Origin of the sequence: Archangium lansingense (assembly GCF_026626635.1) — a bacterium.
GTDB lineage: Bacteria > Myxococcota > Myxococcia > Myxococcales > Myxococcaceae > Archangium > Archangium lansingense.
The window spans coordinates 4,995,146-5,456,518 of record NZ_JAPNKA010000001.1 but is presented as its reverse complement, the minus strand read 5'-3'; the positions used below and the strand labels follow the sequence as shown (position 1 = coordinate 5,456,518).

At 67.8% G+C, this 461,373-nt stretch carries 363 protein-coding genes, 11 tRNA genes, 1 other RNA gene and 7 pseudogenes (2 of these 382 only partly in view); 172 read left to right on the top strand and 210 right to left on the bottom strand.

The window, feature by feature from the left end; translation table 11 throughout:
- Positions 1-359, top strand: partial view of an ABC transporter ATP-binding protein gene (locus OV287_RS22445; protein ID WP_267536080.1) — the end only. It extends 730 nt beyond the left edge of the window; the window shows 359 of its 1,089 coding nt (coding positions 731-1,089); its start codon lies beyond the left edge, outside the window; it ends in the stop codon at positions 357-359.
- A 22-nt stretch (positions 360-381) separates the two neighbouring features.
- Here OV287_RS22445 and OV287_RS22440 read toward each other — a convergent pair whose 3' ends face one another.
- Positions 382-852 carry a peroxiredoxin gene (locus OV287_RS22440; protein WP_267536079.1) on the bottom strand — a complete coding sequence of 157 codons (471 nt, stop codon included), beginning with the start codon at positions 850-852 and terminating at the stop codon, positions 382-384.
- A 77-nt stretch (positions 853-929) separates the two neighbouring features.
- Here OV287_RS22440 and OV287_RS22435 point away from each other — a divergent pair, with 77 nt between their 5' ends.
- Complete coding sequence (locus OV287_RS22435; protein ID WP_267536078.1) at positions 930-2,918, top strand: VWA domain-containing protein; 1,989 nt, start codon at positions 930-932, stop codon at positions 2,916-2,918.
- A 29-nt stretch (positions 2,919-2,947) separates the two neighbouring features.
- Positions 2,948-5,005 carry a VWA domain-containing protein gene (locus OV287_RS22430; RefSeq protein WP_267536077.1) on the top strand — a complete coding sequence of 686 codons (2,058 nt, stop codon included), beginning with the start codon at positions 2,948-2,950 and terminating at the stop codon, positions 5,003-5,005.
- On the opposite strand, the gene OV287_RS22425 is transcribed toward OV287_RS22430, so the two are convergent.
- Positions 5,002-5,457, bottom strand: a complete 456-nt coding sequence (locus OV287_RS22425; RefSeq protein ID WP_267536076.1) for a response regulator — start codon at positions 5,455-5,457, stop codon at positions 5,002-5,004. The two genes, OV287_RS22430 and OV287_RS22425, sit on opposite strands and share 4 nt — an antisense overlap.
- Before the next feature lie 1,690 nt (positions 5,458-7,147).
- On the opposite strand from OV287_RS22425, the gene OV287_RS22420 reads away from it, so the two are divergent.
- From OV287_RS22420 to OV287_RS22405, 4 genes are all read left to right on the top strand, one after another.
- The gene (locus OV287_RS22420) at positions 7,148-8,113 is read left to right on the top strand and encodes an efflux RND transporter periplasmic adaptor subunit (protein WP_267536075.1); all 966 of its coding nucleotides are present in this window, start codon (positions 7,148-7,150) and stop codon (positions 8,111-8,113) included.
- A gap of 2 nt (positions 8,114-8,115) precedes the next feature.
- Complete coding sequence (locus OV287_RS22415; protein WP_267536074.1) at positions 8,116-9,063, top strand: efflux RND transporter periplasmic adaptor subunit; 948 nt, start codon at positions 8,116-8,118, stop codon at positions 9,061-9,063.
- Positions 9,053-11,281, top strand: a complete 2,229-nt coding sequence (locus OV287_RS22410) for a peptidase domain-containing ABC transporter (RefSeq protein ID WP_267536073.1) — start codon at positions 9,053-9,055, stop codon at positions 11,279-11,281. The genes OV287_RS22415 and OV287_RS22410 overlap by 11 nt, the downstream gene beginning before the upstream one ends.
- 93 nt (positions 11,282-11,374) lie before the next feature.
- A complete protein-coding gene (locus OV287_RS22405) occupies positions 11,375-11,626 on the top strand; it encodes a mersacidin/lichenicidin family type 2 lantibiotic (RefSeq protein ID WP_267536072.1) in 252 nt (83 codons plus the stop codon).
- Positions 11,627-11,683: 57 nt separating this feature from the next.
- Here OV287_RS22405 and OV287_RS22400 read toward each other — a convergent pair whose 3' ends face one another.
- The 3 genes from OV287_RS22400 to OV287_RS22390 are packed head-to-tail and all read right to left on the bottom strand — an operon-like array spanning position 11,684 to position 15,107.
- Entirely contained in the window at positions 11,684-12,049 is a 366-nt protein-coding gene (locus tag OV287_RS22400) for a metal-sulfur cluster assembly factor (protein ID WP_267536071.1), read from the bottom strand.
- Entirely contained in the window at positions 12,039-13,118 is a 1,080-nt protein-coding gene (locus tag OV287_RS22395; RefSeq protein WP_267536070.1) for an amidohydrolase family protein, read from the bottom strand. The genes OV287_RS22400 and OV287_RS22395 overlap by 11 nt, the downstream gene beginning before the upstream one ends.
- Positions 13,119-13,160: 42 nt before the next feature.
- On the bottom strand, positions 13,161-15,107 hold the full coding sequence (locus OV287_RS22390; RefSeq protein ID WP_267536069.1) for an ATP-binding protein: 1,947 nt from the start codon (positions 15,105-15,107) through the stop codon (positions 13,161-13,163).
- 299 nt (positions 15,108-15,406) lie between these two features.
- Here OV287_RS22390 and OV287_RS22385 point away from each other — a divergent pair, with 299 nt between their 5' ends.
- Both OV287_RS22385 and OV287_RS22380 read left to right on the top strand, forming a co-directional pair.
- Positions 15,407-15,667, top strand: a complete 261-nt coding sequence (locus OV287_RS22385; protein WP_267536068.1) for a mersacidin/lichenicidin family type 2 lantibiotic — start codon at positions 15,407-15,409, stop codon at positions 15,665-15,667.
- 104 nt (positions 15,668-15,771) lie between these two features.
- A complete protein-coding gene (locus tag OV287_RS22380; RefSeq protein ID WP_267536067.1) occupies positions 15,772-16,023 on the top strand; it encodes a mersacidin/lichenicidin family type 2 lantibiotic in 252 nt (83 codons plus the stop codon).
- Between the two features lie 105 nt (positions 16,024-16,128).
- Here OV287_RS22380 and OV287_RS22375 read toward each other — a convergent pair whose 3' ends face one another.
- On the bottom strand, positions 16,129-18,015 hold the full coding sequence (locus tag OV287_RS22375; RefSeq protein WP_267536066.1) for a M4 family metallopeptidase: 1,887 nt from the start codon (positions 18,013-18,015) through the stop codon (positions 16,129-16,131).
- 352 nt (positions 18,016-18,367) lie between these two features.
- A complete protein-coding gene (locus OV287_RS22370) occupies positions 18,368-20,065 on the bottom strand; it encodes a dihydroxyacetone kinase family protein (RefSeq protein ID WP_267536065.1) in 1,698 nt (565 codons plus the stop codon).
- Between the two features lie 138 nt (positions 20,066-20,203).
- On the opposite strand from OV287_RS22370, the gene OV287_RS22365 reads away from it, so the two are divergent.
- Positions 20,204-20,446, top strand: coding sequence for a mersacidin/lichenicidin family type 2 lantibiotic (locus OV287_RS22365; protein WP_267536064.1), 243 nt, complete (start codon positions 20,204-20,206; stop codon positions 20,444-20,446).
- 29 nt (positions 20,447-20,475) lie between these two features.
- Entirely contained in the window at positions 20,476-23,703 is a 3,228-nt protein-coding gene (locus OV287_RS22360) for a type 2 lanthipeptide synthetase LanM family protein (protein WP_267536063.1), read from the top strand.
- Between the two features lies 1 nt (position 23,704).
- On the opposite strand, the gene OV287_RS22355 is transcribed toward OV287_RS22360, so the two are convergent.
- Both OV287_RS22355 and fruA read right to left on the bottom strand, forming a co-directional pair.
- Positions 23,705-24,493, bottom strand: a complete 789-nt coding sequence (locus OV287_RS22355; RefSeq protein ID WP_267536062.1) for a WecB/TagA/CpsF family glycosyltransferase — start codon at positions 24,491-24,493, stop codon at positions 23,705-23,707.
- Between the two features lie 133 nt (positions 24,494-24,626).
- Positions 24,627-25,316 carry a response regulator transcription factor FruA gene (fruA, locus tag OV287_RS22350; protein WP_267536061.1) on the bottom strand — a complete coding sequence of 230 codons (690 nt, stop codon included), beginning with the start codon at positions 25,314-25,316 and terminating at the stop codon, positions 24,627-24,629.
- A gap of 494 nt (positions 25,317-25,810) precedes the next feature.
- Between fruA and OV287_RS22345 the strand changes: the two genes are divergently transcribed.
- Positions 25,811-26,320, top strand: coding sequence for an Hsp20/alpha crystallin family protein (locus OV287_RS22345; protein WP_267536060.1), 510 nt, complete (start codon positions 25,811-25,813; stop codon positions 26,318-26,320).
- An 81-nt stretch (positions 26,321-26,401) separates the two neighbouring features.
- Here OV287_RS22345 and OV287_RS22340 read toward each other — a convergent pair whose 3' ends face one another.
- Complete coding sequence (locus OV287_RS22340; protein ID WP_267536059.1) at positions 26,402-26,926, bottom strand: DUF2267 domain-containing protein; 525 nt, start codon at positions 26,924-26,926, stop codon at positions 26,402-26,404.
- Positions 26,927-27,072: 146 nt separating this feature from the next.
- Here OV287_RS22340 and OV287_RS22335 point away from each other — a divergent pair, with 146 nt between their 5' ends.
- Positions 27,073-27,831, top strand: coding sequence for an RDD family protein (locus OV287_RS22335; protein ID WP_267536058.1), 759 nt, complete (start codon positions 27,073-27,075; stop codon positions 27,829-27,831).
- Between the two features lies 1 nt (position 27,832).
- Entirely contained in the window at positions 27,833-28,810 is a 978-nt protein-coding gene (locus OV287_RS22330) for a stage II sporulation protein M (RefSeq protein ID WP_267536057.1), read from the top strand.
- On the opposite strand, the gene OV287_RS22325 is transcribed toward OV287_RS22330, so the two are convergent.
- Complete coding sequence (locus tag OV287_RS22325) at positions 28,794-29,249, bottom strand: ribosomal L7/L12 family protein (RefSeq protein WP_267536056.1); 456 nt, start codon at positions 29,247-29,249, stop codon at positions 28,794-28,796. The two genes, OV287_RS22330 and OV287_RS22325, sit on opposite strands and share 17 nt — an antisense overlap.
- Before the next feature lie 132 nt (positions 29,250-29,381).
- On the opposite strand from OV287_RS22325, the gene OV287_RS22320 reads away from it, so the two are divergent.
- From OV287_RS22320 to OV287_RS22300, 5 genes are all read left to right on the top strand, one after another.
- Positions 29,382-29,454 (top strand) — tRNA-Glu (locus OV287_RS22320).
- Between the two features lie 24 nt (positions 29,455-29,478).
- Positions 29,479-29,549 (top strand) — tRNA-Ile (locus OV287_RS22315).
- Positions 29,550-29,569: 20 nt separating this feature from the next.
- Positions 29,570-29,640: transfer RNA gene (locus OV287_RS22310), tRNA-Val, on the top strand.
- Positions 29,641-29,643: 3 nt separating this feature from the next.
- A tRNA-Ala gene (locus OV287_RS22305) sits at positions 29,644-29,714 on the top strand.
- 13 nt (positions 29,715-29,727) lie between these two features.
- Positions 29,728-29,796, top strand: a tRNA-OTHER gene (locus tag OV287_RS22300).
- A gap of 18 nt (positions 29,797-29,814) precedes the next feature.
- On the opposite strand, the gene OV287_RS22295 is transcribed toward OV287_RS22300, so the two are convergent.
- Entirely contained in the window at positions 29,815-31,251 is a 1,437-nt protein-coding gene (locus OV287_RS22295) for a DUF92 domain-containing protein (protein ID WP_267536055.1), read from the bottom strand.
- Positions 31,252-31,811: 560 nt separating this feature from the next.
- Between OV287_RS22295 and OV287_RS22290 the strand changes: the two genes are divergently transcribed.
- The 6 genes from OV287_RS22290 (at position 31,812) to OV287_RS22265 (ending at position 44,075) form a co-directional block, all read left to right on the top strand.
- Entirely contained in the window at positions 31,812-34,928 is a 3,117-nt protein-coding gene (locus tag OV287_RS22290; protein WP_267536054.1) for a beta propeller repeat protein, read from the top strand.
- Positions 34,925-37,603 (top strand): hypothetical protein, encoded by a 2,679-nt coding sequence (locus tag OV287_RS22285; protein ID WP_267536053.1) that lies wholly within the window; start codon positions 34,925-34,927, stop codon positions 37,601-37,603. The genes OV287_RS22290 and OV287_RS22285 overlap by 4 nt, the downstream gene beginning before the upstream one ends.
- 287 nt (positions 37,604-37,890) lie before the next feature.
- Positions 37,891-41,724 carry a pilus assembly protein gene (locus OV287_RS22280; protein ID WP_267536052.1) on the top strand — a complete coding sequence of 1,278 codons (3,834 nt, stop codon included), beginning with the start codon at positions 37,891-37,893 and terminating at the stop codon, positions 41,722-41,724.
- A 7-nt stretch (positions 41,725-41,731) separates the two neighbouring features.
- Positions 41,732-42,298, top strand: a complete 567-nt coding sequence (locus OV287_RS22275) for a type IV pilus modification PilV family protein (RefSeq protein WP_267536051.1) — start codon at positions 41,732-41,734, stop codon at positions 42,296-42,298.
- Positions 42,265-43,389: a hypothetical protein gene (locus OV287_RS22270; protein ID WP_267536050.1), complete on the top strand. Its 1,125-nt coding sequence runs from the start codon at positions 42,265-42,267 to the stop codon at positions 43,387-43,389. The genes OV287_RS22275 and OV287_RS22270 overlap by 34 nt, the downstream gene beginning before the upstream one ends.
- A 17-nt stretch (positions 43,390-43,406) precedes the next feature.
- Positions 43,407-44,075, top strand: a complete 669-nt coding sequence (locus tag OV287_RS22265) for a hypothetical protein (RefSeq protein ID WP_267536049.1) — start codon at positions 43,407-43,409, stop codon at positions 44,073-44,075.
- A gap of 24 nt (positions 44,076-44,099) precedes the next feature.
- On the opposite strand, the gene OV287_RS22260 is transcribed toward OV287_RS22265, so the two are convergent.
- The gene (locus tag OV287_RS22260) at positions 44,100-44,621 is read right to left on the bottom strand and encodes a J domain-containing protein (protein ID WP_267536048.1); all 522 of its coding nucleotides are present in this window, start codon (positions 44,619-44,621) and stop codon (positions 44,100-44,102) included.
- A gap of 160 nt (positions 44,622-44,781) precedes the next feature.
- Between OV287_RS22260 and proC the strand changes: the two genes are divergently transcribed.
- The 5 genes from proC to OV287_RS22235 all read left to right on the top strand — a co-directional run bounded on the left by proC (position 44,782) and on the right by OV287_RS22235 (position 48,433).
- Entirely contained in the window at positions 44,782-45,609 is an 828-nt protein-coding gene (proC, locus tag OV287_RS22255; RefSeq protein ID WP_267536047.1) for a pyrroline-5-carboxylate reductase, read from the top strand.
- 21 nt (positions 45,610-45,630) lie between these two features.
- On the top strand, positions 45,631-46,158 hold the full coding sequence (locus tag OV287_RS22250; protein WP_267536046.1) for a DivIVA domain-containing protein: 528 nt from the start codon (positions 45,631-45,633) through the stop codon (positions 46,156-46,158).
- Between the two features lie 14 nt (positions 46,159-46,172).
- Positions 46,173-46,472: a DUF167 domain-containing protein gene (locus OV287_RS22245; RefSeq protein ID WP_267536045.1), complete on the top strand. Its 300-nt coding sequence runs from the start codon at positions 46,173-46,175 to the stop codon at positions 46,470-46,472.
- Between the two features lie 7 nt (positions 46,473-46,479).
- Positions 46,480-47,667: a peptidase MA family metallohydrolase gene (locus OV287_RS22240; protein WP_267536044.1), complete on the top strand. Its 1,188-nt coding sequence runs from the start codon at positions 46,480-46,482 to the stop codon at positions 47,665-47,667.
- A 238-nt stretch (positions 47,668-47,905) separates the two neighbouring features.
- Complete coding sequence (locus OV287_RS22235; protein WP_267536043.1) at positions 47,906-48,433, top strand: hypothetical protein; 528 nt, start codon at positions 47,906-47,908, stop codon at positions 48,431-48,433.
- A 269-nt stretch (positions 48,434-48,702) separates the two neighbouring features.
- On the opposite strand, the gene OV287_RS22230 is transcribed toward OV287_RS22235, so the two are convergent.
- A complete protein-coding gene (locus tag OV287_RS22230) occupies positions 48,703-49,134 on the bottom strand; it encodes an imm11 family protein (protein ID WP_267536042.1) in 432 nt (143 codons plus the stop codon).
- Here OV287_RS22230 and OV287_RS22225 point away from each other — a divergent pair.
- A complete protein-coding gene (locus OV287_RS22225) occupies positions 49,127-50,626 on the top strand; it encodes an IS1182 family transposase (RefSeq protein ID WP_267535556.1) in 1,500 nt (499 codons plus the stop codon). The two genes, OV287_RS22230 and OV287_RS22225, sit on opposite strands and share 8 nt — an antisense overlap.
- 451 nt (positions 50,627-51,077) lie before the next feature.
- Here OV287_RS22225 and OV287_RS22220 read toward each other — a convergent pair whose 3' ends face one another.
- The 46 genes and pseudogenes from OV287_RS22220 to OV287_RS22000 form a co-directional block, all read right to left on the bottom strand.
- Positions 51,078-51,656 carry an imm11 family protein gene (locus OV287_RS22220; protein WP_267536041.1) on the bottom strand — a complete coding sequence of 193 codons (579 nt, stop codon included), beginning with the start codon at positions 51,654-51,656 and terminating at the stop codon, positions 51,078-51,080.
- Positions 51,653-52,282, bottom strand: a pseudogene (locus OV287_RS22215) (AHH domain-containing protein); the annotation flags it as partial. The pseudogene OV287_RS22215 and the gene OV287_RS22220, both read right to left, overlap by 4 nt.
- Before the next feature lie 146 nt (positions 52,283-52,428).
- Positions 52,429-53,256 carry an IS21-like element helper ATPase IstB gene (gene istB / locus OV287_RS22210; protein WP_267536040.1) on the bottom strand — a complete coding sequence of 276 codons (828 nt, stop codon included), beginning with the start codon at positions 53,254-53,256 and terminating at the stop codon, positions 52,429-52,431.
- Positions 53,253-53,843: a Mu transposase domain-containing protein gene (locus OV287_RS56470; protein ID WP_373371918.1), complete on the bottom strand. Its 591-nt coding sequence runs from the start codon at positions 53,841-53,843 to the stop codon at positions 53,253-53,255. The genes istB and OV287_RS56470 overlap by 4 nt, the downstream gene beginning before the upstream one ends.
- Positions 53,844-54,560: pseudogene (istA, locus tag OV287_RS56465) on the bottom strand (IS21 family transposase); the annotation flags it as partial.
- An 18-nt stretch (positions 54,561-54,578) separates the two neighbouring features.
- Positions 54,579-54,740: a hypothetical protein gene (locus OV287_RS22200; RefSeq protein ID WP_267536039.1), complete on the bottom strand. Its 162-nt coding sequence runs from the start codon at positions 54,738-54,740 to the stop codon at positions 54,579-54,581.
- Positions 54,741-54,848: 108 nt separating this feature from the next.
- Positions 54,849-55,565, bottom strand: a pseudogene (locus tag OV287_RS22195) (AHH domain-containing protein); the annotation flags it as partial.
- Between the two features lie 84 nt (positions 55,566-55,649).
- Positions 55,650-58,364, bottom strand: a complete 2,715-nt coding sequence (gene polA, locus OV287_RS22190; RefSeq protein ID WP_267536037.1) for a DNA polymerase I — start codon at positions 58,362-58,364, stop codon at positions 55,650-55,652.
- A 92-nt stretch (positions 58,365-58,456) separates the two neighbouring features.
- Positions 58,457-60,733 carry an FHA domain-containing protein gene (locus OV287_RS22185; protein ID WP_267536036.1) on the bottom strand — a complete coding sequence of 759 codons (2,277 nt, stop codon included), beginning with the start codon at positions 60,731-60,733 and terminating at the stop codon, positions 58,457-58,459.
- Positions 60,734-60,741: 8 nt separating this feature from the next.
- Positions 60,742-62,514, bottom strand: a complete 1,773-nt coding sequence (locus OV287_RS22180; protein WP_267542392.1) for a TadA family conjugal transfer-associated ATPase — start codon at positions 62,512-62,514, stop codon at positions 60,742-60,744.
- Between the two features lie 168 nt (positions 62,515-62,682).
- Positions 62,683-64,131, bottom strand: coding sequence for a type II and III secretion system protein family protein (locus tag OV287_RS22175; protein ID WP_267536035.1), 1,449 nt, complete (start codon positions 64,129-64,131; stop codon positions 62,683-62,685).
- 29 nt (positions 64,132-64,160) lie between these two features.
- Entirely contained in the window at positions 64,161-64,697 is a 537-nt protein-coding gene (locus OV287_RS22170; protein ID WP_267536034.1) for an A24 family peptidase, read from the bottom strand.
- A 110-nt stretch (positions 64,698-64,807) separates the two neighbouring features.
- A complete protein-coding gene (locus tag OV287_RS22165; protein WP_267536033.1) occupies positions 64,808-65,707 on the bottom strand; it encodes an FHA domain-containing protein in 900 nt (299 codons plus the stop codon).
- Positions 65,708-65,770: 63 nt separating this feature from the next.
- Positions 65,771-67,930: a hypothetical protein gene (locus tag OV287_RS22160; RefSeq protein ID WP_267536032.1), complete on the bottom strand. Its 2,160-nt coding sequence runs from the start codon at positions 67,928-67,930 to the stop codon at positions 65,771-65,773.
- Positions 67,927-69,384, bottom strand: a complete 1,458-nt coding sequence (locus OV287_RS22155; RefSeq protein WP_267536031.1) for a YncE family protein — start codon at positions 69,382-69,384, stop codon at positions 67,927-67,929. The genes OV287_RS22160 and OV287_RS22155 overlap by 4 nt, the downstream gene beginning before the upstream one ends.
- 116 nt (positions 69,385-69,500) lie before the next feature.
- On the bottom strand, positions 69,501-71,600 hold the full coding sequence (gene glyS, locus OV287_RS22150; RefSeq protein ID WP_267536030.1) for a glycine--tRNA ligase subunit beta: 2,100 nt from the start codon (positions 71,598-71,600) through the stop codon (positions 69,501-69,503).
- Positions 71,590-72,570 carry a glycine--tRNA ligase subunit alpha gene (gene glyQ / locus OV287_RS22145; protein WP_267536029.1) on the bottom strand — a complete coding sequence of 327 codons (981 nt, stop codon included), beginning with the start codon at positions 72,568-72,570 and terminating at the stop codon, positions 71,590-71,592. The genes glyS and glyQ overlap by 11 nt, the downstream gene beginning before the upstream one ends.
- A gap of 54 nt (positions 72,571-72,624) precedes the next feature.
- The gene (locus tag OV287_RS22140) at positions 72,625-74,787 is read right to left on the bottom strand and encodes a serine/threonine-protein kinase (RefSeq protein WP_267536028.1); all 2,163 of its coding nucleotides are present in this window, start codon (positions 74,785-74,787) and stop codon (positions 72,625-72,627) included.
- A gap of 47 nt (positions 74,788-74,834) precedes the next feature.
- Entirely contained in the window at positions 74,835-75,821 is a 987-nt protein-coding gene (locus tag OV287_RS22135) for a carbohydrate kinase family protein (RefSeq protein ID WP_267536027.1), read from the bottom strand.
- A 24-nt stretch (positions 75,822-75,845) separates the two neighbouring features.
- A complete protein-coding gene (gene recO / locus OV287_RS22130; protein ID WP_267536026.1) occupies positions 75,846-76,580 on the bottom strand; it encodes a DNA repair protein RecO in 735 nt (244 codons plus the stop codon).
- A gap of 9 nt (positions 76,581-76,589) precedes the next feature.
- Complete coding sequence (locus OV287_RS22125) at positions 76,590-76,979, bottom strand: helix-turn-helix domain-containing protein (protein ID WP_267536025.1); 390 nt, start codon at positions 76,977-76,979, stop codon at positions 76,590-76,592.
- Between the two features lie 18 nt (positions 76,980-76,997).
- The gene (tgl, locus tag OV287_RS22120; protein WP_267536024.1) at positions 76,998-77,747 is read right to left on the bottom strand and encodes a social motility TPR repeat lipoprotein Tgl; all 750 of its coding nucleotides are present in this window, start codon (positions 77,745-77,747) and stop codon (positions 76,998-77,000) included.
- 37 nt (positions 77,748-77,784) lie between these two features.
- The gene (locus tag OV287_RS22115) at positions 77,785-78,252 is read right to left on the bottom strand and encodes a social motility and stimulation tgl protein (RefSeq protein ID WP_267536023.1); all 468 of its coding nucleotides are present in this window, start codon (positions 78,250-78,252) and stop codon (positions 77,785-77,787) included.
- Positions 78,253-78,271: 19 nt separating this feature from the next.
- Positions 78,272-78,991 carry a hypothetical protein gene (locus OV287_RS22110; RefSeq protein ID WP_267536022.1) on the bottom strand — a complete coding sequence of 240 codons (720 nt, stop codon included), beginning with the start codon at positions 78,989-78,991 and terminating at the stop codon, positions 78,272-78,274.
- A 107-nt stretch (positions 78,992-79,098) separates the two neighbouring features.
- Complete coding sequence (locus OV287_RS22105) at positions 79,099-79,842, bottom strand: lytic transglycosylase domain-containing protein (RefSeq protein WP_267536021.1); 744 nt, start codon at positions 79,840-79,842, stop codon at positions 79,099-79,101.
- Positions 79,842-80,186, bottom strand: a complete 345-nt coding sequence (locus OV287_RS22100; RefSeq protein ID WP_267536020.1) for a phasin family protein — start codon at positions 80,184-80,186, stop codon at positions 79,842-79,844. Before OV287_RS22100 ends, OV287_RS22105 begins: the two co-directional genes overlap by 1 nt.
- Before the next feature lie 294 nt (positions 80,187-80,480).
- The gene (rpoC, locus tag OV287_RS22095; protein WP_267536019.1) at positions 80,481-84,698 is read right to left on the bottom strand and encodes a DNA-directed RNA polymerase subunit beta'; all 4,218 of its coding nucleotides are present in this window, start codon (positions 84,696-84,698) and stop codon (positions 80,481-80,483) included.
- Positions 84,699-84,802: 104 nt separating this feature from the next.
- Entirely contained in the window at positions 84,803-89,038 is a 4,236-nt protein-coding gene (rpoB, locus tag OV287_RS22090; RefSeq protein ID WP_267536018.1) for a DNA-directed RNA polymerase subunit beta, read from the bottom strand.
- Between the two features lie 182 nt (positions 89,039-89,220).
- Positions 89,221-89,598: a 50S ribosomal protein L7/L12 gene (gene rplL / locus OV287_RS22085; RefSeq protein ID WP_267536017.1), complete on the bottom strand. Its 378-nt coding sequence runs from the start codon at positions 89,596-89,598 to the stop codon at positions 89,221-89,223.
- Between the two features lie 86 nt (positions 89,599-89,684).
- Positions 89,685-90,203 carry a 50S ribosomal protein L10 gene (gene rplJ / locus OV287_RS22080; protein WP_267536016.1) on the bottom strand — a complete coding sequence of 173 codons (519 nt, stop codon included), beginning with the start codon at positions 90,201-90,203 and terminating at the stop codon, positions 89,685-89,687.
- A gap of 412 nt (positions 90,204-90,615) precedes the next feature.
- Positions 90,616-91,329 (bottom strand): 50S ribosomal protein L1, encoded by a 714-nt coding sequence (gene rplA / locus OV287_RS22075; protein ID WP_267536015.1) that lies wholly within the window; start codon positions 91,327-91,329, stop codon positions 90,616-90,618.
- 38 nt (positions 91,330-91,367) lie between these two features.
- A complete protein-coding gene (gene rplK / locus OV287_RS22070; RefSeq protein ID WP_267536014.1) occupies positions 91,368-91,811 on the bottom strand; it encodes a 50S ribosomal protein L11 in 444 nt (147 codons plus the stop codon).
- Positions 91,812-91,913: 102 nt separating this feature from the next.
- Positions 91,914-92,456: a transcription termination/antitermination protein NusG gene (nusG, locus tag OV287_RS22065; RefSeq protein WP_267536013.1), complete on the bottom strand. Its 543-nt coding sequence runs from the start codon at positions 92,454-92,456 to the stop codon at positions 91,914-91,916.
- On the bottom strand, positions 92,456-92,899 hold the full coding sequence (gene secE / locus OV287_RS22060; protein WP_267536012.1) for a preprotein translocase subunit SecE: 444 nt from the start codon (positions 92,897-92,899) through the stop codon (positions 92,456-92,458). Before secE ends, nusG begins: the two co-directional genes overlap by 1 nt.
- An 86-nt stretch (positions 92,900-92,985) precedes the next feature.
- Positions 92,986-93,061, bottom strand: a tRNA-Trp gene (locus OV287_RS22055).
- Positions 93,062-93,088: 27 nt separating this feature from the next.
- Positions 93,089-93,253 carry a 50S ribosomal protein L33 gene (gene rpmG, locus OV287_RS22050; protein ID WP_108076707.1) on the bottom strand — a complete coding sequence of 55 codons (165 nt, stop codon included), beginning with the start codon at positions 93,251-93,253 and terminating at the stop codon, positions 93,089-93,091.
- A 97-nt stretch (positions 93,254-93,350) separates the two neighbouring features.
- Positions 93,351-94,541, bottom strand: a complete 1,191-nt coding sequence (gene tuf, locus OV287_RS22045; RefSeq protein ID WP_267536011.1) for an elongation factor Tu — start codon at positions 94,539-94,541, stop codon at positions 93,351-93,353.
- Between the two features lie 16 nt (positions 94,542-94,557).
- Positions 94,558-94,633: transfer RNA gene (locus tag OV287_RS22040), tRNA-Thr, on the bottom strand.
- 21 nt (positions 94,634-94,654) lie between these two features.
- Positions 94,655-94,730 (bottom strand) — tRNA-Gly (locus OV287_RS22035).
- An 8-nt stretch (positions 94,731-94,738) separates the two neighbouring features.
- Positions 94,739-94,822 (bottom strand) — tRNA-Tyr (locus tag OV287_RS22030).
- Between the two features lie 84 nt (positions 94,823-94,906).
- Positions 94,907-94,979, bottom strand: a tRNA-Thr gene (locus tag OV287_RS22025).
- A gap of 126 nt (positions 94,980-95,105) precedes the next feature.
- Positions 95,106-95,963: a 23S rRNA (guanosine(2251)-2'-O)-methyltransferase RlmB gene (rlmB, locus tag OV287_RS22020; RefSeq protein ID WP_267536010.1), complete on the bottom strand. Its 858-nt coding sequence runs from the start codon at positions 95,961-95,963 to the stop codon at positions 95,106-95,108.
- A gap of 6 nt (positions 95,964-95,969) precedes the next feature.
- Positions 95,970-96,419, bottom strand: coding sequence for a hypothetical protein (locus OV287_RS22015; RefSeq protein ID WP_267536009.1), 450 nt, complete (start codon positions 96,417-96,419; stop codon positions 95,970-95,972).
- A gap of 72 nt (positions 96,420-96,491) precedes the next feature.
- A complete protein-coding gene (locus tag OV287_RS22010; protein ID WP_267536008.1) occupies positions 96,492-97,454 on the bottom strand; it encodes a RimK family alpha-L-glutamate ligase in 963 nt (320 codons plus the stop codon).
- Positions 97,455-97,526: 72 nt separating this feature from the next.
- On the bottom strand, positions 97,527-98,765 hold the full coding sequence (gene cglB / locus OV287_RS22005; RefSeq protein WP_267536007.1) for an adventurous gliding motility lipoprotein CglB: 1,239 nt from the start codon (positions 98,763-98,765) through the stop codon (positions 97,527-97,529).
- A 124-nt stretch (positions 98,766-98,889) separates the two neighbouring features.
- Positions 98,890-99,282: a DsrE family protein gene (locus OV287_RS22000; RefSeq protein WP_267536006.1), complete on the bottom strand. Its 393-nt coding sequence runs from the start codon at positions 99,280-99,282 to the stop codon at positions 98,890-98,892.
- A gap of 119 nt (positions 99,283-99,401) precedes the next feature.
- Here OV287_RS22000 and OV287_RS21995 point away from each other — a divergent pair, with 119 nt between their 5' ends.
- From OV287_RS21995 to hrpB, 4 genes are all read left to right on the top strand, one after another.
- Positions 99,402-100,049, top strand: a complete 648-nt coding sequence (locus tag OV287_RS21995) for a HEAT repeat domain-containing protein (RefSeq protein WP_267536005.1) — start codon at positions 99,402-99,404, stop codon at positions 100,047-100,049.
- Positions 100,050-100,246: 197 nt separating this feature from the next.
- Positions 100,247-100,951, top strand: a complete 705-nt coding sequence (locus tag OV287_RS21990; RefSeq protein WP_267536004.1) for an HAD family hydrolase — start codon at positions 100,247-100,249, stop codon at positions 100,949-100,951.
- Positions 100,952-101,023: 72 nt separating this feature from the next.
- Positions 101,024-102,073, top strand: a complete 1,050-nt coding sequence (locus OV287_RS21985) for a hypothetical protein (RefSeq protein ID WP_267536003.1) — start codon at positions 101,024-101,026, stop codon at positions 102,071-102,073.
- 38 nt (positions 102,074-102,111) lie between these two features.
- Positions 102,112-104,676, top strand: coding sequence for an ATP-dependent helicase HrpB (hrpB, locus tag OV287_RS21980; protein WP_267536002.1), 2,565 nt, complete (start codon positions 102,112-102,114; stop codon positions 104,674-104,676).
- A gap of 106 nt (positions 104,677-104,782) precedes the next feature.
- Here hrpB and OV287_RS21975 read toward each other — a convergent pair whose 3' ends face one another.
- Positions 104,783-105,268, bottom strand: a complete 486-nt coding sequence (locus tag OV287_RS21975) for a GNAT family N-acetyltransferase (RefSeq protein ID WP_267536001.1) — start codon at positions 105,266-105,268, stop codon at positions 104,783-104,785.
- A gap of 81 nt (positions 105,269-105,349) precedes the next feature.
- Between OV287_RS21975 and OV287_RS21970 the strand changes: the two genes are divergently transcribed.
- Both OV287_RS21970 and OV287_RS21965 read left to right on the top strand, forming a co-directional pair.
- Complete coding sequence (locus OV287_RS21970; RefSeq protein ID WP_267536000.1) at positions 105,350-106,513, top strand: MFS transporter; 1,164 nt, start codon at positions 105,350-105,352, stop codon at positions 106,511-106,513.
- 13 nt (positions 106,514-106,526) lie between these two features.
- A complete protein-coding gene (locus OV287_RS21965) occupies positions 106,527-107,597 on the top strand; it encodes a hypothetical protein (protein ID WP_267535999.1) in 1,071 nt (356 codons plus the stop codon).
- Positions 107,598-107,672: 75 nt separating this feature from the next.
- Here the strand turns inward: OV287_RS21965 and OV287_RS21960 are convergent, their stop codons facing one another.
- Positions 107,673-108,152, bottom strand: coding sequence for a hypothetical protein (locus OV287_RS21960; protein ID WP_267535998.1), 480 nt, complete (start codon positions 108,150-108,152; stop codon positions 107,673-107,675).
- 169 nt (positions 108,153-108,321) lie between these two features.
- Between OV287_RS21960 and OV287_RS21955 the strand changes: the two genes are divergently transcribed.
- Positions 108,322-109,089, top strand: coding sequence for a hypothetical protein (locus tag OV287_RS21955; protein WP_267535997.1), 768 nt, complete (start codon positions 108,322-108,324; stop codon positions 109,087-109,089).
- A gap of 69 nt (positions 109,090-109,158) precedes the next feature.
- Here OV287_RS21955 and fdxA read toward each other — a convergent pair whose 3' ends face one another.
- The 4 genes from fdxA to OV287_RS21935 all read right to left on the bottom strand — a co-directional run bounded on the left by fdxA (position 109,159) and on the right by OV287_RS21935 (position 112,392).
- Positions 109,159-109,494 (bottom strand): ferredoxin FdxA, encoded by a 336-nt coding sequence (fdxA, locus tag OV287_RS21950; protein ID WP_267535996.1) that lies wholly within the window; start codon positions 109,492-109,494, stop codon positions 109,159-109,161.
- 100 nt (positions 109,495-109,594) lie between these two features.
- Positions 109,595-110,683, bottom strand: coding sequence for an aspartate-semialdehyde dehydrogenase (gene asd / locus OV287_RS21945; RefSeq protein WP_267535995.1), 1,089 nt, complete (start codon positions 110,681-110,683; stop codon positions 109,595-109,597).
- A gap of 103 nt (positions 110,684-110,786) precedes the next feature.
- Positions 110,787-111,140 carry a rhodanese-like domain-containing protein gene (locus tag OV287_RS21940; RefSeq protein WP_267535994.1) on the bottom strand — a complete coding sequence of 118 codons (354 nt, stop codon included), beginning with the start codon at positions 111,138-111,140 and terminating at the stop codon, positions 110,787-110,789.
- A 97-nt stretch (positions 111,141-111,237) separates the two neighbouring features.
- Positions 111,238-112,392 (bottom strand): acyl-CoA dehydrogenase family protein, encoded by a 1,155-nt coding sequence (locus tag OV287_RS21935; protein ID WP_267542391.1) that lies wholly within the window; start codon positions 112,390-112,392, stop codon positions 111,238-111,240.
- Between the two features lie 130 nt (positions 112,393-112,522).
- Between OV287_RS21935 and OV287_RS21930 the strand changes: the two genes are divergently transcribed.
- From OV287_RS21930 to OV287_RS21920, 3 genes are all read left to right on the top strand, one after another.
- Positions 112,523-112,594: transfer RNA gene (locus tag OV287_RS21930), tRNA-Cys, on the top strand.
- Between the two features lie 267 nt (positions 112,595-112,861).
- Positions 112,862-114,241 (top strand): M20/M25/M40 family metallo-hydrolase, encoded by a 1,380-nt coding sequence (locus tag OV287_RS21925; RefSeq protein WP_267535993.1) that lies wholly within the window; start codon positions 112,862-112,864, stop codon positions 114,239-114,241.
- A gap of 64 nt (positions 114,242-114,305) precedes the next feature.
- Positions 114,306-114,929 (top strand): Uma2 family endonuclease, encoded by a 624-nt coding sequence (locus OV287_RS21920; protein ID WP_267535992.1) that lies wholly within the window; start codon positions 114,306-114,308, stop codon positions 114,927-114,929.
- A gap of 7 nt (positions 114,930-114,936) precedes the next feature.
- On the opposite strand, the gene OV287_RS21915 is transcribed toward OV287_RS21920, so the two are convergent.
- Entirely contained in the window at positions 114,937-115,491 is a 555-nt protein-coding gene (locus OV287_RS21915) for a hypothetical protein (protein ID WP_267535991.1), read from the bottom strand.
- 103 nt (positions 115,492-115,594) lie between these two features.
- Between OV287_RS21915 and OV287_RS21910 the strand changes: the two genes are divergently transcribed.
- Positions 115,595-115,921 (top strand): hypothetical protein, encoded by a 327-nt coding sequence (locus tag OV287_RS21910; protein WP_267535990.1) that lies wholly within the window; start codon positions 115,595-115,597, stop codon positions 115,919-115,921.
- 78 nt (positions 115,922-115,999) lie between these two features.
- Here the strand turns inward: OV287_RS21910 and OV287_RS21905 are convergent, their stop codons facing one another.
- A complete protein-coding gene (locus tag OV287_RS21905) occupies positions 116,000-116,350 on the bottom strand; it encodes an immunity protein Imm33 domain-containing protein (RefSeq protein ID WP_267535989.1) in 351 nt (116 codons plus the stop codon).
- A 7-nt stretch (positions 116,351-116,357) separates the two neighbouring features.
- Entirely contained in the window at positions 116,358-120,254 is a 3,897-nt protein-coding gene (gene purL, locus OV287_RS21900; RefSeq protein WP_267535988.1) for a phosphoribosylformylglycinamidine synthase, read from the bottom strand.
- 227 nt (positions 120,255-120,481) lie between these two features.
- On the opposite strand from purL, the gene OV287_RS21895 reads away from it, so the two are divergent.
- The 6 genes from OV287_RS21895 (at position 120,482) to OV287_RS21870 (ending at position 130,024) form a co-directional block, all read left to right on the top strand.
- Complete coding sequence (locus OV287_RS21895; protein ID WP_267535987.1) at positions 120,482-124,588, top strand: ELWxxDGT repeat protein; 4,107 nt, start codon at positions 120,482-120,484, stop codon at positions 124,586-124,588.
- A 10-nt stretch (positions 124,589-124,598) separates the two neighbouring features.
- Complete coding sequence (locus OV287_RS21890) at positions 124,599-126,827, top strand: molybdopterin oxidoreductase family protein (protein WP_267535986.1); 2,229 nt, start codon at positions 124,599-124,601, stop codon at positions 126,825-126,827.
- A gap of 10 nt (positions 126,828-126,837) precedes the next feature.
- Positions 126,838-127,566 (top strand): glutathione S-transferase family protein, encoded by a 729-nt coding sequence (locus OV287_RS21885; protein WP_267535985.1) that lies wholly within the window; start codon positions 126,838-126,840, stop codon positions 127,564-127,566.
- Between the two features lie 26 nt (positions 127,567-127,592).
- Entirely contained in the window at positions 127,593-128,327 is a 735-nt protein-coding gene (locus OV287_RS21880) for a class I SAM-dependent methyltransferase (protein ID WP_267535984.1), read from the top strand.
- Complete coding sequence (locus OV287_RS21875) at positions 128,311-129,075, top strand: VanW family protein (protein ID WP_267535983.1); 765 nt, start codon at positions 128,311-128,313, stop codon at positions 129,073-129,075. The genes OV287_RS21880 and OV287_RS21875 overlap by 17 nt, the downstream gene beginning before the upstream one ends.
- Positions 129,076-129,271: 196 nt before the next feature.
- On the top strand, positions 129,272-130,024 hold the full coding sequence (locus OV287_RS21870; RefSeq protein WP_267535982.1) for a hypothetical protein: 753 nt from the start codon (positions 129,272-129,274) through the stop codon (positions 130,022-130,024).
- Between the two features lie 9 nt (positions 130,025-130,033).
- On the opposite strand, the gene OV287_RS21865 is transcribed toward OV287_RS21870, so the two are convergent.
- From OV287_RS21865 to OV287_RS21855, 3 genes are all read right to left on the bottom strand, one after another.
- Positions 130,034-131,521 (bottom strand): tryptophanase, encoded by a 1,488-nt coding sequence (locus tag OV287_RS21865; protein ID WP_267535981.1) that lies wholly within the window; start codon positions 131,519-131,521, stop codon positions 130,034-130,036.
- A 211-nt stretch (positions 131,522-131,732) separates the two neighbouring features.
- Positions 131,733-134,813 carry a CHAT domain-containing tetratricopeptide repeat protein gene (locus OV287_RS21860; protein ID WP_267535980.1) on the bottom strand — a complete coding sequence of 1,027 codons (3,081 nt, stop codon included), beginning with the start codon at positions 134,811-134,813 and terminating at the stop codon, positions 131,733-131,735.
- A gap of 139 nt (positions 134,814-134,952) precedes the next feature.
- Entirely contained in the window at positions 134,953-136,602 is a 1,650-nt protein-coding gene (locus OV287_RS21855; protein ID WP_267535979.1) for a right-handed parallel beta-helix repeat-containing protein, read from the bottom strand.
- 181 nt (positions 136,603-136,783) lie between these two features.
- Between OV287_RS21855 and OV287_RS21850 the strand changes: the two genes are divergently transcribed.
- The 4 genes from OV287_RS21850 to OV287_RS21835 all read left to right on the top strand — a co-directional run bounded on the left by OV287_RS21850 (position 136,784) and on the right by OV287_RS21835 (position 141,128).
- Complete coding sequence (locus OV287_RS21850) at positions 136,784-138,460, top strand: SpoIID/LytB domain-containing protein (RefSeq protein ID WP_267535978.1); 1,677 nt, start codon at positions 136,784-136,786, stop codon at positions 138,458-138,460.
- Between the two features lie 145 nt (positions 138,461-138,605).
- Complete coding sequence (locus OV287_RS21845) at positions 138,606-139,853, top strand: energy transducer TonB family protein (protein WP_267535977.1); 1,248 nt, start codon at positions 138,606-138,608, stop codon at positions 139,851-139,853.
- Positions 139,854-139,880: 27 nt separating this feature from the next.
- Complete coding sequence (locus OV287_RS21840; RefSeq protein ID WP_267535976.1) at positions 139,881-140,819, top strand: cation diffusion facilitator family transporter; 939 nt, start codon at positions 139,881-139,883, stop codon at positions 140,817-140,819.
- Positions 140,820-140,945: 126 nt separating this feature from the next.
- Positions 140,946-141,128, top strand: coding sequence for a hypothetical protein (locus tag OV287_RS21835; protein ID WP_267535975.1), 183 nt, complete (start codon positions 140,946-140,948; stop codon positions 141,126-141,128).
- Positions 141,129-141,146: 18 nt separating this feature from the next.
- Here OV287_RS21835 and OV287_RS21830 read toward each other — a convergent pair whose 3' ends face one another.
- On the bottom strand, positions 141,147-141,485 hold the full coding sequence (locus OV287_RS21830) for an MmcQ/YjbR family DNA-binding protein (RefSeq protein ID WP_267535974.1): 339 nt from the start codon (positions 141,483-141,485) through the stop codon (positions 141,147-141,149).
- 150 nt (positions 141,486-141,635) lie between these two features.
- Between OV287_RS21830 and OV287_RS21825 the strand changes: the two genes are divergently transcribed.
- Positions 141,636-143,891, top strand: a complete 2,256-nt coding sequence (locus tag OV287_RS21825; protein ID WP_267535973.1) for a hybrid sensor histidine kinase/response regulator — start codon at positions 141,636-141,638, stop codon at positions 143,889-143,891.
- A gap of 80 nt (positions 143,892-143,971) precedes the next feature.
- Here the strand turns inward: OV287_RS21825 and OV287_RS21820 are convergent, their stop codons facing one another.
- Positions 143,972-145,021, bottom strand: coding sequence for a hypothetical protein (locus OV287_RS21820; RefSeq protein WP_267535972.1), 1,050 nt, complete (start codon positions 145,019-145,021; stop codon positions 143,972-143,974).
- A gap of 74 nt (positions 145,022-145,095) precedes the next feature.
- Between OV287_RS21820 and OV287_RS21815 the strand changes: the two genes are divergently transcribed.
- From OV287_RS21815 to OV287_RS21805, 3 genes are all read left to right on the top strand, one after another.
- Entirely contained in the window at positions 145,096-146,850 is a 1,755-nt protein-coding gene (locus OV287_RS21815) for a DUF885 domain-containing protein (RefSeq protein WP_267535971.1), read from the top strand.
- A gap of 73 nt (positions 146,851-146,923) precedes the next feature.
- A complete protein-coding gene (locus tag OV287_RS21810; protein ID WP_267535970.1) occupies positions 146,924-147,382 on the top strand; it encodes a hypothetical protein in 459 nt (152 codons plus the stop codon).
- A 490-nt stretch (positions 147,383-147,872) separates the two neighbouring features.
- Positions 147,873-149,078, top strand: a complete 1,206-nt coding sequence (locus OV287_RS21805; protein ID WP_267535969.1) for a hypothetical protein — start codon at positions 147,873-147,875, stop codon at positions 149,076-149,078.
- Positions 149,079-149,135: 57 nt separating this feature from the next.
- On the opposite strand, the gene OV287_RS21800 is transcribed toward OV287_RS21805, so the two are convergent.
- From OV287_RS21800 to tnpA, 4 genes are all read right to left on the bottom strand, one after another.
- Positions 149,136-149,726 carry a hypothetical protein gene (locus OV287_RS21800; protein WP_267535968.1) on the bottom strand — a complete coding sequence of 197 codons (591 nt, stop codon included), beginning with the start codon at positions 149,724-149,726 and terminating at the stop codon, positions 149,136-149,138.
- A gap of 203 nt (positions 149,727-149,929) precedes the next feature.
- Positions 149,930-151,600 carry an IS66 family transposase gene (tnpC, locus tag OV287_RS21795; RefSeq protein WP_267535967.1) on the bottom strand — a complete coding sequence of 557 codons (1,671 nt, stop codon included), beginning with the start codon at positions 151,598-151,600 and terminating at the stop codon, positions 149,930-149,932.
- Positions 151,601-151,636: 36 nt separating this feature from the next.
- Complete coding sequence (gene tnpB, locus OV287_RS21790; protein ID WP_267535966.1) at positions 151,637-152,008, bottom strand: IS66 family insertion sequence element accessory protein TnpB; 372 nt, start codon at positions 152,006-152,008, stop codon at positions 151,637-151,639.
- Complete coding sequence (gene tnpA, locus OV287_RS21785; protein WP_267535965.1) at positions 152,002-152,379, bottom strand: IS66 family insertion sequence element accessory protein TnpA; 378 nt, start codon at positions 152,377-152,379, stop codon at positions 152,002-152,004. Before tnpA ends, tnpB begins: the two co-directional genes overlap by 7 nt.
- A gap of 91 nt (positions 152,380-152,470) precedes the next feature.
- Between tnpA and OV287_RS21780 the strand changes: the two genes are divergently transcribed.
- The 7 genes and pseudogenes from OV287_RS21780 to OV287_RS21750 form a co-directional block, all read left to right on the top strand.
- Entirely contained in the window at positions 152,471-152,656 is a 186-nt protein-coding gene (locus OV287_RS21780; RefSeq protein WP_267535964.1) for a hypothetical protein, read from the top strand.
- Entirely contained in the window at positions 152,653-152,874 is a 222-nt protein-coding gene (locus OV287_RS21775) for a hypothetical protein (protein ID WP_267535963.1), read from the top strand. The genes OV287_RS21780 and OV287_RS21775 overlap by 4 nt, the downstream gene beginning before the upstream one ends.
- A gap of 104 nt (positions 152,875-152,978) precedes the next feature.
- Entirely contained in the window at positions 152,979-154,091 is a 1,113-nt protein-coding gene (locus tag OV287_RS21770; protein ID WP_267535962.1) for a hypothetical protein, read from the top strand.
- Between the two features lie 321 nt (positions 154,092-154,412).
- Entirely contained in the window at positions 154,413-154,973 is a 561-nt protein-coding gene (locus tag OV287_RS21765) for a hypothetical protein (protein WP_267535961.1), read from the top strand.
- Between the two features lie 65 nt (positions 154,974-155,038).
- The gene (locus tag OV287_RS21760) at positions 155,039-156,508 is read left to right on the top strand and encodes a sensor histidine kinase (RefSeq protein ID WP_267535960.1); all 1,470 of its coding nucleotides are present in this window, start codon (positions 155,039-155,041) and stop codon (positions 156,506-156,508) included.
- A 239-nt stretch (positions 156,509-156,747) separates the two neighbouring features.
- The gene (locus OV287_RS21755; RefSeq protein WP_267535959.1) at positions 156,748-157,746 is read left to right on the top strand and encodes an FG-GAP repeat domain-containing protein; all 999 of its coding nucleotides are present in this window, start codon (positions 156,748-156,750) and stop codon (positions 157,744-157,746) included.
- A gap of 252 nt (positions 157,747-157,998) precedes the next feature.
- A pseudogene (locus OV287_RS21750) lies at positions 157,999-158,121 on the top strand (IS5/IS1182 family transposase); the annotation flags it as partial.
- 41 nt (positions 158,122-158,162) lie between these two features.
- Here the strand turns inward: OV287_RS21750 and OV287_RS21745 are convergent.
- The 4 genes and pseudogenes from OV287_RS21745 to OV287_RS21730 form a co-directional block, all read right to left on the bottom strand.
- Positions 158,163-158,483, bottom strand: a pseudogene (locus OV287_RS21745) (FAD-dependent oxidoreductase); the annotation flags it as partial.
- Positions 158,484-158,534: 51 nt separating this feature from the next.
- Positions 158,535-159,182: a TetR/AcrR family transcriptional regulator gene (locus tag OV287_RS21740; protein ID WP_267535958.1), complete on the bottom strand. Its 648-nt coding sequence runs from the start codon at positions 159,180-159,182 to the stop codon at positions 158,535-158,537.
- A gap of 10 nt (positions 159,183-159,192) precedes the next feature.
- Complete coding sequence (locus OV287_RS21735; protein WP_267535957.1) at positions 159,193-159,969, bottom strand: Coq4 family protein; 777 nt, start codon at positions 159,967-159,969, stop codon at positions 159,193-159,195.
- A 300-nt stretch (positions 159,970-160,269) separates the two neighbouring features.
- Positions 160,270-161,355, bottom strand: coding sequence for an aldo/keto reductase (locus tag OV287_RS21730; protein WP_267535956.1), 1,086 nt, complete (start codon positions 161,353-161,355; stop codon positions 160,270-160,272).
- 91 nt (positions 161,356-161,446) lie between these two features.
- Here OV287_RS21730 and OV287_RS21725 point away from each other — a divergent pair, with 91 nt between their 5' ends.
- The 9 genes from OV287_RS21725 (at position 161,447) to OV287_RS21685 (ending at position 176,108) form a co-directional block, all read left to right on the top strand.
- The gene (locus OV287_RS21725) at positions 161,447-161,854 is read left to right on the top strand and encodes a MarR family winged helix-turn-helix transcriptional regulator (protein WP_267535955.1); all 408 of its coding nucleotides are present in this window, start codon (positions 161,447-161,449) and stop codon (positions 161,852-161,854) included.
- A gap of 446 nt (positions 161,855-162,300) precedes the next feature.
- On the top strand, positions 162,301-162,762 hold the full coding sequence (locus tag OV287_RS21720) for a hypothetical protein (RefSeq protein ID WP_267535954.1): 462 nt from the start codon (positions 162,301-162,303) through the stop codon (positions 162,760-162,762).
- Positions 162,763-162,964: 202 nt separating this feature from the next.
- Positions 162,965-164,485, top strand: coding sequence for a flavin monoamine oxidase family protein (locus OV287_RS21715; protein ID WP_267535953.1), 1,521 nt, complete (start codon positions 162,965-162,967; stop codon positions 164,483-164,485).
- Positions 164,486-164,852: 367 nt separating this feature from the next.
- The gene (locus tag OV287_RS21710; RefSeq protein ID WP_267535952.1) at positions 164,853-166,508 is read left to right on the top strand and encodes a mechanosensitive ion channel family protein; all 1,656 of its coding nucleotides are present in this window, start codon (positions 164,853-164,855) and stop codon (positions 166,506-166,508) included.
- 269 nt (positions 166,509-166,777) lie between these two features.
- Positions 166,778-167,302 (top strand): TOL_0243 family YfiR-like periplasmic protein, encoded by a 525-nt coding sequence (locus OV287_RS21705; RefSeq protein ID WP_267535951.1) that lies wholly within the window; start codon positions 166,778-166,780, stop codon positions 167,300-167,302.
- The gene (locus OV287_RS21700; protein ID WP_267535950.1) at positions 167,299-169,287 is read left to right on the top strand and encodes an ATP-binding protein; all 1,989 of its coding nucleotides are present in this window, start codon (positions 167,299-167,301) and stop codon (positions 169,285-169,287) included. Before OV287_RS21705 ends, OV287_RS21700 begins: the two co-directional genes overlap by 4 nt.
- A gap of 250 nt (positions 169,288-169,537) precedes the next feature.
- Positions 169,538-171,682: a TonB-dependent receptor gene (locus OV287_RS21695; protein WP_267535949.1), complete on the top strand. Its 2,145-nt coding sequence runs from the start codon at positions 169,538-169,540 to the stop codon at positions 171,680-171,682.
- Between the two features lie 308 nt (positions 171,683-171,990).
- The gene (locus OV287_RS21690) at positions 171,991-174,690 is read left to right on the top strand and encodes a galactose oxidase-like domain-containing protein (RefSeq protein WP_267535948.1); all 2,700 of its coding nucleotides are present in this window, start codon (positions 171,991-171,993) and stop codon (positions 174,688-174,690) included.
- A gap of 419 nt (positions 174,691-175,109) precedes the next feature.
- On the top strand, positions 175,110-176,108 hold the full coding sequence (locus tag OV287_RS21685; RefSeq protein WP_267535947.1) for a hypothetical protein: 999 nt from the start codon (positions 175,110-175,112) through the stop codon (positions 176,106-176,108).
- A gap of 24 nt (positions 176,109-176,132) precedes the next feature.
- Here OV287_RS21685 and OV287_RS21680 read toward each other — a convergent pair whose 3' ends face one another.
- Positions 176,133-176,270, bottom strand: a complete 138-nt coding sequence (locus tag OV287_RS21680) for a hypothetical protein (protein ID WP_267535946.1) — start codon at positions 176,268-176,270, stop codon at positions 176,133-176,135.
- Between the two features lie 118 nt (positions 176,271-176,388).
- Between OV287_RS21680 and OV287_RS21675 the strand changes: the two genes are divergently transcribed.
- The 3 genes from OV287_RS21675 to OV287_RS21665 all read left to right on the top strand — a co-directional run bounded on the left by OV287_RS21675 (position 176,389) and on the right by OV287_RS21665 (position 180,815).
- Complete coding sequence (locus OV287_RS21675; protein WP_267535945.1) at positions 176,389-176,790, top strand: glycoside hydrolase family 19 protein; 402 nt, start codon at positions 176,389-176,391, stop codon at positions 176,788-176,790.
- An 877-nt stretch (positions 176,791-177,667) separates the two neighbouring features.
- On the top strand, positions 177,668-179,863 hold the full coding sequence (locus OV287_RS21670) for an ATP-binding protein (RefSeq protein ID WP_267535944.1): 2,196 nt from the start codon (positions 177,668-177,670) through the stop codon (positions 179,861-179,863).
- Positions 179,864-179,933: 70 nt separating this feature from the next.
- Positions 179,934-180,815, top strand: a complete 882-nt coding sequence (locus OV287_RS21665; RefSeq protein WP_267535943.1) for an NAD(P)-dependent oxidoreductase — start codon at positions 179,934-179,936, stop codon at positions 180,813-180,815.
- Positions 180,816-180,828: 13 nt separating this feature from the next.
- On the opposite strand, the gene OV287_RS21660 is transcribed toward OV287_RS21665, so the two are convergent.
- Both OV287_RS21660 and OV287_RS21655 read right to left on the bottom strand, forming a co-directional pair.
- On the bottom strand, positions 180,829-181,002 hold the full coding sequence (locus OV287_RS21660; RefSeq protein WP_267542390.1) for a LysR substrate-binding domain-containing protein: 174 nt from the start codon (positions 181,000-181,002) through the stop codon (positions 180,829-180,831).
- Between the two features lie 18 nt (positions 181,003-181,020).
- Positions 181,021-182,223: a hypothetical protein gene (locus tag OV287_RS21655; protein ID WP_267535942.1), complete on the bottom strand. Its 1,203-nt coding sequence runs from the start codon at positions 182,221-182,223 to the stop codon at positions 181,021-181,023.
- 417 nt (positions 182,224-182,640) lie between these two features.
- On the opposite strand from OV287_RS21655, the gene OV287_RS21650 reads away from it, so the two are divergent.
- On the top strand, positions 182,641-183,084 hold the full coding sequence (locus tag OV287_RS21650) for a DinB family protein (protein ID WP_267535941.1): 444 nt from the start codon (positions 182,641-182,643) through the stop codon (positions 183,082-183,084).
- A 135-nt stretch (positions 183,085-183,219) separates the two neighbouring features.
- Here OV287_RS21650 and OV287_RS21645 read toward each other — a convergent pair whose 3' ends face one another.
- From OV287_RS21645 to OV287_RS21625, 5 genes are all read right to left on the bottom strand, one after another.
- Positions 183,220-184,023 carry a MerR family transcriptional regulator gene (locus OV287_RS21645; protein ID WP_267535940.1) on the bottom strand — a complete coding sequence of 268 codons (804 nt, stop codon included), beginning with the start codon at positions 184,021-184,023 and terminating at the stop codon, positions 183,220-183,222.
- Positions 184,020-185,087 carry an alpha/beta fold hydrolase gene (locus OV287_RS21640; RefSeq protein WP_267535939.1) on the bottom strand — a complete coding sequence of 356 codons (1,068 nt, stop codon included), beginning with the start codon at positions 185,085-185,087 and terminating at the stop codon, positions 184,020-184,022. The genes OV287_RS21645 and OV287_RS21640 overlap by 4 nt, the downstream gene beginning before the upstream one ends.
- Before the next feature lie 67 nt (positions 185,088-185,154).
- The gene (locus OV287_RS21635; protein ID WP_267542389.1) at positions 185,155-185,445 is read right to left on the bottom strand and encodes a LytTR family DNA-binding domain-containing protein; all 291 of its coding nucleotides are present in this window, start codon (positions 185,443-185,445) and stop codon (positions 185,155-185,157) included.
- 79 nt (positions 185,446-185,524) lie between these two features.
- Positions 185,525-189,577 (bottom strand): protein kinase domain-containing protein, encoded by a 4,053-nt coding sequence (locus OV287_RS21630; protein ID WP_267535938.1) that lies wholly within the window; start codon positions 189,575-189,577, stop codon positions 185,525-185,527.
- Positions 189,578-189,751: 174 nt separating this feature from the next.
- Positions 189,752-190,129 (bottom strand): Dyp-type peroxidase, encoded by a 378-nt coding sequence (locus OV287_RS21625; RefSeq protein WP_267535937.1) that lies wholly within the window; start codon positions 190,127-190,129, stop codon positions 189,752-189,754.
- A 425-nt stretch (positions 190,130-190,554) separates the two neighbouring features.
- On the opposite strand from OV287_RS21625, the gene OV287_RS21620 reads away from it, so the two are divergent.
- A complete protein-coding gene (locus OV287_RS21620; protein WP_267535936.1) occupies positions 190,555-191,511 on the top strand; it encodes a hypothetical protein in 957 nt (318 codons plus the stop codon).
- Between the two features lie 76 nt (positions 191,512-191,587).
- On the opposite strand, the gene OV287_RS21615 is transcribed toward OV287_RS21620, so the two are convergent.
- From OV287_RS21615 to OV287_RS21605, 3 genes are all read right to left on the bottom strand, one after another.
- Positions 191,588-192,166: a GNAT family N-acetyltransferase gene (locus tag OV287_RS21615; protein ID WP_267535935.1), complete on the bottom strand. Its 579-nt coding sequence runs from the start codon at positions 192,164-192,166 to the stop codon at positions 191,588-191,590.
- A 146-nt stretch (positions 192,167-192,312) separates the two neighbouring features.
- Positions 192,313-192,984, bottom strand: coding sequence for a dihydrofolate reductase family protein (locus OV287_RS21610; RefSeq protein WP_267535934.1), 672 nt, complete (start codon positions 192,982-192,984; stop codon positions 192,313-192,315).
- Between the two features lie 333 nt (positions 192,985-193,317).
- Positions 193,318-193,800: a hypothetical protein gene (locus OV287_RS21605; protein ID WP_267535933.1), complete on the bottom strand. Its 483-nt coding sequence runs from the start codon at positions 193,798-193,800 to the stop codon at positions 193,318-193,320.
- A 59-nt stretch (positions 193,801-193,859) separates the two neighbouring features.
- On the opposite strand from OV287_RS21605, the gene OV287_RS21600 reads away from it, so the two are divergent.
- The 6 genes from OV287_RS21600 to OV287_RS21575 all read left to right on the top strand — a co-directional run bounded on the left by OV287_RS21600 (position 193,860) and on the right by OV287_RS21575 (position 199,042).
- Positions 193,860-193,994, top strand: a complete 135-nt coding sequence (locus OV287_RS21600; protein ID WP_267535932.1) for a hypothetical protein — start codon at positions 193,860-193,862, stop codon at positions 193,992-193,994.
- A 127-nt stretch (positions 193,995-194,121) separates the two neighbouring features.
- Positions 194,122-195,501: a PQQ-dependent sugar dehydrogenase gene (locus tag OV287_RS21595; RefSeq protein WP_267535931.1), complete on the top strand. Its 1,380-nt coding sequence runs from the start codon at positions 194,122-194,124 to the stop codon at positions 195,499-195,501.
- 240 nt (positions 195,502-195,741) lie between these two features.
- Positions 195,742-196,776 carry an adenosine deaminase gene (add, locus tag OV287_RS21590; RefSeq protein WP_267535930.1) on the top strand — a complete coding sequence of 345 codons (1,035 nt, stop codon included), beginning with the start codon at positions 195,742-195,744 and terminating at the stop codon, positions 196,774-196,776.
- A gap of 111 nt (positions 196,777-196,887) precedes the next feature.
- Complete coding sequence (locus tag OV287_RS21585; protein WP_267535929.1) at positions 196,888-197,352, top strand: DinB family protein; 465 nt, start codon at positions 196,888-196,890, stop codon at positions 197,350-197,352.
- A 683-nt stretch (positions 197,353-198,035) separates the two neighbouring features.
- The gene (locus OV287_RS21580; protein WP_267535928.1) at positions 198,036-198,446 is read left to right on the top strand and encodes an iron-containing redox enzyme family protein; all 411 of its coding nucleotides are present in this window, start codon (positions 198,036-198,038) and stop codon (positions 198,444-198,446) included.
- Positions 198,434-199,042, top strand: a complete 609-nt coding sequence (locus OV287_RS21575; protein WP_267535927.1) for a pyridoxamine 5'-phosphate oxidase family protein — start codon at positions 198,434-198,436, stop codon at positions 199,040-199,042. Before OV287_RS21580 ends, OV287_RS21575 begins: the two co-directional genes overlap by 13 nt.
- A gap of 302 nt (positions 199,043-199,344) precedes the next feature.
- Here OV287_RS21575 and OV287_RS21570 read toward each other — a convergent pair whose 3' ends face one another.
- Together OV287_RS21570 and OV287_RS21565 are read right to left on the bottom strand one after the other, a co-directional pair.
- Positions 199,345-200,742 carry a hypothetical protein gene (locus OV287_RS21570; RefSeq protein WP_267535926.1) on the bottom strand — a complete coding sequence of 466 codons (1,398 nt, stop codon included), beginning with the start codon at positions 200,740-200,742 and terminating at the stop codon, positions 199,345-199,347.
- 520 nt (positions 200,743-201,262) lie between these two features.
- Positions 201,263-201,997 (bottom strand): YopT-type cysteine protease domain-containing protein, encoded by a 735-nt coding sequence (locus OV287_RS21565; protein WP_267535925.1) that lies wholly within the window; start codon positions 201,995-201,997, stop codon positions 201,263-201,265.
- A gap of 53 nt (positions 201,998-202,050) precedes the next feature.
- On the opposite strand from OV287_RS21565, the gene OV287_RS21560 reads away from it, so the two are divergent.
- The 4 genes from OV287_RS21560 to OV287_RS21545 all read left to right on the top strand — a co-directional run bounded on the left by OV287_RS21560 (position 202,051) and on the right by OV287_RS21545 (position 203,812).
- The gene (locus tag OV287_RS21560; protein ID WP_267535924.1) at positions 202,051-202,443 is read left to right on the top strand and encodes an ArsR/SmtB family transcription factor; all 393 of its coding nucleotides are present in this window, start codon (positions 202,051-202,053) and stop codon (positions 202,441-202,443) included.
- The gene (locus OV287_RS21555) at positions 202,440-202,658 is read left to right on the top strand and encodes an SRPBCC domain-containing protein (RefSeq protein WP_267535923.1); all 219 of its coding nucleotides are present in this window, start codon (positions 202,440-202,442) and stop codon (positions 202,656-202,658) included. Before OV287_RS21560 ends, OV287_RS21555 begins: the two co-directional genes overlap by 4 nt.
- Positions 202,624-202,893 carry an SRPBCC domain-containing protein gene (locus OV287_RS21550; RefSeq protein WP_267535922.1) on the top strand — a complete coding sequence of 90 codons (270 nt, stop codon included), beginning with the start codon at positions 202,624-202,626 and terminating at the stop codon, positions 202,891-202,893. The genes OV287_RS21555 and OV287_RS21550 overlap by 35 nt, the downstream gene beginning before the upstream one ends.
- A 103-nt stretch (positions 202,894-202,996) precedes the next feature.
- Positions 202,997-203,812: a DUF4440 domain-containing protein gene (locus OV287_RS21545; protein WP_267535921.1), complete on the top strand. Its 816-nt coding sequence runs from the start codon at positions 202,997-202,999 to the stop codon at positions 203,810-203,812.
- A gap of 35 nt (positions 203,813-203,847) precedes the next feature.
- Here OV287_RS21545 and agmC read toward each other — a convergent pair whose 3' ends face one another.
- Positions 203,848-205,737 (bottom strand): adventurous gliding motility protein AgmC, encoded by a 1,890-nt coding sequence (gene agmC / locus OV287_RS21540; RefSeq protein ID WP_267535920.1) that lies wholly within the window; start codon positions 205,735-205,737, stop codon positions 203,848-203,850.
- A gap of 191 nt (positions 205,738-205,928) precedes the next feature.
- Here agmC and OV287_RS21535 point away from each other — a divergent pair, with 191 nt between their 5' ends.
- The gene (locus OV287_RS21535; protein WP_267535919.1) at positions 205,929-206,405 is read left to right on the top strand and encodes a hypothetical protein; all 477 of its coding nucleotides are present in this window, start codon (positions 205,929-205,931) and stop codon (positions 206,403-206,405) included.
- Between the two features lie 45 nt (positions 206,406-206,450).
- Here the strand turns inward: OV287_RS21535 and OV287_RS21530 are convergent, their stop codons facing one another.
- From OV287_RS21530 to gcvT, 6 genes are all read right to left on the bottom strand, one after another.
- A complete protein-coding gene (locus tag OV287_RS21530) occupies positions 206,451-207,854 on the bottom strand; it encodes an HTTM domain-containing protein (RefSeq protein ID WP_267535918.1) in 1,404 nt (467 codons plus the stop codon).
- Positions 207,855-207,964: 110 nt separating this feature from the next.
- On the bottom strand, positions 207,965-211,660 hold the full coding sequence (locus OV287_RS21525; protein ID WP_267535917.1) for an FG-GAP-like repeat-containing protein: 3,696 nt from the start codon (positions 211,658-211,660) through the stop codon (positions 207,965-207,967).
- 325 nt (positions 211,661-211,985) lie between these two features.
- Complete coding sequence (locus tag OV287_RS21520; RefSeq protein ID WP_267535916.1) at positions 211,986-215,117, bottom strand: FG-GAP-like repeat-containing protein; 3,132 nt, start codon at positions 215,115-215,117, stop codon at positions 211,986-211,988.
- A gap of 431 nt (positions 215,118-215,548) precedes the next feature.
- A complete protein-coding gene (gene gcvP / locus OV287_RS21515) occupies positions 215,549-218,446 on the bottom strand; it encodes an aminomethyl-transferring glycine dehydrogenase (RefSeq protein ID WP_267535915.1) in 2,898 nt (965 codons plus the stop codon).
- Positions 218,447-218,526: 80 nt separating this feature from the next.
- Entirely contained in the window at positions 218,527-218,922 is a 396-nt protein-coding gene (gcvH, locus tag OV287_RS21510; RefSeq protein WP_267535914.1) for a glycine cleavage system protein GcvH, read from the bottom strand.
- A 42-nt stretch (positions 218,923-218,964) separates the two neighbouring features.
- Positions 218,965-220,050: a glycine cleavage system aminomethyltransferase GcvT gene (gcvT, locus tag OV287_RS21505; RefSeq protein ID WP_267535913.1), complete on the bottom strand. Its 1,086-nt coding sequence runs from the start codon at positions 220,048-220,050 to the stop codon at positions 218,965-218,967.
- Between the two features lie 108 nt (positions 220,051-220,158).
- Here gcvT and metF point away from each other — a divergent pair, with 108 nt between their 5' ends.
- The 5 genes from metF (at position 220,159) to OV287_RS21480 (ending at position 225,310) form a co-directional block, all read left to right on the top strand.
- Positions 220,159-221,031, top strand: coding sequence for a methylenetetrahydrofolate reductase [NAD(P)H] (gene metF / locus OV287_RS21500; RefSeq protein ID WP_267535912.1), 873 nt, complete (start codon positions 220,159-220,161; stop codon positions 221,029-221,031).
- Complete coding sequence (locus tag OV287_RS21495; protein WP_267535911.1) at positions 221,028-221,441, top strand: hypothetical protein; 414 nt, start codon at positions 221,028-221,030, stop codon at positions 221,439-221,441. The genes metF and OV287_RS21495 overlap by 4 nt, the downstream gene beginning before the upstream one ends.
- Positions 221,442-221,583: 142 nt before the next feature.
- On the top strand, positions 221,584-222,471 hold the full coding sequence (locus OV287_RS21490; RefSeq protein ID WP_267535910.1) for an alpha/beta fold hydrolase: 888 nt from the start codon (positions 221,584-221,586) through the stop codon (positions 222,469-222,471).
- Between the two features lie 129 nt (positions 222,472-222,600).
- Positions 222,601-223,029 carry a hypothetical protein gene (locus OV287_RS21485; protein ID WP_267535909.1) on the top strand — a complete coding sequence of 143 codons (429 nt, stop codon included), beginning with the start codon at positions 222,601-222,603 and terminating at the stop codon, positions 223,027-223,029.
- Between the two features lie 67 nt (positions 223,030-223,096).
- The gene (locus OV287_RS21480; protein ID WP_267535908.1) at positions 223,097-225,310 is read left to right on the top strand and encodes a TonB-dependent receptor; all 2,214 of its coding nucleotides are present in this window, start codon (positions 223,097-223,099) and stop codon (positions 225,308-225,310) included.
- Between the two features lie 48 nt (positions 225,311-225,358).
- Here the strand turns inward: OV287_RS21480 and OV287_RS21475 are convergent, their stop codons facing one another.
- From OV287_RS21475 to folD, 3 genes are all read right to left on the bottom strand, one after another.
- The gene (locus OV287_RS21475) at positions 225,359-226,291 is read right to left on the bottom strand and encodes an ADP-ribosylglycohydrolase family protein (RefSeq protein WP_267535907.1); all 933 of its coding nucleotides are present in this window, start codon (positions 226,289-226,291) and stop codon (positions 225,359-225,361) included.
- Positions 226,292-226,294: 3 nt separating this feature from the next.
- Positions 226,295-226,744: a hypothetical protein gene (locus OV287_RS21470; RefSeq protein ID WP_267535906.1), complete on the bottom strand. Its 450-nt coding sequence runs from the start codon at positions 226,742-226,744 to the stop codon at positions 226,295-226,297.
- 80 nt (positions 226,745-226,824) lie between these two features.
- Complete coding sequence (gene folD / locus OV287_RS21465) at positions 226,825-227,670, bottom strand: bifunctional methylenetetrahydrofolate dehydrogenase/methenyltetrahydrofolate cyclohydrolase FolD (RefSeq protein ID WP_267535905.1); 846 nt, start codon at positions 227,668-227,670, stop codon at positions 226,825-226,827.
- A gap of 103 nt (positions 227,671-227,773) precedes the next feature.
- Between folD and OV287_RS21460 the strand changes: the two genes are divergently transcribed.
- Positions 227,774-228,502 carry a TerB family tellurite resistance protein gene (locus OV287_RS21460; protein WP_308809660.1) on the top strand — a complete coding sequence of 243 codons (729 nt, stop codon included), beginning with the start codon at positions 227,774-227,776 and terminating at the stop codon, positions 228,500-228,502.
- 137 nt (positions 228,503-228,639) lie between these two features.
- On the opposite strand, the gene OV287_RS21455 is transcribed toward OV287_RS21460, so the two are convergent.
- Positions 228,640-229,209: a hypothetical protein gene (locus tag OV287_RS21455; protein ID WP_267535903.1), complete on the bottom strand. Its 570-nt coding sequence runs from the start codon at positions 229,207-229,209 to the stop codon at positions 228,640-228,642.
- Between the two features lie 282 nt (positions 229,210-229,491).
- Between OV287_RS21455 and OV287_RS21450 the strand changes: the two genes are divergently transcribed.
- Positions 229,492-230,130 carry an RNA polymerase sigma factor gene (locus OV287_RS21450; protein WP_267535902.1) on the top strand — a complete coding sequence of 213 codons (639 nt, stop codon included), beginning with the start codon at positions 229,492-229,494 and terminating at the stop codon, positions 230,128-230,130.
- 5 nt (positions 230,131-230,135) lie between these two features.
- Positions 230,136-233,210, top strand: a complete 3,075-nt coding sequence (locus OV287_RS21445) for a serine/threonine-protein kinase (protein WP_267535901.1) — start codon at positions 230,136-230,138, stop codon at positions 233,208-233,210.
- Between the two features lie 34 nt (positions 233,211-233,244).
- On the opposite strand, the gene OV287_RS21440 is transcribed toward OV287_RS21445, so the two are convergent.
- The 3 genes from OV287_RS21440 to thrA are packed head-to-tail and all read right to left on the bottom strand — an operon-like array spanning position 233,245 to position 238,108.
- Positions 233,245-234,426: a trans-sulfuration enzyme family protein gene (locus tag OV287_RS21440; protein ID WP_267535900.1), complete on the bottom strand. Its 1,182-nt coding sequence runs from the start codon at positions 234,424-234,426 to the stop codon at positions 233,245-233,247.
- Positions 234,423-235,586 carry an aminotransferase class I/II-fold pyridoxal phosphate-dependent enzyme gene (locus tag OV287_RS21435; protein ID WP_308809658.1) on the bottom strand — a complete coding sequence of 388 codons (1,164 nt, stop codon included), beginning with the start codon at positions 235,584-235,586 and terminating at the stop codon, positions 234,423-234,425. Before OV287_RS21435 ends, OV287_RS21440 begins: the two co-directional genes overlap by 4 nt.
- Before the next feature lie 2 nt (positions 235,587-235,588).
- A complete protein-coding gene (gene thrA, locus OV287_RS21430) occupies positions 235,589-238,108 on the bottom strand; it encodes a bifunctional aspartate kinase/homoserine dehydrogenase I (protein ID WP_267535898.1) in 2,520 nt (839 codons plus the stop codon).
- A 390-nt stretch (positions 238,109-238,498) separates the two neighbouring features.
- Between thrA and OV287_RS21425 the strand changes: the two genes are divergently transcribed.
- Entirely contained in the window at positions 238,499-239,326 is an 828-nt protein-coding gene (locus OV287_RS21425) for a hypothetical protein (RefSeq protein WP_267535897.1), read from the top strand.
- Between the two features lie 7 nt (positions 239,327-239,333).
- Here the strand turns inward: OV287_RS21425 and OV287_RS21420 are convergent, their stop codons facing one another.
- The gene (locus OV287_RS21420; RefSeq protein ID WP_267535896.1) at positions 239,334-239,906 is read right to left on the bottom strand and encodes a Uma2 family endonuclease; all 573 of its coding nucleotides are present in this window, start codon (positions 239,904-239,906) and stop codon (positions 239,334-239,336) included.
- A gap of 240 nt (positions 239,907-240,146) precedes the next feature.
- Here OV287_RS21420 and OV287_RS21415 point away from each other — a divergent pair, with 240 nt between their 5' ends.
- From OV287_RS21415 to OV287_RS21405, 3 genes are read left to right on the top strand one after another with little or no spacing between them, the layout of a single operon-like run.
- Entirely contained in the window at positions 240,147-240,833 is a 687-nt protein-coding gene (locus OV287_RS21415) for a Smr/MutS family protein (protein ID WP_267535895.1), read from the top strand.
- Positions 240,834-240,869: 36 nt separating this feature from the next.
- A complete protein-coding gene (locus OV287_RS21410; protein ID WP_267535894.1) occupies positions 240,870-241,865 on the top strand; it encodes an amidohydrolase family protein in 996 nt (331 codons plus the stop codon).
- Positions 241,866-241,870: 5 nt separating this feature from the next.
- On the top strand, positions 241,871-242,995 hold the full coding sequence (locus OV287_RS21405) for a quinone-dependent dihydroorotate dehydrogenase (RefSeq protein ID WP_267535893.1): 1,125 nt from the start codon (positions 241,871-241,873) through the stop codon (positions 242,993-242,995).
- A 125-nt stretch (positions 242,996-243,120) separates the two neighbouring features.
- Here the strand turns inward: OV287_RS21405 and OV287_RS21400 are convergent, their stop codons facing one another.
- Positions 243,121-243,963 (bottom strand): hypothetical protein, encoded by an 843-nt coding sequence (locus OV287_RS21400; RefSeq protein WP_267535892.1) that lies wholly within the window; start codon positions 243,961-243,963, stop codon positions 243,121-243,123.
- Positions 243,909-245,099: an ISAzo13 family transposase gene (locus OV287_RS21395; protein WP_267542308.1), complete on the bottom strand. Its 1,191-nt coding sequence runs from the start codon at positions 245,097-245,099 to the stop codon at positions 243,909-243,911. Before OV287_RS21395 ends, OV287_RS21400 begins: the two co-directional genes overlap by 55 nt.
- Positions 245,100-245,611: 512 nt before the next feature.
- Between OV287_RS21395 and ltrA the strand changes: the two genes are divergently transcribed.
- Complete coding sequence (gene ltrA, locus OV287_RS21390; RefSeq protein ID WP_373371838.1) at positions 245,612-246,649, top strand: group II intron reverse transcriptase/maturase; 1,038 nt, start codon at positions 245,612-245,614, stop codon at positions 246,647-246,649.
- 72 nt (positions 246,650-246,721) lie between these two features.
- Here ltrA and OV287_RS21385 read toward each other — a convergent pair whose 3' ends face one another.
- The 7 genes and pseudogenes from OV287_RS21385 to OV287_RS21355 form a co-directional block, all read right to left on the bottom strand.
- Positions 246,722-247,141, bottom strand: coding sequence for a hypothetical protein (locus OV287_RS21385; RefSeq protein WP_267535891.1), 420 nt, complete (start codon positions 247,139-247,141; stop codon positions 246,722-246,724).
- A gap of 593 nt (positions 247,142-247,734) precedes the next feature.
- Positions 247,735-248,277: an ATP-binding protein gene (locus OV287_RS21380; protein ID WP_267535890.1), complete on the bottom strand. Its 543-nt coding sequence runs from the start codon at positions 248,275-248,277 to the stop codon at positions 247,735-247,737.
- Positions 248,274-248,591 (bottom strand): annotated as a pseudogene (locus tag OV287_RS21375) (Mu transposase domain-containing protein); the annotation flags it as partial. The gene OV287_RS21380 and the pseudogene OV287_RS21375, both read right to left, overlap by 4 nt.
- A gap of 284 nt (positions 248,592-248,875) precedes the next feature.
- Positions 248,876-251,020, bottom strand: coding sequence for a WD40 repeat domain-containing protein (locus OV287_RS21370; RefSeq protein ID WP_267535889.1), 2,145 nt, complete (start codon positions 251,018-251,020; stop codon positions 248,876-248,878).
- Between the two features lie 105 nt (positions 251,021-251,125).
- Positions 251,126-251,341: a hypothetical protein gene (locus tag OV287_RS21365; protein WP_267535888.1), complete on the bottom strand. Its 216-nt coding sequence runs from the start codon at positions 251,339-251,341 to the stop codon at positions 251,126-251,128.
- 180 nt (positions 251,342-251,521) lie between these two features.
- Positions 251,522-251,830: a hypothetical protein gene (locus OV287_RS21360; RefSeq protein WP_267535887.1), complete on the bottom strand. Its 309-nt coding sequence runs from the start codon at positions 251,828-251,830 to the stop codon at positions 251,522-251,524.
- Positions 251,831-251,887: 57 nt separating this feature from the next.
- Complete coding sequence (locus OV287_RS21355) at positions 251,888-252,406, bottom strand: hypothetical protein (protein WP_267535886.1); 519 nt, start codon at positions 252,404-252,406, stop codon at positions 251,888-251,890.
- Positions 252,407-252,618: 212 nt separating this feature from the next.
- Here OV287_RS21355 and OV287_RS21350 point away from each other — a divergent pair, with 212 nt between their 5' ends.
- Positions 252,619-253,113 carry a VOC family protein gene (locus tag OV287_RS21350; RefSeq protein ID WP_267535885.1) on the top strand — a complete coding sequence of 165 codons (495 nt, stop codon included), beginning with the start codon at positions 252,619-252,621 and terminating at the stop codon, positions 253,111-253,113.
- Between the two features lie 5 nt (positions 253,114-253,118).
- Here OV287_RS21350 and OV287_RS21345 read toward each other — a convergent pair whose 3' ends face one another.
- From OV287_RS21345 to OV287_RS21290, 12 genes are all read right to left on the bottom strand, one after another.
- Positions 253,119-253,556: a hypothetical protein gene (locus OV287_RS21345; RefSeq protein ID WP_267535884.1), complete on the bottom strand. Its 438-nt coding sequence runs from the start codon at positions 253,554-253,556 to the stop codon at positions 253,119-253,121.
- A gap of 396 nt (positions 253,557-253,952) precedes the next feature.
- Positions 253,953-254,657 carry an outer membrane lipoprotein-sorting protein gene (locus tag OV287_RS21340; protein ID WP_267535883.1) on the bottom strand — a complete coding sequence of 235 codons (705 nt, stop codon included), beginning with the start codon at positions 254,655-254,657 and terminating at the stop codon, positions 253,953-253,955.
- A 47-nt stretch (positions 254,658-254,704) separates the two neighbouring features.
- A complete protein-coding gene (locus OV287_RS21335) occupies positions 254,705-255,493 on the bottom strand; it encodes a S1 family serine peptidase (RefSeq protein WP_267535882.1) in 789 nt (262 codons plus the stop codon).
- A 399-nt stretch (positions 255,494-255,892) separates the two neighbouring features.
- Positions 255,893-256,882, bottom strand: coding sequence for a hypothetical protein (locus OV287_RS21330; protein ID WP_267535881.1), 990 nt, complete (start codon positions 256,880-256,882; stop codon positions 255,893-255,895).
- Positions 256,883-257,176: 294 nt separating this feature from the next.
- Positions 257,177-258,124 (bottom strand): hypothetical protein, encoded by a 948-nt coding sequence (locus OV287_RS21325; RefSeq protein WP_267535880.1) that lies wholly within the window; start codon positions 258,122-258,124, stop codon positions 257,177-257,179.
- A gap of 59 nt (positions 258,125-258,183) precedes the next feature.
- On the bottom strand, positions 258,184-259,470 hold the full coding sequence (locus OV287_RS21320; protein ID WP_267535879.1) for a hypothetical protein: 1,287 nt from the start codon (positions 259,468-259,470) through the stop codon (positions 258,184-258,186).
- Between the two features lie 227 nt (positions 259,471-259,697).
- A complete protein-coding gene (locus OV287_RS21315; RefSeq protein ID WP_267535878.1) occupies positions 259,698-260,384 on the bottom strand; it encodes a DUF4097 family beta strand repeat-containing protein in 687 nt (228 codons plus the stop codon).
- A gap of 61 nt (positions 260,385-260,445) precedes the next feature.
- Positions 260,446-261,594, bottom strand: a complete 1,149-nt coding sequence (locus OV287_RS21310; RefSeq protein WP_267535877.1) for a glycosyltransferase — start codon at positions 261,592-261,594, stop codon at positions 260,446-260,448.
- Positions 261,584-262,870: an O-antigen ligase family protein gene (locus OV287_RS21305; RefSeq protein ID WP_267535876.1), complete on the bottom strand. Its 1,287-nt coding sequence runs from the start codon at positions 262,868-262,870 to the stop codon at positions 261,584-261,586. The genes OV287_RS21310 and OV287_RS21305 overlap by 11 nt, the downstream gene beginning before the upstream one ends.
- A 212-nt stretch (positions 262,871-263,082) precedes the next feature.
- A complete protein-coding gene (locus OV287_RS21300) occupies positions 263,083-264,756 on the bottom strand; it encodes a DUF6178 family protein (RefSeq protein ID WP_267535875.1) in 1,674 nt (557 codons plus the stop codon).
- 48 nt (positions 264,757-264,804) lie between these two features.
- Positions 264,805-265,413, bottom strand: a complete 609-nt coding sequence (yihA, locus tag OV287_RS21295; RefSeq protein ID WP_267535874.1) for a ribosome biogenesis GTP-binding protein YihA/YsxC — start codon at positions 265,411-265,413, stop codon at positions 264,805-264,807.
- Positions 265,414-265,920 (bottom strand): cytochrome c3 family protein, encoded by a 507-nt coding sequence (locus OV287_RS21290; protein ID WP_267535873.1) that lies wholly within the window; start codon positions 265,918-265,920, stop codon positions 265,414-265,416.
- A gap of 129 nt (positions 265,921-266,049) precedes the next feature.
- On the opposite strand from OV287_RS21290, the gene OV287_RS21285 reads away from it, so the two are divergent.
- From OV287_RS21285 to OV287_RS21270, 4 genes are read left to right on the top strand one after another with little or no spacing between them, the layout of a single operon-like run.
- Positions 266,050-266,517 (top strand): hypothetical protein, encoded by a 468-nt coding sequence (locus tag OV287_RS21285; RefSeq protein WP_267535872.1) that lies wholly within the window; start codon positions 266,050-266,052, stop codon positions 266,515-266,517.
- 9 nt (positions 266,518-266,526) lie between these two features.
- A complete protein-coding gene (gene coaE / locus OV287_RS21280) occupies positions 266,527-267,123 on the top strand; it encodes a dephospho-CoA kinase (RefSeq protein WP_267535871.1) in 597 nt (198 codons plus the stop codon).
- A 23-nt stretch (positions 267,124-267,146) separates the two neighbouring features.
- The gene (locus OV287_RS21275) at positions 267,147-268,337 is read left to right on the top strand and encodes an SDR family oxidoreductase (RefSeq protein ID WP_267535870.1); all 1,191 of its coding nucleotides are present in this window, start codon (positions 267,147-267,149) and stop codon (positions 268,335-268,337) included.
- Positions 268,334-269,284 carry a hypothetical protein gene (locus tag OV287_RS21270; RefSeq protein WP_267535869.1) on the top strand — a complete coding sequence of 317 codons (951 nt, stop codon included), beginning with the start codon at positions 268,334-268,336 and terminating at the stop codon, positions 269,282-269,284. The genes OV287_RS21275 and OV287_RS21270 overlap by 4 nt, the downstream gene beginning before the upstream one ends.
- On the opposite strand, the gene OV287_RS21265 is transcribed toward OV287_RS21270, so the two are convergent.
- The 4 genes from OV287_RS21265 to hslV all read right to left on the bottom strand — a co-directional run bounded on the left by OV287_RS21265 (position 269,285) and on the right by hslV (position 273,711).
- Positions 269,285-270,295 carry a hypothetical protein gene (locus tag OV287_RS21265; protein ID WP_267535868.1) on the bottom strand — a complete coding sequence of 337 codons (1,011 nt, stop codon included), beginning with the start codon at positions 270,293-270,295 and terminating at the stop codon, positions 269,285-269,287.
- 210 nt (positions 270,296-270,505) lie between these two features.
- Positions 270,506-271,678, bottom strand: coding sequence for an aspartate aminotransferase family protein (locus tag OV287_RS21260; RefSeq protein WP_267542388.1), 1,173 nt, complete (start codon positions 271,676-271,678; stop codon positions 270,506-270,508).
- Positions 271,679-271,773: 95 nt separating this feature from the next.
- Positions 271,774-273,171, bottom strand: a complete 1,398-nt coding sequence (hslU, locus tag OV287_RS21255) for an ATP-dependent protease ATPase subunit HslU (RefSeq protein WP_267535867.1) — start codon at positions 273,169-273,171, stop codon at positions 271,774-271,776.
- A 12-nt stretch (positions 273,172-273,183) separates the two neighbouring features.
- A complete protein-coding gene (hslV, locus tag OV287_RS21250; protein WP_267535866.1) occupies positions 273,184-273,711 on the bottom strand; it encodes an ATP-dependent protease subunit HslV in 528 nt (175 codons plus the stop codon).
- A gap of 169 nt (positions 273,712-273,880) precedes the next feature.
- On the opposite strand from hslV, the gene OV287_RS21245 reads away from it, so the two are divergent.
- A complete protein-coding gene (locus OV287_RS21245; RefSeq protein ID WP_267535865.1) occupies positions 273,881-274,885 on the top strand; it encodes an Rpn family recombination-promoting nuclease/putative transposase in 1,005 nt (334 codons plus the stop codon).
- 111 nt (positions 274,886-274,996) lie between these two features.
- Here OV287_RS21245 and OV287_RS21240 read toward each other — a convergent pair whose 3' ends face one another.
- The 3 genes from OV287_RS21240 to trmFO are packed head-to-tail and all read right to left on the bottom strand — an operon-like array spanning position 274,997 to position 278,905.
- A complete protein-coding gene (locus tag OV287_RS21240; RefSeq protein ID WP_267535864.1) occupies positions 274,997-275,905 on the bottom strand; it encodes a tyrosine recombinase XerC in 909 nt (302 codons plus the stop codon).
- 43 nt (positions 275,906-275,948) lie between these two features.
- The gene (locus OV287_RS21235) at positions 275,949-277,553 is read right to left on the bottom strand and encodes a gliding motility protein (protein WP_267535863.1); all 1,605 of its coding nucleotides are present in this window, start codon (positions 277,551-277,553) and stop codon (positions 275,949-275,951) included.
- Positions 277,550-278,905: a methylenetetrahydrofolate--tRNA-(uracil(54)-C(5))-methyltransferase (FADH(2)-oxidizing) TrmFO gene (trmFO, locus tag OV287_RS21230; RefSeq protein ID WP_267535862.1), complete on the bottom strand. Its 1,356-nt coding sequence runs from the start codon at positions 278,903-278,905 to the stop codon at positions 277,550-277,552. The genes OV287_RS21235 and trmFO overlap by 4 nt, the downstream gene beginning before the upstream one ends.
- 255 nt (positions 278,906-279,160) lie before the next feature.
- On the opposite strand from trmFO, the gene OV287_RS21225 reads away from it, so the two are divergent.
- Positions 279,161-279,547: a TraR/DksA family transcriptional regulator gene (locus OV287_RS21225; protein ID WP_267535861.1), complete on the top strand. Its 387-nt coding sequence runs from the start codon at positions 279,161-279,163 to the stop codon at positions 279,545-279,547.
- A gap of 48 nt (positions 279,548-279,595) precedes the next feature.
- Here OV287_RS21225 and OV287_RS21220 read toward each other — a convergent pair whose 3' ends face one another.
- From OV287_RS21220 to pgeF, 8 genes are all read right to left on the bottom strand, one after another.
- Positions 279,596-280,186 (bottom strand): ExbD/TolR family protein, encoded by a 591-nt coding sequence (locus OV287_RS21220; RefSeq protein WP_267535860.1) that lies wholly within the window; start codon positions 280,184-280,186, stop codon positions 279,596-279,598.
- Positions 280,187-280,708: an ExbD/TolR family protein gene (locus tag OV287_RS21215; protein WP_267535859.1), complete on the bottom strand. Its 522-nt coding sequence runs from the start codon at positions 280,706-280,708 to the stop codon at positions 280,187-280,189. It lies immediately after the preceding gene.
- Positions 280,709-280,714: 6 nt separating this feature from the next.
- The gene (locus OV287_RS21210) at positions 280,715-281,470 is read right to left on the bottom strand and encodes a MotA/TolQ/ExbB proton channel family protein (protein WP_267535858.1); all 756 of its coding nucleotides are present in this window, start codon (positions 281,468-281,470) and stop codon (positions 280,715-280,717) included.
- Between the two features lie 127 nt (positions 281,471-281,597).
- Positions 281,598-284,216 (bottom strand): type I DNA topoisomerase, encoded by a 2,619-nt coding sequence (gene topA / locus OV287_RS21205; RefSeq protein ID WP_267535857.1) that lies wholly within the window; start codon positions 284,214-284,216, stop codon positions 281,598-281,600.
- Between the two features lie 8 nt (positions 284,217-284,224).
- Complete coding sequence (locus OV287_RS21200; protein WP_267535856.1) at positions 284,225-285,349, bottom strand: DNA-processing protein DprA; 1,125 nt, start codon at positions 285,347-285,349, stop codon at positions 284,225-284,227.
- 127 nt (positions 285,350-285,476) lie between these two features.
- Complete coding sequence (locus tag OV287_RS21195) at positions 285,477-286,721, bottom strand: LysM peptidoglycan-binding domain-containing protein (protein ID WP_267535855.1); 1,245 nt, start codon at positions 286,719-286,721, stop codon at positions 285,477-285,479.
- Between the two features lie 22 nt (positions 286,722-286,743).
- Positions 286,744-287,640, bottom strand: a complete 897-nt coding sequence (locus OV287_RS21190) for a tetratricopeptide repeat protein (protein WP_267535854.1) — start codon at positions 287,638-287,640, stop codon at positions 286,744-286,746.
- Positions 287,641-287,660: 20 nt separating this feature from the next.
- Entirely contained in the window at positions 287,661-288,431 is a 771-nt protein-coding gene (pgeF, locus tag OV287_RS21185; RefSeq protein ID WP_267535853.1) for a peptidoglycan editing factor PgeF, read from the bottom strand.
- Positions 288,432-288,533: 102 nt separating this feature from the next.
- On the opposite strand from pgeF, the gene OV287_RS21180 reads away from it, so the two are divergent.
- The gene (locus OV287_RS21180; protein ID WP_267535852.1) at positions 288,534-290,441 is read left to right on the top strand and encodes a GGDEF domain-containing protein; all 1,908 of its coding nucleotides are present in this window, start codon (positions 288,534-288,536) and stop codon (positions 290,439-290,441) included.
- 169 nt (positions 290,442-290,610) lie between these two features.
- On the opposite strand, the gene OV287_RS21175 is transcribed toward OV287_RS21180, so the two are convergent.
- The 3 genes from OV287_RS21175 to OV287_RS21165 form a co-directional block, all read right to left on the bottom strand.
- On the bottom strand, positions 290,611-292,065 hold the full coding sequence (locus OV287_RS21175; RefSeq protein ID WP_267535851.1) for a trypsin-like peptidase domain-containing protein: 1,455 nt from the start codon (positions 292,063-292,065) through the stop codon (positions 290,611-290,613).
- A 156-nt stretch (positions 292,066-292,221) separates the two neighbouring features.
- Positions 292,222-293,811 carry a glycoside hydrolase family 57 protein gene (locus OV287_RS21170; RefSeq protein ID WP_267535850.1) on the bottom strand — a complete coding sequence of 530 codons (1,590 nt, stop codon included), beginning with the start codon at positions 293,809-293,811 and terminating at the stop codon, positions 292,222-292,224.
- A 9-nt stretch (positions 293,812-293,820) separates the two neighbouring features.
- Entirely contained in the window at positions 293,821-295,251 is a 1,431-nt protein-coding gene (locus OV287_RS21165) for a DUF4912 domain-containing protein (RefSeq protein ID WP_267535849.1), read from the bottom strand.
- Positions 295,252-295,382: 131 nt separating this feature from the next.
- On the opposite strand from OV287_RS21165, the gene OV287_RS21160 reads away from it, so the two are divergent.
- Both OV287_RS21160 and OV287_RS21155 read left to right on the top strand, forming a co-directional pair.
- The gene (locus tag OV287_RS21160; RefSeq protein WP_267535848.1) at positions 295,383-297,662 is read left to right on the top strand and encodes a glycosyltransferase family 4 protein; all 2,280 of its coding nucleotides are present in this window, start codon (positions 295,383-295,385) and stop codon (positions 297,660-297,662) included.
- Positions 297,663-297,789: 127 nt separating this feature from the next.
- A pseudogene (locus tag OV287_RS21155) lies at positions 297,790-301,943 on the top strand (response regulator).
- A 188-nt stretch (positions 301,944-302,131) separates the two neighbouring features.
- On the opposite strand, the gene OV287_RS21150 reads toward OV287_RS21155, so the two are convergent.
- Entirely contained in the window at positions 302,132-302,350 is a 219-nt protein-coding gene (locus tag OV287_RS21150; protein ID WP_267535847.1) for a hypothetical protein, read from the bottom strand.
- 186 nt (positions 302,351-302,536) lie between these two features.
- Between OV287_RS21150 and OV287_RS21145 the strand changes: the two genes are divergently transcribed.
- From OV287_RS21145 to OV287_RS21105, 9 genes are all read left to right on the top strand, one after another.
- Positions 302,537-303,478, top strand: coding sequence for an AAA family ATPase (locus OV287_RS21145; protein ID WP_267535846.1), 942 nt, complete (start codon positions 302,537-302,539; stop codon positions 303,476-303,478).
- Positions 303,479-303,668: 190 nt separating this feature from the next.
- Entirely contained in the window at positions 303,669-306,701 is a 3,033-nt protein-coding gene (gene glnE / locus OV287_RS21140; RefSeq protein ID WP_267535845.1) for a bifunctional [glutamate--ammonia ligase]-adenylyl-L-tyrosine phosphorylase/[glutamate--ammonia-ligase] adenylyltransferase, read from the top strand.
- A 13-nt stretch (positions 306,702-306,714) separates the two neighbouring features.
- Positions 306,715-308,136: a patatin-like phospholipase family protein gene (locus OV287_RS21135; protein ID WP_267535844.1), complete on the top strand. Its 1,422-nt coding sequence runs from the start codon at positions 306,715-306,717 to the stop codon at positions 308,134-308,136.
- A gap of 75 nt (positions 308,137-308,211) precedes the next feature.
- The gene (locus tag OV287_RS21130) at positions 308,212-309,159 is read left to right on the top strand and encodes a branched-chain amino acid transaminase (protein ID WP_267535843.1); all 948 of its coding nucleotides are present in this window, start codon (positions 308,212-308,214) and stop codon (positions 309,157-309,159) included.
- Between the two features lie 68 nt (positions 309,160-309,227).
- Entirely contained in the window at positions 309,228-310,562 is a 1,335-nt protein-coding gene (locus OV287_RS21125; RefSeq protein WP_267535842.1) for a DUF8689 domain-containing protein, read from the top strand.
- 132 nt (positions 310,563-310,694) lie between these two features.
- On the top strand, positions 310,695-311,531 hold the full coding sequence (locus OV287_RS21120; protein WP_267535841.1) for a Fic family protein: 837 nt from the start codon (positions 310,695-310,697) through the stop codon (positions 311,529-311,531).
- Positions 311,532-311,534: 3 nt separating this feature from the next.
- Positions 311,535-312,368, top strand: a complete 834-nt coding sequence (locus OV287_RS21115; RefSeq protein ID WP_267535840.1) for a deoxyribonuclease IV — start codon at positions 311,535-311,537, stop codon at positions 312,366-312,368.
- A gap of 11 nt (positions 312,369-312,379) precedes the next feature.
- Positions 312,380-313,507 carry a DHH family phosphoesterase gene (locus OV287_RS21110; RefSeq protein WP_267535839.1) on the top strand — a complete coding sequence of 376 codons (1,128 nt, stop codon included), beginning with the start codon at positions 312,380-312,382 and terminating at the stop codon, positions 313,505-313,507.
- Positions 313,504-314,652: a cysteine desulfurase family protein gene (locus OV287_RS21105; protein ID WP_267535838.1), complete on the top strand. Its 1,149-nt coding sequence runs from the start codon at positions 313,504-313,506 to the stop codon at positions 314,650-314,652. The genes OV287_RS21110 and OV287_RS21105 overlap by 4 nt, the downstream gene beginning before the upstream one ends.
- 4 nt (positions 314,653-314,656) lie before the next feature.
- Here OV287_RS21105 and OV287_RS21100 read toward each other — a convergent pair whose 3' ends face one another.
- The gene (locus tag OV287_RS21100) at positions 314,657-315,394 is read right to left on the bottom strand and encodes a TetR/AcrR family transcriptional regulator (RefSeq protein WP_267535837.1); all 738 of its coding nucleotides are present in this window, start codon (positions 315,392-315,394) and stop codon (positions 314,657-314,659) included.
- A 133-nt stretch (positions 315,395-315,527) separates the two neighbouring features.
- On the opposite strand from OV287_RS21100, the gene OV287_RS21095 reads away from it, so the two are divergent.
- Positions 315,528-316,718, top strand: coding sequence for an epoxide hydrolase family protein (locus OV287_RS21095; protein ID WP_267535836.1), 1,191 nt, complete (start codon positions 315,528-315,530; stop codon positions 316,716-316,718).
- 21 nt (positions 316,719-316,739) lie between these two features.
- On the opposite strand, the gene OV287_RS21090 is transcribed toward OV287_RS21095, so the two are convergent.
- The 5 genes from OV287_RS21090 to OV287_RS21070 all read right to left on the bottom strand — a co-directional run bounded on the left by OV287_RS21090 (position 316,740) and on the right by OV287_RS21070 (position 321,141).
- The gene (locus tag OV287_RS21090; RefSeq protein WP_267535835.1) at positions 316,740-316,907 is read right to left on the bottom strand and encodes a hypothetical protein; all 168 of its coding nucleotides are present in this window, start codon (positions 316,905-316,907) and stop codon (positions 316,740-316,742) included.
- A 148-nt stretch (positions 316,908-317,055) separates the two neighbouring features.
- Complete coding sequence (locus OV287_RS21085) at positions 317,056-318,483, bottom strand: sensor histidine kinase (RefSeq protein WP_267535834.1); 1,428 nt, start codon at positions 318,481-318,483, stop codon at positions 317,056-317,058.
- The gene (locus OV287_RS21080; RefSeq protein ID WP_267535833.1) at positions 318,480-319,172 is read right to left on the bottom strand and encodes a response regulator transcription factor; all 693 of its coding nucleotides are present in this window, start codon (positions 319,170-319,172) and stop codon (positions 318,480-318,482) included. The genes OV287_RS21085 and OV287_RS21080 overlap by 4 nt, the downstream gene beginning before the upstream one ends.
- 87 nt (positions 319,173-319,259) lie before the next feature.
- On the bottom strand, positions 319,260-320,201 hold the full coding sequence (locus OV287_RS21075) for a serine/threonine-protein kinase (protein ID WP_267535832.1): 942 nt from the start codon (positions 320,199-320,201) through the stop codon (positions 319,260-319,262).
- A gap of 4 nt (positions 320,202-320,205) precedes the next feature.
- Positions 320,206-321,141, bottom strand: coding sequence for a TPR end-of-group domain-containing protein (locus tag OV287_RS21070; protein WP_267535831.1), 936 nt, complete (start codon positions 321,139-321,141; stop codon positions 320,206-320,208).
- A gap of 166 nt (positions 321,142-321,307) precedes the next feature.
- Between OV287_RS21070 and ssrS the strand changes: the two genes are divergently transcribed.
- The 8 genes from ssrS to OV287_RS21030 all read left to right on the top strand — a co-directional run bounded on the left by ssrS (position 321,308) and on the right by OV287_RS21030 (position 330,040).
- Positions 321,308-321,499: non-coding RNA, 6S RNA (ssrS, locus tag OV287_RS21065), on the top strand.
- A 30-nt stretch (positions 321,500-321,529) separates the two neighbouring features.
- Positions 321,530-322,153, top strand: coding sequence for a 5-formyltetrahydrofolate cyclo-ligase (locus OV287_RS21060; protein ID WP_267535830.1), 624 nt, complete (start codon positions 321,530-321,532; stop codon positions 322,151-322,153).
- Positions 322,150-322,941: a TIGR00282 family metallophosphoesterase gene (locus OV287_RS21055; RefSeq protein ID WP_267535829.1), complete on the top strand. Its 792-nt coding sequence runs from the start codon at positions 322,150-322,152 to the stop codon at positions 322,939-322,941. Before OV287_RS21060 ends, OV287_RS21055 begins: the two co-directional genes overlap by 4 nt.
- Positions 322,942-323,008: 67 nt before the next feature.
- On the top strand, positions 323,009-324,271 hold the full coding sequence (gene tyrS, locus OV287_RS21050; protein ID WP_267535828.1) for a tyrosine--tRNA ligase: 1,263 nt from the start codon (positions 323,009-323,011) through the stop codon (positions 324,269-324,271).
- A 190-nt stretch (positions 324,272-324,461) separates the two neighbouring features.
- Positions 324,462-324,968: a hypothetical protein gene (locus tag OV287_RS21045; protein WP_267535827.1), complete on the top strand. Its 507-nt coding sequence runs from the start codon at positions 324,462-324,464 to the stop codon at positions 324,966-324,968.
- Between the two features lie 55 nt (positions 324,969-325,023).
- Positions 325,024-326,049 carry a hypothetical protein gene (locus OV287_RS21040; RefSeq protein ID WP_267535826.1) on the top strand — a complete coding sequence of 342 codons (1,026 nt, stop codon included), beginning with the start codon at positions 325,024-325,026 and terminating at the stop codon, positions 326,047-326,049.
- 104 nt (positions 326,050-326,153) lie between these two features.
- Positions 326,154-329,798 carry a hypothetical protein gene (locus OV287_RS21035; protein WP_267535825.1) on the top strand — a complete coding sequence of 1,215 codons (3,645 nt, stop codon included), beginning with the start codon at positions 326,154-326,156 and terminating at the stop codon, positions 329,796-329,798.
- A gap of 80 nt (positions 329,799-329,878) precedes the next feature.
- Positions 329,879-330,040 (top strand): hypothetical protein, encoded by a 162-nt coding sequence (locus OV287_RS21030; RefSeq protein WP_267535824.1) that lies wholly within the window; start codon positions 329,879-329,881, stop codon positions 330,038-330,040.
- On the opposite strand, the gene OV287_RS21025 is transcribed toward OV287_RS21030, so the two are convergent.
- Both OV287_RS21025 and OV287_RS21020 read right to left on the bottom strand, forming a co-directional pair.
- Positions 330,033-330,593 carry an alpha-2-macroglobulin family protein gene (locus tag OV287_RS21025; RefSeq protein ID WP_267535823.1) on the bottom strand — a complete coding sequence of 187 codons (561 nt, stop codon included), beginning with the start codon at positions 330,591-330,593 and terminating at the stop codon, positions 330,033-330,035. The genes OV287_RS21030 and OV287_RS21025 overlap by 8 nt on opposite strands.
- Positions 330,572-336,097, bottom strand: coding sequence for an alpha-2-macroglobulin family protein (locus OV287_RS21020; RefSeq protein WP_267535822.1), 5,526 nt, complete (start codon positions 336,095-336,097; stop codon positions 330,572-330,574). The genes OV287_RS21025 and OV287_RS21020 overlap by 22 nt, the downstream gene beginning before the upstream one ends.
- A 68-nt stretch (positions 336,098-336,165) precedes the next feature.
- Here OV287_RS21020 and OV287_RS21015 point away from each other — a divergent pair, with 68 nt between their 5' ends.
- Genes OV287_RS21015 through OV287_RS21000 form a run of 4 tightly spaced genes read left to right on the top strand, consistent with a single transcriptional unit; the run spans position 336,166 to position 338,855 of the window.
- Entirely contained in the window at positions 336,166-337,056 is an 891-nt protein-coding gene (locus OV287_RS21015; RefSeq protein ID WP_267535821.1) for a hypothetical protein, read from the top strand.
- Entirely contained in the window at positions 337,053-337,949 is an 897-nt protein-coding gene (locus OV287_RS21010; protein ID WP_267535820.1) for a type VI immunity family protein, read from the top strand. The genes OV287_RS21015 and OV287_RS21010 overlap by 4 nt, the downstream gene beginning before the upstream one ends.
- Positions 337,950-337,988: 39 nt before the next feature.
- Positions 337,989-338,681, top strand: a complete 693-nt coding sequence (locus OV287_RS21005) for an SOS response-associated peptidase (RefSeq protein ID WP_267535819.1) — start codon at positions 337,989-337,991, stop codon at positions 338,679-338,681.
- Positions 338,682-338,705: 24 nt separating this feature from the next.
- Positions 338,706-338,855, top strand: a complete 150-nt coding sequence (locus OV287_RS21000) for a hypothetical protein (RefSeq protein ID WP_267535818.1) — start codon at positions 338,706-338,708, stop codon at positions 338,853-338,855.
- Between the two features lie 25 nt (positions 338,856-338,880).
- Here the strand turns inward: OV287_RS21000 and OV287_RS20995 are convergent, their stop codons facing one another.
- Together OV287_RS20995 and OV287_RS20990 are read right to left on the bottom strand one after the other, a co-directional pair.
- Complete coding sequence (locus OV287_RS20995; RefSeq protein ID WP_267535817.1) at positions 338,881-339,087, bottom strand: hypothetical protein; 207 nt, start codon at positions 339,085-339,087, stop codon at positions 338,881-338,883.
- A 48-nt stretch (positions 339,088-339,135) separates the two neighbouring features.
- A complete protein-coding gene (locus OV287_RS20990) occupies positions 339,136-339,783 on the bottom strand; it encodes an SAM-dependent methyltransferase (RefSeq protein WP_267535816.1) in 648 nt (215 codons plus the stop codon).
- Between the two features lie 72 nt (positions 339,784-339,855).
- Here OV287_RS20990 and OV287_RS20985 point away from each other — a divergent pair, with 72 nt between their 5' ends.
- From OV287_RS20985 to OV287_RS20975, 3 genes are all read left to right on the top strand, one after another.
- On the top strand, positions 339,856-340,263 hold the full coding sequence (locus tag OV287_RS20985; RefSeq protein WP_267535815.1) for a hypothetical protein: 408 nt from the start codon (positions 339,856-339,858) through the stop codon (positions 340,261-340,263).
- Positions 340,264-340,339: 76 nt separating this feature from the next.
- Positions 340,340-340,627, top strand: a complete 288-nt coding sequence (locus OV287_RS20980; RefSeq protein WP_267535814.1) for a hypothetical protein — start codon at positions 340,340-340,342, stop codon at positions 340,625-340,627.
- A 180-nt stretch (positions 340,628-340,807) separates the two neighbouring features.
- A complete protein-coding gene (locus OV287_RS20975) occupies positions 340,808-346,588 on the top strand; it encodes an ATP-binding sensor histidine kinase (RefSeq protein WP_267535813.1) in 5,781 nt (1,926 codons plus the stop codon).
- An 86-nt stretch (positions 346,589-346,674) separates the two neighbouring features.
- Here OV287_RS20975 and OV287_RS20970 read toward each other — a convergent pair whose 3' ends face one another.
- Positions 346,675-347,814 (bottom strand): acyl-CoA dehydrogenase family protein, encoded by a 1,140-nt coding sequence (locus tag OV287_RS20970; RefSeq protein ID WP_267535812.1) that lies wholly within the window; start codon positions 347,812-347,814, stop codon positions 346,675-346,677.
- Between the two features lie 75 nt (positions 347,815-347,889).
- Between OV287_RS20970 and OV287_RS20965 the strand changes: the two genes are divergently transcribed.
- Genes OV287_RS20965 through OV287_RS20955 form a run of 3 tightly spaced genes read left to right on the top strand, consistent with a single transcriptional unit; the run spans position 347,890 to position 352,861 of the window.
- Entirely contained in the window at positions 347,890-348,972 is a 1,083-nt protein-coding gene (locus OV287_RS20965; protein WP_267535811.1) for a hypothetical protein, read from the top strand.
- 14 nt (positions 348,973-348,986) lie between these two features.
- On the top strand, positions 348,987-352,016 hold the full coding sequence (locus OV287_RS20960) for a CehA/McbA family metallohydrolase (protein WP_267535810.1): 3,030 nt from the start codon (positions 348,987-348,989) through the stop codon (positions 352,014-352,016).
- Between the two features lie 14 nt (positions 352,017-352,030).
- Positions 352,031-352,861 (top strand): hypothetical protein, encoded by an 831-nt coding sequence (locus tag OV287_RS20955; RefSeq protein WP_267535809.1) that lies wholly within the window; start codon positions 352,031-352,033, stop codon positions 352,859-352,861.
- Between the two features lie 42 nt (positions 352,862-352,903).
- Here OV287_RS20955 and OV287_RS20950 read toward each other — a convergent pair whose 3' ends face one another.
- Positions 352,904-353,047, bottom strand: coding sequence for a hypothetical protein (locus OV287_RS20950; RefSeq protein WP_267535808.1), 144 nt, complete (start codon positions 353,045-353,047; stop codon positions 352,904-352,906).
- Positions 353,048-353,099: 52 nt separating this feature from the next.
- On the opposite strand from OV287_RS20950, the gene OV287_RS20945 reads away from it, so the two are divergent.
- The 3 genes from OV287_RS20945 (at position 353,100) to OV287_RS20935 (ending at position 356,736) form a co-directional block, all read left to right on the top strand.
- Positions 353,100-355,196: an ATP-binding protein gene (locus OV287_RS20945; RefSeq protein ID WP_267535807.1), complete on the top strand. Its 2,097-nt coding sequence runs from the start codon at positions 353,100-353,102 to the stop codon at positions 355,194-355,196.
- Positions 355,197-355,387: 191 nt separating this feature from the next.
- Positions 355,388-355,903: a response regulator gene (locus tag OV287_RS20940; RefSeq protein WP_267535806.1), complete on the top strand. Its 516-nt coding sequence runs from the start codon at positions 355,388-355,390 to the stop codon at positions 355,901-355,903.
- Positions 355,904-356,220: 317 nt separating this feature from the next.
- The gene (locus OV287_RS20935; RefSeq protein ID WP_267535805.1) at positions 356,221-356,736 is read left to right on the top strand and encodes a response regulator; all 516 of its coding nucleotides are present in this window, start codon (positions 356,221-356,223) and stop codon (positions 356,734-356,736) included.
- A gap of 113 nt (positions 356,737-356,849) precedes the next feature.
- Here the strand turns inward: OV287_RS20935 and OV287_RS20930 are convergent, their stop codons facing one another.
- From OV287_RS20930 to OV287_RS20905, 6 genes are all read right to left on the bottom strand, one after another.
- A complete protein-coding gene (locus OV287_RS20930; RefSeq protein ID WP_267535804.1) occupies positions 356,850-359,111 on the bottom strand; it encodes a type I polyketide synthase in 2,262 nt (753 codons plus the stop codon).
- Positions 359,112-359,120: 9 nt separating this feature from the next.
- Positions 359,121-368,675 carry a type I polyketide synthase gene (locus OV287_RS20925; RefSeq protein ID WP_267535803.1) on the bottom strand — a complete coding sequence of 3,185 codons (9,555 nt, stop codon included), beginning with the start codon at positions 368,673-368,675 and terminating at the stop codon, positions 359,121-359,123.
- On the bottom strand, positions 368,672-376,381 hold the full coding sequence (locus tag OV287_RS20920) for a type I polyketide synthase (protein ID WP_267535802.1): 7,710 nt from the start codon (positions 376,379-376,381) through the stop codon (positions 368,672-368,674). The genes OV287_RS20925 and OV287_RS20920 overlap by 4 nt, the downstream gene beginning before the upstream one ends.
- Positions 376,382-376,709: 328 nt before the next feature.
- Positions 376,710-377,882 (bottom strand): CaiB/BaiF CoA transferase family protein, encoded by a 1,173-nt coding sequence (locus tag OV287_RS20915; RefSeq protein ID WP_267535801.1) that lies wholly within the window; start codon positions 377,880-377,882, stop codon positions 376,710-376,712.
- A gap of 109 nt (positions 377,883-377,991) precedes the next feature.
- Positions 377,992-378,321: an SCP2 sterol-binding domain-containing protein gene (locus OV287_RS20910; RefSeq protein WP_267535800.1), complete on the bottom strand. Its 330-nt coding sequence runs from the start codon at positions 378,319-378,321 to the stop codon at positions 377,992-377,994.
- Positions 378,322-378,410: 89 nt separating this feature from the next.
- A complete protein-coding gene (locus tag OV287_RS20905; RefSeq protein WP_267542387.1) occupies positions 378,411-378,785 on the bottom strand; it encodes a response regulator in 375 nt (124 codons plus the stop codon).
- Between the two features lie 196 nt (positions 378,786-378,981).
- Between OV287_RS20905 and OV287_RS20900 the strand changes: the two genes are divergently transcribed.
- Together OV287_RS20900 and OV287_RS20895 are read left to right on the top strand one after the other, a co-directional pair.
- On the top strand, positions 378,982-379,968 hold the full coding sequence (locus OV287_RS20900) for a sensor histidine kinase (RefSeq protein WP_373371837.1): 987 nt from the start codon (positions 378,982-378,984) through the stop codon (positions 379,966-379,968).
- A gap of 110 nt (positions 379,969-380,078) precedes the next feature.
- A complete protein-coding gene (locus OV287_RS20895) occupies positions 380,079-380,300 on the top strand; it encodes a twin-arginine translocase TatA/TatE family subunit (protein WP_267535799.1) in 222 nt (73 codons plus the stop codon).
- A 141-nt stretch (positions 380,301-380,441) separates the two neighbouring features.
- Here the strand turns inward: OV287_RS20895 and OV287_RS20890 are convergent, their stop codons facing one another.
- The 8 genes from OV287_RS20890 to OV287_RS20855 all read right to left on the bottom strand — a co-directional run bounded on the left by OV287_RS20890 (position 380,442) and on the right by OV287_RS20855 (position 387,630).
- A complete protein-coding gene (locus OV287_RS20890; RefSeq protein WP_267535798.1) occupies positions 380,442-382,292 on the bottom strand; it encodes an AMP-dependent synthetase/ligase in 1,851 nt (616 codons plus the stop codon).
- Positions 382,293-382,303: 11 nt separating this feature from the next.
- A complete protein-coding gene (locus OV287_RS20885) occupies positions 382,304-383,047 on the bottom strand; it encodes a tetratricopeptide repeat protein (RefSeq protein WP_267535797.1) in 744 nt (247 codons plus the stop codon).
- Positions 383,048-383,179: 132 nt separating this feature from the next.
- Positions 383,180-383,926, bottom strand: a complete 747-nt coding sequence (locus OV287_RS20880) for a sigma-70 family RNA polymerase sigma factor (RefSeq protein ID WP_267535796.1) — start codon at positions 383,924-383,926, stop codon at positions 383,180-383,182.
- 224 nt (positions 383,927-384,150) lie between these two features.
- Positions 384,151-385,581 carry an FAD-binding oxidoreductase gene (locus OV287_RS20875; protein WP_267535795.1) on the bottom strand — a complete coding sequence of 477 codons (1,431 nt, stop codon included), beginning with the start codon at positions 385,579-385,581 and terminating at the stop codon, positions 384,151-384,153.
- Entirely contained in the window at positions 385,578-386,276 is a 699-nt protein-coding gene (locus OV287_RS20870; RefSeq protein ID WP_267535794.1) for an SDR family NAD(P)-dependent oxidoreductase, read from the bottom strand. The genes OV287_RS20875 and OV287_RS20870 overlap by 4 nt, the downstream gene beginning before the upstream one ends.
- Complete coding sequence (gene folE, locus OV287_RS20865; protein ID WP_308809834.1) at positions 386,273-386,836, bottom strand: GTP cyclohydrolase I; 564 nt, start codon at positions 386,834-386,836, stop codon at positions 386,273-386,275. Before folE ends, OV287_RS20870 begins: the two co-directional genes overlap by 4 nt.
- A gap of 59 nt (positions 386,837-386,895) precedes the next feature.
- Positions 386,896-387,249: a 6-carboxytetrahydropterin synthase QueD gene (queD, locus tag OV287_RS20860; RefSeq protein ID WP_267535792.1), complete on the bottom strand. Its 354-nt coding sequence runs from the start codon at positions 387,247-387,249 to the stop codon at positions 386,896-386,898.
- Between the two features lie 39 nt (positions 387,250-387,288).
- The gene (locus OV287_RS20855; RefSeq protein ID WP_267535791.1) at positions 387,289-387,630 is read right to left on the bottom strand and encodes a Rieske (2Fe-2S) protein; all 342 of its coding nucleotides are present in this window, start codon (positions 387,628-387,630) and stop codon (positions 387,289-387,291) included.
- Between the two features lie 125 nt (positions 387,631-387,755).
- On the opposite strand from OV287_RS20855, the gene OV287_RS20850 reads away from it, so the two are divergent.
- From OV287_RS20850 to OV287_RS20820, 7 genes are all read left to right on the top strand, one after another.
- Complete coding sequence (locus OV287_RS20850) at positions 387,756-388,175, top strand: hypothetical protein (RefSeq protein WP_267535790.1); 420 nt, start codon at positions 387,756-387,758, stop codon at positions 388,173-388,175.
- A 64-nt stretch (positions 388,176-388,239) separates the two neighbouring features.
- Positions 388,240-389,556: a zinc-regulated TonB-dependent outer membrane receptor gene (locus OV287_RS20845; RefSeq protein ID WP_267542385.1), complete on the top strand. Its 1,317-nt coding sequence runs from the start codon at positions 388,240-388,242 to the stop codon at positions 389,554-389,556.
- Between the two features lie 24 nt (positions 389,557-389,580).
- The gene (locus OV287_RS20840) at positions 389,581-390,504 is read left to right on the top strand and encodes a metal ABC transporter substrate-binding protein (RefSeq protein WP_267535789.1); all 924 of its coding nucleotides are present in this window, start codon (positions 389,581-389,583) and stop codon (positions 390,502-390,504) included.
- Between the two features lie 3 nt (positions 390,505-390,507).
- Positions 390,508-391,353 carry a hypothetical protein gene (locus OV287_RS20835; RefSeq protein ID WP_267535788.1) on the top strand — a complete coding sequence of 282 codons (846 nt, stop codon included), beginning with the start codon at positions 390,508-390,510 and terminating at the stop codon, positions 391,351-391,353.
- 64 nt (positions 391,354-391,417) lie between these two features.
- Positions 391,418-392,170, top strand: coding sequence for a metal ABC transporter ATP-binding protein (locus tag OV287_RS20830; RefSeq protein ID WP_267542384.1), 753 nt, complete (start codon positions 391,418-391,420; stop codon positions 392,168-392,170).
- Positions 392,151-393,029 carry a metal ABC transporter permease gene (locus OV287_RS20825; RefSeq protein WP_267535787.1) on the top strand — a complete coding sequence of 293 codons (879 nt, stop codon included), beginning with the start codon at positions 392,151-392,153 and terminating at the stop codon, positions 393,027-393,029. Before OV287_RS20830 ends, OV287_RS20825 begins: the two co-directional genes overlap by 20 nt.
- A 113-nt stretch (positions 393,030-393,142) precedes the next feature.
- On the top strand, positions 393,143-393,493 hold the full coding sequence (locus tag OV287_RS20820) for a hypothetical protein (protein ID WP_267535786.1): 351 nt from the start codon (positions 393,143-393,145) through the stop codon (positions 393,491-393,493).
- Here the strand turns inward: OV287_RS20820 and OV287_RS20815 are convergent.
- A complete protein-coding gene (locus OV287_RS20815; RefSeq protein ID WP_267535785.1) occupies positions 393,490-394,038 on the bottom strand; it encodes an isochorismatase family protein in 549 nt (182 codons plus the stop codon). The genes OV287_RS20820 and OV287_RS20815 overlap by 4 nt on opposite strands.
- 85 nt (positions 394,039-394,123) lie before the next feature.
- Here OV287_RS20815 and OV287_RS20810 point away from each other — a divergent pair, with 85 nt between their 5' ends.
- Together OV287_RS20810 and OV287_RS20805 are read left to right on the top strand one after the other, a co-directional pair.
- Positions 394,124-394,561 (top strand): CBS domain-containing protein, encoded by a 438-nt coding sequence (locus OV287_RS20810; protein WP_267535784.1) that lies wholly within the window; start codon positions 394,124-394,126, stop codon positions 394,559-394,561.
- 42 nt (positions 394,562-394,603) lie between these two features.
- Positions 394,604-395,449, top strand: a complete 846-nt coding sequence (locus OV287_RS20805) for an alpha/beta fold hydrolase (protein WP_267535783.1) — start codon at positions 394,604-394,606, stop codon at positions 395,447-395,449.
- A 9-nt stretch (positions 395,450-395,458) separates the two neighbouring features.
- Here OV287_RS20805 and OV287_RS20800 read toward each other — a convergent pair whose 3' ends face one another.
- From OV287_RS20800 to OV287_RS20770, 7 genes are all read right to left on the bottom strand, one after another.
- Positions 395,459-397,174 carry a tetratricopeptide repeat protein gene (locus tag OV287_RS20800; protein WP_267535782.1) on the bottom strand — a complete coding sequence of 572 codons (1,716 nt, stop codon included), beginning with the start codon at positions 397,172-397,174 and terminating at the stop codon, positions 395,459-395,461.
- A gap of 11 nt (positions 397,175-397,185) precedes the next feature.
- Positions 397,186-397,791 (bottom strand): hypothetical protein, encoded by a 606-nt coding sequence (locus OV287_RS20795; RefSeq protein WP_267535781.1) that lies wholly within the window; start codon positions 397,789-397,791, stop codon positions 397,186-397,188.
- Between the two features lie 12 nt (positions 397,792-397,803).
- The gene (locus OV287_RS20790) at positions 397,804-398,181 is read right to left on the bottom strand and encodes a hypothetical protein (RefSeq protein ID WP_267535780.1); all 378 of its coding nucleotides are present in this window, start codon (positions 398,179-398,181) and stop codon (positions 397,804-397,806) included.
- 73 nt (positions 398,182-398,254) lie between these two features.
- Positions 398,255-398,740: a hypothetical protein gene (locus tag OV287_RS20785; RefSeq protein ID WP_267535779.1), complete on the bottom strand. Its 486-nt coding sequence runs from the start codon at positions 398,738-398,740 to the stop codon at positions 398,255-398,257.
- Entirely contained in the window at positions 398,724-399,200 is a 477-nt protein-coding gene (locus OV287_RS20780) for a hypothetical protein (RefSeq protein ID WP_267535778.1), read from the bottom strand. The genes OV287_RS20785 and OV287_RS20780 overlap by 17 nt, the downstream gene beginning before the upstream one ends.
- A 366-nt stretch (positions 399,201-399,566) precedes the next feature.
- On the bottom strand, positions 399,567-400,004 hold the full coding sequence (locus tag OV287_RS20775; protein ID WP_267535777.1) for a hypothetical protein: 438 nt from the start codon (positions 400,002-400,004) through the stop codon (positions 399,567-399,569).
- 105 nt (positions 400,005-400,109) lie between these two features.
- Positions 400,110-401,762, bottom strand: coding sequence for a thiamine pyrophosphate-binding protein (locus OV287_RS20770; protein ID WP_267535776.1), 1,653 nt, complete (start codon positions 401,760-401,762; stop codon positions 400,110-400,112).
- A 196-nt stretch (positions 401,763-401,958) separates the two neighbouring features.
- On the opposite strand from OV287_RS20770, the gene OV287_RS20765 reads away from it, so the two are divergent.
- Both OV287_RS20765 and OV287_RS20760 read left to right on the top strand, forming a co-directional pair.
- Entirely contained in the window at positions 401,959-403,425 is a 1,467-nt protein-coding gene (locus OV287_RS20765) for a hypothetical protein (protein WP_267535775.1), read from the top strand.
- A gap of 148 nt (positions 403,426-403,573) precedes the next feature.
- Positions 403,574-404,257, top strand: a complete 684-nt coding sequence (locus OV287_RS20760) for a Bax inhibitor-1/YccA family protein (RefSeq protein ID WP_308809649.1) — start codon at positions 403,574-403,576, stop codon at positions 404,255-404,257.
- 132 nt (positions 404,258-404,389) lie between these two features.
- Here the strand turns inward: OV287_RS20760 and OV287_RS20755 are convergent, their stop codons facing one another.
- Positions 404,390-404,725 (bottom strand): (2Fe-2S) ferredoxin domain-containing protein, encoded by a 336-nt coding sequence (locus OV287_RS20755; RefSeq protein ID WP_267535773.1) that lies wholly within the window; start codon positions 404,723-404,725, stop codon positions 404,390-404,392.
- Positions 404,726-405,310: 585 nt separating this feature from the next.
- Between OV287_RS20755 and OV287_RS20750 the strand changes: the two genes are divergently transcribed.
- Positions 405,311-408,097 carry a vitamin B12-dependent ribonucleotide reductase gene (locus OV287_RS20750; RefSeq protein ID WP_267535772.1) on the top strand — a complete coding sequence of 929 codons (2,787 nt, stop codon included), beginning with the start codon at positions 405,311-405,313 and terminating at the stop codon, positions 408,095-408,097.
- Between the two features lie 66 nt (positions 408,098-408,163).
- Here the strand turns inward: OV287_RS20750 and OV287_RS20745 are convergent, their stop codons facing one another.
- The 4 genes from OV287_RS20745 to OV287_RS20730 form a co-directional block, all read right to left on the bottom strand.
- Positions 408,164-409,585, bottom strand: a complete 1,422-nt coding sequence (locus tag OV287_RS20745) for an IS4 family transposase (protein ID WP_267532091.1) — start codon at positions 409,583-409,585, stop codon at positions 408,164-408,166.
- Between the two features lie 298 nt (positions 409,586-409,883).
- The gene (locus OV287_RS20740) at positions 409,884-413,186 is read right to left on the bottom strand and encodes a GspE/PulE/PilB domain-containing protein (RefSeq protein ID WP_267535771.1); all 3,303 of its coding nucleotides are present in this window, start codon (positions 413,184-413,186) and stop codon (positions 409,884-409,886) included.
- Positions 413,187-413,284: 98 nt separating this feature from the next.
- On the bottom strand, positions 413,285-414,679 hold the full coding sequence (locus OV287_RS20735; protein ID WP_267535770.1) for an undecaprenyl-phosphate glucose phosphotransferase: 1,395 nt from the start codon (positions 414,677-414,679) through the stop codon (positions 413,285-413,287).
- A gap of 223 nt (positions 414,680-414,902) precedes the next feature.
- Positions 414,903-416,042: a glycosyltransferase gene (locus OV287_RS20730; protein WP_267535769.1), complete on the bottom strand. Its 1,140-nt coding sequence runs from the start codon at positions 416,040-416,042 to the stop codon at positions 414,903-414,905.
- Between the two features lie 119 nt (positions 416,043-416,161).
- On the opposite strand from OV287_RS20730, the gene OV287_RS20725 reads away from it, so the two are divergent.
- The 4 genes from OV287_RS20725 (at position 416,162) to OV287_RS20710 (ending at position 419,923) form a co-directional block, all read left to right on the top strand.
- A complete protein-coding gene (locus OV287_RS20725) occupies positions 416,162-417,214 on the top strand; it encodes a glycosyltransferase family 4 protein (protein WP_267542383.1) in 1,053 nt (350 codons plus the stop codon).
- Positions 417,215-417,412: 198 nt separating this feature from the next.
- Positions 417,413-417,982: a hypothetical protein gene (locus tag OV287_RS20720; protein ID WP_267535768.1), complete on the top strand. Its 570-nt coding sequence runs from the start codon at positions 417,413-417,415 to the stop codon at positions 417,980-417,982.
- Complete coding sequence (locus tag OV287_RS20715; RefSeq protein ID WP_267535767.1) at positions 417,969-418,805, top strand: hypothetical protein; 837 nt, start codon at positions 417,969-417,971, stop codon at positions 418,803-418,805. The genes OV287_RS20720 and OV287_RS20715 overlap by 14 nt, the downstream gene beginning before the upstream one ends.
- An 8-nt stretch (positions 418,806-418,813) precedes the next feature.
- Positions 418,814-419,923, top strand: coding sequence for a DNA alkylation repair protein (locus tag OV287_RS20710; RefSeq protein WP_267535766.1), 1,110 nt, complete (start codon positions 418,814-418,816; stop codon positions 419,921-419,923).
- 10 nt (positions 419,924-419,933) lie between these two features.
- Here the strand turns inward: OV287_RS20710 and OV287_RS20705 are convergent, their stop codons facing one another.
- From OV287_RS20705 to OV287_RS20690, 4 genes are all read right to left on the bottom strand, one after another.
- Positions 419,934-421,058: a UvrB/UvrC motif-containing protein gene (locus OV287_RS20705; RefSeq protein ID WP_267535765.1), complete on the bottom strand. Its 1,125-nt coding sequence runs from the start codon at positions 421,056-421,058 to the stop codon at positions 419,934-419,936.
- Between the two features lie 253 nt (positions 421,059-421,311).
- The gene (locus OV287_RS20700) at positions 421,312-422,511 is read right to left on the bottom strand and encodes a tetratricopeptide repeat protein (RefSeq protein WP_267535764.1); all 1,200 of its coding nucleotides are present in this window, start codon (positions 422,509-422,511) and stop codon (positions 421,312-421,314) included.
- A 102-nt stretch (positions 422,512-422,613) separates the two neighbouring features.
- Positions 422,614-424,173, bottom strand: a complete 1,560-nt coding sequence (locus OV287_RS20695) for a hypothetical protein (protein ID WP_267535763.1) — start codon at positions 424,171-424,173, stop codon at positions 422,614-422,616.
- 51 nt (positions 424,174-424,224) lie between these two features.
- The gene (locus OV287_RS20690) at positions 424,225-426,234 is read right to left on the bottom strand and encodes a serine/threonine-protein kinase (RefSeq protein ID WP_267535762.1); all 2,010 of its coding nucleotides are present in this window, start codon (positions 426,232-426,234) and stop codon (positions 424,225-424,227) included.
- 189 nt (positions 426,235-426,423) lie between these two features.
- Between OV287_RS20690 and OV287_RS20685 the strand changes: the two genes are divergently transcribed.
- Positions 426,424-427,668, top strand: a complete 1,245-nt coding sequence (locus OV287_RS20685; protein WP_267535761.1) for a glycosyltransferase family 87 protein — start codon at positions 426,424-426,426, stop codon at positions 427,666-427,668.
- Here the strand turns inward: OV287_RS20685 and OV287_RS20680 are convergent.
- The 12 genes from OV287_RS20680 to OV287_RS20625 form a co-directional block, all read right to left on the bottom strand.
- Positions 427,575-428,864: an O-antigen ligase family protein gene (locus OV287_RS20680; protein WP_267535760.1), complete on the bottom strand. Its 1,290-nt coding sequence runs from the start codon at positions 428,862-428,864 to the stop codon at positions 427,575-427,577. The two genes, OV287_RS20685 and OV287_RS20680, sit on opposite strands and share 94 nt — an antisense overlap.
- 11 nt (positions 428,865-428,875) lie before the next feature.
- Positions 428,876-430,000 (bottom strand): LptF/LptG family permease, encoded by a 1,125-nt coding sequence (locus tag OV287_RS20675; protein WP_267535759.1) that lies wholly within the window; start codon positions 429,998-430,000, stop codon positions 428,876-428,878.
- Positions 429,997-431,109, bottom strand: a complete 1,113-nt coding sequence (locus OV287_RS20670) for an LptF/LptG family permease (protein WP_267535758.1) — start codon at positions 431,107-431,109, stop codon at positions 429,997-429,999. The genes OV287_RS20675 and OV287_RS20670 overlap by 4 nt, the downstream gene beginning before the upstream one ends.
- A 9-nt stretch (positions 431,110-431,118) precedes the next feature.
- A complete protein-coding gene (gene purD, locus OV287_RS20665) occupies positions 431,119-432,384 on the bottom strand; it encodes a phosphoribosylamine--glycine ligase (RefSeq protein ID WP_267535757.1) in 1,266 nt (421 codons plus the stop codon).
- Position 432,385: 1 nt separating this feature from the next.
- The gene (locus OV287_RS20660; protein WP_267535756.1) at positions 432,386-435,754 is read right to left on the bottom strand and encodes a zinc-ribbon domain-containing protein; all 3,369 of its coding nucleotides are present in this window, start codon (positions 435,752-435,754) and stop codon (positions 432,386-432,388) included.
- A 3-nt stretch (positions 435,755-435,757) separates the two neighbouring features.
- Positions 435,758-437,302, bottom strand: a complete 1,545-nt coding sequence (gene purH / locus OV287_RS20655; RefSeq protein WP_267535755.1) for a bifunctional phosphoribosylaminoimidazolecarboxamide formyltransferase/IMP cyclohydrolase — start codon at positions 437,300-437,302, stop codon at positions 435,758-435,760.
- A gap of 108 nt (positions 437,303-437,410) precedes the next feature.
- Entirely contained in the window at positions 437,411-437,905 is a 495-nt protein-coding gene (locus OV287_RS20650) for a sigma factor-like helix-turn-helix DNA-binding protein (RefSeq protein ID WP_267535754.1), read from the bottom strand.
- Between the two features lie 48 nt (positions 437,906-437,953).
- Positions 437,954-438,478, bottom strand: a complete 525-nt coding sequence (locus OV287_RS20645; protein WP_267535753.1) for a MerR family transcriptional regulator — start codon at positions 438,476-438,478, stop codon at positions 437,954-437,956.
- Positions 438,479-438,642: 164 nt separating this feature from the next.
- Positions 438,643-440,634, bottom strand: coding sequence for a serine/threonine protein kinase (locus OV287_RS20640; RefSeq protein ID WP_267535752.1), 1,992 nt, complete (start codon positions 440,632-440,634; stop codon positions 438,643-438,645).
- 22 nt (positions 440,635-440,656) lie between these two features.
- Complete coding sequence (locus tag OV287_RS20635) at positions 440,657-442,576, bottom strand: serine/threonine protein kinase (protein ID WP_267535751.1); 1,920 nt, start codon at positions 442,574-442,576, stop codon at positions 440,657-440,659.
- 126 nt (positions 442,577-442,702) lie between these two features.
- Positions 442,703-443,080, bottom strand: a complete 378-nt coding sequence (locus tag OV287_RS20630) for a hypothetical protein (RefSeq protein WP_267535750.1) — start codon at positions 443,078-443,080, stop codon at positions 442,703-442,705.
- A gap of 160 nt (positions 443,081-443,240) precedes the next feature.
- A complete protein-coding gene (locus tag OV287_RS20625; protein ID WP_267535749.1) occupies positions 443,241-446,192 on the bottom strand; it encodes a choice-of-anchor D domain-containing protein in 2,952 nt (983 codons plus the stop codon).
- Between the two features lie 272 nt (positions 446,193-446,464).
- Between OV287_RS20625 and OV287_RS20620 the strand changes: the two genes are divergently transcribed.
- The 4 genes from OV287_RS20620 (at position 446,465) to pssA (ending at position 449,334) form a co-directional block, all read left to right on the top strand.
- Positions 446,465-446,728 (top strand): hypothetical protein, encoded by a 264-nt coding sequence (locus OV287_RS20620; protein ID WP_267535748.1) that lies wholly within the window; start codon positions 446,465-446,467, stop codon positions 446,726-446,728.
- A 25-nt stretch (positions 446,729-446,753) separates the two neighbouring features.
- The gene (locus OV287_RS20615; protein ID WP_267535747.1) at positions 446,754-447,611 is read left to right on the top strand and encodes a lysophospholipid acyltransferase family protein; all 858 of its coding nucleotides are present in this window, start codon (positions 446,754-446,756) and stop codon (positions 447,609-447,611) included.
- Positions 447,608-448,588 (top strand): NAD-dependent epimerase/dehydratase family protein, encoded by a 981-nt coding sequence (locus OV287_RS20610; protein ID WP_267535746.1) that lies wholly within the window; start codon positions 447,608-447,610, stop codon positions 448,586-448,588. The genes OV287_RS20615 and OV287_RS20610 overlap by 4 nt, the downstream gene beginning before the upstream one ends.
- A 104-nt stretch (positions 448,589-448,692) precedes the next feature.
- Positions 448,693-449,334: a CDP-diacylglycerol--serine O-phosphatidyltransferase gene (pssA, locus tag OV287_RS20605; protein WP_267535745.1), complete on the top strand. Its 642-nt coding sequence runs from the start codon at positions 448,693-448,695 to the stop codon at positions 449,332-449,334.
- 3 nt (positions 449,335-449,337) lie between these two features.
- Here pssA and OV287_RS20600 read toward each other — a convergent pair whose 3' ends face one another.
- Together OV287_RS20600 and OV287_RS20595 are read right to left on the bottom strand one after the other, a co-directional pair.
- Positions 449,338-449,949, bottom strand: a complete 612-nt coding sequence (locus tag OV287_RS20600; protein ID WP_267535744.1) for a hypothetical protein — start codon at positions 449,947-449,949, stop codon at positions 449,338-449,340.
- A gap of 61 nt (positions 449,950-450,010) precedes the next feature.
- Positions 450,011-450,358, bottom strand: a complete 348-nt coding sequence (locus OV287_RS20595) for a hypothetical protein (protein ID WP_267535743.1) — start codon at positions 450,356-450,358, stop codon at positions 450,011-450,013.
- A 114-nt stretch (positions 450,359-450,472) separates the two neighbouring features.
- Between OV287_RS20595 and thiD the strand changes: the two genes are divergently transcribed.
- The 5 genes from thiD (at position 450,473) to OV287_RS20570 (ending at position 455,465) form a co-directional block, all read left to right on the top strand.
- The gene (thiD, locus tag OV287_RS20590; RefSeq protein ID WP_267535742.1) at positions 450,473-451,285 is read left to right on the top strand and encodes a bifunctional hydroxymethylpyrimidine kinase/phosphomethylpyrimidine kinase; all 813 of its coding nucleotides are present in this window, start codon (positions 450,473-450,475) and stop codon (positions 451,283-451,285) included.
- A gap of 47 nt (positions 451,286-451,332) precedes the next feature.
- Positions 451,333-452,739 (top strand): MATE family efflux transporter, encoded by a 1,407-nt coding sequence (locus OV287_RS20585; protein WP_267535741.1) that lies wholly within the window; start codon positions 451,333-451,335, stop codon positions 452,737-452,739.
- Positions 452,740-452,839: 100 nt separating this feature from the next.
- Complete coding sequence (locus tag OV287_RS20580; RefSeq protein WP_267535740.1) at positions 452,840-454,399, top strand: ATP-binding protein; 1,560 nt, start codon at positions 452,840-452,842, stop codon at positions 454,397-454,399.
- A gap of 109 nt (positions 454,400-454,508) precedes the next feature.
- Positions 454,509-455,093: a hypothetical protein gene (locus OV287_RS20575; protein ID WP_267535739.1), complete on the top strand. Its 585-nt coding sequence runs from the start codon at positions 454,509-454,511 to the stop codon at positions 455,091-455,093.
- 78 nt (positions 455,094-455,171) lie between these two features.
- Positions 455,172-455,465 carry a hypothetical protein gene (locus OV287_RS20570; protein ID WP_267535738.1) on the top strand — a complete coding sequence of 98 codons (294 nt, stop codon included), beginning with the start codon at positions 455,172-455,174 and terminating at the stop codon, positions 455,463-455,465.
- Positions 455,466-455,560: 95 nt separating this feature from the next.
- Here OV287_RS20570 and OV287_RS20565 read toward each other — a convergent pair whose 3' ends face one another.
- Positions 455,561-456,097 (bottom strand): hypothetical protein, encoded by a 537-nt coding sequence (locus OV287_RS20565; RefSeq protein WP_267535737.1) that lies wholly within the window; start codon positions 456,095-456,097, stop codon positions 455,561-455,563.
- A gap of 287 nt (positions 456,098-456,384) precedes the next feature.
- Between OV287_RS20565 and OV287_RS20560 the strand changes: the two genes are divergently transcribed.
- Positions 456,385-457,647, top strand: coding sequence for a serine/threonine-protein kinase (locus tag OV287_RS20560; protein WP_267535736.1), 1,263 nt, complete (start codon positions 456,385-456,387; stop codon positions 457,645-457,647).
- Positions 457,648-457,709: 62 nt separating this feature from the next.
- Positions 457,710-459,935, top strand: coding sequence for an ATP-binding protein (locus OV287_RS20555; protein WP_267535735.1), 2,226 nt, complete (start codon positions 457,710-457,712; stop codon positions 459,933-459,935).
- 3 nt (positions 459,936-459,938) lie between these two features.
- Here the strand turns inward: OV287_RS20555 and OV287_RS20550 are convergent, their stop codons facing one another.
- The gene (locus OV287_RS20550) at positions 459,939-461,279 is read right to left on the bottom strand and encodes a sensor histidine kinase (RefSeq protein ID WP_267535734.1); all 1,341 of its coding nucleotides are present in this window, start codon (positions 461,277-461,279) and stop codon (positions 459,939-459,941) included.
- Positions 461,276-461,373: the final stretch of a sigma 54-interacting transcriptional regulator gene (locus OV287_RS20545; RefSeq protein ID WP_267535733.1), read on the bottom strand. The gene runs 1,672 nt beyond the window's last position; 98 of the gene's 1,770 nt are visible here — the last part of the coding sequence; its start codon lies off the right edge, out of view; the stop codon is at positions 461,276-461,278. Before OV287_RS20545 ends, OV287_RS20550 begins: the two co-directional genes overlap by 4 nt.

Sequence of the window (461,373 nt, the reverse complement as noted above, 5' to 3'; positions counted from 1 at the left end):
TGTTGCCGGGCACGGTGCTGAAGCGAGAGGCGGGGCTGGCCACGGTGGAGGTGGGCCCGCATCACCTCACGGCCCTGGAGCCCTCGCACGAGGGGAGTGCCGTCTTCGTCTGCCTGCGAGCCGAGGACGTCACACTGGGCTCCCCCGAAGCCACGCCCACCAGCGCGCGCAACCGGCTGGCCTGCACCGTGGTGTCGCTCTCCCCCGAGGGCGCCCTGGTCCGGGTGGCGTTGGACGCGGGCTTCCCCCTGGTGGCGCGGGTGACGCGCTACTCCACGGAAGAGCTGGGGCTCGCCGAGGGCCGAGCCGTCACCGCCACCTTCAAGGCGCCCTCGGTGCGGCTTGTGCCGCGCCTGTAGGTCCCCGAGCGAACCCTGCCGCTCAGGCGGCGCTGGCACCCTGGAGCTGTTTGACAATACCCAACGCCTCAGTGACGTGGCGGGTGGCGTTGATCTGCGAATTGAAGACATGCCGGACGACACCGCTCCGGTCGATGACGTACGTCACCCGCCCAGGCAGCAGGCCCAGGGTGCTCGGGACGCCGTACTGGCGCCGCACATTGCCCCCCTCGTCAGCCAACAGCGTGAACGGCAGCCGGTGCTTCGCCGCAAAGGCCTCATGCGAGGCCGCCGACTGCGAGCTGATGCCCACGACCTCGGCTCCCGCCTCCTTGAAGGCCTCGTACGAGTCGCGGAACGAGCACGCCTCCTTGGTGCAGCCCGGCGTGTCGTCCTTCGGATAGAAATAGAGGACCACCGTCGCCTTCTGGAGCAGCTCCTTCAGGTTCACGGGGGTGCCATCCTGCTTCGGCAGCGAGAAATCGGGGGCTTTATCGCCGGTCTTGATGGTCATGGCCCCCTTGCTAATAGAGAGCCGCCGGCGTTTCAACGCCAAGGCCGTGTGTATCGCACTGCGGGTAGAATGCCCTCATGCGAAACCTCTCGCGGCTCCTCACCGTTCAGGTCCTCCTCCTCCTCTGGGGGTCGGGCACAGCCCTGGCGGAGTCCCCGTTCTGCGAGGAGGAGAAGGCCAGCAACGACCGGAGCCACGAGGTGGAGCACCGGGTAGAGGCCCGGCCCGAGGGGGACCTGGTGCACTTCACGGTGCACCGCACCTTCCACAACTCCCGCCAGCGCTACGCCGAGCAGGAAGCCCTGTTCGACCTGCCCCAGGGAGGAACGGTGCATGGTGTCGCCCTCGAGTCCCAGGGAAGTTGGACGGAGGGAATCCTCCTCGAGGCCCCCCAGGCAGAGCGCCGCTACAAGGCCCTCCGGAAAAAGGGGACCGCCGCCCCTCGCCCGATTGCGCTGCTCTCGACGGAGGGAACAACGGAGGGAGCAACGGCGCACCTGAAGCTCTGGAACGTGCCGCCCCAGGCCTCGGTGACGGTGCGCTACGAGGTCCGCGCTCGGCTCACCTACGCCCATGGACGGAGCTCCTTCACCTATCCCCTGCCAGACTGCGGGCAGACTCCACGACCCGCGCTCACCGTGACGCCGCCCTCCCCGGGCGCGGACTTCCAGCTCGAGACGCGGGACGCCGACACCTCGCAGCCCATGCTCGAAGCCTCCTGGGAGGCGGGGACATCCAAGGGGCTCGACGCACGCGCCGGCCTCATTCCCTGGGGCGACGGCACCCTGGGCTTCCTCCAGGTCCGGGCGGAGCGCCTCTCCGAGCCCCCGATGCGCGCCCGGGTCGTCTTCGTGGTGGATGCCTCCCACAGCGTGGGCCCCCAGGGCATCACCCACCAGCTCTCCCTCGCCGAGGAGTATCTCCGGCTGCTGCCCGAGGCGACGACCGAGGTGGTGGTGTTCCGCCGCTCCGCCGAGCGCCTCTTCGGACGCCTCATCCCCGCCACCGAGTGGAAGACGGCGCTGGCCGCCCTTCCCGCCACGCGGCTCGCACCAGGCAATGGTTCGCACCTGGACGAGGGGCTGAAGCTCGCGCAGCGGGTGCTCTCGGAGGGTAACGGGACTGCGCGCGTCGTCGCCCTCACGGACGGGCAGCTCCGCCGGGCCTTCGAGCCAGTCCCTCCTGCCCCTGGTACCTCGGCCCCCGATGCCGCCGTGCACCTCCGGCGACTCTCCAACCGCACCGGTCATGCCACCCCGCACGAGAAGCTCTCGGGCCCCATCGTGCGGGAATCCTGCGGCATGCAATTGTACCCCTACGCCAGCAGCATGGAGCAGCTTGTGCGGCCCCTCCGCTGGGAGCAGGTCCACCTCCAGGACGAGCAGGGCACTCCGCTGCGAGAGGTGTCCGCGCTCGACGAGGGAGAAGGCTTCCATCTCTGGCTACCGAGTCCCCAGAAGCCCCTGCGCCAACTGGTGCTGCATGGGCAGCGCTGGGGCTGTGCCACCTCCGCACCGGTGGTGCTCGACTCCTCCCTCTCCGCGGACGTCGGCCGCAACGCCTGGTCCGCCCTGCGATTCAAGCATTGGCGCCGGCAGAAGGAGGAGCTGCCACCCCAGGAGGCGGTGGAGCTGCTCGCGAAGAACGGAGACTGGCTCTCTGACACCCGCTCGTTCCTGGTGGTCCCCTCGGCAGCGGGGCCCTCGACGGCCCGGACGCACGCGCTACCAGACCAGGTACGCGGAGGCGTCATCGGAGGGGTGATCGGCGGCACCATCAGCTGCGCCATGGATTCCCAGCAACCGCGAACGGCTTCTCCTGAGCTCGAGGAGGAGCTGGCACGGCTCCTTCAACCGGTCTTCTCCGCCTGCCTGGGAGAGGGAGGCAACCCTTCCCTTCTGGTGCGCGTGGAGGCCACCGGGGATGAGATCGTCGACGTGACGGTGACGGGCGCCGCCTCCGAACTCCAGGCCACCTGCGTGCGCGAAGCCACCTGGGCCGTCCGCCTCCCCCCCATTGGCGATGACGGTTTCATGACGGATTACACGGTCAAACCAAGACACTGAGCCACCGTTGACGCGGATATGATGGCCGCATGAGTCACTTCGCTCGGTGGCTGCTGGCCAGCATCCTCCTCGTCTCGAGTCCGGTCCCCGTCCTGGCGCAGCCAGAGTCCTGCTGCACGACGAATACGGATGATGACGACCTCTCGTACGAGGAATCGTTTCACCCTTGCCGGGAGGATGACCGTGGCAAGGAGCTGGAGCACCGCGTGGAGGCCCGGATCGAAGGAGATCTGGCACACCTCACCGTGCACCGGACCTTCCACAACGCCAGCCAGCGCTACACCGAGCTGTATGACTGGCTCGAGCTCCCCCTGGATGCCACGGTGCACGGCTTCGCCCTCGAGTCCCAGGGCAGTTGGACAGAGGGAACCCTGCTCGCGGCCTCCGAAGCAGGACGTCGCTACGCCGTCCTGAGGCGCAAGGGCACCGCCGCGCCCCGCACGAGCGCGAGGCTCTCGGCCGCTGGAGATGGGGCGGACCTGCATCTCTGGAACCTGCCACCTGGCGCCTCGGTGACAGTGCGTTATGACCTCCGGATCCGCCTTGGCTACACCCGGGGACACAGCTTCTTCTCCTACCCTCTGACTGAACGGGAGTCCCAGCCCTTCAAGCCCTGCGGCGGAACGGATCCACGGCCCGTGCTCACCGTGGCCCCGCCCTACCCCGGCGCGGAGGTCCACATCCGGGAGGCGCGCAACCAGCTCTCCCGGGACGCGCTCGAGGCCTCCTGGCCCGCGAAGCCCTTCCATGGCATCGACGCGCGCGCTGGCTTCGCCCCTGGGGGCACGGGCACGGTGGGCTTCCTCCAGCTCCGGGTCGGACGCCTCAGCGAGGCCCCCACACGGGCCCGGGTCGTCTTCGTGATGGATGCGTCCCACAGCATGGGCGAGGAGCTCATGACGCATCAGATTGCTCTCGCCCGGGAGTACCTCCAGCACCTGCCTGACGCGACGGCCGAGGTGGTGGTGTTCCGCCGCTCCGCCGAGCGCCTCTTTGGACGCCTCATCCCCGCTTCAGAATGGGAGACGGCAGTTGCCGCCCTTCCCGCTGCACGGCTCGCACCGGGCAATGGCTCGCACCTGGACGAGGGACTGAAGCTCGCACAACAGGTGCTCCAGGAGGGCAGCGGACCCGCGCGCATCATCGTGCTCACGGACGGACTGCTTCGCCGCGCCTTTGATCCACTCCCCCCCTCCCCCGTCACCTCGGCTCCCGATGCCGCCGTGCACCTCCAGTTGCTCCACGGCCGCGTCGACAGTGCGCCCAAGCACTCGAGGCTCAACGAGCCCCTCGTCCAGAAGTCTTGCGGCCTGCAACTGAGTCCCCTCGAGCTCTCCATGGAGGCGCTCGTGCGGCCCATGGCCTGGCAAAAGGTCCACCTCGAGAACGAGCGGGGCACCTGGCTGAAGGAGTGGAAGAGCCTCGAGGAGGGACAAGGAGTCCAACTCTGGCTGTCGAACCCTCAGACGGCCTCAGCCGGGCTCGTGCTGCGAGGGCGGAGTTGGGGATGTACTTTCACCACCCTCCCGGTGGAGCTCGATCCCACGATCTCCAATGATCTCGGCCGCAATGCCGAGGGCTGGAGCGCCACCCGATTCAGGAACTGGAGCGAGGAGGACAGGCCTCCAGCCCCGGAGGTGGTCGAGTTGCTCGCGAAGCACGGAGACTGGCTCTCCCCCGCCCGCTCGTTCCTGGCGATTCCCACGGGCGCTGGGCCCTCGTCCGCCCGGACGCGGGCGCTCCCGGCGCGGAGGAAGGGAGAGGGAGAGGGCATTGCCATGGGCGTGGTCAGCGGTTCGCTCTGCGACATCAGGCCCTGGTCGATACGGAAAGCGTCTCCGGAGTTCGCCGAGGAGCTGACACGGCTGCTCCAACCAGCCCTCACCGCCTGCCTGGGGAATGGGAGCAAGCCCTCCCTCCAGGTGCGCGTGGAGACCACCGGAGATGAGATTGTCGAAGTGGAAGTGACAGGCGCAGCTTCCGAGGCCCAGGCCACGTGCGTGCGAGAGGCCACCTGGGCCCTCCGCCTGCCCGCCCTCTTCGATGACGGGCTCGCGGAGGCCTACACGCTCACGCCCCTGCCTTAGAGACCCATCTGGCGTGAGGCGGCCAGCGACACGACGGCGGACCGCAGCTCCTCCTGATCGGAGGAAGGATCCAGGATCCAGGCACCGGGGATGCGCGCCATCCGCTCGCGCAGCCTGGGGCTGGTGAAGGCGCTATAGAGGATGACAGGCACGTCCGGGTGGCTGTCGCACAACCGTTCGAGCGCCGCCAGGCCCGCGTCTCCCAGCATCCGCGCGTTGCAGAGGATCAGCTCCGGAACCTGCGTCTGCCCGGAGAAGAGGTCCTCGGAGAGCAGCTGGAGGGCATCCCGCGCGTCCTCGACCACGCCGACCTCGAAGCGCTCCTGGGCGAGCATGTCGCACATGAACTGGCGCCGCTCCTTCAGGTTCTCGAGCAGCAGCACCTGACCCTGAAACACCACCGGGCGCCGCCGGGACTCGCCCCAGAACGCGGCCCGGCCTGCCTTCGACAACGCCCTCTCCTGTGCCACCGCAGTGACTCCCATGACGACCATCCCTCTTCCTTGCGACCGGCCTCTCTTCCAAAGCAGAAGCCGTGCCGCCGCCCGCGCGCCGCACCAGACCACCGAGATGCCCGGAAGGACTAAGCATCCCCGAGCAGTCTGACCAGTCCGTGTGGCAGGGAGAATCGCCACATGTGGCTTTCCGCCACAGCGCCGTAGCACTCCCGCGACAGACCCACGAGACCTCGATCGGAGTGAGGAGGTACAGGCTCGCGAACCGAGACCGAGCGGGGACCAATCTCAGGGGCCGAGAAGGACCGAGGGAGGAACCGCAACAAGTCACCTTCCAGCCACTGCCGCTCAGTTCAACATTCACCCTGACGCATGGTCCATGCTGACTGCTATCCTGGCCTACTCGGCGCTGGAGGACCCAGCGCAAGGCGGCTCCTGACGTTGACGATGCTTCTCGCGTTGCAGATGGGGTGCGGCTCCACCTGGGGCCGGTCCAGTGCCGTTGAGGTTCCCTTGCATCGGAGCGTATGGGGGCTTCAGGAAGAAGACCCTCCGTGCACACTCAATGAAGAGGAGTGGGAGGAACGCTGTACCCGGGAGAACTTCGGTAGATTCGACATCTGCCCACCAGGGTGTCCCCCTGTGGAAGAGCCCAAGAAGAGCCCCACACGGAAGTGACGTCCCATGAGATGGCGCGTGCTTCTGCTCATTCTGATGTGCCTCCTCCCCATCCCATTGATGGGGCTGATCTTCGTGGCCATGCAACGGCCACCACAGACACCAACACGGCTGGAAACGGAGGCACGCCTCCTTCCCAGGCTCTCCGTGGATGCACTCAGGTCCCTGCCCACCTACGGGCGGCTCTGCAACGCGGACGCGAACTGCGACCCATCACTCGGCTGCTTGTTCATCAAGAGCGAGTTGCGGGCCGAATGTACGGACAGCAGGTGCATGGAGGACAAGGACTGTCCGGATGGGTTCTCTTGCCTGTCCCATAAGACCCGAAGCGGAAAGGCCATGGTTCGTCGGTGCTCACTCATTGGAGAACGGAAGGAAGGTGAGATGTGTGAGCCCCTCGCGCGCAGCCTTCGTCTCGGCTGCGCGCAAGGCCTTCTCTGCCAGGAGGGCTGGTGTGGCCGTCCATGCCGTCCGGATGAGCCATCGAGTTGCCCTATCGGCTTCTTCTGTTCCGACGGAAGCGACGGCCCACCGTCCTGCCTTCCCACCTGTGAAGGCCGTTCATGTCCTGAAGGCCAGCAGTGCACATCCGACGAGAGTGGCGCGTCCGTCTGCGCACAAGTGCTCGGGCCGGATTGCCGGGTGACCTCCTGCCCCGAGAACCATGCATGCCGGCTCATGTCCCCCCCGCAACGTCCTTGGGAGACAAGAACGGAATGCAGGCAGAGATGCGACTTCACGAAACCCTGTCCCGAGGGAACCGTCTGCCTGCGCTACGAGTGCCGCCAGGCGTGTGACCCCCAAACTCCGGCCTCCTGTGGGCCCGGGCTCATCTGTGGCCAGTCCAAGCCCTCGGACCCCTGGTACTGCATGGCAGGTTAGGAGTGCATCCTCGTTGAGCATGCAGGCAGGCCCGCGGCCTCGTTCTCCCACCGTCCCGCCATAAATCGTCACAATACCCCTGCGCCGTATCTCCCCGTGTGGGACCTGCCACGGGGAGAGACACGGGATGCGTCGTTGGGTGCGGATAACGGCAGTGGGATGGGGACTGGCTTGCCTGGGGAGCGTGGGAGTTACGGCGCCCGCCTTCGCGAACCCTGGCCCGACCGGGAACGGCCCGCCGCCCGCCCAGGTGGTGGACGGTGGTGCCGCTTCCCGTCCGGGGACCGAGGATCCTTACCTCGGCGTCATCATTCCTCATGAGACGGTGAACGTGAGCACCCGCTTCGACTCGCGGCTGGAGAAGCTCGAGGTCGAGGTCGGACAGTCCGTCCGCAAGGGCCAGGTGCTCGCACGGCTCGACACGCGCTCGCTGAGCCAGGACCTGGCCGCGGCCGAGGCCAGCCTCCAGGGCTCGCGCGCCGAGGAACAGGCCGCCCGCCTCGCCCTCTCGGAGGCTCGCACGAAGAAGGCCCGCTACTTCACCCCGCGCTCCCTGCAGCTGGGCGTCTATTCCCAGGAGGAGTTGGACAAGGTGCGCTACGAGGAGAGCACCGCCAACGCCCGCCTGCAGGCCGCCCGAGCCCAGACGCTCCAGCGACAGGCCGAGGCCACCGAGCTGCGACAGAACCTCGACGACGCCACGCTCGTGGCCCCCTTCGATGGCGTGGTGGCCTCGAAGCTCACCAGCCCCGGGGCTCGCCTGGCCGCGGGACAATCCGTGATCAAACTGCTCGGCACCGGCGGCTGGAAGGTGCGCTTCGCCGTGCCCGAGGACGCGGCGCGTCGGCTCGAGCCGGGCGCCCCCGTGGAGGTGAGCGCCGCCCAGCGCCGCCTCGCGCTCGGATGCACGGTGGAGAGCGTGGCGCCAGAGGTGGACTCCGCGGCCCGGCTCGTCTTCGCCACCGCCACCTTCAACCAGCCACCGCCGCCCGAGGTCTCCACGGGCATGGTCGTCCACGTTCGTCCAGGGCCCACCCAGCAGCTTGGCGGTCGGGGTACGGGCGGCTCCGCGCCGACGGGAGCGACTCCCTAACCATGGAAGCCACGCAACGGACCCGCATCTTCCGCGAGGAAGCCCTACGCCATCACGAGGGAGCGCAGGAAGACGGAGATCTCCTCCGCATCTCCCCCCGGTGGACCCGGTGGACGTACTGGGTGCTGATCGCCCTGGTCGTCTGCGCCGGACTCTATTCAGTGCTCGGCACCATCCCCGAGTACGCCTCGGGCCCAGCCATGGTGAAGGTCGAAGGCCGCAGCGATCTCACTCCTCAGATGCCGGGGATCGTCGCCTCGGTGGACGTGAAGCCCGGACAGCGGGTGGAGGCCGGGCAGCCGCTGGTGAGCTTCCTGTCGCAGGACGAGACGGCCTCGCTGGAGCGAATTCAACGGGAGTTCGAGCTGCAGCTCGTCCGAGTGCTGCAGGATCCATCAGACGAAGCCGCACGCCAGGCCCTCACGTCGCTGCGCGCCGAGCGCGAGTTGGCGGAAGCCCGGCAGCAGGCTCGGACGCTGCGAGCGCCGCACGCTGGGGTGGTGGGCAACCTGCGCGTGCGCCAGGGCCAGTACGTCAACCCAGGCGAGAACGTGGTAGCGGTGGTGGGTGACGACGTGCATGTGACGCTGGTGGCGCTGCTGCCCGGTGGCTACCGACCGAGGCTCGAGCCAGGCAAGCCGCTGCGCGTGGAGCTCAACGGCTTCAGCCACGAGTACCAGACCTTCACCATCGAGTCGGTGGGAGACCAGGTCATCGGACCCACCGAGGTGCGCCGCTACCTCGGCACGGACACGGGCGATGCGGTGAAGCTCGACGGCCCCATGGTGCTGGTCCGGGCGCGCATCGACGCCCCCACGTTCAAGATCAAGGGCAAGACCTACAACTACTACGACGGGATGCTGGCCCAGGCGGACGCGCGAGTTCACAAGGAGCGCATCATCGTCACGCTGATTCCGGGCCTGAAGGGAGCACTGGGAAATGAGGACTGACGCCGTTCGGCATCCGGGGCTCACCGAGCGGTTCCCCGCCTTCCGCAACCTCCAGGTGAAGGGCCGCGAGCGCCGCATCCCGCTGGTGCGCCAGTTGTCGGAGATTGAGTGCGGCGCCGCCTGCCTCGCCATGGTGCTCGGCTACCACGGTAAACCCATGCGTCTGGAGGAGGTCCGCCAGGCGATGGGAGCAGCACGCGATGGAGTGTCGGCGCTCGACATCCTGCGCTCGGCGCGCACCTTCGGGCTGCGCGGGCGGGGCGTCTCCGTGGACGACGAGGCGCTGCACTACCTGCCCACCGGCACCATCCTCCACTGGCAGTTCTCACACTTCGTCGTCTTCGAGAAGCTGGGTCGGGACGGTGTGCACCTGCTCGACCCGGGGCACGGCCGGCGCAAGGTGTCTCTGGAGCGCTTCCGCCAGTCCTTTACCGGCGTGGCCCTGCTGCTGGAGCCGGGCGAGAACTTCGAGACTGGAAAGAAGCCTCGTGCCCGCTCCGCCGCGAGGTACGCGCTGCAAGTGCTCCAGCAGTCGCACGTCCTGCAGCGCATCATCGTCGTGTCGCTCATCCTCCAGCTCTTCGCACTGGCGGTGCCCGCGCTGACGGGGCTCATCATCGATCGGGTGGTGCCCCGAGGGGACAGACAGCTCCTGTTGGTGGTGGGCCTGGGCTTCATCTCGCTGGCGGGCTTCCAGCTCCTCACCTCGCTCATCCGGAGCCACCTGCTGCTCGAGCTGCGCACGCGCATGGACTCGAACATGACGCTGGGCTTCCTGGAGCACATGGTGGGCCTGTCCTACGCCTTCTTCCAGGTGCGCGCTGCGGGCGATCTGATGCAGCGGCTCAACAGCAACGCCACCGTTCGCGAAATCCTCTCCTCCAGCACGCTGTCCGCTCTGCTCGATGGCGCCCTGGTGGTCATCTACCTCGCGCTGCTGTTCGTGATCAGCCCGATCATGGCGTTCATTGTCCTGGGACTGGGCACATTGCAGATCCTCATCCTCCTGCTGTCCACGCGGCGCCAGCGAGCGCTGATGTCAGAGAACCTGGAAGTGGAGGCGAAGAACCAGAGCTACCAGATCGAAATGCTCACGGGCATCCAGACGCTGAAGGCGTTCGGCGTGGAACACCAGGCGGTGCAGCGCTTCTCGGAGAGCTTCGTCAACGTGCTGAACGTGTCGCTGAAACGGGGCCGGCTGACAGCGTGGGTGGACGCGCTCACCGGTACGCTGCGGCTGGTGGCCCCGCTGGTGCTGCTCATCTGCGGCGCCTTGCTGGTGCTCAAGGGGAACATGTCGCTGGGAACAATGATGGGGCTCAACGCACTGGCCGGGGCCCTGCTGGTGCCACTGGGCAACCTGGTGACCACGGGCAGCCAACTCCAGCTCCTGCGCAGCTACATCGAGCGCATCGACGACGTGCTGGACACCCCGCCCGAGCGGGACGCGTCCAAGCCTGGCCGACAGGTGAAGCTGCAAGGCGGCATCGAGCTGGACCGGGTGTCCTTCCGCTACGCATCCACGACACCACTGGTGGTGCAGGATGTGTCGGTGAGCATCGAGCCCGGCCAGTCCGTGGCAATCGTCGGCCGCTCGGGTGCCGGGAAGACGACGCTGGCCAACCTGCTGCTCGGCCTGTACCTGCCCACCTCCGGGCGCGTGCTCTTCGATGGGGAGGACCTGACGGAGCTGGATCTGCACTCGGTGCGCGGCCAGATGGGAGTAGTCCCCCAGGAGCCGACGTTCTTCAGCTCCACGCTGCGCGGCAACATCGCCATCACCGACCCGACAGCCCCGCTGGAGCCCGTCATCGAGGCTTCTCGACTCGCGCAGCTCCATGGCGACGTGATGAACATGCCCATGGGCTATGACACGCCACTGGTGGACCGTGGTGCATCGCTCTCAGGAGGGCAGCGGCAGCGGCTGGCGCTGGCCCGGGCGCTGATGCAGAAGCCGGCGGTGCTGCTGCTGGACGAGGCTACCAGCTCCCTGGATGCCATCACCGAGGCCCGGGTGCAGCAATCTCTGGCATCGCTCCAGAGCACGCGCGTCATCATCGCCCACCGGCTGAGCACGGTGGTGGACGCGGACCTCATCCTGGTCATGGACGAGGGCCGCCTGGTGGAGGCGGGCAAACACCAGGAGTTGCTGCTTCGCGGCGGCATCTACGCGGAGCTGGTGCGCGCCCAGATGCGCAACAGCGGCCGGGTGGAGTGAGTCTCACCTCTCCGCGTCACCAATTCCTTCCACGGACTCTCTCCAAATGCCTGGGTCGAACATCCGAGACAGGCAGTCCCCAAGGAGGATGGCTTGAAAAAGGAAATGATTGTCAGGGCCTGGAAGGATCCGGCGTACCGCGCGAGCCTCACTGACGAGGAGCGCGCGTCCCTCCCCGAGTCTCCTTCCGGGAGGGCGATGACCGAGCTCGACGAGGATGAGCTGTTCGGCATCTCCGGCGGCAGGAAGCCAGAGTACTCGATTGACACCTTCCGCTGCCCTGCTCCCACTTTCTTCGACTGTCAGCGGACCCTCAACTCGTGCGGAATCGTCGCCTGCGTGTAACCGCTCCAAGCTGGTGCCGGGCCTAACGCTCGGCACCAGCCCTGGAGTGGAAGAGCGTCAGGAATCTCTTCCGGCGGAGGGCAGCATGCGCCCGCCAATCATCGTGATGCGCCGCTCCGACAGCCGCTGGCGACCCTCAGCCGAGATGTGCTCGGGTCTCCACTCCAGCGCATGATCGAACTCCACATGCACCGACTGGACGTCCGCATGGGAGCTCAAGCGCTGCTCGATTTCACGCATGAAGTAGGCCGCCATCATGCACATGGGCGAGGTGAGCTGGAGGCGCACGGTCACCCTCCCCTCGCTGCACTCGAGGGCCTGGAGCAACCCCATCTCACCAATGCTCAGCGGCACCCCGGTGGCCAGGCTGCAGGGATCCGGAATGGTCTGAATCCGTGCCAGCAGATCGCTCTCAAGCGTCATGGCCATCCTCCGTGTAGCTATAGGGCCGGGCACGCCCCTGGGCACGCCGCTTGGAAAACTTGTCATGAGCGATGCGGGCCTTGACGGCTTCGATGTCGACGCCCGCGTACCGAGCGTAGTTCTCCCCAAGGATCATCCGCTTGATCTCCGGCGTCAGCTGCATGCCGGCAACCTTCACCAGATCATCCGGCAGTTGGAAGTCATGCCAGAACTTGTGGATGGCCGGATGGGGATGACAGAAGACCGTGCCAGACCCCCACATGATCTTCGCCGGTCCAGCCCACTTCAATAGCCCGGCCAGCGCCTCGGCAAACCAGCGCTCGCGCTTCACGATGAGCGCTCCCGTCACCTCCAGATTGACATACACGTTGGGGAACAGCGACAGCTGCATCCCCGTCTCGTCCAGGAAGGCCATACCGCCGTGCACGATCTCGAAGTTCAGCTCGGGAAAGGCATCCGCCGCGCCGCCAATGTCATCCACCTTGTAGGCCTCGATGGGCACCGCACCCATCGGCAGACCCTTGTGGACGGCGATGTTCTTGATGCCCAGCTTGCGCGCCCGCTCGAAGAGGGGGAACGCGATGCGTGCATCATCCATGCGCCAGCCGGTGTGGCGGAACGAATCACTCAGCCAGGCCGCGGGGTAGAGCTTCAAGCCGCTGGGTTGCAGCGACTCGACCTGGTACTCCAGATCATCCAGGGCCGCCGTGCCACGCAGCGGGTCCACCCCGGCATAGACCAGGAAGCGATCCGGGTAGCGCTTGCGAATCTCCCGGGTCTTCTCATACGAACACAAGCCATCGTGGTAGAGCGTCTGCAGCGGCAGGACGTGATGGACCGCCAGGTCAACGTCACCTTCCACGAAAAGCAGGTGGGCCAGCTCGTGGATGGACCAGTCCTTGAGGAAGCGATGCGGCTCGGAGACCCGGTACTCTTCATCCGAAAGTCCACTGTGCAGCCCATAGATGAGCTGAGCCAGCGACTCGGCATACCGGGCGGCGCGGTAGTTGGATGGGTGGAGATTGTAGGCGTGTGTTACCGCGTCAATGACGAACGTCCCGTCAATCATCGTGAACTCCTCTCTTGAATGAAGAAACTCCAGAAACACGCATCAGGTCTCGAGGACCTTCCCAATCAGACGCCGGAGCTGCTGCACATCGAAGGGCTTCTCCATCCAGGCGTTGGGGACCGCCTCCATGAACTGGCGTGCGCGCGGGGTATAGGAACCCCCGGTGATGAAGACAAAGCGCGGGGCAAGCTCAGGCCTGCACTCGCGCAGCTGCTCATAGATGTCCATGCCCGTGAGGCCCGGCATCATCAGATCACAGAAGATGATGTCGAACGGCTCACCGGAAGTGAGCTGCGCCATTCCATCCTGGCTGGTTACCGCCACCGTCACATGATGCTGCCGGCCAATGAGCCGCGACAGCGAGCGTGCGACCAGCGGCTCATCGTCGATGATCAGCATGCGCCCGCGACGCTCGGAGCGGCTCACCTGCGAGTCCGGAGACGAGGCAGCAGCCGCCACCGGCTGCATCGCCGGCAGGAGGACGGTGAAGGTGGTACCGCGCCCAACCTCGCTGTGGACGGAGATCTCCCCGCCGAAGCCGCGGATGATCCCATGGCAGATGGACAGGCCCAGCCCCGTCCCCTTCCCCACCGGCTTGGTGGTGAAGAATGGATCAAAGATGCGCGCGAGCACCTCGGGAGGAATGCCAGCGCCGGTATCGCTCACGTCCACGGCGACCCGGCCGCTCGTATCGAGCCGGACCCCAACGGTGATGGTGTTTTGGGTGGAGCCCTCCTCGGGGAGGGCCTGCACCGCGTTGATCAGCAAGTTGAGGAAGACCTGTCCAAGGCGGGACGCGTCGGCGTGCACCAGAGGGACAGGCTCATACTTCGTGATGAGCTGAGCACGGTGGCGCAGCTCACTGGCCGCCATCTTGAGGGAGAAGGCGAGGGGCTCCCGCACATCCACCGCGGTCCTCCGCTCTACCTCCTCTTGGCGCGAGAAGCTCTTGAGGTCGCGCACGATGTTGCGCACCCGGAGGGCTCCCTCGTGGGCCTCCTGGAGCAGGGTCTCCAGCTCCCGGAGCTGCTCGGCCCGCCGCTGCGCATCCGGGCCGCCGAGCCCAGCCTCCACGCCCTCCTTGACGAGCTGCCTCGTGGACTCCAGCGCCAGGGAGAGGTTGGCCTGCACGTAGGACAGGGGATTGTTGATCTCATGCCCGACTCCGGCGGAGAGTGTGCCCACCATCGACAACCGGTCCGTCTGTAGCAGTTGGGCCTGCATCCTCTTGCGCTCGGTGACGTCTCGCGCCATCACCACGACCGCCTTCGCCCCATTGAACTCGATGGGCAACCCCGTGCTCTCGGCGTCGAACCAGGTGCCGTCCCGCCGCAGGTAGCGAATCTCTCGCAGCGGGGCCAGCTCACCCAGATCCGCCGCGGTGTGGATCCGCTGCCGCACCAGCTCGCGATCGTCCGGATGGACGATGGTCAAGATGGGCTGCCCAATGAGCTCGCTCGCGTCCTCATATCTGAGCGCCTTGAGCAGCATCGGGTTGACGTAGATGAAGCGCTGGCCGGTGTGGACGAAGACGGCCTCGGGACCGTTCTCGATGACCTTGCGGTAGCTCTGCTCCGAACGCCGGAGGGCCTCCTCGGCGCGCGTGCGCTCGGTGACATCCTCGAACAGGTACAACTGGCAGGTCACCTTGCCCGCGGCATCGCACACGGGCGTCGAGATGCGGCGGAGCATGCGTCCATCGGCAAGCGCCACCTGGCGCTCTTCCCGCTCGGAGGGGGGCTGTCCACAGGGGGAAAGCTGCGTCTGGAAGAGGGCCTCCGCGTGGGTGGCCGGAAGGCTGTGGAGGATGCGCGAGTGGGTGGCCTCCCCTTGCCGGATGAGCTCCTCCAGCGTCTCGAGACCTCCTAGCTGGCAGAACCGCTGGTTGGCATAGAGAACCCTTCCTGAGGGAACCGCCACGAGGTAGAGCCCCAGCGAGAGGCCATCGCTCATGCTCCACGGCCGCACCACATCCAGCGTCACCGGCATCGCCCTGCCCTAGAAATCAAGAGGGGGCGCCCTGAGCACCCCCGAAACTATTCGATAGTAAACTTTTCCAACAAAACGGGTAAACTCATTTTTCAGTGACAGCCCCGCCTGGCGCTGCCGCGCTGGGGAACGGCCTTCGCCGAGGTCCGCGGACTTTCAACTCGTGTGGAATCGTGTGGTCCGGAAGGTCTCCGACCCACACCCTCGACGCCTGCTGGCACGGATGCCTCACGACTTCTTCACGCACCTCTACCTGGATGACGGGCTCGATGAGTGCCCGGCCACAAGGAATAGGTGTCATGAAGAAGGAAATGATTGTCAGGGCCTGGAAGGACCCGGCGTTCCGCGCGAGCCTTACCGCCGAGCAGCGCACAGAGATTCCGGAGAGCCCCTCTGGCAGACCCATGAGCGAGCTCGACGAGACAGACCTGGATGGTGCCGTGGGTGGCCACTGCCCTCCCAACACCTCGATTGGATGCCCCATCAGCTTCCGCCTCATCTGCAACACGGTTGGCGGTCCACGCTGCATTGCGATGACGCCGCCCATCGTCAAGGAGTGAGCTGAGCTTCAGCCAGACGTCAGAAATCCCTGTCACATCAGGGCTCCATTCACTCCAACCGGGTGCCGGGTGTGACGCCCGGCTCCAACCCTGGAGTGAATGACATGAAAAAGGAATGGATTGTCCGTGCTTGGAAGGACCCCGCCTTCCGCGCCAGCCTTTCCGCCGAGGAGCGTGCCTCCCTCCCCGAGTCTCCCTCGGGCAAGGCGTTGACCGAGCTCGATGAAGAGGCGCTGCTGGGAATCACTGGCGGACTGCGCGCCGTGGTGCCCGCCACCGGTTGTACCGGTCCGGAGCAACTGACGTGCGGAATCATTGCGTGCTGCCCGGCTCCCGAGCCGCTCGAGGTCATGTGAGCGTCTCCCCCCAGCCCGGCTGACCTCCACGCACGTCAGGAAAAGACGAAGCCCCCGGGAGGCATGCCTCCCAGGGGCCCGTTCAGCTCAATCTGGCTTCAACGATCAGGGCGTGTAGGAGCCCTTGAGCGAGACGCTCGAGAAGGTGCTGTAGGCGCGAACCATCACGTAGATACGGGTGGCCGCCGTCTTCGCCGCGATGTTGCACGTCTCGGCGTTGCCGCTCAGGTACGGACGGCAGTCGTACAAGGACGTGGTCGGCGTGGCGCCCGCCTTCACGTACAGGTCCGCGTCACCCGTGCCGCCGCTGAGGACGTAGGTGGACGCCTTGCTGGCCGGAACGTCCAGGTAGTAGTACAGCGCGTTGCCCGTGGAGGCGCCCAGACCCGTCTTCGCCACGCCGTTGGTCAGCGGGAGGGACGTCGGGGGCGGCACCACCACGCCCACGCCCACCGCGGTCCAGGTCGCCGTCACGGCGGCCAGCTCGGCGGAACCCGCACCGTAGAGGGCCGTGGCGGCCTGCTCGGTGTACGTCTTCGCCTGGGCGTAGTTGGTGGAGGCCGTCATGTAGTCCGTGTTGGCCTTGTAGAAGATGGCGCCCGCCTTCTGCACGCCGATCGCCGGAACGACGGTGGTGCTCTTGCCGCGCGGGTGCGTGCCGCCCTTGGAGAGCAGCGTGAAGGCCAGGTTGGCGATGCCCGAGCTGTAGTGCACGTCCACGCTGCCAGAGCTGCTCGTCCAGTAGTCGAGCGAGGCGCCGTCCTTGGCCGGATCGTACATGTAGCGGAGCGCGTCGTTCGGGGTGGCCGGGGTCCAGATGTCGTCGCCGACCATGAACACCGCGTTGGTGGTGGCCCAGGTGCCCGAGGCGTAGCTCTCGCAGTAGGCGCCGAAGATGTCGCTCATCGCCTCGTTGAGGCCGCCGGACTCACCCGAGTAGGTGAGGTTGGACTCGTACTCGGTCACCGCGTGGGTGAGCTCGTGCGTGGTCACGTCCGCGGACAGGCCGAGCATGCCCGAGTTCACGCCGTCGCCATCGCCGTACACCATCTGGGTGCCGTCCCAGTAGGCGTTCACGTAGTTGCTGCTGTAGTGCACCGTGCTGGTGAGCGTGGCGCCCGCGTTGTTGAACGAGTCGCGGTTGAAGTTGTTCTTGTAGCAGTTGTACGTGCCACCCAGCTTGTCGTAGTTGCCGTCGACGTGCGCGTCACCTGTGGCGGCGCCGCCCTCGGAGCGCTTGAGGGTACCCGGCGTGCTGGAGCCGTTGTTGGCCGAGTACACCTTGCGGTTGAGCGCGGTGTGGATCTTCGAGTTGCGCTGCACCAGCGAGCCGTCCTTCGCGCTCACGTAGACGAGATCGCGGATGGGCGACTCCGAACCCTCGCCCGTCACCGTCACCTCGAAGGCGAGCTTGAGCTTACCGTCCTGGTTGGAGCGCACGTACACCAGGCGCGAGCCCTCGGAGGCGAGGTGGCGGCCCGTGGTGGCGTCGAGGGCGGAGATCACGGCGGCCTCGGGGGAGATGGTCGCCTTGGAGGAGACGATCTCACCGTCGTGCGCGGTGCCGTTGACGGCGGTGATGATGCCGTTGGAGTCCACGTGGAAGACGAGCTCCTCGTTCACCACCGGCAGGCCGTTCTTCATCTGGCCATAGCGGATGTGGGTGACGCCCTGCTCGTCCACGCGGCTGCGCTTGGCCACGAGGTCGGAGGCGTTCAGGCGGAACACAGCGGCGATGGAGGGCAGCGCCTGGTTCACGGCGAGGCCCTGGCCAGCGGTACCCAGGTTGCCGGTGAGCATGAAGGGAAGGCCCTTCTCGTCAGCACCCACCACCTTGGCGGAGGGCAGCGCGGCGAGCGCGGCCTGGACGTCACCGAACGAATCCGCCTCCTCGGCCTTCTGGGCTCCCTCGGGGAGCTGGGAGTTGTCTACGTCGCACGCGGCGAGGGGAAGGGCGAACAGCGCTGCAGCAAGGAAACGCGTACGCAACACGGGGGGACTCCTTTGGCCGGCGACGAGATGCCGCCAGACGCGGTTCCCCTAGAGCAGGTATCGGGCCAACTCATGAACCCGATGAATTCCCTCTTCTCCCGCACATTCCCAGAAACCAGGATGGAGCATGAATGTCACAGCCCGCACGGCCCTGAACGTACACAGGCTTTACATCCACTCCGTGCAACCGGTTGATTTCAGCCGGATTCGCGCCGCGGCGGGAGATGGCCTGTTCTGCCCCAAATCCCCGGGCCCGAGGATAATTGCCCCAGGGTCATCAATTGGTTCCGCAAGCATTTGGGCCTGAATCATTACGAAATATGACGGGCCCACTTCACGACGCCCGGCGGCGTCACGCGATGGATTGAGAGAGAGACTTCAGCCAGACGACGGCGGCCACTGCCCCGGCATCGGGGACACCGAGAGCGCGCTCGCCGAGGTAGCTGGCACGTCCCAGTCGCGGCTTCATCCGCGTGGTGGCCTCCGCGCCCATCTCCGCCGCCAGGACACAGGCTTCCCACGCCTCGGCGGGAGAGCGGCCAGCCTTCAGCTCATGCGCGAAGGTGTCCGCGGCCGGACGCAGGGCGTCGAGCATCGTGCGGTCTCCAGGACGAGCGCCACCGAGCTCCGCCACGGCCTCGACACCGGCCAGGAAGGCCTCGGCCCAGGCCGTCGCGTCCTGCCGCCCCTCCGCCAGGTGACGGGCGGCGCGCAGCAACGCGGTGGCGTAGAAGGGCCCGGAGCTCCCGCCGATGCTGCGACGCATGGCGTTGCCAATCGCCGTCAGCGCCCGGGTGGGACTCGACCAGGAGGACTCGGGCAGCGCGCGCAGAGCCGCCGCACCGCGCGCCAGGCTGATGCCGAGATCGCCATCCCCCGCCGCGCTGTCGAGCTCGGTCAAGCGCGGTTCGGCCGCCTCGAATGCATCGGCGATCGCCAGGGCCGCCTGCTTGAACCGGACCATCTCAGGATGCGCTACGTTGACGGCCCCGGATGGAGAAGGCGCGGGCGCCACGGGCTGGATGCGGCGTGCCGGGGCGATCCTGCCATTGCGCGGCCAGGCCGGTGCGGTGGTGGCCGCGTCGAGCCAGCGCAGCCGCTCGTCATCCACCCTCAACAGGGTCAGCGAGCAGCCCGGCATCTCCAGCGCCGTCAGGAACGAGCCGCTCCAGGCCCGCTCCACGAGGACACCTCGTTCGCGCAGCACGGCCAGAGCGCGACGGGCGATGATCGCCAGCTCCATGGGCGGCGTGCCACCCAGCCCATTCACCAGCAAGGCCACGCGATCACCGGAGCCAATGCGGCGATCCTCCAGAATGGTCGCCAGCAGGGTGTCCACTAGCGCATCGGCCGGCTGCAGCGGAACGCGCCGCACGCCCTGTTCACCATGGATGCCCAGTCCGAGCTCCATCTCCCCCTCGCCGAGGGTGAAACCGGGCCGGCCCGCCGCGGGCACGGTACAGGCGCCGAGTCCGACACCCATGGTGCCGAGCGCGGCGGCGGTCGCGGCAGCTGCCCGTGCGACCTCCGCGAGCGACGCACCCGAGGCGGAGGCGGCACCAGCCACCTTGTGCACCAGGACGGTCCCGGCGATCCCCCGGCGGCGCTCGGGCTCGACGGTGTCACGCAGGGCGACATCGTCGGCGACGATGACGACCTCCGTCGGGATGCCCTCCGCGCGTGCCAGCTCGGCGGCGAGGCCGAAGTTCAGCCGGTCCCCGGTGTAGTTCTTCACGACCAGGAGCGCCCCCGCTGGACCCGCGACGGCGCGGATCGCGGCCAGGACGGCGTCGGTGCTCGGCGAGGTGAACACATCCCCGGCGACCGCCGCGTGCAGCATGCCGGAGCCCACGTAGCCCGCATGGGCCGGTTCGTGTCCGCTGCCACCTCCGGAGAGCACCGCGACCTCGCGACGATGGACGTCGGCGGGAATGTCGGCGCGAATCACCACGGATTCGCCCTCCAGCAACGCCTGCTCCGGAGAGAGCGAGACCAATCCTTCGAGCATCTCCCCCACGACCGCGCGCGGGGCGTTGACGAGTTTCTTCATCCGCTCAAGGTGGCCGCACGGCGCGAGTGACGTCAAGTTCACGCTCGAGGGCCCCGTTCCCCCTGTCACATCCGGGACCCTCCCACTCCAACCAGGTGCCGGGTGTGGACGCCCGGTCCCAACCCTGGAGTGAATGACATGAAGAAGGAATCGATTGTCCGTGCCTGGAAGGACCCTGCTTTCCGCGCCAGCCTCTCCGCCGAGGAGCGTGCCTCCCTCCCCGAGTCTCCCTCGGGCAAGGCGTTGACCGAGCTCGATGAGGGCGCGCTGACCGGAATCATCGGCGGACTGCGCGCGGCCCTGGAGCCCTCCACCGGGTGTACCGGCCCCGTCCAGCCGACGTGCGGAATCGTCTTGTGCCGCCCCGAAGAGGTGGCCTGACCGTTTCCCCGCACACCAGGTGACCTCACATGCAAGTCATTCCCCCTGTCTTTCCCTGGAAGAAGGCGACGTTCCTCCACGAGCGGGCCACCGCGAAAAATGCAGACCCGGTGCCGGGGAATGAGCCGGGACTCGAGGAAGCAGAGCGCCGGGCGAGCGCCTGGCGACAGCTCATGTCGGGAGACGATGCGACGCTCGACGAGCGGCTGAAGAGCATCGGGCTCGATCGGGACGCGTTCCTGCAAATCCTCGTTCGTGCCGGAAGCCAGGAGGAAGGCATCGAGGACAGTGGCTCCTGGGTGTCCCTGATTGAGGAGGTCATCGAGCAGCGGCACGCCGGAGAGCCGCTGCCCGCTTCCCTTCAGCCTCCCGCCAGTCCGGGGCAGCCCGGGCTGGCGTTCTCTGGATTCCTCCTGCCCTTCATCCGGATCGCCGCCGCGAGGTTGCGAACCGTCACCGCCGCGCTGCAGGCCCGTTATGGGCTGGAGAACCCGCTGCTGTCGCCCGAGGCCGAGGCCTCTCTGCTCGAGGGGCTGGCACGGCGGCTCCAGTTCCTGTCCAACCGCACCCTCATCCTCGAGCTCAACGTGGCCCGGGTCATGGATGAGCTTCCCGGTGACACCCCCCAGGAGCGCTTCCACCACTTCTGCACCGTGCGCCTCCAGGAGCCGCGGGTGCTCATGGCCGTGCTGGAGGAGTACCCAGTGCTTGCTCGGCTGCTGGCCACCAGCACCGAGCGGTGGCTCACCGTCAGCCTGGAGCTGCTCGAGCGCCTGGCCCGTGAGCGCGAGCAGCTTGGTCAGGCCTTTCTCGGCGGCCAGGACATCGGTTCCCTGGCCGGCCTCCAGTCCGGCGTTTCGGATCTGCACCGCGAGGGCCGGAGCGTGGTCCTGCTGAAGTTCAGCTCCGGCCTGAAGCTCGTCTACAAGCCGAAGTCGCTCGCGGTGGACGTCCGCTTCCAGGAGCTCCTCCAGTCCCTGAATGGGTGGGGAGCACACCACCCGCACCGCGTGCTCACCGTGTTGGATCGCGGCACCCATGGCTGGGTCGAGTACGTGGAGGCCTCGGGTTGTGACTCGCGCGAGGCCCTCCAGCGCTTCTACTGGCGGCAGGGCAGCTCACTGGCCCTGCTCCATCTGCTGGCAGCCGTGGACTTCCACCTGGAGAACCTCATCGCCGCGGGCGAGTACCCCGTGCTCGTGGACCTGGAGGCGCTCTTCCACCAGCGGCTGGTCATGGACGCGGGCGAGTCGGCCATGCAGCGCGCCTGGGCCGAGCTGGATCGCTCCATCATCTCCGTAGGCATGCTGCCCATGCTCATCTTTGGCCGGGCGGGACGCGCCGGAGTGGACATGAGCGGGCTGGGTGGAGAGGCAGGACAGCTCTCGCCCCACGCTGTGCCCATGGTGGAGGACGCGAACAGAGACACCATGCGCATGGTGCGTCGCCAGGGCCGTACGTCCGGCTCCAGCAACCGTCCCCAGCTCCAGGGCCAACCGGTGGACGCCTCCGACTTCACCGAGGACATCGTCCAGGGCTTCGAGGAGACGTACCGGCTCCTTCGGGAGCACCGCGAGGTGCTCGGCTCCCACCTCCAGGCCTTCGCCGACGTGGAGGTCCGCCACATCGTGCGCGCCACCCAGCGCTATGCCCTCCTGCTGCAGGAGAGCGTCCACCCCGACTTCCTGCGAGAGGGCCTGGAGCGCGACAAGGTACTGGACAACCTCTGGGCAGAGGCCTCGCTCGTGCCCGCGTTGCGGCGACTCGTCCCCTTCGAGCATGCGGACCTGCGACTCGGGGACGTCCCCCTGTTCGCCACGCGGCCCGGCCAACGCCACCTGTGGAGCAGCACCGGCGAGTGCATCCGCGACTACTTCCCGCGCGACAGTCTGTCCGAGGTACAGGAGCGACTCGCTCGGCTGAGCGAGAAGGACTGCGCCTGGCAGGTCTCCCTCATCCGCAAGTCGATGGTCTCCATCGACAAGAGCCGGGGCACCGCGCGGCCTGCCCCTCGCACCCGCCCCTCACCTTCCGTTCCACCCGCCTCGCGCGAGGACTGCCTCGCCGCCGCCGTCACGATTGGGGAGGACCTCGCGGCCAAGGCCATCCGGGGCAGCAAGGACGTCTCCTGGATTGGCATGAGCCTGGAGGACCTGGGGCAGTGGCGCTGGAGCCTCTCGCCCATGGGGGCGGACCTGTACGAGGGCGTTGGCGGGCTCACCCTCTTCTTCGCCTACCTCGCTCGGGAGACCGGACGCACGGACTTCGAGGCGCTCGCTCGCGCGGGCCTGGAGACCGTCCGGGACGCCTGGCGCAACCCCGACCCGAGCGATGCGGGCGTGGGCGCCTATGTCGGCCGGGCCTCCTCCGCGTATGTGCTCGCCCACCTGGCCTCGCTCTGGAACCAGCCGGAGTTGCTGGACGACGTGCTCGCCGGAATCCCCGCGCTGGAGCCACTCATCGATGCCGACACGCGGTTGGATCTCCTCAGCGGCTCCGCGGGATGCGCGCTCGTCCTGCTCGGGCTCCACGCCCGGACTGGAGACTCACGCCTGCTGGATGCGGCGAGACGGTGTGGCGAGCGGCTCCTCGTCACAGCCCAGCCATGCCCGGAAGGCGGCGTAGGCTGGAAGGGCCCCGCGGGACAGCAGCCCCTGTCGGGCTTCTCCCACGGCGCGGCGGGCATCGCCTATGCGCTGCTGGAGCTGGCCTCCGCCACGGGTGACACGCGCTTCCGGGAGCTGGCGCACCAGGCGCTCACCTACGAGCGCGCGCTCTTCGTACCGGAGCGCGGCAACTGGAGAGATCTCCGCGAGCAGGACGGTGCCCCGGAGGAGGTCGCCGGCTTCATGCTGACGTGGTGCCATGGCGCTCCGGGCATCGCGCTCGGGAGGCTGTGCTCACTGCGGCACCTGGATGGCGTAGAGGTCCGCGCGGAGCTCGAGACGGCGCTCACCACCACCCTGCGCGAGGGCTTCGGCGGCAGCCACTGTCTGTGCCACGGAGACCTGGGCAACGTGGAGCCGCTGTACCTGGCGGGAGAGCTGCTCGGAGAGCCGCGGTGGATCCGCGCCGCGCTGAACCGCGCGGGCCGCATCCTCCACCAGGGACGGGAGCGCGGCTGGCTCTGCGGACTGCCCCGGGGTACAGAGACCCCGGGACTGATGATGGGACTGGCGGGAATCGGCTACGGCCTGCTGCGGCTGGCGGCACCGGAGCGCGTGCCCTCGGTGCTCACCCTGGCCATGCCCTCCTGAGTCAGCGCCGCGAGGCCGCGACGACACGCAGGAAGGCCAGGCTCCGGAACAGCCGCCGCACCGGAGCCATCACCGCGGCCAGCAGCGGCCACCGACGGCGGGGCGCCCAGGGCCTGTCCAGCAGCGACGCCAGCGCCAGGCCCGTGCCCACCACCACCGCCGGCTGCAACCGCCCGGCGGCGTACTGGCAGAACAGCTCCTGCTTCGGCGTCGCCATGGACACCAGCACCAGGTCCGGCCGCGTCAGGGCCAGGCGGTCGCACAGACGATCCACCCACGGGCCCTGCCCGTCCTCGGGCACCTCCTCCACGGCCACGCCCACGGCGAGCAGCCCGTACTTGTCCCTCAGCGCGCACGCGGTCCACTCGGCCAGCCCCGGCTGATCCGCCACCACGAGCACCCGCCACGCCCGCGCACTCGCCAGCCCGACCAGCGCCGGCAACCACCGCACACCCGGCTCCGGCAACGGCGAGCCGATCACCTGCGCCGCGCGCACCAGCGCCGTGCCGCCCGCCAGCGACAGCTCCGCCGTGGCGAGGGCCTCGCGCAGGGACGCATCGCCCTCGGCCCGCACGACCTGCTCCACATCGGGCGTGAGAATGTGTCCGCCCTGCCCACCGGCGACGAGACGCTCGATGCACGCGAGCACCTCGTCGAGGCGCCCCATGTCCAGCGGGACCTGACCGATGCGCACACGAGCGAAGGCCCTTCCGGGCTCCCGCTCCAACCGCCTCGGTGCTGGAAGCGCGAGACTCCCTGCTGGCGTCTCCAGCCCGACAACCCCGTTCATCACCCTCCTCCTCCTGGCGCCCTCAAGGGGCTGGGACAGTGGTGTCACGCACCACGATCTGCCAGGGGGGTCTGACGAATGGATGACCGGGGACTGACGACGGAGTGACATCCGTCCCCGGATTCCTCCTCCGCTAGAGGTCCGGCGGTGGCCGGACTCCCAGGTGACAGGCTCGCAACGCCAGCTGGGTCCGGTTCTCCGCTCCCAGCTTCCGATACAGCTGCGTCACGTGCGATTTCACTGTACGCTCGGCGATTTGCAGGTGCGCGGCGATCTTCAGGTTGTCCGCGCCTCCGGCCACGTACTGCAGCACCTCGCGCTCCCGCTGCGTGAGGGTGAGCAGCACGCTCGCCGTGGACGCCGCCACAGGTGGATGCTCGAAGTCGTTGCGCAGCAGCTGCACTGGGAAGAGCTTCTCCCCGCGCACCAGGGCATTGACCGCCGTGCAGACCGCGTTGGTGGTCAGGCTCTGGCGGAAGAGGTAGCCCGAAGCTCCCTCATCGAAGCACTGGGAGATGAAGTCCTGGGCATGCGCCGAGGACAGCACGAGCATCCTCACCTCCAGCCGGCGCTTGCGCGCCTCACGCAGGAGGTTCAGCCCCTCCGTCGCCGAGCAGCCCATGTCCGCGTTGCCTTCCGGCTCCACGTCCAGGATGGCCACCTGAGGCGGATCCGTCCCGATGCCGTCCAGGAGTGTCCTCACGTCCCGGGTCACCCACAGGACCTGCAGTCCTTCTCCTTTCAGCCCATCGGCCAGTCCCTGCCAGGCCGCCCACGGTCCTTCCAACAATCCAACTCGCACTTCCGCTTGATTCATTGCCATGCGAGGGCCCCCCAGCCGTCATGGCGTACAAATACCCTTGAGACGTACTGCATCCGGTCTTGGCGACACCCGCGGCTCCAGATGTGGGTCGGGCTTGTCTATCCGCAAGAGTGTTCGTCCTACCGGCCAGCACCTTCCACTACCTGTTGACGCTTTTGCTCTCTCCCGAGTCGCACCTCCGACGTCCATTGGAAAGATTTGACCCATCCATACCACCGGTTCACCCACCGTGCGACCGGGGCTCCCCACGAATGTCCATGGGAATGGCATACGTCCAGTCCCGATCCACGCCAATTTACCGCTGACTGTGCACGGCAATACCCAACAGGGCTGAAACTGTCCGGAGGTAGGCGATTCCCGGGGCCACAGACGGATGGCTCAACGGACAGGGATCGACCTTGGAGGGTGCCTTGTGCGGCTCCATCCCCGTTCTACCCTGAATGTAGGGGCCGCACCCCAGCGTGGGTACGACCCGAGCACAAGGAGAGACAGTCATGGCAGATCTTCCAGTGCGTCGAGGAGGCGGATCCTCGGTTGGACGGTGGACGCGGGGGTTGGATCCTTTCGAGCGGATGCGGGAGTTGATGGGGTTCGATCCATTCGAGCAGATGGGCCGCATGGTGGGTGGCGGTGAGCCCTCGGTGAGCTTCATCCCGGCTTTCGAGGTGAAGGAGACGAAGGACGCCTACATCTTCAAGGCGGACCTGCCGGGCGTGAAGGATGCTGACTTGGACATCACGCTCACGGGGGACCGGCTCACCATCAGCGGCAAGCGGGAGACGGAGCAGCAGGAGGACACGGATCGCTTCTACGCCTACGAGCGGAGCTACGGCTCGTTCACCCGCTCGTTCACGCTGCCCGAGGGCGTGGATGCGAGCAACGTCAACGCGGAGCTGAAGGACGGCGTGCTCCACCTGCGGTTGCCCAAGCAGCCCGAGATGCAGCCCAAGCGCATCCAGGTAGGCACCGGCGACACCGGCAAGCAGGGCAAGGTGAAGGCCTGAGCCAGGAATAGGGCCGGGAGGGCATGAAAATGGGGGACTGGAGTCATCCAGTCCCCTTCGTCATTCCAGGCCCCTCGTGGGTCAGATGGCGCGCTGCCACAGCTCGCGCAGGTCGGCCGGAAGCTGGCCGATAACGTCGTCGATCTCTCCCTCGGAGACTTGATCCCTCACCGCGGTGAAGACGGCGCGGATCTTCTTCTCGGCCTCGAAGGAGTCCACACCCAAGTCCTCCGCTACCATCTGGATGAAGCCTTCCTTGCCGAACTTGCTGGCCGGCTTGCCCAGGTGCCGCTCGCAGCGAATCAGCAGATCCTTCAGCTTGCCAGGCAGCTGGGCTTCCAGGTGCGCGGCCTCCTCGCCAAAGAGCCGTTGCTCCAGGACGCAGAGGATGGAGACCGCGGCGCGCTCCGCCTCTTCCTCGTTCATGGAGCCGATGACCATCAGGTTGCGCAAGAAGGCCTTGTAGGTCTGATTGCGCCGGGTCTCACTGCGCAGCTCACGCCGGGCCTGCGGATCCACCCCCGAGGCTCGCCGCGACTGGTCCTGGTCCTCCGTGCGCTGCGACTGCTGCTTGATGTCCGTCCCGGTCCGATCCGTGTCCGCCATATGCGCCTCCCTCGGGTTGAAAGGGTTCCTTCTGACCTTGACCATGCCCGAGCAAGGCGTGCAGCGGGGGCGGCGCGATGGGGTGCTCGCCCTGGCACCTGCCCTGGCGGACCTTCAGGCGCGTTCCAGGTAATCTCCCCGGACGAATGGACTCCGTCACCTCCCCCAGTCTCGAGGTCGCCACACCCGAGCGGGTCTCGCTCTCGCTGCCCGTGGCCGGCATCGGCTACCGGTGCCTCGCCTACCTGGTCGACCTCGCCCTCCTCTTCCTCTTCTGGGCCGTGGCCTACTTCACCTTCACGCTCCTGGTGAGCGACGTGCTCGGCTTCTTCCAGGGGCTGTCTGGCCTGGCGCAGACGCTGCTGGTGGTGGGGGTGTTCGCCACGCAGTGGGTGTACTGGACGGCGGCCGAGGTGCTGATGGGCGGGCAGACGCCGGGCAAGCGTCTCGTCGGCATCCGGGTGGTACGCGTGGACGGCTCGCCCGTGGGGGTGCTGGAGAGCGCGATTCGGAACCTGGTGCGCGTTGTGGACTCCCTTCCCGGCGTCTACGCGGTCGGGTGCCTCTGCGTGCTGCTGACGCGCCAGCATCGGCGGTTGGGAGATCTGCTCGCCGGCACGCTGCTGGTGCGCGAGGAGCGCATCGACCTGGACAAGTACACCGCCACCGGGCCCGCGTCCCTGCACGCCGCCGCCCGCGCCGAGCGGCTCTCCCCGGGAGACGAGGAGCTCATCCTCTCCTTCCTGACCCGGGCTCCGGGGCTCGAGCCGGAGCCTCGGAAGCACCTGGGGACGAAGCTGGTGGAGCGCTACGGAGGCCTCGACGAGGCCGGACGTGCCACCGTGCTCGCCTCCCCCCAGAGCATCGAGGCCTTCCTGAGGGCCCGCGTCCAGACGGAGCGCTGACATGGCCGCGCCCCTGCCCGCCTTTGTCTCCCGCCGCCGCCCCGACTGGGACGCCCTGAAGGGGCTGCTCGACCGGCAGCGCGCGGGCACCCTGCAGCTGGGGGAGCTGCGCACGCTCGACGTCCTCTACCGCCGGGCCGCCGCGGACCTGGCACATGCGCAGACCTTCTACGCGGGCACGGACGTGCACCGCTTCCTCAACCAGCTCTGCGGCCAGGCCTACGCCGCCATCTATCAGCCGCCGCGCGAGCGGCTGGCCTCAACCGTGGCGTTCTTCCGCCACGACTTCCCACGCACCCTGCGCGCCAATGGCGTCTTCGTGGCCGCCAGCGCGGGCCTCTTCCTGCTGGGAATCCTGCTCGGGGCGGTGGTGGTGCTGCTGGAGCCGCGCGGTGCGGAGCTGCTCGTCCCCGAGCACCTGCGCGCCTTCATCGCCCGCAAGGAGATGTGGACGGACGGCATCCTCACGGTGTCACCGCCCAACGCGGTGGCCTCGGGCATCGCCACCAACAACCTCACCGTGACCATCGTCACCTTCGCCTCCGGCATCCTGCTGGGGCTGGGGACGGTGTTCGTGCTCATCAACAACGGTGTGCACCTGGGCTCGGTGGCCGCCCTGTGCGTGCACGAGGGCATGGGCCCGAAGCTGTTCGACTTCATCGCCGCCCATGGGCCGGTGGAGCTGTCCATCATCGTCATCGCCGGAGGCGCGGGGCTCATGGTGGGCCAGGCCCTCATCGACCCCGGAGAGCTGCCTCGAGGACAGGCCCTGGCGCTGCGCGGACGCGAGGCCGTGAAGCTGGTGCTCGGCTGCGCGCCCTTCCTCGCCCTCATCGCCGTGGTGGAGGGCTTCGTGTCTCCCGGCGACTTCTTCTCCTCGTGGGTGAAGGCCGCGCTGGGACTCGCGCTGGGAGCCTTCTTCTGGCTCTACCTGCTGCGCGCCGGCAGAGGCGAGGCCAGGCCTACGCCCGTTGGCTGAGCACGGCGACGACCACGCCGGCCACGAGTGCCAGGAGGAGCCACCCCAGGAAGCGCCAGGGCGAGCGGGGCCGGCTCGTTACCTCCGGCAGGGAGCCCGCCTCACGCAGCTTCGCCTCGAGGGCCTCGATGGCATCCTTGGCCTCCTTCAGGCCCGAGTTCGCGAAATGGCGATGGAGCCGGATGGCATCGATCTTCTTCCCTTCGACGATCATCCGCTCGAGCTCCGCCCGCTGCCCGGACGAGAGGGATTCGCGCTCCTCCCTGGGCGAGAAGCGCGGAATCCGCCCCTCGGCGATCTGCTCGATGGCGTCCTTCGCTTCCTTCAGACCTTCGCCCGTCAGTTCGCGGTAGAGCTTGATGGCGTCGATGGGACGGCCCCGTCGCACCAGGGCGATCACCTCGGCGAGTGGCTCATCTGAAGAGTTGGACGTGGTCATGGCTGGCGGAACGCTGCCACGGGCCGCACGCGCGCGTCCACCTCCAGGCGACCAGGCGGCCCCTCGCGAGACAGCGTCCGTCAGGAACCCGCATCATTTCTCGTCTGATTTCGCATGACGGTTGAAGCAACTGTCCCGTTCGTCTAACGGCTCAGGATGCTGGCTTTTCACTCCGGCGATGAGGGTTCGATTCCCTCACGGGACGACCCATCGCTTCAACCAGACATCTAGGGACGTAGCTCAAGGGTAGAGCACCTGCCTGATAAGCGGGAGACGGCAGTTCGAGTCTGCTCGTCCCTACTTGGGTTCCATAGACAGACACGCGAGTCGCTCAACAGCAGAGCACCGGTCCGACATACCGGAGATCAGGGTGCGACTCCCTGCTCGCGTATACGGGGTCATCGTCCAACAGGAAGATGCCGCCATCGCAAGGCGGAGATCCGGGTGCGACTCCCGGTGACTCCACTCTCTTTTTCTCGGGCTGGCCGCTGGGGCGGAATCGGGCTTTGCACGCCTGATGTGCCGGGTTCGATTCCCGGTCGGTCCATTTCACTCCAGCCGCGCGCTACGCCCAGAAGGCCAGCAGAGCGCCCGCGGCGGTGGCCACCACGTTGACGGTGTCGTTGCCCAGCCAGGAGAAGCCACGCAGTGGCCGGGCGGCACGGCCGCAACGGTGCACCCTGCGCTCAGTCTCTCGGGAGCAGGCATCGCACCAGCGCACGTCCTGCACCGTGGCACCCAACACGCTGTCCACCAGCGAGCCCGCCACCCCCGCCAGCACGAGCCAGGGGATGAGCTTCCACGAGGCTCCGGCGAGCACAGCCACCCCACCGACAAAGGCAGCCCCCGCCGTGGCAGCCAGCAGCCCAGCTCCCGACACGGCACCGGACGTACCGGGCGGCACCTGCCGCAGCGTGGTCACCAGCCTCGGCGGCGAGCGCGAGAGCACGCCCAGCTCCGTGGCCCACGTGTCCGCATTGGCGGCGACCAAGGCCCCCAGCATGGCCAGGGAGTAGCGCGCATCTCCGGTGACGGCCAGCAGCACCGCGGCCAGCGCAGCCACTCCTCCGTTGGCCAGCGCCTGCCCCAAATCTCGCGTCCCCGTCTTGGCGTACTCCTCCTCCACGCTGGCCTTCCGGGCTCGGAATGTCTTGGAGAGCGCGCTGGAGGAGATGAAGAAGCCGAGCAGCGCCGCGGTCCCCACCGGACCCGCCAGCCCAAAAACAGGCGTGCCAACGAGGATGGCGCCCAGCACGCCGCTCGGGCTCAGCGAACCCCGGGCCCAGGACGCCACGCCGATCGCGAGGGCCACTCCCGAGCCCACTCCAAGGCCCCAGGCGTGCGCGGGCGGCACCAGGTAGAGCACTGCCCCCGCGGCCAGCGGCACCCAAAGATTGTCGCGCCCCTTGGTACCAAGCGCCTCCGCGCAGGTGGCCACCACTGCACACAGCATGGCCAGCGGAACCCGCGGCATGTCCGGCGCGAGGCCCGGCATCCACGTCAGCGTGGCCAGCACGGCCACGAAGGTCCCGGCGAACATGGCCAGCGAGCCCTCCAGGCTCTTGTGCTCCCCTCCGAATGTCTCGTAGCGGTGGCGCCCGAAGCGCCGGCCCACCAGCGAGGCCAGGGCATCTCCCACGGCCATGGCCATGACGCCTCCCGCAGCCGCCGCCGGCTTGTCCCACGCCAGCCACACCAGCATCGAGAAGGCCACCGGAAACCAGAACGTGCCCAGGTTGTCGGGCTCGGCCTCCACCGACTTCAACAGCCGCTTGCGGTGGATGTACAAGTTGGCCACCGCCGCCGTCGCCGACGGCACCACCGCCAGCGCCCGGTTCTCGAAGAGCCCCAGCGAGCCGAAGATCCAGAAGCCCACGCCCACGTGGATGATCTTCCGCGCGAGCTCACGCGACAGACCCAGCCGCAGGGCCAGCTCCCCCGCCGCCACAAAAAACCCGACATATCCGTAGGACCAGAAAAGCGCCTGGATGTCCTGACTCATGGGCGCCGATTGTAGGTCAGCCCCCGGTCACGGCAGCGCTCCAGTCCATGTTCGATGCGACACCTTCGCCGCCCGTCCGTTTTTCCTGGGGGACGTGTTGTCTGGCCACCCCCAAGGCCAGGAATACCGGCCGGAGCTTTGCTCTCAAATCACAAGCCAGAAATGACGGTCCGGGCGGAAAAGACCAGGGGGGATTCACAATGAAACATTATCCGGGTCATCATATGGCCGCGACTCAACACCTTTGAGGTGTCGAGCATGAAGCGGGGGCGTACGCGTTGGGAGCAGTCATCCACCAGTCCAAGAATTTGAAAACGCGGCGCCCCCAGGCCCCCGCGAACGCATCCCGCCGCGGCGCCAGGGCCCTGTGCCGCTGTCGCCCCTGTCCGAGCTGAGCACCCGCCCGGCTCTCCCTTGCACCTGTCCTGTCCAGCGTGCGCCCGCCGCGCCTCGAGGCGTGTGCGTCCACGGTTCCGCAGTCCCGCAGTTCCCGCCGCAGAGGTACGGCTCCATCCCCCCGGGTGACCATGTCGCAAACAAAGAAGTGGATGTTCTTGGGTGTGACGACAGTTGCTGGGCTCGCCGCGTGCGCGCCCCAGGTCGTCACTGCGTACAACAACTGGAAGCAGGAGCGCCGCAACGCGCTCATCGCGAAGACCGAGCAGGCGCTCGCGCAGGGGCTCGACTACATCCCCTGGATGGACAGCCTGCGGCCCGAGGAGGAAGAGGAGAACGAGGGCCACGCCTCGAGCGAGGGCGAGGAAGAAGAGAAGGATGACGCCGCGCTCCGCCGGCTCGCGAACCAGGCCGAGATCGGCCCGCGCAGCCCCGAGTACAGCCACCAGCTGATGCGGATCGCCGCCGCCGAGGCGCTCAAGTGGAACAACCCGAGCGGCGCTGCGGTGGCCCCCTCGCGGCAGAACGGCGATGCCGCCGCCATCTCGCCGACGCCCCAGGGCACCGCGGCCTGGGTGAACCTCGGCCCGGCCACGGCGCGCTCCTCGTACAACGGCACCTACTACCGGTCCATCGACTCCGGCCGTCTGACCAAGATCCGCGTCAAGCCGGGCGATGCCAAGACGGTCTACATCGCGACGTCCGGCGGCGGCGTGTGGAAGACCTCCGACTTTGGCCAGTACCCCACCTGGCAGCCCATCACCGACCAGCTCGGCACGCTCGCCGTGGGTGCCCTGGATGTGGACCCCATCGACGGCAAGACGATCTGGGTCGGCCTGGGTGACGCGTTCGATCAGCAGGGCGGCGGACTGGTGAAGTCGACCGACGAGGGGGCGACCTGGAGCGCCCCCATCCTCCTCTCCGCGACGCACCCGGTGGACGGCCAGCCGACGATCACCAGCAACGTCCGCGACATCAGCATCGATCCGACCAACACCGCCAACATCCTCGTCGCCGCCAACGACGGCTTCTACCGCTCGACGGACGGCGGCGCGACGTTCAGCTTCATCGATCTGCCGAACACCACGGCCACGGGTCCGGTCCGCGAGGCCACCTGGAGCATCGTGTACCTGGGCGTGGCGAACGGCCAGTCGCAGTGGCTGGTGAGCGGCGCCTATGCCTGCCCCGGCGGACAGCCTCCCCACCCGGCCTCCGGCACCCAGAACCGGCTGCTGAGCACCGACAAGTGCGCCTCCAACGCCGCCGTGGGCAACTACGGTGACCTCTGGAAGAGCACCGACTCGGGCGCAACCTGGGTCTCGACCCGCGCCAACAACCTCCTGCCGGCCAGCGTGACCGGCTCGGGCGCCACCGACATCAGCCACATCCACGTGGCCGCCGGCCCGACCACGGACCCCGCGGCCACCGTCGTCTACGCCATCGGTGGCTCGCTCAACGACGCCGCCTCGGCGACGAACGCGGTGATCAAGAGCGTGGACGGTGGCAACACCTGGACGGTGGTGGCCACCAAGAGCACGCCGGTCACCAACCCCACCGCCGGCACCAACTGCACCACGGTCGACATGGGCCATGATCAGAGCTGGTACGACCTGGCCATCGGCGTGGATCCGGCCAACCCGGACCGGGTGCTCATCGGCGGCAACCTCTGCGGCGCCCGCTCCATCGACGGCGGCGCCACCTGGCAGAACATGGGCCACTGGCTGCCCCAGGGCGGTAGCGGCTTCACCTCCGAGGGCTTCCTGCCGTACGTGCACGCGGACTGGCACACGGCCACCGTCGTGCGCATCGGCGGCGTCTTCATGGCGCTCGTCGGCACGGACGGCGGCATCTCCGTCTCCCAAAACGTGTTCGACGCCCCCACGGGCGCGCAGGTCACCTGGCACCATCCCGACGTCGGCATCGTCACCCACCTTCCCTACTCGGTGGGCAGCGGTGACCCCGTCTTCGGCAATGCCGGCATCGTCTTCTCCGGCCTGCAGGACAACGGCACGCGCTTCCGTCTGCTCGACGACGAGTACTTCATCGCCGATTTCGACCTGCAGAACTGGGATCAGATCCGCGGCGGTGACGGCATCGGCACGGCCGTGTCGCGGGATCCTCGTGGCCAGAACCCCATCTATTGGATCTCCGTCCAGGGCCAGTGGTGGTACTGCCAGCCGCGCCTGCGCGACTGCGGCCGCGCGACCCGCATCGAGAACGGCGTCGAGACCTCCAACTACACGCGCGCCAACTTCACGCTGCCCACGGGTGACAGTTACCCGTTCCTCATCCGCTACAGCCCCACCTTCGACGCGCAGAGCTCGGTCATCGCGCACACCTCCCTGAACCTCTGGCGGCTCGTCGTGGATCCCGTGTCCGATCGTCCGACTGCCGCACGGCTGACCCCCAGTGGCATCAACGTGGCCAATGCGGTCCGAGGTCCCCGCGGTCTCGGCGCGACCGCCTCGCCCCACACGTACACCGTGGACGGCGTGTCGGCGCGCATCTACGGCGTGGCCCTGAGCGGCGGCACCTCGGCCCTGCTGGTGGACAAGGGCACCTCCGTCTCGCTGCGTGGCGGCGCCACCCTCCTCCAGGTGGCCAATGGCTCGGGCGGGTTCGATCAGCTCGGCTTCATCCAGTCGGTGGCCCTCCCGCGCAATCCGCAGATCCTCGGCGGCACCGACATCACCAAGACCTGGCTCGTGTCGTCCGTGGCGAGCGCCACCCTGGCCGGTGGTCCCATCTCCGACGCGGTGGGCCACCTGTTCAAGACCATCGACGGCGGCGCTACCTGGGTGCCCTTCCACGGCAACGGGACCGGCTTCGACCTGCCGAACATCCCGGTGTGGGTGGTGCGCTTCGATCCGAGCGACCCCACCGACTCCACCATTTACGCGGGCACGGAGCTGGGCCTGTACCGCTCCACCGACGGTGGCAACACCTGGGCTCGGTACGGCACGGGCCTGCCCATGGTGCGCGTCTATGACCTGAGCATCGCCTCCAACGGCAGCCTGCTACGCGTGGCCACCTACGGCCGCGGCGTGTGGGAGGTCCACCCGAAGAGCGAGCCGAGCGCCAATCCGGGCAGCGGCGACTGGGACGGCAACGGCATCGTCGACTACTTCGACCTGGCCGCCATGGCCGGCCGCCTGGGCACCACCCCGGCCACCACCACCAACCTGCGCTACGACTCCACGCTGGACCTGACCAGCAACCCCACCACCATCGAAGAAGCCGACCTGAGCGCGCTCCTCGGCAAGTTCGGGAGCACGCCATGAACAGCGTCCACACCCAGCCCCCCACCGTGTTCCGCCCCATGACCCGGAACCTCCTCCTGCTGTGCACCGTCCTCCTGGCCGCCTGCGGCGAGGCGCCCACCGTGTCCGTCTTCACGGCGGCGCCGGGCACCATCGCCAAGGGCTCCTCCGCCACGCTCGTCTTCGCCGCCGAGGGCGCGGACAAGCTCACCCTCCAGCCCGGCCCGGGTGATGTCACCGGCCAGGCCCAGGTGGAGGTGACTCCTGCCGAGACGACCACCTACACCCTGTCCGCGAGCAATGGCTCGGGCGTCACCACCAAGACGGTCACCGTCACGGTGGGCCCCACGCCGGCCGCGGGCTTCAAGCTCGTCGCGGCGGGCGCCATCACCGCGGGCACGCCGGCTGACATCACCGTGACGGCGGTGGATGCCGCTGGCGCGACCGTGCCCTCGTACACCGGCACGGTGCACCTGGTGAGCAATGACGGGACCGCGGAGCTCCCGGCCGACTTCACCTTCACCGCCGCGGACAACGGCGTGAAGACGGTGCCGGTGACCTTCCACACGGCCGGCGCGCGCGTGCTCGTCGCCAGCGGCACCGTGGGCGGCGGCATGCACGGCTCGTTCAGCACCACCAGCGAGCCCTTCACCGTGAAGGCCGGCGCGGCGCACGTGATGCACCTGACGGGCCTGCCCTCCGAGGTCGAGTCGGGCGCCGAGGTGTCCTTCCAGGTGTCCTTCCAGGACGCCTTCGGCAACGTCACCACGGACTACGCCACCCAGCTCGCCATCCAGCACAGCGACACGAGCGCGCCGGCTGCCCCCGCCGTCGAGGCGAGCAACGGCGCCGCCACGGTCCGCCTCTCCCTCTTCAAGGCGGGAGTGCACACCGTCACCGTGCAGGACACCCACAATGACAACGTGAAGGCCACCGCCGAGCTCCGGGTGCGCCCGAGCCAGGCGGTGTCCTACGCGCCCTCGGCACTGCCCGCCACGGCGCTCGTGCGCGAGCCACTCTCGCTCACCATCACCGCGCTCGACGCGAAGGGCAACCGCGCCCATGCGTACTCGGGCAAGGCGAGCATCAGCACGTCGGACGCGGCCTCCGAGCAGCCTGCCGAGGTGACCTTCTCGCAGGGCGTGGCGGTGGTCTCGCTGGCGTTCCGCACCCAGGGCGACCAGACGGTGACGGTGAAGGAGGTGGGTGGCGCTCTGACGGCCACCACCAACAGCGTGAAGGTGAAGTCCAACGAGCTGGCCGCGCGCATCACCCTGTCCGGCACCGGTCCGACCACCGCTGGCGCCGCCGCCTCCTTCACCGTCACGGTGACGGACGTGTTCGGCAACAACCTCACGGGGTACCAGGGGACCGTGCACTTCAGCTCGACGGACTCCCGCGCGGCGCTGCCCAGCACCTACACGTTCACCGAGGCGGACGCTGGCACCCGGACATTCTTCGCCTCGCTGCAGACCTCGGGCATGCAGACCATCACCGTGGTGGACGCCGCTCGGGCCGAGCTGAAGGACTCTGGCTCGTTCGCCGTCTCGGCAGCAGCCGCAACGGCTTGTGAGATCTCCGGAGTGCCGACCACCGCCACCGCGGGCACCACGCTGCCGGTGCGCGTGACGGCGCGCGACACGTTCGGCAACATCTCGGCCCCGTACACCGGCACGATGACCGTCACCGCGACCGACGCCCACCCCCAGATCTCCATCCCGGCGGCGGCGGCCTACGTTCCGGCGAGTGACCAGGGCTCGCGCATCTTCGGCACCCGGCTGGTGTCCGCTGGCGGCCAGACGATCACCGCCACGGACTCGACGGGCGGCTGGTCGTGCACGGCCTCGGTGACCATCAACCCGGCCGCGCCGCGCATCGCCGTCACCCTGCCCCCCGACGCCAACTCCAGCTACCCGGTGGATGCGCAGGTGAGCGTGAAGGACGCCTACAACAACCCCATCTCGTACGCGGGCAGCCTCACCTTCAGCAGCACCGACGCGGCCGCGACGCTGCCGGCCAACCTCACCCTCACGGGCTCCGAGAGCGGCACCTCGACGGTGACCACCACCTTCAAGACCCTGGGCGCGCAGCAGCTCACGGCGACCCTGGTGGGGGATGCCTCGGTCTCCGGCTCGGGCACCACCGCGGTGCACGGCTTCGTCTACACGGACCCGACTCCGGGCATGGGCAAGGTGCGCGTCGTGCTGAACACGGCGGCCTCCTCGGCCAGCGTGGTGCAGCTGGACCTGGTCTCCAACACCTCGGTGATCGCCACGGCCTCCTCGGCCACCTTCGCCCGCGGTGGCATCTACTCGGCCGGCATGAACCTGCCGCTGGACACCACCCGCGCGATGGCGGACTCCACCCTCCTGGTGGAGGGCAACGCGCTCAACCTGGGTGCGGCGCCCAAGGCGGTGGCCGCGACGCTGCCTGACACGGGCCCCACGTCCGGCGTCCTCTATACGGGCGTGAGCCAGAAGTTCGACGGCGCGGGCAAGGCGCAGGGCGACGTGAGCCTCCTGCCCGGCCGCATCTTCTACTCGGTGCGGCTGAAGCTGTCGGGCTCGGCCACCGTGGGCACCGTCTTCAACGGCACCAGCTTGGATCAGCGCTTCCGCGCCGCGGTGCGCAACCGCGCCGGTGACGAGGTGTTCTCCAACCCCGACTTCGCCCTCGGCAAGCTCGAGGTCCGCTAAGCCCCCGGATTGACGGGCAGGCCACGTCCTGCCCGCCGCTCCCAAGCCCCCTCCTGCCTCCGCGAGGGTGGGGGCTTCGTCTTTCTGGGGCAACGTCTCAGAATATGAGAAATCCCTTACGAAAGCGACTCTCCGGAATCTGCCCACCTATTGTGCTTTGTCAGCTTTTCTTCAGGTATGCTACTCTGCCCCAGATAAGCGCAGACCCACCCCCGTGGGATCGGCGCCCACCCCAGAATGTCGACCGGCGTCCCCCCGCCGGCTCCCCTTCCGGAGGACAGACACGGATGAAAGCGCTGCGGATTCGCCCCCTGGTCGTTCTGTGCCTCATGACGTTGCCGTTCGTTGCAGGCGCAACGGAGATTCGCTTTGAGCAGGGCTCGCTCATCATCCCCATGCAGAGGGCCTATCAGACCCAATGCGGGGCGGTGGCGGCCTACGGGCTCATCTACCGGCTGCTGCAGCAGAAGGTGACGATCTACTGGGCCGTCGAGGCCACCAAGTCGAGCCACCACCGGTGCAAGAACCTGTCGGACGACGCGAAGTACCTCGATGGCTGCGACATGATCGTGGCCAAGGAGGGCGGCCGGCCCGTGTCGCTGCTGAAGAACTCGAGCGGCACGTTCGTGGATGACTTCGACACGTTCGACACCCAGAGCAACCCGAACAGCACGGGCGAGAAGGCCTTCAAGGTGGACGACAAGGTGAATCGCCTGCGCTACATGGGCGGGCCCTTCATCATCGAGGCCGCCGAGGCGAACAAGGCGATGGAGCTGCTGCGCACCCACGCGGACTTCGCGAAGTTCCGGGGCGCGGAAGGCGGCATGGACTGCACCCCTGGCTCGGCCTTCAACGTCCGGGTGCACAGGGCCAACAACGCCTTCCTGGCGCCCATCGCCCGCCTCATGAACGAGGTCCCGCCGCCGATCGCCCTCGTCAAGGGCTCTGGCAGCGCGGTGACGATCCTCGAGGGCTACCTCAAGAACGCCGGCCTGGACTTCCCGGGTGCCGCGGGCACCTTCGAGAGCCACGGGAAGATCTACGACGTGCTCGACCAGGACACGGACCTGGTCTCCTCCCCCACCCATCCCAAGAGCAAGCTCAACTTCGCGCCCAATCCGACCGCCCCGACCAAGACCTACTACAAGGTGATGTGGGCCCCGCACTGGGAGGGCACCCACGGGACGAAGCTCCAGTCCGCGCTGAGCAACATCGCCCACTTCACCAACCTCGGAAACAGCAGCTTCAACGAGTGCGCCTCGCTGCAGACCTACGAGGACGGCTACCTGCCGGGCGACACGGGGCGTCCCGGATACCTGTACGTCGGCAACGGGCCCACCCAGTTCATGTCCAAGACCGAGCCGGAGAAGGAGGACGAGACGGCGCAGGCGATCGAGGATGCGAAGGAGGGCCCGGGTCTGCAGACCCTCGCGGGCAATGAGCTCGTCACCTTCGCGAGCAACGGGCAGGACTGCTCGGATCCGGGGCTCAGCTCCACCGCGGACTGCTACATCTTCAGCAACCACGGGGATCTCTTCAGCCAGAAGGGTGACTACACGTTCGCCATCACCGTGGGCCTCGTCGAGGGTTTCAGGCCGCGCAAGGGCAAGGACTATGGCGCCGGCACGCTGCGGATGATCAGCACGCGGTCGACCAAGACCCCCGCCAAGAACGGCTGGGACATCTACATCTCCCGCCAGAAGAACAACAACCGCCTGAAGGGCAACGTGCTCTACCTGGGCGGACACAGCTTCGTGAGCGTGGGTGCCGGCAACCGCATGGCCCTCAACACGCTGCTCAACCTCGCCTACAAGCCCGCCGCCCTGGAGACCAGCCGCTCCGAGCCGGTGGCCGACGTCACCTACAAGGCGGATGGCAACGTGGACAAGGTGCGCGTCCTGTCGGGCACCTACATGGAAACCCCGCCCCCGGCACACTTCCCGGAGCGGCTCACCTTCCAGCCGGGTGACGATGTGGTGGCCGACAAGAGCGCGGACTGGATCTTCCCCTATATCGAGGGCCGGTTCCGCTCCATCCTGGCCGAGGACATCACCAAGGACCGCAAGAGCTTCGCCGACGTGGATGCGGAGTGGGAGGCCACCACGAAGATGCCCAAGCCGGGCGACCGGAAGCTCTTCACCGTGCTGGGAACCAACCAGGAAGGACTCGTGCGCGTGCCCTTCACCCTGGATGAGCTGAAGGGCAGCTGCCAGGACGACGACGCCACCGGGAAGATCAAGGGCGTGTGCGATCTCCAGGAGGCCTTCAACCTGGACCGTGACTCCGCCGGCATCAGCAAGCTGGACAAGGACGAGGACGGGAAGATCGACCCGGCGGCCACGACGCTGGCGCCCAAGTTCAACCACACCAGCCAGCACTTCCTGCAACGGGTGCGCGGCTTCTGCGTGGCGCACAGCAAGTCGGAAGACATGACGCCCAACGACTCCAAGTGCGACAACCGCCAGTTCGGCGAGGTCCGCTCGACGCTCGGGGGTCTGGATCACGCGAGCGCGGCGGTGGTGGGGGCCAGCGACTACGTCAAGGGTCCGCGCCCGGAGGTGGCCTACATCGGCGGGCTCGACGGCCAGCTGCACGCCATCTACCTGCGCGGGTCGAAGACCGGCTTCAGCGCGCCCGCTCCGGGCACGGAGCTGTGGGCCTTCATCCCCAAGGGCCAGCTCTCGCGCCTGCGCACCAACAACGCCCGGGTGGACATCTCTCCGGTGGTCTCCGACGTGTACGTGGACTACGAGGATCGCAACGGGGACGGCGTGCTGTCTCCCACCGAGCGTGACACCGGCATCTTCCGTTGGCGCACGGTGCTGGTCTCCGGCTCTGGCCGCCTGGGCGGAGAGCTCTTCGCGCTGGACGTGACGGATCCCACCGATCCCATCGTCCTGTGGGACCTGACGGCCACCCAGGACAAGAGCGACGCTCCGCAGGCGGACAAGAACACGGCCTTCATGTGGTCGGACCCGGGAGGCACCAGCTCCCCCAACTACGCCGAGCTGACCAGTGCACAGGGCGTGGCGGGCTCGGGCCCCTATAACTACAAGGACTTCGGTGACTCGCTGGCGTTGAACCTGGTGCCGGTGCGCCGGGGCAACCGTCCGGTCTTCCAGGTGGTGGTCGCCACCAACGGAGCGACGGAAGGAGCGCGGCGGCTGCAGGTGTTCTCGCTCGACGCGGGCACGGGCCGGAAGTTCTGGCAGTGGGAGCGGCCCTATGGAGCCACCGCTTCCAACTCCGTGCCGGGCGGCACCTCCACCGTGGACCTGGACAACGACGGCGCCATGGATCGCGTCTACGTGGGCGACATGGAGGGCAAGCTCTGGGAGCTGAACATCCACACCGGCGCCAACATCAACTCGTTCAAGAACGGGTCGCCCAAGCCCGGCAGCTACCCCCTGTTCAGCACCGCCGACGTGGCGGACATGGTGAGCAACCCGCACCCCATCAGCACCGTGCCCGCCATCATGCGGCTGCCCTACGACCTGGATAAGAACAGCGTCTTCCCGGGGGTGGACATCAGCAAGGCGATCGCGGGCAAGCTGGCCATCGTCTTCGGCACCGCGGGCCCGGACTGGGTGCTGCCGGCCAACCCCGACATCAAGGGCCGGGTGTACGTGGTCGCCTCCACCCCGGAGGACCTGACCATCCGCCACCACCTGTCGTATGATCAGGTGAACGAGGTGGACGGCACTACGTCGAGCCAGATGACCGACTTCGGCACCGCGAAGAAGGAGGCCTCTGCCTTCATGTCGTTGGAGAAGAACGAGCGTGCCGTCGGCTCGCCGAAGATCGTCGGCGGGAAGATCGTGCTCACCACGGCCTACGGCACCACCGAGAACGATCCCTTCAAGTCGGACATGCAGGGCCGCACCCACGTGATCAACGTGGGCCAGCCCTCGCAGAACGTGGTCATCCCCGGAAGCGGCAAGTCGGCGGCCGGCGGTCTGGTGCTGCCGGACGGCGCCATCGTCACCCAGAGCATGGTGGGTCTGCAGCGGATCGGGAAGGACGAGGGGCTCAAGGACACGCCGAAGGCGGGCCTCGCCGGGAAGCGGACGCCGGCGCGGATCGGCTCCTGGCTGGACCTGGGCCGGGCCCTCGCGGAGTAGGTGGAGCATGCGCAGGCAGAGACATCCTCGAGGGCTCACGCTGGTCGAGGTGATGGTGGGCATGGCGCTGGTGGCGGTGGCGATGTTGGCGCTGGTCTCGGCCAACACCGTGGCCGCCCGGGCCTCCAGCCGCTCCTACCGCCACCACATGGCCATGCGTCTGGCCCAGCAGCGGGTGGACGCGGTGACGCTCGGCGAGCAGAAGTTGAAGCTGCGCGGAGCGGCCAACGGGACGAACTTCGTCCCCGACGGGACGCCCTGGGACTGCCAGGAGGCCTTCGGTGCCGCCGCCACCACCCTGGCGTCGCTCTGCGACGGCTCCAAGCCGGATCTGCTGGGCTGGGTGGACGTCTACGGCCGCCCGTGCAACCGGACGGGCACGGCGACGGAGGGCTTCCACCCGACCTGCCAGTACCGCCGCTACGTGCGCTTCGAGCGGATCATCGGCGGCTCCTCCCAGGGAGACCTGTGGCGGGTCTTCGTCGCCGTCAGCCACGCGCAGGACGGCACCTGCCGTAACTTCAAGGAGGGTGATACCCAATGCGTCGTCACCAGCGCCGTCCTCACCCGCTAGCGCTCGCCCGGACGCGGCGCTCCGCGCGAGGGCTCACCCTGGTGGAGCTGATGCTCAGCGCCGGGCTCGGCATCATGATGCTCGGGGCGGCCGTCGCGGTGTTGCTGGCGGCCGGCCGCATGAGGCGCAACCAGCAGCTCCTGTCGGACGCCAACGAGGAGGCCCGCACGGCCCTGCGCCAGGTGTCCCGCATCCTGGCCTCCGCGGGAGCCGGTGGCGCCTCCTACACCTTCGAGGATGCGGCGGGACTCCGGCAGCAGCGCCCCTCCCTGCTCTTCGCCAACGGCGCGGTGGCTCTCCATGAGCCGACCATGCCGCAGCGGCCCGACTCGCTGACGCTCCTGCGCTACGGCGCGGATCGGCGCACCGTGCTGACCAATCCGCTCGCCATCAACCAGGTGAGCGTGGCGCCGGATGGGCGACAGCCGACGACTCCCGGTGTCGAGCCGGAGATCTTCCTGGAGGGGGAGAGCGCGCTCATCACCAACTTCCAGCGGTCCATGCTGGTGCCTTTCGCCAGCAAGGCGCTCACCATGGATTCGGCCAACGCGCGCAACGTCGTTCAGCTCACCACAGCGGTCAACCCCGTGGCGCTGCAGGATTCGCTGATCCCCATCCAGCCTGGAGCCACCGTGTTCCCGGTCCGGGCCGTCCGCATCTACGTGGAATACGTGGCCGCGCTGGGGAAGATTCCGGAGCGGGCAGACCTGGTGATGGAGACGGTGAATCCGCAGACGCTGCTGCCGCTCGTGCCGGTCCAGAGGACGGTGCTGGCCAAGGACATCGAGGACTTCCAGGTGCAGTGGGCCTATGACCGCAACGACGACGGCGTGGCGGATGAGGCCTATAGCGACATGGGGCCCTCGGGCATCCAGCTCGACCCCGGGCTCGCCTTCGCCCGGCTCACCATCTCGGCGCGCACGAGCAGCACCCTGGTCACCGATCAGGGTGAGTACGTCGTGAACGAGGAGACTCCCTTCGAGCGGGGAATCGACCTGGGGACAGAGCCCCGTCCCCCCGTCAGCGGGCACCGCCGCCGGGTGCTCAGCACCGTGGTCCTCCTCAAGAATCTCGCCGCATCCCGTATCTGATGGCTGGAGAGCGTGACATGAAGTCCCGAGCCCCTCGTCGTGGTTCAACCCTGCTGACGGCCCTGGGCGTGACGCTGCTGCTCGCCCTGATCATCTTTGGAGCCCTCGCGTACACGGGGGCGGAGCAGGAACGCAGCGGCCGCTCCGTGCGCGACATCAACGCGCAGACCTGCTCCGAGTCCGCCGCCCAGTGGGGCCGCAAGTTCTATGGCGAGGCCTATCCCCGCTGGAACCAGATGCTGTCGGGGGCGGAGGCAGGCTTCAACAACCCGGAGTCGAAGGTGGAGCAGCTCGCGTCCGAGTGGGGCACGGGATCCTACGGCCGCATCGACGGACAGGCGGTGAGCATGCCCAATCTCCCCCCCGACTTCCGGGTCACCATCTCCGACAACATCGATGAGTTCCCTCCGGTGGATCCCAACCCCCAGCAGGACAATGATCTGCAGGTGGTGCTCCGGGCGGAGTGCATCAACCCCCACCTCTCCATCTCGCCGCCGAAGATGGTGGAGAGCCTGGGTGGGGCCAATCCGGACCCGAACCACTGGCGCGGCGACCATGTGCTCGCCGAGACGAGTGAGACGCGCAAGAACAAGGTCGTGGAGATCGTCCTCATCCACACCCCTGGCAACGAGTACAAGGGGCAGCGGGGCGGCGGGGCCAGCGGAGATCAGAACATCTTCAACTGAGCCGCCGGGCCGGGCCCCGCGGAACTACCGGCCGCGCGCGGGGAGCACCGACGCCGCGCGCACCGGCGCCGAGCCCGCCTCCAGCGACTCGATCCGCTTGCGCTGACGGTGGCGGAGGATCTTCTCGTACGCCAGGTTCAGCTCGCGCATCTTCGCCTCGGAGCCACCCCGGTCCGGGTGCCGCTCCAGCGCCAGCTCGCGGAAGCGCGCCCGCACCACCTCGGGAGAGTCCGACGGCGACACCCCCAGCACCCGGTACGGATCCTGGTCGTCGATCGCCGCCAGCCACGCCTCCAGCCGGTCCTTCACCGCCAGGAACTGCGCGTCCCCTTCCGGCTTCTCCTTCACCGGGTGCGTGCGCATCTTCGCGTCCGCGCGGAAGACGTCCGTATAGACGCTGGAGACCCAACGGTGGCACGAGCCGCAGCGGAAGTACTTGACCCGCGGCCCCGAGTGTCCGGTCATGCGCACGCCACAGTGCGTGCACTCGACCTCCACGTTCTCCAGGGTCCGCCAGTTCCAGCTCGTCGCAGCCGCCGCGCTCATGGTGCTCTCGACCTCTCCGTTCAGGCGCTACATGCCTGTAGCGGGTGTCAAGGTCCCACGATCCGATCTCCCGTCAAGAAATCTGCAACCAGACGGTCGCGGAAAACCCCCCTTCACACGGAGCGTCCGGGCCCTCGGGTTTCACGCTAGAAGCCGGAGGATGCTCGAACAGAAGATCACCTTCCTCGGCGCCGGAAACATGGCCGAGGCGCTCATCAAGGGCCTGCTGCGCGCCGGCAACGCGCGGCCCGAGTCCATCATCGCCACCGGGCGCCGCGGGGAGCGGCTGGAGACACTCCAACGCACCTATGGCGTGCGCATCACCCAGGACAACCTGGCCGCGGTGCGCGAGGCGGACGTGGTGGTGCTCTCCGTGAAGCCGCAGGCGCTGGACAAGGTGCTCGTCCAGGTGGCCTCGGCGGTGGATCCGCACAAGCTCATCATCTCCGTGGCGGCTGGTGTGCCCATCGCGGCCATGGAGCGGCGGCTGGGTGCTGGGGCGCGCATCATCCGCACCATGCCCAACACCCCCTCCCTGGTGGGCATGGGCGCCTGCGCGCTGTCCCCGGGCGAGCACGCCAGCGAGGAGGACCTGGCGGTGGCCACCCGCATCTTCCAGTCCGTGGGCACCACCACCGTGGTGGACGAGAACCTGCTGGATGCTGTCACCGGCCTGTCCGGTAGCGGCCCCGCCTACATCTTCCTCATCATCGAGGCGCTCTCGGACGCGGGGGTGAAGGTGGGTCTGCCCCGCTACACCGCGCTCAAGCTGGCCGCGCAGACAGTGTTGGGCAGCGCGCAGCTGCTCATCGAGACGGGCGCCCACCCCGGCCAGCTCAAGGATCAGGTGACGAGCCCCGGGGGCACGGCCATCGCAGGCCTGCATACCCTGGAGGCAGGCGGGCTGCGCACCACCCTCATCAACGCAGTGGAGGCGGCCACCCGGCGCGCCCGGGAGTTGGGGGAGCAGTTCCTGGAGAAGTCCTAGGGCTGACCTATACTGGGGTGCATGAAGATCACCCCGCTCGACATCCGGCAGAAGCGCTTCGAGACGGCCCTGCGCGGCTTCTCGAAGCGCGAGGTGGAAGCCTTCCTGGAGCTCATCGCCGGAGAGTTCGAGGAGGTGGTGAAGGAGAACATCGGCCTGAAGGAGGAGCTCAAGCGCACCCAGCTCAAGCTGGAGCAGCACCTGGAGCGCGAGCGCACCCTGCAGGAGACGATGGTCACCGCGCAGCGCATCAGCGAGGACATGAAGGGCGCCGCCAAGAAGGAGGCGGAGATCATCCTCGCGGACGCCGAGCACCAGGCGGAGAAGATCGTCCATGGCGCGCACCAGCGGCTGGTGCAGGTGGTGGAGGACATCAACGAGCTGAAGCGCCAGCGCGCCCAGTTCGAGTCCCAGGTGAAGTCGGTGGTGGAGGCGCACCAGAAGCTGCTGGAGACGTTCAGCGGCCGGACCTTCGCCGACAAGGACTACGCCCGCGTGGAGGACAACGTGGCGTACCTCACCCAGAAGAAGGCGCAGAACGGCGAGTAGCCGGCGAGGAATTCATGTCCGCCTCCTGGCTGAAGGAAGTCCCCGGAGGGGTGGAGCTGGCGGTGGTGGTGCAGCCGCGAGCCTCGCGCACCCGCGTGGTGGGCGAGCACGACGGGATGCTGAAGATTCAGCTCGCCGCGCCGCCCGTGGATGGCGAGGCCAACGCCGCGCTGCTCGAGTTCCTGGCGAAGCAACTGGGCGTGCCGAAGCGGCAGGTGAGCCTGGTGTCGGGTGACACCTCGCGTCGTAAGCGGGTGCGAGTGGAGGGGCTTGGCGCGGCACATGCCCTGGCTGTTATGTCTGGAGCCACGTGAGGCTCCTATGCGCCACCTGCTCCTGCTCCTGATGCTGTTGCTGACCCCCGCCGCGCGGGCGCAGGAGTTCATCCTGCCCACGCCGGAGGCCGGTCACGCCAACGGTGGGGTGGAGCCCGCGATGGTGCCCCTGCCCCGACCAGCGCTGGTGGTGGGCGAGGTGACCACGCCCCGCTTCCGGCTGCTCTACACCGCGAAGTCCGAGGGCTCCGCGCGCCAGCTGGCCGGCAACATCGAGGCCATCCGAGACCACTTCGTGAGCGTGCTGGGGCGGGACTGGCCGGGGGTGACGGAGATCCGCGTCGGCGTGGGCCGCGAGGAGTTCGAGGCGCTGGCGCTGCCCGGGGGAGCACCTCCGGGCTGGGCGGTGGCGCTGGCCTACCCATCGCACCGCATCGTCCTGCTCAACGCGCTGACGCTGGCGGGGCCGGAGGGCATGGTGACGCTGCGGCATGAGCTGGCGCACGTGGCACTGGGGCAGCTGGCCCGCGGCTGGCCGCGCTGGTTCCAGGAGGGCCTGGCGCAGAACCTGACGGGCGAGAACTGGTCGATGACGCACTACACGGCCCTCTTCCGCGCGGTGACGCAGGAGAGGGTGTTCCGCTTCGAGCACCTGCACGACGCGTGGCCGGATCTGCCCTCGGACGTGGAGATTGCCTACGCGCAGAGCGCGGCCTTCGTGGCGTGGCTGTCGGCGAAGCACGGGCCCGAGGGCATGGGCCGGCTGGTGGACGAGGTGGCCACGGGCCAGCCCTTCGAGCAGGCCTTTGGCAAGGCATTCAAATCGTCGCTGTGGGTGGAGGAGCTGGCGTGGCGCGAGGGAGTGGCGGCGCGCTACGGCTGGCTGCCGCTGACGACGAGCTCCTCGCTGCTGTGGCTGGGAATGACGGGGCTGGTGGTGGCGGCGTACGTGCGGCGGCGCAAGCAGAAGGAGGAGCACCTGGCGCAGATGGAGGCGCAGGATGTCGCCGAGGAGGCGGAGCTGCGCGAAGCCCTCGAGGCCGAGCTGGCCCAGCAGCGAGCGCGGCTCACGCCTCCGCCGCCGCAGCCAGTGGACGGTGGGGAGTCGGCGGACGCAGCAAAGACGATGGACGCGGCGGCTCCCGAGTGGAACGAGCCCATCGCGGCGAACGGCCCGGAATCCGAGGACGACGAGGAAGACTCGCCTCGTCCGCATAAGCCGACGCTGCACTGAAGAAGAAGGCCAGGAGTCGCGCCCTCGCCTGCCAGTGGGAAAAGTCGTGCCCACGGAAGCGACAGCGTGACCCACGCCACTCCCCTTTCCTTGCCATCGGCGAAAAATCTACAGCCCGCCTGGGACGCGCAGGTTTCAGGAGATGGGCCAAACGGCTGATTTCACTGTCCACCGGTGGCACGTGAGCGCTGGCAAGCGGCTTGCTCAAGACGGCGCCACGAGAGCGGAGGACAGCGGAATGGTGGAACGCGCACGGCGGGGAGCAGGGGTGGCGAGGGTGTTCGCGGGGCAGCCCGAGCGGCTGGCCGCGGCATGGCGCCGGGTGCGTTTCGCCGAGGCCCGTAAGGATGGCTCACCGCCACGCAACCAGCTGGACGGCGTGGTGGAGCCCTTCATCCGCGAGGTGGGAAAGAAGCTGGAGGGCAAGGAGGGCAGCCCGTGGAGCCGGACGCGTGCGGTGCTGAGGCTGGCGCCGAAGCGAGGCGTGCGCGCGCTGCACGAGGAGTTCTCCGCGCTGCGCCGCTGTCTGGTGGACGCGGTGGAGGCCCTGGGCGGAGGTGACACGGAGCGGGCGGTGGTGAACCAGGCGCTGGACGAGGCGGTGGACTCAGCGGTGGCGCTGATGGAGCGCCTGGGCAATCCACTGGCGCCCCGGCCGCGAGTGACCTTCGCGGGACTGGTGGTGCAGCTCTTCGAGAAGACGCCAGTGGCGGCGCGCGAGAGACCCTCGGCGCCCGCGACGGAGGAACGGCTGGCGATGCATTGAATTGAGGGGGGTGCTGACCCGTCCGGCTTGACGCCTCCCATTTCGGGGAGGAGTCCGAGGGCCGGCGGTTGAAGGGGGCGCGCTGACGGGCGATTTGGGGAGCCCGAGGCGCGAAAAGGGGGCGTGTTCCCGCGCGGGGGTGCGGTGAGCGCGCAAGGAGTGGCCGCTGGAGGCCGCGTGAATGGGGGTTCACGCGCCTCGACGGCCGGACGGGTCGGCGTTGTTCTTCGGGCGGACGCGTACGTCAGTGCGCGTCCGCCCAAGTCTTTTCAGGCTTCCGTGAACTCGGTGCCAGTGATTCCCGCGCTCTCCATCGCCAGTTTGATGCGCTCGGAGACGATGAGAGCAACCGTCCAGCCCCAGGGACGGAAGATGTTGGAGTTGCCTACCTTCTGCGGATCCACTCTCAAGCTTCTGACGTTCCGGTACTGCCCCAGTTTGTCCGGGCGGTTGTCCTTGGGAAGCCAGTAGAGCACCTCCCCACATCGGGCATCATCGATGCAGCGAATGACGCGGAGGGCATTGAGAAGAAAATAGGGTTCGGTGAACCCCTCTACTCGAGCTGGTATGAATTGCACCTCCTGCTCGAGCCCTAGGAGCGTGTCGGAAAACCCCACCTTGGAGGGTGGGGAAGAGGAGTGACGCCCCAGGTGGTCCTTCAGAGGGGAGGCGAGTTCTGGTTGAAGGTGGAGGGTGAGCACCACCTCGAGGAAGAAGCCGGAGCAGGCCGCCCTGTTGGAAGTAGCAACCAGCGAGAAGCCGGAGCGGGAGGAGACGAAGAGCTCCGCCCGCTACGCCTCGCCGAGACCGTTCCGGGAGTGGCAGCCGGAGCAGGGCCAGTTGCTACCGCAGTACGCGAGGGAAGTGCTGGGAGAGGGGCACCTGGCGTGCTTCTTCGTCGAGCTGCGCAAGACGCTCGACTTCAGCGCCATTCTGAAGGCGTACACCCAGGAGTGCGGTCAGCCGCCCTACCACCCGGTGATGATGACGTTGCTGCTCATGTACGCGTACGCGCGAGGCATTACGAGCAGCCGGGAGATTGAGAGGAGGTGCGAGACGGACATCGCCTTCCGCTACCTGACGGGAGGAGAGAGGCCGGACCACGACACGGTGTGCACCTTCAGGGTGAGGCACCTGGAAGCCTTCCGAGCGCTCTTCGTGGACACGCTGAGGCTGGCGCGCGGCTCGGGGCTCAAGAAGCTGGGGCACCTGGCGGTGGATGGCTCGAAATGGAAGGCCAACGCCAGCAAGCACAAGGCGATGAGCTACGGACGAATGGAGGAGTCCATGAAGAAGCTGGACGAGCAGATAGACAGGCTGCTTGCGGAGGCCGCGGCGCTGGATGCGGAGGAGGACAGGCGCTACGGCAAGGGGCGACGCGGGGATGAGCTGCCCGAGGAGCTGAAGAATCCAGAGAAGCGCGCCGAGCGGCTGCGGCAGGCCGCGCGTGAGCTGGAGGCGGAGAAGAAGCTCGAGCTGGCGGTGGAGAAGGAGAAGCGCCGGGAGAAGATTCGCGAGGCCAAGGAGGACTTGGAGAAGGAGGCCAGGGAGAAGGCTGGGGCCAGGGGTGAAAACCCGGAGGAGGCGAAGCCCTCCGAGAAGGCGCAGCGCAATTTCACCGACCCGGAATCGAGAATAATGCCGCGGGCAGGCGCCTTCCAGCAGTCCTACAACGCACAGGTGGCAGCGGACGCGGACACGCAACTGATAGTGGCCCAGGAAGTGGGGCAGAGCACCAGTGATGCACGCCAGCTGGCCCCCATGGTGGAGCAGGTGGAAGCCAACACGGGACTGGTGCCCAAGGAGCTGAGTGCGGACACGGGCTACCTGAGCCAGGAGGACATTGAGAAGGTGGAGGACAAGGGGGTGGAGTGCTTTGTGGCCACCGGGCGCGGCAAGCACGGAGAGGAAGCGCCGCCAGCTCCTCGAGGACGCCCGCCGGCGGGACTGAGCTTCAAGGAGCGAATGAAGCGCAAGATTTTGACGAAGCGGGGACGCAAGGCGTACGCGCGGCGCAAGGTGACAGCCGAGCCTGTCATCGGGCAGGTGAAGAACACAGTCCTGCCACGCTTCTCGCTGAGGGGCCTCACCAAGGTGCAAGGGGAATTCTCGCTGGCGTGTGCCGTCCACAACCTGAAGAAGTTGTGGAAGCTGGGGTGGGAACTGCCCAGCCTGGCCGCGCAGGCGGCGTAGCGGAGCAGGTCGCCGCACGGCGGTCGCGGCTCCACGGCATCCGCACCTGGGGCGCCATATCGCTCCCGCTACGCGCTACCGTACCTCTGGCCGATTCGCCGACACGCTCCTAGATGCTCGAAGAGAGAGACAACGCGGTCATTGACCAATGGCACCGTCAGGCCGGTCAGGCTGAAGTCAAGAGCACGGCCCGGGCGAACCATGTGGAGCAGTGGCGCTGACTCCAACTTGATGACCTCTCCATCCTTGAATTGCCAGGGGTCTATTTCTCGCCCATGCTCATCCACATCGGGAGCGCTCAAATGCCACCGCCCAGGGACATACAAATCATCCCACAAATCGAAATAGAGTTTCGGCGCAATCATGACTTTCTCGTGAAGAGTTTGTTGAGCATCGACCCTGGCCAGAAGGCGAGACCGAGCAATGTCTCACCCTCATGAACATGGTGGGATCAAGCCTCCCTGAGCCGAAGTCCTGTAATGCCCGCGCGCTCCATAGCCAACTTGATGCGCTCGGTGATGATGATGGCACCCGTCCAGCCCCGGGGACGACAGATGCTGAGCCATCCCATCCTGGCCGGGTCCACCTTCAATCCCCTGACATTTTGATACTTGCCGACCAGTTCTGGTTCCCCATCCTCGGGCGTCCAGTACGACACATGCTCGCACCGGGCGTCATCGATGCAACGGATGACATGCAAGACATTGAGGATGAAAAAGGGCTCGGTCTGCCCTTCCACCTGAGCTGGAATGAATTGGACCTCGTTTCCAAGCTCCAACTGCTCGAAGAGCGAGACAAAGCGCCCGGTCACCACGGGCGTGGCAAGCTCGGTCAGACTGAAGTCCAGAGGAATGCCGGGATGAGCGATGCCAAGCATGGGGCGTCCTTCTACCTGGAGCAGTGTTCCCCTCTTAAACTGCCAGGGGTCCACTCGTCGTCCATGCTCATCAATGTCTTTCTGATACACCACCCAGCGGCCCGGCACACTCATCTCGTCCAATAGCTCGAAGTAACGCGGAGGAGCACTCATGACTTTCTCGTGGCTAGTTTGTTGAGGTACGAGCCGGACGTGCATACGTCGCGAGCAATGCCGTCAAGAGCATTGGCGAGCCTGTTCCGACAGGAAGCCTGGGTCTGGCATTCCCCAAGTGCATCCTGGAGGCGGAAGAACACATCTTCATGATACGCCTTGGGGTGTGGGCCCACGTGGCCGATGAGATAGACGATGTTCGCTGGATCGTCGAGGCTCACACCTGCTCGGTCGAAAAGGCGCTTGAACAGCGGGGTCCAGGGCCCTCCGCTGACATCGGAGATGTCATTCTTGTCGGTGGCGAGGTGATGACGTTTAGCGTCTCCCTTGTCGGACTCATCCCGGCAGCCCCCCGTCGTCCGGGCTGAAGTGGCCGCCGCGGCCAACGCAGAGGCCGTCGTGTTCGCGGACACGCCCATGAGCACCACCGTGCCATTCGCCACATTCACCTGGGCGCGAGTCCCCGCCCCAACCGTGAAGCGGCCTTGAGTGCTCCCTCCCGCGAAAGCGAAGCGTGGAGGTGAAAAACGCGCCCACATCCCTCCCTTGGGCACCTCTGGCAGCCCCTTGGCCAGCTTCGCCCCCGCCACCGTCACCAACACCCGAAACCCCACTCCCCCGATGGCTGCCCAGCGTCAATTACTTTTTCCCCTTGGCGACAATTACACTTCCCCATCGGGTTGATGTTCTGACTGCGTTCACTTCATCGTCGCCGTAGTGGTCGTTACGTCCGTTGGAGCCTCTGGGTCGGTCACCTCCTGTCCCGTGGCTATTACTCGTCCCCGGGTGCCTTACGCGGGGCCTTGTCGGCCGGCTCCCGGCTCTTGGCCTTCTCGCTGCGGTAGCTGTCGCCGGTGAGCTCCAGAATCAGCGCGTGGTGCACCACCCGGTCAATGGCCGCCGCCGTCGTCATCGCGTCCTTGAAGATTCGGTCCCACTGCGAAAACACCAGGTTGCTCGTAATCAGGACGCTCCTGCGCTCGTAGCGCTGTGCCAGGAAGGTAAACAGCACCTCCATCTCCTCCCTGTCCTGCTGGATGTAGCCGATGTCGTCGATGATGACCGCGTCGTACCCGTCCAGCCTCCGCAGCTCCTTCTCCAGCAAGAGGTTCTTCTTGGACAAGAGCAGTCGCTGCACCAGCAGCACCGCCGGGACGAAGAGCACCTCGTAACCGCGCTGCACCAGCTCGTGGCCTATGGCGCTCACCACGTGCGTCTTGCCGCGGCCCGGCAGCCCGAAGGCCAGCACGTTCTCCGCGCGCTCGACGAAGCCGCCCTCACATAGGGCCGGTAGCTGGCGGCGCACCTTGGCTGGCAGCTTCTCCTGCTCGAGCGTGGCGAGCGTCTTGTCCGTGGACAGCCCCGAGGCCTTGAGCAGGCGCTCTATCCGCCGGCCCCGGCGCTCGCTCAGCTCCAGCTCCACCAGCTGGCGCAGGTAGTGCGGGCACGTCCAGCCCTCCTGCCCGGCGCGCCTGGCCAGCTCCTCGTGGTGGGCTGCAAACGCTGGCAGTTTCAGCGCTCGCAGCAGCATGGCCAGCGTCTGCTGCTGCTCGCCCTCGGCGCTCGCCGCTGCTCGCAGGGAAGTGGAAGTGGTGCTCATGAGGCCACCTCCCGCTGCTCCACCAGCAGCGCGTCATAGCTGCTCAGGTCCACCTCGGGCTGTGCCAGCTCGGGCACCTCAGGCCTGGCTGGCGCCACCAGCGCCTTCACCTGCTCGGCACCGCGCAGTCCGCCCTCGGCCAGCAGTCGCGCCAGCACCTGCTCCACCTGGGACTCCAGCGTGGAGGCCGCCAGGTGAAGAATCCGCAGGTACTCCACATCCGCGGCTCTCCCCTCGCGCACCCGCTGCAGCTCGTCGTACGCCTGGCGGAATACTAGCGAGGGGAAGAGGTCCTCCCGGTAGCGGTACTGCGCGAAGGCCCCTGGCTTCTGCACCAGTGACCAGATGATGTGCCGGTAGTTGATGCGGTGCCCGTTGCGACCCACCAGCCTGTCCACCACCAGCAGCGGCTTTCCCGCGTGCAGCACCTCCAGCCTGTCGTCATACACGCGCACCCGCACGCGCTGGCCCACCAGCCGCGAGGGCACCGAGTACGTGTTGTGCTGCACCCGGATGGTGCTCCACGCCGTGACGACTACCTCCTGCTCGCTGTACTCCACCAGCCGCTGCACCGACAGCGGCCTCATCGCCGCCAGCTCCTCCTCCACCTTCGCTCCGCGCAGCCGGTTGGCCTTCTCCAGCACGCTCTGCACCCAGCTCTCGTACGCCGCGGCGCTCTCGAAGTCCCGGCTGCCGCGCATCAGCAGGTGCTGTAACAGCCGGCGTTTGAGCGCGCCGTTGAGCGCCTCCACGTCCCCGTTCTGCTCCTTCTTTCCCACCTCAATGGTGCGCGGCTCCATGCCCAGGTGCTTCATGAGCGAGAGGTACTCGGCGTTGAAGCCCCGCTTGCCGTTGCGCAGGTCGTGCGTGGCGCTGGTGGAGTTGTCCGTCTGGTGGTAGCGCGGCACCTTCCCCAACCGAAAAACAGCCGCCTGCACTCCTCGCTTGATGGCCGCCATGGACTCCGAGTGGCACACCGTCGCCCATTCCCAGTTGGAGTAAGGCAGCACCGGGTGGCACAGCAGGTGCGCGAAGGGCTGCCCTCCCACCGTCACTTCCAGCTCATTGGCCCAGGTGAAGTCCGTCTGCATCGCCTCCCCGGGCCGATGCTCCTGGGCGAAGAACACCTGCTTCTCCGGCCCCTGCTGCGCTCTCCACTGGCGCACTCGCCGCTGCAACGTGCGCAGCTGCCCCGGCTTGTATCGTCCCGGCTCGCGAGCACACAGCTCCTCGAAGAGCGTCTTGGCCTCCAGCTCCGGCGCCTCCTTCAACCGCTCGGCCAGGCCCTCCCACTGCTCCTCGAAGGGGTCCTCCCTCGTCCTCTAGGTGCGCTCCTGCTCGAGCTCCGAGGGGAACTTCCCCTCCCTCACGTACTTGCGTGCCGTCTTGCGGTCCATCCCCGCCCGGGCCGACGCCAGCCCGAGGCGTCCGTGCTTCGCCATCTCTTCCATCAGCTTCCTCACCTGGGCATCCGTCGTCCTCACCCGTCCATCCGAACCTCCGGAGTCACCGGGTTTCTACCGACGGCTGCCGTCACTCAGGATGGGGAGGTGTAATTGTCGTTGATGGGGAGGTGTAGTTGTCGCTGAGCACCCGATGGCCTTGCCAAAACGCCGGGCTACCGCTTCCAGTTCCTCCTGTGACCTCGCGGCCTCCGCCTCCCGGTACAGATTCAGGCACGCCTGACCCACTGTGTAGAGCTCCGCCGCGCTGTAGGTCATCAACAGGCCGACGGTGACTGCTGACGCCAATGCCTTGCTGAACAGCGGCTCGGGCACCGCCCAGGCGGTCACATAGAGCATCAGGGACAACGCCATGGAGTACGCCACCGTAGGTGAGCTGAGCATCTCCATGGCCGCCGCGCGCACGCCCTCGTCCATGTAGCGGGGTGAGAGCTTGAGTGCCCGGAACCACCGGCTGTCCTCCAGCGAGGAGGGCAGCGGCAGCGAGGAAGGGCCGTAGAGTTCCTCGTAGCCCGTGAGCACCCGCCTCTCCAGGTCCGAGCGCTGCGCGCTCCCCGCCAGCCCGCAGGGAGCACCTATCAGCACCGCGCTCACCGAGAGCCTCGCCAGGTGGCATGGCTCCGACCTCGGTGCCTGGAATTCCGTCTCCAGGGCCACGATGAAGGCCTTCGCGTCCTCCACCGTGAAGCGCGCCAGCGCCAACTCTGGCCGAAGCGGCTTGAAGCTGAGCTCAAGCCCATCACCGTGAACGGAGTCGTGGTGCTCCCTCACCGTCACGGTTTCCAACGCCGCTCGAGCCGGGAGCGGCACCAGCAACAACAAACCCAGGGCGAGGCAGGAGCACATCCAAGCTTTCAGCATGTACCTGTTCCGGCGGAGACCTACCCACCGGAACAGTAGGCTCCACCGCCCCGCCCACTCAAGTCACGCTCAGTGCGCGTCCGCCCAGTTCCTTCCCGCCCCCACTTCGACCTTGAGAGGCACCTTGAGCTGCATCACGGCAGTCATGCACCTCCGCGACAGCTCCTTCACGGCCTCCACCTCCGCCTCCGGCGCCTCGAAGAGCAATTCGTCGTGCACCTGCAGCAGCATCTGCGTGCGCAAGCCCTGCTTCTCCAGCTCCGCCTCCACCGCCAACATCGCCTTCTTGATGAGGTCCGCCGCCGTGCCCTGGATGGGCATGTTGATGGCGGCGCGCTCGGCCGCCTGCACCACCTGACGGTTCTTCGCGCGCAGGTCCGCCATGGGGCGGCGCCGCCCGAAGAGCGTCTCCACGTACCCCTTCTCGCGCGCCACGTGCACCGTCTCCTCGAGGTAACGCCTGATGCCAGCGTAGCGGGTGAAGTACCGCTCGATGATGTCGCGCGCCTCCGCCTCGGGGATGTTGAGGCGCGTGGACAGGCCGTACGGGCTCAGGCCGTAGGCAATGCCGAAGTTGACCGTCTTGGCCACGCGGCGCTGATCCTTCGTCACCTGGTCCTGCGCCACGCCGAAGATCTCCGCCGCGGTGCGGCTGTGGATGTCCTCGTCCCGGGCGAAGGCGTCGATGAGCACCGGGTCCTCGGCGATGTGCGCCAGCAGCCGCAGCTCGATCTGGCTGTAGTCCGCCGAGACGAGCTGATGCCCCTCCTCCGCGATGAAGGCGCGGCGAATCTCCATACCCAGCTCGGTGCGAATGGGGATGTTCTGGATGTTGGGGTCGGACGAGGACAGCCGGCCCGTGGCGGCGGTCGCCTGGTGGAAGGTGGTGTGGATGCGTCCGTCCTTCGCCACCAGCTCCGGCAGCGTATCCAAGTAGGTGCTCTTGAGCTTGGACAGCGAGCGGTACTCGATGATGGCGCGCGGCAGCGGGTGCGCCTCGGCTAGCTTCTCCAGCACCTCCTGGTCCGTGGAGGGGCCCGTCTTCCCGCGCTTGAGGACCGGCAGCTCCAGCTTCTTGTAGAGCACATCGGCCAGCTGCGGGTTGGAGCCCACGTTGAACTCGGTGCCCGCGAGCTGGTGGATCTCCTTCACCTTGGCGTCGCAGTCAGCGCCCACCTTGTCGGAGATCTGCCGGAGCACCTTCACGTCCACCTTCACGCCGCGCGACTCCATGCGCGCGAGCAGCGGCACCAGCGGCAGCTCCAACTCTCGCGCCAACTTCGCCAGGCCCAGGGGCTCCAGCTCCTCCCACAGCCCGGGTGCGAGCTGCCGTGCCGCATCCGCCCGAACCGCGTACGCCAGCGACACCTCCTGGGGAGTGTGCTCCTTCAGCGCGCGGGCCTTGCGTCCACTGGTGGTGGGCAGCTCGGGCAGGTCCACCTGGAACCGCTCGCGGGAGAGGAACTCCAGGCTGTGATCGCGCTGCGAGGCATCCAGCAGGTAGCTGAGCAGCTCGACGTCGTCCTCCCCTCCCCTCAGCCGAATCCCCTCGCGGTTGAGCAGCAGCCAGAGGGCCTTGAGGTCATGCCCGCCCTTCTTCACCGCTGCGTCCTCCAGCACGCCCTGGAGGGCCGCCTTGAAGTCCGCGGGCCGCACCTGCTCCACGAGCCCCTCGTGGGCGAGCGGCACATAGCGCGTGGTGCCGTCCTTCAGCGCCACCCCCAGGCCCACCAGCGACCCGGTGAAGGGCAGGCCCTCGTACGCGGGCACCAGTGCCACGGCGCCTGCCTCGCGCACCGCAGCGGCCAGCGCCTGGAGCGCCTCCTTCGTGGTGACGAGCTCCGTCTGCGTCGCCAGCTTCGCGGCCGTCTTCGGGGCCGCCCCCGCGCTCGCGGGCTCCCCCGTGGCCGCCTTCGCCGGCAGCTCCCGTAGGAGCGCGGAGAACTCCAGCTCGGTGAAGAGCTGACGGAGCTGCTCGTCCTGCGGCTGCTTCCGCGCGAGGTCCGCGACGGACACATCCAACTGCAGGTCCGTGCGGAACGTCACCAGGTCGCGCGCGCGCAGCAGGCTCTCGCGGTGCGACTCGAGGGCCTCGCGCATCTTCGGCTTCTTCACCTCGGAGAGCCGCTCGAGCAGCGCGTCCACGGAGCCGAACTGCGTCAGCAGCTCCACCGCCGACTTCGGGCCGATTCCCGGCACCTTGGGGACGTTGTCCACGGCGTCGCCGATGAGCGCCAGGTAGTCGCGCATCTGCTTCGGCTCAATCCCCAGCCGCTCCTTCACCCCGGCGGGGTCCGTGTAGCGCTCGTTCTGCGGATCGTACAGGTGCACGTCCTTGTCGACGATCTGTACGAAGTCCTTGTCGCCGGTGACCACCAGGACGCAGAAGCCCTCGGCCGTGGCGCGCCGGGCCAGGGTGCCGATGACGTCATCCGCCTCCCAACCGGCCACCTCCAGCACGGGCAGGTGCAGCGCCTCCACCACCTTGCGGATGTAGGGGAACTGCTGGGCCAGGTCCTCCGGCGTCTCCTTCCGGTTGGCCTTGTAGTTGGGATCGATCTTCTGACGCTCGGCGCGGCTCTCCTTGTCGAAGGCGAGCGCCACGTGAGTGGGGTTCAGCTCCTTGAGCGCCTTGAGCACCTGACGGGTGAAGCCCAGGGTGGCGTTGGTGGGCACACCCTTGCGGTTCGTCAGAGGGGGAATCGCGTGATAGGCGCGGAAGATGAAGCTGGAGGCGTCGATCAGGACGAGGCGGGGCGCGCCGCTCGGTGGGCTGGGGACCATAGGCCCCCGGCCTTAATCGAGCCCCCGCGCCCTGTCCATGCCGTGGACGCGCTCCAGGAGCACCCGTCAACGCTCCTGGAGCATCCGGAGACTCAGCAGCCGTTCTCCGTCTTCATGGCCGCCACCTTCTCCTCGAGCCCGTCACCCTTGACGGCGAGATCCATCACGGCGTCCAGGTCCGCACAGGACTCGGCGGCCTTGAAGGCCTTCAGGGCGCGCGTGGAGCAGCGGCCCACCTGCGAGTTCAGGTCCGTGTTGCCCGCGTAGAAGCGGAAGCCCAGCTTCCAGATGCGGCAGGCGCGGCGCTGATCCCCGCGTTCATCCCAATACTTGCCCCGGGCAATGGCCTTGGAGGCCATGTCCTGCTGGATGTTGCGCTTGTAGAAGGACGGCCGGGAGTCGACCTGGTCCGCCATCAGCCGCTTGTCCACGTCCAGCGCCTCGAGCAGCGGCTCTGCGGCCTTCTCCACGTCCTCGTTCTGCAGGTGGCCCTGACCAATCTTGAAGAGCTGATCCACGTTGCTCACGTCCGTGAGCAGCTTGTCCGCCTCGACGTGGTACTGGGCCAGCTCGTAGTTGGAGCGCAGCTTCTGCAGGGTGACGAACGCCTCGTTTCCGCGTCCGGCCCAGTAGTCCATCATCGCCGCGACCATGAACTTGTTGGGGAAGCGCTGCTTGAAGACCTCCTCCACCAGCTTCTTGGGATCCGGCGCGGCCTCGTCCTCGAAGAAGATGTCCGACACGGGGCAGCGCCAGGGCGCGGCGTTGGGCTCCACCCGCTGCCGGGCGTTGAGGAAGTCCAGATAGAGCTTGTTCTTGGGCCGCCACTCGGTGCGGCCCAGGCGCTTGCCCTTGTCCAGCACCAGGGTGAAGCCGATGGGAGGCTCCAGGTCCTCGCGGGTCATCTTCTGGCAGGCGAAGCCCATGTAGCGCCCGCACCGCTGCACCGCGGGAGCCCACTGGCCATCGCGCAGGTAGCGCTTGCAGTCGTCCTCCGAGCGCTTCATCACCTGCGCCACCGCCTCCTGCACCTTGGGCTTGGCGCGGCGGAAGTAGGAGCTCTCCTTCGGAATCTTCTTGAAGAAGTCCAGCGCCTCATCTTCCTTGAGTCGTCCGAGCGCCTTCTGGCCCTGATCGAAGTAGCCGGCGGACTCCTTCTCCAGCTTGATGCGGCGCATCAGCGTGTTGGCTTCGGAGTTGATCGGATCGATGTCCAGCGCCTTGGAGCAGGCCACCTCAGCCTTCGTCCAGTCGGGCTCGCTGCCCATCTCCGTGGAGGAGTAGGAGCGGCAACTGCTGAGCATCTCCTGCACCTGCTCGGCGGGGCTCGGAGGCGGAGGGCCCTTCTTGGCGGTCGTATTGCCCTTGGACGCACCACCACCCTGGGTGCTCTTGACGATGCCCGCCACCAGCAGCAGGCCCACCACGCTGGCGGCCACCACCAGCAGCCGCTTGCGCGAGGCCGGAACACCTCCTGCCGCTGCAGGCGCATCCGCCTCCGGCGCGGCCTCTGCGCCCGTGCCACGCCGCGTGGGCACGTCGCGCCCGCGCCGCACGGGCAGGTTGGAGGCCCCGACGCTCCCCTCGACCTCCACCTCCACCATACCGAAGGTGATGATGTCCCCGGGCTGCAACGCCACCGGCTGCGTGCCCATGGGCTCGCCATTCACCAACGTGCCGTTGGCGCTGCCCAGGTCTCGCAGCACCGCGCCCTCGGGCGTCTGCTCCACCTCGGCGTGCTTGCGGCTCACCGAGTCGTCATCGAGCAGCACGGTGGCGGGCGCCTGACGGCCCACCAGCAGCTTGCCCTTCACGGGGTACTTCTTGTTGGCCCAGGGACCGGTGAGGCCCTTGAGCACCAGGCCTTCATTCCCCTCCCCTGCCGGCGCGGCTCCCGGGCTTCCGGGCCGAGGACGCTTCGCCAGGGCCGAGGAGCCTCCAGCACCCGGCGCGGGCCGCTTCACGGCGGGCATGGCCCGGGTGGCCGAGCGCGGCATGGGAGCATCACCTGCCGCAAGAGGATCCGGCCCCTCGTCCGAGGGCTTCACCTGCTTGCGCACGCCGGTAGCGCGCGGGCCCGCGGCAGCCTTGAGCCGCAGCTCGTAGTCGCCGAGCACCACCTGGGACTTGGGCGTCAGCACCGTCATGCCGGTGATGCGCTGGCCATCCACGAAGGTGCCGTTGGCGCTGCCCACGTCCTCCACCATCACCTTGCCGCCCTCCACGACGAAGCGGGAGTGGCGGCGCGACACACCGCCCTCGGCAAGAACCAGATCATTCTGGCCTTCCTGGCGGCCGATCTTCAGCTCACCAGAAAGCTCGTGCTCAGTCTCACTGCCGTCGGGGTGACGGACGACCAGGGTAGGCATGGGTGGCGTCAGTCCTCGCGGAAGATGCTCATGTTGACGGGGATGCCCTTGCGCTGCAGGTCATCGTAGAACTTCGGCACGAAGCCGCTGGCCACGTAGCGCCCGCGCACCTTCCCGTCTTCCGTGAAGCCTTCCTGCTTGAAGTAGAAGATGTCCTGGAGGGTGACGATGTCCACCTCCATGCCGGCGATCTCGGTGATGAAGCAGATCTTCCGGGTGCCATCCGAGAAGCGCGTCTGCTGGACGATGATGTGGACGGCGCTGGCAATCTGCTCGCGGATGGCCTTCACCGGCAGCTCCATGCCGCTCATCAGCACCATCGTCTCCAGCCGGGCGATTGCGTCGCGCGGCGTGTTGGCGTGCAGCGTGGTGAGCGAGCCGTCGTGGCCCGTGTTCATCGCCTGGAGCATGTCCAGTGTCTCGCCCGCTCGGCACTCTCCCACGACGATCCGGTCCGGCCGCATACGCAGGCAGTTCTTCACCAGGTCGCGGATGGTGATGGCGCCCTTGCCTTCCAGGTTGGGCGGGCGGCTCTCCAGTTGCACCCAGTGATCCTGCGGCAGTTGGAGCTCGGCCGCGTCCTCCACCGTGACGATGCGCTCGTCCTCGGGGATGAAGGAGCTGATGATGTTGAGCGTCGTCGTCTTGCCCGAGCCCGTGCCGCCGGAGATGACGATGTTCTTGCGCGCCTTGACGCACATCTCCAGGAACTCGGCCATCTGCGCGGTGACGGTCTTGTACTTGACCAGATCCTGGATCTTCAGCGAGTCCTTCTTGAACTTGCGGATGGTGATGCAGGGTCCCTTGAGCGCCAGCGGCGGGATGATGGCGTTCACGCGGCTACCATCCTTGAGGCGCGCGTCCACCAGCGGGCTGGACTCGTCGATGCGCCGGCCGATGGGAGCCACGATGCGCTCGATCACGCCGAGCACCGCCTGGTTCGAGCTGAACGTCTTCTCGGACAGGACGAGCTTGCCCTTGCGCTCGATGTAGATCTGGTTGGCGTGGTTCACCATGATCTCGCTGATCTCATCCGACGCGAGGAACGCCTCGAGGGGCCCCAGGCCCAGCGCCTCGTTGATGACATCGGTGAGCAGCTCTTCCCGGTCCACCTCGCCCGGGAGCTCTCCGTCCGCTTCCATCTGATCGATGATGTCGCGGATGGCCTTCTCGGTGCGCCGCCACAGCTCGTCGTCGCCGAGCCGGTCCATGTCCATGCGGCGCAGATCGAGGTACTCGATGAGGCGGTCGTGGATCTCCTTCTGGAGCCGGGTATAGGCCTCCAGCCGCGGATCCACGCGCTTCTTGTTCTTCGCCAGAGCCGAGGCCAGCGAGGCCGGCATGCGCGCGTTGGCGGCCGGGGCCTGGGGCGGCGGAGGCTCCTCGTACGGCTCCTCCTCGTAGGCGCCCTGCCCGCCGTCGTCGTAGCCCTGGTCCTCCTCGTAGTACTCCTCCTCGGGAGCCCCGGTGCGCGTCATGGAGCCCTGTTCCTCCAGGGGCTCCACGTTGAGGATGTAGTCGCCGATGGAGATCTGATCGGCCGGCTTCACCACCTGCGGTCCGGCGATCTTCTTGCCGTTCACGAAGGTGCCGTTCGTGGACTTCATGTCCACGACGATGAGCTTGCCGTCCTTGGCGACGATCTTCGAGTGGTACTTGGAGACGTTGCCCTTACCGAGGACGATGTCGTTACCAGCGAGGCGACCGATGGTGATCTCGTTCTTCTCGAACTCGATCTGCTCGGTACCTCCGCCCTTCTCCTCGAGCGTCACAAGAAACATGGCGCGGATGCTACCAAGCACGCACGTCCCCTCAAAGAGGAGGCGACGCATTGGGCCATGAGGGGCCACGGGGAGCCCTGAGAGGCCCCTGGAAGCGGCGAGGCCGGCGCCCATCCCCGCTTAGGGGGACGAGGCCGGCCTCGGGCAGCCGAGCAACCGTGCGGGTGCTCAGTCGAAGATGTTGAAGTTGACCTCGGAGCGGGCCTGCTTGTAGCGGCTCTTCACGTCCTCGATGATCGTCCGGATCTTGTCCGAGTCCGGGTTGACGATACGGGGCGTGACGAAGATGACCAGCTCGCGCTTGGTGGAGTCGAAGGCGCGGTTCTTGAAGAGCTCGCCGATGATGGGGATGTGGCCCAGGCCCGGCAGCTTGGAGACGGCCTTCTGCTCGTCGTGGCTGAAGACGCCGGACAGGACGATCGTCTCGCCGTGGCGCACGGTGACGTTCGTCTTCACCTTGCGGGTGCGGAAGCCGGGGATGGAGGACGAGCCACCGAAGGACACGGCCACCGAGGTGTCGATCTCGCTCGCCTCGGCCTCGATCTCCGTCTGGATGTTGCCGTTGCGGTCCGCGGTGGGGCGCAGGTTGAGGATGACGCCGTATTGCTTGTACTCCACCGTGAACTGGTTCTGGGTGATGAGGGGGATGGGCACCTCGCCGCCCGCGAGGAACTCGGCCTTCTCGCCGCTGGCGCACACCAGCTTGGGCTGGGCCAGCAGCCGGCCGTAGCCGTCATTGCCCTGGAAGCCGATGGAGAAGTCCGCGCCACCGACGATGGTCATGATGCCGTTGCCCGCGCCGAAGGTGCCGGGGAACAGCTGCTGGTTGATGGTGGCCGTGGCGGCCACGCTGCCGGTGATGTCGGTGGGATACTTGATGCCGTAACGATCCCTGGAGTTGCGGCGGATCTCCACGAACTGCACCTCGGAGAGGATCATCCGCTTGATGCCGACGACGAGCAGGTTCTCCACCTTCTCGCCCACCGCCTTGACGATGAGCTCGGACTTCTGGAGATCCTGCTGGCTCTCCACGGAGCCCTCCAGGAAGATGGTGGAGCCCACCACGTTGACCTGCACGTTGCGCAGGCCCGCCTTCTGGAAGGCCGCGGTGAGGTTCTGCGCCACCAGCTTCTTGGCGTTGGGCGCCACCTTCACGAAGCTCTTCACGTTCGGGTAGAGCGACACCACCTGATCGATGCGCTCCGCGTCACCCGCGGTGTACGCCTGACCTTCCAGGTAGATGCGGTCACCCACCATCCGCACGGACACACCCTCGATCTCCCCGAGCAGCTTCTTGAGCTCGGAGATGATCTCGTTGGGATCCTGCTTGCGCACGGTGACCAGGTAGCTGACACGCTGGCCGGAGCTCTTCCAGACGAGCAGCGTCGTCCGGCCCTCGGCCTGCCCCTGGAGGAGGATCTGGTTGTTGCCGATAACCTTCACCTCGGCGACGTTCGGATCACCCAGCGCGATGCGGGTGGTACCCGGAACGGTGATCACCCGCTGGGTGCCCACACCGAGGTTGATGGTGCTGCTCTCTTGGGCCCGCGCGGAGCCCGCGGCGAACAGGGCCAGCAGGGTGCCGAGCGCGGCCACCTGCGTGAAGCGTCCAAGCATCGTGAGAGTCCCTTCGCGTCGCATCCGAACTACCCCAGTCTGTCGTGCTGCCACCACATGGCCCAGAAAGTACCCAGTGCGATCGCCACGCCGTACGGGATGTGGCGCCGCGGCGCGCTCACCGCGCCCTCGTGCATCAGCCGGACTCGAATCGCCCACCGCCGCACCATGCCGCCCAGCGTCTCCCAGACGGCGCCCTGCCACAGCAGCGTCACCACCGCCTGTAGCGCACCCGCCAGGGAGATGAAGGCCGCTGCCGCCATCACCGTGGGAAAGCCCAGCACCGCCCCCACGCCCGCCATCAACTTCACGTCCCCCCACCCCATCTTCCCGCCGCTCGCCGCCGGCACCAGCAGCAGCGCCAACCCCGCCCCGGACACCACGCCACTCACCAGCCCCGTCTCCAGGCCACCCACTCCCTCGGCCCACAGGCGCACGCCCAACGCCACCGCCATCAATGGGTAGGTGACGACGTCCAGGATCCGGCGGCTCAGTACGTCCGTGGCCACCGAAATCACCAGCGCCACTCCCAGGACGGTCCAGAGCGCAATGTGAGAGGAAGTCATGTCCAGTCCGCCTCTCAATCCGGAAAGAGGCGGATTCAGGAACTAAATCAGGGAGGGCCGCTGTCCGTCAATTGGCCAACAGCCCATCCCCCTGATACGGCGGCAAGAGCTCAGGCGTAGGAGAGCCGCACCCGCTCGCTGCAGATGAAGTACTCGTCGCCGTCCTCCACCTTGCGGCGCTTGATGCGCTGCTTGTTGAACCAGGTGCCGTTGGAGGAGCCCAGGTCCTCGATGAAGAACTCGTCGCCCTGGCGGACGATGACGGCATGCTCGCGCGAGACCTTGCCGGAGTTGATCATCAGATCGCAGTGCTTGCCGCGGCCGATGACGAAGCGCTCCTTGGTGATGGTCTGAGGCTCGGCGTTGTCTATGGAGAGGATGAGCGCGGCGCCGGACGGCTCGTCCATGGGCTCGTCGTCCAGGGGCTCGTCCTGGTCCATGGGCTCGTCCTGGTCCATGGGCTCGTCCTCGGGAGCCATGTCCATGCCGGAGTCGTCGGAGTCCTCGGGCAGAGGCTCGTCGATCTCCTCGCGGGGCTCGTTGCTCTTGCCCTTGATGAGGCGCTCGAGCTCGGCGGCGGTCTCCAGGACGCGCTCGGCGACCTCGCGGCGGGCGGGGTCGTTGTCCAGGGCGTTGGCGGGAGGACGCTCCTCGGCGGCGACAACGCGGGCAGAGGAGCGCTGGGGGGCCGGAGCGGGCAGCGGGGTGTCATCCCGGGGAGGAGGCGCCGCCTTGGCGGAAGCACCCCCGGCCACGGGCTGCAGCACGGGCGGAGCAGACTTGCTGGGGGACGGGACCGCGGCAGCGACACGCGGGGCCGCCACAGGCGCCTCGGAGCGCTCCGTCCGGGCCACCTCGATGAAGCCGTTGAGGCGCGCGAACATGAACAGCGCCTGGTTGATGAGCGCGTCGCGATCCGAGCCCATCTGCTGGGCCATGTCTTCGTAGGTCTCCCACAAATGGTCGGCGATGCCGACCTTGCGGGCGGGGCGGGTGTTCTGGTCGATCATCTATCTTGACTCGCTAATCCTGGTGCCCCGGACTCTAACAGAGCCGCCCAGGGACGCGAAATCTCACAGGTACGGGAACAGGCCGCGGCTATTGAGCACACCCGCAGTGATGCTCGAGAGGTCCACCTCGAGGACGCCGTTGGCCGAGGGATAGACGATGTAGGCAAAGTCGTCATTGTCCACGGTCGCCTGCACCACGGGTCCCGGTAGCCGGAAGAAGAAGAGATCCCCGACGGAGGTGTCCACCGAGATGATGTACGAGAGGAAGTGGGAGTCGATGGTCACCACGTAGCGGTCCCCTCGAGCCAGGTCGACGAAACCCCGGCCCGGGTCTCCATCATCCAGGTTCTGGCGCTCCACCTTGAGGCGCACCGCCACGTCCTCACTCAGCCCCGCGTAGCCCGGGGGGTGGAAGAAGTACGGCCCGGTGCGCGAGACCTCGCCGCCCGCGCCCAGGCGCGCGACGTAGCCCTCGCTGGAGCTGGAGACGACCAACGATTGGGCGCCCCCGGCCCGGACCTGGAAGTAGTCATAGTCGGCGCAGGCCGGCGGAAGGTTGCCCGAGGGCACCAGGGTGACCTTGTTATCGGCGTCACGCGGCTGCACGGCGAGCACCGTCACGTCCGTGGCGCACACCTGCCCGCCCGTTTCCGCTGACAACAGGACGATGATGTCCCCCGGTTGCACCACCTGCCCCAGACCTGGCTGCGGCTCGAAGGGGACCTTGAAAGAGTCGTCGGCCGCGCGCGCCACGGACGACATCTCGGGCAGGATGCCCTGGTACGTCAGCACGTACGTCTGGTCACGGGTGACGCCAAAAGTCCCCGAGAACGTGATCTCATCCCGGGTATTTTCGTCCAGGGTGGTGCCCTGAGCGTTGGCGAGCACAGTGGTGGCCGTGGGCGTGTTCTTCGTCTGCTCCGCGGTCCAAATGGCCTTGACGTTGAGGTGGATCAGGTTCAGCGCGTCGAAGAACAGAATGGTCCCGTTGGAGAGGGGCACGATGCCCAGCACGGGGAGTGTGGGGCCGCGCCGACGGTCGGCATTGGCGGGGTCCGGGTCGAACACGTTCATGGGCTCGCCAGACTGAACCACGAGGTTTCTGTCCGTGACCACCGACAAGCCCGTGGGCAGCCCGGCACCCGAGGTGAGGGACATCATGTCGTAGAGGCTCACGAGGTTGTCGTTCGCATCCAAGGCGGTGCGGTCCTTGGCCACCTGGCCCGTGGCCACGTCCACGGCCAGCACGCCGGTGCACTGGAGCAGGACGCTGCAGTTGGACGGATCGAGGACGCCGAAGATGCGCGCGCCCGCCTCCAGCGTCCGGGACTCCGTCACCCGCGTCTTCGGGGCCTTGGAGGTCTGCACCACCACGTCGTACTGAGTCCGCCCGTGGGTGGCGAGATAGAGCACCTGCGCGCCGCCGAAGTTCAGCGTCTGAACCACCTTCGACCCCAGGTCCACCCGGTACACGGTGCCGCCCGTGCCACGTGTGGCCACGGCGAGCACGCCGGGGTGGTCCTGCCCGACGGGGCTGGGCAGCACGAGCAGGGAGTTCACGGCCACGTTTTCGGGCAGCACGAGGCCCTCCAGCGGTAGCACCTCCACTGGGGTCCTCGCGTCCTCTTCCGCGTCCACTTCCGCCAACAGGCGCTCCCGGTCCGGCAGCAGCGCCAGCCACAGCCGGGCTCCGGTGGTCTCTTGGGTAGCGAAGTAGAGCCGGGTCTGGCCGCCGACCTGCTCGGGCGCCAGGGCCGCGAAGGCCGTCACGGGACCCACCGAGGTCCCCGTCATCCGGGGGGTCCGCAGCCGACGCACCTCGCGCAGCTCCTTATGGTCGGCGGCCACGACGGAGATCTCCGTCGAGCCGCTGCTGCGGGCAAACACGAGGCGGCCGGTCCGCTCCTGGCCATTCTCGTCGTAGCGCACGTCCCGCGTGAGCGACTGAGGCCGGGGCAGCACGGGGATGGCGAGCGATTGGAGCGGGTTGGGAGCTCGGACGAACCGCCGATCCACCTGCTCCTTCGCGAGCTCGAGCACGCGCAGCTCGTTGGTGTCCGTCGAGGTGACGAACAGCAGCTCCGGCACGCCCTCGTCCTGCTGCACCAGGGCCACGTCGTATGGACCCGCCAGGCCCACAGTCTGGCGAAACTCCTCCTCCTCGGTGCAAGCGGACAGCAGCGCCCCGGCCACCACCATCAACGAAACGATCAAGCGCTTCACAGCTGCTCCTCCTGGCACTGAGCGGACTGGCCCACGTCCTGCCGGACACCGAGCCAGGCCACCAACCGGGCCAGCTGCGGGTTGTTGAGATCCGCGATGTCGATGACCGAGACACGCCCGTCACCGAAGTTGCTGGCGAAGATACGCGCCGCATTGCCCGCTTGCTGAAAGGCAAGCCCGAAGGGCTGAGAAGACTGCGTACCGCTCTGCTGGCCCACCGACACCTGCGCCACGACCTGACCCACGTCCGGGTCATAGATGGCCACCACCCCGGCATCGCTGCAGGACACCAGCACCAGCGCACTGCGGGACGCCCCGCGAGACACCAGCGTCACCTGGGTGGGACCGCCCGGCAGGGGCACAGCGCCTACCACGGTGAGGCTGGGAGAGGCCGACTCCTTCTCAATGCCCTTCACGTCGACGATGAGCAGCGAGTCCGGATCACGCACGGCCACGTACAGCCGCCGGGGCTGCGAGGCCACCGGCGGAGTAAGCGCGAGCCCTCGGGCCTCCGAGGCGGAGAAAGCCAGGTCCAGCCCGGGCTCGATGAGCAGGTTGTTGCTCAGATTCTGCTTGTCCAGCACGCGCACCAGGAAGCGCCGGGACAGCGAGGTGTCCGAGATACGATTGCCGTTGAGCCGGCCCGTGACGAACACGTACCGCTCGTCGGCGACCACCGAGCTGGCGCCGCCCTCGGGGAAACCGGAAAGGGACAGGGGGTGGAAGTCCGAGCTCGAGACGCCGGGTGTGGCAGCGGACAAGTCCACCGCGTACGTCTCGTAGTTCAGCCGCGACAGCTCGGGCGAGTCCGCGGGGTTCAGGTGCGTCACCCAGAGCCGCGCCCCCGTCTTGTCGGCGTTGTTGGGGATGCCGAAGGTATCGACAAAGACGCTAAAGGGCGCCTCCGCACGCGGCAGACCATCCTGCTGCCCCGAAATCCCCGTGGTGAGTGACAACGCGCCTTGGATGCAGTTGTCCGCGTCGGCATTGCCCACGCAGGACAGCTGCGTCGGCGCCGGGATGTCGATGTAGTGGAGGTAGTTGCCGTCCGCGCGAGCGGGGATGAAGAGCCGGGGCGAGGCACCCGCCGGCTCCCAGAGCGCCATCTCCCCCGCGAAGCTCTGGATGTAGCGGCGCGACTCGGGGGCGATGTGGAGCTGCCCGAGCTCCGCCGGCGCGGCAGTAGGGTCCGTGTACGAGCCGAGAGGCAACAGGGCCTCGCCGCTGGAGCCCGCCACCCGATCCAGGTCGACGGCCATCACGGAGCCCCAGTCGAAGCACCGATCGAAGTTGGCGCTCGACACGTAGAGGACGCCGTTGGTGTTACCGCTCACCGAGCCCGGGCGGTAGGCAATGCCGCTCGGGTACACGAAACGATCCGAGGGCGGGAGCCGCTCATCCGTTTGGGTGCACGCGGTGAAGAGGAGCGCGAGACTGAGAAGAAGGGGGCGCATGTAAGGGGGGCGGAGTGTAGGAACCGCCCCAACGCCGGGCAACTACAAAGGTCCCCGGCTATTCCCTACCTGCCATACGCCCCCCCCCAAGGAGGCCGTCTGCCCTCCAACCGACGTCACACCTCGGCCTGGATCTTCGAGAAGTCGGCCACCTGGTTGAACAGGGTGCCAATCTCCACGAGGAGGCGGATGCGGTTCTCGCGCAGGTCCTTGTCCTCGGCCATCACCATGACCTTGTCGAAGAAGGTGTCCACGGTGGGCTTGAGGCCGGTGATCTCCTTGAGAGCGCCGGAGAAGTCATCGGACTTGACCTGCTCGGCCACGCGGGTGCGCGCCTGGACGTAGGCCGAGTGGAGCTGGCGCTCAGCGTCGTCGGCGAGGCGGTTGGAGTCAACCCCGCCGCGGGACACGTCCTTGCCCTGCTTCTCGACGATGTTGACCACGCGCTTGAAGGCGGCCGCAAGGGGGGCGAAGTCCGCCTGACCCACGATGCTGGCGAGCGCCTGCAACCGCTTGTGGGCGGCCACCAGGTCGTCGTAGCCGGCGGACAGCACCGCCTCCACCACGTCGGTGCGGTACTGCTCCATCCACAGCGCCTTGAGGCGGCCGCGGAAGAACTCGAGCACCTGCTCGCGAGGCGCGGGCTCACCGGCCTTGCGCTTGACATTGGCGATCTTCGGGCCGAGCTGCTCCAGCGCCGAGTCCACCGCCTGGGAGAGGGAGAAGCGGTAGCCGCGGCCCAGGACGATTCGGATGACGGACAGGCACGCGCGCCGCAGGGCGAACGGGTCCGCCGCGCCGCTGGGGCCCTTGCCGATGGCGAAGATGCCGCACAGTGAGTCCAGCCGGTCCGCCAGGCCGATGAGGGCACCCGCGTCCTGCGTAGGCAGCGAGTCCTCGGCGGTGCGAGGCAGGTAGTGCTCGAAGATGGCCAGGGCCACGGCCTCCGGCTCGCCTCCCGCGCGGGCGTACTCACGGCCCATGACGCCCTGGAGCTCGGGGAACTCACCCACCATGCCGGTGACGAGGTCCGCCTTGGCCAGAGTGGAAGCGCGCTCGATGGTGGACTGCAGGCCACCATGACCCGTCCACCCGGCCAGCTTCACCGCCAGGGAGCGGAAGCGCTCCACCTTCTCCGCGTAGCTGCCGAGCTGGCCCTGCCACACCACGCGCCCGAGCTTCTCCGTCCGGGTCTCCAGCGGCGTCTTGCGATCCTCGTCGAAAAAGAAGCGGCCGTCGGCGAGGCGGGCGCGCAGCACGCGCTCATAACCGCGCAGGGAGAGCTTCACATCGCGCACCGGCGTGTTGGACACGGCGATGAAGCGCGGCAGCAGCTTGCCGTTGCCGTCCACCACGGAGAAGTAGCGCTGGTGGCTCTTCATCTCCTGCACCAGCACCTCGGGGGGCAGCTCCAGGTGCCGCTCCTCGAAGGAGCCCACCACGGGGTTGGGCAGCTCCACGAGGTTGGTCACCTGGTCCACCAGGGACTCGTCCTCCATGAGCTTGCCACCGGCCTGCTGCGCCGCCGCGCGCACCTTCTCCAGGAGCTGGGCGCGCCGCTTGGAGATGTCCGGCACCACGTTCGCCTTCTCCAGGGCCGCTTCGTAGTCCGAGGGCTTGGAGATCTCGATGGCCGCGGGCGACAAGAAACGGTGGCCGTAGGTGGTGCGGCCGCTCTTCACGTCACCGAGCACCACCGGCAACACCTCGCCGCCCAGCAGCGCAATCACCCACTGCACGGGCCGCGCGAAGGCCTGGTCCACGTCACCCCAGCGCATCGTCTTGCGGAAGTTGATGCCGTGCACCGCGGTGTGGAGCACGTCCTTGAGGATGTCCGCCGCCGGGCGGCCCTTCTCCTCCACCTTCGCGCCCAGGTACTCGCCCTTGGGCGTCTGCACGCGCAGCAGCGCGTCCACGGAGAGCTTCTGGCTCTCGGCGAACTTCTCCGCCGCCTTGGTGGGCTTGCCGTCCTTGTCGAAGGCCGCCTTCGCGCTCGGGCCGAGCACCTCGCGGGTGATGTCCTCACCCCGCTCCGTCACGTCCTTCACCCACACCGCCAACCGCCGCGGCGTGCCGTAGGTGCGCACCTCGCCATGCTTCAGCCGCGCCTCGGCCGCGCGCTCGGTGATGATGCGCTTGAGGTCCTCGAGCGCCGGGACGATGAACGACGCGGGGAGCTCCTCGGCGCCGATCTCCAGCAGCAGATCACTTGCCACGGGCCACCTCCGCCTCGGCGGGCTTGTTGAACGTCACCGTCTTCCAGTACTCGCTGGCGGGCTTGCCCTCGAGCACCGGAGGCTGCTCGCCCACCGTCCAGGGCTTCTTGAGCAGCGGGAAGCCCAGCTTCTCGCGCATCTTGAGGTAGCCCTCGGCGCACAGGCGCGCGTTGTCGCGCACGCGCTTGATGAAGTTGGCGCGCTCCGTCACCGAGATGGCGCCGCGAGCATCCAGCAGATTGAAGGCGTGCGAGCACTTGAGCGCGTAGTCATACGCGGGCAGCGGCACCTCGCGCTCGATGAGGCGCTTGCACTCCTTCTCGTAGGCGTCGAACAGACTGAAGAGCATCTGCGGGTCCGACTCCTGCAAGGCGTACCGGCTCATCTCCACTTCGTTGGCGTGGAAGACCTCGCGGTACTTGACGCCCTTGACCCACTCGATGTCGTAGATGTTCTCCACGTTCTGCAGGTACATGGCGATGCGCTCGAGGCCGTACGTCAGCTCCGCCGCCACGGGCCGGCACTCGAAACCACCGCACTGCTGGAAGTAGGTGAACTGGGTGATCTCCATCCCGTCACACCACACCTCCCAGCCCAGGCCCCAGGCGCCCAGGGTGGGCGACTCCCAGTCGTCCTCGACGAAGCGGATGTCGTGCTCGAGCGGGTCGATGCCGAACGCGCGAATGGAGTCCAGGTAGAGCTGCTGGACGTTCTTGGGCGCGGGCTTGAGGATGACCTGGAACTGGTGGTGCTGGAACAGGCGGTTGGGGTTCTCACCGAACCGGCCGTCGGCGGGGCGCCGCGAGGGCTGCACGTAGGCCACGTTCCAGGGCTCTGGGCCCAGGGCACGGAGGAAGGTGGCCGGGTGCATGGTGCCCGCGCCCACCTCGAGATCATAGGGCTGGGTGATGATGCAACCCTGCTTGGCCCAGTGGTTCTGGAGCGTGAGGATCAGATCCTGGAAGTACATGGCGCCGCGGACCCTAGTGATGGGGTCCAGGAGCGTCAAGGACAGCCGAAACGCTTAGTGCGCTTCCCACGTGGGGAGATCGGAGAGCCGCACCGTGATGTCCGTCACCTGACCTGGCTTGATGGGAACGGAGAGCATCCGGTCAACGCCGTCCGGGTCGATCACCAACAGCCGGTAGGTGTCCACGGGCAGCGGCACCTTGCGCAGCGGGGTGGTGCCGAGCTGATTGTCCCCATCGAACACCGCGGCGCGAGGAATGGTGGTGAGCGTGAGCCAGCCGAGCTCCGCCCTCGCCGCCCCCTTGGCGGTGCGCGTGTCGATCACCACGGGCTCACCGTCCGCCGGAGGCTCGGCGGCGGCCGTCTTCACCGGGGCGGCGGGCTTCGTCCGAGGCTCCGGCTCGGGGGTGGCCTTGGCCGGGGTGGCCAGCTTTCGCGTCCGCTTGGGTTCGGACTTGGGGGGCTCTGGGGTGGACTCTGGCGCAGCCTGGGCCACCGTCTCCTGCTCCTGCTCCTGCTCCTGCTCAGGCTGCGGTGTGGGCTCCTGCGCCTGGCTCCCCTGCCCTGCCGCCTGCTCGGGGGTCTGGGGCAGTGGCACTGGCTCCGCCGGAGGTGGCCCGTGAGGCAGCTCCTCCCCCTTCAGGAGCTCGAGTGCGGTGGCATACAGGGGGGTCAGCATGGCCCGCGTCGGCGGGTGGAAGATGGCGCCGCCGACGGCCGCGAGCAGGAGCAGCAGGAAGAGCCACCCGCCCCAGTTCCTTCGCGGCTTCTCCAGCTCCGCCAGCGCCGCTGGGGAGAGCTGAGCGCGCGGCGACGCAGACTGCACGATTGCCTCGCGCTCCTCGGTCCCGTCGAGCTCGTCCGGAGTCTCAGCCGGGATTCTGGTGGGCCGGAATCCTCCCGGAGCCCGGCGAACCGGCTGCGTCTTCTCGAGCGGATCCTCCTCCTCGAGCTCCTCCGGCTCAGCGGCCACGGGGCGGGAGTACCCTCCCCGAGCCGGTGCCCGCGCGGGAGCGGCCACGGGAGCGGCCCTGCGTGGAGGGGGGGTCTTCGCGGGGGGAGCCGCCACGGGAGCGACATGCCCCGAGGGCGACTTCACTCCACGCGGCGCTCCACCCGAAACAGGAGTGGCGGGCCGACGCACCCGCTCCGTGGGGTCGTCCTTGTCGGCTCCACCGAGCGGCACTCCGGCCTTTCCTGCCCCAGTCGCCCCCTGAGGAGCGTTGGCGCTCTCCAACAGCGCACGCGTCTTCTGGAGCTTCTCCTCGAAGAGCTGGCGCATGACCGCGGCCATCTGCTCCTCGTGGAAGAGCTCCGGCCCACACGCGGCCTCGATGGCGCGGGCCATCTCCCGGCCCGAGGCGAAGCGGCGCTCGGGCTCTCGCGCCAACGCGCGCATCACCACCTGGGAGAGCGCCTCGGGGACGCGCGGGTTGAGGCTCGAGGGCGAGGGCACCTCCGCCGCGGCGATCTTCAGCATCACCGCGCCCTCGTGGGCGCCGGAGAACAGCCGGCGTCCGCACAGCAGCTCGTGCAGGATGATGCCGGCGCAGAAGAGGTCGCTCCGGCCGTCGAGCTGATCGAAGCCCTGCACCTGCTCGGGGGACATGTAGCCGGTGGTGCCCTTCACCATGCCCACCTGGGTGCGGCCGAGCCGGCCCTTCGCCTTGGCGATGCCGAAGTCGATCACCTTCACGTGGCCTTCGAAGGTGACCATCACGTTCTTGGGCGACACGTCGCGGTGCACCACCGGCCGGGGCTTGCCCGAGGGGTCGGTGAAGTGGTGCGCGTAGTGGAGCCCGAGACACGCATCCCTCACGGCGCGGGCCGCGAAGCCCAGGGGCAGCGGGCGCTGCTGTTTGTTCGAGGACTGGAGGATCTGCTCGAGGTTCTGCCCGGCGATGAACTCCATGGCCAGGTACAGCTCGTCATCCTCCTCGCCGAGATCGAAGACCTGGCCGATGTTGGCGTGCGCGAGGGCGGCGGTGATGCGCGCCTCGTCCAGGAACATCTGGACGAAGTGCTCGTCCTTCTGGACGTCCGGGAGGATCTGCTTCAGCGCGACGAACTTGCGGAACCCACCGGGCCCGGCGGTGAAGGCAAGGAACAGCTCGGCCATGCCGCCCACGGACAGACGGGTGACGATCTCGTACTTGCCGATGCGACGTCCGCGGTCGAAGTCGACCCCCGCGTCTGCTGGGGCCCCTGGGTTGGCCATTGAACAGGTATTCTAGCGGGCAGGTTTCGTCGGGTCGACAACGTGACTCAGGAAGCCGGGTCCCGTAGCCAGGGAGGCAACACGCTGGCGACCGCATCCCGGCCGGGCAGGCCCGTGATGGCGCCGAGGTGCTCCACCACCCGGGAGCCCACGGCGCAGCCGAAGGTGGCCAGCGCCTCCAGGTCCTCGCGCGAGGCCCCCGCCAGTGCCGAGGCATCCGCGTAGCGCCGCGAGAGCCCGTGGAGGAAGGCTGCAGTGAAGCCATCCCCCGCCCCGGTGGTGTCCACCACGCGAACCCGAGGAGCCGGGACGCGCACCACTTCGCCCCGCCAGAGGAAGACGGCGCCCGCCTCGCCCCGCGTCACCACGGGCAGCAGCACGCCCAGCCCCGAGAGATAACGCAGCGCATCCTCAGGCTCCGTCCGGCCGGTGGCGAAGGCCACCTCCTCCTCGGAGAGCTTCACCACCGAGCACCGGGGCAGCAGGCGTCCGAGCAGCTCGCGCAGCACCTCCAGGTCCTCCCACGCGTGGAGCCGGAGGTTGGGGTCGCAGCTCACGATGCGCCCCGCCGCACGCGCGGTCTCCACGGTGCGGGACATGGCCGCCCGGGCCTCGGGCAGCTTCAGCGAGTTCGTCCCGAAGTGCACCACGCGCGCACGCTCGAGGAAGGCCGGATCCACATCGCGCTCGCTCAAGAGGAACTCGGCCGAGCGCGTGCGGAAATAGGTGAAGCTGCGCTCGCCGCGCTCATCGATGGAGATGAAGACGAGGCCCGTCTTCGCCTCGGCCGTCTGGCGCAGGTGGCTGACATCCACGCCCTCGGCGGCGAGGCGCTCGCGAAGGAAGTGGCCGAACTCGTCCTCGCCCACCACCCCCACGTAGGCCGAGCGGCCGCCCAGCCGCGCCACGCCCACGGAGACATTGGCCAGGGAGCCGCCGATGCTCGGCTTCCACGCCGACACATCGCGCACGCGCTGAGCGGACTCCGAGGGGAGGAAGTCCACCAGGCTCTCCCCGACACACACCACATCCATGAGCCGCCTCCTGGAAGCCGCCCGTCAGTCCAGCCCCACCTGGGCCATGAAGTCCACGCTCTTGAGGCGGCGGCCCAAGTGGTGGGAGATGAAGACGTTGAGCACCCCTCGCGCCCGGGCCCGGAGCTCCGCCGGCAAGGGGGTGCGCTGGCCCTCCTGCAAGGCACGAAGCCCGGACAGCAGCTCGGCGGGGACGGCCACCGCATCGCGCGCGCGGAAGCCGCAGGGCTCGCACACCGCACCGCCATGAGCCTGGTCGAAGCGCGGCCGCTCGCCCGGCGGGCCACCACATAGGGCGCACGAGTCGAAGCGAGGCATCAACCCGGCCTGGGCCAGCGCCGACAGCTCGAAGGCCAGCAGCGAGGTGGGCCCGGCCTCCTTCGCATCCAGCTTCACGAGGTACGCCTCCAGCAGCTCGAACAGCTCCGAATGCGGCTCGTGATCGCGCGTCAGCTCGCGGCACAGCTCCACGGCATAGAGGGCGCGGGCAATGAGGGACAGGTCCGAGCGGGCCCCGTAGTAGCCGGCCAGGATGTCGGCCGAGTCCAGGCGCACCGTGGAGCCGCGCGTCTCCACCAGCTGCACGCGCAGCCGCATGTAGGGCTCCAGCGCGCCGGCGAAGCGCCGCTTGCTCTTGCGGGCACCCGCGGCGAAGGCCGTCAGCTTGCCGTGCTCGCGCGTGAGGAGAGTGACCAGCCGGTCGGACTCCCCGTAGTCCACAGTAGAGAGGACCAGCGCCTCATCGACGAAACGCTCCATAAGTGCTCTTCAACGCGAGAGGGGGTTGGGTGCCTTCCCGGTCATCACCAGGGCCACGTACGCCCCCACGCAGAGCGCCACCACCAGCAGCACCCCGAGCGCCACCCAAGCCCGCTTGCGCCGCTCGCGCTCCAGCACCACGGGGCTCGGCTCCGGCGTCGCCTTGTCCACCTCTTCGTAGCGAAGGATGGCCTCCTCCGGCGCGAGGCCGATGACGGTCGCGTAGGCCCGGATGTAGTTGACGACGAAGACGCGCGCAGGCAGGCGCTCCATCTGCCCCTCCTCGAGTGCGGCAATGAGGCTCGGGGAGATCTTCGTCACCTGCGACACCTCGTCGCGGGACAGGCCGCGCAGCTCGCGCTGCTGGGAGAGGTATTTGCCGAATTCGACGTGGTCCACAGCGGTGGGACTTTCTGGTTACAAGGCCTCGAGGAGCCGACGGCAGTCGTCCTTGAGCACCTGGCTCTTCGCCTTGGCCTCGCAGGCGGTGAAGCTCTGCCGCGCCTCCTCCATCATCCCCTGCTTCACCTGGCAGGCGCCCTCACGCAGGTAGGCATCCGCCACGTCCGGGCAGGCCTCACGATAACGGCCAAAGTAGCGGCACGCGTCGGAAATGTTGCCCGTCTCCTCGAAGATGACGCCCAGGTTCTTGTAGCCCATGCAGAAGCCGGGGTTGGTCGTCACCGAGGCCTTGATGTTCTGCACCGCGCGCTCCGTCTCGCCCTTCTTGTAGAGCGCCCAGCCCATGTTGCCCTGGGCGATGAACGGCGTGGGGTACAGCATGTCGTTGAGGGACTGCTCGTACAGCTTGATGGCCTCGTCGTAGCGCGCCTGGGACAGGTACACGTTGGCCAGGTTCGTCTTGGCCTCGGAGAAACCCGGGCGGAACTCTAGCGCCTTCTTGTAGTGGTGGATGGCCTCCTCAGGCCGGTTGAAGGCCAGGTGCAGGAGGATGGCCATGGCGTTGTGCGCCTCCGGGTACTCCGGATCCAACGCCAGCGACTTCTCCATCTCCTTGTAGGCCTCCTGCACGTTGCCGCTGGCCTGCGCCTGCAGGCCGATCTCGTAACGGAGCTCTGCGCCGCGGCGCTCTTGCTCGGTGGGAACGTGCTTGCAGCCCATCAGGGTGAGCGCAAGGAGCCAGGCGGAGTGGAGGCGGCGGTGCATGGGGATGGGTCTTCTCGTCACAGCGGGTAAAGGGGGTTCAGAAGGAGGCCAGCAGGCGACCCAGGTTCATCGAGGCGGTGCGCTTCTCGTCGGCGCGGCTCTTGGCGGCACCCGGCACCAGCTTCGGGTCCTTGTAGAAGACGGGCAGCGTCTTGAGCAGCTCATCCTGGCCCGGGGCAGGCAGGGCGCGGAAGTGCGCGTCATCCATCATGAAGCCCATGGACTCCACGAAGGCGAGCGCCTCGGCCTCGTCCTGCTGGTAGTCCTGCTGGCTCGCGGCGCGCCGGCCGGGCACGTACACCGCGCAGTCCTGGGCTTCGGACAGGTACAGGTAGATGAAGACGGCGAAGCCGCCCGAGCCGCGCAGACCCAGCACGAAGGCCTGTGCCGGCCCCGCGGGCTTGCCGGGGATGGCCAGGTGGGGCGAGTTGATGGACTGGTACAACGCCAGGACCTGCTCGCGGCTGGCGGGCAGGCCTCGGAACCGCTCGTCGATGGAGAACACGTTGGGCGCTACCCCCGCGCTACCGCGTGGTGAGGGTGAACTCCTCGGACAGATCTTCCGTCTCCGCCGCGGTGCGCTGGTAGCGGATGAGCGGATTGTCGATCATCACGTTGCCGCCGCCCTCGTTGCCCTCACCGATGATCACCTTGAACACGTGCTGGGGAGATTCGCTCCTGCGCGAGCCCACCGCCAATTTGTGCGCGATCATCAGCACGGTGTTCTTCCCCGGCTGGAGCTCGCGAGTGACTTCCGCGATGACCTGCTGCTCGCTGCTGCGCAGTTTCCGCACCCAGCGGGAGTTGATGTACAGGTCGATGTCGTAGTCGGTCATACCCGGCACGGACTGCTCGGTGACGAGCCAGTAACGCCGGGTGATGCGCGCCGGAGCAGTGTCTACCGGGGCGGGGGCAGGAGCCGGGGTCGCAACGGCCGGAGCGGGCGCCGGAGCCGGGGCAGTCACTGGAGCCGGAGCGGGCGCAGGAGTGGGAGCCGGGGTCGCAACGGCCGGAGCGGGCGCCGGAGCCGGAGCCGGGGGGGCATTCACCAGCTTGACGGCATAGGCGGGCGCATCGATGTGAACGTTGCCCTTCTCGTCGATGCGGACGGAGGCGACCTTCTCGAACCTCTGGTTCGTTACACCGTCGATCCGGACGCCGTTGAGGAACACCGAACCGGCGAGAGCCGAGACCGGCAACAACAGGGCCGAGAGGACGAGAGCGGGGATGGAGCGGCGCGGCATGATGAAGTCTCCTCCGGGGTCAGAGCGATAGCGCACCCGCCCGAGGCGGACAAGCGCGCGTCACGGGAGACCGGGGCGGCCGCCAGGAAATTCAGCGGCCTGCCCGCTCAGGGAGCCTTCTCTTCGGGGCTCTTCTCCAGGGCCTCTCGCTGAGCGAGAGCCCAGTCTCCACCCAACCCCTCCCCTTCCCGGAAGCGCTTGAAATCACGGCGCACGAGCCGGGGGTAGCGGCGGAAGGAGTCCAGCTCGCCCGCCTTCTTGGCCTGCCAGATGCGGGTGGGGCCGGCGTTGTAGGCCATGAGGGCCAGGTCCAGGTCCCCGAACCGGTCGTTCAGCTCACGCAGGTAGCGGATGCCCAGGCGCACGCCCAGGGCGGGATCCGAGGCCACCTCCTCGCGAGACAGTCGCAACCCCTGCTTCTCCGCGAGGAAGTGCAGCGTGCTGGGCTTGATCTGCATCAGCCCCCGCGCGCCCTTCTCGGAGACGGCCTCCTCGGTGAAGTCCGACTCCACGTCGATGATGGCCAGGATCAGCAGCGGGTCATACCCCGACTGGCCGGCCTCCTCGGCGATGGCGTGGACGATCTGCCGGCGCAGGGTGAGACCCAGATCCGGGGCCCGTTTGGCCAGCACCGCGTCGATGAGCGCCGCATCGGGGGGCGTCACCTCGAAGCGCGAGGGCTCGGCCACGAGCGGCACCTCGGGCGGGGCGAACAAAGGCACCGCCCGGGCGGACAACACCAGGGCCATCCCGGCCACGAGGGGCAGCTTTCCACACCCGGCACCGAGCGCGTGCAACCAGCGGAACAGCCCCTCCCCACGCCGCCCTCTTGGAGCGGAGGGGGTCGCCATCACTTGCGCTGCCCCAGAGCGTCGATGCGCTCGGCCAATCGGATCAGCCGTGCCTCGAGGTCCTGGATTTCCTCCCGGCGCGGAATCTTGAAGTTGAGCAGGGCGCGCCGCACACCCTCCTCCACATTGTGCTCCAGGTCCTTGCGATGACCCGCCAACCGCTCCGTCAGCAGACGGCCCTGGCGGCTCATTTCCTCCTGGCTCCAACCCGCCAGGTCCGCCACGCGCTGTACGGTGCGCGCGGCCTCGTCCTCAGCGGTGGACACGGCCAACAAGGCCTGGCTCCACACCCGCTCGAACGTCTCCGCAAGCGGGTGCTTCTGCGGGGTCTCTAGCTTGTCCATGCAACGCTCTCCAGCACGGCTCCCCGGGTCCGAGGGCCCGGAAAGCAGGGTAAGGGCAATCGAGGTAAGCACACCCCCCGATTGAAGGAAACGCCGCCCGCGCTCGCCTGCCTGCTCCCGCCGTCCACTGCCGGATGCTCGCCCGGTGACCCGGGTCGACCTCCATGGTTCCCCTCGGCTTAGTGCACCGGCACGTCACCCGTCAAGCCGTGAAACCGTAAAGAACCGAAAAAAGAAAACCGCCACCCCAGGTAACCGGAGTGGCGGTTGGCACTTCAGGACCGAGGGTGCTGACTAGGCGGCACCGGTGGTCTGGGAGCCCTCGGGCCGACCGCCGGTGGGCGGCAGGCTCGGGAGGTCGTCGCCGTGGGCAGCGCCCAGAGCGGCCTCCATCTCGGAGATCTCGTCGGAGGGGCTCTCCACCTCGATGTCGAGGTACTTGTAGTTGGGGAGACCCGTACCGGCGGGGATGAGCCGGCCCATGATGACGTTCTCCTTGAGGCCGCGCAGGTAGTCCACCTTGCCGTTGATGGCGGCCTCGGTGAGCACCTTGGTGGTCTCCTGGAAGGAGGACGCCGAGATGAACGACTCGGTGGAGAGCGAGGCCTTGGTAATGCCGAGCAGCAGCGGCTCGCCGACGGCGGGACGCAGATCCTTGGCCATGACCTTCTCGTTCTCCTCCTCGAACACATACTTCTCGACCTGCTCGTCGACGAGGAAGCTGGTGTCGCCCACGTCGGTGACGCGCACGCGGCGGAGCATCTGCCGGACGATCACCTCGATGTGCTTGTCGTTAATCTTCACGCCCTGGAGCCGGTAGACTTCCTGCACCTCATCCACCAGGTAGCCCGCGAGCGCCTTCTCGCCGAGCACCTTGAGGATGTCGTGCGGGTTGGCCGAGCCCTCCATCAGCGCCTCGCCGGCCTTGACGCGGTCACCGGCGTGCACGTTGATGTTCTTGCCCTTGGAGATCAGGTACTCCTTGGCCAGGTCGGTGCGCAGCTCGCCGCCCACCTCGGGGGTGAGGATGAGCTTGCGCTTGCCCTTGGTGTCCTTGCCGAAGGACACCACGCCGTCGATCTCCGCGACGGCCGCGGCGTCCTTGGGCTTGCGCGCCTCGAAGAGCTCGGCCACGCGGGGCAGACCGCCCGTGATGTCCTTGGTCTTCGTGGTCTCGCGAGGCACCTTGGCGATGACCTCACCGGCATGGATCTCATCGCCGTCGTTGACGGTGATAATGGAGCCCTGGGGCAGGAAGTAGCTCGCCGGAGCCTTGGAGGAGATGAGGTTCTTGGTGTTGCCCTCCTCGTCGCGCAGGGTGATGCGCGGACGGGCCTCGGGGTCCTTGGACTCGACGACCGTCTTGCGGCTGAGGCCGGTCACCTCGTCCAGCGACTCGTTCATCGTGACGCCTTCGATGATGTCCTCGAAGCGCACGGTACCGCCCACCTCGGTGAGGAGCGGGATGGCGAACGGATCCCACTCGGCCAGCAGGGTGCCGGCCTCGAGCTTCTGGCCCTCCTTCACGAGGATGCGGGCGCCGTAGATGACCTGGTAGCGCTCGCGCTCACGGCCGGTCTCGTCGACGATGACGAGCTCGCCGTTGCGGTTCATGGCCACGAGGCTGCCGTCCTTCTTCTGGACCGTGGCCAGGCCGGAGAACTTCACCGTACCCGCGTTGCGGTTCTCGAGGCTGGACTGCTCAGCGCGCCGCGTCGCCGCACCACCGATGTGGAAGGTGCGCATCGTGAGCTGGGTACCCGGCTCGCCGATGGACTGCGCCGCGATGACGCCGACGGCCTCGCCCACGGACACCTTGCGGCCACGGGCCAGATCACGGCCGTAGCACTCCACGCAGATGCCGCGCTTGGCCTGGCAGGTGAGCACCGAGCGGATCTTCACCTTGTCGAGGCCGCTGTTCTCGATGCGCTTGACGCGCTCCTCGTCGATCTCCTCGTTGGCGCGCACGAGCACGTCGTTGGTGACCGGATCCAGGATGTCATCGAGGGCCACGCGGCCCAGGATGCGCTCGCCGAGCGGCTCGATGATCTCTCCGCCCTCGACCAGGGCGCCGATGAACAGGCCGTCCATGGTGCCACAGTCGTACTCGTTGATGATGGCGTCCTGCGCCACGTCGACGAGGCGGCGGGTGAGGTAGCCAGAGTTGGCCGTCTTGAGGGCCGTGTCCGCCAGACCCTTGCGGGCGCCGTGGGTGGAGATGAAGTACTGCAGCACGGAGAGGCCTTCACGGAAGTTGGCCGTGATGGGCGTCTCGATGATTTCACCGGAGGGCTTGGCCATGAGGCCGCGCATACCGGCCAGCTGGCGGATCTGCTGGGCGGAGCCGCGGGCACCGGAGTCGGCCATGATGTAGATGGGGTTGAACGACGGCTGCTTGCGCACCTCGCGCTTGCCGTCCTTCTCACCCACGGCCTCGTCCTGGGAGATCTGCTGCATCATCTCGGCGGCCACCTTCTCGGTGATCTCCGCCCAGATATCGATCACCTTGTTGTAGCGCTCGCCGTCGGTGATGAGACCCTCGAGGTACTGGTTCTCGATCTCCGCCACTTCCTTGCGCGCGAAGTCCAGGAACTCCTGCTTCTTGGCAGGAATGATCATGTCCTTGAGCGCGATGGAGATGCCGGCGCGGGTCGCGTTGGTGTAGCCGAGCGACCGGATGCGATCGGCCAGGAGCACCGTCTCCTTCTCGCCGGTGAGGCGGTAGCAGAGGTCGATGAGCCCACCGAGCGACTTCTTGTCGAGCACCTTGTTGATGGCGTCGAAGCCCACCCTGCGCGGCACGATGTCCCACATGAGGACGCGGCCGACGGTGGTCTCCTTGCGCTTGCCGTCGATGCGGCAGACGACCTTGGCCTGGAGGTGGACCTCGCCATGGTCGTACGCGGCGCGCACCTCGTCGGGCGAGGCGAAGACGCGGCCCTCGCCGTGAGCGAACTCGCGGGCGCGGGTCATGTAGTAGATGCCGAGCACCATGTCCTGCGTGGGGACGATGATGGGCTTGCCGTTGGCGGGGCTGAGGATGTTGTTGGTGGACATCATCAGCACGCGGGCCTCCATCTGAGCCTCGATGGAGAGCGGCACGTGGACGGCCATCTGGTCACCGTCGAAGTCCGCGTTGAAGGCGGCGCACACCAGCGGGTGGAGCTGGATGGCCTTGCCCTCGATGAGCACGGGCTCGAAGGCCTGCATGCCGAGGCGGTGCAGGGTCGGAGCGCGGTTCAGGAGGACCGGGTGCTCGCGGATGACGTCCTCGAGGATGTCCCAGACCTCGGGACGCTCCTTCTCCACCATCTTCTTGGCGCTCTTGATGGTGGTGACGTAACCCTTCTCCTCGAGCTTGTTGTAGATGAACGGCTTGAAGAGCTCGAGCGCCATGATCTTCGGCAGGCCGCACTGGTGCAGGCGCAGCTCGGGGCCGACGACGATCACGGAACGGCCGGAGTAGTCCACGCGCTTGCCGAGCAGGTTCTGACGGAACCGGCCCTGCTTGCCCTTGAGCATGTCGGACAGCGACTTCAGCGGCCGCTTGTTGGGGCCGGTGATCGTCTTGCCGCGGCGGCCGTTGTCGAACAGCGCGTCCACGGCCTCCTGGAGCATCCGCTTCTCGTTGCGGATGATGATGTCCGGGGCGTTGAGCTCCTGGAGCCGCTTGAGGCGGTTGTTGCGGTTGATGACGCGGCGGTACAGGTCGTTGAGGTCCGACGTGGCGAAGCGGCCACCGTCCAGGGGGACGAGCGGACGCAGGTCGGGCGGGATGACGGGGATGACGTCCAGCATCATCCACTCCGGCTTGTTGCCGGACATGCGGAAGGCCTCGGCGACCTTGAGGCGCTTGGCGTACTTCTTCTTCTTGGCCTCCGAGTTGGTCTCGCGCATGTCGCGGCGGAGATCCTCGGACAGCCGGTTCACGTCGATCGACTTGAGCAGCTCGCGGACGGCCTCGCCGCCCATGCCGGCGGAGAAGGACTCCTCACCGTGCTCCTCGTAGAGCCGGTGGAGCTTCTCCTCGCTGACGAGCTCGCCACGCTGCAGCGGCGTCGCCTTGGGGTCGATGATGATGTAGCTCTCGCAGTAGAGGACCTTCTCGAGCTCCTTGAGCGTGATGTCGAGCAGGTTGCCGATGCGCGAGGGCAGCGACTTGAGGAACCAGATGTGCGCCACGGGAGTGGCGAGCGTGATGTGGCCCAGGCGCTCACGGCGCACCTTGGACTGGATGACCTCCACGCCGCACTTCTCGCAGACGACGCCACGGTGCTTCATGCGCTTGTACTTGCCGCAGTTGCACTCGTAGTCCTTCACGGGGCCGAAGATGCGAGCGCAGAACAGACCATCCCGCTCCGGCTTGAAGGTGCGGTAGTTGATCGTCTCCGGCTTCTTGACCTCGCCGTGCGACCACTGCCGGATCTTGTCCGGCGACGCCAGCGCGATGCGAATGGCGTTGAACGAGAGCGGATCCTTCGGCTTCTCGAAGAAGTTGAAAATGTCCTTCACGGTGCCTCCGAATTTCTTCTGAGCGCGTGAGCGCGAATTCGTTTCGCCTGGCCGCCAGCGCCCGCCCTCTGAGGGAGCGGGCGCCGGGGGTCAGGCACGCTGGACTAGGCCTCGGTACCGGTCTTCACGCGGTCCTCGCCGTCACCACCACCACCACCACCGAAGTCTCCGGAGAAGGAGCGCTGGCGCTCGGGGGGAGCGCTCTCCAGCAGCTCGACGTCGAGCGCGAGCGACTGGAGCTCCTTGAGGAGCACGTTGAACGACTCGGGCAGGCCGGACTCAAGGACGTTGTCGCCCTTGACGATGGCCTCGTACATGCGCGTGCGACCCACCACGTCGTCGGACTTGACGGTGAGGAACTCCTGGAGCGTGTACGCGGCGCCGTAGGCCTCCATCGCCCACACTTCCATCTCTCCCAGACGCTGGCCGCCGAACTGGGCCTTGCCGCCCAGGGGCTGCTGCGTGACGAGCGAGTAGGGCCCGATGGAGCGGGCGTGGATCTTCTCGTCCACCAGGTGGTGCAGCTTGAGCATGTACATGACGCCCACGGTGACGTTCTGGTCGAACGGCTCACCGGTGCGGCCGTCGAAGAGCACCATCTGACCGGAGCGCGGCAGCCGGGCCTCGTCGAAGAGCGAGTGGATCTCCGTCTCGCGCGCGCCGTCGAACACCGGCGTGGCGACATGGATGCCCCTCTTCAGGCGGAAGCACAGGCTCTTGACCTCGTCGTCGGACAGCCCGTCCACGAAGTCGCCGAAGGCCTTGTCGTCGTAGACGGTCTTCAGCTGCTTCTTGAGGTTCTCGCCGCTGTAGTTCTCCTCGATGTAGCGCTGGAGCTGCTCGCCCACGCCCTTGGCGGCCCAGCCCAGGTGCGTCTCGAGGATCTGCCCGATGTTCATGCGCGAGGGCACGCCCAGCGGGTTGAGGACGATGTCCACGGGACGGCCGTCCTCGAGGAACGGGAGATCCTCCTCGGGGAGGACGCGGGAGACGACGCCCTTGTTACCGTGGCGGCCGGCCATCTTGTCGCCCACGGCCAGCTTGCGCTTGATGGCGACGTACACCTTGACCATCTTGATGACGCCCGGCGGGAGCTCATCGCCCTTCTTGATGCGGGCGATCTTCTCGCCGAAAGCCAGCTTCACGGCCTCGGTGGTCTCCTCCAGGTTGCGGAGGATGTCGCGCAGCTTGCCATCGAGCGGATCGCCGACGGAGATCTCCGTCCAGTACTTGTACGGGACAGTGGCCAGCAGCTCATCGGAGACGATGTCCCCCTTCTTCAGGAGGATCTTGCCCTTGTCGTCCACGAGCTTGCCCTGGATCTCCTTGCCACGGAGCATGATGCGCAGGCGGCCGTAGGCGCTGTCGCGCAGGACCTTGATCTCGTCGTTCTGGTCCTTGAGGAGCTTGGCCTCCTCCATGGACTCGATCTGCTTGGCGCGCTCGTCCTTCTCGACGCCCTTGCGGCTGAACACCTTGGCGTTGATGACGGTGCCCACCACGCCGGGGGGCACGCGCAGCGAGCTGTCGCGCACGTCGCCGGCCTTCTCACCGAAGATGGCGCGCAGCAGCTTCTCCTCGGGGGAGAGCTGGGTCTCGCCCTTCGGAGTGATCTTGCCCACGAGCACATCGCCAGGCTTCACCTCGGCGCCGATGCGGATGATGCCGCTCTCGTCGAGGTCCTTGAGGGCCTCCTCACCCACGTTCGGGATGTCGCGGGTGATCTCCTCCTTGCCGAGCTTGGTGTCGCGCGCGATGCACTCGAACTCCTCGATGTGGATGGACGTGAAGACGTCCTCCTTGAGGATGCGCTCGGAGATGAGGATGGAGTCCTCGAAGTTGTAGCCCTGCCACGGCATGAACGCGACGACGACGTTCTGGCCCAGCGCGAGCTCGCCGGTCTCGGTGGCGGGACCGTCGGCGATCACGTCACCCTTCCGCACCCGGTCGCCCTTGCGGACGATGGGCTTCTGGTTGAGGCACGTGTTCTGGTTGGAGCGCTGGTACTTCAGGAGGTTGTAGATGTCGACCTCGCTGGAGATGTCGAACGCGCCCGTGGCGGAGTCCGCCTTCACCACGATGCGGCTGGCGTCCACGCTCTCCACGACGCCGTCGCGCCGGGCCACGCAGGTGACGCCGGAGTCGCGGGCGACAATCGCCTCGATGCCGGTGCCCACGAGCGGAGCGGCGGTGCGCAGCAGCGGAACAGCCTGGCGCTGCATGTTCGAGCCCATGAGGGCGCGGTTGGCGTCGTCGTTCTCGAGGAACGGGATGAGGGAGGCGGCCACCGACACCAGCTGGTTCGGGGACACGTCCATCAGGTCCACTTCCTCGGCCTTGGCCTGGACGAACTCACCGCCGCGGCGAGAGGACACGAGGGGGTTGAGGAACTTGCCCTTCTTGTCCGTCTCGGCGTTGGCCTGGGCGATCGTGTGCTTCTCCTCCTCGAGAGCGGAGTAGAAGGCCACGTCACCGGTGACCGAGCCGGCCTCCACCTTCTTGTACGGCGTCTCGACGAAGCCGAACTCGTTGACGCGAGCGAAGGTGGACAGCGACGCGATGAGGCCGATGTTCGGACCTTCCGGCGTCTCGATGGGGCAGATGCGGCCGTAGTGCGTCGGGTGCACGTCGCGCACCTCGAAGCCCGCGCGCTCGCGGGTGAGGCCGCCGGGCCCGAGGGCGGACAGACGACGCTTGTGCGTGACCTCGGACAGGGGGTTCGTCTGGTCCATGAACTGCGACAGCTGGCTGGACCCGAAGAACTCCTTGATCACCGCCGTCACCGGCTTGGCGTTGATCAGGTCGTGCGGCATGAGCGTCTCGATCTCCTGGAGGCTCATGCGCTCCTTGATCGCCCGCTCCATGCGCACCAGACCGATGCGGTACTGGTTCTCCAGCAGCTCGCCCACCGCGCGCACGCGACGGTTACCGAGGTGATCGATGTCGTCGATCACACCCTTGCCGTTCTTGAGGTCCACCAGGTAGCGGATGACCTCGAGGATGTCGCGCTTGGTGAGGATCTGCCCGTCGAGCGGCTCCTCGAGGCCGAACTTGAAGTTCAGCTTGAGGCGGCCGACCTTGGACAGGTCGTAGCGCTCGGGGTTGAAGAAGAGGTTGCTGAACAGGTTGGTGGCCGTCTCCGGCGTCGGGGGATCACCCGGGCGCAGGCGGCGGTAGATCTCCATGATCGCCTGCTCGGGCGACTCGATCTTGTCCAGCATCAACGTCTCACGCAGGTAGGGACCCACGTTGAGGTTGTCGATGAAGAGGACCTTGAACTCCTTGATGTCGCGCTTGAGGAGCTCGTCGATCTTCTCCTGCGAGACCTCCTCATTGCACTCGAGGATGACCTCGCCGGTGTTCTCGTCCACCACGTCGTAGGCGGACACCTTGGTGAAGAGCTCGTCCGCGTCGATGGGGAGCGTCTTCATCTTGGCCGCCTCGAGCTTCTTGATGGCGGCGCGGGTGAACTTGCGGTTCTTCTTGACGATGATGTCGCCCGTCTTCGTCTTGATGTCGCGCGTGGCGCGCTGACCGGGCAACAGCTCCAGCTCCACCGACTTCTCGAAGTCAGTGTTGCTCTGGAGGTAGATGGTCTCCGTGGCGTAGTAGTAGTTGAGGATCTCCTCGGTGGAGCCACGGAACTCCAGCGGGTTCTTCTTGGCGGTGTCCGCCACCGCGCCCAGGGCGCGGATGAGCACCGTGGCCGGCAGCTTGCGACGCCGGTCGATGCGCACGTACAGGATGTCCTTGTGGTCGAACTCGAAGTCGATCCACGAGCCGCGGTACGGGATGATGCGGGCGTTGTAGAGCAGCTTGCCAGACGAGTGGCTCTTGCCCTTGTCGTGGTCGAAGAAGGCACCCGGGCTGCGGTGCAACTGGCTAACTACCACGCGCTCAGTCCCGTTGATGATGAAGGTGCCGTTCTGGGTCATCAGCGGGATTTCGCCGAAGTAGACCTCCTGCTCCTTCACATCGCGGATGGACTGGGCGCCAGTCTCCTCATCCTTGTCCCACACGACCAGGCGCACGACGACCTTGATGGGCGCCGAGTAGGTCATGCCACGCTGGTGGCACTCATCCACATCGTACTTGGGCTTCTCGAGATGGTAGCTGACGAACTCGAGCGAGGACGTCTCGTTGAAGTCCCGGATCGGGAATACCGACTTGAAGACCCCCTGAAGCCCAATGTCCTCGCGCTTCTCCGGCGGGATGTCAGCCTGGAGGAACTTCTCGTAGGATTGCTTCTGGATGTTGATGAGGTTGGGAATGTCGATGGTCTTCGCGATCTTCGCGAAGGTCTTCCGAACTCGGAAGTTGTTCTGGATCTGCGTCGGCATTCGAACTCCGGGGCGAGCAAGCTCAGGCGGGGCGAGCTTGGGTAACGCGCAGCGGCAGCGGAAAATTTAGAGATACGGAAAGGGCAAAGCCGGCGCACCCTTCCCGGGCACGCCGGCCTGCTCATCCGGTCAGGAGGCGGCGGGAATTTTCCGAAACCCGTCGCCAACCTGAGAAACAACAACTACTTGACGTCGACCTTGGCGCCAGCCGCGGTGAGCTGGTCCTTGATCTTCTTGGCGTCGTCCTTGTTGACGCCCTCCTTGACGGTCTTCGGGGCGCCCTCGACCAGGTCCTTGGCCTCCTTCAGGCCCAGGCCGGTGATGGCGCGGATCTCCTTGATGACGTTGATCTTGTTCGCGCCGGCGTCGGCGAGGACGACGGTGAACTCCGTCTTCTCCTCGACCGGGGCGGCGGCGGCAGCGGCGCCCGGGCCAGCGGCCACGGCCACGGCGGCGGCGGAGACGCCCCACTTGCTCTCGAGCTGCTTCACGAGCTCGGCGGCCTCCATCACCGTGAGGGTGGAGAGCTGGTCAACGATCGAATTCAGGTCAGCGGCCATTGTGAATGTCCTTCTTTTCTAGCGGCCTGCCTCCCCTTGGGGAGGAAAAGGCCAGAGGTTTGCGGTGGGTCTGCTTCTGGGTGCTATTACTTGGGCTGCTTGTCCACGTTCGCCTGGAGCACGCGGGCCAGCTGGGAGCCGGGGGCCGCGATGGTGCGAACGAGCTTGCCGGCAGGCTGGTTGAGCATGCCGAGCAGCTGGGCGCGGAGCTCGGGCAGACCGGGCATCTTCGCCAGGGCCTTCACGCCCTCGACGTCGACACGGCGGCCCTGCACGGACGCGCTGCGGACCTTGATGGTCTCGAGATCCTTGATGAAGTCCACGAGGATCTTCGCCGGAGCCACGACATCGTCGTAGCTGATGGCGATAGCCACGGGCCCCACGAAGTCCTGGGAGATGACCTCCACAGGCGTACCCTTCGCGGCGCGCTTGGCCAGCGTGTTCTTCAGGACCTTGTAGTCCACCTTGCCGTCGCGGAACTTCTTGCGCAGCTTGGTCACGGTCTCCACGTTCAGCTTGGAGAACTCCGCGACGATCGCAGTCTGAGCCCTCGAGAACTTCTCGTTGAGCTCCTTGATCAGTTCTTCCTTCTCGCTCTTGATCACTTGGTTTCACCTCCTCACGACACCCACCCGAAGGCGGGCTGGATTACCTGGGCCACGCAAGTGGCAGAGCGAGAGGAGCCCCGTAAGGCACCACACCGCACCTCCAGTCTCGGCAGGGCGACTCCATGAGTCGTTTGAACCCTGGGTGGTCTTCGTGGCTCCGACCGGTTGTCCGGTTGCCAACGGAGGGCACGAGTCCCACCCCGGGTCCCTGCTGTCTGGGACCAGGGATGTTTGAAGCGTCCCGTCTCATCGACGTGGCGCTTCAATTGCAAAGCCGGGGCGCTATACCCGCGGCTTCGCGAAACGTCCAGCAAATTATGACCGCGGGCGTCAATCAGACGACGAAGGGGGCCCCCTGGTGTGAGGCCCCCCTCAGTCAGAACCGACGACTTCCCTGCCCTACCCCTGACTACCGGTGGCGGGCGAGGATCTCGTTGGTGTCGATCTTGATGCCCGGGCTCATGGTGGCGGAGATGGCCACGCCCTTGAGGTAGACGCCCTTGGCGGTGGCCGGCTTGAGCTTCATCACCAGGTCCACCAGGGTGTTGAAGTTCTCGGTGAGCTTCTCCGGGGTGAAGGAGGCCTTGCCGACCTTGACGTGGACGATGCCGGCCTTCTCGGCGCGGAACTCCACCTTACCGCCCTTGGAGTCGCGAACGGCCTTGGCCACGTCCATGGTCACCGTGCCCACCTTCGGGTTGGGCATGAGGCCACGGGGACCGAGCACCTTACCGAGGCGGCCAACCACACCCATCATGTCCGGGGTGGCAATGACGGTGTCGAACTCGAGGAAGCCGCCCTCGATGCGCTTGGCCAGCTCGTCGCCGCCAACCACGTCAGCGCCGGCAGCCTCGGCCTCGGAGGCCCGCTCGCCCTTGGCGAACACGGCCACGCGCACCGTGGCGCCCGTGCCGTGCGGGAGGACCACGGCGCCACGGACCATCTGGTCCGCGTGCTTGGGGTCCACACCGAGGTTGAGCGCAACCTCGACAGTCTGATCGAACTTGGTGGCGCGGAGGGCCGTGGTCTCCTTCAGGAGAGCGAAACCCTCGGCGATGGTGTAGCGCTTGTTGCGGTCCACCTTCGCGACGGACGCGCGGAACTTCTTACCGGTCTGAGGCATGTGAAATATCCTGTTTCAGAAAAGGTGAGGTGGAGAGGTCAGACGATCTCGATGCCCATGGAGCGCGCGGTGCCAGCGATGGTGCGCTTGGCGGCGTCCAGAGAACCAGCGGTCGTGTCCTCGATCTTCTTCTTGGCGATCTCCTCGAGCTGCTTCTGAGTGATCTGCCCCACCTTCTCCTTGCCCGGCTTCTTGGCGCCCGAGCCCTTCTTCTTCTCGGTGTGCAGGCCCGCCGCCTTCTTGATGAGGACGGCCGCGGGAGGCGTCTTCAGGATGAAGGTGAAGGAGCGATCCTGATACACGGTGATGATCACCGGGATGATCAGACCCTCCTTGGCCTCCGCCTGGGTCTTGGCGTTGAACTGCTTGCAGAACTCCATGATGTTCACGCCCTGCTGACCGAGCGCGGGGCCGATCGGAGGAGCGGGGTTCGCCTTACCGGCGGGAATCTGCAGCTTGACCTGTCCTGTGACCTTCTTCATCGGCTGACGACTGCCTTTCGAGACGGTGGTTCCGACGGGCCGCTTGACGAGCGGCCCTCCCACCCTGGGTATCCCCGAGCGCTCTCACGCCGGGGAAGACTGCTAGCCGGTGGTCTTCTCCACCTGCATGAAATCGAGCTCCACCGGAGTGGCGCGACCGAAGATGCTCACGAGCACCTTCACGCGACCCTTCTCCGCGTTGACCTCCTCCACCGTGCCATTGAAGTTGGCAAAGGGGCCGTCGATGACGCGGACGGTGTCTCCGTCGGAGAACTGCACCTTGGGCTTGGGCTTGAGCGTCCCCTCGGAGATCTGCGAGGTGAGCCGAGCCACCTCCTTGTCCGAGATGGGCGTGGGCTGCTCGTTCTGGGCCGCACCGGGGAAACCGGTGATCTTCGGCGTGTTCTTCACCAGGTGCCAGGAGCGGTCATTGAGCTCCATCTGCACGAAGAGGTAGCCCGGGAAGAACTTACGCCGGGACGTCTTCTTCTCGCCCTTCACCATCTCGACGACCTGTTCCATCGGAATCAGGATTTCGCCGAACAGCTCCTGCAGCCCCTCGAGGCGGATCCGCTCTTCCAGGCTCTTCTTCGCCTGGTTCTCGAAGTTCGAGTAGGTGTGGACCACGTACCATTTCATCGCCATTACAACTTCCCCCAGATGGCGGGTATCCACTCAACCATAAGGTTGTAGGCGAGGGTGTCGATGCAGAAGAGCAGAACGGCCGCCACGATGGACGCGACGATGACCGCCACGGTCGACGCCTTGGTCTCCGCCCAAGAAGGCCAGGTGACCTTCATCAACTCAGAGGCAACCTCAATCGAGAGGGCGTGAGTCTTGGGGTACGCGTAAGCCCACACCACGAGCCCCGCGGCGAGCAGGAAGCCCACCAGGGTGGAGACCTGCCAGTCGACACCGTCGACGATGACGGGGTCGCTCCAGCCGGCCCGGGCCCAGAGGAGGCCACAGACGTGCTCCAGGAAGAGCGCGAAGATGAGACCCGCGATGAGGAAGAAGATGACCACGAGCCGCTTCGGGTCCATCCCCGAACGGTTCGCCTGCTGGCTGGCTTCGGATGCCGCTGCCATGATTCCTCGCTGACTGAGTACTGCCTGATCCCGGAAACACAGGGACCCCCGGTACGTGGGTACCGAGGGTCCCTGCAACTAACAACTGGCAGGCCAGGAGGGATTCGAACCCCCAACACGCGGATTTGGAGACCGCTGCTCTACCGTTGGAGCTACTGGCCTAGAGAACACCCGACCACAACAACAGAACTAGACCTTACCTTCCTTATGGACGGTATGCTTCCGGTCGCGGGGGCAGAACTTGCTCAACTCGAGCTTGTCCTGGCTCTTCCGCTTGTTCTTGGTGGTGTAGTAGTTCCGCTCTTTGCACACCGTGCACTCGAGCGAGATGATGCTTCGGTTACCCTTGGGCATGACTTGAACTCGATAAGCACGAGGGGAAAGCTGTTTATAGCAGCTCCCCCCTCGGGGTTAACCACCTGCTGGGGCGGGCCCAAAGCCCGCCAGCCAACTAGGCGATGATCTCGGCCACGACGCCGGCGCCCACGGTACGGCCACCCTCGCGAACGGCGAAGCGCAGCTCCTTCTCCATGGCCACAGGGGTGATCAGCTCCACCTCGATGGCGATGTTGTCGCCAGGCATCACCATCTCGACGTTGTCGGGCAGCTTCACCGTGCCCGTCACGTCCGTGGTGCGGAAGTAGAACTGCGGGCGGTAGCCCTTGAAGAACGGGGTGTGACGGCCACCCTCTTCCTTCGAGAGCACGTAGATCTGCGCCTTGAACTTGGTGTGCGGGGTGATGGAGCCCGGCTTGGCCAGCACCTGGCCGCGCTCGAGGTCCTCACGCTTCAGACCACGCACCAGCGCGCCGATGTTGTCGCCCGCCCGGCCCTCGTCCAGCAGCTTGCGGAACATCTCCACGCCCGTGACGACCGTCTTCTGCGTCGGACGCAGACCGACGACCTCGATTTCCTCGCCCACCTTGATGATGCCGCGCTCCACGCGGCCGGTGGCCACCGTACCGCGGCCGGCGATGGAGAACACGTCCTCCACCGGCATCAGGAAGGGCTTGTCCGTGGCGCGCTGCGGGGTGGGGATGTAGCTGTCCACCGCCTCCATCAGCTTGAGGATGGACGGCTCGCCGATGTCCGAGGTGTCACCCTCGAGCGCCTTGAGGGCCGAGCCCGGGATGATGGGGATGCTGTCGCCCGGGAACTCGTACTTCTTGAGCAGGTCGCGGACCTCCATCTCCACGAGCTCGCGCAGCTCGGGGTCGTCCAGCATGTCGACCTTGTTCAGGAAGACGACGATGTAGGGCACGCCGACCTGGCGGGCGAGCAGGATGTGCTCGCGCGTCTGGGGCATCGGGCCGTCGGCGGCCGACACCACGAGGATGGCGCCGTCCATCTGCGCCGCGCCCGTGATCATGTTCTTCACGTAGTCGGCGTGACCCGGGCAATCCACGTGCGCGTAGTGACGGTTCTTCGTCTTGTACTCCACGTGGGCGGTGGAGATGGTGATGCCGCGCTCGCGCTCCTCGGGGGCCTTGTCGATCTGGTCGTACGCGAGGAAGGTCGCGCCGCCCGTCTTCGCCAGCACCTTGGTGATGGCTGCCGTGAGGGACGTCTTGCCGTGGTCAACGTGGCCGATGGTGCCGATGTTGACGTGCGGCAAGCTTCTGTCGAACTTTTCCTTGGACATAACGCTCCTCGAAAAATGGAGCCCTGAACCAGGATTGAACTGGTGACCTCATCCTTACCAAGGATGCGCTCTGCCAACTGAGCTATCAGGGCTTGTATCTGCGACTACAACACTGGAGCGGGAAATGGGACTCGAACCCACGACATTCAGCTTGGAAGGCTGACGCTCTACCAACTGAGCTATTCCCGCGATGCGGATGGAGGGAGTTGGATTCGAACCAACGAAGGCGTAGAGCCGGCAGATTTACAGTCTGCTCCCTTTGGCCGCTTGGGTATCCCTCCGCAACGCTTTCCTCAACTACCGTGAAACCACTGTTTCTTCCTACTGCTTTTTTTGCCCCGGGCCCTCATCCGCGGCCCCGTGCTGGCCGGCGGCGGGATTTGAACCCGCGACCTACTGATTACAAATCAGGTGCTCTACCAACTGAGCTACACCGGCATCCATCACTCCGGCTGCTTCCCCTACCCGCCGTCCCGTCGCCGGGAACCGTCAACCGCCCGTCCCGTCGAGGCGCGCCCTTTTAGAAGTCCCCGCCGTCCAAGTCAAGCGGATTGATCAGAGCGTTCAACTTCCGGCACCGGGACGTGACGTCCCCCGCTGCCGGGCGGCCTCGTATAGCAGAATCGCCGCAGAAACGGACGCATTCAGGGAACCTACCTGACCGAGCATTGGAATCCTGAGGCGGAAGTCGCAGTGCTCCAACACCCCCTGGCGCACGCCCGCTCCCTCGGCCCCCACCACGACGGCCAATGGCCCGTCCAGCCGAGCGCCCCACATGGGCTCGTTCGAGTGAGGATCCGCCGCGGCGATCCACACTCCGGCTTCCTTCAGCTCCTCCAGGGCTCGGGAGAGGTTCACCACCCGCGCGATGGGACAGTGCTCCACCGCTCCCGCCGAGGCCTTGGCCACCACCCCCGTCACCGGTACCGCCCGATCCTTGGCAATAACCACCCCGTGGGCCCCCAGGGCATGCGCCGAGCGGATGATGGCCCCGAAGTTGTGCGGATCCTGGATGCCGTCCAGCACGACGAGCAACGGAGGCCGTCCGCTCTGCTCGGCCGCCTCCAGCAGATCCTCCAGCTCCGCGTATTCGAAGCCACGCAGCTCGGCCACCACCCCCTGGTGCACGCCGCCGTCGGCCAGGGCCGCCAGCCGCTCCCGGGGCACCCGCTCCACCCGGATGCCCGCGTCCCTCGCGCGGCTGAAGATCTCCGCCGCCGCCTTCGCAGCGAGCTGCCCCTCGGTGACGAAGAGGCGCTCCACCCGCTCCGCGTGCGCGCGCAGGGACTCGAGCACCGGGTTCACCCCGTAGACGTAGCGCTGCTCGCCACGCTCACGCTCCGTACCGCGCTCGCGTCCCCCTCCACGCTCTCCCCGCTGCTCCCCACCCCGCTCACTGCCCTTGAACGATCGCTGGCGCACCACGGACTAGAGAACCTCGACGGGCAACGAGAACGTCTTCTGCTGACGGGCGCAGAGGTTCTCCGTGCAGATGAAGAAGGTCAGCTTCGCATCCAGCGTGCCCTTACCGGCCGCCGTGGCCTTGAACGGCACCTCGAAGCGGGGATCCACGAACTGCTGCCCCTGGGCCTTCTTGGCCACCGAGTCCTTCAGCGCCAGCTTCTCCTGGGCGGGAGTCAGCTGCGTGCCCTTGAGCTCCAGCTTCAGCGGCGCCTCGTCGGACACGTGCGCCCCCTGCTTGCTCTTGATGGACAGCACGAACACGCCCTGCTCCCCCGCCTTCACCTTGGTGGAGGTGCCTTCCGTGCTCACCTCATAGAGGGTGGTCGGATCCACCTGGCCCTCGGCCTGGACCTGGGTGCTGGCAAGGGCCACCAGCGCGGCGGCCAGGGTGGTGATGCGTCGCAAGTGCAGCATGGTTCGTTCTCCTCACCGAAAATCGGGGGCACCCTATCACCGAGCCCCCGACGCTCGGGGACCTCTTTCTGTTCACGCCTCGCCCGCCGGGGCCTTGGGCGTCCGCTTGCGCCGGGACGGAGCACCCGGCTCCGGCTCTGGCAGGCCCACCCTCGGACTTCCGGCCGCTAGCTCCTCGGCGCGCTGGATGATGATGCTGGCCAGGTCCAGCCCCGTGGCCGCTTCCATCTCCGGAATGGCCGGCGAGCTGTTCACCTCGAACACCTTGGAGTGCCCCTCCTGCACGTCGAGCAGGTCCACCGCCGCCACCTCCAACCCCACCAGCGTGGCTGTCCGCTCCGCCGCCATCCGCTGGGACTCCGTCAGCTCGATGCGCTCCAGCCGGGCTCCCCGGTTCAGCGTGTAGGACAGCCGCCCAAACCTCGGCCGACGCCGCACCGCCGCCACTGCCCGGCCGCCTACCACCACCACCCGCACGTCCTGCCCGGTGTTCTGCACGTACTGCTGCATGACCAGGTTGTGCCCCAGCCCAAGAATGGCCTCGAGCGCCGCCTCCAGCGACTGGAGGCTCTCGCACACCATGACCCCGTGCTTCTCCTGGCCCTGAAGCAGCTTCACCAGCACCGGCACGCCGCCCACCAGGCCCACCATGGCCTTGAGGTCCGCGGCGTCACGCGCCATCACCGTCGCCGGGATGTCGATGCCGTGCGCCGACAACAGCTGCAGCGAGCGCATCTTGTTGCGCGACTCGGCGATCGCCCGCGCCGTGTTCACCAGCGGAACCCCGCACATGGCGAACTGGTTCACCACCGCCAGACCGTAGTTGTTGATGGACTGTGCGATGCGCGGGATGACCACGTCACACGGGGACAGCTTCCGGCGCCGGTAGTAGAGGTTGGCGCGCTGTCCATCCAGGTGCATCTCCACCCGGACCGGGTTGAGCACGCGCACCTGGTGCCCTCTCGCGCGCCCGGCCTCGACCAGACGCTTGGTGGATGAAATGGAGGCGGAGCGCGAGAGGATGGTGATCTTCATGGGCGGCCAGGGCGGGCGCCGGAGACATAGCCCCGGCCCCTCACCACGTAAAGCCGCCCCAGCGCGCTGGTGCTACGGCGTGACGACGGCGCGCACCTCGTACTCCACCGGATTCGCCGACGTGGAGTTCTCGATACGCGTGCACGTGGAGCCCACGAACTTGATGCCCGTGGTCGTCAGCTCCCAGGTGTCAGCACCCGCGGACTGGCGCTCCCCGTTGACGTAGACCACCACCAGCTCCGACTTGGCCGGGACTTGCGCGCTGGACTCGAAGTTCAGCACGCAGGGATCCTGCACCAGGACCTTCTCGCTGATATCCTTCAGAGCCGCCGTCAGTTCCGCACTGCTGCTCGCCTGATAGAAGCGGCGCTTGCAGAACTTCGTCGCCGTGTCGCACTCGTCACCCGAACCGCACTGCGCATTGGTCGTGCACGAACGATCCAGCGAGAAGCCACCCTCCACGGCCATCCCGCTGAGGGTCTCGGCGCCCTTGCTGCCCGACGCGGAGCTCGTGTTGAAGTCCGCGCCGAAGCCGATGACGATGGTCCGGATCTCCTTGGCGCGCAGCGCCTTCACCGCATCCACCGAGGCATCCTTGTCGAGGCAGCCAATGGCCTGGGCATAGGTGCAATCCGACAGGGTGCAGAAGCACTCGGCGCCCGACGGGTATCCCTCGTTGCAGTTGGGCAGACCGTCCGTCAGCAACACCACCAGGTCCTCGCGGTCCGTCTGCAATTCGGGGCGATTCCCCACGAACAACAAGCTCTTGCTGGTGGGCGTACCACCCTGCGGCATCGGATCCGTGGTCGAGTAGTTCTTGATGGACAGGATCTCGTTCTTCACCAGCTCGGCGTTGGCCGCGAGCGTGGCCTCGTCATCCATCTCGCCGTCGGGCAGCGGGATGCTGACCGTGGTCGAGGAGCCGCAGGAGTCATCGCTCGGGTAGGTGGCGAGACCCATACGCGCGATCTTGCCGCTCTCGTTGAGGAAGGTCTGCATCGCCTTCTGCAACTCGCTCCAGCGAGTGGGGCACACGGCCGTGTTGCACGGACGCGAGTCGCCACAGAGCACCCCGCCCGGGCGGCAGTCCGGATCAGATTTGTCCGCCGGGTCCGTCATCGAGCCGGACGTGTCCACCAGCAGCATCAGGTTCGGCTTGCGAGCACGCGCCTCAATGCGCCGCGTCTCCGTCGTCTGCGAAATGGCCAGTGGCTGCACCGGCTCGAAGTCATACGTCTGGCAACCGGTGGCGAGAACACCACCGATGGTGCCCAACACGAGGGCCCTCAGGAGAGTCAGCTTGGCGCGCATAAGATTGAAGTCGCTCCTCGAAACACACGCGGGTTCACCCCGCGCTCACTAGGGTCCGGCCCCGAAAATGCTCCGAGGATACCCTCTCCCGCGCACCCTCGGCCAGCAGCAATGCAGTGCCTACCTAGAGGGCAAGGGTGCGTGCTCCTGCCGTCAACCTCCACAGCGACGCCAGTCCCATTACCTCGTCCAACGTCCCCTTCAGCTCGTCCGGCGCGTATCCACAGATTCTTACCGTGGTGTCGCACGCCACCAACTTCGCCCCCAGCGCCCGCGCCTCCTCGAGCATGCGCGCGGGTGTCGGAACCCCGAGTCCCTCTGCTCTCGCACTCTCCGATAATTCCTTCTCGGTGTGCGGCAGCCCGAAGCTGCCCCTCACCAGCGCTCGTAAAGCGTCGAAGGCGAAGACGAAGTACACCTCGTCCCCCATCGCCGCCGCGGTGATTCCCATCGAGGTAGCCTGGAACGCAGGCTCATACGTGGCGTGCTGCAGGAAGAAGAAGACGCGGCCGGCCATAGGGCGCGCGACAATACAAGAATCCACTTTCAGCAAAAGGCACTCGGGGTGCGTCGAATCCGCCCAGCTCTCCGGCCTATAACCAGGGTCCGTTGAAGCCCAGACGAGGGAGCTCCCCCATGCCCTTCTCCCCACAGCCCGCCCTCACTCGCGCCTCCGCGCACCGCCGCCCGTGGCCCGCCTCCCTGGCCCCTACGTGTGCGCTCGCCGCGTTGCTCCTGACGGGCTCCTCTCGCCTCGGCGACGCCTCCGCGGCCCGCATGCCGCCCTCCGCGCCCAGCGCTCCCCAGCCCCGCGGTACGTTGCATGAGGAGATCCTCCGCCTGCTCGACAGCCCCGAGGCCCTCCCTCGTGAGGCCGACTGGGCCCGGCTCGGTCCCGAGGCCCTCTCCGAGCTCCTCGGGTTCGCCAGAAACCCCCAGGCCCCCGAAGCCCAGCGCTCCCGTGCCGTCGCCGCCATGGCCGTCGTGGCCCACCCCGAGGCCTCCCTGCGACTCCAGGAGTTGCTGCGCAGCTCCGGCAATCCCGCCTCCGTTCGCGCCGCCGCTACCCTCGCGCTCGGCCGTCGCGCGGGGCTCGAGGCCATCCCTCTGCTGACCCCGCTCCTCTCTGATTCCAGTGAGCAGGTGCGCGCCACCGCCGCCCTGACCCTCGGGCGCGTGGGCGGGGCCGAGGTTCGCAAGGCGCTCGAGGAGCGGCTTCCTCTCGAGGAGAGTCTCGCCGTTCGCGAGGCCATCCAGCAGGGTCTCAGCTTCCTCGAGCCGTAGAGGCGATTACCTCGGCGCAGACCCTCACCCCGACCCTCTCCCAGAGGGAGAGGGAGTTGACTCGGGTTCAACCTGGGGTTCTCGATACCCTCACCCCGGCCCTCTCCCGGCGGGCGAGGGAGTGGGGGGCACGGCCTCGTCTCCCTTCTCGGTGGGCGAGGGAGGAGAGGCTCGCATCGGCCCCGGCCTTCCGTTAGATGGGGGCCATGCGCCCCACCGTGCTCCTCTTCGATATCGATGGCACCCTCGTCACCACCGGCGGTGCCGGCCGCCGCTCCATGGCGCTCGCCTTCCAGAAGCTCCACGGCCGCCTCGATGCCTGTGACTCCTTCAGCTTGTCCGGCATGACCGACCAGGCCATCGTCCGCAAGGCGCTCGACATCATCGGCGTCCACCCCTCCCCCAACGCCATCTCCGCCGTCATCGACTCCTACCTCGAGCACCTCGCTCAGCAGATCCCCCTCGTCAACGACAGCGACTACCGCCTCCACCCCGGCATGCGCGAGGCCGTTGACACCGCCCTCTCCCGTAAGGGCTTCGCCGTTGGACTCGGCACCGGCAACGTCCGCGAGGGCGCCCGCATCAAGCTCGAGCGCGTCCGCATCCATGACCGCTTCTCCTTCGGCGGTTTCGGCTGCGACCACGAGGACCGCGTCGAGCTCATCCGCCACGGCGCCCAGAGCGGCGCCAACCTCCTCGGTGTTCCCCTGGAGGAGTGCCGCGTCGTCGTCATCGGCGATACCCCCAAGGACGTTGCCGCCGCCAAGGGCATCGGCGCCTCCTGCATCGGCGTGGGCACCGGCAACTTCACCCCCGAAGCCCTCCTCGCCTCCGGCGCCGACTACGCCTTCCCCGACTTCACCGCCGGCGAAGCGCTCGCCGCCCTGCTCGACGGACGCTGAGCCCGGCCCCCTTCCCTCCCCCAGGGTGTGGTATCTCCCGCCGCCCCGCCCGGACCCGAGGAGCCCCACCCCATGTCGCTGTCCACCCTCGAAGCCTACGATCTCGTCCGTTTCGCCGAGGCCATCGACTCGCGCCTCGCCGCCGCCGATGAGCTGCTCGCGGGCCGCCCGGGTCTGGAGCGCGAGAAGGAGTGGCTCGCCACCGCCATCCAGATCGTCCGCACCGAGCGCGCCCCCGCCCCCGCCCTCCTCGAAAAAGTCCGCGACCTCCCAGAGCTCGAGGAGGTCCGCGAGGAGTTCGCCTTCAACCTCCAGAACCTCTGGATCGACTCCCTCGAGAAGCTCCACGCCGGCATCACCTTCTGCGCCAGCAGCCGCGCCCCCGTCATCGAGGCCCTCTTCCCCCACCTCAAATTCCCCCAGCTCCGCCGCGCCTCCCGTGACGCCATCCAGGAGTTCAACGCCGGCTACGAGCGCCGCCTCAAGTCCTCCTACGTCTCTCGCATCCTCGCCCGCGACGACTTCGCCTTCGTCCGCCCCGTGCTCGAGCAGGTCGCCACCGCCTATGCCACCTGGCAGGCCTGCTTCGCCCCCGTCCAGCTCCCCCACGAGCAGGCCGCTCCCCTTCGCGCTGAGCTCATCGCCCTCGGCAAGAAGCTGGACATCGCCCTCCGTCAAGCCCGTTGTCTCGCCGAGGCCTCCCTCGCTCCCATCCCGGATGCTTTCGAGAACTCCGGCCTCGCCGCCAAGCCGCGCAAGCGCGCCGCTCGCGGGCTGCCGTTCATCGACGCCGCGGAGTTGGGTGCTCCCGAGGCTGGTGCCCCCGAGGCAGAGGCCACCGAAGCGGTTCCTCTCGAGGCCGACTCTGTCGAGCCCAGTGCCGCCGAGCTGGCCGAGCTCGCAGCGCTCTCCGGGGACGCTCCCGCTCCCGTAGAGCCGGAAGCCGTCGAGGCTCCCCCCGAGGCTCCTCCAGCTCCCGAGGCCGCCGCAGCTCCCGCTCCCGAGGCCCAGCCAGCTCCCGAGCCCTCTCCCGCTCCCCCGGCCGCCGAGCCCGCCAAGGCCCCATCCAAGCGGGGGCGCAAGAAGAACGATCCCAAGTCCACCTCCTCGGAGTCGGCCTGAAAGCCGTGGCCCGCGGCCACCGTTAAGAGGAATCGGCCATGGCCGACGTCGCCCTTCCCATCGATCCCCTCCTGCCCGAGATCGTCGCCACCCTGCGCGGCGCGAGCTCGCTCGTGCTCGAGGCTCCTCCCGGCGCCGGTAAGACAACCCGCGTCCCTCGCGCCCTCCTCGAAGCGGGCCTCGGCCAGGGCAAGGAGATCGTCGTCCTCCAACCCCGCCGCCTCCCTACCCGCCTCGCCGCCCAGCGCGTCTCCGAGGAGATTGGTGAGCGCGTCGGCGAGACCGTCGGCTACCAGGTCCGCTTCGAGGACATCCGCGGCCCCAAGACCCGCCTCTCCTTCGTCACCGAGGGCGTGCTCGGCCGCCGCCTCCTCTCCGACCCCACCCTCCGCGATGTCGGCGCCGTCGTGCTCGACGAGTTCCACGAGCGCCACCTCTCCGCCGACATCTCGCTCGCCCTCCTGCGCCGCCTCCAGCAGGGCCCTCGGCCCGACCTCAAGCTCGTGGTCATGTCCGCCACGCTCGAGGCCGCCCCCATCAGCGCCTACCTCGGCAACTGCCCCACCCTGCGCTCCGAGGGCCGCCGCTTCGACGTCAGCCTCGAGTACCTCCCCACCGCCGATGACCGCTACCTCGATGCCCAGGTCCTCTCCGGCATCAAGCGGCTCCATGCCAACGGCCTCGACGGCGATGTGCTCGTGTTCCTCCCCGGCGCAGGAGAGATCCGCCGCGCCATGGACGCCTGCTCCGAGTTCGCCGGCCGTCACGGCATCGACCTGCTCCCCCTCCACGGAGACCTGCCCCCCGCCGAGCAGGACCGCGCCGTGCGCCGCAGCTCGCGCCGGAAGATCATCCTCTCCACCAACGTCGCGGAGACCTCCGTCACCATCGATGGCGTCGCCGCCGTCATCGACTCCGGCCTCGCCCGCGTCGCCTCGCACTCGCCCTGGTCCGGCCTGCCCATCCTCAAGCTCGCCAAGGTGAGCCGGGCCTCCGCCACCCAGCGCGCCGGCCGCGCCGGCCGTACCCGCTCCGGCCACTGTCTCCGCCTCTACACCCAGCACGACTTCGACGGCCGCCCCGAGCAGGACGCCCCCGAAATCCGCCGCATGGACCTGGCCGAGACCGTCCTCTCCCTGCGCGCCGCCGGCATCACCGACCTCGTCTCCTTCCCCTTCTTCGAGCCCCCTCCCGCCGCCTCGCTCGAGGCCGCCGAGAGCCTCCTGCGCCTCCTCGGCGCTGTGGCTCCCAATGGTTCCGTCACCCCCATCGGCCAGCGGCTCCTGCGCTTCCCCCTCCACCCCCGCCAGGCCCGCATCATCGTCGAGGGCGAGAAGCGTGGCGTTGGCGCGGACGCGGCCCTGCTCGCCGCCCTCGTCGGTGAGCGCGACATCCGCCGCGAGGCTCGCACCAACCTCTCCGGCCCCGGCCGCGCCGCCAATGTCGTCGCCGGGCCCTCGGATCTGCTGGAGCTGCTCGAGCGCTTCCGCGAGGCCGAGCGCTCCAACTTCTCCTCCGGTCGCGTGCAGTCGCTCTCCCTGGAGCAGGGCGCCGTGCAGGCTGTGGACCGCGTTCAGCGCCAGCTCCGGCGCGCCGTGCGCGAACAGGGTCAGCGCCCCTCCCGCCCCGAGGACATGGAACAGGCTCTGATGCTCAGCGCGCTCGCCGGCTACCCGGACCGCGTCGCCCGCCGCCGCAAGCCCCGCTCTCCCGAGCTCCTCCTCTTCGGCGGCGGCACCGCCCAGCTCTCCGACGTCAGCGTCGTCCAGGAGCCCGAGCTCATGATCGCCGTCGACGCCGAGGAGCGTCCCGGCCGCGGCGTCATCATCCGCATCGCCAGCGCCGTCGAGCCCGAGTGGCTGCTCGACCTGTACCCCGACGCCCTGGAGGAGGTGGATGCCCTCCAGTGGAACCCCTCCTCCAAGCGCGTCGAGCGCATCACCCGCCTGTCCTACGGAAATCTCGTCCTCGAGGAGACACGCACGCCCGCCCCTCCCTCCGAGGAGGCCGCCCGCGTCCTCGTGGAGCAGGCTCTGGCTGCCGGCCCCGGCCGCTTCGCCGACCCCGAAGCTCTCCTGCATTGGCGCACCCGCGTCGCCCTGCTCGCCCAGGCCTTCCCCGAGGCCGGTTTTCCCACCGTCGACGACGCCTTCATGCGCGACTCGCTGGCGTCCCTGTGCGCGGGCGCCCGGAGCTTCGCCGACCTCGAGGGGGTTTCACTCCTCGACGCGCTCTACTCCCGGCTCTCCGCTGAACAGGCCCGGCTCCTGTCCAACCACGCCCCCGAGAAGGTCTCCCTCCCCGGCGGACGCACCTCCAAGGTCCATTACGAGCCCGGAAAACCGCCCTGGGTCGAGTCTCGCCTCCAGGACTTCTTCGGCATGGCCCAGGGTCCCAGTGTGTGTGCTGGCAGGGTTCCGCTCGTGCTGCATCTGCTCGCGCCCAATATGCGCGCTGTGCAGGTCACCACCGACCTCGCGGGGTTCTGGGAACGGCATTACCCCTCCATCCGCAAGGAGCTGTGCCGGAAGTATCCGAAGCACAGCTGGCCCGAGGATCCGCGCCATGCGCAGACCCCGGCCGAGCGCGGACGGCGGATTTGAGAAGTACTGGGGGTGATGCGTAGACCCTCACCCCAGCCCTCTCCCAGAGGGAGAGGGGGCATACGCGGGTTCAACCAGGGGCCTTGATACCCTCACCCCGTCCCTCTCACAGCTTCTTGCGCATCTCCAGGTGGTCGATGCCCGCTTCCTGGAAGACCGCCCCCAGCGGCTCGTAGCCCTGCTTCTTGTAGAACTCCAGCGCGTACAGCTGCGAGTGCAGCATGATGCCGCTCACTCCCCGCCGACGTGCCTCGTCCTCCAGGGCCGTTAGCAGCATCGCTCCCACTCGCGCCTTCCGGTGCGCCTGTAGCACCGCCATGCGGCCAATCTGGCCCCACCTCCCCGTCTCTCCGGGCGGTGGCTCCGGCAACATCACCAGACGCCCTGTTCCAATGGCGTGCCCACTCTGGAACGCCAGCACGTGGTACGCCTTCGCATCTTCGGCGTCCCGCTCGATCCCCTCCGGGACGTGCTGCTCCTCGATGAACACCACCTCGCGGATGGCGAGCGCCTGAAACAACTCAGCCTCGGTCTTGATCTGCGCGATGGTGACGGGCTGTGGCTGAGGCTGTGGGGTCTCCGGGTTCGACATGGCTCCGGCCAAGGTACACAAATCCTGGCGGGTCAAACAGACGAAAAGGCACGCCAACGTGCTAAGCGCCCCCCCGACTCGATGCTCCCTACCCAGGCCTCCGGGCGCCGCCCCCTCATCGGCTTCTACGCCCTCTACTTCGGTACCACCGGCATCGTCCTGCCCTTCCTCCCCGCCTACCTGAAATCCCTGACCCTCTCCGTCTCCCAGGTCGGCCTCCTCCTCTCCCTCGGCCCCCTGCTCGCCCTCGGCGCCCCCCACTTCTGGGGTCACCTCGCCGATCGCTTCGGCCGCCCCAACCGCGTCCTCTCCTTCATCTGCGCTGGCGCCTGCGTGGGCTTCCTCCCCCTCTTCTTCGTCGACCGTTTTCCCACCCTCGTCGCCACCCTCGCCGCCTACGCCTTCTTCGCTTCCTCCATCACCCCCCTCATCGACAGCCTCGCCCTCCAGCACATTGCCCAGAACGGCGGCTCCTACTCCCACCTGCGCCTCTTCGGCTCGCTCGGCTTCGTGCTCTCCGCCACCCTCTTTGGCCTCACCGTGGACTCCGTGGGCCGCACCACCTTGCTCGCGGCCTTCGCCCTCCTGACCGCGCTCACCCTCTGGAGCTTCACCCTCCGTGACTCCAGGAGTCTCCCAGCCAGGCGCCCCGTCCACCCCCTCGCCGGGCTCCAGCTCCTCGCCGACCGAGAGCTGCGTTGGCTGCTCGCCGCCTGCGCCCTCCATTGGATCGCCTGCGCCCCCTACCACGGCACCTTCTCCATCTTCGTCGGCTCGCTCGGACTGCCCCCCTCCGTGGTGGGCATCGCCATGGGGCTCGGGGTCGCCGCCGAGGTGGTCGTGCTGCTCCTCTACCCCCGCCTGGCCGACCGCATCTCCCCTCGCGACCTCCTGGTGCTCGCCTTCACCGCCAGCACCCTGCGCTGGGCCGGCCTCTCCCTCGCCACCTCTCGCGGCGTCATCGTCGGCCTCTCCCTGCTCCACGGCCTGTCCTTCGGCGCCTTCTACGTGGCCAGCATCGCCATCGTCGTCCGCCGCGTCCCTCCCCACCTGCGCGCCTCCGGCCAGGGCCTCTTCGCCGCCATCACCTTCGGGATCGGCGGACTGGTGGGCTACTCCTCCGCCGGGGCCGGCTACGACTGGCTCGGCGGACACCGCCTCTTCGCCGTCGCCGCCGTCCTCGACCTGGCCGCCGCCGCGCTCATCCTGCGCATCACGCCCCAGGAGCCCCGCCTCCCGGCGTGATAACCTGCGCCCGATGCGATCCGCCCTCCTCGCACTCGTCCTCTGCCTCTCTTCCTTCCCCGCCGTCGCCCAGCCGGAGGTCTTCTTCGGCGCTGGTAACGATGTGCCCAACATCAAGGAGGAGGACTTCGACCGCCGCTTCCTCAGGACCGGCGTGTACCGGGCCCTCGTCCAGGGAACGAACGACCCGAACTGTGCCCAGCTCCTCGGTGGGCTGCTCACGTTGCTCGGTGAGACCGCGCCCCTGCTCCACAAGCGCGATGAGAACTTCTACCTGGACCCCCTGCTCGTCCAGGCCCTCGGCACCCAGCTGAGCACCCCGCGCTTCCAGGCCAACGCGTACCTGGTGGCCATGGTGCGCCGCGTGCTGATCGACCGCAGGCTGTCCCCCAACTGGTTCCAGACCGCGTCTGCCCTCGGGCCCGTGGTGCTCACCATCGACGTGGGCAAGCTGCGCTTCATCTCCGAGGGGCTCCAGCCCATCGACAGCTTCTTCCTCACCCTTCCCGCCCTGCGCGAGCGCTATGAGATTGAGGTCCGCCGCGCCAACGCCACGACCGCCCGCTCCGCCGAGAAGATGTTCCGCGAGAACTACCTCGACCGGCAGGTGGCCTTCGGTGGCCTCGAGCTGATCGACCTGGACATCGAGCAGCCCAAGAAGAAGAAGCCGGCCAAGAAGCGCAAGGGCGAGCCTGTCGTCGAGGAGGAGCCCGAGGAGCCCACGGCCGTGGCCAAGCTGGTGTGGTACCCGACCGCCGCCGACGAGGGCGAGATCAACCCCTTTGGCACGCCGAAGAAGCGCCCCACCGTCAACATCACCGCGCGGCTCGCGCCCCAGCAGTACCTGGACCTGAGCCGCATCCCCAAGGGCACCCAGCTCATGGTGCGCGGACGGTTCTGGGGCTTCAAGAAGGCGGTGGACGAGGTGGAGCTGCGCGACGGGCTCATCTTCCAGGACCGCAACTGGGCCCAGGGCAACGTCCTGGCCGATCCCAACGCCGTGGCTCGCTGCCCCTTCGCCGTCAACGAGCTGATGGGCGGGGCCCCGGTACAGTCGGGCGCCTTCGGTCAGCCGGGCCGGTAACCGGACCACGGGTTTCCCAGAGCACCTGGGGCTCGCGCCTCCCCTCCACCAGGAGGCGCGGCACTCCGAAAGACACTATCCGGCGATGGCCGGGGACGAGCCCGAAGCCGACTGGGCCGCCCGGGCCGCCGCGGTCCGCCACATCCAGGGTGCCGAGACGAGCTGGAAGGTGCCCAGGGTGCCGATCAGGGGCAGCCACATGACGTGGACGAACTGCGCCTGAATCCACCACTGCACCATCAGCTCGATTTGCATCAGGAACGTCGACAGGGTGACCCCCACCATGAGCGCGATGCCGGCCTGCCGCCGCACCAGCAGCAGGATCAGCGTCAGCGGGTTGAGGATCGTGAACGCCTTGCTCAAAACACCCCACACCAGCGGAACGGTGGTCCCGGGCACCGGTCCCGTGGTGGACATCGTCAGGCCGTTGTTCACCACGTCGAGGACGTGACTGAGGGAGGTCACGCTGTAGCAGATGCAGTAGATGACGAGAAAGATGATCTCGGTCCGGCGCGAGAGGATGCGGGGAGCCTGGGGGCTGGAATCGGTGGTCATGGAGAGACAGACAGTAGTCGCAGGCAGGAGGCGTCGTCACTGGGGGTAGGTGTCCCGTCGGTGAGCCCCCCGTCCACGGCTCGGGAATCCTCCCCCGAGCCCTTCCGTCGAGCCGTCCCTGGCATGGGCCGTGCTCCCCCACGGGGACCACCCAACACCACGAGGGACCATGAAGGTCGACGGACACCCTGAAGCAACGCCGGCCCGGCCGGCCTCGGACAAGGGACGTTTCCAGGAAGCACTGAAGAAAGCCCCCCCAGAGACGGCAAAGCCCCCCATCAAGGGAGGACCCACCACCCGGGCCCCGGTGACCGCCACCCGGGGTGCCACGGGAGCCCTGGCCACCACCGGGCTGGCGCGAACCCCCCAGCGAGGCGCCTTCGCCAGTGCCGAGCACCTTGGCCAGGTACGCCAGGGCCTGAATGCCGAGGCCCACCGGCTCCGAGAGGTGCGCGGCGATACCCACCAGACGCACCAGGAGCGGACGCAGCAGCGCGTGACCGAGCTCATCGCCCGGGAGCTGGCCCGGGAGCCCCGCGCCGAGCCCAGCTCCCCCCGCTCCGCGCCCTCCTCACCGGCCCCCGAGACTCCGACCCCAACCCCTCTGACAGAGGCCCTGTCCACCACGGGAGGCGAGCGTCCGGGAGGCTCCGGAGGGGCGGTGGCCGTAGAGGCCTCGAACCCCGAGGTCCGTGTGCAAGCGACCCTGGAGCTCATCGAGCAGATTGAGGTGTTCGTGAAGTCGCAGCGGCCCGCGTTGGCGATGCGCCTGGGAGGAACACTGGACGCCACCGTGGAGGTGGAGCGCACCGGCGAGCGTGAGGTGTCCCTGCGCATCCAGGGGCGCCGAGGAGGATTCCCCCAAAAGGACCTGGCGCGCATCCGCGAGGCCTTGGCCGCTCGCGGACTGAAGCTCAGTGCCTTCGTGGCTTCTTGAAACGGGCCCGGGAATGAAAAAGGCCCTGCCGCCTTTCGGCGGAGGGCCTCGAACCCCAGAGCAACGAGCCTACTTGCCGGGCTTCTCCAGGAGCTGGCTCCGCTTGCCCTTCTTGTCCTTGAACTCCTCGGCCTCGGGCAGGGACGCCTTCTTCTCCGCGATGTTCGGCCACTCGGTGGCGAACTTCGCGTTCAGCGCCTTGTACTCGGCGTACTCAGAGGGCAGATCCGACTCGGGGAAGATCGCCTTGGTCGGGCAGACCGGCTCACACGCACCGCAGTCGATGCACTCGTCCGGGTGGATGACCAGGAAGTTGGCGCCCTCGTAGAAACAGTTGACGGGGCAGACCTCGACACAGTCGGTGTACTTGCACTTGATGCAAGGCTCGGTGACCACGTAAGCCATTGAAATCTCCTCTTGGACTGTGAGTCCGTACGCGCGCGCGCACACTACATGGGTTGTAACGGGGGGGGCACCCCTTAAATGGAGTACCCCTTCAGCCTACTCACCCCAGGAGCCCTTGGGCACGCATCAGTTCGGCTACCAGGAGCGCTCCCTTGGCCGCCCCCATCTTGGTGTTGTGGGAGACGAGCAGGTACTTGAAGCCGTTCTCCAGCACGCCGTCCTCGCGCACCCGGCCCACCGTGGTGGCCATGCCCGCGTGCGTGTCCCGATCGAGCCGCGGCTGCGGGCGGAACGGGTCCTCCAGCACCTCAATCCAGCGCGGCGGAGCGGACGGCAGGTTGCGAGACACCTCGGCCCCCCGCCACTCGCGCATCGCCTGCATCACCTCCTGCACGGAGGCCTTGCGAGCCAGCGACACGAAGACGGACTCGGTATGGCCCTCCATCACCGCCACGCGGGTGCAGGTGCACGACACCCGCACGTCATGCGAGGTGATGGCGGCTCCCGCGGCGTCCAGCGTGCCGAGGATCTTCTTGGTCTCCACCTGGACCTTCTCCTCCTCCTTCGGGATGAAGGGGATGACGTTGTCCAGGATGTCCAGACCGATGACGCCCGGCGAGCGGCCCGCGCCGGACATGGCCTGCATGGAGGTCATCAGCACCGACTTGATGCCGAAGCGCTCGGCCAGCGGAGCCAGGGTGATGGCCATACCGGTGGTGGTGCAGTTGGGGATGGGAACGATGTAGCCCTTCCAGCCGCGGCGCTTCTGTTGCTCGCGCACCAGCCGGGAGTGGTCGGCGTTCACCGGGGGGATGAGCAGCGGCACGTCCGCCTCGTAGCGGAAGGCGCTGGCCGCGGAGAACACGGGGATGTCCCGCGCCAGCCGAGGCTCCAGGTCCTTGGCCACGTCCGACTCCACCGCCGAGAAGGCCAGGTCGTAGTCCTTCGCCTGAACCTCCTCACCACTCACCACCTTCATCTTCGCGATCGACTCCGGGAGCGCCTCGGGGACGAACCAGGCGGTCATCCCGTTGGAGGCTTTGAGCGCCTCGGCGTAGGCCTTGCCCGCCGAGCGCGGCGACGCCGCCAGTCCGGTGAGCTCGATGGAGGGGTGCTCCTTCAGCGCGGCAATGAACTGCTGGCCGGCGAGTCCAGTGGCGCCAATGAGGACAGCGCGAAGCTTGGCCATGGTGTCAGACTCCCTTTCTCTGGGGGTCGAGAGGTGGCGGGTCCTTTACACCCTTTGGCGCCGGACTTCTACGCACCGCGGCGAGCATGGCCCCCAGCCGGGCTCAGCACAGCCCGCTCGCCGAGGCGCCCGACATATGGCTCTCGGTCGGCAACCCGTGGGTGATCCATCCCTGGAGGCCCCCCTCCAGGCACACCGCGTTGAGCCCCCGGTGGTTGAGCAGACGGCAGGCCCGGCGCGCGTCGGAGCCGTCCGGGGCACACCCGCACACCACGATCAGCTCGTCGTCGGGGAGCACCGCGGCGTCCCGCAGAATCTCCTCGAAGGGCATCCACAGGGCACCGGGGATATGCAGGCCGTAGCGATCCCAATCCTCGGGATCACGGCAGTCGAGCACGAGCACTTCCTCGTCTCCGAGCCGGACATAGAGCTCGGTACAAGGGATACGGGGATCCACCACCCGGACCTCCTGGCTGCGGTGTCTGTCCCGCAGAACGGGGGGCGTCCCCAGTCCCTTCCCCTGAGCCTGCCTGCCCGCCTCGGAGCGCGCCTGCCTAGAGGCCGAGCTGCTTGGCGATGATCTCGTTCATGATCTCGCTGGTGCCCCCACCGATGGGGCCCAGGCGCGCGTCCCGCCAGTGGCGCTGGATGTCGTACTCCATCATGTACCCGGCGCCGCCATGGAGCTGGAGGCAGGCATCGGCCACCCGGCAGGCCGTCTCGGTGGCCACCTTCTTGGCCATGGACGTCTGGGCGATGGCGTACTCGCCGCCCACGTGCAGGCGCAGCGCGTGGTAGGTGAGCTGACGCGCCGCCTCGAACTCGGTGGCCAGCTCGGCGATGCGGTGCCGCACCACCTGGAACTCGTGGAGCGCGTGACCGAAGGCCCGCCGGTCCCTCACGTGGGCCATGACGACCTCCAGCATCTCCTCCATGGCCCCGAGCGCGCCCAGGGCGAGCGACAGGCGCTCCCACTGGAAGTTGCCCATGATCTGATAGAAGCCCTGCCCCTCCACCCCGCCGAGCAGGTTGGCCGCGGGCACCCGGCAGTCCTCGAAGAAGAGCTCCCCGGTGTCCGAGGCGCGCCACCCGAGCTTCTTGAGCTTGCGCCCCACGGAGAAGCCGGGAGTGCCCTTCTCCACCACTAGCAATGCCAGGCCCTTGTGCCCGGCGTCCGGGTTCGTCTTCACCGCCAGCACGACGAAGTCCGCCCGGACTCCGTTGGTGATGTAGGTCTTCGAGCCATTGACGATGTAGTGCTCCCCGTCGCGTCGAGCGGTGGTGCGCAGGCCGGCCACGTCCGAGCCGCCATTCGGCTCGGTGATGCCGAGCGCGCCGATCTTCTCCCCCCGAATGGCCGGGGCGAGGAAGCGCTGCTTCTGGTCCTCGGAGCCGTACTTGTGGAGGGGGCCGGTGGCGATGGTGTGCTGAGCCCCCAGGCCGGCGGCGACCCCTCCCGAGCCGCAGCGCCCCATCTCCTCGAGCAACACCGCCTCATAGAGTTCCCCGGCGTTGGAGCCCCCATAGGCCTCCGGGTACTTGAGACCGAGGAAGCCCAGCTCGCCGAAGCGGGTGAAGAGCTCCCGAGGGAACTCCTCCTGCTCCTCCCACTGGCTCGCGAAGGGCTTCAGCTCCTTCTCCACCACCGCTCGGACGGTGCGGCGGAAGGCCTCGTGCTCCTCCTGGTACAGCCCGTAACCCTGCAGCATCGTTGACATCCCTCCGGTGGCTAGCGGGACCGCTCGCGCCCGATGCTACCGGACAGGGATGTGCACGCCCCCCTCTCTCCTGTCTTGACCCGGCTGTTTCGGGTTCATATAAGGCGGACACGCTTCTCGCGGCGCCATAGCCAAGTGGTAAGGCAAAGGTCTGCAAAACCTTCATTCCCCGGTTCGAATCCGGGTGGCGCCTCACAGCCAAGGCCCGATGTGGACTCCGGTTCACATCGGGCCTTCGTGTTTCCAGGCCCTCGGAGGATGCTCGCGGCCCCACTCTTCCCGGAGCCTCTGCCTGAGCACCGCCTCCTCCCGCCGACTGCTCTCCTCCCTCCTGTCCCTGTCCCTCCTCGGCTCGCCGGCCCTGGCGAAGGAGCCCGCCAAGCCTGCTGCGAAGGCCCAGGACGCCTCGCGGGCCGAGGCGGCGCGGTTGGTCTCCGCGTTCCTCGGGGACACGCCACTGATGAGCGATCTGCAGTCCCTCGTGGATGAGGTGGGCGGAAGGGCCACGGGCTCGTCGGCGAACCTGCGCTCGGTGGACTGGGCGCTCGCGCGCTTCCGCGAGGCCGGCGTCGAGGCGCGCAAGGAGGCCTTCCAGATGCCGAGACTGTGGCTGGAGCGTTCGGCGTCTGCCACCGTGAGCGGCAAGGGGCTGGAGTTCTCGCCTCGCATCGCGGCCATGCCCTTCTCCACCGCCACGCCCAAGGGCGGACTGACGGCCCCGCTACTCGATGCGGGCAAGGGTACGGAGAAGGAGCTCAAGGCGCTCGGGGAGAAGGCGAAGGGCGCGTTCCTGCTCGTGGACACGGTGGAGCTGAAGGACGTGGACGGCCTGTTCCGCGAGTACGCCGAGTCCGCGGAGATCGAGCAGCGGGCCTTCGCGGCCGGCGCGGCGGGCGTGGTGTACATGGGCTCGAGGCCCAACAACCTGCTCTACCGGCACAACGTATCGGTGGGCCTGCGCAACACGCGGCCCATGATGGTGATGGAGCGTGACGGGGCGCTGCGAGCCCAGCGCCTGCTGCGCACGGGCAAGCCGCTGACGCTCACGGCGGAGATCGATCTCCAGACCGGGCCGGCCTACGAGAGCTACAACGTCATCGGGGAGCTCCGCGGCAGTACGCGCCCGGACGAGGTGGTGGTGCTCGGCGCGCACCTGGACTCGTGGGACCTGGGCACGGGGGCGCTGGACAACGGGGCCAACGTGGTGGCGCTCATCGACGTGGCCCGGCAGATGAAGCGCCTGGGAATCAAACCGGCGCGCACCATTCGCTTCGCGCTGTGGAACGGCGAGGAGCAGGGCATGTTCGGCTCGGAGGGCTACGTGAAGGCGCACGAGGCCGAGCTGGACAAGCACGTGATGGCGTCCTCGTTCGACATTGGCTGCGGGCGCATCAACGGCTTCTTCACGGGAGGCCGCCCCGAGCTGCCGCCCCTGGTGGACCGGGCGCTCGATTCGGTGAAGGGACTGGGCCCCTTCACACAGGTGGACGTGCCCATCGTGGGCACGGACAACTTCGACTTCATGCTGCACGGAGTGCCCAACCTGGTGGCCAACCAGGAGCCGGCGCTCTACGGCCCGAACTACCACGCGCGCTCGGACGAGCTGGACAAGTGCGACCCGCAGCAACTGCGGCTCAACACGGCCATCGCGGCGGCCCTGGCGTACGGCTTCGCGCAGATGGACGAGAAGCTGCCGCGCCACTCACGGGCCCAGGTGGAGGAGCTGGTCCGCACCACGGACCTGGGCCAGCAGATGAAGAGCTTCAACATGTTGGAGGACTGGACGTCCGGGAAGCGCGGGCGGAAGGGCTCCGCCACCACGGGCTCCGTGACTCGCTGATGTGCTCCGGGGCCGTCGGAGCAGAGCTTCTCCGACGGCTTCGGGATTGCACAGGGCGAGCAGCATGATGAATCTTCCTCTCATGGCCCCCAGCCGCCCGCCCGAGCCCCCATCCACCGAGCGAAACGCCCCGTCCGTCGAGGCGGCCTTCCAGGCGACTCCTCCGGAGATGGTGGCGGAAATCCTCAACGGAGAGCTGCACGTCAGCCCGCGCCCGGCCAGGCCGCACACCAGCGCGGCATCGGGCCTGGGAGCCATCCTCACCATGCCCTTCAGGTACGGCAAGGGAGGCCCGGGCGGGTGGGTCATCCTCGATGAGCCTGAACTGCACCTCGGCCCCCGGCCGGACAAGCTCGTGCCAGACATCGCCGGATGGAAGCGCGAGCGCCTGCCCGGAGCCATCGGAGGAGAGGACGCCCCAGCGCACTACGATCTCGCCCCGGATTGGGTGTGCGAAGTGCTCTCCAAGAGCACGCGTCGCATCGACAAGATCCAGAAGATGCGCATCTACGCCCGTGAGGGCGTGCGGAACGTGTGGCACGTGGACCCGGTTGCCCAAACGCTCGAGATCTTCCGGCTCGAGGGGCGCCACTGGCTGCTCGTCGACTCCGTCGGTGGAGACGAGCGGGTCCGCGCCGAACCGTTCGAAGCCATCGAGCTCGAGTTGGCGCTCGTCTGGGCCGAGTAGCCTGGACTCAACAGGCGCAGCCAGGCCCCTTGCGGCAGACCTTGCTGCACGAGATGCACGAGTCTCCACAGGGGCAGCCCTTCGTGCACACCTTGCAGCAGCTTCGCGCGGGCTCGACGCTGCTGGGAGACTCCGACGAAGAGGTGTCCTCCGAGTCCTCCCAGCCCGTGCTCCGAGAAGTGTCCGGCTGCGTGGAGGCAGGCGCCACCTTGTGCTCCGACGGCGACTGCCCCGGCTGACTCTGGAGCTGCCCTGCGACTTCCTCCGGCGGTGATGACCGGGTGAGCGCGTTCGCGCAGCGCTGAAGGTCCTCGGCACTCGGAGCCTTGTCCTTCCCTTTCTGCTTGTGCCGCAGGCGCAACGCATCGGCGGCGCAAGAGCAGAAGCTCAGGCGCTGCGCCTCGGGAATGCCGGAATCGGCCTGCTTGACCTTCTCGGAACAGCTCATGACGAAGGTCAGGACCGCCTCGCTGGATAACTCTTTCGGCTCGAAGAGATTCGGAGTGTCAGCGAAGGCGGTGAGCGACAGGCACAGCACAGCAATCAGCACGTGACGGGACATGAGCCCTCCGCGATGGAGGATCGGCGGAGCATTGCCATGCAGTCAATCGAGCGGCCGTGCTGAAAGTTGATACGGACAACCTTCCGCTGGGAAGCTCCAGGACATGACCCAACCCGGAGCACCCCGAAGCAGCGCCTTCGAGGACGCCCTTGAGGCGCTCTACCGCGTCTTCGCTCGGTACGCGCCTCGCGGAGTGGTCATGGGCTGCACGCACTGCGTGAGCGAGGAAGAGATGGCTCAGCTCACGGCTACACCCCTGCGCGCGCACACTGGAGAGAGCCTCGGCCGCTACGCCTTCAAGGCCATGACCACCTGGGGAGTGGAGAGCGACTTCATCGAGAACGCATTCTTCACGAATCCCAGCGGCCCGTATTCGGCCGAGCTGTCCTCCAGCGCGGACATCCTGAACTGGAAGCACGGCGAGTCCTGACCCGAAGCCAGGAACCGCCGCCGTCTACCCCAGCGCCGCGCGCGTTGCGGAACATCTCCGGCCTCAGCTGCTGGTTGCCTACGTATCGAGCAGGGCTGGATCCTCCCACACATCCTCATGCCCATCCGCGACCAGAAATCTCCAGCCAGGAGGGAGCCCCAAGAACTTCAACGCGAGCGGGCACCATTCGGCCAGGTGAGCCACGTGCACGGGCTGGAAGAAATCAGGGGCTGCCGATAGCTCACCACCTGCCCAGATGTACCAGCCCGTAGTGTCCCCCTGGATGGGATGCCTCAGGCCGTTGATGGGCATGAGGCCAGTCCTCACATTGAGTGCAACCCCGACCTTCATGTCTGAGGGGGCCTCAACGAATGACGTTCCATGCTCTTCACAGAGCCTGAGCTGTGAATCGCGAACGTCCTCACTCATGAAGACTTCACCCCAACGCCGCGCGAGCGTTGCGGAACATCCGCATCCAGGGGCCGTCCTCGCCCCACTCCGGCGGGCACCAGGAGTACTGCACGCTCCGGCTCACGCGCTCCGGGTGCGGCATCATGATGGTGACGCGTCCGTCCCTCGACGTCAGGCCCGCGATTCCGTGCGGCGAGCCGTTCGGGTTCGCCGGGTACGTCTCCGTCACCCGCCCCTGATTGTCCACGAAGCGCACCGGCACTACGCCCAGCCCGTTCACCCTCGCCGCATCCTGCGCGCTGGCGAACTCCGCCCTCCCCTCTCCGTGCGACGACGCGATGGGGATACGGCTGCCTGCCATGCCCTTGAAGAACAGCGACGGGCTCTCCGCCACCTCCACCTGCACCAGCCGCGCCTCGAACTGCTCAGACGCATTGCGCACGAAGTGCGGGAAGTGCTCGGCCCCAGGAATGAGCTCACGCAGCTGCGACATCATCTGGCAGCCGTTGCAGATACCCAGAGCAAAGGAGCCCGAGCGCGCGAAGAACTCGGCGAACTCATCCCGAGCCCTCGTGTTGAACAGGATGGAGCGCGCCCAGCCTCCACCCGCGCCCAGCACGTCACCGTACGAGAAGCCTCCGCAGGCCGCGACACCCGTGAAGTCCTTCAGCGACACCCTCCCCGTGAGGATGTCGCTCATGTGCACGTCCACCGCGTTGAAGCCCGCGCGCATGAACGCCCGCGCCATCTCGAACTGGCTGTTCACGCCCTGCTCGCGAAGGATGGCCACCCGAGGCTTCGCTCCCTTCGCGATGTACGGCGCCGCCACGTCCTCCGTCGGGTCGAACGTGATCCGGGCCGACAGGCCAGGGTCGCTCGGGTCGCACTTCGCGGCGTACTCCTCCTCCGCGCAGCGCGGGTTGTCGCGCAGCTTCTGCATCTCGTAGCTGACGCGCGACCACACCTTGCGCAGCGCCACGGTCTCCTCCTCCAGGAGGACCTTCGCGCCCTGCCGCACCCGCACCGTCTGCGCCGCGCTCGGCCGGCCGAGCTCGTGGTACGCGGAACCCAGCCCGTGCTTCGTCAGCACTTCCCGCACTCGCTGGAGGTCCGAGGCCTTCACCTGCAGCACCGCGCCCAACTCCTCGTTGAACAGCGCCGCCACGGCATCCGAGCCCAGCGCGGCCACATCCACCTCGAAGCCGCAGTGCCCCGCGAAGGCCATCTCCACCAGCGTGGTGAGGAGGCCACCGTCGGAGCGGTCATGGTAGGCCTGCACCAGGCCCGCCTCGTTGAGCGCCTGCATCGCGGTGAAGAAGCCCTTGAGCGTCTCGGGGCTCTCCACGTCCGGGCAGCGCGGGCCCACCTGCGAGTACGCCTGCGCCAGCACCGAGCCACCCAGCCGCTGCTTGCCGCCCGCCAGGTCCACGAACACCAACCGCGAGTCCGCGCTCGGCTCGCGAAGCTGCGGCGTGAGCGACTTGCGCACGTCCAGCACCGGCGCGAAGGCCGACACAATCAGCGACAGCGGCGCCGTCACCGCCTTGCGAGCCCCCTTCTCCTCCCACACCGTGCGCATGGACATGGAGTCCTTGCCCACCGGAATCGTCAGACCCAGCGCCGGGCACAGCTCCATGCCCACCGTCTTCACCGCGGCGTAGAGGTTGGCGTCCTCGCCCGGGCTGCCGGCGGCCGCCATCCAGTTGGCCGACAGCTTCACATCTCCCAGCTTGCCAATCCGCGCCGAGGCGATGTTCGTCACGGCCTCGGCCACCGCCATGCGCGCCGAGGCGGCCGCGTCGATGAGCGCCACCGGCGTGCGCTCGCCCATGGACATGGCCTCGCCCGTGTAGCCCGCGTGCGCCGACAACGTCACCGCGCAGTCCGCCACCGGCACCTGCCACGGGCCCACCATCTGGTCCCTCGCCGTCAGGCCCGACACCGTCCGGTCGCCAATCGTGATCAGGAAGCCCTTGTCCGCCACCGTCGGGTGCCCGAGCACCCGCCCCAGCATCTCCTTCACCGGCGCATCCAGCTTCAGCTCGGCGTGCGTCAGCGGCCTCGACTTCACGTCCCGGTGCATGCGCGGCGGCTTGCCGAACAGCACGTCCATCGGGATGTCGATGGGCGCGTTGCCGAACTGCCGGTCCGTCACCTTCAGCACCTGCTCCGCGGTCGCATCACCCAGCACCGCGAAGGGCGCCCGCTCGCGCTCGCACAGGGCCGAGAAGCGCTCCAGGTCCTCCGGCGCGATGGCCAGCACGTAGCGCTCCTGCGCCTCGTTGCACCAGATCTCCACCGGCGCCATGCCGGGCTCGGCGTTGGGCACCTCGCGCAGCTCGAAGTGTCCACCCAGGTCGTTGTCGTGGATGAGCTCCGGCACCGCGTTGGACAGGCCGCCCGCGCCTACGTCATGAATCGAGCGGATGGGGTTGGCATCGCCCTGCGCCCAGCATCGGTCGATGACCTCCTGGCAGCGCCGCTCCATCTCCGCGTTGTCGCGCTGCACCGAGGCGAAATCCAGGTCCGCCACGCTCGCGCCCTGTGTCATCGAGGACGCCGCGCCGCCGCCCAGGCCGATCAGCATCGCCGGGCCGCCCAGCACGACGATCTTGTCCCCCGGCTTCAGCGTGCCCTTCTGTACGTGCTGCGCCCGGATGTTGCCCAGGCCACCGGCGATCATGATGGGCTTGTGATAGCCGCGCACCTCAACGCCCTCGGGCGTAGGCACCTGCATCTCGAAGCTGCGGAAGTAGCCGCACAGGATGGGCCGGCCGAACTCGTTGTTGAAGGCGGCTCCACCCAGCGGGCCATCGATCATGATGTCGAGCGCGGACACGATGCGCTCCGGCTTGCCGTAGGGCTGCTCCCAGGGCTGCTCGAAGCCCGGGATGCGCAGGTTGGACACGGAGAACCCGGTCAGGCCCGCCTTGGGCTTCGCTCCACGACCCGTGGCACCCTCGTCGCGAATCTCTCCACCCGCGCCCGTCGAGGCACCCGGGTGCGGCGAGATGGCCGTGGGATGGTTGTGCGTCTCCACCTTCATCAGGATGTGCGCGGGCTCGCGGTGGAAGCGGTACTCGCCGCTGGCCACCTCCGGGAAGAGGCGCTCCACCTCGAAGCCCTCCATCACCGCCGCGTTGTCCTTGTACGCCGACAGCACGCCTTCCTTGTTCGCCGCGTAGGTGTTCTTGATGGACTGGAAGAGCGAGCGCTCCTGCTGCTCGCCGTCGATGGTCCACGAGGCGTTGAAGATCTTGTGCCGGCAGTGCTCGCTGTTCGCCTGCGCGAACATCATCAGCTCGACGTCGGTGGGGTTGCGCTTCAGCTCGGTGAAGCGCGCCACCAGGTAGTCAATCTCATCCTCGGCCAGCGCCAGGCCCAGCTCGCGGTTGGCGGTGACGAGCGCGGCGCGGCCCCCTCCCACCACATCCACCGTGGTCAGAGGCCGGGGCGTGTGCCCGGCGAAAAGGATCGCGGCGTCCTCCTCGCGCCCCACCACCGCCTGCGTCATCCGGTCGTGCAGCACCGGCTGAACACGGGCGAGCTGCTCGGGGCGCAGAGCCTTGCCGGCTCCGTCAGCGACCCAGTAGGCGATGCCCCGCTCGATGCGCCGCACGCCGCGCAGGCCGGTGTTGTAGAAAATGTCCGTGGCCTTGGACGACCAGGGCGAGATGGTGCCGGGGCGCGGGATGACGAGCTGCAGGCTGCCGCGCTGCTCTCCTCGGGTCAGCCGAGGACCGTACTCCAACAGCCGGTCCATCAAGGCCCGCTCGGACTCCGAGAGGGCGGTTGCGACATCGACGAAGTGCACGAACTCCGCGTAGACGGAGGCGACGGCCGGCTCCAGCTCGCGGCAGCGAGCGAGCAACTTGGCCAGACGGAACTCGGAGAGGGCGGGGGCACCACGCAGGGTGAGCATGGAATCTCAGGGAGAGGGGGTCCGGAAAGGCGAGGGCGTCTTATAACCACAGGCCCCTTCCTGCATCTGAAAGAGAGTCACCGGAGGCCGGAGAGGTGCTTCTCCCCCTGCCCTCCCCCGGGCGATCGGAGGTCCCTCCGCCGGGCCTGGATATGGTTGAATACCGCGCTTATCCGGCATGGCCGGGCACCACCCTGGGCCCGGCGGGGGAGTCTCCGAGGAACAGCATGGTGAGAGCGAACACGACCCTGACCGCCTTGTGCGCCCTGGTGCTGGGCGTGGCCTGTACGGCCCCCACTCCAGAGGAGCCAACCCGGCAGGCGCCAAAGGCCACCCGTCGAGCCCTGGGCGAAGGCCCCGCCTCCCTCGTGATGGACGTGGGGTCGAAGGCCGAGAGCGCGCTGGTGCGCTACCCCGAGTCGCTCGCGGTGGCGGGGACGACACTCCTGTTCTCGGCCAACGACGACAGCACCGGGCCTGAGCTGTGGAGGCTCGATTCCACGGGCCCCGCGTTGGTGGCCGACATCGCACCAGGCACCATCGGCTCCGCTCCCTCCCGGCTCTTCCACTCGCGGGGACTCACCTGGTTCGCCGCCGCTGACGCGCAGCATGGCGTAGAGCTGTGGAGGACGGATGGCACCACCACGGGGACCTTCCTGCTCAAGGACATCGCCCCGGGCACGGCCAGCTCCCGGCCCTCGAACTTCGCCGAGCTCAACGGGTGGATCTACTTCAGCGCCAATGACGGCACGCGTGGAAACGAGCTGTGGCGCACCGATGGCACCCCGGAGGGCACGCAGCTCGTCCGGGACATCCTGCTGGGCGTGAGCAGCAGCGAGCCCCAGTCGTTTACCGAGCTCAACGGGAGGCTCTACTTCCTGGCCAACGGTCCGGGGGGAACCCGGCAGCTCTGGCGTACGGATGGCACCAGCGCGGGCACCATCCGGGTCGGCGCGAGCGTGACCGTCGCGGGCATCCCCTCGTCGCGAGTGCTGGTCCGGTCGGGCCGGACGCTCTTCTTCGCGGGCAGCGACAGCACGGCGGGCAGCGAGCTGTGGAAGAGCGATGGCACCGAGTCGGGCACCGTCCGCGTCAAGGACATCTTCCCGGGCACGACGGACTCCGGGCCCGTGCAGCTCACCGCCTTTGGAAGCGCGGTGTACTTCGTCGCCACGGACGGCGTATCGGGACGGGAGCTGTGGAAGACCGACGGCACCGAGGCCGGCACCCAGCGCATCCTGGAGCTCGTCTCCGGAAACAACACCGTGGAGAAGCCCGACTCGCTCGTCGCCACCAGCACGCGCCTCTTCTTCATGATGAGGGACACCAGCAACACCGAGAGCGCGATCTACGCGACGGACGGCACGGCCGCGGGCACCTCGAAGCTGGTGGACTTCAAGGCCGCGGGCGGCAAGGGCCCCCTGCTGATGACGGCTCACGGGAGCACGCTCTACTTCACCGGGTACGAGCCGGGCGTGGGCCATGAGCTGTGGACGAGCGACGGCACCCCCTCGGGCTCGCAGCGCATCGGCACCAACCACTTCTCGGGCGATCGCCTCGTGGATCCGTCCCCCCAGGCCTTCGCCGTGATGGGTGACACGGTGTACTTCGTGGCGACCGCGCCGGGGACGGGTGGCTTCGATGAGAATCCGCCAGTCCCCACGCTGTGGAAGACGCAGGGTGATGCGGCCACCACCGTTGCCATCGGAACCAGCCTGAAGCCCACCCGAGGCTCGAACCCCGCGCCCTTCACGTCCTGGAATGGCGCGCTGTACTTCACCACCTTCGAGCAGGAGGAGGCCGCGAAGCTGTGGCGGACGGATGGAACGGAGGCGGGCACACAGCCGCTCGTGAACATCGTCCCCGACAACGCCCCTGCCTTCACCGCGGAGTCGGGACTGAGCGCCCTGACGCCCCTGGGCGGTGCCCTCTACTTCGCGGCCATGCCCACGCTCGCGGAGGGCTTTCAGCTCTGGAAGACGGATGGGACCACCGCGGGCACGTCCCGGGTGACCACCAACGTCAAGCTCACCACAGCGGCCAGCCTCCCCATCGAGCTTGTCTCCCACGGTGGATTCCTCTTCTTCGCCGGCCAGGACGCCTCGACTGACACCGAGCTGTGGAAGAGCGACGGCACCGAGACAGGCACCACGCGGGTGAAGGACATCGCGTCGGCGAACGGAATGTCCTCGCGTCCCACGGGCTTCACCCCCATGGGTGGCGAGCTTTACTTCGTGGCCCGGGATGATTCCGGCGGCCGCGAGCTGTGGAAGACGGATGGCCTCGAGGCAGGCACCGTCCGGGTGGCGAACATCCGCGACAATCTGGGCATGGCCTCCGTCGTGAACATCGCCGGGGTGGTGGGCAACACCCTCTACTTCGTGGCCAACGAGGCCGGTTCCGGCATCGAGCTGTGGAAGACGGACGGCACCGAGGCGAACACGAGCCGGGTGAAGGACATCGCCCCGGGTGCCCAGGACTCTGGGCCCTCTGCCTTCGCGGTGCTCGATGGCTTCCTCTACTTCACCGCCAGCGATGGCTCCGGCCCTGAGCTGTGGCGCACGGATGGCACCGAGAGCGGCACCATCCTCGTCAAGGACCTCTCCCCGGCGAGCGGTGGCTCCAAGCCCCTCGCCCTCACGGTGCTCGGCAAGACCCTCTATTTCACCGCCAACGACGGCACCTCCGGCCGCGAGCTGTGGAAGCTCGACACCACCGACCCGGCCCTCGTCCCCGTCCGCGTCAGGGACATTCTCCCGGGCCCGGGGAGTGGCATCCTCACCGAGTCGCTCTTCGCGCTCCCCACCGAGCAGCTCATCCTCTTCGCGGCCAATGATGGCGTGGGGGGCTCAGAGCTATGGCGCTCGGACGGCACCGAGGCGGGCACCTTCGTGCTGCACGACATCGCGCCCTGGCAGCTCGGCTCGGACCCCAGGGGCTTCACCCTCTTCGGAACCTCTCTCGCCTTCAGCGCGAGCGATGGGCGGCGCGGGCGCGAGCCGTGGCTGATGCCGCTGTCGCTGCTCGTCAACAGCACGCCCCCGAGCATCACCTGCCCGGTGGTCTCGCCCGTCGAGGCCCAGCAGGCCCTGGGCGCGCGGGTCGCCTTCGCGGAGGCGACGGCCAGCGACGACACCACGCTGCCGCCCGCCATCTCCTACAGCCGGCCGCCGGGAGGATTCTTCCCGTTCGGTGACACCACGGTGACCGCCACGGCGCGAGACGCCGCGGGCCTCGTGGACACGTGCACCTTCACCGTAACGGTGCAGGACACCACACCGCCAGAGCCGATCTGCCCCTCGGACGCCACGGTAGAGGCCACGAGCGCGAACGGCGCGACCATCTCCTACCCCGCCCCTCGGGCCACCGATGCTGTCACCCTCTCTCCGGTCATCTCCGTGAGCCCCTCCGGAAACTTCTTCCCCTGGGGCAACACGACGGTGACGGTGACGGCCACCGACGAGAGGAACAACAGCAAGCAGTGCACCTTCACCGTGCGCGTGCAGGACACGACGGCCGCGGTGGTGACGTGCCCGGCGGATGTCATCGTCGAGGCCGAGGACGCTACCGGCGCGAACGCCACCTGGCCGGCCGCCACGGCCTCGGACGGGACCGTCTCCACCCCCACCCTCACGTACGATCATGTCAGCGGCAGCCGCTTCCCGGAGGGCAACACGCCCGTCACCGTCACGGCGACGGATGGTACCGGGAACACCTCGAGCTGCACCTTCCAGGTATCCATCCGCGACACGACAGCGCCCAGGCTGCAGTGCCCGGCCGCCATTCAGCTCGAGGCCACCGGGCCCTCGGGGGCTCTCGCGGAGTTCGCCGTCACGAACGTTGGGGACACCGTCTCCACTGTCGAGGTCTCCACCAGCCATGCCTCCAGTGACAACTTCCCGATCGGACGGACGAATGTGCAGGTCCAGGCCGAGGACGCCTCGGGCAACGTGGCCAGGTGCACCTTCGCCGTCACGGTGCAGGACACCCTGCCGCCGCTGCTCACCTGCCCGCAGAACGTGAACATCGCCGAGGGGCCAGTGGCGGTGACGCTGCCCCAGCCCTCCGTCACGGACCGCGTGACAGCCTCGCCCGACATCACCTTCTCTCCGGCCAGCGGCAGTGTGTTCCAGCCGGGCGATACGACCGTGGAGGTGGCGACCTATGACACCGCGGGCAACTCGGCCCGGTGCACCTTCAACGTGAACATCGCCAAGAAGGCCAGTGGCTGCTCCGCCGCTCCGGGTAGTCTGGGCGCGGCTGGGTGGATGGGGCTGCTGTCGCTCCTGGCCCTCTCAACCCGCCGTCGGTCCTCCTCTTCTCGCCGTTGCTAGAAGGCCCTCGATGAGCAAGACCTCCTCGCCGTCCGAGACGCACTTCCGTACCTGCAACCTGTGCGAGGCCATGTGCGGCCTGCGCATCGAAACCGCTGGGGGCCGCGTCACCTCCATCCGGGGGGACGACGAGGATCCGTTCAGCAAGGGCCACATCTGCCCCAAGGCCGTCGCGCTGCAGGATCTCCACGAGGACCCGGATCGGCTCCGTCAGCCCGTCCGGCGCACCGCCACCGGCTGGCAGCCCATCTCCTGGGAGGAGGCGCTCGACGAGACCGCGCGGCGACTGCACGCCATCCAGCGCGAGCATGGCAAGGACTCGGTGGGCGTGTACGTGGGCAACCCCACCGTCCATGACCACGGCGCGATGATGTTCCTCCCGCTCTTCCTGCGGGCGCTGCGCACGAAGAACAAGTTCTCCGCGTCGTCGGTGGACCAACTCCCCCACCAGCTCGCCGCGTACCTGATGTTCGGGCACCAGTTCCTCATCCCCATCCCGGACATCGATCACACGCGCTACATGCTCATCCTCGGGGCCAACCCGCTCGCCTCCAATGGCAGCCTGATGACCGCACCGGGCGTGCGCCACCGGCTCAAGGCCATCCAGCAGCGCGGTGGCAAGGTGGTGGTGGTGGATCCCCGGAAGACGGAGACCGCTCACATCGCGGACGAGCACGTCTTCATCCGTCCCGGCACTGACGCGCTCTTCCTCTTCGCCCTCCTGCACGTGCTGCTGGAGGAGGAGGAGGGCCCAAAGCTGGGGCGGCTCGCGAAGTACGCCGACGGACTGGCCACCGTGCGCGAGCTGGCACGCGGCTTCACCCCCGAGCGCGCCGAGCCCCACACCGGCGTGCCGGCGGAGACCACCCGGAGGATCGCCCGCGAACTGTCCGCCTCGGAGACCGCCGTCTGCTACGGCCGCGTGGGTGTCTCCACGCAAGCCTTTGGCGCGCTGTGCCAGTGGCTCATCAACGTCATCAACATCGTGACAGGGAACCTGGATCGCCCGGGCGGAGCCCTCTTCACCCGCCCAGCCTTCGACATCGTGGGCGGACCCAAGGCGATGGCCATGAGCCGCGGCAGCTACGGCCGCTGGCGGAGCCGGGTGCGCAGCCTGCCCGAGTTCGGGGGCGAGCTGCCGGTGGCCGCGCTCGGCGAGGAGATCCTCACCGAGGGCTCCGGGCGCATCCGCGCGATGGTCACCTCCGCGGGCAACCCGGTGATGTCCACCCCCAATGGGCGTCAGCTCGACACGGCTTTTGCGTCGCTCGACTTCATGGTGTGCATCGACCCGTACATCAACGAGACAACGCGGCACGCGCACATCATCCTGCCGCCCAGCTCGAAGCTGGAGCGCAGCCACTACGACCTGGCCTTCCACGCGCTGGCGGTGCGCAACACCGCGAAGTACTCCCCGCCCCTCTTCGAGCCGGGCCCGGACACCCGCCACGACTGGGAGCTCTTCCTGGAGCTGAAGCACCGGCTGGAGACGCTGCGCGGCGAGCCCCGCGTACGTGGCGAGCTGGCCTATCGGACGCTGAAGGCGCTGGGCCCCGATGGCCTCCTGGACCTGGGGCTGCGCGCGGGCCCGTACGGCCTGAGGCTCCGTCCGTTCCGTAAGGGACTGAGCCTGGCGGCCCTGAAGGCGCAGCCGCACGGCGTGGACCTGGGGCCGCTCGAGCCGAGCATTCCCAAGCGGCTGGCCTCGCGCGATCGCCGCATCCAGCTCGCCCCCGAGCCACTGGTGGCCGACCTCCAGCGGCTGCACCAGACCTTCCCAGAGGGCACAGCCACCACGGAGGACGGGACGCTGCTGCTCATCGGCCGACGCCACCTGCGGGACAACAACTCGTGGATGCACAACGTGCCGCAGCTCGTCAAAGGCAAGCCGAGATGTACGCTGATGGTGCACCCCGACGACGCCCGGCGGCTGGGTCTGCAGGAGGGTGGGGAGGCGGTGATATCCTCGCGTGTCGGTGAAGTGAAGGCACCGGTGAGCGTGACGGACGAGGTGATGCCGGGCGTGGTGAGCCTGCCACACGGTTACGGACACGGGCGCGAGGGCGTCCAGCTCCGGGTGGCTGGTGAGCATGCGGGCGTGAGCATCAACGACCTGACCGATGATCGCGCGGTGGATGCTATGAGTGGCAACGCCGCGTTCAGCGGAGTCCAGGTCCGCATCAGGCCGGTAGAATCAGCGCGTACGGACGAGACACAGCAGCACGCAGCCATTGGATGAGACGACACCCATGATCACCCTCTATCAGACCCCCATAGCCTGGGGCACCCCGAACCTCAGCCCCTTCTGCTTCAAGCTCGAGGCGTACTTGCGGATGGTCGGCCTGCCCTACGAGGTCAAGATCGCCGAGCTGCCGAAGGCGCCCAAAGGCAAGGTGCCCTACGTCGAGATCGACGGGCAGCTCATGGGCGACTCCCAGTTCATCATCGAGTACCTCAAGGGCAGGTACGGGGACACGCTCGACGCGAAGCTGACCCCGGAGCAGATGGCGATCGGTCACACCATCCGGCGCATGCTGGAGGAGTGCACCTACTGGTACATCGTCTACATGCGCTGGGTGGACGACGCGGGCTGGCGGGCCTACACGCCGGTCGCCGAGACGATGGTCCCCACGGTCACCGGTGGCCCCGTGCCGCTGTCGGCGCTGCGCCAGAAGATGCTGGGGATCCTCCATGACCAGGGGACGGGCCGCCACAACATGGAGGAGGTCCAGGCGCTGGCCAAGCAGGACATCAGCGCGATCGCGACGCTGATGGGCAACAAGCCCTTCCTGCTCGCTGACACCCCCACCTCCTTCGATGCGGTGGTGTATTCGTTCCTGGTGAGCATCATCGCCAACCCCGTGGACACGGAGTTCAAGCAGTACACGCTGTCGCAGGAGAACCTGGTCCGCTACTGCGCCCGCTTCAAGTTGCGCTTCTTCGCCAACTGGAAGCCGCCCGAGACCAAGGCCGCCTGACGCGCCATCCCCAGAGGCCTGACCCGATGAGCTCGGAGACTTCCGGTAGCATCCGCAGTCAGGCCGAGGCCCCCACGGAGGAGCTGTCCGCGGAGGCCCGCGAGGTCGTTGCCTACTATGACGCCCTCGCGTCGACGTACGACGAGGAGCGGTTCGGCAACTCGTACGGGGCCTATCTCGACGGACTGGAGCGCCGGGTGCTGCGCTCGTGGCTCCAGGGTCCGCGAGTGCTCGACCTCGCCTGCGGAACGGGCCGCTTCCTGGACCTGGCGAGCGAAGGGCTCGATCTGAGCGAGAAGATGGTCGAGCGAGCCCGGGAGCGGTGGCCGGGCAAGCGCATTCACCATGCCCCGGCGTGGAGCATCCCCGCCGCCGACGCCAGCTACGACAGCGTCTTCGCCCTGCACTTCTTCATGCACCTGCACCTGGGAGACATCCGCCGGGTGCTGAGCGAGTGCCGGCGAGTGCTGCGCCGGGGAGGAGTGCTGGTGTTCGACTTCCCCAATGCCCTGCGCCGCCGGCTCGTGGGCTTCCGGGCCACCGGCTGGCACGGGGGTACCGAGCTGATGGCGGGTGACCTCCGGATGCTGGGTGGAGGGCACTGGCGCCTCACCGGCTCGCGGGGCCTCGCGCTGGCACCCATCCACCGCTTGCCCCATGCGACCCGCCCGGCCTTCATGGCCGCGGAGGTGCTGCTCGGCCGCACACCGTTGAAGCACTTCGCCTCGTACCAGGTGGTGAAGCTTGAAAAGGTGGACTGAGCTCCTCCGCCCGCTCGTCCCGGTGCCCGCCCGCGTGTGGGTGGCCGCCTCCCGGCGCGCGCTGCGCGACCTGCGCTCGGGGACGTGGAGGATGATGGCCACCGGTGCGGAGCGATTCCGGGCCGAGGCACGGGAGTGGCCGGCGCACGTGAGCGTCTCGCAGCCGCTCGGCCACTCGGCGCACGTGGAGAGCAAGAAGCACAACCTCGCCCTGGCCATCCGCGAGTTGCAGGACGTGCGCGTGGGGCCCGAGGAGCTGTTCTCGTTCTGGAAGCTGGTAGGGCAGCCCACGAAGCGCCGGGGGTTCGTGCCTGGACGCAACCTCGTGCAGGGCCGGCTCGAGGTGAGCGTCGGAGGTGGGCTGTGTCAGCTCTCGGGGCTGACGTACCTGCTGGCCCTGAGCAGTGGCCTCTGGGTGACGGAGCGGCACGCGCACTCAGTAGACATCTACACGGAGCAGACGCGCTTCGCGCCCTTGGGCGCGGATGCCACGGTGGCGTACGGTTACAAGGATCTGCGCTTCCGCAACGTCATCCCCTTCCCCATCGCTCTGCGGTTCGAGCTGGGCACGGACACGCTCACCGGCTCGGTGTGCGCCCCCCTGCCGCTGGAGCCCTGCGCCGTCGAGTTCTCCATCGAGGAGGAAGCGGACGGCCGCCAGGTGACGACATGGGTGCGGCGTCCCGGAGCCATGGAGCCGGACTGCCTCGGAGTGTCGCGCTACGGCAAGCCCGCCCAGGCGGCGTAGGCGCTCACTTGTAGCGGAACCGTGTTGTCGGCGGAGCCATGTGACGAGCCCGCCCCTGTTGTCCGCGCAGATACAGCCAGGTTCCACGCGAGCAGCCCTCACTCTGAGCATCCAAGGATGGAGCCGCGGCACGACGCTTGAATCGTCCGAGCCCCCACTGGCCGGGGAAATCCCCAGGACAGCAGAGGAGAAGTCCATGCGCGTTCTTCAGAGTCTCGTGAATCCATGTCTGGCCGCCGTATTCGCACTCGTCCTTCCGCTTGCGCAGGCTCAGGCGCAGCAGTGCGTGAGCTATCGGGGGCTGGACCACTGCGCGCTCGGAACGGCCAGGCTGAGCTTGCAGGGCAGTGAGCTCAGGGCCGATGGAGGCAGCACGTCTGGCAAGGACGGCATCGCCATCAACACGGGCCTGGCCACGACCTGGACGGCTTCCACCCAGCTCGACTACACCAATGGGAGCACGCATTCGCTGCTCCTCACGTCCGTGTCGGATGGCGCTCCGACCAGCACCGCCACCATCCAGAAACAGGGAGATTTGGAGACCTACTCCGCGACCTTCTCTGGGACGGGAGCGGAGTCCACCTTCTCCGTCCTCGTCTACCGAGACGGCGTTCTCCAGGCGGCGGTCAGTGGGGTTCGGAATGGGCAGTTCGCCGCCCGGGCGCAGCGCATCACCGACCCCAACGACCAGAATCGCACCAACAAGACGCCCAAGCCCAGGAACACGTTCCATGTCCTGAGCACCGGCGCCTGCGAATGGACCATCGAAGATGAAGCGCAGATCTTCCAGCTTGCGAACGGAAAGGTCGTTCAGGGCAATCGGATCGTCCTGACTGAGGAGCTCCGTGGACCCGGGAGCTACCCGTACTTTGGGTTCGACCAGATCCTGCTCCAGAGCACGTCGAAGTCGGTGACGTTCATCGACACCTCCGTCGTCAGCGCGAAGTAAGCCTGCCAGCTACCCGGAGAGGCACTCGGCGGCCTGGGTGGCGAGGGGCTCGAAACGCGCGGAGAAGTGCCGCAGCACGCGCGGGGCCTCGGTGAAGCGGTAGCCTCGGAGCTCCCGCGCCCGATCGGCCACGGCCACGGCCACCTCGGCCACATAGTCGATATGGCTCTGCGTGTAGACGCGGCGCGGGATGGCCAGCCGTACCAGCTCCATGGGGGCTGGCTCCTCGGTGCCATCCGGCCTCGGCCGTCCGAACATCACGCTGCCGATCTCCACGCTGCGCACACCACCCGCGCGGTACAGCTCCACCGCGAGCGACTGCGCCGGGTACTGCTCCGGCGGCACATGCGGGAGGAGCGCCTTCGCATCGACGTACACGGCATGCCCTCCCGCCGGCCGCACGAGGGGGATGCCCGCCGCGTCGAGCTTCTCCCAGAGGTACTCGACGCCACGCACCCGGTAGCGCAGGTAGTCCTCCTCGGTGACCTCGCGCAGGCCCTGGGCGATGGCCTCCAGGTCGTACCCGGCGAGCCCCCCGTAGGAGGGAAAACCCTCGGTCAGGATGAGGTTGTTGCGGCAGCGCTCCGCCAGGGCCTCGTCATTCATGGCGAGGAAGCCGCCGATGTTGGCCAGCCCGTCCTTCTTCGCGCTGAAGGTGGCACCGTCGGCGAGCCGGAACATCTCCCTCGCGATGTCACGGGGGCTCCGATGCGACTGACCGGGCTCCCGCTGCTTGATGAACCAGGCGTTCTCCGCGAACCGGCAGGCATCCAGGAAGAGCGGCACGCCCCAGCGGTCGCACACCCGGCGCACCGCCCGCAGATTCTCCAGTGAGACCGGCTGTCCACCCCCCGAGTTGTTCGTCACGGTGACCATGACCAGGGGGACACGCTCCCGGCCATGCTCGCGCAGAGACTGTTCGAGCCGCTCCACATCCACGTTGCCCTTGAAGGGGTGCTCATCCGAGGGACGCATGCCCTCGGGGATGACCAGGTCCGCCGGCAACCCGGCGAAGTGCTCGATGTTGGCCCGCGTCGTATCGAAGTGGGTGTTGTTCGGCACCACGTGACCGGGCCTGACCACTTCACCGAACAGGATGCGCTCGGCGGCGCGGCCCTGGTGGGTGGGCAGGATGTGCTCGAACCCGGTCAGCTCCTGCACCACCTCCAGGAAGCGCAGGTAGGAGCGCGAGCCCGCGTAGGACTCGTCCCCGCGCATCATCCCCGCCCACTGCTCGGTGCTCATCGCTCCGGTGCCCGAGTCCGTCAGCAGATCGATGAGGACGTCCTCGGCACGCAGGTGGAAGAGGTTGTAGCCCGCCCGCCCGAGGAGCTGCTCGCGCTCATCCACGGTGGTGAAGCGCAGCGGCTCGACGCTCTTGATTCGGAAGGGCTCGATGATGGTCTGGAATTCGAGGGGCCGCACCCGGTGCATGGGCCGGACGCCATCGGGGCCACGGAGTGGGATGGCTCGCGACTCTTCGTGTCGGGGGGGCATACCAGGGTCTCCTCGAAGGGCGCGCTGCCGCCAGCCTCTTCGATGCGTTGATGTGTCTTGAAGGGAGGACGGAGAGCCCGGCCCGTGTGAGGCGCCCGGCCGCGCGCATGAACCTGGCAGGAAGCCCTCCGAGCATTGCGCCGGGTCCCCGTCAAAACCCCCTCAGAACCACCATCACTTCTTCTCAGCGGGAGCCCCTCCTCAACTACAGTCACTGCGTCGGCGGCTCCAGCGAGTCAGGTGCCAGCGCGCGCAACGGGGCGTCCCGACCCAGGACCAGGAAGGGAGCCCAATAGTGCGGATGGGGCTTCGAGGCACGCAGCGAGAGCATGGCCTCGCGTAGGGCGGAGGCCCGGCCTCGTCCCGCCAACAGGTTGCGGTAATAGGCCTCCATCAGCTGCGGTGTGGCATCGTCCTTGACCTGCCACAAGCTCATCACCACCGTCTCGGCTCCCGCCACGATGAAGGCACGTCGTAGCCCATAGACGCCCTGGCCGAGCTTGACGTCTCCTCGTCCGGTGTCGCAGGCGGAGAGGACGACCAGCTGAGTGCCCCACAGGTCGAGGCCGGCCAGCTCCAGCGCCGTCACCAGTGCATTGTCGGGCGCGGGCCGGGTGGGAGCGGAGGTGGGGGACGACAGCGAGCTCGCCCCGGCGAAGAGCAGCCCGGAGCGCAGCAGAGGATCCGGGGGGCGTGATTTGCGAGGGTCGTCGCCCAGGGCCCCGAAGTGGCCGACGGCTCGGGACTGAGGGGAAGCGGGCGTGTCATCCAGGAAGAAACCATGGGTGGCCAGGTGGAGGATGCCTGGCGCAGGCAGGTACAACAGCCTCTCCTTGGTGGCCTCTGGGCCGAGGAAGAGCTGGGCCTTGGGAAGCAGGCGCTGGATGGTTTCGGCTTCCTGGCGCGTGCCGGGCAGTGGGACCGAGGCCCAGGACCGGTGCGCCGGGTCCTCGTACAGCGAGGAGAAGAAACGTCCGAGGGAGGAAGAGCGCTCGGCTGGCACGGTCGTCCGCGCGCCAGAGGAAGCGGGAGGTTGAAGCGGAGCGCCGAAGTCCGGGTCCGCGAGGACGACGACGGAGGCCGCGGGTGGCGTCTCCTGGGAACGGGGCAGCAGGTCCTTGCCGGAGGTGAGATAGGTGAAGTCGAAGGTATCGACGAGGAATCGCTCGCCGTCGTGGAGTGCCGCGAAAGGCACCAGGGCCAGCTGGCCATCCGGGGAGAGGAAGAGCCGGCGGCTCCGTCCCAGCAGCGGAAGCAGGGGCTGGAAGGCAAGCGCATGGAGCGCCCGGGCCTGGGTCTGGAAGGAGGCATCCCGGTTGGCCAGGGCGTCGCGCAGGTGCGAGGCGGCGGAGTTGATGGGCTCGGCGGGGCCCAGGTCGAGAGCGCGAATGGTCGCGTCAGGAAAGAGCACCAGCGCCAGGTAGCGCAGCTGTGCCTTGGATGTGCCGGCTCGGGGCAGGAGGGGGCGGTCCTCATAGGTGATGAACTCGACGAGGACACCATCCTGGGGAAGGGCCTGGGCGACACGGTCGACGATGTCCGCGGGAGATGGCAGTGCGGTCAGCGCGCGAAGGGGTGCGGAGCGTCTGGCGAGGTCGGCTTCGAGGGCATCACCCTGCTCGACGAGCTCTTGAATCTGTTGCTGGTAGGCTGCCGGTGGGCTCGAGCCCGGGCCTTGGAGCGAGAGATGGGCCAGTTGGGTACGTAGCCAGCGCAAGCGCTCGAAGGTGCTTTGCTCCTGCGCGCCCAGGCTTCGATAGACGGCGCGGGAGATGTCGGCGGTCTCCTCGACGGAGCGGCCTTTGAGGAGCAGGGCCGTGCTCAAGGCCAGGCGTCTGACGCTGGCGTTGTCCGGGTGGGCGCGAAGCAGTGCATAGAGGCGCTCCTCGTCGGCACGCAGAAGCTGGAGGAAGGTGGCCAGACGCAACTCGGAGAAGTCGAGTGCCTCCTGGCGCAGACGCTGCTCGGACACGGAGAAGGCGCGCGTGAACAGCGGAACGGCCGCATCGAGGCGATTCTGGGCCAGCCTGAGGAGAGCGAGTCCGTTGAGCGTTCGGGCGACGAGGTGATGGTTCTTGCCGAGAGCCGCTTCCCACATGGCCAGGGAGCGATGGTAGAGCGGCTCGGCCTGGCCGTATCGCCCCTTCTTCAGGTAGAGGTCGGCGAGGCCGTTGAGCGCTCGGGCGACATCGGGATGGTTCTTGCCGGCGAAATCCTCCGAAATGGAGCGCGCGCGTTTGTAGAGCGACTCGGCCCGGCCGTATTGCCCCAGCTTCAGGTAGAGGTCGGCGAGGCCGTCGAGCGATTGGGCAACGAGCGGGTGCTTCTTGCCGAGGGCCGCTTCCCGAATGGCAAGCGCACGCTGGTAGAGCGGCTCGGCCCGTCCGTACAACCCCTGCTCCGAGTACAAGACGGCGAGGTTGTTGAACGAGATCGCGACGCTGGGATGGTTCTTACCGAGGGCTGCCTCCTTGATGGTGAGGGCGCGCTGGTAGAGCGGCTCGGCCCGTCCGTACAACCCCTGCTCATGATAGATGTTGGCGAGGTTGGAGAGCACAGCGGCGAGGTCGGGATGATTGGCGCCGAGAACCTCTTCCCGAATGGCGAGCGCGCGCTGGTAGAGCGGCTCGGCCCGGCCGTACAACCCCTGCTCCGAGTAGAGGATGGCGAGGTTGGAGAGCGTGCTGGCGACGTGGGGATGCTTGGCGCCGAGGGCTTCTTCCCGAATGGCGAGCGCGCGCTGGTAGAGCGGCTCGGCCCGGCCGTACTGCCCCTGCTGGTCATAGAGGATGGCGAGGTTGTTGAGCGAGGTAGCAACGAGGAGATGGTTCTTGCCGAGGGCTTCTTCCCGAATGGCGAGCGCGCGCAGGTGGAGCGGCTCGGCTCGGCCGTGAAACCCCTGCTCCAGGTAGAGGTTGGCGAGGTTGTTGAGGGATTGGGCGACGTCGGGATGGTTCTTGCCGAGGAGCTCTTCCCGAATGGCAAGCCCGCGCTGAGACAGGGGCTCGGCCCGGTCCATTTCTCCCTGAAGCCGGTGTACCGCACCGATCAGGTCCAGACACCTGGCGACTTCCAGATGCGAGCCCCCGAGCACCGCCTCCCGCAGCGCGAGCGCATGTTCGCCCTTCGCCACGGCCTCGGCGTACTTGCCTGCCTTCTCGAGCTCTACCGCCTCGTCATATGCCGTCTGCGCTTCCTGCAGCCGGACATCCGGTGTCCCCTCCCCTGCCGCTTGTCCCGCTGCACAGAACAACAACACCACCACCGCGAGCCACTCAGGAATCCTCCGCATGTCTCCCCCCTTGGGAGCCAAAGCGTGCCACTCCCAAGAGCCGGTTAGAAGTGGGGACAGAGGACCGCCGCCCCTCCGAGCCACGCACTGCCGGCGAGCGTCGGGGCGGACTGATGGTGGGGCCAGCGGGGAAGAAAGACTAGCAGCCGGTCTCCACCGCGCCGATGTCCGGGGCCCCACCGCAGAACGGCAGGCCCACGTCGGTGCCGCGATCCACGGCCACCGCGTCCGGTCCGAAGGCCGGCGGCGCCGCGCCCGCGCTGCCCTCGGTGGAGGTGCTGTCACCCGCGGCCTGCTGGAAGGCCACCAGGCCCATCGCCTGCCCGTTGGCCTTGAACTGCGCCCCCGACGGGAAGAGGTTGTACCCCATCTTCAGGCCCGGCCGCTGACCACCGAGGCTCACCGCCACCGCCGACTCCGCGATGAGGTTGTTCTCCACCTGGAGGTTGCTCGTAGGGCCACCGGTGCCGTGGCCGATGATGAGCGCGGTGTCCACGCGCGTCACCGTGTTGTTCACCAGCACCGTGCCGTCCGAGTTCTCCAGCCGGATGGCCGTTCCCTCGCCACCCCCCTGGTTGGTGATGTCGTGGACACGGTTGCGCCGCACCACCACGCCGCTCGGCACCGGCCCCTCGTGATTGCCGCCCACCGAGATGCCCTTGCCCGAGTCGTAGACCTCGTTGTCCTCGATGAGCACGTTGCGCGCCGAGTAGTGCACCACCACCGCGTCACCCTTCGCCGTGGAGCTCGGCTTGAAGCCGTGCATCTTGTTGCGGCGGATGGTGACGTTGTGGCACGTCTTGATGTCCACCGCGTTCTCGCGATTGGCGTAGAAGTGGTTGCTCTCGATGAGCAACCCATCCGCGGGCGGCAGCGAGCTGAAGCCCTCGGGCCCCAGGCACTGCACCGAGTCACCCGAGTTGTCGTGGATGTCGTTGTTGCGCACGGTGATTTCGCGCGAGGTCGGCTGCACCACCACGCCGTGCGAGTCCTGGTTGCCCGAGCTCTTCACGAAGCCGTAGATGTGGTTGTTCTCGATGACCGCGCCCGTCGCGCTGTCATACGTGGTCACCGCGGCGCCCAGCGTCCCGTGGTGCAGCTCCGAGTTGGCCAGCGTGGAGCCCTGCACGTCACCCTGGAAGGTCACCGCATAGACGGGCTGTCGCTGCACGTCGAGCTCGAAGCCATCGATGATCCACTGCGGCCGCCGCACCTGCACGAGCGCACCGGAGCCCGTGCCCGGGACGATGCGCGGCTTGCCCTCGCCCTGAAGGGTGATAGGCGCTCCCTCGGAGCCGGCCTTGGCGTGTTCGCCGATGACGACACGCCCGGCATAGTTGCCCGCGAGGACGCGGACGACCTCACCCGGCCCAGCTACGGAGATGGCCTTGGCGATGGAGCGGAATGGCTGGGCCGCGCTCCCGTCACCGGAGTCGCTCCCGGAGGCGCTCACCACCCACTCTCGGGTGTAACTCGGCGCGGCGGGCGCGGGCTCGGGCTCGGCCAGGACTGGCTGGGGCGAGGGCTCGGCGATGGGCGAGTGCCCCTCGTGCGAAGGCAGCTCGGCCACGGGCGTGTCCGCCACGGGCTGCGCGCCGATGGGCGCGGGCTCGCCCGGCCTGGCGGTGGCCGCGGGTGTATTGAGACGCGGAGCATTGTCCGGCATACCCGGCTGCCCGTCGGAATCGGTCCTCCCACTCCCGCCACAGGCCCATAGGCCCAGGCCCAGCGAGCAAGCGGCCAGGAGGGCCGCCGGAGTCTTCCGCATCTTGCTTGCTTGGATTGTCATGAGCAGGGGGAACCCCCGTACAGGGGCCTCGTATTCGCCACCCCTCCTTCTTGCCTGACTGGACTCCCACCAGGAGGTGGCGGCCGGAGCCATCCGCGGGTAGCGTCGGGGGGCTTTGCTCAAAGCCGTTCTCCCACTCCTCGCGATCCTCCTCACCACCTGCGCCGCTCCGCGCCGGCCCATGCCCTCTCCAGGCCCGGAGGTGCTCCGCGCCGAGTCCGCGTCCAGCGTGCAGCCCGACGCCCCGGCGCCCGCGAACAAGCCCGCAGCCCCCGTCCTCGAGGCGCCACCGCCTGGAGAGCTGCCCTCACCGGACAGCCTCAAGCGCCTGGACTTCCGGGGCGGTGAGCCGCAGGTGCCCATCGGGTTGATGCAGGGCCGCCGCGAGGTGCGCTTCTCTCCCAAGGGACGGATGCGGCTGCGCTTCGGCGGAGAAGCGGAGCGGATATTGGAGGCCCCGGCGGGCTCGATGTGGACGGTACGCGTCACCGACGGCACCGCCGCGGAGCTGTCCGCGCGCATCCAGCTCGAGGAGCTTCCCTTCGCGGACAAGGAGGGGCTCGCCGAGGTGCAGGCGCGCTGGCAGGCCCGGGGCGTGGCGGTGCGCGCGCACGTGCTTGGCGTCCTCTACGGCATCGCGGGCAAGGTCATCGACAACCGGCGCTACTTGCTGCTCGTAGACGAGGAGCTCACTCCAAAGCAGGCCACGGAGCGGCAGGCGGAGCTGCTGCGCCAGTTTGGCGTGCGCACCACCCTCTTCGAGGAAGTCCGCACCCCCTCGCGCGCCATCCTCGAGCTGCGCGACGAGGCCGGTAACGTGGTGGGGCTCGCGCAGGACAACCTGAACGCGGAGACCCTGGACGGCGCCGGCTTCGACGTGCGGCAGGTGGAGCATGACGTCGGCTACGACAACCACGGCTTCGAGGACCGGAGCTTCCGGGGCACGCTGCAGCTCTCGGTGGATCGCCACGGGACGCTGGCGGTGGTGAACGTGGTGAAGCTGGAGGAGCTGCTCAAGGGGCTGGTGCCCTCGGAGATCTACGCTCGGGCGCACCCGGAGGCCCTGAAGGCGCAGGCGGTGACAGCGCGAGGCGAGGTGCTCGCGAAGGTGGGCATCAAGCACCTGGCGGATCCCTACCTGCTGTGCTCCGAGCAGCACTGCGCGGTGTACCGGGGCCGCACGGGCGAGGCGGCCAGCACGAGCGCGGCGGTGGAGGCCACCCGGGGCGAGGGACTCTTCTCCTCCGACGGCAAGCTGGTGGACTCGGTGTACAGCGCGATGTGCGGGGGCCACACGGAGGACAACGACGTGGTCTGGGGCGGCCCGCCCAACCCGAGCCTGCGAGGCAGGCCGGATCTCATTGGCCCCGCGGAGGGACTGCCCACGCCCGGAGCGCTGGCGGAGTACCTACAGGCGGAGCTGCCCGCGGCCTGCCGCCTCTCCACCTTCGCGCGGGCGGGCAAGTACCGCTGGGAGAAGCGCTTCACGGTGGAGCAGGTGAACGCGCTCACCACGCACCTGGGGGTGGGCCCGGTGCACGCGCTGAGCCTGGGCGAGCGGGGGGTCTCCGGCCGAGCGCGCACCCTCACCGTGGCGGGCGAGCGGGGAGTCACCCAGGTCCGGGGCGAGCTGAACATCCGCCGACTCTTCGGGATGCTGAACAGCTCCATGGCCCTATTGGAGGAGGAGCGGGATGCGGAGGGCCACCTGAACGGCTGGCGCTTCCGGGGTGGGGGCTGGGGACACGGGGTGGGCATGTGCCAGACAGGCGCCATTGGCCGGGCAGAGGCCGGACAGCGCTACCAGGACATCCTTCGTTTCTACTTCAACGGTGCCGAGGTCGCGCCCATCTATTAAGGGAGTGCGTAGACTCCAGGGTGAGCAGTCCAACTCCCCTCTCCCTCTAGGGAGAGGGACGGGGTGAGGGAAACCGAACCCCGGATTGTCATCCCGAAAACGTCTCGGGAGTACGGGGCGGGCTCGGGGGTTATCATCAGCACGCGTGTCGACGGGTCCTTCGGTTCCAGAGCAGACGTACAAGCGGCGGCGGCGGCGGGAACGACCCGCTCGCTACCTCATTGCCCTCGTCCTGGCCCTGCTGGCACACGGAGCCTTCGTCGGCCTGCTGTCGCTGATGGCCTACATCCAGCTCAACCTGCCGCCCGAGCCCAAGCCCCCCAAGCCGGCGAGCGCCGTAGCCCTCCGTCCGCTGAGCGCCCAGGACTGGGCGAAGAACCGGGGCCCGCAAGCGCCCAACGCCCCGGTGCCCCCGCTCAGCCGACAGCCCGAGAAGAAGCCGGAGAAGAAGCCCGAGGAGCACCCGAAGGGTCAGGTGGTGGACGTGGCCCCGGGCAACCAGCAGGAGGCGCCGGACGCGAAGTACCTCGCCGAGCACGACAACAAGGTGGACAAGGAGACGCGAGCGAAGGACCAGACGCCCTTCTACCGCAACGCCACGCCGCAGACGACGGCGCGCGAGGCCCGTGAGGGCTCGGGCTCCAGCGACGAGAAGGCCCCGCATATCGCCGGCAACAACGGGATGGGCGCGGATGAGCGGCCCCTGAAGGAGGGCGGCAAGAAGTCCGCCTTCGAGCTGCCCGACGCCAAGAAGAAGCAGGAGATCGCCCTCAAGCAGGACCCCAACTCGCCGGGCCCGGGCATGGAGGTGAACAACCGCAACGAGAGCGACGAGGTCGTCGGCAACTCCAAGCGGCTGCGCATCCAGCAGGGCTCCAATGAGGACGAGGAGGGCTCCGACGGCCGCATGGGCACTCCTGGCATGGCGAAGCTGATGCCCTCGCAGGCGGTGATGGATCAGATCATCGGCGGGGCGCCCAATGATCACCTGAAGGACGCGGAGGAGGGAGACGGCACCTACCTCAACACCCGCGAGTGGAAGTACGCCAGCTTCTTCAACCGGGTGAAGCAGAGCGTGGGCACGCAGTGGGATCCCAACTCGGCGCTGATGCGGCGCGACCCGACGGGGCAGACCTACAGCGGGAGGGACCGCTACACGCTGGTCAACGTCACCCTGGATGAGAACGGACGGGTGGCGAACATCACCATCGAGAAGAGCTGCGGGTTGGACTTCCTGGACCTGGCGGCCGTCGAGTCCTTCAAGAAGGCCCAGCCCTTCCCCAACCCGCCGTCGGGCCTGCTGGGAGATGACTCCACGGTGCGCTTCCAGTTCGGCTTCTTCATGGACATGGGCGGCGGCCCGCGGATGCGGCTCTTCCGTCAGCCCAACTGAGCCCCCCAGCCTCGGGGAGGCTCGCGTATGGACCTCGTTGACACTAGGGTGCGCCACGTGGACGCCTCCTCCCTCATTGAGCGCAACCGGAAGGTGCGCAATGTGCTCGCCGCCATCCTCCTGGCCAACTGGGCCGTGGCGCTGGCCAAGGTTGTCATCGGATGGATGAGCAACTCGGCCGCGGTGACCGCGGACGGCGTGCACTCCTTCATCGACGGAGGCTCCAACGTGCTCGGACTGGTGGCCATGTCCGTGGCCTCCCGGCCCGCGGACGAGGACCACCCCTACGGCCACGGCAAGTTCGAGGCGCTGGCCTCGCTGGGCATCGGGGCGCTGATCGGCATCGCCATGCTGGAGCTGGGGCGCATGGCGCTCGACTCGCTGTTGCACGACCGCCACCCCACGGTGACCCCGCTCATGGCGGGAGTGATGGTGGGCACACTGTTCGTCAACCTGGCCGTCACCACGCTGGAGCGCAAGCAGGGCGAGAAGCTGAAGAGCCCGCTGCTGCTGGCGGACGCGAGGCACACCCTATCGGACGTGGGCGTCACGCTGGCGGTGCTCGGCTCGATGGGCCTGGTATGGCTGGGCTTCCCGAAGGCAGACGGCTTCGTCACGCTGGGGGTGCTGGTGGTGGTGGCCCGGGTGGCGTGGAGCATCGTCAAGCAGGCGGTGGGTATCCTCTCGGACACGGCGCGGTTGGATCCGCAGAAGGTGGAGAGCCTCACCCTCCAGGTGCACGGCGTGCGCTCGTGCCGTGACGTGCGCAGCCGAGGCATGGAGGGGACGGTGTACGTGGACCTGAAGATCGAAGTGGATCCACAGCTCACCACTGCACGAGCCCACGAATTGGCCGACGCCGTGGAGGCTCGGCTGCAGGCGGAGTTCCCTGAGGTGGTGGACGTGGTGGTGCACGTCGAGCCGACACGCCTCTCGACGTCGCTGTCCGGCGTCTCCACCCGGTGAGCCCCCGAGGCCCCTGCCCGCCCGCTCGCTCCGCGGGCATGACTGCCTTCTCCACAGCCAGTCACAAAGCCCAGAGCCAGACCCTATCCAGTGTAAATGCCAGCCCTGGCAGGAATGGAGAGGGTCATGAACCTTGAACTCGTCATCTACGTCACGACCTTCGCGATCATCAGCGCGAGCTACCTGCTGTCCGGGAAGAAGGAGCTCCGGAGCAACGCGGCTCAGCAACGCAAACACGAAGCCGAGCTCGACGCGCTCGTGCGCCCCCTGCTCCTCTTCACCAGCAAGGCGCCCGTGGCGTACTGCTGAAGCCGCGAAGCAACCGATTCACGACTCGGCGTCGTGCGCACTCACCAGCCGCTTCGGCGCCTCACCGCGCCAGGCGTCCTCGAGCAGGATGCGGAGCTGCTCGCGACGCACGGAGGAGAGCCGCACGAGCATCATTGGATAGCCCACGTAGTGATCCGTAACGAAGAAGGTGTCTGGATCCGCCTGCATGAGGAGATCCCTGTCGGAGAAGTCAATCTTGACGACCAGGGTCTCGCCATCCTCGCGGAGCCGTGCCACCAGCTTCCCGCGTACCTTGAAGGCTGGCGTGCCATAGGACGTTCCTTCTTCGATACCCGGCAGCTCGAGCGCGAGCTGCCTGACGGTCTCGAATGACACACCTCGAGCTTTGGCCGCTTTCTTCTTCGTCGGCATGGGGAACACGCTAGCACCAGGTCCCCGGCATTCCAGCGATCGGTAAGACATTCAGGCCTGGCCCCGGTTTGCACCGCTCCCGGTGCTCAATATACGGTTCCGCCGAGTCTGCCCTTGTCCGCTCCAGCCCCATCCCTCCCACTCCGCTGGCATCTCGTCCGGCTCGCGGTCGGCACGCTTCTGCCTGCCGTTGTCTTCGCCGCTGTCGTCGTCTTCCAGCTCGCGCGCCTGGAACGCAAGGATGCCGAGCGGCGTGCAGTCCGTTCGGCGCGCTCACTCGCGGCGGCCTTCGAGCGGGAGATGTCCGGCTCCATCCGGACGCTCCAGGCGTTGGCGGAGTCCAGCCATCTCGATCGCGGCGAGCTGGAGTCCTTCCGGGCGGAGTGCGAGCGGGTGCGGCGTACCCAGCCAGCCTGGAGGCAAGTGCTGCTGTTCTCCCCGGATGGACGGGTACTGTTCAACACCTCCTACCCATGGGGCGCTCCCCTTCCTACCCTCGCCGAGCAGGAGAGCTTCACGCGGGTCGTCGAGACACATCAACCCATTGTCGGAGACGTCGCTGTCGGGAAGGGGGTGCGCCGGGCGCTCGCCTTTCCTGTCAGGGTGCCGGTAATACGTGCCGGTGAGCTCCGATACGTGCTCACGGCCGTCATCACCCCCGAGTCCCTCGCGAACGTGGTCTCCAACCCGTCCACCGCGAACGAGGAGTGGACGCGCACCCTCGTCGACCACCAGGGGCGGGTCGCCGCACGTACCCGAGACCCCGCACGCTTCGTTGGACAGCCGGCGACGCCCTCGTTCTTGAAGAACACCCGGGCCACCATCGAGGGCGTGTACCCCGACGTGTCGATGGATGGCGCGCCGGTCTACGTGGCGTTCAGCCGGACTCAGCCCTCGGATTGGACGGCGGCCGTCGTCACCCCGCGCTCGGTCCTGGATGCACCTGTGACCGCTTCGATGCTCGCTGTCGGAGGACTCGGGCTCATGCTGCTGTTTGCGAGCGCGGGTGGCGCCTGGGTCTTCTCCCGGCGCATTGAGCGCTCCATCGAGCAGGCCTCAGAGGCGGCCACCGCCCTCGCGCAGGGCAACCCTCCCCACATGGAGCCGTCCAGCGTGCAAGAGCTCGCAAGGCTGGGCGAGGCGCTGGAGCTCTCCGGACAGCTGCTTCGCGAGCGCGAACGCGAGAGGGACGCACATCTCGCCGCCGCCGAGGTAGCACGTGCCGAGGCCGTCGAGGCCACCCAGGCCAAGGATGTGTTCCTCGCCATGCTCGGGCACGAGCTGCGCAACCCGCTCGCGCCGATCGTCACGTCTCTAGAGGTGCTCCGCAGACGAGGCCTCGCACAAGCGCCCGAGCACGAGGTCATCTCGCGGCATCTCCGGCACGTCGTCCGCCTCGTGGATGATCTGCTCGACATGGCCCGGCTCTCTCGCGGACAGATCTCACTCCGCCGCGAGCCGATCGAGCTGTCCGCCGTGGTCGCCCGGGCCGTGGAGACAGCGGCCCCGCTCATCGAGCGGCGGCGACACGTCCTCGTGACGGATGTATCCGCCTCCGGCCTTCAGGTGCTGGCGGATGCCGATCGGCTGACCCAGGTGGTCGCCAACCTGCTCACGAACTCAGCGAAGTACACACCTCCGGGTGGCCACATCCAACTCTGGGCCAGGGAGTTCGACGGCGGCATCAGGCTCATCGTCGAGGACGATGGTCAGGGGTTGACGCCGGAGCTCATACCCCAGCTCTTCGAGCCCTTCGTCCAGGGCCCTCGCACGTTCGATCGAAGCGAGGGAGGACTGGGCATCGGACTGGCGATGGTGCGGAATCTCGTCGAGGCGCATGGAGGCTGTGTCGAGGCACACAGCGAAGGACCTGGCCGGGGCAGCCGCTTCACGGTCTGGCTGCCGAGGCATGCTCAAGCCGAGGCGCCACTCCCCCAAGAGACACGGCAGGGGCCTGTTCTCTCGGGGGCCGAAAGCATGTCCAGCAAGCGCGTCCGAGTGCTCGTGGTGGACGACAACGTGGATGCCGCCGAGGCGCTGGCCGACTTGCTGAGCATGAGCGGGTACGAGGCAGCCGTGGCGCACGATTGCCCGCAGGCGCTGACTCGAGCCGAGAGCTTCCGCCCGGATGTGGCGCTCCTCGACATTGGCCTGCCCGGGGTGGATGGGTACGGGGTCGCCGAGCGCATCCACGAACGACTGGGGGAGGCCAGTCCCGTCTTCGCCGCGCTCACGGGTTTCGGCCAGGAAGGAGACCGCACACGCAGTCAGGCGGCGGGCTTCCGCCATCACTTCGTGAAGCCCATCGATATCGAGGACCTGCTCGCCTTCATCAAGTCGCTGCGGCTGACACGAAGCGGAGCCGCTTGACATAGTCCGCAGGCGCCGTGGATGTCCCCTCTCCCCCTGGGAGAGGGCTAGGGTGAGGGTCTTCCCTCTGTATGAAGTCACTAGCGGCCAGAGAACCACTCCCAGTCCTCGGAGTCCGCCGGAAAGGGGTTCCATCGGCGCCAGGCGAGCACCTCGGCCCGCCAGGCGTCGACCCCTCCTTTCAGCGGCCAACCACGGGTCACGGTGGTTCGCCTGCATTGAGCATAATTGACCCGCAGCATGCGATTGACCCGGTCGACGAGCGCCGGTGTCGCCCCGGCGCGCAGATGGTGCTCCGCCGCCCGCATGACGCCCTCGTACTTCTCAGGGATCGCGGGCAACACCACTTCGTGGACCGGCCAGAGCCCCAGCAGAGGCGGCGTGACTCCCTCGAGCAGGGCTGCATGCAGACGATCATGCCCATCGATCACCAGCCACTTCATGAGGAGGTCCACGTAGAGCAGCAGCACGGGAGGCAGCGTCCCGTCCCGAGCGCGCTTGCGCCAGCTCTTCACCCGTCCATCCTCCTCGGGCGAGGGCGCACGCAACGGCATCACCGCCCCTGTGCGAATCTCCGAGGGATCACCAAAAGAACCCCAGCACTCCACCCGGAACCGATCGAAGCGAAGGACTCCTTCGGGTGAGTGGGGCGAGAGCGGGGGCTGACCGAAGCTCCACTCCATGGTGCTGATGGGATAGCGGGACGCCGCAACTGCGCGGGTGAGCTGGAGGGGCCGCAGGCACCATCGGCCCGCGTGGAGCACCGAACGCTCGGACTGCGCGAGCGCGCGTCCCAGGCGCCACGCCCAAGCCTCCCACCAGAGGTCCGTTCCCGGCGTGTGCGTCACCTCCCGCACGTCGGCCGCGGACAACGCAGGCAGTCCCCAGGGAGCGCTGGCGTTGCCCTGGAGGAAGCCACACCGGTCCCACCAGCCGTCGATGCGCGCCCAGAGCAGGGGCTGCCCTCCACTGCTCAGGCGCAGCCGGTAGCCCGGCGCGGCCTCGACATGCAGGGACGGCGGCTGGCGCCAGCGGCCCTCGCGAGGGACGTCCAGCAGCAGGCCAGGGCCCGCCAGCGGCAGTCCCCAGGCCTCCGTGTCATCGGTGCTGAGGGCCACGCTCGGATGCATCTCCTGCTCCTCGGCTCCCGGGTTGTCGCGGGGACGTGGGTGGGCGAGGCTCCCGACCATACCGGAGGTGTTGATTGCACGTACCGTCTACACGCGCGCTCGTTGCCGCGCTGCTCGTCCTGCTGTCCGCTTGTGCCACCTCGCGCCCCGCTCCCCAGGCGGACGCCCCCGCGCTGTCTCCCGCCCAGCAGTCCCTGCGCCGCTTCGTCGATGCGCACTTCGAGGAGCAGTTCCGCCGCTTCCCCCTGGCCGCCACGTCCCGCGGCTTGCACACCTACGATGATCAGCTCGCCGGCTTCACCGCCGCGGAGCAACTGGCCTGGGCGGCCTTCCTCGAGCAGGAGCTCGCCGCCCTGCCCCAGCAGGTGGACCGCACCCAGCTCCCCCCGCTCGACCGGGCGGACTACGACATCTTCGAGTCCAACCTGAAGGCCCGCCTCCTGGACATCCAGGAGGTGCGCGGCTGGGAGCGCAACCCCAACACCTACCTGAGCCTCGCCTCCAGCTCCGTCTACTCGCTCATCAACCGGGACTTCGCGCCGCTCGAGCAGCGGATGCGCTCCGCGGTGGCGCGCATGACGCGGCTGCCCGAGGTATTCGCCGCGGGCAAGGCGACACTGAAGAACCCGCCCCGGCTGTGGACGGAGATCGCCCTGCAGCAAGCGGCTGGCACGCGCTCGCTCTTTACCAGCACCCTGCCCCAGGCCTTCGCGCCAGTGAAGGACGCGGCCCTTCAGGAGTCCTTCAAGCAGGAGCAGGCGAAGGTGCTAGCGGCGCTGGAGGACTACGTACGCTTCCTGCGCGAGGACCTGCTGCCACGCTCCAATGGAGACTTCGCCATTGGTGAGTCCATCTACCGCCGGAAGCTCGCCTATGAAGAGGGCGTCACCGAGGACATCGACACCCTGCTGACGTGGGGGCGCGCGGAGCTGAAGCGCACGCAGGACGAGTTCCGCGAGGTAGCGCGCCGGCTCGACGCGACGAAAGCGCCCATGGACGTGTACCGGGAGCTGGGCAAGGAGCACCCCACGCCGGCGGAGCTGGTGCCCACCACGCGGGCGACACTGGAGGGCATCCGCCAGTTCCTGGTGGACCAGCAGCTCATCACCATCCCGAGCGAGGTACGGGCCCAGGTGGCGGAGACGCCGAGCTTCAACCGGGCGCTCTCCTTCGCGAGCATGAGCACTCCGGGCCCCTACGAGATGCGCGCCACCGAGGCGTACTACTACGTCACGCCGCCGGACCCCGCCTGGAATGCCGAGCAGACCGAGCAGCACATGAGCTTCTACAACCGCCATGCGCTGGAGATCGTCTCCATCCACGAGGCCTACCCGGGCCACTACGTGCAGTTCTTGTGGACCAATCGGGTGGACTCGAAGGTGCGGCGGATGATGGGCAGCGGCGCCTTCAGCGAAGGCTGGGGCCTGTACACCGAGCAGATGATGCTGGAGGCAGGCTACGGCGGCACGGGAGCGGGGGCGGACAAGCTGAAGCTGAACCAACTGGCGCTCTACCTGCAGCGGCTGGCGCGCTACATGGTGGGCCTGTCGCTGCACACGCGCGGCATGACGTACGAGCAGGCGGTGCGCTTCTTCGAGGAGGAGGCGTACATGACGCGCACCAACGCAGAGCGGGAGGCCCGCCGCGGCACGAGCGATCCCACCTACCTGGTGTACGCGCTGGGCAAGAAGATGCTGCTGGAGCTGCGCGAGGAGGCGAAGGCACGCTGGGGCAAAGACTTCACCCCGAAGCGCTTCCACGACGCCGTCGTCTCCTACGGCTACCCGCCCGTGCCGGTGGTGCGCAGGCTGATGTTCGGCGAGGACTGAGGAGGAAACCCACGCCCTGGAGCAATTTTAACAGCCGTATCAAGCACACCAACACTCACTCTCAAACAAACAGATGAACAAAAAAGAAAAACAAAACATCAACACCTTTGTTTCCAAGGTTAGAAAAAACAAAATCCCACAACCCAGCCAAGTCCTCAAATTCTCCATGGAACAATGGGGAAAAGCATTTTCTGCCATACCAACGCCCACGGATGCAGACAAGCGCCTATATGACGCAGGGAAATGGTTTGCACCCCGGTTCCAGGCAATTACCAAAAGGTCCTCCATCATCGACTTCGGCATATCCGACCAGGACGAACTGACTCGTTATCACTGCGGAACGGTGAACCGAGAAGCTCAATTGATCAATGAAATGGTGCTGGAGTCAGCCAGTGGGAATGGTGTCTTGATAGCAGAGCAAATTGTGCAGTCGAAGTATCAATCGGAGACATCAGCTAACGCAGCCGGCCCTGAGGATCTAGATGAGGCGGCCGTAGACGGGCTTAGAGCGCCTAACAAAAATAAGGTTTGAGGGGTGTCGCCCCTCTGGCGGGAGGGCCCAGTCCTTATTTTTGTTAGGCGCTCTTAGATTCGCCCTAGACTCACTAAAACTCATTCTAAAAAATCCTCCTCCGCAGTCCACAACCCAGGGCAAAACCGTCCCACAGGATGCCGTACTGGGGAGACTGCACCTTCACTTAAATCTTGGCTCTCTTTACGATGCGCTTGTCGACCTATGGAATGAGTGCGTTTGGAATGACTGGTGCGTACGAACCTCAGGGGAAGTTGACCTCATAGCCCCGCACCCAGGGGATCGTAGTGAAATTCACCTAGCCGACGCAATTTCAAAATACAGACTAGCAACCCTAACAAATGAAATCAGCTTTCACGCAATAGAGGCCTGGGGTGAAATCCCAGCACATCTAAAACACAGAACAACACGTGGAGCATACGTTCAATCCATTTCAGGCTCCGGAAAACACCGAAAAATACACTTCAAACCAGAGCCACTGCGTAGCGATATGCCGCCGCTCCCATTCGTCAAAAGCCTCATCGCCGAAGAACTGTATTTCTCAGCAATGATGGACATAGACTTACCAGCAACACCAGGAATCACACTACGAACCCTGCTCAACGCATGGAAAGCGCTGTACTACCTAAGCGAAGCTTTATTTTCTCGCCTGCCCGCAGACTCTGGGGTCTTTGCGCTTCGCAAATTAAACGAATACAGTCCAACACTATCCTCTGGCGATTTGATCGACATAATTCGCAAGGCTCTTGACTGCTCAGTCCTCACCTCCCGCTCGATTTTGAGTTACTTTGTACGAGGAGGTTTCGAAGGGATTATGGCCGAGGACGACGACGCAGGGGAAGAGTTTTGGCACAAGCCAATTTTAAAACTTCAAGATGGCAAATATGTCCCAATCCTTGCCGCACTCAACAGACCCAACCTAGTACGCAGCGTCGAGTTTTGGACAAAGCGTGGCGGCTTGGATCTGGAAGACAGAGGCACCCCCTTCGAATTATACGCAAGGAGAGAATTGGCTAGAGCTATCTCCCGCTCTCCACTGGCGCAACATGCAGGTGTATTTGATGACAACCTATCAATACCACACAAAGACGGCAACGAACAAATCGACTTGGCCTTTTGGATTGGAGACTCCTTGATTTTGGGAGAAGCCAAATGCATATTAATCCCGTCGAGCCCAAACGGAAAACACCACTACTACAACACCCTACTTGGCGCAATCACCCAGATCGAACGCAAGGCCAATAAGTTCAAAAGCAACATCACAGAATCACTGACATATATCCCACGAAAGGGCGGATGGACCCCCGAGAAACTAAAGGTCATTCCAGTCGTCCTAACCAGCACTCCCATCGGGGCTGGCTTAGTGCTACGGGACATCCCCGTTGTCGACATTCGCATTCTCCGTGCCTACTTCGATGTTCGAAAGATACAATACGGCGTTTTGACCAACAAGAATGGCCATGAAAAACCAATAAAGACAGTCCATTTTTACGAAACCCCTCAAGAAGCCGAGGAGAACATTCAAGCCTACGTGCTTTCACCTCCTCAGTTGGCGCTTCCTCGAAAATCTGTGTCGGTCGATGTCCGACCATTGCCATTAGTCGAAGAAAGCGAAAAGCCCGCAGCAGTATGTACGCCACAGGTCGAACTGCCAATTGGCAAGGATAAGTTTGTAATCCAAGAACCAAACAAATAACCCTCCCCGGCGCAAGTGGTGTCTATCAAACGGCACGGCATGGCTATTTCAAGTCGGTCAGGACGTAGCCGGGACAGCCTGCGTATCCCACCAGCGTGGACTGTCGTTTTCCGGCTGAGCGGGTGACGGGAAGTACAGGGGAATGTTCCAGCGCTCGTGGGCAATCCTGCCGATCGCCTGGGCAACGGCGCTCACGGGCCAGGGTGGAACCTGGCCCGTGAAGAGGCGGAAGTCCCCGCCATTTCCGCGCATGGAGACCAGATGGACCGCCGTGAACCGGGGATGCTCGCGAGAGGCTCCGGGCAGGATGGCGCTGAGCACGAGGAACCAGCCCGTCGTGTCTCCGTCCCAGAGCGTCTCCAGGGCGACAGGAGTGCCTTCCAACCGGTCCAACCCCTGAAGGGCCTTCGCGCGCCAGGCCTCCGGTGTGGATTGCCTCGCCTCTTCTTCGTCTCGTTCGCGCAAGACCGGATGGAGTTTCTTCAGCACATCCCTACGCTCCCAGAAGGCGTCCTGGGCATCGTAGAGAGAACAGCCCGCCGTCTTCATGATCAACTGGAAGGCCGGGATGGTCAGCCCTTCGAGGATCAGCTTGTCGATGGCCTGGAGCGCATCGGCCGGGAGCGTGCTGGCGAGTTTGTCTGTCACACCTGGAAGTGTATTCCCAGTCAGTAACGATGGAGTACCCGAAGCCCCCTCACAAGCTGTTCGAGAGATGCGGAGTGGAAGAGGCGGGAATCGAACCTGCCACCTGGCACTCCGTATCCACTCGGCGGAGCGGTGCAGGGGGGCGGCGCAGATGTGATAACGGGTGCGCCGCCCGCCGGTCTGCCGACGGGGATGGGCGATGCTCAGGTCACGGCAGAAGAGGTGGAGGGCGTCTGGGCGGCAGCCGTGCGCGCGGCCGTCCACATGGGCGGCAGCAGTTCCTCGAGACGGCGCTGCGGCCAGCCCTGGGCGAGCTTCTCCAGCACATCAGCCAGGTACGCCCACGGCTCCACCCCGGCCAGCACGCACGTGGCCACCAGCGTGTACACGCACGCGGCGCGCTCGGCTCCCGCGTCGCTGCCGGCGAACAGGTAGTTCTTCCTGCCGACGGCAATCTCCCGCAGCCGCAGCTCCGAGGCGTTGTTGTGCAGCGGCAGGCGCGCGTCCTCCATGAAGCGCGTCAGCGACTTCCACTGGTTGATGGCGTAGCGGCACGCCTGCGCCAGCGGACTCTTCGGCGGCTCCCGGTTGTAGGTTTCGGCCACCCAGCGCCCCAGTTGCTCCGTGACAGCGCGTGAGAGCGCGTCGCGCCTGCGCAGCCTCTCGGCCTCGTCCACCCGCTGCTCGTCGGCTTCGCGCTCCACCTCGAAGAGCCGGCCGATGAGCGAGAGCGGCAGCGCCGCTCGTGTGTCACCGGCGTCCAAGGCCTCGACGAAGTAGCGACGGGCATGGCTCCAGCATCCCACCTCCACCGCGGTGGCGCCCTGGCGGGTAAACAGCTTGTCGTAGCCCTTGTACCCGTCCACCAGCAGCCAGCCCTCACGCTTGTCCAGGAAGGACAGGGGCCCTTCTTCCTTCCAGTCCGGCGTGTAGACGAAGGCCGCCCAGGTGGTGTCCCCCAGGTACACCCACATGTGCCCGCGCTTGAGGCCGTTGGGGTGCTCCCTGTCGAGCACCTTCAGGTGCGTGTCGTCGCTCTGCAGCACGTGCGAGGCCAGCGCCCGCCGGGCCACCTCCCGGGCCAGCGGCTGGAGGGTGTCGGCGCCCGCGGCCACCCAGTCCGAGAGCGTCGAGGTACGCAGCTGCACGCCATGGCGCGCGTAGATGCCGCTCAGCCGGTGCAGCGGCAGGTGGTCCTTGAATTTGGACACGAGGACGTGGGCCACCAGGCCAGCACCCGGCAATCCGCCCTCAATCACCCTGTCGGCGGGAGGAGCCACCACCAGCCCGTCGCCACACGGCCGGCAGGCGTACTTGGGCCGTACCTCCTCAATCACCTTGAAGTGGCCGGGCACCCACTCCAATGTCTCGCTCTTCTCCTCGCCACAGCACGTCTTGTCCCGCCCGCATGCCTCGCACCGCAGCGCCTCGGGCGGGGGCTGGTGGACGCGCTGCTCGCGCGGCAGGCTGGAGGGGAGCGGGCGGCGCCCGTGCCCCTTGCGCTCCTTCTTTCGCGACTCCTTGTGTGGTGGCTTGGAGGGCTGCGTGGAGCCCGCCGCGACGCATGCGTCCCCGGCATCAGGCGCCGCCGCCTCTTGGGCCCCGGCGTTCTCCTGGCCCAGTTGCTCCAGGAACAGCGACAGTTGCTCGGCTGATAGCTTCTCGCTAGTGCGGCCAAACCGCTGGCGCATCGCCTTGCGCAGCCGCAACTCCAACTCGGTGTTCTTCTCCACCAACTGCGAGAGCAGGCCCAACACCAGCTCAATCACCTGCTCGTCCTGGCCCTCGGCCAGCAGCGTGCGCAGCAGTGCCGCCACGCCGTGTACGTCCGTCATCTTCTTGCCGGGAGCCGCGCCGCTCATGTCCCGGGACATGAGCCATGAGCCGGCCCCAGGACGCAAGAGGTATTCTCACGCAGCCGACTTCAGAGGTGGGGGCTGCCAGCGAGGCCGCCGGACGCTGGCCTTCAAATCAATCCCCTCCAGCAGCAGCGTGAGCTCCACCGCCTCCAGGGTGAGGGCGGAGCTATCCTCGGCCAGCGGACGCGGCAGGCGGAAGCTGCCCTTCTCCAGGCGCTTGGAGAAGAGGCAGAAGCCGCCCGAGTGCCACCACAGCACCTTCACCATGTCGCGCGTGCGGTTGAAGAAGACGAAGAGGTGTCCACTCAAGGGGTCCTCTCGCAGTACCTGCCGCGCCAGCATGGAGAGCCCATCGAAGGACTTGCGCATGTCGACGGGCTGGCATGCCAGGTGGATGCGCACCGAGGAGGGCAGCGTCAGCATGCTTCCTCCAGCGCCCTCACCAGCCGCGCCAGCGAGCCCGCGTCGAAGCCGGGCTCCACCCGGATGCGTCGGCCCCTGGCCAGCAGCACCTCCATGCTGGCTGCGCCCGGTGCCCGCTGTGCTTCTGGCGACGGCGGCGCCGCGACGTGCACCGGGACGAACGCGAGCCCCGGGGCCGCCTCCTCGGCCCGTCGCTTCTTCCACCACCTCAGCCGCTGTGGACCCAGCCCATGGCGGCGGGCGAACTCCGCCACCGACAACCCGCTCACCTCGTATGCCTCGAGCACCGCCTGCGCTTCGGCCTCCGTCCAGTAGTTGCTTGCCGCGGCCCTCGCCAGCGTTGCGTCCACTCTTTCCGTGTTGCGTCCCATGTCTACACCTCCTGGAACGCGACGCTGAACGCCTCCTCCCTCACGCGGAAGGTGTGGTCCGCCGAGCGCTTACGGCACTCCCAGAGCGGGCTTGGCGGAGTTTCGTGGGAGCCTGGCGGTAGCGCTCAAGGACGTGGGACTGCTCTCGGACGTCCTCACCGTCTTCCTGCGCGCGGTGTTCGCCCTGCAGCGCCGGAGGGCACGGCGGCAGGGCCTGCGGGGTGGGCAGGCCGGAGCCGTATCGTTCATCCAATTCTTCGGGTCGTGCCGTTCATGATGCGTGTACCCCACTCGGACGTCCTGCTCGTGTACATCGGTGGTTTCGAGGCGTGCTCTCGCAAGCACGGCCCGGTGTTCGTGTTCTGGTTCGACGACCCGAGCGGCACCTACATGTTCTCGCTCTTTCGGAACGGCGAGCGGGTCCGCTTCCGCAGCCGCGGCGCGGAGGCGTGGTTCGCACAGCCACGCTCCACTCCAGCGCTCGACCGCCAGTAGACCGGAGGAAGGTGCCGTCGCGTGAAAAATCTGTTTTACCTGGAATGCCTATTTTACTACAATGGCGGCATTTTCCAGCCCTATTGAGACTCATGGGAGCGCACATGAAGAACCGCCTGAGGTTCCCCGCCGTCCTCACCACCCTCGTGCTGACGGCCGCCTGTGGACAGGAAGCGGAGCGGGCGGCGGAGGAGCCCACCCTGACGGCGAAGCAGCCGGCACTCGTCCAGGCCATGGCCACCTACGACGCGACGCTGATGGCGCCCTCCTGCACCATGGCGGCGCTCTCATGTGACTCGGGCTCGCTGGTCACCGGACGCTCGGCGTACCTGGGGCCCGAGGCCAACGCGCCCAACACGCTTGGCGGGAGCTGCCCGGATGGAACCTCGGGCTCCTTCCACTACGACGAGTCGGTGGACGCCGTGAAGGTCATCACCACCACCGGGACGAACATGGCCGCAGGCAAGCCCATCCAACTGCAGGTGAAGGTCTGGGCGGGCTCCTACTACACCGCGGACAAGCTCGACCTCTACTACACCACCGACGCCGCGCAGCCCACGTGGCGGTACCTCACCACGCTGTCGATGACGGGCTCGGGGGCGAGGTCGTTCACCCATACCTTCACCCTCCAGTCGGGCAGCTCGATGCAGGCGGTGCGCGCGCAACTGCGCTACGGCGGCTCGGCCAGCCCCTGCACCACCTCCACCTCCTACCCCTTCAACAACGAGGCGGATGACCTGGCCTTCTTCGTGGAGCCGGGCTCGGGCTCGGGCTCCACCTCGGGGGTCGTCAATGGCGGCTTCGAGTCGGCACTCTCCAGTTGGACCAGCTCGGGCACCGTGCGCGCGGAGACGGCGGGCCTGTCCCATGGTGGCACCAGCCACGCCGTGCTGCAGCCGGCCTACCCCACGCCCGCGCGCATCAGCCAGCAGGTGCAGCTGCCCACCACCGCGCGCACGCTCCAGTTCTACTACCGCATCGAGTCGGGCAGGACGGACGCGGTCGTCTCCAACCTGCGGGTGCGCATCGTGCCCTCGTCCGGCTACGTGTTCGACTCCGCCATCGCGAGCAACCTCTACGCCTCGGGCAGCTACGCGCTCTACTCGATGGACATCTCCCAGTACGCGGGCCAGAGCGTGCGGCTCGACCTCGAGGCCCACAACACCTACATCTCGACCTCCGAGGTCTACCGCATCGATGACGTGCTGGTGCAGTGAGCCCAGACGACAATCGAAAGAGTGACCCACCAGTCGGCGGAGCGGTGCAGGAGGGCGGAGCAGAGGTGATAACGGGAGCGCCGCCCGCCAGCTCCCGACGGGGAGGGGCGGCGACATCTCCTCGCTGCGCCGCGTCCGCTTCGTCATGAAGGGGGGCTCCGTTCATCGACGGTAGGCCCCCACCGCGTCAGGCCGAGGCTTCTCCGACCAGGTGGGCTCCAGGCACGTCGGCGGACCGCTCGTCCATCGGGCCGCTCCGCAGGGCGCCTCTCGAAGGTCGATTGGATTCCTCGTGGGGGCTCCCCATCTAGTACAGGTGCGATGAAACCGAGGTTCTTCTTCATCATGCTGGGGCTGATCCTGGCAGGCACCCTTCTGGGTACCCTGGGCACCTTCTCGCTGCCCATCGGTTCGGGGATTAGCCAGTTCTGGCCCGGCATCATGGTCCAGGTCGTCGGGGGCATCTGGTTCGGAGGCTGGGGGGTGCTGGCAGGTGCCATCTTCCCCGTCTTCACCAACCTGCTCACCGGAGGCGGCGCGGTGCACGTCCTTGGCTTCATCCCCGCCAACTTCGTCCAGGGACTCATTCCCGCGGTGGCCTTTCGCCACTTCCACATGTCACCCCTCATTCCGGGGAGGAAGGGGCTGGCCTTCTATGCTCTCTGGGGAGCCGTCGTGCCGAGCATCGCGGGCGCCATCCTGGGCGTGACGGCGTTGGTTTTCGTCGGAGAGGCGGACCTCTTCCGCGACTTCCCCCGATTGGCGGGGGTCTGGGCCCTGGCCAATACGTTCACCTCGCTCCTCCTGGGAGTGCCGACACTCTGGGTGCTCACGCCCCTGTGGGAAGATGCGGAACTGCTGGTCCGTCGTTGCTGGCTATGAGAGAGGAGCGCCCACTCGCGGGCTTCAATCATCGCGGTCGCACCCCCTCCACTGTCGGGGGGAGTGTGCTCCGGCGGCTGGAGAACCTGCCCATCCGGCTCAAGCTGCTCCTGGGGCTGTCCCTCGTCGGGTTGATTCCGCTGATTGCCCTGTCCTCGATGGAGATCGCCCGGCACGGCGGCCAGGATCCCTCGGGAATCAGCATCCCGTCCCTGCTCTTGAGCGTCGAGCTCGTCCTCGCGTTGCTGTGCGTCGGAGGGCTCGCCCAGTTGCTCATCCGGCCCCTGGTGGACCTTCAGCACTATGCCGAATCCCTCCTGGCGGGGAAGCAGGCCCCCATCGACCTGGAGCGCGGAGATGAGATTGGCCGGCTGGCTCGCTCCTTCGCCCGACTGCTCGCGGAACGGCAACGCGCGGAGGATTCGCTCCGGGAGAGCGAGGAGCGGTTCCGGATCATCTTCGAGCAGGCCGGCGTCGGCATCGCCCAGGTGACGGGGGCCGACGGGCGGTTCGTGCTGGTCAACCCGAAGCTGTGCGACATCCTCGGCTACTCCGCCGAGGAGCTCCGGGAACTGACCTGGGCCGGCATCACCTACCCCGAGGATCTGCCCTCCAGCCTGGCTCAGGTGCGGCTGATGAAGTCGTCTGGAACAGCCGCCGCCGCCATGACCTGGGAGAAACGGTATGTCCGCAAGGATGGAGCCGTGGTCTGGGCCAACCTCTCCACGGTCGCGATGCTCAACCCGGCCGGCGGCATCGAGTATTTCATTTCCGTGCTCCAGGACATCACCGAGCACAAGCGGGCCGAGGAGGAACGGAGCCGGCTCTACCATGCGGCCCAGGAGGCGATCCGCGCCCGGGATGTCTTCCTCGCGGTGGCTTCCCATGAGCTGAAGACTCCGCTGACCTCGCTCCAGCTTTCCCTCCAACAGGGCCTGCGCGGCCTCCGCCACCAGGAGCATGACAAGGCGCTCACCCAGCTGGGCCTCGCGGAGCAGCAGTCCAGGCGGTTGGGGGCACTCATCAACGAGCTCCTGGATGTCTCCCGGCTCGTCACCCGCGGGCCCGAACTGAGCCTGGAGCGTGTGGACCTGGAGGCGCTCGTGCGCAGGGTGGTGGCCCAGGATGAGGCGAGGGCCGCCCGGTCGGGTTCGAGGCTCGTTCTGGAAACGAGAGGGCCGGCGGTGGGGTTGTGGGATGCGTTGCGATTGGAGCAGGTCCTCCTCAACCTCCTGTCCAACGCCATCAAGTTCGGCGAGGGCAAACCCATCGAGGTGAAGGTGGATGCCGACGCGGAGCTGGCGCGCCTGACCGTGAAGGACGAGGGCATCGGCATCTCCCCCGAGGCCCTGTCCCGCATCTTCGAACGGTTCGAGCGGGCCGTGCCGGAAAGACACTACGGGGGTCTGGGGTTGGGGCTGTGGATCGCCCGGCAGATCGTCCAGGCCCACGGCGGAACCCTCTTCGTGGAGAGTACCGTGGGGAAGGGCTCGACCTTCCACGTGCAGCTCCCCCGGGCCGGTCCGCCGGGGTGAGCCCTTCGTCACGGACAAAGACAACGGGTGGCTCCCCCAAGGAGATGGGAACGACGGCGAGCCAGTTCTCCTAGTGAATACTATTTGACTCCCGGTTTAAAACCGGTTTTCATGCTTTTGGCGGGAGAGCGAGCCTTGATGAGCAAATTCATCTGCCTTTGGCATTGTGCCTGCTTTTGGCATTGTGCCTGCCTTCCCGTTGAGTTGAAAGAACTGTCACGTTTCTCGAGGAGTGTTGCATGGGTCGATTGAACCCGCTTTCTACAGTTTATGCCTCTCTCTGTCTTCTCGGTACCGCAGCCGGGTGCGTCGCGGACTCCGACGAAGCCGCGCTGCAAGAGGAACCCAGCCAGACACAGCAAGCATATAACGGCATGGCGTTAGCCTCCGTCGCGCGCGTCGTCGCCGACTACGATGGAGATCACAAGACGGATCTCACCGTTCGCCGGCCTTCGCAGACCAAATTCTACACCATTCGCAGCTCCGATGGGCAGGTCGCCGGGGGCGTCGTCTTCGGCGCCGCGACGGATAGGCCCGTCGATGGCGACTTCGACGGGGATGGGAAGAGCGATTACACGGTGTGGACACCATCGACCGGTGTCTGGAATATCCTGCAAAGCTCCACTGGCACTTTTGTCACCCGCCAGTGGGGCACCAACGGCGACATCCCGCTGTCTGGCGACTTTGACGGCGACGGCAGGACAGACATCTCCGTCTGGAGGCCTTCGCAGACCAAGTTCTACACCATCCGCAGCTCCGATGGGCAGGTCGCCGGAGGCGTCGTCTTCGGCGCCGCGACGGACATCCCCGTGAACGGTGATTTCGATGGAGACGGCAAGGCAGACTGGGCCCTCTGGCGCCCGTCGACCGGTGTCTGGAACATCCTGCAAAGCTCCACTGGCACTTTTGTCACCCGCCAGTGGGGCACCAACGGAGACATCCCGCTGTCCGGCGACTTTGACGGCGACGGCAGGACAGACATCTCCGTCTGGAGGCCTTCGCAGACCAAGTTCTACACCATCCGCAGCTCCGATGGGCAGGTCGCCGGAGGCGTCGTCTTCGGCGCCGCGACGGATATCCCCGTGAACGGCGATTTCGATGGGGATGGCAAGGCAGACTGGGCCCTCTGGCGCCCATCGACCGGTGTCTGGAACATCCTGCAAAGCTCCACTGGCACTTTTGTCACCCGCCAGTGGGGCACCAACGGCGACATCCCCATGCCACCGCCGCAGCAATAGCGATGTGAGCCGCAACTCGCGCATCAGCCTCGGCAGGGCTGCTGCGCAGGAGCTCCGCGCTGGATGTGTTCGCCTGCCCTCGGTGTGGGGGCAGGCGCAGGGTGCTGGCGGGGACTCATCTCCTTGCCGAGCTGGCTTTCGTCGCCGCCTGTATTTCATCCCAACGTCCCATAGCGTCCGGCACGGGCTCAGAGCGCCTAACAAAAGTCAGGTTTGAAAGGGAGGGTGGACGGATGACCGGCCCATGAGCACCTGGGCACCAGGGCTCGCGACCTTGTACCGGACGCGCTGTGGGAGCGAGTCGCTCCGCTGCTTCCGGTTCCCAAAAAGAAGAAGAAACCCGGCCGACCAGGGGTTGACGATCGAGCTGCCTTGGTTTGATTGGGCACGGACTCGATCCGGATGCGTCCGCCCGTGTAGGCGCTGGGCTGATTCGCGCAGTCTCCGATGGCGAGGATGTCCGGATCCGCCGTGCAGGCGAACTCGTCCACGACGATGCCATTGTCGACGGCGAGGCCCGCCGCGGAGGCCAGCTCCGTGTTGGGGAGGAGGCCGATGCCCACCAGCACCAGGTCCGCCTCGAGCCGCTCCTCCACGCCGTGACACGCGAGGCTCACCCCACGCACCTGGCGCCGCGCCTCGTCGAGCTCCAGGCCCCGCACCTGGCAGGAGAGCAAGCCGGCGGCCAGCTCTCCACCAGCCTGGCCGGCTCCCACGGTGACGATGCGCTCTTCCATGGCCACCACATTCCTCTCGGTTGTTTCCAGCGTCTGGACGGCGGCGTCGTGTCACCGCCGGGCGGTGACGGGGGCCAGCCACACTCCAACGAGCGCGTCGACCAGTCCGGCCGCCGTGGACTCCCACGTCGAACGGGGCCGCGCCGTGCCCTCGTGCAGCGCGCGTTCCCGCTCGGCGCACATGTGCACGAGCAGCAGCCGGCCCATGTAACTGCGCTCCTGCAACACCTCCTCGGGGAGACGCGGGACCAGCCGGAAGGTGCCTTCGATGGTCTGCTGCATCGATCGCGCGGAGACCGCCTCCTTGCTCACGAGCTCTCGCCAGGAGGGATGGGTCGTCACCTGGGCCAGGAACCGCGCGTACCAGGAAGGGCTACCCAACGAGGCGAGGTGCTCGGTGATGGGCCGCACGAGGCAGGACATCCAATCGCGCAGGTCGGGCGAGCCGGTGATCTCCGCGAGCATCTCGGTCCGCCGCCGCTCCACTGGCTCGTAGTGCCGGCGAACGATCGCCAGCACGAGGTCCTCCTTGGTGCCGAAGTGGTAGCTCACCGCGGAGTTGTTGGACTGCCCCGCCGCCTCACTCACCTGGCGGTTGGAGACGGCCTCCACGCCGTGCTCGGCGAACAGCCGCTCCGCGGTGACGAGGATCAACTCGCGGGTCTCGCTGCCCCGGTCGGATTTGGTTGGACGGCTCACCGGCTCACCATCAATTCATCTGCTGCGCGGAGGTGCACAGCCGCGCGCGCACCGAGTCCACGGGGGTCTCCCAGTGGTTCTCGAACCAGAAGTCGAGGAACAGCGGGGACGCGCGGCCCCGCTGGTACGCGGCCTTCACCCGCCGCAGGTACTCGGACCGGCTGACGCCGGACTGCGGAGCCTTGAGTTGTGCGAGCGTACCGACCAACACGATGAGCATCGCGGCCGGGAGCCCCAGGTTGCCCACGACGTACGCCTGCAGCTCCATCTCGCCCACCACGTCCGTGGCGTAGCCCGTCACCAGGTGCATCAGATCATGCGTCTCGCGGTACCGCTTGGAGATGAAGTCGACGTGGTTCTTGAGCTCGAGCGTCGTCTCGAACGGGGAGATCTTGTTGTCGCGGTAGTAGCGCGCGTACGCATGGCCGAGCGTTCCCTCGGGCAGGCGCTCGAGCGCGGCCAGCTCCAGGTCCCTGGCCTGAAGCGAAGGGCGCTCGGACAGCATGCGGCGTCCCTCCTCGGTGCGCTGGAACTTCGGGACGAGCGACTCGTAGACGTCGAGGTCGAGGCTGGCCTGGATCGCCTGGCCATAGACGGGATTCCCCTCGTCGCCCCGGACCTTTTTGATGGCGTAGAGCGCCACGCGCAGGCGGGTGAACAAGGAGGCGTTGTCGGGCAGGAGCGCCTTGGGGTCGACCTTGGGGCCGTGTCCCTGGCCAGGGGCTGCTTGGGGCTGCTCGAGGGGGAACGGCTGATCCAGGACCTGCTGACTGTCATTGGCAATCATCACTGACCTCCAGGGGGATGGCCCGTCCTCGAGCCCACGTGAAAAGATTTAAGGCAATCGACTGATTCAGTCAACCGCTTTAAAACAAGGCCTGAAGAGGGGGCTCGGCCGATCCGCCGAGCCCCCTCCAGGCACTCCGCCAGTTCATCTGCTCGTTCCTACTGCGGCAGGAAGTCCTCGGGTCACACCCCCCTCCCCACCGCAGTGGGGGCTTCCCCGCTCGCTCAGTGCACGAGTGGCGTCTCGGCTGTCTGGGACTGGACGGAAGGCCGAGGCGCCGGCGCAACGTGACGCGGGCCGTCAGTAGGGCTTGTCGCCCTTCTCGATTCCGAAGGCGGAAGCGGGCGCGTAGGTGCCGTTCACCGTCGTGCCGCCATTGTGGATGGCCGGGAATATCGGCTGCATGTTTTGCGGAAACCCGAACGTGGGCTTCGTGAGCGCATCGAGGCGGCCCAGCTCCTCGGCCGTGAGCTTCACGTCCACCCCCTTCACGTTGTCCTCGAGCTGCGAGAGCCGCCGCGCACCAATGATGGTGGACGTCACGCCCGGCTGCGCCTGCAGCCAAGCCAGCGCCACGCGCGCCACGGTGCTCTCGTGCACCCGGGCGATGGCCGCCAGCGCGTCCACGACGGCATAGGTCCGCTCATTCAGGAACGGCTCCAGGAACATCCCCCGGTCCCCCTTCTGCTGTCCCGCGTTCGCGCGGGTGTACTTGCCGCTGAGCGCGCCGCTCTTGAGCGGCGACCAGGGAGTGATGCCCAGACCGAACTCACGCGCCATCGGCACGAGCTCCTGTTCCACGGAGCGCTCCAGCAACGAGTACTCGATCTGGAGTCCGATGAACGCCGACCAGCCGCGGAAGCGCGCCAGCATGTTGGCTTCGACGATCTTCCACGCCGGCGTGTCGGAGACGCCGAGGTAGCGCACCTTGCCCGCGCGGACGAGATCCTCGAGCGCGGCCATCGTCTCCTCCATGGGAGTGTGCACGTCCCAGTTATGCAGCCAGTACAGGTCGATGTAGTCCGTCTGCAGGCGGCGCAGCGAGTTCTCGCACGCCGAGATGATGGACTTGCGGCCGGAGCCGCCGCCGTTCGGGTCCCCCGGGTAGAGGTTTCCGCTGAACTTGGTCGCGATGACCAGGCGGTCGCGCCGGGCGGGGTGGCGTCCGACGTGGTCCCCGATGATCTTCTCGGAGTGGCTCTTCGTGTAGAAGTTCGCCGTATCGATGAAGTTGCCGCCGAGCTCGATGTACCGGTCGATGATCTGCTGGGACTCCTCGACGCTGGATCCCCAGCCGAGGTCTTCACCGAAGGTCATCGCACCGAGGCACAGCGGGCTGACGCGAAGGCCCGAACGGCCGAGGGTCACATAATGCTCGAGAGGCATGAGGGCTCCAGGGGACGTGCTACCTTGGGGAGGCCAAAATGATTCAGCCTTAAACCAATTTAATTTTGAACCATTTTCCGCGCAAGGGACCATGTCGAAAATCGACCCGGCGAAGATCTGGTCGCTGAGCTACCGCCTGCTGATGTCGGTGATCTCCCACGTCACCCCGGACATCGCCACGCTGGGGGTGGAGACCAAGGAGTTGTTCGTGCTCTCGGCGCTGGAGGAGCACCCCTACCCCGCGGAGCTGGCGGAGACCCTGAGCATGCCCAAGCCGACGGTAACGGTGTACGTGAAGCGGCTCGAGGCGGCGGGCTTCGTGAGCCGGGAGATCGACACCAAGGACCTGCGGCGCCACCGGCTGCGGCTCACGCCCGCCGGGCGCAAGGTGATGCACCAGGGCATGGCGCTGTTGTCGGACGCGTTCGGAGAGCGGCTCGGCCGCCTGAGCGCCGCGCAGCAGGAGGAACTGCGGATGTTGCTGGAGAAAATGAGCTGAATCTGGGTGTGGTGGGTGCAGGAAGGGTGTCAGACGATTCGTATGAGAGAGACGAGGTGCCGACTCGATTCCTTTGACACCTTCCCCGTCGCTTGTCGATGGCCTGGAGTGCATCGGCCGGGAGCGTGCTGGCGAGTTTGTCTGTCACACCTGGAAGTGTATTCCCAGTCAGTAGCGATGGAGTACCCGAAGCCCCCTCACAAGCTGTTCGAGAGACGCGGAGTGGAAGAGACGGTGGCGCACCCCGAGGAGCCGATGTCGCGGCTGCGCCTGGAGCTGGCGAAGGGGGACGGAGTGACAGCCCGGAGCGGCATCTGCGAGAAGCAGAAGGATGACGGTCACCTGGCGGCAGGCGCTGAAGAGTCCGGACTTCTGGTGCTGGTACTGGCGGGTCGAGGGATGCGAAGACCTCGAGGAGAGCGCCATGCCGCAAGAGGCTCTGCGCATTGGGCCTCCGGGCCCGGGGCCCGGCGCTGGTGCTCGAGGTCAGCAAGTATGAGCGCACACTCTACCTCGCGCACCCGAGACTGCCCGAGCAGGCGCAGCTGGGCTGGATGGACGATGTGCATTGGCATCCGCATGCCTTGCGCTGGGAGGAGACGATTCGCGCGGCGGAAGGCCTGACCGAGGGACGGAGCGAGGCCCTGTTGCTCCTGACCCTCTTCACGCCCACCACCCCCACGGATGACCGTGAGCAGGTGAGCCGGCTCCTCGAAGCCGCTTCGAGGGAGACCGGCATTCCTGAGCCAGTGCGCGAGCAGATCCTCTCCGTTGCATCCATTGCTGTGGATGCGGAGTGGCGCTGCGACGCCGGCAGATGGGTGATCGAAGGCAAGGTCTACTCGCTTCGCGATCCGCGTAACCCCTCCTTCCCATTCCTGGAGCTTCAGGAACTGAGCTCCCGCTGACCTGGAAAGGTGTCCCTGGAAAGGTGTCTGGAATCAGACAATTCGTAGGAGACGAGATGCCGGCTCGAGTCCTTTGACACCTTCCCCGCGGACACGCCGGCAACGCGCATGCGTCGGCGCGTCGTTCTCTAGATCTTTGTTGGGGGGTCGATTCCCCGCACCTATAGTCCCGCCGCGTATTGTCAATCGAGGAGGAGAAGACATGATGAAGCGGTCGTTGGGGCTCTCGTACCTGTTGGTGGCGATGCTCGCCCTTCAGGGCTGCGCGGGCTGGAATCTGGAGAAGCGTGGTGAGAACGGCGGCGCGGCACAGGCCGCGGCGGTCGAGGCACGCAAGGACGCTCCCGTTGTCATCGTCGGCGCCGGCCTGACCGGATTGACCATCGCCTACGAGCTGAAGAAGGCGGGCATCGACTCGCTGATCATCGAGGCGTCGCCTCGCATCGGCGGCCGTATCCAGACGGTCACCTTCGCCGATGGCGTGACGGCCGAAGCGCACATGGAGGAGTACTTCGCGCGCAGCCCCGCCGTGGCGCTGCTGAAGGAGCTCGACCTGCCGGTGATCGAGGACGTCGCCCACTCCACGGTGCGGCTCGAGGGGAAGATCTATCCCTACCAGGGCGAGGGTGATCGGGATCAGTACCTCGCGGGGATCTTCAACGCGGAGGAGCGCGCGGCGTTCCTCAAGTGGAACGAGAAGGCATGGGGCATCTACTCCAAGCTGCACGCCAGCCACTACGAGGGCAAGCCGCTGCCGCCGGAGCTGGCCGAGCTGATGCGCATCAGCTTCGCGGAGTTCATCAGCCGCGACAAGCTGCCGCACAAGGTCAGCGAGTGGATCCGCGCCACGGTCGAGCCGGAGATGGCGATCGAGTGGGACAAGATCGCGGCGCTCGATGGCATCGATGAGATGCGCCTCTTCCTGGATACGCCGGAAGGCTTCGGTGAGAAGAACTACCACGTTCGCGGCGGCAACACGCGCTTCACCGAGGCGCTCACCGCCCGTCTGAAGCCGGACCAGATGATGACCCAGGCCCGCGTCACCGCGATCGACCAGACGGCCACGGGCGTGAAGCTGCGGGTCCTGGTGAAGGAGCGCGAGTACATCGAGGTGACCGGGCGGATGGCGGTGGTCACGGTCCCTGTCAACCACATTGGGCGGATTCAGTTCTCGCCCGCGCTCACCCCCGAGAAGTGGAAGGCCATCAACACGACGAAGATGGGCAGCTACATCAAGGTGCACTTCCGCGTGGCCCCCGAGGCGGCCCCGCTGTGGAGCCAGAATGGCGAGAGCATCCTCACGATGCTGTCGGACACGCAGGCGGGCAGCGTCTATGACGTGTCGGATCTGCAGGGCAGCTCGATGGCGGGGCGGGATCAGGTCCTGACCCTGCTCCTGCACGCCCGGTTCGCGCGGGATCTCATGAACCAGCCTCTCGACGAGGTGCGTGAGAAGAGCGCGGAGGCCCTCGACAAGCTCTTCCCGGGTGTCCGCAAGCACATCAAGTACTCGGAGATCTTCGTCTACCCGCAGGCGGTGGCCTACTGGCCCCTGGAGCTCGGGCGTTCGCGCTTCGATGCGCTCGCCGACGATCTGCGCAGTCCGCAGGGCCGCATCTACTTCGGCGGCGACACCACGGTCGACAGCCACTCGGAAGGCGCTGTCGTCTCGGCGCTCAACATCTCGAGGCATCTCATCGAGCGCAAGGCCGAGCTGAAGTAGTGTCACGGCCTGGCCGGCGGGGAAGCCAACCGCCGGCCAGGTGAAGCCGGGCCCGCAGGTGCCAGGACACGTACGAGCGGCTGCTGCGAGGCGGGCTTCCGCACGCTCGCCTGGATGCGTCCCGAGTGCTCACCCGAGGGGATTTCGAGGTTCGGCCGGGAGTTCTGGCAGGACTCCCTCGACAACCCCCACGCGGTGGCGCTGCGCTGCGAGCGATGAGCCGTTCACGTCCCCGGCCGACTTTCACTCATTCCTGGAATCTGGATCTCGCCAGGGGGGACCAGGTGAAAGCCCGAGGGGAGACGGCTACAGTCGCGCTCTCCATACCCCGCCGGAGAGTGCTCCGGCAGACGTCAGGTCCCAACACATGGTGATTCATCGCCTCGCGGAAACCCCCGAGCTGAACAACGCGCTGCTCGTGGGTTCCGCCGTGCTGTTCTCACTGCTCTCCATCTGGTTCGTGCTCGGCATCTCCAGCCTCCTGCTGCGTCAGGGCATCCGAGCGAGCGGTATCAAGTCCCTGGCCTCCCTGGGAGAGGGCATCTACAAGCAGGGGCGGCTGCTGGCGGCCGTGCTGTCCATCCCCATCGTCCTCGCGGGGATCGGAGTACTCGGCTACGCGCTCTGGCAGGGGGCGGATCTGCAGCCCTGGTTCGAGTCGACGCTGCAGGAGCTCACCCCCGACATGCTCAAGGCCCTGGGGCGTGGCGCGGTCCTGGTGGTGCTGATGCTCATCGGCTTCTACACGCTGCAACGCAGCGGCCGGCGCGTGATGGCCCGGCTCGAGCAGAAGATGCGCGAGCGCCAGCTCCCCGAGTCGCAGCGCATCCACGTGGAGAAGCTGCTGGAGATCCTGCCCTCGGTCATCAACTTCGCGCTGGCCCACTCGGTGGTGCAGCTGGCGCTCCCGGCCCTGGGCCTCCCGGGCCCCATCGAGTGGCTGGTCTCCACCCTCCTGTACATCCTGCTGCTCGTCACGGGCGGGCGGGCGCTCGTGTTCCTGCTCTACTTCATGTCCGAGCGGCTGGTGTCCTCCTGGGAGGACAAGAGCAAGGGCACGCGGCTCGAGGAGTACTACGCCGCCCTGCGCAGGCTGCTGCCGGTGGGCCAGAAGAGCCTGGAGGCCATCACCTATATCTCGGTGGCGACGCTGATCGTCCGCAAATTCCAGACGCTGGAACCCGTGGCGCCCTACGGGCCCATCCTCATCCGCGTCGTGTCGATGTTCCTGGCCGCCAGCGTGCTGGTCGAGCTCAGCCGCGTCCTGCTCTTCCGGCTGCTGGGCTCCAGCACCACCATCTCCACCTCCACCGACGATGTGCTGCGCCGGCGCCAGACGTTCGTCAGCCTGCTGCAGAGCATCATCAAGTACGTCATCTACTTCTGCGTCGGCATGATGGTCCTCAGCGACCTCGGCGTGGATCCCACCCCCATCCTGGCGGGCGCCGGCATCGTGGGCCTCACCGTGGGCCTGGGGGCCCAGACCATCGTGCAGGATCTTCTCAACGGCGTCTTCCTGCTCTTCGAGGATCAGATCCTCAATGGGGACTACATCCGCATCGGAGAGACCGAGGGCGTGGTGGAGGAGATCACCCCCCGGGTCACCCGCATCCGGGATCGCTTCGGGCGCCTGCACATCATGCGCAATGGGGAGATCAAGAACGTCATCAACTACAGCCGGGGCTGGACGCTGGCCGTGGTGGAGATGAGCGTGGCGTACGAGTCGAACCTCAAGCAGGCGCTCCAGGTCATCACCGAGTCCAGCAGCCGGCTGCCCGGGCTGCTGCCGGGCAAGGTCATCGAGACCCCCATGGTCATGGGCATCGAGACCATCGACGAGAGCTGCCTGCGGATCCGCATCGAGACGAAGGTCTCCCCCGGGTGCCACTACGAGGTGAAGCGGGTACTGCACATGCTCCTGGTGGAGAGCTTCAACGCCAACAACCTGGAGATTCCCTACCCCAAGTCCGTCGAGATCCCGGCGCCGGAGCTGCTCGAGGCAGAGCAGAACAAGGCGGCATGAGCATTGCCCGTCCGCGTGCCCCACGAGGGCGCGCGGGACCACGTCGCGGTGCCGACCCCGCCGTGGTGGGGAGAACGGATGACTGCCCCGCTCTGCTGCGTTCCTTGACCCCCACGGAGGGGAACCTCATGCTGGCGGCGGCGGGGCGCTGCATCCAGCCGTCCTGCTCGCAGCGTTGAATCCCACGGGGGGACATGCTGAGCACGATCATCCCAAGGCGTGTAACTGGGTCTCGGTGGGCGCCGAAAAGGATCCCGAGCTTAGGGGGCTTGCTGGCCACGCTCCTCGCCATGGGCGCTCCGTCACGTGCGACCGCCAGCGAGCTCGAGTACCAGGTCAAGGCCGAGTTCATGGAGCGGTTCACCCGCTTCATCGACTGGCCCGAGGTGTCCTTCCCCGCTCCCGACGCTCCCTTTGTCTTCTGCACCGTGGGAGAGGCCTCTTTTGGAGACTACCTGGAGCGGATGGCAGCGGAGCGCAAGGCGAAGGGAAGGCCCATCGTCGTCCGGCACATGGCCTTCCCCTCGAGTCCGGAGGGGTGCCATCTCCTGTTCATTGCCCAGAGCGAGCAGGAGCGCCTGGAAGAGCTCCTGTCCCACGTCGTTGGCAAGCCCATCCTCACGGTCGGAGACACGAGCGGATTTGCCTCTGCGGGGGTGATGATCAACTTCTTCATGGAGCGCGGCTTCGTCCGCTTCGAGATCAACATGAGCGCCGCGAGGGAAGCAGGCCTGAAGTTCAGCTCGAAGCTCTTGAAGCTGGGCCGGATCGTCACGACGGAAAGCGAGCCATGACGGTCCTCCGCGCGCTCTCCATCCGCGGGAAGTTGCTGGCCATCCTTTTCGTCGGCGTGCTGATGCCGATGTCCATCGGGCTTGCCTGGTTCACACTCCAGGAGGTTCGCGCACTCCGGCGGGAGCTTGTCACCACCAACTCTCTGCTGGCCTACGTCGCTGGGCAGTACAGCGCTGCCGAGCTCGCCTTCGACAATAAAGAGGAGTCCGAGGAGACACTCCGCGCGCTCACCAAGCTGGACCAGGTCGTCTTCGCGGCCCTCTACGATAGCCAGGGCCAGCTGTTCTCCAGCTACCGCAAGCCCAGCCTCGCGCCAGGTGACACCATCCCTGGCCAGATCGCGCCTCCGCTGGAGCCCAACGTCGAGGATGCCGCGGACCACATCGACATCTACCAGCCTGTTGTCTACAACGATGTGCGCTACGGGACCATCCAGCTTCGAGTCTCGACGGGCTCCTTGCAGGACCGCATCAAGGCCTACCGCTGGAGCGTGATCCTGGCCGCGCTCGGCCTCATGGCCTTCGTGGTGGGCTTCGCCTTCGCGCTCGAGCTGACGCTCACCCGGCCGCTCCTCAGCCTCGCTGAGCTCGCGCGAAGGATCACCAAGCGAGAGGACTACTCCGTCCGCGCCACCGCCTCGAGAGGAGACGAGATCGGTACGCTGTCAGAGGCCTTCAATGCCATGCTGAGCGAGATCGAGAAGCGTCAGCACGAGGCCCGCGAGGCGGCGAGAATCCAACACCTCCTGGCCTCGGTGAGTGGGGCGCTCGCCGAGTCGCTGGACTACCCGCTCACGCTCTCGCGGGTGGTGCGGCTCCTGGTGCAGTCCTTCGCGGACTTCTGCGTCGTTGACCTCGTGGATGAAGAGCAGCGAATCCACCGGGTGGCCGCCGCCCACGCGGATCCGGAGAAGGAGGGAGCCCTCCGCGAGCTGTACGAGTGCTTCAAGCCCACCTGGGACTCGCCCCTGCCGGCGGCCCAGGTGCTGCGCAGCGGGGAGCCGCTGCTGCTGCCCGAGGTGACCGATGCCGTCGCGCAGGCCCATGTCCTTGGCGCGGAGCACCTGCGGTTGATCCAGCGGCTGGGGACGAGGTCCGTCATCGCCGTGCCGCTCGTCTCTCACGGCAAGATCTTCGGGGCCTTGACGTTGGCCTGCGCACACCCGACGCGGCGTTACGGGCCTGAGGACGTCAACATGGCGCAGGAGCTGGCCCGCCGCTGCGCGATTGCCCTGGAGAACGCGCGGCTCTACCGTGAGGCCCAGGAGGGCATCCGCATCCGGGAGGAGTTCCTGTCCGTCGCTGCCCACGAGCTGAGGACCCCTCTGACAGCGCTTCATCTCACCACCCAGCGCCTCCGGCGGCTCGCCCCGCCAGTCCCTGGAGGCGGCGGGGAAGCGAACCGGTTCGCCGCGCTCATCCATGCGGTCGAGCAACAGGGAAAGCGGCTCGCCAACCTCGTCGGCAGCCTCCTCGATGTGGCGCGCATCGACGCGGGAAAGCTCGTGCTGGAGCCAGAGGAGGTCGACCTTGTCGAGGTCGTGCGAAAGGTGGTCGATCAGTTCAGTGACGAGCTGCTCAAGGCTGGCTGCACCGTCCGGCTGGCGGCGGAACACCCCCTGATCGGTTGGTGGGACAGCTCGCGCCTCGAACAGGTGGTGACGAACCTGTTGTCCAACGCCCTCAAGTACGGAGCCGGCAAGCCGATCGATGTCACCGTGGAGGCGTTCAACGGGGCTGCCCGGCTCATCGTTCATGACCACGGAATCGGCATCACGGAGGAGGACAAGGAGCGGATCTTTGCCCGCTTCGAGAGAGCCGTGTCGGTGAGACACTACGGCGGCTTAGGGCTTGGCCTCTACATCACCCGCCAGATCGTCTCAGCCCACGGCGGCACCATCCGCGTGTCGAGCCAGCCGGCAGCGGGGGCGACCTTCACGGTCGAACTCCCACGGGGTCCGCGAGAGCAGGCCCCGTCTCTCTGAGTGTTTCTCAGAACGCCAGGTCCACTTGTCGAGGAGGTTGCGACCCCCCGGCCCAGGGGCCACCCCAGAGCGTGTGGTGCTGAACTCACAGCCGCTTTAGCCAGGCAGCCCCAGGACGCTGCTGCCTCCCACTGGCTACGTTCGGGAGGTTACGCTACGGAAGGGAGCGCGGCGATCGCGATGTCGGAGGCGAGGACCGACGCTTCTGCGTTGCACCCGCAGTGCCTCGCTCGAGACATGAGAGCTCCGCATGGTTCGCCTCGCCATCACGGTTGCAGTCGCGACCCTCGTCCTCGTGCCACCGAGTTGGGCCCAGGAACCCGTCGACCTGGAAGAGATGACCCTCGAGGAGCTGATGGAGGTCTCGATCCACACGGTCACGCGCCGCGAGGAGAGCCTCGCCCACATTCCGGGCTCCGTTACCGTCATTTCGCGGGAACAAATCGACACCTGGGCCGCCGCCTCCAACTACAACCTGAGCGATCTGCTCGGCAAGCTGGTCCCGGGGCTCTCCCCGGGGAGTCAGAACAGCAGCACGGCGGCCCAGACCCTCCGCGGTCGCTTCATGCTGGTCATCATCGACCGCGTCCCGCAGTCCTCGTTGCGGAACATCCAGCACGATCTGGTCGGCATCGACCTCGCGGCCATCGAGCGGATCGAAGTGGTGCGAGGGACCTCCGCCATGTTTGGCGAAGGGGCTTCCGGAGGCATCGTCAACATCATCACCCGCGCTCCCACGGAAAAGCGCGAGCTCGGCACCTCGGTCGCAGGCGAGCTCAGTCTGACCCACCCGTCCGGGAGCCTCGGAGGAAGGCTCGTCCAGTCGGCGCGCGGCACCCAGGGCCGCGCGGACTACGCGGTGCTCGGCGTCCTGCAGCGGACCGGCCATTTCTTCGACGCGCACGGGGACCAGATTCCCCCCGACCCGCAGGGACAGGGCGGCATCTCCGACCTCGATGTCCTCGATCTCTTCGGGAAGCTGGGCTTCCGCCCCACCGACGAGCAGCGCTGGGAGGGCACCATCAACTATTCCTCGAGGGACCAGGACACGGACTTCACCACCGACCCCTCGGTCAACAACGTGCCGCAGCGGGTGAAGTCGCGGGCGCTCGAGGGCCTCTTGCTCGCGAAGCCCTCCGGCACGCACAACACGCTCCTGTCGCTGGTGTACGAGCACGCGCATCTCTGGGGAGGAACGCTGCGGGCGCAGGCCTATTACCGCCGGCACAGGACGCTCTTCTTTCCCCGGGACCTGGGCACGCAGCCGATCGTGGGCCGGCGGATCATTCGCACGCAGCACGAGACCTGGAAGACCGGCGGTCGGCTGGACATCGAGAGGCCGCTGCCCGCCCGGCTGCACCTGCACTGGGGCGCCGATGCGTACGTCGAGCGCACCCGGCAGCCGGCGCCCTTGTTCGATCCGGCCATCTTCGACGCGAGCGGCGGCCTCGTCTTCCAGGAAATAGGCGCGCGAACGTTTGTGCCCCGGTTGTTCGTCGCCAATCTGGCGGGGTTCAGCCAGCTCGGCTGGAGCGCGGCCCCCTGGCTCTCCCTGCGCGGCGGGGCACGCCTCGAAGGGACCCGGGTCGGCGTGGACGATTTCACCTCCCTCATCAACGGCGCCGACGTGAAGGGGGGCACCCTCTCCTTCACCCGTCTCCTGTTCAATGCGGGGCTGGTCGTGACCCCGACCGAGGCACTGAGCCTGTTTGCCTCTTTCGCCCAGGGCTATTCGCTCCCGGACATCGGCCTCATCATGCGCGACGCTCCCGCCGGCAGCTCGGTGGCGAGCCTCAACACCTCGCCCCAGTCCGTCAACATGTACGAAGCGGGGGTGCGGGGGGCATTCGGGCGGGTCAACGGCACCCTCTCCCTCTTTTACAATTCGTCGGACCGGGGAGTGACCCAGCTCGCGGCCTTCCAGCCCGTGATCCGGGCGGCCGAAAGGATTTATGGCCTGGAAGCGACGATGGAGGCCCGTCCAGTGGAGTCCCTCCGGCTGGGGACATCGGTCGGCTGGCTCGAGGGCAAGCGCGAGGAGAACGATGGCGAGACGTTTCTCAACGGATTTCGGATCCCCCCTCTGAAATGGACCTCCTTCGCTGAATACGAGCCGCTGCCCGGATGGCGAAACTCCCTCCTTGTCGTCTACTCCGGGTCCCGAAACAGGTTTCCCCCGGGCAGCACGGCCCTCGGAACCCGTCCGGTGACTGCATTCACGACCGTCGACCTGGTGAGCAGCGTCGAGGTGGGCCCCGGCACCCTGCGCGTCTCGGTGTCGAACCTGCTCAACAGCTTCTCCTTCCCGCTGCATTCGCAGCTTCTCGATGCGAACGCAACCAACTCCGCGGCGCGCGGAGCCGTCGTGAATGCCGAGTATTCCATCGTGTACTGAAGAGATGGCGCGCACTCGCGCCCGTCCATGCGTGTCCAAATAGGGAGCCGTTCGAAAAGCGCTCATCCCGAGCGGAGGAGGCTGTCGAACAAGGGCAGGCTGCCCACCACGAAGCGCGGCGGGACAGGGGCGCTCAGCCGAAGATGGGCTTCCAGGGCGCGCGAGCGAGTGTGCCGCGCCGCCTTATCTGCCCGTCCAGGTTCTGTCGTCCTGCCATCGCCGCATCGGCCCCGAGGGCTGCTTGGCGCGCGAGTCCTCCTCGCCCACGTTCTGTCGCCGGACTTTTGCGGGCGCTCCAAGGGGTCGACATGACGAAACGATGCATCTCGCTCCATCGGGTGCTCGCGGTGCTGCTCGCGGCAGGTGCCCTGCTGCCGCTTCGGGCCGAGGCCCAGCCCTCCACGGTGGGGCAGTGGTCGGGCGTGCTCTCCTGGCCCATTTCCGCCACCCATACCCACCTGCTGCCCACCGGCAAGGTGATGTTCTTCGGCGAGTTCGATGAGGGCGAGGAGGCGTGGCTCTGGGACCCCACCTCGGGGACTCCCACCCGGCTGACCCCGCCGGGCTACAACATCTTCTGTGCCGGTCACTCCTTCCTGGGGGATGGCCGGCTGCTCGTGACGGGCGGGCACATCGAGAGCCACGAGGGCCTGCCCGACACCAGCCTCTTCGACCCCTTCACGCTGAGCTGGATTCGCGCCCCGGACATGAACGCCGGGCGCTGGTACCCCACCAACACCACGCTCCCCAATGGAGACGCGTTGGTCTTCTCCGGGGAAGTCGCCGGCTCCGGCGACATCAACGAGCTCGTGCAGCGGTTCGACCAGAACAGCAGGACCTGGACGGACCTCACCAACTCGCCGCAGGACCTGCCGTACTACCCGCGGATGTTCGTCACCCGCTACGGCAAGATCTTCTTCGCCGGGCCCTCGCGAACCACCCGCTTCATCGATCCGAACGGGTTGGGAAGCTGGTACTTCGGCCCTGTCAGCAACTTCGGAAGCCGGACCTACGGTCCCGCGGTCTACGTCGACGGCAAGGTATTCCTCATCGGTGGAGGCGATCCGCCCACCGCTACCGTCGAGCTGGCGGACATCCACGCGGAGATGCCGGTATGGAATTACGTGGCCCCGATGACCACGCCCCGGCGCCAGCTCAACGCGACGCTCCTGCCGGATGGCACGGTGCTCGTCATGGGCGGCAGCAGCGGCAGCGGCTTCGACAATGATGATGCCCCGGTCCTCCATGCTGAAGTGTATGACCCCGCCACCAACCGCTGGACGCGGCTCGCCAGTCAGAGCATCTACCGTGGCTACCATTCCACCGCGCTGCTGCTGCCGGACGGGCGCGTGCTGAGCGCCGGTGGTCGCCGCGAGCGCACCGCGGAAATCTTCTCGCCCCCGTACCTCTTCAAGGGCCCACGCCCCACCGTCACCTCGGTGCCCGGGGTAGTGACGCCCGGGACGACCTTCTTCGTCGAGACCCCGGACGCGGATGCGGTGACGAAGGTGACGCTCATTGCCCCCGGCTCGGTCACGCATGCCTTCGACGAGCACCAGCGGCTCCTCACCCTGCGCTTCTCGAAGAGTCCCGGCGGGCTCACCATCGAGGCCCCCGAGAGCAACACCCTCGCGCCGGTGGGCTACTACCAGCTCTTCCTGGTGAACGGAGGGGGCGTTCCCTCCGTCGGCCGGATGATGCGCATCGGTCCCGAGACGAGCCCGCGCGTCCCGGTCATCACCTTCGGTGACGTGTGGAAGTACGACGACTCCAGAGTGGACCGGGGGACCGCCTGGCTCGGCCTGGGCTACGACGACTCGGCCTGGGCGTCCGGCCGGGGGCAGCTCGGGTACGGAGAAGGAGACGAGGCCACCGTCCTGCGGAGGACCAGTCCGTCCCAGCCCACGGTCTACTTCCGCAAGAAGTTCACCCTGGACCGGAGCGTCAGCAGGGCCAGCCTGGAGGTGCTCCATGACGACGGGGTGGCGGTGTGGATCAACGGGGTACTCGTCTTCTCGAAATACGTGGACAGCGGGCTGGAGTTCGCGAAGTACGCCTCATTCACCAGTGACAACGAATACAGCCGTGCGCCCCTCGCCGTGGCGCCCGGGCTGTTCAGTGTGGGGGAGAACATCATCGCCGTGGCCGTGAAGCAGGCCGGCAGCACGTCCACGGACCTCTCCTTCGCGCTGGCGCTCGAGGTGGAGCACGGCACCACCGAGCCCCCGCCCGACACGCTGCGCGTCCTTGCGCCCAACGGCGGGGAGGTCTTCCTCGCGGGTTCCAGCACCCTCATCCGGTGGTCGAGCACCGGTTCCATCAGCGCGGTGGACCTCGCCTACACCCCGGACCGCGGCGCCACCTGGATACCCATCGCCACCGGCGTGGCCAACACCGGCAGCTACTCCTGGAGCGTCCCGCAGGTGACGACCGGCGAGGCGCTCGTACGCGTCTCCCGAACGGGAGGAGCGCCACCCTCGGACGTGAGTGACGCCCCCTTCACCATCACCCGCGAGACGCGCTCGAAGGTCATCGTGTTCGGCGACGTCTGGAAGTACCACGACAGCGGGACAGACCCGGGCCCGGCGTGGAACACGCTCGGCTACGGCGATTCGGCCTGGGCCTCCGGGCCGGGCGAGCTCGGATACGGAGATGGAGACGAGGCCAAGGTGCTGCGGAAGACCTCCCCCGCCCAGACGAGCGTGTACTTCCGCAGGAAGCTCTCCCTCAGCGGGCCCGTGACCTCCGCGGACCTGCGCGTCCGCTACGATGACGGCATCGCGGTCTGGGTGAATGGGACCCTGGTGTTCACGCGCAACATGGACAGGGGGCTCGAGCACGCCCGGTACGCGAGCGCCAGCGCGGAGAACGCGGAGGCCACCGCCGCCATTCCGATTGTCCCCTTCGTCACCGGGGAGAACGTCATCGCGGTGATGGTGAAGCAGGTGGGCGGGACCTCACCAGATCTCTCGTTCAACCTGGAGCTGGAACTCGGGCTCTCCCACTAATGAATGCAACCCTGACGGGGGAGTTCCTGCCCTCGCCCTCCCCCTCCAGGGCTCAAGGGGTTGCGTCCGTCAGCAGCACTCCCAACACCGAGCCATCGTTCCGCGCCTGGAGGGTGACCCGGAACGCCTGACCACGCTTCGCTCCGGGGCGTGAGTGCCCCCGGAGTGAAGCAGACGCTCTCCCGATGTGCCCCGCTTCACCAACAGGCCCCGCCAGGTGCAGGCCACCAGATTCCTGGTATTGACGGCTCGGGCCAGTCCCCGAGGCAGGTGTCAAACGACTTGCAGGGTGATGTGTCGAAACGAGTTCATTGACACCTTCCCCGCATGCCCGCTCTCCAACAGGACTGGGGGGCCAGGGGTGTACCGGGCGGCCCCTGCTCGGACACACTCGCTCCATCAAGAGAAGGGGGGCGTTCATGTCGGAGTCGCGTTCCATCTGGCGGGACGGTCGCAATGCCCTCGCTCTCGTCCTCCGCTCGCCGCTCTCCCTCTTCATCCTCTTCAACCTGACCTTCGTGACGGCCCTCCTCCTGCTGCAAGGGACCGGCCTTCAGGGTCTGGCCTACCTGCGCTCGGACCGCTCGCAGTTCTGGCACATGATCATCGCGCTCACGCCCACGGCCTGGGTCACCTCCCTCTTCCTGCTGTTGGGAGACTTCGGGAGCTACCGCTCGGCTTGGCCTCGCACGCGCTGGGGGCGGATGGCGGTGGTGCTCTGCCTCGTCCCCCTCCTGCTGTTGATCGCGCTCCCCCTCGTGGCCCAGTTCTTCTTCTGGAGGGAGAGCCCGCGCTTGTTGACCACCGTCCTGCTGCCCATGGTGCCGGACTTCATCCCGAAGCTGGTCAGCGTGTGCATCCTCGGGCTGTTGATCGCAACGCTGCACGCCTCCGCCATGGTGGGCCTCCACATCCAGCTCCTCGGCCGCCTGCCGAAGTACCAGCACCTCGGAGAACCCCCTGGCGCGGAGAGCCTGAATGAAGACGTGCTGTGGTATCAGCGCCATCAGAGGCAGTTGCGGCGGCTCCTGCGCCTCGTCTCCACCATCCTCGGCCTCTCCATCCTGAGCGTGGGCGCGCTCCGCAACCTCATCAACTCGGCCATCACCTCTCCCGCCGAGCTGCTCTCGACAGCGCCCGTCATGAGCTACGGACTCTACTACACCGGGATCATCGCCAGCCTCTACGTGCCGGCCCACAGGACCCTCAAGGACGTGGGCCAGGTCCTCGCGGAGCGGCTCGTCTGGCAAACCCTCGGGACGCACCCCACCTGGAAGCAGCGCTTCGAGGAGCAGCAGGCCGTCCGCACCCAGCTCGGCCTGCGAGACTCCGCGCTCCATGAGCTCCAGCAAGGCCTGTCCGTGCTGGCGCCCTTCCTCGCGAGCATCTCCTCCCTCGCGATCGGCAGCGGCGGGTAGCGCCCGCTCGGCACCGCGAGGCGACTACCGCACCAGGTGAAACGCGGTCTGCCGCCGCAAGGCCCAGCGCACCTTGCCGGTCGCGTCGATCATCACGTCCTCCTCCTGCGCCGAGCGCACCTTCTGCCTGTCCCACTCCGGCACCGGGCTCGTCGCCTGCAACTCGATGGAGAACCCCTGGTGGGCGGCATGGTGTTTCCTGCGGAAGGAGGAGCACCACTCGTAGCCTGTGCGGGAGCGTAGGAGATGTCCGCAGGAGGTCAGCAGGTGTCCGAATCCTGTGCAACCCATCGCTGAGCCAGTACGGCTGCTACCGGGGGACGGCCCGCGCAGGCTCCGAAGCTGGCCCCGGCACGGGGCCCCCCCCAGCAGGCGTGGTGCTGAGTCTGGCGCAGCTGCGCTTCCCTACAAGGGCCGCGGCCCCATCCAGCTCACCGGCCGTAACAACTACCGCGCCGCGGGGCAGGCGCTGGGCATCGACCTGGAGGGCAACCCGACGCGCGCCGCGGATGTGGACGTGGGCTTCCGCACCGCCGCGTGGTTCTGGAACAGCCGCAGCCTGAACCCGCTGGCCGACCAGGGCAACTTCCGTGAGATCACCCGCCGCATCAACGGCGGCTTCAACGGTCTGGCCGCCCGCGAGGCGTACTACGCCAGAGCAAAGCAGGTGCTGGGCGCGTAGCTCAGTCAGGGTGTCGGACGATTCGTAGGGGGGCAATGTGCCGGTACGAGTCCTTTGAGCACGTGCGGGGGGCGTTTGGATGTGGCTCGTCGCCCGCACGTCCCGTGGGCATGTCCCCAGCAAGGAGCCAGGACAGGGACTCAGGGTCTCGTGCCTTGCTCGCCGCGCTGTGTCTGCTCGCCGTGGGGTACCCCAGGTCCATGCTGCCTTCGCCCGCCCAATAAGGGCTCGGCCTCCGGGCTACCTTTCGGGGTTACATCCGGGTTCACTTGCGCTGCGGCCCGGTGACTCGCTCACCGTCCCGAGGACGGCTTTGTCGATAGGCTTCAGGTCATCGATTTCTCTCCTCCTGCCATCCAAGCTACGGGGCTCCTGGCGGTTACCCCGGCGGGACTGATTCCCGCTGAACGCGCCAGCCTTCGCTGGACGCACACTGGGCGAAGCTGCTGCGCAGGACGTTCGCATTCGACGTGCCCGCCTGCGTGAGCTGTGGAGGCAGGCGGCGGCTCTTGGCGTACGTGAAGGGAGCACGAGGAGGGCGCGCCATTCTGGAGCACCTGGGCTTGCCCACGGCTGGTGCGCGCCTGGCCCCGGCGCGAGGGCCACCCCAAGCCGCGTGGTGTTGAGCCTCAAGCAGCCACAGCCAACAGGCCCACTCCCCTCTCGCACCTCTTGGGCGGGCCGCCTGGGCAGTCGTGTGCTCCCTGGGGCTACCTATCAGGGGCACGCTCGGACTCCTTGAATCCGGGGGCTCGACGTGCTGGAGATGTCCACCACACGGGCCTCCACATCCGGCCCCCCCTCCGGGCGGGCAACTCCCCTGCCCGCTTCACGGAGGAATTCCCGCAGTGGGTCTCGTGTCAGTGCCGCAAGTCTCATGCCGCCCCCTCCCCACTCCCGTGCTCCGCTGGCCCGCTCGACGCTCATCAAGATGGGCGTGCGTATCGCGGTGGTCATCGCCCTGACGACCGTCTTCAGCTACCTCCACCTGCACCACACGCTACGCACCGAGGCGCTCGCGCAACTGGAGCAGCATGTCTCGGAGCGCATCCAACGGGAGCAGGCCATCTTCCTGCTGGCCGAGGACAACCTCGGCGTCGTCAAGAAGGCCCTGGCGGAGCGCATCCGGACCCTGACCCCGGAGGACGTGGGCCCGCGCTTCGACAGTCTGTTCGTGCGGTTGCCCGACGGCACGGTCCGCAGCCGCCCCGAGAGCTTCGATGGCACGAAGGTGCCAGGCGTCTTCGTCCCCCGGGGCGTCACCCTCGACGAGGACATGCGCCGCCGGTTGCTGGCCTCCTATGACGTGCTCTCCTGGTACGGGCCCGCCTTCCACGTCCGCATCACGGACACCTTCGTCACGCTGCCCGAGGGGCCGATCATCCTCTACTGGCCCGAGCGCCCCAAGTGGGTCCACGACGCCGAACCCGGCCTCATGGTCACGGAGCTGGAGTACTTCGTCACCAGCCGGCCCGAGAACAACCCGGAGCGGCGGACGCTCTGGTCCGAGGTCTACCTGGATACGGTCAGCGACAGCTCCATGACCTCGGTCACCCATCCCCTGGACCTCGAGGGCCGGCAGGTCGCGGCGGTCAGCCAGGACGTGCTCCTGGAGGAACTGGTGGCCCGCACCATCAACGACCACCTGCCCGGCACGTACAACGTCATCTTCCGCGATGACGGCAAGCTCATCGCCCATCCCGGAATGTCCACCAAGGCCGGCGAAGAGGAGCACATGCGGCGCATCGTCGAGCGGGTGAAGGCCCGCCAGCCCGGGCAGGCCGTGCTGGAGCTGCCGGAGCATGGCGAGTACCTCGCCGTGGGAAAGCTGCGGGGGCCCGGCTGGAACTTCGTCACCGTGCTCCCCGAGCACATCGTGACGATGCCCGCCTTCCAGGCCGCCCGCTACGTGCTGCTGCTCGGCCTCCTGTCCCTCGTCCTCGAGCTGGTCATCATGGCCTGGGTGCTCAGACATCAGATCACCCGCCCGCTGGAGTCCTTCACCCAGGCCGCCGACCGGGTCGCCTCCGGTGACTTCCACGTGGAGCTGGACACCTCGCGCAACGACGAGCTGGGGCAGCTCGCCCGCTCCTTCCGGACCATGGCCGACAAGGTCCAGCACCGCGAGCAGGCCCTGCGCGAAGCCAACGAGGGCCTGGAGCAACACGTCGAGGAGCGCACCCGCGAGCTCAAGGAGGTCCACCTGCAGCTCGTGCAATCGGCCCGGCGCGCGGGCATGGCGGAGATCGCCACCAACGTGCTGCACAACGTGGGCAACGTGCTCAACAGCGTCTACACCTCCGCCCAGCTCGCCAAGGAGCTCATGGCGGGCATGCGTCTGGAGCACGTGGACCGCGTGGCCAACCTGCTCCAGGAGCGCCAGTCCGACCTCGGCACCTTTCTCTCCCAGGACGAGCGCGGCAAGAACGTCCTGCCCTTCCTCGGCAAGCTCGGCCAGAACCTGCTCGACGAGCGCCAGGAGATCATCACCCTGCTCGACGACGTGGGCCGCTACACCGAGCACGTGGGAGACATCGTCAAGGTGCAGCAGAACTACGCTCGCACGCCGCAGATGCAGGAGCCCGTGCACCTGGCGGGGCTGGTGGAGGACGCGCTGCGCATCAACTCCGCCGGACTCACCCGTCATCAGGTGAAGGTGGTGCGCCAGCTGGCCGACCTGCCCCCGGTGCTCACCGACAAGCACAAGACACTGATGATCCTGGTCAACCTGGTCAGCAACGCCAAGTACGCCATGGACGGAGTTCCTCCCACCGAGCGGCTGCTCACCGTGAAGCTGGAGTGCACCGCCAGTGAGCAGGTGCGCATCCAGGTGCATGACAACGGCATGGGCATTGCGCCGGAGATGCTCACCCGCATCTTCCAGTACGGCTTCACCACGAGGCAGGAGGGGCATGGCTTCGGCCTGCACTCCAGCGCCCTGGCCGCCCAGGAGATGGGGGGGACGCTCACCGTCCACAGCGAGGGGCCGGGACACGGGGCCACCTTCATCCTGGAACTGCCCTACCTCGAGGCACCTCCACAGGCGACCCGCGGGGGCTCCCGCCACTTCTAGAAGAGCTTGTAAAATGGACCCCATCCGCCAGAGCGCACCCCGGCTGGCTTGAAACGAGAGGAAACGGAAGATGGCCCCCAGCAGGTCTGTGAAAATCGCGGTGGTGGGTTGTGGCCTCATGGGAAGCGCCCTGGCGCGAGCCTTCTCGGCGGCGGGTCACGACGTCGCGGTCTGGAACAGGACTCCAGACAAGGCAAGGGCCGTGGGCGGTGGCACGGTCGCGAAGGAGAACCTGGTCGAAGCCGTGTCGGGACGAGAGCTGGTCGTCGTCTCCCTGTCCAACTACGCCGCCTCCTTCGAGGCGTTCTCCGCGAAAGGCGTTGCCTCGGCACTGGCCGGAACGACGCTCGTACAGCTCACCAGCGGCTCTCCCGCGGACGCTCGCTCGGGACTGGAGTGGGCGAAGGCCTACGGCGTGGACTACCTGGACGCCGCCATCCTCGCCTACCCGGGTTTCGTCGCCACCGATTACGCGACGGTCTTCTACGCCGGGTCGCGCCCGGTCTTCGACCGGCACCTCGAAACCCTCCAGGCCATTGCCAGGAATTCCGTCTACGTCGACGAGAAGATCGGCTCCGCCGCGACGCTCGACTGCGCGATTCTCGAGGCCTACTACGGAGGCTCCCTGGCCTTCCTCCACGCCGCGGCCATGTGCAAGGCGGAAGGCCTGGACCCGAAGGCATTCTTCGCCCAGAAGAACTCGTTCCTCGGGTTGATCTCCGTCACCGCCGACGCCGCGCAGGGCATGATTGAAAACAACGACTTCTCTGGCAACCAGTGCAGTCTCAATACCCATGTCGCGGCAATCGAGCACATCGTGCGGCTGAGCAAGGATGCCCGTCTCAGCGCACGCTTCCCGAAGGAGTTGCTCGACAACTACAAGCGAGCGCTCAGCGCGGGCCTGGGTGAGAAGGAACTGCCGGCTGTGTTCCAGACCCTGACACAGGAGTAGTGGCCCGGTCTGCTCACCCGTTCAAGGACTTCTCGGACCGGAGCCGGTCCACCGTGAAATCGACGAAGGCACGCACCCGAGCATGGGCACGCCGGCCCTCCGGGTACACGACATGGATCGGAATGGGCGGAGGCTCGAAGTCCGCGAGCACGATCTGGAGCTGCCCCGAGAGCAGTTCCGGGGCGATGGTGAGGGAGCCCCCCCATCATGGGGAGTTGCCTCGCAAACGGAGTTCCCGGGTGAGCTGCTCGCTGTCACATTCGAAGTGGGTGCAACCGGAGGCCTCCACGGAGAAGCCGGCACGCCCTCCCACGAAGGGGGTCTCCGGGTCGGAGAAGGTCAGGGTGAAGGGCATCTCCCCGATGCAGTCTCCGCAGACGCAATCACTCGCCTCGGTGATGCTGAAGCGGCGGGACTGGCGCAGCGTGCCGCAGACACAGACCCCAGGCGAGTCGTTCACGAGGACCGGCGCGGTGCAGCTCACCGAGCCCGTCACCGTCGCCACGCCCGTGGCCCCGGAGACCGAGCCCTGACGCTCCAGCGAGAGCTTCAGCTCCAGGTGCCTGAAGAGGGAGAAGAAGGTCCTCCCACCGGCGAAGTCCTCCAGAGAAGCGGACATGATGAAGTAGGTCACCCCCGCCTGGGCCTCGAAGGTGACCTCCGTCTGCGCCGCACAGGCGATCTGGGTGAGTTGGCCCGGCGTCCCTGTATAGACGGAGACGGGGCCTGTCCCCGTACGGACCGTGAAGGGCCCGTCGGTGTCCGGGGTGAAGACATACCAGACCGTGTGGTCGTTCCCGAAGCAGTCCGGGTCTGGCGGATTCTGTCCAGTGGTCGCGCTCGCGGTGTCGAGCGTGTCCTGGAAGGGCAACCCGCCCACCACCGTGGCGTTGGCGATGTCATCATTGGGTGGGGGGGGCGGAACCTCGAGCGAGAGCGACAGGTCCCCGCCACCGCCACCATTCGGAGTGCCCACCAGGAGGAAGTAGGTCTGACCCGCCACCGCATCGAAAACGAGGCGGGCTCCTGGAACCGGGAAGACGCAGGAGACTGGCTCCGCTGGGGTAAGGTTCCCGCGCGAGCCCGTAAAGACCCCGAGCACCACGGGGTAGCTGCTCCCCTCGGCCGTGGCGGCGAGCGCCACGTTCTCGGTCGGGGTGATCTTGTACCAGACCGTCGCGCCCAGGCTTCCAAAGCAGTTCAGCGGGTCATCGCTCGCAGCGGTTGCCCCGCGGGTGTCGAGCTGCGCCGTGAAGGGAAACGCGCTGACCCCCATGGCGCTGTCGAAGTCATCGTTCGGCGGAGGCGGGGAGGTCTGCGCGTGAACCGTGGCACCGCTGAGCAGGACGACCCAGAGGAGTCGTCGCAGCCATTCCAGGATTCCCTTCCACGTCCGCGTCGAAGTCATGTTCATCTCCCAGGCCAGGGGTGTTCCGGAAGCACTTGATTTCGCGCGAGGGTATGCATGGGCACCCAAGCGTCCAGCCGTCTTGGAGGGAGTAGTAGGTGTGTGCGGGGAGACAGGATTTGAACCAGGCGTCTCCCCGCCGCTGCACCCCGCGTCCGATGCTTCACTCGCCGAAATCCTTTGACACCTTCCCCGTTACGCAGAAGCTTCGCACTGGATCTCAGGATGACCATGATTGCCACGACGCTCTCCGCATTGGCGGAATTTCCCTCGCAGCTGGAGCAATTCTATGACGCGTTTCCGCGCGAACTGACGCGCTGGATACCCGATTCCTGGGAGGGTTGTCCTAGGAGCCTGTCGGAATACCTCGGCTACCCACTACATGAGGGGTAGTGCGACTCAAACACACCGCTATGGTTGGTATGTAGGAGTCGTTTTTCGGCGATTCTCCGACAAGCTCCTAGCGAGAACCTGACTGCCCTGGAGCAGATCTGCCACGTGCGTGACATCGAGCTCGAGGGCTATCACGTGCGCTTCAGACGGCTGTTGAACGAGACCGGGCCGGTACTGGCTTCGCTGGATACCTACGCACTGGTCAAGGAGCGCAACTATGCCGCCGCGGAACCCTCGGCCGTATTTGGCGCGTTCCGCGCGGCGCGCCAGGCGACGGTGGAGACGCTCAGGCCGTTGAGCGACGAGCAACTTACCCGCGCGGGGACGTTCGAGGGCTATGGCCCGGTAACGGTACGCGGGCTGCTCCACTACCTTTGCAGCCACGACCAACAGCATCTCGCGGGACTGCAGTGGCTCATGGGCAAGGCGGAGTCAGCGCGTCCCCGCGCAAGGTTCACGCCCACATAGGCGGTCGAGGCGTCATGGACGCCGATGTACGCCAGCCCCAGAGCTCGCTCCCAATTCGCCCATTCAACTCTGGAGGAGGGGCGAGTCGTCAGCGGAACCAATCCTTTGACACCTTCCCCGCGCCAGGTCTGCGCTCTACTCCCAGGCCAGCGCGAGCTCGGTGAGCCACGAGGAAGCGGGCGCTGCGCCCACCCGCAGGAACGTCTCGCGCAGGGGGACGGCCGGGGTGCGCTCCCGCGCATGAACGTGGGCAAAGAGGCGCGCCCAGGAGGGACCCACCGAATCGGGCGGCCCGGTATGTACGAGCGTGGCCACCTGCACCTCGGGCAGCTCCTCCACATGGACGCCCTCCGGGTGTGCCCCGGGAGCCAGTGGCACGCACCAGGAGATGTCCGCGTCCTCCTCGCGATACTCCGCCTCGTGATAGAGGCAGAAGGGTGGACCCGCCACTTGCGGACCGCACGCGGCGAGCAGGCGCGGGAAGAACACCGCCGCATCCGAGTAGAGCCCCCGGGCGCGGTGCACGGCGGCGCGAGTCGGTGGCAACCACCGCTCGATCAATGGCGGGGGGGCGCGCAGGTACGCCTCCGCCTGCGACTGCTGACGCAGCAATGTGTCCAGGGCCGTCACCGCCCGCTGCGCGCTGGCCGCCTCCGCGGCGAGCCGGGCGCGCACCCGCGTCAGTTGCTCGGCGAGCGAGGCCCCCTGCTCCAGGTCCGCGAGCACCCCGCGGATCTCCTCCAGCGACAGTTGCAGGTCCCGCAGCGCGCGCACGGTGTGGGCCTGGGCGATGTCACGCTCGGTGTAGTAGCGGTAGCCGGAGGAAGGATCCACGCGCGAAGGTGGCAGCAGCCCCTTCTCCTGGTAGAGGCGCAGCGCCTTCACGCTCAGGCCCGTGATGCGCGACACCTCTCCGATGGCATACAGCAGTCCACTCAATGCTCTACCTCCGCGAGAAAGGCGCGCAGCGTGGCCGCGAAGGCCTCGGGCTGCTCCTCGAAGGGGAAGTGCCCGCTGCCCGAGAGCTCCACCAGCCGCGCGTGGGGCAGGGCTTGTACCACACGGGCGGTGGCGGCACGCGGCTGCAGGTCCTCGGCCCCGTGGATGACGAGGGTGGGGGCGCGCACCCGGCGCAGCCAGGCGCTCCAGTCGTGGTGACGTCCCAGGCTCAGGTAGAGCCCCAGGGAAAGCCACCCCCCGGGGGCGCCGGAGCCGGGCAGCAGCGCCTCGGGACGCTCCCGCTGCATGGCCTGGGCGTAGAGGGGACCGAAGTCCGCGAAGTGCTCGGCCAGCCTCGCTTCGTCCTCCTTCAGGCGCGAGGGGAAGTCGAAGGTGCGCTCCATCCAGGCCTCCAGCGCGCGCTGCCCTTCCGGATCCAGCCGGGCTCGCACCTGCGTGAACAGGTCGCCGTCGCCGGCGGGCATCGTCACGAGCGGCGCGGGCGCCACCAGCACGAGGGCCCGCACCCGCTCCGGCCACTCCGCCGCATAGAGCGCGGCCACCAGAGCTCCAAAGGAGTGCCCCACCAGCGTGAGGCGCTCCTGCCCGAGGAGGCGCCGGATACGCTCCAGATCCGCGAGCTGTGCGGCAAGCCCCAGCCGTGCCTCCACCGCCTGCATGGCCTGCCATGTGCCGCCAGGCGGAGCGTGGATGAGAGGACGGGAGGAGGCCCCACAGCCGCGCTGATCGTAGAAGTGCCAGCGCAGGGTATCGCTGGCCAGGACGGCCGCGCGCCACGGAGCTGCCGGGGGCAGGCCCGGGCCGCCGTGCACGACGACGAGGTCTCGCCCCTGGCCCATGGCCACGTGGTGCAGTTGCACGCCCGGGGCCACCTGCCAGCTCGAGGCGTCGGCGCGCTGTCCGGGTGGTACCTCCAGTGTCTCGCCCCGCTCCGCCAACACTTGCTCCACGGTGCCCGGCTCGAAGAGCGCGCGCCCCATCCACCACCACATGCCCACCGCCGCGCCCACCAGCAGGGCGACTGCTCCGAGTGCTACGGCCATGATGTTCCTCCGCGACCTGTTTCTGGGTGACATGCGCGAAAGGTGGCGGTCTGCCCCTGGGGCAGAGTCAAGCCAGCAACGCGTCCAACCGCTCGCGGTAGCCGCGGCTGAGCTTCAGGCAGGTGCCATCTCCCAGGATGACCTGGTACTCGCCATGGAAGAGCGGGCGCATCTCCCTCACCCGGCGCGCGTTGACGATGGTGGAGCGGTGGATGCGCACGAACTGGCGGGGATCCAACTGCGCCTCCAGCTCCTTCAGGGGCTGACGGAGCAGGTGCGTCTGGCCTCCCGCGTGGGCCTGGACGTAGTAGTCCTCGGCTTCCAGCCAGTCCACCTCGCTCACGGAGAGGAAGGCCAGCCGTGTACCGAGGCTCTGGCGGGAAGGCCGCCCCTCCCCACCGTGCCGGACGCGGAGTGTGAGCCCGGTTCCCAGGTGCTCACGCGAGCTGCGCGAGCAGCTCCCGGGCCTCGCGCAGATCCGCCGAGTCGAGCCCCGCCTCGAAGCGGCGGCAGGCCCGGGACAACCGCTGGTGCGCGACCCGCCACTTGTCCAGGTCCCGGAGCTGACGGCACAGGCACGTCGTGGTGCGCAGCTCGAAGGTGAAGGCACGCTGCCGGCGGGCAACGACGAGGGCTCTCAGGAAGCAACGCGACGCCACCTCCTCCCGCCCCAGGCGCCGCAGGCCCTCGCCCTCGAGCCGATGCAGCTCCGCTTCGTAGGAGCGCTCCCCCGTCGCCTCCGCCCACTCCAGTCCCTTGCGAACCAGTGCCACGGCCTCGTCGCACTCGCCCACCCGGAGGCAGCTCTCCGCGAGCATGCAGTGGAAGGCCGGCATGCCCGCGCGCAGCCCCAGGGCCTGCCACTTCTGGAGATGGGAGCGCAGCGTCCGGTTCTCCTCGGTGTGTCCCTGCAAGGCAAGCACCCAGCTCCGGTTGATGGTCGACCACTCGTGCCACAACAGGAAGTGGTGTTCCTGGGAGACGGCGATGCATTCCTCGGCGCGCTCCAGGACCTGGTTCAGGTCCCGCCGGAACTGGCAGCCGAAGCCCACGTACGCCAGCACGTAGGCCAGGGTGTGCGGGTGGGCGATCTCCCGGGCCAGGGCCACGGCCTCCCGGCCATAGTGCTCCGCCAGTTCGGGGTGACCGAGGGCCGAGTGGACGACGGAGGCATAGGCCAGCACCACGACCCGGGGATTGACCCAGTGCCGCACGGCCAGGAGCCGGTGCTGTTCGAGGGAGAAGTCCGAGTAGGCCAGCGCCGCATCCATGTTCGCCAGGGCCTCCATCATGTAGCCCTGGGTGAAGAGGACGGTGGCCTCCATGCGGTGGCCCAGGGCGAGCACCTCCCGGTTGTCCTGACGCCGGCCCACCTCCACGACCTTGCGCGCCAGCTCCTGCGCCTGGGTGAACCGGGACCGGGCGAAGAAGTAGGAATAGGGGCCCCAGCTCCAGTCCGGCAGCGCCACCTGCCCGGGCACGTCCATCACTTCCAGGAAGAGCTCGCGGGCCCGCTCATAGGTGCGCTCCAGCTCGAGCGAGGCGAAGCCCTGGCTCTGCATCAACGGAATGCCCAGGGCGAACAGCAGCTTCATCTCCTCGCACCGGCGGAGGAAGGGCTCGGGCAGCGCGCGCGCCAGCTCGAGGCCCTGCTGGAAGTGACTGATGGCCTCCAGGTTGGCCGAGCGCTGCAGGGCCCGCGTCCCGGCCCGGACCCACCAGCGCAGGGCCAGCTCGTTCTCCCCCGCCTGGGTGTAATGCCAGGCCAGCACCTCGGGCCGCCCCTCGGCCTCCTCGTGGAATTGATCGGCCAGGGTCTGGGCGATGCGCTGGTGGTACAGGCGGCGCGTACCGCGCAGCTGCGACTGCCATGCCGCTTCCTGGATGAGCGCGTGGCGGAACTGGTAGCCCTGCTCCGCGGCCTCCGCCTGGGGCTCCAGCAGTCCCACCTCCATCAACCCCTCCAGGTCCTCGCGCAGCTCGCGCTCGCCGCGCCCGGTGAGCGCGCGAAGCAGGGAGAAGCTGAAGCCGCGGCCCACCACCGCGCACAGTTGCACCAGCGCCCTGCGCGCCGGGGACAACGCATCCAGCCGCGCCAGCAGCAGCTCGCGCAGGTTGGCGGGAATGGAGGCCTGCGTGCCCGACGCGGACTCCACCACCTGGCGCGTCATCTCCTCGACGAAGAGGGGAATGCCATCCGTGCGCTCCACGAGCTGGCGCACCGTCTCCTCCGGCAGGAAGCGGCCCCCGGCCGTCTCGCGCACCAGCACCGCCGACTCCCGCGGTGTCAGGCGCGCCAGGGACAGCCGATGGACCCAGGGGAAGGCGGGCCAGGGAGGCCGGAACTCGGGGCGCGCGCTCAACAAGACCAGGACGGGATGGGACGCCAGCCGCTCGAGCACGAAGCAGAGGTACTCCAGCGTGGAGGGATCGGCCCAGTGCAGATCCTCCATGACGCTCAGGACCGGGCCCTCGTCGGCGATGTGCCACAGCAACTCCACCAGGGCGCGCAACGTCTCCTCCTTGCGCCGCTGCGGGGTGAGCTGCAGGTGGGGCGACTCCTCGGGCACGGGCAGTGCGAGCAGCGAGGCCACCCAGCGTGCCTGCTCCGGGGAGAGGCCCCGCAGGGCCATCCGCCGCTCCACCCAGAGAAGGTTCTGCTCCGGGGGCGCCTCCGGATCCAACCGCATGACGTTCCGGAGCATCTCCACGAGCGGGGCGAAGGCGCTGGCCTGCGTCTGCTGCCAGCACTGGCCGATGAACGGGAGGCCCTGCCCGGTGCGCACGCGCTCGCACCACTCCAGCAGGAGGCGCGACTTGCCGGTGCCAGCCTCCCCCTCGAGGAGGACGCAGGTGCCCTGGCCCTGACGGGCCCGCTCCCAGCATTCCTGGAGCCACGCCAGCTCCCGCGCCCGTCCCACCAGCGGGGTGAGCTCCCGGGTGGCCCGGGCCCGCTCGAAGCGCAACGCCAGCTTGCGCGCGCCCACCACCCGCCAGACGTCCACCGGCCGCCGCAGCCGCAGTCCCTCGCCCGGCAATGGCCCCCGCGCCTCGGCCTCGAAGGCGCCCGGGACCAGCGACCAGGTGGCACCGCTGAGCAGCATCGTTCCCGGTTCGGCCCGCCGTGCCAGTGCCGAGGCGACCCGGGGGGCCTCGCCCTGGATGGAGAGCGTGCGCCCCCGCAGCTCCGGCTGCAGATCATCGAACACCACCGAGTCCGTGTGCAGCCCCACCTGCACCGCCAGCGGCGCCAGGCTCACACCGGGAAACTGCTGTCCCAGCGCGGGCAGGAGCGCCTGGGTCAACCGCAGCCCCGCGTGGACGGCGCGCTCCGAGTCCTCCTCCCGCGCCAGGGGGTAGCCGAAGCAGGCCAACACCTCTTCATCCAGGAACAGGGTGGCCAGTCCCCCTTGCTGGAGGATGAAACGGGAGGCGAGCCGGTGGAAGGCGGACACCAACTCGCCCATTTCCTCGGAACCGAGCCGCTGCGCCAGCTCGGACAGGCCCGCCAACCGGCAGGCGAGCAGGGTCACCTGCCGGCGCTCGGGGCCGGCGCGGTTCGACATCTCCCGCCAGGGGCCGAGGACCTCCTCCAGACGCAGCAGCCGCTCGTGCAGCTCGGCCGAGGAGGGACGCTGGGAGGGCTCCCGCGCCAACATGCTCGTCAACAGCCGTGCCACCTCCTCGGGCAGTTCGGGCAGGAGCTCGCGCACGGAAGGCGCCAGCTCCGGGGAGAGGACCTGCTCGCGCAGCTCCGCCCACGAGGAGAACACATAGGGGCACTTGCCGGTGAGCAGCTCATAGAAGAGCACGCCCGCCGCCCACACGTCGGTGTGCTCGTCCTGGGGTCCACCCATCCATTGCTCCGGCGCCATGTAGAGGGGCGTGCCGGCCCTGGGATGTTGGGGAATGTCGGACGACTGAGCGGCCAGGTGGGCCAGACCGAAGTCCAGCAGCGTCACCCGGCCCTCGCGGGTGAGGAAGACGTTGCCGGGTTTGAGATCCCTGTGGATGACGTGGTGCGCGTGCGCGTGCGCCAGGCCCGCGGCCACGCCGCGCAGAATCTCCACCGCCCGCCGCAACCCCAGCCCCCCGCGCCGCAGCAGGCTCGAGAGGGACTCTCCCGCCAGACATTCCATGACGAGGAAGGGGACGCGGGCCGTGAAGGGGCCTTCTCTCCATTCCGCGACATCATGGATGCGGACGATGTTCTCGTGATTGAGCCGGGCGATGGCGCGGGCCTCGCGCAGCAGGAGCTCGGTGGAGCTCGACTGGGGCCGCAGGAACTTGAGGGCCACGAAGCGCTGGAGCTGCGAGTCCCAGGCGCGGAAGACCTCGCCCATGGCGCCCGCGCCCAGCATCTCGCGGATTTGAAAGCGGTGGTCCTCCGGGCCGCCCAACCACGCCCCTACCCGGGGGCTCGGGGGCGGCGTGGAGTCGTGGGCGAGCGCTAGCAACAGGGAGTCGTCGAAATCCGATTCCGAGCGCATCTCCTCCCCGGAAGCAGGCCTGCTCTCCCTTCCGGAGAACGGGCCCTGCCCGGGCTGTCGCATGTCGTCCCCCTGCATCGCTCCCCCAGTTCCCTTGAAGTCAGCTCCCTCGTTTCAAGATGGGGGGCCCTCCCAGCCCCGGGGAGGGCCCCCTGTTTAGAGAGAGGGAGGACATCACGGGCTGAGTGAGGCCAGGAATCGCAGCGCTCGGATGCCCGGCAGGAAGAAGTAGGCGCCGCCCCGGACATGGACGAAGCGGGGCAGGCCCGTGATGGGATCCCGGCTGTCGTATTGCCCGCCGAACTTGGGGTTGTTCAACCAGCTGTGCTGGATGAACTCGAACTGGCGCCGGAGGCTGGCATTGAGGGCGACGAAGAACATTCCCTCTTCCTTCTGGCCCTGGACGACCTCCCGGTAGGGCCGCCCGCGCCGGATGAGTTGGCGGTACTTCGCCTCGCGGGTCCATCCCCAGAACACCAGACGGAGCAGGGGAACCCGCAGGAAGTAGGGCCGCTTGATGTCGGTCAGATGGGTGAGCTGATTCTGGGCCATCGTGTCCTCCTGCTGGAGCAACCGTGCCAGATTCCTGGCGCGCGCCTTCTCCCGGGCTGACAGCCCGGACTTCCCGGGGCTCCCTCTGCCTCCTCGTCTCAGCCGCGTCCCGAGCCCCTCCAGCAGTTCCAGCCCCAGGAGCGCCACCACGAGTCGTCAGCGGAACGAATGAATACAAGGGGCTGACGGACGCGTACGCGGCGCAGGCGAAGAGGCCGGCTCGCTGACCGTCCACGCCGCTGGGGCAGGCGCGCTCTGCTCGCTCGCCGACAACACCGGGGCCCCCCACGTGCCCGGGAACCCGCTCGCGAGTCATCCTCGCCAGAAACCGGTTCTCAAGAGCCGGTCCATTCCAAGCGGGGGGCCCCATGCCGGAGCAGCAGAACGCTTCTTCTCACGAGCCAGGGCCTTCTCGGCGAAAACGCGTGCCCCTCGCACGCGGCTTCCACTCGCCCCTCTCCTTGTTCTCACTCTGTGTCCTGACCTTCAGCGTCTCGGCACTCTTCCTGACAGGCTTCCATGAACAGGGCGTGAGCTTCTGGAGTTCGAGCAAGGTACGGCTCTGGCATTTCATCTCCGCACTGAGCCCCACCCTCTGGGTAGCCTCCGTCCTCGCCATGTTCAAGGATTGGCGCGAGACACTCGGGTCTGTCACCCGAGGACGGCGGATGGAGCTTGGAATCGCCATCGCCCTCGCCGCGCTCACGTTCCTGACTCCTTCGCTCCACACCCTCTTCGCCCCACAGGCAGCCTTCTCGATCGCCTTCGAGCGCTCAGAAGAGCTGCTCTTCGTGCCGGACTTCTCCGCCAAGTACTTCACCCGGCTCCTTCTCTCAGGCGCGGTCGTGATGCTGCACATCTCGGGCATGTTTGGTGTGCATGCCCAGCTTCTCAGCCAGCTCCAGCACGCGCCCCATCGTGTGGAGGAAACCGGGACGGAGCGCCTCGCGGAGGAGGTCCGGCGGTATCAACAGCTCCGCTCACGGCTGGAACGTTTCCTGGGCTTCGCCGCGGCCAATATCGCCGTCTCCATCCTGTGGTTCAGTGCCTTGAACGCGCTGCTCGACGAGACCGCCCCCGTTCTGGCGGAGTGGTTTCCCAGGGGAGCCGCCATGAGCTTTGGCATCTACTCCACGTGGCTGCTCGCCATCATCTACCTGCCGATACGCAAGACCCTGAACGACGTGGGCCAAGGCCTCGCGGACGAGCTCTTCCAGCAATCCCGCGCGCCCCACCTCCATTGGAAGCAGTGGTTCGAGGAGCGGCAGGCCATCCATACCTTCCTGGGCCTGCAAGGCTCCGCGCTCCAGGATCTCCAACAAGCGCTTTTCGTGCTGGGCCCCGTGCTCGCGGGCCTCTCCTCGCTGACGCTCGGCGCGTAGCAACGAAGCCGGCTAGGCATCGGCAACTACTTTGGGTTGAGTTTGCAAATGAAGAAAGCGGTGGGTTTTCCGAAGCCTAGGCCGCGGGGACCCGCGCAAGATCCGCGGGGATTAATCCATACACCGCCGCATCGCGCGCTTGCCCGTGCAGGCAGATGCGTTGCCGCGCGACCGCCTCGAACCGCGCCCCCAGCTTTTCGGCTATGCGCAGGCTCGGCTGGTTGTCCGGCTGGATGACGATCTCGATGCGCACCAGGCCGAGCTGGCCGAAACCGAAGCGCGTCGCCAACCCCGCCGCCCTTGCGGCGATGCCCTGGCCCTGGCGCGACTGGCGCACCCAATAGCCCAGGTTGGCATTGCGGTTCACGCGATCGATCCGGTTGAGTCCGGTACCGCCAAGCAGGGTGCCGGTGGTCTCCTCGATGATCGCAAACGCGAAATGCCCGCCGGCGGCCCAGCCGTCGCCGCACTGGGCTATCCAGGCATCGGCATCGGCCGGCCCGTAGTCGGCGTGGCACCAGGGCAGCCAGCGCCCCACGCTGGCCACCGACTCATGCACCGCCTCGACGAGGGCGGTGGCGAGGTCCGGCTGCCACGGATGCAGGCTGAGCGTTCCCTCGGCGAGCCGAGGTGGCGGCGGAACAGGAAAGAACATGGGCCGATTTCCGTTTGTGTGCATATCCGGCTGCCAGGATAATGGCTGCTTTGCAGACGGGTCACGAACATGGGCGCACCCATCCTCACGACCCCCGGGTGGCGCGGCTCGGAACAGCGCCCGCCACCCTCGACGCCCGCCAGGGTTTAGTTCTCGCGCTTCATTCGCTCCCGGCGGGCGACCTCGCGATCGCTCGGGTTATCGAGCGCGGTGTCGCCAATCTTGATCTCACCCTCGCGCTCGTAGTGGCCGATGATCAGACCGTTCGGAGAGACGCGGGAACTGGTCAGCTTGAACGAATGCGGCGCCGAGCCGTCGGCGAACAGCTTTTTGCCGCCGCCAAGCACGACCGGCACCGTGAAGATGCTCATAGCGTCGACCAGGTCATTGGCGAGCAGCGCGTGGACGAGTTCGGTACTGCCCTGGGTGACGAGGTTCGGGCCGTCTTCCTGCTTCAGGCGCTTCACGTCGGCGATGTCGCGCAGGAGCACTGAGCCCGCCCAGCCCGTATCGACCTCGCCTGAGCGCGAAACCGTGTACTTCTTGATGTCATTGAACAGCCTGGCGATGCCGCCATCGGGAGCGTCTTCGTCGTAGTAGGGCCAGTACGCGGCGAAAATCTCGTAGGTCTTGCGGCCGAGCAGGAGGTCGAATTTCTCCTTGAAGACGCGGTCGAGCTCTTCGCCGAACTCTTGATTGAAATAGGGCATCACCCAGCCGCCGAACTTGAAGCCCTTGGTCGGATCCTCGGTCGGCCCGCCGGGCGCTTGCATGACGCCATCCATGGAAACCATGGCTCCGACGATAATCTTCCGCATGGGTCACTCTCCTTGTTCGAGCCTAGGACGAACGGCCCGCTTCCGATCCGACATGTTCTCGTCGGCGGCGTTTGTGTGCACACCGGAACAATCCCGCAGCGGCTGTGCTGGACGGAGGTGGACGTACGGCCCCCTCTCCGAAAGCAACTCCGGTGCGCTGTGCTGGAGGACTCCTGTACGCCGGTGTGGTGGCGAAGTTCAGCGAGCTCAGCTCGAGCATCGTGAGGAGCCCGCTGAACGCAGACATGAGGTAGTACTTGCGATGGGTGTGCTCGCGCACGCTCGTCCACATCGTGTAACGGCGTCCCCATGCAGATCTGCGTGAGCGCCCGCTCAGGGCTCGGAGAAGCCGCCGCGCACCCACTCGTTGGCGACGTCTCTGTTGAACTTGAAGCTCACGGGCACGCGATGCTTCGCGACAGTCGCGCCAGCGTCGTCGACGGCTGAGAGCAGCGCGTGGGGCTCATACTCATCGGCCACGATCTCGAGCCGAACCTCGTACCAGCGGCCCTCCCAGGCGATGGAGAGCTTCTTGGTCATGGCCTGTTCGCGCTGTCGCGCGGAGCGGTCCAGGACCTCCGAGGCCGTTTTCACGAAGGTCGCGAACGCCGTCGCATCGAAGGGCTTGGGGTTCTTCTTATCGCGGCCCATCACCCACGGACTGATGAGGACGGGCTCGGCGATCCCCTGCTTGCGGATTTCCACGGCCCAGCCGTCGTCCTCCTCGTTCTTGATGACCCTGGCCGTCCAGCCGTTCTTCCGCCAGAACGTGGGCTCCATGACTTCGGGCTCGGCAGGTGTGCGCTCGTCGCTCATGGGTGTTCCTCATACCCTCCGATTGCCATTTGCCAGAGAAGTATCTGCCCCCCTGCGCTATGGAGCAGCTCTCCGGCGAGCGCCGCTACGTGGACCCCATCACCGTGTTCGGCGAGGCCTCGACCGACAAGCTGCGCGAGTCCTGGCACGCCCTCGTGAACTTCCTCCCAGAGCGCGCCCGCCAAGCGGCTTGATGGCGAGCCACTTCCTCCCTGGTTATTTGACCACCAAGGAGGCATACGCTCCTCCCCACGCATGGACGCTGAACCCGCATCGTTCACCGCCCCTATGCCGACCCATCACCGCCGTGGAGAAAGTCACATGCGAACCTTGTCGATGACCTTCATCATCGCCGCCCTCCTGTCGGGCTGTGGCAACCAGCCCCCCGACAACGGGGGCGGCACGCCGCAAGCTCCCGAGGACGCGGGCGTCACGCCGCAGGAGCCCACTGACGCGGGCGTCACGCCGCAGGAGCCCACCGACGCGGGCGTCACGCCGCAGGAGCCCACCGACGCAGGCACCCCGCCCACCGACGCGGGCACCCAGCCCGAGGAACCCCTTCCCAGCGGCCCCCCGGTCCAGACGGGACCTCCCAACGTGCCCGAGTTCGAACCGGCCTTCCCTGGTCAGACGCGCGCCCCGGAAGTCAAATCGAAGACGGCCTTCCAGGTCACCGAGATTGCCTCGGGCTTCAGGAATCCCTGGGCCATCGCCTTCCTGCCCGAGCAGCGCATGTTGGTGACGGTGAAGTCCGGCGCCCTCTACATCGTCACGCCCCAGGGCGCGAAGTCCCCCGCCGTCACGGGTCTGCCGAGCGTGGATGCTCGCGGACAAGGTGGCCTGCTCGACGTGGAGGTCGGTCCCGACTACGCCCAGAGCGGCCTCATCTACTGGACCTATTACGAGCCGCGCCAGGGCGGCAACGGCCTGGCGGTGGCGCGCGCGAAGCTCGTGGACGGTGAGACGCCGCGCGTGGAGAACGTGCAGGTCATCTTCCGGATGATGCCCACGCTCGAGTCGACCCTGCACGCGGGCGGACGGCTCGTGTTCACCCCCGACGGCAAGCTGTTCGTCACGCTCGGTGAGCGCTCCATCCTCGCGGGCCGCGTCCAAGCGCGCGACGTGAAGAGCCACTTCGGCAAGGTGGTCCGCATCAATCCCGACGGCACGGTGCCCCAGGACAACCCGTACCTGAGCAACCCGGAGGCCAAGCCGGAGATCTGGTCGGTGGGCCACCGCAACATCCTGTCGGCGGCGCTCGACAGCCAGAAGCGGCTGTGGATCGTGGAGATGGGACCGCAAGGGGGTGACGAGCTCAACCGTCCCGAGGCCGGCAAGGACTACGGCTGGCCCACCATCGGCTACGGCGAGGAGTACTCCGGCGCTCCCATTCACCAGAGCCCCCAGGGGCCGGGCATGGAGCAGCCCGTGTACTACTGGGATCCGGTGATCGCCCCCTCGGGCATGACCATCTACTCCGGAGACCTCTTCCCCGAGTGGAAGAACAACGTCTTCATCGGCGGACTGGCCAGCCAGGCGCTGGTGCGGCTCATGATGAGGAATGACCTCGTGGTGGGCGAGGAGCGGTTGCTCACGGAGCGCAAGGAGCGCATCCGCGAGGTGGTGCAGGGACCCGAGGGAGCGCTCTACCTGCTCACCGACGCCACCAACGGCAAGCTGCTCAAGCTCACGCCGCGCTGACGTCCCACGTCACCGTTCACGGCGCGCACGCACCATGCGACCCGAGCCGCTCGAGCCTCGACGGGCGGCGGAGGCGCGCGGCGCGCCGTGAGCGTGGCCCCCGCCGAGGCGGTGCTCACCAGCACCACCGCGAGCCACTGCAGCGGGGAGAGGTGCTCGTGCGAACGGAGGGCGCAGGCGCGGCAAGCGGGGCCATCACCCGGTGACAGCGGGAGGCGCTTGAGTTCTGATGGGCATGCCATGACGACTCTCGCCCCCGAGCTCGAAGCGCTCATCCGCCAGCTTCCCAAGGCCGAGCTCCACCTCCATCTCGAAGGCAGCATCCAGCCGGAGATGGCGCTCTCCCTGGCGCGGAAACATGGCATCTCGTTGCCTGGAGCCGCGGAGGGCATCGAGGGGCTGCGGCGCCACTACCGTTTCGCCAGCTTCGAGCAGTTCCTCACACTGTATCTGGCCATCAGCCAATGCCTCGTGGATGCAGGGGATTTCACCGCCATCACCGTCGACCTGGCGCGTGTGCTCGCGGCGCAGAACGTGCGCTACGCGGAGGTAACAATCACACCGATGACCCATGTGGAGCGCGGCGTGCCCGAGGCGGTCTTGCTCGAGGGGCTGGCCGAGGGCCGTGCACGGGCGCACCGTGCGCACGGGGTGGAGCTCGCATGGGTGCTCGACATCATGCGCGACCGCACGGAGCACGCGGAGCCCACGCTAGAACTGGCCCTGCGCGGGCGGGAGCAGGGCGTCATCGGGCTTGGGCTGAGTGGACAGGAGCAGGCCCGGTGGCCGCTGGAGTTCTTCGCGTCGATCTTCTCCCGGGCCCGCGAAGGAGGTCTGCACAGCCTGCCTCACGCGGGGGAGTTTCGTGGCCCCGAGGGCATCTGGGAGTCGCTGCGCTGGCTCGGCGCCGAGCGCCTGGGGCATGGCGTGCGCTGCCTGGAGGATCCCGCTCTCGTCGAGTACCTGGCAGAGCACCAGATCCCTCTGGAGGTGTGCCCGTCCAGCAATGTGGCGCTGCACGTCTGCCCTGGCCTGGAGCAGCATCCGCTTCCGAAGCTGATGGAGGCGGGGCTCTCCGTGAGCCTCGCGAGTGACGATCCACCCCTGTTCTCCACCAGCCTGACCGACGAGTACCTGCGATGCGCGGCCACCTTTGGCTGGTCGGTGGAGACCGTGCTCTCCCTGGCCGCGGCCGCCGTCGAGCACAGCTTCCTGCCCGAGAGCCGGAAGCGCGAACTGCTCACCGCGCAGCGCTCGCTGGTGGGCGGCGGTTGAGCCCGCGAGGGGAAGGCGGCCCTCGATGGGATGGGGGCCGGGGCGGGTGAACGATGTCGTCGAGATGGGATACCTTCCCCGCTACGCAGTAGCTTCGCACTGGATCTCAGGATGACCATGATTGCCACGACGCTCTCCGCATTGGCGGAATTTCCCTCACAGCTGGAGCAATTCTATGACGCGTTTCCGCGCGAACTGACGCGCTGGATACCCGATTCCTGGGAGGGTTGTCCTAGCGAGAACCTGACTGCCCTGGAGCAGATCTGCCACGTGCGTGACATCGAGCTCGAGGGCTATCACGTGCGCTTCAGACGGCTGTTGAACGAGACCGGGCCGGTGCTCGCTTCGCTGGATACCTACGCACTGGTCAAGGAGCGCAACTATGCCGCCGCGGAACCCTCGGCTGTATTTGGCGCGTTCCGCGCGGCGCGCCAGGCGACGGTGGAGACGCTCAGGCCGTTGAGCGACGAGCAATTGCCCCCATTCTTCTTATGCGCCAGCGGCACCCATGAGGCACACCGCGCCAATCACGAGGAGGAGCGTCTGGTTGCCATGGGAGTCACCCGGGCTCCATGAGCTCTGAAAGGGGGCATCGGGCGGCGGGTCCGGGGGGCGCTCCGCCATCAGCCCGGGCAGGAAGCGGACCGCCAGGGCCACCAGGACGATCAGGGCCGCGGCTCGCCGCTTCAGTGCGCGCCTCCATCAGGAACGTCCTGACCGCCTGCATCCACTACGGGCCGACAGTCGTACTCGAGGCACTCCTGCGCACCACCATCGGCCGGGCTCGCCGGGATGGAACAGAAGCGCTCCCAGCCATCCACACAGAACACCATTGGCTTGTCCCTGCGGACAGGCGCCGCGCGCCGTTGCCATGCCGCGTTGGTTCCACATGGCTCCATGCACATCCAACAGCCCTGTAGGTACAGCAGGCACATCCACGAGAGGGCCACCCGAGCGCTGCGGTGGAAATGGAATCGCATTCGTGTCTCGAATCCCACGAAGTATCGGGTGGTGCGGCAAGAGACATCAAGCAGCTGCTCCCTGCCCACTGAGCCTGCCCCGGTTTTGTGGACACACCCAATAAGTCGGCGCTTGCCTCCTCCCCTGATTGGGGGAGTTCTCGTCGTCGAAGTTGACCGCGTCGGCGCCAGTGGCGAGTCGCTTGAGCAGAATGTCGGAACCCCGCCCCAGGCGGGCCTCGTCAATCAGTTCGACCCGACGCTGGTCCAGATACGCCGCATCCTGGAGCGGGCCTGGGAGTGTCGCGAACGCTCCCGACTGACCTTTTCGCAGGGCGGCTTTTCAGCCTTCTCGGCCTCAACCGGCGGCTGCATTTCGAGTATCTCGGGGCGCTGGTGGCGAGCGAGGCGCTGGATCCCGACCACAACGAGAAGGTCCTCGAGGGCCTCCAACGCACCGGCCTGTGGGACACCGCGAGCCGCGAGTATTTCCAGGTCCACGTCGAGCTCGAGCGCGCACACGGCAGCGGCTGGCTGGACAACGTCACCCTGTCCGCGGTGACCGCCGCGCCGGAGATGACAGCCGCCGTGCTCGCTGGAGCCGAGCTCCGGCTCAACACGTGCGCCGACTTCTACGACGCGATGTTGGCGAGTTTCAGGTCCGCGCGCAGCGCGACCGCTGACACGCGGGAGACGCCATGGCCAAGGTAAAGGAGGCCCTCGACCCGAAGACCATTGAGTTCATCGCCGCCCAACCGCTGTTCTTCGTCGGCACCGCGTGCGACGGTCCAGGGGGCCATGTCAACCTCTCCCCGAAGGGCATGCGTGGCACCCTTCATGTGGCTGATGAGCGCACCATCGCCTATCTCGACTACGTCGGCAGCGGCGCCGAGACGGTCGCCCACCTACGACAGAACGGTCGCATTGTCCTGATGTTCTGCGCCTTCGAGGACCCGCCGAGGATCGTCCGGGTCCACGGGACCGGCGCTGCCATCGCCGCATCCACACCAGCGTTCGAGTCATGGCTGGAGCGTTTCCCCGACGCGCCCCACGACGGTGTGCGCGCCGTCATCCTCGTCACGGTCGCACGGGTCTCGCAGTCCTGTGGCACCGGCGTCCCGCTCATGCGGTACGTCGGAGAGCGCGAAATCATCCCACGCTGGGCCCACAACCTGGGCAGCCAACGCCTGGCCGCCTACCGCGGCCGATGGAACCGGACCAGCATCGACGGGCTGCCCTCCTTCGACGAGACGTTTGTGCAATCCGACCCTGATTCTCCCTCACGACCGAAGCCGACAGAGCGCTGAAGAAGAAGCGGAGCGGAGCGCGGTTCATGCCACCCCCTCTACGCCCCTTCGGGCCGCCTACCCAGGGCCCATCCGGGATGCGCTGGGACGCATCCACTCCATCGTGGAGCCGTACGACGCCGCAGCCCCCGGAGAACCCGGCCCCCTGAACCCCGGAGGGGGCGCCGGAGTGTGCGAGGTGGGGGCAACCTGGTACCGCCCTGCCCTGACCCGGGCTACCCCAGCATCCTCCGCACCTGTTTGGAGGAGCGGTGCCACCCTCCGCCTTCGCGACGGAGGGCGCACCTGGTTCATCCTCCGTCTCAGGGAGACGTCGGCTGCACGTAGTACCAGAGGAAGATGTCTCCCGGGTTCGCGCTCAGCCCCAGCGTGATGGTGCACGAATTGCCGCTGGTGGAGAACGACTCACTCGTCTTCGTCCCGTAGGCCGAGTACCAGTTGCACCGGTACCCGGGAGGCGGCGTGAAGGTGAAGCTGCGAGTGCCCGTTCCCAGCGGTACGCCCTGGCCCAGGGTGTCTCCGAAGTAGAAGGACGGTGCCGCGCAATCCCAGCGGGCCGCGCCCAGGTCAGCCTGCGTCACGTTGATGGCGGAGCTGGTGTTGAAGGGCGTGCCGGGGCACGGGCCTCGGGTGAAGCGGTTGGCGCCCGTCATGTCGCTGCCAAAGAGGCCGACCGCGCCGGTCACCTTGTACAGGGCGATGGGCTTCACGAGGAACCAGACGAAGAGCTCGCCTGGCTTGCTCATGCCGACCGTCACCGAGCACGTACCATCGGGGTTCGCGGTGAACGACTCGGAGTCACGCGTGCCGTAGAGCACGTACCACTCGCACTTGTAGGGGCCCGGTGGATCGAACGTGAAGGTCTTCGTGCCCGGCGTGAATGGCAGCTCGCCAAACGAGTACTCGGGGGCGGTGCAGTCCCAGGTCGCCTTGGTCCCGTTGAAGTCGACGTCGATGGTGGAGTTGAGCGCGGTGGCCGTCATGAAGGGCTGACCGGCACAGGGCCCGCGGGTGAGCCGGTTGGCACCCTTCATGTCGCTGCCGGAGATGCCCACGGTGCCGTGCACGCGGAACGTCGACGCCGGGGGCGTCGTCACCGCATCGAGGATGGCTTCCACGACCTCCTGCGCGGTGTCCGCCGTGAACACCCGGCCTTTCGTCCGCGTGGCGAAGAAGGTGGAGGACTCGAGGGTCGCGGGGTCGTCACCGACGACGATGGGGAAGATACGCACCGAGGGCGTGAGCGCGCCCGCGGGGACGGGCTGCGGCCCGGCCGTCGTCAGTGAGTTCGACGCCGGCAGCGGCAGCTGCTCCACATACGGCGCGTAGGCGTGGGAGGTGACCGAGATGGCGGTGTAGCCCGTCTGCACCTCCGGATCGTGCGGCGGCGCGTCGGTGATGTGGATGATGGACTTCGCCGCTCCGTCGCGCCATCCGCCCAGTCCCTCCTCCCGCAGGGTGTTCACCAGCGCAGTCAGCGTGGACTCCGGGGCGTCTCCGCCTCCGTACACGAGGATCCAGTCGGTCTCCCAGCCCTTGAGGACGAACGTCTTGCCGGTGTTCTTGAAGCGGGTCCGCAGGTACTTCGTCAGCTCGGCGTGCTGCTCGGTCTCCCACTGGTTGATGGTCTGCGCCTGCGCCGGATCCGCCGAAGGCGCCTCGATGGGCTGGTTCACGCCCTTGTGGGCCCAGACTCCCACCGGGATTCTCGCGACGGCCGTTTCTCAGCTCTCATGTCCATTCATCTCCTCCGAGGATGCGCGGGAATACACTAGGCGCATCGGGTCTCCAACGTGACATGGGCCTGAAGGGGTAGGTGAGAACCTGCGAGTGCCCGGGTGCTCCCTGGAGAACGTGAGCGCGGCCCGGCGTCTGACCATGACGCTCAACAGCGCTCGGTTTCTGCGAGAGCGCGAAAGCCATCCGAGGACCGGCGTCTTCGCCAGGTCGTAGGAGAAATGCCCACAATCTTGCTGCGCTGGCTGCATTCGGGACAACGCTGCTCATGAGAGTCCCCCGCTTCCGTGGACCCCCCCGATGTGATGGAAAGGTGTTGGATGTCGGAGAGCGAGAAGAAGCAGAGGCGGCAGCGGCGTAGCTTCAGCCCGGAGTTTAAGGCCGGAGCGGTGAAGCTGGTGTTGGAGGGCGGGTGACGCTCTCTTCTGCATCTGGCCGGCGCATGAGCGTCCAGCTTGAGTCGCCTCCCGCCAGGAACGAGCTCTACGTGAAATAGCGATCCACTGTTGCCGTCTTGGCCCACGGGTACTCGATTGGCAGCCACTTCAACAAGAACAGCTTCAAATAGAAGCTCGACTGAAACTTCACCTCACCGATATTGGGATCAAAGAATATCGAAACTCCGCCTGGATACAGGAGAGTGACGACAGCATGGCCCGAGCCCTCGCCATCGAACGAAAGCACCGAGTACAGGCCATCGCCCACGGTTGACACGCCAATCCCATCGGCGAGAGTCAAAATGCCACGTGGGACCAGTTCGTACTCCGTCCTTGCGATGTACGGATTCTTGGGCACGAGCTTGTGCGATCTCATGTACGCGAGCGTCATTGCCATGGGGTTCCCTTTCTTACCCGCCACCTGCACCTCACGCAGGAACTGCAGCTCTTCGCGCAGCGCGGGATCATTCACGTAGAGGTCCTTGACGGAACCGTGCTTGTGGCAACGAATCCAGAGGTGGGACAGTGCCCAGCACACCCCCGCGGCCCCATGGAGCGTATTGCCGTAGATCGCCGTTTGATTCCAGACTTTGGTTGTCCCCGAGTAGGCGCCGACCAACCCTCGGAGGCGAATGTAGTTTTTGAGGAAGACCTCAGAAATGTCCTCAATCTTCTTGTTCTTCTTCGCCAACTCATCCAACACTTGGGCAAAGTGGATCGCCGTCACTCCATCATCGCCCAGCGTCCTGCACTTCTGAACAGATCCAGCAGATGGGGGCATGAAGGGCATCTTCGGTAGCGCGTCCCACCCGCGTCAAGCAACGTGCTGGGCCCGTGGAGGGCGACTCCGCGTCGGCCGGGGCCGCTGGGCCCATTGGAGGTTCAGCCAGGAAGGCGGAGCAGCTGAACGGCATCTTCCAGGCGCTTGCCGACCCTACTCGCCGAGCGGTGTTGAGGCGGCTGGGCAAAGGCCCTGCAAGCATCAGCGAGTTGGCGGAGCCATTCGACATGGCTTTGCCTTCCTTCATGAAACACATCCATCTCCTCAAGGAGAGTGGATGGATTCAGACGCACAAGGAAGGCCGTGTGCGGACCTGCACCATTGAAAAGAAGTCGTTTGCCGCTGTCGAGGAGTGGCTGTCCGAGCAACGCGCCCTCTGGGAAGGCCGTACCGACAGGCTCGAGCTGTTTGTTACCGCCGTTCAGAAAAAGGAAAAATCGAAATGAACCCCACTTTCAATCCAGAGCTCGACCTGACGATATCGCGAGTCATCAAGGCGCCCCGGGCGGCCGTCTGGCGGGCCTGGACGGACCGCGCGAGCTTCGAGCAATGGTGGGTTCCAGCGCCGGCCCGATGCAAGGTTCTGGAGATGGACCTCCGTCCCGGCGGCGCATTCGTCACCCTGCATGCCCCATCCGAGTGGCTGCTTTCTCGCCGTTGACGAGCTCGAACGCATCGTCTTCACGAATTCTCTGGTCGGTGGCTGGAGACCTGCCGAACAGCCCTTCATGACCGCGATCATTACGTTGAAGGATCATCCGATGGGCACCGACTACGTCGCCCACGTGATGCACAAGAGCAACGCCGATCGAAATACGCACAAAGGCATGGGCTTCTACGATGGATGGGGCACCGTCACGGAGCAGCTCGCCAAACTCGTGGAAAGAAAGCCGTAGCGACTCCATGAGAGCCGAAGGGCCCTGGGTGCATGGGCTCGCTCGACGGCCTCCTCCCTTCAGCGCTGCCCGTGCCAATCGTGACGGGTCTGGGGAGGAGATCATGGAACAGGTACAGAGCGAGCGGGAGATCATCAACCTCGAGCACGCCTACTGGCGGGCCATCCAGGAGCAGGATGTCGACGCGGCGATGGAGTTGACGGACGAGCGCTGCGTGGTCACCGGGGCACAGGGATACGCGAGCATCGACCGTGACCAGTTCGCACAGATGATGAAGAGCGAGCGGTGGCAGCTGCACCGGTACGAGCTTCTCGGCGAGCCCGCGGTGCGCTTCCTCAGCCCCGACGTGGCCGTCGTCGCCTACAAGGTGAAGGAGGACATGAAGGTCGAGGGAAAGCCACTGACCCTCGAGGCCGCGGACGCGTCGACGTGGGTGCGCCGGGACGGAAAGTGGCGGTGCGCGCTGCACACCGAATCGCTCGTCGGAGATCCCTTCGGTCGTGACCGCGTCTCGAGGGCGCCGACGGACGAGCCAATCGCCGCGCAGGATGCGGTCGCCAACCTCGCGGTGAAGGATCTGAGCAAGGCGAGGAAGTTCTACGAGGAGACGCTCGGGTTGAAGCCCGTCCACGAGGAGGGCGGCGAGTTGGTCGTGTACCAGAGCGGAAACACGACTCTGAACGTCTACCGCTCGAACTACGCAGGCACCAACCAGGCCACGGCGGTCACCTGGACGGTGGGTAACATCGAGGAGGCGGTGAAGGAACTCCAGTCCAAGGGCGTCACCTTCGAGCACTACGACATGCCCGGCATGCGGCTGGAGGGCGAGCTCCACGTCTCACCCGGGATGAAGGTCGCCTGGTTCAAGGATCCGGACGGGAACATCCTGAACCTCATCAGCCCCGAGGGCAGTCAGTAGACCTTCAGCTCATCAAAACACCCAGCCCGCCCCGCTCACGGCTTCCGGCGGCGAAGCGCGGTCATCGCGGCCAGCAGCAGCGCTCCAGCCCAGACACCCGCGCCCGGAGCGCTTCCGCACCCGCAGCCCACCGCTAGCACCAGGGGCGGGAGCACGTCTGGCACCAGACCGCCATCACGCCCCTCCCCCGTCACTCCCGCGTCGGGGTTCGTTCCCGCGTCGGGATTCGTCCCCGAGTCAGGGTTCGTTCCCGCGTCGAGCGACCCTCCGTCCTCCGCTCCTGCGTCGGGGTCCGTTCCCGCGTCGGTCGTCCCCCCATCCTCCTGCTGGGCCACGACCGTGAAGCTCACGGGTGCAGAGGGGAGGCTGTGAACACCAAAGAGCTCCGTGGAGGCATGCAGCGTGTGAGCGCCAAGAGGGAGGACTCCAGGGACGTCGTACGAGAAACGTCCGTCCGCCACCGTCTGGAGTTGCGTCAGGAATACACCATCGAGGAAGAGAAACACCTCCTGGTTGCTCGTATGAGCCCGGCCCTCGATGCGGGGCCCTGGCCCCACCTGGGTGGCGCCATCCACGGGCAGCGTCAGCACGGGCGCGGGGGGCATGCCAAAGGGCATGGGGAAGGCCTGCTCGAAGCCGACTGACATACCACTGTCCACGCTGTCGGGACCGGCCCCGTGCGTACCGCCATCCGTCGCCGTCCGGCCCGGTGCCCCAGCGAATACCGAGCGTGAACACACAATGGACTCTCCCTGGAGGAACACCACTCCCCCTCCCCCTCCACCGCCCGGTCCGAGCGGATAAGCCGTCTCGCTGTTGTCGCCGCCCGCGCCGCCCGGAGCCTCCGCCGCACCACACTCCAGCTCCTCCACGGTCCGGATGGAGATGGCACCACCCGCGCCCCCTCCACCCGCGCCATCGTCTCCTGGCGTCGGGGGCGGAGTGGCACCCGCCGCACGGAAGCGTCCCACGCCCCGCACCTCGTTGGCGCGGATGAGCATCAACCCACCTCCGGCCCCGCCTCCTGTTCCCATATCGTTGTTGCCCTCCCCCGCTCCACCGCCGCCGCCCAAGGCGAGGTGCTCGTAAGGCAGGTACAGCACCTGGGCGCCACCCAGGCCCCCTACGTTCCGCTCGTTGTCTTCCGGCGCGGAGCGTCCACCGTTACCGCCGAGCCCCGCGTGCCCGCCGCCCGCACCGCCCGAGTTGTGGCAGATGCCTCCTCCACCTCCATTGGCCAGGTTGCCACGCCCGGACGCCGTTCCGAAACGGCCAGCCGCCACGCCCTCTCCCTTATAGGCGCCACCGCTGCTCACCGGTTCATTGAGGCCTGTGCACCCCTTGAGGTCCGCGTGAGAGAGAAAGGCACCGCCGCGAAAGCCCGCTCCATCCACGCTGATGAGCCCATCATTGCGCAGACGCCCGGTGACCATCACGGCGAGGATGCCGCCCACTCTCCCATTCCAGGGCGCGGCGAGCAGCGAGGCTCCCGAGCGCACCTCCAACTCGCTGTACTCGGGAACCCAAACCACCTGCGACAGATTGGCTGCATGGGAATACAGCAAGGGCGCGGTGAGAAGGAGCACGCCCGGTAACACCGAGGCCACCCGTGCGTACTCGAAGCGGCCCACCCGGCTGCCCATGAGGACGAGGGGGTCCTGTCTGCCGGAGTCCAGCACGGACAAGCCCGTGGACTGGTGGACGAGCACCAGGTCTCCCGCGGCGAAGCCCTTGGAGTCCAAGACCGTCAGCCCGGTCGCGCCCACGTTGGCATCGCCAATGAGGGGCGTGTAGCGATTGACGACGAGGCTCCCGCTATCGATACGCAGGGAGCCGGTCTTCCCCGTTCCCACGCCAAAGGTGTCCGGTTCGGCCCAGCCGCGAGCGGCCACGAGAAGCACGAGCAGGAAGAAGAAGGTCCGCATGGCGGCATGCTACTCGAAACCACCCGCTTCGAAGCAGGAAGGCGCTCTCTCGGGACGGGTGACAGTCCGTCACCCCTCGCCCTGCTTCCGAGTCAATCCGTCACGATCCGGCCCGCCATCGCCAGAGGTACCAGGAGGAGGCGGCCCCGGCATGCCGCTTGAAATGCCCTCTCTCCGAAAGGGAGGAGCTGATGCGAGCAATGAAGCTGCTGCTGGCAATCGCAAGTGTGCTGTTCGGGGGAACGGCCTTCGGCGGGAACAACGCCGCGCGGGAGTTGATCGAAGAGAAGCTCATCAGAAATTCCATTCACGAGCAGGGCTTCGAACAAGTCCTCGCATCCAATGTCTCTCAGGTGGATCAGCTTCCCCCCAGTGGAAAGCTCGAGAGCAACTACATCACCCTCCTGTCGCATGCCCTCGAGCCCAAGAATGCCGTCAAGTTCGGCACCTGGGTCCTCTGCGTGGCCCCCGAGACCGACAAGGATGGGACCGTGCTCATGGTGAGCTCCGTCCGGACGATCCCTCGCGACAAGGGCCCCAGCACCATCGAGATCCTCTATCGCCGGGAGACGCTGGCCGGCCAGCACACCACGAGCCAGGTCTGGCCGTACGCCGTCGTGCTCGTGAAAGGCTGGCACGACCAGATCATCTGCCGCTCCGCCAACTGATGAGGGGGTAGATCACCGCGCGAGAGTTGCGAAAGAGCCCAGGTGTCAGGGCTCCTCTTCCGCACGGGAGAAGGCGAGCGGCGCGTCGCGGAGCGGGACGATCCAGGAAGCGGATCTCCAGGTCCAGGGTTGGGCAGCCAGGTCCACGCCCGCGTCCACCAGCTCCTGACGGGGGCGGCCGTTCAACGACACGTGCATGTCCGCGTGGATCTGCACACCCGGGCGCCCCTCCCGCTCGTACCGGCGCGCGAGCTCATGGGCGAACTGCAGGACCATGTCTGGCCGCGTCGACATCTTCGTGTACTGACGATTGCTGAGCAGGGACCTGGGGTCGATCTTCCACCGCTCGCCCGTGAGCGAGTCTCTCGCTTGGAACCGGACCCGTCCCTCCTTGTTGCGCAGCTTCATGTGCCAGGAGAAGTTGTGACCCTCCTCGGTCCAGTTGACCTGGCCTGGATAGAGCCAGTGGCGCAGGGGCAGAAGGCACTGAATCGCGAGCCAGAGCCCGAAGAAGGCGAGCCCAGCCTCCTGCCACCGGGGGCTCTCGGGTCCCGTGGAAGTCTTGGGCGAGGCCTTCGATGACGCCTTGCGCGAAGCCTTGGATGGCGCCTTGGACGCGAGCCAGGGGACCCACCGCTCCAACCACCGCCGCACCGTCGCGGGCTCGAAGAAGATCGGCGTCACGGCGAGCATGAGCCAGGGGAAGATGCCGATCCGGAAGAGCTGCGCGTTGGTGAGGTGGAACAGCAGCACGGCGCCGATGGCCCAGGGGCGGGAACGCCGCCAGAGCAGCCCGGGGACAACGAACAGGTCGAAAGCGGCGCCGCTGAACGCGAACGCCCGGGCCGCCCACTCGATTTCGGCGAGGGGTTCGGTGAGCGTCCACCCCTGCAGGAACATCGCGCCCGGCACGCCGCTGAGCCAGTCCGACTCGAGCTTGGCGATCCCTCCAAAGAAATAGACGAGGCCGACCTGCGCGCGGAGGAGCCAGAGCATCCAGGCCGGCGCGGTGTCACGCGGGCGCGCGAGCCCCAACCGCGCATCGAGCGCAAAGGCCTGGCCTCCTGGCAGCCAGATGAGCAGGAAGGCCAGGAGGCAAACCAGGTACATGTGGTTGAGGTACTGCGTCTGGTCCAGCAGGAAGACGTACGTCACCCCGAGCCAGAACAGGGGCGCGGCGACCCGGTAGAGGAGGCCCAAGGCGAGCATGGCCCCCAACACCCCCAGCGCCGCGAAGTGGACGTACATCCAGTTACCGGGCCAGGGGTTGACCCAATCGAAGCCGTAGTAACTGAAGAAGAAGGCCGGCTCGATGTAGTAGCTCTTGACCCATCCGCGGGAGAGGTAGCGGAAGACCTCGACGACCATCGTCACGCCGAAGACGAGCCGGAACCAGACCAGGGGCGCGATGTCGGTGGGGGCGAGCAGCAGGGCTTTCAGCGAGCGCATACGCCCTGATCAAACCACGCCAGCGGCCACACTCGAAGCCCCTAGAAAAACGAGGGGCTCGGAACCGACCACCGGTCCCGAGCCCCTCGCCACTTCACCCGATTACAGACTCACTTGCAGAGCGGGCTGCCTTCCGTGATGCCCTCGGGGCACCCCTGGCCCACGCAGTACTTCACCCCGCTGTCCACCACCGTGCGGCCGGACTGGTCGTGCGGAATGATCACGCGGCAGGTGCTCTGGGTGGAGACCCCCGCGTCGTTGGTGATGGCGTAGTGGATGGTGTAGACGCGGCCGTCGCCCCCGCCCTCGCGCTCCGAGCGGACCTGTACGAACGACTTGCCCACGATGACGGACATGTCCTCGCAGGTGCGGCCGTCACCGTTGCCATTGGCGTCCTCCACCTCGTCCGAGGTGACGCGGAGCACATGGCCATACGTATCCAACGGCAGGGTGTTGCCGCACGAGTCCGTCGCAGGCTGCGCGCACTCGGACAGCGAGATGGTGATGAACTTGTGGTTGGGCGGCCACACCTGCACGCCCTTGTCCGCGCCAGCGACAGGTGCGCCATCATTGCAGTAGCCGCAGACGTCGTCGCCACCGCCACCACCGTTGCCATCGTCATCGTCGTCGTGGCCACCACCGCCACCGTGGCCATCGTCGTCGTCATCGTGGTGGCCGCCACCGCAGCCGTCACCATCGTGGTGACCGCCACCGCCGCCGTTGCCGTGGCCGTCGTCATCGTCGTCGTGACCGCCGCCACCGCCACCGCCGCCGTTGCCATGACCATCGTCGTCGTCGTCGTGACCGCCGCCGCAGCCGTCACCCTTGAAGTGGGTGCCGAAATTGCGAGTGACCAGGTTGTTACGGCCGCCGTGGTTCTTGCCGCAGCCGTCGCCGTCGTGGTGACCGCCACCGCCACCGCCGCCGTTGCCGTGGCCATCGTCATCGTCGTCGTGACCACCGCCGCCGCCGTTGCCGTGGCCATCGTCGTCGTCATCGTGGTGGCCGCCACCGCAGCCGTCGCCGTCGTGGTGACCGCCACCGCCGCCGTTGCCATGGCCGTCGTCATCGTCGTCGTGACCACCGCCACCACCGTGGCCATCGTCATCGTCGTCGTGACCACCACCACCGCCGCCGCCATTGCCGCCCACGATCACCGAGAAGCCACACGAGGCCGTGTTGCCGAAGACGTCCTGGGTGGAGCAGGTGACGGCCGTCTCGCCCACCGGGAAGGTGGAGCCCGAGGGATGCGAGCAGTTGACGGCCACCTCGCCGCAGTTGTCCGTAGCCGAGGCCACGTAGTTGACCCGGGTGCCATTCGGGGCGCAGGCGCGAATCACGATCGGAGAGGTCGGGCAGCTGATCACCGGAGGAGTGGTGTCACCGACCACCGTCACGTTGAAGCCACAGGAGGCACTGTTGCCGGCGGCATCCTGGGCGGAGCAGCCCACCGGCGTCTGGCCCACCGGGAAGGTGGAGCCGGAGGCGTACGAGCACGACAGGGTCGCCGGGCTGCAATGGTCGGTCGCCGAGGCCGCGAAGGTGGCCGGGGCTCCCGCGGGCGAGCACGTCTCGATCACCTGCGAGGCAGGGCAGTTGACGGCAGGCTTCGTGTCGTCCACCACGGTGACGTTGCCCACGCACTGGTCGCTCGCCTCACCATCCGAGGCCGTCAGCGTGACGGGGTGAGTGCCGAGACCAAAGGGAGTGTTGGGGACCTCGGAGATGGAGAGCGGCGACGGACCGTTGTCCGGGTCGTAGCTGCCGTTGTTCACGCTGGCGCCGCCCTGGCAGGCGGTGTCGGCGTGGACGGTAACGTCACGGCAGAGGGCCACCGGCGGCTTGTTGGTCGACGTCACCGTGCACGTCAGGTTGCCCGTCGCGGAGGCGCCGTTGTTGTCCTCGCGGCACTCAGCGATGGTGCCCGTGCCCGTGCCGTCGTCATCCGCCACCGCCCACACCTCGGCAGTGCCGAAGGAAGTAGAGGACACGGAGACAGTGGCGATGGAGCTCCCGCCCACCGGCAGCGCGTCCGGCACGGTGGCCACGCCCAGCAGCGTGCGGCCCGACGCCGGGTTGCCCTTGTAGAAGGCCACCTTCACCCCAGCGGGCACCGGAGCCTCACCCTCGTTGCGCACCCGCGCGCTGAGAATCAGCGAGCCGTAGCCATCGCACGAGGTCACCACGTCGAAGGCGAGCAGATCCGCGGCAGCGAAGGGGCTGGGGCCCTCTCCGAAGTAGTTGGCCACGTTGGAGCGGAAGTTGTTGAGCTTCGGGTTGAGCCAGTTGCTCGCGGGCTGCGACGGGATGGTTCCGTCGTTGTTGACGTTCGTGATGGCGTAGGCGTGCTGGTTCCAGATCTTACGCGTCCCGGCCCAGCCCTCCTTCTTGTCGTGCCACACCCTCACGCCGTTGAAGCCCGGCGCTCCGTGGTTGTTCTCCACCGTCACGATCTCCGCCGCGCCATCACCGTCCACGTCCGCCACGATGGGGAACTCGTGCGTGGTGCCCGAGCTGTGCGCCGTCTCCCAGCGCAGCGCGCCCGTCACTCCGTCGAAGATGCGCAGCTTCAGCTCGTCCGTGTAGATGACCTCCAGCCGTCCGTCATCCTCGAAGTCGAACGTCGTCGACGTCGTCTTGCCCGAGCTGTACTCCTGGATGGGGAACGTCCACTTCACCGTCCCATCCGAGCCGTACACCGTGTAGTTCCAGTCTCCCGCCAGGCCGATCTCCAGCTGCCCGTCCCCATCGAAGTCGCCGATGTTGGGCGCTCCTCCGTGGCCCGCCTTGTCGTGCAGCGGCAGATCCGCGCCAGTCAGGTGGACCTCACGCGTCCACAGCAGCTCGCAGTTGTCGTCCAGCAGGCTCACCCGGCCGTGGATGGCCTCGAGGCCCTTGCCCACCACCACGATCTCACCCGCCGCATCGCCATCGAAGTTGGCCACCGCGGCGAAGCCGTGCGGAATCTGCGTGTTGGCGCACTTGAGCGAGCCGTCATGCCGGTACACAGAGCGGCCGTTGATCACTTCCTGCTTGCCGTCCTGATCGATGTCGGCGGCGAAGGACACAGGGCCGGTGAACAGCGCTCCGCCCATGCCGTCCGAGCCCACCCACTTCAGCGCGCCCGTGTTGCTGTAGACGCGGTTGCCGTTGAGGATCTCCACGGCGCCGTCGCCGTCCAGGTCCGCCAGCGAAAGACCACCCCACTCGCTGTAGTCGTTGGCGTCCGGAACCGTGCGGAACTTGAAGGTGCCGTCGTTCTCGAAACAGATGATTCCGCGCCCGCTCTCGGGGATGCCACAGATCTCCACGGCGCCGTCGCCATCGATGTCACCGGCGGCGATGCTGGCAGCGGGCTTCACCCGGTACTGCGAGTCCTCCACGGTCCAGATTTCCTGCCCGGTGCTGCCGCTGACGGCCCGGAGCACGCCGTCCGCGTTACCATCCCGTCCCTCCTGATAGGCCGTGTTGTAGAAGTCGCCGTCGAAGGTGCTGAAGACGATGTCCGGAGTGCCGTCCCGGTTCACGTCCACCACCACCGGCTGCATCATCACCTGCTTGTGCGTGGGGAGCACCTGGCTGCCCTTCCACTCCCACTGCAGCTCCGGCTCGAAGTTGCCCGTGAAGGGCGGCTTCACCTCACAACGCTCTGCCAGATTCCCCGTCTCACGAGCCGTGGACTGCTGCTTCGACGCCGAGGTGTTGCAAGCTCCCCCCGTAGCCAGCACCACCAGCGCAACGAAGAGTCGCCCACGCCCCAGGCCCCGAGACTCCAGGGGAACCAGGATGTTGCGTTTGAGTTTCATTTGGCCTCTCTCCTCCGCTTTCGGGCATGACCCGGTTTCACTACCAACCAGACAGCACGGGCCAATGTACCGGTTGCCAACGATCCACGTTAAGCGGAAAAGACTGTGAAGGCTGATGTGTGCCATCCAATGGCGAACACCCAAGGGTGGCAATGACAGACTTATGCGACTCAGGTGTAGCGGATGAGCTGTCCTGGCACCGTATGTGTGAGGAGAGCCCAGAAGAGACGACGTGACCCGACGTCGTACCAAAGCGAAGGGCCCGGGACCGACAACCGGTCCCGGGCCCTTCACGACTTCACCCGAACTTCACCCGATTACTGGCTCACTTGCAGAGCGGGCTGCCCTCGGTGGTGCCGGCCGGGCACCCCTGGCCGACGCAGAACTTCACCCCGCTGTCCACCGCGCCACGGCCAGACTGATCGTGCGGCACGTAGACGCGGCAGCTGCTCTGGGTGGAGACCCCAGCGTCGTTCGTGACGGCGTAGTGGAGGGTGTAGATGCGGCCATCCCCCCCGCCCTCGCGCTCGGCGCGGAGCTGCACGGACGACGCACCCGTGACGAGCACCATGTCCTCGCAGGTGCGGCCGTCGCCGTTGCCGTTGGCGTCCTCCACCTCATCCGAGGTGACGCGGAGGATGCGGCCATACTTGTCCAGGGGCAGCGGCTTGCCGCACGCATCCGTCGCAGGCGCGGCGCAGTCGGCGAGCGAGACGTCCACGTACTTGTGGTTGGGCGGCCACAGCTCCATCCCCAGGTCCGCGCCGGGCGTAGGAGGCGTGGAGGGGCTGGCACCGCTCACCTGCACGGTAAAGCTGCAGGAGGAGGCGTTACCGAAGGCGTCCGCAGCCGAGCAGGTCACCTGGGTGTTGCCCGCCGGGAACTCGGAGCCAGAGGCGTGCGAGCAGTTGACAGGCACCGCGCCGCAGTTGTCGGTGGCCGAGACCGCGAAGTAGGCCTTGGAGCCACTCTCGCTGCAGGCGTTGACCACCACGGGGGCCGTCGGGCAGCTGAGCACCGGGGGCGTGGTGTCGCCCGTCACCGTCACGTTGAAGCCGCAGGAGGCCGTGTTGCCAGAGCCGTCCGTGGCCGTGCAGCTCACCGGCGTCTGGCCCACCGGGAAGGTGGAGCCGGAGGCCGCCGAGCAGCTCACCGACGCCGGGCCGCAGTTATCCGCGGCGAAGGCCGTGAAGGTGGCCGGGGCACCGGCCGGCGAGCACGTCTCGAGCACCTGCGGCTCCGGGCAGAGAACGGCCGGCTTCGAGTCGTCCACCACGGTGACATGGCCCACGCACTGGTCGCTCGCCTCACCATCCGAGGCCGTCAGCGTGACGGCGTGCGTGCCCAGGGGGAAGGAGGCGGCAGGCAGCTCGGAGATGGAGAGCGGCGACGGACCGTTGTCCGGGTCGTAGCTGCCGTTGTTCACGCTGGCACCGCCCAGACAGGCGGCGTCGGCGCTGACAGTGACGTCGCGGCACAGGGCCACCGGCGGCTCGTTGGCCGGGGTCGTCGTGCACGTCAGGTTGCCCGTCGCGGAGGCGCCGTTGTTGTCCTCGCGGCATTCGGCGATGGTGCCCGCGCCCGTGCCGTCATCATCCACCACCGCCCACACCTCAGCATTGCCGTAAGAGGTAGAGGCGACGGTGACGGTGGCGATGGAGGAGCCGCCCACCGGCAGCGCGTCCGGTACGGTGGCCACGCCCAGCAGCGTGCCACCCGAGGCCGGGTTGCCCTTGTAGAAGGCCACCTTCACCCCAGCGGCCACCGGAGCCTCACCCGCGTTGCGCACCCGCGCGCTGAGAATCAGCGAGCCGTAGCCATCGCACGAGGTCACCACTTCGTAAGCGAGCAGATCCGCGGCCACGAAGGGGCTGGGGCCCTCTCCGAAGTAGTTGGCCACGTTGGAGCGGAAGTTGTTGAGCTTCGGGTTGAGCCAGTTGCTCGCCGGCTGCGACGGGATGGTTCCGTCGTTGTTGACGTTCGTGACGGAGTAGGCGTGCTGGTTCCAGATCTTGCGCGTCCCGGCCCAGCCCTCCTTCTTGTCGTGCCACACCCTCACGCCGTTGAAGCCCGGCGCTCCGTGGTTGTTCTCCACTGTCACGATCTCCGCCGCGCCGTCACCATCCACGTCCGCCACGATGGGGAACTCGTGCGTGGTGCCCGAGCTGTGCGCCGTCTCCCAGCGCAGCGCTCCCGTCACTCCGTCGAAGATGCGCAGCTTCAGCTCGTCCGCGTAGATGACCTCCAGCCGCCCGTCATCCTCGAAGTCGAACGTCGTCGACGTCGTCTTGCCCGAACTGTACTCCTGGATGGGGAACGTCCACTTCACCGCCCCGTCCGCGCCATACACCGTGTAGTTCCAGTCTCCCGCCAGGCCGATCTCCAGCTGCCCGTCACCGTCGAAGTCGCCGATGTTGGGCGCTCCTCCGTGACCCGCCTTGTCGTGCAGCGGCAGCTCGGTCCCCGTGATGTGGACCAGGCGCGTCCACAGCAGCTGGCAGTTGTCGTCCAGCAGGCTCACCCGGCCGTGGGTGGACTCCAGGTCCTTGCCCACCACCACGATCTCACCCGCCGCGTCGCCATCGAAGTTGCCCACCGCGGCGAAGCCGTGCGGAATCTGCGTGTTGGCGCACTTGAGCGAGCCGTCATGCCGGTACACCGAGCGGCCGTTGATCACTTCCTGCTTGCCGTCCTGATCGATGTCAGCGGCGAAGGACACAGGGCCGGTGAACAGCGCTCCGCCCATCCCGTCCGAGCCCACCCACTTCAGCGCGCCCGTGTTGCTGTAGACGCGGTTGCCGTCGAGGATCTCCACGGTGCCGTCGCCGTCCAGGTCCGCCAGCGAGGGGCCACCCCACTCGTTGTAGTCATAGGCGTCCGGGGCCGTGCGGAACTTGAAGGTGCCGTCGTTCTCGAAACAGATGATTCCGCGCCCGCTCTCGGGGATGCCACAGATCTCCACGGCGCCATCACCGTCGATATCACCGGCGGCGATGCTGGCAGCGGGCTTCACCCGGTACTGCTCGTCCACCACGGTCCAGAGTTCCTGCCCCGTGCTGCCACTGACGGCCCGAAGCACGCCGTTGGCGTTGCCGTCCCGCCCGTTCTGATAGGCCGAGTTGTAGAAGTCGCCGTCGAAGGTGCTGAAGACGATGTCCGGAGTGCCGTCCCGGTTCACGTCCACCACCACCGGCTGCATCATCACCTGCTTGTGCGTGGGGAGCACCTGGCTGCCTGTCCACTCCCACTGCAGCTCCGGCTCGAAGTTGCCCGTGAAGGGCGGCTTCACCTCACAACGCTCCGCCAGGTTGCCCGTGTCGTGAGAGCCGGTCCGCTCCTGCGAATCCGTGGTGTCGCACGCGCTCCCCGTGGCCAGCGCCACCAGCGCGATGAAGAACCGCCCACGCCCCTGTCCCCGCCACTGTGCCAGCCCCTGCGTGCCACGTTTGAGCTTCATGTCCCCTTCTCTCCTTACTGCCCTCGTCCATGGTTTGATTCACAGTCGCTGCAATAGAACATTGACGGTGAATCAGCCGGTGGATCCTGAAAGAGCAGCGAATACCGCTACACATGGATTATCACGTTCCACGATTCTATGCATACGGGAAATGTTTGCCAGGGATGTGGAGATTGACCCACAGAAGCCTATCTCTTGCGACAGAGGCACAGAAAGACAGACATCCACCGACGTGTTCTTCTCTCGAATTGGGCGATGAGTTTCAAAGACAAAAGGCCCCAGGTTCCGCAGAACCCGAGGCCCTTGTCTGTGTGAAGCCAGAGGATTTGAACCCTTTGTCTCACCTACCCTCACCCCGTCCCTCTCCCGGAGGGAGAGGGGATGTATTGGAGGTGTGAGGGGGATTGGTAGTGAGGAGGCTTGGTGAGGAGTTACGCCGCCTTCGACGGCTCCGGGGACATGTAGTCCTCGATCGGCGGGCACGAGCACACCAGCTTGCGATCGCCCAGCACGTTGTTCAGACGGCCCACCGACGGCCAGAACTTGTGCTCCGCCACCCACGGCGCCGGGAACGCCGCCTGCTCACGCGAGTAGGGATGGTTCCACTCCGGCGCCGTCATCACTCGCGCCGTGTGCGGCGCGTTCTTCAGGACGTTGTTGTCCTTGGGCGCCTTGCCCTCTTCGATCTCGCGGATCTCCGCACGGATGGCGATCAGCGCGTCGCACAGCCGATCAATCTCCGCCTTGGACTCGCTCTCCGTCGGCTCGATCATCAGCGTGCCCGCCACCGGGAACGACACCGTCGGCGCATGGAAGCCGTAGTCCATCAACCGCTTGGCCACGTCCTCCACCTCGACACCCGCCGTCTTCTTCAGGTGCCGCAGGTCCACGATGCACTCGTGCGCCACCCGGCCCCGCTTGCCGCGGTACAGCACCGGGTAGTGCTGCTGCAGCCGCTCGGCGATGTAGTTGGCGTTGAGGATGGCCAGCTTCGTGGCCTTCGTCAGTCCCTCGGCGCCCATCATCGCGATGTACATCCACGAGATGACCAGGATGCTCGCGCTGCCCCACGGCGCCGCCGACACCGCCCCGATGCCATCGCTGCCACCGGTGGAGATGACCGAGTGCCGCGGCAGGAACTTCACCAGGTGGCTCGCCACGCAGATGGGACCCATGCCCGGGCCGCCACCGCCGTGCGGGATGCAGAACGTCTTGTGCAGGTTGATGTGGCACACGTCCGCGCCAATCGCGGACGGCGACGTCAGCCCCACCTGAGCATTCAGGTTCGCCCCGTCCATGTAGACCTGACCGCCGCGCTCGTGCACGGTGGCGCAGATCTCCTTGATGTCCTCCTCGAACACGCCGTGCGTGGACGGGTAGGTCACCATCAGGGCGGCCAGCTTGTCCTTGTGCGCATCCGCCTTGGCGCGCAGGTCCACCAGGTCGATGTTGCCGCTCTCGTCGCACTTGACGACGACCACCTGGTAGCCCGCCATCACCGCGGTGGCCGGGTTGGTGCCGTGCGCCGACGAGGGAATCAGGCACACGTTGCGGTGCCCCTGGCCCCGGTTCTGGTGGTACGCGCGGATGACCAGCAGGCCCGCGTACTCACCCTGGCTGCCCGCGTTGGGCTGCAGCGACACGCCCGCGAAGCCGGTGATGCTCGCCAGCATCTGCTCCAGCTGCTCGAACAGCACCTTGTAGCCCGCGGCCTGCGAGCTCGGCGCGAACGGGTGCATCTTGCCGAACTGCGGCCACGTCACCGGAATCATCTCCGCGGTGGCGTTGAGCTTCATCGTGCACGACCCGAGCGGAATCATCGAGTGCGTGAGCGACAAGTCCCGCGACTCGAGGCGGCGGATGTACCGCAGCATCTCCGTCTCGGAGTGGTAGCTGTTGAAGACCTGGTGCGTGAGGAACGCACTGGTGCGGCGCTGGCCCTCGGGAAGGGTGCTCTGCAGGTCCTTGCCCAGCTCCTCGAGCGTGAAGCCCAGCGCCTTGCCGCCGGCGAACACGGAGAGGATGGCCTCCACGTCGGCCGGGCGGGTGGCCTCATCCAGGCTCAGCCCGATGGCCCGCTCGTCGATGCGGCGGAAGTTCATCCCCTTGGCCTCGGCGGCCGCGAGGATGCCGCGGATGTGCGGCGGCGCCGCCTCCACCCGGAGCGTGTCGAAGACGTTCTCGTAGTTGGCGCCGTAGCCCAGCTTGCGCAAGCCGCGCGCCAGCAGCACCGTCAGCCCGTGCACGCGCTCGGCGATGGCCTTCAGGCCGCGGGGCCCGTGGTACACCGCGTACATGCTGGCCATGATGGCCAGCAGCACCTGCGCGGTGCAGATGTTGCTCGTGGCCTTCTCGCGGCGGATGTGCTGCTCGCGCGTCTGCAGGGCCATGCGCAGGGCGCGCCGGCCCTGGGCATCCTCGGACACGCCGATGATGCGGCCCGGCATGACGCGGGTGTAGGCATTCTTCGTGGCGAAGAAAGCCGCGTGCGGGCCACCGTAGCCCATGGGCACGCCGAAGCGCTGGGCGCTGCCCACCGCCACGTCCGCGCCAAACTCACCCGGCGGGGTCAGCATCGTCAGCGCCAGCAGATCCGTGGCGACGATGAAGAGGCCGTTGGCCGCGTGCACCTTCTCGCCGAAGGCGCGGTAGTCGTGCACCACGCCGTCGGTGGCCGGGTACTGCACCAGCGCGCCGAAGTACTTCTTCGCGCCCAGGTCCACCGTGCGGTGGTCACCCACCACCACCTCCACGCCCAGCGGCTGGGCGCGGGTGCGCACCACTTCGATCGTCTGCGGGTGGCAGAACTCGGAGACGAAGAAGGCGCCTCCGTTCTCGTCGCCCTTGGTGTGCAGCGCCAGGGCCATGGCCTCGGCGGCCGCGGTGCCCTCGTCGAGCAGCGAGGCGTTGGCCACCTCCAGACCGGTGAGGTCCATCACCATCGTCTGGAAGTTGAGCAGCGCCTCCAGTCGGCCCTGGGCAATCTCCGCCTGGTAGGGCGTGTACTGGGTGTACCAGCCCGGGTTCTGGAGGATGTTGCGAAGGATGACGTGCGGGGTCTGGGTGTCGTAGTAGCCCATCCCGATGAAGGACCGGAGCAGCTGGTTCTTCGACGCGATGGCCTCCAGCACCGCGAGCGCATCGTGCTCCGAGTTGGCCACCGCCATCTTCAGCGGCTCCTTCGAGCGGATGGCAGCGGGGACTGTCTGGTCGATGAGCTCGTCGAGCGAGCCCACCCCCACGGCCTTCAGCATCCCGTGCAGTTCCTTCTCATCCGGCCCGATGTGCCGGTCGGAGAACGATTCCTGGTATTTCCAATTCAAGGACATGGTTTTGAGCACTCGCAATGCGGGTGTAACGAAAGGCCGTGAGTAACAACCGGGCCGCGCTCATTCAGCCCGGGAGGGCGTCACTCCGAGGCCTCTTCCTTCAAATAGGCCTCGTACTGGGCGGCGGACAGGAGCCCGTCCAGCTGCTTGCTGTCCGAGAGCTCGAGCTCGATGATCCACCCGTCACCATAGGGGTCCTCGTTGATCATCTCGGGGCTGGCAGTCAGCTCCTCGTTCACCTTCGCCACCTTGCCCGAGAGCGGAGCGTAGGCCTCGGACACGGCCTTGACGGACTCGATGGAGCCGAACGGAGCGGAGGCCTCGAAGGTGTCGCCCACCTTGGGAAGCTCCACGTACACCACATCCCCCAGTGTCCTCTGGGCATAGTCGGTGATGCCCACCACCGCGGATTTACCGCTCACGCGAACCCACTCGTGGTCCTTCGTGTACTTGAGATCGCTGGGAACGTTCGCCATGTCCGTACTCCTCTGTTGGGGTACTTCGGGGTGGGGAATGCTTCAGGACTTCTTCCAGAAGGGCGTCTTCACGACGACAGCAGGCACAGCGCGTCCACGGATCTCCACGTCGAAGGTCGAGCCCTCGGCCGCCAGCTCGGCGGGCACGTAGCCGATACCAATGGACTTCTTCAAGGAGGGACCCATGGTGCCGCTCGTCACCTCGCCCACCTTCTGACCGTCCTTGAGGATGGGGTAGCCGTGACGGGGGATGCCGGCACCGGTCAGCATGAAGCCCACCAGCTTGCGCTTCACGCCCTCGGCCTTCTGCTTCGCCAGCACGTCACGGCCGATGAAGCCGCCCGCCTTGTCCAGCTTGCAGATCCACCCCAGCCCCGCCTCCAGGGCGGTGTGGTTGTCGTCGATGTCGTTGCCGTAGAGGGCGTACTTCATCTCCGTGCGCAGGCTGTCGCGAGCGCCCAGGCCGCACGGCTTCACGCCGTCCTGCTGACCCTCCTTCAGCAGCGCCTCCCACAGCTTCTCCGCGTCGCCGGGGGCGCAGTACAGCTCGAAGCCGTCCTCGCCGGTGTAGCCGGTGCGAGAGATGATGCACTGCACGCCGGCCACCGGGCCCTCGGTGAAGCGGTAGGTGCCCACGTTGGAGAGGTCCACCGGGGTCATCCGCTTCACCAGCGCCACGGCCTTGGGGCCCTGCACGGCGATCTGCGCGTAGTCGTCGCTGCGGTCCACCGGCTTCACGCCCTCGGCGCGCGCCTGCATCCAGGCGAAGTCCTTGTCCTTGTTGGATGCGTTGACGACGACGAGGATCCGCTCGGACGAGAAGCGGTAGGCCACCACGTCATCCACGAAGCCACCCTGCTCATTGAGCAGCCCGGCGTAGACGGCCTGGCCATCCGCGCACTTGGAGAGATCGTTGGTGATCAGCCTGTTGGCCGTCTCGAGGGCTCCGGGGCCGGAGAACTCGATCTCCCCCATATGGGAGACGTCGAAGAGGCCGACGGCATTGCGAACGGCCTCGTGCTCGGCGATGACGGAGGTGTATTGCACCGGCATGTCCCAACCTGCGAAATCCACCATCCTGCCGCCCAACCTGCGGTGGGCCTCGTTGAGGGGCGTACGCCGGGACATGTTCTTCTCTCCTGAGGGGGGTGAAAAAACGGCGCGGACTATAACCGCGCACCTCCCTCAATCAAGGCTCTCGGGAACCCCACTGAAGCGTTCTAGACTGCTCGCGTCATGAAGATTCGTAATCGTTTGAATCCATCCAACCCGTGCTTCTCCTTCGAGTTCTTCCCGCCCAAGACGGACGAGGGGACGGCCAACCTGCTCAGGACGCTGGAGGATCTGGCCCTGCTGGAGCCGGGCTTCGTGTCCGTCACCTACGGCGCGGGCGGCAGCACCCGGGACAGGACGGTGGAGCTCGTCACCCGCATCAAGCAGCAGACGGGCATCGAGGCCATGGCCCACCTCACCTGTGTGGGCCACACGCGAGGCGAGCTGCGCGAGGTCCTGCGGCGGCTGGCGGACGCGAAGGTGGAGAACGTGCTGGCGCTGCGGGGGGATCCACCCCAGGGGCAGACGACCTTCGAGCCCGTGGAAGGAGGTTTCCGTCATGCCTCCGAGTTGGTGCGCTTCATCCGGGAGGAGGATTTCAACTTCTGCGTAGGCGGGGCGTGCTATCCGGAGGGCCACGTGGAGACAGCCTCGCGCGACGACGACCTGCGTCATTTGAAGGAGAAGGTGGACGCGGGCCTGGACTTCGTCATCACCCAGCTCTTCTTCGACAACGCCTTCTACTTCGACTTCGTCGAGCGAGCGCGCCGCGTCGGCATCAACGTCCCCATCGTCCCGGGAATCATGCCCATCACCAACTACGAGCAGGTGCAGCGCTTCACCCGCATGTGCGGGGCCACCGTGCCCATGCGCCTGGGGCTCCAGCTCGAGCGGGTGAAGGACCAGCCGGAGGCGCTGGTGCAGCTCGGCGTGGCGCACGCCACGGTGCAGTGCATGGAGCTGCTGTCGCGCGGCGTGCCGGGCATCCATTTCTACACGCTCAACAAATCTCCGGCGACGCGGATGATCGTGAGCGCTCTGAGGGCCCGTACATGAGTGGACCTGGACTGAATGTCCCGCGGACGGATCCGCGTTGGCCGGCACTGCGGCGGTTGCGCCCACCTGCGTTCATGCTGGTGAACGTGGGCATCATCAACATTGCCTACGCCCTGGTGATGGCGGCCGTGCTGCAGGGCTGGCTGCCCGCGCCGGCGGATTTCGCCACCTCCCTGCGAGGGCAGACGGAGTGGGAGGCCCCGCTGAAGGTGATCGGATCCATCGTCGCCGGGTCTCTGACCATCATAGGAGCGTGGAGCGCATTCAGCCTGCGCCGGTGGGGCCTGGTGGTGGTGGGAGCGGCCACCGCGGTCATCACGCCGACACCCGTCTGCTTCGTGGGCTTTCCCTTCGCCCTGTGGATGCTCTGGGTCCTCAGCATGCCCGAGGTGCGTCAGCACTTCACTTGATCAAGGATTCTCTGAAAGCGCAGACCCGCTCTGTCTGAGATCCCCAGGACGAGGCGGGTAATCCCGTGACGGCGGACTTTCACTCCCGGGTTGGCGGCTCTATTCTGTCGCCGCAGCCGCACAGCCCAACGGGAGCCGGTCCTTGCAGCACCACTACGCAGACATCAATGGAATCAACCTGCACTACGTCACCCACGGTGCGGGCGATCCGATCCTCTTCATCCACGGGTTCCCCGAGTACTGGGGCGTCTGGAAGAAGCAGCTCAATGAGCTGGGCAGGGATCACCGAGTGATCGCCATGGACATGCGTGGCTACAACTTGAGCTCCAAGCCAGCGGAGATCGAGTCGTACCACATCCGGCACCTCGTGGAGGACATCCGCTCGCTGATCCACCACCTGGGGTACAGGAAGGTGTCCATCGTGTGCCAGGACTGGGGCGCGCTGGTGGGCTGGAGCTTCCTGCTGCACCACCCGGACATGGTGCACCGGTTCGTCACCCTCAACATCACGCACCCCGCCCTGTTCGATCGCGAGCTGCGCGAGAACCCCCGCCAGCAGCTGGCGGCCCAGTACATGCTCGTCTTCCGCTCGCCGCAGGCCGAGCCGCAGATCATGGGCGACGACTTCGCGTGGCCCAAGCAGGCCGTCTTCAATGACGCGCGGGCCCACGGCGCCATCCTGTCCGAGGAGGACACCTCCGAGTGGATCGCCGCGTGGAGGCAGCCCAACACCATCACCTGCGCGCTCAACTACTACCGCGCGGCGAAGATGGGTCCGCCGGACGGAGAGGGCCACCCGGGCGGCAGCAACCTCCTGGAGGGGCTCAAGCCGGAGCAGTACCACGTGAACACGCCCGTGCTCCTCATCCACGGCGAGCAGGACACCTATCTGCTGCCGGACGGGCAACGGGGCCTGAAGGATCTCGTGCCCAACCTGACCATCCACCGCATCCCCGACGCGACCCACTGGATCGCCCTGGAGAAGCCGCGAGAGGTCAGCCAGCTCGTACGGGACTTCCTGCGCGCGTAGTGAAAGCCGCCAGGCCCGGTGCACTCCACGCACTGGGCCCGCGCGCAACCGGGTCGCGCTTGCAAAAGCGGTCCGTTCGTGGCTTGGAGAGGCGGACTTTCCTGCCCCGAAGAGGAGCACCCGGTTTTGTTGACGAGGGAGGACCGCCGCGATCTTGGCTGGCTCGGCCTATGGGTGGCCGTGTACGGCCTCGCCTTCGCGCCGGTGCTCCACGCCATCTACGGGCACGGCGGTGCGCTCCCCTCCTCCGAGGCGCCCGCCGCCCAGGTCTGGGTCTCCCACCAGCGGGCTGAAGCACCCGAGCCTCCCGCCCCGCACGACGAGAGCAAGCCCCACTCGCATGGCCCGGCGGGCCACCACGAGGAGCACCCGGACAAGCCGGCCGGCCATACACACGGGGCCGGCAGTGTCGAGCACCTCCAGGCGGTGGCGCTGCCCTCGCTCGCCCTGCCCCCCTTCCTGGTGTTCTGGGTCAACGTCGGCACCCAGAACCTGGGACAGGAGCGCGCCCAGCCGGGGGAGCCGCTCCGCCCGACCGCGATGCCTCAGGCCCCGTAGGAGACACCGACGTTCCACGCCGGTCTGTCTCCTTCGTTCCTTCCTTTCGCATTGAGGTCGTTCTTCCATGCTGTCTTCTCGCGCGGCCCCGCTGGCCGTGATCGCTACAGTTGTGTCCGCTGCTCCCTCGCTTGCCCAGGAGCCCGTTCCCTCCGACGCGCCCGTGCTCTCCACTCCGGCTGAGCCCACCGCCCCCGTGGAGCCCGTCCCTCCCCCGGCTCCTGCTCCCGCTCCCGAACCAGAGGCCATCGCTGTGCGGCCCCCGGAGGAGCCCTCGCGCATGCAGACCACGGTGACGGCGCGGCGGCCCTTCACGGCGGCCTCGTCCTCCACGGTGCGGGACCAGGACTTCCTGCTGCGCCCCCACCCGCGCCCGGCGGACATCCTCCAGGTGGTGCCCGGCTTCTACGTCGTGCAGCACGCGGGCGGCGGTAAGGCCAACCAGTACTTCCTGCGCGGCTTCGACGCGGACCACGGCACGGACGTGGCCCTCTCCGTGGACGGCGTTCCCGTCAACATGGTGAGCCACGGGCACGGCCAGGGCTACGCGGATCTCAACTGGGTCATCCCCGAGCTCATCGAGCGCGTGGAAGTGCGCAAGGGCCCCTACTTCGCGCAGGACGGGGACTTCGCCACCGCGGGCGCGGTGAACCTGGTGACACGCCGCGACTTCGAGACGAGCCAGCTCACCCTCGGTGGCGGCTCGTTCAACACCTGGCGCGGGCTGTTCGTCGCCGCCCCGGACGTGGAGGGCTGGAGCCCCGTGGTGGCTGGGCAGGTGTACGGAACCAACGGCCCCTTCCTCAACCCCGAGAAGCTGCAGCGCTACAGCCTCTTCACGAAGGTGACGCGCCAGCTCTCCGACACCTCCACGCTCGCGCTGACGCTCACCTCCTACGGGAGCGGCTGGAACGCGAGTGGCCAGATTCCCCTGCGCGAGGTGAACGCCGGCAGGCTGGACCGCTTCGGCACGTTGAACGACTCCGAGGGCGGCAACTCGCAGCGCCACAGCGCCTACGCCACCTGGCGAACCCTCGTCGGCGACGACGGCGAGGTGAACGTCATGGCGTACGCCGTGCAGTACCGGCTCAGCCTGTATTCCGACTTCACCTTCTTCAGCAGGGATCCGGTGAACGGAGACATGATCGAGCAGAACGACCAGCGCACGCTGCTCGGCTTCAATGCCTCCTACCGCTTCCGGCGCAAGTTGGGTGGCATCACCTTCGACACCACGCTCGGCACGCAGCTGCGCAGCGACAGCATCGAGAACGGGCTGAGCTATGACAGGGCACGCGAGCGGCTGGAGACCGTGGTGGACGCCAGCGTCCGCGAGGGAAGCCTCGGGCTGTACGCCCAGGAGGACATCACCTTCACGCCCTGGCTGCGCGCGGTGCTCGGCCTGCGCGCGGACTCCTTCGGCTTCGACGTGGAGGACCATCTCGAGGACCAGACCACGACCGGCACGCAGACCTCGGGGGTGGAACAGGCCGCGCGCGTCTCTCCCAAGGCGAGCCTCGTCTTCACCCCGCTCCCCGACACCGACGTGTACGTCAACTACGGCCACGGCTTTCACTCCAACGATGCCCGCGGCGTGGTGCGCCTGACGGATCCGGTGACGCCGCTGACGCGTGCGCGGGGGTACGAGCTCGGCGCCCGTACGCGGCTGTTCGACCGGCTGGACCTGGCGGGCTCGGTGTTCCGGCTCGACCTGGACAGCGAGCTCGTCTGGGTGGGTGACGAGGGCACCACCGAGGCGCGCGGCGCCACCCGGCGCGAGGGCGTGGAGGCCGAGGCTCGGCTCAAAGTGCTCCCCTGGCTCTTCGCGGACGCGGACCTCACCCTCACGCGCGCCACCTACGTGGAGAACGCCGGCAACGGTGACGCGGTGGCGCTCGCGCCGACCCTCATCCTCTCTGGAGGCGTGTCCGCGCGGCACCCGAGCGGCTTCTACGGGCGGCTCGGCGTGCTGCACCTGGGCGACCGCCCGGCCACCGAGGACCGCTTCATCACCGCCGAGGGCTTCACCCGCGTGGACGCGACGCTGGGCTACCGGGGCTCCTTCTACGAGGTCAACCTGAGCGTGCAGAACCTGCTCAATACCCACTGGCGCGAGGCCCAGTTCGCCAACGTCTCGCGGCTGAAATCCGAGACCGGCCCCGAGGCTTGCCCCGCAGGCACCCGGCCCTCGGGCGAAACGGACGCCTTCGAGGGGTGTGAAGACCTGCACTTCACCCCTGGCGCGCCCTTCAACGCCCAGGCGACCGTGAGCTTCTTCTTCTAGCGAAGGAGAGAGAAGGAGGTCCGGCCTGGTACCGGACCTTCTTCTTTTTCACGCCTGGCGTGCGAGCAGCTGCGCCAGCATCGGCTGCACCAACTCCTGGCCGCGCAGCGCGCGCCTCCAGCGCTCGGGGATGGCCTGGATGCCGTCCCGGAGCCCCGCGATACCGCCCGCCACCGCCGCCGTCGTGTCCGTGTCGTGCCCGAGCGCGATCGCCGCCTTCACCACGCGCTCGTAGGGCCCCACCGCGACACAGTCCCTCGCCGAGCGCAGGCAGTCCACCACGTACCCGCTCCCCCGCCCCGTGTCCGGAGAGTCCGGCCGCACCGACCATTCCAGCTCGTTTCGCTCTTCCATGCCCTCGGGGTAGAGCGCACGGAAGGTGGCCACCGCGTCCGCCCACGCATTCGCGGAGCCCTCCAGCGTCCGCCTCGCCCAGAGGCAATAGAGCGCGCAGCACACCTGCGATCGCATGTGCCCGTGCGTCACCCTCGACTGGAGCATCGCGTCTCGCGCCAGCGCCGCGTCGTCCCCCTGGTGCCAGAGCGCCAGCGGCAACACCCGCATCAACGAGCCGTTCCCGTTCTCCCGCTCGCCGCTCGGGCCCGCCTGCGCCGCGGGGACTCCCGCACGCACGTTCGCCAGGGCCTCCCGCGTCTGGACGCCCACGTCGAACACTTCGTACTCCACCGCCATGTACCCAAGCTCGTACCAGTTCACGAGCCGCCGCCCCAGGTCCTCGATCTCCAACGTCCCCTGGTACAGCAGCGAGGCCAGCAGGCACAGCGCATGCGAGCCATCGTCGGACCACGTGCCCGGAGGCACGCCGTTATGCGCTCGCAAGAAACCAGGGGGCGGCTCGAATTCGATCAGCGCCAGCTCGGGAATCTGCGCGGGCGGGTGGAACTCATACGGCACCCCGAGTGCGTCCCCGATGAGCAGGCCGTAGAGGCCCCCTTCGATCCGCTCCTGGCGCGTCGGCATGGTTCACGTGTCCTTCGTGCCCCCGCTCACGGGAGCGGCATGGAGAGCCTCGTAGAGGATGTGCTCTCCCGAGGTCAGGTCGTGCAGGATGAGGATGACCTTGTCGGCCTCCAGGCGCGCGTCCATGTCGAGGATGATGTCGCCCAGTCCCTGACTGAGGGCGGCATGCATCCCGTCATAGATCTCCTTCAGCGGACGCGTCTGGAGCTCGCCCCGATCGTCCAGCCACGCATAGCTGGCCACGGTGTCCGGCCCTTCCCCATCGTGGATGGACTCGTACTGGTAGACGAGCCCCCAGGTCGCATACCCCTCCAGCAGGAGCGGCTTGTAGAGGGCCTGGTAGCGAGGCTGCGAGAGATAGCCCTTCTCGCCCCAGACATCGGGGCGAGGCGTGGGCACCACCAGCTCGGGAGGCAGCGGGCGGGCCCGCAGCTTCTCGAGGGTCTGCCTCACGAGAGGACCGGCAGGGGCCGGCTTCTGCTTCGAAGTAAGGCGATTGACCATATAGACGACCGCCGCACCCGCCAGGAGCGCTACTTCGCGGCCTTCGCCGCTTCCAGCGTGTTACGCATCAGCATGGCGATGGTCATCGGCCCTACTCCGCCCGGCACCGGCGTGATGAACGAGGCCCGCTCCTTCGCCTTGTCGAACTCCACGTCTCCCTTGAGCTTCCCATCCGGCATCCGGTTCATGCCGACGTCGATCACCACCGCCCCGGGCTTGATCCACTCGCCCTTGATCAACTCCGGCACGCCCACCGCGGCCACCAGGATGTCCGCGTTGGCCACCTCGGCGGCCAGGTTGCTCTTGCGGTGACACATCGTCACCGTGGCGTCCGCCGCCAGCAGCATCATCGCCATCGGCTTGCCCACGATGTTGCTGCGCCCCACCACCACCGCCCGCTTGCCGGACGGGTCGCACCCCACCTCCTGCAACAACCGCATCACCCCAAACGGAGTGCACGGCCGCGGCGCCGGCTTGCCCACCGACAGCAGACCCGCGTTCATCGGGTGGAAGCCGTCCACGTCCTTCTCCGGCTTCACCGCCGAGATGATCCGCTCCGCATCGATGTGCTTCGGCAGCGGCAACTGCACCAGGATGCCGTGCACCGCTGGATCCTTGTTCAGCTTGTCCACCAGCGACAGCAGCTCGTCCTGGGTAATCTTGTCGTCCGGGTGCAGCTCCCAGGAGTTGAAGCCCACCTCCTCCGCCGCCTTCTTCTTGCCGGTGACGTAGATCTTCGAGGCGGGATCCTCTCCCACCCGGACCACTGTCAGTCCCGGCACCAGGCCACGCTCGGCCTTGAGCTTCTCCACTTCCGCCTTCACCTCCGCCCTCACCCGCGCCGCCACCGCTTTTCCGTCGATCAACTGGGCCATAGCGCGGCGGACTCTATGCGAAACTCCCTCCCGGCAAGGGAGTGAAGAGATCGTGGCGCCTGGAAAAGTTCTCGGAGCGATGCTTGGACTGGCAGTAGGTCTGTTGATCGGCGGACCTCTGGCCATCGTCCTGCTCATCATCTCCGGGCTCGTGGTCGGCCATCTGGTCGACGAGCTGAACCTCCTGCCCTCCGGAACACCGGAGAACCTCCCCAAGCCCGACACCCGCTCCCCCCAGGAGCTCGCCGCCCAGGACCACTTTGCTCGCCACCTGTGCGCCCTCTTCATCGAGGTGGCCCGCGCCGATGGAGACGTGGTGCGCGACGAGGTGCGCGTGGTGCGCGAGTATTTCGAGGACCGGCTCAAGTACGGCCCCGAAGCGCTCGGGCTCGTCCGCCGCTACCTCAAGGAGCACATCGCCCGGCCCCCCTCCCTCGAGCACGCCGCCGCCGCCTGCCGCGACGAGCTCTCCACCGCCGAGCGCCTGCTGCTGCTCGATGCGCTCTACGGCCTCGCGCTCGTGGATGGCAACCTCCACCGCGCCGAGCAGGACACCCTGCGCCGGGTGTCCCAGGGGCTCGGACTCTCCGAGGAGGAGTTCCGCTCCGTCACCGCGCGCCACTTCGGCGATGGACAGGTTCACTACGCCCGGCTCGGCCTCACCCCCGAGGCCAGCGACGCGGACGTGAAGCGAGCCTTCCGCCAGCTCGCCGCCACCCACCACCCGGACCGCGTCGCCAACCTCGGCAAGGGCGCCGTCGAGCAGGCCTCCCGCCGCTTCCAGGAGATCCGCGAGGCCTACGAGGAGATCCTCCGGCTGCGGGGGCGATGAACCCCGAGGCCGTCACCAACGGTCCCGGGTAAAGAGACAATCGACGAGCAGGGCCTCACCGAGCCCGTACAGATTGGACGGGGGACACACGGCCCGCGGCGTGAGGCGCTCTTGATACCGCGCCGCGGGCCCGTGGCTCAGCTGCAGGTGTTGTTACAGGTGGTGGACTGCGCCATCCAGCTGCAGTTCTTCCACGACCCCATTTGCGTCACCCTGCGGCCAGACTGGAACCAGTCGCGCGCGTAGTCGTAGTAGATGTACAGCGGAGTCCTGGGCTGGCCGGGCCCGGCCGCGCAGCCTTGGGCATCAGCGACATAGGGCCCCGTGGTGCAGCTGTCCGAGCTCCGATAGGTGCCACAAGCCGCCTGCGCCGCGACATCCTGCGCCGCGTCCTCCGTCACGCGCTCGTTGGTGTAGACGCGCGTCGAGCCATCCGCGCGGAGCTCGAAGGCCAGTTGGGAAACCTCCTCGCTCGGCAGCGCGAAGTTGAGGCGGGTGGCGCCCTCCCTGTGCTCCAGGACGCCCTGGGACAAATCCACGGGGATGCCCTTCTTGCCCTCCAGCCACTGGACCGTGGCCTGGAAGCTCACGTCCGCGTAGGCCTGCTCCTTGAGCTGGTCAGCCTCCGCATCCACCGGCTGCTCCACACCGCAGCCAGACGCGAGCACCGACAGAGCAGCCACCACCCACATTGCCTGCTTCTTCATTGCACACCCTTTCGAGAACATTCGTGTGTCACTGTCGCTGAGTGGATCAGCGGCTCGGCTCGACGAGCCCTCGCCGTTCCCACTCATGCGGATAGGCACCCGTGCTCGCGGATGTGAAAAAGCGAGCGATGAATCGCGCAACTGAGCGCGCTCTGAGAATCTGAGAGCAGCCCAGAGAGAACCGTCTTCTTCCCAAAAGCCGCGGCTTCTGGCTGTCTGGGGGCTCCGAGGGCGAAGGTATGCGGGCGCGTGGTGGGCGCGTGCAGGAGATGAGGTCGGAGCATGCCTGGTGAGGAGCGAGAGGAGCTGGAGCGGGAGATTCGTCATCTCCTCGCGAGCGGGGACCATGAGGGAGCCGCGACACGGGCGATCCGCGGCTATGGCGCGGAGATCTTCGGTTTCCTGCACGCGTTCCACCGCGACGAGGAGGACGCGGCGGAGGTCTTCTCGTGCTTCAGCGAGCGTCTCTGGCGTGCGCTGCCGACCTTCCAGGGGGACAGCTCGTTCCGCACCTGGGTCTATACGCTCGCACGCCACGCCTCACTCAACTATCGCCGGGACCTTCGGCGCCGCGAGCTGCGACAGCAGCCACTTCCGGAGGACTCGGCCCGGTCGGCGCTCGTCGCGCGGATTCGCAGCGAGACGGTGTCCTATCTGCGCTCGGAGCGGCAGGCGCGCTTCGCCGGCCTGCGGGAATCCCTCCCCTCCGAGGATCAAGCGCTGCTCATCCTGCGGGTCGATCGGGGACTGGCGTGGAATGAGCTCGCCCGCGTCCTGAATGACAGCGGCCAGCCACTGGGCGAGCCCGAGCTCAAGCGTGAGGCGGCGCGGCTGCGCAAGCGCTTTCAGCTCCTCAAGGAGCGGCTGCTGGAGCTGGGACGCCGCGCGGGGGTCGTCAGCGACGAGGGAGGAGGGGCGTAGCCCATATGACGCTCAAGGGGGGCGAGCAGCACGACGCATCCATGGACGGCGACACGGACGCGAGCTCGTCCGTGGGAGACTTCCTGCGCGAGGTGGCCTTCATTCCACACCGCGAGCCGCCCGTTCCGGAGCGGGAGCGCACGGGCGAGGTGCTCGGCCATTTCCAACTCATGGGGGTGCTCGGGCGAGGCGGCATGGGCGTGGTCCACGCGGCCTTCGACCTGAGGTTGCGGCGCAAGGTGGCCCTCAAGCTGCTGCGGGGTGTGGCGGCCCAGAGCGAGGAGCGGCGGCAGCGCTTCATGCAGGAGGCCCGAGCGGCGGCGGCGGTGAGCCACCCTCACGTCGTCACGGTGTTCGAGGTCGGCGAGGTGAAGGGTGAGGTCTTCATCGCGATGGAGTGGGTCGACGGAGCGGATGCGCGAGTCTGGTTGGCGGCGCGACCGAGGTCCCCGCGGGAAATCATCGAGCTCTTCATCATGGTGGGCCAGGGCCTGGCCGCCGCGCACCGGAGCGGGCTCGTCCACCGCGACTTCAAACCCGACAACGTGCTGATCGACACGACGGGGCGGGCCCGGGTCGCCGACTTCGGGCTCGCCGCGGGGCTCGAGCCTCCCGTCGAGCCGGCCGCACCGTCGGAGCTGACACGTCCAGGCCCCCCGCTGACCCGGTCCGGGAGCGTGGTGGGAACGCCCGGGTACATCGCTCCGGAGTGCCTCGCGGGCCGTGGCGCGGATGCTCGCTCCGACCAGTTCGCGTTCTGCGTGGCGCTCTTCGAAGCACTCGAGGGACACCGGCCCTATGACGAACCAGCGCTCCTGGCGCTGGCTCGGGGAGAGCCGGACGTCTCCCCCCCACGGCAGCGAAGGACGCCGCGCTGGTTGCGCGGCATCGCGGCGCGAGGGCTCTCATCAGACCCCGCCGCCCGTTTCCCCAGCATGGAGGCACTCCTGGCCCGGATGAACCGAGCCAGGACCTGGCCTCGACGTTCGGTCGCCGCGCTTTGCGTGGGAGCGGCGGCGGTCGTGTCGTGGGCGGGTGTGCTTCGAGCGCGGACGCCTGCCTGCGAGACGGTGGCGGCCGAGGTTCCAGCGCTGTGGCTCTCCGCGCGAGGGGCCATCCGCGAGGCCTTCGCTCGCGCCGCGGTCCCCTACGCGGCGGATGCCAATGACCGCGTGAGGCTGAGACTGGAGGACTGGACCGGCCGCTGGTCCGAGGCCCGACGCGCCGCCTGCCTGTGGCCAAAGTCCGTGGCGACCGAGTGCCTCGCGCGACAGCAGGCCGACTTCAGCGCGGTGCTCACCGTACTCCAACACGCGGATGCCCAGGTCGTCGCCCGGGCCACGACCCTCGTGGACGGGCTCGACAACCCCGAGCGGTGCATTCGAGACCCGGAGGCACGGACGCCCGCCGCGGCTCCCGCGTTCGACGGGGCACAGGACGTGAGCCGGCGAATCGCGGAGGCGCGCGCGCTGCTGTCGGCGGGCAAGTACAAGGAGGGAGCCGCGCTGGGGCAATCACTCCGGTCCGATGCCCAGGGAGTGCCCGCGGTCGAGGCCGATGCTTTCGCCGTGGCGGCCATGCTGAGCTGGAAGGCGGGCAGCCCCGACGCGCTGCAAGCCCTGGCGCATGCGCGCTGGGCGGCCGAGCGGGCCCGCCGCGATGCCCTCTCCACCGAGCTCGCACTGGCGCTGAGCGAGGCCTATCACCTGAGAGACGACTTCGCGCGCGCGGAAGAGTGGCTCGGTCATGCCGAGGCAACGCGCGCCCGGGTCGGAGAGGACCTGAGACTGGAGTCCATGGTGCTCGCGGCCCGAGCGAAGTACGAGGCGTGGCGGGACCGCCGCCTCGTCGCCAGGGAGCTCGCGCTCCGCGCGTTGGCCCTCCGCGAGCGGGCGCTGGGAAACGCCCACCTGGAGGTAGCCGACTCGCTCAGCCTGGCGGCATCCCTCTCCTCCTATGACTCGCGGGCTCTCGCGGAGGGAGTCACCCTCGCCAGGCGCGCGCTCGACATCCGCATCGCCGCGCTCGGCGGTGAGCACCCGGACGTGGCCACGGCCTGGGCGCTCCTCGGACAGATGTATCGCGACCAGTACGATCACCGGCGGGAGCTCGAAGCACAGGAGAACGCCCTGCACATTCGCGTGGCCGCACTGGGCACCGACCATCCCGACCTCGCTCGCTCCCACTGGAACCTGGGGACGGCGTTGACCTGGATGGGGCAGGACCCGGCCGCCCTCGAGCACTTCCAGGCGTCCCGACAGCTCCAGGTCCGCGCCCATGGACCGGAGAGCGTCAGGGTCGCCGTCGCCGATCTGGTGATCGCGGATCTCGAGGCTCAACTCGGAGCTGTCGGAGAGGCCGTCACACGGGCCAGGACGGCGGTCGAGCAGCTCGATGACGCGCTGGGCCCCGATAGCCCTTCCACGGTGCTCGAGCTCTCCATGGCGGCCAGGATCCTCGCCTGGCATGGCGAGCTGGCCGAGGCCGAGCGCCTCTATGCGCGCGCGCTGAGCAACGGCGAGCGACGGGATGCCGAGGGCTCCAAGCTTGCCATCCCCTTGCTGGGACTCTCCGAGCTCGCGCGCGCGAGGGGGCAGTTTCGCATGGCGAAGGAAGCCACCGAGCGCGCTCTCAGGGTTCAGGCCACGCTCTATGCGAGCGACTACCCCGAGATGCTGACCGTCCACCAGGAGCTCTTCGAGACGGCCCTGGCGGAGGGGGAGCTCACGCGTGCGAAGCAGGAGGTCGACCAGTGCCAGACGATCGCCGACACCTGGTTCGCCGTGGATGACCCGGGCCGCATCGACATTCAATGGATGCAGGCGCGTCTGGCGGCGGCGACTGGAGATCGTCCAAAGGCAGTAACGCTGGCGAGAGAGGCGCTCCGCGCACAGCAGGAGCGGCCCTGGCAGACCCTTCGTCTCGCGGAAGCCCGGGCGGTGCTGGCATGCGTCCTCGGCCCTCGAGACGCGGAGGCCGTCCAGCTCCGCAGGGACGCGGTCAAGGAGCTGCGTGCCGCGAAGGCCGTCGGTAGCGCGGACGCGATGCCCGCGCGGTGTCACGCTCCCCAGAACAGGTGAGTTGCTGATGGACACGCGGCGTGTGTTGCTGGCCTCAGCGCGTTGCCTTGAGCGCCTGTTCGAGGTCCCCGAGGATGTCCTCGAGCGCCTCCAGGCCGACGGAGTAGCGAAGCAGCCCATCGCCGATGCCCCGCTGGAGCCGGATCTCCCGGGGCATGGCCGCGTGCGACATCATGGCCGGGTAGGACAGGATGCTCTCCACCGCGCCCAGGCTGACCGCCACCAGGGGAAGGGTGACGTGCTCGAGCACCCGCCGCGCACGTTCTCCCGAGCCGACATCGAAGGACACGATGGCCCCGTACCCCTGGGACTGCCGCTCGTGGATGGCACGCCCGGGATGGTCCGGCAGCCCGGGGTAGTACACCCGCGTCACCGAGGACTGTCGGGTCAGCCAGTCCGCCAACCGCCGCGCGCTGCGCTCGGAGCACTCCATGCGGGCCAGGAGCGTCTTCATCCCGCGCATCAGCAACCAGGAGTCCTGGACTCCCAGCACGCTGCCCAGGGCGTTCTGCAGGTGCTTGAGCTTGTGGCCCAGCTTCTCGTTGGACACCACCGCCAGTCCGGCCAGCACGTCGCTGTGGCCCCCGAGGAACTTGGTCGCGCTGTGCACCACGATGTCGATGCCCAGCTCAATGGGTCGCTGGAGGCAGGGCGTCATGAAGGTGTTGTCCAGCATGGTCAGCAGGCCGTGCTTCTTGGCCCACTCCGCCACCGCGGCGATGTCGGTGATCTTCAGGGTCGGGTTGGACGGCGTCTCCAGGAACACCGCCCGGGTGTTCGGCCTGCGCGCGGCCTCGAGCCTGCCCAGGTCCGTCGCATCGACGAAGGTCGTCTCGATGCCCATCCGGCCGAGGATCGTCGTCAGCAGGCGATACGTGCCTCCGTACACGTCCTCGGAGCAGATGACGTGGTCCCCGTTGGACAACAACATGAAGGCGGTGGAGATCGCCGCCATCCCCGAGGAGAAGGCGAAGCCCCGGGCCCCGCCCTCGAGCTGGGCGATGGTGTCCTCGAGCGCCTGGCGGGTCGGGTTCCCCGAGCGCGTGTAGTCGTACTCCGGGGGGTTCTCGAGCGAGGCGTGGTGGAAGGTGGAGGCCTGGTAGATGGGAACGCTGGAGGCGCCGGTGCGCGCATCCGTCCCCGAGGCCGAGCGAACCACCCGGGTCGCCAGCTTCCGGCTGGGGCCGGTACAGCGACTCTCCTTGGGATGAATCATGACTCTTGAACCTCTCTACGGGCGGCATCGAAGGCCTGCCACAGGTCTGAAATGAGATCGTCCACGTGCTCGATGCCCACCGAGTACCGGAGCAGCCGCTCGTCCACGCCCACCCGGCGGCGAATCTCCTCCGGGATGTCCGCATGCGTCTGCACCGAGGGATACGTCATCAGCGACTCCACCCCACCGAGGCTCTCCGCGAAGGCGATCAACCGAACGTGGCGCAGCACGGGCTCGACGAGGCGGGCGTCCTTCAGCTTGAAGGAGAAGATGCCCGTGTTCCCCGAGGCCTGCCGCTTCTGGAGGGCGTAGCCCGGATGGTTCTCCAGGCCCGGGTGGAAGACCTGCTCGATGAGCGGATGCGTCGCCAGCCAGGAGGCGATGCGCAGCGCGTTGTCCTGATGGCGCTCCATCCTCAGCGCCAGCGTCTTCATCCCGCGCATGAGCAGCCAGCTGTCCTGCGGCCCCAGCACCGCCCCGATGGAGTTGTGCAGGAACGCCACCTGCTCGGACAGCGCCTTGACCCGCGTCACCACGAGGCCCGCCAGCACGTCGTTGTGACCGCCCAGGTACTTGGAGGCGCTGTGCACGACGATGTCCGCGCCCAGCTCGATGGGACGCTGGAAGAACGGCGTCATCAGCGTGTTGTCCACGATGGAGATCAGCTCGCGGGCCCGGGCCCAGCGGCACACCTTCTCGATGTCGGTGATCTTCATCAACGGGTTGGTGGGCGTCTCCAGCAGCACCCCCTTCGTCACGCCGGGCCGGAGGGCCGCCTCGAGCGCGTCCAGGTCATTGGTGTCCACGTAGGTCGCGGAGATGCCGTAGCGGGAGAGCACCTTCTCCAGCAACCGGTACGTGCCTCCATAGAGGTCCAGCGAGACGAGCAGGTGCGAGCCCTGGCCGAACAGGGAGAAGACGAGCTGGAGCGCCGCCATGCCCGAGCTACAGGCGAAGCCGGCGTCCCCCGACTCGAGCCGGGCGATGGCCTCCTCCAGAACAGCCCGCGTGGGGCTCTTCGTCCGCGCGTAGTCAAACCCCGTGCTCTGCCCCAGGCGCGGATGCCGGAAGGCGGTGGCGTGGTGGACGGGAAAGCTGACCGCGCCCGTCACGTCATCGGAAACGGAACCAATCTGTGCCAGCAGGCTTTCGAGCTTCATGTTCATCTCCTTCCACGAACGTTCTGGGCAAGACGCAGGATGTCGGCCAACACACCGGCGGCTGTGACATCACCGCCTGCGCCAGCGCCACGGACGATGAGGGGGAACTCGCGGTAGCGCTCGGTGAAGAATGACACCATTGCCTCCGCACCTTTCAACCCGGTGGCCGGATGCGACGCGTCCACCGCCACCGGACCCACCTTGACGCGAGGCCCCCCAGGGGCGTTGGGGAGTATCTGGGCGAGGTAGCGCAGGCTCCTACCCGCCTCGCGGTAACGGGCCACCTGAGCGCTCACCTCCGCGTCCAGCGAGCCCAGGGTGCGCAGGAAGGTCTCCGGGTCCTCCTCCCGGAGGTGCTCAGGCGGGACGAGCGGCTCCACGGCCACGTCCTCCAGCTCGAGCTCCAGTCCCAGCTCTCGGGCGAGGATGAGGGCCTTGCGCGCCACGTCCAGGCCCGACAGGTCATCACGCGGATGGGGCTCGGTGTAGCCGTTCGCCCGGGCCGTCCGCACCGCCTGCGAGAGGGGCAAGCCCTTCATCAGCGCATGGCAGATGGCACCGAGCGAGCCGGAGAAGCACCCCTCGATGCGCTCCACCCGGTCCCCCGTGCGCACCAGGTTCTTCAGCGTCTCGATGACCGGGAGACTCGCGCCCACGGTGGTCTCGTAGTGCCAGGTGCGGAAGTGCGCGCGGGTGAGCGAGTGCAGGCCCTCGTACTCCTTCCAGGGACGCGCGAGCGGCTTCTTGTTGGCCCCCACCACGTGGATACCCCGGCGGATGGCCTCCGCGTAGAGCGTCTCCATTCCGTCCGCCGCGGTGCAGTCCACCAGCACCGGCACGGACAGGCGCGACAGCCGATCAAGCAGCGGCCGCACGTCCGGAGGAGACACGGTGCTCGGGGAGACTTCCGCGAGCCTCGCGTGGGCCTCGGCGGGAGGCACGCCCCGGGGCTCGAAGAGCGCGCGGCGGCTGTCCACCAGGGCCACCAGCCGCAGAGATATCCCGTGCCTGGCTCGGAGCGTCTTCGCGTTCTCCTCGAGCTGGGCGAGCAACCGCCCCCCCACCGTCCCCTTCCCCACCAGGAGGACGTTGATCTCCGTCTCATTCAGGTTGAAGGCGCTGTGCACGGTGCGCACCGCTACGGCCGTGTCCTCGGCATCCACGGCGCACGACACGCTGCGCGAGCTAGCCCCTTGCAGGATGGCTCGCACGTTGACGCCCACGTTCCCGAGTGCGTGGAAGAACCGGCCCGCCACGTTCGGCCGGTGGCCCATGGACTCGGCCACCAGGGTGACCAGCGTCACCGGCGCATGGGGCGGAGGAACGCGCACCTCCCGCCGCTCGCACTCTCCTCGCAGCGCGGCCTCGAGCACGGCGTGCGCCCGCTGCGCCTCCTCCTGGCGCACCACCAGGGAGATGGAGGGCGCCAGCGCGGACAGGGTACCTCCCCAGACGGTGATGCGGGCCGCCTCGAGCGCCTGCAACACGCGAGGCCCGAGCGGCTCGCTGAGCGTGGGACGCAGCGACTCGACGTGGAGCAGCGCCAGGCGCTCCAGGCTCGTGACACTGGTGGGCCGGTGGGGATCCGGGTTGCCCTCCGCGTCGATGCGCGTGCCCGGCGCGTCCGGCTCGGTGGTGCCGCGGATGTGCAGCGCAGCCCCGCTCTCGAGCAGCGGAATCATCGTGCGCGGGTGGAACATGCGGGTGCCGAAGTGGGCCAGCTCGAGGGCCTCCGCGTAGGTCATGCGCGGCACGGGGTAGGCGTCACTCACCAGGGCCGGGTCCGCCGTCATGACGCCGGGCACGTCCGTCCACACCGTCACCTGCCGAGCCCCGAGCAGCCACGAGAGCAGCGTGGCGGTGTAGTCGGAGCCATTGCGGCCCAGCGTGGTGGTGCGCCCCTGGTGCGAGCGGGCGATGAAGCCGGTGATGACAGGGACCTTGCCTGCCCATCCGGGGATGAGCGGCGTAAGTCGGGCGCGGCTCGCCTCGATGTCGACCCGGGCCGAGCCCGCCGTCTCGTCGGTGACGAGGAAGGTGCGCGCGTCCACCGCGAGGGCCGGAATGCCCCGGGCCGTCAGGGCCCGCGCGACCAGCTCGGAGGAGATGCGCTCTCCGACGGACAGCACCTCGTCGAGCGTGGCCGGCGTGCACTCCCGGGTCAGCTCCACGCCCGTGAGTAGCCGCTCGATGGGGGCCAGGAGCTGCTCCACCGTCTTCTCGTGCGCGGTGAGGACGGCGCCCTCGAGGACCGTGCTCGCGATGGTCTTGGCGAGGCTCCGAACCCGCGTCAGCTCCGCGCTGCTGCCCGCCGCGTCTCCCCTGGCGGCGGCATTGGCCGCGGAGATGAGCCAGTCCGTGGTATCGCCGAGCGCGGACACCACGACCGCGAGCGGACCTCGAGCCTCGGAGATGAGAGAGAGGACGCGCGGCAACCGTCCGGGCGTGCCGACCGAGGAACCACCGAATTTATAGACACACCAGTCACCACTCTCGGCGCGGTGCGAGGAATTGCTGCTCACGGATGTCTTCCTTTCGGAACTGCGTAGGGCGAGGAACCGCGAGCCCACGGCGGAACGAAAGGCAGACGTCGGAGCGAAGCTCGGAACGCAGCCGTGCCGCGGGCGGTGTCAGGTGGGAAACCCGGGCACCCGCGGCTCTTCAGGGGGAGAGGTCAGCTAGAAACGGCTGGAGTCCAGTCCTCCCGCGAACGCGCGCATGCCCGGGCCACGCATGAGCATGGCCTCCATGGACATCGGCATTCGGGTCACAGGACAGGACACGAGAATCTCCAGACGAATGCCGTGGAGATACAGGCAGTGCGCCACGCTGTCAACCCTGAGCCTGGTTACTTTTGAATCAATGACATCGCTGGAGCGTGGCGGAGGCGTGTCAGCGGCTACGCTGTCCCGATGCCAGAGCATTCCAGCATCCGAGTCCGATTCATCGAGGCCGAGACGGGCCAGCTCATGGGAGAGTCGGAGGTGCCCGCCGAGCAACTCCCCCAGAGCTTCGAGGCGGCTACGTCCATGGACATCGGCGAGTCCTCCTTCGAGGTCGTCTCCGCCGACCCCATGACGGCTCAGGAGTTCCTCCAGACCGGAACCCTGCGGCTCGAGCTGCGAGAGGTGAAGCACGAGATGGTGGATCCACGCGAGCTGCTCTACTCGCTGCCCACCATCTCGAACGAGCTTCCGCCCATCGCGGAGGGCTCGACGAAGCTGGGGAAGTTCGTGCTCGAGCTACGCGAGGACGACTGGCGGCAGGTCGAGCTCGTGACGCTCTCGCTCCAGCCCACCATCGCCACGGTCTTCGCGGCCATCGAGCGGATCTACACCGAGCACCGCAAGAGTTCCGGCTTCGATGAGCTCCACATCCGCAAGGAGATGCCCGCTCCGCTGGAGGGGACCTCGCTCACCCTGGCGGACCTGCGCGGCGCCATGGGCGAGACCGCGAAGTGGCTCGACGGCGTGTCCTTCCGGGGAGTGGCCGGACTGGTCGAGGGGAGCTTCGCCGTGGGGCTGCCCTCGGGGCCCGCGCTGTACGGTCTCCAGCGGGAGGGGCGGATCTCCGTGCTGGGTCTCCATCTCACAGGGGTCAACACAGCCGTCGAGGGGGATGCGCGCCTGCTGGCGGCGCTCGCCTCGAAGCACCAGCTCTGCCTGGTCGACTGGTGCCGGGTGGAACAGGTTCCGGCCTCCGCCGAACGCATCCAGGCCTGGCTGTCCGGCCAGGACTGAACCGCGCTCAGCGAGCACCGCCTCCCTGCTCCTCGCCCCAGAGGAAGGGCAGCTCCAGCTCGATCGCTGCGAAGGGCTCGGCGCGCACGTGAACCAGGCCGGAGTGCGTCACGAGGAGCGAATAACGCGCCCCCTCAAGCCGGAGCACCTCCAGCGTGCGCGCCTCCGGGTCCACGAACCAGACGTGCCGCACGCCCTCGCGCGCGTACACCGGCAGCTTCACGGCCCGATCCAGTGCCCTCGTGGAGGGAGACAGCACCTCGCACACCCAGTCCGGCGCGAGCGTAAAGGCCGCGGTGCGCGGAGGACTGGGCATCCGATCACGCCGCCAGCCGCAAAAATCCGGCACCAGGACGTCGTCACCCAGATGCAGTTCCGGTTCATAGAGGAGGATCCACCCGCCAGGACCTCCCCGCCCCCGGTCGAACGGGCCTATCAGTTCGCCACCCAACCGGGAGGCCGCGACCGTGTGCGGAGCCGCGGGCCGGGGGCTGGCGTACAACTCTCCAGCGATGATCTGCCCCAGGAGATGCTCGGGGAGAGCCTCCAGATCCGCGTAGGTTGCCGGTCTCCGTCCCATTCCTTCCCTATATGCCTCGACGCCCGTCTCCATTTCCATGAGGAGAGGGCATAACACCCCGGTCTGACGTTTCAAGTCACCTCCAGGCACCTCTTCTCTCAGGTTGTGCCCACGGGAAGCGAAGTGCAAGCACCTTTCGCACCGGAGGGCTCCGAGCCCTCCAGGCAGGCCCCTCGCCCCCTCAGGGACCAAGAAACCGGGTTGAACCGTGGCCCATCCTGTCGCATTACAAGTTCCACCATGAGCGATCGCGGCTCCCCCAAGAAGAAGAGCGAAAGCTTCAACAACCCCTTCAAGTCGGCCCTCGCGGACCTCAAGAAGAAGCAGGCCGAGCCGCCCAAGAAGCCCCAGGCGCCTCCCCCGCCCCCCAAGCCCTCCAAGTCCAAGCGCTCCCAGGAGGAGGACGACACGTCCCTCTTCCTCTCCGCCATGGACGGCGTCGAGCAGATCACCCACCGCGGCAGCGAGCCTCCCCCTCCCAACCCCCGCCTCCCCGAAATCATCGACGAGAACGCCGAGGCCCTCGCCGAGCTCGCCGAGCTCGTGGCCGGCCAGGGTGACTTCGATGTCTCCGACTCCAACGAGTACATCGAGGGCGCCGCCCCGGGCATCGACGCGCGCCTGCTGCGCTCGCTGCGCCGCGGCGACTTCTCCCTCCAGGGACGCCTGGACCTGCACGGCATGACCCAGGCCGAGGCCAAGGGGGCCGTGGACCGCTTCCTCACCGAGAGCCGCCGCGCCCATAAGCGCTGTGTGCTCATCGTCCACGGACGCGGCTTGAACTCCCAGGATCAGCTCCCCGTCCTCAAGCAGCGCATCCGGGAGTGGCTCGGCCAGAAGAGCATCGGCAAGACGGTGCTGGCGTTCGCCACGGCACGTCCCCAGGACGGAGGCGCGGGCGCCGTCTACGTGCTGCTCCGCCGGTAGCTGGACGACCGGGCGGCTCTGTGCATACATGCCGCCATGGCACGCGATCTCATTGATCTGCACATCCACGTGGGTAGCTCCGTGGCTCCCCACGTCCTCTGGTCCCTCGCGCACCAGCAGGGTTTCAAGCTCCCCGTCAAGAACTACTTCGACTTCGTCGAGCTCATCACCTCGCGTCCCGGCAAGGTGGGCAGCCTCGAGGACTACCTGAAGATCCTCCACACCTGGACGGAGAAGATTCAAAGCTCGCCCATGGCTGTCGAGCGCTCCGTCTACGAGATCATCGGCAAGGAGTACCGAGGCAGCCGCGTCACGCAGATTGAGCTGCGCTTCAACCCCATGAAGCGCAACCTCAACTCGGAGCTGGACCTGGACCACATCATCCACGCGGCGCTGCGGGGCATGGACCGGGCCATGCTCGAGTACGGCGTGAAGGCCGGCCTCATCTTCTGTCTGGCTCGCGAGTTCGACCACCGGCTCAACAGCATCGTCGTGGACAAGGCCATCAAGTACCGCAGCCGCGGCGTGTATGGCATCGACCTGGCCGGCACGGAGAAGCACGCGCTGGAGCTGGAGCCCACCGTGGTGGCGCAGTACGAGGATCTCTTCGCCCGCGCGCGCAAGGCCGGCCTCAAGTGCACCGTGCACACCGGGGAGACCAAGGGCACCGGCGCCGAGGGCGTCATGGCCGTGGTGGAGAAGCTCAAGCCCCACCGCATCGGCCACGGCATCCGCGCCGCCTACGACGAGTCCGCCATGAAGCTGCTGCGCGAGCGCGACGTGGTGCTCGAGCTGTGCCCCACCTCCAACCTCCACACCCGCGCCGTGGAGGGGCTCGACGAGCTCAAGCACATCATGCGCACCTTCTGGGACCGGGGCGTGAAGTTCACCCTCAACACCGACGGCACCTACCTGCTGGAGACGGACATGCTCCGTGAGGTGCAGCTCGTCGAGAAGAACGGCCTCCTCACCGCCGATCAGGTGGATCAGACGCTCGCCTGGGCGCGCCAGTACTCCTTCATTCCCACGTGAGCACCATGTACCGCCTTGCCCGTGCCCTCCTCTTCCTCTTCTCAGCCGAGCGCGCCCACCGGCTGGGCATGACCCTGCTGCGCTGGTTCGGGCACCTGTCGGGGACATGCCGCGGCATGCGCGCGCGGGTGCTCTCCTCCGTCACCTATGACGCCTCGGTGAAGGTGGCGGGCCTGGAGCTTGCCCACCCGGTGGCACTGGCCGCGGGGCTCGACAAGGAGGCCGAGGCCGTGGACGGACTGCTGGCGCTCGGCTTCTCCGCCGTGGAGGTGGGTACGCTCACCCCCAGGCCCCAGCCGGGCAACCCGAAGCCGCGCCTGTTCCGCATCCCCGAGCACCACGCGCTCATCAACCGCATGGGCTTCAACAACCACGGGGCCGCCAACGCCGCCGAGCACCTCCGGGCACGCTCCTGGCACCCCGCTCCGGTCGGCGTGAACATCGGCAAGAACAAGGACACGCCGCTGGAGCAGGCGGTGGATGACTACGTGGCGTGCGTGGACACGCTGGCCCCTCTCGGGGACTACGTGGTGGTCAACGCCAGCTCGCCCAACACCCCGGGCCTGCGCAAGCTGCAGGAGCCCGAGCAGCTCACCGCGCTCCTGCGGGCCGTGAAGGCGCGGGTGGAGCAGGTGGCTCCGGGCAAGCCGCTCTTCCTGAAGATCGCCCCGGATCTCACCCCCGAGGCGGTGGACGAGGTGGTGGACGTGGTACGCGCGTGCGGGCTGGCGGGGCTCATCGCCACCAACACGACCATCGCCCGCCCCTTCGAGCATCCGGTGGCGAAGGAGGCAGGTGGACTGTCCGGAGCGCCCGTGCGCGAGCCGGCCAACGCCGTCATCCGCCGGGCCTACGCTCGCAGCGGGGGCGCACTGCCCATCATCGGCGTGGGCGGCGTCTTCACCGCCGAGGACGTGTACGAGAAGCTGCGGGCCGGGGCCTCGGTGGTGCAGGTGTACACGGGCTTCATCTACGAGGGCCCTGGCATGGTGCGCCGGTTGCTCGAGGGCCTGGGCCCGCTGCTGGCCCGTGACGGCTTCCGCTCCGTGCAGGAGGCCATCGGCGCGGACCACCGCGTCCCACCGCCCGCCGCCCTGCCCCAGCGCGAGCCCCTGCGCCCCCAGGCCTGAGTGTCACCCGTCCACGCCAAGTCTCGTTTGGACTCGAGTCCCACGTTTCGAGTTCTTTGACACCGATTCTGGATTCTGGGCTCTGGGCTCTGGGCGGCTGGGCTGTCCCGGGGCCGGCCTGAGTGTCAGAGAATTAGAGCAACGCGACCGGGCACGACACGCGGCGGGAAGGAGAAGAGGGGAAAGGGAGCTGAGAAATCCCCCTGCCTCCACCGAGCTGCCGCCTCGCGGAACGCCGCGACGAATACACGGTACTGCTCGCGCAGTTGCTTCAACGCCTGGCGCGAGGAGGCATGCCCCAACGGTCGCTGGCTGCGTTTGAGATGCTCGGGCCGGGTATGCGGGTGCTGAGAGCGCACGGCCCGTGCTCCCATGACAGGCGTGCCCCGCGTTTGGGCCTCAGCTTCCACCTGCTCCACAAGTCCCCGCACCACGCCTTGCCGCTCCTCCACCCCCAGCCCTTCCCAGCACGGCAGTGGCGCCACCTCCAACTCCACCGGCTCGGCCCACTCCTGTGCGTAGCGACCCTGCACCGCTTCCATGCCCTCGCGTCCCCGCTTGCTCCAGCGCTTCGTCCAGTTGAACCACTGGAACAACCGCCGTGCCGGCCCCAGCAATTGGGGCAGGCAGGTAAGGCCCGGCCACTCGGCGCTCCTCTCCACCAGCCCCTCCTTCACTCCATGGGCGAGCACGTAGCGCAGCCTCCCCACCAGCGCCGTGTCGTCCAGCACGGGTTCCGCGGAGTAGCGCCTCTCCCAGAAGCTTCCACTCCAGTCCACCAGCCGTCCTACCTTCTTGGAGAGGTTGGCGCGCAGATACTGCATGAAGTCCGCGAGCGCCGTACCCCGCGCCCACACCAACAGGTGAAAGTGATTGGAGGCGAAGGTAAGGGGCTGTCGCAAAATAAGTGTAATTATTTCACCAGCTGAGCGCTCGCTTGCCGTCTCGGAGAGAGCGAGTAGTTCCATTCCCCGTGAAACCGCTTCTTTCGGATGTTCAGTTGCCCAAAGTCCGCTGCGCTGACGCGAACGCCAAGGGGGTACTCCCTCGTATCCAGGGCAGCCCGAACACACAGTCCCGTGCGTGTCGTGGTGCTGCCGATGAGATTGATGACAACTTGATAGCTCGTTAGCGGTCGGCCTCGCCAGTTGAGCGTGATCTGGGCAAAGAGTCGATGCTCGATCTTGTTCCATTTGCTCGTGCCCGGAGGGTAATGGCTGACGGAGACCTTCAACCCCGTGGCATCTGCAAATTCTTGCAGGCACTTCTTCCATACCCGCGACCGTGCCGAGTTCGAACCCCCAGCATCCGCTACCACCAGAAGCTCTCTTGCATGAGGATATGCATGCCTGCCCATCGTGAGCCACCAACGCCGAAGCGACTGGACTGCGAACTCAGGAGTGTCATGGTCCGTCCCAACGTTGACCCAGCCCTCGTCACGGGCCAAGTCATACACTCCATAGGGAATCGCTTTGCCCTCAGCCATATCCGGAAAATCGTAGGCGTTGACTCTGGGCGCTTGGCCTTGGAGCTGCCACTCCCGACCCGGGGTCTTGAAGTTTCCAATCAACTCCTTCTTCTTCGAGTCGACGGACACCACTGGTTGTCGGCGCCGCTGAAAGGCCTTCGCTTGTCGAGCGATGTAACGAAACTGTGCATTCCTATCTGGATGGCTGCCTCCCTCTTCCTCCTTACGCGGAGCCTGCAAGCTATACCCCGCTTCGTGCAGCATCCGCGCGACGGTGTCGCTACTCACCTCATGCCCTCGCTCTCTCAACTCCGACGCAAGGTGCCTCACGCTCTTCGTCGTCCATTGAAGCGGCGATTGCGGTTCGCCGCGCGTCACCGGCTCGAGCAGCGCCTGGAGGTCACCCAGCAACCTCGCGTCCTTTGCGCTCAGGCGCCTTCTTCCTCCTCCTGGCCGACGCACTCGCGACGTTGAAGCCCTTGAAGGCGGTTGCCGCCGAAGCTCCGCCAGCTCTTTCTTGCCCTTCCAGATGCGACGACCACTGATCCCCGTTGCCCGCTGGAGCGCTGCGGTTCCTCCGCGTCCAAGGCTTTCCACTTCAGCCGCAGCCCACAGGCGGCTGACCCTCTCGTCCATGATGGGGGCCAGGGCCTTGAACTTGGCGCGCAAGGCTTCGAGATCTACTTTCACGCATACAACATGCCCACGAAATGCCTCTTACGCAGCGACCAGCCCCATGGCTGCCTGCCTGGTGGGCTCATTATCACTTTCATTACACTTATTTTGCGACAGCCCCTAAAGGCGTACAGCCGCACGGTGCCGGCGCTCTGCTGGACAGCTCGCGCGAGCACTCCCCCCACCACCTCGTTCACCTCCGCGCTGGGACGCAGCAGCAGCCGTCCCTGGAAGCACCTGGAGGTGACGAAGTAGTAGCCCTCCTCTTGAAACATCCTCAGCGGCCAGCCCATCCCCTTCCCCTCCTACGCTCCGCGACGTCGATGCACCCCGCAGGCCAACCGCAAGTCCTCAGAAACACATGGAGGCCGGTAGTGTCACCCGTCCACGCCTAGTCTCGTTTGGACTCGAGTCCCGCGTTTCGAGTTCTTTGACACCGATTCGGCGACACCGATTCGGCGCACCACGTCACGGTGGAACGACTCCGGACGGCGTTCATGCAGTTGAAGAGGAACGCCGCGCCTGGGGTAGATGGTGTGACGTGGGAGCAGTATGGCGAGCGGCTGGAGGAGAATCTCCGAGAGTTGCACGCACGGCTGCACCGAGGGGCGTATCGAGCGAAGCCCTCGCGCAGAACGTACGTCCCCAAGGCTGACGGGCGGCAGAGACCACTTGGCATCGCCTCACTGGAGGACAAACTCGTCCAGCGGGCGGTGGTCGAGGTGATGAACGCCATCTACGAGGAGGATTTCCTCGGCTTTTCGTACGGGTTCCGGCTCGGGCGAGGCCAGCACGATGCGCTGGATGCGCTCGCGGTCGGCATCACGCGGAAGCGGGTGAACTGGGTGCTCGATGCGGACATCCGTGGATTCTTCGACACCATCGACCACGAGTGGCTGATGAAATTTGTCGAGCACCGGGTAGGGGACCATCGACTGCTGCGCCTCATTCAGAAGTGGTTGACCGCAGGCGTCATGGAGAAAGGGAAGTGGACTGAGAGTAAGGTCGGCTCACCGCAAGGTGCGACGGTGTCGCCGCTGCTGGCGAACATCTACCTGCACTACGTCCTCGACCTGTGGGTCCACCAATGGAGAAAGAGGAAGGCACGCGGAGAAGTCGTGGTCGTGCGCTACGCCGATGACTTCGTGGTGGGCTTTGAGCACGAGGAAGACCGGAGACAATTCCTTGAAGACCTGCGGGAGCGGTTGCGCAAGTTCAAGCTGGAATTGCACTCCGACAAGACGCGACTCATCGAGTTCGGGCGCTACGCGAATGCGGAGCGGCTGAGGCGAGGTGAACGCGGTGCGGCGGAAACCTTCCGCTTTCTCGGGTTGGTCCACATCTGCGGAAAGTCCCGCCGGGGACGCTTCTTGCTGACCCGGCACACGGACTCGAAGCGGATGCGGGGGGCGGCCTCAGCCGGAAACGGCGAAGGGCCGTCCCTACCGCGACCTTCCGCTCTTCTCATCCCACCGCGTGTCGTGCCGGGTCGCGTCGCTCGAGTTCTTTGACACCCGCTCGGCGGCGGGCGCCGCCTCAAGCTCTAACGTCTCCAATCCGCCACCCGTGAGGATTGCGGGTCATCAGGAGACTGCTAGAGACTTGATCCACGTCAGCTCGCGCTGGTTGCCATGGCGCCAACCGCGGGTCCGCACGTTCCCCGTCGTGGGCGTGTTCCGACCCGCGTCGACGTTCTGGCCGCTGTCGCTGAAGCACTGGAGCGCGGAAGCACCCCAGCTCTCCTTGCCGCCCCAACTGAAGAAGCCCGCTTTCCCGCCAGGGGCGTCGTCGACGAGTTGGAGTTCCACCTCGTTCCCGCCGAAATAGGCCATGTACTGACCGGTCAAGTAGTTGACAATCGTGAACTGGTCGTCCGGGCCAGTCAGCTCCCAGACCTGTGCGAGGTTAAAGATGTCCTGTTTCTCGAGGCGGACGGTGTTTCCGTTGGGCGCGAGCACGTAACCCGGGTGCATTGACACGATGCGATAAAGTTTCCTTGCCATTCTGCCTTACCTCCTGATGCGAGTACGCTGCAAAGAACTACCTGATATGAAATTTCTGATTCCCAGCTCGCCAGCAGCTACGCGCCACTCGCCGAGTTTGCGGAATCGAGCTGGTGTTCGGTTTCCCTTCTGAGGGATAGAAACGGGCGTCGGAGATTGTGACCAACTGTTGCCCACAGTCCGTACGCGTTCACGCATCTGGCTAGTTGAGGGACGAGGCCGTAGACGAGCAGGCGAGCAGGCGAGCAGGCGAGCAGGCGAGCAGGCGAGCAGGCGAGCAGGCGAGCAGGCGAGCAGGCGAGCAGGCGAGCAGGCGAGCAGGCGAGCAGGCGAGCATGTGCGCCCGGCCTGGGGAAGGTGTCAAAGGACTCGTCCGACACCTCGTCTCCTACGAATCATCTGACTCGACTTTCGCCATTTTGAGGAGGTGTCAGGCGACAGGAATTTTTGACCCCCCTTACGTCACTAAAACTGACCCCCGCCCAGGGCCCGTTGTCCTACGTCGAGATGCTACGTCGTTCTGCTGCGTGCGTCCGCCGGAGCTCGCCCTCGCTGCTTCTTGAGCGAGGGCGAGCGTAGGCGACTGCCGAGGCTCAGCGCTCGGCTTCAGCTGCGCTGCTGGTGGCCTGCGGCACGCTCCGGCTCAGCAGTCCGGCCTTCTTCTTCTGCCGCAGCCGGTAGCTGTCGCCCTGGATGAGCAGCGTGTGGCTGTGGTGCAGCAGCCGGTCGAGGATGGCCGCGGCCAGCACGTCATCGCCGAAGACGCTGCCCCACTGGGCCAGGTGCGTCTTGCCCACTCCCGGCGGGCCGAAGAGCAGCACGTTCTCCGCCTGGGTGATGAAGTGCCCCGTGGCCAGCTCCCGCACCAGCCGCTGGTCCACCGATGGCTGCGCCTTGAAGTCGAAGTCCTCCAGCGTCTTCACCGCGGGGAAGTGCGCGATGGTGATTCCCATGCTTATCCGCTTGCGCTGCTTGGCCCCGACCTCCTCGCGCAGTAGCGCGTCGATGAAGTCCAGGTAGGTGGGCTCGGTGCGCGCCGCCTCCGCCAGCAGCGACTCCAGCCGCTCGGCCAGGTGTCCCAGACGCAGCCGCTCCAGGTGCTCGAGCACTCGCGCATGGATGAACTCGTGGCTCATGCTGCACCTCGCTTCTCGGCCTGCTCCACCACGGCGGCGTAGTCCTCCAACGAGCGCCCGAGCACGGCCAGCTTGGAGCTGCCCTCCGCGGGCTCCACGGCGCGCGGCCGCCACAGGCCCTCCCAGTGCGCCGCGTCGACGATGCGGGCGTGCGGCTCCTTGCCGCGTGCGTGGGTGGCCACCAGCTTGCCCGCGTGGAAGATGCGTACCTCCTGCTCGCCCACCTGTACCTCGACGCTCTCTCGTACCAGCCGGTGCGGCACGCTGTAGCGCACCGTGTCCACGTCCACGAGCGCGTCGCTGGCTCTGGAGGGTGTCCTCTGGAGGGTGTCCTCTGGAGGGTATCAAAGAACTCGAGCCCGGCTCGAGTCCCTCATTTCGAGTCCTTTGACACCGTCTCCGGACACCATCTCCGGGGCTCGAGTCCCTCATTTCGAGTCCTTTGACACCGTCTCCGAGCTCACCCGTGTGCCGCTGCGTTCGCCCCTGAGGTCGTCCTAAGCGCCCGGACATGAATGTTGTACACCTCCGGCGTGAGGCTCCTGCTGCGCTACCTCGCAGGGGGCGGGGCAGGTAGACAGAATTGATGTCCGGGCGCTTAGGGCCCCCGCAGCGGGACCGCCGGCCCCATCCAGAGGATGGAGTCGAACGGGCGGATGCGGTCGGTCACCCGGTGCCCGGGCTCCTCGGTATGAAGGAGCATTCCGTCCGCGGTGACCTCGAGCAGCGTCGCGGTGTAGTACCGCAACCAGGCGTCGTACGCGCAGACGAGCATCACCCGCCCCACGTAGGGCGCGAGGTTGTCGCGGCAGAGGGTGGGCCCTCTCGTGAACACGGGGTCTGCGCGGTAGTGCGAGGCAGGGAGCGTGGGGGCCTGGTATCGCTCCAGGGGCCCCCACTCCGCGCGACGCGCCTTCGCCTGCTCCGCCGTCTCACCCTCGGGCACGTGGATGCGGTGCTCGGCGAACGGGGCCGCCTGCACAGGAGCGCCCGCGACGGAATGGGAGGGCCAGTCCTCCAGCCGCGTGTGCCGGGTCCCCACCGCCCAGCGCCAGGGCCAGGCATGGCGCTCCTCCACCGCGAACATCAACCGCGGCGCGAGCTGCTCCCGCACCTCAGGCGGACAAACCACCGTGCCGTCTGGAAGCACGCGGGTGAAGGCCCACCCTTGTTTCGTGGGAAGGCCCTGCGCGCGGCCCTCCGGGCAGGGGTTCCATGATTCAGGCGGAGGTGCATGGCCCGGCTCCCTGGCGAACGAATGGTGCGCACGCAGGTGTCCGTCCGACACGTCCCAGAATGCGATCTCCTCGTCCCCCAGACCCACGAGCGTGTTGTCCGCGCCCCACACCAGGCCCACGACGCGGCCGACGTTCTCGATGCGCCGAAGCAGCCTGGGGGCGGCGCCCAGTTCCCACACCATGATTCGCCGCTCATCCAGACACGCCCCCATGGAGCCATCGGGCGACCAGGCCCAGCACTGGAGGTCGGGGTTTCGCGTTCCAGCGAACCAGTAGGACTCCATCTTCAGGTGGAACCGGAACCGCCCCTCGTCGAAGACGAAGACCGCGGGGTGCTCATGGTCGAGGGGCGGCAGGAGCGGGTCGTCGTCGTCGGGGTGGCTCCCCAGGTTGCTGATCACGGCCAGCCGGCGGCCATCCTGGGACCAGACGAACCCTTCGGCCTCGAGGTCGCACGGAGCGAGCTGCTCGCTGAGCTCCGCCACCGGCTGGCCGGTGCGTCCGTCGGCGAGCACGGGCCGCTTGCGCCCATGGGCCAGGAACGCACCATCCGGTGAGAAGGCCAGGGGGAATGTCACGTCCTCGGAGGCGAACTGGAGGTTGCCACTCTGGACATCGGTGACGGAGACAAAGTCGTAATAGTCGTCCCGGACCGAGTCCCGCTCCCACCAGTCGCACGAGTCCTTGCAATGACCGAAGACCCGTGAGCCATCGGGGCTCCAGCGGACCCACGTGAGGGGGTAGGTCTTCGAGTGCTCGCCCCCGAGCCGGGCCGGGCACCAGCGCACCCCTTCACTGTCCTCGCGGACGGCCTGCCCGTCCTTGAAGGGAACGATGCACCCGCGCGCATGGTCCGGCCCGCGCGTGGAGATGAACAGGGCCTTCTCATCGGGAGACCAGCACCAGGCGGGCGGGTGGCCCTGGTTGACCACGTGCTCCGGATTGATGACGCTCCACGGAGGTGGAGAACCCCAACGCCGCGTGACGTCGACGGTGAACGAAGGCCGGGTGCCCGCGAAGGCCCGCATCACGCCGACGATGGCGTAATCGAAGGTGACCCCGAGCCACGATCCCGAAGGCGACCACTGGAGGGTGGAGCTTTCCCTCCAGCCACCGACGTTCCCCTCGAAGGCGACCGCGTCGACCACACAGCCCATCGCCAGCTCCCAGATGCGCAGGACGCCATTCAGGGACGACTTGCCCTCGTCGCGTTGGCTGGCGATGGCCAGATAACGGCCGCAGGGGCTGAGCGAGAAGGCACGCAGCGGGCCCGCGTAGCGCGGGGTCTCCACGAGCCGCGCGCCCGCCCCCAGGACCTTCTCGGAGACCCGCCGGTGGAGCTCCGTGACGCCCCGCTCGCGTTCGAGCCGGAGCAGCCGCTCGCGCAGGAGCGGAAGGTCCCTGTCAGCCACGAAGTTTCCGAAGTCGGACTGCGCCACCAGCAGCGCCAGCTCTTCGTCGGAACTGCGGACCAGGAGAGAGAGGTTCGCGAAATGCCCGGGCATGCGTCTGGAATCGGCCTTTCTTGCAACGAGGCTACAACTACCACCCCATGCATCCAAGTCTCCCCCGGGGGCCCCGAGCGGCTCCTCCCCCCCGAAGTGGGAGCCTCAGGGCTCCACGAGCAGGGTCCACACGGTGCCGGTGCCGGTGGCCGCCGCGGTGACGGCCTGGGCCGCGTCGGTACGGCTCAGGTAGTCCCCCTTCCACGACTTGAGCTGGATCTCCACGCCACAATAGGGGAAGGCCGCCGGAGCGGTCGTGGTGGTGGGGGTCTGGGCGAGCGTGTTGGCCAGCAGGACGGAAGCGATGGAAACGAGCATCATGGGCAATGCCTCACATCAAGGGTTGATCTTGGAACGCCCGTGTCAGAGGAGAGGCAGGGTGAAGGAGAGGGGGCTCGAGTCCCTCATTTCGAGTCCTTTGACACCGTCTCCGCTCGGGCCTGTGGATAGCTGACAGAGCCGATTCGCGCAGCAGCCCCGGCACAGGACCCCGGCCAGGGGCTACTCGAGCGCCTTCAAGAGGGCGTCCCGCTCGTTGACGAGCTTCTTGGAGTTGATGGCCTTGCGAATCAGTTGCGCGGCCTCGGAACGAACGGCGGCGTCCCCCAACCGGGGGAGCCAGCGGGCGCGGAGTTCCTCGAGCTGCTGCCTCTGGGTGCGTTCCTTCGAGCGGAGCCACTCCTCCAGTTCCGTGAGGGTGGGCGGCCTGAGAACCAGGAGCCGCTCGGCCTCGGCGGCCTCCTCCGGTTTCAGGGTGTACCGGCGCCCGGCCCACTCCTCGGGGAGCGGACCCCAGCGCTCGGCCAGCATGCGGAGGCCGACTCGGACGTCATCCAGGGTGTCCTCCCACCTGGGACCGGGAGTCACTCACCAGGTGACGAGCCACCGCCGCAGGGCCTCGTACCCGTCGGACTCGTCATGGACCACCCCACCCAGCTCCGCCCTTCCCCACACGTCGAAGTGGTGGTTGTGAGAGAAGACAGCGCTCTCGACGTACGCGTCGCCAAAGACGTACGTGCCGTACGGCTCGTCCTCACCGAACAGACGGCGCACGCGGAGCTCTCCGAGGACAACGAGGTAGCCGCTCGTGTAGAGCGTCTGCGCGACGAGATTGCCGCGGACAAAGACGAGTCCGCCCAGGTTCTCGAGCCATCCGTCGACGATGAGATCACCTTCGATGAAGGTCGAGCCTCGGGGGTTTTCCAGGGCCAGTGACGGGACACGCCCGCCCGTGAACACCCCGGCCCCACTCCTGTTGGAACCGTACGCGAGGACCTGGGGATCCACGTCCATGCCCATCCGGGAGCCCCGGGTCCGGAATCCGCTGTAGGGGTGCAGATAGGTGGCGGCCTGGTCAGGCGGCAACCAGCGTTGCAAGGGGAGCATGGGGCCACCTCTTAGCCGAGATCTCCGCTCTCCGGATTCGAAGCGCTCGAACGCTTCCCTGCGCTCCGCCAGGCAGAGCGCCCCCGCGTGCCATCCGTAAGTCCTCGGAATGACTTGAAGACCGGGGCTGACTCGGGGGGACACACGAGCGACCGATGATTTTCGGTGGGTCCGGGAGTCTAAGCGTCGAACCCATTTCTCGGAGGGATGACATGGCTCTCAAGCGAAGCTCGAAGATATTTCCTCACTTCTGGTACGCGAAAGAGGCGGAGGCGGCGGCTGCGTTCTACGCGTCGATCTTCCCCGACTCGCGCGTCGACCGAGTGACCACGCTGCAGAGCGAGACGCCAAGCGGACCCGCGGGCACGGTGAAAGTCGTGGACTTCACGCTGTTCGGCCAGCCGTTTCAAGCGATCAGCGCGGGGCCACTCGACCCGTTCAACCATGCCATCTCGATGGTGGTCGTTTGCGACGATCAGAAGGAGCTCGACCGCTACTGGGATGCGCTGCTGCAGGGGGGCAAGCCGGAGGCGTGCGGCTGGCTGCGAGACAAGTACGGCGTCTGCTGGCAGATCGTTCCGGCGGTGATGGACGAGATGATGGCGGACAAGGATCCCGTTCGCTCCAAGCGCGTCACCGACGTGATGTTGAAGATGATCAAGCTCGACATCGCAAAGCTGCAGGCCGCGTACGACGGGAAGAGCTAGGCGTCCTATCGGACGAACACGGGCGCAAACACGGCAACGGAGTACGGCACCGCGACCGTTCCGGAGGCTCGAATGCGGACGAGGAAATGGCCGCCGTGCTCGGCGCGAAGGAGGCGCACCTCGCCCGGCTTGTGCTGGGCGAGGTCACCGGGCCGGTTCAGCGGGAGCGGATGGCCCTTTTCATCGAGGAGCTCGACGTCGAGCGGCCCCAGCGATGCATCCCAGCGCACGACCACCCCCGCCTGGTAGCAGCAGTCCCCATAGGCGTGAATCCAGTCCGCATCTCCGGGGCACGCCACACTCCCCGTGAGCTGCAGAGGGCGCGGGGGATCGCTGAAGACGTGGGAGACGGCCCCGGCGGCCAGCGCTTGTTCCAGTGTGTCGTCGTCCTCCCGTTCATCATCGGTACAGCCCGAGCCGGTAGATGGCTCGCCCCCCGCCAAGGCCCCCGCCTCCAGACCGCCGTCACCCACCTCCACCACAGCGCTCGCAACACCCGGGGCTTGTCCTGAGGCCGTGCCATCCCGTGGCTCGCTCCGCTCCCCACCGGCCGAACGGCAGGCCCCCATCCCCCATAGCGAGCTCAGCATCACCACAAGGCACAGGGACTCCCTCGAGCGGAGGCGGAACCGGGGCCGGAAGGCGAGAGCCCGCCGCCCGTAGCGAGGGAGCGGCAGGAACCGAAGGAGGAACGAACGGAGCCACTGAACCAAGCCGGCCTGCTGTGCAGCACCTTCGCGCTGAATGGCTTCGAGTGCTGCTGGAGCGGGGAGTTGAGTGGGTCTGGTGCTCACGAGGTGCCAACCTCTCATTCATCCTTGCGTATGCAACCAGTTTTATTACTCCCCCAGGTTGCGGGTCGAGAAGACGTCGTCGGCGATGGCCTCGTTCACCTTCCAGCTCTTGCGGACAAGCCGGGTCCAGTTGCCCCCTGTGTTGTCGACCATCTTGAGCTCGGTCGGGCTGCAGACGTTTCCCTCGCAGGTGTACTGGGAGCGGGTCTCGGTCTTGATGTTCGTGCCCGCCGCATTGAAGTACTGGAGCTCGCTCGGCAAGGTCCTGTCCTTGTTCACCATGAACGTGATCTTCGAGTACGTCGGCGTGAGGCCGGCCTTGGGCGTGGCGATGAGCTTCCACTGCGTGGGCGTTTCCGAGGCGATCTGGGCGGTGTAGGAGCCGCTGTACGACGCCGTGGCCATGTCGTCCAAGCTGTAGGCGAGGCCGAGGAAGCCCTGATCGCTGGTGTGGCTGGCAATGCGCCGGACCTTCTTGAAGGCGGGCAGGTAGACGTACATCTGCGTCGGAGAGATGATCAGGGCCCGGGTCCCCTTCATGTCCGCGGGAGCGAGGAACTCACTGAGTCTTTTGCTTCCCTTGCATTGGACCCTCATCCCCAGCTTCCGCTCCGCCTTACCGGGCTCCTGGTTGGTGCCCTCGTATTCGAAGGTCAAGGTCTTGGCGCGGTTCATGGCCGCGTCCATGGCGGCGAGCACCTTGTCACCCGCCGCATCAGCGCGGGCCGTGCCGCTCACGATGAGGCTCACAGCGACAAGCCTCCTGATAAAGGCAGTCATCTCTCTTATCCCCTTCCCTACCCAGCGTTGTTCTTGATCCAGTCGACGTATTTGCCGACCCGGGTGTAGATGCCCGGACGATTCGATGCCGCGCAATCCCAGCCCCAGCTCGTGATCCCCACGAGCTCGCCATTGATGACCAGGGGGCCTCCACTGTCTCCCTGGCAGGTGTCCTTGCCTCCCTCCGTCGGCCCCGCGGCGATCATGTTCTTCGTGATGACCATAGAGCCGTAACCCGCCTGCGCGGTCGCACGCGAGACGATGGGAAGGCTTACACTCCGCAGAGCGGCCGGAAGGGCCGAGCTGCCGTACGAGATCACTCCCCAACCCGAGGCCAGTGCCGTCGCTTTCACCGCTGGATCCGAACCTGGAGCAGGCAGCTTGACGGCCTTTGCTTGGGTTGAGCCCAAAGTCATAGCAGAGGAGAGTTTGATCAGCGCGATGTCGTTGTCGATGGTTGAAAAATTGTAGGAAGGATGCACAACGATCGAGCTGACGGAAACGAGCGCTCCCCCGGACCCATGATACAGACTGTTGTATCTGACCGAGATCTCCGAAGGTTGTCTTCCGGCCACGCAGTGGGCAGCCGTGATCACCGTTTTGGAATTATAGATCACACCTCCACAAAAGTGAGAGGTATTCCGCAGGGAAACCTGCCACGGAGCCTCGCCTGCTGGGGACGCATACCCGCCGACGATTTCTCCACCCACGCTCCCAACACCCTCGAGCCCGCTGACATCGTCCGTGTCCGCCCCGCCGCAACCCAGCAGACCCATCGCGACAACCATTCCAAACATGAAACGCATGCGGTGTTTCTCCCTTCATCGTGTGCACCAGAAGTGCCGCGGGGATGCGTGTGCACGCAGCATGCCGCCCTAAACGGGCCGTCGTCCCAGCGAAGGCTCACGGACGAAACAGCGGCGGTCAGGGGCGTGGCGTGTCATTGACGCGTCAAGCGAGGCGGTGACTCGTCAAGACCTTGCCATCTTCCAGGAGTGGAACCTCCAGCCGTTCCACTGGTCCACCCGACCGCTGCGCACGCCCTGTTCATCGGCCGCATCGAAGGGAAGATGCGGCAGGGAGCCGAGGGGGATCCGGATTTCAAGGCCTGGCGAGCCTGCCCGAGCATCCGTCCACGCTGTGACGGGGCCACCTGCACGGCTCACTCACCACGCTCGCCTCCTCCGCACCTGTTTGGGGAGGGCTCAGTGTCCCGTGGCGACCGCGTAGAGGTACTCCGTGAACGCATCCACCGTTCCCGTTACCAGGTACTCGCGCCCCCACGACCACAGGCGGATGGCCACGGGCGCGCCAGAATCCGGGTCATCGCCCAGGTTGAGGCCCCCGAGATACGCGACCCAATGATCGGGCGGGAAGTCATCGTCTTTGCTGTGAACCTTGCTACTCAGCGAAGTGGGGGCTGTCCGCGCCTTGTGCGTCGACCTCTGCCAGTACATCTCCTCCTCGTGGTCGCTCCCGCCATCTTTGATGACGTTCGCATCGACCAGGAAGAAGGCGACGCCTCCAGCCTTGACGGCCTGCTCCGCTTTCTTCATGCAGTCCACCTCTCCCGAGTTGAAGCAGGTTTCCCACCCGCCGCTGGGGAGATTCAGGACGTCGCGTATCCACCCCCGCTGCTCTCCCCAGAAGGTCATGGATTCGAGGCCATTGGCCGTGTCGTCGATGTCCTCCCAGATGTTCTCGTCGTCGCGCATCGTGGCGGCGAGCAACCAGTCCACCTGCCCGATGTCACCCGCGATGACCAGCTCCTGACGAAGCTCCGCCTCCGCCTCGATGACACGCCCCGTTGCGCAGGTGAGCTTTCCTGCCTCGAGGAGCTCCTTGGCTGCGAGGACGTAGCGGGTGGGGGCGCGCCGCGCGAGCTCCATCACGATGGAGAGCGGACCGCAGAGGCCCGTGGGATCCTGGTCCAGGATCATGGGGTCGCGAAGGCGGTCGCGAAGCTCCGCGACGATGACCCGCCGGTCCATGTGAGCCCAGACGTTGGCTTTGCCCTGCGCTAGCGACCGCAGAGCCCCGCCAGCAGCACTGAACCGTCGTGCGAGCTGGCGGACGGAGACCACTCCACTGGGAAAGGCCGGGAACATCGGAACGGCGAGTGAGGCACGCATGCTCCATGGCCCGGTCTCGACGGCATCCAAGGCAAAGGCGGTATCGCGCAGCGAGAGCGGCATCACGGCTTCCCCGGAGGCTTGGGCCTCTTCCCATCCCCAGTGGGCGTCCTCGCCTTCTTGAGGCGGTCTCCGCCCTTTCCGGGGCGGGGTTGGAGCGACACTTGCGCGAAGACAGCGAGCACCTCACGCGAGGCGTGGAGTGGCCTGGCTCGCCAAGGGGCCTTCGGACCGGCGTGGTCTCTCGTATTCCTGGCACCCGGCGAGAGCGGGCGGAGATGCAGCATGATACCTCCGGGCCAAATGACCTGTTGATGACCTCACCGACATCGTGGACTGCCTCATGAGTCCGGAGTGTCAGATCAAGTCAGGCCGATCGGCAGAGAAGGATTTGAGAAAGATATCGTCCTTGGCGACCTCATTCTCCAAGAGCACGACATGAATGAACACGGACTGGCCTTCACGCACGACGGGCGCATAGCAGCACCCTTCCAGCTCCTGTCTTCCTGCCGCGGAACGGACCGCCAGCGTGTTCAGCAATCTGCCGTTCAAGGGTGAGTAGGAGTAGATGTATTGGTGGCCTTTGCTCGAATCACCGATTTTGCCCTGGCCAGAGGAGATGTACAGGTGATTGTTCGGCGACCAGAAGCCCCCTTGAGCATAGCCTTTGTCCGTGATGGGTGGGTTCAACTCCATGGTCTTGTTGGCGAACTTCCCCGTGTCGAGAGAATGCAGATACACCCGATGGATATTGAGCTCTCCTCCCGAGGTGATGACCATGCGCCGGGCGAAGTTGATGGCGATCATCCCGACTCTCCCGTTCACGTTCTCCAGAGGGATCCACTTCACGAAGTTGAGGGTATCTCCATTGCCCTCCATGACCAGGATCTGACCCGCGGCGCCTTGAGCGCCACACCAGTGGTCGATGTATATGTAGTTACCCTCAATGATGATGGCCCCCATGTGGTTGAAGGAGAACCCAGGGAGCGGCGGGTCGGGCGGCGGCACGGTCGTGAGCTTCCAGCTCTTGACCTTCTTGCCGCTCATTCCATCGAAGACGTGCAGCGTCATGGGATTGTTGGAGACATAGAACCAGCGGCCATGCGCGAAAGCACACCCCTGGATCTCATCCGTCCAATCCTTGTCCTGCTCGGTTCCCGGAATGGCCTCCCAGAACTTGCCCGGGAAATCCATGGAGCGCATCGCCTCTCGGAGGCTGAGCGGCGGTAGGAAGAAACTGCGGTACGAGACAAACTCTTTCGGTGAGTAGCCGATCTTGGCGAGTTGCTGTCTGTAGGAGATCACCTGAGGCCTCCGCGGACCAGGCTCGAGCTTCGCTGGATGAAACGGACAATCCCTGCCCGCTATTGGAGCGCGACGAGGATGGGAATGAGACCACGGCCAGATTCGAGCGCGCGCATCGCCTTTCCGAGCACCGCGCCGAAAGCCTTGCTGGAGTCCGAGGCGCGCATGGCGTGCCCCGGGGTGCTGGAAGTGGTGAGCAGATCGCCAATCTGGATGGGGCCCAGATCGGCGTCCACCTTGCAGTAGACGCGACCCACCAGGGCAATGGGCCGCCTGTCCGTCCTTCCATATTGCTTGCCAAGCACGAGGCCGGGCTTGAACGCGCCAGCGCCGGAGATGACGCCGGCCACGCGCCTGTCATAGGCCTCCGTGCACTGGCGGAGCGTCCCCTCGGATTCAATGACCATCACGGTTCCAGGGTCCGCCTCCGCTACCGCCAGGACATCGAACTCCTCGGCGCAGTCGGCGTTCTGGAGCTGGATGTCGTCCGTCACCATCACCACACCTTCGAAGAAACCCGCGAAGGTTCCACCACGGCCAAAGACTCCGATCCCCTTCTCGCTGCGGGCATCCAGGCCGATGCCGGTGTTGCTCGTCGCGAAGACGGCCGTGTCCTTGGTTGCCGTGGCCCGGACCGCGATGCCCTGCTCGCTCGAGGCGTTGACTCCCAGGTTCGTGGTGCTGCGGGCATCCAGGCCGATGCCTGTGTTGCTCGTCGCGAAGACGGCCGTGTCCTTGTTGGCCGTGGCCCGGACCGCAATGCCCTGCTCACTCGAGGCGTTGACTCCCAGGTTCGTGGTGCTGCGGGCATCCAGTCCGATGCCCGTGTTGCTGGTGGTGAAGACTCCCGTATCCTTCTTGGCCGCGGCGCGGATCGCGATGCTCTGCTCACTCGAGGCGTTGATGCCCAGGTTCGTGGTGCTGCGAGCGTCCAGGCCGATGCCCGTGTTGCTCGTCGCGAAGACGGCCGTGTCCTTGTTGGCCGCGGCGCGGATCGCGATGCCCTGCTCACTCGAGGCGTGGATGCCCAGGTTCGTGGTGCTGCGGGCATCCAGGCCGATGCCCGTGTTGCTCGTCGCGAAGACGGCCGTGTCCTTGTTGGCCGCGGCGCGGACCGCGATGCCCTGCTCACTCGAGGCGTGGACGCCCAGGTTCGTGGTGCTGCGGGCATCCAGGCCGATGCCGGTATCACTCGTGGTGAAGACTCCCGTGTCCTTCTTGGCCACAGCGCGGACCGCGATGCCCTGCTCGCTGGTGGAACTGACACCAACTCCCTGAGCCGCAGTATTGATGCCTGTGACCGCAGGAACTGCGGCGTTGTTGGAATCCCCCTTCAGCGTTGTCACCGTCACTCCTTGTTGTTGACTGGTTCACTCGCTGTGAGGGTCGCAAAGAACCCGAGAGAATGTCAAAGAGCATGAGGAGCGCGCCACCAGCCTCATCCAGCGGCTCATGGGTGCCCACCGGCGTAGAAAAAAATAAGGCGCTCGCCGGCTCCTTGGAGTGCAACCGGCGAGCGCCTCTCAACACACCGTGACCGCACGGCGCGCGAATATGATTTCTACTCCAACAATCACTCGGACTGCACGTCGAGCGAGCCCCCCACGGTGCTCACCTCCACGTCGTGCTCGCCGTTGCCGTACTTCTGACGGGAGGAGCCCAGGCTCACGCCCTTCCCGTTGAAGCTGCCGCCCACCGAGGAGAACTCCACGTTGGCGCCCGCGCCACGCGGCAGCTTGAGCTTCACGTTGCCGGACACGGTGCTCACCTCGGTGTCCGCGAGCGCCTCGGGCGTCAGCTCCACGTTGCCGCTCACCGCGGACACCTCGAGCTGCCCCCGCGAGCCCTTCACCGACACGTCACCGCTCACCACCGACACCTCCTGCTCCCCCGCCACGCCGGACACCTTCACCGGCGCATTCACCGAGCTCGCCTCGAGCGAGGAGTCGCGCGGCACCTTCACCACGAAGTGCGTCTCCGGCGGATTGTGGCAGTTGGACAGCTTCTTCCCGCAGGCGCCGCAGCACACCTGCACCGTCACCTCGTCCCCCTCCTGCTTCACCTCGATGGGGTACCGGGCGCGCTCGGCCTCGTCGCCCTTCTGCGTCGCCTCCACCGACACCGTCTTCCCACTCACGGCCTCCACCTGGATGGTGCCGTTGACGTTGGAGACGCTCACCTTCGGCGTACCATCCGTCTCGAACTGCCAGGACTGTGATGCGGGAGTGGCGGCGAGGATCAGGACAAGGGCGAGATTCACGGCGGAGGCCTCGTAGGCAGAAGGTTGTCTCCCTCCCCTACGGGCCTCTGGAAAAATGATTTCACCCGCCCCGCGCGACCCGCCGGTACAGCACGTCATGCCTGCGTACCAGCCGCTCCAGGGACAGCTCGCGCTCCACGAAGGCACGCGCCTCGGCCCCCATGCGCCGGCCCATCTCCCGGTCCGCCAGCAGCACGCCGAAGGCCTCGCTCATGGCCTGGGGCCTCAGGGGCGGCACCACCAGTCCCCTGACCCCGTCCGCCACCAGCTCCGGATTGCCCCCCACGCGCGTCACCACCATGGGCAGCCCCGCCGCCATGCCCTCCATCACCGCGTTGGACAGGCCCTCCGCCGTGGAGCACAGCACTCCGATGTCCGCCCGGGCATATACGGCCGGCACGTCCGCCCGGTGTCCCAGGAAGTGCACCGTGTCCGTCAGTCCCAGAGAGCCCGCCAGCCGCTCCAGCTCCGGCCGCCGAGGGCCATCCCCCACCAAGAAGGCGTGCAGCGCGTGCCCCTTGAGGCGCACCATCGCCAGTGCCCGCAGCAGATCCTCCTGCCGCTTCACCGGGTGGTTCATGTTCGCCACATGCACCACTACCGGCGCGCCCCGCGTGTCCGGCAACGGGGCCTTCAGTCCCTCGTGCATCCGCGCATCGAAGCGTACCAGGTCCAGGCCGTTGGGGATGACGGACACCCGCTCCGCCGGCAGCCCCTCCTCCTCCACCAGCATGCGGCGAATGGCCTCGGCGTTGCCCACCACGTGGTCCGCCATCCACGTGAGGCTCCGCAGCAACGCCCGCCGCGTCTTCCCGTGCCAGTGCGCCAAATCCAATCGCCCGACGATCACCTTCGTCCCCGCCAGCTTCGCCGCGGGCACCACCAGCATCGTCGAATAGAAATCGTGCGCGTGCACCAGCTCCACCCGCTGGGCGCGCAGCCACTGCGCCAACCTCAGCGCCTGCAGCGCCGAGTTGGGCCGTGCCAGCGAGCCATTCAGCGGGAACACCTCCGGCGCGAAGCCGAGCCGCAGCACCGAGTCCATCAACGGCCCCTGGTCCTGCAACACCGCCAGCTGCACGCGGTAGCTGGGCGGTAGGCCCCTCAACAACTCCACCACTTGGACTTCCGTACCTCCGATGTGGAACGACTTGGTGAACTGCACCAGGCGCAGGGGTTCCTCCGCCATCCGTACTTCTTCACGCCGCATGGTTGGAGCCCTCCCAGCTCGCGACCAGCCGACCCTTGATCTCTGGAACCTTCGACGAAGCCTCCGCCTCCTGCGCCCGGGCGATGCGCTGCGCGCAAGCCGCCAGCCCGAACAGCACGTACAGGTGCGCGGAGAGGATGTAACCGGCAGACAACTGACAGACGAGGTAGCCGGCCATGGAGGCCGCTAGCCCTCGGGCCAGCCACCCCACCGCCGGGTTGCGCGAGGCCGCGAAGGCACCTCCCGTCGCACTCCCGGCGAACAGCAGGAAGACGCCCAGGCCCAACCAGCCCAGCTCTCCAATCACATCCAGGAAGATGTTGTGCGCCACGTAGGCGCGCGTGGCCTGGGGCGGCGCGTACAGGTGCCAGGCATGACGGAAGGCCCCCGCGCCCACGCCCAGCAGTGGCTTGTCCAGGCTGATGCGCGACGTCACCTGCCACGCATACACGCGGCCCATGGCCGAGGCATCCTCGTGGAAGGTGGCCACCGTCTGGTTGCGCTCCCAGAAGCTCTTCGGCGCGAAGACCACCAGCCCCAGCGCGAGCGCCGTGCCCAGCAGCACCGAGCGCAGCTTCCTCTGCTCACGCAGCGCCCACAGCGCCATGGCCACCGACAGGCCGATGAAGCCACCGCGCGAGTAGGTGAAGACGATGGCCACCAGCGCCATCACCACCGCCACCGCGCACGCCACGCGCCACAGCCAGCCGCTCTCCTTGCGCGCCAGGAAGGCCACCGCCAGCGGCACCACCAGCGCCAGGTTCATGGCCGAGCGGTTTGGATCCGCGTACACCTCCACCCAGTGCGCCCGGTAGCCCTCCACCAGCGTCTCGGGCGTGCCGGTGAAGTACGTGTGAATGACGCCCTGAGACGTCACCATCGAGGCCGCCACCAGGGCCCCACACACCACCGCCAGCCGCCTGGGCGTGGTGACCACGTTCACCAGCGTCAGGTAGATGGCCGTGAGCTTCAGCAGCTCGATGGCCGTGAAGCGCGTCACCTCCGGGTTCACCGACCAGGTGATCGAGGCCAGAGCCAGCCCCGCGAAGCACAGCAGCGCTACCCCTCGAATACCGTCGAAGAAAATGGGTTCCGCGCGCCCCACCCGCCGCAGCGCCATCAACCCTGCCGCCAGGCCCGAGGTCAGCAGCGCCAGCCGCAATGGCGCCAGCGCGGGTATCCACGCCTGCGGCAGCATGTACATCAGCGCCGCGAAGGCGGTCAGCGCATAGAAGGACACTACGTCCCGGCGTTCCGCCTTGTCGCCCAACCCCATCCCGTCCTCCTCCCGCCCCAACCCACGGTCCGTGGACCAGGGGCACCCTTCGCGCCAGCGATTCGCCAGCCAGGTGCCAGCCCACTGCCATCCAGATGATGGTTCAGGTGCTAGCAGGCGATGTGCCAGCGGCCCGCGCCAACAAAGGCCCGTGGATCCAGGCCCTTAGCGCTCAGGGGGACCGGTACTTCTGGGAGGTGGGACTGAAAGGATTACGGCTCTCCACCTTCGATGGGCAACAGGACGGAGGCGATGGGATTCAACTTGCCCTCTTGAAGGAACGACGGCGCCAGCTCCTCCAGCAGACGGGCGAGCGTCACGTCCACCAGCCGGCGCAGCTCGGGCCGGGTGGACTCGGGCACCACCAGCTCCAGCACCGCCGCCGCCCGCGAGGCCACGTCCGGGCGCAGGCGCGGAGTCTCGGCAGTCTCCTCGAAGAGCATCGCCCCCAGCGCGTCCCTTCGCGCCGAGGGCACCGGCCGCGGATTCAGCTTCCCCTCCAGCAGGGCCATGGCCACGGTGGCGGCGAAGAAGCGATCCACGCCCAGTACGCGCGGCTCCACGCCGAAGCGGGCCAGCACCTCGCGCGCCCGCTCCTGCGTGCCGCCGAGCAGCGCGCCCAGCAGCGCCACCTGGGCCTCTGCCCTTGCCAGCACCTCCTCGCTGGCGGCCACCTCGCGCCTCGAGCGGAAGGCCACCGGCTCCGCCCCGGGCACCTTCAACGTGCGGCGCGGGCGCTTGCGGCGCAGCGCCTCGATGGCGGCGGCCTCCTCCGGGAAGAGCAGCGGCGTGCCCTCTACCTGCGCCAGCGGCTGCTTCATCAACCGGTCCGCGCGGAACTTGAGGGACAACGTCAGGGAGAAGCCCACCTGGAAGATGCGCCGGGTCTCCGTGTCGCGCACCACCAGCACGGCGCGCGAGGGGTCTCCTCCCGTCAGGTGCTCCAACCCCAGCAGCAGGTAGTCGCGCACCATCTCGCCCACGCGCCGGATGGCGTCCAGGTCTCCGGGGTCCTCCACCTCCGCCACCAGCGTGGCGTTGGCCAGGTAGCGCAGCTCGCCCTCCAGGTTCTCCCGCTCCACGTCGTCCAGGGCGCGGAAGGCCGCATCCAGGTAGTCCGGCTGCGACCTGGAGGCCACGAGCGCCGCGGCCACCGCTGGAGCCGGCGCGGGCCCGGTGTCCACCCGGCTGAAGAGCCTCGCCGCCTCCTCCAGGGCCGGGAAGCCCAGGTCCTGCAGCCGCCCCGTGCGGAAGCGATAGGCCGACTCCTCCAGCTCGCCGGGCACCTCCCAGCGCGTGGCCTCGAGGAAGCGCACCGCCTCGAAGGGGTTCTCGGCGATCAGATCGCTGAGGATGGAGCGCATGGCGGCCAGCTCCGGGCCCTCCACGCCCTTGAACTCCACCAGGTAGCGGCCCTCGGGCGTCTCCAGCGTCACGCCCTCCACGTGGACGTCCGGGTTCTCCTCCAGATCGTGAATGAGGGTGAACTCGCGCACCAGCAGCTCGAACACCTCGGTGTCCACCTTGCGCAGCTTGCGCAGGAAGTCGCCCGCCTCGTCCCCGCGCGCGGCGCGCAGCCAGGTGAGCACCTCGTGCAGGGCAACATGGTCCTTCTTCCACCCGCCCAGGTCCACGAAGGTGCGGAACTGCTCGGGCGAGGCGAGCTGGACGAGCTCGGTCGCGTCCGCCAGCCCCACCTCCATGATGGTGAAGTAGAGGTCCTCCGCGGGCAGCGAGCGCACCAGCGCCCGCGCGTCGCGCGATTCAATGAGGGCGTCCAGCCGCTTCTTCGCGGGCAGCGACGCGAGCTGCCGCCGCAACGTGCTCAGCGCCTGCTGGAGATCACTGCCGTTGCCCCTGCTTCCGTTTCCATGGCCGTTCGACACGGCGCGTGCCTACCACAGCGTCTCCCGGGCGGGGAGCAGAACGGGGGCTCACGCCGTCAGGGTGTTCAGCAACGCGTCCCACACCTCGTCGAAGCCCAGCTTCTCCGTGGCCGAGAAGGCGATGACGGCCTCGCGGGGCAGAGACAGCTCCTCGGCGAGCGCCTGCAGCCGGGGCTTGCGGCGCGCCTTGGGCAGCCGATCAATCTTCGTGGCCACCACCATGATCTGCCGGTTGGACTCCTGCAGGTAGTCGAGCGTCTGGAAGTCGTCCGGAGTAGGCCCCACCTCGGCGTCGATGATGCTCACCACCACCTTCAAATCCCGGCGCTTCTCCAGGTAGGCGGTGATCATCTTCTGCCACTCGGAGCGCTCGGACTTGCTCACCTTGGCGAAGCCGTAGCCGGGCAGGTCCGCGAAGCGCACCGTGTGGCGCTTGGTGCCGCGCTCCACGTCCACGTCGAAGAAGTTGAGCGTGCGGGTGCGGCCGGGGGTGTTGGAGACGCGCACCAGCTTCCTGCGGCCGGTCAGTGCGTTGATCATGGACGACTTGCCCACGTTGGAGCGGCCCACGAAGGCCACCTCGGGGGCGAGGCTGGTGGGGTAGCCCTTGGGCTCCACCGCCGTGGTGACGAAACGGGCATCGAGAATCTTGATCACTTATTTCTTCTTCGCGGGCTCGGGCGAGGCGTTCTCGGCCCGGGCCGACTTGCCGGTGCGCTCGGGGGACCAGTGGTCGATGGCCTTGAGCGACTCGACGAAATTGAACGGCTTGAGAGACGGAGAGGATGCGTCGTGGCAGTTGCGGCAGGCCTTCTCCGAGGGGTCCACCAGGCCCACCAGCCGGGCCAGCTCGGCGTCCTTCATCACGTAGCCGGGCGAGTAGTACTGGCCGCCGCCGTGGCAGGTCTCGCAGGTGACGTGGGAGACGCCCTGGGAGGCCTGGTCCGGCGAGTGGCAGGACAGGCACCGGGCGTCCTTCTGCTGGGTCTCGGAGAGCGAGTCCCCGGCCCGGGCGTGCTTGGACTGCATCCACGCCTCGTAGGCCGCCGGGTGGCAGCCCTTGCAGCTCTCCGGGCCGAGGAAGTCAGCGGCCACGGCGGCGCCGGAGAGGGAGAGAGCGAGGGCGAGGGCAAAGGACAGGAGCCAGGAGCCACGAGCGCGCATCGGTCGGGTCACTAGCAGACGACCCCCCAGGGGGCAAGGCAGAGGTGCGAAACCTGGCGCTCTTGTGACCTCCCGGACGAAGCGGGGGGTGCTTGAGGCCGCGCGGGGGAATCCGTTACACCTGAGGGGATGAGAACCATCGCCATCGTCGCCGTGCTCCTCGCCGCCGCGCCCGCGGTGGCCAAGCCGTGGCAGGGAATCGAACCCGGGCAGTCCAAGCGGGAGCAGATCATCCAGAAGTTCGGAGAGCCCTCGCGCATCGTCACCACCGAGGGCAAGGAGATCATCGCCTACTTCGACCAGCGGGCCATCAAGGGCACCAAGCAGGTGCAGTTCAAGGTGGACCCGGGCACGCAGCTCGTCGAGCGCATCGACGTCTTCCCCGGCCCCGTCATCGACAAGGAGTCGGTGGAGAGCACCTATGGCAACGCCTGCCCGGCCGGCAAGGCGACGGCCAGCCCCTGCTACCAGAAGAAGCTCACGGACGACTTCCGCACCTACATGCTCTACGCGAAGCTGGGGCTGGCCGTGTTCCTCAACGAGGACGGCAAGACGGTGCACTCGTTCATCTTCACGCCCCAGCCGGCCGGGAAGTAGGCCCACCACGTGAAGCTCTATGGACTGACTGGGGGCATCGCCTCCGGCAAGAGCACCGTGAGCCGGATACTCCGGGAGCTGGGCGCCCAGGTGCTGGACGCGGACGTCATCGCCCGCGAGGTGGTGGAGCCGGGCAGCCCCGGGCTCCAGGCCGTGGCCGAGCGCTTCCCCGGCGTCCTGGACGCGGACGGACGGCTGGACCGGGCGAAGCTGGGCGCGCGCGTCTTCGGGGACGCCCAGGAGCGGGCCGCCCTCAACGCCATCCTCCACCCCCTCATCGGCCAGCAGTTCCTCCTGCGCACCCAGGCCCTGGCCGAACTGGGCGTGGAGCGGGTCATCTACGACGCGCCCCTGCTCATCGAGAACCGGCTGCACGAGGGTATGGACGGGGTGGTGCTGGTGTGGGTGCCCCGCGAGGTGCAGAAGGCCCGGCTGATGGGGCGTGACGGCCTGGACGAGGCGGCGGCGGAGGCCCGGCTGGCTGCCCAGCTACCGCTCGATGGGAAGCGCCAGCATGCGACCTGGCTGGTGGACAACTCGGGAGATCTGGGGACAACCCGGGCCCGGGTGGAAGAGGTGTGGCGCGCGATGCTCGCGCGCGGCTGAGGGCCGGGTATGCTCCGCCGCCCATGAGCGAGAAGCGCAAGGAAGCCCGAGGCAAGGCCGGGACGTACTTCGTCACCGGCTACCCGGGTTTCATCGGCAAACGGCTGATTGAGCACATCATCCGCGAGGAGCCCAAGGCCCACGTCTACGCCCTGGTGCAGCCCAAGCACCTCAAGGAGGCGCAGAAGCTCGCCTCCCGGCTCCAGGGCACCGGGGCCACGCTGGAGCTGCTCACCGGCGACATCGTGGACATGCACCTGGGCCTGTCTGGCGAGGAGTACCAGCGGCTGTGCGAGCGGGTGACGCACATCTACCACCTGGCCGCCGTCTTCTACATGGGGGTGCCCAAGGAGACGGCCTGGCGCATCAACGTGGACGGCACGCGCAACGTGCTGGAGCTGGCGCGCGACTGCGAGCACCTGCAGCGCTTCAACCACTTCTCCTCCTGCCACGTCTCCGGTGACCGCGTGGGCGTCATCGCCGAGGACGAGCTGGACAGCGGCCAGCACTTCCGCAACGTCTACGAGGAGACCAAGTTCCAGGCGGAGAAGCTCGTCCAGCGCGCCTCCTCCACCATTCCCACCACCATCTTCCGCCCGTGCAGCGTGGTAGGCGACTCACGCACGGGGGAGATCGACCGCTTCGAGGGCCCCTACTACCTGGGCATCCTCCTGGTGACGAGCCCGCTGGTGGTGCCGCTGCCCCTGCCCGGCAACGGCGTGGCCCCGCTCAACGTGGTGCCGGTGGACTACGTGGTGCAGGCGGTATGGGCGCTGTCACATGACACGCGCGCCGTGGGCCGCACCTTCCACCTGGTGGACCCCAACCCGATGAGCGCCCGCCGCGTCTACGAGCTCATCGCCGAGAAGGCCAACAAGAAGCTGCCCCGCTTCAACCTCTCGGCGCGGGCCGCGGACGTGATGATGCGCCTGCCCGTGCTCGAGAAGCTGGCCCGCCCCCAGCGCGCCGCCCTCAGCTACGTCAACCACCTGGCCATCTACAACTGCCACAACACCCTGGAGCTGCTGGACGGCACCGGCATCCGCTGCCCTCCCCTCTCCTCGTATCTGGATCAGCTCGTGGCCTACGTGCGCGAGCAGTACCGCCAGCGCCGTGAGCAGGCCTCCGAGGTGGAGGATCCGCTGGACCGCAATCCCGCCCCCGCCCCGGATGAAGATACGGGTACCCAGGCCCGTCGGAGCCGCCAGCCATGAAACCCACCCTCTCCCGCTTCCTCTTCCTTCCCCTCGCCGCCGTGCTCGGCGCCGGCTGCGTGGTGAACCCCAACCCGGATGAGCAGAAGGATCCGTGCGATCCCAACCCCTGCACCCAGGGCGACAAGACCTGGTGCGTCAACGAGGACGGCAACGCGCGCTGTCTGTGCAAGCAGGGCACCATCCAGCGGCCCAGCGGCGTGTGCGAGCCCCTCACCACCCTCAACTGCCCCGAGCACACCGGCGACAACTCCGAGCCGGATGACTGCCTGACGAAGGCCGTCACGCTCGCCTCCGACGCCACCACGCAGCGCCACCAGAGCATCGAGCCGGTGGGCGACTACGACTACTTCCGCATCGACGGCAAGCTGCGCACCGTCTACAGCGTCACCGTGGAGCCCGGCGCCGGCGCGCTCATGCCGCGACTGGACGTCTTCGATCAGGGCGGAGTGTGGATCTCCTCGCAGGATGGCCGGCCCAAGGCCCAGGTGGGTTTCAAGGCCCGCGCCAACGCCCCCTACTACGTGCGCGTGAGCCACTCGCCCTTCGATCCCTCCCCTGCCACCGGCCAGTACGCCCTCACCCTCGCCCCCGTGGGCGAGGATCTGCACGGCGACAGCTCGAACGACGCCACCACCATCGTCCCGGACGTGGGGGGCAGCACCAACCCGACCGTGACCTACGGGCGCGTCGAGTACGCTCAGGACGAGGACTGGTTCGTCATCTCCGCCACGCAGGGCACCACGTACCGCATCGAGTTCGACACCAACCGGGTCGTGCCCGCACTCGCTGGCTTCACCAGCGACGACGTGAAGAACCCCTTCCACACCTGGCACAACTCGTTCGTGGAGATCCGGGCGGACAGCACCACCAAGCTCTACCTCGTCATGTACGCGAACGAGGGCGAGACGGGCGGCTACGGCTTCCGCGTGTTCCGCTACAACTGATCAGCGGACGGCGATGATGTCCTGGTCCATCAGCCGGGCCAGGACCCGCAGCGTGTCCAGCCGGGACATGCCCGAGACGGAGAAGAGAGCCTCGAAGCTGAGGCCTCCGTCGATGCGCGACAGCAGGAAGCCCGCGCGGGGATCCAGGCTGAGCTTCATCAGCTCCGCCATGCGCAGCTTGAGCGTGGGCACCCGCTTCAGGTCTCCCAGCTTCGCCTCCAGCGAGGCCTGATACATGCGCCCGCAGCGCTCACGGGCCGCCGCCAGCCGCGCGTCACCCGGAGCCAGCTGCTCGGCCTTGCGCACCAGCTCCATCGCGCTCGACACGTCTCCCAGCGCGAGCAGATCCTCCACTCCCTGCAGCAACGTGGGCAGTTCCTGGCGCGGGGCCGCCTGGGGCACGGGCGCGGGCGTACGCGCAGGCGCGACCGGGCGAAGGGCCACGGGCGCCGGAGTCACGGGCCGAGCAGCCACAGGCGTAACGGGCCGGGCCGCCACGGGCGCGGGCGCAACGGGCCGGGCCGCCACGGGCGCCGGAGTCACGGGCCGAGCAGCCACAGGCGTAACGGGCCGGGCCGCCAAGGGCGCAGGCGCAGGCGGCTGCGGCTCGGAGAGGAAGGCCAGCACGTCAGCGGTGATGTGACGGCCCTCTGCCGAGGCCTCGGGGGCCACCTCCTCCTCGTCCAGCAGGACGACGCTCACCTCCAGCATGGGATGGGGTGCAGCCGGCCGGGCGGGCTGGGACACCAATGGAGGAACGGACGTCAGGGACATGGGCCGCACGGCGGGCGGCGGCGCTGCCGTGACTGGGGCGGCGGCACGCGGGGCAGTCCCCTTCGCGAGCCACTCCCGGGCCCGGCGGTTGGAGGGATCATGCGACAGGGCACGCACGAACAGGCTCCGCGCTCCGTCGGTGTCCCCACCCAGGTGCAGCCAGAGTCCCGCCTCGATGAGCTGGTTGGCCCGGAGGACGTCGTGTCCCGAATCAATGGAGGCTTGAGGCGCGATCATCGGGAAACTCCAGAACGGAGCCCTTTCGGGGGAACTCAGGAAACCGTCACAACTGACGAAATCCTAGGCTCTACCCCGGGTCGCGTCAAACGCTATCGGCGGATTTTTTCAGAATGGAGGTACTCCTCCATCCGGCAACAGACCTCTCGATTTTCGGGAAATGCACTCTCAGGAAACGAGAATGCACTCCCCGTGGAGAGCAGAGGGCGATCAGGCCTTGAGGGCGCGCTCGAGGATGCGCACGCCCTGGTCCAGATCGTCGTTGGCCACGGTGTAGGCCGGGGCGAAGCGGATGGTCTTCTCGCCGGCGGAGTTGACGAGCAGGCCCAGCTCGCGGCACTTCGAGATGTAGGGCGCGGCGTCCTGGAAGAGCTCCACGCCGACCAGCAGACCCAGGCCGCGCGCCTCCTTCACGATGGTGGGCAGGCGGCCCTGGAGCTCGCGCAGGCGCGAGAGGAAGTACTCCCCCTTCTGCGTCACGTCGCGGAGCATCTGCGGCTCGGTCACCTTGCGCACGACGACGTTGGCGGCGACGGCGGCGATCGGGTTGCCGCCGAAGGTGGAGCCGTGGGTGCCCGGCACCAGGCTCTTGCCGGCCTCCTCGGTGCACAGCATGGCGCCAATGGGCAGACCGTTGCCGAGCGCCTTGGCCAGGCTGATGCCGTCCGGGAGGATGCCCTCGTGCTGGAAGGCGAAGGGCTTGCCGGTGCGGCCCATGCCGGTCTGGATCTCATCCACGAACATCAGCAGGCCCTTCTCGTCGCACAGGGCGCGCAGGGCCTTGAGGAAGCCCGGAGGCGCCAGGCGCACGCCGCCCTCGCCCTGGATGGGCTCCACGAGGATGGCGGCGGTGTGCGGGCCCACGGCCTTGCGCACGGCGTCGATGTCGCCGTAGGGCACGTGGATGAAGCCCGCGGGCAGGGGCTCGAAGCCCTTCTGGTACTTCGTCTGGCCGGTGGCGGTGACGGTGGCCAGCGTGCGCCCGTGGAAGGAGTTCTCGAAGGTGATGACCTCGTAGCGGTCCGTGTTGCCCCGGTCCTTCTGGACCTTGCGGGCCAGCTTGAGGAGAGCCTCGTTGGCCTCCCCGCCCGAGTTGCAGAAGAAGGCGCGCTGCAGACCCGAGGCCGCGGTGAGCCGGCCGGCCAGCTCGATCTGCGGCTCCGAGTAGAAGACGTTGGAGACGTGCCACAGCTTCTCGAGCTGGGCCTTCACCGCGACCACCACCTCCGGGTGGCAGTGGCCGAGTCCGCACGTGGCGATGCCGCCCAGCAGGTCCAAGTACTCACGACCATCCGCGTCCCAGACACGCGAGCCCAGCCCGCGCTCCAGCACGATGGGCTGCTGCTTGTAGTTCTGCAGCAGGTGAGCCTTGGCCTTCTCCATCCACTGCTCGTTCTTGGCAGTGGTGCCCTGCGGGGAGGCATCGGTCTTGGGGGTACTGATGGGCGTCGTAAGCGGCACGTGGGCTCCTGGTGTGGCTAGAGGATGTAGCGCGACAAGTCCTCGTCCTGGACCACGGAGGCGAGGCGCTCGCGCACGTAGGCGGCATCTATTTGCAAATCCTTCGGTCCCTGCTCGCTGGCAGTGAAGGATACATCGTCGAGCAGTCGCTCCAGAACCGTGTGCAGCCGCCTCGCCCCGATGTTCTCGGTGCGTTCGTTGACGGACTGAGCAATCCGGGCCAGCTCCAGAATGGCGTCATCGGAAAAGTTCAGACGAACGCCTTCAGTGGCCAGGAGCGCGGTGTACTGGCGGATGAGCGAATTACGCGGCTCGCGGAGAATCCGGACCAGGTCATCACCACTGAGTGGATCCAGCTCCACGCGGATGGGGAAGCGGCCCTGGAGCTCGGGGATGAGATCGCTGGGCTTGGAGACGTGGAAGGCGCCCGCGGCGATGAAGAGCATGTGGTCCGTCTTCACCTGGCCGTACTTGGTGTTGACGGTGGAGCCCTCGACGATGGGGAGGATGTCGCGCTGGACGCCCTCGCGCGACACGTCCGGGCCGGAGCCCTTTCCCGCCCCCTCGCGGCTGGCGATCTTGTCGATCTCGTCGATGAAGATGATGCCGCCGGTCTCGGCACGTACGAGCGCCTCACGGGTGACGCGCTCGTTGTCCACCAGCCGAGCGGCCTCCTCCTGCTCCAGCAGCCGGAGGGCCTCGGGGGCGCGCAGCTTGCGCCGGCGCGAGCGGCTCATGCCGGGCATGTTCTTGAAGAGATCCTGCAGGTTGACGCCGATCTCCTCCATGCCCTGGCCGGAGAAGTTGCGCAGGAAGGTGGGAGAGCCGGTCTCGGCCGTCTCCACCTCCACCTCCTGGTCATCGAGCGTGCCGGCGCGCAGCTGGGCCCGGAGCTTCTCGCGCTCCAGGTCCCCGAGCCGGGGCGCCACGGGCGTGGGCGGAGGCGTCATGAAGCCCATTCCCCCCGAGGGCCGCGAGGGCGCATTGCCGGAGAGCAGCTGCGCCAGCCGGTCCTCGGCGAGCTCGATGGCGCGCTCGCGCACCTTCTCCATCTCCTCGTCGCGCACGAGCGCGATGGAGGCCTCGACCAGGTCGCGCACCATGGACTCGACGTCGCGGCCCACGTAGCCCACCTCGGTGAACTTGGAGGCCTCCACCTTGACGAAGGGGGCCTGCGCGAGCTTCGCCAGCCGGCGGGCGATCTCCGTCTTCCCCACGCCGGTGGGGCCAATCATGATGATGTTCTTGGGGTGGATCTCATCGCGCAGGTCCTCGGAGACCTGCTGGCGGCGCCAGCGGTTGCGCAAGGCGATGGCCACCGCGCGCTTGGCGGCGTTCTGTCCGACGATGTAGCGGTCCAGCTCGCCGACCACCTCGCGCGGGGTGAAGGCGGGGATCTTGCGTGCGTTGCTCACGGTGATGCCCCCTCAGAGCTCTTCGATGGTGATGTTGGAGTTGGTGTAGACGCAGATGTCCGCGGCGATCTGCATGGCATGGGTGGCCACCTCACGAGCGGGAAGCTGCGTATGCGTCATGAGCGCACGGGCGGCGGCGAGCGCGTAGGAGCCTCCGCTGCCCACGGCGGCGATGCCGTAATCAGGCTCGATGACGTCGCCAGCGCCGGAGAGGATGAAGGTCTTCTCGCGGTCGGCCACGATGAGCAGGGCCTCCAGGCGGCGGAGGAATCGATCGGTCCGCCAGTCCTTCCCGAGCTCGACGCACGCGCGGGCGAGGTTCTTCTGGTGCTCCTTGAGGCGGGCCTCGAAGCGCTCGAAGAGGGTGAAGGCGTCGGCGGTGCTGCCCGCGAAGCCGGCGAGGACGGAGCCATCGCCGATGCGACGTACCTTCTTCGCGGTGTTCTTCATGATGGTCTTGTCGAGACTGACCTGACCGTCACCCGCGATGACGACCTTTGCCTCTCTGCGCACGCAGAGGATGGTAGTGCCGTGGAACATGCCGGGAGGTTTAACAAGTGGACGCGGGCGTTTCCATGATTCCCCGACCGGCTGTTCGCCCCTTCACCCTCCCGCGCAGTAGCGCGGTGCAGCGCGCCGTTCAGGGCACCTTGAGCTTTGGGAGCCCCTCGGCCGGACTGGCCCGCCGCATGCTTTGGCGCCGCGGGCCATGCCCGGACCCCATGACCTCTTCGCACGTTTCACCTTCGGCCATCCCGAGCGGGCCGCGGCCGAGCTGCGCGCCGCCCTGCCCCCGCATGTCGTCTCCGAGGTGGACTGGTCATCCCTGCGGCGAGAGCCCGGCTCCGTGGTGGACCCAGAGCTGCGGGAGACCGAGAGCGATCTGCTCTTCACAGCCCGCCTGCGAGGGGGCCAGTCGCTGCTGCTCTATGTGCTGCTGGAGCACCAGTCCTCGGTGGACAGGTGGATGGCGCTGAGGATGCTGCGGTACGTGGTCCGCCAGGTGGAGCACTGGCGCGAGAAGCACCCCGAGCGCACGGTGCTTCCGGTCATCATCCCCCTGGTCATGTACCACGGGCCGGACGGCGTCTGGTCGGCGCCCCGGAGGGTCGAGGAGCTGTTCGACCTGCCGGGCGAGGACGCGCAGAGAGAACGCTGGCGAGCGCTGGTGCCACGCTTCGAGTACCTGCTGGATGACCTGACGGCCGAGCGGGCCGAGGCGCTCATGGCACGTCCTGGTCCGCCCCTGGCCCAGCTGGCATGGCTCGTTCTGCGCTATGGGCGCACCGGGGAGCTGGCCCACCGTCTACCGGACTGGACTGCACTGTTCGCGCAAGTGCATGCCGCTCCGGACGGCACCGAGAGTCTGGTGGTGGTCATCCGCTACCTCCTCTTGATCGGAGACAGGAGCATCCGCAGAGCAGCGGGGCAGGTGCTACATTCCGTGATGGACGCACAGCAAGCGGAGGAACTCATGCGCGGCAGGGGCGAGACTCTCATCGAGCGGGGACATCGGCGGGGGTTGGAACAGGGACGGCTCCAGGGGCGTGCCGAGTCCATCATCCAGATTCTAGAAGCGCGGGGTATGGACGTCAGCGATGAAGCTCGGCAGCACATCCTCTCGTGCACGGACGCGGCAATCCTCGACCGTTGGTTCAATCGAGCCCTCAAAGCCACCACCCTCTCCAACGTTCTGGGCGATCTGGCGAGCTGACACCGCGCCTCCACCCCGAGGTTCAATGGTGGTGCGCAGCGGGGTAACACGGGCTCAACCTGGGAGGCTCGATACCCTCACCCCGTCCCTCTCCCGAGGGGAGAGGGGAAATCAGGCTCTCGGATGCGCGGCGTCGTAGACCGCCTGGAGCCGCTCCACGCTCACATCCGTGTACCGCTGCGTCGTGGACAGGCTCGCGTGGCCCAGCAACTCCTGGATGCTCCGGATGTCCGCCCCTCCGTCCAGCAGGTGCGTCGCGAACGAGTGGCGCAGCGCGTGCGGACTCACCTTCCGCTGCAGCGCGCACTGCACCACGTACGTGTCCAGGTGTCTCCCGATGCTCCGCGGTGTCAGCCGGCCTCCCCGGTAGTTGAGGAACACCGCCTCCTCATCCTGCCCTTCGCGCGGCACCGCGAGCAGCTCGCCCCGGCGCGCCAGGTATGCCTCCAGCGCCCGGATGGACTGCGCGTTCACCGGGCACAGGCGCTCCTTGCTGCCCTTGCCCATCACCCGGATGATCCGTCCACTCCGGTCCACGTCCAGCAGGTTCAGCCCGCACAGCTCGCTGATGCGCAGGCCTCCGCCGTACAGAATCTCGAGAATCGCCCTGTCTCGCAGGCCCAGCACCGTCTTCTGCGAGGGCATGTCGAGGATCGCGAACAGCTCGTCCACCGGCAGCACCTTGGGCAGGCTCTTGGGCAGCTTCGGGCTCTTCACTAGCTTCGCCGGGCTGCCGGGCAGCAGCTTCTGCCGCACCAGGTACTTGTAGAAGCTCTTGACGCTCGCCAATCGCCGCGAGCGGCTCGACGGCGCATGATCCACCGCCAGCGTGCCCAGGTAGCCGCGGATGGCCGCGTGTGAGGCCGACAGCAGCGTCAGCTTCATCCGCTCGACCAGGTAGCGCTCGAAGTCCACCAGGTCGATCATGTAGTTGCGCACGGTGTGCGGGCTCGCGCCCTTCTCGTCATCGAGGTAGACGCGGAACTTCTCCAGCAGCGGCGACAGCTCGGCGGTGCTCATGGGCGGCTCCAGCGTAGACGCAACCGGGCCGCCCGCAAGCTTCTCACGGCTGAGCAGGCGCCACGTACACGCCGGCGTTCGCGCCCTTCAGCACGTACACCGCCAGCGAGTCATCCTTGCCCGCGAAGTACGCTGGCAGCTGCGCGCCCTGGTCGAGCGTCTTCCTCGCCTGCGTCTTCACGTCGTAGACAGCCACGTCGAACGTGTCCGAGTCCATCCGCGCCGAGGTGGCGAGAATCCGGTTCCCATCCTCGGACAGCTTGTAGCTGTAGATGCCCTGCAGCCACGTCTGCGGCTGGGCCTGTGCGTCCCTGGGCAGCGGCAGCGCCTTGAAGTCGCAGGCGCGGCCCTCGCGGATGCAGCCGGCGCGGAACACCAGCGCCCCCGGGGTGAAGCCGTAGCCGAACACGCCCGGGTGGGCCTTCTCCGCCTTCTCCGCGCCCACCTGGTACAGCATCAGGTCCACCGAATAGATGGGCTTGAGAAAGCGCGAGAGGAAGGCCACGTACTTGCCGTCCTTGCCCCACGTGAAGTTGGGCACTCGGCTGCCCACCAGCTTCGGCTCCCCATCCGGCAACGACACCACCCCCATCAGCCCCGCGCCCGCCGGCAGGTCGTACTTCGCCAGGAAGCCCAGCGCCTGCGAGTCCGGAGAGAAGGCCAGCTCCTTCACGCGCTCGCCCACCTTGCGCCCCGGCTCGCCCGAGGCCGGGCCCACGTACAGGTCGCCCGGCTGCTCCGGCTTGCCCCCATCGTTGCGCGCCAACCACTTCGAGTCCGGCGAGAAGGCGAACGCCGTCGTCCCCGACGCCACCTTCCGGCCCTTCAGCTCCGGCAGGTCCGCCAGGTACAGGTCATACATCCCCGACACCGCCGGGGTGCGCACCTGGTACGCCACGCGCTTGGAGTCCGGCGACAGCACGTAGTCGCCTACCTGGTCCGCCAGCTTGCTCGGCTCACTCTGCTTGCCCGCGGGCTCCTCCACCGGCACCGCCAGCAGCCCACCGGCTGCCGCCAGCCGCCGCTTGAAGAACAGCATCTTGCCGTCCGGGGAAAACTCCGCCGTGGACACCTCGCCACCCACCTGACGGAAGGGCCCCGACGGCAGCGCCCCCAGCTTCAGAATCCCTCCGTCCACGAAGGCCAGCTTCGAACCGTCCGGGCTCGGCAGGAAGTACGACACCGCGTCTCCCAGCTTCTGAGGCTCGGCGCTCGGCTCGCTCAGGGCCAGCACGTGCAGTGCCCCGGACTGGATCGCCAGGTTGTACCCGGTGAGGTACAGCACGTGCTTCGAGTCCGGGGTGAAGAGCATGCCCCCGGGCACGTTGGTCACCGCGTCCCCCAGCTTGCGTGGCGAGCCTCCCGTCACCGGCACCACGTACAGCGTGCCCAGCCTCATCTGCGGAGGAATTCCCTCCACCGTCGGCTTGCGCGTCTTCGTCAGGTACGTGGCGAACTGCCCATCCTCGGTGACGCGCAGATCTTCCGCCGGGCCCTCGGCCAGCATGACGCCCAGCCCACCCACCGCCGCTCCGGCCCGAGCCTTCCCCTGCCCTGCTCCGCCGCCACCGCCCTGGTCCTCGCCGCGCTTGCACCCCACCAGCGCGAGCGCCAGCAGCGCCCCCGCCATCACGCTTCGTCGGTTCATGCGCTCCCCTGATGATCCTGCGCGGGGGGCACACTCGGCAGCCACGTGGCCAGGTCCGCCCGTGCCCGCTCCGCATAACGCGCCCGCTTGTCCGCCTTCTTCACCCGCCCCGGCAGCGGCGGGAACAGCCCGAAGATGACGTTCGAGGGCTGGTAGTCGTAGTCCGGCGGGTGTGCCTCGCCCGTCACGTGGCGGTAGAGCGAGCCCAGCGCAGTGGTGGCCGGCGGCGGGACGAACTCGCTCCCCGTCAGCCTCGCGTACACCGCCAGCGCCGTCAGGTACCCGCACGCCGCCGACTCCACGTACCCCTCCACGCCCGTAATCTGCCCCGCGAAGAACAGCCGCGACTCCGCCTTGAGCGACAAGTCCCGTCCCAGCAGCCTCGGCGAGTCGATGAAGGTGTTGCGGTGGATCTGCCCCATCCGCAGGAACTCGGCGTTGGCCAGGCCCGGGACGCACGTGGTGAAGATGCGCTTCTGCTCGCCCCAGGTGAGGCGCGTCTGGAAGCCCACCATGTTCCACGACGTGCCCGCCTTGTCCTCCATGCGCAGCTGCACCACCGCGTAGGGCTCGTCGCCCGTGCGCGGATCCTTCAGCCCCACCGGCTTCATCGGCCCATAGGCCAGCGTGTCATCGCCTCGGTCAGCCATCACTTCGATGGGCAGACAACCCTCGAAGTATTTGGGTTCCTCGAAGCTGTGCGGCTGCAGCTTCTGCCCCGCCTTCACCTCGGCGATGAACCGGTAGTACTCCTCCTTGTTCATCGGCAGGTTGATGTAGTCGTCCCCCCCGCCCTTGCCGTAGCGGCTGGCGCGGAAGGCGATGTTCATGTCGATGGAGTCCCCCGCCACGATGGGGGCAATGGAGTCATAGAAGTAGAGCTTCTCCCCCACGTAGCGCTCGAGGTCCTTCGTCAGCGCGTCCGAGGTGAGCGGCCCGGTGGCCACCACCACCACGCCCTCGGGCAGCTGGTCCACCTCGCCCGGCACCACCTCCACACCCGGGGCCTCGCGCACCGAGCGCGTCACCGCCGCCGAGAAGGCCTCCCGCTCCACCGCCAGGGCATCCCCCGCCGGCACCCGGTGCGTGTCCGCGCACCCCAGAATCACCGACGAGAGCGTCCGCAGCTCCGCGTGCAGCAGACCGATGGCGCTCTCCGGGTTGTCCGAGCGCAACGAGTTGGAGCACACCAGCTCCGCGAACTGGTCCGACTTGTGCGCTGGCGAGCGCTTCTGCGGCTTCATCTCCCGCAACGTCACCGGCACCCCGCGCCGGGCGAGCTGCCAGGCGCACTCGCTGCCCGCCAGTCCGCCGCCAATCACCGTCACCCGCTGAAGCTTCACGTCCTGCATCCCTCTCTCCACAGGCCAATTTCGGCCCGTCCGCCAACTGTTAGCAGGACCCCCTCTCCCTGTCCCACCCTTCCGCTCCTGGATGTCCACCCCCCGGATGACGGCCTCCTGCCTGCTCGCCCACTCCTCGGCCATCCGACACGTAGGGTTCGCAGAAACAGTTTCCCTACCTGCCTGTGGCTCCTAGGTTTTCCCCGTTCATCGCGCGGGAAATCAGGCCGGGCGACGCAGTGCACCATGACGGAGCGACAGGCCATGAACCGAACCAACGACCTTCTGAAGATCCGCGACCTCCTCCAACGGCGTCGCCGAGACATTCTACAGGCCAGCCAGGGGGCTCAGCGGGAGTTGACCGCGCTGAAGGACCAGGATCGGGATCCCGAGTACGAGGAGAACGCCCAGGCCGAGCTGGCGGACTACACCCTCTCCAGCCTGATGGAGGCGCAGCGGCGCGAGGTGATGCTCATCGATGCCGCGCTGCGTCGGATGGACACGGGCGTGTTCGGCACCTGCGTGGACTGCGGCTACGACATCCCCATCGAGCGGCTGGAGGCACTGCCCTTCGCCATCCGCTGCGAGGAGGACGCGACACGCCACGAGCTGGAGGTGCGCGGCGGCCACCAGGCAACGCCGACCATCTGACGCTCGGGTGCACGGGCCTGCGGGAGCCTCCGGAAGACCGGGGGCTCGCTATTGCGGCTTGCCCTCGTCCTGGAGGACGACGAAGCGGTAGTTCTCCAGCTCGTTCTGCCCGGCGGTGTAGAGCACCGTGAGCAGCATGTCGTAGGGGATCGCCTTGTCCGCGATGACGGACAGCTCCCCGCTGAAGGGGGCCGCCGGGTTGCGCTCGGCGATGTACTTCAGCTTCTCCACTTCCTTCTTGAGCTGCGCATCCAGGGGCATCACCACCCGGCCCTGGAGGGCCTCGGGAGGAATCTGCCCCCGAGCCAGCTTCAGCACTTCCTTCTCCCCCACGAGGATGTTCTTGGGGGTGACGGTGACCACCACCGTGTCCTTGGGCGTGGCGCGCGTGGAGGACACCGGCGGGCGCACGTCCTCGCTGGCCGTCATCGCCGCCGAGGACGAGGCGAAAGACTTGAGGAGGAACACCAGGAGGATGGTCATCATGTCCATCATCGCGGTGATGTTCAGCTCCTTGATCTCCCCGGCCGCCTCGCGCTCCTTGCGCTTCTTGCGCGCCAGGGCCTTGCGGTAACGCAGCCGCTGCAGCTGCTCGTCATCCACCGGCACCTGCTGGGCCGTCTCTCCCGTGGCCGCCATCTAGAGGGTCCCCAGGGTGACGTCCGGGAAGAGCGTGCGGTGCGGCTTCTCCCGCGTCTCGCGGATGGCGTCCATGGTCTGGATGAGCGCGTCGTAGGGAATCTCCGGGTCCGCGGCGACGACGACCTTGGTCTCGGAGGGGAAGGCGCTCTTGATCTTCACCATCTGCGCGTTGAGGGACGCGTAGTCGTAGGAGCCATCGCCCAGGAGGGGGACGCTGGGGGCGCCGTCCTTGCCGAGGATGGCGTTCTCGCTGTTGACGAAGTGCCCCTTCTTGCTGATGAGCACGCTGAGCACCAGGCGCGGCTGCTCCGGGTTCTCCTGCGGGGCCACCGTGGTGCTGGGACCGCCATAGCCCGGCGCGCTCACGTTGACGATGCCGAAGGCCGCCAGCCCGTTGATGGACAGCAGCATGAAGAGGATGAGGTTCATGAGGATGTCGAGGTAGGGGATGATGTTGAGTTCCCCCGACTCCTCTTCCTCACGCGGCTTGAGCTTCCGCCTGGAGTAGTAGAACGCCATGGCGTCTCAGGCGGCCCTTGCCTCGTCGATCTGCGTCTCACCGGCGGCCTTGCGCGCCAGCAGGTTCTCCAGCTTGAGCGCGTTGAGCTCCATGGTCTCCACCATGCTCTTGGCGTACGAGGTGAGGAACAGGTGGAAGATGATGCACAGCACCGCGATGGAGAGCGCGAAGGCGGTGTTGTTCATCGCCTTGGAGATACCGTCCGATAGCAGGGCCTGCTTCTGCTCGGCGGGCACGTTGCCGAGCGCCTGGAAGGTGCCGATCAGACCGAAGATGGTGCCGACGAGTCCCACCAGGGTGGCGATGTTGGCCAGCGACCACAGCCACGGAATCCGCGCGCCCACGTGGGGGCTGTGCTCCACCAGCGACTCCTCCACGGCCTTGGCGACTTCGATCTCCCCGCGGTTGGCGCGGGTGAGGCCAGCGCGGATGATCTTGGCCAGGGGCGAGTGGGGAGCGGCGGCGCACAGCTTCACGGCGCGGTCCACGTTGCCGGTCATCACCAGCTTCGTCACCTGCTCCATGAAGGGCGGCGCGTTGAGGTTGTAGCGGAACATCAGCGTGACAATCCGCTCCAGGGCCACCGCGAGCGCGGCAGCCAGCCAGAACAGATTGACGAACATGAACGGACCGCCGTCCTTGAAGAACTTGATGGTGGAGTCCACGACGCCGAGCTTGGCCGGCGCTGCCTTCACGGCCTCCGCAGCCGCTGGGACCTGGGTGAGCACCACGTCCAGCAGCTCGCTCATCATCGGAATCATCGTGAAGAGGGTCCTTTCGACGCCCGCGCCTGCCCTGGGGGCAGCCACTGAACTTCTAGAAGACCCTCCTCGGGGGTGTCAAGCAAGGGGCAGGCCATGCCCCTGAAATCCTTGAACTTTCAGCCGCTCAAGCAGCCGAGGAGGCGTCGGTGCCCCCAGGAGTACCCGTGGCCCCGGCAGCCGCGACGACGGCTTCCGGCTCGACAATCTGCCGGCGGTAGTCGCACTCCTTGTTGGGGCAGGCCACGAAGGGGCCGTCCCGCTTGGAGTACTTCTGCACCAGGTAGGGCGACTGGCACTGAGGGCACGCCTCGGGCAGCGGCCTGTCCCACGCGGCGAACTTGCAGTCCGGGTAGCGGTTGCAGCCGAAGAAGACCTTGCCGAAGCGGCTGCGGCGCTCGGTGAGGTAGCCCTGCTTGCAGTCCGGGCACGTCACGCCGATGGAGATGGGCTTGGACGTCTTGCACTCGGGGTAGCCCGAGCACGCGAGGAACTTCCCGAAGCGGCCGCGCTTCACCACCATGGGCTTGGTGCAGTTCTCGCACTTCTCGTCCGTCGTCTCCTCCTCGATGATGACGATCTTCCCCTCGGCGTCGCGCTTGAAGTCCTTGGTGTTCTTGCACTCGGGGTAGTTCGAGCACGCGAGGAAGTGGCCCATCTTCCCCCATTTGATCACCATGACGTTGCCGCACTTCTCGCACGCCACGTCGGTCTTGATCTCCTCGCGCTTGACGTCGCGCATCTCCGCTTCGGCCTTCTCGAGCGTCTCCTTGAAAGGCGCGTAGAAGTCCTGCAGGACGGCCTTCCAGTTGGCCTCGCCCTCGGAGATCTGATCCAGCTTCTCCTCCATGCTGGCGGTGAAGGCGGCGTCCAGCTCGTGGGGGAAGTGCTTGACGAGCAGCTCGTTGCAGATGACGCCCAGGTCCGTGGGACGGAAGCGGCCCTCCAGCTTCTCCACGTACTTCTTGTCCTGGATGGTGGAGAGGATGGCGGCGTACGTGGACGGACGGCCGATGCCCCGCTCCTCGAGCTCCTTGACGAGGGTGGCTTCGGAGAAGCGCGGAGGCGGCTGGGTGAAGTGCTGCTCGTTGAGCAGCTTCTGCAGGGTGAGGGTGTTGCCCTCGTCGAGCACCGGCAGCTCGCCCACGCCGTCCTCGTCGGAGTCCTCGCCGGCGGCGCGCGCCTTCTCCTGGGCGGCCTCCTCCTCGGGGGTGAGGCTGGCGCCGTAGACGGCCAGGTAGCCGGGGAACTTCAGCGTGGAGCCCGAGGCGCGGAAGGTGGCCCGGCCCGCGGTGATGTCCGCGCTCGTCTGGTCATACACGGCCGGCATCATCTGGCACGCCACGAAGCGGTTCCAGATGAGCTCGTAGAGGCGGAACATGTCCGCGGCCATGTCGTCGTTCATCGCGTCGAACTGCGCCTTCACCTTCGAGGGCGGGTACTCGAGCGACGTGGGACGGATGGCCTCGTGCGCGTCCTGGGCGCCCTTCTTGGTGCGGTACACCACCGGCGCCTCGGGCAGGTAGTCCTTGCCGTAGGTGGCACCGATGAAGTCGCGCACTCCCGCCACCGCCTGATCCGACAGACGGGTGGAGTCCGTACGCATGTACGTGATGAGCGCCGTCTGGCCCTCCTCACCGAGCATCACGCCCTCGTAGAGCCGCTGGGCGAGCGCCATCGTCTTCTTGGCGGTGAAGTGCAGCCGGTTGGCCGCCTCCTGCTGCAGCTTGGAGGTGATGAACGGAGCGGGCGCGTTGCGGCGCCGCTCGCGCTTGTCCACCTTGGACACCACGAAGGAGGCGTTCTGGATCTCCTCCACCAGCGCGTCGGTGGTGGCCTTGTCCTTCAGCTCCACCTTCTTGCCGTCCACCCTGGACAGCTTGGACTTGAAGGTCGGCGGTCCCGACGGCCCCTGGAGGAGCGCGTCCAGCGTCCAGTACTCCTGCGGGACGAAGGCCTTGATGGCGTCCTCGCGCTCGCAGATGAGGCGCACGGCCACCGACTGTACGCGGCCCGCGGACAGGCCCCGGCGCACCTTCTTCCAGAGCAGCGGGGAGATCTGATAGCCCACCAGCCGATCGAGGATGCGCCGCGTCTGCTGGGAGTCGTAGTTCTCCTGGCTGAGCTGGCGCGGGTGCGCGATGGCCTCCTGGATGGCCGACTTGGTGATCTCGTTGAACATCACCCGGGCGGCGTCGTGGTGGCCCAGCTGCTGGTGGATGTGCCAGGCAATGGCCTCACCCTCGCGGTCGGGGTCCGTGGCGAGGAAGACCTTGTCCACGCCCTGGGCGGCCTTCTTCAGCTCGCTGAGGACCTTCTCCTTGCCCTTGATGACCTCGTACTGGGGCTCGAAGTCGTGCTCGATGTCCACGCCCATCTTGCTCTTGGGCAGGTCGAGGATGTGGCCCACCGAGGCCTTCACCGTGTAGCCGGAGCCCAGGTACTTCTTGATGGTCTTCGCCTTGGCGGGCGACTCGACCACCACGAGGTAGTGCGGCCCCTTGCCCCGCTTGGGGGACCCGGTGGCCTCGCCGTCCTCGGCGGAGACCTCTACGGTGGCCAGGGCCCCGTCACCGCCCTTGCGGCGCGAGGAAGCCTTCTTGGCGGCCGTCTTCTTCTTCGCCGTCTTCTTCTTGGCGGCCGTCTTCTTGCGCGCCGCCGGCTTCTTGGCTGCCTTCTTGGGGGCCGTCGTCTCCTCGACCTCCATCTCGCCCGCCGTCGCCGTCTTCTTCGTGCGCGTCGCCATGATTCTCCTCAAACCTTCTCGTACAGCCGTCCAGGATGCTGCAGGACGAGCCCCGACAGCTCGAGCTCCACCAGGGCGCTGGTGAGCGCCGCGGGAGAGAGCCGGCTTCCGGCCAGCACCTCATCAAATGACCTGGGAACCCTGTCCAACACCTGGTAGGCCCCCCTCGCTTCCGTCGAGAGCTCTTGCTGCCACGACGAGCCCCCTGCTGGCGGCACCACCTGCTGGGGATGAATCCCCACGGCCCACCAGACTTCCTGAACGGAGAGGCACGCCCGGGCATGACCATCCCGGATGAGCGCATTGCACCCGGCTGCCCCCTCGTTCATCACTTCACCGGGCAGGGCCAGCACCGGCCGCCCCTGCGCACGTCCTGCCTCCGCCGTGTAGAGGCTGCCCGAGGCCGCCCCCGCGCGGAGGACCAACACCGCATCCGACGCACCAGCGATGAGCCGGTTGCGCCTCGGAAAGGTCGTCGTGCTCGCCCGGACACCGGGCGGCAGCTCGCTGAAGAACACTCCGCCCCGGGCCAGGAAGTGCGGCAGCAGCTTCGCCTGGGCGGGATCCAGCGCGTCCAGCGCCGAGCCAAGGAAGGCCCACGTCTCGCCGCCCGCATCCATCGCCCCCCAATGACAGGCCCGGTCCACCCCGGCGGCAGCCCCCGAGACGATGCCCACCCCACCCTCCGCCACCTGCCGGGCGAAGGTGCGCGCGAAGGGAAGGAATCCCTGATCCGGGTGCCGGCTGCCCACCATGGCCACCCGGCGGCGCGGCGGCCCCACCTCTCCGCGGTAGAAGAGCAGCGGGGGTGCGTCATCCGTCCCCACCAGGCGCGCGGGGTAGGCCGGCTCCCCCTGGAAGGCCACGCCCATGCCCACGGCCGCGCAGCGCTCCAGCACCCGGTCCGCCAGCGGGCCCAACTCAGGCACCTCCAGCAACCGACGGCGCACGGGCACGGGCAGAGGCGCCCCACCCACCCACTCCCTCACCGGACAAGCAACCAGGCGAGCGAGCTCACCCTGGGCATAGGCGCGCAGACGCTCCAGTGCCCTCGGGCCAAGCCCGGGGACTGCCCAGAGTGCCAGGAGCGCACGCCGCTCCACCATTTCCCTGTCCGTCGTGACGTCCACCATGACCCGACCCCCTCCTGGGCCCACCTATATAGAAGATGGGTCCGACCGGATGGGGGCGGGACACATAAACACCGGACTGGCGCTGGTCAAGCGGCACGTCCCCTGCAAGTGGAGGAGGCGAGGTGCGTCAGCGCTGGGCGGTGGGCTGCCCGTTGTTGATGCGCATCACCGCGCGATCCCCGGGGGCCACTTCCTGGATGGAATACGTCAGGACGCAGTTGGAGCTGCGCTCCTTCACTTCGGTGACCATGCACAGGGCAACGCTCTCCATGGGCAGCGGCGGACCCTTCTTCTTCTTCTCGCCGGGCATCTCCAGCTCCAGCACGCGCTGCTGGGTGGTGTCGCCCGGGCGGAGGATGGTGAAGGTGTTGCCCACCTGAACCCCGTCGCTGCTGCCCTTGTCCACCACCAGGAAGTGGTGCTCGGCGGTGAGGGTCAGATACGGCACGAGCGCGGTGACGATATAGCCCTGGACCTCCTTCTCGTTGCGCCGGGGAACCACCGACTCCACCAGCCGCTCGCCGAAGGGGCCCACCAGGTCACCGCGCACCACGGCGTCCCACGTGTCCATGAGCTGTGCCTTGACGAAGTTGTCGCCCAGCGCCACGACCTTCAGGGTGCCGACGAACTCGGTGAGGTAGCCTGCCGGCTTGCCCGTCACCGGGTGCTTGACGGCCTCGAGGGTGTGGAAAATCACATACCTGTCCCCGAGCTTCGCGTCCGCCTTGCGCTTGAAGCGCACGTAGGCGACGTCCGGGAAGGACAACATCTCCGCCCCGGTGGCGGCGCCCTCGATGCGGCCCGCCTCGTCCAGCTCGCGCGTCGTGACGAAGCCCTGCGTCATCACCGTGCGCGACGCCTTGGGCTCGTAGGTGAGCTTGCCACTCACCGACACCAGATCCTCGCCATTGGCGGGGCCCATCTCGGTGGCCTCGGCGATCTCTCCGGACTCGGCCACCATCTCCATGGGAGCCGGGCCCGTGCCCGCCTCCACCCGCGAGGGAACCTCCTCGCCCGCGGGGAAGAAGCGCACGTTGTTGCCGGGGTAGATCCAGTGCGGGTTGGCGATCTCCGGGTTGTAGGACCAGACCTTGGGCCAGTACCAGGGGCTGCCCAGGTACTTCTGCGACAAGTCCCACAGCGTGTCGCCCCGCTCCACGGTGTGGACCTCGCCGGGCGCCGACTCGCGGCCCCCCTGGCCCGGGGGAATGGCGATCTGCCCGGGCCGGCCGGGCTGCTCGTCGACCACCTCGGACCCCTCGGTCTCTTCGCCAGCCTCGGGCTCCTGCGGGTCCTCCGCGTCCTGCGCCCACACAGCGGGCGGCGCGAGAACGGTGGCGAGAAGGAGCGAGGAGAAGATCCGCGAGCGCATCGGAGGACTTCCTTTCGGACAGCTAGTGCGAGAGGGAGGCGAGCCGCTGCTCTGCCTGCGTGGCGGCGGCCGTTCCCGGGAACTGGGTGAGGATGCGGGTGTAGAGCGCCCGCGCGTCGTCTTTCTGGTTGAGCCGCAGCCGGCACTCGGCCAGCCGCAACATGCCGTCGAGCACGGCATCGCCCGCCGGATACTGGGCGATGAGCCGCTCGAAGGTCTTCGCAGCGGAGGCATGCTCCTTGAGCCCCATCTGCCCGAGCCCGCTGAAGTAGAGCGCGTTGTCCGCGCGGGGGTGGCGGGGATGCTCCTCGGCGAAGGCCAGCAGGCGCGTCACCCCACCCTCCACGTTGCCGGTACGCAGCGCCGCCACGGCCTGATCAAACTCGGCCTCCAGCACGGCAGTATCTGGCTCCTCCCGAGGCGCTGAGGCGTCGGCCGTGGCCTCGGCGGGAGCGCTGTCCCCCTCGGGCGCGGAGCTGATGAACATCTCCATGTCCTCGGACGCGGGCTCCACGACGGCCACCCGGGTAGGCAGCGAAGGCGCGGGCTCGTTGCGAGGCTTGAGCTTCACCACCGCGAGGTCCGGCGTGCTGTAGCCGGCCGAGGTTGCGGCGGTCTGGGGTGCGGCGGTGGTGGCCTCCCGGGCCGAAGCGGCGCTGGAAGCGCGCGACTGGCTCACGCTGGCGTGCAGCTCGACACGCTCGAGACGCTTCTCCAGGCGCGCCTGGGTCTCGCGCATGGCGCGTACCTCGGCCTTCAGCTCCGCCAGCTCCGACGACTGGGCGGAGCCGGTGGTGGCACAAGCGGTCAGCGCGCACAGCGGCGCGATGGCGAAGAGTCGGCGAATGATGCGGTGCTCCAGGACGAGACTTCGGGGGATCCTTCCTGGAGGATAGGAAGGGGTGTCGGAGACCGTCAAGAAATCGGCCCGGACGCCGATCAGAACCGGTGTACCACGTAATTGAGGTGACGCCCGGTGCGGCCCGCGTCACGCCGGTGCGAGAAGAATCGGTCCGCATCGCACGCGGTGCAGTGAGGGAGCACCTCCACATGGGCCGCCTTCAGCCCCGCTCCCAGCAACGTGTCACGCACGGCCCGTGTGAGATCCAACCGCACGTCTCCTCCCTCGCGGACCACCACCTCCGACCCGAAGCCCGCGGAGAAGCGCGCGCCCAGGTCCTCGGAGACGACGTAGCAGCAGCGCTGGATGCAGGGGCCCACCGCCGCCAGCAGCCGTTCAGGCCGAGAGCCCCGAGCCACCAGCGACTCCACCGCCCGCGCCGCAATGCGCGCGTCCGTCCCCCGCCACCCCGAGTGCACCGCCGCCACCCGCCGGCCCTCGGGGTCCACCAGCAGTACCGGCACACAGTCCGCCGTCCCCACCGCGACCCAGTGCCCCGGCCGCTCCGTCCACAAGGCGTCCGCCTCGCCCTCCGGCGGCCTCAACGCGCCCGTCCCCTCGCCTGCTCCCACCTCTACCACCCGGTCTCCGTGCACCTGCTTCACCGTGTGCAGCGCCTCGAGCGCCGCACCCGCCATCACCGCCAACCGCCGGTGGTTCTCCTCCACCCTATCCCGGAGGTCACCCACCGCGAAGCCGAGATTGAGCGAGGCATAGGGACCCTCGGAGACCCCCCCTGCTCGGGTGGCGAAGCCATGGGGTACGGGGAGCAGCGCGGACGTCACCAATAGCGAAGGGTGTGCGGACATTTGGGCTTCCGATGCAATCACATCATCGAATGGTTTCGGACGGTGTCCGTTTGACAGTCTGCGTCAGCCGATCTGACAATCCGAGAAACTTACAGGGGTATCATGGCATTGGGTCTCGACACCGTTGGCAGGAAGCTCCTCTGGAGCATTGCCCTGCCCGGACTGGTCGCAGCCCTGTTCGGTGTAGGCTACTTCTGGCGTGAGGCGCAGATCGCCGCCCGGGACGCTACGCACGACGAGGCGATGGTGCTCGCGGAGTTCATCGGCGCCACCTTCCGACTGCCCACGCCCGAGGGCCTTCCGCCTCACTTCCCCGTCTCCGAGCTGATGCTCTCAGACACCCGGCTGCTGCGCTCCACGGCGGAGCTCAACATCCTGGCCCCGGACGGCCGCATCCGCTGGTCGGTGAGCCCGCGGGAGGTGGGCACGCGTCACCCCGACGCGGAGCGCCTGGCTGCCCCGGGGCCTCAGTGGGCCCGCTCGGATGCTCATGAGACCGAGGTGCTCCGCTCGCTCGGCGAGAAGTCCTGCGAGGGCTGTCACCCGGGCGCCCAGGACAAGCGCGTCGGGATGGTGCACCTGCGCGTGGCCGAGCCCGTGGTGCACCGCGAGCTCACCCATGCGCTCGGCGCCGCGCTGGTGGCCGTGCTCGTGCTGGGCGCCATTCTGATCGTCGCCACGGGCACTTCCCTGCACTTCTTCCTCACCCGACCCCTGCGTCGGCTGGCGTCCGCCATGCGACGCGCCGAGGAGGGCGATTTCCTGGTGCGCGCCGAGGTGCAAGGCACCGATGAGCTCTCCCGGCTCAGCTCGGCCTTCAACGCCATGCTGGCGCGCATCACCTCCATGAAGGCCGAGGAGATCGACACCCACCGCGATCTCCAGGTGACGAAGTGGAAGCTGTCCCTCAAGGAGGAGCTGGAGGAGCGCATCGCCGAGTTGGCCCTGCTCTTCGACGTGGCGCGCTCGGTGAACTCCACCATCGAGCTGTCCGAGCTGCTCTCGCGCATCACCCAGCTGGTGCCCGAGCGGCTCCACATCCCAGACTTCTCCATCATGCTCGTCAACTCGGACGGGCTGCTGGAGGTCAAGAGCACCTTCCCGGCGAACCCAGAGCTGGAGGGCATGACCATCCGGCCCGGCGAGGGTGCCAGTGGGCGCGCGGCTGAGGTGCAACGCGTGGTGTACGTGCCGGACATCACGGACCCCTCGAGCGCTTTCGCCCGGCAGGGGCCGCTGCCCGGACATGACACGGGAGCGGTGCTGTGCATCCCCATGGTGCACACGGACTCGGTGCTGGGCGTGCTCAACTTCCGGCGCCCCGAGGTGGCCAGCTTCGCCCCCGAGGAGTTGGAGCTGCTCACCGCCGTGGCCGACCAGGCTGCCACGGCCGTGAAGAACGCCATGCTCCACGCCGAAGCGGTGAAGCTCACCATGACGGACCCCCTCACCGGGGTGCCCAACCGCCGCCACCTCTTCGCGCGGCTGGAGCTGGAGGTGGCTCGCGCGCAGCGCTTCGGCACGCCCATGTCCATCCTCATGGTGGACATCGACCACTTCAAGAAGCTCAACGACGCTGCGGGCCACCGCGCCGGTGACGAGACGCTTCGCAAGGTGTGCGACGTGCTGCGCTCCCGCCTGCGCAAGGTGGACACGCTCGCACGCTACGGCGGCGAGGAGTTCATGCTCGTGCTGTCCAACGTGGCCAAGGAAGACGCCGTCGAGGTGGCTGAGAAGCTGCGGCGATCCGTGATGGACGCCCCCCAGCTCGCCGCCCCCACTCAGCCCGGCGGCCACATCACCGTCTCCATTGGTGTGGCCTCCATGCCCGTCGACTCCACCACCCAGGACGCCCTCGTGGATTGCGCCGACGCCGCCCTCTACGCCAGCAAACGCGCCGGGCGGAACAGCGTCACCGCGTACTCATCCGGCATGGAGCTGCACCCCGGCCGCGAGCGCGGCCTCTCCCGCCCTAACGATCCTTCTTCCCCCAGCGTCGCCAAGGCGTGAGCCCTCGTCAGGGCCCGCAATGACGAAGCCCGTGCCACAAGGGTGACACGGGCCTGCTGAACTCGGGGGGCGTATACCCTCACCCCGACCCTCTCCCAGAGGGAGAGGGAGTGTGGCTCGGGTATGGGACTGGTGAGTTTTGGACCTGCTGGGTTTTAGGTTTGGTGGGCTACGGGATGTGCAGGGCTCGCAGGTAGCGTCCGCTTCCCGGCACCTCCACGCGCAGCAGCAACGTGCTGCCCGCTGGCGCCTTACGGATGATCTTCGCCAGCTCCTCCGCGTTTTGCACCGGCTTGCGATCCACCTCCACCACCACCATGCCCGCCTCCAGCTGCGCCTTCTCCGCCGGCGAGCCCGGCAGCACGTCCGTCACCAGCGCCCCCTGCGATGACCGCAGCCCCGTGCGCTCGACGATGCGCGGATCCACGTTGCTCAGTGACACCCCCACGCGAGCCTTCGAGGACTGCTCCGTCTCCTCGTCGCCTCGACGCTGACGCACGCTCCGGCCCTCCAGGTCCGGCCGCGTCCCGAGCTGCACCTTCAGCGCCTGCCTCTTGCCGTCCCGGAAGACGTCCAGCGTCGAGGTACTGCCCGGCTTCTTCAGCGCCACCCTGCGCGTGAGCTGGCCTCCCGACTCCACCTTCTGCCCGTCGATGGCCACGATGACGTCGTCCGCCCTCATGCCCGCCTTGCCCGCCGGCGAGTTGTCGTTCACCTGCGACACGATGGCACCCTCGTTGACCGGCAGTTGCATCGCCTTGGCCAGGTCCTGCGTCAGATCCTGGATGCCAATGCCCAGCCACGCTCGCGTCACCGAGCCGTCCTTCTCCAGCTGCGACATGAGCGCCTTCACCAGGTTGCTCGGCACCGCGAAGCCGATTCCCGTTCCCCCACCCACGATGGCGGTGTTGATGCCCACCACCTCGCCCTTCAGGTTGAAGAGCGGGCCACCCGAGTTGCCCGGGTTGATGGCCGCATCCGTCTGGAGGAAGTCGTCATACGGGCCGGCGTGGATGTCGCGGGCTCGCGCCGAGAGGATGCCGCTGCTCACGCTCGAGGCCAGGCCGAACGGGTTGCCAATGGCCACCACCCAGTCACCCACGCGCACCGCGTCCGAGTCCCCCAGCTTCACCGTGGGCAGGTTGTCCACCTTGCCCTTGAGCCGAATGAGGGCCACGTCGGTGAGCGGATCCCTTCCGACAATCTCCGCGTCGAAGCTGCGCCCGTCGTCCAGGCGCACACGGATGGACACCGCGTCCTCGACGACGTGGTTGTTGGTCAACACCAGGCCCCTGCCGTCCACGATGAAGCCCGAGCCCGACCCCTGCCGGATGGGCTCTCGCCGCTGGCCCCGGCCTTCCCCGCCCCCGAAGAAGCGATCGAAGAAGGGATTCTCGCCCTGTCCATAGCCCCCGGAGGCCTTGGCCTGTACGTCTACGTTGACGACAGCCCCCTTCACGGACTCGACCAGCGGGGCGAGCGATGGCAGGGCCTGCACTTCCCGAGTGGCCGGCGAAGCAGCGGGGACGGAAGAAGCCGCCGTCTGGGCATTCGCCAGCACAGGCAGCGCTACGATGAGGGCGCCGGTGAGGGCACGCCGCGAAGCATTCAGTCGCTTGTTCATGGCTCTCCCGAGATAAGTCGGAAAAACGTCAAGGCAAGGCGCATCCGCCCTGCCCGCGCGACTGGGAAACACTGAAGTGCCCCTTCTCTTCCCGATGATGTGAGCAAGGAGTGTAGGCGCTACACCCTCAACACCGCAGCGAGCGCCCCGCCCTCCTCACCCCGGGCGGTACACCCGGTAGTCGATCTCCGGGAAGAGGTTGTTCTTGCCCTCGATGTGGGTCAGCCACCCCTCATCGATGGTGCCGGCGCGGATCTGATCGTGCAGGCGCAGGAAGCGAAGAATGTGCTCCTTCGTCCGGCGCACGGCGTAGTCCACCATCGTCCCGGTCTTCATGATGAAGGCCCAGTCCGAGGACTGCGCCAACAAGAGCTCTCGCGCGGCCTGGTTGAGCGCCCGCCGCTGGAGCGTCGAGGCATCGGGATGGTCCTTCGCCAGAGCCACCATCTGCCGGGAGCAGTGGTGGAGGTGCCGGTAGACCCAATCGTTGGAGCCGTCCAGCCACATGTTGGCGTAGCCACCCGAGCCCCAGGAGGACAGAGGCGGAGTGGCCACCTGGTTCTCCGGGTGCTCGGCCAGGTCGTCCGAGGGCGTCACCAGTTGGAAGGTCTTCTGCTCCTGGGCCACCTTGCGGATGAGGGCCTCGAGGAACCACGGGCCCTCGAACCACCAGTGGCCGTAGAGCTCCGCATCATAGGGCGCCACCACCACCGGCTTGCGGCCCCCCACCTTCCCCGCGAGCCACTCGAACTGCTTCTCACGGTTGAAGAGGAAGTTGCCCGCGTGGGTGGCGGCCCGCTCGCGCGCGTCATCCGGATCGTAGGGCTGCTTGTCCTGCGTCTTGCCGGTGATCCGGTAGTACTTGAAGCCCGTGTTCTTGCGATCCCCGGTGGGCTGGATGAAGGGCCGGATGTAGTCCAGGTCCAGGTCCCAGCCGATGTCCCGATAGAACTCGCGGTAGACGGGGTCGCCCGGGTAGCCGTGCTGCGAGCTCCACACCTGCTGGCTGCTCTCGGGGTCTCTCGCGTACGCGGCTACGCCCGCTTCCGTGAAGATGGGAGCAAAGGGGCCGTGCAGCGGCCGAGGCGTGGCGTCGGTGAGCCCGTGCGTGTCCACGAAGAAGTAGCGGATGCGCTCGGCCGCCAGGTACTTCTCCACCCCAGGGAAGTAGCCGCACTCGGCCAGCCAGATGCCCGGCGCGTCCCGGCCAAAGGTCTGCCGGTAGTGGTTGGCGGCCACGGTGATCTGCGCGCGCACCGCCTCGGGCGTCTGCTGCATCAGCGGCAGGAAGCCGTGCGTGGCGTTGCAGGTGATGATCTCCAGGTGCCCCGCGTCCTGCAGCCGGCGGAAGGCGCCCACCAGGTCCCGCTTGTAGCGCTCGCGGAAGGCACTGCGCAGCGTCTCGAAGTGGTCCCGGTAGAAGTGGGCCAGCCGGCCGAAGACTGGATCGTTCCGGGTGCGGTGCACCTCGCGCGCGCCCAGCTCACAGAGCTGATCCAGCTTGCGCGCGTAGCGGCCCATGAGCAGCTCGTCGCGCAGCATGGTGACGAGCGTGGGCGTGAGCGTCATCGTCATCCGGTAGGGCACGCCCTCCTCCGCCAGCCGATCGAAGACGAGCAGCAGCGGGAGGTACGTCTCGGAGATGGCCTCGTAGAGCCAGTCCTCCTCCAGGAAGTCCTCGTATTCGGGATGACGAACGAACGGCAGGTGTGCGTGCAGGACGAGCGCGAGCGAGCCGATGCTCATGTCATCCCCCTAGCGGCCCGTCGCGGAAGGCGTCAGGCACGTCCACGCCCATACCCATTGCTCGGAGGACCCGCCTGGCCCTTGCGAGTGCATCCACGCTCCGGAGGATCCGCCCGGACCCTGTGAGCGCATCCACTCCTCGGAGGCTCCGCTTGGACCCTGCGAGCGCATCCACCACGACTCGCCAGGCCCACCCGGGCTCCCCGACTGCTCGGAGGAGCCGGAGGGACCCCACGAGCCCATCCACTGGTCAGAGGAGCCCTCGGGGCGACGGACCTGCAAGTACTCCTGCCCGGGAGCACCCTCGCCCGGAGCACCGGGACCGGTGCGCTCGCGATGGCGCTCGGGAATGTCCTCGAAGCCCCCGCTGCCCGGCAGGGCCACGCGGCGCCAGGTGATGTACTCGCGCTCCTCGTAGGGCGGCGTCCGGGTGGGGGCGGTGGCGGCCACCGCTTCCATGTTGGCGCCCTGGACGGCGACAGGTGGCATGCGCAGGTAGCGCACCGAGGCGTCCGCGGACGGTCCGTTCTGCGGCAGGAAGACGCGGTTGGAGGAATGGCCGATGCGGCGCGAGCGGCCGTTGCTGCCCACGAAATGGGCCTCCACCCGGTAGGGACGGCCCGGCGGCAACCCGTGGATGTAGAAGCTGCGCGACTCGAGCGCGACATCAATCACCCGCACGAGGACCTCGGCATCGTCATAGACGCGCAGCACGGCGCGCGGCGACATCAGCCCGTCCAGGGCGCGATTCCGAGCCTCGGCGCTGAAGTCCCAAAGGACGAAGAGGGTCTGCGGGTCGCGCGGCAGCAGCAGGGCCGTGTCGTCCTGGTAGTCCGTTGGGAACTCGCCAAGCCGCTCGTCATAGTCCGGCGAGCCGAGGGTCTCGCGAGGCCGGGGGTTCTGCGCCTCGGTGAGGTGGTGGCGCCAGGCCTCCTGCTCACCCGCCATGCGGGCCACGAAGAAGCCCTCCACCAGCGGCTCCGCGGCGTGTTGCGCCACCAGGGAGTCCTCGGGGGACTCAGGGGGGTCATCCAGCGTCGACAGGGAGGGCTCATCGCCGCTCGAGAGTCGACTCGGCGACTTGGGCTTGGGCGGGAAGTTGACCACCTCGGCGGGCCGGGGCGGGTGGTGGACCGGAGTCTTTTCGTCGTCGTCGTCGGGCAGGGACTCCTCTGGAGCGGAGGGCTGCTTCGGACGCTCCTCGGGCTTCTCCGTGCGCGAAGCCGCCGAGACGGCCGCCGGGGCCTTGAGCGACCCCCGCCTCTCCGCCGCCCCCTCCCCTGCCTCCTCGAGGCCCGCCAGCTTCGCGAGCCCTGGGACCCGCTGTGTGAGTGCCGCCAGCAGGTCCTTCCTGGTCTTGAGCTTGCTATGCCCGCGTCCTAGATGCTTCCGCGCGAGCTCCCGCAGGTACTCCACCGTGACGCTCTTGAAGTCGGCCATAGGCGGGTATCGGCTTAGGTCGCCAGGGCTCGGGGGTCAACGAGCGATTTCACTTCTGTTCTTGGTCATACCTCGCCCATCGCCAGGCCCAGTGACAAGCCGGGAGTCGACTTTGTATCCTTCGGTCCGCCTTGAGCGACCTGCCCAGACTCCTGCTGTGCAGCTTCGATGTCCTGCCCGGCCCCTCTGGCTCGTCGCGGCGGGTCACGGAGTATTTGAAGGCACTGCCTGATCGGTTCTCGGTGGTGGTGCTCTCGGTCAAGACGCCAGACCACTCGCACATCGAGAAGTACCAGGGTGCACGCCTGCTCCGAGTGCCGGTGGGAGCCGGAGACCTGGCCTCGCGCATCCAGTCCTTCGAGCGCGCCGTGCGCCGCCAGTTGGAGAGCGAGGAGTATGCGCTCGTCCACTTCACCGATCCCTTCGGCGGCTACGCCCTGTGCGAGCTCAAGGGGGACTACGGCTACCGGCTCGTCTACGAGGCCCAGGGCTTCCCCTCTCAGGAGCTGCGCTACACGCACCCGCAGCTGGAGGGAGATCGGAAGTTCCTCTCCAAGGTCCGCCGCCAGGAGCTGTTCTGTCTGATGAACGCGGACCGGGTCATCACCGGCTCGCCCACCACGCGCTCCTTCATCCACTCGCTGGGAGTGGGCCAGGAAGCCGTCAAGGTGGTGCGCGCCCCGGTGGACCTGGGGCCCTATTCGCCTGAGGCGCTCGGCTCGCCGGATGGCACCCCCATGCGGCTGATGTACCTGGGCAGCCAAGTGGCGTGGCAGGGACTGGCCGGACTGCTGCGGGGACTCGCACTGGCGGTGCGCGAGGTGGACGTGCGGCTCACGCTCGTGGGCGCGCGCCACCCGGACTGGCAGCCGCACCTGGAGGACCTGGTCGCCGAGCTGGGCCTCAAGCAGCACGTCGAGTTCCAACCCCCCGTGGCCCATGACGACGTGGCCAAGGTGCTCGCGCTCGCGGACGTGGGCGTGCTGCCGCTGGACGACGTGGACCGCAACCGCGTGCAAGGCGGCGCCCTCTCCAAGGTGTCCGAGTACCTCGCCGCGGGCCGTCCAGTGCTCGCCACGGATCTGCCGGTGAGCCGGGAGCTCGTCCCCGCCTCGGCCGGCATCTTCTATCCGCCCGGTGACGCGCAGGCGCTCGCGGACCACCTCATCGCGCTGGCGCGTGACGTGCCCCGGCGCGTCTCCCTTGGGAAGCAGGCTCGGGCCTACGCCGAGCAGTGGCTTGACGCGGGCCTCATCCGCGGTCAGCTCCTGGACATCTACGATGGCCTGCTCGGCAAGTCCCCGGTGCCAATGGCGCCCGCCGATGAGTCCAAGCTCAGCCCGACGATGACGGGCACGCCCACCAACCGCATCCTTGCGCTCGCGGGAACGGTGAGTGCAATCACGCCCGGCTCCGTTGCTCCAGCCGCCAGCGAGCGCGCCTCCACGAGCGAGCCCATTCCGGACACCGACCCGGGCCAGGGCGGCCCCGCGCGCGAGGAGCTGCCGCTCGTCACGGGCCACATCCTCGAAGAAGGGCTCGACACGCGCCTCATCAAGACGGAGCCGGAGGCCGCACGGCCGGATGGGCCCCCCGTCATCATGGGACTGCCCCTGCGCGAGCCCTCGTACAAGGACAGGGACAACGCGCTGACCGAGCAGGACGTACGGCCGAGCGGGCCTCCCGTCATCATGGGGCTGCCCCTGCGCGAGCCCCCCGCCCCGCCCGCTTCTCCGCCTCCCATTCCGCCCCGTCCGAGCCTGCTCACCCGAGCCGTCTCCACCGACAGCCGTCCGGCCCCGGCCCCGGCGCTCGAGCCAGCCCCGCCCCCTCGGCCTCCCGCGCTGCCTCCTCGCCGCGATGAGCGCCCCGCTTCCCGGCCGGCGGAGCCTCCCGTGCTCCTTCAGGCGCCCACCCTGCCGGAGAAGTCGCGCCCGTCCATCTCCATCCCGCCCCTGCCTCCGCGGGCCAAGCCGCCCGGTGGCAGTGGCTCCCGCCCCGCCGCGCCACCGGTGCTCACCCCGCTGGAGGTCCCCTCCACCCCTCCCCCGAGCGCGCGCACTCCCGCCCGGGCCGAGGAGCCCGAGGAGATCTCCGAAGCCGAGGCCGAGGAGATCCAAGAGGTAGACACCGCTCCGACACCTACAGATGCCCACCCACTGGAGGAGCCGGAGGAGATCAGCAGCGCGGAGATCCACGAGGCAGAGACGCCGGAGACGCCGCCCCGGGAGCCGCCCGAGTCACGGTTGAACCCGTGGTTCGCCCAGCTCGCCCACGGCTACTGCCCGCCCGAGGGCACCCAATTCGCCCGGCACACGCCCCCCACCACCATGCCCGGCCGCGACGACGACCCGGGCGTCCCCCCCGCGCCGCCGAAGGCCCAGGGAGTGTCTCGTGGCAAACCCTCATAATCCGAGAGTCGCCACCCCCTCCTTGTGAGGCAACCGACCGAGCTCGGCACGGAAACTTTCCAAGCTCTTCCGCGCGTGGCTAGGATGTGCCGGTTTTCATTGCACTTTTCGTAGGTTAAAGGGCTGCATGGAGCGCCGCGTCCTCATCGTCGAAAGCCAGAACGACTTCGCCCTCAGCATGGCCACCGTGCTCAAGAGCGCGGGCTATCAAACGGCCATGGCGGCCACCGCCGCTGACGCACAGCGTGAGATGGAGAAGCGCAAGCCGGATCTCATCGTCGTCCGGGCCGAGCTGCCGGATCAGTCCGGCTTCACCCTGTGCGGGCAGATCAAGAAGGGCAAGTGGGGGCAGAACCTCAAGGTGCTGCTGCTGTCCTCGGACACGGGCGTGGAGGGGCTGAACCAGCACCGCCAGTCGCCGGGCGCCGCGGACGGCTACCTCATCATCCCCTTCGAGATGGGCGAGCTCGCCTCCATGAGTGTGGGCATCGTCCCCCCCGAGGAGGAGCAGGCCCCGGCCTTCTCGGGCGACGGTCCTCCGCCCATGCCCCCGCCGCTCAAGGGCGCGCCCGCCCCCGCCGGTAGCCCGCCGAAGCTGCCCAAGCGCGAGCGCCGCAGCGCCATCACCGAGGAGGATCGCACCTTCCTCGAGCGCTCCTTCCAGTCCATCGCGGACCGCAAGGCCGAGCTGCTCGCCGAGTCCCGCCAGCTCAAGCGTCCGCCCCCGCGGCGCGACTTGATGGGCACGCCCGAGGGCAAGGTCCAGCTGCTGCGCGACGAGCTCAAGGCGCGCGAGTCGCAGATCGCCCGCATCTCGGAGATCTGGAACGTCCGCGAGCGCGAGCTGCTCTCCGTGGAGGACCGCCTCCACGAGAAGGACGTGGAGCTGCAGGGCCTGAAGATGCAGGTGGATGACCTGCTGCGGCGCTTCAACGAGGCCAGCAGGGCATGCTGCAGAAGGAGCGCGATCACGGCGCCACCGTCGACGACCTGCTGCTGCAGAAGTTCTCCTCCGAGAAGGATCTCATCGAGGTGGTGGCCTCCAAGGAGAAGGACATCAACGTCCTTCGCCGCGAGGTGTCCAACCGCGATGACGAGCTGTCGCGCCGCGCCGGCGAGCTGGAGAACGCCCGCGACGAGTACGACAAGCTCGAGAAGCACCTGGGCATCGTCACGCTCGAGTTCGAGGTCAAGGAGCAGAAGCTCACCGAGACGGTGCAGGCCCACGAGGCCGAGCTGGCCCGCCGGCAGCAGCGGATTGAATCCGTGGAAGGCGAGCTTGCCCGCACCATCAGCGAGCGCGACCAGCGCTACGCCGAGCTGAGCGGAGAGATTCAGGCGCTGCAGGAGCGGCTGGCCCAGACGGAGCAGGAGCGCGACACCACCGTGCGAGCCCTGGAGGCGCGCGCCACCGCGGCCGAGGAGCACGGCGCCCGGGTGGACGCGGAGCTCCTGCAACTCACCGAGGAGCGCAACGCGCTCGAGGCGCGGCTCAACGAGCAGATCGCCGGCCTGGAGTCGGACCTGGCCCGCATGACGGGCGAGCGCGACCAGCTCCAGCAGGACAAGGACGCGCTGGAGAGCGATCTCACCCAGCGGCTGGAGGAGCGCGACGCGAAGGTCGCCACGCTCGAGCGCGAGCTGCAGGAGACCATCGCCCGCAACGAGCACCACGAGGCGGAGCTCAACGCCAACATCCAGCAGCAGATGGAGCGCATCGGCGAGCTGGAGGGCGAGGTCGAGGCCGTGAAGGCCCACCTGGCCGACCGCGAGGCCGAGCTGACCGGCGAGCTGGAGGCCCTCACCCAGGCGCGCAACGAGCTGCAGGCCGCCAAGGACGCCCTGGAGGCCGAGCTCAACGGCCAGATCCAGGCGCTCCAGGAGGCCGTCTCCGACCGCGACACGCAGATCTCCAACCTGACCGGCGAGCTGGAGGCCACCTCCCAGACCCTCGCCGCGACGCAGGGCACGCTCTCCCAGACCGAGGAGACGCTCGCCACCACCCGCGGCGAGCTGGAGGCCACTACCCAGTCGCTCTCCGAGACGCAGGCTGTCCTTGCCGACACGCAGGGCCGCCTCTCCGCCACCGAGGAGACGCTGGCCACCACCCGTGGCGAGCTGGAGGCCACCGCTCAGACACTCGCCGAGACGCAGGGCACGCTCTCCGAGACGCAGGCCGTCCTCGCCGATACGCAGGGCCGCCTCTCCGCCACCGAAGAGGCCCTGGCGAGTACCCGCGGCGAGCTGGACGCCACCTCTCAGACGCTGGCCAACACCCAGGCCACCCTCGCCCAGACGGAGGAGACGCTCGCCACCACGCGCGGCGAGCTGGAGGCCACCACCCAGACACTCGGCGAGACGCAGAACACGCTCTCCGAGACGCAGGCCGTCCTCGCCGACACGCAGGGTCGTCTCTCCGCCACCGAGGAGGCCCTGTCCAGCACTCGGGGTGAGCTGGACGCCACCGCCCAGTCCCTGGCCGACACCCAGGCTGTCCTTGCCGACACGCAGGGTCGTCTGTCCGCCACCGAGGAGACCCTCGCCAGCACCCGCGGCGAGCTGGACGCCACCGCCCAGTCGCTGGCCGACACCCAGGCCACCCTCACCGACACGCAGGGCCAGCTCGAGCAGACCCGCGACGAGCTCGCCCGCACCGTCCAGGAGCGCACCGATCGCGAGACCGAGCTCCAGGCCGCCAACGCGGAGATCACCCGCATCTCCGGCGTCCTCCAGGAGACCGAGAACCTCAAGACGGCCATGGAGGAGGAGCTGTCCGAGCAGCTCGGCCAGGTGCGCAACGAGCTGGCCGAGACGCAGGGTGCCCTCGCCGCCACGCGCGAGGCACTCACCGGCGAGCAGGCCGCCCACGTGCAGTCCCAGCAGCAGGCCGCCGCCACCCAGGCGGAGCTGGAGGCCGCGCTCGCCCAGACGCGCGATCAGAACCAGGAGCTGGAGGAGCAGCTCTTCCTCACCAAGCAGGAGCTGGGCAGCCGCGTCGCCGAGGTCACCCAGCTCGGCTCGCAGCTCGCCGAGTCCGAGGACGAGCGCCACCGGGTGGAGGAGCGCCTCAACACGCTCACCGCCGAGTCGCAGCGCCGCATCGACTTCCTGGAGAAGGACGTCGCCGCCAAGGGCCAGGAGCTGTCGGACACCCTCCAGAAGCTCACCGGCGTGACGCAGGAGAAGGAGCGTCAGCGCGAGGCCCTCAGCCGCGAGGTGGCCACCAAGACCGAGCAGCTCAAGCAGCTCGACGCCCGCCGCCAGCAGGACGCGGAGCAGGCCAAGCGCAACGCCGACGAGCTCACCCGCCAGGCCGCCGCCCTCAACACCGAGCTGGAGAACGCGCGCAAGCAGCTCGCCGCACGTGACGAGCAGCTCCGCTCCGCGGGCAACAGCCAGTCCAAGCTGCAGTCCGAGCGCGAGGCGATGGGCAACCAGCTCGCCGAGGCCCAGGCGCAGATCCAGGCGCTCCAGCAGGCCCAGGCCCAGGAGCGCAACGAGGCAAAGCGCGCCGGGGACGACCTGGCCGCGAAGCTCTCTCGCGCCGAGGCTCGCTCCACCCAGCTCACCCAGGAGCTGCAGACCCGCTCCGCCGAGGCCGACGCCAAGGTCAAGGAGGCCCAGACGCAGCTCACCACCCGGGCCAAGAAGATCCAGGAGCTGGAGCTCGCGGTGGAGAACGCCGCGGGTGCCAGGTCCCGCGTGGAGAAGGAGCTCAACGCGAAGGTGGCCGCCGCCGACGCCAAGGCCAACGAGGCCGCCACGAAGCTCGCCGCCGCCGCCAAGGAGCGCAAGGAGCTGGAGGCCCGGCAGCAGAAGGATCTCGAGGAGCTGGCCACCCGTCAGAAGGCGGAGCTGGAGCGCCGCGACGCCCTGAAGACCCAGGAGATCACCCGCCTGCAGCAGTCGGTGCAGGAGAAGAGCAAGGCGCTCAAGGTCGCCGAGCTGGAGCTGGCCCGCTTCAAGACGAAGTCGCCCACCTCCTCCCCGGGCACTCCGGCCGCGAAGTCGACCGCCGCCGCCAAGCCCCTGGTGGACGAGGACGACAGCGTGCTCACCACGCAGGTCAACACCATCGCTCCCGCCGCGCCCGCGCCGACTCGCACCGCCCGCCCCGCCGCGAAGAACACCGTGGCCAAGAAGACCGCGGCGGCTGCTCCTCCTCCCGTCGCCGAGGAGGAGGTCTCCGACCGCACCGTGGTCATGCAGATCCCCACGGCGTCGCCCGGCGCCTCGGATGAGGCCGACTGGACCTCGCTCGTGGACGAGCTCGACAAGTAGTGTGGCTCACCGGCCGCGCGTGGCGCCCCTGCCTCGCGCGGCCGAAGCAAACGTTGTCCAACTGTTGGACGACTTTGTGAGGAACGCGGCCGGGAGGTCTCCCCGGAGGCCAGGGCGAGTGGCAGGCCCGCGCGGCGCGGACGTACCGACGCTGCCTGTCGCCCCTGAAAGGACTTACGGCAGGTGGCTCAGAGCGCGGCGCGCGCCTGGCGGACGAGGTCCTTGAACTCGACCTGGGCGACCACTTCGCGGAAGGACACCTGGGTGCCCAGGCTCTGGGCCTCCAGGCGGGCCTGCTGCCAGCGATGCCGCATGGTCCGGGTGGCGACGTAGGCCAGCAGCAGCACGAAGGCTCCAGGAATCAGGGCCACCGCCACCACGAGCAACATGCGCAACCACCAGGACATGACCGCCGCCTCCCAGCAACGAATGCGCGGCTCTATTGCACGTTGCGTGCCCATTGTGGGAAAATAATTTCCCAAGTTATTCCAGTCACTTGGACAGCAAGCAGCCAGCACGAGGGCGTGGAAAGGGCTGGAGGTCTGGCATTTTTGCCGCAGTGGCCTGAAAACCCTTCGGTTAAGTTGAGAAGCGTGAACACGCCCTCCCCTTCGACCCAAGCGCACACCCTGACCAGCGTGGAGGACGCGGAGACGCGCCTCGAGCAGGTGGGATATCTGGCCTCCCCGGAGATCGCGACCGCGAGCTTCCTGGCGGATCGGCTGGAGAAACCCATCCTGGTGGAGGGCCCCGCGGGGGTGGGCAAGACGGAGCTGGCCAAGGCGCTGGGACAGGCGCTGGGGCGGGAGTTCATCCGCCTGCAGTGCTACGAGGGCCTGGACGAGGCGAAGGCGCTCTACGAGTGGGAGTACGCCAAGCAGCTGCTCTACACCCAGCTCTTGAAGGACAAGATTGGGGAGATGGTGCAGGGAGCGGGGACGCTGAGCGAGGCGGCGGACCGGCTGGCGACGAGCGACGCGGTGTTCTTCTCGGAGCGCTTCCTGCTACCGAGGCCGGTGCTGAAGTCGCTGCTGTCGGACAAGCCGGCGCTGCTGCTGGTGGACGAGATCGACAAGGCGGATCCGGAGTTCGAGGCCTTCCTGCTGGAGGTGCTGTCGGACAACGCGGTGACGATTCCGGAGCTGGGGACGTTCAAGGCGAGGCACGTGCCGAGGGTGGTGCTGACGTCGAACAACGCGCGGGAGCTGTCGGACGCACTGAAGAGACGGTGCCTGCACCTGCACATCGACTTCCCGGATCGGGAGCGAGAGCTGCGGATCGTCCGGAAGAGGCTGCCGGACGTGTCGAAGACACTGGCGGAGCAGGTGGTGGAGGCGGTGGCGGCGATCCGGAAGCTGGACCTGAAGAAAGCGCCGTCGATCAGCGAGACGTTGGACTGGGTGCAGAGCCTGGCGCTGCTGAACGCGGAGTCACTGACGGCGGACCTGGTGGCGGCGACGTTGAACCTGGTGCTGAAGCACGAGGGCGACATCGAGAAGGCAAAGAGCAACCTGGCGCAGATCGCGCAGGCCTGAGCCAGAACACCCCGCCCCCAACACCCAGCGCCCAACACCCACTGAGCGCCCAACACCCAACGCCCAACACCCCGCGCACAACACCCCTCGCCCGCCGGGAGAGGGACGGGGTGAGGGTGCTACGGGTCCCAGGTTGAACCCGTGTATGCCCCCTCTCCCTCTGGGAGAGGGCTGGGGTGAGGGTCAAGAGATGACCTGGACCGAGGAAACGCTGAGGGCAGAGGGCTTCGAGAACCCGAAGCGAGCGGCCAAGGAGCTCTCGGCTCTGTCGGCGGCACTCGGAGCCCCCGCGGCCGAACACGTCCACGAGGCCTCGAAGCGGACCTCTGAACCTGACGAGCTCATCGCAGCGTTCGACCGCATCCGAGAAGGCCTGCAAGGCCACTCGGAGCCCACCCTCACCCGGCTGCTGGACATACTCCCCGCGGTCTTCCACGCGAGCACCTTCGCGCCGCGGCTGCTGACCACTCGGCCCGGCCTGCTGCGCTGGCTCGCAGGCTCACGAACGCTGACGCGCGAGAAACCCCGGGAGCACTATCGCCGAGAAGCACTGGGGGCCACGCGCCGCATTGCCCCGACGGACGCGGAGGGCCTCTATCGCCGCCTGCGCCGCTACAAGTACCGCGAGTTGCTGCGCCTCATGGTGCGCGATGCGACCCTGCGAGCACCGATGTCGGAGTTGGGCCGGGAGCAGACAGCGCTGGCGGAGGCACTCATCGGAGCAGCGCTGACCTGGGCGGAGCGCTCTCTCCAGACGAAGTACAGCACACCGGACACACCGGGCTTCTGCATCCTCGGAATGGGGAAGCTGGGAGGAGAGGATCTCAACTTCAGCTCGGACGTGGACCTCATCTATCTGTACCGGGCGGACGGGAACACCACCGGAGGAACGGCAGGCTCACTGCCCACGGTGCAGTACTACACGCGGCTGGGCGAGGCGGTGACGCAGGCCCTCACGAAGGTGACGGCGGAGGGATTCTGCTACCGGGTGGACCTGAACCTGCGCCCGCAGGGACGCGCGGGGGCGATGGTCCTCTCGGTGCCGGCCTCGCTGGCGTACTACGAGACCTTCGGACGCATGTGGGAGCGAGCAGCGCTCACCAAGGCGCGGGCGGTGGCGGGAGACGCGACGCTCGCGGAGGAGTTGCTGAGCGAGCTGGGGCCGTTCATCTGGCGGCGGAGCCTGGACCTGTCGGCGGTGGACGGGCTGCGAGACCTGAAGGCGCAGATCGACATGCGCGGCAAGGCGAGCACGGATGACGTGAAGCTGGGCCCCGGGGGAATCCGCGAGGTGGAGTTCTTCGTCAACGCGCTCCAGCTGTTGCAGGGGGGCAAGGACCCGACGCTGCGCGAGCCGAGGACGATGAGGGCGCTGCGCAAGCTGGAGCGAGCGGGGTTCGTCTCGGGGCCGGACGCGGACGCGCTGGAGGAGGCCTACGTCTTCCTACGCCGAGTAGAGAACCGCTTGCAGATGCTGGAGGAGCGGCAGACGCAGGCGCTGCCCACGGGAGAGCGGGAGCGCCGCCGGCTGGCCACCTCACTGGGCTACACGGACTGGGAGACCTTCCGGGCCGAGCTGGAGCGGCACCGGCGCTTCGTGCTGGAGGCCTTCACCACGCTGCTGGGACAGACGGCGAGGGACGAAGTCCCCGACGAACCTCTGCTGGCGCTCGCGCTGGACGCGGACCTGCCGCTGGAGCAACGCCGGGCGGCGCTGGCCCAGCGAGGCTTCGAGGACCCTGAGCGGGCACTCGCCGAGCTGGAGCGGCTGGCCCGGGTGCCCTACTCGCCCATCGCGGACGGGGGCTCGGGGGTGAAGGCGGTGCGGCTGCTGTCGGAGGTGGCACAGACACCGGACCCCGACCAGGCGCTGCTGCACTTCTCGGACTTCCTCGCGCGGCTGCACCAACCCGAGGGCTACCTCCGGCTGCTCACGGGCATGCCGCGAGCGAGCCGCCGCCTCTTCAACCTCTTCGGGCAGAGCGACTACCTCTCGCGCATCTTCCTGAGGCACCCGGAGCTGCTGGACGCGCTGGTACAGGCGCAGCTCGACGAGGCGCTGAAGACTCCCGAGCGCATCCGCCAAGAGCTGGGTGCCCGGCTGGCGCGGCATCCGGACGCGGAGGCGAAGCACGGCGCGATGCCGCGCTTCAAGAACGAGGAGCTGCTGCGCATCGGGCTCAACGACATCGGAGGGGACCTCACGGTGCCGGAGGTGGCGCGGCAGCTCACGGCGGTGGCGGACGCCATCCTCGACGAGTGCCTCTTCCTCGCACAGGAGGAGCAGCGCGAGCGCTACGGCCTGCCGCTCGACGCGAGCGGGCAGCGCGAGGGGCTGGTGGTCATCGCCATGGGGAAGCTGGGCGGGTACGAGCTCGGCTACCACTCGGACCTGGACCTCATCTTCGTCTACAGCGGCAACGGCCAGGCGGAGACGAGCGGAGGCACCCGCGGCACCATCACCCATCACGAGTACTTCGCCAAGACCGTCCAGCGGTTGATGACGCTGCTCCAGGTGCAGCTACGCGAGGGGCACCTCTACAAGATCGACGCGCGGCTGAGGCCCTCGGGGAACCAGGGGACGCTGGTGGTGAGCCAGGACACGCTGCGTGAGCACCACCAGAAGCGGGCGCAGCTCTGGGAGCGTCAGGCACTCATCAAGGCCCGGCCGGCCGCAGGAGACCCGACACGCTTCCGCGCCTTACAAGACGAGCTGCTCGCCCCACTCGTCTACGAGCGTCCCCTGCCCCCGGACGCGGCGGCGGAGATCGATCGGCTGCGAACGCGCATGGAGCGCGAGCTGGCCCACGAGGACGCCCACCAGCTCAACCCGAAGCTGGGCCAGGGCGGACTGGTGGATGTGGAGTTCACCGTCCAGTACCTGCAGCTCGTCCACGGCCGGGAGCACCCGCGCGTGCGCGGCACCAACACCCTGACGGCGCTCGAGGGACTCCAGACCGAGGGCCTTCTGCCCCCCGAGGACGCCGAGGCCCTGCGCCAGGGCTACCTCTTCCTTCGCCGGGTGGAGAATCGGCTGCGGCTGGTGCATGCCAGCTCCCTGGCCCATATGCCCACCCAGGGCCGGCCCCTAGCACAGCTCGCGCGCCGGCTGGGAGTCCTCGGCTCCGAGCCGGGAGAAACGTTCCTCGCCCAATATCGAGCCTGCGCCGTCCACGTGCGGGACGTGTATGCTCGCGTCCTTCGCGCCCCACGCCGAATCTGAGTCACCCTGCCCTGTGCTGCTGAAGCAACGCTTTCAAATCCTCCGGCCACTCGAAGAGATGGAGCTGGCCCTGGTGCGCGCGGCGGTGGACTCGCCCTCGCTGTTGGACCCGCGCGAGGAGGCCGTGCTGCGCACCGCGCTGTCCCTGGCGCGCCTCTACAAGCTCCGCCACGAGGGCCATGACCACTCGGTGGAGGCCTGGACGACCCCCCTGCGCGAGGACGTGTCACGAAGGCTCGGCTCGGTGCTGCTCAACAGGCGCCGCATCACCCGCGACCAGCTCATTCCTCATGTCCGAGACCTGCGCGCCCCGGTGTTGAGGCTGCGCGACGAGCTCGTCCACCACCTGCACGGGCGCGTGCCCGAGGAGGTGCTCCACCGCGAGCTGCGGCACAAGTCGCTGGTGGTGGTGGCCGGCGGCGGTGGAGGCGTGGCCTACGTGTACCTGGGGGTGATGAGCCTGCTGGACGAGCACGGCCTCAAACCGTCGCTGCTGGCGGGCACCTCCATGGGCGCCATCCTGATGCTGATGCGCTCGCGGATGGCCAGCTTCGATCAGGGCGAGGTGGTGAGCATCATCCGCAGCCTCTCCTGGCGGAAGCTCTTCCGCTTCATCTCCACGGAGAACCGGTACGGGCTGCCGGCGGCGCTGCGGCTGTTCCTCCGCTCGGGGCTGGGCCGCTACTTCAACGCGGGACCGGGCTCGTCGGAGGCGGGCATCCGGCTGAAGGATCTGCCGGTGCCGATGATCGTCGCGGTGGGCGGCATCCGGCGCGGCATGCTGCCCCGGCCGCTCGAGTACTACGAGCGCCTGCTGGGCACGAGCCCGGTGAGCCTGCTCAGCCCCACGGGCGTGGCGCGCCGCATCCAAGCGGTGATGGGCACGCTGGCCGAGTTCTTCACCCGGCCGGAGATCATGGTGAAGCTCCACCTGGGCGCGGACGAGAAGACGGCCGGGTTCGACGCCATCGACGCGGCGGGCTTCTCCTCCTCGCTGCCCGGCGTCATCCACTACGACATGCTGCGCGACGACGCGCACATGCGCGGCATGCTGGACGGAATGATGGAGGAGAAGGGCATCTTCCGGCTGCTGGACGGCGGGCTGGTGGACAACCTCCCGGTGAAGGCGGCATGGAAGGCCGTGCACCACGGCAACATCGGCACGCGCAACGCCTTCTTCCTCGCGCTCGACGGCTTCGCGCCCCGGCTCACCACCCCCTTCTGGCTGCCCCTGCAGCGGCTCGCGGCCATGACGGTGGCGCCCAACCTCTCCTACGCCCACCTCATCAAACGCTTCGGCACCACCCTCTCCCCCTTGGAGCTGGTACCCTCCGTTCAGCTCGCCACCAAGGCCATGCACTACGGCCGCAAGCAGCTCGGCACCGACATGCCCTTCCTCACCCGCATGCTCTCGCCCCTCCCCCATCTGGGCTGACGAGCTGCTTTGAATTCAAAAGAGTTCCTGAAAGAATACGGTCTTCTCTCCTTTCCTGACCAAGAGGACCCCTTCATGAGCTCGACCTCCGGCAACGCCGCCCGCTCCGAGCAGATCTGGCTAGATGGCAAGCTGATCAAATGGGACGAGGGCCAGGTGCACGTCATGACCCACGCCCTGCACTACGGGCTGGGAGTCTTCGAGGGCATCCGGGCCTACCGCACCCATGATGGCCGGCTGGCGGTGTTCCGCCTGCGCGAGCACATCGAGCGCCTGTTCGACTCGGCCCACATCTGCATGATGAAGCTGCCCTACACGGTGGAGCAGCTCATGGAGGCGTGCCTGGAGCTGCTGCGCAAGCAGAAGGACCAGTTCGCCAATGGGGCCTACCTGCGCCCCATCGCCTTCATGGGCGACGGCGCCATGGGCCTGGGCGCAATCAACCCCACCCGCGTGGCAGTCACCGCCTGGGACTGGGGCGCATACCTCGGGGACAAGGGCATCCGCGAGGGCATCCGCGCCAAGGTCAGCTCCTTCACCCGCATGCACGTCAACGTGAACATGGTGCGCGGGAAGATCTCCGGCCAGTACGTCAACTCCATCCTCGCCAAGCGCGAAGCGGTGCTCGCCGGCTATGACGAGGCCATCCTCCTGGACATCAGCGGCTTCGTCGCCGAGGCCTCCGGTGAGAACATCTTCCTCGTCAACAAGAAGGGCATCATCAAGACCCCGCCCCTCTCCTCCCCCATCCTCGACGGCATCACCCGCGACACGGTGCTGAAAATCCTGCGCGACTCGGGCCGCTCCGTGGATGAGGTCACCGTCACTCGCGACGCCCTCTACATCGCCAACGAGGTCTTCTTCACCGGCACCGCCGCGGAGATCACCCCGGTGCGCGAGGTGGACAACCGCACCGTGGGCGCCGGCAAGCCCGGTCCCATCACCCAGTATGTGCAGGAGACCTACTTCCGCACCGTCCGGGGTCAGGAGCCGCGCTACATCGAGTGGCTCACCTACGTCTGACCCCCAAGCAGCCAAGGATGTTCGAGGACGTGCCGGAATGGGGGCGGATCGGCTAGAAGTACGGGCCGATGCGCCCCGAGTACGACTCCCTCCCCAATCCCTTCAATCTCGAGAACCCGTCCATCCTCGACATCGCTCCTCCGGAGCCCAAGTCGCTGGAGGAGACGGGCTTGAAGATCGGCCTGCTCTCGGACATCGCCCTGCGCTACCTGTACTACCAGGGCACCGCCACGGGCATGGACATTGCCCAGGAGCTGCGCCTGCCCTGGCCCGGCGTCATCGAGCGCGTGGTGGACTTCCTCACCGCCGAGAAGCTCGTGGACCTGCGGGGCGGCAAGGGCTTCGGTCGCGCCTCGGTGGACTTCATCCTCACCGAGAAGGGCCGCGAGTACACCCGCGGCGCCATCGAGCGCAGCACCTACGTGGGCCCCGCCCCCATCCCCATCGAGCAGTACAACGCCCTCATCACCGCGCAGACGGAGGAGAGCCCCGTCATCAGCCGCGAGGACCTGGTGCAGGGTCTGGCCCACCTCACCGTCAACGCGGACCTGATGGACAAGCTGGGCCCGGCGGTGAACTCGGGCCGCTCGCTCTTCCTCTACGGCCCTCCGGGCAACGGCAAGACGAGCCTCGCCGAGGCCATCAGCCGCATGTTCGGCGGCGAGGTCTTCATTCCCCACTGTCTGGAGATCGACAACCAGATCATCAAGGTCTTCGACGCCCTCAACCACATCCCCATCACGCTGGAGTCCGAGCGCGATGCCCAGGGCCGTCGAGCCACCTTCGAGATGGACCACCGCTGGCAGCTCTGCCGGCGCCCCGCCGTCGTCGTCGGCGGCGAGCTGACGCTGGAGACGTTGGATCTCATCTACTCGCCCACCGCGCGCTTCTACGAGGCGCCCTTCCAGGTGAAGGCCAACGGCGGGATGCTCCTCATCGACGACTTCGGCCGCCAGAAGGTCCACCCCACGGACCTGCTCAACCGGTGGATCGTCCCCCTGGAGAAGCGGGTGGACTTCCTCACCCTGCACACGGGCAAGAAGTTCGAGATCCCCTTCGATCAGCTGCTCGTCTTCTCCACCAACCTGGATCCCAAGGAGCTGGTGGACGAGGCCTTCCTGCGGCGCATCAAGTACAAAATCGAGGTCAACAACCCCGACGAGGAGGTCTACCGGGAGATCTTCGCCCGGGTGTGCGAGGCGGCGGGCATCCCCTACGTGGACCAGGCCGTCACCTACCTCTTCGAGCACTACTACAAGCCGAACAACATGCAGCTGCGCGCCTGCCACCCGCGCGACCTGATTCAGCTCATCAAGGACGCCGCCCGCTACCGGCAGATTCCCCCGGCGCTTTCCAAGGATCTACTCGACCAGGCATGCGAGGTCTTCCTGGTCAGTCTATGAGACAAGTAGCGTTTTAATTGTCCTAAGCTGCTGGAATTTCTACAATCAAGTAGCCGTTGTTTCCGCTGGCCGGGACCTATTGTCCCGTCCCGCCGGTCCCGCTGGCAGCCGGTGTGAAGGAGCGTCACGTCCGTGAAGGAACGCTACCAAGAGATCGACGAGAAGAACGAAACGCTGCGCGACTACCTTGGCATCTTCAAGGACAAGGGCCGCGACTTCCTCGAGAAGTTCGAGATGTCGTGGATCTACCACGACGCAGCGCTTGAGGGGACGGTGTACACCCAGCAGGAGCTGCTGTCGGCGCTCTTCCCTGAGCGGGCGAGCATGGATCCCGCGATGATCCCCGTGGTGTTGGAGGTGCGTAACCACAAGGCCGCGTGCGACTTCCTGCGCGAGGAGGCGACGAGCACGGGCAAGAAGCAGACGCAGATCACGCTGACCACCATCAAGCGGATCCACGACTTGCTGTGCGGCAACACGCCGGAGGCGCAGCAGACGCGCGCCAACATCGAGCGGCGCGAGCGTACGGAGAAGGAGCTGGCCAAGGAGCGGGAGCGCAGCGGCTACCGCAAGGACATGCCCCTGCACCGCACGTACTTCCACGAGATCGCCCAGCCGGCGAAGATCCAGCCCATGCTGGAGAAGCTGGTGGACTACACCAACAGCGCCGAGTACCGCGAGTGCCACCCCATCAAGCAGGCGGCGGTGGTGCAGCACAAGTTCATGCAGATCTTCCCGTTCACGGAGAACAGCGGGAAGGTGGGCCGGATGCTCACCAACCTGGTGTTGCTGCGCAACGGCTACATGCCGGCGATCATCCACTCGATCGATCGTCAGCGGTACTACGAGTCCCTGCGTGGCGCCGAGGGCGTGTTCCGTGCGCTGCTGATGGACGCCATCGAGAACTCGCTGGACAACGGCGTGAAGTACTTCAAGGACATGAGCCGCCGCTACAAGGCCATCAACTAGGCCGTGCGTGTCGGGGCTCACGAGTCCATCGCGGGAGGCGTGAGCCGAGCGCTGGCGCGGGCCGAGGAGCATGGCGCGCGCAGCTTGCAGGTCTTCACGAAGAACGCCCGGGGCTGGAAGGCCCCGCCCCTCACCGAGGAAGAATGCCGCACCTTCCGCCAGGAGGTGCGGCGCACGGGGCTGCCGGTGGTGGCACACGGCAGCTACCTGGTGAACCTCGGCACCGAGGAGCCGGCGCAGCGCGAGAAGTCGCTGGACTGCGTCGTCGAGGAGCTCACCCGGTGTGAGCGGCTCGGCATCCCCTTCCTCATCCTCCACCCCGGCGGACACCCGGACGAGCGGCGCGGGCTGGCGCTGATCTCCCAGGCGCTGGACGAGGTGCACGCGCGCACGCCGCGCTTCCGGTCACGCATCTGCCTGGAGGTGACGGCTGGCCAAGGCCACTGCCTGGGCTGGCGCTTCGAGCACCTGGCCGAGGTGCTCTCCCAGACAGCGGACGCGGGGCGCCTGGGCATCTGTTTGGACACCTGCCATCTGTTCGCCGCCGGATACGATCTCTCGACGGAGGCCGGTTACCATGAAGTGATGGAGGAGTGTGACCGGGTGGTGGGACTGGAGCGGGTGGAGTGCGTGCACCTCAACGACAGCAAAAAACCGTTGGGGTGCCGAGTAGATCGCCACGAGGAGGTGGGCAAGGGAGCAATTGGACTCACGCCCTTCCGCTGCCTGATGAAGGACGCGCGCTTCGTCAACACCATTGGAATCCTGGAGACCCCCTTCCCCGAGCGTTACGCAGAAGCCATTCGGCATCTCGAATCGCTGGGCCGAAGGAAGTAAACACAGCACCCATGCCTGCTACACCGACAGCCAACAGCCGTAGGACGCCTGGAAGCGGGGAGGGCTCAGAGCCCCCGCCGCCACGGCTGGCGAACCTACCGGCACGTGCCAAGCTGGAGCGGCTGCTCCGGGTGGCCAAGGGCCATAAGAAGGCCCTCGTGCTCACCCACGACAATCCGGATCCGGATTCCATTGCCGCGGCGGTGGCGCTCACCCAGCTGCTCAAGGAGCGAGCGGGCGTGGAAGAGGCCCGAGTGGGCTACGGCGGCATCATCGGCCGGGCGGAGAACATCGCCTTCGTGAAGGTGCTCCGCCTGCCCGTGGTGCCCATCGCCCAGCTGGACCTGGACGAGTACGATCTGCTGGCGCTCGTGGACACGCAGCCGCCCACGGGCAACCACGCGATTCCGCCGCGCCTGAGGGGCGAGGTGGACATCGTCATCGACCACCACCCGCTGCGTGACGAGAGCCTCGAGTCCCCCTTCGCGGACGTGGGAGGAGACTTCGGCTCGACGTCGACGATGCTGGTGGAATACATGCGCGCCGCGGGGCTGGAGCCCTCCACGGAGGTGGCCACCGCGCTCTTCTACGGGCTGAAGGCGGACACGCGCGACCTGGGGCGCGAGACGACCCAGACGGACATCGACACGTACCTGTGGCTGTTCCCGCGGATGGACAAGCACCTGCTGGGGCAGATCGAGCACCCGGAGCTGCCAGCGCGGTACTTCCAGCTGTACCACACGGCCTACGAGCGGGCGAAGGTGTACGGGGACACGGCGATCGTGACGGACCTCGAGGAGGTCTACTCGCCGGACATGGTGGCCGAGGTGGCCGAGCGGTTGATGTTCCTCGACGGGATGAAGTGGTCGCTGGCGTACGCGACGTACCGCAACCAGCTCTTCCTGTCGCTGCGGGTGAAGGATCGGCGGATGAACGCGGGCCGGCTCATCCGGGAGATCTGCGAGGACTACGGCGGCTCATCGGGAGGCCACGGCAGCATGGCGGGCGCGAGGATTCCGCTGTCGGGGAGGGCAACGCAGCGCAAGGCGGTGAAGCGCGAGCTGGTGCGCCGGTTCCTCGAGGCCTTTGGAGTGGCGGATGAGCGGCCCATCGGGCTGCTGTCCGCGCCGTCGCCGTGATCTACTGGGACCACAACGCGGCCGCGCCAGTGCGGCCGGAGGTGGCCGCGCTGCTGACGAAGGCCTTCTCCGAGGGAGGCTGGGGCAACGCCTCCAGCGTGCACCGGAGCGGTCGCGAGGCCCGGAGGCGTCTGGACGTAGCGCGGGCCCGGGTGGCGCACGTGCTGGGCTGTGAGCCGAAGGAAGTGTGCTTCACCGGCTCGGGCTCGGAGGCGGACGCGCTGGCGTTGAAGGGAGCCTGGCTCGCGCGGAAGGAGACGCGGCGGCGGCGCGTGGTGGGCTCGACCATTGAGCACCCAGCGGTGCTGGCGACCCTGAAGCAGCTGGAGGCGCTGGGCGCCGAGGTGGTGCGGGTGCGTCCGGGACGGGACGGCCGGGTGCCGCTGGAGGCGATGCTGGAGGCGCTGACGCCGGAGACGTTGCTGTGCTCGTTGATGTGGGCGAACAACGAGACGGGCGTGGTGCAGCCGGTGGCGGAGCTGTCGCGGGCGTGCCGGCAACGGGGCATCCTGTTCCACACGGACGCGGTGCAGGCGGTGGGGAAACTGCCGGCGCACCTGGGTGAGGTGGACGCGGATCTGCTGGTGCTCTCGGCGCACAAGTTCGGAGGCCCTGCGGGAGCCGGCGTGCTGGTGGTGCGCAAGGGCGTGGAGGTGCAGGCGCTGACACCAGGACACCAGGAGGCGGGACTGCGCGGAGGGACACAGAACGTGCCCTACGCGGAGGCGCTCGCCCTGGCCCTGGAGCTGGCGCGCGAGGAGCAGCCGACGCACGCGGCCCGGGTCGAGGCGCTGCGGGACATGTTCGAGCGAGAGGTGCGCTCGCGCATCCCGGACGTGACGGTGAACGGAGAGGGAACGCCGCGGGTGCCGAACACGAGCAACCTGTGCTTCCACGGCGCGGATGGAGAGGCGCTGCTCATTGCCCTGGACTTGGAGGGGATCTGCGTCTCGTCAGGAGCAGCCTGCGCCTCGGGGACCCTGAGTCCCTCGCACGTGCTGCTGGCGATGGGCCTCACGCCGGCGCAGGCGAACGGCTCCCTGCGCTTCTCGCTAGGCCCCGCGGCAACGGAAGAGGAAGTGGCGCGGGTCGTGGAGGCCCTGACCACCCACGTCCCGAAGGCCCGTGCCCTGAACCTGGAGTAGCGGCCTACCGCCGGTCGAGCTGCGCCGAGCGCGCCTGGATGAACACGGCAAGGCCGTCCAGGACTCGCTGCAAGCCGAACTCGAAGTCATGCGCGGGATCGTGGGCAGCCCCATAAGCGGCCCCCGCCGCCGCTCCGACCCTGGCCGCGGTTGGATAGCGGCTGGCGTCGAGGACCTTCTCCAACAGCGGGGCATGCGCCTCCCACCACTGCGCATCGGTCATGCCGGTGTGCTGCTCGGCCTGCGCGGCCTCCACCGCTCGGCGTGCGGCACCTTCGACGTGACCGTTGACGAGGCTGACCACCGAGTCCATCTCCACCTCGGTGAGGCCGATCCCCGAGACCGCGCTCAGCTCGTAGTCGTATTTGGCGATCAGGTTGGGCCCCATCACCGGCCGGATCGTCGCGATCTGCAGCACCCACGGATGCCGGTGATAGAGCGCCCAGTTCTCCCGAGCGATCTGCTCGAGCCGAGCTCGCCAGTCCCCCGCTACGTTCTCGGGCCTGGCCTGCTCGCCGTAGACCGTGTCGAGCATGACGTCGATCAGCTCCGCCTTGCTCGGCACGTACGTGTACAGCGACATGGGCGCCACCCCGAGCTGGTCAGCGACCCGCCGCATGGACAACGCCGCCAGCCCTTCCGCATCCGCCACCCCAATTGCCGCCTGAACGAGCTGCTCCACCGTCAGGCGGGGTTTCGGACCTCGCTTCGGGCGCTCCTGGAGCCCCCACAGCAGTTCCATGCTGCGCTGAGGATCCCCGCTGCCGCTGTACTCGGTGCTCACCCCGTCATTATGGCCACACGCAAAAACACTGTACATCGTACGGCATTCCCCGTTATTTACTCCGTACATCATACGGAGTCAGGGGGCAGCCATGAGTTCGACGGCGTTCGTGAAGAGCGAGAAGAAGCTCCAGGCCTTCCGCATCGAGATTCCCCAAGCAGACCTGGACGACCTGCGTGAGCGGCTGAGCCGAACCCGGTGGCCGGACGAGCTGCCCGGCGCCGGCTGGAGCTACGGCGTACCGCTGGGCTACCTGAAGGAACTGGCCGCGTACTGGCGCACCACCTACGACTGGCGCGCCCACGAGGCCGAGCTCAATGCGCACCCGCAGTTCACCACCGAGATTGATGGCCAGCGCATCCACTTCCTACACGTGCGCTCACCCGAGCCCGACGCGCTGCCGCTGCTCCTCACGCACGGCTGGCCGAGCTCGGTGGTGGAGTACCTCGACGTCATCGGCCCGCTCAGCAACCCGCGTGCGCATGGCGGAGATCCCGCTCAGGCCTTCCACCTGGTGATTCCCTCCCTGCCGGGCTACGGGCTCTCCGGGCCCACTCGTGATGCGGGCTGGGGTACACGCCGTGTCGCTCGGGCCTGGGCCGAGCTGATGAGCCGCCTCGGCTACCAGCGCTACGGAGCCCAGGGCGGAGACTGGGGCTCATGGATCTCCCGCGAGCTCGGGTTGATTGACCCCGAGCATGTCATCGGTGTGCACACGAACGGGCTCATCACGTTCCCGTGCGGGGATCCCAACGAGCTGGTCGGCCTGAGCGAGGTGGACCAGGCCCGGCTGGAGTTCGCGGCCCACTACATGGCCGAGCTGTACGGGTACAAGAAGATCCAATCCACCCGCCCCCAGACGCTGGCCTATGGCCTGACGGACTCGCCCATCGCCCAGCTCGCGTGGATCGTCGGCGTCTTCAAGGAATGGACCGACTGCACCGACACGCCCGAGGACGCCGTCGACCGCGACCGCCTCCTCACCAACGTGATGCTGTACTGGCTCACCCACACCGCCAACTCGTCGTCCCGCTCCTTCGTGGAGACGCCGGACTCCCCAGAGGAGGTGGATTTGACGATGGAGGTGAAGCCATCCACGGTTCCCACCGGCGTGGCGGTATTCCCGCGCGGCATCCTCCGACCCGTCCGCCGGTTCGCCGACCGCGACAACAAGAACATCGTTCACTGGACGGAGTTCGACCGCGGCGGCACCTTCGCCGCCCTGGAAGAACCCGACCTCTTCATCGGCGACGTGCGGCAGTTCTTCCGTCGCTTCCGCTGACCTGGACGGCCCCCTCCCCCGCTACCACTGCTGGTCGGGGAGCTGCTTCTCGCGAAGATCCTCAGGAGGCTGGCCATAGCCCGGGATGCCCTCACGGGCCTCGTCAGGGCTGGGCGGCTTGCGCTCGAACTTGCGCTCCGTGCTCGCTTCCCGGGTCTCCTGCGACTTCCGCTCCTTCTCAGTCGCCATCTCGATTCCTCCCTCGCGCATAGGCGCCTGGCTCGTACAGGGAAAGATCAGCATGAGACGGAGGACCGGCATCCGAGGACGGGGCAGGCAAGGGAACGACGACCCTCACCCCAGCCCTCTCCCAGAGGGAGAGGGGGCACACACGGGCTCAACCCGGGGCCTTGATACCCTCACCCCAGCCCTCTCCCGGTGGGAGAGGGAGATGTGTCCCCTCGATGACCACCTTCAGGCCGTGGGGCTCGTTGGTCTCGAATGCGAGTGTGAAGCCGATGCGCCGGCTCAGCTCGCGGACGATGGATACGCCCAGCCCACTCCCACGGGGATCCCTCCGCCGAGCCTCCCGCGAGCGGAATGCACGTTCCCCCAGGTGTGCCAGCTCGGCCGGAGTCAGTCCTGGGCCATCGTCGAGCACGGTAAGCCGGAAGCGTCCGGGCGCCACGGTCTCGAGCACGGCCACGACATGGCCCTCGTTGTGCCCATGCGTGATGGCGTTGTGCACCAGGTTGCCGATGGCCTGCTCCATCATCGTGGGGTTGCAGCGCACCCAGACCGGCTCGTCGGGCCGCGCTGCTTCCAGGGAGATGCCCCTCCGCCGAGCCAGCAGCCCCAGCCGCCGGACGACACGCTCGAGGGTCTGTCCAAGCTCGACCTGGGCCTCTCCCGCCAGCGGATCAACTCCCTCGCCGAGCTGGCACGCCAGGCGGAGGTTCTCCACCAACTCCCGGAGGTAGACAGTGTCCTCGAGGCCCTGGACCAGGAGTTCGGGGCGCTGCTCGTCAGGTGCTCCCGAGGCAAGCTCGAGGGAGAGCTGCAACGAGGCGATGGGGGTCTTCAGATCATGGGCCACGTCCGCCAGGTGCCGCTCCAGCGCATGCTTCTGGGCCTCGATGCGCGCCGCGTCTGCCAGCACCCGCTCATGAGTGGCATCGAGCACCCGGGACAGCTCGCCCAGCTCGTCGGGCCCCGCGTCGACCGCGGACACGAAGCCACCGCTCCCGAGCCCACCCGCGGAGCGGTGCAGCTGGCGCAACCGTTGCAGCAGCGGGTGGATGACGACGAAGGTGGACAGCGCCGCCATGGCGGTCGTGATGAGCACGGCGGCCAGGAACAGCCACCGGCTGTTCGAGGCGCGCGCGGAGGAGATGGGCCACCGGTACTCGAGCAGGCTGCAGGGCCCGGCGTCGGCCACCCGGATCAGCATGATCCCGCCCCAGGAGGACTTCCTGTTGAAGAGCGGGAAGTAGAACGAGACGGGTTGCGCCTCCCCTTGGAGCATGCGCGCGAGGAGCTCGGGCGAGGGGCGCCCGCTGGACGTACCCGCTCCGGTCACCCGGGCGAAATCGAACGCCTCCACCTCCACGCCCTCACTCGTCCGGCGGAACCAGCCTTCCGGCGCAGAGCGGCAGGCCTCGCCCTGCTCGCTCATGATGAGCTCGGTGGTCGGCCGCAAGGCAGCCCGAAGCGCGGACTGAGCGCCGAGCATGACGGCCAGATACGTGGCGCCGAGCGTTCCCAGCAGCCCCAGCACGGCCGCCGACACGAGGATGCGCCAGGACAGGCTTCCCCAGAGCTTCAAGCGGAGCCCTCCGGCAGCTCGAAGCGGTAGCCGATGCCCCAGGCCGTCTTGATGCGCGCCCCCGCGGGTCCCAGCTTCTTGCGGATCCGCGCGATGTGCGAGTCCACCGTCCGCTCGTCCCGCTCCTCGTTGGCGGGCAGCGCATGGTTGCCAATCTGCTCCCGCGTGAGGGCCCGGCCTGGGCGCTCGGCGAGGTAGACGAGCACATCCAGCTCGTGGCGCGTGAAGGCAAGGGAGCCCATGCCCTCGCGGCTCACCACCCGCGCATCGAGGTCCAGGCTCACATCATCCCAGCGCAACACGCGCCGGGGGCCCTCGTCCATGAGGTGGAGCCGAGCCCGGATGCGCGCCACCAACTCCTCCATCCAAAAAGGCTTGGCCAGGTAGTCCACCGCACCCAGGCCGAAGGAGCGCAACCGCGCCTCGAGCTCCTGCCGCGCGGTGAGCACGATGACGGGCACGCGCAGTTGCGTCCGCCAGGTCTCGAGCAGCTCGAAGCCATCCACCTCGGGGAGGTTGAGGTCGAGCACCACCAGCACGGGCTTCTCACGCTCCGCCGCCTCGAGCGCGAGCCGCCCGTCGGTCGCGAGCGACACCTCGAAACCCGCGAGCTTCAGCCCGCGGACAATGCCAGAGGCGATGGGGGGGTCGTCCTCGACGACCAGGATGGGACCGCTGCGGAGACTCAAGGTGCGCCTCTCCTCGGACGGGTCAGCATTCCCATCCTAGGGAGAAGCCATGGAGGAAGTGTGGAGCCACCTCTCAAAGAGAGGGCATCACTTCGCGTCGGTGATTCCGAACAACCCACGCACCACTGCGGCGATGGCCAGCGGCGTGCCCACCCGCTCATCGTAATGAGGCGCCAGGGCCTCGGCGAAGGCCTCGGCCGTATCGAACCGATCCTCGGGATTCACCGCGAAGCCGCGGTGGATGACCTCGTCCAGCGGCTCGGGAATCTCCGGGCGGATGAGGCTCGGCGGCAGGTAGTCCCGGTAGACGATCTTCGTGAAGACCTCTTCCGGGGTCGTACCGGTGAAAGGGCGCTGCAACGTCAGCAGCTCGTAGAGGACGACGGTGGCGGCCCACAGGTCCACCGACGGGGCGATGGCGCCCTGCAGCGCCTCGGGCGAGAGGTAGTAGGGCTTACCAAGCACCTCTCCACCCTGGAGCACGCCGTCCACGCGCAGGCGGGCCACGCCGAAGTCACCCAGCTTGATGTCCCCCAGCCGCGAGATGAACAGGTTGGAGGGCGAGATGTCGCAGTGGACGATGCCCAGCGGCTCCCCCTGGGGCCCGACGGCGGAGTGGGCGTAGGCCAGGGCCTCGAGCAGCACGCGGGCCAGGTAGACGGCGAAGTCCAGGGGCAGGTGGATGCCGCGGTGCTTGCAGCGGCGCAGGATGTGGCCCAGGTCCCGGCCGTCCACCAGCTCCATGACGATGAAGTACTCGCCCGCCACCAGCCCGACGTCGAGCACCTGGACGATGTTGGGATGGTCGAGCTGCTTGGTGAGACGGGCCTCGGCGGCGAAGAGGGCGACGGAGGCCGGATCCTTGGTGAGGGCGGGCAGCAGCCGCTTGAGGGCCACCGTCCATCCCTGACGGGGGCCGGAGCGGACACGGGCACGGAAGACCTCGGCCATGCCCCCCTTGCCGAGCTGCGACAGGATTTCGTAATTGCCGAGGACCTTGGGAATCCGCGGCGTGGGAGAGGTGCTCACTCGCTCAGGGTCCCGTCTGTTGCCGCCTTCCGGCAGAGGCCTTGTTGTTCGCGACTGCCTGCTGGATCAGCCCCATGTACGTGGTGAGGGAGGCGGCATCCGAGCCCAGGAGCCGATCCAACTCCTGGTCCTGCGAGCCCTCGGTGATGGCGAAACCGAGCTTCACCGCCTGCCCCAGGTTGGCCAGCGCCTGCTTCTTGTCTCCCAGCCGGCTGTAGGCGCAGGCCAGGTTATAATGAATGCTCGACTCGCGCGGATTGAGCGCCCGCGCCCGGGTCAGGGCGTCGATGGCGTCGGCCGTCTGGCCGCGCATCAACCAGGCGGTCCCCAGCCCGAAGAAGGCCACCCAGTTGCGGTCGTCGTGCGTGATGCTCTGCTCGAACTCAGCCGCCGAGCCGCTCCACTCCTTGGCGCCCAGCAACCGGTTGCCCCGCTCCAAGGCCGCCTTGGCAGCCCCAGCATTGCGCTTCTCCGTACGCAGGCGCGCCACGGCGGACGTCCCATTGCGCACCGGGGCCTGCTCGGACACCGCCTGCGCCGGGTTCAGCACCAGCAGACCGGCCGCCCCCAGCACCGGCGCCAGGCAACCCGCCCGCGGCCGGACATAGGCCGTCAGCGACCGGTCCTCCGGGCTGTAGAGGGCGAGGATGGGCAGGGTGTCCACCGCGGGACAGGAGGCGCCCTGCAGACACAGGGTGAGCTGGCCCACCAGGACGCCGCCCTTGAGCTGGCCCTCCAACACCCGGCTCTGGGGCTTGAAGCGGCACGGGCCGCCGTCGGAGGCGTAGGCCACCAGCCGCTCGTGCTCGGCGCTCAGCTCCACCCGCCCCAACACGTCCGCCTGGTAGCTCCCCTGGGGCACGCTCTGTGCCCTGGCGGCGGCTCCGGGGGCTGCGGCAACGAGGGCCGCGAGGCCGATTGTTCTAGAAACGGACGCCATGAGTGGAAGTGGGAGCACCTCCATCATAGGAGGGGGTCGGCTGCCTTGTAAACGCGCGGCAATGGCTTGACCCATCCTTCCTGCGTTCTTATCATTCCACCAGGCATTCCTGGGTTTCCCCAGGAGTTTCAAGTATTTGCAGTCAGGAGAGATTTGGTAGAAGGGCTGTCCCCTGCGGGGCGCGTGATGCCCAGCAGAAATTCGAACCGATACGTCCATCACGGGGTCCGTTTCGAGCTCCATGAGCAAGCCCTCCCCTCGCGGGATGAGGGAAGCCTACGGAGCCACGACTTCGAACCCCACCTGGCTTTTTAGGGTTCAATGGACGCTAGGCACACGGCCATTCGGCGGGGGACTTTTTTCTTCACTCTTGTCGGGAGCGGGGCAGGTGAGCGAGACGGTGGCGCAAGAGGGGGCAGCTCGGAAAGTGTCGCTGCGCGAGGAGCTGACGGCGCGGCGTAAGGCGATGACGCCGGATCTCATCGACGAGCGCGGGCTGAAGGTGCAGGCCCGATTCCTGGCAACGCCCTATTACCAAAAGGCAAGGACGGTGGCGCTCTACGCCCCCATTCGGGGTGAAGTGCCCACGCGGGACATCCTGATCGCGGCACTGCAGGACGAGAAGATCGTCTGCTATCCGCTGTCCCACGTCCATGGACGTATTCTGTCCTTCCGGGCCATCAAGTCCGAAGCAGAGCTGGAGCCAGGTAGGCTCGGAGTGCGCGAGCCCACCAACTCGGCCGAGCTCATCCCGGTGGACCAGATCGATCTGTTCGTGGTGCCCGGACTGGGCTTCACACGCGATGGCAAGCGGCTGGGCCGGGGCGGCGGCTACTACGACGCCACCCTGAAGGCGGCCTCCGCGCGCAGCCGGCGGGTGGGCCTGGCCTTCAGCGATCAGGTCGTCGACACCATGCCGACCACGAGTGACGATGTGGACATGGACCTCGTCGTCACCGAGGCGGAGACACTGCGCGGGCTCTACCGCGACTGGGATTTCCTGGACACGTGAAAGTACTCTTCATGGGCGACGTCGTGGGCAAGCCGGGTGTCACGGCTGTGCGCACCCTTCTTCCCAAGCTCATCGCCCGCCACTCGGTGGATCTGGTCGTCGCCAACGCGGAAAACAGCGAAGGCGGCGCCGGCATCTCCCCCGAGTCTGCAGAAATGCTGCTCGCCAGTGAGGTCAACCTCCTGACGAGCGGCAACCATTTCTGGACCAAGAAGCAGATCCTCCCCTGGGTGGAGGAGAACCCGCACCTGTTGCTGCGGCCGGCCAACTACCCCAAGGGGGCGCCGGGCCGAGGTCACACGGTCATCCAGACGCCAGACGGACGCAAACTCGGGGTGATCAACCTCGAGGGGCGCGTCTTCATGAAGCCCCTGGACAACCCGTTCGCGATCGCACCGGACCTGGTGGCGGAGCTGCGCAAGCAGACGCCCTGCATCCTGGTGGACATGCACTGCGAGGCCACCAGCGAGAAGAACGCCATGGGCGCGCACCTGGACGGCAAGGTGTCCGCGGTGGTGGGCACCCACACCCACGTGCAGACGGCCGACGAGCGGATTCTGCCCGGAGGCACGGCCTTCATCACCGACGTGGGCATGTGTGGCCCGCTGGACTCCGTCATCGGGGTGAGGAAGGAGCTGTCCGTCGAGCGGTTCGTCACCCTGCGCCACACCCCCTACGAGGTGGCCAAGAATCTGGTCTACCTGCAGGGCGTGGTCATCGACATGGATGACAAGACGGGCAAGGCGCGCAGCATCGAGCGCATCCGCGAGCACCTGCCGGGCACCTGAGGAGCGCTGACGGCGAGCGACGTCCCTTGTCCACCTGCCCGGGTTTTCGGGTAGGTTGCGCGGCGCCATGTCCGAAAACGCGTTGCGCAAGGCGACCCCCCAGGAGCAGTTCGAGGAAGTGACCCGAGGCACCGTGGATATCCAGGTGCCCGAGGAGCTGAAGAAGAAGCTCGAGCGCTCGTATGAGACGGGCAAGCCGCTCATCATCAAGGCGGGCTTCGATCCGAGCCGCCCGGACCTGCACCTGGGTCACTCGCTGCTGCTCACGCGCATGCGGCGCTTCCAGGACTTCGGTCACCAGGTGGTGTTCCTCATCGGTGACTTCACCGCGCTGATTGGCGATCCCTCGGGGAAGAACGTCACGCGCCCCGCCCTCTCCCGCGAGGAGGTGAAGGTCAACGCGAAGACGTACCAGGACCAGGTGTTCAAGGTGCTGGACCAGGCGAAGACGCAGGTGCGCTTCAACTCCGAGTGGTTGGACAAGCTGGGCACGGAGGGGATGATCCGCCTGGCGGCGCGCTACTCGGTGCAGCGCATGCTGGAGCGCGACGACTTCAAGACGCGCTTCCGGGAGAACCGCTCCATCTCCATCCACGAGTTCCTCTACCCGCTGCTGCAGGGCTACGACTCGGTGGCGCTGAAGGCGGACGTGGAGCTGGGCGCGACGGATCAGCTCTTCAACCTGCTGGTGGGCCGGCAGCTCATGAAGGAAGAGGGCATGGAGCCGCAGGTCATCATGACCGGGCCCATCCTCGAGGGCCTGGACGCGAAGATGGTCGACGGGAAGATCGTCGGCGACAAGATGTCCAAGAGCCTGGACAACTACGTGGGCATCAGCGACCCGCCGGAGCAGATCTACGGCAAGCTGATGAGCATCACGGACGATCTGATGTGGCGGTACTACGAGCTGCTGTCGTCGCGGACGCTCAAGGAGCTGGGCGAGCTGAAGCAGAAGGTGGCGAGCGGGGAGCTGCACCCGAAGGCGGCGAAGTCGGGGTTCGCGCAGGAGATGGCCGCGCGCTTCCACGACGCCGAGTCGGCGCAGAAGGCGATGCAGGCGTGGGAGGAGCGCTACTCGCAGAAGAAGATCGTCGCCGAGGATCAGCCGCTGGTAGAGGTGGCGATGGGCGGGACGCCGAAGCTGCCGCTGGCGAAGGCGCTGGCGGAGGCGAAGCTGGTGGCGTCAGTGACGGAGGCGCGCAAGCTGATGGGCCAGGGCGGCGTGCGGGTGAACGGGGAGAAGGCGACGGACCCGAAGCACGAGCTGGAGGCGGGCGAGTACCTGGTGCAGGTGGGCAAGCACAAGTCCGCGCGCATCAAGCTGGCCTGAGTTCCCTGGGGCACCTTCGCTCCAATCGCCTCCCATCGCCCCCAATCACCCCTCTCCCCCCGGGAGAGGGACGGGGTGAGGGTACCTGGGCCCCGGATTCCCACCTTGAAACAATCCGCATCCTGAAGCAAACGGGAGGTCCCCCCAACCGGGTTTTCCTGGAAAGCCCGTCATTAAAAGAGGACCTCCCATGAAGCGTCTTGCCCCCGCCATCGCCGCGCTGGCCTGTGTGCTCGCCTTTGCTGCTCCTGCCCAAGCCCAGCAGGTGGTTCAGCTGCAAGAGAAGGCCCTCAGCACGCGGCTCGCCTCCACGGTCACGACCATCCAGCCTCAGTGCTGGTACTGCACCGCGCTCACCGTGACCGCCTTCGACATCGTCGCGCCCTCCGGCACCGTCTCCCACAACGACGCGGCCTGGGCTGCCATCGACTACCTCGGCGCGCAGCAGTACGACGCTGGCACGGCCATCTCCCAGGCGACCTTCGCCTCGCGCCTGGCCAACTGGAACTATGAGGAGCTGCCGCCGGAGATCCGCACCTACGTCGGCACCTACGGCACCAACTACACCGTCAGCGAGTCCTACTGGGGCTACATGTCCGCTCCGGACTACTGCAACTACGGCCACTTCTACATGCTCGTCTTCAACCAGGCCCGCAAGGTGCTCACCGTCGAGGTGAGCTCCGAGCACGAGTGTTGAGCCGCCTCCTCTCCCTCTGAGAGAAGACCAGGGTGAGGGTATCTTCCGCGGAACAATGCGGACCCTCACCCTGCTCCTGATTGCCCTCTGTACCCTCCCCTTCCGAGCCCACGCCTCGGGCGCCTTCGTCTCCGGCACCCGGCTGGAGGCGGTGGCGGAACCCGAGTCCACGAAGGTCGTCTTCACCGTCGAGCCGGGCGCGGCCTACCCGGTCCTCAAGAAGGGAGGCCCCGGACGCGCGTGGTGCAAGCTGAAGGGGACCACGGGCGAGGGCTGGGTGAAGTGCGACGGCACGGCGGAGCTGCCCGAGCAGCCGCGCATGAGTGGTGAGTTCCTGGCCTCGAAGGACCGGGCCCCCGAGGCCGCCCCGCTGCCGGCCAACATCCCCGAGGCCAAGGGCTGCGCGACCCGCTGCGACAACCCGCCCCTCTTCCGACAGCGCCCCGCGCTCAAGCCCGTGGATCGCGAAGTGCTCGGGATGTGCCCGGCACGTCCGGACGCCTCGGTGAGCCGCGGCGATGTGCAGCGCTTCATGTCCGCGCACTACGACGATCCGCGCATCCAGCGGGCCCTGTCCGCGGCGGGACGCCCGGGCTCGCGCCAAGGAAACATCGAGTGGCTCACCGGCCTCTGGGTGAGCACGGGGCCACGCAACGCCTTCACCCATGTCTTCTGCGGCGACGAGTGGCTGGAGAAGAACATCGGCGGGCTGCACTACCTGCCTCGCTACGCGCAGCTCGAGTCCGAGGGGAAGCTCTGCTTCGACGGCCCAGCCCGCGGTGGCAAGGCGATCCAGGGCTCGCAGTACCTCATCCGCTTCCACGGCGTGGCCCCCTGGTCCTGCGCCGAGAAGAAGCTCGGCGGCTTCACGCAGGCGGAGGATCCAGTCGCCATGGTGGCCGTGGGCACCCGCGCCTTCGCTCGCTGCTGCGCGCGCGATGGCGCCAAGAAGGAGGGCGGCGTGTACTCGGCACCGGACCTCGGCGGCACCGCGTGGCGCATCTGGTGCGGAACGCGCAACGGCACCTACGGCATCGCCACGCTCTACCCCACCAACGAGCGGCCCACCTGCGGCGAGTAACACAGCAACTCCCCACGCACCTGTTGCAACAGCAAGTACCCGGCGCGGAGGCTTGACTTCCGCGCACCTCTGCTGCTCCGGTAACCGGATTACCGGGGGAACACATGCTGGGTTGCAAGAGGAACGCTGATACGCCAACGCTGTGGATCTGGAGCTGCTTGCTGCTGGTGCTGGGGGCCTGCACCCCACCGCCGCCGCCTGGGCCTCGGCTACAGCAGGTATCCATCCAGGGCACCGCACGCGAGGGAGAGACCCTGCTCGCGACCCTGGGAGGTTGGAGCCCGCCGGCGGGGGTCTCGATCGGCCACCAGTGGTCTCGCTGCAATGGACAGGGCCAGGGCTGCAGCGCGATCGCCGGAGCCACGCAGGAGCGCTACGTGGTCACCGCCGAGGACGCGGAGGCCACCCTGAAGGTCTCTGTGCAGGTCACGGGGCAGGGAGCCCCCTACACCGTGGACTCCGCTCCGACCTCCGCCGTGCTCATGCTGGCACCCGTGTCCACGGCGGCCCCGACCATCTCGGGCGACGCAGAGGTGGGCGGCGAGCTGACGGGGACTCCAGGCACCTGGCGCAGCGCGCGCCCGGCGAGCTACGCCTACCAGTGGCTGCGGTGCAACGAGACGGGTGCCGCCTGCGCTCCCGTGGAGGGAGCGACCTCGGCAACGTACACCCTCGTGGAGGCCGACCTGGGCGCCACGCTGCGACTGCGGGTCACGGCGAGCAACGCGGGCGGCTCGGTCAGTGCCGAGTCGCAGCCCACCGCCCTCGTGCAGTCCCTGCCACCCACCAATACCGCACCACCGTCCTTCAGCGGCCTTGCCACGGTGGGGGAGACGCTCACCGGCAGCCCGGGCACCTGGGACGGCAGCCTGCCCATCTCCTACGCCTACCAGTGGCTGCGGTGTGACGCGACGGGCCCTGGCTGCGAGGCCATCCAGGGCGCGACGGACAGCACCTATGTGGTGGCCGTCGCGGACGGTGACAGAACGCTTCGGCTGAGGGTGACGGCGAGCAACACGGCCGGGACCAGCACCGCCGACTCGAGTGCCTCCGCGATCGTACCGCACAGTCCCCCCATCAACACCACACGGCCCGTCATCAGCGGCGCCGCCTTGGTGGGGCAGCCGCTCACCGGCAACCGCGGCATCTGGGACAGCGTCCTGACCGTCTCCTACGCCTACCAGTGGCTGCGGTGTGATGAGACAGGATCCAGCTGCGAGGCCATCGCGGGCGCCACGGGTACCACCTACACGGTGGCCGAGGCGGACAGGGGCAGGACGCTCCTGCTGCGGGTGACGGCGAGCAACACGGCGGGCGCCAATACGGCCGATTCGAATGCCACCTCGCTCGTGCCGCACAGTCCCCCCAGCAACACCGCGCTGCCCACCATCAGCGGCCTCGCCACGGTGGGGGAGACGCTCACCGGCAGCCCCGGCACCTGGAACAGCACCCTGCCCGTCTCCTACACCTACCAGTGGTTGCGGTGTAACGATACGGGCTCCGGCTGCGCGACCATCTCAGGCGCCACGAACAGCACCTATGTGGTGGCCGTCGCGGACGGTGCCAAGACGCTTCGGCTGAGGGTGAAGGCGAGCAACACGGCCGGGACCACCACCGCCGAATCGAGTGCCTCCGCGCTCGTGCCGCACAGTCCCCCCATCAACACCGCACGGCCCACCATCAGCGGCGTCGTCGCGGTGGGGCAGCAGCTCTCCAGCAGTCGCGGCACCTGGAGCAGCGCCCTCACCATCTCCTACGCCTACCAGTGGCTGCGGTGTGATGCGACGGGCTCCAACTGCACGGTCATCGCGGGCGCCACGAGTAGCACCTACCTGGTGGCCGAAGCGGACAGGTCCAGCACGCTCGTGCTGCGGGTGACGGCGAGCAACACGGCGGGCGCCAACACGGCCGAGTCGAATGCCACCCCGCTCGTGCCACCCCCGCCCCCCACCAATACCGCGCTGCCTGAGCTCAACGGTCTCGCCGTCGTGGGGGAGACGCTCACGGGCAGCCCCGGCACCTGGGACAGCGCCGTGCCGCCCTCCTACACCTACCAGTGGCTGCGGTGTAACGAGACGGGCTCCAGCTGCGCGCCCATCTCGGGGGCCACCGCGAGCACCTACGTGCTGGTCGACGCGGACCTGGATACCACCCTGCGCGTACGCGTGACCGCGAGCAACCCAGGCGGCCAGCGGTCCGCCGAGTCCGCGAGATCCTCCGTGATCGCGCCCTGTGCCGCGCTCGGCCAGCAGGGGCCCTTCTTCCCCGCCTCGGCCCGTGGCGTGCCCAGCACCCGGCCCTGGAGCAATCCCTCCGCCGCCCACGCCAACGATGGCGTCTACGCCACCTCGGACGCGCTCGCTCCGAGCGACATCACCGACTCCCTCATCCTGCGCAACTGGGGCTTCTCCATTCCCACGCATGCGCAGATCCTCGGCATCCGCGCCCGGGTGAAGCGCTCGTCCACCTCTGGAGCCGGCGTGGTGGACTACCTGGTCCGGCTGTCGCAGGGCATCTACTTCCTGAGCAACCTCGCCAAACCCAACGTGTGGGGCACGACGGATGAGGTGGTCACCTACGGCGGTCCCACGGAGCTCTGGAAGGGCAACTACTTCGATGAGCCCTGGACGGCCTGGGACGTGAACGATCCGAACTTCGGCATCCAGATCGTCGCCCGGCACTCAGGCAGCGCGGGCTTCGATACGGCTCGCGTGGACTCGGTGGAGCTCACCGTCTTCTACCGGGACTCCACCACCGTCGTGGGCCCCAACAGCCCCTCCGTCGTGGTGGATGACGCCTCCATCGGCACCATCGCCTGGACCAATCCGCAGAACGCGGCGGCGAAGGACGACGTCTACGCCCAGTCCGGAGGCATGGTGAACAACCAGCTCACCCACTACCTCAAGGCCACCGGCTTCAACTTCACCTCGCTGCCAGACCGCACCCCCTCGGGCATCGTCGTGGAGATCCGCAAGAAGGAGTTCTACTCGAACCCCTACAAGGACGAGGTGGTGAAGCTGGTCCAGGGCGGCGCGATCGTGGGAGAGAACCGCCCGGTGTCCATCTACAACGCGGAGCCCAAGTACTCCGTACACGGCCGGCCCACGGATCTGTGGGGGCTGACGCCCACCGCGGCGGACCTGGCGAGCCCGGACTTCGGCGTCGCCCTGGCCTCCCGCTACGCCAGCGTCTCCGGCAATGGACGGGCGCAGATCGATCACCTCCGCATGTGGCTGCTGTATGACCCGGTGGACACCGAGGTGAGCAAGCTGGCGGGAGCCATCACCAACGAGCAGTTCAGCCGGGACTGGGACCTGGTGGACAACGCGCGGCTGGAGGACGGAGCCAAGGCCGCGGTGTACGGCATGGTCTACAACGAGGTGACGAGCACGCTGGAGACAAGCGGGTACGGCTTCACGGTGCCCGCCAATGTGCGCGTGGTGGGAGTTCAGCTCCAGGTGCTGCGCACCGCGCTGTCCGGCAACACCGTGCAGGACTACCGCGTGCGCCTGCGTGGGCCCGCTCAGTCCCTGTCCGCCAATCGGGCCCGCACCGAGACCTGGGGACGCAACCTGGAGCGCATCGCCTACGGGCGGCTCTCGGACCGCTGGGGCATGAACTGGACTCCCGCGGACATCAACGACCCGGCCTTTGGCGTCTCCTTCGAGACGCACTACCCAAGCTCCGGCGGCAATGACTACTCGTACATCGACAGCACGGCGCTGACCGTCTTCTATTGCCCGCAGTAACGGGAAACGGGCTGGCTCACCCTCCGGCGCTGAGCCAGACCCGGCTTGTCTGTGGACACCCTCGGCCCCATCCTGCCGCCATGAGCGACAGGCAGGTCTTCCAGGTCGGCGTGCTCGTGCGGAGCACCGCCGGGCAGATGCAGATCCAACGCCATGCCCGGCACGACGGCGTCCCCCGGATGATCTCGAAGGACGAGGACGAGCTGCTGAAGTACCTCACCCAGGACGGCCAGGCTACCTGACGCCCACCGTGAGCACGGCCCCCTTCGAGTACGCCGTGAACTCGGGCGCGTACATGGATTGGACGGTGGCGGGCCCGACTCGGAAAGTGCCCGCCATGTTCGCCCTCAGCCGGTAACGGAAGGTGTACTCGCCGGCCGGCAGCCACTCGAAGAAGAAGTTCGTCCCCGAGTCCCTCGGCTCCTCGTACCAGATGATTCCCAGGTCGTATCGGTGCCGGGACTCCGTGCTCATCGGCTCCAGTCCCGCTGCTCGCGGGTCCCTCAGGTGCACGTACTCCGCCGCGTGCTTCGTCCGCAGCGACAGCTGCACCTCCACCTCGTCCCCCGACACCACCGGAGTCCCCTCCTCCAACGGCCGGAGCACCGTCTTCGTCCCCACCTGCTCCCGGAGGAAGTAGCGGCGCGACACGTGGAAGAAGTCCCCCCGCTCTTCCTCCGGCAGCCGCTCCGTCGAAAAGTGCCAGGTGGCCGAGGCGAACGCGAGCCCCTTCCCCGTCTTCTCCACCACCACCGTGCTCCCCGTCTCCGGCTTCAACTCCGGCCCCGGCACCACCACCCGGCTCCCCTTCCCCGTGTACACCTCGGAGCAAAGGAGAGCCCCACCGTCCGGCCTCCCGCCGTCACCTTCACGTCCTCACGCACGCCCAGCGTGCCCTCTCGCTCCAGGTACTTCACCAGCGCGTATACCGCCTCCGCCGTGGCCCTCGTGGACTTCCAGTGGCCCAGCTTCCGGTCCAGCAGCAGCCATTGCGCCAACCCGTGCCGCCGCTCGTCCTTCGGGTTCAGCTCCAGCAGCGTGCGCAGCGCGAAGGCGTGGGTCTCCGTGGTGTCGTTGTACCAGAGCCAGCTCCGCTCCTCGGGCGCCCAGTACGTGCCCAGCTCCTCGCTCGTCTTCGCCGAGTCCATCACGCTCTCGAAGACGCGCCGCGCGTCCTGCACCCGCCCCGCCCGCTTCAGCGCCAGCGCCAGGTAGCCCTTCAGATAGGGCGAGTGCTCCCGCCAATGCTCGAAGCTGTAGTCGCGGATGCGCGCACGCTCCTCGGGGGTGAGCGCGTTCCCCGTGTAGCTCGCGTCCGGGAAGCTCGACGCCACGTACTCGAGGAGGGTGAGGAACTCCCAGCAACAGCCCTCCTTCTGCAGCTTCTGTGCGTAGTCCGAACGGAAGTGTTTCGCCAGGTACGCCCACGCCTGAGTCGTCATGCGCCGGTCCATCTCCACCCCGTGCTCGGCCGCACGCGCGAGCCCGTGGAGGATGTAGAGCGTCATGTACGGCGACGGCGGCCCTCCCGGCCACCAGGGGAAGGCCCCGCTCGAGGTCTGCGCCTGGCGCAGCTTCTCCAGCGCCGCCTCGCGCGCGGCCTTCGCCACCTGAGGATCCAACACCTTCACCAGCGTGGACTCCTCGTCCCTCCCGCCCGGGGACTCCTCCAGCCAGGGCGACTCCTCCAGCGACATCTTCCGGTTGGGGTCCCCCGCGTCCCATGGCTCGAAGCGCGTGGGGCGCGTGCTCAGCGACTTCGCCAGCTTCGCCACCTCCGGGTAGCGGCCATACAGGCTGGAGACGATGCCCGTGGACACGAAACGGTTGAGCGTCTGCTCCGTGCACTCGTACGGGTAGTCCACCAGGTACGGCAGCGCCCCCAGCACCGCATGGAAGGGCTGCGCATCCACCGTGACGACGAGCTGCTCGTTGAGCAGGCTTGGATCATCCCCGCGCCGCAGGTCCGCGAACTCCATCTCCTCACGCTCATCACCGCGCAGCGCCACGAAGCGTGACTGCGCCAGGTGCATGCGGCCAGGCAACACCGGTAGCGGGCGCAGCTCTCCATCGCTGAAGTCCCCGGCCTTCGCCGTCACCCGGAAGGCGACCGGCCCCAGCGCCGCCGGTGCCGTCAGCGGAAAGCGCACCGTCGCCCCCTTCCCTGCCTCCACCCGGAAGGGCTGACGCGCCGACTCCACGCCGAAGCGCGACAACAGGCTCGCGTCCGTCTCCGAGTCCACGATGTCCAGCACGAGCGAGCCCTCCAGCGTGGTCTCCCCCGCGTTGTTCACCAGCACCTCCAGCACCGCACGGTCCCCCTCGCGCAGGAAGCGCGGCACGTACGGACGTACCATCAGCTCCTTCACGCTCCGGGCCTCGCGCTGGAGCGAGCCGCCCTTCAAGTCCCTCGTCAGCGCGTGCACCCAGACATTCCACGCCGTCACCGAGTCCGGCACGGTGAACTCCAGCACCGCCGAGCCGTCCTCTCCCGTGAGCAACTGCGGCACCCAGAAGGCCGTCTCCGCGAAGTTGGCGCGCACCGCGCCCGATTGCACCTCGGCATCCCAACCGGCCCCCTCCGAGTGATTGATGCCAAAGGCAGGCTCGCCCCTGGAGAGGCCATCGAGGATGTAGATGGTCTCCCGCCGGTAGTAGCCCGTGGTTGGGACAGCCTCTTCCGCATCCGCTGATCCCAGGCCCGCGAAGAGGAGGAACGCCCCCACCCTCAGCCCCAGCACAATGTCGCGCCGCCCGGGCCCGCCGCCGTATCCGTCCTCGAACACGATCAGATCCCCCTTGGGAGGCTTCCATTCCGGCACTGTTCCGAAGTCCCGGCCGTAGAGCCTCCAGTCGGTGGACCGCCCGATGCTTTCGCTCTGCTCCACCACATATAGCGACCGCTGCGGGTAGAACTGCGTCACGCGCGGGGGCTGGTGGGACGCGAAGACGTCCAACGACCGATCGTACATGTACGCGAGCAGCTCGGCGGCTCCCGCATCCACCTTCTCCCCTCGAGGTCCCTTCACCGTCACCCGCCAGGTCTCCTTCGCTCCCGGACGCAGGCGATCGCGGAAGGTGGAGAACTCCAGGTGCAGTTCCTTGTTATCGAAGGGCACCGTCACCGACTGCGTGAACCGCAGCACCTGATAGTCCCGCACCGCCACCAGCGACAGCGTGAAGCCACCCCGCAGGGACTCGGTAACGGGCAGCTCCAGCACCGCCGGATCCTTTCCTCCGATGAGCCTGTACCGCTGTACGAGCCGCTCGTCCTGGAGGACGTCCAGGAACAACGGCTGGCCCTCGAAGCCGGAGAAGGCCAGCACGCGCGCCACCTCTCCCACCCTGACCGTGGAGCGCTCGACCCGCAACAGTGCCGGCAAAGCGATCGGGGCACGCTCGCCCACCACCAGCACCTCGCGCGAGGTGATGAAGCGCTCGCCCAGTGCGTCCTCCGTCTCATAATGCAGCCGGTAGGCGCCGGGACGCAGCGCGGGCAACGCCACCCTCGCGAGCCCCTGAGCGTCATGTGTCACCGAGCCCCTCTTCAGTTCCTCACCCTCCGCCCACGCCCGGAGCACCTGCTCGTCCGTCTCTCCCCTCTCCCACCGGGTCCGCAGGAGATCCCCTGGCGTGGTCACCCATTCGTCTTCGGCTCCCGGCGGCTCCGGGTCCATCGACGCGGGTAACTCCGAGGGCATCACCGGCTGAGCGGGCTGCTTCAGCGCTACCAGCCGCCACCTTCCCGCTCCAGGCAACGGCACCCCATCGAGATTGGAGCGCGTCAGCCGCACCTCCGCGGGCACTCCCTCTCGGAAGAACCCCCCGTCCATGTCCACACGCCCCTCCACAGCCACCTGACCGAGCCGGAAGGAACGGCTTGCCGAGCGCGTCTCCCCGCCCTCGTCCGTCACGTCCGCCTCCACCCGGTAGCGCCAGGAAGCTTCCCGTGCGGCGCCGGCCCGCGTGTCCGACTCCGGGGTGAAGGTGAGTTGGAATCCGCCGTCCTCGGCCAGGGACGAGGTGCCACTGGCCAGGACCCGCTCCCGGGAGAGCAACTCCCCACGGCGCCACCACGAGGGGAAGACGGGCTCGCGACGGACGCGCCAGCGCACGGTGCCGCGCGTCACGGGGAGCCCGAAGAAGTAGCGCGCCTCGCCCCGGAAGGTGGCCGGACGATCGAGGCGTGGCGTTCCCTCCGAGTCCTTCAGCGTCACCTCGAAGGTGGGCCGCTTGTACTCCTCCACGCGCACGGCCGCGCTGCCCTCTGCGTTCCGCCCCGCGCTGACATCCACGCGCCACCGGCCGAGCCGCTTCCCCGCGGGCAGGAGGAACTCGCCCGCCACCGAGCCGAAGTCGTTGGTCCTCACCTCGCGCTTCTCGACGACGTGGAAGCCCGCATCCACCAGGGACACCGTCAGCCGCTGCCGTGGCAGCGTCCGGTAGCGCGCCTGCTCTTTATTCCCGCGAAAGGCCACCACCTTCCACTGCACCTTCTGAAGTGGGCGATACACGGAACGGTCCGTGTAGACGAGCACCTGCGTCTGCTGCTCCTCTTCATCCAGCGCGGCTCTGCCTCCGAAGGTGTAGAACATGTCCGGATCGAGCAACAGCCGCCGCCCCCGGCCCACGGCGATGAAGGCCTCCACGAGCCCCCGCCCAGGGATGCTCTCGAACACGGCCTCGCCCTGGGCGTCTGTCTTCAGGGACCGCAGCACTCGGTTCACGCGAGCCGACTGCACCATCCGCACCTCCACGCCCGCCACGGGCTGGCCGGTCTCGCCCTCCATCACCCGCACCTCCACCCGTGACCCGGGGCCGTCCCGCCTGACGAAGACCCAGGGCGTCACCGTCATCAGGGTCGCGGCCACGCGGTTGTCCGCCTCCCGGAAATCCTCGTGCGCCGAGGCCAGGATGAGATAGCTGCCCGGCTCCGTCAGCGGCGGCACCACGAAGGTCTGGTGCTCGCGAAAGTCTGGCGTTCCCGGAAGCACTTCACTCCAGGACGCCACGGGCCGCTCGCGCTCGAGGATGCGGCGCAGGGGCCCTTGCTCGTCCTCGTTGTCCTCCGCGAGCCCGTCGTACAGGTTCCCCGTGGCGAGCCGCGACTCCAAGTCGTACGAGTAGGCGCGGAAGTGCAGCCGGGGCACGTTCTGGTGAACCACCAGGAGGGAGCGCTTGCGAGCCCCATCGGAGCGCATGCTCGAGAGCGAGAACTCCGGCGCCTCGAACCGCTTCACCAGCCGGGCGCACCGCTTGCCACCGAGGCTCTCCGGGAAGGCCTCCGCACCCGCCTTCGCCAGGGCATGCGCACGCACCAGCCGATTCGCACTCTGTTCGGTCTCCGCCAGCCACCCCTGCCCCATCGCCCACCACGGTACGTCCCGGTATCCCTCGAGGTGCTCGGCCACGTGACGGCGGATGCGGGCATCATCCTCCTCCGCCTGGAAGGCGTAGAAGAGCATCTGCGCACGATGCAGATGAGCCTCCAGCGCCGCCTCGCGCCGACCCGCCGCGAGGTGCCAGGCCTCCAGGTCGCCCAGCACAGCGGCCAGCTTGCGCAACGGATGCACCGATGGATCGACCAGGTCCACCTGTGGCGTCCCCGTCAGCAGCTCGTCCAGGTCCAGGCGGTACACGGCATCCACCTGTCCCTCGCCCCATTGGTCCTGGTCCGCCAGCAGCTCCACCCAGAAGTAGCTCACCGCGTCGCGCAGCGTGTCGCGGATGCCCGGGGGATAGGTGTTCGGCGCGAGGAAGCCCGCGAGCACGCCCACCTTCTCCGCGCCCAGCCGCTCCCGCTCCTTCCACGCCTCCGCGAGCGCACGCCGGACCTCCGTATAGATCTGCTCCTCCGTCCACAGCTTCAGGTCCACCAACCCACCGGAGACCACCTGCTCGCGCCGCCGCACCTCTCCCCTGTTCTCCCCGACATAGGAGATGAGTGTGCCCGCGTAATGGAGGTTGAGCGCGGTGCGCGGCAGCAGACCGTTGGGCCAGGGCTGCTCCCGGAGGAAACGCACCGACGTCTCGACTTCCCCCTGCCCCATGCGGAGTTGCACCACGAGAAGGAGCGCCCGAGCCCACTCGTCCTCATTCCCGCGCTCGCGGGCTTGTGCCAGCCGCGCCTCGGCGCCCTGAATGGCGGCCTGGAACTTCTCCTCCTTCACCAACGCGTCGATGTCCTCCCACGAGGGCACAGGTGGCTGCGCCCGGGCGACCGGGACAGCAAGCACCAGGGCGAGGAGCGTCAGGAGGGCGGCGAGTGTTCGGGGGCCCGGGAGTGGCGACATGACCATGGCGTAGAGCCTGCTCTGGATGTTGTCGAGATTCTTCGTGAAGCTGTCATTGAGGAGAAACTCGCGCCATGCCCACCCGCCCCATCGGCCCGTACGTCCAAGGCCAGAGGCAACCATCACCCGTCCTTGCCCTGCCGGGTCTGTTCGTTCTCGCGCTGCTGGCAGGGTGCGTCACGGAGACCTCCCTGGGGCTGAGTTCCATCGAGACGGCTCGCCACACCGCCCCCGGCCACTATGCGCAGACCACGGACTCAGCGACGAATGGCTGCCTGCGCAATCCCGCCTGCTACACCACCTCACCGGGCGAAGAGGCCATCATCCCGTGGCTGTCGCGCACCGTGAGCACGGCTCGCAGCGCGTCCACCGTGGCAATGATGCTGGCGGACGCGGAGATCAAACTCGTCGAGAGCCACCTGGTCCGGTGCGCCCGGGAAGCGAATGAGCAGGCCAACAAGGAGGATGAGGAACTTCAGGGGCAGGAACCTACTCGGGAACAGTGCAAGAAAGTGGTCCGCCGGGAAGGGAACCAGGAGGTGACGCGAGCCATGGAGCTCGGCGCCAGGAAGCACAAGCTGGCACTCGACTGCGTTCGGGCTGCGCTCGCGGAAGGCTTCGCGGAATATGTCAGCGTGGAGCCGACCTACCAGAAGGAACCAAACACGGGACAGTGGCAGTGGATCGATCCCAAGCAGGTGATGGAATGGTTGCAGCTCGGGCTGAAAAGCAAGCTCTGGGGAGCACTGGTTCCCGATATCGTCCTTCATGCACCGGGAAATCCGAATCAGGTCCAACGCGTCTACGATCTCAAGTTTCCCTGCCCTCACAACAATGATCCCTCTTGGGGAAGATACGGCCCCGGACAGCCCCATCACCCGAAAAACCAGGGACAGATGTACCAGGAAGCGCTTCGCCTGGAGAAAAAGGATGTCTCCCTCGCCACTCCCACGGGAATCAAATGACGAGTGCTCACTACCCGCGCATCCGTATCGAGAAAATCGCCGGAGCAAGTCACTCCCTGCTCATCCGCGAGAGCGTGAGCATCACCTTCTACATGAAGAGCTCTCATCAAGAGGTAGTGCGGGACGTCATGCGCGCCCTGGAGGTCTACCGCCGTGCGGTAGGGCCGCAATGCCTTGGCTGGTACGCCGACCCGTATAGCGGCGACTGGGATGAGCTCGATGACAAAGGTTGGGCATACATCCAACGGCAGATGCTCGAGGAACCCGCCACCTCGATCTGGCTGCGAGAATTACCCAATGCCACCACAGGGTATGAATTCCTTTATCAAAGCCATCTGCTCGAGGTGTGCGAAACAGACGCGGCGAGTGCGGTGTCATTCCTCCTCCCCACGGAGTACCTGGAGGAGCACGGATCGGACCGGGTACGAGCGTTGGCGCTGGAGTTGGCGGCGGAGCTGCCCTTCAACACCGGCCATGCCGGGCTCTGCTTCAATTTCCCGGAGAGCTTCCTCGGCGTCCTCGATGCCATCCGCGACTTCTCCTTCCGCTACCCCGGCCTGGACATTCCGGGAGTGCTCTTCACCTCATTGGTCATCGGCACCCAGGTCAATGGGGTGCATTGGCTGAACTTCCTGAGCCAGCCCGTGCTGGGGGCGTTGGGGGGCACCGGGAACCTACGCGCCCGCCTTCGTTCTCCCGGCACCTCCGTGCAGGAGCTCGGCGCGGAGCGAGCCGTGGTGACGCTGGGGGAATGGCCGGAGGCTGGAGACATGGAGCAGGGTCACACCCTGCCGGCCTACCGTGAGCTGGCGCACGTTCTGGAGCCATGGCTCCACCTGGGCCACGTCTCCCAGGAGACCCTGCTGCGGTGGGAGCGCCGCTTCCTGGACTGACACTCGCCGCCTCCTCCTTCACGGGGCATACTGCGTCCCATGTGTGGCCGCGTCACCATCCAGACCCCCGCCCTGGCGATCGCCCGTGAGTTCGCCCTCACCGGCGTCCGAACCGCTCTCGAGCGCCCCCGCTACAACCTCGCCCCTACCCAGCTCATGCCCGTGGTCATCAACGACGGCGAGCGCATGCTGGACGCCTACCGCTGGGGCCTCATCCCCTCCTGGGCCAAGGAGGCCTCCATCGGCAGCAAGCTCATCAACGCCCGCGGCGAGACGGTGGCCGAGAAGCCCAGCTTCCGCTCCGCCCTCAAGCGTCGGCGCTGCCTGGTGCTCGTGGACGGCTGGTTCGAATGGAAGCAGAGCACGAAGCCCAAGACGCCCTACTACTTCCACCGCAAGGACGGCCGGCCCATGGCCTTCGCTGGACTCTGGGAAGAGTGGACCGCCCCGGACACCGGCGAGGTGCTGCGCACCTGCACCGTCATCACCACCGGCCCCAGCCAGCTCATGGCACCCATCCATGACCGGATGCCCGTCATCCTCCCCCACGAGGCCCAAGAGCTTTGGCTGCGCCCCGAGCCCCAGGAGTCCTCAGTTCTCCAACCCCTGCTCGTGCCCAACGAGGACGAGCCCCTCGAGGCCTGGGAGGTGGCGCGCGTGGTGAACTCGCCGACGAACGATGTCGCCGCCTGTGTGGAGCGCGTGGCCAGTCAGCCCATGCTCCTGTCCTGACACCCCAACACCGGAGCGCCCTTCATGACGGATGGGAGCAAAGTCTTCCTGCTCATCCTCGCGGGCGGCGCTGCCACGGGCGTCCTCTGGGGCCTCTACAAGTGGCTCTTCGGCGAGCCCACCGACAACCCGACCCAAATCTCAGACTACGACTCGAGCGACAATTACGACTGACGGACGCTCGGGCGGTGGCCCGGCCCTAGTCGCCGAAGATCTTCCGGAAGAAGCGCACCACCGAGAACGAGACGGCGGTGTCCTCGGGACGGCCCTGGGTGTCCTGCTCGAGCGCCACGGGCGGCCGCTGGGCCTCGGGCGCCACCGAGAAGACGCTGAACTCGTCGTTGCCGTCGAGCGCCGTGAGCGCCTTGCGCGACGGGTTTCCACGTGTCGGCTTGGAGTCTGACATGGGCCTACCTCCCGGGGTTCACCGTGCGTCAGTGTAGGCCGAGACCCGTCACGGCGCCACGGGGGTCGGGGCGGACGGGGCCTTGCGGCGCAGGCCCACCACGTACACCTCCATGCTGGCACCACGCGTAGCCTCGGGACGCACCAGCTTCACGTCCTCGAAGCTGGCGCGCACCTCGTCGCGGAACTCCTCGAACTCGCCTCCCATGAAGAGCTTGGCCACGAAGGCCGAGCCCGGACGGCCCCGGGTGACGGCCAGCTCGAGCGCCTTGCGCGCCAACCGCAGGCTCCGGGCCTCGTCGGTGGTGCGGATGCCGCTCGTCTTGGGCGCCATGTCCGAGATGACCGCGTCATAGGGCCCGTCGTACAGCGCGCTCAGCTTCGCGTCGAAGTCGTCGGCCAGCACGTCCAGCACCGCCGTCTTCACGTTCTGCTGCGAGAAGGGCCGGATGGCGACGATGTCCACCCCGATGACCCGGCCGTTGGGGCCCACCGCGTCGGCCAATATCTGCAGGAAGCCCCCAGGCGCGGCCCCCAGGTCGAGCACGGAGGCGCCCTTCTTCAAGAAGGGGTAGCGCTTGAGGATCTCATCCACCTTGAAGGCGGAACGGGCCCTCAGCCCTTCTTGCTTGGCTTTCTTGAAATAGTGGTCTTTCGGACGGTAGGGCTTGCCCATGGCGAAGGGGCTCCCTACCATCGGCTACTGTCTTCGGGAAGCCGAAGCGGCGACGGGTGTCGAGGACCCGTGAAACGGCGGACCGGAGGGGGCATGCGACTGTTCAGCGTGACGACGGCGGTGTGCGTCTCCCTGCTGGCGGCGGCCTGCGCGGTGGGGTGTTGGTACCGCGCGGAGCAGCTGCGCTCGGAGTCGGACTGGCTGCTGGAGAGAAGCAAGGCCCAGGCGACCGAGTTCGCCCAGAGCTTCAACGACACCCTGGCCACCCAGCAGTTGGAGACGTTCGCCAAGCGCCGCGTGGTGCTGGAGCGGGCCCACCTGTGGCAGCGCGGACAGGAGCTGGGCATCCTGTTCGCGGTGGCAGCGGCGGCCTGCGCCTGGGTGCTGAGCCTGCTGCGCCGCCTGGATGGCGAGCTGGAGGAGGCCAGCCAGGAGCTGGAGGCGGCAAAGGCCGCTGAGCCGGTCTCCCTGGGTGCCGCCATCCGGCCCTCGCGTCCCTGAGGTGGCTCCCAGCAGGGGCTCGCGGTACGTGGAGCGCGCTGCTATGCACTCCTCACCCCAGAATGGGAGGTGGAGCATGCCGGGCTGCGCGCACTGCGGAGGCAAACTCGACATCGTGGGCAACCAGGTGGGACGGCGGGACACCTGCCCCCACTGCGGCGAGGAAGTGCACTCCTGCCGCAACTGCCGCCACTTCGACGTGACGGTGGCCAAGCAGTGCAAGGAGCCCTTCGCCGAGGTGCCCTCGGACAAGGACGAGGCCAACTTCTGTGAGCTCTTCCAGATTGGCGAGGGCGGCCTGCACGCGAAGGAGAGCCTGAGCACGGCGCTCTCCGCCGCCGAGGCCCTCTTCAAGAAGAAGTAACGGACGCGCACCCGAGCGCTCCGTCCCGTGCGCGGCGAGCGGGCAGGAACACTTCCCCTCCCGACCCTCCAACCAAATGTTCAGCAGAGAGCGGGAGCCCGGACGAAGCCGGCCAGCAGAATCCTCGCGCCGCTGAAGGGGAGAGCGAGCGTCAGGCAACTCCCGCCCTTGGGGGGTTGCATGGCGCTGCATCCGACCAACGAGGACTCTCAGGGCTCGCAGGAGATCTACCGCGGGCGCCGGTACGTCGTGTCTCGGGTATGGACGGAAGAGGGAGTCTCCCGAATCCTCAAGCAGGCCCGGCTGGGCGCCCTCGCTCCCACCAGCGCCGCGATGCTCCGCCACGAGTTCGAGCTGCTGCGGGAGCTGGAGGATGCAGGAGTCGCGGGAGTGGTGCGGCCGCTGGGCCTGGAGACGATGGCGGAGACCGTTGCGCTCGTCCTCGAGGATGCCGGACCTCGAGACCTGCGGGAGTGGCTGAAACGCAACCCGGTCGATCCCGACACCTTCCTGGAGCTGGCCCTCCAGCTCGCGACGATCCTCGCGGAGATTCACGGGCGGAACATCATCCACCGGGATCTCAACCCCTCCAACATCATCCTGGCCGGGCGGGAGCACCGCGTGACGGTGATCGACTTCGACATCGCCACCAAGGTCGCCGGGCTCTCCCATGCGGCGAACCTCCTCGGAGAGCTCGAGCTCACGCTGCCCTATATCTCGCCGGAGCAGACGGGACGGATGGACCGCCTCGTGGATCACCGCGCCGACCTCTACTCCCTGGGCGCCACGTTCTACGAGATGCTCACGGGCCTACCGCCATTCACGTCGCCGGACCCCGTCGAGCTCGTGCACGCCCATCTGGCGAGGCCTCCCCTTCCTCCGGTCCACGCCAACTCCAAGGTCCCGGAGATCCTCTCGGACCTGGTGCTGAAGCTGCTCGCCAAGATGCCCGAGGACCGCTACCAGAGCGCCGAGTCCCTCCTCGCCGATCTCCAGGAGCTCCAGAAACGGAAGCGGGTCTCAGGCAAGCTCGAGTCCTTCGAGCTCGGCCGGCTCGATCTGGCCCGACAGCTCCCCCTCCCGGAACACCTCTACGGGCGAGAGCACGAGCAGGCGAAGCTCGGAGCCGCCCTGGAGAGAGTCCAGCACGGTCCCAGTGAGTGCGTGCTCGTCGTAGGGGTGGCGGGCATCGGGAAGTCATCACTCGTCCACACGCTGCGCCAACGCCTCGGGCGCGCGGGATGGTTTCTCTCCGGCAAGTTCGACCAGCTTCAGCGCAACGTGCCCTATGCGCCCCTGGTGGACGCCTTCCACGGCCTCATCCGCGAACTGCTGAATGAACCGGCCAACCTCCGGGACCTATGGCGGCGCCGGCTGCTGGATGCAGTGGGAGCCCATGGCAGCGTCATCCTCGAGGTCCTCCCGCAGTTGGAGCAGCTGATCGGCAAACAACCTCCCGTGCCGGAGCTTGGGGCGAGCGAGGCCGAGACCCGCTTTCATCTGACGTTCCAATCCTTCATCCGAACCATCGCCTCACCCGAGGCCCCCCTCGTGCTGTTCCTGGATGACCTCCAGTGGGCCGATCCCGCCTCGCTCTCACTCTTCCAGCACCTGGCCGTGGATCCGGAATCCCAGCACGTACTGCTCGTGGGTGCCTCCAGGCCCGAGGCCATCGAACCGGAACATCCTGTCGCTCGCACACTCGCGGCCCTCCGGGAAGGGAGAGCAGCCCTCCGGATCATCGGGCTCGCTCCGCTGGACCTCGAAGCGCTCACGGACCTCTGTCACGACACCCTTCGCCGCGAGCCCGAGCAGGTCCAGCCCCTGGCCGAGCTCGTGCTGAGAAAGACAGCGGGCAATCCCCTCTTCGTCACCCAGTTCCTGCGCTACCTCCATCAGTCCGGCCTGTTGCACTTCGACGTCGAGCGCGGCCTGTGGAATTGGGATCTCGCCCGGATGGAACAGGTGAGCGTGACCGAGAACGTGCTCGAGCTCATGCTCTTGACCATCCGCCGGCTCCCCGAGCGAACCCAGAGCCTCCTGACGGTCGCGGCCTGCCTGGGCAATCGGGTGGATCTCCAGTTGCTTGCCACGTTGATGCGGATGTCCGTGGGTGAGACCGCCGCGGCACTCTGGAGCAGCATCCAGGAGGGACTCCTCGTTCCCGAGAACAAGGGCTCACTGCCCCCATGCTCCGACGGGCAGGCCCCCACGGAGCACCTGGAACACACCGCCATCTACCGTTTCGCACACGACCGCATCCAGCAGGCCGCGTACTCCCTCCTTCCCGAGAGACACAAGAAGCGGCTCCACCTCGAGGCGGGGCGCCTGCTGCGAAGCACCTGCGAACACACGCTCGACGAGCGGCTCTTCGAGGTGGCTGACCAGCTCAACCTGGGCGCGGAGCTGGTGACGAACGCGGCGGAGCGGCTGGAGCTGGCCCGACTCAACCTCCAGGCCGGCCGCAAGGCCAAGACCTCTTCGGCGTTCCGCTCCGCGCTGGGATACCTGACCCGCGGCATCGGCTTCCTTCCTCCGGACGCGTGGCGGTCGCACTACGAGCTGACCTTCCGCCTTCATCGCGAGGCCACGGAGTGCGCCTACATCACGGACGCTCAGGAGCTTTCCGAGAAGCTCATCACCTCCGCGTTGACCCAGGCCAGGTCGCGCATCGAGAAGGCGGACCTCTACACCCTCTGGCTGCTCGCCTGCGTGATGAGGCGGGCCTTCCCGGAGGCACTCCAGTGTGGACGAGAGGGGCTGCGGTTGTTAGGCATCGAGCTGCCAGGGGAGACGGACCTCCCCCAGGCCTTCACGGCCGAGTTGGCAGCGGTGAAGGAGAATCTGCGCGGCCGTTCGTTCGAGGAGCTCCTCGAGGCCCCCCAGATGAAAGACCCGGAGCAGCTCGCCTGCATGCGGCTCCTGTCGGAGCTCATCACGGTCTCCTTCTTCGTTGACCCCACCCTGTTCGCCTTCATCAACATCCGCGTCATCAATCTCACCTTGAAACATGGCAACACGCTCTACGCCGCCTCCTCGTATGCCTTGTATGGGATGCGTCTGGGTTTACGCCTGGGCGACTACGCGTCCGGCCATGCCTTCGGCCGTCTGGGGGTGGAGCTGAGCCTGCGGTATGACGATCCACGGCAACGCAGCAGGACGCTCATCGCGTTCGCGGTGAGTGTGAACCATTGGAGGGCGCCGCTTCGAACCGATCTGCCCCTCAGCCGGCAGGCCTTCGCCGCCGGGCTTGCGAGCGGCGATCTCCAGTTCGCCGACTACGCGGTATCGATAACGGCTTACATCCTGTTCGCGATGGGGACCAGCTTCTCCCTCATGCTCTCCGAGCTCGAATCCGGCCTCACCTTCTTCCGTAAGCGCAGTGTCCACAGGATGGTGGATTCACTCCTCGCGCTCCGCCAGGCCATCCGGTGCCTGCAGGACCGGGCGCGGGAGCGGACCCGTTTTGAGGATGACGAGTTCAACGAAGCAACCTTCCTCGCCTCGAACCGGAACCTCTTCGCGACCATCACCCTGTACAGGATCCTCCGCCTCCAGGTGTCCTATCTGCTGGGCGACTACGAGTACGCCCGAGAGATGTCTCGGGAAGCGGCAGCACACCTCGAGTCCATCTCGGGATGGTTCTTCGTCGCCGAGCACAACTTCTACACCTCGTTGCTCCTGGCAGCGTGCTGCGCCAAGGCCACACCTGAGGAGCAGAGCCACCTGCTCGCCGAGATCGCCGCCAACCAACACCAGCTCGGCATCTGGGCAGAGAACTGCCCGGAGAACTTCCGCCACAAGTACGAGCTGGTCAGCGCCGAGGTCGCCCGCCTCGAAGGACGGCATGTGGAGGCCATGCGGCTCTACGACAGTGCCATCGAGGGTGCCCATCGCGAGGAGTTCCTCCAAGACGAGGCCCTGGCCAATGAGCTTGCGGGACGCTACTTCCGGACGGCCGGCGGAAAACGGCTCGCCCACGTCTATCTGCGGGGTGCCATCGAGGGCTATGCCCGCTGGGGCGCGCAGGCCAAGGTGTCGGCACTCGAGGAGGAGTTCCCGGGGCTGGAGCCCACCGAGTCCGTGGACTGGAAGACACCGGACCTCACTCCCGCGGGCGGAGCAGTGGGTGGCTCTGCACTCGACATGCTCAGCATCCTGAAGGCCGCGGACACCCTCGTGAGCGAGGTGGTGTTGGACCGCCTGCTCGACAAGCTCATGACGGTGTGTCTGGAAGCGGCAGGGGCTCAACGCGGGGCGCTCGTGCTCAATGAGAAGGACACCCTGATGGTGCGAGCCCTGGGCGCGGTCTCCGAGCCCGTCGCGCTGGGAAGCACCCCCTTGAGGAAGTCGAGTCAGGTTCCCGTCACGCTCATCGAGCACGCCTGCGATTCGGGCGAAGCCCTCGTCCTGGCCAATGCCGCCTGGCAGGGCGCGTTCGTCTCCGATCCCTATGTGGCCCAGCACGCCGTCAAATCGGCCCTTGCGGTGCCCATCCAACGGCCCCCGAAGACAATTGGCGTGCTCTACCTGGAGAACAACCTCGCCACCCGGGCCTTCACTCCGGAGCGGGTCCGGGTGCTGCGGCTCCTGTCCTCGCAGATCGCCATCGCGCTGGAGAACAGCCAACTCTTCGAGCGGCTGCGCATCGAGGTCGATGAACGGAGACGGGCGGAGCAGGCCGTCCGCTTCCTCGCCGAGTGGAGCCTCATATTGGCCGAGTCCCTGGACTTCGAGACGACGCTGGCCAAGGTGACACGCTCGGTGGTGCCCTACCTGGCTGATTGGTGCGCGGTGGATGTCGTTGAGAAGGACGGGAGGCTCCGTGTGGTGACGGTGGCCCATGTGGATCCCGCGAAGGAGGTCCTCCTGCGCACGCTCATGGAGGAATATCCCCACAACTGGAATACACCCGAGTCGCTCGTCCGCGTGCTGCGGACGGGGCGGCCCCTGCTCTTCTCGGAGCTCGATGATGCACTCCTGCGAAGGAACAATCCCTATCGCGAGGAGCGCTTCTTCGACATCCTTCACGCGGTCTCGGTCCGGTCAGGAATGATCGTTCCACTCACCGCTCGGGGAAAGACGCTCGGCGCCATCATGTTCGCTTCGGCGACGGCGGGGCGCCGCTTCACGGAGACAGAGCTGGACCTGGCGCAGGAGCTGGCTCGCCGGGCCGCCGTCAGCATCGACAACGCTCGGCTGTATGGCGAGTCCCAGGACGCCATCCAACTGCGCGACGACTTCCTGTCCGTCGCCGCGCATGAGCTCTACACCCCCATCACCTCGCTCCGCCTGTCCGTGCAGGGGCTCCTGAGGCGCGCCGGCTCCGAGCTACCGGAACCCCTGACCCGGGGAATCCGGAGCGCCGAGGCCCAGACCCGTAGGCTGTCGAAGTTGATCGAGGAGCTGCTCGACGTCACGCGCATCCAGACTGGACACATCCACCTCCACCTGGAGCGGGTGGAGCTGGCGGAGGTGATCCAGGACGTCGTCGAGCGCATGGGGGAATCGATCACGCGGGCAAACAGCTCCCTGTCACTCCATCTCAAGACAGGCGTGGTGGGACGATGGGATCGCCTCCGGCTGGAGCAGGTGACCACCAACCTGCTCTCCAATGCCCTCAAGTTCGGAGCGGGCAAGCCCATCGACATCGCGCTCGACCGCGAGGGAGATACGGCACGGCTCAGGGTCAGCGACCAGGGCATCGGCATCGCACCCGACCGCCTGCCTCACGTCTTCGAGCGGTTCGAGCGGGCGGTCTCGGTGGAGCACTACGGGGGCCTCGGGCTAGGACTCCACATCGTGCGGGAGATCGTCTCCGCGCTCGGAGGCACGGTGCGGGCGGACAGCAAGCCTGACGTGGGGACCACCCTGACGGTGGAGCTGCCCTGCTCCGGGCCTCCCTCCATCGCGCCGGAGCACCATGCGGCCAAGGACAGGGCCTCCGCCTCGAGCCCGTAGGTGCCTGCTACCGAGGAGATGTGTCCCTCACCCCAGCCCTCTCCCAAAGGGAGAGGGGTCATACACGGGTGAAAGCTGAGTGCTGCTCAAAAGCCGGACATCTTCGAGAGGATCTCCTTCATCACCTCGGAGGTACCGCCGCCGATGGTGATGAGCCGGATGTCGCGCCAGGCCCGCGCGATGTGTGTCTCCTCGATGTAGCCCATGCCTCCGAAGAACTGCTGGACGTCGTAGGCCACCCGCTGCGCCAGGTCTCCCGCGAACAGCTTCGCCATGGAGATCTCCCGCACCGGGTTCTCCTTCGCGTCGAAGAGCGCCACCGCGTGGTACGTCAGCCGCTTGGCCGCCTCGATGGCCGCCATGTGCTCCACCAGCTTGTGCCTCCACACCTGGAAGCCCAGCAGCGGCTTGCCGAACGCCTGCCGCTCCTTCCCGTACGCGAGCGCGTCTTCAATCATCCGCTCCATCCCCCCCACGGCCGACAGCGCTCCCACCAGGCGCTCGCCCTGGAAGTTCGTCATGATGTGGTAGAAGCCCTGGTTCTCCTCCCCCAGCACGTAGCGGCGCGGAATCCGGCAGTCCTCGAAGAAGAGGATCGCCGTGTCCGAGGACAGGTTGCCCACCTTGTCGAGCTTCTTCGACACCGAGAAGCCCTTCACGTCCGTGGGGAACGTCACCAGCGAGATGCCCCCGTACCCCGGCCCGCCCGTACGCACGGCCAGCGTGATGAAGTCCGCTCGCGTGCCGTTCGTAATCCACATCTTCGAGCCGTTGATGACGTAGTCATCCCCGTCGATGCGCGCCGTCGTCTGCATGCTCGCTACGTCCGAGCCCGCTCCCGGCTCGCTCACGCCCAGCGCGGCGATCTTCTCGCCCGCCAGCGCCGGCGCGAGGAACTCGCGCTTCTGCTCGTCCGTACCGATCTCGTTGATGATCGGCGTGGCCATCTGGCTCTGCACCAGCATCGCCATGTTCACGCCCGCGTTGCGGCTGCGCGTCAGCTCCTCGGTGAAGGCCGTCACGTACCAGTAGTCCAGCCCGCTGCCGCCGTACTTCGGATCATGGTTGATGCCGAAGAAGCCCAGCTCGCCGCACTTCTTGAATAGCTCCCGGGGAAAGATGCCCGCCCGGTCCCACTCCAGGGCGTGCGGCGTCATCTCCTTCTCCACGAACGTACGCACCGTCTTGCGGAAGGCCTCATGCTCCTCGGTAAACGGGTTCAGCATGGTCGCTGTGGCTCCTCGGGGTGATTGATTAGGGAGTCAATAGTACAAGGGTCGTCCTCGCGGACAAGGACACTCATGACTTCTGTCACCCTGGCGTTGCTCGCGCTCCTGTCGGCTACACCGGCCGCACGCCCCTCGGCCGAGGAGGTGCTCCGCACGCAATGCCGTACATGGGCCGCGGATCCGAAGAACCCCTGGGCGCTCGCTCACGGCATCGCCCTGGAGGGCCGCGCCTTCAAGGCCCGCGATGGTCGCCGCGCCTCGGACCTCATCGTTTCGGACTTCCTCCGCCGCGAGGACACGGACCTCCGCTTTGACGCCTTCGCCGCCGACGGCACGCCCGTGGAGCCCCACCCCAACCTCCTGGTGAAGACCCTGCTGCTCGCCGGGTATCCGACCTCCCAGTCCTTCCGCGCGAACTGGGGGCCCGTCACCCTCGGTGCGCTCGTGGAGGACTTGAAGCGCGACTTCCGCCGCGACGCGGCCCTGTCGCCGCATGGCGCCTGGACGCTCGATGCCCTCTCCCACGCCCTGCCTCCTGGCGCCACCTTCACCAACAGCGCGGGAGAGACGCTCCGCCTCGACGCGGTGATGGATGAGGCGCTCGCTCTGCTCGAGCATGAGCAGGCGGAGCTGATGGCCGGAATGAAGGCCGGGCTGCCCCAGGTGCCCAAGCGCAAGCAGGGCATCTACACGCACCCCTGTGGAGGGCTCCACCTCTTCCAGGCCATCGCCAGCCACGCGCGCCACCCCGCCGTGCGCAAGGCCTGGGGCGCCCGCCTCGACGCTCAGGTGGACGTCCTCGTCTACCGGCTGGCCTCCGAATCCCGCCAGTACGATGCCGCCCTCACCTCCGCACCGCCTGCCTACCGCCTCCCCGTGCTCATACAGATGGTGAAGTTCTACGGGCACTTCCTCGAGACGCTCGGCCGCTTCCGCGAGGAGACGGGCTGGAAGCCCACGCCCGAGCAGGCCCAAGCGGTGGAACAAGCGCGTGCGCTGCTCGATGGCGCGGTGCGTCGAATCGACGCGGCTGGCGCCTTCCGCGACATGGAGTCCGTGAAGGCGGCGCAGTACCAGCTCTACCTGGACCTCATCGGCGATGCGTGCCACGCCGCGCACGGCCTCGGCTACTGGAGGAACCACCCCGGAGGTTGATACAAGCCTCAACCATGCCCTCCCCCCTCCGCCTCCTGGTCGCGAGTCTGGCCCTGATCGGGCTCACGCTCGCCGGCTGCAAGAAGGAGAGCTGCCTCGGCAACGATGAAGGATGCCGGGTCGCCAGCCCCTGCGAGAAACTGAGCTACTCCTGTGAAGCCGCCTCCGGCTCGATGCTCGAGGTACGCACCCTCACCCCCGAGGACCGGCGCGCTGGAAGCAATGGTCCAGGCACCGGAACCGACACCGTGCCCGGCGGCCTCAACGCCCTCGGCGCCCGCGGCGACATCCTCCTGAGCAATGACCGGGCGGTGGCCGTCCTCGCGGGCATCGGCAACACGAACCTGCTGGATCCCAACGGTGGCTCGCTGCTGGACCTGAGCGCCCGCGGCAAGAACAACGACGGCCTCAACCAGGTGCTCCAGGTGGTGGGCATCCTCCCCGGGGACGCCGCGCACTACACGTCGATGAAGATCATCGACGAGCGCCCCACCCGCGTGGCAGTGCAGTTCAGCGGCACGCTCGACGGCAAGCCCGAGTTCCCCATCCACACCCTCTACGAGATGCGCCCGTGCGAGCCTGGCATCCGCGTGCGCACCGAGGTCCTCAACACCGCCGTGGACCCGCAGCTGTGGGCCCTGTCGGACGGCTTCTACTGGAGCGGCCGCGAGGCCCTGCCCTTCACTCCCTCGGAGGGCTCGGGCTACCAGCATCCGTCCTTCAGCCTCCTCACCATCGGGGACGCCTTCAAGAAGTTCCCGTACCTGACGGCCGCCATGGCCTCGGACCCGGCCTCCAGCTACGCCCACGTGGCCTGCGGCGAGGCGAACCTGCTCGAGGGCTTCCAGAGCGATCAGATCTCCTCCTCGGGCCTGCCGCGCACCGTGGTGCAGCCGCGCGACTACCTCGTCTTCGAGCGCTTCCTCGCTGTGTCCGAGCGCGGGGATGTGGCCGCCGCCGCGGACCTGGCCCTGGAGGCTCGGCAGAAGCTGCACGGTGAGAAGTACGTGACGCTCAGTGGCATGGTGACCCGGAACGGGGCGCCGGTGGGTACGGGCCGCGAGGCCAGCGTCATCATCAGCGAGGGCGAGCTCTCCGCCGACCCGAGCACCCGCGTGCCGTGGACCCAGGTGACGCCCGACAAGGAGGGCCGCTTCCAGGCCCGCGTGCCCGCCGGCCGCGACTATGTGGTGGAGCTGCATGCCTTCGGCCGCAAGGTGGCCGACCGGCAGCTCGACAACGTGAAGGCGGACACCGACGTGGGAACGCTCGCCGTGTCCACCCACTCCCGGCTCACCGTGAATGTGGTGGATTGGATCAGTGGTGTTGGCCTCAACGCCGAGGTCTTCCTCGTCCCCGTGAACGCCACCACCCAGAAGGACACGGAGGGCACGCTGCACGGCCGCTTCGGCACCTGCGCGCCCTGGCTGGGTCCGCCTCCGGGCCCCTCGCCCGCGTGCAACCGCTTCCTCGTCCACAACGGCACCGCCACCGTGGACGCCCCCGCGGGCACCTTCTACGTCTACGCCTTCAAGGGCCCCTTCTGGACCATCGATCGCGAGACGGTGACGCTCGGCGCCCAGAACACCACCGTGGAACTGGTGCTGCACAAGCTGGCACTCCAGCCGCTCGGTACCGTAGGCGCGGACCTGCACGTGCACGGCGCCGCCAGCTTCGACAGCTCCATCCCCGACGAGGACCGCGTGCTGTCCTTCGCCGCCACGGACCTGGACGTCATCGTCTCCACCGACCACGACATCATCTACGACTATGGCCAGGTGGTGCGCCGTCTGGGCCTGCAGAACAAGATGAGCGCCGTGGTGGGCCTGGAGACCACCGGCCACATCCTCTGGATGAAGCGCCCCGGCTCCACCCTGCCCCTGGTGGTGGGCCACTACAACTTCTGGCCGCTCGAGTACGACCCGACGAAGCCGCGCAACGGCGCTCCGGCGGACGAGCTCGTCGAGCCCGGTGAGCTGTTCGACCGCGTGAAGGACAGCGCCCCGGCTTCCCTGCGCGACCAGCTCCTGGTGCAGCTCAACCACCCGTGGTCCGACGCCGAGTTCGGCCGCGACCTGGGCTACCCGCGCGCGCTCGCGCTCGACACGACGAAGAACCTGCCCTCGCGCGATGACGGCACCAGCTCCGGCATGTACGTGCGCACGCCCAAGGGTGGCTTCGCCAACAACGGCCAGCACGCCCAGGAAGTAATGAACGGCACGCAGAACGACATGCTGCTGCCCTACCGCGCCTTCTGGTTCTACACGCTGAGCCAGGGTCAGCTCGCCGCGGGCACCGCCAACAGCGACTCGCACAGCCTCACCGACAACACCGCGGGCGTGCCGCGCAACATCGTCTACGCCAACACCACCCCCGGCACCTCGTTCGACACCAACGTCTTCAACAAGGCCCTGAAGGCTGGTGACTCCTTCGGCACCAACGGCCCCGTCATCGAGGCCACCGTGGACACCGCGAGCGGGCGCCGCCGCTTCGGCTTCTCCCCGCTGTCGCCCCCGGCCGACGCGAAGCTCCACATCAGGGTCTCCGCCGCCCCCTGGGTGCCCGTGGAGGAGGTGCGCATCGTCGTCAACGGCACCGTCGTGAAGACGATTGGCAGCACGGAGCTCTCGCACCCGACGGATCCACTCGGCCCCGAGGGAGTCGCCGAGCTCGTGCGCTACGACAACAGCCTGGCGCTCTCCGAGCTGCTCACCGGCGTCAGCGGTGATGCCTGGCTCGTGGTGGAGGCCGGCGCCCGCCTGCCGCTCGCCGCTGACTTCGGCGGCCCCGGTGGCGACAAGCCGGATGGCATCCCCGACACGAGCGACAACAACGGCGACGGCAAGGTGGACCGCGCCGACATCGCCGAGGGCTCCAACTACGGCCCGCTGCGCACCCCCACCCCGCCCACCAGCGAGGCGAGCTCGCAGTTCCACTTCTCCCAGGTGGTCACCGGCGGCTACCCCATGTCCTTCACCAACCCCTTCCTCCTCGACCGGAATGGCAACGGACGCTTCGATGCCCCCGGCGTGGCCGCCAAGTGAATCGAGGGCACACCGTGAACATGTCCCGACTGCTCTCCGCGCTCGCCGTCCTGCTGCTGCTGCCCGCCACCGCTCGTGCGGAGGGCGGGTGTGAGCAGTGGATTTCCCCCGCGCTCGCCGAGGGCCCCATCACCTTCGGCTTCCAGTCCGCCGACGTCGCCACCGGCCGCCGTGCCTGCCCTCGCACCGAGGTGGGCTTCGGCGTCCAGGGTGGCGCCATCATCGAGACGGAGAACTTCTACGGCGCCGTCACCGGGGCGGGCCTCCTCTCCGGCAGCTACGCCGTGCGCCCGGACCTGGAGGTGTTCGCCACGCTGGAGGCGCTGCGCTTCCAGTTCGTCCAGAACGCCACCCTCACCGGCACCACGATGCACCTGGGGCAGCTCACCGTTGGCGGCACCTGGATGGCGCTGACGCGTGGGTCCTTCGTGCTCTCCCCCAGTGCGCGGCTGGAGCTACCTACGTCCTTCGCGAGCCCGAGGACGCGCACGCTGGGCGGTGAGGTGGGCGCCGCCATGCTGTACCGGCCCACGAACCGCTTCGAGGTGCACGGGTACGCGGGTGTGGATGTGTCCACCGCCCTGGGGGCTGGGGCCGCACTGCCCCGCGCCGGCTTCCTGATGAACGTGGGTACCGAGTACGCGCTCTGCAGCGGCTTCGCGGCCGTGCTCGATGCCAACGTGCACTTCGGCCACCGGGCCGTGCTCGACTACGTGGCGCCGGCCATCGGGCTGCGCTTCCGCGCGGGCGAGCACTTTGGCGCGGAGCTGGGCGCCAGCCTGCCCTTGCTGGGTGCCGAGCGAGCCCTCGCCATTGGCGGGCTGAAGCTCACGTACCGCATGTAGTGGTTTGCGGGAGGCCGGGCGTCCCACCTGAGGTACGCTCGGCTACCCGTCCGCCGTAATTCCCGACGTGCTGGACATGTCCAGCACACGCGCCTTCATCTCCGGCACACCCTGCTGGCGGGCAACGCCCCGCCCGCTCCGGAGAGGAATTCCAGCGGCGGGACTCGTGTCAGCCCAGGTCTCCATGCAGCCCCCTCCTCGTTCCCGCGCTCCGCTTGCTCGCTCGACGCTCATCAAGATGGGCGTGCGCATCGCGGTCGTCATCGCCTTAACAACCTTCGTCAGCTACCTCCATATGCTCCGCACGCTGCGCATCGAGGCGCTCGCGCAACTGGAGCAGCACGTCTCGGAGCGCATCCAGCGGGAGCAGGCCATCTTCCTGCTGGCCGAGGACAACCTCGCCGTCCTCGAGAAGGCCCTGGAGGAGCGCATCCGGACCCTGGGCCCGGAGGACGTGGGCGCGCGCTTCGACAGTCTGTTCGTGCGGCTGCCCGACGGCACGGTTCGCAGCCGCCGCGAGGGCTTTGACGGCACGAAGATGCCGGGCGTCTTCGTCCCTCGGGGCGTCACCCTCGACGAGGGCATGCGCCGCCGGTTGCTGGCCTCCTACGACGTGCTCTCCTCGTACGGGCCCGCCTTCCACGTCCGCTTCACGGACGCCTTTGTCACGCTGCCCGAGGGGCCGATCATCCTCTACTGGCCCGAGCGCCCCACGTGGATCCTCGACGCCGAGCCCGGCTTCATGGTCACCGACCAGGAGTTCTTCGCCACCAGCCTGCCCGCGAACAACCCAGAGCGGCGGACGCTCTGGTCCGAGGTCTACACGGATGAGGTCAGTGGCAGATCGATGACCTCGGCCACCACTCCCCTGGACCTCGACGGCCGGCATGTCGCGGCGATCAGCCAGGACGTGCTCATGGAGGAGCTGACGGAGCGCACCGCCAACGACCACCTGCCCGGCACGACCAACGTCATCTTCCGCGACGACGGCAAAGTCATCGCCCATCCGGAAATAGAAGCGGACCACCTGCGTCGCATCGTCGAGCGGGTGCAAGCCCGTCCGCCTGAGCAGGCCGTCCTCGAGCTGCCGGAGCACAGCGAGTACCTCGCCGTAGGACGGATACAGGGGCCCGGCTGGAACTTCGTCACCGTGCTCCCCGAAACCATCGTGGCGAAACCCGCCCTCCAGGCCGCCCGCTACGTGCTGCTGCTCGGCCTCGTGTCGCTCGTGCTCGAGCTGGTCATCATGGCCTGGGTGCTCAAGCATCAGATCACCCGTCCGCTAGGGGCCTTCACCCAGGCCACCGACCGGATTGCCTCCGGTGACTTCCACGTGGAGCTGGACACCTCACGCAACGACGAGCTGGGTCAGCTCGCTTGCTCCTTCCAGCTCATGGCGGACAAGGTTCAGCACCGCGAGCAGGCCCTGCGCGAGGCCAACGAGGGCCTGGAGCAGCGTGTCGAGGAACGCACCCGCGAGCTGAAGGAGGTCCACGTCCAGTTCGTACAGTCGGCCCGGCGCGCGGGCATGGCGGAGATCGCCACCAACGTGCTGCACAACGTGGGCAACGTGCTCAACAGCGTCTACACCTCTGCCCAACTGGCCAAGGAGCGCATGACGGGCATGCGCCTGGAACAAGTGGACCGCGTGGCCAGCCTGCTCCAAGAGAACCAGGACAGCATCGGCACCTTCCTCTCCCAGGACGAGCGCGGCAAGAACGTCCTGCCCTTCCTCGGCAAGCTGGGCCAGAACCTGCTCGACGAGCGCCTGGAGATCATCTCCCTGCTCGACGACGTGGGCCGCTACACCGAGCACGTGGGAGACATCGTCAAGGTGCAGCAGAACTACGCGCGCACGCCTCGGCTGCAGGAGTCCGTGCACCTGGCAGGGCTGGTGGAGGACGCACTGCGCATCAACTCCGCCGGGCTCACCCGCCACCAGGTGAAGGTGGTGCGCCACCTGGCCGACCTGCCTCCCCTGCTCACCGACAAGCACAAGACGCTGATGATCCTGGTCAACCTGGTCAGCAACGCCAAGTACGCCATGGATGGAGTGCCTCCCGCCGAGCGGCTGCTCACCGTGAAGCTGGAGCGCACCGCCAACGAGCAGGTGCGCATCCAGGTACATGACAACGGCATGGGCATTGCGCCGGAGATGCTCACCCGCATCTTCCAGTACGGCTTCACCACGAGGCAGGAGGGCCATGGCTTCGGCCTGCACTCCAGCGCCCTGGCGGCCCAGGAGATGGGGGGTGCACTCACCGTCCACAGCGAGGGGCCAGGCCACGGGGCCACCTTCACGCTGGAGCTGCCCTTCCTCCCGGCGCCCTCATAGACGGTGCGAGAAACGGCGCGAGAGACAGTTCGAGGTTTGTAGTGCAAGAATGTGAGAAAAACTTTACAGTGTCGCTACATGTCGGAAACAGGACACTCTAGCGACTTCCGGTAGCCCTCCCTTGAGTGTAGTGCCCTCGCGTCGGGCCCACACGAAGCCCCCTCGAACGAGTCACCGGCCCAGGAGACTGCATGAGCAATCCCACGGACAAGAGGCGGATCCTCGTCATCGATGATTCCGAGGCCATCCACACGGACTTCCGCCGGATCCTCAACCCCGAGCAGCGCCGCGGTCGAGACGATCTCGACCTGCTGGAGGAGGCCCTCTTCGGCCCGACGCCCTCCCGTGCCACGGCCGCGGCCGAGCCAGAGTTCGAAGTGGACTCCGCCTTCCAGGGACAGGAAGGCCTCGCCAAGGTGACCGAGGCCCTGGCGGCTGGCCGCCCCTACTCCTTGGTGTTCCTCGACTACCGGATGCCTCCTGGCTGGAATGGCGCCGAGACGCTCAGGCGGCTGCGGGAGGTCGCTCCCGCGCTGCGCGTGGTGCTCTGCTCGGCCTACTCCGACTACTCGTGGGCGGAGCTGCTCCAGGAGTTCGGCGAGCACCAGACGCTCCGCGAGCTGAGGAAGCCCTTCAACGGCCAGGAAGTGCGCCAGCTCGCGCTCACCCTCACCACGCCGAGCAATAACTCTTCCGCCGCTGGGTGAGCAGGGTTCTCACCCAGCGCCCAGGAGTCATCCTGGCGAGCCGCTGGTCATCCGGGGCACGAGGAATTCCTGTGACGGTTCTGGTGTCAGATTCGTCACAGCCGACCCAGTGATGGAGTGTGCTTCAGACATGCCGGCGACTCACCGGCATGCCCATGGCCCTCCGCTCCGGGTCGGTAGGTCGCCATGCCGCCTTCCTCCCAGCCCCGCTCATCCCTGACCCGGTCCACGCTCCTCCCCAGGGGCGTGGGCATCGCGGTCATCGTGCGGACAACGCTGTTCGGCGACCTGCACCGGTCTACGGCCCAGGAGACTGCATGAGCCAATGCGCAAGCAAGAAGCGGGTCCTCGTCATCGATGATTCCGAGGCCATCCACACGGACTTCCGCCGGATCCTCAACCCCGAGCAGCGCCGCGCGCGGGATGATCTCGATCTGCTGGAGGAGGCCCTCTTCGGCCCAACGCCCCCCCGTGCCCCAGCCGCCCCCGATCCGGAGTTCGAGGTGGACTCCGCATTCCAGGGACAGGAAGGTGTCACCAAGGTGCGCGAGGCCCTGACGTCTGGCCGTCCCTACGCGTTGGTGTTCCTGGACTACCGGATGCCTCCCGGGTGGAACGGCGCCGAGACGCTCCGGCGCATGCGCGTGGTGGCGCCCGCGCTGCGCGTGGTGCTCTGCTCGGCCTACTCCGACTATTCCTGGGAGGAGCTGCTCCAGGAGTTCAGCGATCTCCAGCTGCTGAAGGAGCTGAGGAAGCCCTTCAATGGCCAAGAGGTGCGCCAGCTCGCGCTCTCCCTCACCGGGCCACAGGACACTCCTCCCGCTCCAGCCTGAGTCCGCTCGACAGGTCGCCATCTGGGAGAGGGCTAGGGTGAGGGTCTTCCCCTCGCTTCCTGAAAACCCTCACCCCCCGCCCTCTCCCAAAGGGAGAGGGAGCATGCGGAACCCTAGCGTACCGGCGTGAGCCAGTAGCGCTGACGCTGGAAGGGATAGGTCGGCAGGTCGGCCCGGCTCCGCTTGTAGGGTGCATCGAAGGCGGCCCAGTCCACCCCCACCCCCTTCACGTACAGCGTCCCCAGCGCCTTCAGCGACCGCGGCCACTCCGCTTCGACGGGGCTCAGGTGAAGGCTCTCGGCGCCCTCGGCCGTGCCCAGTTCCCTGCGCCCCAGCGGCACCTTGCCCACCGCCAGCCGCAACCCCTCCTCCAGGCCGAGCACTCCCGAGTCCACCGCCGCCACGTACTCACCTACGCCCTGTCCCACGGACACACGAGGCACCACGCCCCAGGCCCGCCACATCCGCGAGAGCGCCCACTCCAGCGCGAACACCACCGCCCTGCCATACGTCTCCTCCTTCAGCAGCGCGGCTCCAGCACCGTACAACACCTCCACCAGCGGCTTCTCCAGCACGCCCTTCAGGGCCGACGCGCACTGCTCCAGCGCCTCGCGGAAGGCGGGCTGCGTCTCGTACAACCCCCGGCCCATGCCCGCGGGCCAGGCCCCTTCTCCACCGAAGACAAACGCTACCCTCGGTGCGGCTGTAACCGGGCGGCCCGTCACCAGGCCCTCCAGTTCACGCCCCGCCTCCGCCGCCAGGAGTCGCTCGCGCACCTGCGAGGCCTTGCCGCCCACCACCGCAAGGCGATGCTCGAAGTGTGCGCGCCCTGCCGCTGCCGTGAAGCACACGTCGCCCAGCTCCGCGCGGCCGTCCGCCAGGAGACGGGCGTAACGGCCCGCCTGCGCACGCAGCGCCTCCTCGCTCCGCGCCGACAACACCAGCACGTGCTCCGGCCTCTCCACCTCTCGCTTCACCTCCGGCCTCGCGGGCGCTTCCTCCAACACCACGTGCGCCAGGGTCCCGGTCCGTCCGTACGAGGTCACCCCCGCGATACGCCGGCCCTGCGTCGGATCCCACGCCGTCAGCTCCACCGGCACCTTCACACCCATCGACTTCCAGTCGATGTGCGGGTTGGGATTCTTCAGGTGCAGGTGCGCCGGCAACTGCCTGGCCTGCATCGCCAGCACCACCTTCATCATCCCCACCACCCCCGAGGCCGCCTCCGGATAGCCGATGTTCGTCTTCACCGAGCCCATCCACAGCGACTCGCCACCCTGGCGCCCCTCCTTCAGCACCGACCACATCGCCTCTGCCTCGATGGGGTCCCCCATCGCCGTCCCCGTGCCGTGCGCTTCCAGGTAGCTCACCTCGGCGGGCTGTACCCCCGCGCCCTGCAGCGCCTGACGGATGACCGCCTGTTGCGCCACGCCATTCGGCACCGTGAACGAGCTGCTCGGACCGTCATGCCCCACCGCCGAGCCCCGGATGACCGCGAGGATATTGGCTCCCCGCGCCCGTGCATCCGACAGCCGCTCGAGCACCAACACGCCACAGGCCTCGGCGCGACTGTAGCCATCCGCGGAGGCATCGAAGGTCTTGCACCTTCCGTCCGGCGCCAGCGCCCCGCTGCACGAGAGATAGACACTCGCCTCCGGCGAGAGGATGAGGTTCACCCCCGCCGCCAGCGCCATCGTGCACTCGCCGTTCCTCAGGCTCTGGCAGGCCAGGTGCACCCCCACCAGCGACGATGCACACGCCGTGTCCACCACCAGGCTCGGACCCTGGAAGCCGAACAGATACGACAGCCTCCCGGGGATGGCGCAGTTGGCTCGCGCGCCGATGAAGTAGGGATCGATCGCCGCCAGCCCGCCCTCGTTCAGCGCGAGCTGCCCGTAGTCGTTGTTCATCACCCCCACGAACACCCCCACCCGATCCCTCCGGGTGCGATCCACCGCGTGCCCGGCCCGCTCCAACGCCTCCCAGGCCACCTCCAGCACCAGCCGCTGCTGCGGATCCATGCTCTCCGCTTCTCGCTGAGAGATGCCGAAGAACCCCGCGTCGAACCGGTCCACTTCCTTCAGGAAGCCACCGCGACGGGTGCGGATCTTCCCCTTCGCCTGCGGGTCGGGGTCATACAGGGCCTCGGCGTCCCAGCGATCCGGCGGAAGGTCGCTGGTGGCGTCCACGCCCTTCACCATCAGCTCCCAGAAGTCCTCCGGGCCCTCCACGCCTCCCGGCAGCCGGCAGGCCATCCCGACGATGGCGATCGGCTCACGGCGCGAAGCCTCGGCCTGCTCCAGCCGCGCCTCCAGCTTGCGAATCTTCACCAGTTGCTGCTGCAGCAGCTGGCGATAGTTGATCTCCTCGGACATGTCCGGCCCTCACGAATCCTTGGCGAGATCCTCGGCCACCAGCCGCGCCAGCTCAGCATCAGACAGCGCGTCGAGCGACTGCTCGAGTCCACCCTCGGGCTGGCGCTCGGGAGCAGGCTTTGGCTCCGGCGCATTCCCCCGTGTCTCCTGGGTGTCGAGCTTCAGCACCTCGTCCAGCAGGTGCCGTACGAGGAAGTCGATGGTGGGGTGATCCAGCGCCACCGTCGCGGGAACGGACACGCCAAGCCCCTTCTGCAGCACGTTGCGCAGCTCGATGGCCATCAGCGAGTCCATGCCGAGCTCGGCGAAGCCTTGGCGCCAATCGAGCTGCGACGGGTCCAGCCGCAGGATGCTCGCGACCGACTCCTGGAGGCTGCTCGCCAGCACCTGCGGGCGCTCGTGGGGCAGAGCCGTCTTGAGCCGCTCCACGAGCGTGTGGCGCGGCTGAGAGGACGCCCCGGCCGCATTCGGCCCGGCGGAGCGGGACGGTGCCAGGGACTCGTAGAAGGACGAGCGACCCTTGGCCCCGAGCGCCTCCAGGTACACCGGCCACTGGACGGACATGAGGGCCACCTGGGGACGGCCGCTCGAGAGCGCCTCGCCGAACAGAGCGAGAGCCTGCCGCGTCGCGAGGGGCCGGATGCCCCGGCGTTCGAGCGCACGCGCCAGGCTCCCATCCGGTGCGCCCACCATGCCCGTCTCCGCCCACGGGCCCCAGTCGAGCGACTGCGCCACCAACCCGCGAGCACGCCGCTCGTGGGCAAGCGCGTCCAGGAAGGTATTCGCCGCGGCGTAGTTGGCCTGGCCCGGCGAGCCGAGCATCGCGGAGGCCGAGGAGAAGAGGACGAAGAAGTCCAGCGGCCGGCCCTCGGAGAGGCGGTGCAGATTCCACGCTCCCGCCACCTTCGGCGTCATCACGCGCTCGAAGCGCTCGAGGTCCTGCTGCAGGAGCGCCCCGTCATCGAGCACACCCGCCGAGTGGATGATGCCGCGCAGGGGCGGCGAGCCTGCGTCGATGCGCTGAAGCAGCCGCGCCACCTCCTCCTCGCTGGACACATCCACGGAGGCAACGGTGACATGGGCTCCCGCCTGTTCGAGTGCACGCACCACCTCGGAAGCCGAGGCCGAAGGCGCACGGCGCCCCACCAGCACCAGGTGACGCGCGCCCTGCTCCACCATCCACCGCGCCACCTCCAGGCCCAGCCCGCCGAGTCCTCCCGTGAGGAGGTAGGTGGCATCCGCCCGGAGCGCGATGGAGCCGCTCCGCGAGCCCGTGTCCTTGCGCAGCACCGGGTACAGACGCACGCCTTCGCGGAAGGCGATCTCCCGCTCGGAAGCACCGCTGCCGATTCCCAGCTCGGCGTACAGGAGCCGGAGGCTGCCCTCGAGATCCTCAGGGTCCAGGTCCACACGGGTGCAGCGCAGCTCCGGGTGCTCCAGGTCCACCACCCGGCCGAGTCCCCACAGCGGCGCCTGCGCGAGCGCGAGGCCCGGGCGCGTGTCCTTCACGGCCTGAGCGCCCCGGGTGACGAGCCACACGGGGGGTGCCTCGTCGCGGCCCGCCAGCCCCTTCAGGAGGTGCAAGGCTCCACCGCTCGCCTCCAACGCGGCCCGCTGCACCGACTCCGCGGAGGCGTCGTCCGGGGCCCGCTGGTCCAGTCCCCACAGGTACACCACGCCCGCGCAACTCGCTGGCAGGAGCGTCTCGATGGACACACGCGCGAAGCCCTCCGGACGCACGCGCAGCACGGGTGCACCGTGCTCCTCCAACATACGTCCGAGCCGCTCGCCCACGCCCTGGGCATCCATCAGCAGCACCCAGGGCCGCTTGTCCGCCGGGAGGGCCGGAGCGGGCCGGAGCTCGGGCCCGGGCTTCCAGGAGACCTCGTAGCGAGCCTCCTCCCGCCGCGCATGCGTGCTGAGACGTACGGCCTCGCGGTTCGCCATCCGAGCCCGGAAGCCGATGACCTCCGCCACCAGTCCCTGCTCGTCGATGATGCGCAGGTCACCCCCGATGGGCTCCCCCGCCTCAATCTGCCCGCCTCGCTCGATTCGGGCATGGCACCACACCGTCCCCCGCGGCCTGCGGTACACGGTGAAGCGCGAGACGCTGAAGGGGATGAGCATCGCGTCGGGATGCCGCGCCTGGAGCTCCAGCGTCCAGCTCGTGAGGGCCTGGAAGCACGAGTCCACGAAGCCCGGGTAGAGCGGGTAGTCCTCCAGCCTGTCCGGCAGCGGAGGCAGCCGCATCTCTCCGAGGATCTCATCACCCGCCCGAGCGACCGAGCGGATCCACTGGTAACCCGAGCCCAGCGTGTAGCCCTTCTCGCTCATGCCTCGGTAGAGGTCTTCTCCCGAGATGCGCTCCTGGCAGCGGGCCAGCAACTCCTCACGCGAGGCCCACGGCTTCGGCTGCTCCGCCTGGCCCAGGCGCACACCACCGCTGGCGTGCAGCACCCAGGTCTCCGCGCCGCCAGCGTCGCCCAGCGACTTCACCTCGAATGCATGGCCCTGCTGCTGGGGCGAGAGGATGACCTGCAGCGTGCGCTCCTCATCCTCCGCGAGCACCAAGGCCTGGGGGAAGGCCAGGTCCTCCAGGGTGCACGCGGGCGAGCCGTAGATGTCCTCGATGACCGACAGCACCAGCGACACGTGCGAGGATCCCGCCGCCACGAGCGTCCCGTTGAGGCGGTGGTCATTGAGATGCGCCGGACGCGAGGGGCCGTAGCTCGTCTCGTACACGAGCGCATCGAGCGCCGGAGAGCGCAGCCGGTGGCCGAAGTGCGGAATGCTCTCCGTCTCGCGCCGGGGTGCGAGGGCCGTCCGAGGCGCCGCGCCCTTCCACCAGTAGCGCTGGCGCTGGAAGGGATAGGTGGGCAGCGACACCCGGCGCCGCGCGTAGGGAGCATCGAAGGAGGCCCAATCCACCTCCACGCCCTTCACGTACAGCCACCCCAGCGTCTTCAACAGCCGCGGCCACTCCGCTTCGCCCAGGTTCAGGAGGATGGCGTCGGCATCCTCGGCCGACTTCGGGAGCGCCAGCGGCACCTTGCCCACCACCAGCCGCAACCCCTCCTCCAGGATGAGTTGACCGGACTCCACCGCGGCCACGTACTCGCCCAGGCCCAGCCCCACGACGCCCTGAGGCACCACGCCCCAGGCCCTCCACATGCGCGCGAGCGACCACTCCAGCGCGAACACCGCCGCCCGGAGGTACGTCCCCTCCTTCAGCAGCACGGACTCCGAGCCGTACAGCACCTGCACCAGCGGCTTCTCCAACACGCCCTTCAGGGCCGCCGCGCACTGCTCCAGGGCCTCGCGGAAGATGGGCTGCGTCTCGTACAGCTCCCGGCCCAGGGTCGGGTACCGCTCGGCCTCACCGCTGAAGACGAAGACCACCTTCGGCGACGGACCCACCACCCGCCCGGACACCACGCCTTCCACCTCGCGACCCGCCTCCACCGCGGACAACAGCTCGCGCAGCTTCTGGGCGCTGCCTCCCACCATTGCCAGCCGGTGCTCGAAGTGCGCGCGGCCCGCCGCCGCCGTGAAGCACACGTCTCCCAGCTCCGTGCCACTCTCCGCCAGCGCCTGGGCATAACGGCCCGCCTGCGCGCGCAGGGCCTCCGCGCTCCGCGCCGATAGCACCAGTACGTGCTCCGGTCTCTCTACCTCCCGCGTCCGCACGGGAAGCGGCGGCGCCTCCTCCAGCACCACGTGGGCGTTCGTCCCGCTGAAACCGAAGGAGCTCACTCCCGCGATGCGCCGGCCCTGCGTCGGCTCCCACGCCGTCAGCTCCACCGGCACCTTCACGCCCATCGCCTTCCAGTCGATGTGCGGATTGGGCTTCTTCAGGTGCAGGTGTGCCGGGAGCTGCCGGTGCTGCATCGCCAGCACCACCTTCATGATGCCCGCCACGCCCGCCGCGGACTCCAGGTGGCCCAGGTTCGTCTTCACCGAGCCCATCCACAGCGACTCGCCGCCCTGGCGCCCCTCCTTCAGCACCGACCACATCGCCTCCGCCTCGATGGGGTCTCCCAGCGACGTCCCCGTGCCGTGCGCCTCCAGGTAGCTCACCTCGGTGGGCTGCACTCCCGCGCTCCCGAGCGCCTGACGGATGACCGCCTGCTGCGCCAGTCCGTTCGGCACCGTGAGGCCGCTGCTCGCGCCGTCCTGGTTCACCGCCGAGCCACGGATGACCGCGAGGATGTTGTCCCCCTTGGCCCGAGCCTCCGACAGGCGCTTGAGCACCAGCACGCCAGCGCCCTCGGCCCGAGCGAAGCCATTCGCCGAGGCGTCGAACGTCTTGCACCGTCCGTCCGCCGCGAGCATCCGCGCCTTGCACACCGCCATCATCGGCTCGGGCGAGAGGATGAGGTTCACTCCCGCCGCCAGGGCCATGGAGGACTCACCGGAGCGCAGGCTCTGGCAGGCCAGGTGCAGCGCCGTCAGCGAGGACGAGCACGCCGTGTCCACCGCCATGCTCGGGCCCTGCAAGCCGAGCGTGTACGAGAGGCGTCCCGCCACCACGTTCAGCGAGGTGCCCGAGGCGTACCACGCGTCCACGTCCTCCGGTGGCCCCTGGAGGATGACGCGCGAGTAGTCCGCCGTGGTGATGCCCACGAAGACGCCTGTGCGCGTGTTGCGCAGCGCGCGCGCGTCCTGGCCGGCCCGCTCCAGCGCCTCCCAGGCCACCTCCAGCACCAGCCGCTGCTGAGGGTCCATGCTCTCCGCCTCGCGCGGAGAGATGCCGAAGAACTGCGGCTCGAACCGGTCCACCTCTCGCAGGAAGCCTCCGGCGCGCACGTACATCTTCCCCGGCGCTTCCGGGTCCGCGTCGTACCAGGCGTCCACGTCCCAGCGGTCCGCCGGAATCTCCGAGATGGCGTCCGAGCCCTCGCGCAGGAGCCGCCAGAAAGCCTCCGGCGTGTCCGCGCCTCCGGGCAACCGGCACGCCATGCCGACGATGGCGATGGGCTCGTCCGAGGCGGCCGGTGCGGGAGCCTCGGGCTCGGCGGTGGTGCGTGGTGCCTCCGACTCGAGCTGCGAGGAGAGATGCTCCGTGAGCGCCTGCACGCTCGGGAAGTTGAAGGCCAGGGTCGCCGGCAGCGGGAGGCCCAGTGACGTCTGCAGCCGGTCCTTCAGCTCCACCGCCATGATGGAGTCCAACCCCATCTCGTTGAAGCCGCGCTCGGCATCCAGGGACTGGCCAGGTTGCAGACCGAGGATGCGCGACACGGACTCCCGCACCAGCTTGCCCAGGGCCTCGCGCCGCGCCGTGGCCGTGGGGGCCTCGCGCCAGGGAGCCGGAGCGGAAGACTTCGCCGCCGGAATCTCCCGGGGCTGGGCAGAAACCCCGGTGCGGAGCCGCTCCAGCAGGGGCCGAGGGCCACGCGCCTCGAAGATGGGAAGGAAGCGCTCCCAGCGGACGCTGGCCACCATGGCCTGCGGGACGCGAGCACCTACGAGCCGCTCCATCCAGCCCAGCGCGGCCTCTCGTTCGAGCGGCTCCACGCCCAGGTTCTCCAGCCAGTGTCCCTGCTCGGCGGTAGCCACGCCCCGGCCGCTCCAGAGGCCCCAGTTGATGCTCGATGCCACCAGCCCCTGCGCCTGCCGGTGCGCCGCGAGCACATCCAGGAAGGTGTTGGCCGCGGAGTAGTGCCCCATTCCCGCCGAGCCCCACACCGCCGCGATGGACGAGTAGAGGACGAAGAAGTCCAGCGGCTCGTCGCGCGTCAACGTGTGGAGGTTCCAGGCACCATCCACCTTCGGCGCCAGCACGCGGTCGAGCGCCTCCGCGTCCATGTCCCGCACCTTCACGGTCGAGGACACGACTGCCGCGTGGACAACGCCCCGCAGCGGGGGCATCGAGGCGCGCATCCGCTCCAGCAGGGCCGCCATGTCGTCACGACGGGCCACGTCCGCCTGAGCCAGCAGCACCTTGGCGCCCGAGGCCTCCAGCTCACGCACCTCGGAGATCCGCTCGGCCTGCTCACCCCCCTGGGCCAGGAGCGACTCCCACTGCGAGCGCTCGGGGAAGGCCCGACGCGAGGTGAGCACGAGATGCCGGGCACCCCGGCGCACCAACCAACGCGCCAGCTCAAAACCAAGCGCTCCCTGACCTCCCGCGATGAGGTACGAGGCCTCCGCGTGGACCGGCACGGGTCGCGACTCCGGGGCCTCGCGCTCCACCAGACGCGCCACGTACCGCTGGCCGCCCCGCAGCGCCACCTGGTCCTCGCCATCCGCCGCACTCAGCTCCTCCCAGAGCTGCCGCGCGCCGTCCTCGGGGCCCAGGTCAATCAACCCACCCCAGCGGCCCGGGCTCTCCTGCGCCACGCTCCGCCCGAGTCCCCACAGCGGTGCCTGAGCGGGCTCCAGCTTCGCCCCACCCGAGCCCGCGGCCTGGGCGCCCCGGGTCACCAGCCACAGCCGTCCACCCTGCGACTCCGGCACTCCCTCCAGCACGCGCAGCAGAGAAGCCACGCCGAGGCAGGCCTCGCGGAGGCCAGGGCCTTCCACGCTCGTCACATCCAGGCCGCCCAGGTACACCACGCCCGCGCAGGGAGTGCCCGAGGAGAAGCGCTCGCGCCACACCCGCTCCAGGGCCGTGGCATCACTCGCGTTCACCTTCACGCAGGCGCCGCCCTGGGCCTCCAGGTGCGTGGCGAGCTGCTCGCCCACCCCGCCGCGATCGCACAGCAGCAGCCAGGTACCGCTCGCAGGTGTGGAGGCCGATGCCGAGCGCGCCGCGGACTGCCACTCCAGCCCGTACAGCTCGCCCTTCGCCTGCCTCGAGGCGTCCGTGTCGGAGTCCTGGCCCGGCTCGGGCTGAGCGGACTTCCCAGCGGAAGACACCTCCGGAATGGCCCAGTACCGCTGGCGCTGCCAGGCGTAGCGCGGCAACACCAGATTGCGGCGCGAGGGCTCGGGGTCCACCTTGCACCAGTCCAGCGCGAAGCCTCTGACGAACAGGCGGCCTAGAACGCCCAGCAGTTGCTCCGCGTCGTCCTTGCCCTTGCGCAGCGAGGGGAGCCACTCGGGCCCATCGCCCAGGCACGCCTTGCCGAGCCCCAGCAGCGTGGTGTGCGGGCCCACCTCCACATAGGTGTCGATGCCCAGCCCGCGCAGGGACTCCATGCCCTCCTGGAAGCGCACGGCCTCGCGCGCGTGGCGGCGCCAGTAGCCCTGAGCACCCAGCTCGTTGGGACCCACCGGCCGGCCGGTCACGTTGGAGACGAGCAGCAGCTTCCCGGGCGCTCGCGCCATCCGTGCCGCCATTGTCTCCAGCGCCTCGAGCATCGGCTCCACCAGCGGCGAGTGGAAGGCATGCGAGACGTTGAGCTTGCGCGTCGCGATGCCCTGGGCCTCCAGCTCCGAGGTGATGCGCTCCATCGCCTCGGCCGCACCGGACAGGGAGAGCTGACCCGGTCCGTTGTACGCGGCAATGGACACGCGGTCCTGGTACGGCGCGAGCATCGGCGCCACCTGAGCCTCCGTGGCGAACACCATGGACATGACGCCGCCCGGGGGCAGCGCCTGCATGAGCCTGCCGCGCTCGGCGATGAGCTCCAGCGCATCCTCCATCGTGAGGATGCCAGCCACGCACGCGGCGGCGAACTCGCCCACGCTGTGCCCCATCACCGCATCCGGCACCACGCCCCACGAGCGCCACTGCTCCGCGAGCGCGTACTGCAGGGCGAACATCGCCGGCTGGCTGTAGGCCGTCTGGTCAATGGGCGACGAGGCTCCGTCCTTCGGGTAGAGCACCGACAGCAGATCCATCCTCGGCTTCAGCCGCGCGGCGCAGCGGTCCAGCGCATCGCGGAAGACGTCGGAGGTGTCGTAGAGCCTCCGGCCCATGCCGGCGAACTGCGCTCCCTGGCCGGTGAAGAGGAAGGCCACCTTGGGCGGGCTGTGTCCCGCGTTGCCCTGGGCCACCTGCTCCGGCTTCGTGCCCGAGGCGAATGCCGACAGGCTCGTGACCAGCGCCTGCGTCGAGCCTCCCACCACAGACAGCCGGTGAGGCATGCGCGTGCGAGTGGTGTTGAGGGTGAAGCACACGTCCGCCGCATCCAGCTCCGGGTGGGCGGCGAGGTGCTCGGCCTGGCGGCGGGCATGAGCCACCAGCGCCTCCTCACCACGGGCCGAGAGCGTCAGCAGGTGCGTGGGACGAGGAACGGGCGTCCGCGCAGGGGCAGCCGGAAGCGGCGCCTCCTCCAGGATGATGTGCGCGTTCGTCCCGCTCATGCCGAACGCACTCACGCCGGCCAGCCGGGGCACCGCCGCGCGCTTCCACGGCTGAAGCTCGGTGGGGACGAAGAAGGGAGTTCCTTCCAGCCGGATGCGCGGGTTGAGCCGGCTGAAGTTCAGGTGCTTGGGAATGGCTTCGTGCTGGAGCGCCAGCACCGTCTTCATGAGGCCGGCGATGCCCGCCGCAGCCTCCAGGTGGCCCATGTTCGTCTTCACAGAACCGAGCGCGCATCGCGAGCCGTCCGGCCTCGGCCTGCCCAGCACGTCGACGAGCGCCTCGATCTCGATCGGGTCTCCGAGCGGCGTGCCAGTGCCGTGCGCTTCGATATACCCGAGGGCCGAGGGCTCCACCTTCGCGCTCGCCAGCGCCTGCCGCAGCAGGGCCTGCTGCGCGAGCATGTTCGGCGCGGTGAGTCCCTGTGAGCGCCCATCCTGGTTGACGGCCGAGCCGCGGATGATCGCGAGAATGGTGTCGCCCTGGGCCTGCGCGTCCGACAGCCGCTTGAGCACGACGAGGCCGCAGCCCTCGCCGCGCACGAAGCCGTTGGCGCGAGCGTCGAAGGCACTACACCGACCATTCGGAGAGAGCGCCTGCATACGCAGGAGCGTCTCCGTGACGGACGGATCCAACACGAGGTTCACGCCGCCCGCGAGCGCCACGGAGCACTCGCCGCTGCGTAGGCTCTGGCAAGCCAGGTGGATCGCCACCAGCGAGGACGAGCACGCCGTGTCCACCGCGAGGCTCGGCCCCTGCAACCCGAGCGTGTACGAGACGCGCCCGGGCGGGAAACAGTGGCCGTTGCCGGTGCCGTAGTAGGCGTCAATGCGCTCCGGCTCGGAGGGCAGCAGCCGGTAGTAGTCGTCACCGGTGAGCCCCACGAAGACGCCCGTGGACGTCTCCACCAGCCGCTCCGAATCCTGCCCCGCGTGCTCCAGCGCCTCCCAGGCCACCTCCAGCAGCAGGCGCTGGCGGGGATCCATGCTGGAGGCCTCGCGCGGAGAGATGCCGAAGAAGTCCGCGTCGAAGCCGCTCACGTCCTCGAGGTAGCCGGCCCAGCGCGGCGCTCCCGAGTCTCCTCCGACACGACGTGAAGCGGGCTCGCGGCGGACGGCATCTCGCCCGGCCGCCAGCAGCTCCCAGTAGGCCTCCGGCGTGTCCGCACCACCCGGGAAGCGGCACCCCATCCCGATGATGGCGATGGGCTCGGTGCGGGCCCGCTCGAGCGCGTCGATGCGGGCCTGCATCTTCTGCATCGCCATCACCGCGCGCGTCAGGCGCTGCTTGAGCTCGTCCTTCACATCGTCGGTCACTTCGCGTCCTCCCAGCCCGCCAGCACGTCGTCCACCATCTCGAGCAGCTTGCCTTCCGACAGCTCGGCGAGCTGGTGGGCCTCGGGCTCCGCGGGTGCGGAGGGCCGGTTCATCATGAGCACCTGCTCCACCGGGGCCGAGGGAGGCGGTGCGTCGTTCTGCTTGGGCGGCGTGAGTCCGAGCTGCTCCAGCAGGTACACCGCCAGTGCCGCCAGGGTGGAGTGCGCCCACAGCAGCGTCACCGACAGCTTCAGGTCCAGCGCGGCCTCGATGCGGTTGCGCAGCTCCAGGCTCATCAGCGAGTCGAGCCCCAGGCCGCGGAACGGCTCGTGCCGCCCCACGCGCGAGGGATCGATGCGCAGCACCTGGGCGAGCCGGTCACGCAGGTAGTTCTCCAGCACGCCCGTCCGCTCGTGCGAGGCGGCCCGCCGCAGATCCACCAGGAAGCCGGACCGTCCGCGGCCCTCACCATGGTTCTCCGCGGCCAGCTCTTCCCAGACGCGCAGCGACGCCGCGCTCGGGAAGAACTCCAGCCACTGACGCACATCGAGCGCCACCGCGCCCACGTGCACCGCGCCCTCCGCCAGCAGGCGCTCGAGCAACTGCGCACCCTGGCGTGGAGTGAAGCTCGCCATGCCCTGGCCCGCCAAGCGCTCGCCACGGTTGGAGTGCGCAGCGGCCAGGCCCACCTCGGAGAAGGGACCCCAGTTCACGCTCAGCGCCGCCAGGCCCTGCTGACGCCTGTGGTGTGCCAGCGCATCCATGGCCGCGTTCGCCGCCGCGTAGTTGCCCTGGCCCGGCAGCCCCAACAGCCCGGACATGGACGAGTAGAGGACGAAGAAGTCCAGCGGCTCGTCCAGGGTGAGCATGTGCAGGTTCCAGGCGCCCTGGATCTTCGGTGCCATCACCGTGCGGAAGCGCGCCGGCTCCTGCTGCTCCAGGGTGCCGTCATCGAGCACGCCCGCGCAGTGCAGCACGCCCCGGAGCTGGGGCATGTTCGCCCGCGCAAGCGCCACGGCCTCGGACAGGCGCCGGGCATCCGCCACGTCCACCCGGGCCACCTCCACGTGTGCCCCCTCGGCCCGCAGCGACGCAATCTCCTTCTGGACGGCATCGGAGGGAGTGCCACGACCCAGGAGCAGCAGGTGACGCGCGCCATGCCCCACCAGCCAGTGGGCCGCCTCCAGGCCAAGGCCACCGAGGCCACCGGTGATGAGGTACGTCGCGTCCTCGCGCACCCGGAAGCCCGGCCGCGGCGGAACAACGCGCAGCGCCGGATCCTCCATGGTGACCACCAGCTTGCCCACGTGCTGGCCCTGCGCCATCTCTCGGAAGGCCTCGGAGGCCTGCGACACGGGGAACGCACGGTGGCGCACGGGCCGCAGCGTGCCCGAGGCCATCTGCTCCACCACCTCGTGCAGCAGCCGCGAGCACAGCGCCGGACGCTGCTCCCGCAGTCCCACCAGATCGATGGCCGCGTAGATGAGGCGGCGGCTGAACTGCGACAGGTCCAACGCGCGTCCGGCGTGGATGTCGCGGTTGCCCACCTCCAGGAAGCGGCCATCCGGCGCCAGCACCTCCATGCTCCGGGTGATGGCATCGCCTGAGAGGGAGTTGAGCACCGCGTCCACACCCTCGCCGTTCGTTAGGCGCATCACCTCGTCGGCGAAGGCCAGCGTGCGCGAGTCCATCACGTGCTGGATGCCCAGCGAGCGCAGCAGATCGCGCTTCTCCGGCGTGCCCGCGGTGGCGAACACCTCCACCCCCAGGGCCTGGGCGATCTGCACCGCCGCGAGCCCCAGTCCACCCGCGGCCGAGTGGATGAGGACGCGCTCGCCCTTCTGCAGCCGGGCCAGGTGGTGCAGCGCGTACCAGGCCGTCATGAAGACGCTCGGGATGGAGCTGGCCTCCGCCGCGCTCATTCCCTGGGGGCGGCGCACGGCGAAGCGCGCATCCGTGACGACGTGCGAGGCCATCGCCGAAGGCGTGAACGCCACCACCTCGTCCCCGACCTTCAGGTCCGTCACTCCCTCGCCTACCGACACCACGCGGCCGGCGCAGTCGAGCCCCAGCGGCAGGCCCTCCAGCGGCACCCCGGGAGCGCCGCCCTTGCCCTTGATGACGTAGAGGCCCATGGTCTTCATCACGTCGATGAAGTTGAGGGCCGAGGCCTCGACGGCGATCTCCACCTCACCCTTGCCAGGCTTGCGCCGCTCGGCCATGCGCACCGACACGCCGCCGAAGGAACCCGCCGGAGGCGTCTCCACCTGGAAGGGCCGACCCGCCGCGGGCAGCAGCGGCTCCATCATCAGCTCCTTCGCACCCGAGCGCCGGACGAGCCGCGCCACGAAGCGCCCCCCCGCCCGCAGGGCCACCTGCTCATCTTCCGCCCGCGCGGCCAGCTCGCGGCCCAGCGCCTCCACATCCACCAGGGGCGAGGAGGGATCCAGGTCCACGCACGTGCAGTGCAGCTCCGGGTGCTCGTGCCCCACCGCACGGCCGAGTCCCCAGAGCGCCGCCTGGAGCGCACCCGTCGCGGGCGAGCCCAGCACCGGGTAGGCGCCTCGCGTCACCAGCCACAGGCGCGGAGGATCTCTCCACCCCAGCCGCAGCACCTCCTGGACGATGCGCAGCGCACCGCCGCAGGCCCGCACCGCCTCGTCGATGGCGCGCTCACCCGGCACATCCGGAGCCGGCATGTCCAGGCCCCACAGGTAGGCCACGCCCGCGCAGGCGCCACCGGACGGAAGGCACTGCTGCAGCATCGCGCGCAGATCCTCGCGCGAGCCGGGCGTCACCGCGAAGTGACGGGCCCCCAGCTTGCGCAGGCCCGAGCCCGCCTCCACGCGGATGCAGGCGCCACCCCACGACTCCAGCATGTCCGCGAGCGAGGCGCCTACGCCGGTCGCATCCTGGAAGATGAGCCAGGGAGCCTTGTCCGAGCCTGGCTCGAACACCGCGGGCAGGCCCATCCGGCGCCAGGCCAGCTCGAAGAGCGAGCGATCCTGCTCGGAGCGGGCGCGGCCGTAGCGCGTCGGCAGGGCGGACAGCTCCAGGCCCTCCACCTCCGCGAGCGGAATGCCCTGCCCATCGAGCAGGACGACATCACCCTCGAGGGGCGTGCCCTTGCGCCAGGACTCGGGGGGAGGCAGGCGCGCGTAGGCCCATTTGGGCGTGCCCTTGCGCAGCACCTCGAAGCGACGCAGGCGGACAGGGACGAAGGTGGTGTCCCCGGCGGGCAGCGCCTCCAGCAACACCTGAAGGGCCGCGTCGAGCACCGCGGGGTGGAGCTCGGCGGACGGCCCGAGCGACTCGGGCGCGGAGATGCGGCCCAAGGCCTCGCCGTCCCTGCGCCACACCTCCTTGACGCCCCGGAAGGTGGACCCGTACTGGAGCCCGCGCTGCTCCATGTCCAGGTAGTGAACCTCGGTGAGGCGGACCTCCTGGCATTGCCGCTGGACGTCCTCCAACAGCACGAAAGGCAGCGCACCGCGCCCGTTGGAGTCCGACGCGCGCACGCGCCCCTGGGCGTGCACCGTCCACATCTCCGCGCTGCTGCCGCCCGGCGTGGGGATGAAGCTGGACACCTTGAAGGAGATGGCGCCCGTGGAGCCTACGTCCACCAAGAGCTCAGCCCGGCGCGTGCCGTCACCGAGCAGCGCCAGGGCCTCGTTGATGCGCACGTCCTCGAGCGTCCACGGCCCAGGGCCGAGCGCCGACTGCACCGCCGTGGACACCCAGTCCAGGTACGCCGTGGTGGGCAGGATGATGGTGCCCTGCACCCGGTGGTCTCCCAGCCAGGGCAGATTCTGCGTGCCTACCTCCACGTCCCAGAAGAAGGCCCCGGGACGCAGCGAGGAGCGGCGCACCGTGCCCAGCAGCGACTGGTTGCGCTCCTCCCGAGCCACCTTCGGCACGGGGGAAGCGCCCGGCTGGAACCAGCAGTCCTGACGCTGCCAGGGGTAGTCCGGCATCCGCACCAGCCGGCCGCTCTCCGGGTGCAGCGCCTTCCACTCCACCTCGCGGCCCGCCGCGTAGAGGCCGCCGAGCGTCTCCAGCATCACCTCGCGCTCGGGCTGCTCGCGCCGCAGGGACGGCAGCACCGTGCCCTCCATGCGCAGGTGGGCGAGCGTCTGCTCGATGGAGGGCAGCAGCACCGGGTGCGGGCTCACCTCCACGAAGAGCGAGTGTCCGTCGTTGGCCAGCCGCTCCACCACCGGGGCCAGCAGCACGGGCTCGCGCAGGTTGCGCACCCAGTAGGCCGGCTCCAGGTCCGCGCCGTCCGTCACCTCGCCCGTCACCGTGGAGAACAGCGACACCTCGCCACGCCGGGGAGCCAGGCCCTCCAGTGCGCGCAGCAAGTCCTCGCGCAGCGGCTCCATCTGCGGGCTGTGCGAGGCCACGTCCACCTTCACCCGGCGGCAGAAGACGTCGCGCGCCTCCAGCTTCTCCAGCACCTGGGCCAGGGCATGCGGCTCGCCGGAGAGTACGGTGGAGCGGGGGCTGTTGCTGGCCGCCACGGACAGCCAGTCCTCCAGGCCGCGGATGGCCACGCGCGCCTCGTCCAGCGTGAGCTCCACCATCGCCATGCCGCCCTGGCCACTCACCCGGCGCAGCAGCAAGCTGCGGCGGCAGATGATGCGGGCGGCGTCCACCAGATCCAACGCCCCGGCCACGTGCGCCGCGGCCACCTCGCCCATGCTGTGGCCCACCACCATGTCGGGCACTACGCCCCAGGCGCGCCACAGCCGAGCCAGCGCCACCTGGATGGAGAAGAGCGCGGGCTGCACCTGATCGATGCGCTCCATCCACCCGGCGTTGTCCGAGGACAGCAGCTCCATGAGCGACCAGTCCACGAAGCGGCGCAGCGCGGCGTCACACTGCTCGAGCGCGGAGCGGAACACGGGCTCCTCGGCCATCAGCCGGCGCCCCATGCCGAGCCACTGCGAACCCTGGCCCGGGAAGACGAACACCACGGGCTGGTGGCGGCCATCCGCGAGACGGGTGACGGAGAGCCCCGGGCGGACCTCGCCGCGCAGGAAGGCCGTCAGGCCGTCACGAGCCTCGGCAGGGGTACGGGCCAGCAGCGCCAGGCGGTGGTTGAGGTGGCTGCGAGTGACAGACGCCGAGTAGCAGGCGTCATGCAGCGATAGCGGGTGCGTCTCCAGGCGGGAGATGACCCGGCGGGCGGCCTCCACGAGCGCCTCGGGCGTCTGCGCGGACAGGGGCAGCAGCTGCGTGCGTCCCGGCTCCCGGGCCGGCAGCTTCTCAGAGGGCACCGTGGCCACCGGCGTCTCCGGAGGAGGCAGGGCCTCCCAGCGCACCTGGACGCCCCGCACGTGCAGCGCGCCGAGCGCCTCCAGCAGGGCGGCCCGCGCCTCGTCACGCCGCAACGAGCCCACCACCACGCCCGTGCGACTGGCCTTGCGCAGCAACTGCTCCACCGGGCGACACAGCACCGGGTGCGGGCTGAGCTCCACGAAGGAGTCGACCCCCTCGGCCACCATCCGCTCCACGGCCTGGGCGAAGCGCACCGGCTGGCGCAGGGTGCGGCAGCGCGCATCCCCCATGCGACCATCCGGCCCTACCTCGCGCACCACGGTGGACACCCAGCGCATGCCCACCGTGCGCTCCCACAGCTTCTCCTGGGCCGCCTCCAGCTCGTCGCGCAGCGGCTCCCACTGTCGCAGGCGGCTCGCGCGGTACACCTTCCACACCGCGTCCGCGGCCTCCAGCCCTCCAGCGATACACGCAGCGGCCACCTCGCCCACGCCGTGCCCGACCACCACCTCGGGCTCCACGCCCCAGGCGCGCCACAGCGCCGCCAACCCCACCTGCACCGCCAGCGTCAGCGGCTCCGCGGCGTCCTCGTCCGACAGCACCCGCGCTTGCGGGTCCCTCAGCGCCTCCACCAGAGACCAGCCAGCCAGCGGCATGAAGGTGGTGTCCAGCGCCTCCAGCCGGGCGCGGAACACTGGCTCCGTGGCCAGCAGCTCACGGCCCATGGCGGGCCACTGCGAGCCCTGGGGCGCGCAGATGAAGGCCACGCGGGGCGGCTCACCGGGCTCCCCCGTGAGGAGGCCCGTGCGGCGCCTCCCCTGCCGGAAGGACTTCAGCAGCGTGACCAGCTCCGCACGCGTGCGGAAGGTGAAGGCCGCGCGGTGCCCTCCCCTCCCCGCGTACAGGGCCCAGGTGCGGCTCAAGTCGCGCACGCACACCGGCTCCTCTTCGTGCTGCAGCATGTCCTCCGCCTTCGCCGCCTGCGCCAGCAGCTCCGCCGCGCTGTCCGCCGCCAGAGGCAGCAGCTCCTCGCGGCCCACCGGAGACTCCTCCAGCACCACGTGCGCGTTGGTGCCGCCCCAGCCGAACGCACTCACTCCCGCCGTCGCGGGCTCGTCCTCGCTGGGCCACGGCATCACCCGCTGCGGCAGGCTCAGGCGCAGCTCGCCAAACGGAATGCGGGGGCTCGGATCGCCGTGCAGCATGTGCGGCGGCACCAGCCGGCGCGACAGCGAGAGCGCTACCTTGATGAGCCCGGCAATGCCCGCCGCGCCCTCCAGGTGGCCGATGTTCGCCTTGATCGAGCCGATGAGCAGCGGCCGGTCGATGGCCCTGCCCTCGCCGAGTGCGGCGCCCAGCGCGCTGGCCTCGGTGGGGTCTCCCAGCGCCGTGCCCGTGCCGTGCGTCTCCACGTAGTGCACGCGGTTGGTGGGCACGCCGGCGCGCGCATACGCCTCGCGCAGCAACGCCGCCTGTCCGGGCACGCTCGGCGCGGTGAGGCCGTTGCCGGTGCCGTTGTTGTTCACCGCGCTGCCGCGGATGATGCAGTAGATGCGCGCGCCCGACGCGAGCGCCGCCGACAGCGGCTGGAGCACCACCAGACCCGCGCCCTCACCACGCCCGAAGCCGTCCGCTCCCGCGGCGAACGCCTTGCTGCGCCCGTCCGGCGCCAGCCCGCCGAACTTGGACAGCAGCACGTTCGCCTCGGGCGAGAACATCAGGTTGACGCCGCCCACCAGCGCCAGCCGCGACTCTCCCGAGCGCAGGCTCTGGCAGGCCAGGTGCACCGCCACCAGCGAGGACGAGCACGCCGTGTCCACCGTGAGGCTCGGCCCCTTGAGGCCCAGGAAGTACGAGAGCCGGTTGGCCACGATGTTGAGCGACTGGCCCGTGGCGCTGTGCAGCGTCACCGCCGCGCGCTCGCTCAGGTGCCGGTCCGCGTAGTCGTGCCAGATGGCGCCCATGAACACGCCCGTGCGCGAGCCCTTCAGGCCCACCGCCGGCACGCCCGCGTCCTCCAGCGCCTCCCAGCACACCTCCAGCATCAGCCGCTGCTGTGGATCCATCTCCGCGGCCTCGCGCGGAGAGATGCCGAAGAAGAGCGGATCGAACCCGCTCACTCCGTCCAGGAAGTAGCCATGACGGGTGTTCGCCTTCCCCGGAACCTGCGGATCCGCGTCGTACCAGGTGCCATTGTCCCAGCGATCCTCGGGCACCTCCCGCAGCAGATCCTTCCGCTCACACAGCAACCGCCAGAAAGCTTCCGCATCCGGGGCGCCCGGGAAACGGCACGCGAGCCCTACCACCGCAATGGGCTCCGCCTCCCTTCCTGCCTGCGCGGCCCCCGACTCAGCTCCCCCTGACTCCTGCTCCGCCTTCGCGGCGGATCCGGCGCCTGGCCCCAGCTGGCTCTCGCTCTCCGTCATGGTGTTGCCTTCCTCTGTCCGTCAAAGGTCCACTGCGCTGTCGGCGACTGTCAACCGCGCGACTGTCAATGAATTGCGATCCTCACGGGTTTCGCTTGTTTTTGCGGTCCCGGCACGTTGGTTCCTCTCACGGATGCGACTCCCCCCTGTTTGCGTCTGAATGTCACTCGCAGAGAAATGCGAGGTCCTGACTCGACGAACCCCAAAATCGCATGTCTCACTTTGCGTGTGTAGCGGGTAAAGACAGACCCCCATACTTTACGGGAGATCCGGGATTCATGCAGCCCCGCATCTCCCGCTTGAAGTTCACATCAATTCCAGACAAAACCTATTTGACAAGCCTTTCAATTTCTTCCGAGCTAAAGCCTGCCTCAGAAAGAATTTTATGTGTGTGCTGTCCAAGAGAGGGGGGAGGACGCAGCGGTGTCTCGCCCATGCGCAGCGGCGTGAGGAGGTGGGTCACTCGTCTCCCACGTTGGGTGTCTTCAGACTCCACGAACAGATTTCTGGCGCGGAGCTGGGGATCCTCGAGCACCTCGTCGCCCTCGAGCACGGGTTCGACACACACATCCGTTCCGGCGAAGCGCTCCTTCCAGTACGCCAGGGGGTGCTCAGCGAAGAGCCGGGTGAACTCGGCCTTCACGCGCGCGCCGGCCTCACCGGTGTCATAGGCGTCCGCGAGCAACTCCGGCCGCCCCAACACCTGGCACACGCCGGCGAGGAACTTGGGCTCCAGCGCCCCCACGGCCAGGTAGCGACCATCGCGGGTGCGGTACAGCCCGTAACAGGCGTAGCCGCCGTTGAGCGTCTCGCGGCCGCGGCGCAGCGGTTGGCCCTGCTCACCCATGTAGAGCCGGGCCGCCAGGTGCATGTGGAGGAAGGCCAGTGCGCCGTCCGTCATGGACACGTCCACGAAGCGGCCCTGCCCGGTGCGCTCGCGCTCGTGGAGCGCCGCGAGGAGGCCCACCAGCGCGAAGAGGCTGCCGCCGCCGATGTCTCCCAGCTGCACGCCCGGGAAGGCCGGCGCGCCGTCCGCCTCGCCGCCGTAGCCGAGCACGCCCGCGCGCGCCGCGTAGTTGAGATCATGCCCCGCCTTGAGCCGGTCCGGCCCCGTCTGCCCGTAACCAGAGATGGCGCAGTAGACGAGCCGCGGGTTCTCCTGTTGCAGCACGCTGAAGCCCAGGCCCAGCTTGTCCATGACACCGGGCCGGAAGCTCTCGAGCAGTACGTCGTAGCCACGCACCAAGCGCTTGAAAGCCTCGCGCCCTTCGGGGGACTTGAGGTCCAACGTCAGCGAGCGCTTGTTGCGGTTGAGCCCGTAGAAGAGCGCGCTCTCCTCGTCGCGCAGGGGCGCCATCTGGCGGATGTAGTCACCGCCCTGGGGGTCCTCGAGCTTGTCCACCGTGGCGCCGAGATCAGCGAGCACCAGCGTGGCGTAGGGGCCGGGCAGAAGACGGGAGAGATCCAGGACCTTGAGTCCGGACAGGGGAAGCGTGTTCATGGTGGGGGGAGTGGGGCTGGGGGGTAGACAAAAAAGAAGCGGCGCGGCCCCGAGGAGGAGCACACGCCGCCCGAGGAGCAACGCGCCCGAGAGCGCGGCTCCGACAGCTCTAGCCGAGCAGCTTCGCCAGCTTCATGGCGAGGCCCATGTCCATCGGCTTGAACTTGAGCTTGCCCTGCATCGCGGCCATCTGCGCGTTGAGCTGCTTGGCGCGGATCTTCACGAAGTCGTCGTTGCTGACGGTGACGGTCATCTTCGGGCTGCCCTCGGCCCCCTTCGTCACCCAGTTGTCGGACTTGGTGCAGTCCAGCGTCCAGGTGCCACCGTTGTCACCGGTGATGTTGAAGTGGATGACCGAGTTGATGTCCTTGGCCAGCTCCGGCTTCTGCTGCAGCGCGGCCGGAATGTCCTTCTCGATGATCTCCTGCGCGTTCGACATCGCTCTCTCCTTTGAGGGATTGACTGGTGAGTCAACGTCCGGCCGGCACCGTAATGAGGGTGTCCGGGCCGGTCAAGCCGCGTGGTGGCTCAACGCCCGGCACTGGAGGCCTGGGCCTGACCCAGCGAACGCCGGACCATCTCCAACAAGTCATTCAGCTCGAAGGGCTTGGCCAGGTGCCCCACCGCGCCAATGTCCGTGGCCTTGCTGCCCACGTTGCGATCCGCGCTGAGGACAATGAGCGGAATGCCGGCCACCGAGGGCCGCTGCCGCATGCGCTGGGCGAACTCCCAGCCGTCCATCACCGGCATCATCAAGTCCAGGAGGATGAGCTGGGGAGGATCCGGCTCGAGCCGATCCAGGGCCTCCTTGCCATTGCGGGCGCGGCGGATCTCGAAGCCCTCGGCCTCGAGAATCTCCGAGAGAGCCTCGAGGATGTCCGGGTCGTCATCGACCACCAGCACGACATTGGAACCCTGGTGCTGAAGATTGGCGGAAGACAGGTTCTTCTCCTGGGGTTGCGCGCCCTCGATTTTCACTCAAGGGACGGGAAGGTGAGGAAGAATTCAACCGGCTCGTAGGGCAACGAGGCAGGCACGTTGCAAAATCGACATTGCCGACCCACCGTTTTCCTAACCCATGGACGAGGAGACGGCAGGCGTGAGGCACGAGGGGGAATGGCGACAGGCGGCGGCCGGAGAGGACGAGCCCGGGTTCGCCATCCTCTCGCGGCGGGGCCTCGTTCGCGAGGTGGACGGCCGGCTGCGCTCCCACCTGGGCGTGGAGCGGCTTCCCGAGAGCGCGGGCTCGCTGGTGGAGCTGCTGGAGGCGGTGGGCTTCCACCCCCGGCCGGGTACGAATCTCTGGGAGCACGACGGGAGGCTGGTACGAGCGGGTGAGAGCCCCATGGAGGACGGCACGCAGCTCGTGTGGACCCAGCCCGCGGAGGGCGACGAGGAGCTCGTGCGCCGACGGGTCCGCTATCTGGGTCTGGCCTCTCATGACTTGCGGGGCTCCCTAGCCAACGTGCGCTCCTACGCCGCCCTGCTGCTCAATGGCCGCATCCCCCTCGAGCCCAAGGCAAAACGAGGGTTGGAGACCATTCTTCGGAACACGGACAAAGCACTGACCTTTGCCCAGGACTTCTTCGATGCGAGCCGGGCGGACCTGGGAATGCTGGCCTGCGAGCGGGAGAAGCAGGCAATCGAGCCCCTGCTCGCCAATGCCGTGGAGCACCACCTGGAGGCTGCGGGCACGGCGAGCGTCGCGCTGAGCCTGGAGCTGCCGGCAGAGCCCCTACCCGAGGTCGAGATCGACGGAGGCCGTGTGCAGCACGCCGTGGAGGCCTTCATCCGCCACCATCTGCTACGCGCCCAGGCCGGGGAGCAGCTCCGGGTGCGGGCACGGACGGAGGGAGGAAACCTTCGGGTGGAGGTGCGGCGCGACGGTGTGCCCTTGTCGGAGGAGGACACCGCTCTCGCCTTCGCGCGCGAGGAGCGGGCCTTCCGGGAGAAGAAGCTGGAGGATCCACTACGGTTGGGGCTCGCCCGGCAGGAGGTGGAGGCGCTCGGCGGCTCGGTAGGAGTGTCAACCGATGTGGGGGGCACCACCCTTCACCTTACACTCCCTATCGCCCTCGCTTCCTAGGTAGGCGTCCAGGCCTGAACGGCCCTCTCGTCATGCTGGCGACCCGCGCCCCGGGGGGCTATCCTGCCTCGGTATTTTCTCAAGGAGCCCCTGTGCTGGGTCTGAAACCGATGGAAATTCTGCTGATCATGGCGGTGCTGCTGCTCTTGTTCGGAGCCTCGCGCCTACCGCAGCTCGGTTCCGCGCTGGGCAGTTCCATCCGGAACTTCAAGCGGAGCTTCAGCAGCGACGACGCGCCCGCTACCGACGACAAGAAGCAGCCGGGACCGCTCGCCAGCAGCACCACGGTGGAGAAGGACGCCACCGCCCGCAGCACCAGCCACCAGGGCTGAGGCTCCCGCTTCCTATCTCTCGCAGGGTCACGCCCGCGCCGCTCTCTCTTCCGCGAGAGCCTGGCACGGGCGTCGTTGCTTGCGGGACAGGGGTACACCCTCACCCCGACCCTCTCCCAGAGGGAGAGGGAGGAGGAGTGCTCAGTCCGCGCGGTCGTCCTTGTCGTAGAGCCCGTCCAGCACCGCCTTGAACTTCTGGCTGACGTGCTTGCGCTTCACCTTGAGGCTCGGCGTCAGCTCACCCGTCTCCTGGCTGAAGTCCGCCTCCATCACCGCGAAGCGCTTCAGGGTGCTGTAGGACGGCAGCGCCGCGTTCACCTTGTCGAGGATCTCCTGCACCGCGGCCTGCAGCTCCGGCCGGCGGCACAGCTCCGCGTAGTTGCCGGGCTTCACCCCCTTCTCGGCGAGCAGCTTGCGTGCGGGCTCCTCGGCCACCGTGACGAGCGCCACCAGGTACTTGCGCTTGTCGCCGTGGACCACGGCCTGGCTGACGAGGGGGAACGTCTTGAGCGTGTTCTCGATGTTCTGCGGTGAGACGTTCTTGCCGCCGGAGGTGACGATGATGTCCTTCTTGCGATCGGTGATGGTGACGTAGCCGTCCACGTCCACCTCGCCGATGTCTCCGGTGTGGAACCAGCCATCGGGCTCGAGGACCTCGGCGGTGGCCTCCGGGTTCTTGTAGTAGCCCTTCATCACCCCCGGGCCGTGCAAGAGGATCTCCCCATCCGCGGCGACCTTCACCTCGGTGCCAGGCAGCGGCGGGCCCACGGTGCCGATCTTGATCTTCTCCGGCAGGTTGACGCAGCTGGCAGCGGACGTCTCGGTGAGGCCGTAGCCCTCCAGCACCTTGTAGCCGAGCAGATCGAAGAACCAGGCAATCTTCCGGGACAGCGGCGCGCCGCCCGAGGCGAACAGGCGCATGTTGCCGCCCAGCTTCTCATCGAGCGAGGCGCGCACCTTGCTGAACACCAGCTTGCGCGCCAGGGCCAGGCCCACGTGGGCGGGCTCGCGGCCCTGCGTCTTCGCCTCCACGTACTCGTCGAAGAGTGAGAAGGCCCAGCGGAACAGGCGGCCCTTCACCCCCGGCGCGGACGAGCCGTTGGCCACGACACCGTTGTAGACCTTCTCGAAGACGCGCGGCACCGCAGGAAGGATGGTGGGGCGCGTCTCCATGAGGTTGCCCAGCAGCTTCTCCGCTGACTCGGCGAACACCATGCGGAAGCCCATGGACAGCCACGCGGCCTTCACCACCTGCCCGAAGGAGTGCGCCAGGGGCAAGAACATCATCACCGAGTCGTTGGGCGACATCAGCCCGATGCCCTTCACCGAGGTGGCCTCGTAGCCCCAGTTGCCGTGGGTGAGCAGCACGCCCTTGGGGTCCCCCGTGGTGCCGGAGGTGTAGATGATGCAGCAGACGTCCTCGGGCTTCATCGCCCGCGCCCGCTCGTCGAAGTCCTCCGGGCGGGCGGCATGCGCCCCGCGGCCCTGCTCCATCAACTGCGCGAGCGTCAGCTCCGCCTCACCCGAGCCTGCCCCCTCTAGGAGCACCATCTTGCGCACGCTCGGACACTCGGCGAGCTTCTGCCGCATGCGGGTGGCGCGACCGGGCTGCCTGGCCGTCTGCTCGTCATGGTCCACGAAGACGAGCGACGACTCGGAGTGGTTGAGGATGTAGCGGGCCTCATCCGGCGTGTTGGACGCGTAGATGGGGACGGTGACGGCGTGCGCGGCGGAGATGGCCAGGTCGCACACCACCCATTGCAGACTGGTGTCCGCGAAGATGGCCACCCGGTCCCCCGGCTTCACGCCCTGGGCGATGAGGCCGGCGGACAATACCTTCACGTCCTCGAGGATGCGTCCCCATGTGACGTCCTCCCAGCGGCCCCCCGTTTTCCAACTCGCGGCCACCTTCGTGGGTGACTGCGCCCGCTGGAGCAGCAGTTCGACGAGGTTACGCGCCTCCGGGGTAGCCAGCTGGGTCTCCGCTCTCATGTGAGCTCCTCCTACTTGAGCTTCTCCTCGATGGCGGCCTGGACCGGCTTCGCCCACTCCTTCACGCGATGGCCCTCGGCCGGGTCGTATCCCACACTTCCTTGAGTAACCTTAAGGATGGCCTCGTGCGCTTTCTTCTCCTCGCCATCGGCCAGCTGCGTCTCAGCCAGGTACAGCCAGGCGCGCAGCGCCTCGGGGTGCTTGGCGATCGCCTTCTGGAAGTGCGAGGCGGACTTCTTCAAATCCCGCTTGGGCCAGGGCAGCTTGTAGAAGTAGCGCCCCTTGGCCAGCAGCGGCCCACCGCGGCCGTACATCGCGTCGATCTTCAGCGCGGCGTCCAGGCGCTCGTTGTACTTGCTCTCCAGCCCCTCACCGAGCGCCGCGAGGATGCCCACCGCCTCCGAGTAGGCGCCGATGCCCAGGGCCGCGAAGTAATGGCCCTCGACCCGGCTCGGCTCCACCTTCCGGGCGCGGTCACCCAGCTCCCACACCTGCTTTCCCAGGGACTTCTTGACCTTCGCGTCCGTGGAGCCATCCGCCTGCCAGTTGCGGATACGGGCCGCGCGCCACAGCACCTCGTAGTCCTCGGGCGTGGCCTCGACGGCCTTCTTCAGGGCCTCGTCGAGCTGCTTCACCGCGGCGGCATCTCCCCGCTTCTGCTCGTACTGGGCATCCCAGGCGGACAGCTCTTCGGGGGTCGCGGCCAGCACGGGGAAGGCCGCCAGGAGGAAAAGGGCAAGTGAAATCGAGCGCATACGGAGCGTGTTAGCACGCGCTTTCCTTCACCAGCAACCGGGCCCCGGAAACGACGAAGGCGGTACCCGCGGTGCGCTGGGCACCTCGGATACCGCCTGAGTTGTTCGCCGACATGGAGCCTGTCCTGGAGGTCAGGCGGCGTCAGCAGAGGAGTCGTGCTGCTCCTCATCCTGGTTGAAGGGGGCCAGGTAGCGCTCAAGGAAGTTCTTCGTCTTGAGCTCCACCTGCCGCACGCGCTCGCGCGACACGCCCCAACGCTGGCCCAGCTCCTCCAGCGTGCGCGGCTTGTCCTGCGTGAGCCGCTCGGTGAGGATGTCCCACCCCAGGTCGCCAATGCGCTTGCGCACCTTGGCCAGCGCCTCCTGGACTTCCTCGTTCTGCTCGCGAGACAGGAAGAGCTGCTGAGGCGAGGGGCCTCCGTCCTCCAGGCGATCCAGGAAAGTCGTCTCGCCGTCCTCGTCGATGCTCGCGTCCAGCGAGAAGTCCGTCATGCTGCCGCGCTCGGCCTCACCGCCGCGCACCTGGCTGCGGTTGTCCTTGAGATAGCGGGTGATGTAGGCGCGAATCCACCACACCGCGTAGGTGGCGAAGCGCACGTTCTTCTTCGGATCGAAGTGCTCGATCGCCTTCATCAGACCCACATTGCCTTCCTGGATGAGGTCATCCAGTCGGGCGCCACGGTTGGAGAATTTCTTCGCCACCGCCACCACGAAGGCCAGGTTGGACTGCGCGAGCAGCTGCCGCGCGGCCTCATCACCCTTGCGAGCGCGCCCGGCCAGTTCGTACTCCTGCTCTCGGGTCAACTGCGAATGATCCCCAAGATGGCGCAGGTAGTGCGACAGGCCCTCGGCTCCATACTTCATCGTCCTGTTCGCCATTTTCGCGTCTCCATTCCTCTATGTGACGGACGCGCTCGCCCCCCGGTTCCGCGTCCACATCTCTAGGACGCACAACGTCCCGAAGCGTTTCGCATTTCCATTCGGGGTTATTTGACCCGCCTGCCCTGGCGACAAGCGGGCCGAAGCGTCACAAGCGCGTGACGGCCTCCGAAACAGGGTGGGAAATGACCTTGGCCCCGAGAAACGAGCGTGTCCGCTGAGGACTAAGAACACTTGGGCGCGGGAAAGATTTTCTCGGGGTTGAGCATTCCTGAAGGATCGAAGAAGCCCTTCAATCGGCGCTGGAGCTCCAGCACGGCCTCGGACTGCTCCATCGCCAGATATTCCCGCTTGGCGTGTCCCACTCCATGCTCACCCGTGATGGTGCCCCCCATGGAGACGGTGAGCTCCAACATGCGCTGGATGGCGGTCTCCACCAGGGCGCGCTGATGTGGGCCCTCATAGAGGATGTTGGCGTGCAGGTTGCCGTCCCCCGCGTGGCCGTAGGTGGCTACCGGCAGCCCCAGCTCCTCTCCCATCTTCTTGAGAGCCAAGATGATGTCGGGAATACGGGACCGAGGTACCGCAATGTCCTCCGAGATTTTGTGGGGACGGAGGGAACGCAAGGCGGTTGAAACCACTCGACGGGCCGCCCAGAGCTTCTCGCGCTGGGACTCGTCCTGGGCCACGAGGACTTCTTTGGCGCCGTGCTGCTCGCAGAGCTCTCCCAGCCAGGCGAGCTCGGCGAACAGGCCCTCCTCCATGTTGCCATCCACCTCGGCAATGACCGCCGAGCCAGCGCCCGCTGGGAAGTTGAAGCCCCGACCATCCACGGCCTGGAGGGCCACGTCGTCGATGAGCTCGAGTGTGCGAGGGAGGATGCCGGCCGCCAGCACGGCGGTGATGGCGCGCGCAGCGGTGTGCACCGAGTCGAAGATGACGAGCGCCGTCTTCACGTGCCGGGGCTTGGGGATGAGCTGGACGGTGATCTCCGTAGCCACCCCGAGCGTGCCTTCTGAGCCTACGAAGAGGCCCACAAGATCGTAGCCAGCCACGCCCTTGATGGTGCGGCGGCCCACGCGGAGCACCTCGCCGCTCGGCAGCACCCACTCCAGGCCAATGACGTAGTCGCGGGTGACGCCGTACTTGAGCGCCCGAGGGCCTCCGGCGTTCTCCGCCACGTTGCCGCCCATCGTGCAGAACTCCCACGAGTTGGGGTCTGGCGGATAGAAGAGGCCCTGGGCCTCCACGGCCTTCATCAGCTCGCCCGTGATGACGCCCGGCTGCACCACCGCCGTGAGGTCTTCCCCGGAGACAGAGAGGATGCGGTTCATCCGCTCCAGGCTCACCGACACCCCTCCCAACAGGGGGAGCGAACCGCCGCTCTTTCCGCTGCGCGCCCCGCAAGGCGTGAAGGGCACACCGAGCGCCTGACACGTGCGGAAGACGGCGGAGACCTGCTCGGTGCTCTCAGGGAACACCACGAGATCCGGCGGGTAGACACCGGAGTCGGACTCGTCCTCGGAGTAGCTCTCCAGGGTGGAGGCGTCGTGGCGCACCTGGCCGGGAGAGAGCACTTCCACCAGTGCAGCCCGAGCACGCTCCAGGAGGGCGGGGGCTACTCGGGGGAAGGTCCGCTCCGCGGGCAGGGTCATCCAAACATCTCCACGAGGCTGCCCGTCATCGCTGGGGGCGCCTCCACGCACAGGAAGCGGACGAGCCGGGCCACCTCGTCCGCGGTCATCGCGGGATCGAAGCCCGAGCCCTTCAACATGTCCGTGTCGATGCTGCCAGGCAGCACCGCCGTCACCGTCACCCCGGTGCCCTTGAGCTCCTCGGCCAGGGACTTCGTCAGCCCGTTGAGCCCCCACTTGGAGGCGTTGTAGCCGCACGTCCGCGGAGAGCCGAGCGTCCCGCTGATGGAGGACACGTTGACGATACGACCCCAGCCGCGCTCCACCATGCCGGGCAACAGGCGGCGCACCAGGTAGAAGGGGCCACTGAGGTTCACCGCCAGCACCCGGTCGAAGTCGTCATCGCTCATCTCCGCCACCGGCCTGCGCACCACGATGCCGGCGTTGTTGATGAGCACGTCCACCCGGCCGAAGACGGACTTCACCTCGGCCGTCCACGCGTCCACGTCCTCGCGGCGGGACACATCGCCATGCAGCCGCAGCACCCGGCGGCCCAACCGCTCCGCCGCCTCGGCCGCCTCATGCACCCCACCTTGCTGCGTGGACGTGAGGACAAGGTCGGCCCCCGCCTCGGCGAGCGAGCGGGCGATGGCCGCACCGACACCCCGGGAGGCACCCGTCACCAGTGCCACCCGTCCTTGCAGAGGTCCGCTCATCGTCTCGTGGCTCCCAGCCGCGCCCATAGCTCGCGGCGCAGTGCTCCGTCCTTGCGCAACCGGCCCTCGTAGGCCTCCGCGTGCGTGCGGGCGTCGCGCTGCCGGTCTCCCCGGATGCGCAGGCACGCCTGCTCCGCTTCGATGATGCAGGCGGTGGCTGGGCTCTTCAGCACGCGCGCCAACGACGAGGCCACCTCGCGCGCCAGGTCCTCCTGGAGGATGAGCCGGTGGGCGAAACAGTCCACCAGCGCGCCCAGCCGGCCGAAGCCCACCACTCGCTTCTGGGGGACGTAGGCCACGTGCGCTCGGCCCTCGAAGGGCAATAGATGGTGAGGGCACATGGACTGGAAACGCAGGTCCGTCACCACCACCAGCTCTCCGGACGAGTCCGGAGGCGCCGGGAACGTCTCCCCCAGCGCCTCCTCCGGCGTGCGCCCGTAGCCATCGAGGAACTCCACCGCCCAGGCCTCGGCCACCCGCTCGGGTGTCCCCACGAGGTTGGGATCGCTGTCCAGCGGCAGGCCCGCCGCGCGCAGGAAGTCCTGGATGGCCGCGGCCATGGCCGCCCGGTCGGGCTTGCTGCCTCCCGAACCGGACTTCAGGCCCGAGCGGCTGGACTTCACGCCTCGCGGTACGACACGCAGTACTCGGGGGTTTCCCACAGACGGAGCTCCTTGAGTCCTTCGAGCTGCGGCTTGAGCTTCTCCCACATCCACACGATGAGGTTCTCGGCCGTGGGGTTGTCCATGAAGTCGTTGAGGTTGTGGTGGTCGCACTGCGTCAGGACCGACTCCCACACGTGGGCGCGGATCTCATCGAAGTCGCGGATCATCCCGTCCTTCGGGTTGGGCAGGCCCTGCAGCGTCACCTGCAGCTTGTAGTTGTGGCCATGCAGCCGGAAGCAGGGGCCGTTGTAGTAGGGCAGCCGGTGGGCCGAGCTGAAGTGAAAGTCCACCGAGAGTTCCATCGCCATGGGCATTGTGCGTCTCTTCCTTGTTGCTACGTCGGTACTTCAAGGGGCGCGCAACCTACTCGAAGCCGCCACCTGAATCTCGTCTCCGATGACCCGTACAGCGTAGATGCGCACTCGGGCACCTGGATTCGTCGGGCTGGCGCCCGTGCGGACGTCAAAGGCCCAGGCGTGGAGGGGGCAATAGAGGAGGCACCCGTCCTGGTCCCCCTCCGACAGAGGCCCACCCCGGTGCGGGCAGGCCTGTTGCACGGCATGCAGCCGTCCGTCTACTCGGACCAGCGCCACCTCCTCCTCCCCTACCCGCACCACCGCCCGGCCTCGCTCATCCAGCTCCCCCAGGCGCGCCACGGGAATGAAGTGCTCGTCCCCCTGTCCGTTCATCGGTCGTTCTCCAACGCTCCGCGTCGAGCCATCCCTCCCCCTGAATACCGGGGAGAAGCCGTCGTCGCACCCTTGACACCCCTCCAGGGGACCAGTAGAGCAAATAATTACCGTCCTCCTGCTCGATGAGAATCCGCGCCCACATCGCTGGCCACCTCATCGCCACCTTGCTGGTGGTGCTCTGGGTTGCCCAGCCGCTGATCGCCATCGCGCATGCGCAGGAGCACGTCCACCGCTATTGCCCAACGCACCGCGCCTTCGAGGAGAGCTCGGCCAATAAGGGCACGGCGCTCTCCGCGCTGCTCCGGGACGCGAGCGCCTTCGAGAAGCAGCCCCCCGCGGCCCCTGGAGGCTCGCTCAAGCACGAGGAGTGCGCCTTCGTCTCGGTCAGCTCACGGGACGAGCTGACCAGTCCCGTGCAGGCCGTGCCGGTCGTCCAGGCTTGCCTCGAGGTGAGCCGTCCGGCCACCGCACCGCCTCGGCCCCGGTCCTCGCTGTCCATCCTCGATACCGCCCCCAAGGCCTCGCCTCCGGCGCGCGTCTAGCGCCGTCGAAGCGTAGTCCTGGGTCGTCGTCCGCCCTCGTTCGGACGTCCGGTTCGCGGAGTGCATTGTGTTCCCCTCATGCTGCCGGCTCGCCGGCTTCGCTGTGTTCCTGTCGTGCTGTCTCACCCTGTCCGCCTCGGCCCAGACGTCGCCGGACGCGGGCACCCCACCCGAGGAGCCCGCTCCGGACGCGGGCCTCTCGGCCGAGGAGCTGAAGGAGATCGAGGCGGCGCTCGGCCAGGACGCCGCCGCGGACGCCCATGATCACCCCGCGCCCACCCCGCCCGCGTCCTCGTCCCCGAGCGGCGTGACGCTCAGCCCGACCAACATCGACTTCCACGGGCTGAACCTGGCCTTCATCCTGGACGTGGCCGCCGCGGCCTTCACCTCGAAGGAGCCGCTCCAGACGGGCGGACATGACCCCACCGCAAAAGGCTTCAACCTCCAGCAGCTCGAGCTGTCCATCAACACGGCGGTGGACCCGTACTTCCGCTTCGACGGCAACATCGTCTTCAGCCAGTTCGGCGTGGAGATCGAGGAGGCCTACGCCACCACGACGAACCTCCCCGCCAACCTCCAGCTGCGCGCCGGCCAGTTCCTCACCCGCTTCGGCCGCATCAACCCCACGCACCCGCACTCGTGGGAGTTCGTGGACCAGCCCTTCGCCATCGGCCGCGTCTTCGGCGGCGAGGGCAACCGCGGACTGGGCGTGGAGGCCTCCTGGCTCACCCCCCTGCCCTGGTACGTGGAGCTGCTCGGCTCCGTCACCGACGCCAGCGGCGAGGCCACCGCGCGCAGCTTCCTCGGCGCCAACACCAGCGGCGTCACCTCGCCCCTCGACTTCCAGTTCACCGGGATGGTGAAACAGTTCTTCCCGCTGTCGGATGACCTGTCGCTGCTGTGGGGCCTGTCGGCCGCCAACGGCCCCAACCCCACCGGCTACCACAACCGCACCGACGTGTTCGGCACGGACGTGTACCTCAAGTTCCGGCCGCTCACCGGAGCCAGCTTCACGCAGGTGGCCCTCCAGGCCGAGCTCCTCTACCGGCGCCGTCAGGTCCCCGAGGACGTGCTGTCGGACCTCAGCGGCTATGCCCAGCTCTCCTGGCGCTTCGACCAGCGCTGGGCCACCGCCGCTCGCTACGAGCTCGGCACCCCGGCCCGCGACCAGGACGGGGCCGTCGCGAACGATCCGCTCGACAACGAGTGGACCGACAACCGTCAGCGCATCTCCGCCAACGTCACCTTCTGGCCCACCGAGTTCTCCCGCCTGCGCTTGCAGGGCGCCACCGACCTCGCCGGCTGGCGCGATCGCCCGGACTACTCGGTCTTCCTCGCACTCGAAGTGGTGATGGGCGCTCACGGCGCTCACGCCTTCTAAACCCTTTTCGCGCTGGAGCCTTCGATGAGCCCCCTCCGATTCTTCGTGGCCCTGAACGCCGTCCTCCTGGGCCTCCTGTCCCTCCCCGCCCGCGCCGACCTGAAGGTCGTGACCACCCTGCCGGACCTCGCCGCGCTCGCCAAGGCAGTGGGCGGCGAGCACGTGCAGGTGACCGCCCTGTCCCTGCCCACGCAGGATCCGCACTTCGTGGACGCCCGGCCCAGCCTGGCCCTGGACGTCAACCGAGCGGATCTGCTGATCGCCATCGGCCTGGAGCTGGAGGTGGGCTGGCTGCCCGCGCTCCAGAACGGTGCCCGCAACACGCGCATCCTCGCCGGCAGCCCGGGTTACCTCGAGGCCGCCCAGTTCGTGCGCACGCTGGAGGTCCCCGCGACTCGAGTCGATCGCAGCCAGGGTGACGTACACGCGGGAGGAAACCCGCACTTCCTCTATGACCCGAGGGCCGCGGCGGCGGTGGCCAAGGGCATCGCCGAGCGCATGGCCTCGTTGGATCAGAAGCACGCGGCGGACTACCGCGCCAACCTGGCGAAGTTCACCGCGGAGTTGGAGAAGGCGCGCACGGGCTGGGAGCAGCGCCTGGCCGGGCTGAAGGGCGCGCCCGTGGTGGCCTACCATCGGACGACGGCGTACCTCTCGGACTGGCTGGGCTTCGAGACCATCGCCTACCTGGAGCCCAAGCCCGGCATCCCGCCCAACCCCGCCCACGTGGCCCAGGTGCTGGGACAGGCCCGCCAGCGCAAGGCTCGCTTCATCCTGCAGGAGGACTACTACCCCACCACCACCTCCAAGCTGGTGGCGAGCAAGATTCCCGCGCCCCTCGTCCTCTTCACCTCGGGCACCGACTTCCGCGGCGGACAGACGTACATCCAGCACCTCGAAGACCTGGTGACGAAGCTCGAGAACGGGCTCAAGGGCCAGGGGAGCTGAGCCATGCGCCGCACCTTCCTCCTCTTGTCCTGCCTGAGCCTCGGCGGCTGCGCGTGGGAGCCCGGCCAGGGCTTCGCGGTGGTGGAGCCCACCGTGCGCGCCGCGTACGAGTCGCTCGCCGACCGCAGCGCCGCTGACGGCTATCAGCGGCTGGCCTCGGACTACCAGGTGCGCGTGGACACGGCCTCGATGCGGCTGTCCGGCATCGAGTTGATCGCCATCGCCTCGGGCTCGAGTGGTGGCTTCAATCCCGCCAGTCCGCCCCCTGGCTACTCGCTCTGCCACAACGGCCACTGCCACCGCGACGATGGTGCGCTCATCCCCTACGAGCAGATCGCCGCGGAGATGGGCGGGGGTGGCGGCGCCAGCACGGTGGCGACGCTGCCGGTGCCCGAGCCGTTGAACCTGCTGGCCCCGGAGCAGCGCGCGGTGGAGTGCACGCCGGACTGCGCATTGCCCGAGACCAACGTGTCCCGAGACCGCTGGGGCGTCGAAGCGCTGCACCTCGAGGGCACCGTGCGAGACGGACGCGCCACTCCGCGATTCCAGGGCGAGCGCCGATTCCGGTGGGAGCTCACCCAGGCCACGGGCAGCGAGACGCCAGTGACGGTGCTTGACGGTGCGATGGATCTGCCCTCGGATCGCTCGACCCCACCGAAGGCGAAGCTGGACCTGAACCTGGTGCTGACGGCCGCGCTCTTCGATGCCATGGACTGGAGCGCGCTGCCAGAAGGCACGAACGGCGTGGTGGACATCAACAAGCAGGTCAACGCCGATGTCCACGCCGCGCTGCTGGAACGGCTGGCCTCGGTCTCACCCGAAGCGGAGGTGACGCGTGGAGACCGGTGAGAAATCGAAGAACGGCGGGCCCCCGACCAACGGGGAGCGGCACGCGCACAAGCACGAGGCCGACCTGCTCCTGTGCTGCGAGAACCTGGTCATCGGCTACCAGGGCCAGCCGCTGCTGCCGCCCATCAACCTCCAGGTGCACCGTGGCACCTTCCTGGCGGTCATCGGCCGCAACGGCTCGGGCAAGAGCACGTGGTTCAAGACACTGCTGGGCCTGCAAACGCCGGTGTCCGGCCGCGTGTACCGCTCCAGCCCCGAGGTGAAGAGCGCGTACGTGCCGCAGACCTCCGGCATCGACGCGATGCTCCCGGTGCGCTCGCGCGAGCTGGTGCATTGGGGACGGCTGACCGGGTGGAACTTCCTGCGGCCCTTCTCCAAACGGGAGGATCGCCAGGCGGTGGACTCGGCACTGGAGACCGCAGGAGCCGGCCCCATCGCCAATCGGCCCTACCGCGAGCTGTCCGAGGGCCAGAAGCAGCGCGCCCTGCTCGCGCGAGTGCTGGCCACCGAGGCGGACCTGGTGCTGCTGGACGAGCCCACCGCCGCCATGGACGCCGTGGCCGAGCGGGAGACCATGAGGCGCCTGGCGGAGCTGGCGCGCGAGCGGCGCCTGGCCGTGGTGGTGGTGAGCCATGATCTGCGCGTGGCCGCCGAGTTCGCGGATCAGCTCCTCTTCGTAGATCGCGAGGCCCCAGCCGTGGTTCTTGGGGACGCGAACACAGTCTTCTGCCATCCTGCTTTCCGGCATCAGTACGGCGACGATTACTGCCCCCGCCATCCTCCTTCAGGACACCCCCTTGGACCCGCAACTGGCTGAGACCTCCTCCTGGGCACAGTTCTGGGACGCCTACGAGCTGTTCAGGGACCCGATGCTCTGCGCGCTCATCGCGGGCAGCGTGCTGGGGTTCCTCAGCGTGTACGTGGTGCTGCGGCGCATGGTGTTCGTCAGCGCCGCGGTGACGCAGTCGGCCGGCCTGGGCGTCGCGCTGGCCTTCTTCGCGGAGATCCACCTGGGCCTGCACGTAGCGCCCACCGTGGGAGCCGTGGGCATGTCCCTGCTGGCCACGCTGCTGCTGATGATGGAGCCCACGCGGCTGCGCATTTCCCGCGAGAGCTTGCTCGGCCTGGCCTACGCGCTCACGGGCGGCGCCTCCATCCTCGTGGGAGACCGCATCTCCCAGGAGGCCCATGACATCCAGGGCATCCTCTTCGGCACAGCGGTGCTGGTGGAGCAACCCCAGCTCATCGCGGTGGCCGTGGTGGGCGCCCTCACCCTGCTCTTCCACCTGTGGTGGTTCCGAGGCCTCACCTTCGCCAGCTTCGATCGCACCGGAGCCATGGTGCAGGGGCTGCCCGTGCGCGCGCTCGACGCGGTGCTGATGATCTCCATCGGGCTCATGGTGGGCGTGTCGGCACGGGCACTCGGTGCGCTGCCAGTGTTCGCCTTCTCCACCCTGTCGGCCATCGCCGCGCTGGTGCTGGACCTGCGCCTGCCATGGACCTTCCTGCTGGCCACGCTCGCGGGCGCCATCTCCGGCCTGGGCGGCTACCTCTTCGCCTACTTCTACAACTTTCCAGTGGGAGGCTCGCAAACGGTGCTCGCGAGCGCGCTGGTGGTGCTGGCGCTTCTCGCGCGTGGCTTGAGGCAGCTCGTTACACGCGGCGGGGCCCGCTGATTCGTCTTTCCGGCACGGCACGCGTCAATACACTCCGGTGAGCACCTTCGATTCGCCACCGGAGCCCGACGAACGTCACCCGCGGAACGCAGTGGGACAAGGAGTTCACCCCCATGGGGTGGCATCTGCTGAAGGCCGACCCCACGGTGAAGGCCCTGGACATGAGCTTCGCCCCGGGCACGCGGTGGGCCTGTGACCTGGCCGCCGAGGACCTGCTCGACTGCCGCGTCCATGGCTCCACCCCGAGCCCGCAGGTCGCCGGGGTCAAGGGGCAGAGTCCGTACATCCAGCTGTTCGAGAAAGGCGTCTCCCCCGAGGGCTACCACGGGCTGCTCTACGTGGGAGAGCTGACCGCCTCGCGTCCTGCCACGGCCCCGACCGCGATTCCAGTCAGGTCCCAGGACACGACCCCGTCCTCGCCCACCGCGACCCCGAAGCCGCCCAGCAAGTCCTGGAACCCCTAGCGGACCGCGGCGGAGACCTTCTTGAACTCGGGTGTGCCCGCGCACCCGAGCATGTCGAACAGCGCGGCCTCCACCGTGACGATGTGGGCCCCCGCCTCGCGGCACATCTCCAGGCCCACGCGCCGGTCCTCCGGGTTGCGCGACATCACCGCGTCCGCACAGAGGAACGGGGTGAAGCCCTTCTCGGTCAGATCACGTACCGTCTGGAAGACGCACACGTGCGTCTCCATTCCCACGATGAGGACCTGCTTGCGCTCGCCCAGCCGCGTGGCCACGTCCGGCACACAGGCGGTGAACTCGATCTTCTCCACGGCCGAGTAGCTACCCAGCCGCATCTTCACCAGCGAGTGCGTGGTCCCCAGGCCCTTGGGGTACTGCTCGGTGACGATGATGGGCAGCTCGAGCGCCTTCGCGCCCTCAATGGCGGCGTTGGTGCGGTTGATCATCCGATCGAGCGCGTCCCGCTCCATGGCGGCAGTCAGACGCTCCTGGATGTCCACGACGAGCAACGCGGCCTGGTCTCTCTTGAGGCGGAAGGTGGGCATGAAGGCACTCCTCTCGGTTGGGTGTCCACCCTTCCCCGATGCCATGCCCACTCGTCAAGCACGCCGCACTCGCGGCTGTGGGAGATTGACGCCCCTCCAACGCGTGTCCAAGCTCGCGGACATGAAGGGTCACGCCCGCAACCTGATGACCACGCCGGTGAAGTTCGTCTCTCTGGGGACTCCGCTGTCCAAAATCGCCATCCTGCTCGCCGAGGAGCGCATCAGCGGCGTGCCGGTGACGGATGACGAGGCGCATGTGCTGGGCATCATCAGTGAGGTCGACATCATGAACGCCCTGCTCAAGGGCCTGCCGCTGCGCACCCCGGTGGAAGACGTCATGACCTCGCCCGTGCACATGGTGGATGAGTTCGACCTCACCGATGAGGTGATGGAGCTGTTCCGCAAGCACCGCATCCACCACCTGCCCGTGGTGCGCGAGAAGAAGCTGCTGGGGATGATCACCCCCGGCGACGTCATCCGCTTCCTGGCCGAGGACATCCCGGAGACCGGCCGGATGGCGTGAGGCACGGGACAGCAAGGACCTCGTGAGGTATGGGGGAGCACGATGAGCGACCCCCTGCAACTGGATGATTGGGGCGGCACCGGGCCGGTGCTGCACCTCGCGCACGCCAACGGCTTTCCCCCGGGCAGCTACCGCAAGCTCATCGAGCTCCTCAAGCCGCACTACCACGTCTTCACCCTGCGCAGCCGGTGCCTCGTGCCGGGGATGGATCCGCGGGCGATGCGCGACTGGGACGACATGGCCGAGGACCTGGCCCAGGCCCTGCGCGCGCGTGGACTGGAAGGTGTGGTTGGCATAGGCCACAGCATGGGCGGCGTGGCCACCCTGCTCGCCTCCGTGAAGTACCCGAGCCTCTTCCGGGCCGTGGTGGCGTTGGATCCGGTGCTGTTCACCGGCACGCGCCTGCTGGCCATCCAGGCGCTGACGCTGCTCGGGATGCGCAGCCGGATTCCTCCCGCGAGCCTGGCGCGCCGCCGCCGCGAGTACTGGAGCTCCCGCGAAGAGGCCGCCGTGAGCTATCGCAAGAAGCCCCTCTTCCAGCACTTCGACCCCGAGTGCTTCCAGGACTACGTCACCCACGGCCTCACCGAGGTCCCTGGCGGAGGCTTCCGGCTCACCATCCCCACGGCCTGGGAGGCCCGCGTCTTCGAGACGTCACCGCGCCACGGCTGGCGAAAGCTGCGCTCGGTGAAGGTGCCCACGCTCGTGCTGCGCGGGAGCGACTCGGACACCCTCTTCCCCGAGGCCCTGGCACGCGTCCGGCGGACGATCCCCGGCGTCCGTGCCGAGGAGCAGCCCGGCACCCACCTCTTCCCCCTGGAGCATCCCGAGGAGTGCGGACGGCGCCTCCTCACGTTCCTCGAAGAGGCGGCACCGCAGCGGGCGTGAGCGCGACGCTCAGCACGAAACGTTCTCCAGCGCGCGGAGCGGGATGACATTGCCGGGCAGCGCGGCCTCCACGCTCACCCCGCCACGGCCCACGAGGAAAGCCCGAGCGCGCCGGACCTCCGGAAGCTGCGAGTCCGCATCGCGCCAGCAGGCCAGGAAGGAGGCGAAGGCAGACGCCGCCTCGGAGAAGGCTCCCCGAGCAACGTGCACCTCGGCGAGGAGGAACCAGGCATGGCCGCTGCCGGGCCGCTCCTTCACGAGCGCCTCGGCCAGCTCCAGCGCCTTGTCCTCGCGGCCGGCGCGCACCCGCGAGCGAGCCAACGTCTCCCGAGCCGGGCGAGAGAAGGCGGAGGGGCCTGGCGCGCGCAGCCGGCGCTCCAGCCGCATGGCCTTGATGAGCGAGGCCTCCGCGCGGGCGAACTCCCCCTGACGCGCCTCCAGTGCACCCCTCAGCTCGCACGCCGCCAACTCCACCACCCGGGCGACATCACGCGGACAGAGCTTGCGGCTGTCTCCCTTGCGCTCGTCGGCCAGCGGCGGGTGCAACGCATCGAGCTCGTCACACACGCGCCCCGCCTCCGCCAGCTTGCCTCCCTCCAGAGCGCGCAACCCTCGGGCATACAGCTCCATGCCCGTGAGCAGCCCCTGCTCGGCCACACGCGCCTCTGGCTCCAGCTCCACGTGCAGATCCGACGCCGCGCGCCAGAAGCCGAAGCGCAGATGCAGGCTGGAGACCGCACCGGCAGCGAACACGAGCGCCTGCCCGAAATGCGGCGTCACCGACTCCACGCGCTGGCGCAGGCGGCGCGCCCAGGCCTGGGCCTCGCCATACCGCCCCGCATCCGCACACGCCTGGACGAGCAGGCGCAGCGCCAGGCCTGCCGCCGGCGCGGCGGACTCGGGCAGGGACTCTTGAGAGAGCCAGGCGTCATCCGCGGCCACCACCGCCTCGAGCACCTCACGCGCCTCACGGGTGTGTCCGGTGCGCAGCAGCAGCCGGCCAGAGCCGAGCAGGGCCGTCACCGCACGAGGCGCCAGCAGCCGCAGACGCCGAGCGCTCTCCAGCGCTGCCTCGGGCCGGGCACTCTCCACCATCACCTGCACCCAGGCGTAGTGGACGCCCTCGTGGTGGGGGTGCGTACGCAGCAACTCCCGCAGCAGGGCCTGTGCATAGGGCTGGCCCGCGCCGGGACGTCCATCCGACTCGTAGCCGTCCGCGAGGAAGCCCGCGAGCAGCAGGCGCGCCTCGGCGTCCTCGGGGAAGCAGTCAATGAGGGCCTCCATCTCCCGTACGAAGCCGTGGCGACCGTTGGCGGGGCCCTTGTCGGCAAGAAAAGTGGCCGCGACGATGTAGCGCTGCTCCGCGTCCGTCACGCCCTCGCTGAGCGTGAGTGCCTTGTGAATGGCCTCGGCCCGGTCCGTCGCGAAGCGCGCACCGGCACCGCGCGTCAGCGCAAGCCCCCAGTACGCCATGGCCAACTGCGGATCCTGCCGCGCGGCCTCGGCGAAAGCCCGCCGCGCTTCGGCGCCCCAGCCGAGGTGCAGCAGACGCAGGCCCTGGTCGAAGTACGACTGGGCCAGGGGCACCCGGGTGCTGACCTTCAGGTGCGCACGTCCCAGCCCCTCGCGCAGCGGAGGCGTGGGCAGTTCCAGGTCCGGGACGTCGTCCCAGGGCGTGGAGGGGAAGATGGAGGGATCCTCGGCTCGAAGGTGTCGCGCAAGCATGGTGACCTCACTCACGCCCCGGCGAGCGGGGCAAACGATTCGTCCACAACCGGCCGCTCCAGCGCCTCAATGCGCCCGGCCAACCGCCGCCACTCCACCGCCAACATTTCCGCGGGCACACGCGAGGCCTTGGGCCGTGCCGCGAAGCACTCGTGCCGCCAGTCCGCGCCCATGAGTCCCAGGACCCACTCCTCGTACCCGGCCATCCACCCGGCGAGGGCCACCACCGCAGCGCGCGAGGCGGAGTGCTCGCACGGGGTGACGGGCTCGCGCGGGCTGCCGAGCCCCGCCGCCTGGAAGACGGGCCAGGTGACGCGCCCCTCCTCCACCACGACCGGGGTGAAACCATCGCGCGGCACGTAGATGGACTCGCCGCACACCCGGCACAATGCGCCGAAGCCCCACAGCGTGAGGGCCCCTCCCCCGGGCAACGCACCCGAGTAGGCACTGGTCCCCTGCTGTCCCGCCGGAATGCGCTCGCGGGTGAAGCCATGGCGCAGCAGCAGGTTGTCCGCGTGGCGGACATCACGGCCGATGCACCACATGGAGACCTCGAACAGCCGCTCACCGTCGCGCCGCACGTCCGGCGGGAGGGGGTGGAGAAGGGAGGAGCCCATCCGCGTGTCTCCTCAGCTCGCCTTGGCCGCCGCGCCCTTGCGGACCGGCACCTCACCGAACAGCGCCTTGAAGTCCACCGGCTGGCCGCCCTTCTTGGACAGCACGGCGTTCACCGCGCGCACCAGCTTGCCGCGCACCTTCGGAGGCAGCGGCTGGTCCTCCAGAGCAGCGGTCACCTGCTGCACGCTCACGCCCCGGCCACTCTTCGGCTTGCCGATGCCCAGCTCCGCGTACGGCTTGGTCTGCTTCTCCTTGTCGCGCCGCTTGTCGGAGCGCTGCTTCGCCAGCTTGCGATCGTCCTCGGAACGCGCCTCGAGCTGGTTGGACAGGCGCACCAGCGTCTCGGGCTTCAGCTGCTTCTCGTCGAGGAACTGCTTGAAGGTACTCATCGTCAATCTCCTGCTGAATCAGGTGGAAGGAAGGGGAGCGGGAGGACACCAGCGCCTCCCGCTCCGGCTGCCGTTACTTCGTGCCGTGCGCGCTGAGCATCCGGCGGTGCTCCTCGCCCATGCGCTCGTGCTCGCTCACCATGGCCTTGTGCTCGTCCTGCATCTGGCGGTCCTCGCTCTCCATCCGCTCATGCTCGGAGGAAGCGGGCTTGCCCTCGCCATGGGAGGCCTCGAGCTTGCCGTGGTCGCTCACCAGCGTCTCGTGGCGCGCCACCACCGCCTCGTGGCGGGAGAGCAGCTGCTCGTGCTGGGCCTCCAGCGCGTCGTGCTCGGCGTCGGCCGCGCCGCCCTTGAGGCGGTCGTGCTCCGCCACCCACTCGCGGTGCTCGGCCTCCATCTTCTGGTGGGCCGCTTCCATCTCCTGGTGCTCGGCCTCCAGCTTCTGGTGGGCAGCGGCCAGCTCGGGCTCCAGCGCAGTGGAGGACTTCACGCACCCCGTCAGGGCCAGCACCCCGCAGGCGAACGCCGCCAGCAGCTTGCGCTCAGTGCTCGTGGTCATGGGCCGTCTCCTCGATGACCAGCGAGACACTGCTCTCGGACGTGGGGCCGAAGGTCAGCGTGTGCGTGCCCACCTGCAGCGGCGCCACGTAGCGGCCCTTCACCTCCGTGCACTGGTCCGACTTCGTCGCGGACTCCTCGAACTCCACCTCCTGGCCGGAGGCGTTGGTGACCTTCAGCGGCACGTTCGAGCCCAGGAAGAAGATGTAGTCGGAGGCCTCGGCCACCGCGAACGACACCGAGCCCACGTTGCCACCGCTGCCCGCCGGCAGCGTGATGTCGTAGCGCTTGTGATCGTTGCTCACGGCGGGCGCACCGCTCGCCGAAGCGGTTGCGGTCACGGCAGAGTTGGGGCCCTCCTGGAGGTGCTCGCACCCCTCGACATCGGCCTCGTTGGTTTCGCCGCAACCCGCGAGCAGCGCGCTCGACAGAAGACAGGCGGACAGCAACTTCTTCATCATGATGTGTGACTCCAGCTATGGACGTGTTGGTGCTGCAATGCCCCCACGCTCCCGTCCTGAAACGGATTGGGACGCCAGGAACGTGGGGAAGGCGCGCGCGCGGATACACGAGGGGTGGGCATCGCCTCGCGCACCGGTGCCAGGGATTGGAGCTTCCAGGCCGTGCACGGGACGTGGCTTTCCAGGCCTCAGCAGAGGCGCGAGGATGCGTCAGAATGCACGGAGGGAGTCTCCCCAGGCAGGGAGCGCTGTCGATGCTCGAAGGGCGCTAGCGAGGACCGGAGATACGAGGCCGGAGAGGGAAGACCCTCACCCCGACCCTCTCCCAGAGGGAGAGGGAGGAAAGGCTCCGAGCGCCCAGCGTGCTCAGACCCGCGGCGGTGAGGACTTGGGAGCCAGGTGCAGACACGCCACCTGGGGCTCGACTGCCACGCTGTCCGCCTCCAGCACCTGTCCCGACAGGACGGGCACTTCCGGCGACAGCATCACTCCAGCCGGTGGCTGCACCACCCGGCGGAGGAAAACATGGGCACAGTGGGCATCCGCGCCATGCGCGGACACCTGGGCATCCGCACTGGTGACGCGCTCGTCCTCGAAGGACTCGCTCACCTGGACGGACGCTTCCCCCTGCTCGACTCCGCCCTCGTGCAGCAGATCCCCGTGCTCGATGCACGTGTTGTGCTGCACCAGGAAGAAGTGAGCCGCGCTCCCCAGGTACGCCAGCGCACACAGTACCACCAGCGGCAGCGCCAGCAGGCGGGGCCGTCGGTACAGCGCGGGCTCTTGGCGGTGGAGGCGGCTCACGGAATCACTGTTTCAGGGGAAATACAGTTGCTTCTGTATTTTGTACGCGAGGGCGCGCGCATGTGCAAGTCCAGACATGGCGACGCCCTCGAATGACGCGACAAATCAGACGGCGTAGCCCATGGCGCCTGCCTTCACCGGGGCATCCGGATCCAGCATCACGTTGACGCACGCCACGGTGCCACTGGCCAGGGCACGCTCGAGCGCGGGCCGGATCTGTGCCGGCTCGGTCACGAACTCACCATGGCCGCCGAACGCCTCCACCACCTTGTCGTAGCGGGTGGGAGCCAGCAGCGTGCCCGGCGACTTGTCCTCGCCGAACATCTGCACCTGCGGCAGGCGGATCTGTCCCCAGGCGGCGTCGTTGCCCACCACGCACACCATGGGCAGCTTGAAGCGCAGCGCCGTCTCGAAGTCGAAGCCGTTGAGGCCGAACGAGCCGTCACCCTGGATGATCCAGTGCGTGCGCTCCGGGTGCAGCACCTTCGAGGCCAGCGCGAACGGCGCGCCCACGCCCAGGCATCCGAGCGGACCCGGATCCAACCACCGGCCCGGCCGGCGCAGCTCGATGACCTTCGCCGCCAGGGCCACCCAGTTGCCGCCATCAGCGATGAACACCGGATCCTGCCCCGGCCCATTGGCCACGTCCGACATCTCCTTGGCCAGGCGGTAGTGGTGGATGGGCGAGCTGTCGTCCTTCGTCCATACCTCCAGGTCGCGCAGCTTCTTCTGCTCGCGCTCGCGCAACTGGGAGATGAACGCGTCGCGCTTGCCCTTGGATGCCGCGTCCGCGAAGGCGGTGAGCGCGCTGTAGCTGTCCGCGATGATGCCCACGTCCACCACGCGGTTGCGCCCCACCTCCGTCGGGTCGATGTCCACCTGGACGATCTTCGACTCAGCGCTGAAGGTGGGCTCGGCGCCGTAGTTGAGCCGGAAGTCAAAGGGCGTGCCGATGACGAACACCAGATCCGCCCCGCTCAGCGCCTCCTTGCGCGTGTGCTGGAAGAACAGCGGGTGGCTCGCCGGCAGACAGCCGCGCCCCGCACCATTGAGGTACACGGGAATCTGCGCGGTCTCCGCGAAGCGCCGCAGCGCCTCCCACGCCCCGTCCCAGTACACCGACGAGCCGGCGATGATGGCTGGGCGCTCGGCGGACTTGAGCAGCGCCATGGCCTCGTCCACCTTGCGAGGGTCCGGCGCCTGCCGCGCGTCCGTGCGGTAGCTCTTGGGAATCTGCAGGCTGTCTTCGTCCACGCCGTTGCAGAGCACGTCCCAGGCGAGCTCCAGGAACACCGGCCCCGGCCGCCCGGAGAGCGCCACCCGGAAGGCCTTGGCCAGGTATGCCGGCACCAGGTCCGGCATGGGAACGCGATCCGACCACTTGGAGATGCGATGGAAGAGGTCCACCTGCTCCATCTCCTGCAGCGAGCCGCGGCTCTGGTTGAAGATGGGGGCCGCGCCACCCAGGAGGATCATCGGCGAGCTGGCCGCGTAGGCATTGGCCACGCCGGTGAGCGCATCCGTGACGCCAGGGCCGGCCGTTACCACCGCCACTCCTACTCCGCGCGTCACCCGGGCATAGGCATCTGCCGCGTGGGCAGCCGCCTGCTCGTGGCGCGTGTCGATGACCTGGATGCCCTCCTCCACGCAGCCTGCGTAGATGGGGGCCACGTGCAGCCCCGACAGGGTGAAGATGTGCCGGACGCCCTCTTTCTTCAGCATCCGCCCGACGAGCTGACCACCGGTGACCATGCCCATGCAGTGCTTCCTCTCTGTTTAGGGAACCTCGGAAGTCCGGCCATCATCTCCGAATCGGGCCGTCCGGGAAGCCCCTGGACGCCCGGCGGCTCCACGAACCAGCGCCGGAAGCGCCTGGGCGTTATGTCGAAGGCATTCCCCGGGTGCCCCGGGCGGAGTAGGAAGGGCGCCCGAGAGACACGTAGAAGGACTCCCCGTGCAAGAACTCCTGGAAGTGCTGCGGCGTCAGGCGGTCCACTTCGGGCCGGAGCTGGCCCGCACCGCATACAAGCGTGGACTGGCCGTCACCCAGAAGGATGGCTCCACCCGGCCCATCCCCGTCACCGCCACCCCTGTCATCCTCGATGCCGCGGAGATTCGCCGGCGGGCCACCCTCTCGGCGCACCTGGCCTCGGCCACCATGAAGGTGACGCGCACGGTGCTCGCCAGCGACGAGAAGGAACTGCTGCTGGGCGGCCTCTCCCCGCTCGAGCGCGCACTCACCGAGCGCACCTTCGCGAACGTGGAGCGGCTGGCCACCACGCGGGTGGACTACTTCGTGGACACCCAGCCGCGCGCCCTGGAGGTCAACGCCACCATCCCGGCCATGCAGGGCTATTCGGACATCGCCGCGCGCACCTTCATCGAGGTGGTGGCCCGGCACTTCCGCTACCCGGAGAAGGCCCTCTATGCGGTCATCTCCGCCAACGGCAGCAACGCGCTGGCCCTCTACCGCTCCCTGCTGGACGGCTATGCCGCCGAGCGCGACGGGAAGATGCCGGACACCATCGCCCTGCTCTGCCGCCGCAACGACGCTCAAATCACCGAGCAGCGCTACCTGTGCGAGCGCTTCCGCGAGTTCGGCGCGGACGCGGACGTCGTCCACCCGGATGAGGTCTCCGGCGACACACACTTCGAGGTGCGCGGCAAGCGCTATGACCTGGTGTACCGGCACCTCTTCGTGCGGCGGCTGGAGGAGACGCCCGCGCCGTGGGTGGAGGACTTCTTCGGTGCGGTGCCGGGGCGCAAGGCGGTGTTGCTCAACCCGCCGGCCTCGCCGGTGGAGGTGAAGACGACGTTCGCCCTGCTCTCCCAGGCGCTCGTGGAGCCCGCGCGCGCCGAGGCCGCCGGACTGACGCCCGAGGAGTTGGAGGCAGTGCGCACGTCAGTGCCTTGGACGAGGCCCTTCCGGCACGGCCCCGGCGTGGGCCCGGACGGGCAGCGGGTGGAGGATCTGGTGGCGCTCGTGGTGGCGGAGCCTCGGCGATTCGTCCTCAAGCGGGCCTGGGACTACGGCGGCCGGGCGGTGTACCTCGGCCGCTCGGTGGGCACTCCAGCGTTCGAGGAGCGGGCGAAGGCCGCCTACGGCACCGTGCCCACGTGGGCGGAACTGTGCGAGCGCGCCGCCACCGACCCCGCGGGCGGCGGCTTCGTGGTGCAAGAGGTGGTGGAGACCACCCCCGAGGAGCACCTGCTGTGCGAGGAGAGCGGCATCACGCCCCTCTCGCTGCACGTGGATTACTCCGCGTACGCCTCGGTGGGACTGGCGAAGCAGCCGGCCTGGGGCGGGGTGTGCCGGGGCTCCACCTCGGAGATCGTCAACATCGTGGGCGGGGGTGGTGTGCTGCCGCTCATCACCACCGAGGTGGCCCAGAAGCTGCTCATGGCCTGGAAGGCCCTCTAATCGAGGGGCACCGAACAGGTGGGAACAGAAGCACCGCACGCCGGTTGAAGGCGCGCTATATAGGATGACGCTGGGCGGGGGGCATTCCCGTCCTCTTGCAAGGAAAGGACACGGAATTTCTATGGCTTGGGAATCTCCCGGGTTTCGAATGGCTCGCCCCGCAGTCAGTGACGTCCTCGTGCAGGAGTCGCGGCGCGCCTTCATGTCTCGCGTGTACGGCTGGATGTTTGCCGGTCTCGCCGTGACTGGAGTGGTGGCGCTCTTCATCGCCGCCTCCCCGCAGCTGGTGATGCAGATCGCCCAGTTCCGCTGGCTGCTGTTCTTCGCGCAGCTCGGTCTGGTGTTCGCTCTGTCGGGGATGGCCAACCGGCTCTCCGGCGCGGTGGCTGGAGCGCTCTTCCTGGCCTACTCGGTGCTCACGGGGCTCACCTTCTCGGTGCTCTTCTACGTCTACACGAGCGGCTCCATCGCCAATGCGTTCCTGATGAGCGCGGGCGCCTTCGGCGCGATGAGCGTCTTCGGCACCGTCACCAAGAAGGACCTGAGCGGCTGGTCCACCTTCCTCTTCATGGGGCTCATCGGCATCTTCGTCGCCAGCATCGTGCAGGTCTTCGTCCAGAGCCCGATGATGAACTTCGTGCTCGGGTGCGCGGGCGTGCTCGTCTTCGCGGGCCTCACCGCGTACGACACGCAGAAGCTGCGCGAGATGCACGCCGAGTCGGGCTACAGCTCGGCCGCCACGCTGAGCATCGTCGGCGCGCTGACGCTCTACCTGGACTTCATCAACCTCTTCATCTCCCTGCTGCGCCTGGTCGGCGTCCGCCGCGACTAGGCACCTGCCTGATGGAGTGAATGAAGGCGGTGGGCTCCCGGGCCCGCCGCCTTTTTTCTTGGGCGGCTACATGGGCCCCGAAGTCCGTGACGCGCTGGGCCCCCCTGCTATAGGGGTCCAGCTGAGCCGGACCTACTCCTCGGCCTTCTTGCGAGAGAACGGCATCAGCAGCCGCTCCACAGGCTGGCCGCCCACGAGGTGCTCGTCGACGATGGCGGGCACGTCCTCGGGCTTCACCCCGCCGTACCAGGTGCCCTCGGGGTAGACGACCACCGACACGCCGAACGAGCACGTGTCCAGGCACCCAGCCGCGTTGGCCCTCATCTGCCCCTTGAGGCCCCGCTTCTCCAGCTCCTCCTTGAAGCGAGCGCGGACGTCCTCCCCACCCTTGGTGGCGCAGCAGCCCTTGGGGTGCCCGTCCGGGCGACGGTTGGTGCACACGAATACGTGACGCTTGAAGGGGGGCATGTCGCCCTCCTAACGCGCCTTCCGTTCGAAAGCGACTATCTCGCCAAAGCCCCTCCTGCCCCTTTCTTGCCTCGGGCACTGGGCGGCCGGACGATCCGTGCACAGACTCTCAGCAAACATCCGCTAGTGATCATCGGCCTTTCCGCTGGAGTGACCCTACATGACTCGTCATCGATTGACGGTCCACTACACAAAGGGCTGCGCAAGAGAGTTGATCGCCAGCCGGCCAAGCTTTAGATCGGCACCCCCGCCCCGGTCCTGGACCGCGGTCGGGGACCCGGACGTGGACTGTCCCGTCGGTCACACTCCCCTAGCAATAGGTGGCGCAATGTTTGCCTACACAAGACCTAGGGGACACGGAACCTTGACGAGTCCGGAACGAAGATCGTACCTTTGCCTACCCGCCCGGCTCCCAGACGAGCAGGCGGGCCCCCAACAAACAACGATTTGACCCAGCGCCACGCACCTCACCCTACCCGGGGGGAGGCGTGTCGAAACGAGTTCTCTTGATCCCGAGAGATCTCGCGGGCTTGGCTTTTTGCAAATTTTGCAGTCATACGCTGAGTGAAAGCAGTGGGAGGGACCATGGAACGCGACCTGAGCGCCACGGCGGCAGTACTGGACGGTAAGGAGACGATGGCGGGGCTGAAGACGAGAGCCCCGGCCAGCGGTCTGACGGTGGAGCGCGTCTTCACGACGCCGGGGGTGGATCCCGCCGACGAGCTGGCGTGGGAGATGCGCACGGCGTCCATCTCGGGCGAGGACGGCAAGTCCGTGTTCGAGCAGAAGAACGTGGAGGTGCCCAAGTCCTGGTCCATGCTGGCCACCAACGTGGTGGCGTCGAAGTACTTCCGGGGCACGCCGGGGACGCCGGAGCGTGAGACGAGCGTGCGCCGGCTGGTGGGCCGGGTGGTGGACACGCTGACGCGCTGGGGCGCCGAGGGTGGCTACTTTGCCACCGGGACGGACCGGGACACGTTCCACGCGGAGCTCACCCACCTGCTGCTGCGCCAGAAGGCGGCCTTCAACTCCCCTGTCTGGTTCAACGTGGGCGTGGAGGAGCACCCGCAGTGCTCGGCGTGCTTCATCAACTCGGTAGGGGACTCCATGGAGTCCATCCTCGGGCTGGCGAAGACGGAGGGCATGCTCTTCAAGTACGGCTCGGGCACGGGCAGCAACCTGTCCACCATCCGCTCGAGCAAGGAGCTGCTGGCCGGTGGTGGCACGGCGTCCGGCCCGGTGTCCTTCATGAAGGGCTTCGACGCGTTCGCTGGCGTCATCAAGAGCGGCGGCAAGACGCGCCGCGCGGCGAAGATGGTCATCCTGAACGCGGACCATCCGGACGTGCTGGACTTCATCCGCTGCAAGTCCACTGAGGAGAAGAAGGCCTGGGCGCTCATCGAGGCCGGGTATGACCCGAGCTTCAACGGCGAGGCGTACTCGTCGGTGTTCTTCCAGAACTCGAACAACTCGGTGCGCGTGACGGACGAGTTCATGCGCGCGGTGGTGAACGACGGCGCGTGGACGACGCGGGCGGTGCGTGACGGGCGTCCCCTGGACACCTACAAGGCGCGTGACCTGTTCCGGGAGATCTCCGCGGCGGCGCACCTGTGTGGAGATCCGGGCCTGCAGTTCGACAGCACCATCAACAACTGGCACACCTGCTCGAACACGGACCGCATCAACGCGTCCAACCCGTGCTCGGAGTACATGTTCCTCGACGACTCGGCCTGCAACCTGGCGTCGCTGAACCTGATGCACTTCCGCACCATTGACGGCGACTTCGACGTGGCCGCCTTCAAGCACGCGGTGGGCGTGGTGCTGCTGGCGATGGAGATCATCGTCGGCTTCTCCAAGTACCCCTCGGAGAAGATCACCCAGAACAGCCACGCGTTCCGGCCGCTGGGCCTGGGCTACGCCAACCTGGGCGCGCTGCTGATGGCCACGGGCCTGCCGTACGACTCGGAGGCGGGCCGCAACTACGCGGCGGCCATCACCTCGCTGATGTGCGGCGAGGCGTACGCGATGAGCGCGCGGATGGCCGGGAAGATGGGGCCGTTCCAGGGCTACGCGAAGAACGAGGAGCCGTTCCTCGGCGTCATCCGCAAGCACCGCAAGGCGGCCTACAACGTGTCGCCGGAGGGTGTGCGCTCCGATCTGTTCGAGGCGCAGAAGAAGGCGTGGGACGAGGCGCTGACGCTGGGCACCGAGTCCGGCTACCGCAACAGCCAGGTGACGGTGCTGGCCCCCACGGGCACCATCGGCTTCATGATGGACTGCGACACGACGGGCATCGAGCCGGACATCGCGCTCATCAAGTACAAGAAGCTGGTGGGTGGCGGCATGCTGAAGATCGTCAACCAGACGGTGCCGCTGGCGCTGGAGAAGCTGGGCTACCCGCAGACCCAGTCGCAGGACATCATCACCTACCTGGACAAGCACGAGACGATCGAGGGCGCCCCGCACCTCAAGCCCGAGCACCTGCCGGTGTTCGACTGCGCCTTCAAGCCGGCGAAGGGCCAGCGCAGCATCCACTGGATGGGCCACCTGAAGATGATGGGCGCGACGCAGCCGTTCCTGTCGGGCGCCATCTCGAAGACGGTGAACATGCCGTCGGACGCCGCGGTGGAGGACATCGAGAAGGCGTACATCGAGGCGTGGAAGCTGGGCCTGAAGGCGGTGGCGGTGTACCGCGACGGGTGCAAGCGGACGCAGCCGCTGAACACCTCGAAGGACAAGGTGAAGGACACGAAGGCCGTGGTGGCCGAGCCGGCTCTGGCGGCGGTGAAGGACGCCAACGCGATGAGGAGGCGGCTGCCGGACGAGCGGCAGGCGATCACGCACAAGTTCTCCATCGGTGGCCACGAGGGCTACCTGACGGTGGGCATGTACGAGGACGGGACGCCGGGCGAGCTCTTCTGCGTGATGGCGAAGGAAGGCTCGGTGGTGAGCGGCCTGATGGACAGCTTCGCCACGGCGGTGTCGCTGGCGCTGCAGTACGGAGTGCCGCTGCAGGTGCTGGTGGACAAGTTCAGCCACACGCGCTTCGAGCCGAGCGGCTTCACGGGCAACCCGGCGGTGCCGATCGCCAAGTCGATCGTCGACTACATCTTCCGGTGGCTCTCGCTGAAGTTCCTGCCGAGCGAGCAGGAGGCCGAGGGGTTGGAGGAGGCGGTGGAGAAGCAGGTGATGGCCGAGCCTGCGGCGAAGCCGGTGCAGCTGGCGGCGGTGGCGCTGCCGATGTCGACGCCGCGCAAGACGTACCTGAACCAGGCGGACGCGCCGCCGTGCCACACGTGCGGCGAGATCATGGTGCGCAACGGCGCCTGCTACAAGTGCAGCAACTGCGGCACCACGAGCGGCTGCAGCTGAGGCTCGCGCCTTCCAGCAGCCACTGAGCCCCCATCCCCTCTCCCCTCGGGCTGAGGATTGCACACGCTAAGTAGGCGGGGGAGCGGAGGAAAGGTGCTGGGCGAGGGTGAAGCCGGCGACGTAGTCGCCCAGCCGTTCGTAGCCGCGCCAGAGGACGAGCCAGCCCGGAGGTTTCTTGTCCGGGTTGGCCATGTAACCGCCTAGGGCGGCGATGAGCAGCAGGGCCTGACGAAGCGTCAGCGCCCCTTGCAGTCGCATGCGTGGAGAGAGTTGGGGTGCCATGGCTTGGAGCACCTGCACCTCGGCGGGCTCCAACACTTCATCTGCGGGCTCGTCCGGGAGAGTGCGGCTCAGGGTGCGCAGGCGCAGCATCTTGACGGAAACCAGCAGAGTGAGGACGAGCAGGTTTTCAAGGTGCTCGCGCCTCTGGTGCTGACGCCCCTCCAGGCGGCAGCCCGTCTTCAGGGCCTTGTGCAACTCCTCAATCCCCCACCTCTTCTGGTAGGTGGACACCGCGCCCCAGGCCGCCTCCACGCTTTCAATGGGCACGTTGCTCAGCAGCAGCCACTCCACTGCTTTCTGTCCCTGTGGCGGCTCTTCTTCGCGCACCAGCACGCCCCACACCGGCACCGGCTGCCCACCCTGGCGCCCGGGAGGCAGCAGCGTGAGAGGGACGTAGCGCAGCACCAGCGTGGCGTCGCGTGCCGTGCGCGCCGGCTTGTCCGCCCGGGCTGGTTGCGCCGACACGTGCAGCAGCCGGCTGTCCACCACGGGCAGCCCCTCCATGGTGGCCCACAGCCTCCCCCCTTCTCCCTCCACGCGCCTGTCCTGGCCGGCGCGCACCAGCAGTTGATACGACGCGCTAGCCGAGCGGGAGAACAACTCGAAAATGTCTCCTTCGGCGTCGATGACGTGCAGCAGTCGCCCTGGCTCGCCCACTCCCTCTTCGGCCTCCACCATGGCCTGCCACCACAAGCTGCTTTCCTTCTGCTCGAAGGGCCGCTGCTTCCTGCTCTTGGCCTTTCCCCTTTGCGCGGCCGGGCGCGCCCAGGTGCGCGCTCCCAGCACTCCAAAAGCGGCGCCGTCGGCCTGCACCACCAACGCCGTCTGCAGAAAGAAGCCCTGACACACGGGATTGCCCACCTGGCCCACCCCGCTCATGGACAGATGGCTGAGCTCCACCTCGGTCCGGTCGTGTACACACAAGGCCACCTCTCCCGCCTGCCCTTTCGCCACCGCCTTGCCCACTGTCCGGGCCGCTGGCTCCAGCAGCTGCCGGAAGCTGACGTCTTCGTTCTCCAGCATGCGGTAGGCCCCCATTCGCTCCGCCCGGCTGGTGCCCAATCGGTTGATGGTGACGCCGGGCTGCCCCTCCATCAGGTGAAGGGTGTGCAGCAACCTCTCCCTCAGCCACACCTCCTCAAGCGGACCGAAACTCCCTGCTGGATAGAGAACCTCGTACGTCAGATACAAAGGGGCAGCTTCCATGGGCTGCCTCTCTATCCGGCCCTACCGCTCACGTCATGCTCCATCCAGCTTGCTCACCCCTTGCTCCCTCTCTCCCTCTGCGTGTGCATTCTTCAGCCCCTCGGGAGAGGGACGGGGTGAGGGTATCGGCTGTACGAGGGTTCAAACCACTCCCCTCTCCCTCTGGGAGAGGGACGGGGTGAGGGTCTCCGCGAATCCCAGACAAGAATCCGTGATGCAGAGAGGCTCCGGTACACACGTACCGGGGCCTTTTTGTTACCCCTCGATGTCAGGCATTGCGGGCACGGAGGGCCCCGAGTCAGGACGCGGTCTCGTTCAGCCGGCCATAGGCCTCGGAGGCCACCGAGAGGAGCTGCTCCAGCTCATCGAGCTCCTCGGCGCCGAACGGAGAAGGCCCGCCGTCGAGGACGATGAAGCCTACCGTGCGCTGGTGCATCCGGATGGGCGCCGCCATCAGGTGCGAGAACGACTCGCCGAGGGCGGCGAAGAGCTGCTCGTCCACCGGACTCTCCGGCACGCTGGAGACGACGGCCCTGCCGCCCGCCGCGGCCATGGCCAGCAGCGAGGGCGCCTCGAGGTCCACCTGCAACGCCGAGACCTCGTACTTGTCGCTGCCAGGGCCGTACGCACGCCCCACCCGAGCAAAACCAAACGTCTCGCCCAGCAGGAAGCCTCGCGGGAAACGCCCCTGGCAGTAGGCCAGCAGCACCTTGCCCAGCTCACCCCGCGTCGTCGCCTGCTGCAGGGCCTCGAGCGACTCCTGGAATTGCATCAGCTGGATGCTCTGCGAATCCCCAGCCAGAGCCCCTTCCGGCACGCCCGGTCCCGCGGCCTGCCAGTCCTCCGCGGGCGGCCCATCCACTTCCGCCGCCGGAGGCTCAGCCGAAGGATCCCAGGTCGGGATGAACTCGTGCACGGACGCCAGCGGAATCTCCCCTTCCGCATCGGAGACACCCGCCTCGGAGGGGAGCGACTCCTGCGACGAGAAGTCCACCTCGATGGCCCGCCGCGCCCAGGGAGACGAGGACTCCGCACTCGGTCCGGCGTCCGCCGTCTCCGACTGACGCCAGTCCATGAGCTCCAGGTGCGACGACACCTGCATGTCTCCGGCGGGCTCCGAGGGCAGCTCGACCGGCTGCACGGAAACGGACCGAGGCTTGCGCTCGGGAGACACGGGAGCCGTCTCGCCTGCGACCTGCGCCGGGCTGGCCGCGAGGGGAGCCCGCGCAGGCGGTGCAGACGTCTCGGACGCAGGAGGCACCGCGACAGGTACCTCGGCCGCGGGCTCTGCCTTCTTCAGTTCCGGCGCGGGAGACGGAGCGGTGGGCGCGGACTCGGCCGTCGGAGGCGGCTGCACGCTGGCCGCGGGAGCAGCGGAGGTCTCCTCTTCCATGAGAGGAACCAGCCGCTCCTCCTGCTCCGGCTCGGCATCCTGCGGCAGAAAAGGCGCGTCCTTGAGGGTGACGGGAAAAGCGCCCGCCTGAGCGGAGGCAATCGCCGGAGAAGGCCTGGCCTGCGCGGAGGCAGTCGCCGGAGCCGCAGCCGCTACAGGAGCCACCACCGCCGCCGGCGTGGAGAAAGTCTCAGGCTTGCGCGAGAGGTCCGGAGAAGCCACCACGGGCCTGGCCTCGGGCACTGGAGCCGTAGGCGCGGGCTGAGTGGAGGGCGTGCTCTGAACTGGCCCCGACGCCGGAGCGGCCTGCGCGCTGCCAGGCGTCGAGGCCTGCGGAGCGGAAGGCGCGGTCTGCGGCACGCCGGGAGCAGGAACAACCGGAGGCCGAGCCGCGACAGGCGCAGGCTGAGGCACGGGAGCGCGCGCAGGCTGCGGAGCTGCCACGCCGGGAGCCGCTGGCTTGGGAGCCGGCACGGGCTGAGGAGCCGCCGGAGACGCCCCCGCGGGAGGAGGCACCGCCCCGCTCTGTGTGGACGCGGGAGCAGGAGCGCCCGGAGGTGGCGCCGCTACCGGAGCGGGACGAGCCGCGGTACTCGGAGGCTCCTGGCGCGGCGGCATCCCCGAAGGAGGAGCCCCCACGGGAGGACGAGCCATCGCGGGCGCACCGGGAGGAGCCTGCGCACCAGGAGGAACGGGCGACGTCCCAGGCGCCGAAGGACGCACAGGAGCCGCGCCCGGCTGAGCCGCCGGAGTCTCTGGAGGACGCACCGCCTGAGTCGGAGGAACCTGTCCCGGAGCTGGCTGAGCCGCCCCCGGAGCGTTCCGCGGCAACATGCCCGGAGGCAGGCTCTGCCCGGGCTGTGCGGGGCCGCCCGCGCTCGGAGCAGCGCCCGCGGGCTTCGCGGCCACAGGCCCACCCGGCGTGGCGGGTGTCGCAGGCGAGGCAGGTTGCGGAGGCGTGGCCCCAGCGGGTGCACCACTGGAGGGAGCCGGTGCAGCAGGCTTCGCGGCGGGTGCGCCCGGCGCGCCAGGCATGCCCGCGGGGACGGGTCGAGGAGGCGCGGAGGGCGGTGCACCCGGCGCACCAGGGGATCTCGCCGCGGCCGCTGGAGGCACAGCTCCGCCTGGTGCTCCCGAGGGCGCGCCCGGCCCGGCCGAAGCCACCGCCGCGGGAGGATGAGCAGGCGCAGCACCAGCCGGAACACGCCCGGGCACTCCGGGCGAAACCGGCGGACGAGCCGCCACAGCCCCAGCCGGAGCACTTCCAGGAGCCCCAGGAACAGGAGCACCACCCACGGGCGCCGGAGGCCTCGGAGCCACAGCCCCACCGGGCGCGGCACCAGGCGCTCCCGGAGCAGCAGGCGCACCCGCCACAGGAGCGGAAGCAGGCTTCGCGACAACACCCGCGGGTGCCGAAGGTGGAGGAGCCGCCGGTGCGGGCCGCATACCCGGAGACGGGCCCGCGGCGGCCACCGGAGGCTGAGCCTGGGGATTCATCCCGGGGTTGGCGGCGCCAGGAGCGGGAGCCGGAGCGGGGGGCGTGGGGCCAGGACGAGGTGCGGCGGCCACCGGAGCACCTGCCGGCGCGGGCTGCGCGGGACCCGGACCCGAAGGAGCCGGCGCCCCCGGAGACGCTGGGCGCGGAGGAGCCGCCGGAGAAGGCTGAGCCGAGGTCGGCGCTTGCGCCGGCTGAGGCACTGGCGCGGGCCGCTGCGCAACGGAGGCCCCCTGCCCCACCGCGGGCTTGGGCTGAGCCGGACGAACGGGGCGCACGGGCTTGGGGATGCCGTAGCGTTTCTCCAGCAAATCGAAGAGGCGCAGCTCCGGCAGGATGGAGGGCACGATGCGCATGCCCGTGGCGAAGCCGAGCGCATCCACGTGCTTGGGATCCTGCGGGTTCACCAAGGCCACGCGCAGGCGGCGGCCCTCCAGGGCCAGCGGGAAAGCCAGGTGGTTGCGCACCTGCTCGGGTTTGAGCAGCGCGATCGTCTCGGGCGCCACCGCCTCCAGCTCTGCCTCGGGCGCGAGCGGGAAGTGGAACGCGTCGGACAGCGCTTGCCCCAACGTGGCCATGTCGAGCACTCCCAGCTCGACCAGGTTGGTTCCCAGGCTGCCACCGTAGATGAGTTGCGACTTCAGAGCCTCATCGAGCTGCGCCTGCGTGATGAGGCCCTTGCGGACCAGATGCGCTCCGAGCTGTTCAGCCATGCGAGGCCGATACTAGACCGGTATGCAACCTGGAGGTCACGACTCTCCGCTTGGGCGTGCGACAGGCCACACACCTGCCCGAGCGCTCCGGCACCGAGCTAGTAGGCGTTCTTCGACAGGAAGCCGCCCAGTGCAGTCCGGATGAGAATCTTCAGGTCCATCAGCAACGACCAGTTCTCGATGTAGTACAGGTCGTATTCGATCCGCTTCTGGATGGACGTCTGGCCGCGCAGCCCGTTGATCTGCGCCCAGCCGGTGATGCCGGCCTTGACCTTGTGGCGCAGGTGGTAGCGAGGAATCTGCTTCTTGAACTCCTCGATGAACACGGGCCGCTCGGGCCGCGGGCCCACCAGGCTCATGTCGCCCATCAGCACGTTGAAGAACTGGGGCAGCTCGTCGAGCGAGTACTTGCGCAGGAAGGTGCCAATGGGCGTGCGACGCGGGTCGTCCTTGCTCGCCATCATGGCGCCCGTCACCTCGGCGTCCACACGCATGGTGCGGAACTTGAGGATGTGGAACGTCTCGCCGTCCATGCCCATGCGCTCCTGGGCATAGAGCAGGGGCCCGCGGCTGGTGAGCCTCACCGCGAGGGCCACGGCCAGCATGATGGGAGCGCTCACCGCTATGGCCACCAGCGCGAAGAGGATGTCGAAGACGCGCTTGGCCACCATGTTCCAGCCCGTCATCGGATCGCCCTGGAGGCTGATGATGGGCAGCCCGCCGAACTCCTCGAGCCCGCCGTACAGGGTGACGTACTGGTAGAGGTCCGGCACCACCTTCACGTCCACGGTGCGCAGCGCGAGCTGCTCCATGAGCGGCTTGACGGCGGCCTGCTCCTCGAGCGGCACTGCGATGATGACCTGATCCACCGGGCGAGCATCCAGCACGGCGTCCACGTCCTTGATGTGGCCCACCACGGGCACGCCCTGCACCTGCAGGCCCACCTTCTCGGGCCGCAGCGTGAGCACGCCCTCCACGCGGAAGCCCAGCTCCTTGTGGCCCTCGACCGTCTCGATGACGCGCTGGCCCAGCTCGCCCGCGCCGATGACCAGGATGGACTTGAGGTTGAAGCCGCGCCGGCGCACCTCGTTGAGCACCGCGCGCAGCACCAGCCGCACCGCGGACACGCCCACGAACGAGTAGCCGGCGAAGAAGGCCAGCATCAGACGCGAGTAGCGCTCACGGGTGAAGTACGTCAGCGCCACCACGATGAGCGTGGCCATGATGGTGGCCTTGAAGACCTCGAACACCTCGCCGATGTGCGTGCGCGCCCGGTTGGTGGCGTACAGCCGCGCCTGCCGGTAGGTGACGGGGAAGACGATGAGCACCGTCGCCAGCGACAGCAGCGTCTCCTCCACGGCCGGCAACCCGTAGAAGACGGGGATGGGGCCCTCGAAGCGGCTGACGTAGGCGAGCGCGAACGCCAGCGTCAGCATCACCACGTCGGCGGCGACCTTGATGGACGTATAGAAGCGCTGGAACCGGTTGAACACGCGGGCCTCCTTACTGTGGCCTGCAAAACGCTCGGCCGCGACCTGCAATCGTCGCACCCCGCCCCCACACGCCGTCCTGCACCGGACAACCCATGCGGCCGGACGCGCTCCTACCATGGAAAGCGCCCGGAATCCAAGGGGTTGCCCGGACTTGTGGCCAACGGTGCGAGCCCCCGCGGCGGGTGTACGCCCCTCGAAAAAGACACCCTCCAGGACAGCGGTGTCAGGGTACGGCGGCCCGGACGGCGGGGCGGGACGGAGCACCCATCAGCGAGTCCACCTCGGCCTGCACCGCGCGCAGGAAGGCGGAGCGGCTGAAGCGCTCGGCCTGGGCGCGAGCGTCGGCGGGCTGGAAGAGGGGCTCCCACTGCTCGAAACGGTGCACGGCCTCCACCAGCGCGTCGGGCGTCTGCTCGTCGAAGAAGAGACCCGTGAGAGGGCTGACCGTCTCCAGCGCCCCACCCCGCCCGTAGGCGATGACGGGGCGGCCACAGGCCTGGGCCTCCAGGGGGACGATGCCGAAATCCTCCTCGGGGGTGAAGATGAGGGCGCGCGCGTCGCGGTAGAGGCCGGCGAGCGCCTCATTGGGCACGGAGCCGAGGAAGCGGATGTGGGAGGGCAGCGGCCCCGAGGTGAGCTTCGCCGCCTCCTGGCCGGTGCCCACCACCCAGAGCGGGGCATCCAGGTGACGGAAGGCCTCCAGGGCGATGTCGAGCCGCTTGTAGGGAGCGAAGGCCCCCAGCCACAGGTAGTAGCCGCCCTGGCCGAGCCCCTCGAGCGAGTGCTGGCAGAAGCGGTCCAGGGCGATGGGGGGGTAGACCACGGAGGCCTCGCGGCCCCAGAAGCGCTGCACCTTGCTGGCGATGTGCTGGCTGTTGACGAGGATGCGGTCCACCCCGGCGGTGCTCTCCCGGTCCCACTTCTGGAGGTACGGCCGCACCGCGTGCGCCGCCACGCGCACCGGCAGCGAGGCTCGCCCCGGCCCGAAGTAGTCGTCGAAGAGGTCCCACATGTAGCGCATGGGCGCGTGCACGTACGCGAGGTGCTTCGCCCCGGGCGGCTTGCGGATGCCCTTGGCCACACAGTGGCTGGAGGAGATGACCAGGTCGTAGCCCTCCAGGCGCATGGACTCGATGACCTGGGGGAGGACCGGGAGGAAGTGCCGGTAGAGCTTGTGGATGCGCGGAATGCGCTGGAGGACGGAGGTATGGATGGGCCGCGACTCGATGCGCGGGTGCACGACGCCGGGGCGGTGCACGAGGGTATGGATGTCCGCCTGCGGGAACAGCTCGCACAGTGCCTCGAGCACGTGCTCACCGCCGCGCTGGGTGACGAGCCAGTCGTGGACGAGGGCGACCTTCACGGGCTGGCCTTGTACCACCGCCCGGCCCGATTGCCGACAACCAGCCAACCGAGCCCCACCATCTGGCCCGTACGTGTGGTAGTGGCTCCCCCGTGGCGAGCGTCCTCATCGACCTGCGCATGGTTCGTGGCCGGCTGCACGGCATCGCGCGATACGCGCTGGAGCTGGCGAGCCGGCTACCGGAGCTTGCTCCGGACCTGAGCTTCAGCGGCCTCACGGGCCCGGAGGGGCTGCCGGCGGGGCTCGGGGCCCTTACGCCGCGCATCCCCCTGCACCGCTGCCCGGTGGAGTTCCTATCGCCCCTGGAGCAACCGGTGCTCGCCGCCTCGCTCATCAAGCTGGCGCCCGACCTGTTCCACGCAACGTCCTTCTCGGTGCCCGCGCTGTGGCCGGGGCGGCTGGTGGCGACGCTGCACGACGCCAACCACCTGGTGCTGGCGGATGAGTACGGCCCGGGCCGCCGCGCCTACTACAAGCTGATTGTGGGTCCCCGATCGAAGACAGCCCGGGCACTCATCACCGTCTCCGAGTTCTCTCGCACGGAGTTGGCGAGGGAGCTCAGCCTGTCGCCCTACCGCCTGCAGGTGATTCCGAATGGCGTGGACGCGCGCTACCAACCGCCGACGGCCTCGGAGCTGAAGGACTTCCGCGAGCGCCGGAAGCTGCCGTCACGCTTCTTCCTCGCGGTGGGCAACACCAAGGCCTTCAAGAACCTGGGGTTGCTGGCGGAGATTGCGTCATCGCTGCCGGTGCCCATCGTGCTGCTGGCGGGCAAGGGCGCGGTATGGGAACTGGGCTTCCCGGAGTCGACAATCGAGCTGGCCGATATCCCCGAAGACGACATGCCGCGCCTGTACGGGGCCGCGACGGCGCTGTTGATGCCCTCGCGCTACGAAGGCTTCGGGTTGCCTCCGCTGGAGGCCATGGCGTGCGGCACACCGGTGATGGCTGCGCGGGCCACGTCGCTGCCGGAGGTGGTGGGCGAGGCCGCGCTGCTGCTCTCCCCGGATGACGCGAACGCATGGCGGGAAACGGCGCTGAAGCTGCTGCGCGACGATGCCTTGCGCCGCGAATTGGCGGAGAAAGGCCGCGAGCGAGCAGCGCTCTTCAACTGGGAAGACTGCGCGCGACGGACCCTGGCCACCTATCGCCGGGCGCTCGAATCGCGCTGAGCCAGTCATGCTTTACCGAGGTATGGTCCGTGGCCCGCATTCGAGGCCAGATTCGCAATAAGGGACATGGACCCCATGACAATGCTCACGGTGCCGCGAAGGCTCGGCGCCACGCTCCTCTGTGTGTTGCTCGTTTCCTGCAGTGCCACCCGATACCCGGCCCCTGGACCCACGAGCACACAGGAGTTAACCCGGCATGTGCTCGTCATCGAGGAGTCTCCGAACGGGCAGGTGCGCCACTCCTGGAAGCCCCTTGAGGAATTCGACCTGACGAATTATCCCTACCACACAAGACACGGTGGACTTGCTGGAAGGCTCGTGCGCGTCGCGACATCCTCCGCCCATTGCGAATCCAAACAGGATATGTGCATTGCCTTGTGCACGAGCAGCCCGAGGCCTATCCCAATCGAGGGTGAGAAATACCCGAGCTACCGCGGGTCGTGGGCAAGAAACAGGGGTGACTGGTGCCAAAGCACATGCACGAAGTTCTATCAAAAGTGCCTCAACGGGCAGGGACCATGGGCCGAGAAGGAGGCTCAAGAGTTCACGAGGGTGGACATCGCTATTGACTGGCTCAAGAGCCACCGGAAGGAAATCGTGACGGGCACCATCATCGTTATCACTGGAGTGGCATTCGTCGCCGCAGTCGCAGGCTCGGGAGGAGGCGTTCTTTGTCTCGTACCACTCCTGGCTGTAGCATCAATAGAGCCTCCATCGGGACTGCCCGCCGATCCACAAGTCGCCGAGGTGTTGTATGCAAATCCATGATCTCCTCAATGAAGGCTTGCTCATGATTGGAAGCCTGCAGCGGGCGGCTGAATCGGCCGGAAGAGAGGAAGAAGTTACTGCTTGGCGACACGTGCGCGCACACTGGAACTTCACGATCATCACTGGCCAAGTCTATGTCTTTGAAGACTACCTCGCGGGCCTCGACCCCAAGCGCACCTCCTACGAGAGCACCGCATTCAAAGCGCACACAGATGAGCTGTCAAAGCAGGGAATGGCACTCCTCCTCCGAGCACTTGATGAAACGACGGATCCAGCACGGAAGCAGCATGTTCTCGTCATGATTGATCTGCTCAACTTCATTGTAGACAGCGGTAAGCAGAAGGCGCTCGAAAGCTATCGCGAAGGCATCTCCTACAATCCACTGTATGCCATCGCCTATTTCGACACCCGTGCGGAGGCAGAGGCATGGTTGAACAGTCCCTCGGAGCCCCCCAGTGGTGGCCATGTCCTGATTGGCGACGAGTATTACGAATTGTGGTACTCACGTGAGGATGGTTTTCGCGAGTTGCTGCGCGACCATTCGAGGGCTCTGTTATTCGAGGTTTTCGAGTCGAAGCCCCTGCCTCCCGCGACCGCGTCCTTCGACACTCGCGAGGAGGCTATGGCCTGGTTGACGAGCCATCCCGCGTCTCCCATGCTCTTGGTGGCCATCGCGGGTGAGTACCACCACGCCGTGTATCACAAGCATCTCAACCGCCACACCCTGCATTCCCTGTCGCGCCTGAGAGAAGAGCGGGAGAAGCTCAAGGCCGAACAGCAACAGCAGCAGGAGGACGAAGAAGCAGAGTCCTCCGAGGATTGACAGAAGACATGCCAGAACAGCTCAAGAACTTCTTCGACCGGAATGTGGTGAAGCGCATCGCCACCATGCTGCGTGGCGCGCACCCATCCTTCCCGGAGCAACACTTCCTGTCCGAGGCCGCCACCGGACTCGAGGCCCATGAGCTCCTGGGCCGCGCCCGCCACATCATGCAGGCGATGCACCGGGCGCTCCCGGGTGACTTCGAGAGCGCGGCTGGAATCCTCCTGCGCTCGCTCGGGCCGGAGCGCGAACGCGAGGAGAGCCAGGGCATGGAGGTGTTCATCTACCTGCCCCACACCATGTACGTCTCGGAGCACGGGCTCGGCCATTTCGAGGCGTCGATGCGCGCCCAATACGAGCTCACCAAGCGGTTCACCGCGGAGTTCTCCATCCGCCCGTTCCTCGAGCGCTACCCTCGCGAGACCCTGGAGCGCCTCCACCAGTGGACGAAGGATCCGAACGTCCACATCCGGCGGCTCGTCTCGGAGGGCACGAGGCCCCGGCTGCCTTGGGCCTCCAGGCTCCGCGCGTTCCAGAAGGATCCGAGTCCGGTGCTCGCGCTGCTCGAGCTGCTCAAGGATGACCCCGAGCTCTACGTCCGGCGCTCCGTCGCCAACAACCTGAACGACATCGGCAAGGACAACCCGGAGCTCCTGGTGGATACCTGCGCACGCTGGAAGGAGGGGGCATCACCGGAGCGGCTGTGGATCATCGGCCATGCGCTCCGCTCCGCGGTGAAGCGTGGAGACACCCGCGCGCTCTCGGTGCTTGGGTTCCGCGGCGGCGGAGAGCTCGAGGTGACTGCCTCATTCCAGCCCAAGCAGGTCCGGCTCGGAGAGAGCATCGGGATGACCCTGTCCGTCACCAACCGCGCGAAGACACGCCAGCAGGCCGTCGTCGACTTCGCCGTGCACTTCATCAAGGCAAACGGCTCGGCCAGTCCGAAGGTCTTCAAGGGCGGCAAGGTCGATCTCCTCCCCGGCGCGTCCTGCTCCTTCGAGAAGACGATCTCCTTCGCCGCGATGACGACGCGAAAGCCCTACGCGGGCACGCATCGGGTGGAGGCGCTCGTGAACGGCCGGGCCACGGATCTCGGGAGCTTCACCGTCGTCGGTTGAGTGAAGACCCTCACCCCAACCCTCTCCCAGAGGGAGAGGGAGCATCCACGGATCCCAGACCTGGTCCGAGGGCAGAGAAGGACGCAGCGGGCACGGTCCGCTCCAACTCCTCCGGGTTGAGACGGAACCAGCGCGCCACCAACAGCACCTCCTGCGCTTCGTGGGCGCGCAATCCAATGGTTGCCAGCGCTGGCCGCTCGAAGATCTCGCCCACCATCGCCGCCAGGGCGCGCCGCTCGTTCGGAGTCCGCGGGGCGACTAGCTCGGCGCGTACACTCCCTCGGCGGATGACGTAGGCGCGGTCCTCCCCGTCGTGACCAGGGACCGTGTAGACGAAGGACAACTGCTCCACGAACTGGCCAATCTGGAGCAACTCGGCCTGCACCCGCTCCAGCGTCGCCGCACGGTCCCGCAGCTCGGCGGCGAACTCGAACTGGAGACGCCGCGATGCAACGCTCATGCGCTCACGCAGCAGGGCTAGCGGCTGGTCCGTCACCCCATTCAGGAAGTCCCGGGCCTGACTGACACGCGCCAGGTACTCGATGCGCGTGCAGCCGCCGGCACACGGGGACAGGCAGCGCCCGACCTGGCCGCGCATGCAGCGCGGATCCTCCCCCTGCCGGAACAGCTCAATCTGATCCGCCAGCCGCATGGGCGTGTCCGAGGAGCAGTCGCGCAGCTCCAGCAAGTCGCTCACCGCCCGCACCGCCTCGGTGGCGCCGTGCCGGCCGCGGAGCGGACCGAAGTACTCCGCACCATCGTTGATGACCTGCCCCACCACCAGCAGCCGGGGCACGGCCTCGCGAGTCAGCTTGATGAAGCACAGCAAGTTGTCGCGCTTGTGCTCCACGTTGTAGAGGGGCCGCCAGCGCTTGATGAGCCGGAACTCCTCCAGCAGCGCGGCGAACTCGCTCGGGACGTAGTCCCACTCCACGCCGTGCGCATGCCCGATGATCTCCGCCCCCTTCTCCCCGCGCTGGGCTCGGAAATAAGAGAGCAACCGCGTGCGCACCTTCACGGACTTACCCACGTAGAGCACCTCTTCCGAGGGGCCCTTCATGCGGTAGACCCCGGGACGGTTCTCGGCGCGGGCGCGGACATCCTCGCGGAGTTGTTCGAGACGGCGTGCACTCATGCGGCGAATGACCCGGTCTAGAGACACACCGGGGCCGCTCAGCGTATAGCCGTCACGCGAAACCCACCCGGCCACCCGGGTTCCCCGCTCGATGCACGGCCGTCGAGCGAGCGGAGGAGCCAGCCCTCACCGGCCACGACGGGCACCTCGCCCAGAGGTCGGTCTCGTCCTCGGCCACGAGGACGACGGGGGAAGGAGCGGGCATACGTCGCAAAATCCACCCGCTTCCCTCCCCCGCGTGTGAAGCCCCGGCTCAGTTCTGGCCGAGCTTCTCCTTCATCCGCGCGATGCCCTTCTTGTAGGCGTCGTGGTCCTTATTGCTCAGCGCGGACTGGAAGTTCTCCAGCGCCTCGGCCCACTTCTGCTCGCCCTCGTACACGCGGGCGATGTTGTAGAAGGAGCTGGCCTTGATGGTGGCCGCGGCCTTGCCCGACGCCAGCGCAATGGCCTTGCGGTTGGCCCACAGGGCCTCGGCGTTGCGGTTGAGCTTCTGGTACGCCAATCCCAGGTTGCTGTACGCCTGCCCGTGCTCCGGGTTGTTCGCGATCGCCTCCAGATACAGCGACACGGCCTCGTCGAGCTTGCTCTCGTGATAAGCCTTCTCGCCCTGCTTGTTCAGCGTGTCCGCGAGGCGCGTCTGATCCACCGACACCTCGGGGACGGACTGGAAGCCACCGCCCTTGATGAGGCCCTGCATGAAGGAGCCCACCTGACCGCGGTCCTTCACGTCGGTGAACTTGTTGATGTCGTAGAACTCACCGTTGTCGCCAATGCCGAACACCACCCAGACGTTGCCGGCCTTGCCCTTGGGCGGCGTGAAGGTGCGCACCAGCGAGGAGCCTACGTAGACAAACACCTTCGCCTGGCTGTTGTTGGAGACCGTCAGCGAGCCCTGCTTGTCGCCCTCGGTGTAGTTGTGCACGGCGTAGAGGTACTTCACGCCATTCTTCTTCTTCTCCAGCGTGACGGTCTCCGGGCCGTAGCTCGTCGTGTCGTCCACGTCGAGGTTGGCCAGGTCCCCCTGCTTGGCGGAGTAGTAGACGTGGGTCGAGGGGTGGACCAGATGCGAGTCGAGATCGCTCGGCTGCGCGCCCCAGTTCAGGACGATGCGCATGCCGTCCAGGTTCTGAAGCATCACCGGGCTGATGGCATACGACAGCCCATCGCACGGGCACTTCACCACCAGGTTCGAATAGCCGTCCTTCTTGACGATCAGGCTCACCGCGCTGTCATCGGATCCGCCGAAGGGCTTCTCGAACCGGACCGTGCCGTCCGCCGCCGTGGTGCCCTTGATGGACGCCTCGCCATTCTTCTGGGCGATGACCTCCGCACCGGCGATCTTCTGATCCTTCACCGTAGCGCTGAGGATCTGAACCTTGATGGTATCCGCCGCCAACGCGGACACCGGCACCGCGCACCCCAAAGAGAACGCCAACGCAAACAACCGCTTCATGTCTGCTGCCCCCGAAAAGAGAAGTAAAGCGGGGGCAGTCTATGACCCTCCCGGTGGAGCGTTCAAATCCGGACACGCTCCATCCGGGGCACAGTCACGGCGTCACTGGTCGTCACACGGCGTGCCCAGGCGGGCACCGGTGTAGACCCCGAGCTCGTTGTAGATGAGCGGCAGGTTCTCTTCGATGGGCACCGCGCGCAGCTCGATCTTCTTCTTGTTCTCGATCCACGACGAGGGCGCCGCACGGTCCACCAGCAACCGGAGCTCGCCCTTCTTCGTGGCGAAGATCTCTCCCTCCGAGTCGGAGACGATGTCGGTCATCTTCTGCTGCTGCAGGCCGCCCTTGGGGCCGATGGAGACCCGGAAGCTCCGCTCCTCGGACTGATGGAAGCCACGCTCCACCAGGTAGTAGCGGCCCTTCTGGTCGCGCAGCAGCGCATAGGGCACGAACTTCTGCGGGTTGGGCTCGATGGTGGCCTTCTGCACCAGCTCCTGGGCCTTCTCGGACTCGAGCAGCGTGAACGGAATGGTCTGCGCGCCACAACGGACCGCACAGGTCTTCTTCTCCTCGTCCAGCTCCACCTCCGAGTACACGCGCATGTCGAGCCCGCGGAACGAGGGGTTCATGGTCTTGTTGAAGAAGCGCGGCTCGAGGAAGTGGTAGCCGGTAAGCACCCAGGGCGGAGACGCGACCTTGACGAGGCGCTTGGCGTCACCGTAGGCGAGCTCCACGCGCTGCGTCTCATGGGGCATCATCGCCACGTAGTGGCCCTTGCCATCCGTGCATACGCGGATCTGCTCCAGGCGCAGCCGCTCGGCGAGCTTCTCGCCCTGGCCCCGCGCGGACTCGAGGTTCTCCGTGTAGTACTTCGTGGCGAACTCCTCCTGGTTCGCCGCGTCCTTCGCGGTCGTCCAGGCAACCTTGCCCCCCTGCACCTCCAGCTTCATGGCGTCACCGAAGCGGCAGGAGACCTCCTTCACCTGGGCCTGGACGGCCTTCTTCCCCTCGGGCGACGCGCACAGCTTCTCCAGCGCGGTGAACGGGGACTCACAGTAGGAGGAGATGCTGTACGTCTTGAGCAGCTCGTCCGAGATGCTGTTCCAGTCGATCGCCACCGTCGCCGAGGTGCCACACGCCGCGTTCATGGACTTCACCGGCTCGGAGAGCGACTTCTCGGCCTGGGCCGTCTCGGCCTTCCGGTCGAACGCCATCAGCCGGGTGACCGTGCCATCCGCCTTCTGCTTCTGGTGCTGCGCGTACACGTCCTCGCCCTTGAGGGTCTTGGTGCGCGCCTCGTCGAAGGTCACCGTGATGCCATCACGCCGGCCGGGCACGTTGAGGTAGTAGATCCTGCGGCCGCCCCCGCTCGAGCGCATGATGAGCGTGGACCAGCGCCGGCCCCGCAGCTCGGTGCGGTAGTAGGCGTTGTCGCCCGAGGAGTCATCCACCTCGTAGGGGAGCACCTTGCCGTCGAGCTCGCTCCCCGTGCCCTGCACCTGCAGGAGGGCCTTCTTGCTCTCCACGGGGGAGAGCGGAACGACCGCCACCTGCTCCCCTTCCGAACCGGAGTACACCTTTCCCGCTTCCACGGGCGCCGCCGCACGGGCGGGGACTGCACACAGAACTCCAACCACGATGAACATCGCCTGAACGGCTCTCACGTCTGCCTCCTGTAGAGGGCGCCAGGGCCCGCGAGGGGCGGGCGCGAGCGCTCAGAACTCGAATTCGATGCCGTACTTCTTGCAGAACTTGATGACCTTGCCGCGCTCCGTCTCGAACGTCTTCAGCTTGCCTTCGCGCCATTTCCCCATGGCACTGCCAAGATCCTGCTGCTGGCAGTAGGCACGCGTGAGTACAGAGTACGACGCGGGGGTGACTTTCACCTGTTGGCTGCTGCGGGCGAGACGGATTGCCTCCTTGGTATCGCCGTCCTTCAGCGCGCGCTCCGCCTTCTTGAGCAGCTCACGCGCCTCCTCCGGAACGGCCTCACTCCCGGACGACTTGCTCGCGGTGGCACTGGGAGTCACCGTGGTGGAGGTAGAGGTAGAGGTCGAGGTGGAAGTAGCGGCTGAGACAGGGGGCTCCACTTTGACGATGGGCTCAGGCGAAACAGGCGCCTTCGGCTCCGCGGGAACCTGGGGCGCAGGGGCAGGAGTCGGAGCAGGAGTCGGCGCCGCCACGGGAACGGGCGCGATGTTCACAGGCCCAGGAGCGGACCGGGTTCCGAACCACCAGCCCAGGGCCACGAGTGCGAGGACCAGCATCGCCGCCCCCGCCAGCTTGCCCATCCCAGGTCCCGAGCGAGCGGGGACAACCTGCGGCACGGGAGCCTGGACCGCCACGGGCACAGGGGCCACTGCTGGGGAAGCGGTGGCGGGAGCGAGGCTCGCCGGAGGCGGCTGCGGCACCACGGGAGCCGGAATGCGCGCCGTAGACGAGGGCATGTGCGTCGCGGCGAACCCGCCCTCATCCGTCGCGGCAACGGCAGGAGCCCCCATGCGCGCAGTAGAGGCAGGCATATGCGTCGCAGCGAAGCCGACATCGTCCGGCGCAGCAGCGGCCGGAGCCCCGAAACGCGCCGTGGACGCGGGCATGTGCGTCGCGGCAAAGCCACCATCATCCGCCGGGCCAGCAGCCGGAGCCCCAAAACGCGCCGTGGATGCGGGCATGTGCGTCGCAGCGATCCCCCCATCATCCGCCGCGCCGGCAGCCGGAGCCCCAAAGCGCGCCGTAGACGAGGGCATGTGCGTCGCGGCGAACCCGCCATCATCCGCCGCACCGGAGGGCACGGAAGCCGCTCGCGAAGAGGAGAACGAGGGCACCGCCGCTCCGGCGAGCGACTGGAGCGGGCTGCCGGTCAGATCGGCGATGAAGGCTCCGACATCCGGGTAGCGCTCCTGCGGGCTCTTCGCGAGGGCCTTCTCCACCGCGCCGAGGACCCGCGAGGGGAGGTCCGGGCAGAGGGACGCCAGAGGATCGGGCTGACCGTGGACGATGCGGAAGACCACCTGCACGATGCTGCCGCCATCTCCTGCGAACGGGGGCTTGCCGGACAGCAGCTCGTAGACGATGCACCCGAGCGCGAAGATGTCGGTGCGGGCATCCACCTCGCTGTTCTTCCCCAGGGCCTGCTCGGGCGCCATGTACTGCGGCGTGCCGATGAGCACGGCGTCCTGGGTCTGGAGCGTCTGCGAGTCGAGCATCTTCGAGATGCCGAAATCGAGCAGCTTCACCCGCTCGCCCACCACGCCCCCGGAGTCGGTGGGGACGAGGAACACGTTGGCGGGCTTGAGGTCGCGGTGAACGACTCCGGCGCGGTGGGCCGCCTGGAGGGCCGAGCAGACCTGCCGGGTGATGGAGAGCGCCGCGTCAACCGGGAGCGGGCCGCGCGACAGCCGCTGCTCGAGGCTCTCGCCGCGCAGGTACTCCATCACCAGGAAGGGCGTGCCGTCCTGCAGGGTGTCGAAGTCGAGCACCTCGACGATGTTGGGGTGGCCGAGCTGGGAGGCGATCTCCGCCTCACGGCGAAAGCGCGCATACAGCTCGGGATTGAGGCTCGCGCTGTTATGGAGGACCTTGACGGCCACCTGCTTGCCCGGGAGCCGGCGGTGACGGGCCAGGAAGACCGCGCCCATCCCTCCCTTCCCGAGCAGCGAGGTGATCTCGTACGTGTCTCGCAGGACCGCGCCCACGCGAATGTCACTGGCAGCCGGTTGAGTCATGGGGAGCATCGGGCCGGACAAAGGGCCCGGCCCATGACTTAGCCCGCTTCGAGCCCGCTCCGCCAGTGCCCGCCAGGCAGGCATCGCACCGCCGCGACGCTTACTGGGGCCTGCGTCCACTGCCCGGCTCGGTTCTGGACGACCAGACCTTGAACTTCACCCGGGCCTCCTGAAGCATGCGCCCCATCCATGGCCACCACGAAGTCCCCTGAAGCCCTGCCTGAGCAGCCCCGAGCGATAGCGTCGGCACCCGCAGGTGCGCGCCCCCGCCTGGTCGCTGCCCTTTTCACCCCACAGGGACTCTTCTGGGCACTGCTGCTGGTGCTCGCGGTGCAGGCGGTGATTCTGGGGCAGCACCCACGGCGCGCCCTGGACTTCCGTGTCTACCTGCTCGCCGCCGAGCGCTTCCTCGCGGGCGCGGCGCTCTATCCCCCGAGCGACGGCTTCATGCCGTTCAAGTACGCGCCAGTGACGGCGCCCTTGTTTCTCCCGTTCACGCTCGTGCCCGCGCGCGTCGCGGCGGCGCTGTGGAATTTGGGCTCGGTGCTGGCGCTGGGAGCATTGGCCCAGCTCATCTCGCGCGCCGCATCGGCCCCAGGAGAGCGCGCACCCTGGCACTGGGCCGCCCCCGTGGCCACGGTCGCATTGTTGCCCGCGCTCCACCTCGAGCTCTTCTACGCGCAGGTGGATGCGATCATGCTGCTCCTGTTGGTCCTCACCGCTGTAGGCGCCGAGCGCGGAAGGACCTGGGGGCCCGCGACCGCCTTCGCCATAGCGCTGCTGCTCAAGCCTCCCGCGGCGCTCCTCGGCCTCTTCCTGCTGGCGCGCCGGCACTGGCGCGTGCTCACCGCGAGCATCGGAGTGGGGCTCGTGCTCACGCTGCCTTCGCTCGCACGCTATGGGCTCGACGGGCTCCTCACCCAAGGAGAGGCGTGGTTGGACACGCTCGCCCGCACCACCCCACCCTGGGCACTCGGGCACAACCCCCAGGGCCTTCCCACGTTGCTGCTCTCCCTCGTGCTGCCCGTGGAGTCCGTGCCCTCCGGGTCGGCGCTCGCCATGGCACAGGGGCTCGCGCTCGTCCTCTTCGTCGCGGTGGTGGCCTGGAGCAGGGCCGGGCCGATGGAGCTGCTCGCGTTCTGCTGCCTCGGGGTGACGCTGCTCTCACCCCTCGCGTGGCGGGCGAACTTCGTCATGGCATGGCCTCTTCTCTGGGCCACGGCGGCCAGGAAGACGCGCGGGGGACTCGCGTTGGTGGCGGTGGCTGGCCTCACCGGGGTGCTCACCTCGGACTTCCTGCTCGGCGCGGACGGGGCTCGTCACGTCCTGCTCTGGCGCCCCTATGCGCTCGTCTTCACCGCGCTGCTGCTATGGCTGTCCGTGCTGGCGCGCAGAGCGGGACGCAGCGAAGTCCCCAGGACTTCGCTCCCCTGACACAGGCCGAGGCCCCAGAAGAACGCGAAGGTGAGGTGCACGCTGGTGTGGTACGGCAGGTAGTGCACCATCGAGAGGATGTGGAACCCGACGAAGGAGAGCAGCGCTCCCGTGGCCGCGAGGGAACCCGCGCGGTGCCTGCGCACCAGCGCCCGCGCCAGCAGCAGGTGAACCGTGGCCAGGAGTACCAGCCCCACGAGCCCGGTCTCCGCCCACGCCGTCAGCCACAGGTTGTGTGAGTCGGTGGCGAGCAGCTCCGTGATGCCCGTCTCGGGCTGCGTCGCCACCGCAGCGGGCTTGTGGTTGCCAAACCCCACGCCGAGCACCGGGTGCTCCTTCACCAATCGCCACCCCACCGACATCGCCAGAGTCCGCTCTCCGCCGAAGAGGTTCTCGGCCGCTTTTCCCAGGCGCTCGAGCCACGCTGGCGTCATCGCCACCAGGCATGCCAATGCGACCGCCACGGCAAGGCCCACCTTCCGGGGTGTGCCTCGGCTCAGCAACAGCAAGGCGAGCACGCACACGATGAGCCCAGTCAGCAGGGCAGCACGCGCGAACGCGGTGAAGGGAGCGAGCAGCAGCGCACAGACCATCGCTCCGGCCAGAGCCCGGCGCCACGTGATGCCCCTGCGTGCCAGCACGGACAGCGCGGGCCCCAGACTCGCGATCGCGCTGTGCGAAAAACGCAGCCGATGGAAGAGGAGACCTCCGGCCGCATAGCGCGGCTTTTCCGGTGTGCCGAAGTTCTCGTGCAGCCTCGACAGGTTCAGCTTCAAGAGGGCCGGCGGCTCCCACGTCCAGAGGATGAAGTGCTGGGACAGACCTAGCGCCGAGACCAGCAACCACCCCCCGGCCATCAACCCACCCAGCAGCAGCCACGGCACGCCCACCGTTCCGATCGACGCCACCGCGGCTCCCGCGACCGTGTCCAGCACCTGCCCGTAACGGCTGCTCCGCGGCCAGCGCTCCGCCGCGCCCGTTGCGAGCGCCAGCAGCGGAGACACCAGCTGCCACGCCGCCAGCGCCAGGGTGGCTCGCACATAGGCCCGGACATCCGGCTCCAGGCGCAGCTCCTTGCGGAAGGCCAGTACCAGCGACAGGAGCACCGCCACGGCCACGGCGACCTGCTGGACGACCTCCGCGAGGACGATCCCCACAGCCCACACCGCAAGGACGATGGTGACGGCTCGACGCAATGCTCTCTCCTCTACCCTCTCCCTAGAGGGGGTAAAAGTCTCTGCCTGCTCCTCAGAAAGCCCTCGCCGCGCAGCCACAGCAGGGCCGCGGCCACCGACAGCAGCACCACAGGGAGCCACGCGGCCACCGCGGGCGCCATCCGCTCGGAGAGCGCCAGCGTCCGGGTCACCACCATCAGGCCCCACATCGTCACGGAGATGAGCAGGCCCTCGACGATCGCCACCGTCAGGTGTCCCTTGCGCCCCGGGCGCAGCGCCAGTCCCACCGCCAGCAGGGCCGCGGGCAAGCTCGCCAACGGGTGGGAGAACCGGTTGTAGAGCACGAGCGAGAACTGCCGGGTATCTCGCCCCACCTCCCCACGGACGCGGATCTGCTCACGCAGCACGGGGATCCGCATCTGCTCGGGCCGGCCGGGGCGGAGACGGAACGTGTACGGCGTGACCCCCAGGTCGTACTCGGCCTCCGCCACCTGGCGCACCTGGGACTGACCGTCCTTCGTGAAGGAGCGCTCCACCACGCCACTCAGCTGCCAGCGGGTCCCCTCCACCGGCCGCATCGACTGCGCGTCCAGGCGCCGCCCCAGCCGGAACTCCGGGGTGACGGTGAGGATGGCCACGTTCTCGAAGCCCTCCTGCGCATTGCCGGCGCGCAGGTAGAAGATGTGATCTCCCTTGCGGAACCACTGCTTGGGGGTGTGGTACACGCCCCAGTCTCCCCAGCGGTTGAAGCGCTGGGTGGTGATCTCCTCCACGCGCCGGGCGGCATCCACCACCACCCACTCGTCGAAGGCGATGAGCCCCACGCAGGCCACCGCCACGCACAGCGCCACCGGCAGGTAGAGCGCGTTGGGACCGAAGGTGAGGGACTGCATCGCCGTCACCTCGCCGCGCTTGCGCAGGGAGGAGATGGAAGTCCCCGCGGCCAGCAGCAGCGCCACCGGCCCGAGCTGCTGCGTGGCCACCAGCGCCTTGTTGGCGTACAGCACCAGCACGTTCCAGACCCAGCCCTCGCCGGTGTACTGGCGCGCGCGGTCCACGAAGTCCACCACCAGGAAGATGGAGAGCACGGCGGCGAGGATGCCCACCGCGAACTGGAGGTACGTGCGGACCACGTAGCGGAAGAGCGTCCCTTTCACCGGACCGTCCCCGCGCGGCTGACGCGGTACATGGCCACCAGGCCCACCACGCCGAAGACGATGTTGGCGAGCTGGTTGGCCAGCGGCAGCGGCAGATGACCCTTCAGGCCCAGCTGCTCGAAGAACCGCATCAGCAGGTGGAAGGCCACGTAGCCACCCAGCGACAGCAGGTAGCCCCATGCGCGTCCGCCCTGCCGCCGCCCGATGGCCAGCGGTGTGCCCAACAGCGCGAAGGACAGCGGCGCGAGTGAGTGCCCCAGCCGGTTGTACAGCGAGTTCAGGAAGGGCGTGGGATCACCCCCGGTGCGCCTGGCCTCGTCGGCGGCCTGGAGCAGCTCGCTCGGAGTGAGCTCCTCCTTCGGCGAGCGGAAGCGGTTGCGCCGCCCCATGGCTCCCTCCACGCCCACCGCGATCTCCGCCTGCTGGAAGGTGATGACCGAGTACGACGAGGAGTCCTGATTGGCCCGGTGTGCCTCGCCATCGCCGAGCTCCAGCGTCAGCACCTGCCCGGAACGGTTGGTGTTCACCTGACCGTTGCGCGCGAGCATCAACAGGGGCGAGGACGGCTCCCGGTCATCATGGAGCAGCACGTTGGTCCACCGGCGGTCCTCTGCATCCACCTTCTCGGCGTAGACGGTGAGGTTGGACAGGTCTTCGTAGAAGACGCCGGACTTCACGTCGCCCACCACGTTCTTCTTGATGAGCTCCGCGACGAAGCTCTTGATGCTGGTGAGGCCCCACGGCTCGGCGGTGGAGGTGATGAGCACCATGAGCCCGGCGAGCACCAGGCCAATGGCCAGCGGCCCCGCGAGCAGCTGCACCGGTCCGATGCCGAGCGCCTGGAGCGCGGTGAGCTCGCGGTCCTCCGACAGCCGGCCCAGTCCCAGGAGGATGGCCAGCAAGAAGGCGACGGGTATCGCCATCATCAGGAAGTGCGGCGCGAGGTAGACGATGAGCTGCGCCAGGTCCTCCAGCGTCACGGAGGACCCGAGGATGACGTCCGTCCCCCTCAGGAACTGCATGACGAAGAGAAGCAAGAAGAGGAACGCCACCCACACCACGAGGGGGACGACCAGCTCCTTGAGGAGATAGCGGGAGAGCAGGCTCACGGCGTCAGGTCACTTCACGGCAGGCGCCCGCAGCCCCTTGGCACCGATGTCCCGCCGGAAATGCATGCCCTCGAAGTGGATGTGAGCCGTGGCGGCGTACGCCTGGGAGCGAGCCTCGGCCAGGTCCGTGCCGCGCGCGCACACGGTGAGCACCCGGCCACCGGCCGTGAGCCACGCACCACCCTTTTCCTCCACCCCCGCGGCGAACACCGGGCAACTGGCCGATACCGAGTCCACACCCTCGATGCGATCGCCCCGCCTCGGCGTCTCCGGGTAGTTCTGCGCGGCGAGCACCACACCCACCGAGGCGCCGGGGTGCACCACGAGCGGACGCTGCTCCAGCTTGCCGCGCGCACACGCATCCAGCAGCGGCAGCACGTCCTCCGCCAACTGCATCATCAACACCTGCGTCTCGGGGTCACCGAAACGCGCGTTGAACTCGAGCACCTTGGGCCCTTGACGCGTCAGCATCAGCCCCGCATACAGCGCGCCCCGGAAGGGGATTCCCCGCCGCCGCAGCGTCGCCAGTGTCGGGGCAATCACCTGCTCGCCCACCTCGGAGAGCTGAGCAGCGGACAGGAAGGGCGCCGGTGCGTACGCGCCCATGCCACCGGTGTTCGGCCCTGTGTCGCCCTCCCCTACCCGCTTGTGGTCCTGCGCCGGAGGGAGCAGCACATAGCGCTCGCCGTCGCACAGGGCGATGACGGAGACCTCCTCGCCCTCCAGCAGCTCCTCCAGCACCATCCGCTGGCCCGCGGTCCCCATGGCGCCCACCGCGCGCACCGCCTCGCGGGCGGCCTGTGCGTCGTGCGCCACGATGACGCCCTTGCCCGCCGCCAGCCCGTCCGCCTTGACGACGATGCGGCCCTGCTCCACCGCGTAGGCCTCGGCCTGGGCCACGTCGGTGAACACCTGGAAGCCGGCGGTGGGCACGCCCGCCTCGGCCATGATCTCCTTGGCGAAGGCCTTGGAGCCCTCGATGAGCGCGGCCCCCGCCACCGGGCCGAAGCAGGGAATGCCGGCCGCGACGAGCGCATCCGCCACTCCCGCCACCAGCGGCGCCTCTGGGCCCACCACCACCAGGTCCACCTGCTCCCGCCGGGCGAGCGCCACCACCTCGTCGGGCGCATCGGCCTTCAGCGGCACGTTGGTAGCCACGCGGGCAGTGCCCGGATTGCCCGGGCCCACCAGCAACCTCGTCAACCGCGGGCTCTGGGACAACTTCCACGCGAGCGCGTGCTCCCGCGCACCAGAGCCGAGCAGAAGGACCTTCACATCAACCTCGTTTGTCGAGTGAGTAGAGGACGCGTTTGGCGGGCAGGAACGAAGGATCCAGGCTCAGGAGCCTGACCAACCGCTCGCGGCTGGAGGCCCCCTCCAGCTCGGCCAGCTTCACTTCCGCCGAGTACAGCTTCGGGGCATGTGCCAGCGCGTCGCGCAGGGAGCGCTTGGCCAGCTCCAGCTCCTTGGACTCCACCCATACCAGTGCCTGCGCCAGGTGGGCGATACCCTCCTGGCGTCCACCCGCCACCGCGTGAGCGGCATGCAGCTTCGCCGTCTTCAGATCCTTGCGGCCCAGGGCGATGAGGGTCCGGTAGGTGGACGCGACAGCGTGGTTGGTGTCGATGTCGTTCACCTTCTTGAGCAGCTTCTCCGCCGCCGCGCCCTCTCCCTGGTGGAAGCGTAGCAGCCCCTCGTAGAGGAGGGCCTGGAGGTCATCTGAACCGCGGGCAGCCGCCAGGATGGAGCCGTCGAGCCCCTCGAACAGCTCTCCAGAGCGCATGTAGAACGGGGTGACGACCGGCCGGGGAGCCAGCCGCAGCGGATCTCCCTTGCTGGCTTGGAAGAGCATGCGGAAGGCCTCGTCCCGGCGTCCGTCCTGGGCGGCGGCCACTCCGGCCAGCATCAGGGCATCCACATAGCGATCATCCAGCTTCGAGGCCTCCATGAAGAGCGCCGTCGCATCGGCGGGCTTTCGCTCGAGCAGCCGCAGCCGGCCCTCGAGCATCTTCTCCACGACGGGCGCGTCCAGGCGACCCTTGAGGCTGGCGAGGTGCTCGGCCGCCGTCGGGGCGTCCTTGCGCGCCACGGCCACCAGGAAGAGCTGCAGGTGCGCCGCCGGATTGTTCTTCACCAACTGAAGGGACTCGCGGGCCGCCTTGGCCGCCGCCTCCAGGTTGTTGGCCAAGCGTTCCGCGGCTGCCAGGTGCACCAACAGCTCCGACACCTCGCGCTCGTCGTACTTGTCGCGGTTGCGCAGCATGGCTCGCAGGGCACCCAGCCCACCGGCCAGTCCGTTCTCCACCTGGTAGCGCATTACCGCCATCGCGAGCAGCGCCTGGAAGTCGGCCGGTGCGCTCTTGAGGCGCGACTCGTAGAGATCGCGCGCCAGCTCCACCTGACCCACCTCCAGGAAGATGCGGGCCAGGGTGGACCGGGTCTCCCAGTGATCGGGATCCTGAGCGAGCCGCTTCTGCAGCCGCTCGATCGCCAGCGAGTAGTCGCCGGCCGTCTCGTCAGCCAGCGCGCGGTAGTAGTGCACGCGCTGGAAGTCCGAGGCGATCGCCAGAGCCGACTCGAAGTGCTGGTTGGCCAGCTCGCGGGAGGACTTCAGGAAGACACGGCCCAGCACCAGGTGGGCCTCGGCCTTCTGCGCCGGAGTGCCCACCTTGGGATTGGCCAGCACCTCCTCGGCGAGCTTCTGCGCCTGCTGCACGTTGTCCGAGTTGGTGGAGCGCGCGAGCAGGAGGTTGGCGTGCGCCACCAGCAGGTCCGGACCGCGGCTTGCCCGGCCCTCGGCGGCTTCAATGAGGGAGCTCGCCTCCTGGAAGGTCGCATCGTCCATCCGCGAGCCGAGCCCCAGCGCGAGCGCCTGCACGTAGCCACCGATGGCCGTGTCGCTCCGAGGATCCAACAGCAGCGCCCGCTGGAAGGACTCCGCCGCCTCCGAGTAGGCAATGCGCTGATCCTTCTCGAGCAGCGACTGCCCCTGGGCGAGGAACTGCTTGCTGTCACCGCTGTTGGCGTCCAAGAACATGAGCTGCCAGCGCGGCAGCACGGACTCCAGGGCGGGAGGAAGCGGGGCCGCCGCGGTCTGCTGGCCGGACGGGTTCGTGGTCTCGCTGCCGCCACCACCGCCGGACTGACCGCCCACCAGGGCCTTCACCTGGGGGACGAACATGTACGCGGCCCCACCGCCACCCACGAGCAGCAGGACCACCGCAGCCGCCACGAGGGCACCACGGCCTCCACCGCTCGAAGCGGACACGGCCACGCCGGAACGCGAATTCACCGCGCTGCGGGGCTCGGCCGCCAGCACGGGAGCAGGACGCACACCGCTGCCGGACTCTGGAGGCAGCGGCGCGGGCGCCTGGGCCCCCGAGTCGCCGAGCGGAGGCAGATCGATGACCTCCACCCGAGTCTCGGGCGCGGGAGCGGGCGTGGGCGTGGTGGGCTTCTGCTGTCCGCGACTCCGGCACTCCTCACATGCACCGAGCGCCTGGTCGAACGGGTCTACCAGCTTCTTGCCGCACTCACGGCACGCCTTGGGGGCCGCGGGAGCACTGACGGGTGCCGGAGCAGCAACGGGCCTGGGAGCCGCAGCGGGCGCTGGCTGCGAGGACGGTGCACCGAAGAAGTCGAGGAGGGGATCACTCTCTGGAGCCGCCGCGGCCACGGGGGGAGGCGAGCTGAATCCAGGCGGCGCGTTGAAGTCGAAGATCCCGTCGTCCGCCATCTCCGGCAATGCCGCGGCGGCGGGCTTGGGCTGCGGCGCGGGCGCGGCTGGCCGAGCCTGTACCGGAGCGGCCGGCCTGGGCTGCGGCGCGTCGAATCCGGGCGGAGCGTTGAAGTCGAAGATCCCGTCGTCCGCCATCTCCGGCAACGCTGCGGCGGCGGGCTGTGGCGCGGCTGGCCGAGCCTGCACCGGAGCAGCCGGCTTGGGCTGCGGCGCGGGCGGCTCGAACCCAGGCGGCGCGTTGAAGTCGAACAGCGCGTCGTCCGAAGGCACCGAGTAGGCCGGCACAGCGGGCTTGGGCTGTGGCGCGGGCGCGGCTGGCCGGGCCTGCATCGGAGCAGCCGGCTTGGGCTGCGGCGCGGACGTGGGAGGCGGCGAGATCTCGTCGAACAGCAGATCGCCCGACGGAATCGAATAGGTCGGGGTCCCCGGCTTGGACGAGGCGCCGATGTCGATCGTCGGATTGGACGGAGACGACTGGGTGAGCTCGGAGAGGTCGCCGAACAGCGAGTCCTTGTCCAACGGAGCGGCTGGCGTTGCCGGCCTGCCGATCGCCGCCAGGTCGTTCAGCAGCGCGTCCGACGGGGACTCGTTGGGATCCGGCGCCGGCTCGAGGTCCCCGAGATCGCCGAACAGCGAGTCGGACAGGGACGCGGACGGGGTGGCCGGTCTCGCGTTGGAGGCAGCAGGCTTCGCCGCCGCGGGTTTGGCCGCGGGGGCGGGCTTGGCCGCGGGGGCAGGTTTCGGCGCGGCGGCAGCGGGCTTGGACTCCGGGACCGCAGGCGAGTCCTCGCGCTTCACCAACTGGAGGTGACGGCAGCGCGGGCACTGCGCACGCACGCCCTTGGGCGTGATGACCCGGTCATCGATGGCGTAGGCCGCCGCACATTTTTGGCAGATGATCCGCATGGCTCAGTGCCGGAAGTGTCGCACTCCGGTGAGCACCATGGCCATTCCATGTTCATCGGCTGCAGCGATGATCTCTGAGTCCCTCACCGAGCCGCCAGGCTGCACCACGCAGGTGGCCCCCGCCCGGGCGGCCTCGTCGAGCCCATCCCTGAAGGGGAAGAAGGCATCCGAGGCCACGGCGCTCCCCTTGAGGGCCTCGCCCCCCCGGGCCGTGGCGATCTTCGCCGAGTCCACCCGGCTCGTCTGCCCGCCCCCGGCGGCCAGCAATTTCGAGCCGTTAGAGAACACGATGGCGTTGCTCTTCACGTGCTTGCACACCCTCCAGGCGAAGCGCAGAGCCCTCTCCTCCTCAGGGGTGGGGGCGCGCTTGCTGACGACCTTCCACTCCAGCTGGGGCTCAACGGCGTCCTTATCCTGGAGTACCAGGCCGCCGGACACGCTCCGGGCCTCCAGCTGGGCCCTCGGGCGGGCAGCCGTCGAGGCCAGGCCAGGGCCCGCCTCCAGCAAGCGCAGGTTCTTCTTGGCCGACAGCACCTGCAGGGCCTCGGCCGAGTAGGTCGGGGCGATGACGGCCTCGAGGAACGTCTCCGCCAGGGCCTCGGCGGTGGAGCGATCCACCTCGCGGTTGAGCGCGACGATGCCACCGAAGGCGGACACCTCGTCGATGGCGCGCGCCGTGCGGTAGGCCGTCACCAGCGAGGCGTCCAGCGCCACCCCACAGGGGGTGTTGTGCTTGATGATGACGGCGCAGGGCTGCTCGGGGAACTCGAGCACCAGGCCGAGGGCCGCATCCAGGTCCAGGATGTTGTTGTAGGAGAGCTCCTTGCCCTGGAGGACGCGGGAGAAGGCCACGGTGGGCTCCGCGGGCGCGGCATGTTCGCGGTAGAAGGCGCCGCGCTGGTGCGGGTTCTCGCCGTAGCGCAGGTTCTGCACCTTCTGGAACGCGAGCGTCTGCTCCTGGGGGAACGGCTCGCCAGCCTGCGCCGACAGCCAACCCGAGATGGACGCGTCATAGGCCGCGGTGTGGGCGAAGGCCTTGCGCATCAGCCGCCGGCGCGTCTCCTCACTGGTGGCGCGGGACTTCTCCAGCTCGGCCAGCACGGCCTCGTAGTCGTCCGGGTCCACCACCACCGTCACGTGGCGGAAGTTCTTGGCCGAGGCCCGCACCATGGCCGGACCGCCGATGTCGATCTGCTCGATGACGTCGGCCTCGGAGGCCCCGGAGGCCACCGTCTGGCGGAAGGGGTAGAGGTTGACGGCTACCAGGGAGATGGGGGCGATGCTGTTGGCGGCCATCTCCGCCCGATCACTCTCCAGGTCCGGCCGTCCGAGGAGGCCACCGTGGATGCGGGGGTGGAGCGTCTTCACCCGGCCCCCGAGGATCTCCGGGCTCTGGGTGTGCTCGGACACCTTCTTCGCGGGCACGCCTACCGCCTGGAGCGCGGCGAGTGTGCCCCCGGTGGAGAGCAGCTCGAAGCCGAGCCGGACGAGCCCTTGCGCGAAGGGGACCAGACCGCGTTTATCGGAAACGCTGAGGAGAGCCAGCACGGGTTTGCACGCCTCTGTCTGTAGGAGAGGCGGCTCGTCTAGCAACCACCCCACGGGGTGTCAACGAAGCATGCAACCCGTGTGCGCCTGCTGATTCCGGCCCGATTCTCAGGGCTTACGGGCGGAAACAGGAGGCTCGGCCTCGGTGGCCTCACGCAGCTTGAGCAGGCCGCGCGTCTCCACCTGGCGGATGCGCTCGCGGGTGAGGTTCATGATGGCCCCCACCTCCTCCAGCGTGATGCCGCCCTTCTCCGCCACATCCAGGGCGCAGGTGTGCTCCAGCTCCCAGATCTCCTTGTCCGGGAAGTTGAGCTTGATGGACCCGGTCTCCGGGTTCACATCCAGATAAAGGTTGTGCTTGCAGGACACGAAGAGGCACGGACGGGAACCGTTCACACAGTCCGCCCGCGTCTTCGGCCGCTGCGAATCGACGGCCGTGAGGAGATCAGCCTCCTCAGGGTCGATCTGCCCCGTCAGGCGGCGGCGGCGCAGGTCCCTCGCCATCTCCTTCCGCGACATCGTCTTCGAGCGACGGCGCTCCGCCCCACCATCCGCCTCCGCGGGCGCCTCCTCCTCCGGCCGCTGCTGCTTCACTTCAGACATGTCCCCTCCAACGATGAATCCACTCTACCCGGTCCCTCACCCGTCATCCTATTGCGAATGGAGCTTTTCGTCTCGGCGCGCGGTAACCGCACTCCCCAACCGTGCCACGTCCCGGACCAGCTCCCGGGCCCTTGACTTCAACGCAGCCAGATCCGCCTCCAGGGTGCGCCGGTGCTCCACACCAAAGGCGCGCTCCCCTAGCTGATCCTGAAACCCTTCGAACACCTCGGAGAGATCCCGCTCCAGCTGATCGATGTGATTCCTGTGGAACAAGAATGAGCGCTTGATGTCCTCCAGGGTGTGACCCTCGGCCATCATTTTTTTGATGGCGTTGATCCGCCGAACTGATTCCACCGGGTACAGCCCCCGGCTCCCCTGGTGCTTGCCCTTGCGCCCCACCCGCCGGCAGCGAGGCAACAAGCCCACCTGCACGTACTTGCGGAACGTCGCCTCGGAGAGCTGAACGCCCCGAGGACGGAAGATCTCGAGGATCTCCCGAGCAGGCAACCCGCCGGCGAAGTCGCGTTCGATGCGTTCGAGCTCGTCGGGCTCCAGCAACTGCATGCCTTCCATTGAATATATGCTACTGAATGGACGCCATTGAATGCCAGAAAGGCCGCGAAGCTGTCAACAAAAGCCTGTAGCAGTCGGTAGCACCGGGCGTACGGGGGCCGCGGCGCGCCGGATCAAGCCAGCGGCTTAGGGGTTACGAAGTCGGGGAGTGAACGGCGGGGGCGCTACTTCCGGGTCGCGTTGAAGCTCTTCGTCACCCGGCCGTTGGGGGTGATGGTGACGTCGAAGGACTCAGTGCGAGAGGGGTGCTTGAAGGTCACCTTGTGGGGACCCGGAGCGAGCGGGATGTTCGCGGTCCCCTGCAACTCTCGACGAACCCGATCGCCGTCGACATAGACGTCGGCATACGGCACGGCCTTGACGGTGAGCGTCCCCTTGGCCTGCGCGGCGGGAGCCTGCTCCGTCGGCGTCTGCCCCGCGGTCTCCGTCGGAGCCCGAGGAGGCTCGGACGACGGGGCCACGGCCACCACGGCCCCCGCATCGGGCACCCCAGCATCGAGAGCAGCCGCGACAGCGGAGTCCGAGGAGGGCTGCGTGGGAACGTCGGCCTTCGCTCCGGACGAAGCGGTGGCATCCGCCGGAGTCCCACCCGTCGGAGGAGTCATGGTGGGCGCCGGAGTGGCTGACACGGAAGCCGAGGTTTCGGGAGCCGGCGGCTTCGACGGCCGCACCAGGGCCGCCACCCCGCCGATGAGGACCACGGCCGCCACGCTCGCGCCCACCCAGAGGCCCTTGCCCCCGCGCGTCGACACCGGGGCATCCATCACAGGAGTACCGGCGGGCATCACCTGCGCCACCCTGACGGGGGCCGGAGCTGGGGCAGGCTCGAGGGCCGCGGGCTCCGGCGTGCTCCCCTGCCCCGCCGGGCTGACCACGGGCATGGGGCGGGAGTTCCGCGAACTCTCGGCCGGGGGCAGTGGCTGGGTGGAGCGCGGGGGAAGCGGCTCGCGAGACAGGACCTGGGTGGACGCGGAGACCAGGGCCTCTTCGGGGGCCTCCGGACGCACCGGCCTGTCGCGCCCCGAGGCCGGATTGGACCCGGGCAGCACCGCGGTGGCCTCGCGAGCAGGTGCGGGCGCCTGAGCGGCGGACCCGGCCACCTCCACCGAGGGCGACTCCCCCGTGCGGCTCCGAGCGCCCGTAGCCGGGTTCGTCCCCGCCACGGGAACGCTGCCGGAGCGGCTGCGCTGCGAGCGCTCGGTCAGCGCGGACGGAACCGCGATGTACTGGGTGAGGGGCACGTCGAAGAGCCGCCGCACGAAGGTGCCCACGTCCGTGTCGTCCACGCTGGCCGCGCGGTGCAGCACGAACTGGGCGAGCGCGCGCTCCATCTCGCCCGCGGACTGGTAGCGAACCTCCGGGTCGCGCTCGAGCGCGGTGCACACCACCTCGCTCAGCTCCTCGGGCACATCCGGGTTGAGGCGGACCGGCGGAGTGATGACGCTCTCCTGCACCGCGCGGAGCACGGCGAGCTCCGAGTCCCCATCGAACAACCGGCCGCCGATGAGCATCTCCCAGAGCACCACGCCGAGCGCGAAGACGTCCGTGCGAGCATCCACCGCCTCACCGCGCGCCTGCTCCGGGGACATGTACGCGAACTTGCCCTTGAGCACTCCCGGCTGGGTCAGCTTGTCGCGGTGCTTGGCAATGCCGAAATCGGTGAGCTTCACCGCGCCGTCGTAGGACAGCAGCACGTTGTGCGGGGTGACGTCGCGGTGCACCAGGTGAATCAGCTCCCCATCCGGGGACTTGACCCGGTGCGCGTACTGGAGCCCAGCCGCCACCTGCGCGCCAATGTGCGCCACCAGCACCGGCGGAACGGAGATGCCCTTCTCCCGGCAGCGCTTGCGCAGCTCCCACAGCGAGCAGCCACGCACGTACTCCATGGCCAGGTAGAAGGTGTCCTCGTGCTTGTCGAAGTCGAAGATCTGCACCAGGTTGGCGTGGTTGAGCCGTGAGGTCAGCCGCGCCTCGTCGATGAACATCTGCACGAACTCGGCGTCCGCGAGGAACGAACGCACGCGCTTGATGACGACTTCCTTCTCGAAGCCCTCGGCGCCCATGGAGGTGGCCAGGTAGATCTCGGCCATCCCTCCCTCGGCGAGCTTGCGCTTGACGACGTACTTGCCGATGGGAGTGCCTGCTTCGAGTGTCACGGAGGAGATCCTGGAGAGCGAGCTAGAACTTCACGACCACTCGAGTGCTGCTGTTGGCCTTCACCTCGACCCGCTGGGTACGCGTCCCCAACTCCGGGTTCGAGAACTTGCATTCGTACACGCCGGCGGCGAAGTGGACGTCCGGCAACGGGGTGCTCCCGAGGTTGCGCCCACCGCAGGACACCTCGGCCCAGGGGGTGACCGCGAAGCGCACCGTGCCCTGACGCGACTCCTGTGACTGTTGTGACTGTGTGGACGGACGCGCTACCGGGGCCGTCGCGAGCCGCTCGGGCTCCGGCTTCTGCGCTTCCCGGGACGGAGCATTCTGAACGGGCGCGGCCACTGCGGGCTTCGGCTCCTCCCGAGAAGGCGCAGGTTGCGCGGGAACCACCGGCTGCGAGGGCTCCGGCAGAACCGGCTTCGTCACCGAGCCCGCTGCCGCCACAGGAGCGGGCATGGAGCGCACGGCCCACCACCCGCCCAGGCCCACGCCCACGACAAGTCCCACCCCCACCGCCAGCAGGGCGAGCCGGTACGGCTTCCGGGGAGCCTCGACGGGAGGAGGCATGGCCGGCACACGCGACCGGCTCGACCTCGGCACCAGCGTCTTCTCGGGGTCGGAGTCCTCGGTGCGCGACTCCTCTCCGGACTCGGGGGCGGGCGTACGGCGCCGTCCGGGCTTCGAGGAAGAAAGGGAGCGAGGCTCCTCCGCGAGCTCGGGCGCCGGCGCACGGCGAATGTCCACGGTGCGCCGGGGCTCCTGCTCCTTGCGCTCGGAGGACACGGCCCGCTGATCGCCTCGGGAGGGCCGGCCTGGGGTGCGCTGCTGCACCCGCTCCAACCGGTCCGTCGATTCCCTGCGCTCCGACGGAGCCTGCGTGTCCACCTGGCGCGGCGAGGCCATCGTCTCGGCGGAGGAATTCTCGAGTGCCTTCTCGTGCGCCTTGCTCGCACCGGCGGGCGACGCGGAGTCGGCCTCCTCCACGAGCACGTCGCCCAGCCGAGCCTCCTCGGCCAGCCGCGCGGCATACACGTCCTTCATGAAGGCCGCCACGTGCGCCGTGGACGACGGCAGCTGGTGAGCCAGCAGCCAGTCCTCCAGCGCGAGTTGCAGCTGCAGCGCCTCCGCGTACCGGTCCTCCGGCTCGCGCGTCAGCGCCTTCATGACGATGGGGTCCAGGTCCTTCGGCACGCGCGGGTTGATCTGCGAGGGCGGCGAGATGGTGCAATCCGCCACCGCCTGCAGCGTGGCCATGTCCGTGAGGCGCTTGAAGAGGCGCATCCCGGTGAGCAGCTCGTAGAGCACCACGCCCAGGGCGAAGATGTCCGCGCGGCGGTCCAGGTTCTTCTGCCCGGCGGCCTGCTCCGGCGCCATGTACGAGTACTTGCCCTTGAGCACTCCCGAGCGCGTCACGGTGGCCTGGTCCGCCGCCTTGGCGATGCCGAAGTCCACCACCTTCACCCGCCCCTCGAACGTCAGCAGGATGTTCTGCGGGGAGATGTCCCGGTGGACGATGCCCAGCGGCTTGCCCTGGGCGTCCTTCTGCTTGTGCGCGTGGTCCAGGCCGGCGCAGGCCTCGATCATGATGCGGCACACCAGCGGTACCGGAATCAGCTGGCCGCTGCGCTCCGCGCGCTTCCACACGCGCCGCAGATCCTCGCCGTGGATGTACTCCATGGCGATGAAGAAGGTGTCGTCCTGCGCCCCCAGGTCGTAGATGTCGACGATGTTGGGGTGATCCAACCGCGCGGCGATGCGCGCCTCGTCCAGGAACATCCGGACGAAGTCCTCGTTCTCCGCCAGGTGCGGGAGGATGCGCTTGATGACGAGCAGCTTCTCGAAGCCCTCGGGACCCCGCTGGCGCGCGAGGTAGATCTGCGCCATGCCTCCCATGGCGAGCCGCTTGAGGAGCTGGTATTTGCCGTAGTTCTCGTTCGACACGATGCGACAAGCCCCCCTCCCCACGGCGCCGTGGCCGTGTGAGGGGAACACCCGGAGGCGGAAGGGGCCCCGAGCGTAAGCGGCCCGGCCGGGAGGGTCAAACGTCCTGTCGCACTTTTCCCCGCACTACCCCCCGCGACGGGCCGGGGCTCTGACCTGGCGGGTCTCGCGCATGAGGGCCTCCAGCTCGTCCAGGTGCCGCTGCAGCACGGGCATCAGCAGAGGCGCGGCGTCCACCCGGTCGAACAAGTCCAACACCCGGTCCACCTTGCGCTCAATCTCCGCGGCCCGGGCCGGGCTGATGCGGCGCAGGAGCAGGTCCACACCCGCCTCCATGAGCACACGGGCCACGGCGTCGCGGGAGACGAGTGGCTCGTCCTGCCGACGCTGCCCTCCCCCGTTGATGACGCGCAAGCCACCCGGCGAGCGGGCGGACGGCGCGGACGAGCGGCGGGTGAGCGGGCGCTCGGAGGTGGAGTTGTCTTCGTGCTGTCGGGAGCTCACCGTCGCCTCCTGCTGCGGGGACGCCCTCAGGGTACTCAGCATGGGTTGCCCTCCAATTTTCCGGTCAACCGCACAGACCGATGCAGAGCTGTAGCACCCAGGGCCGACATATCCCTTCCGGAGCCGGATAACCGGCCCCGGAGCGTTTCCCCCACCGCGCTCAGCGGCACACGCGGCGGTAGTAGATATCCACCTTCGCGCCCGGCACGGGGGCCGTGGCGAAGACGACGCTGTTGGTGGCGCCGTCATAGGTCCAACCACTGGTCACCACAGCACCATTTACCCTCACCACGATGCTGCCCGCGTCTGGTAGCTCGCTGAGTGGGAAGCGGTCCTGGGCGGAGAAGGCCTTGGTGGCCACCGAGCGCAGCAGGGGCGCGTAGTCCGCGGAGCAGGCGGAGAGCACCTCGCCACCCGTGCGGCCCGCGGCCTCGGCATAACGCGTACCCGCGCCGCCCGAGGTGGGGCAGCCGGAGGCCGTCGGCGCGATGGCGTAGATGGTCATGCGCTGCGGCTGGTTCTCACCCTTGCGCGTGCGGAGGAAGCGCACGTAGGTGTCCACGCTGTCGGGCGAGTGGTCGTCCTCATCACCCATGAAGACGACCACCAGCGCGGCCTCGTCACGCAGGAAGCCCAGGTTGCCGTCGTTCTTCGGAGGCGTGCGCGGATCATCCGCGCCATTCACCAGCGGAGGCGACAGGGCACGCCTCACGGCCTCGAAGCCCTGCTCCACCGTGGCGCACTGGCCCACGTTCACGTTCTGTTGCAGCACGGAGGCCAGGCCCGGCGTGCGGTTCGTCAGCAGGCGCGGCCGGCTGCCATCCACCGGGAAGAAGCGCCCCGCCTCACCACCCCGCGCACCACCGGGGCACGCGTCGGAGATCTCATCGATGCCCGTGGTGGTGACCGCCACGTGCAGATCCACGCCCCTGGCCAGGGCGGCGTCGGCGAAGGCGGGCATGGCCGAGACGATGCGCGGCTGCTCCTCCACCATGGACGCGGTGTTGTCCACCACGAAGAGGACGTCCACCTTGGAGCCGTCCTGCTGGATGAACGTGTCCGTCTTGTCCATGCGCCGAGAGGACTCGCCGATGAGCGGGACGAGCAGCGGCTCGGGCAGATCCGACGAGTCCACGAAGAGCGGTGACATGTTGAGCCCGTACACCTGGGCCAGGTAGCCCACCGTCACGGTGAAGCCATCGTTTGGATCCAGCGTGAAGGGCGTGCCCGGCGCGCCCTGGAGCTCGAACTCCCCATCCGTGGTGCCTGCACCGATGAACACGTTGGACACCGTCACCGGCGTGCGGCAGGCGTTGAGGTAGTTCACCTCGCGCGGGGCCGGAGCGCAGTCCGGGCGCGACACGCCGTAGTCCACGAAGCGCGGCGAGGCCACCAGGCACGCGTTCTGCGAGTGGGCCAGCAGCGGCACCACCACCACCGGGTTGGCTGGATCCGCCGGCTCGAACTGTACCGCCCCCGTGAAGTCACCTCCCGTCACGGGCGAGCGGAAGGCCACCATGTAGCTGAAATAGTCCCCCGGCCAGATGATGGCGCCGTCCAGCTCGCCACCGGGCAGGCTGAACACCCCGCCCCCGCTGTCGCTCAGGCGGATGTTCTTCACCGCGCAGATGTCCGTCCCAACGTTGGCCACCTTCACGCCCAGCACCGCGCCATAGCCCGGCTCCACCGTGCCGAAATCCACCACCGGCGGAGTCACGGCCAGCTGGCAGGGCAGGTGCGGCTCCGCGAAGCCTGTGAAGTCCAGCTCCGTGGAGCTGCCCGTGTACACGTCCGTCGTCATCAGCAGCCGGCCCGCCGCCGCCCCCTCACGCGTGGGCTCGTAGTAGACCTTGAGGTTCACCTCCTCGCCGGGCAGCAGCCGGAGAGGCAGCGCCAGGGGTGCCACGTTGAACTGGACGTCCGTGTCCGGGTGCCCGTCCAGCGAGTGGAACTCGAGCCCGTAAATGGTGAGCGGCCCCCCGTTGGAGGCACCGCAGTTCTTCACGTTGACGACCATCGAAGTCTTCGAGCCCCTCGGCTGACGCCCGAAGTCATGGGTGAGCGGCGCCACGCACAGCTCCGCCGCGCCGCCATAGCCGCGCAGCGCCACATCCGTGGTGGGATGGCGCTTGCTCACCACGTGGAAGAAGGCCGTGTCCTCGGCCGGCCCCATGTGCCCCGGGCTGTAGCGCAGCTGCCACGAACGAATCTCCCCGGGCGCGAGCACCAGCGGCAGTCCTGGGGCCCCATGACTGAAGGAGGCATCCCTGCCCTCCAGCTTCAGCTCCGTCACCGTCATGGGCTCCGTGCTGAGGTTGTGCAGGCGCGCCATCCGAAAGCTGTCCTTGTCCACGGGGATGGAGCCAAAGTCGAGCAGCGGCGGCTCGGCCACCACCGCCTGCTCCAGCGACTCGGCTGCTACCTGCACCGCCACATCCGAGCAGCCCTTGCACGGCGACACCGCCAACGCCACCTGCTTGCGGCCCACCCGCCCTGGCGAGAAGGTGATGGGCACATCTCGCTGCTCTCCCGGCCCCAGCGTCAGCGGCGCCACGGAGAACTCGTCCCGGTCCGCTCCCACCAGCTTCGGCGTCACCTCCACCGGCATGTCCGTGGGGTTGTTGACGGTGAAGTTGAGCGTCTTGGTGGAGTCGGCCTCGATGCGCCCGAAGTCCAGCCGCCGCGGCGTCACACGCGCCCAGGCGTCCACTCCCAGGCCCTGCAACCGCACGCGGAGCAGCGGCTCCTTCTTCGAGTCCGAGCGCACCACCAGCGTGGCCGGCAGCGGCCCTTCCCCCTGCGGCGTGAAGCGCACGCGCAACGAGCAATCCCCACCCGGTACGAGCGAGTGAGGACCTTCGTGAGCGAAGTCCACCTGCCAGGCCCCCGCGGGCCCCTCCACCCAGGCTTCGTCCACGATGATGCGGGAGCGTCCCACGTTGCGCAGCACCACTTCTGCCTCGCGCCCGTCGAAGATCGCCACCCGCTGGAAGTCCAACCCACCCGGCGTCGCCGCCAGCCTGCCATCGGCGATGGCCGGTCGGTCACGATCGGCACACCCCGTCAGTACCGTCAGTACTGCGAGGACACACAGGCCCCAGCGCCTGCTCATGGATCCCATTCCCCTTCCCCACCCCTGCGCCCCACCCACCCGGAACCCACACAAGGAGTCCGGTGGGATCAGGGTGCGAAGCTAGGCACCCAGAGAGGGGGGAGCAACGCCCACCTCAGTCCCCCCGTCCGGCACAGGCACTCCACCGATCCTCCCACCCTCGCGCTGTCCGCTTCCGGTCGGATCACCGCGACCCGCGCCCGATCGCAGACCGGCACGACGCTTGCTCTCTTCTTTGCGATGAGACCGACACGAAACGGAGGACAGGCGTCATGAACGAGCGACAGATGCGCGACTGGATGAAGGAGAGCCTCGGACGGCTGAAGACATTGCGCGATGAGATTCGCGTGGACATCCACCTGGCGGGCATGGAGGCCCGGGACAAGTGGAAGGAGCTGGAGCCCGTGATGCGCGATGCGGAGAAGCTCGCGGATGAGGTGACGGAAGTCTCACAACGGACCATGGAGGATCTGGTGGAGAGGTTCCGCGGCTTCCGCGAGTCACTCCGCCACCACCGGCCGAGCGGGCAGACGTAGCGAAGGGCCGGAGCGCGGGGACTCCATGGACGTGCGGCCCGCGGAACTGCAGTCCTTACTGGGGCAGGCCGGACGGCGGCTTGCCTCCACACTGTGGGCCGAGCCCCTGGAGCACCTGCGCTCCATCCCCTACCGGGACGCGGGCCACGGCCATGACGTCTTCGGGTACGAGCCCCTGCACGCAGCGCTCTCCCTGTCCCTGACGGAGTTGCTGCACCGCTACTGGTTCCGCGTCCGCTCCCACGGGACGGAGCACGTCCCTCGCCAGGGCCCAGCCGTGCTCGTGGGCAACCACGCGGGCACCCTGCCCTTCGATGCGATGATGGTGTGGACGGACGTCATCCTCCGGTGCCGGCGGCTGCCGCGTCCGGTGGCCGACTACTTCGTCCCCGCCCTGCCCTACGTGAGCACGCTGTACGCACGCTCCGGCGTGGTGGGCGGCTCGGCGGGCAACCTCCGCGCGCTGCTCGAGGCAGGCGAGCTGCTGCTCATCTTCCCCGAGGGCGTGCCCGGCATCGCCAAGCCCTTCCGCGAGCGCTACCAGCTCCGGGACTTCCGGGTGGGCCATGCGGAGCTGGCCATCCGCCACCAGGCGCCCGTGGTGCCGGTGGGCATCGTCGGCTCGGAGGAGCAGATGCCGCAGGTGGCCCGCCTGCCCGTGCATGCCTTCGGCGTCCCCTACCTGCCCGTGCCGCTCACTCCCCTGCCCCTCCCGGTGCGCTACCACCTCCACTATGGCGAGCCCCTGCACCTTCACGAGGGCCTGCGCCCCGAGGATGCGGACGACCCGGAAGTCGTGCGCCGCGCCGCCGAGCGCGTACGCCAAGCCGTCCAGGCGCTCGTGAACAAGGGCCTGCGGCTGCGCAAGGGGGTGTTCCGGTGAGCGCGCGCCCGGAGTGGCGGAGTCCTCGGGGCGTCCTGGTGCTCGGTGCAAGCACGCCGGTGGGAGCTCGGCTGTGCCGGACTCTGCTGGAAGACCGTGCCCTGCGCACGGTGATGGCGGTGGGCCTGGAGCCCCGCGAGCGAGTGGACCTTCCGGAGGACCCGCGGCTGTCCTACCACCGGGTGGACCTCACCCACGCGCGGCCGGTGCATGATCTGCTCTTCGGTACGGCGCGCGACCTCGGGGTGGACGTGGTGGTGCACCTGGCCCTGCACCGGGCCAATGACTTCGGGGACCGGGTGCACGTGCAGAACGTGGAGTCGCTCCGCTGGCTGCTGTCCCTGTCCGAGCGCCATCCCACCCTGCGGCGCCTGGTGTTCCGCTCCCACGCGGAGGTGTACCGAGTCGAGCGAGGCCTGCCGACCCTCATCACCGAGGACCATCCGCTGGAGCTGTCTCCCGACGCCCCGCAGTGGGTGCGCGATCGCGTCGAGGCGGACCTGCTCGCGTGCTCACAGATGGGCATGATGGCCGGACTGGAGCTGGCCGTGCTGCGCTGCGCGGAAGTCCTGGCCCCCCATGAGGGCTCGCAGCTCCACGACTACCTCCGCGCGCCGGTGTGCCTGCGCTCGGCGGGCTTCGATCCCATGCTCAACGTCCTGACCCAGGAGGACGCCACGGAGGCGCTGCGGCTGGCCGTGTACGCCGGGGGGCTCCAGGGACTCTTCAACATCCCCGGCGCGGACACCCTGCCGCTCTCCACCTGCATCCGCCTGTCAGGGCGGCTGGACCTGCCCATGCCCGGACCGCTGCTGGCGCCCGTCTACGAGACCCGGCGCCGGCTGCGAGGGGCTCAGTTCTCCTACCGCATCAACCGAGGCCGCTTCCATTTCGCGGCCGTGCTGGACGGCACCCAGGCGCGCCAGAGGCTGGGTTACGAGCCCCACCACCGGGTGAACTGGCCCGCCAGCCGCTGAACGTCGGACGGAAGGAGCAACATCTCTCCGCAAAGAAAGCGGCGAAGGCCGCAAGATGCGCTAAGCCTTGGGTTCCACGCCCCCCAGGGCCGCGGAGGGAATGCATGCCGACGGAGTCGCCGCAGAAACGTGAGCCGCGCCACTTCTCGATGATTCGCACCTTCACGCCGGCGGACTTCGTCACGCTGGGCAATGCTTTCTCGGGCTCGGGCTCCATCCTGGCGCAGATGCAGTACCTGGCCACCGGGCTGCCCCACTGGCTGTGGCTGGCCTTCGGGCTGCTACCGCTGGCCTTCATCCTCGATGCCCTGGATGGCCGCATCGCGCGCTGGCGCTTCCAGTCCTCTCCGCTGGGGGCGGACCTGGACTCGCTCGCGGACGTCATCTCCTTTGGCATGGCGCCCGCGGCGCTGGCCTTCGCCATGGGGCTGCGCGGCACGCTGGACGTGGCGGTGCTGCTCTACTTCGTGGGCTGCGGCATCAGCCGCCTGGCGCGCTTCAACGTCACCGCGGCCACGCTCTCGGACAGCACGGGCAAGGTGAAGTACTTCGAGGGCACGCCCATCCCCACCAGCCTGGCGCTGGTGATGGTGCTCGCCTTCTTCTTCTGGAAGGGCCGCACCGGGGACACGCTCCCCTTCGGCGTCTGGGACGTGGGCCCCTTCCAGTTCCACCCCATCGTGCTGCTCTACTTCGCCAGCGGCAGCGCGATGATCAGCAAGACGCTGCGCATCCCCAAGTTCTGAGCCCTACTTCCCGAGCGGCCGGGTGTTAGTGACCTGGAGTCCCGTCTCGGCGGCGTAGACGAACACCTCGCTGGCGGGGGGCACGTCGATGGACTCCCGCCGCGCTCCGCTCCCAAGCACGAAGCTCACCTCCACCCGGTGGGGGCCCGGCTTCACGCCGTGGACGATGACGGTGTGCGAGTCACCCGAGGGCCTGCGGACATAGTCCACCGACACCGTGCAGGGCTTCTGGCAGCGGATGTGAAGGACGGAGTCCTCGTGCCGCTTCGGCTCCTCGGGAGGCACCGGCGAGGGGGCAGCCGGTGAGGAGGAGGCAACCGGCGAGACGGTCACCCGCCCCTTCATGTCGACATAGACGCTGACCTCGGGGACAGCCGGAATGTCGATGTAGCTGGTCGCCAGGGAGCGGCCGAGAATCCCCTTCACCTCGATGCGCCGCTTACCAGCCGAGACGTCGCTGAACTCCCAGTTCCACTGAGAGCCGTGGAGACGCCGGCCAGGCTTGCCCTCGAGGAGGACGGTGCAGGTCTCGACGCAGCGGACCCTGAGGGTGGTGCCCTCGGCGGCGAACGCCACCGGGCAGACGAGCAGGAGGATGAGAAAGAGCGCGCGCATGACAGACAGGGGAAGGTGGTCTACCACTTCCGCTGATCGCCCGCGCCCTGGGGAGTGAGGTTCAGTCCTGATCGGGCTTGGGCATCTGGCCGAAGCCCTGGAAGATGGACTGCGCGGTGTTCATCAGGGACATGCGGGACATCTCCCGGATGGCCTGTTCCTCCGGGGATACCGGGGGGGCGCCCGCGCCCTGGGAGGACCCGGCGGCAGCATCCTGCTTGGCGGCGGCGACGGTCTGGGCGACGACGTCGCGGCCCGAGACGAGGGGGGCGTTACCGGGGCGGATGGCCACGCTCCCGCTGGCGCTCGCCTGCACGCGGGAGGCAAAGCTCGTCCGAGGGGCCTCCTGGGCCGCGGAGGGGGTCGAGGTGGGCAGGCGGGGACCGGTCAGACCGTTGATGGTGGACATGGTGTCTCCAGGGGACACTGCCCGTACGGGTGGGAGGTCCGACCGGTATTATCGCCGAAGCCGCTCCGAAGTTGCGTGGACATGGGCCCCCGCCCCCGGAATGATGCGCCCCCCATGGAGCACCCCAGGAAGGTAGCGACCGCGCTCACGATCGCGGGCTCGGACAGTGGCGGGGGCGCGGGCATCCAGGCGGACCTGCGCACCTTCTCATTCCACCGCGTTCACGGGACCAGTGCGCTGACCGCGCTGACGGCCCAGAACACACTCGGGGTCACCCGGGTGGACGTCATGCCCCCCGAGTCCGTCGCGGCTCAAATCGACGCGGTGGCCTCGGACATCGGCATCGGCGCCGCCAAGACGGGCATGCTCGTCAACCGGGCCATCATCGCCACGGTGGCCGAGCGGGTCCGGACACTCGGCATCACCCCGCTCGTCGTGGATCCGGTCATGGTGTCGCGCGCGGGCTCCCGGCTCATCGACGACGAGGCCGTGGCGGCCCTGCGCGAGCAGCTCCTCCCACTGGCCGCCCTCGTCACGCCCAACCGGCACGAGGCGCAGCTGCTCGCGGGCCTGGAGCTCCACTCCCTGCAGGACATGAAGGAGGCCGCGCGCCGCATCCACCGGCTGGGACCCAAGGCGGTGCTCGTCAAGGGCGGCGCAATGCCGGGCTCCCTGTGCGGCACCGACGTCTGGTTCGACGGCAAGCGCATGGAGGCGCTGCACCTGACCACGGTGGAGACGCGCAACACGCATGGCACGGGGTGCACGCTGTCCGCGGCCATCGCCGCCAACCTGGCCCTGGGGTTCGAGCCGCTCGAGGCCACGAAGCGGGCCAAGCAATACGTCACCCGGGCGCTCCAGCACCCGCTCGCAGTCGGCCAGGGCAACGGTCCCATCGGCCATTTCTTCCCGCTGCTGGACTCCTGAGCTGGATTCCCGATGCTTCGCGGGCGCTTCGGGCTATGTGAGGGCCCATGAGTGCACATGAAGGTCCTGCCCCCAGCCTCTGGACCTCCCTGAAGGAAGCCGTGCGGGGCACCGAGCAGGACTTCACCGAGGCCCCCTTGGGACGGGCCATCCTGCTGCTGTCCGTCCCCATGGTGCTGGAGATGGTGATGGAGTCCATCTTCGCCGTGGTGGACGTGTTCTTCGTGGCCCGGCTGGGCGCCGAGGCCATCGCCACCGTGGGGCTCACCGAGTCGATCGTCGCGCTCATCTACGCGCTGGCGATGGGGTTGAGCATCGGAGCCTCGGCGCTGATCGCCCGGCGCACGGGGGAGAAGGATCCAGAAGCGGCGGCGCGCGTGGCCGTGCAGGCCATCGGCCTGGGCGTCCTCGTCTCCATTCCCATCGGCGTGGCCGGCGTGGTGTTCGCCCAGCCCCTGCTCTCGATGCTGGGCGGCTCCCCCTGGGTCGTAGAGCAGGGGTTCCGCTATACGCAGCTCCTCCTGGGCGGCAACGTCATCATCCTGCTGCTCTTCATCATCAACGCCATCTTCCGCGGCGCGGGGGACGCCGCCGTGTCGATGCGCGTGCTGGGGCTCGCCAACCTGCTCAACATCATCCTGTGCCCGTGTCTCATCCTCGGGCTCGGACCCTTCCCAGAGCTGGGCGTGGTGGGCGCGGCCATGGCGACCACGATCGGGCGTGGGGTGGGCGTGTGCTACCAGCTCTACCGGCTCTCGCGGGGCACCAGCCGAGTGGCCGTCCGCCGCCACCACCTGCGCTTCGAGCCAGCCACCATGCTCACCATGCTGCGGCTGTCGGTCAACGCCACCTTCCAGATGCTCATCGGCACCGCGAGCTGGACGGTGCTGGTGCGCATCCTCGCGTCGGCTGGCAGCGCCGCGGTGGCCGGCTACACCGTTGGCATGCGCATCATCCTCTTCGCTCTCCTGCCCTCGTGGGGGATGGCCAACGCCGCGGCCACGCTGGTGGGACAGAACCTGGGCGCCCGCAAGCCGGAGCGCGCCGAGCAGGCCGTCTGGCGCGCGGGCCTCTACAACATGGTCTTCCTCGGCGCGGTGGGGCTCGGCTTCATCTTCTTCGCCGAGCCGCTGATCACCACCATCACCCAGGACCCGCCGGTGGTCGCCGTCGCCGTGCGCTGCCTGCGCATCGTGAGCGCCGGCTTCCTCTTCTACGCCTACGGCATGGTGCTCTCCCAGGCGCTCAACGGGGCCGGGGACACCTCCACTCCGACCCTGCTCAACCTCCTGTGCTTCTGGGGCTTGGAGCTCCCGCTGGCCTGGCTGCTGTCCGGGCCGCTCGGGCTGGGGCCGTCTGGCGCCTTCGCATCCATCGCCACCGCCTTCTCCGTCTTCGCCCTGCTGAGCGCCTGGGTGTTTCGGCGTGGACGTTGGAAGCTGCGCGAGGTGTAGACACGCCCGTACTCCAGGCAGGCGAGTTTGGACATCTGGCCTGGTGGAACGATGATGGCGCCGAGTCGCTCCCCCCTAGCCGGGTTAGCATGGTGAAACGATGAGCAAAGCCGTATCGGGTCGCCGACCGGACTCAGCCCAGGGGCGTCCTCGCTCGCGTGCGCTCGTGGCCGAGCGGGCGCTCCATGCCAGCACCAGTCTGCTCCAGGCCCTCACCGAGGCCCAGCTCGAGTTCATCCGCGGCAGCGATGCCCACCAACTCTTCGACAAGCTGCTCACCGTCCTGCTGGAGCTGACGGAGAGCGGGTACGGCTTCATCGGCGAGGTGCTCCGGGATGAGAAGGGCGCCCCCTATCTGCGCACCCATGCCATCACCAACCTCGCCTGGACGGACGAGCTGCGCGAGCTCTACGAGCGCAGCGCCGCCCAGGGCATGGAGTTCCGCAACCTCGAGACGCTCTTCGGCCGCGTGCTCACCACCGGCGAGCCCGTGATCGCCAACGCGCCTGCGACGGATCCCCGCGCGGGCGGACTTCCTCCTGGCCACCCGTCCATGAATGCCTTCCTCGGCCTGCCCCTCAAGTCCGGTGAGGAGCTGGTGGGCATGGTGGGCATCGCCAACCGCCCCGGCGGCTACGGTCCCGAGCTCATCGAGTTCCTCCAGCCCTTTGTCGCCACCTGCTGCAGCATCATCCTGGGGTGGCGCAGCCAGCGGCAGCAGCGCCGTACCGAGGAGCTGCTGCGCCAGCGCGAGGAGGAGCTCCAGCGCCACCGCGACCACCTGGAGGAGCTGGTCCAGAGCCGCACCGAGTCGCTGCTGCACACCACCGTGGCACTCGAGGAGCGGCAGGCCCAGCTGCTCCACTCCGAGCGCATGGCCTCGCTGGGTCAGCTCGTGGCCGGGATTGCCCATGAGATCAACAACCCGCTGGGCTACATCACCAGCAACCTGGCAACCCTCTCCCAATACCTCGCGGTCTTCACCGAGCTGCTCAAGCTCTACCGCGAGCTGGGGGACGGGCTGGGCCCGGAGCTCCAGGGGCCCCTGGCCGAGCTGCTCGCGCGCATCCGCTCCCTGCAGGAGCAGGAGGAGCTCGACTACCTGCTGGGAGATGTGAACGACCTGCTCAACGACTCGCGCGAGGGCGCCCACCGCGTGGCGGACATCGTGCAGAGCCTCAAGGCCTTCGTCCGGGAGGACTCCAACCAGCCGGAGCTGGTGGACGTGAACAAGGAGATGGCCACCACGCTCAAGGTGGTGTGGAACCAGCTCAAGTACCGGTGCGAGGTGAAGTGCGACTACGGGCAGGTCCCGCCCATTTTTGGCCGCCCCGCCCAGCTCAACCAGGTGTTCACCCACCTCCTGCTCAACGCCGTCCAAGCCATCCCGGAGCGCGGGGTCATCCACATCACCACGCTGCACGAGGGGGACGAGGTGCTCGTGCGCGTCTCCGACACCGGGCACGGGATGACACCAGACGTGATCTCCAAGATTTTCAGCCCGTTCTTCACCACCAAACCGCCCGGCAAGGGCGCGGGGCTCGGCCTGTCCATCAGCGAGGGCATCATGACGAGCCACCGGGGCCGCATCGAGGTGCAGAGCCAATTCGGCAAAGGGAGCACCTTCACGCTCCGAATCCCCGTGGCGAAGGATCTCTGAGCAGGAGCCCGGCCTGCCCGCCCGTCCAGCGGCCTGACCACCGAGCCCCGGCCCCCCAACTGCGACATCTCACGGCAAGCGGCATCTGACTCCATAGGAGGAAGAGCGCATGCCGGAACGACGCGGAACGGGTGTCTGGTGGAAGGTACTGCTCACGGCAACTGCCCTGGCTCTTCCTGCGGGCGCGGCGGACAGCCCCGGAGTGGGCCAACCCCTGCCCGGCTTCACGGGGAAGGATGTCCTGGGCCAGGAGCACTCGAGCCAGGAGTACGAGGGCAACCCCACGCTGCTGGTCGCCATCACCGACAAGAACGCGGGCGATGAGATGCGGCGGTGGTTCGACGCCGCCGACCAGCACGCCTCCGCCAGCGTCCAGCGCGAGTCCATCATCTCGCTCCGCCTGCCCTTCTTCGTGAGCATGGGAACGGTGCGCAGCCGCGTGAAGAACCAGGTACCCCGGCCCTACTGGGACGACACCCTCGTCGACCGCAACGGCGCCCTGGCCGAGACCCTGGGACTCGATTCCAGCAAGGTGCCCTACGTCTTCGCGCTCGACGCGAGCGGTCGGGTGCTCGCCGCCGTGCATGGCAAGGTCGATTCGCCCCAGGCCTCACGCATCTGGTCATCGCTCAACAAGACGCCGGCCCCGAACACCTCTCCGCCGGGCGACTCACCCGGCTCTGGTGAGAAATAAAAATGACGCAACCCAAAACCTGTCACTTGCGATAATCTAATGACCGTTTTTCTTGGCTCTTGAGACCGGAGGTCCAGCATGTGGATCGAAACCATCGTCATGCCCCGGGAAGAGCCCGCCGCCCACTATCGCCCCGCGCCCCAGCGGGACCGGTCGGCCGCCCACGCCGCGGCGTGTGCCCTGGGTGAGCAATTTCGTGACACCGTGCTGAGCTACCTCCAGTCCCATTCACTGATGGACTCGGTGAAATGGGTCAGCGAGCCGGGCAGCATTCCCCTGGTCACCCTCCACTGCACCTCTGGCGTGTTGGAGCACCTCCAGAAGAATCCCCGCTTCGAGGCGGGCCGCTCCCTGTCGTTCACGGCGTACTGAAGGTCCCGCCGGCGCACGTGCGCGTCAGGTAGCCCTTGAGTGGTAGACGCATCCCGCCCAGGTATGTGTTTTCCCCACCCCCCTGGTAGACGCGATCACCCGCCGATCCACGGGCGCAGGTAGAACCCCACGCCCACGTTTGCCCCGCCGTACCACCGGCGCCACTGGGGCGAGAACGGTTGGTCGAGGCCGCCCATCAGATCGACGAAGAAGAAGCTCTGCGGGTTGCCCGCGTCGAGCATGAAGACCGCGCTGAGACCCGCGCGCGGGCTGAGATAGCCGAGATCCCCGTTCCGCGTGGTGCCGTAGGAAAGCAGTTCGAGCCCGAGGTGCGGCACGAGGACGAGGCCGAGTTCTCCCCCGGTGACCGGAATCGGCGCGCGACCGTCGAGCGTCAGCCCCACGTCGAGCGGCGCCACCCCTACCCGGAGGCCTGCGGTCGCGAACGGGAGCCCGGCGCCGACCTCGACCACCGGATTGATTGCCGCGGTGGGTCCGGATGCCTTGGCGCCGGCCTGAGCCGCCACCGCGCAGCCGGAAAGCTGGACCGCGAGCAGTGCGAGGCTGACAGCCAGAAGACGCCACCGCAGCGGACGCGTCACTTCACGGTACTCGAGCAGGTGGGTCGCCATGGAGAGCTTCATCGTATGGTTTATGGAGCGTGCAGGACCCAAAACGATCCAACCCCCACGGACCCCATCCGGGATTTGAGACGGTCAGTGGTAGACGTCTCTCAGTGATGTAGGCAGGTTTGCGACAAGACCTACAAAGAAGGGGAATGTGCGCCACCAGTGATAGACGTCTCCCACCGAAGCCCTCCGAGAGCGGGGTACCAGCCAGGGCAGCCACCCAGCCTCCAGCGGAGAGGGGGAGCAGGCAGCCGGGCATGACGGCGGAGGTTCTGTTATTCAGGGGCTCCATGACGGACACGCTCCGATACGTCCCGAACGCCACCGTGGATGCCACCCTGCTCTCCCCGGCCGCCCAGCCTGGGAACACCGCCGCATCCATTGCCCTGCCCCAGACTCCGCCGGCGGCCGCCTCCACGCGGCGCAGCACGGTGTTGCCTCGGGTGGAGTGGACCGGTGACAAGCCCAACGTGGTCCCCTTCGAGCGCGAGCGCTTCGAGGAGATCCGCCCGCTGGGGCACGGCGGCATGGGTGAGGTGGTCCTGCTCAAGGACAACGACATCGAGCGGATGGTGGCCCTCAAGCGTCTGACGGAGACGAACGACGTGGACCGGCTGCTCCGCTTCGTGGAGGAGATCCGCACCGTCGGGCAGTTGGATCACCCGAACATCGTCCCGGTGCACGACGTCGGTATCGATCAGAACGGCCGCTACTACTTCGTGATGAAGCACCTGCAGGGCGAGACGCTCGAGGCCATCATCGAGAAGCTCCGCCAGGGGGACCGCGGCGCGCACGCGCGCTTCACCTTTCCCATGCGCGTACAGATCTTCATGGGCGTGCTCAACGCGCTGGCGTATGCGCACCGCAAGGGCTTCATCCACCGCGACCTCAAGCCCGCCAACATCATGGTGGGCCCCTACGGCGAGGTCACCGTGATGGACTGGGGCCTGGCGCGGCGCGTCCGCAAGCCGGAGGGCTCGGCCCCGGGCACCCAGTCCACGGGCGGCGCGCCCCAGAGCCTCCGCGACGCGGCCTCGCTCCAGACGCAGCTCGGCTCCGTGGTGGGAACGCCCTTCTACATGTCACCCGAGCAGGCCCGCGGGCAGCACGACGCCGTTGACGAGCGCAGCGACACCTACAGCCTCATCGTCCTCTTCTACGAGTTGCTCTTCCTGCGCCACTACCTGGAGGGGCGCGAGTCGCTGGCGGACGTGCTCGAGGGCGTGCAGAAGACGGCGCCGGAGATCTTCACCAAGGATTGGAGCCCGCACCAGTCGCCGGTGCCCTCCGAGCTGCGCTGGTTCCTCCACAAGGGCTTCGCCAAGGAGCCGGAGAAGCGCTACCAGTCCGTCGACGACATGATGCTGGATCTCCAGGCCGCCCTGGAGGGACGCATCCACGTGCAGTGCCAGCGGACCCTGATGAAGCGCGGGCTGCACGAGATGATTCACTCGGTGGACAAGCACCCTGTGCTCCTCACCGCCGCGTGCACGACGGGTGCGGCAGTGGTGCTCGCCTCGCTGGGACATCTGCTGATGGTGTTCTTCGGCTGAGGTTCCGCGTCATGCCTTCCCTCCCCCAAGGCCCAGCTCCGGTCTCCCGGGACCGCTCCGGTGTGACCACTGGTGGCGAGAGCTTCGTCGAGGATCAGCTTCGGGCCAGCAATGCCCTGCTGCGGGCGCTCACCCAGGCCCAGGCGGACTTCATCCGCGGGAGTGAGGCACGAGGCATCCTCGACCGGCTGCTCACGGTGGTGCTGGAGCTGACGGGCAGCACCTCCGGCGTCATCGGCGAGCTCCTCACCTCCAACGGTGCACCTCCCTCGCTCCGGCTCCTCGCCAGCCTCCCGCGGGAGGAGGCCGATACCACGTGGGAGTTGCCCGTCCGGCAGGACGCACCGGAGCAGGCGCCGAGTGATTTGCGCACGCTCGTGGGGGCCGTCGTCTCCACGGGAGCACCCGTGCTGTCCGGGGTGCCTGGCGCGGAGCACACCTTCCTGGGGCTGCCCCTGGAGTCCGAGGGGGAGCGGGTGGGGCTGGTGGGACTGGCCCAACGCCCTGGCGGCTACGACACCGGGCTGCTCGACTTCCTCCAGCCGTTCCTCGACGCCTGCGGCGGCCTGCTCGCCGGCGGGCGCAACGAGCGACGGCGACGTCTGGCCGAGCAGGAGATGCGCCAGACCCAGGAGGCGAGTGCGGAGCGCGTGCGGCTGTTGGCCGAGCGCCTGCGGCTGGTGCTGGAGAGCATGCAGGACGGTCTGTGGGACCTGGACATGACCACGGGCCAGCTGTTCGCGAACCGGGCCTGGCTGGGCATGCTGGGCTACGCCGAGGGCGAGCTGGAGCAGAGCCAGACCACCTGGGCACGCCTGTGCCATCCCGACGATGTGGCCAATGGCGAGCGACTCGTTCAGGAGCATCTGAAGGGTGCCATTCCGCTCGTAGAGAACGAACAACGCCTGCGGCGCAAGGATGGCGGGTGGAGCTGGGTGCTGACCCGAGCCCGGGTGGTAGCGCGCGACGAGCAGGGCCGCCCGCTGCGCATGGTGGGCACCAACGTGGACATCACCGTCCAGAAGCGCAACGAGGAGCGCCTGCGCTCGCTGATCCGCACCCTGCCGGATCTCGTCCTGCGCCAGCGCGCGGATGGCACCTACCTGGACTACCACGCCGCCAAGCCGGAGGACCTGGCCGTTCCCCCCGAGCGCATCATCGGCAGCAACATGCGCCAGACGCCGTTCCCCGCGTCGCTGATCGACAAGATGTTCATGCACCTGGGGCGTGCCATCCGGGAAGGCACCCTGGAGGTCTTCGACTACGCGCTGGAGCTGCCGAACGGGCGCGAGTACTTCGAGGCCCGCATCCGCCGCAGCGGTCCGGACGAGGCCGTGTCCATCATCCGCAACATCACCGAGCGCAAGTTGTTCGAGCAGCGCCTCCTGCAGCAGGAGGAGGAGCTGCGGCGCCATCGCGACAGCCTCGAGGAGCTGGTGCGCAACCGCAGCGAGAAGCTGCTCAAGGCCACCATCGAGCTGGAGGAGCAGCAGGCCCAGCTCATCCAGACCGAGAAGCTGGCCTCGCTGGGGCAGATGGCCGCGGGCGTGGCGCATGAGATCAACAACCCGGTGAGCTACGTGATGAGCAACCTGGGGACGCTCGACCAGTACGTCTCCTCGCTCATCCCGCTGCTGCAGCTCCTGCGCGAGCTGGTGGCCAACCCGGGGAGCGCCAGCGCGGAGCTGCTCGAGCGCCTGGGTGAGCTGTGGAAGCAGGAGGATGTGGACTACCTGCTCACGGACATGCCGGAGCTCGTCGAGGAGTCGCTGGTGGGCGCCCGGCGAGTCAAGGAGATCGCCCAGAGCCTGCGCACGTTCGCGCGCGAGGACACGGGCGAGCCGCAGCTCGTGGACGTGAACACGGAGCTGGCCTCCACGCTGAAGCTCGTCTGGAACGAGCTCAAGTACAAGTGCGAGGTGAAGCGCGACTTCGGTCCGCTGCCGCCCGTGAGCTGCCATCCCACGCAGATTGGCCAGGTGTTCTCCAACCTGCTCATCAACGCGTCCCACGCCATCGAGACGCGGGGGGAGATCCGCATCCGCACGCGGCAGGAGGGCAGCGAGGTGGTGGTGGAGATCGCCGACACGGGCAAGGGCATGTCGCAGGAGACGCTCTCCAAGCTCTTCACGCCCTTCTTCACCACCAAGCCGCGCGGCCAGGGCACGGGGCTGGGACTGTCCGTCAGCTACGGCATCATCGCGAAGCACAAGGGCCGCATCGACGTGCAGAGCCAGCCGGGCCAGGGCAGCACCTTCACCATCCGCCTGCCGGCCGCGCAGCGCTGAGGCTCAACGCCGGGCCGCGTTCAACGGCAGCCGCAGCCGCGCACGGCACCCGGGGCCCTCCGTCCGGTTCTCCAGGCGCAGGCTGCCCCCGTGCGCCTCGGCGATCTGCCGGCTGAGCGCCAGGCCGATGCCACTTCCCTCCGGCTTCGTCGTGAAGAAGGGCACGAAGAGGTTGGCCGTGTCCGCCAGGCCCGGGCCCTCGTCCTCCACCCAGACCTCCACCGCGTCCGCAGAGGGGGCCGTCCACGACACCCAGACCTTGCCCTGGCGCTCGCGCGCCGCGTCCACCGCGTTGCGCACCAGGTTGATGAGGAGCTGCTCCAGTTGATCTCCGTCCGCGCTCACCGCGATCGTGGGCCCCGGACGAACCTCCACTGGCAGCCGCGTCTCCAGCGCCGCCACCCGCCGCACCCACGGGTCCACCTCCATCGACGAGAGCTTCGGCGGAGGCAGGCGCGCCAACCGGGCATAGGCGGACATGAAGCGTCCCAGCGCCTCGCTGCGCCGCGCGATGATGCCCAGGCCCATCCGCGCGTCTTCCTCCCAATCCGCCGGGCGCGGCACCTGCACCAGCGCGTCCTTCAGCGAATCCGAGATGGAGTGGATGGGCGCCAGCGAGTTGTTGATCTCATGGCTCAGTACCCGAACCATCCGCCGCCACGCCTCGCGCTCCTCCTCGCGCAGCGCCAGCCGCAGGTCCGCGAGCACCACCAGTTGGTGAGGCAACCCGCCCTGCCGGAACGTCCCCCGCCGCAGCTCGTACGGGCCGCCCTCCACCGCGAAGGTGCGCGTGAGCCGCCGCGGAACCGGGCCCTCCAACAGCTCCGCCAGCCCGAGCCCCTCCGCCTTCTGGTTCATCAGCCGCGCGCGAGGCAACCCGAGCAGCCGCTCCCCGGCGCGGTTGACGAGCTTCAGCGTCCCTTCCGCGTCGAAGGTCAGCACGGCGACGTCGATCTCCTGCATCACCTGGGTGAGAAGCACGTCCGCCTCCATCGCGCCCAGCCGTTGCTCGCGCAGCGTCTCCGCGAGGGCGTTGGTCTCCAGGTACACCTCACCCAGTGGATCTCCCCCCCGCGCGCCACGTCCGCGTACCGAGTAGTCCCCCTCGCGCAGGGCCGCGAGCAGGTTGGCCACCGTCTGCAGCGGCCGGGTGACGCGCTCGCTGAGGGTGAAGACCGCGCCCAGGTACACCCCCAACACCAGGACGGTGAGCGTCCAGCACACCTTCGCGCTCGCATCTCCTCCCCAGAGGAGTACGAGCGCCGTGAGGGTACCCGGCAGTCCCGCCAGCAGCGCCAGCAGGAGGATGTGAACATCGTGTGCGAGCGGCTTGCGCCGGCTCACCTGGCGCCCTTGATGCCGTAGTACTGCATGCGGCGGTAGAGCGCGCTGCGCGACAGACCGAGCGCCTTCGCCGCGTCACTCACATTGCCCTCGT

What these genes read in the sequence shown, in the direction of transcription:
- OV287_RS20945 (WP_267535807.1), top strand. Translation starts at nt 353,100, where the DNA reads ATGGGCGTGCGCATCGCGGTCGTCATCGCCTTAACAACCTTCGTCAGC.
- OV287_RS20985 (WP_267535815.1), top strand. Translation starts at nt 339,856, where the DNA reads ATGCGACTGTTCAGCGTGACGACGGCGGTGTGCGTCTCCCTGCTGGCG.
- OV287_RS20980 (WP_267535814.1), top strand. Translation starts at nt 340,340, where the DNA reads ATGCCGGGCTGCGCGCACTGCGGAGGCAAACTCGACATCGTGGGCAAC.
- OV287_RS20795 (WP_267535781.1), bottom strand. Translation starts at nt 397,791, where the DNA reads ATGGGCTCCTCCCTTCTCCACCCCCTCCCGCCGGACGTGCGGCGCGAC.
- OV287_RS20930 (WP_267535804.1), bottom strand. Translation starts at nt 359,111, where the DNA reads ATGTCCGAGGAGATCAACTATCGCCAGCTGCTGCAGCAGCAACTGGTG.
- OV287_RS22345 (WP_267536060.1), top strand. Translation starts at nt 25,811, where the DNA reads ATGGCAGATCTTCCAGTGCGTCGAGGAGGCGGATCCTCGGTTGGACGG.
- istB (WP_267536040.1), bottom strand. Translation starts at nt 53,256, where the DNA reads ATGAGCACCACTTCCACTTCCCTGCGAGCAGCGGCGAGCGCCGAGGGC.
- rpoB (WP_267536018.1), bottom strand. Translation starts at nt 89,038, where the DNA reads ATGCCGACGCAGATCCAGAACAACTTCCGAGTTCGGAAGACCTTCGCG.
- OV287_RS21275 (WP_267535870.1), top strand. Translation starts at nt 267,147, where the DNA reads ATGAGCGAGAAGCGCAAGGAAGCCCGAGGCAAGGCCGGGACGTACTTC.
- OV287_RS22410 (WP_267536073.1), top strand. Translation starts at nt 9,053, where the DNA reads ATGAGGACTGACGCCGTTCGGCATCCGGGGCTCACCGAGCGGTTCCCC.
- OV287_RS20960 (WP_267535810.1), top strand. Translation starts at nt 348,987, where the DNA reads ATGCCCTCCCCCCTCCGCCTCCTGGTCGCGAGTCTGGCCCTGATCGGG.
- OV287_RS21180 (WP_267535852.1), top strand. Translation starts at nt 288,534, where the DNA reads ATGGCATTGGGTCTCGACACCGTTGGCAGGAAGCTCCTCTGGAGCATT.
- add (WP_267535930.1), top strand. Translation starts at nt 195,742, where the DNA reads ATGACGACTCTCGCCCCCGAGCTCGAAGCGCTCATCCGCCAGCTTCCC.
- OV287_RS21270 (WP_267535869.1), top strand. Translation starts at nt 268,334, where the DNA reads ATGAAACCCACCCTCTCCCGCTTCCTCTTCCTTCCCCTCGCCGCCGTG.
- OV287_RS22400 (WP_267536071.1), bottom strand. Translation starts at nt 12,049, where the DNA reads ATGACGCTTGAGAGCGATCTGCTGGCACGGATTCAGACCATTCCGGAT.
- OV287_RS21725 (WP_267535955.1), top strand. Translation starts at nt 161,447, where the DNA reads ATGTCGAAAATCGACCCGGCGAAGATCTGGTCGCTGAGCTACCGCCTG.
- OV287_RS20650 (WP_267535754.1), bottom strand. Translation starts at nt 437,905, where the DNA reads ATGTCTGAAGTGAAGCAGCAGCGGCCGGAGGAGGAGGCGCCCGCGGAG.
- OV287_RS20710 (WP_267535766.1), top strand. Translation starts at nt 418,814, where the DNA reads ATGCCAGAACAGCTCAAGAACTTCTTCGACCGGAATGTGGTGAAGCGC.
- OV287_RS22015 (WP_267536009.1), bottom strand. Translation starts at nt 96,419, where the DNA reads ATGCTGCACTTGCGACGCATCACCACCCTGGCCGCCGCGCTGGTGGCC.
- OV287_RS21895 (WP_267535987.1), top strand. Translation starts at nt 120,482, where the DNA reads ATGGTGAGAGCGAACACGACCCTGACCGCCTTGTGCGCCCTGGTGCTG.
- OV287_RS22365 (WP_267536064.1), top strand. Translation starts at nt 20,204, where the DNA reads ATGAAGAAGGAATCGATTGTCCGTGCCTGGAAGGACCCTGCTTTCCGC.
- OV287_RS21285 (WP_267535872.1), top strand. Translation starts at nt 266,050, where the DNA reads ATGAGAACCATCGCCATCGTCGCCGTGCTCCTCGCCGCCGCGCCCGCG.
- OV287_RS21625 (WP_267535937.1), bottom strand. Translation starts at nt 190,129, where the DNA reads ATGGCCCAGAATCAGCTCACCCATCTGACCGACATCAAGCGGCCCTAC.
- OV287_RS22155 (WP_267536031.1), bottom strand. Translation starts at nt 69,384, where the DNA reads ATGCGCCCCCTTCTTCTCAGTCTCGCGCTCCTCTTCACCGCGTGCACC.
- OV287_RS20835 (WP_267535788.1), top strand. Translation starts at nt 390,508, where the DNA reads ATGCGCCGCACCTTCCTCCTCTTGTCCTGCCTGAGCCTCGGCGGCTGC.
- OV287_RS22370 (WP_267536065.1), bottom strand. Translation starts at nt 20,065, where the DNA reads ATGAAGAAACTCGTCAACGCCCCGCGCGCGGTCGTGGGGGAGATGCTC.
- OV287_RS22385 (WP_267536068.1), top strand. Translation starts at nt 15,407, where the DNA reads ATGAAGAAGGAAATGATTGTCAGGGCCTGGAAGGACCCGGCGTTCCGC.
- purL (WP_267535988.1), bottom strand. Translation starts at nt 120,254, where the DNA reads ATGCTCACCCTGCGTGGTGCCCCCGCCCTCTCCGAGTTCCGTCTGGCC.
- OV287_RS21090 (WP_267535835.1), bottom strand. Translation starts at nt 316,907, where the DNA reads ATGGCGACTGAGAAGGAGCGGAAGTCGCAGGAGACCCGGGAAGCGAGC.
- OV287_RS22265 (WP_267536049.1), top strand. Translation starts at nt 43,407, where the DNA reads ATGAAGTCCCGAGCCCCTCGTCGTGGTTCAACCCTGCTGACGGCCCTG.
- OV287_RS21095 (WP_267535836.1), top strand. Translation starts at nt 315,528, where the DNA reads ATGAGTTCGACGGCGTTCGTGAAGAGCGAGAAGAAGCTCCAGGCCTTC.
- OV287_RS21765 (WP_267535961.1), top strand. Translation starts at nt 154,413, where the DNA reads ATGAAACCGAGGTTCTTCTTCATCATGCTGGGGCTGATCCTGGCAGGC.
- OV287_RS20740 (WP_267535771.1), bottom strand. Translation starts at nt 413,186, where the DNA reads ATGGCTGAACAGCTCGGAGCGCATCTGGTCCGCAAGGGCCTCATCACG.
- OV287_RS20585 (WP_267535741.1), top strand. Translation starts at nt 451,333, where the DNA reads ATGAGTGCACATGAAGGTCCTGCCCCCAGCCTCTGGACCTCCCTGAAG.
- OV287_RS21870 (WP_267535982.1), top strand. Translation starts at nt 129,272, where the DNA reads ATGCGCGTTCTTCAGAGTCTCGTGAATCCATGTCTGGCCGCCGTATTC.
- fruA (WP_267536061.1), bottom strand. Translation starts at nt 25,316, where the DNA reads ATGGCAATGAATCAAGCGGAAGTGCGAGTTGGATTGTTGGAAGGACCG.
- OV287_RS20625 (WP_267535749.1), bottom strand. Translation starts at nt 446,192, where the DNA reads ATGAGCAGGCGCTGGGGCCTGTGTGTCCTCGCAGTACTGACGGTACTG.
- OV287_RS20770 (WP_267535776.1), bottom strand. Translation starts at nt 401,762, where the DNA reads ATGGGCATGGTCACCGGTGGTCAGCTCGTCGGGCGGATGCTGAAGAAA.
- OV287_RS21005 (WP_267535819.1), top strand. Translation starts at nt 337,989, where the DNA reads ATGTGTGGCCGCGTCACCATCCAGACCCCCGCCCTGGCGATCGCCCGT.
- OV287_RS20715 (WP_267535767.1), top strand. Translation starts at nt 417,969, where the DNA reads ATGCAAATCCATGATCTCCTCAATGAAGGCTTGCTCATGATTGGAAGC.
- OV287_RS20915 (WP_267535801.1), bottom strand. Translation starts at nt 377,882, where the DNA reads ATGAACACGCTTCCCCTGTCCGGACTCAAGGTCCTGGATCTCTCCCGT.
- OV287_RS21850 (WP_267535978.1), top strand. Translation starts at nt 136,784, where the DNA reads ATGCCCTCTCCAGGCCCGGAGGTGCTCCGCGCCGAGTCCGCGTCCAGC.
- OV287_RS20855 (WP_267535791.1), bottom strand. Translation starts at nt 387,630, where the DNA reads ATGAACGGACAGGGGGACGAGCACTTCATTCCCGTGGCGCGCCTGGGG.
- OV287_RS20565 (WP_267535737.1), bottom strand. Translation starts at nt 456,097, where the DNA reads ATGGCGACCCACCTGCTCGAGTACCGTGAAGTGACGCGTCCGCTGCGG.
- OV287_RS20725 (WP_267542383.1), top strand. Translation starts at nt 416,162, where the DNA reads ATGGTTCGTGGCCGGCTGCACGGCATCGCGCGATACGCGCTGGAGCTG.
- OV287_RS20745 (WP_267532091.1), bottom strand. Translation starts at nt 409,585, where the DNA reads ATGGAAGCTGCCCCTTTGTATCTGACGTACGAGGTTCTCTATCCAGCA.
- OV287_RS21535 (WP_267535919.1), top strand. Translation starts at nt 205,929, where the DNA reads ATGCGAGCAATGAAGCTGCTGCTGGCAATCGCAAGTGTGCTGTTCGGG.
- OV287_RS21475 (WP_267535907.1), bottom strand. Translation starts at nt 226,291, where the DNA reads ATGCCGACGCGCCAGGAGCGGATCGAAGGGGGCCTCTACGGCCTGCTC.
- OV287_RS22280 (WP_267536052.1), top strand. Translation starts at nt 37,891, where the DNA reads ATGAAAGCGCTGCGGATTCGCCCCCTGGTCGTTCTGTGCCTCATGACG.
- tnpB (WP_267535966.1), bottom strand. Translation starts at nt 152,008, where the DNA reads ATGCTGACGCTGCCCTCCTCGGTGCGCATCCACCTGGCATGCCAGCCC.
- OV287_RS21695 (WP_267535949.1), top strand. Translation starts at nt 169,538, where the DNA reads ATGGTTCGCCTCGCCATCACGGTTGCAGTCGCGACCCTCGTCCTCGTG.
- OV287_RS20705 (WP_267535765.1), bottom strand. Translation starts at nt 421,058, where the DNA reads ATGAGTGCACGCCGTCTCGAACAACTCCGCGAGGATGTCCGCGCCCGC.
- OV287_RS21585 (WP_267535929.1), top strand. Translation starts at nt 196,888, where the DNA reads ATGACCATGATTGCCACGACGCTCTCCGCATTGGCGGAATTTCCCTCA.
- OV287_RS22270 (WP_267536050.1), top strand. Translation starts at nt 42,265, where the DNA reads ATGCGTCGTCACCAGCGCCGTCCTCACCCGCTAGCGCTCGCCCGGACG.
- tuf (WP_267536011.1), bottom strand. Translation starts at nt 94,541, where the DNA reads ATGTCCAAGGAAAAGTTCGACAGAAGCTTGCCGCACGTCAACATCGGC.
- gcvH (WP_267535914.1), bottom strand. Translation starts at nt 218,922, where the DNA reads ATGGCGAACGTTCCCAGCGATCTCAAGTACACGAAGGACCACGAGTGG.
- OV287_RS20875 (WP_267535795.1), bottom strand. Translation starts at nt 385,581, where the DNA reads ATGACCCTGCCCGCGGAGCGGACCTTCCCCCGAGTAGCCCCCGCCCTC.
- OV287_RS20785 (WP_267535779.1), bottom strand. Translation starts at nt 398,740, where the DNA reads ATGACCACGAGCACTGAGCGCAAGCTGCTGGCGGCGTTCGCCTGCGGG.
- OV287_RS21840 (WP_267535976.1), top strand. Translation starts at nt 139,881, where the DNA reads ATGGACCTCGTTGACACTAGGGTGCGCCACGTGGACGCCTCCTCCCTC.
- OV287_RS21195 (WP_267535855.1), bottom strand. Translation starts at nt 286,721, where the DNA reads ATGCGCTCGCGGATCTTCTCCTCGCTCCTTCTCGCCACCGTTCTCGCG.
- OV287_RS20995 (WP_267535817.1), bottom strand. Translation starts at nt 339,087, where the DNA reads ATGTCAGACTCCAAGCCGACACGTGGAAACCCGTCGCGCAAGGCGCTC.
- OV287_RS21335 (WP_267535882.1), bottom strand. Translation starts at nt 255,493, where the DNA reads ATGCGTTTCATGTTTGGAATGGTTGTCGCGATGGGTCTGCTGGGTTGC.
- OV287_RS21125 (WP_267535842.1), top strand. Translation starts at nt 309,228, where the DNA reads ATGCGCCCCGAGTACGACTCCCTCCCCAATCCCTTCAATCTCGAGAAC.
- OV287_RS21575 (WP_267535927.1), top strand. Translation starts at nt 198,434, where the DNA reads ATGGCCAAGGTAAAGGAGGCCCTCGACCCGAAGACCATTGAGTTCATC.
- OV287_RS22340 (WP_267536059.1), bottom strand. Translation starts at nt 26,926, where the DNA reads ATGGCGGACACGGATCGGACCGGGACGGACATCAAGCAGCAGTCGCAG.
- agmC (WP_267535920.1), bottom strand. Translation starts at nt 205,737, where the DNA reads ATGCGGACCTTCTTCTTCCTGCTCGTGCTTCTCGTGGCCGCTCGCGGC.
- OV287_RS22420 (WP_267536075.1), top strand. Translation starts at nt 7,148, where the DNA reads ATGCGTCGTTGGGTGCGGATAACGGCAGTGGGATGGGGACTGGCTTGC.
- asd (WP_267535995.1), bottom strand. Translation starts at nt 110,683, where the DNA reads ATGGCCAAGCTTCGCGCTGTCCTCATTGGCGCCACTGGACTCGCCGGC.
- OV287_RS22275 (WP_267536051.1), top strand. Translation starts at nt 41,732, where the DNA reads ATGCGCAGGCAGAGACATCCTCGAGGGCTCACGCTGGTCGAGGTGATG.
- OV287_RS21480 (WP_267535908.1), top strand. Translation starts at nt 223,097, where the DNA reads ATGCTGTCTTCTCGCGCGGCCCCGCTGGCCGTGATCGCTACAGTTGTG.
- OV287_RS22325 (WP_267536056.1), bottom strand. Translation starts at nt 29,249, where the DNA reads ATGACCACGTCCAACTCTTCAGATGAGCCACTCGCCGAGGTGATCGCC.
- OV287_RS21555 (WP_267535923.1), top strand. Translation starts at nt 202,440, where the DNA reads ATGAACCCCACTTTCAATCCAGAGCTCGACCTGACGATATCGCGAGTC.
- OV287_RS21170 (WP_267535850.1), bottom strand. Translation starts at nt 293,811, where the DNA reads ATGAGCATCGGCTCGCTCGCGCTCGTCCTGCACGCACACCTGCCGTTC.
- rplL (WP_267536017.1), bottom strand. Translation starts at nt 89,598, where the DNA reads ATGGCCGCTGACCTGAATTCGATCGTTGACCAGCTCTCCACCCTCACG.
- tyrS (WP_267535828.1), top strand. Translation starts at nt 323,009, where the DNA reads ATGTCCGAAAACGCGTTGCGCAAGGCGACCCCCCAGGAGCAGTTCGAG.
- OV287_RS21890 (WP_267535986.1), top strand. Translation starts at nt 124,599, where the DNA reads ATGAGCAAGACCTCCTCGCCGTCCGAGACGCACTTCCGTACCTGCAAC.
- OV287_RS21495 (WP_267535911.1), top strand. Translation starts at nt 221,028, where the DNA reads ATGAGTGGACCTGGACTGAATGTCCCGCGGACGGATCCGCGTTGGCCG.
- OV287_RS22360 (WP_267536063.1), top strand. Translation starts at nt 20,476, where the DNA reads ATGCAAGTCATTCCCCCTGTCTTTCCCTGGAAGAAGGCGACGTTCCTC.
- OV287_RS21595 (WP_267535931.1), top strand. Translation starts at nt 194,122, where the DNA reads ATGCGAACCTTGTCGATGACCTTCATCATCGCCGCCCTCCTGTCGGGC.
- OV287_RS22140 (WP_267536028.1), bottom strand. Translation starts at nt 74,787, where the DNA reads ATGGCCAACCCAGGGGCCCCAGCAGACGCGGGGGTCGACTTCGACCGC.
- OV287_RS21365 (WP_267535888.1), bottom strand. Translation starts at nt 251,341, where the DNA reads ATGATGCTCGTTTCCATCGCTTCCGTCCTGCTGGCCAACACGCTCGCC.
- OV287_RS20890 (WP_267535798.1), bottom strand. Translation starts at nt 382,292, where the DNA reads ATGAGAGCGGAGACCCAGCTGGCTACCCCGGAGGCGCGTAACCTCGTC.
- tnpC (WP_267535967.1), bottom strand. Translation starts at nt 151,600, where the DNA reads ATGTCCCGGGACATGAGCGGCGCGGCTCCCGGCAAGAAGATGACGGAC.
- cglB (WP_267536007.1), bottom strand. Translation starts at nt 98,765, where the DNA reads ATGCGCGCCAAGCTGACTCTCCTGAGGGCCCTCGTGTTGGGCACCATC.
- OV287_RS20970 (WP_267535812.1), bottom strand. Translation starts at nt 347,814, where the DNA reads ATGCTGAACCCGTTTACCGAGGAGCATGAGGCCTTCCGCAAGACGGTG.
- OV287_RS22295 (WP_267536055.1), bottom strand. Translation starts at nt 31,251, where the DNA reads ATGAGTCAGGACATCCAGGCGCTTTTCTGGTCCTACGGATATGTCGGG.
- OV287_RS21960 (WP_267535998.1), bottom strand. Translation starts at nt 108,152, where the DNA reads ATGACCACCGATTCCAGCCCCCAGGCTCCCCGCATCCTCTCGCGCCGG.
- OV287_RS21735 (WP_267535957.1), bottom strand. Translation starts at nt 159,969, where the DNA reads ATGATTGCCAATGACAGTCAGCAGGTCCTGGATCAGCCGTTCCCCCTC.
- OV287_RS21260 (WP_267542388.1), bottom strand. Translation starts at nt 271,678, where the DNA reads ATGGAGAAGGCCAAGGCTCACCTGCTGCAGAACTACAAGCAGCAGCCC.
- OV287_RS22165 (WP_267536033.1), bottom strand. Translation starts at nt 65,707, where the DNA reads ATGATCGACCAGAACACCCGCCCCGCCCGCAAGGTCGGCATCGCCGAC.
- OV287_RS21220 (WP_267535860.1), bottom strand. Translation starts at nt 280,186, where the DNA reads ATGGCGGCCACGGGAGAGACGGCCCAGCAGGTGCCGGTGGATGACGAG.
- OV287_RS21990 (WP_267536004.1), top strand. Translation starts at nt 100,247, where the DNA reads ATGGGGGCCATGCGCCCCACCGTGCTCCTCTTCGATATCGATGGCACC.
- OV287_RS22170 (WP_267536034.1), bottom strand. Translation starts at nt 64,697, where the DNA reads ATGACTTCCTCTCACATTGCGCTCTGGACCGTCCTGGGAGTGGCGCTG.
- OV287_RS20975 (WP_267535813.1), top strand. Translation starts at nt 340,808, where the DNA reads ATGGCGCTGCATCCGACCAACGAGGACTCTCAGGGCTCGCAGGAGATC.
- OV287_RS20820 (WP_267535786.1), top strand. Translation starts at nt 393,143, where the DNA reads ATGGGGTGGCATCTGCTGAAGGCCGACCCCACGGTGAAGGCCCTGGAC.
- OV287_RS21925 (WP_267535993.1), top strand. Translation starts at nt 112,862, where the DNA reads ATGAGCGATCTGCAGTCCCTCGTGGATGAGGTGGGCGGAAGGGCCACG.
- OV287_RS21030 (WP_267535824.1), top strand. Translation starts at nt 329,879, where the DNA reads ATGAGCGACAGGCAGGTCTTCCAGGTCGGCGTGCTCGTGCGGAGCACC.
- OV287_RS21700 (WP_267535950.1), top strand. Translation starts at nt 167,299, where the DNA reads ATGACGGTCCTCCGCGCGCTCTCCATCCGCGGGAAGTTGCTGGCCATC.
- OV287_RS21810 (WP_267535970.1), top strand. Translation starts at nt 146,924, where the DNA reads ATGAACAAAAAAGAAAAACAAAACATCAACACCTTTGTTTCCAAGGTT.
- OV287_RS21655 (WP_267535942.1), bottom strand. Translation starts at nt 182,223, where the DNA reads ATGACTTCGACGCGGACGTGGAAGGGAATCCTGGAATGGCTGCGACGA.
- OV287_RS21310 (WP_267535877.1), bottom strand. Translation starts at nt 261,594, where the DNA reads ATGCGGCGTGAAGAAGTACGGATGGCGGAGGAACCCCTGCGCCTGGTG.
- OV287_RS22390 (WP_267536069.1), bottom strand. Translation starts at nt 15,107, where the DNA reads ATGCCGGTGACGCTGGATGTGGTGCGGCCGTGGAGCATGAGCGATGGC.
- hrpB (WP_267536002.1), top strand. Translation starts at nt 102,112, where the DNA reads ATGGCCGACGTCGCCCTTCCCATCGATCCCCTCCTGCCCGAGATCGTC.
- OV287_RS22110 (WP_267536022.1), bottom strand. Translation starts at nt 78,991, where the DNA reads ATGCCGCGCCGCTCCATCCCCGCTCTCGTCCTCTCGGCCCTGTTGTTG.
- proC (WP_267536047.1), top strand. Translation starts at nt 44,782, where the DNA reads ATGCTCGAACAGAAGATCACCTTCCTCGGCGCCGGAAACATGGCCGAG.
- OV287_RS22135 (WP_267536027.1), bottom strand. Translation starts at nt 75,821, where the DNA reads ATGGATGTGGTGTGTGTCGGGGAGAGCCTGGTGGACTTCCTCCCCTCG.
- OV287_RS21245 (WP_267535865.1), top strand. Translation starts at nt 273,881, where the DNA reads ATGCCCGGACCCCATGACCTCTTCGCACGTTTCACCTTCGGCCATCCC.
- OV287_RS21985 (WP_267536003.1), top strand. Translation starts at nt 101,024, where the DNA reads ATGTCGCTGTCCACCCTCGAAGCCTACGATCTCGTCCGTTTCGCCGAG.
- OV287_RS21110 (WP_267535839.1), top strand. Translation starts at nt 312,380, where the DNA reads ATGCCTGCTACACCGACAGCCAACAGCCGTAGGACGCCTGGAAGCGGG.
- OV287_RS21885 (WP_267535985.1), top strand. Translation starts at nt 126,838, where the DNA reads ATGATCACCCTCTATCAGACCCCCATAGCCTGGGGCACCCCGAACCTC.
- OV287_RS21640 (WP_267535939.1), bottom strand. Translation starts at nt 185,087, where the DNA reads ATGGCCGTAGCACTCGGAGCAGTCGCCCTGCTGGTGGGCGCGGCGGTG.
- OV287_RS20805 (WP_267535783.1), top strand. Translation starts at nt 394,604, where the DNA reads ATGAGCGACCCCCTGCAACTGGATGATTGGGGCGGCACCGGGCCGGTG.
- OV287_RS20815 (WP_267535785.1), bottom strand. Translation starts at nt 394,038, where the DNA reads ATGCCCACCTTCCGCCTCAAGAGAGACCAGGCCGCGTTGCTCGTCGTG.
- fdxA (WP_267535996.1), bottom strand. Translation starts at nt 109,494, where the DNA reads ATGGCTTACGTGGTCACCGAGCCTTGCATCAAGTGCAAGTACACCGAC.
- OV287_RS21565 (WP_267535925.1), bottom strand. Translation starts at nt 201,997, where the DNA reads ATGCCCCCATCTGCTGGATCTGTTCAGAAGTGCAGGACGCTGGGCGAT.
- OV287_RS20560 (WP_267535736.1), top strand. Translation starts at nt 456,385, where the DNA reads ATGACGGACACGCTCCGATACGTCCCGAACGCCACCGTGGATGCCACC.
- OV287_RS21380 (WP_267535890.1), bottom strand. Translation starts at nt 248,277, where the DNA reads ATGAGCCACGAGTTCATCCATGCGCGAGTGCTCGAGCACCTGGAGCGG.
- OV287_RS20575 (WP_267535739.1), top strand. Translation starts at nt 454,509, where the DNA reads ATGCCGGAACGACGCGGAACGGGTGTCTGGTGGAAGGTACTGCTCACG.
- OV287_RS20850 (WP_267535790.1), top strand. Translation starts at nt 387,756, where the DNA reads ATGAGAATCCGCGCCCACATCGCTGGCCACCTCATCGCCACCTTGCTG.
- OV287_RS21040 (WP_267535826.1), top strand. Translation starts at nt 325,024, where the DNA reads ATGCGGACCCTCACCCTGCTCCTGATTGCCCTCTGTACCCTCCCCTTC.
- OV287_RS20750 (WP_267535772.1), top strand. Translation starts at nt 405,311, where the DNA reads ATGGAACGCGACCTGAGCGCCACGGCGGCAGTACTGGACGGTAAGGAG.
- OV287_RS21400 (WP_267535892.1), bottom strand. Translation starts at nt 243,963, where the DNA reads ATGGAACTACTCGCTCTCTCCGAGACGGCAAGCGAGCGCTCAGCTGGT.
- rplA (WP_267536015.1), bottom strand. Translation starts at nt 91,329, where the DNA reads ATGCCTCAGACCGGTAAGAAGTTCCGCGCGTCCGTCGCGAAGGTGGAC.
- OV287_RS21755 (WP_267535959.1), top strand. Translation starts at nt 156,748, where the DNA reads ATGGGTCGATTGAACCCGCTTTCTACAGTTTATGCCTCTCTCTGTCTT.
- OV287_RS20595 (WP_267535743.1), bottom strand. Translation starts at nt 450,358, where the DNA reads ATGTCCACCATCAACGGTCTGACCGGTCCCCGCCTGCCCACCTCGACC.
- OV287_RS21020 (WP_267535822.1), bottom strand. Translation starts at nt 336,097, where the DNA reads ATGGTCATGTCGCCACTCCCGGGCCCCCGAACACTCGCCGCCCTCCTG.
- OV287_RS21730 (WP_267535956.1), bottom strand. Translation starts at nt 161,355, where the DNA reads ATGCCTCTCGAGCATTATGTGACCCTCGGCCGTTCGGGCCTTCGCGTC.
- OV287_RS20580 (WP_267535740.1), top strand. Translation starts at nt 452,840, where the DNA reads ATGAGCAAAGCCGTATCGGGTCGCCGACCGGACTCAGCCCAGGGGCGT.
- OV287_RS20780 (WP_267535778.1), bottom strand. Translation starts at nt 399,200, where the DNA reads ATGATGAAGAAGTTGCTGTCCGCCTGTCTTCTGTCGAGCGCGCTGCTC.
- OV287_RS21670 (WP_267535944.1), top strand. Translation starts at nt 177,668, where the DNA reads ATGCCGCCCCCTCCCCACTCCCGTGCTCCGCTGGCCCGCTCGACGCTC.
- metF (WP_267535912.1), top strand. Translation starts at nt 220,159, where the DNA reads ATGAAGATTCGTAATCGTTTGAATCCATCCAACCCGTGCTTCTCCTTC.
- OV287_RS22100 (WP_267536020.1), bottom strand. Translation starts at nt 80,186, where the DNA reads ATGGACAAGCTAGAGACCCCGCAGAAGCACCCGCTTGCGGAGACGTTC.
- OV287_RS22000 (WP_267536006.1), bottom strand. Translation starts at nt 99,282, where the DNA reads ATGGCCGGCCGCGTCTTCTTCTTCCTGCAGCACGCCACGTATGAGCCT.
- OV287_RS22220 (WP_267536041.1), bottom strand. Translation starts at nt 51,656, where the DNA reads ATGAGTGCTCCTCCGCGTTACTTCGAGCTATTGGACGAGATGAGTGTG.
- OV287_RS21305 (WP_267535876.1), bottom strand. Translation starts at nt 262,870, where the DNA reads ATGGGGTTGGGCGACAAGGCGGAACGCCGGGACGTAGTGTCCTTCTAT.
- tnpA (WP_267535965.1), bottom strand. Translation starts at nt 152,379, where the DNA reads ATGGGACGCAACACGGAAAGAGTGGACGCAACGCTGGCGAGGGCCGCG.
- OV287_RS20880 (WP_267535796.1), bottom strand. Translation starts at nt 383,926, where the DNA reads ATGGCGAACAGGACGATGAAGTATGGAGCCGAGGGCCTGTCGCACTAC.
- OV287_RS21835 (WP_267535975.1), top strand. Translation starts at nt 140,946, where the DNA reads ATGAACCTTGAACTCGTCATCTACGTCACGACCTTCGCGATCATCAGC.
- queD (WP_267535792.1), bottom strand. Translation starts at nt 387,249, where the DNA reads ATGGCGATGGAACTCTCGGTGGACTTTCACTTCAGCTCGGCCCACCGG.
- OV287_RS22010 (WP_267536008.1), bottom strand. Translation starts at nt 97,454, where the DNA reads ATGAAGATCACCATCCTCTCGCGCTCCGCCTCCATTTCATCCACCAAG.
- OV287_RS20840 (WP_267535789.1), top strand. Translation starts at nt 389,581, where the DNA reads ATGAGCCCCCTCCGATTCTTCGTGGCCCTGAACGCCGTCCTCCTGGGC.
- OV287_RS20990 (WP_267535816.1), bottom strand. Translation starts at nt 339,783, where the DNA reads ATGGTAGGGAGCCCCTTCGCCATGGGCAAGCCCTACCGTCCGAAAGAC.
- OV287_RS21715 (WP_267535953.1), top strand. Translation starts at nt 162,965, where the DNA reads ATGATGAAGCGGTCGTTGGGGCTCTCGTACCTGTTGGTGGCGATGCTC.
- OV287_RS21165 (WP_267535849.1), bottom strand. Translation starts at nt 295,251, where the DNA reads ATGGCCGACTTCAAGAGCGTCACGGTGGAGTACCTGCGGGAGCTCGCG.
- OV287_RS22355 (WP_267536062.1), bottom strand. Translation starts at nt 24,493, where the DNA reads ATGAACGGGGTTGTCGGGCTGGAGACGCCAGCAGGGAGTCTCGCGCTT.
- OV287_RS22415 (WP_267536074.1), top strand. Translation starts at nt 8,116, where the DNA reads ATGGAAGCCACGCAACGGACCCGCATCTTCCGCGAGGAAGCCCTACGC.
- OV287_RS21955 (WP_267535997.1), top strand. Translation starts at nt 108,322, where the DNA reads ATGAAGGTCGACGGACACCCTGAAGCAACGCCGGCCCGGCCGGCCTCG.
- OV287_RS21235 (WP_267535863.1), bottom strand. Translation starts at nt 277,553, where the DNA reads ATGAACCGACGAAGCGTGATGGCGGGGGCGCTGCTGGCGCTCGCGCTG.
- OV287_RS21610 (WP_267535934.1), bottom strand. Translation starts at nt 192,984, where the DNA reads ATGCGGAAGATTATCGTCGGAGCCATGGTTTCCATGGATGGCGTCATG.
- OV287_RS22335 (WP_267536058.1), top strand. Translation starts at nt 27,073, where the DNA reads ATGGACTCCGTCACCTCCCCCAGTCTCGAGGTCGCCACACCCGAGCGG.
- OV287_RS22395 (WP_267536070.1), bottom strand. Translation starts at nt 13,118, where the DNA reads ATGATTGACGGGACGTTCGTCATTGACGCGGTAACACACGCCTACAAT.
- OV287_RS21600 (WP_267535932.1), top strand. Translation starts at nt 193,860, where the DNA reads ATGGAGCAGCTCTCCGGCGAGCGCCGCTACGTGGACCCCATCACCGTG.
- OV287_RS20690 (WP_267535762.1), bottom strand. Translation starts at nt 426,234, where the DNA reads ATGACTCAACCGGCTGCCAGTGACATTCGCGTGGGCGCGGTCCTGCGA.
- thiD (WP_267535742.1), top strand. Translation starts at nt 450,473, where the DNA reads ATGGAGCACCCCAGGAAGGTAGCGACCGCGCTCACGATCGCGGGCTCG.
- OV287_RS21770 (WP_267535962.1), top strand. Translation starts at nt 152,979, where the DNA reads ATGAAGAACCGCCTGAGGTTCCCCGCCGTCCTCACCACCCTCGTGCTG.
- OV287_RS21775 (WP_267535963.1), top strand. Translation starts at nt 152,653, where the DNA reads ATGATGCGTGTACCCCACTCGGACGTCCTGCTCGTGTACATCGGTGGT.
- OV287_RS21100 (WP_267535837.1), bottom strand. Translation starts at nt 315,394, where the DNA reads ATGGAACTGCTGTGGGGGCTCCAGGAGCGCCCGAAGCGAGGTCCGAAA.
- OV287_RS21130 (WP_267535843.1), top strand. Translation starts at nt 308,212, where the DNA reads ATGAGCTCGACCTCCGGCAACGCCGCCCGCTCCGAGCAGATCTGGCTA.
- glnE (WP_267535845.1), top strand. Translation starts at nt 303,669, where the DNA reads ATGACCTGGACCGAGGAAACGCTGAGGGCAGAGGGCTTCGAGAACCCG.
- OV287_RS20965 (WP_267535811.1), top strand. Translation starts at nt 347,890, where the DNA reads ATGACTTCTGTCACCCTGGCGTTGCTCGCGCTCCTGTCGGCTACACCG.
- OV287_RS21865 (WP_267535981.1), bottom strand. Translation starts at nt 131,521, where the DNA reads ATGCCCCCCCGACACGAAGAGTCGCGAGCCATCCCACTCCGTGGCCCC.
- OV287_RS20600 (WP_267535744.1), bottom strand. Translation starts at nt 449,949, where the DNA reads ATGCGCGCGCTCTTTCTCATCCTCCTGCTCGTCTGCCCGGTGGCGTTC.
- OV287_RS21685 (WP_267535947.1), top strand. Translation starts at nt 175,110, where the DNA reads ATGTCGGAGTCGCGTTCCATCTGGCGGGACGGTCGCAATGCCCTCGCT.
- OV287_RS21410 (WP_267535894.1), top strand. Translation starts at nt 240,870, where the DNA reads ATGGCACGCGATCTCATTGATCTGCACATCCACGTGGGTAGCTCCGTG.
- OV287_RS20870 (WP_267535794.1), bottom strand. Translation starts at nt 386,276, where the DNA reads ATGAGCGGACCTCTGCAAGGACGGGTGGCACTGGTGACGGGTGCCTCC.
- OV287_RS21010 (WP_267535820.1), top strand. Translation starts at nt 337,053, where the DNA reads ATGACGAGTGCTCACTACCCGCGCATCCGTATCGAGAAAATCGCCGGA.
- gcvP (WP_267535915.1), bottom strand. Translation starts at nt 218,446, where the DNA reads ATGTCCTTGAATTGGAAATACCAGGAATCGTTCTCCGACCGGCACATC.
- gcvT (WP_267535913.1), bottom strand. Translation starts at nt 220,050, where the DNA reads ATGTCCCGGCGTACGCCCCTCAACGAGGCCCACCGCAGGTTGGGCGGC.
- rplK (WP_267536014.1), bottom strand. Translation starts at nt 91,811, where the DNA reads ATGAAGAAGGTCACAGGACAGGTCAAGCTGCAGATTCCCGCCGGTAAG.
- folE (WP_308809834.1), bottom strand. Translation starts at nt 386,836, where the DNA reads ATGGCCGCGGCCATCCAGGACTTCCTGCGCGCGGCGGGCCTGCCGCTG.
- OV287_RS22435 (WP_267536078.1), top strand. Translation starts at nt 930, where the DNA reads ATGCGAAACCTCTCGCGGCTCCTCACCGTTCAGGTCCTCCTCCTCCTC.
- recO (WP_267536026.1), bottom strand. Translation starts at nt 76,580, where the DNA reads ATGGAGCGTTTCGTCGATGAGGCGCTGGTCCTCTCTACTGTGGACTAC.
- OV287_RS21150 (WP_267535847.1), bottom strand. Translation starts at nt 302,350, where the DNA reads ATGTCCTGGTGGTTGCGCATGTTGCTCGTGGTGGCGGTGGCCCTGATT.
- OV287_RS21000 (WP_267535818.1), top strand. Translation starts at nt 338,706, where the DNA reads ATGACGGATGGGAGCAAAGTCTTCCTGCTCATCCTCGCGGGCGGCGCT.
- OV287_RS21015 (WP_267535821.1), top strand. Translation starts at nt 336,166, where the DNA reads ATGCCCACCCGCCCCATCGGCCCGTACGTCCAAGGCCAGAGGCAACCA.
- OV287_RS21035 (WP_267535825.1), top strand. Translation starts at nt 326,154, where the DNA reads ATGCTGGGTTGCAAGAGGAACGCTGATACGCCAACGCTGTGGATCTGG.
- OV287_RS21350 (WP_267535885.1), top strand. Translation starts at nt 252,619, where the DNA reads ATGGCTCTCAAGCGAAGCTCGAAGATATTTCCTCACTTCTGGTACGCG.
- OV287_RS20940 (WP_267535806.1), top strand. Translation starts at nt 355,388, where the DNA reads ATGAGCAATCCCACGGACAAGAGGCGGATCCTCGTCATCGATGATTCC.
- OV287_RS22250 (WP_267536046.1), top strand. Translation starts at nt 45,631, where the DNA reads ATGAAGATCACCCCGCTCGACATCCGGCAGAAGCGCTTCGAGACGGCC.
- secE (WP_267536012.1), bottom strand. Translation starts at nt 92,899, where the DNA reads ATGGCAGCGGCATCCGAAGCCAGCCAGCAGGCGAACCGTTCGGGGATG.
- OV287_RS21370 (WP_267535889.1), bottom strand. Translation starts at nt 251,020, where the DNA reads ATGCCCGGGCATTTCGCGAACCTCTCTCTCCTGGTCCGCAGTTCCGAC.
- OV287_RS21970 (WP_267536000.1), top strand. Translation starts at nt 105,350, where the DNA reads ATGCTCCCTACCCAGGCCTCCGGGCGCCGCCCCCTCATCGGCTTCTAC.
- OV287_RS22235 (WP_267536043.1), top strand. Translation starts at nt 47,906, where the DNA reads ATGGTGGAACGCGCACGGCGGGGAGCAGGGGTGGCGAGGGTGTTCGCG.
- OV287_RS21290 (WP_267535873.1), bottom strand. Translation starts at nt 265,920, where the DNA reads ATGCGCGCTCGTGGCTCCTGGCTCCTGTCCTTTGCCCTCGCCCTCGCT.
- OV287_RS22245 (WP_267536045.1), top strand. Translation starts at nt 46,173, where the DNA reads ATGTCCGCCTCCTGGCTGAAGGAAGTCCCCGGAGGGGTGGAGCTGGCG.
- OV287_RS21415 (WP_267535895.1), top strand. Translation starts at nt 240,147, where the DNA reads ATGAGCGATCGCGGCTCCCCCAAGAAGAAGAGCGAAAGCTTCAACAAC.
- OV287_RS21855 (WP_267535979.1), bottom strand. Translation starts at nt 136,602, where the DNA reads ATGACAATCCAAGCAAGCAAGATGCGGAAGACTCCGGCGGCCCTCCTG.
- OV287_RS21175 (WP_267535851.1), bottom strand. Translation starts at nt 292,065, where the DNA reads ATGAACAAGCGACTGAATGCTTCGCGGCGTGCCCTCACCGGCGCCCTC.
- trmFO (WP_267535862.1), bottom strand. Translation starts at nt 278,905, where the DNA reads ATGCAGGACGTGAAGCTTCAGCGGGTGACGGTGATTGGCGGCGGACTG.
- OV287_RS56470 (WP_373371918.1), bottom strand. Translation starts at nt 53,843, where the DNA reads ATGAGGCCGCTGTCGGTGCAGCGGCTGGTGGAGTACAGCGAGCAGGAG.
- OV287_RS21440 (WP_267535900.1), bottom strand. Translation starts at nt 234,426, where the DNA reads ATGATTCATCCCAAGGAGAGTCGCTGTACCGGCCCCAGCCGGAAGCTG.
- OV287_RS21395 (WP_267542308.1), bottom strand. Translation starts at nt 245,099, where the DNA reads ATGGACGAGAGGGTCAGCCGCCTGTGGGCTGCGGCTGAAGTGGAAAGC.
- OV287_RS21860 (WP_267535980.1), bottom strand. Translation starts at nt 134,813, where the DNA reads ATGCGGAGGATTCCTGAGTGGCTCGCGGTGGTGGTGTTGTTGTTCTGT.
- rpmG (WP_108076707.1), bottom strand. Translation starts at nt 93,253, where the DNA reads ATGCCCAAGGGTAACCGAAGCATCATCTCGCTCGAGTGCACGGTGTGC.
- OV287_RS21045 (WP_267535827.1), top strand. Translation starts at nt 324,462, where the DNA reads ATGAAGCGTCTTGCCCCCGCCATCGCCGCGCTGGCCTGTGTGCTCGCC.
- OV287_RS22240 (WP_267536044.1), top strand. Translation starts at nt 46,480, where the DNA reads ATGCGCCACCTGCTCCTGCTCCTGATGCTGTTGCTGACCCCCGCCGCG.
- OV287_RS20790 (WP_267535780.1), bottom strand. Translation starts at nt 398,181, where the DNA reads ATGAGTACCTTCAAGCAGTTCCTCGACGAGAAGCAGCTGAAGCCCGAG.
- OV287_RS21405 (WP_267535893.1), top strand. Translation starts at nt 241,871, where the DNA reads ATGTACCGCCTTGCCCGTGCCCTCCTCTTCCTCTTCTCAGCCGAGCGC.
- OV287_RS21905 (WP_267535989.1), bottom strand. Translation starts at nt 116,350, where the DNA reads ATGAGTGAGGACGTTCGCGATTCACAGCTCAGGCTCTGTGAAGAGCAT.
- OV287_RS21265 (WP_267535868.1), bottom strand. Translation starts at nt 270,295, where the DNA reads ATGATCGCGCCTCAAGCCTCCATTGATTCGGGACACGACGTCCTCCGG.
- OV287_RS21445 (WP_267535901.1), top strand. Translation starts at nt 230,136, where the DNA reads ATGACGCTCAAGGGGGGCGAGCAGCACGACGCATCCATGGACGGCGAC.
- OV287_RS22380 (WP_267536067.1), top strand. Translation starts at nt 15,772, where the DNA reads ATGAAAAAGGAATGGATTGTCCGTGCTTGGAAGGACCCCGCCTTCCGC.
- tgl (WP_267536024.1), bottom strand. Translation starts at nt 77,747, where the DNA reads ATGCACCGCCGCCTCCACTCCGCCTGGCTCCTTGCGCTCACCCTGATG.
- topA (WP_267535857.1), bottom strand. Translation starts at nt 284,216, where the DNA reads ATGGCGACGCGCACGAAGAAGACGGCGACGGCGGGCGAGATGGAGGTC.
- OV287_RS21225 (WP_267535861.1), top strand. Translation starts at nt 279,161, where the DNA reads ATGAACCGAACCAACGACCTTCTGAAGATCCGCGACCTCCTCCAACGG.
- OV287_RS21880 (WP_267535984.1), top strand. Translation starts at nt 127,593, where the DNA reads ATGAGCTCGGAGACTTCCGGTAGCATCCGCAGTCAGGCCGAGGCCCCC.
- OV287_RS21455 (WP_267535903.1), bottom strand. Translation starts at nt 229,209, where the DNA reads ATGAAGAAGCAGGCAATGTGGGTGGTGGCTGCTCTGTCGGTGCTCGCG.
- OV287_RS21820 (WP_267535972.1), bottom strand. Translation starts at nt 145,021, where the DNA reads ATGCATCCGAGCGTGGCCCTCAGCACCGATGACACGGAGGCCTGGGGA.
- OV287_RS22175 (WP_267536035.1), bottom strand. Translation starts at nt 64,131, where the DNA reads ATGCTTGGACGCTTCACGCAGGTGGCCGCGCTCGGCACCCTGCTGGCC.
- OV287_RS20885 (WP_267535797.1), bottom strand. Translation starts at nt 383,047, where the DNA reads ATGCGCTCGATTTCACTTGCCCTTTTCCTCCTGGCGGCCTTCCCCGTG.
- OV287_RS21215 (WP_267535859.1), bottom strand. Translation starts at nt 280,708, where the DNA reads ATGGCGTTCTACTACTCCAGGCGGAAGCTCAAGCCGCGTGAGGAAGAG.
- OV287_RS22440 (WP_267536079.1), bottom strand. Translation starts at nt 852, where the DNA reads ATGACCATCAAGACCGGCGATAAAGCCCCCGATTTCTCGCTGCCGAAG.
- OV287_RS21710 (WP_267535952.1), top strand. Translation starts at nt 164,853, where the DNA reads ATGGTGATTCATCGCCTCGCGGAAACCCCCGAGCTGAACAACGCGCTG.
- OV287_RS22105 (WP_267536021.1), bottom strand. Translation starts at nt 79,842, where the DNA reads ATGGCGACCCCCTCCGCTCCAAGAGGGCGGCGTGGGGAGGGGCTGTTC.
- OV287_RS20620 (WP_267535748.1), top strand. Translation starts at nt 446,465, where the DNA reads ATGAACGAGCGACAGATGCGCGACTGGATGAAGGAGAGCCTCGGACGG.
- pssA (WP_267535745.1), top strand. Translation starts at nt 448,693, where the DNA reads ATGCCGACGGAGTCGCCGCAGAAACGTGAGCCGCGCCACTTCTCGATG.
- nusG (WP_267536013.1), bottom strand. Translation starts at nt 92,456, where the DNA reads ATGGCGATGAAATGGTACGTGGTCCACACCTACTCGAACTTCGAGAAC.
- OV287_RS22430 (WP_267536077.1), top strand. Translation starts at nt 2,948, where the DNA reads ATGAGTCACTTCGCTCGGTGGCTGCTGGCCAGCATCCTCCTCGTCTCG.
- OV287_RS21330 (WP_267535881.1), bottom strand. Translation starts at nt 256,882, where the DNA reads ATGCCGCTCTCGCTGCGCGATACCGCCTTTGCCTTGGATGCCGTCGAG.
- OV287_RS22330 (WP_267536057.1), top strand. Translation starts at nt 27,833, where the DNA reads ATGGCCGCGCCCCTGCCCGCCTTTGTCTCCCGCCGCCGCCCCGACTGG.
- OV287_RS20755 (WP_267535773.1), bottom strand. Translation starts at nt 404,725, where the DNA reads ATGCCCCCCTTCAAGCGTCACGTATTCGTGTGCACCAACCGTCGCCCG.
- OV287_RS21965 (WP_267535999.1), top strand. Translation starts at nt 106,527, where the DNA reads ATGCGATCCGCCCTCCTCGCACTCGTCCTCTGCCTCTCTTCCTTCCCC.
- OV287_RS22260 (WP_267536048.1), bottom strand. Translation starts at nt 44,621, where the DNA reads ATGAGCGCGGCGGCTGCGACGAGCTGGAACTGGCGGACCCTGGAGAAC.
- OV287_RS21935 (WP_267542391.1), bottom strand. Translation starts at nt 112,392, where the DNA reads ATGCTGCAGGGTTACGGGCTGTACCAGGAGGAGCACGAGGCCTTCCGC.
- OV287_RS21420 (WP_267535896.1), bottom strand. Translation starts at nt 239,906, where the DNA reads ATGGGACGGAGACCGGCAACCTACGCGGATCTGGAGGCTCTCCCCGAG.
- OV287_RS22185 (WP_267536036.1), bottom strand. Translation starts at nt 60,733, where the DNA reads ATGCCTACCCTGGTCGTCCGTCACCCCGACGGCAGTGAGACTGAGCAC.
- OV287_RS21545 (WP_267535921.1), top strand. Translation starts at nt 202,997, where the DNA reads ATGGAACAGGTACAGAGCGAGCGGGAGATCATCAACCTCGAGCACGCC.
- OV287_RS21385 (WP_267535891.1), bottom strand. Translation starts at nt 247,141, where the DNA reads ATGGCAAGGAAACTTTATCGCATCGTGTCAATGCACCCGGGTTACGTG.
- OV287_RS21550 (WP_267535922.1), top strand. Translation starts at nt 202,624, where the DNA reads ATGCCCCATCCGAGTGGCTGCTTTCTCGCCGTTGACGAGCTCGAACGC.
- OV287_RS21630 (WP_267535938.1), bottom strand. Translation starts at nt 189,577, where the DNA reads ATGCGCTCGGAATCGGATTTCGACGACTCCCTGTTGCTAGCGCTCGCC.
- OV287_RS20895 (WP_267535799.1), top strand. Translation starts at nt 380,079, where the DNA reads ATGGAAATTCTGCTGATCATGGCGGTGCTGCTGCTCTTGTTCGGAGCC.
- OV287_RS20645 (WP_267535753.1), bottom strand. Translation starts at nt 438,478, where the DNA reads ATGGAAGGCATGCAGTTGCTGGAGCCCGACGAGCTCGAACGCATCGAA.
- OV287_RS20950 (WP_267535808.1), bottom strand. Translation starts at nt 353,047, where the DNA reads ATGGAGACCTGGGCTGACACGAGTCCCGCCGCTGGAATTCCTCTCCGG.
- OV287_RS21435 (WP_308809658.1), bottom strand. Translation starts at nt 235,586, where the DNA reads ATGAAGCTCGAAAGCCTGCTGGCACAGATTGGTTCCGTTTCCGATGAC.
- OV287_RS21520 (WP_267535916.1), bottom strand. Translation starts at nt 215,117, where the DNA reads ATGAAGCTCAAACGTGGCACGCAGGGGCTGGCACAGTGGCGGGGACAG.
- OV287_RS21425 (WP_267535897.1), top strand. Translation starts at nt 238,499, where the DNA reads ATGCCAGAGCATTCCAGCATCCGAGTCCGATTCATCGAGGCCGAGACG.
- OV287_RS20760 (WP_308809649.1), top strand. Translation starts at nt 403,574, where the DNA reads ATGGCTCGCCCCGCAGTCAGTGACGTCCTCGTGCAGGAGTCGCGGCGC.
- OV287_RS20615 (WP_267535747.1), top strand. Translation starts at nt 446,754, where the DNA reads ATGGACGTGCGGCCCGCGGAACTGCAGTCCTTACTGGGGCAGGCCGGA.
- OV287_RS20570 (WP_267535738.1), top strand. Translation starts at nt 455,172, where the DNA reads ATGTGGATCGAAACCATCGTCATGCCCCGGGAAGAGCCCGCCGCCCAC.
- OV287_RS21665 (WP_267535943.1), top strand. Translation starts at nt 179,934, where the DNA reads ATGGCCCCCAGCAGGTCTGTGAAAATCGCGGTGGTGGGTTGTGGCCTC.
- hslV (WP_267535866.1), bottom strand. Translation starts at nt 273,711, where the DNA reads ATGTTCCACGGCACTACCATCCTCTGCGTGCGCAGAGAGGCAAAGGTC.
- OV287_RS21615 (WP_267535935.1), bottom strand. Translation starts at nt 192,166, where the DNA reads ATGTTCTTTCCTGTTCCGCCGCCACCTCGGCTCGCCGAGGGAACGCTC.
- OV287_RS21210 (WP_267535858.1), bottom strand. Translation starts at nt 281,470, where the DNA reads ATGATTCCGATGATGAGCGAGCTGCTGGACGTGGTGCTCACCCAGGTC.
- OV287_RS20920 (WP_267535802.1), bottom strand. Translation starts at nt 376,381, where the DNA reads ATGACGGAGAGCGAGAGCCAGCTGGGGCCAGGCGCCGGATCCGCCGCG.
- OV287_RS21355 (WP_267535886.1), bottom strand. Translation starts at nt 252,406, where the DNA reads ATGCTCCCCTTGCAACGCTGGTTGCCGCCTGACCAGGCCGCCACCTAT.
- OV287_RS21910 (WP_267535990.1), top strand. Translation starts at nt 115,595, where the DNA reads ATGACCCAACCCGGAGCACCCCGAAGCAGCGCCTTCGAGGACGCCCTT.
- OV287_RS21605 (WP_267535933.1), bottom strand. Translation starts at nt 193,800, where the DNA reads ATGAGCGACGAGCGCACACCTGCCGAGCCCGAAGTCATGGAGCCCACG.
- OV287_RS21805 (WP_267535969.1), top strand. Translation starts at nt 147,873, where the DNA reads ATGCCGCCGCTCCCATTCGTCAAAAGCCTCATCGCCGAAGAACTGTAT.
- OV287_RS22285 (WP_267536053.1), top strand. Translation starts at nt 34,925, where the DNA reads ATGAACAGCGTCCACACCCAGCCCCCCACCGTGTTCCGCCCCATGACC.
- OV287_RS22180 (WP_267542392.1), bottom strand. Translation starts at nt 62,514, where the DNA reads ATGTTTCTTGTGACGCTCGAGGAGAAGGGCGGAGGTACCGAGCAGATC.
- glyQ (WP_267536029.1), bottom strand. Translation starts at nt 72,570, where the DNA reads ATGTACTTCCAGGATCTGATCCTCACGCTCCAGAACCACTGGGCCAAG.
- polA (WP_267536037.1), bottom strand. Translation starts at nt 58,364, where the DNA reads ATGGTCCCCAGCCCACCGAGCGGCGCGCCCCGCCTCGTCCTGATCGAC.
- OV287_RS21690 (WP_267535948.1), top strand. Translation starts at nt 171,991, where the DNA reads ATGACGAAACGATGCATCTCGCTCCATCGGGTGCTCGCGGTGCTGCTC.
- OV287_RS21530 (WP_267535918.1), bottom strand. Translation starts at nt 207,854, where the DNA reads ATGCGCTCGCTGAAAGCCCTGCTGCTCGCCCCCACCGACATCGCGCCC.
- OV287_RS20910 (WP_267535800.1), bottom strand. Translation starts at nt 378,321, where the DNA reads ATGTCGAACGCGCAGGAGATCATCGAGAAGGACATTCCGGCCGCGCTG.
- pgeF (WP_267535853.1), bottom strand. Translation starts at nt 288,431, where the DNA reads ATGTCCGCACACCCTTCGCTATTGGTGACGTCCGCGCTGCTCCCCGTA.
- folD (WP_267535905.1), bottom strand. Translation starts at nt 227,670, where the DNA reads ATGGCCCAGTTGATCGACGGAAAAGCGGTGGCGGCGCGGGTGAGGGCG.
- OV287_RS20660 (WP_267535756.1), bottom strand. Translation starts at nt 435,754, where the DNA reads ATGCGGATCATCTGCCAAAAATGTGCGGCGGCCTACGCCATCGATGAC.
- OV287_RS21200 (WP_267535856.1), bottom strand. Translation starts at nt 285,349, where the DNA reads ATGGTGGACGTCACGACGGACAGGGAAATGGTGGAGCGGCGTGCGCTC.
- OV287_RS20685 (WP_267535761.1), top strand. Translation starts at nt 426,424, where the DNA reads ATGGCCACCACGAAGTCCCCTGAAGCCCTGCCTGAGCAGCCCCGAGCG.
- OV287_RS20700 (WP_267535764.1), bottom strand. Translation starts at nt 422,511, where the DNA reads ATGAAGCGGTTGTTTGCGTTGGCGTTCTCTTTGGGGTGCGCGGTGCCG.
- OV287_RS21975 (WP_267536001.1), bottom strand. Translation starts at nt 105,268, where the DNA reads ATGTCGAACCCGGAGACCCCACAGCCTCAGCCACAGCCCGTCACCATC.
- OV287_RS21525 (WP_267535917.1), bottom strand. Translation starts at nt 211,660, where the DNA reads ATGAAACTCAAACGCAACATCCTGGTTCCCCTGGAGTCTCGGGGCCTG.
- OV287_RS21920 (WP_267535992.1), top strand. Translation starts at nt 114,306, where the DNA reads ATGATGAATCTTCCTCTCATGGCCCCCAGCCGCCCGCCCGAGCCCCCA.
- OV287_RS21915 (WP_267535991.1), bottom strand. Translation starts at nt 115,491, where the DNA reads ATGTCCCGTCACGTGCTGATTGCTGTGCTGTGCCTGTCGCTCACCGCC.
- OV287_RS20935 (WP_267535805.1), top strand. Translation starts at nt 356,221, where the DNA reads ATGAGCCAATGCGCAAGCAAGAAGCGGGTCCTCGTCATCGATGATTCC.
- OV287_RS21070 (WP_267535831.1), bottom strand. Translation starts at nt 321,141, where the DNA reads ATGGCGTCCGTTTCTAGAACAATCGGCCTCGCGGCCCTCGTTGCCGCA.
- OV287_RS20800 (WP_267535782.1), bottom strand. Translation starts at nt 397,174, where the DNA reads ATGCTTGCGCGACACCTTCGAGCCGAGGATCCCTCCATCTTCCCCTCC.
- OV287_RS21995 (WP_267536005.1), top strand. Translation starts at nt 99,402, where the DNA reads ATGCCCTTCTCCCCACAGCCCGCCCTCACTCGCGCCTCCGCGCACCGC.
- OV287_RS21450 (WP_267535902.1), top strand. Translation starts at nt 229,492, where the DNA reads ATGCCTGGTGAGGAGCGAGAGGAGCTGGAGCGGGAGATTCGTCATCTC.
- OV287_RS21240 (WP_267535864.1), bottom strand. Translation starts at nt 275,905, where the DNA reads ATGAGCACCGCCGAGCTGTCGCCGCTGCTGGAGAAGTTCCGCGTCTAC.
- OV287_RS21360 (WP_267535887.1), bottom strand. Translation starts at nt 251,830, where the DNA reads ATGCTGGCCGAGCGCTGGGGTCCGCTCCCCGAGGAGTGGGCCGGGCGC.